This window comes from Streptomyces avidinii, from assembly GCF_014650695.1.
GTDB lineage: Bacteria > Actinomycetota > Actinomycetes > Streptomycetales > Streptomycetaceae > Streptomyces > Streptomyces avidinii.
In genome coordinates, this window is the sequence record NZ_BMVL01000002.1 from 294,692 (window position 1) to 701,350 (window position 406,659).

Consider the following 406,659-nt stretch of genomic DNA (forward strand, 5'->3'; position numbering starts at 1 on the left):
AAGGTCCATTTGCGCCATCCATCAGGCGCAGCAGCGGACGGCAGTGGAGCAAGTAAACCCCATGCGCAAAAAACGGTCAGCGAGAACATGAGAAGAAAGATTCTTTTCACCACGCCCACTCCCCGTAGGGGCGAGGAATCGTTTCGATCATCTCACGGAGCAACCCACGATGCGCGACCGGTGAAGGTTCCACCATTCAACATGAAACGGGGCGGACGGATCCGATTTCGAGACCAGCGCAGCCTGCCTTACCAGCGCAACGGAATGGTGCACTCAGCGCGTTTGTCGGTCAAGCGGGAGAAGCCTGGCTACCGAGGCGGGATCGTTGACGGCTTCGCCCATGGATCATTCCTCGCACCGTCCGACGTCGAGAGCCTTTGAGGCCCCCAGGATCCGCCGGGCAGACCCTAGACGGTGTCCGGGCGCGGTGGGGTGACCGCCAGGACCGGTGGGACCGGGGAGGACCAGCGGTGGCCGCAGGGGGCGAAGACCAGGACCACCGGGCGGCCCGGGCGCTGGCGCCACGAGATGCGTTCCGGTGCGTCCGCGCACACCGGACAGCAGGGCAACGGGCTCGGCTCCGGCAGGCACTCGGGGGCGGCCGTGAGCGGCGTGGCGTGCTGATCGCGCATGGAGGCTCCCTCGTCGTGCGGTTGGGCTGATCGCACTGTGCCATGGCCGGGCCCCTGCGCGCACGGGCGAATCGTCCAGTGTTTTGGCTGGTCAGAGGTGTGGACAGCAGGAGGAATCCGGTCCTCTTACGGGCACTTGGTGATCAACCGCTCGCACCACCGGCCTCCACCAGGCCCGATTCGTACGCCGCGATCACCGCCTGTGCGCGGTCGCGGACGCCCAGCTTGCCGAAGATGCCGGTGATGTGGTTCTTGACCGTGGAGACGCTGATGTCCAGTTCCGTGGCGATCTCGGCGTTGCCCCGTCCGGTGGCCATGAGCCGCCAGATCTCCAGCTCGCGCGGGGTGAGTTCGACGGGGGTCCGAGCCGTCCACGACCGCGGCCGCTCGGGGGTCCGTACGTAGGCGGAGAGGAGCCGGCTGAGCAGTCGCGGCGCCACGGCGGCCTCGCCGGTGTGGACGATGCGGACCGCGGCGATCAGCTCCTCCGGCGATATGTCCTTCGGCAGGAAGCCGTACGCGCCGGCGCGCAGGGCGGCTACCACGTACTCGTCCATGTCGAAGGTGCTGAGGGCCAGCACCCGGGTCTCGGGCAGGGTGCGCGCGAGCTCCTCGGTGGCCTTGACCCCGTCGAGGACCGGCATGCGGATGTCCATGACCACCACGTCGGGGCGGAGCTGTTGGGCGAGCGCCACGGCCCGGGCACCGTCCTCGGCCTCACCCACGACCTCGAACTCCGGGTCGGGGCCCAGGATCAGGGCCAGGCCGCGCCGAACCAGCGGCTGGTCGTCGGCGATGAGCACACGGATCATCCGTGCCGTTCCTCTCTCTCGCCCGCTCCCGCGCCCTGGAAGGGTGCCGGGACCGGGACCGGGATACGGGCCGCCACCCGGAATCCGCCGCCGGTGAGGGCGGCGGCCTCCAGGGTTCCGCCCTGCAGGGCGACCCGCTCGTGCATACCGATCAGACCGTACCCGGAGCGCGCGGCAGGGCGCGGGGGCGGTGTCGGCGCTCCCGCTCCGTCGTCGCGCACCTCCACTCCCACCTCGTCCCGCTCGTACGTGAGCCGTACGTGGGCCCGCGCCCGGCCCGCGTGCTTGCGGGTGTTGGTCAGCGCCTCCTGGACGATGCGGAAGACGGTGAGGCCCACGCTCGGCGGCAGCGGGCGGACCGGGCCGTCCACGGTGAACTCGGTCTCGGTCCCGGCCAGTCGGGCCTCGGTGATGATCCGGGCGAGGTCGTCGGCCCCGGGCTGCGGCGCCGGCGGGGCGTGTTCCGGTTCCTCCCCCGCCCGCAGCACGTCGAGGAGTTGGCGCATCTCGCGCAGCGCCATCCGCCCGGAGTCCTCCAGGGTGACCAGGGCCTCCCTGGCTGCCTCGGGGGCGTACGCCAGATTGGCCCGGGCCCCGCCGGCCATCAGCTGCATGGTGGTGATGTGGTGGGCGACGATGTCGTGCAGTTCGCGCGCGATGCGGCGGCGCTCCTCGGCCACCGCCCGGTCCGCGAGCAGCAGCCGCTGGGCCGCTGCCTCCCGCTGCCGGTGGTTGACCACCCAGGCCGCGGTGACGGTGATCAGAGCGGCGGTGGCGTTTCCGGCCAGCCCCCACCAACCGAAGGGCAGCGGCCAGCCGCTCTGGCCCGCGGCGGCGAGCGGCGCCGCCGCAGCCGCCGTCGCCACGACGGCGGCGGGTCGGTGCGTCCTGGCCACCGTGTAGAGGGCGATCGTCAGGCTGAGGGTGAAGTGCGGGGACAGCGGAGCCGCCAGGTTGACCAGGGCGCCGAGGGCCAGTACCGCGGCGAGTACGAGCAACGGGCGGACCCGCCGGGCCAGCAGGGTCATCGCCGAGACCATCAGCAGGGCGGCCGCGGTGACGCTGAGGGTGCCGCCCTCCGTGAGGGTTCCCAGGGAGAAGCCGACGAGGTCGGCGGCGCCGGCCGCCACCGCGACGAGCGCGTCGTTGCGCGTCCACGGCCCCCGGTCCCCCTCGGTGTCCGCGCTCGTGCCCGCATGCGTACTCATGACCCCGCCCACACCCATACCCGCCCCCGTGCCGCCGGTCCTGCTCCCCGGTGGTCGTGACCCATTCTGGCATCGGCCGTCCCCCTTGGCGCCCGACCGCGGTCGCGGTTCGGACCAGGACCGGAGTCCTGGTCGGCGGGGGCGGCCGGACCCTGGTCCCGGCGGCGGATCCTCCTGCGACCTGACGTTTCGTCCGCTCCCGCCTGATGGTCTGGAGTCGGGCCGGGAACTCCCGGCCCGCATCGCACAGACCGGAGGAAACCAGTGATCCGCGCCCTGACCGGATTCTCGACGAGGAGTCCGTGGAAGGTGATCGCCCTGTGGGCGGTCCTGGGACTGGCGGCGGCCGTCCTGGGCCAGGCGTTCGTCTTCCGCGCCATCCAGACCGGCAGCGGCGGGTTCCTGCCCGCGCACTACGACTCGGCGGCAGCCCTGCGCATCGCCGAGGAGCGGTTCGGGGTCGAGCCGGACGCCAATCTGCTCACCGTGCTGGTGGCCCGGGGGGACGACGCGCCGCTCACGGCCGCAGACGAGCAGCGCATCGACGCGCAGGCCGCGCGGTTGTCGCGGCAGCGGGTCGTCATGCCCCGCACCGAGGACACGATGCCCCTCGCGCAGGACCATTCACAGGTCCCCCGGGTGAGTCCGACCATGACGGCGCCCGACCGCTCCTTCCGGCTGCTGTCCGTCGAACTGACCGGGAACCCGGCCGATCCCGGTGTGCAGGAGACCTACCGGGCCTTCCGGGACTCGGCGCGCGACGGGCTCGCCGCGGAGGGCCTGCGTACCGGCTTCACCGGCGGGATCGCCGACCGGGTGGATTCCATGGACGCCGAGAAGACCCGCTCGATCGTCGTCGGCATCGCCATGCTCCTGGTCATCGTCCTGCTGCACGTCTTCGTCTTCCGCAGCGCCATGGCGGCCCTCCTGCCCCTGCTCGCGGTCACCGTCATCGGTGGCGCGGCGGCGGGCGTGGTGGTCGGCGCCGCGCTGCTGACCGGGACCGGACTGGCCGAGTCCACACCGAGCCTTATCAGTGTGGTGCTGATGGGTATCGGCATCGACTACTTCCTGTTCCTCCTCTTCCGCTTCCGGGAGCAGCTGCGCACACACCCCGAGCAGTCCGGGCGTGAGGCGGCCGCCCGGGTCGCCGGGCGGGTGGGTACGGCCATCACTTCGGCGGCCCTGACCATCGTCGCGGCGTTCGCCACGCTCGGGGTGGCCTCCTTCGGCCAGTTCCGGGTCCTCGGGCCGGCCATCGCGCTGTCCGTGCTGGTGATGCTGCTGGGCAGCCTGACCCTGATGCCCGCCCTGCTGGCGGTGACCGGCCGCACGATGTTCTGGCCCTCCCGGAGCCTGAAGCGCGAGCCCCGGGCGGGCTCGGCCGCACGGATGGGCGACCGGGTCGCCCGCCGGCCGTTCGTGCTGGTCCTGGCCTCGGTGGCGCTGCTCGGCACGCTGACCGCCGGGGTCGTCGGGATCCGCATGGACTACGGCCAGAGCGGTGGCGGCGGGGAGCACACCGCTGCCGTGGCCACCGCGGCAGAGATCTCCCGCGCCCTGCCGGCCGGGGTGTCGGATCCGACGAGTGTCTACGTCACCGCTTCCGACGGCACCGCCCTGAGCGCCGAGCGCCTCGGCGGGCTGGCCGAGGCGCTCCGCGGGGTGGACGGTGTGGGCCGGGTCGCGGACACGGTGCTGACCGAGGACCGGCGGGCCGCGCGGATCGACCTGCTGCTGACCGCCGACCCGCAGCGACAGGAAGCGCGCGACCTGGTGACCGGCCCGGTCCGGTCCGCGGTCGCGGCACACGCCCCAGCCGGTACGGAGGGTCACGTGGGCGGCACGGCGGCGGTCTTCGCCGATATCGCGACCGCGGTGGACAAGGACCTGCGGGTGGTCTTCCCGGTGGCGGCGGCGCTCATCGCGCTCATCCTGCTCGCCCTGCTGCGCAGTCTGCTGGCGCCGGTGGTCCTGCTGGCCTCGGTCGGGCTCGGCTTCGCCGCCACCCTCGGCGCTTCGACCCTGGTGTTCCAGCACGCCCTGGACCGGCCCGGGGTGGACTTCACCCTGCCGCTCGTGCTGTTCCTGTTCGTGGTCGCACTGGGCACCGACTACAACATCCTGATGAGCGACCGGATCCGGGAGGAGATGGCCCGGCCGGGGCCGGCCCGCGCCGCGGTCGGGCGTGCCGTCCGGCACACGGCGCCCGCCATCGCCACGGCGGGCCTGGTACTGGCCGCCTCCTTCGGGAGCCTGGCGGTGACCCCCGCCCCGTCCACCCAGCAGATCGGTTTCGCGACGGCGCTCGGCATCGTGCTCTCCGCCTTCGTCCTGTCGATCGTGCTGGTGCCCGCGCTGGCCACCCTCCTGGGCCGCTCCCTGTGGTGGCCGGTGCCTCCGCGCCGGTCCGGCACGGACGACGACGACACCCGCGGCGCCCAGGACGCCGATCGCCTGCGGTCCCCGGACCGGGTGCCGGTCGGCTGAGAGCCGCCCCGGACAGGGCGAAGGCGCCGCCGCGCGCGGGACCGTACGACGTACGGGGCCCTGCGTGCGGCGGCGCCTTCGCCGTCCGGCCGCCTCGGGTGTCAGGCGAGCCGGTCGACCTCGGGGTGGTCCTGGAGCCAGGCACGGACCGCCTGCTGCTCCTTGCCCTTCCCGGTCTCCTGGATCTTCGCCTCCAGGCCGGTCAGCTGCTCCTCGGTGAGCTTGAAGGACTTCAGCCATTCGGCGACCTTCGGCTCGTCCTCCGCGAAGCCCTTGCGGGCCAGGGTGTGGATGCCGTCGCCCTTGCCCCAGGCTCCCTGCGGGTCCTCGAGCTTGGTCAGCTCGTAGGAGGAGTAGGCCCAGTGCGGGGACCACAGCACGACCGCGACGGGCTCCTTCTTCTCGTAGGCCCGCTTCAGCTCGGCGAGCATGCCGGGCGTGGAGCCGTCGACGACCTTGTACTCGCCGTCGAGGCCGTACTCCCGCAGGACCTTGTCCTTGAGGATCGACATCGCGCCTGCGCTCGGCTCGATGCCGATGATCCGGCCCTTGAACCGGTCCGCCTTGCCCTTGAGGTCGGCGAGCGAGCGCACGTCCTTCATGTAGGAAGGCACGGACAGCTCCAGCGAGGTGGGGCCGTACCAGGAGCCGAGGTCCTCCAGCTTGTTCCCGTACTTCTCCCAGTACTGGGCATGGGTGACGGGCAGCCAGGCGTCGGTCTGGAAGTCGAGCTGGCCCCCGGCCAGGCCGGTGTACAGCGCCCCGGCCTCCAGCTGGCGGGCGTCGACCTTGTAGCCGCGGCGCTCCAGGAGCTCCTTCCACAGGAAGGTGGAGGCGATGCCCTCGTCCCACGGGATGTACCCGACGGACAGGGTGCGACCCTTGCCGATGTTCGCGGCCCCGGCCGGGCCCTCCTCGGCGGTGGAGCCGCCGAAGGTGTTCAGGCCGCCCGCGACGAGGGCCAGGACGAGGGCGCCGCTGATCGCGTACGCGGGCTGTGGGCGGTGGTTCCACAGCTTGGCGGCGCCGGTCGCGGCGGCCCGCGCCTTGGCGAGCGTACGGCGGCCGATCGGGGAGACGTGGCGGCCGAGCGCGCCGGTCATCCGGTCCAGGTACATCGCGAGGATGACGATGGAGACGCCCGCCTCGAAACCGAGGCCGATGTCGACGTTGCCGATGGCCTTGTAGACGGCACCGCCGAGTCCGCCGCCGCCGACCATGCCGGCGATGACGACCATGGACAGGCCCAGCATGATGACCTGGTTGACGCCCGCCATGACGGTGGGCAGGGCCAGCGGGAGCTGGACGCGTACGAGGGTGTCGCGCGGGCTGGTGCCGAAGGCCTCCGCGGCCTCGACCAGTTCCCCGTCGACCTGGCGGATGCCGAGCTCGGTCATCCGTACGCCCGGCGGCAGCGAGAAGATGATGGTCGCGATGATGCCGGGCACCACGCCGACCCCGAAGAAGATGATGCCGGGGATCAGGTAGACCATGGCCGGCATGGTCTGCATGAAGTCCAGGACCGGCCGCAGGAGTGCGCTGACCCGGTCGGATCTGGAGGCCAGGATGCCGAGCGGGATCGCGAACGCCAGCGTGACGAGCGTGGCGACCAGGACCAGGGACAGGGTGGACATGGCGTCCTCCCACAGGCCGAGGGAGTCGACCAGCGCGAAGCCCGCGAAGGCGAGCAGGCCCGCCAGCAGACCGCGCAGCCACCAGGCGGCGACGGCGAGGATGCCCGCGAAGAACAGCGGGGCGGGGGCGGAGAGCACGGCGTCGATGCCGTCGTAGAGGCCGGTGACGAGGGCGCTGATGGCCTCGAACAGCCAGGAGAGGTGGCTCTGGAGGAAGTCGACTCCGCTGTCGACCCAGGCGCCGAGATGAAGGCGGGGCATCAGGCGGCCACCTCCGCGCAGTACATCGGGGGCCGTTGCTCGTCGCCGATGAAGGCGATGAGGCGGTCCTGGGGTACGGAGCCGATGACGGAGCCGTCCGCGCCGGTGACGGCGACCGCGTGCGGGACGCGGGCGCTGACGGCACAGAGCTCGGCGAGCGGGGTTCCGGCGGTGACGGTGGGGCAGTCGCAGGCATCGGCGGCCGGCTCCGGATCGTCCATGACGGCGTCGGCCGTCAGGACCCGGGAGCGGTCCACGTCCTGGATGAACGAGGCGACGTAGTCGTCCGCGGGGCGGGTGAGGATGTCCTCGGCGGTGCCCTGCTGGACGATGCGGCCGTCGCGCATGACGGCGATGCCGTCGCCGAGGCGCATGGCCTCGTTGAGGTCGTGGGTGATGAAGACGATGGTCTTCTTCAGGCTCTTCTGGAGCTCCAGCAGCTGGTCCTGCATATCGCGGCGGATCAGCGGGTCCAGCGCGCTGAAGGACTCGTCCATCAGCAGGAGGTCGGCGTCGGTGGCCAGGGCCCGGGCAAGACCGACCCGCTGCTGCATGCCGCCGGAGAGCTCGTCGGGCCAGGACTTCTCCCAGCCTTCGAGCCCGCACAGGGCCAGGGCCTCGGCGGCGCGGCGCTCGCGCTCGGCGCGCGGCACGCCCTGTACCTCCAGTCCGTAGCCGGCGTTCTCCAGCACGTTGCGGTGCGGGAAGAGGGCGAAGTGCTGGAAGACCATGGAGATCTTGGTGGACCGGACGTGGCGCAGCTCGCTCGCGCTCAGCCCGGTGAGGTCCTGGCCGCCGAAGAGGATGCGTCCCGAGGTGGGTTCGAGGAGGCCGTTGAGCATGCGCAGCAGAGTGGACTTGCCGGATCCCGAGAGGCCCATGACCACGAAGATCTGGCCGGGCTGTACGTCGAAGGAGGCGTCGATCACGGCGGCGGTGGTCCCGTCGGCGCGCAACTCGTCGCGGTCGGCGCCGTTGCGGAGCGCGCGGACGGCGGCTTCGCTGTCGGCGGGGCGCCTCCCGAACACCTTGTAGACGTGCTCGGCCTGGAGCGTGGACACATACACCTCACGGGTCGTACCAAGTACGGCGCGCGCCGGCGGACCGGCGGGGCCGTGGAGCGGGACGGGATCTGCCCGCGTGCGCCCCGTCCTCCGGCACGAGCGGCCGGAGGACGTGGTTCCGCTCCAGCAGCGCCGATTCCCGGCATTCACCCGAGCAAACGCGGGGGTGATCCTCCTCACGTACCGAGTGCGGGAGCCCCGTACGCGGATCCGCACCCGGGGCCGGGAGGCGGCCGGCGATCCCGTGCCGGTACTCCGGTTACCGGGAGGCGAGTTGGCGCCGGAACCCGGCAGCCGGGCCGGCCGCCGGGTCCGAAACGCGGCCCGACCGGGTGTGTCCGAGGCCACAGTTGGGTCCCGCGGTCTATGTGATGCGGAAACCGGTGGTCGCGTGGTCACGGCGGTCCCGGTGGAAGGTGAGGCGGTCCCAGGTGGGGAACGCCAGGTCGGTGACGGCGAGCAGGCGACCCGAGCCGTCATGCAGGGTGCGGCGCACGGTCAGGCCGCAGGTGGGTGCGGTGGCCTGCGGGTGGGTGACCCGGGTCATGGTGAGGGTCTCGGCGACCCGGCCGCCCGCGGCGGCCCGGTCGAGCCAGCGGTGCAGGGGGGTCAGGTCCTGCTCCTGGGTGCTCGCCGTCCGGTTCCGGAGGGCTGCCAGCTCCGGGCTGCGCGCGACGACCCCGGGGACGAAGTAGGTGACGGCGTCCCGGAGGGTCTCGCCGGCCGGGCCGCGTTCGCGGTGGTGATGGACCAGGGTTCGGTCTCCACCGGCCATGCCGAGGAGGGCGGCGAGCGAGGGAGGGACGGTGACGAAGGCGACCCGACTCCGGGTCGCCGCGGGCGCGGCGGAGGACATCGCCGCCGGGAGCGCGGGGACGGAGGGGGCTGCGGGGACGGCGGGGCGGGTGCCGCGGCGGCCGGTGACGACGAGGCCGTCCTCGCGCAGGTACTGGAGCGCCGCCCTGATGGTCTGCCGGTTGACCTGGTAGCGGGCGGCGAGACTGCGTTCGGACGGCAGCCTGCCGCCGGGGGTGTGTGCGGCGCGGTCGAGATCGCGGCGCAGTGCTGCGGCGATCCGCTGATACTTGGGCATGGCGGCCTGGCCGCCGCCCCGTGAAGGGGAGGGCATGGCTTCTCCTCTGACGGGTGGTCAAGGACTGCGCGGTCTGCCCGACCAACGTAGCATTGGTCTATACCTTTCCGTGAGGGCAGATCGGTTACGCGCTCCGGCTTGGCCGATTCCGCACCCGCACCCGCCGGCCCCCTCGAGGAGGCCGGCGGGACGCGGAGCGGCCGCGTCGCCGGTGGTCGACGCGGCCACCGGCAGCTCGGACTCCTCGACGAACTGGCCGAAGTCGCACACGAGAGCCCGCCCGCACCGCGGATCGCCCCTCGAAGTGCCTTGACAGGGGAAGTGATTAGCCGCCATATTAATTTCATGACGAGGGACGACATCGACGGCGAGGCGCCCACGCCGGACCAGGCCAGACGGCAGGTCGAGCACTACGGCCTGGAGGTGGACCCGCAGGCCGTACTGGTCGCGGTGCGGCTGATCTCGGCGGGCGCCAGGGTCGGCCGGGCGGCCGAGGCCCACTTCGCCAGGTTCGGCCTGTCGACGGGGCGCTACCGCCTGCTCGCCGATCTGGAGGACCACGGCGGGGAGAAGTCCCCCTCGCACCTCGCACTCGACCTCGGCGTCTCCAGGGCCACGGTCACCGGCCTGCTGGACGGCCTCGAACGCGAGGGCCTGATCGCCCGCCGCCCGTCCACGGAGGACGGCCGGGGCACCGTGGCCGTACTGACCGCCCGCGGGGCACAGCGCCTGCGCGACATGGCGCCCGACCATTTCGGGCGGCTCGAGGCGATGGTGGGCGGGCTCTCCGTCGAGGAGCGCGCCGTATTCCTGGACCTGCTCGCCCGCGTCGTGCGCGGCAGTGCGGCCCTGACCGCGGACTGACCCGACCCCTCAGCCGTTTCGGCCCCGCTCCTTGAGCAGGGCCCCTTTTTTCGAGCACATAGTTAGCTCCCTAATCATTTTCGTCCTCGCACGAACGAGAAAGAGGCCATCATGCCCGCGACGAAGGACAGACCCGGACAGGATCGAGCGGCGTACCGGCCCTCCCGGCCCTCCCGCCCGTTCACCCTGTGGCGTGAGGTGCTGACCGCCTACGCCGCCCCCGCACTGACGGCCGGCACCGCCGGGCTCGTCACCGGGCAACAGGACCTGGCCGCGGCCGCCTGCACCTCCATCGCCGGTACCTCTGCCGTGGTGGCGTTCCTGGTCGGCACCTGGCTGCGGCACGGCGGGTGCCCCCGGCGGTGGACCATCACAGCGCCACGCGGCGTTCTGACCGCCGCACTCGTCATCACCGCCGTGGGCACGGCGGCCCTGCTGGGATGGTTCACCGCCCAGTGGATACCCGCCCACACCCCGGTCCCCGCCACCCCGTGGCTGGAGCGCCTGCGCATGGACCTGCCCGTCTCCGCAGCTCTCGCCACCACGATCGTCACCCTGCGCTGGCGCAGCGCCACCGCGGCATCCCCTGCATAGGCAGCCTGCCCGGCGGCATCCGTCACCGGGGAAGTCACCAAGGAATGAGCACACGATGATCGTTGTCATGGGAGCGACCGGAGCGACCGGAAACGCCCTGCTCCACAGCCTCGTCACGTCCGGCACACCCGTCCGCGCGCTGACCCGCACCCCGCACCGGCCGATCCCCGGCACCACCGGCGCCCACCGGCCGCCGGTCGAGGTTCAGTACGCCGACGCCACCGACCCCCACTCCCTGCACGCCGCCTTCAAGGGCGCCGACCAGCTCTTCCTCGCCATGGCCAACAGCCCCGCACAGGTCGAACTCGAAACCCGCGTCATCGACATCGCCGCCCACGCCGGTATCGGACACATCGTCAAGATCTCCGCACCGGCCGCCGAACCCGACTCCCCGGTCGCCGTCTCCCGCGGACACCACGCCATCGAGGAACACCTGCGCGCCAGCGGCCTCACCCACACCGTCCTGCGCCCCTATGCGTTCACGCAGAATCTCCTGCGCCTGGCTCCCACCGTCGCCCAGGGCGTCATCCTCGGCACGACGGGCGACGCACCCTGCAACTACATCGACTGCCGCGACATCGGCGATGTCGCCGCCGCCGCGCTCACCAGGCCCGACATCGCCGGCGGCACCTACACGCTGACCGGTCCCGAAGCCGTCTCCTCCCCCGACCTCGCCTCACGGCTCACCGCCCTGACCGGCCATCGGATCCGCCACGTCGACCTCACCCCGGACGAACTGCGCGCCCACCTCGTCCGCAACGCGCACATGCCCACCTGGCTCGCCGACCACGTGACGGAGATCCAGCAACTCGCCGTCACCCGAACCGAGAGCCCCACCACCACCGTCATCGACGTCCTCGGCCGGCCGCCCCGCACCTTGGACGCCTTCCTCCACGAGCACCGCGCCCACTTCCGCCGACAGGATCCGACAGAGACGGCCTAGCCGCGCAGCGGGTTCGGCAGCGGCAGGTAGCGGGCGTCCGCCCCGTCCGCCCGCGTCCAGCGCAGCAGCAGGTTGGTCTTGCCCGGTACGGTCGCGGCGGCGAGCAGCTCGGCGATCTCGGGGAGCCCGCGGGTGCTCTCGTAGTGCTCGAACTCCTCCCGGGCGGCCTGCCACAGGAGCTGCGGGATGTCCGGATACCGGCCGGCCAGCGCTCCCGCGATCTCCATCAGGTTGTTGACGACCAGGCAGTAGACCAGGCGCTGCCAGGCATCGGCCCGGGGCAGGTCCGGCAGCAGCTTGACGCCCTCGGCGTCCCGGAAGAGGGCCTGCACCGGCAGTCCGTCCGCGTCGACGGCGACCACCGTGTTCTGGAGGTGGGCCTCCAGGACGATGCCGTGCCGGGCGAACAGTTCCAGCACCGGCGGCACCACCTGCCGCAGATAGGCCCGCCACCACCGGACCGGGTCCGTGTTCCCGGTGGGCGGGCTGCCGGGGTATCCCTCGGCGAGCGCGGCGGCCAGCAGTGGTGTGGACCCGGGCACCGTCCGGCCGTGCAGGCCGTCGCGGACCAGGACGGCGAGCTCCTCGAAGGCGAAGGCCGCGGTGCGGTAGCCGCGGTCGGCGAGCCAGGCCGCCGCCGAACCGGTCCGGCGCAGGGCGGCGAATCCGGCCTCGACGGCCGCGTCGGTGCGGCGCAGCTTCAGCAGGTCGTGGCGCCACAGCCGGCGCACGTCGTTGGTGATCCGGACGTCGAGGCTGAACTTCACGAAGAGGTCGGCCGCCGGGTCGGGCGCGTACAGGGTCCGGATCGAGGCGGTCGGCCAGACCGGCCGTCGGCTCTCGCCCAGGCGCAGCAGCCTCCCGTCGGCGAAGGCCTCGCGCACCGCGGGCCGGTCGCCGACCAGGTCGAGCTGCCAGGGGTGGGCGGGCAGCAGCCGGTATCCGGCGGGAGCGCGCGGCCCTTCGAGCGCGTCGGCGAGTGAGTCGATCGCGTCCGAGGTGGCCGAACCGCCCTCCTCGGCGGACTGGTCCTCGCGCAGCCCCAGGAGGACCAGCGGGAACCGGGCGTACGCCTCGGGCGCGTACGGCAGCCAGCTCCCGGCCGGGGCCCCGCCCCGGGCCTTGGGGGCGGGGTGGTGCGGGTGACCCATGACCAGGGACTGCTCGGAGAGGAGGTACGGGTCCGCCGGGGGTTCGGCGGCGGCCCGGGCGGCCAGCAGAGCGGCGATCGCGTCCCGGCTGTCGGTGATCTCGACGGGGAGTTCGTGGTTGGGAAGGCCTGTGAACCGGGCCAGTTCGTCGGAGACGAGCTTGACCAGTTCGGCGTGGCCGAGCGGGTGCCAGCCGTCCGCCGCACGCAGTTCGGGGCGTGCGGGCCGGCGCCCGCCGCGCACCCGGAGCAGCCGCCCGCTGCCGCGCAGCCGGTGGACGCGCACATCTGTCCCCTCGCCCGCGTCGTGTCCCCCGGAGGGTTCGGCCGCCTCCCTGAGCAGGCAGTTCAGGAGCGGGGTGGCGGCGTACGCGTCGGCGGCGGTGTTGAGGTCCACTGGTTCCATTCGGTCCATCCGGTGCGCCGGAGGTTCGCAGAACGCAACCGCCAGCCGTGATCTTCGGTATCCGCAATCATTACTTGATCATCCCGCAAAGCGATATTCCGATGCCGGAGCCTCACCATGCATCTTTCCCCGTCCCCGGCCGAAGAGGCCGTCGCCGCCGAACTGGCCGGTGTTCGGCCGTCGCTCGGACCCTCGTACGCGGCCGCGCTCGACGGCGCCCGGGCGGCCGTGCTGACCCGGCTCTGGCGGGCCCTGGCCTTCGAACCGCTCCCCTGGGTCGTGGGCCGCGAGCGGTCACCGGACGGGCTCGTGCTCCTGCTGGCCGGGGGCGCCCGGCTGGAGGGCCCGCTGCCCGATCCGTACGCGACCGGGCCCTTCGTGAGCGAGTTGCTGCTCGACGGCCGGCCGCACCGGCGGGCCGCGCGGCTGGTGACGGCCCTCGGGGTGCCGCACGGGGAGCAGTTCGCCGCCGAGCTCGACGCGTGTACGGCCTCCCTCGCGCTCTCCCGGGCAGGTCAGCCGCCCGCCACCGGAGATCCGGCCCCGCGGACCACCTGGGAGTGGGAGCAGCGGGTGGTCGACGGGCACCCGTACCACCCGAACTGCCGTTCCCGGCCCGGTTTCTCGGTGGCCGAGCAGCTGGCGTACGCGCCCGAGCACCGGCCGGTGGTGGAGCTCGGGCTGGTCGCCGTACGGGCCGCGGAGTGCCTGGTCACCGGCGACTGGCCGGCAGAGCTGCGGGACGCGGGACGGATCCTGCTCCCCGTACATCCGTGGCAGGCGGCGCACGTCCTGAAGCACGAGCAGGTCCGCCCCGGCTTCGCGGCGCACCCGCTGATGGCCCTGCGCACCCTGGCTCCCGCCGACGGCGGGGCGCACGTGAAGACGGCGCTGAGCGCCCGGCTGACCTCGTCCGTGCGGGACATCTCCGTCTACTCCATCGAGACCGCGGCGGCGGTCTCCGCCTTCGCCCAGGGCCTGACCGAGCGGCTCGACGGCCGGCTGCACATCACGCGCACGCTGGGTGCCACGACCGCGCACAGCCCGGACCTGGCGGCCGTACTGCGCGAGCCCCCGGAGGTGTACGCGGACGCCGCCGCCGGTGAGCGGGTCCTCCCGGTGGCCTCCCTCGCCTCCTTCGCCCCGGCGCGCTCGTCGGCCTGGCGGGCCGAGTTCGCCCGGCTCGCGCTCTCGGTGTGCATGCGGGTACTGGACCTCGGGGTGGCTCTGGAGGCCCACGGCCAGAACCTCCTCGTCGTCCTCTCCCCCACCGGCGCCCCGCTGCGGCTGGTCTACCGCGACCTCGCCGACATCCGGATCAGCCCGGCCCGGCTGGCCCGGCACGGCCTGCCGGTGCCGCCCCTGTCGGGCAGGCTGGTCACCGACGACGTGACGGTGCTGCGGCGCAAGCTGTTCGGGTCCCTGCTGACGGGAGCCCTCGGCGCGACGACGGGCTCGGCCGGGGCCTTCGCCGAGGCCCTCGCCGAGGCGGCCGCCCTGCCGGCCGGCGCGGACACCGAGGCGCTGCTGACCGGGCCGCTGCCCACCAAGGCGCTCACCCTGATGCGGCTGAGCCCCGGGGTGCCGGGAGACCAGTGGGCGCACCTGCCCAATCCACTGGCCGGAGGGTGAGCGGGAGCACGTGCTCGGTTTCCCCTCCGAGGGGCTGCGGAGGCTACTGTTCAGGGGCATGACAGAGACCTCGTACCTGAGCTCCGTACGGGCGTCCTACGACGCCGTCGCCGTCGACTACGCGCGGCTGGTCAGTGCCGAACTGGCCGGAAAGCCGCTGGACCGGGCCATGCTGGCCGCCTTCGCCGAGTACGTGCGGGGCGGTGCCGGCGGCGGGCGGGCAGTGGCCGACCTGGGCTGCGGCCCGGGCCGGGTGACGGCGCATCTGGACGGGCTGGGCGTACGGGCCTTCGGTGTCGACCTGTCCCCGGCGATGGTGGCGGTGGCCCGGCGGACGTATCCGGGACTGCGGTTCGAGGTGGGCTCGATGGCCGCCCTGGACGTGGCCGACGGGGTCCTCGGCGGGGTGCTGGCCTGGTACTCCACCGTGCACACGCCGCCCTCGGAACTGCCTTCGCTGTTCGCCGAGTTCGCCCGGGTCCTGGCACCGGGCGGCCACCTCCTGATCGCCTTCAAGGCGGGTGATGAACAGATCCGGCTGGACCACGCGTACGGGCGTCCGGTCGACCTCGACGTGTACCGGACGCCGCCCGCGCTGATCGCCGACCTGCTGGCCGGGGCCGGACTCACCGAAGTGGCCCGGATGGTCCGGGAGGCAGCCGCCGGCGAAAGGTCGCCCCAGGGCTTCCTGCTGGCCCGCAAGGGGAAGGATCCGGCGCGGCGCGCCGACACCCCGTAGGGGCGCCGTACGGCGGGCACTCACCGGTCGCGGGACGGTTCTCCGGTCCGTCAATACGACAGGCCGATCACGCCGAACCGTTTCGGCTGTGCGCCGTTCAGGGGGCACCCCGGTGCGTGTGGGACCCGCCTGCACGGCTATCGCCCCGGGCGGTGGCAGGAAGGAGGTATGAGCCTCCATCGCCGCCAGGTCCTGGGCAGCGCGGCCGCGGCCGTCCTCGCCCCCCTCGGGGCGGCGGCCCGGACCCCGGACTACGGTGCGCTGGCGCGCGGGATCGACGGGCGCGTGGTGCTCCCCGGGGACCCGGACCACGCCGAGGCACGCCGGCTGTTCCAGCCCCGGTACGACTCCGTCACCCCGGCCGCGGTGGCCTATCCCGCGCACGCCGGGGACGTGGCCGTGTGCCTGGACTTCGCCCGGCGCTCCGCCGCGCCCGTGGTCCCGCGCGGCGGCGGGCACAGCTACGCCGGCTGGTCCACGCGCAGCGCCGGCCTGATCGTCGACACCGGAGCCATCGCGGCGGTGTCGGTGGACGGGGACGGCGTACGGATCGGCGCGGGGGCCCGGCTCGGGGACGTGCACACGGCCCTCGCCGGGCGGGGGCGGTCCGTCCCGACAGGTCTGTGCCCCTCCGTCGGCATCGCCGGCCTCACCCTCGGCGGCGGCCTGGGCCTGGCCTCGCGGGCCTACGGCACCACGGCCGACCGGCTCACCGGTGCCCGGGTGGTCACCCCCGACGGGCTCGTCCGCGAGGTCTCCGCCGACCGGGATCCGGACCTCTTCTGGGCCCTGCGCGGCGGTGGGGGCGGCAACTTCGGTGTGGTCACCGAGTTCCGCTTCCGGACGCACCCGGTCGGCGCGTGCGCCTTCGCGGAACTCCACTGGACCGGCGCGGAGTCCGCGGCCGTGCTGCGCGGCTGGCAGCGCTGGCTGGCCGCACTGCCCGACCCGTTCTGGAGCCAGGTGGAGTTCACCGTCGAGACGGCGGCCGGGGCCGGGGGTGCGGGGCCGCCGGCGGTGCGGGTGGTGTGCCTCGACGGACGCCTCGAGCTGGAGCGGCAGTTGACCCGGCTGTCGGACCTGGTCGGCGGGGCGCCGCGGGACAGCTGGATCGTCATGCGCAGCCACGAGGACACGGTGCGCGCCATGTCCGGCTGCCTGGAGCTGGGCCCCGCGCAGTGCCGACTGCCGGGCACCCTGCCCGGCCAGGACCCGCAGGGGCGGCTCGGCCGGGACTCGTACGCCGCCCGGTCCGACTTCTGGGCGGGCGGCGGACTGCCGGACGCGGCGATCGGCGCGGTCCTCGACGGTGTCCGGCGGTACGGGACGAGCGTCCCCGCGGGCGGGCGGGGCGTGGTGCAGCTCGACGGGGTCTGCGGCGGCGCGGTGAACCGGGTACCGGCCGGCGGCACCGCCTTCGTGCACCGCGACAGCGCCTTCCTCGCCCAGTACCTCGCCTACTGGCCCGAGTCCGCACCGGCCGCCGAGGTGGCCCGGCACCAGGACTGGCTCGACGGGCTCTGGCAGGCCCTGCGCCCCTGGGCGAGCGGGCGCGCGTACCAGAACTACATCGACCCGAAGCTCACCGATTGGCGCGAGGCGTACTACGGCGCGAACCTCGCCCGCCTGCAGGAGGTCCGGCGTGCCTACGACCCGGACCGGCTCTTCCGTTTCCCCCAGGCCGTTTAGGGAGTGTCCGGCATGCGACGTACGTTGACGATGGCCGCGGTGGCGGCCGCCCTGCTGGTGGCGGTACCGGGCGGGCCGCTGCCCGTGGCCGAGGCCGAGGCCGGGAGTGCCGTCGCCCCGGTCGCCGCGGGCCGCTGGTCGGCGCGCGAGGCCCGGGCCTTCTGGACCGCCGAACGGATGGCCTCCGCCATTCCGTTGCCGCCCGTGCCGCACATTCCGCGGGAATCGGGCGAACTGCCCGAACCGCCCGGGCCGGTGGAGCCGGCGACTCCGGTGCCGCCGGTGGATCCGGTGCCGCCGGAACCGGATCCGGGTGCCACGCCGACCCCGGTCGGGACACAGCCGCCGGTGCCGTCCCCGGACCCGGCCGCCACCCCCACGCCCACCGCCACGCCCACCCCGGCCCCCACGCCCGTACCCTCCCCGACCCGTACGCCGGCGGCACCGTCTCCGCTGCCGGCCCCGGCGCCGGCGCCGCCCGTCGTCCCGCGGCTGCCGGCCCTCACCCCCGGCGTCGGGCAGGACTTCGACGGTGTACCGGTCGCCGGCCGGATGTTCCTCGTCAAGGGCGGCGGGGCCTACTTCTGCACCGCGAGCGTGGTCTCCTCCCCCGGCCGCAACCTCGTGATCAGCGCCGCGCACTGCCTGACCGGCTCCGACACCCAGCAGGTGGCCTTCGTACCGAAGTACACCAAGGCCAAACCGCAGCCGTACGGCATGTTCCCGGTGCTGCGGGACGCCGGCGGTCACTCCAGGATCTGGATCGACCCGCGCTACCGCTCCCAGGGCGTCGACCGCGCGGCCGCCCTCGACGTGGCCTTCGCCCAGGTGGGACCGAACGCCCGCGGCGTCCCGGTGGAGACCGTGGTCGGCGGGAACAGGCTGGTGACCGGCGCCGGATACGCACACGCCCGGGTCACGCTGATCGGCTACCCGTCCTCCGCCGCCCGGCCGCGCCTGTGCGCCAACCGGACCACGAAGTTCACGAGCACCGACACCCGGATCCCGGGTTCGTTCCTGCGGATCAACTGCACCGGCTACCCCGGCGGGACCAGCGGCGGCCCGTTCCTGAACCGCTACGACGCGCGCACCGGGACCGGTGACGTGGTGGGGGTGATCGGCGGCTGGAAGACGGGCGGGGACAAGAGCGACACCTCGTACAGCTCCTACTTCGGCGCGGACATCAGGAAGTTGTACGAGAAGGCGGTTGCCGGGGCGAAGGCGTCGCGGTGAGCACCCGTACCCGGCGGGTCCGGCGCGGGTTGCCGACCGTACGCGGGGTCGCCGCAAGCCCGTCGCCGGTCGGCCCGTCGGCGGGCGCGAGGCCCAGGCGGCGGCGCAGGTCGGCGAGGGCCGCGTGGACGGGCGCGAGGACGACCTCGGCGCCCGCGTCGATGGACGCGAGGGCGTGCGCGGTGGTCTCGATCGCCTCGGCGGCGTCCTCCGCGGCGGCCCGGCTCCACCCGCCGGGCGCGCCGGTGCCCCACGGGGCGATGGTGTCGTAGAGGTGGCAGGCGGCATCGGCCACGGCGTCGGCCCGTTCCCCGACGCCCGGCGCCGCGATGGTCGGCAGTTCCATGCCGGGTCAACGAGCCGATGCCGCCAGGGGTACGAGCGGATGCCCCCGCGCAGTTGGACCATCTCAGCACCCTCGTGGCAACCGTATCCCCATCTCAGCAGCGCGGACTGCCCGCCAGTAGAGTCGGCCCGAGAGAAGGCACCGATCTGGGGGACTCATGACGGCTGCGGATGCACCGCCGATCATCTTCGTGCACGGGACGCGGCTGAGCGCGGGTCAATGGAGCCCACAACTCGCCGCGCTCCAGGAGGACTTTCGGGTAGCCGCCGTTGACCTACCGGGCCACGGCGCGCGGTCTGCTGAACCCTGGAGTCTGAACGCGGCGACGGAGATCATCGCTTCTGCGGTGGAATCGCTCGACCGCGGACCGGCTCTGGTCGTCGGGCACTCCCTCGGCGGATACGCCTCGCTGGAGTTCGCGCGACGCTGCCCGGAGCAGCTGCGGGGGCTGGTTCTTGCGGGGGCCAGTGCCTCCACGCGTGGTCCGTGGGCCATTCCGTATCGGTGGGCGGCCGGGCTCGTCCCTCGCATACCGGCGGCCCGGTTGACCCGCTGGAACGACAGGTTGCTGCGTCGGCTCTACTCCCCCGAGGTGGTGGACGCCACCATCCGCGCCGGCTATGCCTTCCACACTCTGCCGGATGCCTGGGGTGAAGTACTGGGCCGATTCGACGCGGATGCGATGCGCCATGTGGCAGCTCCCGTACTCATCCTGAACGGCGAGAAGGACACCGTCTTCCGCTCCGGCGAGAGGGACTTCCTGCGCGCACATCCGCGCGCACGCATCGAATTGATCCCGCGGGCGAGACACCTCGCGAACTTCGACGATCCAGAGGCCTTCGCCGATGCCGTCCGCCGCTTCGCGCTGGAAGTGGCGTGAATCTGCATCTACCAGTGGGGCCCGACGCCCTCTGGCCTCGCCCCCATACGTCAGTGATTACGGGAACTGCACCGGGACCTGCGTGAGCCGGGGTAGAGCGATCAGGCAGCCGGAGGTACCCGTCAACCACACCAACTGCGGATAGCGGACGATCAACGGGATCAACCCGGCCCTCTGCGGCCAGGAACACCCCACCCACACAGCCCTGCCCCGCACACCACCACGGGCCGAGTCGAACCGGCTCAAGGCGCAAAGTCGGCCAACCCCGCCACAAGGAGGGCGCGGCGCGGGAGGCCGTCGCCGCCCGCGACCGCCCCCGGCGACAACCCCGTCCACGAGGGCGGGGGGGAATCCCCGGTCAGCGGCGGCCGGTGGACAGGATCACGAGGAACTGGCCGCCGCCCGCCTGGATGTCGGCGGTCACCGGCAGCCCCGGTACCAGTCGGGAGAAGCGGTCCACGAGCCAATCCGCCGCCTCTTGAGCGTCCTTCCTGGTCGGACAACGGCCCACCATCTCGCGACCGCCCTTGCGCTCCAGCCTCTCGGTCACGGCGATCAGCGGCGCGGGTTCGACTACGTAAAGGCGCTCCGGCCAGGCAATGACCACCTTGACCGCGCCCTTGCGGGAGTTGCACCCGCGGTGCGCGAGCCGCTCGGCGACCTTGGCCTTCCGGTCGGCGGTCCGGCTGTCGACACTGGGCCCCCGCGGGTCGTTCACAGACTCGTCGGGGTCGACCGGTTCGTCACACACCCAGCACAGCCAGCCATCGCGCTCGGCCACATCATCAAGGAGACTCATCCGAGCAAACTACCTGCCCGGCCACCACCCCGCGCACCGGGGCCAGGCCGACTCCCACCGCGGCCGCAGGACGGGGGGTGCTCTGGCGCGCGTCGGGAAAGCACGAGAAACCGTGATGCCAGGTCTCGGTCCGCCGTGAATGCAGCCGGCACTTTCCGTGACGACGCGCGATCGCCGAAGGAGCCACCCAGTCGGGCACAGCCGGAAGGTCAGTGGCCGGGCGGCGATTGCGCTCACGGGCGTGGGTAGCCGTGACCCGGCGGCGGGTACTCCCGGCTCGGGGGGCCGGCGACGCCGTGGACACAGCTGCCCGGTAGGGACGGCCGGAGCGACTGAGCGCTCTCCCCGGCCCGTCCGGCCAGGGAGAGCGCTCAGCGGCGGGCCCGCAGCGGGCGCTGTCCAGTCGGGCTCGATTTGGCCCGCCGGCTCAGGCGAGGGCGGCGACCATCAGGGCGAAGGCGGCGATGATGACGGCGACGCGGACGTAGTGGAAGCGGTCCCAGCGGTTCATCTGCTCCTTCCAGTCCTCGGGCCGGTTCTCGGGGGTCCACGTCTTGCTCCGGTTGTTGATCGGGACGAGCAGCAGGAGCGACATGATCACGCTGAGGATCAGCAGCGCGCCGGCGGTGACGACGAGGCCGGTGCCGTGGTGGTGCCATCCGGCGATGACCCAGACCGCGACGAGGACGAGCGAGGTGATGTACCAGACCGGCATGACGGCGCCGAGCATCCGGCCCCCGTGGGCCCGGCCGAGTTGGCCACTGTCGCCGGGGAGGGCGTTGAGGATCGGGTTGATGACGAAGGCGACGGAGAACTCCACCCCCACCATCACGCCGACGACCACGGTGGTGAACACCTCGAGTGCGTTGAGCATGATGAATCCCCCAGGAAGCTAGCGCTGCTAGATGATGAGGCAACGCTAGTACTACTGCCGCTCGATTGTCTAGCGGTGCTAGGATCGAATCATGTCGGTACAGGAACGCAAGGAGCGCGAACGAGCCGGTCGCGAGCGCCTCATCGTGGCGACCGCCCGCGAACTCGCCGAGCAGCAGGGCTGGGACGCGGTCACCACCCGCCGGCTCGCCGAGCGCATCGAGTACAGCCAGCCCGTCCTCTACAGCCACTTCCGCGGCAAGCGCGAGATCATCGGAGCCGTCGCCCTCGAAGGCGCCACCGAAATGGCCACGACATTGCGGGCCGCAACCTCCGCCGCAGACGGCCCCCGCACCAGGGTCACCGCCCTCGCCCGCGCCTACCTCGGTTTCGCCGAGCGCAACCCGGCGGTCTACGACGCCATGTTCCAGCTCGACGGCGGCCTGGCGTTCGCGGACGAGGACACCCCCGAGCCCCTGAAGGACGCCTTCGGTGCCCTGCTGGAGACTCTCGGCGAGGTCGCCGGCGACGGCGTCCACCCCGGACTGTTCACCGAGTTGTTCTGGGCAGCCCTACACGGACTGGCGACCCTCACCAGGGCGGGACGGCTGCCGTCGGGGGACGCCGAGCGCAGGGTGGAGCTGCTGGTGGACCGGCTCGCCATGCTCTGACCACCCGCCCGCCACTATCCAAACGCTCAACGCCGCCGAGTCAGGCACCAACTCGCCAGGCCAAGCGCTCGGCCACCGCCAGTGGACCACCCATCACGCCCGGAGGCCGCGTAGCACGCTCAAGGGCCGAACAGCCATGACGGCACCCGCCGGCGGTCTGGGCAGAGGGGCTGTGGTGACGGAGCCGTTGCTGCCGGCGCCTCCGTCCCCCGGCTGCTGCCCCGGTCGGCCCTGAGTCGGAAGACCTGACTACTGGACCATCCGGGCAGTGCGCCCGCCTTCGCTCACCTGTTTTGGTTTGGAGTACCTATATCACCGGAATTCTCCGCTTCGGGCGGATCTCGCTCCCGAACCGAACCGAAGGGAATCGATGCCGCGAAGCACATCACTCAGAAGGTGATGGTGCTTTCCGCCACAGCCAGATCGGAATCCAGTTCAACGCCGACGGCGACCCCGGCCAGTGCAGCGGACGAACAGGGGAACAGTGGCACTTCCACCAGCACCCCGGAGGAGCATGAAGGCATCTGTGAGTGCGCGGCCGGGGTGGAACGCCCGGTCGTCAGGTGAGCCACCAGATGGCGATTGCGAGTACGGCGAGCAGTAGAAGGGCGGCCAGGAGGGTTGCCCTCCTCCTGCGGCGAGCCGGAGGGCCGGGCGCAGGTGCGGGACTGGCGGGTGCCCAGGGTGGCGGCCCATCTGCCCTGCGGGCGGACGGCATGGTGACGGGGCCGACGACGGGTGGCTCACGGGGAAGCCAGCGTTGCTCACCGTTGGGACTGGATGCGGCTTGTTGAAGGCCGATGCCTCCCTCCTTTCGCCATCTGGTTCCCGATGCGTCGGTGAAGTCGATGACGAGTTGCAGCAGGAATCCTGTGGGGTCCTCGCCGCGTGTCGTGGTGACGGGCAGCGGGATGGAACGTTGGTCACCAGGGCCGAGGCCTCTTGGCGCGCCGGTGATGTGTTGACCGGCGTAGGTGATGCGCAGGTCGAGGACGGGCTGGTTGCTGGGGTTTGCGATCTTCAGGTGTGGGGTTGCCGAGCCTTCGTGAATGCCGGAGGGCACGACCGTGATGTTCGTTTCGATCATCGATGCCTGTGCGAGGTCGTTCCTGCGGTCGACTGCTCGGGCCCGGGTCTCAAGGCGCTCTTCCTGGGCCTGCAATCGGGCTTCGCGCTGGTCGAGGACTGCGGCGCGCTGGACCTGGTGACGATGGGCCAGGTAGCTGATGAGGAGAGAGGCGACGGTGACGACGGCTCCCACGATGGCTACGACGGTCGCGATCATCCCAATACTCTGGCCATCGACAGGGGCTCTGTCAGCCGGTGCCATGCATTCCGCATCGAGGTGGATACTCCACGCGCTTCTGAACGGGCGCAGCTTGCGCGTTGTGCGCCGCGGCGGCTCGGAGTATGCATCGGCCGGACGGCCTCCGGGCCGACAGGCGCCGGTGGCCGGATCGGCGGCCTTTCGTCGCCGGCACGTGGCCGGATACGACTGGGCACCCATGCCCCGCCCCACTCCCGCCGATCGCCATGGAGGCGCACCCCGATGACCCCAGTCGGCATGACCAGCTTCGACGACGTCTACGCTCTCCCCGACCCCCGCGGGTACTTCACCGCCCTGGGGCCGTACGAGTACCAGACCCCAGGGCACGCCCAGCCGGTCTTCCGCGCGCTTGCCGCCGAACTCGGGCCGGGACGGCGTACGGTCCTCGACGTGTGCTGCTCCTACGGGATCAACTCCGCCCTCCTCAACCACGACGTCACCCTCGACGAACTCTTCGCGCACTACACCTCGGCCCGTGCGGCCGAACTCACCACCGCCGAACTCGCCGACCGCGACCGCGACTTCTACGCGGTTCGCCGCCGCCCCGACGCCACGCGGGCCATCGGCATCGACGTCTCACGCCCCGCCCTGGACTACGCCCTGGCCGTCGGGCTGCTCGACGAGGGGCACTGCGTGGACCTGGAGCACACCGAGCCGGAGGAGCGGCTGCGCGGCTCGCTGGCCGGAACGGGCCTGATCACCGTCACCGGCGGCACCAGCTTCCTCACCGAGCGCACCTTCGCCCGGCTCTTCACCGCTATCGGCCACCCGGTGCCGGTGGCTGCCTTCGTCCTGCGCACCCATGACTACGGGGCGATCTCCGGCTGCCTGGAGTCGTACGGCCTCACCGTCGAACGGGCCGCCACCACCCAGCCGCAGCGGCGCTTCACCGACCCCCGGGAGCAGGAGCGCGCGGTGGCCACCGTCACCGCGTTCGGAGAAGACCCGGCAGGGAAGGAGTCTGCGGGGTACTTCCATACCCGGCTGCACCTGGCCCGCTGAACACGCCCCCGGGAACCGTGGGGCGGGCCCGCCCCCACCGTGACCCCGCAGCACCGCCGGACAGCCCCCGCCGGGACGGCCCTGCAACGGTGCCGCCGCCTCCGGCCTTGGCGGACGGGTCTGCGGACTCCGGGGCCGGTTCGGGGGTCAGGGGCGACGGTGGCGCGCTCGGGGTGGCGAGCGTGTAGCGGACCGGGGCGAGGCCGGGTCCGGGCGCTGTGTCGGCGCCCGACGGCTGCCGTCAGCTGAGCATGGCGGCGGCCGCGGGCCCGAGGTGGACGAGGGCAACGATCAGAGCGGGAGATGCGCGGGTTGACGCTGACGGCAACGATCGCGCGGTCTGGGCGATGTGGCTCGTTACCGGTCATTTTTGGTGAGCCGGGCGGGTGCGGGCTCGACCATGACGACGCGCGAGCGGCGCACGGCGGGGTCGGGCGACATCGGTCTGCTCATCCGGGAGGCGAGCGAGGTGAGCGTCGCGCGTGGTCGCTCCCAGGTCGCCGGTCCCCGGGCGAGGTCCCCGTCGGCAACCACGGATGGTCCGCCGGGACGAGGAGCCGGAGGGCCTGGCGGAGGGGCTCCGGCGTCCCGGGTTGCGGCTCTCACTCGAGGTGCCATCGTGGAAGTAAAGGCATTGCTCGACCGATTGCAGAGGGTTGAGCCATGGAAGACGAGCAAGCACACGTCGTATACAGCGATGACCAGTTCGACCTGGACATCCGCGTCAAGATGACGACGCGGGAAGTCGACAAGTTCGTCATCGAGGACAGCCACAGCTGTGCCAGTACTTGTGGCGATGAATGCACGAACAGTTGTGCCAGTACCTGTGCAGGTAGTTGCCCGGTGCTCGATGCCCGCGACGAAACCGAAACCTGTGAGACCTGCGGCTCCTGCACCTCGGAGTGCGACCGCAGTCTCTACGAGGATCACTACGTCCTGGAAGTCAGTCAGGTCCGGGCCGACGGGGTCACCCGCAAAGTCGCCGGTGAGCATGTCATCCGCCGCGTCGTCGAGCACGCCCCGAAGGAAGGCTGATGGCCTCTCCCACCTGGCAGCCTGCCATCGGAGATCCGCAGACTGTCGCGTCGGTGCGCGCCGTCTCCGTGGATGTGCTCTCGCGGCTGCGTGACCCCGACGACGTCGAGGGAGCGGCCCGGACGGCGCCGCTCCAGGGACGGCCGCGGTGGACGCCGCACAGCACGGCCCAAGGCACGTGCGGCCTCGCCCTCGCCTTCGGACATCTCGACCGGTGCCTGCCTGGCAAGGGTTGGGATCTCGTGGCCCACCATCACCTCAGCCGGGCCGTGGACGGCACCGCGTCGAACCCCGTGGGCACCCTCGGACTCTTCGCCGGCCTCACCGGAGTGGCTTTCACCACCTCGTACCTGGCGCACGGCGGCCAGCGATACCGCACCCTGCTCGGCGACATCGACGACAGCCTGTACAGCCGGATTCCCCGACGCCTGCCCGCCGTCACAGGGGAAGGCTTCGCCGTCGGCACGTTCGATCTCGTGTCGGGGTGGACCGGCGTGGCGGCGTATCTCCACTCCCGGCCGACCGGCCCAGCCCGGGACCGCGCTCTTCGCACCGTGCTCGCCTGGCTCGTGGACCTGTCCCGTGCCGTCGACGGGGTCCCCGCCTGGCACACCCCGCATGCCCTCATCACGGACGAGAGCATGCGCGACAGGTACCGAACCGCGGTCGCCAACTGCGGTCTCGCACACGGCATCACCGGCCCCCTCGCCATGCTCGCGCTCGCGCACGCCGACGGCCCGATCGACGCGGGGCACACCGAGGCGATACGCCGCACGGCGTCCTGGCTTGCCTCACACCAGGTCGACGACGCCCGAGGAGGGGCGTACCCGGCGGTCGTCCCGCTCGGTGAGGACTCCCCCACTCTGTCGGCGGCCCGCGACGCCTGGTGCTACGGCAGCCCCGGGGTCGCGCGCGCCCTCTGGCTCGCCGGCACCGCCCTCGGCGACCCCGGCCTGACCCGTACGGCCGTCGCGGCCATGCGGGCCGTACTACGGCGCCCCGTCGCCCGGCGGCGCATCGACTCGCCCGGGTTCTGCCACGGCATCGCCGGGCTTCTGCAAGTCACCCTGCGATTCGCCGTCGACACCGGAGACGAGGAAATCAGCTACGGCGCGCGCCGCCTGGTCGACCAGCTGCTCGGCGAATACCAGCCGCAGACGCCCTTCGGCTATCGCAGTGTCGAGCCTGACGGCACTCGCGGGGACCGGTCCGGCCTCCTCGAAGGCGCCGCAGGGGTCGCCCTCACCCTCCTTTCCGCCGTCACCCTCGAACCACCCGCCTGGGACCGGTTCTTCCTTCTGTCATGAGCGCCGACGCCTCCCGTGGTACCGGCACGCGGGGACCAGCCGCCTCCGGGGCATCGGGGCTCTACCGCTGTCTCGACCACTTCGTGATCCGCACCCCGATCCTCCCCGTCACCGACTACCCCGCGGCTCAGGACCTCAGGCTCACGCCCGCGACCGCTCGCCTCCGGGACAACGAGCCAGCGCGGCGTGCCGTCGTCGTGTCCTCGCTGCCCCTCGCCACCTCACTGCTGGGGCCCGCACGCACCGAACGCGACCGGCGGCGCCTCGAGTCGAGCATCCTGCGCTACCTCATTCGCCTCACCACCCGGCCCACTCCCTTCGGGCTCAACGCCGGCGTCGCCCTCGGGCGGTGGGGCCCGGTCACCGACGTCCGCCTGGCTGACCAGCCTCCCGACGTCCACGCCCGTGTCGACATGCACGCCCTCATGCACTTCGTCACCGCCCTCGAATCGCGAACCGAGATCCGGGAGGCGACCACGGTCATCGCCAATCCGGCCGTGCTGCACCGCGCCGGCCGGGTCACTTTGAGTGGTGTCGAAGCCGTCCTCGGGGCGAACGGCGGCGAGAACGTCACCCTCCGCGCCACCGGCGCCGTCACTCGCGCCCTCACCCTCGCCCGCACACCCATTGCCTACGCCGACCTCGCTACCGACCTCCTGGAAGCCGTCCCCGCAGCCACTCCCGACAAGGTCCACGACCTGCTGTACCGGTTGTGGCACCACGCGTTCCTACTGACAGACCTCCGCCCACCGTTGACCCACCTCGACCCCGCGGGACATGTCCTCGACCACCTCAGCCGGATTCCCGCAGCCGTCACCGCCGCTGCGGACCTTGGCGAACTGCTGACCGCGATCCGGAACTGGGAGAGGCAGCCGGCAGGCCCCGGCGCCGCCGTTTTCCCGGCGCTCGCCGACCACGCCCGCCGCGTCACGGGCTTCGAAACGGCCACACCGCTCCAGGTCGACACGGTTCTCCCCCTGGCGGCCTGCAATGTGTCCCACAGAGTGGCCGAAGAGGCGGTCCGAGCGGCCGAACTGCTGCTGCGGCTCACCCCGTTCCCATTCGGCCTGCCGCAGATCAGCGCGTACAGAGGCGCATTCGAGGTCCGCTACGGCATCGACCGCGACGTGCCCGTCCTCGAACTCCTCGATCCCGTCACAGGCCTCGGCTCCCCGTCCCTCCTCCCTCCGGTCGTTCCCGCCAAAGCCGCCCGGGCCGACACGTTGCTCCGCCTCGCCACCGATGCCCTCCACGGCCACCTCACCAGCATCGACCTCGACCAGCACACCATCGACCGACTCGCCCTCTGGGAAACGGCCCCTGAGCGGCTCCCCGCGTCGCTCGACCTCTACGCCATGGTCTCTGCCCAGTCACCCGCCGCCATCGACGCAGGCGACTTCCACCTGGTCGTGGGCCCCAACGTCGGTGCCGGAGCAGCCGGACGCAACCTGGGCCGCTTCGCCGGCATGCTCACCGGCGCCGTTCCCGCCCTCGGCGACATCGCCGACGCCGAACAAGCCGTTCAAGCCGGCCGCATTCTGGCCGAACTGGTGTACCTCCCCGAGAAGACCCGCTCGGCGAACGTCGTCGTCCGGCCCGCGATCCGCGACCACGAGGTCGGCATCCGCACCAGCGCGGAGGACGGACCTGCCCGCTACATCCCTCTCGACCAGCTCGCCGTCCGCGTCACGAACGGCAGGTTCGCACTGATCTGGGACGACGGCACGGGGGAACTGCGAGAGGTCACCGTCTGTTCAGGGCACATGCTCAACAACAGCCGGGCCCCCACCGTCTGCCGTTTCCTCGCCGAGGTGAGCCGTGACGGCACCGCGCAGATCGCCGGCTTCGACTGGGGCCCGGCCCGCGACTTCCCCTATCTGCCCCGCGTCACCTCCGGCCCGGTGATCCTGCGCCTGGCCCAGTGGCGCATCGATCACGCCACGGCGCACGAGATGGCCGGGCAGCCGGACCGGTTCCCGGCCGGGTTCGACGCCTGGAGCCGCCAGTGGCGGGTGCCCCGCCACACGTACCTCACGAGCAGTGACGCCGCCGCGGACCACCGGCTCCTCATCGACGCCACCGCACCTTCCCACACCAACGAGATACGGCGAGCCCTGAACCGTTTGCGGCCCGGCGGCAGCGTGGTCCTCCAGGAAGCCGTTCCCGGCCTCGCCGACACCTGGGTCAGTGGGCCGAACGGCCGCCACACCGTCGAACTCGTGGTGTCCATGACCCGCAACGCCCCTGACCCGCGCTCCGTTCCGCCCGGCAAAGCCGCCGCCCGGGTAGCCAGGGCAGATCGGCTGCACCCCCCGGGTAGCGACTGGACCTTCGTCAAGCTCTACGGCGACCGGCAGGAAGAGGAGTCCCTGCTCGTCGGCGGCATCCGCGAGCTCATCCGCTCGCTGGACCGCCAGTGCGACCGCTGCGTCTTCCTGCGCTACGCGGACCCCGAACCCCACCTGCGGCTACGCCTGCGCGGCAACCCCTCCGTGCTCGTTCCCGCACTCAGCGACTGGGCCGGTACCCTCCTCGCCGACAACCACGTCTCGCGTTTCACCTTCGACGTCTACGATCGTGAGATCGAACGCTACGGCGGGCTCGTCGGGATGGATATCACCGAACAGCTGTACTCCGCCGACAGCTCCGCCGTTCTCGACCTGCTCTTCCTCGACCACGCCGGGCAGTCTCAGCTCGACAGGACGGGCCTGGCCCTGGTCACCATTGACGACCTGCTGGCCGGGCTCGGCCTGAGCGAAGCCGACAGGATCCGCTTCTACCACCGGGAGACTCCCCAGCGACGGCTTGCGGGCGCGGAGTACCGCACCCGCAAGGCGGAATTCTGTGACCTGCTGCGCAGACCACCTGCTCGTCCCATTGAAGATGTCCTCACCCAGCGTCGTCCTCACCTGGCAGACGTCGCCGACCGGCTCGCCGATCTGCAACGCCGCCAACAACTCGGCAAGTCGCTGCCCGAGCTGTGCCGCAGCTACGTACACCTGCACTGCAACCGCCTCCTCGGCACGGACCGTGCAGCCGAGAACACGGCGTTGGATCTGCTCTACCGCACCCGCCACAGCCTGGCATCAGGAGCCTGAACGCCGACTTGGGGTGGCCCCGGTGGTGAGGGGCACGCCGGCCACCGCTTCGCCCGCCTCGACAGCACCACCAGCGTCGACCACCAGGTCCCCCGCCCCGGCGCGGTCACCTCCGCCTACCGGACCAGCCCCACCCCCTTCACCCTCCCTCCCCCGGGACCCTCTACCGGCGGTGGCCGGCAGTCGGAGACCTCGCGGAGGAGTACCGGGAGTGATACCGCCACTTCGACCAACGACTCGATGCCCGCGTCGCAGTGGGCCTGCCCGCCCCGGCACACATCTACGAACACGCCGTCCGCGGCCTGCACGCCACATTCACCACACACCGCCCGCCCGACCGTGCCCTCCTCGACCGTCTACTCCCCCACGGCCTCATCTCCCGGACCGGGTGGAGTCCCGAGGCCGACATCCGCTGAAGAGAGCCGTGCGTGCAGCCCGCTGACGCTCCGTACGACGGCTTCGCCGACACCTTTGCCCGCGAGGCCGCCAGAAGCCCCTGCAACGCGCACTACGACAGCCCCACCGTCCTCGGTCTCCTCGGCAACGCGAACGGCCTGCGCATGCCGGACTGCGGCTGCGGACCCTGCCTGTACCTGTCCGAGCTCGCTGCGCGCGGCGCCGAGCCTCTCACCTGGGCCGCCGACGCCAGATTCGACATCGTCCTGCTCGCCCTGGTCCTCCACTACGCCCACGACCGCGTCCATGCCCTGACCGAGATCGCATTCATCCTTCGGCCCGGCGCCAGGATCATCACACCTGGGCACGTTCATCCATACCTGCCTGAGCACTCTGAGAAGTACGCGGCTCATGCCGAACTCCGCGTGGCAGTACACCTCCCTAGTGTTGTAGCCGAGCGGCACCCAGACGTGGGCGGCGAGCGCGTCCCGGACTCGGGCGCTGAGCACGGATCATCGCCAATAGGCATCTATGCAATTCATTGGATCGACAGTTGGATTCTTCTTCAGTCCGAAGTAGCCGGTAGCCCATGCAGTCACCCGCTCGCCCGATGTGCCATGATGATTTGGATCGGTAAACTCTTCGTCTCCAAACCTGGCCCTGCTGTCGACTGCTGCGTCGAAATCCTGGGCGGTCAGGCGCCCTTCGTTGTATTTAGCTCCAGCCCATACCCCGGAAAAACAGTCTGCCATCAGCTCCACATCCTTCCCTGGATTGGCTGGCTGCCGAGCCTTTTGGCTGACTAGAACGTCTTGGACCCAGTGACCCATCTCATGTGTCACGACCGTGGCGACTGTGAAATCTCCAGCCTTCTCGGAAGGTTGATTATTGAGGCTACCCTGCCTCATCTTGAGCATGGTATCCACGGGAAGTACGAGAACGCCCTCATAGGCGACTCCGTCCCGCTCTACATCCGCCTTGCAGTAAAATGCACTCGGAGCGTTGGCGGGAGTTCCAGATTCACTGCATTCACTTACGTACAGTTCTCCGTTTTGAACTATCTTGAACAAGGCGTGCTTTACCTCGAGCCCTTGCCCTGCAAGCCAGTTGGTCCAGTATTCGTCGGCGTCCTGGACGGTCTGCTCGATATAGGCCGTCGTCGACTCCTCATCGACGGGTGGCCCGGTCTGAGCGCTTGCGGTGCTGGCCACTCCTACAGCTCCGAAAAGAGCCGATATCGCCAGGGAAAGCAGTGCCCTATGCATGAATCCATTCTTGCGCAGCTTGACAAAGATCGCTTTCCGACCGCACGTCAGTCGAAGGTCCCTGCTCGTAGCCGAGGCGTGGAACATCGGCCGTGTAGTCAGGGTGCTCGCTGGGACGCCACGGCGGCGGTAACGGACCCGACGGCAGCAGCGCGCCACATGATCGCGCAACACCGACCGCCTTCGGGCCCACTATCCGCGCGGCATGGTGGAGGAGATGAAGGCCCCACTGCCCTCGGGCGACGAGGAGCGGCGAGCCGGGTCGGCTGACGGTCGCTCACGACCTGGCACGTCGCCGACTCCCGCTCGCGCCAACTCCCTTAGAGCAGCCTTCGGCGAGAACGCCCAACCTTCGCTGAGGCAGGTCAACGCTCGTGGTCGCAGGCCTGAGGCCGCACCTCCTGACGGACCAGTCCACAGAGCACTCTTCCCGCGGTGCCATCGGCTTCTTACCGCGGGCGACGACGGTTCCACGGAAGACTGCTTCCAGGGCATCCGCGGCTCCGTGCATGGTCGCGTCACGTCCCGTGATCGGACCCCAGGAACCAGCGTGGTCCGTCCACACCGATGAACCGCACAGGGCGCAGAGCAGTGACCTCTCGTTGGGCAGGGTGCCGGGCATCTGCGCGAAGACTTCCCGGCCGAAGGGGCCGATGAACTCGTCGGCGGTGCCGCCGCTCTGGGTGATATCGGTGATGATCTCCTTGCGGAGCGGATCCCAGATGCCCTCTGTTCTGGGTGCGGCGAAGCCCGTACCTGCAGACACCGGTCATCGAGGAGGAAGCTCGCAGCGACGATGGCCGCCAGCGCGGCTCCGGCGCTATCGCGGGCCCCAGGCCTCCATCCCGTTCCGGGCGTTGTGCGCGACATCCCGCGGGTTCCTGCGCATATGCGGTACCGCGTTGGCTTGCGGCCAGGGACTTGTCCTGATGGCGGACTGGCACTCTGGCGGTGACGTTCCTTCAGGAATGCCGAGCACTTCTACACTTCACCGAACATCCCTCGACCTATCCGAACGGAGGGGGCTCAGAGTCGGCGCTGGCCAGCGCACGAACGAGTCCCGCCCGCCTGGCTGACGGCTACGTCGGCGGGGGGCCGGGATGATGCGCCAGCCATTGCTGCAGTTCACGGTGCCGGAACTGGTAGGCGGCGCCCGAGAGGCGCAGCAGCCCGGCGGCGCATGCCCAATCCAGGAAGACCCCGAGCCTCCATGGCAGATTTCTCCTGGAGCACAGCACGAAAACCAGGTATCGGCGTGCGGATGGGGCACCAAACCCGACGCCGACCATGAGCCCGAGCGCCAGCCCGTATCCGAGCGCGGCCATGAGTCCGTCCCAGGGCCCCCAATCGAGCCCGGTCCGGATTCCGAGCGCGAGCCCGGCCGCGAGCCCTGCCGTGAGTCCCGCCGCGAGTCCTCGCAAAAGATCACTATGGATGACGTCACGAGGCCGGGCACTCGTTGACGGCTCAGGCCCGATGGCACGGGTGAGCCCGACCAAGAGCCCGACCATGAGCCCGAGATAGATCCCAATAATGAGCCCGTACAGGGACCCGTACATGAGCCCGAATGTGATCCAGTACACGACTCCGACCGTCAGTCCGGCCACGAGTCCTCGCAAAAGATCGCTATGGATGACGTCACGAGGCCGGGCACGCAGTGACGGCTCGGATCCGATGGCCCGGGTGAGCCCGGCGCCGAGCCCGACCGCGAGTCCCAACGTGAGCGCGCCCTTGAGCCCGGCCTTGAGCCCAGTCGCCAGGTCGAACGCGAACCCGGCCGCGAGCCCGTACAAGAACTGGGCCGCGAGCCCTTGCGCGAACCCGAACCCGAACCCGGCCGCGAGCCCGGCCGCAAGATCGCGGCATCCGGCTTTGGTGCGCAGGCGCCCCCAGCGCACGCGCCCGGGTGGATCCACCCAAGCCCGTGCCGCATGGCAGCCAGCCACGACGGGGGCCACAACGCACATCGTGACCAGTCCAATAACACTGCTGGTCAATGCCAGGGGTAGCGGAAGCAGAACCGTGAGCGCCGTCAGCATGGCGTCGATGGCGCGCACCCTTCGGGGTCCAGCAAGTGGCCACAACTGGTGCAGGACCAGGTCGGTGCGGGAAATGGCGCCCACCCCTGCCGGTGCTCCCGGGATGGCCGTTGGTTTGTCCAGGTGGGCGGCAAGGCGGACCAACCAGCGGTGGACATCATCCGGGGCGTAGGGCCGACGTGGGCGGGGGTGAAGGGCGGTGGCCGCGGGAACGAAGCGGGCCAGCAGATGTTCGTCGAGGTCGGAGGGGCTGGTGTGGCGGAGGAGGTCGCAGGGGTCGCCGTGCTGGGCATAGACGGTGGCGGCCAGGCTCAGCCGCCACGGCGTGGACAAGGTCGTGGCCAGCGTCCCGCGGGAATCACCGTCCAACGCTTCCAGCACCGGCTGCCACCGTGCGGGGTCGGGGGCACGGTGGATCAGGTAGGCACGGGCGGACGCAGGGGTGAGGTGGTCAATGTCGATGCGGGCCGCATCGAAGAGCCGGGTATGGCTACGTACGGCTTCGTAGTGACGGGTGCGACACGTCAAGATCACCGGCCCAGCAGCCCGGCCGCTCTGGTATCCGTTGAGCGCGTTCAGAGCGGCCTGGGCGCGCGGGGCTTCGGGAGAGGGGGTGCCGTCAGGAGCGGTGGCATCCATCTCGTCCAGTCCGTCCAACACTGGCAGCACGCGGCGCTGGCGGATGAGTTCCTCGGCCTCTTTGGCCGGCCAGTCGTAGACGTCCACCAGATGGCGTGCGAGCCACTCGGGCAGGGGGATGCTCGTGTCCCACTCGGCCAGCGACAGGCGCACCGGGACTGGGTCCCCCTCCTCCCGCCCCTCGATGAGGGCCAGCATCAACTCCAGTGCCAGCACGGTCTTGCCCGCCCCCGGCGCGCCGGTGACCACCAGCCGGCGCGGACAGGTGCGACGGAAGTATGAGGCCACATCCGGGAGGGCCGGCGTTCCCTCGAACAAACGCCCGGCGTCGGCCGGGGCCACTGCGGCCCGCCCCGGCTCCGGGTGGAGGCTGAAGGTCAGATTGATCATCTGGGTGTCGTCCCCGATCAGTTGCCGCCATTGCCGCTGCCCGTCCTCCTTCACCTGCTCGGCCAAGGTCGACGCCCAAACGCGGGCCAGCTGCGCCAGGTCACCCGGAGGGGGCCGCCGCAGGCCCGACACCGCGACCAGGGCGCCCACCACCCCGAGGGGTAGCCCGATCAAACCCGCGATACCGCCCGCGTCCAGGCCGCCCTGGGCCAGCTGCACCCCCACATACAGCAGACTTGCCGCCACTAGCAGCCCGCCCACCCCGACAAACCATGTCCGCCACCGCCGGTACCCGCGGCCGCCGATCTCCGCCATGTTGTGATCATGACCGCCCCCAGTGATGCCGGGGGTTCGCCATGCCGGAAGGCCAAAGGGCGTAAACACCCTCGGCGTACCGTAGGGGCGGATACGTCCTGACAGATCACCTGAACCCACGGGTACAGACCCGGAAGGCACAGCGAAGGCCTTGGGTTCCCTCCGGCGCCGTCGCCAGGTCCAGCCGCCCGTCCTCGAGGACGAGTTCACCGAGTTTTCCGCACTGCGCGCACCGGACGTACGTCACCGCGCCGGGCGCCGCATACCGAACGGCAGTTGCTCCACCATCTCCATGCCATGCCCAACGCAGCCAGGTCACGCCACACACCGTCGAACGGGCCGGCGTCCTGTGCCGCGACGTTCACGGCACGCCAGTTCGGCGCGGGCGCGGCCGAGGCGTCGCTGCGGATTGGCTGTGCGGGCGCTGCTCAACCTCGTCCAAGCTCGCGGCCATCCATCCCCCTCGCGTCCAGCTGACTACTCTCCTACTCCAATTTCGGCCAGAATGGCCGGATAGTCGCAATGCGTTTTGCCTGGATGGAAGCCACCCGAGTCGGAGCGGAGCTCAAGACTGCTCGACTTCCGTCATGAGGAGGCGCAGGGTCGGGGCGTGCTTCCCGGCGAAGGGGACGGCGTAGTCGGAGGTCTGCTCGTAGGGGCCAGCCCGGTCGAACATGCGCCGGTCGTCGGCGAGAAGGGTGCGTGCGGTGGTGTGGTCGCCGCGGAGGGCGTGGGCCTTGCCGAAGACGGCGTTCAGCAGACCCAGGGACGGCCGGCCGCCGATGGCCGTGGCCTGGTCGGCGAACACGTCCGCGACCGGGAGGGCGGCGGGACTCTGACCCCGCCACGGTGACCGGGGCGTGAACTTGGCGAGACGACCTAGCCGCGGCGCAGCCGGGAATCGAGGACCGCGCCGAGGAGTTCGGCGTCGGGTGCGGTCAGCAGGCGTTTGGGCAGGATCATCACCCAGTTCCTCAGGCCGGTTCTGCCCACGACGGCGTAGAGGTTCGGGGTCTCGTGATACCGCGACATCTCATCCCAGCCCAGGCGTTTGATGTCCGCGCCGTCGAGGAGAGCCGCGATACCCGTGCCGTCGACGACGCAGTCCGCGCCCTCGTGGGCCCGCTGGGCCCGCAGGGCATGCGTAACGATCCTCCGGGGCGCGAGCAGGGCGAACACAATCGCGTAGACGGCGGCCGCGGCCATGAGGCCGATGTTGACCGAGCCGCCCTCGGCGTCGACGCGCACACCCAGGAGCGCGATGAAGAGCGCGCCGGCGGCAGCGAGCCAACGCAGTCGCCGAAACGTTCCCGCAGCCTTCAGCCCCTCACGGAGCTCGCTCTTCTCCACACTGCCCGTGAACCGCAGGACGGCCTCGCCCGTGAGCCGGGCCTGCTGCGGCTGTCGTATGTTGATGTCTTCCACAGGCGCGGAGCATAGCGCTCCGCCGGTGATCGACGCGATCGCGTGCAAGTACCGCACCGGAACGCCGTGGATGGAGCTGCCCGAACACTTCGGATCGTGGAAGGGCGCCCACAACCAACTGTGGAAGTGGGCCGCCAACGGCACCCGGGAGAAGCTCGTTCACTCATGCGGGTGATTCGTGGGCGGCGATTTGTCCGGCCAATTCCATGCAGCGCAGGCGGGCCGGGGAGAAGTCGTAGGGCATCTTTCCGGTGGCTTCGAATGCGCTCATGGACTCTTGCCCCCCACCGGAGCTTTGGCATGCCTCGCCCTCGCCCTCATCTGCGGTAGCGGGGTGCAAAGCGTCCCAGGAGCCGCAGAGTGCATCGTCGCTTTGCCCCAGGCCGGAGTCCTCGATGACGGCCAGGAGCACCTCTTCGAAGGCGTGCCGTTCGGCAGCCACCTGGGCCACGCGGGGGTCATCGACAGCGATCGTGTCATCGAGTGCCTCCTCGGCGGCATCAACACGGTCGGATTCTTCCCGCAGGTCCGAGTGGGTGGCCAGGGCGATGAAACGGGTGGCCTGGAGGGCTGCACCGAGCGGGCCGAAGATCCGCTCGGTGACCAGCAGGCTGTCCAGGTCCGCCCGGCGCAGGGAGCCCTCGGGCAGGCTCGTGAGGCGGCTGGTGACGAGGTCGGAGAGCAGGCCCATCCGGCTGCCTTCGGTGCGCATGCGCTGCACGGCAGTCCGCTGCCGCCGCAGTTCTCCCTCCTGGGCGACGAGGGTTTCCTCCAGCCGTTCCAGGATGCCCGCGATGCCGTGGTCGCTGTCGGCACCGGCAGAAGCCGTGTCGGCGAAGGCGTCACGGATGTCGTCCAGGGCGATCCCGGCATCGGCCGTCTTGCGGATCCACAGGAGCCGGATCATGTCTTCGTAGCCGTAGCGGCGGCGGTCGTCACCGCCCCGCTCGGGCTCGGGGAGCAGGCCGATCTCGTGGTAGTGACGGATCGCCCGTGGTGTGGTGCCCACGAAGGCCGCCGCGTCACCGATTCTGACCTGGCGCGGCGGGATGAAGGACGAATACATGAGCAGGGCCTTCCTCTGGGGGCGGGACGTGGGTCCACCGGACCACATGCCGCTACGGAAGGTGCAACTCCAGCCGCTCCGCCCGGCATCCGTGCCAGGAGACGCATGTCCCTCTGCGCGGCCCGAGCCATCGCCAGGTCCAGCCGGCCGCCGCCCAGGACGAGTTCACCGAGTATCCCGCACTGCGCGCACCGACGGCGGCCTGCTGGACGGTGCCGCCCTGCTCCGCGTCGCGGAGACGGTCCTCCCGCCGTCCCGGGGTGGCCCCCGCCCGGCTCACGCACCGGCCCGACCCGGACGCGGGCCCGACCCGGACGCGGGCCCGACCCGGCCGGGGCCCGCGGGCGGACCCGCGCCGTCGCTCTCAGCGGCCCGGGACCGCGGGGATCAGAGCATGTTCTTGTAGATGTTCCACCCGGTGCCGAACTTCACCCGGGGGGCGAAGGTCGCGGTGCCGGTCTTGCCCGTCGAGGTGTACCTGTACACGACGCCTCCCGGAAGGCGGGCCATCAGGTCGCCCTTGCTGTCGCCGTTGATGTCGCCCGGGACGAACAGCGTGTCGTACTGGTTGAAGCCGCTGCCGACCTGCTCCCGGGCGGCGAACGGCGCGCCGGCCGTACCGGTGCCCTTGTAGAGGAAGAGGCCACCGGCGGTGTCCCGGGCGAGCAGGTCGGGCCGCCCGTCCCCGGAGTAATCGCCCGCGCCGACGAGGGTGTTGTAGCCGTTCCAGCCGGTGCCGACCTTGATGCGCGTGCCGAACTTCGTGTAGGGCAGGCCGTCACCGGGGTGCAGCCACAGGACGCCGGCGGAGTCACGGCTGACCAGGTCGCCCTTCCCGTCGCCGGTGAGGTCGCCGGGGCCGGCCATCATGGTGTAGTTCCACGACGTACTGACCTTCACGCCGCGGACGTAGAGGTCGGTGCCGATGTTCTGCACGTAGCTGGCGTGGTTGTGGCTGTTGAGGCCGGTGGCGTACGTGTTGCGGGAGCCGGGTGCCTCCTTGCCGGCCTCGTACGGCGGCGAGTAGTAGGCGCTGTTGGCCAGGGCCTGGTACTTGACCAGGACGTTGTCGGCCTGGGTCATCACGTTCTGGCCCTTGCCGAAGAGCGATGTGGTGCCCGCGCCGACGATGAATTTGTTGAGTTCGTAGCCGCTACCGAAGTAGGCGGGTGCGGCGAACTTGCCGCCGCCGATCGACTTGAACCAGTACTCCACGCCGTCGTGGTTGCGGGCGAGCAGGTCGCTGCGGCCGTCGCCGTCGCCGTCGTCCGAGCCGGTGATCACGTTGTACGTGTTCCAGCCGGTGCCGACCTTGACGCCGGGCTTGAGCGGGGCGGTGGCGCTGCCGGCTCCCTTGTGGAACCACAGCTCGCCGCTCAGGGTACGGGTGAGGACGTCGCCGATGCCGTCGCCGTCGACGTCGTTGGCGCCCACGACCTGGTCGTAGATCCCCCAGCCGGAGGCGACCTTGACCCGCGAGTTGAAGGGCTTGCTGACCGTCCCGGTACCGGTGTACAGCCACAGGTCACCGGCGGGGTCCCGGGCCAGCAGATCGGGGCGGCGGTCGCCGGTCAGATCGCCGGTGGCGATGAGGCGGTTGTAGATCTGCCAGCCGCGGCCCGACCACAGGGGCGCCGAGGTGCTCTTCACACCCGCCTCGTAGAGCGTGAGCACGCCGTCGAAGGTGAGCGACAGGAGTTCGGGCTGGGTGGTGCCGCCGACGTCGCCCGCCGGAAGCAGGTCCTTGAACGAGGCTTCGGGATCCGGATCGGTCTTGAGGACCGTGTAGTCGCTCCAGGCCTTGATCGACGACAGGTAGACGGCCGTGACCTGGTCGTACTCCATGACGATCATGTCGCTGACGCCGTCGCCGTCGACGTCGTGCCGCGGCTTGGCGGCAGCGGCCACCTGGGCCGGGACCCGGGCCGGCATGACGACGGTCGGGCGCCCGTGGCCGCGGGCCACGGCGGACGGTCCCGGCGCCGGCACGGCCGGGCTCGGCACGGCCAAGCTCGGCGCGGCGGCACTCGGCGAGCCCATGCTCGGCGCGGCGATGCTCGGCGCGGCGGCCAGGGCGCCGACGGCCAGGGCGAGAACGCCCCCGGCGGCCAGGGCGCGCAGCCGTCTGCGCTGCGGTGACGTGCGGTGCAATGTAGTCAAGATCCCCCCTGAGGATCGAGCCGTGGGGCTCTGCCCTGGCACACGTCATGTGTGTGTCCCCGGGATCACGCATCCGTGCATGAACGGCCCCCCGCTTCCGTCCGTGCGCGCTAAGCCCCCGTCGCCGACATTCACGTCGGATCTATCACTCCGGTTCCCGTTCCCGGCACATCAGTTGGGCTTCCCGCACCGGGCGTGTGAGGACGACGTGCGGCGCGTCCCCTTCTCAGGGGCCGGTGGTCAGGTGCACGTGGACGGTCTTGCCGCCCTCGGGGAACGGCCGGACCTCCACCCCGTCAGCCAGCCGGTTCATCAGCAGCCAGCCGTACCCCTACCCACCATCGGTGCCGCCGTCGGCCGGCCGGCGCCGGCGCGGCGGTCCGGCCGGCGTCCCCTGGCGTCGACGCCGCGCATGACCAGGCCTTCTTCACCGCCCGCTCCACCGGCGCCCGAGCCGCCCCGACCAACCCGGCCAGGCCGCCACCACCGCTTCGGCGAACGGATCGACCGCGGGCGGCCCGGCAGGTTCGGGGGTGGACACGGACCGGGCTGCTTCGCAAGGGGTCAGCGGGCCTTGCCCCTGCCCGGCTTGGGCGGACCGGAGGCATACGCAGTACCCGGTAACGTCCGCCGGCCCGGCCGGGCCCCCTTCGCCGCCGCTTCGCGAGGACGCCGGCGCGGCCAGGCCGGGCCGCTTGGGTGGCCCGAGGCGGCACGGGTCCCGGAGCGCGGCACGCCATCGGCCAGCGGGCCGCGAACAGCTCTTTCGGCACCGCGGTGCAGGAGCGTCCGCCCGCGTGGGAGGACAGAAGGGGCCCGACCGGCCGGGGGGAGGGCTGGTCGGGTCCGCGCCCAGCGGATGGCCTCGCCGCGGCTGACCGGCCGCCCCCACCCGGCCGGGAGCACCTCGGTCAGGTTTCGGGGCAGGTCCTCCGTCGCCCACGCAGCGGCGCGTCGGACGTCGGCCCGGTGCGTCTGGTCCACGAGCGGGTCACGGGTAGATGGCGGCGGCCGGGACGACCTCGACTCGACCTTCTGGTGTCCGCGCAGACGGAACCTCAGTCCTGAGGCCGCACGCCGGACCCGTCGCTGTGGCCCAGGCGGGAGAGGACCTTGGCATACACCATGGTTGCCGCAGCGGTAACGGTCGCCAGGGACGCCAGCGCGAGGATGCCCACCAGTGCGGGCCACTGCCGCCACTGGTCGCTGCGGCAGACTCTGTCCTGAGGCGACGGGTCGCCGAGCGGGCCCTGGCACACAGCGCGGGTCCCCTTGTATGAGGAAATCTCGGGGCCGTAGTCGGCGACCATCAGGAAGATGAAGCATCCCCAGATCAGCAGGGCAAGGAGCATCCAAAAGATCGACCATCCCTCAATGCGGCGCGCGTCCCGGGTCGTCCTCTCAGCCTGCTCTGGTGCGGTGCCTTCAAGAACCGACACCTCCAGAGGCGTCTCGTCGGTTGCCATTCTTCCCCCTTCCTACTCTCAATCAATGATCAGCAGTCCATCACAACCTGATCGCGCACCCTGGACTGATGTCCCCGGCCAGGGTGTGGGGGCGCTCGCCGGTGGTGGCCACGAGCGTTCGTATCGTGGCGGACTCGATGTGGGCGCCGGCTTCGGTGCGAACGGGCCTGCCCGGTTCGCCATGAGGAGCAGCATGGTCACGGCAAGGAGTGAGGTAACGATGATCAGGGTGAGCCCGATGGGATTGCGCGGGTTGTAGTAGTACCTCTGGGTGCCCCACTTGCTTCGCTTGAACACCGGCTCACGGTCGTAGTTCACCTGGCATCCCCTCGTTTCGCGTCTCCTCCGCTCGCACCCTTGGGGCCTGCTCCCTGGCCGGGTCCGGCCGGGCAGGCCCCAAAGGATGCGAGAGCAGCTAGCCGACGATTTCGATCTTGCCGTTGGATGAGTTCGACTCGGGCACGGCGGACGCCTTGGCAGCGGTCAGGCCGCCCAGGAGTTGTGCGAGGTCGACGCCGGTGGTGGAGGAGAGGAGTTCCATGCCCTGGGCGACGTTGTCGGTGACGGTACGGGAGAGTTTGCTCGCGCCGTCGGTGGAGATGACGGTCATCTTGTCGATGGCGGACAGCGGTTCGGCTGCCTTGGCCACGACCTGGGGCAGTGCCTCGACCATCATCTGGATCATGGCGGCGTCACCGTAGCTCTCGAACGCGTCCGCCTTCTTCTGCATGGCCTCGGCCTCGGCGGCGCCCTTGGCCAAGATGGCCGCGGCTTCCGCGTCGCCCTCCAGGCGTACCGCTTCGGCGATGGCCGCGCGCCGGGCGCGTTCGGCCTCGCCTCGCTTGGCGCCCTCGATTGCTTCCGCCTCGGCGAGGGCGGAGCGGCGCTGCTTCTCGCCCTCGCCGGTCAGTCGGGCCCGCTCGGCCTCGGCCTGGGCGGCGGCGATGGCCGCCAGGCGCTCCGCTTCGGCCTGCTTGACGCGGGCGACCCGCAGTGCTTCGGCTTCCTGTTCGGCCTGGTAGCGGCGGGCGTCGGCGGGCTTGCGGACCTGGGTGTCGAGCTGGCGGTCGGTCAGCGCCGCCTGGCGTTCGGCGACCTTCTCCTGCTCGGCGAGGATCTGCTGCTGCCGGTCGGCATCGGCGAGGGGGCCTGCCGCGTTGGCCTGGGCGGTCGCCGCGTCGGTCTCGGCCTTGATCTCGGCCTGGCGCAGGTACAGGGTGCGCTGGGCGACGGCGATCTCCTCCTCGGCCTTCAGGCGGGCCTGTTCGGCGGCCTGGCGGGAGTTGGCCTCGGCGATGTCGGCCTCCTGCTTGGCGCGGGCGGCCTCGGGGCGGCCGAGGTCTTCGAGGTAGGAGCCCTCGGTGGTGATGTCCTGGATCTGGAAGGCGTCCAGGACCAGGCCCTGCCCGGACAGGCTCGCCTCGGCCTCCTCCGCGACCTGCCCGGCGAACGCGGCGCGGTCTCGGATGATGTCCTCGACCGACATGCGGCCGACGATGGCCCGCAGGGCTCCGGAGAGCACTTCCTGGGTGAAGCCGACAATGCCGTCCTGCTGCTGCAGGAACCGCTGGGCGGCGGCACGGATCGCGTCCTCGTTGCCACCGACCTTCACGATGGCGACGCCTTCGAGGTTGGCCTTGATGCCGCGCAGGGTGACCGCTCCCCGCACGGCGATCGGGATGTGGCGGCTGGACAGGTCGAGGGTGTAGCGCTGCTGGACGAACGGGACGACGAACACGCCGCCGCCGACCACGACCTTCTGACCGGTGTTGTCGGTCGATATCCGACCGGTCTCCGGATCGGTGGAGCTTTTGCCGCGGCGTCCGGTGATGATGAAGGCCTCGCTGGGACCCGCGACCTTGTAGCGGGTGACCACCACGAGGGCGAGCAGAACGAGGAGTACGACCACTCCGAGGACCGCTGTGACGACTGGACTCATGAGGGATCCCCTCCTGCCCCCGAGGCGGCAGATCGATGACGGTTGAGCTTGGTGGTGCTGGAAGAACGCGTCTGGTCAGCGCTCTACGGCGCGAACCGTTACCGAGGTGGGGGACGGTGCGGTCGTCACCCAGACCTCGGCGCCCCGGGCAAGCGGCGCATCTGCCCGCGCGGCGTACTTCACCGCCTGGCCGGCCAGCCGTAGCAGGACCTCGCCGTATCCGTCGGCGGGAATGGCGGTGACGACCGTTCCCGTGGATCCGAGGAGGTCGTTCTGGTGCGGGGCGAATGCGCTGCAATCTCCCAGCAGGGCCCGGCTCAGCCTCCATGCCAGCCAGCCCGTTCCCGCCCCGGCCACCGCTCCGGCGGCGGCTGCCGCTCCCGGCCCGAGTCCCGTGGACCCGAGCACGATCGCCCCCGTGAAACCGAGCATCGAAACGAAGCCCGCGACCACCGGAAGCGACAGCCAGCCGTCGAACAGGCCGTCCAGAACGCCGTCGAAAGCGCCTTCGACGAACCCGTCGAACACCAGCGAGGCAGCCAACAACGCGAGTCCCCCGATGCCGAGACTCAGAAACAAGCCCATGAGCACCCCCGCTGCTGTATCGCTGTCCTGGCTGGACAACGGCATCGTGGCAGCTGGAAGGAACCGCGCACATTGCCAGACCTCGGCAATCTTTACGGTGCTTTAACGCACCGCACGGGCTGAGACGCGGTCTCACGCCTCGGTGTCGGGCCAGTCGAGCAAGCGGGCCCCGATCACCGCGGTCTGAAGGGTGTAGCGGTTCACGGGGTCGGCCGGGTCGGCGCCGGTCAGGCTGTGGATCCGCTCCAGCCGGTAGGTCAGCGCCCGCACGCTCAGCGAAAGCCGGCGCGCGGCCTCGGTCGCCACGCAGCCGCTGTCGAAGTACGCGGTGAGGGTGTCGATGAAGGACCGGGCGCCACCGCGCCCCTTGCGGAGCGGGCCCAGCACGCTTTCCACCAGGTCGGCCATCGCCTGCCGGTCCCGCGTCAGGACCGGGTAGACCAGCAGGTCCGCGGCGTGCAGCACCGGACCGCCCAGGCCCATCCGCTCGGCCAGATCGAGGGCGTTGAGCGCTTCCTCGTACGAGTGCACCACGCCGCCGGCGCCGGGGTGCGAGCGGCCTATGGCCACCTTGCCGCCATCGGTGGCGGCGTACGCCTGCTTCGCGAAGAACGCCAGGACGTCCGGCTGATCGCCGGGGGCCACACAGATCAGCCGGCCGTCCTTTGTGGTGAGCAGGATCTGCCGGCCCGCGAAACGAGTCAGCATCGCCGACTCGATCCCGCGGGCGACCGGGTAGCCATCGCCGTACGGCTCCGGCCCGCTCGCCACGGCCACGGCGTGCGCCTGCGACAGACGCAGCCCGAAGCGTTCTGCGCGCTCCGCCAGCCGGCCCAGATCGCTGCGCCCGTAGAGCAAGTCGTCGATGAACTCTCGGCGCTTCGCCTCCTCCTGACGGACCGCCTGCAGCTGGGCGCGCTCGTATCCCTCGATGAAGGCGTCCACCGCCTGGTCCAGCACGGCCAACAGCGATCCCGCCGCTGCCGGGGGCAGTGGGGCGAGTGCCTCCTGAGCCACGCTGAAGTGCTGCCGCACCGGCTCACGGACCGGCACTCCCAGCTCCGCCGCCCGCTCCCCCCGGACTCGGCGGGCCTCCAGTTCGGCGCGGGTCAGTCGACGCCCCGTGAGACAGGCAGAGTGCAGGAGATCGGAGAGCCCCGCCACATGCTCGTTCGACACTGCCTGGTCAGTCAACGTCTTCCCCCTGGTCACGACGCCTCTTCGACGCAGAACAAGGGTGCCATGGAGAGCGCGGTCCACTGCCGGTCGGCCCGACCTTGCGCAGGCCCCGGCCCGGGCCGGTGCGACCGTGCTGCAGCATCGCCGATCGCCCTCTCCGGGAACCTGTGCACCCACCCCTACCGGGCGGCCACACCCGAGGCGCTGCCGATTCCCTCTTCACGATCCGCAACTGAAGGACCAGACGCCACTCGATGGCAGGAAGTATCCGTGCGGGTCAATCCAGCGGATGCGCTACCGGCAGCCACTCGATGTCGCCGCTTCGCAGACTTCCCCTGAATGTCAGCACCTCACGGCCTACGCCCAGGGCCGTGAGCAGGATGTCGATCGCTGCTTCGTCGCCCTCCGTGTCCTGGATGACGGACACGATGGTGTCCGTCAGTGCGCTGCCCTCCATGCCCGGCGGCCCAGCCCGTCTACGCCGACACCGCGAACTGGCGCGGTCACGCCTACCTCACGGTCGACTACCGCGCAGACGCGAGCTCATCCTGGCTCAAGTGGAGGATCGAGAATCTGCCCGGCTCACCGAGGCACCCCTTTGCACCTTCCTGGCCTGCGACGGGAAGTGACCGGCGCTGCCCACCGCCCGAGGCCGGAGGGAGTGGTGCCCACAGACCCGAACTCCCCGACACCGAGGTCGTCCGCACGGTCAACGTCAACGGCACCGTGTGGGACGCAGGCCCCGGCGGGAGCGGGAATGCCCGGCCCCCGTCAAGGCCGGGCATTGGTCGTCTCTGCCCGTCGGAGCAGAGGGACGGTGCCGCGTACGCCGGGGGCAAGCTCATAGAGGGCTACGTTGTCCTCGACGGTGGGTGTCGGCGCCGCGCACGGCGTGTGCCGTTACGCCGAACGGCGCCGCCGGGCCAAGGCGTACAGGGCTCCGCCGAGCGTCAGGGCCGCGGCGGCGAGTCCGCCCGCGGCCAGCGCGGCGGATCCGGTGTTGGCCAGGTTGCCGCCGGTACCGCCGTTCGGGGCCGGGGTGTTGCCGGTGCTCGGGGCGGTGCTCGCGGAGGCCGAGGCCGAGGGCGCGGTCGAGCCGGACGGGCTCGGGGAGGCAGAGACGGACGTCGACGGGCCGGGCTGCGGCCCGCTGGCCGGCGTCACGGTGATGGTGAGCCCGGCCGTGTTGTTGCCGAGGTCACGGTCGATGTCGGCGATCTTGAGATGGCCGGGCCCGCGGTCGGCCTTGTACCGGTACTCGCCGTGGTACGTGCCCGGCTTGACCCACGACTCGATCTTGAAGATCCCCTTGACCGAGCCGCCGGTCCCGCCGAACACCCGGCGCCCCTCCGGGCCCGGGCGGCCGCCGGCGAAGCTGATGCCGGGCGGCAGCACGAACTCGGTTTCCACCACGTTGTCGTCGGCGGCCGTGGTGGCGACCGATCCGGTGCCCTTGATCTGCCAGCCCGGGTTGAGCAGCACCTGGCCGCCGGCCGGGCCGCTGCCGGTCGCCCCGTCCACGGTGAAGTCGGGCTGGTTCGCAGGGTTTTCGACCAGCACCTCGCGGCCCCAGGAACGCCATTCCTTGAACGGCTCGGACGGTGTGGCCTTGATGGCGGCGGCGGTTCCCTTGACCCCGCCCTGCTGCGGCTTGTAGATCGGCTGGCCGCCCGGGGTCCAGGAGACGTAGAAGAGGTCCCGCCACAGCTTCGGGGTCGCGGTGATGTTCAGCCCCGTGTCGAGCCGGTAGTACTTACCCGGCTCGAAGGTGCCGGTGAAACTGCAGAACAGGTATGCGTCACGGTACTCCCGCACGGGGTCGACCTTGAAGTGTTCGCAGTTCGACGGCCGTTCCTGAGGATTCAGGTCCAGGCCCGGCGGCAGTTGGACGCCCAGCTCCGCCCCCTGGACGGGCTTGTCGCCGGTGACTTTGAAGCCCAGACGGAGGCTCTGCTTCTGGCCGCTCTCGACCGTGGTGTCGAGGAGCTCCTCGGAGGTGACGAGACCGCCGAACGGGTCCGGGTCGCCCTCAGGCCGGTTCGGGCCCTGCTTATCGACCCCGGTAGCCGGCGTCACCGGGCTCGGCGCCGGCGCTGCCTGGGCAGTGGTCGCGGCACCCAACACCACCGTACCGACGGCCAGAGCCGCTCCGATCCGCCTCGTTGCATTGCTGTGCGTGCGGTTCGACCGCATCAAGATGGTCCCCCTCGTGTCACATGGGTCAGTCGTTCGAATACGCCCGACTCCTGTACGACCGACAGGGGGCCTGATCGGTTGCCCGGAATGATCAAGAAATCGGCGGGCGGGATCACAACGACCGTCCTGCCGTACGGGTGTCGCGCCCGGCCGTCGTCGGTCGCGCCGACCGGGGCCGTGCAGCCGAACCGGGCCCGCGTCTCCACCGTGATCCCGCCGACGCCGCGTCCGAGCAGAACTTCGGCGCCGCGCGGGCCTACTCCGCCCTGCCCGGTCGCGCAGGAGTGTGAGCGCCACGCGGACCAGGCGTCCCGGGACGAGGGGTGGATCAAGAACCTCTGCTCCTACCCACGGAACACCCTCTCCCGGCGCCGGCCCGGCGACGGCATCGGTGGGCCCTGCCGGACAACCGGTCCTCCGTCGGGACTGGCGCCGTCCGGCCGAGGCGCCGTCAGGCCCCCGCCCACTGCCGCGTATCGGCCAACTGTCCGAATATCGCGTGGTACGTGAGTTGCACAAAGAGTGGCCCTCAGGAGGGATTCGCCCCGCCCGCCGGTGCAACACGGTGGACGGGCACGCAATCTCCGAATGAAGGTGACACCGTACGTATGAAACGCCGCGCACCGCTGTTAGCCACCGCCGGACTCATCGCAACCACCCTTTCCCAGCTGGCCGTTCCCCAGGCATCCGCTGCCCAGACTGCCCCCGGGTACATGAGTCAGAAGCCCGCCTGGCACCGCTGCAGTGCAGACAGACCGGCGACCTACGAGTGCGCGACCCTCAAGGTCCCGCTCGACTACGAGCGCCCCCAGGGCCCCACGATCGACCTCGCGATATCCAGGGTGAAGAGCGGGAACCCGGCCAAGCGGCACGGCGTCATGCTCCTCAACCCGGGCGGACCCGGCACCGCCGGACTCTACCGGCCGATGCGGTTGAGCACGGAGATGCCCAAGGACGTACGGGACCGCTACGACCTCATCGGCTTCGACCCGCGCGGCGTCGGGGCCAGCAGCCCGATCACCTGCGGGCTGGACCAGACCGAGAAGGGCACCGGCGGGGCGTACCGGCCCGATCGCTTCGCCTCGGACGTGGCGTGGGCGCGCAGCGTCGCGGACAAGTGCCGTGAGAAGGCTGGTGACGTGCTCCCGTACATCACCACGCGCAACACGGCCCGCGACATGGACGTGATCCGCGCCGTGCTGGGCGAGCGCAAGATCTCGTACCTGGGCTACTCGTACGGGACCCACCTCGGCGCGGTGTACTCCCAGATGTTCCCGCAGCGGACGGACCGCTTCGTGCTGGACAGTGGCGTGGACCCGCACCGCATCTGGCGCGGCATGTACCAGGTGTGGGCGACCAGCGCCGGGCCGGCCTTCGAGCGGTGGACGCTCTGGGCGGCGGAGCACTCGGCCGAATACGGCCTAGGCGCGACCCCCGAGGCGGTGTCCGACACGTTCTGGGCACTGGTGGCGCGCGCCGACCGGGAACCGATCGACTACTTCGGGCAGAAGCTCACGGGTGACGACATCCGGGACCCCGGAGTGTTCTACTCCCCGGCTGAGGCCTCGGCCATCACGAGGTCCCTCAAAGCCGCGGCCGAACGGACGCCCCTGCCGGGGGACGCCGGGGTGCCGGACGTGAAGAGGCTCCTCGCCGGCGGCCGGGGGGCCACCGGGCCGGATCCCGACACGGCTGCCGCCCCCGCGCCGGGCGACGGGCCCGCCCCAGAGGCCGTCCCCGTTGACAACGGCACCGCCGTCTACTGGTCCGTGGTGTGCGGGGACACGGAGAACTGGCCGCGCGACCCTGAGCAGTACGCGCGGGACGCGGTCCAGGACAAGGTGAAGTACCCGCTGTACGGGGACTTCGCGTCGAACATCAAGCCTTGCGCCTTCTGGCAGCCACCGTTGGAGGCTGCGACGCCGATGACGCACCGGGCGAAGGTGCTGACCGTCCAGAACGAGTGGGATCCGATGACCCCCCTCAGCAGCGGTCAGGGCCTGCACCGCGCCCTGAAGGGCTCGCCATTGTGTTGGCGAAGGGCGGGCAGGGCCACGGGGTGTACCTCATCGACGGCACCTCCTGCGCCGACGAGACCGTCAACACGTACCTCACCACGGGTCGGCTTCCCGCAAGGGACCTGACCTGTCAGAGCCCGTCACGCGACCGAGAGCCGAAGGCGTCGCTGCCGGCCGAGCGCGCGAACCGGTCGTTTCTGCAGCGTGGCAGTTCCCCCTGATGGTCCGCCGGAAGCCGTCAGTTCGACGTGCCTCCGGAGACGTGCACGCGCGCGGAGCTTGTTCCGTGCAGTCTCGGGGGGGGATGGGCGGCTTGGAGGAAGCGGACGGCTTCGCCGCAGGAGACCGGAGCCTTTCCGTCCAGTTCCTGGTTGGCCCCGTGGAGCAGCCAGCCGGCGGACGTCAGGACGGTCACCACCGCTCCGGCCGAGAGCCAGAACGTGGTCCTGTTGCGTTGCGTGGACAAGAGGAACACCCAAAAGATGATCACTGAACATGTTCAAAGACGCGTCTCGGTCGCAGCCGGTTCCGCATCGCGCCCGGTTGATGGGTGGGGAGTTATGCAGGATCTTCGGAAGATCTGCCGGGACTTGAGCCGTGCCATGCCGCGTTCGACCGGTGCCCTGGCTGGGCCAGGGCTCGGTTTACGGTGCGCCGGGTGAGGGTGAGCTCGCCGCCCGGTGGCCGTTTGAGTCCGGTGGTGACCCGGGAGCCGGCACCCGTGTAGGCACGGTCGGCGAACAGGGGCCCACCCGGCGCGGTTCGCATCCCGTCGGGGGCGGGGGACGAGCAGCGAGGCCCCCACCTGTCTTGGTAGGGGGCCTCGTCCAGTAGCGGCGCGGGCGGAGTTGCTGCCCTTCGCGGGCTCAACCGCTCTTGTTCATCGCGACCGTGAAGCTGACCTTTTTGCCGTTGTGGTAGTCGGTGCTGTCCCACACCGAGATGTGAGACCTGTCCTGCATCCGCAGTTGCAGCACCTCATTGGCGTTGGTCCAGTTGTATCCGACGAACTGGAAGTTCGGCTCGGGACTGTCTCCCATTCTCCTGTTTCCCCAGCTGCAGATACGCGACGAGTCGTGCTTGCAGACGGACCAGGCCCTGGCGTACAGGTGGCAGTCCTCTCCCTGCCATACGTCGATACGCTTCAACCTCGCGTCGGACGAGCGCCACTTTCCGTTGAACCGGTTGGCGGAGCACGAGGCGGCTGCTTCTTTCGTCGAGGTGACGGTGAGCACCACCGAGAGGGAGAGCGTCAGGGCGGCCGTCAAGAGTACGGCCATGATCTGGCGTAGTGGAATGCGGGCAGAAGAGACCTGTGTCATTGTGAACCTCCGATAGCGGGTTGCAGCGCGGGGCATCCCGTCGTCACACGACGCGTCATCCCGCCTACTCCGGCTGAACGCCACCCATTCGGGCCCGGATCATTTAGCCCTTTACCCCCTGCTTATTCCAGAGCAGCACTCCGCAATCCTGATCGCAAGTCGGCAGGATTTTTTCATTTCGCGCAAGATTCAATGATGAATGCGATTCAAAGTGGATCGGTCAATGAGCTTCTTCAGGCTTGACGCTCCAGGGTGAGGATGGCTTTGGCGATTGACGTCATGCGGTTCGGACTGCATCGGGAACTGCGGAAGATCCGCCAGGATTTCAAGCGGGCGACGCCGCGTTCGACCGGTGCCCGTGCCGCGACCAGGGCCCGGTTGACGGTCTTCTCGTTGGGCGTGAGTTCCTGCAGGGGCCTGCGTTTGATGCCCGTGGTCAGCCAGGGGCCGCCGCCCTGGTAGGCGAGATCGGCCGGGATGGGAACGCCCTGGCGCTCGCAGATGCGGATGATCCGGTGGGTGCCGGCGACGGTCAGATCGTGGGCGCGGCCCGGCAGCGCGGGTGAGAGCCACAGCAGCCGACCGTCCGGATCCGTGACTACCTGTACGTTCACTCCGTGCCGGCGGTGCTTGTGGGAGTAGTCCGCGCGTGAGTCGCCGACCCGGTGGCACTCGGCGAGGGTCCCGTCCATCAGGACGAAGTCGGGGTCGGCCTCGCGCAGGGCCTTCAGTAGACCTGGCGCACGTTGGGCGAGCAGGTCGGTGACTGCGCTGGTGTGGGCGTGGCGTGGGCGGTGGACTCGCTGATCCCGAACCCGGCAGCGATCTTCGCCAAGGGTGTGCTCACGTAGGTACACCAGTGCCACCATCGCACGCTGGTACGGGCGAACCTTTCTGCCGTCACGGTCGGTGGTCTTCACCGAGATGGCGAGCTGCTGAGGGCGCGGAGTGGTCAGCGCTTCACTTGACCTGTTGCGCTCAGACGCTCGGCGGCAGTCGCTGTGTGATCCGGTCGAACAAGTCCGTGAGTGGCTTACCGATGTCCTGGCCGAACTCGGTCAGTCCGTAGGTGACTTGGGGCGGTGTCGTCGGCTCGACCTTGCGCCAGACCAGGCCGTCCTGGACCAGTGCGCGCAGTGTCTGAGCGAGCATCTTCTCGCTGATGCCCTGGATGCTGTCGCGCAGCTCGTAGAACCGAAGGTCGTTGCTCCGCAAGGAGATCAGCACCCAGACACCCCACCTGCTGGTCACGTGGTCGACCACGTCGCGCGCAGGGCAGTCGGCGTGAAACACCTCATACCGATTGCCTGCCGCGGCCTGCGTCACCTGCGCACCTTCCCTCATGTCAGGAGCTTACCTCTGGGTATGTTCTTACTGAAAGTAAGCCCGCCTCCTAGCGTCAATCGCCTCACTGCACAACGGACTAGGAGCTGAACATGATCACGGTGACCGGGGCTACCGGGAACGTGGGCCGGCCTTTGACGCAGGCTCTGGCTGCGGCGGGCGAGCAGGTGACGGCGGTGTCGCGGCACGCCGCGGCGGTGCCGAACGGGGTCCGGCACCGGCTCTTGGGAACCTCGGCGATTCGGCCAACCTCCTTTTGTGGCAGTCCCGTTGCGGGAGACGGGTCGGTGTAGCCTCCACGGTCCCCCGCACGCTCTATCCCGGGACTTCAGGGCCGACCGAAAAACGTGTGTTCGAAAAGCTGGGGCTGTCGTTGAGCTCACGACAGTGTCCGAACGGTGATCCAGGGGGGACCCGATGACCGGATCCGATGTGCCCAGCAACCCGACCAGTGCTCCGTCTCCGCCGCCGCCCGCGGAGATCACCTACAGCGGGCAGTACTCGGTCAATCCGCTCGCCGAGGTCTCCTTCCGGAAGATGTGCGCCACCCTCCCGGCTGTCCTGGCCCGGATCGGCCGCCTGTCGTGGCGGACCGACCGGCGGGCCGTGCGGCTCCTGATCGGGTGCCAGGTCGTCACCGGCGTATCCGCAGCGGTGCTGCTGGCCGCGACCGCACGTGTGATGGGGCCCGTACTCGGCGCCGGGAGTGCGTCCGACCGTCTGCAAGGAGCACTGCCCGCGTTGCTCGTGGTCGCGCTCGCCGCCGCAATGAACCGCGCCGCGGGGGCCGTGGCCACGTACGCCGAGAGGCGGATCACTCCTCTGCTGACCTCGGAGACGGACAGCAGCCTGGTCGAGGCGGTCTGCCGGGTCGAGGCCGCCGCCTACGCCGGCGACGGCTTCTCCGACCGGCAGGAGGCTGCCGAGATGGGGGTGGTCCGCACCCACGTGATGGTCACCGACGCTCAGCGCTTCATGTCCTCGCTGATCCGCCTGGTCACCGCCGGCAGCGTCCTGTCACTGCTGAACGTGATGATGCTGCCCCTGCTGCTCCTCGCCGTACTGCCGGCCGGTATCGGCGCCGTCCTGACCGCCCGCGTCGACTACGAGATCCACTACGCCAATGTCTCCGACAGGAATGTGCGCGGCATGATGCGCTGGTGGGCCACGACCTCCCAGTACGGTGACGAAGTCCGCGCCAACTCGATGACCGACTACCTCGTCCACTGGTACCGGGCTCTGTCCGAACGGTGTGACCGGCGGAACCTGGCCGCCGCGCCGCGGACCTTGCGGATTTCTCTGCTCTCCGCGCTGGCCGGCGGAGTCTTCCTCCTCGCGACCTGGGGAGCGCTCGCCTGGCTCGCCGTGACGGGCCGGATCGAACCCGCCATCGCCGCCACGGCCGTTATCGCCGTCCAGACCGCGCTCGCCGCTCTTTCCCAGGTCGTCATCAACGGCGCCGCGGTGTTCCACACCAGCCTGTACCTGAGCGATATGCAGGCGTTCCTCGACGAGGCCGCCGCTCGTGCTCCCCGGCGCGGTCCGCGCGAGATCGCCGGTCCGGTCGAGCAGATCCGGCTCGACGAGGTCGTCTACCAGTATCCCGGCAAGGACAAACCCGCGGTGGACGGTGTCTCCCTCACCCTGGAGCGCGGCCGGATCCTCGCGATCGTCGGAGCGAACGGATCGGGGAAGTCGACTCTGACGCGGCTGATCACCGGGATCTACCTCTGCGACAAGGGCAAGGTCACCTGGAACGGAAGCGACCTCGCCGACACCGACCCGGCGACCGTCTGGCGCCTCACCGGCCTGGTGCCGCAGGACTTCGCGAAGTGGCCGCTGCGGGTGCGCGAGAACATCACCCTCGGTCAGCCCCGCACCCACGACGACGGACCTGTGTGGGAGGCCATCGACGCGGTCGGCCTGCGCGAAGCCGTCGAAGACCTCCCCAACGGTCTGGACAGCCTCCAAGCCCGCGACATCTGGGGAGGCGTCGAGTTCTCCGGCGGACAGTGGCAGCGCGAAGCGTGCGCTCGGGCCCTGTACCGCAAGCCCGAGCTGCTGATCCTGGACGAGCCGACCTCTCAGATGGACCCACGAGGTGAGCACCAGGTCTTCGAACGGATCAAGGCCATCGCTGCCGACCGGATCACCATCATGGTCACCCACCGCCTGGAGAACACGAAGATCGCGGACCACATCATCGTGCTGGACGACGGCCGCATTTCCGAGCAGGGCCGCTACGACGATCTCGTCCACGGCGGCGGAACCTTCGCCGAACTCCTCGAATTGTCCCAGGACCGCTGACCCGATTCACCTCGCCCGACCTCGCGTCGGCCGGCGCCGGCGAACCGCCAGGAGGACTCGTGTTCCCCCATCCCACCGCATCCGACTGCCGTGCGTCCTACCCCGTGGAGACCTTGCGCCCAGGCAGGAGGTCCGCCTGATGAGGCAGACGAAGACACTTCCCGCAGCGGTCCGGCGCTGGGCGGAGCAACGGATCGGGCCCGTCGTGTCCGTACGCGATGCCTCGCACGACTGGGACCGCTCCCGGGTGTGGGAGCTGGAGGGCGCAGACGGGATGCGCCGGTACGTGAAGGTCTCGCCCAGCGAGAAGTTCTTCACCCGTGAGACCCGGGCATACCGCCACGTCGTCCCCGCCCTCGGCCACAGCCGGGCACCCCGCCTCATCGACAGCCGCGCCCAGGACCTGGTCCTGCTGCTCACCGCGGTGCCCGGCGTCCCGGCGAAGGAGCTCGACCTGGCCACCAGTGACTGGCGGGCTGTGCACCGGCAGGCCGGAGCGCTGTGTGCCCGGCTCCACGAGGCCGGGGAGCTCGACCGCGCCGATCGGGTGGAGGCCGAAGCGTCCCTGGAGGCTGCTGCCGACGGAGCGGAGAAGTACCTGTCCCGCGCCGGTGACCGGCTCACCGGAGGTGAGCAGCAGGTGATCCGTGACCACGCCGCCCGGCTTCCACGTGTCGGCCCGGTGCCTGTCGGTTTCATCCACGGCGACAATCAGCCGAGGAACTGGCTGTGGTCCGCGTCCGGGCTCGTCCTTGTCGACTTCGAGCGGACCCGGCCTGCCGCCCGCATTCAGGACCTCGTCATCCTCGCGGTCACCCAGTGGGTCGACCATCCGGACCGCGCGCAGGCGTTCCTTCAGTCGTACGGGCGTCTCCTCACTGACGCAGAGCGGCATGCGCTGCGCTGCCTGGCCGCCCTGGACGCGGTCAACTGTCTGGCCTGGGGCCCCGACAACAACGACCAGGTGGTCACCGCCCGGGGCCGGCGGACTCTGGACCGGATCATGAGGGAGAGCCGGCCGTGAGCAACGTCCACCGGAGCATCTCGCACGTCATGGTCCTCCTCCAGCGTCCCGGCGACGGCTGGATCCTCACCGTCCGGCACCGGGCGGGGTCCTGGCACTCCCCCGGGCTGCTCACGGTGGTCGGCGGGAGGCTTGAGGACGGTGAGTTCCTCAACGAAGGCGCCTCACGAGAACTCGCCGAGGAAGTCGGCATCCACGTCGCCCCTGACCGCCTGCGGTTCTGCCAGCTGCCCCACTTCCACGCCGCGGACGGTGAGCGGGTGATCGGCGCCGTCTTCTCCGTGCCGGGGTGGGACGGCACCCCGTACAACCGCGAGCCGGACACCCATGTCGAGCTGGTGTGGGTGGACCCGGCGGCTCCGCCGCCCGACTGCCACCCCTTCACTCACGCGGTCCTCACGCACTTCGCCGCCGGCCTGCTCTACGGCAACGTCACCGCCCCGGAACTCCTGGGCGGTGAGGGCCGGTGACAACCTCCACCCGGACGTCGAAAGCCCCGAGGTGGGCGCCATCGGACCTGCGCCTACTGGTCGGAAGCGAAGGCGCGAGCCTGTCCGGGTCGGCAGTCAGCGCCGTCGCCATCCCCACCCTGGCCGTGCTGGAGCTCCACGCGTCCACCACCCAGATCGCCGCGCTCGCCTTCCTCGGACAGCTGCCGAACGCCGTCGTTGCGCTCCCGGCCGGCGCGCTCTCGGACCGGTACCCGAAGCGCCCCCAGATGATCTGCGCCGATGTGGCAGCCGCGGTAGCCCTCGTGACCATCCCGGCCGCCGCGATGGGCGGCATGCTCACCATCGGCCAGCTGTACGCGGTCGCCGTCGTCCTCGGCATTGCCAAGATCGTGCACGGTGCGGCATCCATCAGCTACCTGCCCGTCCTCGTCGAGCCCCACCGGCTCCAGCGAGCGAACTCCCGCCTCGGCGCTGCCTCGTCGGTGGCCGACAGCGCGGGAAGCAACCTGGGCGCCGCCCTGATCGGCACGGTCGGCGCGGCGCGCTCGGTCATCGTGGATGTCCTGTCCTACCTCGTCTCCGCGTTCCTCGTGTGGCGCATCCGCACACCCGAGACGACCGCCCCGCGGCCGCAAGGCCGCAGCCTCGCGCGGGACATCAGTGAGGGTCTGCACTATGTGGCCGGGCAGCCGACGATCCGCACGGTGATCGCCGCACTGTCCACGCTCGGCTTCGGGTTGGCAATCATGAACACGTACTGGGCGTACTACCTTCTCGCCGTCCTGAAGGTGACCCCGACGGCGTTCGGCGTGATCATGGGCATCGGAGGCGTCGGCAGCCTGGCCGGGGCACTCCTCGCCCCGAACATCGCCTCCCGTATCGGCATCGGACCGGCGATCATCGTCGGGTTCGCGGTCAGCCCTCTGGCGCAGGTGCCCCTCCTGCTCGCCGGGCCCGGCCTGCGTTGGCAGGTCACCCTCGCCCTGGTCCTGGCCGTGCAGCTGTTCTGGGCCACGGCATCGGGAACGAGCCAGAGGTCCCTCAGACAGATCATCTGTGACCCACGCTTCCAGGGGCGGATGCAGGCCGCCAGCACCACTGTGACCGCGGGGGCCCGTCCGCTCGCCGCCGCAGCCGCCGGCGCCCTGGTCCTCCACCTCGGCGTACGCACCACCCTCACGGTCGGCGCGCTCCTCCAACTTGTCCCGGTCGCTCTCCTGCTCCTGTCCCCTGTCCGCACGATGCGGCACATGCCCGCCCCGCCCCCACGCACAGCACTGCCCTCCGCCCGCGAAGGATCTTCATGACGATGACCGCGACCGCCGCGTACTGGGATCCCCTCTGGGCCCGAGGCCGCCGGTACCGGCAGCTCGACGAACCCGAGACACGGCTGCTCGACGAGCACCTCGGACCCGGCCGGGGCCGGCCGGCCCTCGACATCGGTTGTGGCGACGGCGCCCTCGCCCGTCACCTCCACCACCGGATGGGATACCGCGCCATCGGGATCGAATGGTCCCCCGACGCCCTCGCACTCGCCGCCGCCCAGGACTCCGCGGACAGGCCCGGCCCGCTGTGGAGATGCGCCGACATCAGAAACGGCGACCTGACCGACCTGCCGGAGCCCGCGTACGCGGTCATCACCTGCCGTCTGGTCTACCGGTGGCTCGACGACAAGGCGGCGTTCGTCAACCGCGTCCTCCGCATCCTGGTACCCGGCGGGATCTTCTGGGTGGTCACCGAGATCGCCGACCGCCGGAAGAACACCGACCCTCTCCAAAACCTCGGGATCGGCCCGGCCGAAGCCGAGATCCTCACCGCGGGCCGGTCCGCCGTCCGGACCCACGACCTTGACGTGCTCCGCTGCTACGCCCTGCGCCCCTGACCACCCCCGCCCTCTTGGAGGACACGTTGATGGACATCGAGAAGCAGACCGCCGGAATCTGGACCGCCTACGGGGCGCACCAGCTGACCGTGTGCCCGGACCTGCCGGAGATCGAGCGGTGGGACTGGGGCATCGCGGACACCGCACCCGGTCTGGAGAGCCTCGGGGACGTGAAGGGGCTTCGCGTCCTCGACCTCGGCAGCGGGCTGGGCCGACATGCCGCGCGCCTGGCCGCCCTGGGCGCCGAGGTCACCGCCGTGGACGCCTCCTCCACCCAACACGAGCGCGCTGTCACCCGATACCCGAGCACACCCGGGCTCCGCTTCGTCTGCGCCGATGCCGTCGCCCACCTGCAGGATGCGGCTCCCTACGACCTGGTCTACTCCGTGAACGGCGTGCCCTACCTGGACCCCCACAGGCTCCTCCCCGCGCTGGCCAACGCCATCAGGCCCGGTGGTCGACTCGTGTTCTCCGCGCTGCACACCAACTCGGCCGGCGCCGGCCCGTCGACGGCCGTCGCCCCACGCCCGGAGAACTTGCGGCTTCCGGCCACCACCCTGGATCACCCCGTCCACATGTGGGTCCTGACCCCCCAGCTGTGGGAGGACCTGTTGACCGGGCACGGCCTCGCCGTGGACAGGGTCACGGCTATCGACGCCCCGCAGCCGGACAACTCCGCCTCCTACCGGCTGTACGAGGTCCGCCGTCCGCAGCGGGTGCCGAGCCGCCCGCGCACCAGCACACCGCCGCCACCGCACGCCGCCGTCGGGGTCGGGGTCGGCGTGATCATCCAGAGCCCGGATGGTGTCCTACTGGGCCAACACCGGCGCGGCACCTGGGAACTGCCCGGCGGATCCGTCGAACCCGGCGAGTCCTTCGCCGAGGCCGCAGTACGGGAACTCCACGAAGAGGCCGACCTCGTGGCCGCAGCCCACGACACCATCGTGCTGGGAACCCTCCTCGACCGGGTGGGCGACGTCGTCCGGGTCACGGTGCCCGTCCTGGTCACCCGCTGGTCAGGCCTGCCGCAACAGAGCGAGGAAGCCATCGGGTCCTGGCGCGTCTGGCCCCTGGACGCGTTGCCCCAACCGCTGTTCGTACCCAGCGCGCAGTGCCTGACGGCATGGGATCCGACACTCCTCATCGACCACCCGCCCGCCGGCTTCCAGGCTTACACGGACGCCGGCCACGCATAGGGAGGCGATCCCACCTGCCCGCGCGTCTCCCACCACGACCTCCAGGAAGGCACCACCTACTGTGACGCCAACCCATTCCTCATCCCTGCCGTCTCTTCTGGGAGTCTTCGGACACCCGGACGACGAATCCCTCCTGGCCGGCGGCGTTCTCGCGCAGCACGCGGCAGCAGGCGCGGCGACCGCCGTGGTCACCGCCCCCTGGGCCCCCGACAGCCACCGGGCCGACGAGCTCGCCGACGCCCTGGCCATCCTGGGGGCGGGGAAGCCGCGGATGCTCGGCCTCGCCGACGCTCGAGTCCCCGACTCCGCGCCCGGCCGGCCGCGGCTGTGCGACGCCCCGCTGGACGAGGTGGTGGAGGGGATCGTCGAACACATCCGTGCTGTGAGGCCGCAAGTCATCATCACTCACGACGCCTACGGGCAGCTGACCGGTCACCCTGATCACGTCCGCACGCACCAGGCCACCGTCATCGCCTTCCATGCCGCAGGCCTCGAACACCGCTACCCGCAGGCGGGCGCACCCTGGCGGCCCGCAGCTCTGTACGCGGCCACGCACCCGCACTCCGCGGTGGACACGCTCGGCGCGCTCCTCACAGCGGTGGGGAAGAAGGTGCTGAGCGTGCCGGACGAGCACGTCACCGCGACGGTCGACGTAACCGTCTGGTCGGAGCAGAAAATGGCCGCGATCTCGGCCCGCCGCAGCGAAGCGGCACGGGAACGGTCCCTCCCGGGAATCCTGGCCCGCCTGTCAGCCCCGGCACGGGAGTCCATCAACGCGACGGAGTTCTACACCCGTCTCGATGCCGCGCCTGGGCCCGTTGGGCAGCGACAGCTCACCGTGTGACACCACCGGGACACCTCTGATCAAAAGGCCGGTGCACCGGAGGTGCTCCCCGCCGACGCGGGGGGCCCTCGTCGGTGCGGGTGGCGATCCGGGCGGCTTCGCGCTGCCCGGCCTCCCTGGCGGCCGCAGTTCGCAGGGCTTAGAGCACCTAACAGAAAGCCTGGTCACAGCCATATCCCCTTCCTGGCCGGCTCGTTGAACGAGTCATGGGGAAGGGGAACGGCCCTCCGTGGATGGTGCCGGATGACCTGTGGGGGCGGACACCGGCCACCACACCCTCCTTCGGTGATGACGGAGCCTTCGGGCCAAGGCCTCGGGGCGCGAATAGCTCAGCAGCGGGCTGCTACGACGGCCGCCAGGGCCTCGGTCCGGCACCCCGCGAGCCCCGGCCGACATCCCCGGGTGACGGTCAGCTCAGGCCACTCGTCCCGTGTGTGTTTCGACGAAGCGACGCAGCTCCTCGCGCGGATCGGGACCCAGTCCGTCGCTCCAGATCTGGTTGGTCTGCACCCCCGCGGGTATTCCGGCGAGCAGCATGTCGCGCATGGCCGAGGTGGCCGCCCGCTTGGCCGCCGTGACACGGTGGCGGCTCTCCTCGCTTCCGTCGTCCGCGGCCAGCACCTCTGTCAGCTGCCGCTGCCAGGCGCCTACCTTGTTCCAGGCGTACATCTCCCCGTGTCCGGAGCCCATGTGCTGAAGACCGACGAGTATCCATCCCTGACTGTCCGTCAAGGGCGTGTTCACCGAAACCCATGCGACGGCCAACTTGGCTGCCTTCCAGGCAAGTTCAGCATCCGCGTCGGCATTGAGGGGGCGGGCTGCGTCGGCGTTCCCGTCTCTGACTTCACTCATGAGCCGACCATAACATCAATATCGTCATTACGACGATAAGGGGGTCCGTTCAGGCCCCCCGACCACCCCCACGGCCGCCTGCCTGGGCGCAGCGCCCGGGACCCGAGCCGGTCCGGGTCAGACGGTTGGTGAGCTGATGCAGTCGTAGCGTTGGTAGCCGTGTCCGTCGCCGTGCCAGTCCAGGAACAGCACCGAATCGCCGAGCGCGGCCACGCCGGCCCCGGGGGGCCGATCGTCGCGGTCCGGTAGGGGCGCCGGTGCGCGCTCCGTTGGTCGAGCTGCCCTCCAGCCGCGCCTCAAGACCGGGGAAGTCACGCTCGGCCACCACGGGGCCGGCGCCCTCGCGGGACTGTTTGACCTGTACCCGCAGCTTGGCCCCGTCGAAGATCGTCTGGTTCTCCACGGGAAGAAGCCGAGCCCGTCCCACCGCACTTCGGCGCACGCGTGCACGGTGCACCCGGACCGAGCCGCGCACGTCTTCACCGTGACCCGCCAGTCGTCCGACCACGGCCCGCCATGGCTGCTGTCGTCAATGTCCCTCGTGCTGCTGGCGCACTTGCAGGCCGGGGCAGCCGTGGCGGAGGGAGCGGCCGGCGCCGCCACCGCCACCGTGGCCACCGCCGCGCGCTTGATGGCGCTCATGCCCGGTCAACGAAGGCGGCCCCCCACCAAGCACGGCACGGGCCGATCCTGGAAGACGCCAGCCCCGGGCGCCCCGCCCCAAGGGACCGGGGCACCCCAGGCAGGGGCGCGCACCCGCCCGCCCAACGAGCCCTCGCAGAACCTGGAACCTGTTCCGCGAGTGTGGACCGCCACAGGATGAGGGCGTCGCCTGCCCGCTGGACTACCTCGGCGCCGGTGCCTGGCCGGACACCTCGATGCCTGCCTGGCGGAAGTCGTCCAGAGTGGAGGCAACGGTGTCGGGGGCGACGCCGACCGAGTAGTCCAGGCGTACTCGGGTTCCGAAGCCGGCCGCGACAGCGTCCAGAGCGGTAGCACGCACGCAGTGGTCGGTCGCGATGCCCACCACGTCGACATCCCGCACCCCGCGTGCGCGCAGCCAGTCCGCGAGGGAAGTGCCTTCGCTGTCCGCGCCTTCGAAGCCGCTCTTGGACGCGCTGTGGGCGCCCTTGAAGAAGACGGCGTGGACCTTGCCGCCGGCGACGGCGGGGGCGAAGTTCGGGTGGAATTCGCCGCCTTCGTCTCCGGCGACGCAGTGGACGGGGAAGCTGTCCTTGAAGTCCGGGTTTGAGGAGAAGTGACTTCCCGGGTCGATGTGGTGGTCGCGGGTGGCCACGACGTACCGGTAGTCAGCGTCCGCGCGCTGCTCCACCAGCTCGGCGATCGCGGCGGCGATCTGCGCGCCTCCCGCAACAGGAACGCTGCCTCCTTCGCAGAAATCCTTCTGCACATCCACGACGATCAAGCCTCGGCTCATCACGAACACCCCTCAGGACGACGGAACGACCCCCGTCTTCTACCGGCACCCTCACCTTCGCCGGAGGCATGGCGGACTGCGCTCACCCACACAGCCGCAGACATTCACCGCAGGAACGATTCGCACTGCCGAAGGCCGTGAAGGGCCAAGTGCGCGTGCGCCGTCGTCGAGGGGATGCCCGACGGCACCGAGCGCCGCACCGGGATCCGGCTCGAACCAGAAAGCCCGCCGAGGCATGCCCGACCCGGCGTCGACTCGACCAACAGATGATCTTGAAAGTGCGTGTCCTGCGTGTCCTGCGTGTGGTGCGCAGGCCGGATGGGCACGATGGGAGACGGTCGCGCACCGCGGCCCGCGTGGCGTATCGATAGGGACACCGATGGCAACAGGCATTGTGAAGTGGTTCAACTCGGAGAAGGGGTTCGGGTTCATCCAGCAGGACGACGGCGGCCCGGACGTGTTCGTCCACTTCTCCGCCATCCAGACGACCGGCTTCAAGGAACTCGCCGAGGGCGCGAAGGTCGAGTACGACGTCACCCAGGGCCCCAAGGGGCCGCAGGCCGAGCAAGTGGTGCCGATCGGCTGACGGGCTCCGTACTCGCCCACCCATGACGGGAGCCTGCTGCCGGAGGGCCGGCAGGGGCTCCCAGGTGTTCGCACATCGCGCGGGTCACCGAGCAAGAGCCACTACACCCCTCCCTGGGAGTTCCCTCCGGTCAGGCCCCGGGCCCGGTAATCGCCTCGCGGGCGCCGTGCCACTGGACTTCCTCCGAGGGCGGCATCGACGATCCCGCTCAGGGCGATCAGGACATAGCTCGCCCGGCCCGCCCGGCCCGTTCGGCACCGCGGTGCCGGAGGGGTCCGCTGCCCGCATGGAAGGACAGAAAGGGCCCCGACCGGCCGGGGGGGCTGGTCGGGGCCGCGCCCGGCCCGGCGGGAATGCCGGGCGGGGCGGTCGAGGTGTGGGGCGGGAAGGGCGGTCGCCTCGCGGCGGAGGGCTCTGTTCCCACCCGCTGGAAAGCCTGCCCTGCGGCTCAGGTCAGCAGGCGACGGGAACGTACAGGCCGACGGCGACAGCCGAACGCCGGCACCCCGCGCGGACGGCAGCCGGCTCGGCCCGTACGTCCGTCCCCGGCCCCTCACCGGCGGCCTCGAGGGCCCTGGCGGCCGCCGTGTGCAGCTCGGCCCGCGCGGTCGCACCGTCGCCGGGGAAGCGCCGCGAGTTCAGCTGCGACCGCGACCGCGCCGACCAGCCGCGCCACCCCGGCCGGCCCGGACACCGACCGGTGGACATGGACGCCCAGCATCCCGGGCACCCACCCTTCGAGGGCACCCCGGATGTACTCGCACAACCCGTCGACACCCGCATGCGGGCCCTCCGGCGCGGTACCGGCGCTCATCCCCATGGTCACTGCCGCCACCGACAACACCCTCCGACAGGGGACCTCGGGCCCAGGAGCCGCAGCCGGCAGCGAGGTCCAGCAGACGGTCCCGCTCCAACGACGCGCCGCCGTCCAGGCGGAAGCGCCAGCTGGCGGGGAGCGTCATTCGAATCGTGCGGTATTCCTGTCTGGTCCCGGTGGTTGAGGGGTTCGGGCCGGCCTGTCCGTTGGAGCGGTTGTGGCCGGGCGGGAGCGCGAGTGCCCCGGTGTCGATAGGTGTCAGGATCGGGTGCCGGCCTCGCTCCGCTTCATGTAGCCGTCAGGAGGACACCCCGCGTCCGGGTCCTCCGTAGGGCACATGCTGGGGTCCTCTGTATCTCCGAAGTCCCCGTAGAGGTAGACCCACACCGTGCACGTCGGATCCTCGGTGAAGGACAGCCGAAGGTCATGGCCACGTGTGGCGGTCTCGTCGGGGGCGATGAGGCCGTCGGCTTGGGGGCTGCCGTAGAAGGCCCAGCGGCCATTGGACAGCTTCTCGGGGTGGGCGCAGTCAGCCATCGCCTTGACCTCGTCGAATCCCGTTCCGGTGAAGGTGTGTTCCTTCGAGAAGGTCAGGGACGTCCCTGCTGGGCTGGTCCACGTCCCTACCAGCTGCTCCTGCGGAATCTCCGCCGCGTGGATGGCTGCGCCGTATCCGCAAGACGCTGTGAGGACTACCCCGGTTACCGCAAGAACCATCGCCCGCCATCCACGCATGTCCGTAGACCTCTCCCCAGAGATTGGATGTCCGGCCTGCGGCCGCACCTCAATATATTTGAACATGCTCAAAAATGGCGGCTTCCCTCGGGGTCGCCGCAAGCGGCACCTCCCAGGCCGGCCCTATGACGCGGCTTCGACCGGTGGTCAGGATGGCGGGGCGGTCAGACGGGCTTCGAGGTAGGCGGCCCAGTCGGTGGAGGCGCGTCGTCGCCAGTGGGCGGCGGTGACGGGGTGGAGGCCGAGCATCGGCCCGAGGACCGCTGGGGGCAGGTCCTGGGCCAGGGCGACGAGGGCGGTGGCGCGGGCGGGCCGATTGGGGAGCCGCCGTGGTCAACGCCAACGGCAGCGTCAACCGGTCCAAGGGCATTTAGGCCGTCACCAAGCCCGCGACGGGCCACTCGTGCGTCGAGCTGGAGGACAAGGACCTCGACATCCGCAAGCTCGTCCCCACCGCCACCCTGCAATACATCAGCTTCGAATACGACGTCCGGATCTCCATGTGGCCCCACCCCTCGTGCGGGACCCGAACCGACACCTTCCTCGTCATCACCGGCAAGCCCGGCGTCTACGAAGACGCCTCCTTCTCCATCGTCGTCCCCTGACCCCCTTCTGCGGGCCGCGGGCCGGCACGGCAGGACTGCGCAGTGCCGACCCGCGGCCCGTCGCCCGTGCCACAACTGAGGTCGGGGCTGACAACTGTTTCCGAACCCGTGGGCCAAGTGGCGGTACGGGGGTGTCCAGGCGGGCCTCACAAGCCGTTCGCCACTAGCTTGGGTACATGCGAGCAAGCGTGGGAGACCGACTGCTGGTCCATGGCAGGACAGTTGGACAGCACGATCGGTCAGCAGAGATCGTCGAAGTGCTTGGCCCGGAGGGCACGCCTCCCTATCGGGTCCGTTTCGAGGACGGGCACGAGACCCTCATGTCGCCGGGCCCCGACACTGTCGTAAGGCACATGGAGGAGGAGTAGGCACCCAGATTCCTGGGCCGGCCGGAAAGGCTCCGGGGTGTCCTGGTGGTCACGGGGATGCCCCTGGCCCGAACTGCTGGCCGAGTGAGTCCAACAGCGCCCGAAGTCCCACCAGTCGCCGGAGTCCCGTTCGCGTAGCGGGAACTGTGACGCTTACCCGCACGTCGAGCATTTCGCTGCACACTGCCGACAGGATCCTGACCTGCGTCTTTGGGTTCAGAAACACCTTCTGAACTCCAGCCGCCAGCCCCGACCGTCACGTCCAGGCGCAGCCGCTGAAAGCGCAGCGGGTGGCGGTAGACGCCGCCGCGGTCGGTGGCGCGGTCGGCGCTGACCTCGGCGACCAGGGCGGGGTGGACGAGGGTGGTGTCGAGGACGTCGCGGCTCCCCCACGTCGCGGAGAACTCCGCCCCCGTGCACGGGTGCCCGGGCGCGGCCGCGGTGAAGTGCTCGGCGACCCGCCGGGCCGCGTCCGGGCGCAACGGTACGGTGCGGCCGACCGCGCGCAGCCCTTCGACGCCGGACACGCCCGTCCAGGACTCCAGCCATTCCCGCGCCTTGGCCAGGTCTGTCGCCATCGGGCACAACGTCCACGGGGCCGTCAGTGCGTACTCGGAGAACAGCCTCTCCAGCAGTCCGCGCCGCTCGCCGTACGGGTGCGTCAGGAGCGCTTGGCCGTCCTGCTGCAAGAGGTCGAAGGCGAAGTGGGCCGGGCGGCTGCGCCGCGGGCTCGGGTGGCGGCCCGGCGCCACAGCGCCTCGAACGACAAGCGAGTGACGGTCGTACGGTCCCGTAGTACCGCATGGCGTTCTCGCTCAGTCCCACCACCTCCGGCGCCGGCGCCGACGGGAGCGGGTGCCGGGGTGGCCGGCTGCGGGCAGTTCGTTCCGGGTCATTGCGGTGTGCTGAAGACGCCGGCGCCGGCCGCCGCGGCCGCGGCCCGGGCGGCGCGGTGCGGCAGCGTCGGGTCGGAGACGGCTCGGAGCAGCAGCAGCTCGTGGTAGAGCGGGGCGGTCGCCGCGACGAGCAGCGCCCGGCTGTCGGCGGGGCCGGGCAGTTCGCCCCGGTCGGCTGCTCGGGTGGCGACCACCGCGCACCGTGCGTAGCGGTCCTCCCAGAAGCGCGACAGCGCCGTCGCCGCCTGCGTGGAGCGGAATGCGGCGGCGATCAGGGCCGTGGTCAGGTTCGGCCCGCCGCCCGTGAGTGCCTCGTACACCTCCTGGTTGAGGGCGGTCAGGTCGTCTTCCAGCGAGCCGGTGTCCGGTGGGCTCCACGTGTCGTCGGACGCGGTGTCGAGCACGTCGGCCAGCAGGTGCCCGACGTCGCGCCAGCGCCGGTAGACGGTGGTGCGGTGGACGCCGGCGCGTTCGGCGACCGCGTCGACCGTCAGCCCGTCGTACCCGGCCTCCAGGAGCAGCGCGCCCACCGACTGCAGTACTTGAGTGCGGACGCGGGCGCTCCGGCCGCCCGTTCGGCGTCGCCTCATGGCCGGTTCCTGCTGGCCGGAATCTTCGCTTGCCTGCGCGGGGAAATCCATGCCAGCATTTTAACGCAACATTCGTCGCCTTAAAGGAGAAGTCCCGTGGCCATCCACCGCGTTGCCGCCCGCCACACCGCCGCCGTGACGACCCCCGCCCCCGAACCACTGGAGCCGCCCTGTGACCGCACAGCTCACCGCGTCTGACCTCACCAAGTCCTACGAAGGCCGCCTGGTCCTCGACTCCGTCGACTGCTCCGTCCCTGTCGGTGAATGTCTCGGCATCGTCGGCGAGAACGGCTCGGGCAAGTCCACCCTGCTCCGGCTGCTGGCCGGGGCCGAGTGCCCGGACCGCGGCGAGGTCGTCCTGCACGCCGAAGGCGGCGTCGGCTACCTCGCGCAAGAAGAAAGCCTCCCCCCGCATCTGACCGTCCAGCAGGTGGTCGACCGCGCCCTCGCCGAGCTGCGCGCCCTCGAGCGGGACCTGCGTCGGCTGGAGGCCCGCATGGCCGGCGGCGACGCCACCGCCGAAACCCTCACCGTGTACGCCGACACCCTCACCGCCTTCGAACTACGCGGCGGGTACGACGCGGACGCCCGCGTCGAGCGTTCCCTGCACAGCCTCGGCCTGCCGGGCCTGCCCCGCGAGCGCGCCGTCGGCGGCTTGTCCGGCGGTGAGGCCGTACGCCTGCGCCTGGCCGTACTGCTCGCCGCGGCCCCGGAGGTGCTGCTCCTCGACGAGCCCACCAACCACCTCGACGGCGCCGCTCTGACCTGGCTGGAGGACCAACTGCGGGGCCGGCGCGGCATCACGGTCGTCGTCTCCCACGACCGGGTCTTCCTGGAACGCGTCGCCACCTCCCTCCTGGAGGTCGACGGCGACCTGCACAGGACCGTGCGGTACGGCAACGGCTATGCCGGCTACCTCGCCGAGCGCGCCGCCGAGCGCCGGCGCCGCGCCGAGGCCCACACCGCCTGGCGCGCCGAGACGGCCCGGCTGCGCGAGACCGCCACCGTCACCGCCCGCCGGGTAGCACCCGGCCGGGCCATGAAGGACGGCAACAAGATGGCGTACGACCGCGCCGCCGGCCGGGTCCAGCAGTCCCTCGCGAGCCGGGTCCGCAACGCCGAAGAACGCCTCGCCCGGCTGCTGGCCCGGCCGGTGCCCGCACCCGCTGACCCGCTGCGTTTCACCGCCGTACCGCGCACCGCCACAGCCACCGCTGCCGCCGGACCGGCCGGGTCCGGCGACGTGCGACGCGTGCTGCTGGCCGCGGCGGGCGTCGCGGTCGAGGACCGGCTCGCGCCGGTGGACGTGACCGTGCCGGCCGGCGGCCGGCTGCTGGTCACGGGCCCGAACGGGGCGGGCAAGAGCACCCTGCTGCACGTTCTGTCCGGCGCCCTGGCCCCCGACCTCGGGCAGGTCGTCCGGCACGGCCGGACCGGGCTGCTGGCCCAGCACACCGGCGCCGACACGTGTCGCCGGACGCTGCTCGCGGCCTACGCCGAGGGCCGCCCCGGGACTCCTGAGGAGCATGCAGAACGGCTCCTGTCCCTGGGCCTGTTCACCCACGACCGGCTTTCCGCTCCGGTCGGCTCCCTGTCCGTAGGGCAACGGCAGCGGCTGGCCCTGGCCCGCCTGGTCACCGAACCGACTGACGTCCTGCTGCTGGACGAGCCCACCAACCACCTCTCCCCCACGCTGGCGGAGGAGCTGGAGGAGGCGCTGGCCCGGTTCACTGGCGCGGTCGTCGTCGTCAGCCACGACCGGCGGCTGTGTGCCCGCTGGCCGGGCGACCGGCTCGCCCTGCGCGCCCCGGCGTCCGCCGCAGCCCGTGCATGCCCGTGACGACCGGCCGGCCGCTCCACCCTCTTCCCACCTCCCCACCTCTCCCCCTCTCCCCGCCGAAAGGGCGCCTCGCCTTGAACACCTTCGTAAGCCCGCTCGGAACCCTCGGCCTACCCACCGCCGGCTCCGGCCCGTACGCGCTCGCCGTCGGGCCGGACGGCCACCTGTGGTGCACCCTCGTCCACGCCGGGCGCATCACCCGCCTCACCCCGTCGACCGGCCGCGTCGAGGAGTTCGCACTGGACTCCCCCGACTGCGGCCCCACCCTGATCACCGCCGGACCGGACGGCGCCCTGTGGTTCACCCGGTACCGCGACCACCGGATCGGCCGGATCACGGTGGACGGCGAGACCCGCTCGTACGCGCTGCCCGGCGGCGCGGGCGGGCCCTACGGGATAGCGGCCGGGCCCGACGGCGCCGTGTGGTTCACCCTGACGAACACCGATCGCATCGGCCGGATCGGCACGGACGGCAAGGTCCGCGAGTTTCCGCTGCCGTGCAAGGGCGGATTCCCGTCCTTCCTCACGGCGGGGCCCGACGGCGCCCTGTGGTTCACCCTCAACCAGGCGAACGCGATCGGCCGGATCACGGCCTCCGGCGAGGTCCGGCTCTACCCCCTGCCCACGCCCGGCGCCGCCCCTGTCGGGCTCGCGGCCGGCCCGGACGGGAGCCTGTGGTTCGCCGAGATCGGCGCCGGGCGGATCGGGCGGCTCACGACCGGCAGGGCAGGCATGGAGATCACCGGGTTCGCGCTGCCCGAGGCCGACTGCCGCCCCCACGCCGTCGCGGTCGCCCCGGACGGGGCCTGCTGGTTCACCGAGTGGGCCACCGGCCGGATCGGCTCCGTCACCCCGGACGGGACGGTCACCGAACACCCGCTCTCGGCCTTCGACAGTGAACCCCACGGGCTGGCATTCGGCCCGGACGGCACCCTGTACGTCGCAGAGGAGCGCAGTGGCATCTCCAGCTGGGAGGTACACCCCGCCTGAGCTTGTTCCTTCACCTTGGGCTGGACACCTGCCGTTCGGCCCGATCGCGGGCCAGTGGCAAAGTGAGCCGGATGATCGGACACCTGTACACCGTTGTCATCGACTGCCCCGACCCGGATGAGCTCGCCGGTTTCTACGAGAAGCTGCTGTCGCTCTCACGGCAGGCGGACACCGGCGACTACGTCGTGCTTCAGAACGCGGCGGGCACATCGGTGGTCCTCTTCCAGCGGGTAGACGACTTTCGCGCGCCTCGCTGGACGGATTCCGCGCGTCCTCAGCAGATGCACATCGACGTGATGGTCACGGACCTCGATACGGCTGAGGCCCAGGTGCTCGCCCTCGGTGCGACGCTGCTGGATGGTTCGGACAAGCCGATCGGCTACCGCGTCTACGAGGACCCCGTCGGCCATCCGTTCTGCCTGATCACTCCCGAGGGAGCCTGACCTCGCCATTTGGGGCCGGCGTCGAAAATGACTCGCACTTAGTCGCTGACCCGGGCACTCTCCGGACACTGTGGCGGCCTTCGTCTGTTGCCCGAGCACCGGCGTGAGCACGGGGCGATGCATGAAGGCCTCAAAGGGGCGGATCGACGCCGACCGGCTACGGTCCTTGCTGGCCGGCCTGCCGCTGCCCCGGCATCCGCTGGGGCCGAACGATCCGCAGGAGATAGCCGGTTACCGGTTGCTCGCCAAGATCGGCGAGGGGGGCATGGGCTCCGTCTACTTCTCCCGGACCCGCGGGAACCAGCCGGTCGCGCTGAAGGTCATCCGACGCGAGTTCGCCCAGGAGCAGGACTTCCGGGCGCGGTTCGAGCACGAGGTACAGGCGGCCCGCCGTGTGCAGGGCTACCACATCGTGCCGGTCCTCGACCACGACACCAGCGGGGAACAGCCCTGGCTGGCCACCGCGTTCGTTCCCGGCCTGCCGCTCGACGAGGCCCTCGCCGCCCACGGGCCGTTGCCGCTGCCGGCCATCCGCAGCGGCGGGTTCATCGGGACCCCGCAGTACATGTCGCCCGAGCACGCGCTCGGCAAGACGGTCACCCCGGCCACCGACATCTTCGCACTGGGTCTGATCGCCGCCGTCGTGGCCACCGGCCGGCACCCGTACGGCGAGGGCGCGGGCATCTCGATCGCCGCTTCGATAGCCAACACCCCGCAGCAGGCACCGGACCTCAGCGGTTACCCGGACGCGCTGCGGCCGCTGCTGGAGCGCTGCCTGGCCGCCGATGCGGGCCAGCGGCCACTGCCCGCGGAAGTCTCCGAGTGGTGCCGCAAGTCGGCGGGCCGGGAGCTGCGCGATTTCGCGGACTGGCTGCCCGCACCGGTAGCTGCGGAGATCGCGCGGCGCGAGCAGCTGGCGCAGACACCGGCCCAGCCCGCGCAGCCCGCCCAGCCCGCGTACACGCCGACCCACACCCCCGAGCCGGCCCGGCCGGCGTACGCACCCACACAGGCCTCAGTACCAGCCCACCCGGCGTACGCGCCGACGCAGCAAGCGACAGGCGGCCACCCGCACTCTCCCATCTACGACGCCCCCACGAGCGCCGCCTACGCCGCGCCGCCCGCAGCCGGCGGCCTTGCGGCCCCCGCGGCCGCGGCCTCGGGCCGCAGCCGTGTGCCGCTGATCGTCGGCGCGGGGGTCCTGGCGGTGGCATTGATCGCGGGCGGTAGCTGGTACCTGACGCGCGAGGACGGCACCGGCAGCAAGGCAACCGCGAGCGACGGCAAGCAGAGGACGGCAGACCAACCGAAGGACGCCGCCGCACCTGCGGCGCAGCCCAGCGGTTCCGCAGCCGCGCCCCAGGCCTCGGCCTCCGGACCGGCCTACACCGAGGTCTACAAGGACAAGCCGGTCAAGCTCCTGGCGGGCCGTGAATTCGGCAAGGTCAACGCCGTCGACCTGGACTTCCCCAAGGTCGCTCCGTTCGGGGACATCGGCTGGAAGGACCGAGAGCTGGAGATGGGCTTCGAGGACGTGAAAAGCAGCACCGCGTTCGGGAAGAGCAAGGGCACCACCCCCAAGCTGTGCGCCGCCGGGGCCGCCACCAACCCGATCCCCGAGCGACTGCCGAGCTCGGACCTCTCCGGCGCAGACAGCGCCATCGTCCAGGGCGATCTGCTGTGCACGGTCACGTCCAAGGGCAACCTGGCCATGGTCAAGATCGTCGCCATCGAGCCGTCGTCCAGCAAGCAGTACACGGTCCCCACGTACCTCACCGAAGTGACGCTCTGGAAGCGCCAGCCCTAGAACTCCAGCAGCGGATCGCGTCCTGAGCTGGTTCTTCTCAGGTGGTGACTACGACGGGCAGCAGCCCGATTGGGTCGGTGTGAACTCCGGGCTGCCAGTCGTTGAAGTCACCCACCACGCTGACCGGACCCGGCGGAACGTCCGCGGGGAGGACAAAGGTGACCTCGGTGCGGTCCTTCTTCCTGAGCACCGCCAGTCCCGGGCGCCCATGGAGGAGCCACCGAACGGGCGGTACGCAGGACGAGCGCCAGGAGGCCCGGGAGGGCAGAGCCCGAGCACCTGCGCCGCCGGGAGTCGCCAGGGGCAAGAGCCCTGAAGAGCTCAGCCGGCGCCGCGAGGACGAGATGCCCCTGTCCGCATGGGCCGTTCGCCGGGAGGACCGAGGCGTTCGAGGAGGTAGCGGGCGAGGTCGGCGGGTGTGGGGTGGGTCCAGATGACAGAGGTGGGGCCCTCCGGTCCACTCTGGACCCCGAGGACACTGACCTCGCCACCTGAGCGGGCTCGGCGGCGACGAATGTCCGTCGCGGCCGGGCCCGCCCAGCGTCCGCGGGTGTGCGAACCCTGACTCGGCGAGGGTGTTGATGCGCTCCTGGACCGAGCGTGGCGCAGCGGAGGCACCGCTGACCAGAGCGGCGGGACGGGCGGTGAGGTGGGCGCGGATCCGACCGCGGGCCGACGGGGTCAGCCCCGCCACGATCCGCGCCGCCTCTTCCGCCGGGAGGTCGGGCAGGAATCGGGTGAGCTGCCCGTTGGCTTCCTCCCACGAGGCCGGGACACCTTCATGCGGGACCGGGACCTGTCGGGCTGGGACCCGGTGACCCTGCTGCGGGGACTCGCCCACGGGCTGCGCCTCGCGCCGGGGTACGTCGACCTGTACGCGCACTCCTTGTGGGCACTGTTCGCCGCTTTCCCGTGGCTGCCCCAGGCGGCCGGGCCGGTGGCCGCACCGCTGCGCGAGCGGACCGCGCAGCTTTGGGACGGGGCGCCGCTTTCGTCAAGATCTCGGCGCGGACTCGGCCGCGTCCACTACGTTTTCGATCACCACCGCTGGTACCGGGAGGACCGGACCGCTATGGCCGAGGACGTCACCAGGGGCACCGCGAGCTTCATCTCCGAGATGGGCGTCTTGAAGAGGGTCGCCAGGACCGGCTGGTGGTTCACCGGCAACAAGGCGCCCGTCGGGCACCATGCGGGCGACCTGTTCCGCCTTCTCGGCCGGCCCCTTCAGCCGCTGCGGAGCGAGAAGGAAGGTGCGGTTCTCCTTGTCCTCTCCGAGTCCGGAGATTGCCCAAGCACACCAAAGCGTGCAATTCAGCTCGCAGATGCTGGGCAGGCGCATGGTCCGTGTCGCCGCCCGCAGGACGGCCTCGACCTCAGCCTCCGCCTCGGCGGGCCGTCCCTCGTCGATATCGGAGGCGCCGCTGCCCCCTCGTCTCATACCATCGGCCCGCACCGACCCGTCAAGCATCACCAAGGACTTTGTGAATCACTCCGATCTCCTCGCCAAGGCCCCTTCGCTCGCGGCCGGCATGGCCGCCGCCGATCACAGCCCAGACATCCAGCTGTCCCAGACTCGTCACCGCGCCGCGCTCGTGGCGAGCTGGCACATCGCACCAGGCTCAACCGTCCTCGAACTGGGCTGCGGCCAGGGCGACATGACCGCCGTCCTTGCAGAGGCGGTTGGGCCCCAAGGGCGCGTGGTGGCCGTTGACGTGGCCGCACCCTCCTACGGGGCGCCGGTCACGCTCGGAGAATCGGCAGCCCGGCTAGCGGCGGGCCCTCTCGGGCCACGCATCGACTTCCGCTTCGGCACCGACGTCCTCGACCCATCAGTCGACTTCCCCGAAAGCACCTTCGACCACGTGGTGCTCGCACATTGCTCCTGGTACTTCACATCACTCGGACAACTGCGAGACACGCTGGCCCGGGTACGGCCGTGGGCGCGGCGACTATGTTTCACCGAGTGGGACTTGACGCCTGCCTCCGACACCCAGTTGGCGCACCTGCTCGCCGTGCTGATCCAGGGGCAGACCGAGGCCGCAGGATCGCATGGCGAGGGCAACGTCCGCACACCTTTCTCCCGCGAGGGCCTGCTGCGGATCCTGCCTGAGGCCGGCTGGACGGCCGACGGCAGCAATCCGGTCAATACCGAAGAACTTCAGGACGGCGACTGGGAAATCGCTGCTTGCCTCGACCTGGTGGGAAGGGATGAGCGTCTGGCCGCGCTGCCCGAGCCGGTGCGACAGCTCGTCCTGAGCCAGGCCGACGTTCTCCGGGCCATTGCCCAGCCGCACGGCAACCGCGCGCTCGCCGCGTATTCAGTCACCGCGCGCTGACATACGACCCCGGCGGAGGGCCCGGACAGAATTCAGTGAGACCGACGAATGTTCGCCCACCTCCGCTTCCAGGCCTGGGATGTGGAAGGTGTCGGGCGAGCCCTCGGCCGGACCGAGGTACCGTGATCGACGTCCAGCGGAGCATGTACGGCCTCCGCGTCGCCATCGGCAACATGGAGGAAGAGCAGGAGTAGGGGGCGGTCAGCCGTCGGCTGGCGCCGGTTTCCTCGGCCGGCTGGGGGTGGCCCCCTTCCGAGCGAGACGCCTGGGCATGAGAGTGACGGCCGCTCATATGATCAAGGTCTCGGAGCCCTGGATGAGCCGTTCGCAGTCCCTCGCGTGGCGGCGGGCGCGCATGCCACAGACCGACCGGCACCCCGTCATGACGTCGGGCGAGTGCTTGCCACTGGCGAGGCATACGCCCGGCCGGCTCACCACGAGAAGGGCACCAAGCCCCGCCGCACAGAGTGAGTACCGGTTCCGGGTCGACCGACGTCACTGTCAAACACGCTCCGCATGCTGCCGCCCATGAGCATGAACGGGGAGTACCTGCGCGTCACGCCTGCCGAACTGGACCGGGCCCTGAAGGATCCCGAGTGGGCGTGGGATCTCGCCGAAGAGACTCAGGACGCGCAAGCGGAGGGTGATCCTGCACGTGCACCGGCCGAGGCGCGGCACTTCACCACGCACCGGACATGGCACCTGCTCAGCTTCCTCCTGCAGCGCTCGGCCTTCCCCGTCGACGTCGTCCACGGCGAGGAACCCCTCGCCAGCGATGACTGGGGGTACGGACCGCCGCAGTACCTGACCCCAGAGCGAGCACAGCTGGCAGCTGACACCCTGCACCGGACGACGTATGACCAGCTCATCCAGGGTGTCGATCCTTCCGAACTCGCCCAGGCCGAGGTCTACGCGCAGATCTTTGCCCCTGGGCGTTCGGGAGCTGCGTCACGGAGCGTTGAAGCGGGCCCCGTGCGTCGGACGCCGTTGCGGCGAGGGACGTGCCGGGGCCCGTTTCCGGTAATCGTTGATCAGGTGTTGCAGCCGGTTCCGGTGGTGGGGTTGGTGCAGCTGTTGTGGCCGGGTCCGCCGTCGTTGGTGTTGGTACCGGGACCGCCGTTGAGAGCGTCGTTGCCGGGGCCGCCGTCGTTGGCGTCGTTGCCGGCGCCGCCGGACAGGGAGTCGTTGCCGTTGGCGCCGATGAGGGTGTCGTTGCCGTTGCCGCCGGTGAGGAAGTCGTTACCGTTGCCGCCCTCGACGCGGTCGTTGCCGTCACCGCCGGTGAGGGTGTCGTTGCCGTCGGCGCCGCAGATCAGGTCGTTGCCGCCGCGTCCGTCGACCACGTCGTTCCCGGCGAGGGCGAAGATCACGTCGTCGCCGGGGGTGCCGGTCAGGACGTCGTTGCGGTTGGTGCCGGTGATGGTGGCCGTGGCGGTCGCGCAGGTCGCCGGGGCCGGTTCGTAGGTGATGGTGACTTGGGCCGGCCCGGTGGCTGGTCCGGGGGTACCACCGAGCGGGACGAGGTTCGACCCGCCACCGCCACCACCAGGACCTGCCGTGCTATCGCTGTTGATTTGGCCGCAGCCGCCGCCTCCGCCGCCTCCGAACCAGCCGCCTCCGCCGCCGCCTCCGCCGAAGCCGGTGCCGCCGGTGCCGCCGGTGCCGGCCGTACCGGCGGTGCCGGCGGTGGTTGGGTTCTGCGAGCATGCGGCTCCGCCGGTGCCGCCGGTGGTCTGGGTACCTCCGCCACCGCCGCCGCCGCCCTGCGGTCTGTCGCCGCCGTCGCCTCCGGTGTTGCCGGCGTCCCCGCCGGTGGCCTCGGGGACCTGGAAGTCGCCGATGGCGGAACCGTAGCCGCCGCCTCCTCCGCCGCCGGCGACGATGAGGCGGGGGTCAATGCCGGGGCTGCCGGTCAGGGTGCAGCCGGAGGCGGCCGAGCTGCAGGTGCGGACGTCGCTGGAACCGCCGCCGACGCCGCCCGGGAAGTTTCCGGTGACCGGTCCGCCGCCGGTGTTGACGTTCACGAACAGGGTGGTGCCCGGGGTGGCGGTCAGGGTGCCGGTGACGGTTGCGGCGCTCCCGCCTGTGCCACCGTTAGGCGCGTTCTGGCCTGCGGCGCCGGTGGCGGTGACGGTCAGCTGGGTGACGCCGGAAGGGACGGTGAACGCCTGGTTGGCGCCTGCGTTGAAGGTGACGGTCACGGGCGCAGCCGCGGCGGGCGTGGCGGTGGGCACCACCAGCAGCGCTGCCGGCAGAACCGCCGTGGCGAGCAGAAGAGCGGCACGCCGGACGGGGCGCCGCGGCCGCCCACCCCCGGCACCGCGTTGGAATACCTCATGTTGCAGGATCAGTGTCACGATCGGTGCTCCTGTGCAAGGGCCGCGGCACCCAGGACGCGCCACGGACGTCGGCTGATACTCCGGCCCCTGCGCGGGACCGCCCGACGATCAAGCCACACCCCTCCGGTCCGGCCCCCGGAACACACCGTCACACTGCGCCGCGATCCACCGACCAGCCGCAGCCCGTACCCGAACCGGCACGCACCCCGCCTCGTATGACGCGTCGGGCACTCTGCCGAACTGCCCGCGTTGTGGTGCGCACCGTTGCCTGTCCTGCGCGCTCAGGAGCAGGACCAGGGCCTTGGAGCGAGTGGTCCCGAGCGCGGTGGCCACCGCTTCGGCCGGCGCACCGTCGTCGCACATCGCGCCCGCGACCTCCCGGCCCACCCGGGCGGCGATCCGCTCCGGCACACCTGCGGCGCGCAGCGCGGCCCACGGCGTGTCCGCGGGCGTGGCGGTAAGCTGCCCGGCCGTCTCGGCCAGGAGCGCGGCCGGCGGTTCGGACAGCGGGACGGCAGCGTCGCGGACGACGGACAGGTGCGCGGTCCAGTCCGCGAGCGGTCCCGAAAGGTCGACGTCCGCTGCGTACGGCGGCTGCGTGAGGCGGCCTGTGTTTCGCAGGCACGGTTAGCGGCCGCGTTGAAGACGCCGCAGACGGTGAAGAACCGGGAGAACGACCGCTTCGAACTGAAGAGCCCCGACCGGCCGGGGGGGGCTGACCGGAAGCATGCGGGGCGGAGCCGCAAGGGCAGTCACTTCACCACCGCTGCCGGGCCAGGTCTGAACTGTGGTCGCCACTCGAAGCCGTCGCCCCGTACCGTCAGACACTCGCACAGCTCGTCGCGGAAGCGTGATGCTTCCGCGAACGCCTCCCCTCGAGTAGCTTCCGGCAGCAGCCTCACCTTCACGGCCTTCGTTGTGGTCAGTGCACCTTGGTCGGAGCACATGATCAGGCAAAGGCCCTCCCGGCGTCGGACGGATTCCCGGGTGAGGGACCACCTTCGACGCCCATTCGAATCGCTGGATGGGGCCGGACCGGCGGGCTGCACTCGTGGCCCTCAACTGATGCCTGAACGCCGGAACGAGTGATCACCCGATTACCCAACACCGTCTACGTGCGTGTTCGGCCGATCACGGGGTCGGCCTCGCAGTTCCCCGAGCCCCTGATGGTGAGACCGTGTAGACCTTCCCGTAGGCCCGGAGGGTTTCGGCCGGGTCGCCGGGGCTGCCTCGCAGGACGGCGTCCAGGAAGGCGAGGGTGGCTTCGGCGACGACGCGCGGGCTCTCGGTGCGGCCCAGGGTGCCGACGATCGAGGGCACCGGCGGCAGGTAGAGCGGGCCGTCCATGAAGGTGAGGTGCCCGGCGCCGGGGACGGTGAGCCGGTAACTCGTCGCGGCGCTGTTCTCGAGGGCTTCGGTGAGGCGGGGCAGGTAGCGCGGGTCGGTGTCGGCGGTGATCTCCTGGGTGAGCGCGAGCGCCGGCTGCTCGAGGGCGGGCGCGGTGGGGCCGTGGGGGTAGCCGTCCAGGTCGACGACGGCGTCGAACCGGCGATCCTGCCGGGCCGCCTGCAGGGCGGCGGCACCGCCCAGGGAGTGGCCGGCCACCGCGGCGCGGCCGGTGTCCAGGCGTCCGGTCAGCGGGTCGGCGTTCTCGCCCCGGTCCAGCCGTTCCAGCTGGGTGAGGACGAAGCCGAGGTCGGCGGCCCGGACGGCGGTCCAGCCCGCCGCCAGTTCCTCGTCCCGGTCCCGGTCCCCGCTGGAGGCGGTCGTGGCGCGGATCGTGCGGCCGTCTGCGAGGACGACGACGGCGGAGTCGTACGGGTGGTCGAGGGCGGCGACCAGGTAGCCCTGGCTGGCCAGCTCCTCCGCCCAGGCGGTGTTCTGGGTCCGCACCCCGCCCGACCCCGGGGAGAACAGGACGATCGGAAACCGTTGTTCCCCACCGGCCACCACGGCGTCGACGACCGCACGGCTGCGAGCCCGCGGGACGCCGTCGACCAGGAAGCCGGGCAGGCCGACACCGCCGGCGAGGGCCTCGGCGACGGTGCGTGCCTCCTGCTCCGTGCGTCCCAGGTACTGGGCCCGCTGGGTGCCGGCGGGGCTCTTCTGCGCGGGGTACCAGAGCTGGGCCACGACCGTGCGCCGGTCGTCCGGATCGGCGGTGAAGCTTTCGGGGCGGAGCGGGTCGGTCCACTGCGCCACCCGGGTGCCGACCGCGAAGCCGCCCGACGGCACGGGGAACTCGGGCACGGGGAAGGCCCAGGCCGCCACCGGGCCCATGGCGATCAGACCGGCGCAGGCCAACGATCCCGGCAGGGCCAGCCACCAGCGGGCCCGCCACGTCGGTCGGCCGGTACGGCGTCGCAGCAGGGGCGGGAGGGCGAACGCCGACGCCAGGGCGGCGCCGGCCAGGACCGGCAGCTGCTGCCAGCGGATCCCCACCACGCCCAGCACGGTCGCGGACGCCACGAGCACCGCCCCCGCCCCGATCGTGACGGGCCGGCGGGCGGCCGGGGGGAGCCAGCGCGCCGCCACCAGCGCGAGGGCACCCAGCAGGACGAGGACTTCCGGAAGGGACATCGACAGCCCCGTGATGGTTTCGGTCACCCGGCCATGCTCGGCGCCGGGTCCGCGCCGCCGCATCGGTCCCGGGTCGCCGCCGGTTGCCACTCCGGTCGCAACCCGGGCGGGCCGCGGTGCGACCGGAGTGGCAACCGGTCACGCCCGTCCGGCGGCCGCTCTGCGACCGCGGGAGGTGGTGGGCCTCCTCCTGCGGTCGTACCCCGGCAGGGTGCGGTCAGACGGTGGGCTCATGCGTGCCGCCGCCCCCGCGGCCTAGGCTCCGGCTGTACGCGGTGGTGGCCCAGGCCCGGCCGCCACGACGACCGATCGGCGGAGAGGTGTGACGGTGCGCCACCAGGACCGGGTACCGCCCCTGGTGTGGGACTCGGTACTGCCGGCGCTGCTCCTGCTCAACGTCGTGACCACGTACCCGGCCCGGGAGCTGCCGGTGGCGGTGGCGCTCACCGCCGCCCTGGCGCTCCCCCTGCTGTGGCGGCGCCGGGCTCCGCTCGCGGTGTTCGGCGCCGTGGTGGCCGCGGCCTTCGTCCAGTGGCTGATGGACGTCCAACTGCCCGCGGACATCGCCCTGCTGGTGGCCCTCTACACGGCGGCCACGCACACAGGCCGGCGCGGCACGCTCCTCGCCGGTGCCGTCGTGGAGGGTGGAGCCGTGCTGGCCTGCCTGCGCTGGGTACCGGACGGCGCGTTCCTGACCCCCTTCGTCGCGCTCTCCGCGACGGTCGTCGCCGCCGCCGTCCTCGGGGTGAACGTGCGGACCAGCCGGGCCTACCTCGCCGCCGTGCAGGAACGGGCCGAACGGCTGGCGCTGCACCAGGAACAGCAGGCACGGCTGGCCGTCGCCGAGGAGCGGGCCCGGATCACCCGCGAGATGCACGACATCGTCACCCACAACCTGTCCGTCATGGTCGCGCTCACCGACGCCGCCGTCTACGCCCAGCACAGGTCCCCGGACCGGGCCACCGCCGCGATGCTGCAGATCTCCGAGACGGGCCGGCAGGCGCTGACCGACATGCGGCGCTCGCTGGGCGTCCTGCGGACCGGCGAGCGGGACGCCGAGCGCCACCCGCCGCCCGGCATCGCCCAGCTGGAGGCCCTTGCCGACCAGATGGGCGCGGCCGGGCTACCCACCCGCCTGGAGGTCCGCGGCGGCCACACCCACGTCCCCGCCACCGCACAACTCACCGTCTACCGTCTGGTGCAGGAAGCCTTGACCAACACCCTCAAGCACACACCCGCCGGCACCCGCGCGACGGTCCTGGTCGAGTGCTCGGCCCAGGCCGTCGGCGTGGACGTCACCGACAGCGGCTCCCGCCCGGCGCGGCCCGCCGCCGCACCGCCCGGCCACGGCATCCCCGGCATGCGCGAGCGCGCGGCCGCCTACGGGGGAACACTGCAGGCCGGACCGCTTCCGGGCGGCGGCTGGGGCGTCCGTACCCGACTCCTCCTCAACGGCGGCGGGGCGGCCTCCGCATGACGATCCGCATCCTGATCGCCGACGACGAGGCGCTGCTCCGGATGGCCTTCGGCACGGTCCTGGAGGCCCAGCCCGACATGACACCGGTCGGCGAGGCCGCGGACGGTGCCCAGGCCGTCCGCCTCGCCCGGGAGCTGCGGCCCGATGTCGTCCTCATGGACGTCCGGATGCCCGGGACGGACGGGATCGAGGCGACCCGACAGGTCGTCGAGGTCTCCCCGCAGAGCAGAGTGCTGGTCCTGACCACCTTCGACCTGGACGCGTACGCCTTCGCCGGTCTCGCCGCCGGAGCCTCGGGCTTCCTGCTGAAGAACACCCGGCCCGAGGAGCTGCTCACCGCGATCCGCAACGTCGCGGCGGGCGACGCGGTGCTCTCCCCACGGATCACCCGGCGCCTGCTGGAGGACTTCCGTCCGCACATGGCCGACGGCGGCGCCGCCGTCCGCGACGAGCGGCTGGACCGGCTGAGCGCCCGTGAGCGCGAGGTGCTCGTCGAGGTCGGCTGCGGCCTGTCCAACGCCGAGATCGCGGCCGCGCTGTACCTCGCGGAGGCGACCGTGAAGTCCCATCTGGGGCGGATCCTGCACAAGCTCGAACTCCGCGACCGGATCCAGGCCGTGGTCTTCGCCCACGACAACCGCCTGGTCCGCCCGGCCTGAGAAAGTGTTGGGTCATCGCGTGATCACTCGTTCTTGAGGTCGTCGGCGAGGCGGCGGGCTGCTTCGGTCTCGATGGGGCCGCGCGGTTCGATCTCCTCGCCGGCGAGGCGGGCGGCGACGATCGTGCGGCAGCAGTAGGGCCCCGGGGTTTTACTCCCGGCCTTGCACCTCCGCAGGGGTGGGCCTGGAGTAGTTGTTGACAGTGGTCACCGAGGCGATCGGCTGGGGGCTACTCCTGGCCGGTGCAGGGGTCGCAGCAGGAGGGGGCAGGTTCGACGCAGATGCTGACGGTGTCGGTGTTGTTGGTGGTGTCGGGGTCCCTTTCGTTGCCGGTGGCGGTTGCGGTGTTGCCGGTCAGGCCGGTTTTGGTGGCTTTGGCGCGCAGGACGAGGGTGGCGGTGGCGCCGGCGGCCAGGTCTCCCACGGCCCACTGCCCGGTGGCCGGGTCGTAGCTTCCCGAGCCGTCGGCGGACAGGAAGGTGAGACCGTCGGGGAGCTGGTCGGTGACGGTGACGCCGGTGGCGTCGTTGGGGCCGCCGTTGTGGACGGTGATGCGGTAGGTCACCGTCTGGCCGACGGTGACGGTGGTGGCGTCGGCTGCCTTCGCCACGGTCAGGTCGGCGGCCGGTTTGACCTGCGTGACCTGTTCGTTGGAGGTGGACGTCAGGGGCTCCGGCGTGTCGCCGAGCCGGTTCTCGTAGGAGGCGGTGGCGGTGTTGCTGATCTGCTTGCCACCGCTGGCCCGGTCGATGACGGCCCGGTACTCCACCGTGGTACCTGCCGGCAGGCTCTCGGTGTTGGGCAGGCTGCCCCCTTCCACGGCGGAAGCCCCGTTGCCGAGATGGAAGACGACCTTGTTCGCCTGGGCGTCGTAGTACGCCTGGTCGTCTCCTTGCGCATCGCTCTTCGCTCCGGCGTTCGGGCCGTCGACGATGCGCAGGGAGCCGGGCAGGTACGTCGTGCCCTGCGGGATGACGTCGGTCAGGACGAGGTTCTCGGCCCCGCCGCCGCCTTCGTTCTTGGCGGTGATGCGGTACGTGATGGCGTCGCCCACCTCCAGCGGTCCTGCAGGGATGGCGGTCTTGGCGAGCACCACGTAGGGGGCGGTGCCGAAGAAGATGCCGTCCAGGAAGTTGCCGACGCTGCGGTTGCCGCCGGCGGCGGTGATGGAGCGGAAGGCGAAGCGCGTCAGCGTCTGGCCTGCCGGGACGGTGTAGGTGCCGGTGTAATAGCCCCAGGCGGTGTTGCCGTCGGTGAAGCGCCTCTGCTCCGCAGTGGAGCCCGGCGCGCCGATGTCCAGTGCCATGGTGTCGTCTCCCTGGCGGCCGCGGTGGTACAGCCGCCAGTACAGCTTCGTACCGGGCGTGGTCGGCAGGTCCTGGTAGAGCGTGGAGACCTCATTGGCGTTGAGTTCGGCGAACTGGGCGCCGTCGGCCGCCGGTACGCCGTTGAAGCCCGAATGCCACAGCTCGATCTTGCGGTCGGAGGCGGTGGTGAGCCAGCCCGGGACCCGCTTGGCCGCCTGCGTCTGTGAGGCGTCCGGCAGGATTTCCACATCGGTCACGGCGGGCTGTTCGAAGCTGCCGTTGGCCAGGGCGACGCGGAGCGGAGCAGCGGGAGGTGTGGTCATGGTTCTTCCCCTCGAGACGCTTCTGGAATGCGCCGCCGGTCGGCCGCATACTGCGCGCCGTGGCGGAGCCGAGACACCTCGTAGCGCACCGCATTCAAGTGAACACGTAAAGTGACGAATGGAGGGGTTCGGTCAATCCCGCAAGGCACGTTTACGGAAGCCGCTCCCCCAACCACTCCCCCACGCCCGTCATGGATGAAGCCAAGGCAAAGCCGCAGCCACCACACACGCCTCCCGACCCCCTCCCGGCCGCCCCGTCATGGCCGAAAGTCCGCGCTGGACCCTTGCCTGCCATCCCTCCTCGGAGTGAATCAACCATGGGCGAAGTTGACGTTCCTGGCGCAGCGCCACAGCCGAGCAGGAACGGCGCCAGTAACCGGGGGTTGATGTGACGACGGCTCTCATGACGCGAAACTGATCACGGGAGTGCGCCATGTCCATGATTCAGACCGGCAAGGTCGACCTCCGCTCGGACAACGCGATCGAGACCGTGGGAGGCAACACCTCCACCTTCACCCAGGTCACCTTCCCGACCCCGTTCCCGACGGGGTCCGACGTCATCGTCCTGACCCAGACTCAGACCTTCAACGGCCCGGAGACCCCGGGCATCCGGATCCACGCCGTGACCGAGAGTGGATTCCTGATCCGCTTCAACGAGGTCAACGTGAACGCCAACACCAGGAGCGACGGCAGGCACACGACGGAAACCGCGGGCTGGCTGGCCACCACCGTGTGACGCACCTCAGGTAGGGGCCGTCACTGCCAGCGGCCCTGACCGGCTGTCCCGGCGGTGTTCAACCACCGGGACAGCGCGTCGCATGGCCAACAGGCAATGGGACCACCCCCGCGGTACGGACCCGCACCCGCAGGGTTGGCCTCGCCGGTCACCCCGGCTGAGCAGGGGTGCTCATCCTCGCATGGCGCCGTGAGGCACTGTCAGGGGCCGGTCGGGCGGAGCCGTATCGGGAAGCCGGGGCAGGCCCGCAAACGGCACCCGCCCGCGACGTACCTGCGTCCGCTCCGGCGCGAAGCCCCCGATACGGCCCTGTTCTCGTTCGACTTCAAACTGAAGCCGAGGCTGAAGAACATCGGCTCCGCGAAGCTGTACCGGCCGGCCGCCGGGCAGGACGACAACTGGCCGAACCTGGGCCCGGGGTGCTCTCCACCGAGACGATCGACTGGGACCTGATCTCCCAGCAGTACGACCAGATCATGAAGTACGCCACCGCCTGCGTCTGGGGACCGCCGAGGCCGAGCAGGTCCTGCGACGGCGACCTGGCCGATGCGGACAAGAAGTCCCAGGAGGATTCCATGCTCGCGCTGCACCTGCTCCAGTCCGCGCTGGTGCACGTCAACACGCTGCTGATGCAAGAGGTCCTGGCCGATCCGAAGTGGGCGGACAAGCTCACCGACGCGGACCGGCCGGCGCTCTCCCCACGGTTCTGGACCCACGTGAATCCGTACGGACGGTTCGAGCTGGACATGAACAGCTGCCTCGACCTGGACCTGTCCCTTCGGGCGACGGTGCCCGGCCGCACACCCCGCACGATGAGGCAGCCGCCACCCCAGCGTGACACCCGGACTACCGAACCTTGGCCGGAGTCGTGGTGAATCCGCTGCCACCCGGGACGCTGCGGCGTCCCCGGCAACATGCTGACTGGCGCTACAGGCTTCACGGTGCTGCTTGGGGCGATCTTCGCCCACCCGGGGTCGCGGGGACTCCAGCAATGGCCTATTGGATCAGGTCGGTATGCGTGTAGCACGTCGGACAGACGTACAGCTGCAGATGATTTGCATCGGAGACCTGAATCCCGGGCGGATTCGACACGTTGTCGTCGTCGAGAACGGCGATGGCTTGGTCCTCGTACGGGACCCAACCCCTTCTGTAGTCTCGACATTCGTCCGAGGCGATGGTCAGCAGCGGGTTCATCGCGGCGCCACAGTTGATGCAGAACCGGGCGATGGGATCAGTGAGGCCCCACGGTGGCCATCCACCGACCTTCCAGCCGGGGGCGACGGACAGCTCGTCGGAGTAGAACTCCTCCGGAGCGGCCTCGTAGGAATCATCTATCGCGACGCCGGCCGCCTGCCATGCGCTCCAGTCGCTCAGCTGCTGTTGCAGCTCCTTGTCCAGCTCCAGAAAGTTGGGGTACTCGGTGACTTGCTCCGGTGCGAGCACGCACGGCTCCGGCGTGTAGCCGTACTGCGCCTCGGACGGTTTGGGTGGCGAGGGGAGGACGTGGGTGACGTCAGCGGCGGTTCGCCAGAACAGTTCGGTCGGAGGCTTGTGCTCCGGCGGGTGCTCCGAGGGGCACCACAGCACCTGGAGCAGGTCGGTCCGTCCGGGCGGCCGTAGTTGGGGCACGTCGCGCACGTACAGCTGGGCCACTGGCAGGAGGGGGGAGACCGGACCCTCGTGCCACTTGTCGCAGTACAGCCACGGCTGATTGGCAGGCCACAGCAGTGGTCCGCCGATCGAACTTTGGTGCGGTGACGGAGAACCGGGGCGGGGATGCAGCCGCGTCGCCGGGCGTGCCAGCGGAGCCAGTTGAGGGAAGACCGCAGCCACGTCGAACGGCCGCGGCGGGGTGGTACGGATGACGTTCACAGCGGCGATACTGCCAGCAGCCTCTGACAATCGGCGTACGACGAGACAGCCGCAGCCCGGCCCTTACCGCGACGGCCGCCACCCGCATCAGCATCGGTACACCGCTCTGTCGCTCACCAGATCCAGCGCGACCTGCTCCGGGATGAGGCATTGAGTCCTTGTCAAAACGACCGTCCACCAGTCCCAATCCACCAGCACACCGCCCTCTCCCACGTCCCCTGCCGATGGGCCGGCTGGATCCCGCCTGCGACCCTGCCCCGCCCCAGCACGCACCCACACCCAGAAGGGCCCAACAACCAGCGAAGTCGGGTATCGGGCGCCGCAACACAGCACTGGCGGAGGCGTGCCGCGGTGGCCGTCTCCGGCGAACGGGCGCGGCAGCGTCTTGGGCGGTCGGTGTCACACAGGCCCGGCTCGCGGCCGCGTTGAAGACGCCGCAGACGGTGAAGCACCGGGAGGACGGCCGCTCCGAGCCAAAGAGCCCCAACCCGGCCGGGGGGTGCGCTGGCCGTGGCCTGCCCGAGCCAGTGGGGGCGGCCGGGAGCATGCGGGGCGGAGCCTCAAGAGCAGCCACTTCACAGCGGATCACCCGACTCCAGCCGGACGACCCTCGCAGGAGAACGGCGCGGCCGGCTCCCCCGTTCGTGCCGACGTACCGTGCGCCTTCGAAGAGCCGACCTACTGCTGGAATCCATAGGGGTGGGTCACTTGCTCGTCGAAGGCGCAACCCGCTATCTTGAACGTGTTCAGATTGAACGCGTTCAAGAGAAAGGAGTGGTCATGGTTGGCGTCGAGGTCATCGCCTGCTCGCTGCTGTTCATCTTCGTGATCATTCCTGCGAGCGTTGGCCTCACCATCGCCAATTTCCGGGCGTGCGGCGAGCTCCGGGCACTTCGTCGGACGGCCCCCGAGAGAGCAGCAGCACGTGCGGACCCGTCCGCTCCCGCTCCCCCGCCACCCCCGCCGCTGCCGGGCCAGGTCTGAACTGTGGTCGCTACCCGAAGGCGTCGCCCCGTACCGTCAGACAACGGATTCCCGGGTGAGGGACCAGGTTCGACGGCCATTCGAATCGCTGGATGGGTCGGACCGGCGAGCCGCGATCGTGGCCCTCAAATGATGCCTGGACGCCGGTTGGGCCGCACCCCCGCGCAGGCCAGGGAGGCTGCCGCTTCTTCGGTGCTGATGGCCCCGGTACCCGCCCCATCGCCGGGACTCCATGCGGTGGCTCTGACATCCCAGCCGGACCTTGAAGAACGAGCTGAGGACCCTGCCGCCGGTCAGAACCGGCGCATCCGCGCAAGCTCAGGCGGGGGACTCGTCGCCCCGAGGGATGAGGAGCACTTTCACCCCTCCCACCTCGACCGACCAGCGCTCTCCCTGCTCAACGGCCGCCCGCCCCTCACCGAGCATCCGCGTGCGGATGTTGCGCGTCGACTCACGTAGCGCGGTCGCCGGCCTGCCGGTCATGGCCGGGTCTCGGTCCAGAATCCGCTGCACCGACCTGTCGAGAGCGGCCACGGCTCCCTCAATGTCGCCCATCTCTCCACCCGCCGAGGCAACGGACGTCACTGCCCAGGCCATCCACAGAGCCATGCCTGAAGAGTAGGGCAGGCGAGCCGCGGCTGGAGGCGAAAGCGTGTCGGGCCCGCATGCCAGACAGCAGGAAGCCCCCCATCCGCCGAGACCGGGGCCCTACCCCGCACCACCGTTCAGCGCCCGCGATGAAGTACCGAACAGCCGAGCCTGTACCGCGCACTCCCACCACACCCCGCGACCACGCCAGCTCGTCACCCGGGCCAAGGACCACCTCAGGCTCACCATCAAGACCGTGAGCCGACCCAAGGACGCCACCGGGTTTGTCGTCCTGCCCCGCCGCTGGGTCGTCGAACGCACCCTGGCGTGGCTCATGCACGCCCGCCGCCACGCCAGGGACTACGAACGACTCGTCCAGCACAGTGAAGCTCTCATCACCTGGGCCGTTATCACCCTCATGACCCGACGCATCGCCCAGAGGAAGGGCCTCTCCCGACCGCCTCTTACCCCGCTTCAGCTCGGACAGGCCGCCTGAAGACTCTCCTGAGCCACTCGGGTGAACCACGCGGCCAAGCGTTCCTGACTTCAACTCACGAGATCGCGCCAGAATGAGACGGTCGCCTTGGGGTCCCATGCCTCGTCCTGACGATCCAAGCCGGGGCCACCGAACTCCTGGTGGACATAGTCAACCAAATCGGTGCCGTAGTAGATGATGTCGGTCTGATACATCGACAAGACGGGGTGGCCATACGTGCCACGTCCCGCAGGCAAGTACCGGTGCGAACAGACAGGCACCATCGTCGGCACCGCAGCCAGACACGTACGGGCCACCATGAGGACGTCGGCCAGCACTCCAGGCTTGGCCCCCCAGTCTTCCGACCAGAAGCTGTTGTGTTCGACATCAAAGAGCACGCCGTCGGCTGGCCAGGCAAGCCGTTCGCGGAGCTCGTCAGGGTCACCGTTGCGCCAATCAGGCCAGGGCTGTCGCCGACCCGGACTGGACGGCCGACCAGTCGGCAAGCCGGCCGCCAAGAACGCACGGTGATCGTCACTGAACTCGAAGCCGAATTCCGCTTCGACCCGTGCGAACTCGGCGTCCGACAGACCTGGCAAAACTTCGACACGCCCAAGTTGAGACAAGCGGCGGGCGGCTTCCGCCCCCAACTGGGCACCTTCATTCGTAATCACGCCCCGATGGTAACGACGGCTCGACGCGGCCCTCCACGGAGTTCTGCACTGTCAGGAGGAGGACCAGGCCCCCTGGAGCGGGTGATCCCGAGCACGGTGGCCACCGCTTCGGCCGACGTACCACGGACAGGTGCGCGGTCCAGTCCGCGAGCAGTCCGGTGAGGTCGACGTCCGCCTCGTACAGGGGGTCGACGTCAGGCGCGCCCGGGTCTCCCGCATGAAGGTCTCTTATGCCCCGGCGGCATTGCGCTGATCGTCAAGGAAGTCCGCGCCGGCTGCACAGCGTGCTCAGCATCGGGTTCATAGGCTCTCCAGTGTTCGATCGACTTCGACCGCATGCAGGGGGATCCACCATGAAGAAGAGGCTCGGCCAGATCGTTATGACGGCGACCGCCGTGGCAGCCTTCGGGCTCATCACCGCCGGCCCGGCGAGCGCCGCGTCGTCCTCGTGCTCGTCCTCGGGCGGCACGATGTGTACCAGTGCCAGCATTGCGTCCAACAGCGGCCACCAGGTCTGCTTCGGCGGGAAGCACAACGCCCTGGCTTCCTGGGGACGCGCCGAGCTCTGGGACGGCGACACCGGGGTGATGGTCGGTTCCATCGCGACCAACGGCTACCGCTGGCAGCAGGCCTGCACCGGCGGGCTGTACGGCCAGCACTACTACCTGAAGGGCACGGGCGGGTTCTTCTACGGGGAAGTCTGGAACTGACCCGTCCGCCGAACGGCCCTTCCCCGCCGGTCCATGGACGGCGGGGAAGGGCCGCCGGGCCGGTCCCCGTGTCCGCGCCGGCGCCCGTCACTCTTTGCCGGGCCGCGCCGTTCCTCCGTAGCCGGCCCCGTTGCGCCTCTCGCAGTACGCGTCGGCGCTCAGCGACCGGAACTCGGTGGGGCTCACTCCGTACGACGCACGGAAGGACCGGCTGAAAACCGCCGGTCCGCTGAAACCCCAGCGGGCCGCGATGGCTTGTACCCGGTCCGCGCCGGGACCCGAGCGGACCAGCTCTGCCCGACACTGCTCCAGGCGGCGCCGGCGGATCCGGGCGTGGACGCCCTCCGCCTGGCCGTGAAACAGCTGGTGGAGGCTGCGCAGTGAGATGCTGTGGCGAGCGGCGACAGCTGCAGGCGTCAGCTCCGGGTCGCCGAGGTTGTGCTCGATGAAGGCGTGTATCTGCTGCCGCAGGACCTGAGCGCGGCCCTCGGCGGGCAGACGGTCCCCGCAGTCCAGATGTTGGGCCAGGCAGGCTGCCGCCAGGCTGACGGCAGCAGCGCTCAGACGCCCCAATTCTTCAGGCCCGCAGTCGCCGCCGTGTTCCTCGAGCGCAGTCATGAAGGACGCCAGGACCGCCGAGATCCCTCGGTCACCGGGTATCCGGCGAGCGAGCATTGTGTCCAGGCGCTGGGCACGCAGGGGTAACACCGTCCGCGGAAGCATCAGGATCGTTGCCCGGACCGGCCCTCCTCCGGCGGGCATCTCGTTGTCGGAAGGGCGGGAGGTGTCCCAGAGCATGAAGTCCCCGGCCCCCACTGTGCACGCGTGGCGGTGCTGGGACAACGACGTGGTGCCCCTGCGCACCAGCGCCAGCTGATACTGCTCCGGGTCCCCGCGCCGGATCATCGCGGGCGTGCGCCGGGAACGCAGGGGCGACAGCTCGAATCGCGCCACACGCAGCTCACCCATGTCCAGCACGGCCGCCTCTCCCCGGAAGTCGGCCGGCCGTTCACTGCTCAGCGCGGCGGGCATCACCTCGCGCGAGATCACGTCGGCGTACCAGTCGAATCGCTCCCGCGCCGGTACCGCGCCTGATGACACCGCTGACCACATCCGCTTGCGACCGACCCCAAGGGTGCATCGAAAGGATCATCGTCGGATCAGGGTTCGGTCTCCCGCGTGGCGTGCCCGGCGGGAGGTCCCCACACACGCCGCACCGCTACCGAGACCACGGACTCCATGGGGTCCAAGGGCGCGGATGCCTTCCCTCTTCTCGCTACGACATCGCCAAGGCAGCGGAGGCCGCCGGCATGGAGGCGGCGGTGGGGTCCTTGAGCTTCAGCGGCGAGGCACAGGCGGCTCGGAGGGCAGCCGGCCACGCCAGGGTCACCTTCAGCCCGCCCGATCCCGTCCTGAACCGGTCGATCACCCGCACCTCGCCGGGCACCGCCGGCGGGGCCGCCCCCGGCACGGTCAGCCGGCGCAACGACGCTCCGAACTCCCCGGCCGTCGGCTCGGCCAGTGCGTCGGCGTCTTCGTCCGTGGTCCAGCCCGACAGCCGGTCCTGATCCTCGTCGTCGTCCGCCAGGATCAGCAGCGGGCCGTCAAGGCGGAGCCTGGTCGTGCCGTCGGCGCCGTCCAGGAGCAACATGGCCGGCGGCATCTGCGAAGGGACGTTGCCGCCTACAACTTCGCGGACGGCCTTCCGCGTCTCGGCGGGCTCCCGGCCTGCCGCCGGCTTTGGCCTGCACCGGTACGGCGGGGTGTCAGCCGGGTGGGCGGCCATTACGTGCGGGCCCGGGGGCGGGCGGACAGACTGAGCGCATGCCCGTGAAGGCGCGGCGGCCGCCGTCGGCGCCTCCCAAATGGTCGTTCCTGGACAAGGCGGCGTACGTCGCGGCGCCCGGGGCCGTCGTACTCGGGCTGCTCTACTACTTCGGTAACCAGTACAACGAGGCTTACTACCGTGCGTTCGGCGTTCCGCTCAGCGAACTACCCATCTCCGTTGAGGCCGTCCTCGCGCGCAGCCCGCAGGCCCTCTTCTTCCCGGTCTGGATGCTGCTCGTCTGCGGGCTCGTCGTCCTGCTTGTGCTCGGCTGGCTCGGGCACGCCCTGGCCCGCCCGGAGAACGAGGGGCGGCGCCGCACGGCGTACCGCGTGCTGCTGGCGGTGGGACTGCTCCTGGGGGTGGTCGGGGGCTACCCCGTGTTCTTCCGGGAAGACCTGCTCGCCTTCCTCCCCGCGGGCTGGCCACGCGGGCTGCTGCCCAGCCTCATGGTGGCCCTCGGAGCCAGCCTGGCCTTCTTCGGCATCCAGGTGCGCCTCGGGCAACACGATGCCGGGCGGCGGAACCGTCGGGTCCGCGACGCCGACCGGCTGTGGCTCGTGGCCGGGGCGTTGCTCCTGGGGATGCTGACGTTGAGCCTGTTCTACGGCGTGTCCCGGTACGCGGCGATGGCGGGCGAGACGCAAGCGGTGGCGGACGCGAACGGCGGTATGAAGCGGAACCCGGCCGTGGAGGTCCTTTCGCGCCTTCCGCTGGTGCACCACGCCAAGGACATCGAGTTCAGGGACCTGGGCGCCCGAGCCGGGCCCTACCGGTACCGGTACAGAGGCTTTCGCCTCCTGCTGAAGACCCCGACCCGCTTCTACCTCGTCCCCTACTACGGGGGGTACAAGAACACCGTGACGGTCGTGCTCCCGGACGACGATGGCACGGTCCGGGTGCAGATGAAGGGCTCTGTCAGGTGAGCCCGGGCTCGGGTGTGGGAGTCTCGGTCTCGTCAGGGGTCTCCGGGGTCTCGGTCTCGTCGGGGGTTTCCGGGGTCTCGTCGGGCTGCGGCGTCGGGGGTTCGGAGGTCGTCTCCGATGCGGCCCCGACGGCCTCACCGGTCAGGGTCACCGAGAACACGGGCCCTTCGGCGGTCGGAGCGGTGACCGTCCCCGTCCACCTGCCGGGTTCCTGGGCGGTGTGGCTGACCTGGACGCTGCACGTCTCCTGGGGCTGAAGGGTGACTCCGGTGCAGCCGTCCGCGACGATCGAGAGCTCCCCGCTGTCGGTCGTGGCCTTCAGCGGCTGGACGGTCAGGGGCACCTGCTTGTCGTTGGCGAGCTCCATGGTGCCTCCGGCGGGCTCGTCCAGTTGTGCCCTCGGCACGGAGAGCGTCGCGCCACCGCCGGAGCCTCCGTCGGTGCCGGGGAAGACCTTGCCCAGTTCCTCGTCCGCCGTCGCGGTCGGGGACGTATTGGTCTCCGTGTCGCTGGTTGTGGTGTCGCGGGGCGGGACGGGCTCGGGGTCGGACCCCCCGCACGCCGTTGCCGTCATGATCAGGGCTGTCAGCAGCGTCGTCGCGACGAAGCCGCGTCTGATGTCCGGCATCACGGTGTCCGTCCCTCCGGTCCGGCTCGGGTCGGCGCCCAACGTCGCACAGTGGCTCGCCGTAAGCACGGAACCGGCGCGGTGACACTGCGTTATCACCCCGGGCGGCGGTACCGCTCAAGCACGGACTCCGCCTCGTACAGCGACATCGTCTTCGGACTGACCACCCTCGCCGGGTCGGGTACGCGCAGGACACCGCCGACGCCGGCTTCGAGACCAACCTCGGCGCAGCGCGGGCCTACTACGAGCTCCACGGGACCCTCGCGGCCCCACGGGGCGCCACCACCCTCGACATCGCGATCGGGCAATGGCTCACCGACATCCGCCGCCCCGGCGGGCTGGGCAAAGACCCCGAACGCGCGGAGCGGCGGGCCGCCGCGCTCGCTGCGATCGACCCGGACTGGAACCCGGGCGAGCGTGGGTGGACCGTGGACCGTGGACCGGCAGCGGCAGCGGCAGCGGCAGCGGCAGCGGCAGCGGCAGCGGCAGCGGCAGCGGCAGCGGCAGCGGCAGCGGCAGCACGCCTACCTCACCCAGCTCCTCGCCTCCGGCGCCCGCCTGACCGCGATCGTGCCGGGGGGACGCGGCACGGCGAGGACGTCGGCCGGCGGCTCGCCACCCGGCGGCGGGACTGGGACCGGCTGAACGAGGAGCAGCAGCACCGGCTCCGCGCACTCGGCGTCAAGCCGCAGAAAGCCCCACGTGCGGGCAAGGCCCCGGCCAAGGCCGCCCCGGCCTTCCGGGCCGCGCGCGCGGGCGGTACGGCCTTCCAGAAAGGGGCTCGCCCGCGAGGATTCCGCGCTCCCATGTTGAGATCGTGCGCTACGAGCAACAGGACATCGAAGTACGGCTGGGAGTGTGGCGCAGCAACATGCGCAGCCGGCCTCCCGCAGGTCGCCCACACAGCAACCGGTCCCCCGTACGGGCGGCTCGACGGGCACCCGCCTCCGGACGGCCGGAGGATCAGTGCGGGGACACGCGACGGGAGCCGATCAAGGATGCCGAACACCGCCGATCGCTCGAAGAGGGCGCACATCGTCCTGTCAGGGGTACTGCTCCTCGCCGGGGTCGTCTCGACCGGGTGCAGCGGCGAGGCCCGCGACGCCGGGCAGGGGCCTGGAGCAGGGCCCCGCCCCCAGGCGGCGCGCTCCGGCAGGGTCACCGTCGTCTACGAGGCCCAAACGGTCAAACCGGAGGACCGGGAGGCCGTGGCACTGATCCGGAACTCCCGCGTGCTGGAGCGTACGGCCGACTGGGTGAACAGATCACTCACCCTCCCGCACGACATGGTCGTGAAGGTCACCGCCGCCGTGCCGCCCGGCGTCACCGACGCCGTCACCCAGCCCGACGGCAGGACGATCTTCGTCCCGCCACCGTTCCTGACCGAGATCGAGAAGGCCCTCGCCGATGTCGTGAAGACCGTCGAACGGCCCGCCCCGATCCCCGCGTCCGAGTACAACACCGACGACCTGACCGTGCTGTCGACCGAATTCATCTTCGGCCACGAGATGGGCCATGCCCTGCAGCGCCAGCTCCTCCTGGCCAACCTCGGCCTCGAAGAGGACGCGGCGGACGGCTTCGCGTCCTTCTACACCGTCAACGAGGTCGGTCCGGGCCCGTCGCTGGCCGCCGCGGTCCTCTTCGACGAGATCGCACGCAAGGAAGGCACGCCGACGCTGGAGGGCATGTCGAGCGACCACCCCGTTACCCAGCAGCGGGCCTTCAACTTCCTGTGCTACCTGGAGGGCAGCGCCCCGAAGAAGTACCAGCAGTCCCTGGTCGACAGCGGCTATCTCCCGAAGACCCGCGCCCCCCTCTGCCCGCAGGCGTGGGCCATGCTGGACTACGGCTGGTGGACCCAGCTCCAACCCCACTTCAGCGGGGCGTTCAGGGGCCGGGGTGCCGAGGAGCAGAAGAAGGCGCACGAACGGCTGATCGCGGAGACACAGGCTCTGGCGAAGCGCATCGACGAGATCCGCAGCGGTCAATGAGGCACATGACGCGTACCCCGTCGATCTCGTCCGCGTAGTCGCGCAGCAGGGCTCCGGGGACTGTCGCGGGATCGGCGCCGAGGCGGCGGGCGGCGGGCGCCGAGGCGGCGGGCGGCGAGGCGGCGGGCGGCGAGGCGGCGGGCGCCGGCGCGGCCGCCCTCCGGGAGTCCCGTCCCAGCCAGGGCCCCGCGCCGGCCCACCCGCCGGTCAGGGGGCGTCGATGAGTACCCGGCCGTCGGTCGGCACCGTTGCCGCGAGCCCGTTCGCGTACGCGTTCTGCACGCGGGAGCGCTCCGTCGCGTTGGGCACGGCGTTGGTGCAGGCCGTTCCGGCGCTGGACCCGGACATCAGCTGGGAGCACGGCCCCGGCTTGGTGTCCGGGAGGCCCAGGCTGTGGCCCAGCTCGTGCGCGGCGATGCGCGTCTTGTCGTACCCCTGGCTCACGGCCTGCGCGCCGAGTTCGACTCGGACCTGTCGTCCCGGACGGACAGGGCCGAGGGTGGCCTGCGGCCAGCCGGTGGTGGCGACGATGACGATCTCGGCCCGGGCCCCGGGCGCGGCCTCCACCAGCCGTACGTTACCGACGTTCGCATTCCAGGAAGCGACGCCGGCCGCGATGGCCGCTTCCCAGCCACCGGCCCGACTGTCGTCGTAACGGAGTGTCACTACCGCTGCGGTGGCGTCGGGTACGGGCGCGGGTGCCGCGGTCGCGGCGGTTGCCGCCGCGAGGACCAGTGCGGCGGCGGAGGTGCCGACTTTCAGCCAGGTGCCCAGAGACATGTCGTCTTCCTTCATGCGTGGGGGCCCGGCCCCTCGGCGGAGCCGGGGCACTGGAGACGCCGCCACCGCCCGCCTGTGGCCCGCGAGTTCGGACAGCCGCCCCTCCGGAGCCCTAAGAAGGTAGCCCCGCACCCCACCAACCCGTCATGCACCTGCCAGCCAATTCCCGCGGGCACTCCAGCCGATGCCCGGTCAGCGGGCGGCACCGTCCAGGTGCTCGCGCGGCCGGCACGGAGGAAACTTTGATTACGCCCCGGCGCCGCCCGCGTGCCAGGTGGCCGGCCGGATCTCCAGGGACCGCGGGTACGCGCTGATGCCCGGCTCGCCGTCGGTGCCTGAGCCAGGATGCCGCGGTCGCGTGCCTCCTGGAGACGTGTGGTGAGGCCGCTGTTGCCTGCCGAACTGACGGCCCCTTGTACCGCCATGTGGGGCCTGCTCGGCCAGCGGGGCGCCCACGCCGCCGTCTCCCAGATCTTCGACACCGAGGAGCCGGGGAGCCCGACGGTCAACTTCCTGTCGTCCTATGCGGGGACCGACGCCGTGACGGTCTTCGGCCGGCTGCGCACGGCACTCGCGGGCTGTCCATCGGTGGAGGAGGACGGACGCACGGTGACGATCCGGTACGAGGACCTCGACACGGGGGGCTTCCCGGAGGACACCCTGCGCATCCGGATGACCATGACCGATGCGGGCTCCACCGGCCCCGCCGAGGTCATCGACCGCATCGTGACCCGGGTCGGCGTGTGCGTCACCGACCTCTCGGCGGCGGGAACGGAACCGTACCCGCGCGTCTCCGAGACGCCCGTCCTGCGCCAGATCGACCGTCTCCGGGCCGCTCAAGGGCTCTGAAACCGCGTACGGCCCCGCCCCGACGGCTGGCCGGGGCCCAGGTACCGCCCGGCCGGACCATCGTGCGCCCCGCAGTGCTCCGGCCGCCCACCGCGACCGGGCCCCGTCCGCCTCCACCAGGCCCCGCACCGCCCGCTTGCTCGCGCGGTACACGGCGCCGTTCGCCCGGGCCTGCTGTGCCGCCGAGAACGAGGCACGATTCCTGGACTGCTCGCGGACGCCGTCGTGGACGGTCGACGTACGCGTCAGCTGACCCGAAGACCGACCGCCAGCGTCAGTTCAAGGACCCGGTGCGGCAATGCGAGATCCGGAAACAGCTCCCGCAGCTGCGACATCCGGTACCGGACCGTCTGGGGATGGACGAACAACGCCGACGCCACCTCGTCCCGCCTGCCCTGGTGCAGCAGCCACGCGCGCAACGTCTCCTCCAGCCGCCGTGCCGTCGCGACAGGCAAGGTCCGCAACGGTGCGAGCGCTCGGGCACGCAGGTCTGCGAACGCCTCCACGTCGGCGCTCAGCACCAGCTCGGGCAGGTGGTCCTCGGTGTCGCGAATATCGGAGGAGAGGGAGCGCGCGCGTACGGCTCGTGCGTACGAGGCGGACGCGCGAGTCCATGACCGGGCCGGGCCGACCACGGCGGTGCGGTCGGTCAGCTGCCGCAAGAGATGTGATCGGTCGGCATCGGGGACGAGCAGCACGCCGGTGGCGTCCGGCAGATCGTCGAGGACGAGGGTGCTCGGGTCGAGCGTGCGGTAGGCAGGCCGGGCCTGGGCGGCGGGCAGAAGGACCGCGGTCAGCGAGACCGGAGGCTGCCACCCGGCCCGTTGAACAGAGGCCAGCAGCACCTCCGGGCTCGCGCCGGCGAGGAGGTCGCGGGCCAGGTGTTCCAGGTGGCGCTCGTGGGCCCTGCCCCGGGCGGCCAGTTCGTCGGCGTGGCCCGCGGCGCTCGCGGCAGAGAGCTCGTCGATGTAGGCGAAGGTCAGCTCGGCGAACTTGGCGACCTCGGCGGCGGGCAGACCCACGGGTACGGCACCCGCTGCCAGGCATCGCCAGGCCACGCGGGCGCCGACGCGGTAGGCACTGAGCAGGGCGTCCATCGAACGGCCGTCGCGCACCTCGCCGCGGCCAAGCTCGTAGGCTGCGTCACCGCCGTCGACGCCTGTGGCGTTCCCGCTCGCGAGGTCCAGGTAGTGCCCCAGGGCGGTACGGACGGCTCGGCGGATGGTGGCGCCCATACGGCCCGAAAGGGCGTTGGCGTAGGGAGGGACCTCGTCGATGATCGCCTGGACGACCTCGTCGGCGGTGGTCTTCAGCGCGGCCCGAAGTGCGGTGACCGTCGTCTCGTCCAGGGCCAGTTCGCCGGCCCTCCGGATTGCATGGCTCACGATTTTGTTCCCTGCGAACAATTCAGCCGATCAGATTTACGTCCTGTGGTCAGGACTTTACCCCTTGAGGCGCAGCAAGCTGGAGTCATGACGAGTACAGCCCTCCGCAGCAGGGCGTGGAAACTGCTGGAGATGGTCACGACGCCGCTGCTGCCGTCGGACTACCTCGACCTGGTCAGCCCGCTGCGTGCGGGCGCTGACCTGCGTGGGCGCATCGAGGCCGTGCACCCCGAGACGGCTGACGCCGCGACTGTCGTGATCAGGCCGGGACGGGGCTGGCGCGGCCACACAGCCGGTCAGTACGTGCGGATCGGGGTCGACGTCGACGGGGTGCGCCTGTGGCGTGCCTACTCCATCACCTCGCCGACAAACCGCCAGGACGGCCGCGTCACGATCACCGTGAAGGCGATCCCTGACGGCAAGGTCAGCAACCACCTGGTCCGCAGGGCGAAACCGGGCACGCTGGTCCAGCTCGACCAGCCGACCGGTGACTTCGTGCTGCCGCAGGCCAAGCCCGCCAAGGTGCTCTACCTGACGGCCGGCAGCGGGATCACGCCCGTGATGGGCATGCTGCGCGACATCGAGTTCGACGACGTCGTCATGGTCCACTGCGCGCCACAGCCGCAAGACGTGATCTTCCGCAACGAACTGCACGACCTGGTCGCGGACAGGAAGCTGCGGCTCACCGAGGTGCACACCGACACGGACGGCATGCTCGACATCGCCCGTCTCGACGAACTCGTGCCCGACTGGGCCGAGCGCGAGACCTGGGCCTGCGGGCCCGCGGGCCTGCTGGACGCCGCCGAAGAGCACTGGACCGAGCACGGCGTACAAGAGCGCCTGCATACCGAACGCTTCCGCCCCGGCATCGTCGTCGCCGGCGAGGGCGGCGAGGTCACGTTCAGCGCCACCGGCAAGACCGTCGACGCGGACGGCGCCACGCCGTTGCTGGACATCGGCGAGGAGGCCGGCGTGCTCATGCCCTCCGGGTGCCGCATGGGCATCTGCTTCGGCTGCATCACGCCGCTCAAGGCGGGCGCCGTCCGCGACCTGCGCACCGGCCAGATCACCGAGGCCGAGCCGGGCGTCCTCATCCAGACCTGCGTGTCCGCCGCGGCGGGCCCCTGCGACATCGAACGGTAGGAGCACCTTGACCGCCATCGACCCCACCGCCCACCTGACCGCGGAGCAGATCGAGGAGCTCGGCCGCGAGCTGGACGCGATCCGCGACGAGGTGATCGCCGGCCGCGGCGAGGAGGACGCCGCCTACATCCGTAAGGTCATCTCGGCGCAGCGCAAGCTCGAGCTGGTCAGCCGGGGCGTGCTGCTGTTCTCCTTCTTCCCGCCCGCGTGGCTGATCGGCACCGCCGGTCTGTCCGTGGCGAAGATCATGGACAACATGGAGATCGGCCACAACATCCTGCACGGCCAGTGGGACTGGATGCGGGACCCGAAGATCCACTCCACCACCTGGGACTGGGATCACGTCTCGCCGGCCGACCAGTGGAAGCACTCGCACAACGAGCTGCACCACACGTACACCAACGTCATCGGCAAGGACAACGACCTCGGCTACGGCATCATGCGCGTCGACGAGGACCAGAAGTGGCACCCGTTCCACCTCGGCCAGCCGCTGTGGAACTTCATCAACGCCTGCTTCTTCGAGTACGGCATCGCAGCGTACGACCTGGAGCTCGGCAAGAACCTGCACAAGCGCCGCCGCAAGAACCCGGAGTTCCGCGCACGGGCCAGGGCCGTGGGCCGCAAGATCCGCAAGCAGGTGCTCAAGGACTACGTGATCCACCCGCTGCTGTCGGGCCCGTCGTTCCTCACCACGCTCGCCGCCACGTTCACCGCCAACCTGGTCCGCAACATCTGGACCCACTCGGTGATCATGTGCGGGCACTTCCCCGAGGGCGTACAGGTCTTCGAGCGCCGGTCGATCAAGGACGAAACGCGCGGCCAGTGGTACCTGCGCCAGATGATGGGCTCGGCGAACATCAGCGGCAGCAGGGCCATGCACTTCATGACCGGCAACCTGTCGCACCAGATCGAGCACCACCTGTTCCCGGACCTGCCGAGCAACCGGTACGCCGAGGTCGCGGTGAAGGTGCGCGCGCTGTTCGAGAAGTACGAGCTGGAATACGTCACCGGGCCGCTCCCCAAGCAGGTGTTCTCCGCGTGGCGCAAGGTCTTCCGGCTCTCACTGCCGAACAAGAAGCCCAAGGTCAAAACGCCGGACCGCGAGCAGGAGCTCGTCGCGGCCTGATTCCCGGTATTGGTTCAGGTCTTTCGGCCATACCGGCCGTACCGGCGGCACCGCCGGTACGGTCAGCCGGGGTGGAACAGGTCTGCACCTGCCGACCGGTGCCTTCCTTTTGACGCGGTTCCTTCGCCGCCGGGAACCTCCCGGCCTTCTGGCGCCACCCATTCCCCGCGGGTGCGGGGTCGACCCTGTCACCCCCGTTGCTGCGCTGTGCCGTGTCGCGCCGCATCACCTGGACAAGGCGCTGCCATATTCCGCTCGCCGGTCCGTAAACAGCCGGACGGCAGCACCCGTGCCGCACGGCTGCCGTCACGGCCGCCCCGGGGCCACCGCTCTGGTCCTCCCGACGGGCAGGCCATCGAGCGGGTACGGCTCTACGAGCGCCAGCAGCTCGACACCGGACTGTGGATGTATCGCATAGGCGTCCTCCTCCCGGCAACCGACCGTAGATCAGTACCTGCTTCCGGTCGTCGAAGAGCGGGTCGGGAGTCGGCGTCGAAGCCTGCTGCGGTGGGGAGGCGGAGCCGTACCGCTTCCCGTTGTCGGTGGGAAGCGGTACGGCGCGTGTGTTCCGTTCGCTCAGGCGCTGTGCCGGGCGAGGAAGGTGGTGATGAGCTTCTGCCATTCCTCGGGGCGTTCCACCATGGGCAGGTGGCCGGTGTGGATCTCCACCAACTGGGCGCCGGGGATGGTGTCGGCGAGTTGGTGGTGCAGGCGGGTGGAGGTGAACCGGTCCTGGGTGGTGGAGATGACCAGGGTGGGCGCCTTGATGTGCGGCAGGTCGTCGCGGACGTCGGCGCGGGGGGCCAGCTCGGCGTGCTCGGGGGTGCCCTCGGCGACGCTCGCGGCGGTGAACTCGATCGCCTGCTGGAGCTGCTCGGCCGGCATTGCCTCCAGTGCGTCGGCGCCCAGGGCCATCATCGTCAGGTACTCGGCCAGCACTTCACGGTCGCCCGACTCGGCCAGCTTGCGCCAGATCGGCAGGGCGAGAGCGAGGTGGTTGTCCCGGTGGGGGAAGGTTGCGGTCAGCACGAGGGCGGTGACGCGCTCGGGGTGGCGGGCTGCCGCGCGGATGGCGACGGGGCCGCCGAGGGAGTATCCGGACAGTGCGAAGGTGTCCAGGCCTTCGGTGACGGCGGCGGTGACGAGCTGGTCGGCCAGGTCGTCCAGCGACAGCGGCGTGGCCGAGCGGGGGGTGTCCCCGCTGCCGGGGTAGTCGACGCCGACGACGGTGTGGCGGGTGGCCAGACCCTCCAGGATCGGTCCGAAGGTGCCGGCCACGCTGCTGCCGGCGCCGTGGGCGAGCGCGAGACCGGGGCCGGAGCCGAGAACGGTGCGGGCGAAGGTGGCTTCGGGCAGGGTGCGTGCGGACATGGGTATTCCAATCTGTGGGTGTGGGGCCAGGTCGTGCGGTGCTCGGGCCGCCGGCGGATCGTCTCCGGTGCCGGGGGCACGGCCCGGCCGTCGGGGTCGGGCGTGTGGGCGGCGGTCCGGGCAGGAGCGGGTCGTGGACCGAGTCCGGCATCGGGCGGTCTGCGCCGCCGGTCGGCGTGCGTAGTGGTGCTGATGCGGCCTGCGGCGGTGCGTCACTCGGCGAGGCGAAGGGATCGGTGCGGGGATGAAGGACTGCGGCCCCGGGGCCGCCTCGCCCGCCTAAGCAGCACGAGGCGGCGGCACGGGAAGTGGGGGGTGGGAAGTGGGAGGTCAGGGCAGCAGGACGGCCTTGCCCCGGTTGCGGTGGGCTTCCAGGTCGGTGTGCGCGGTGGCGGCCTCCCCGAGCGGATAGGTCCGCCAGATGGGCAGGGTGAGCATGCCGTCGGCGGCCAGTTCGACCAGCTGCGGCAGAGCGTCCTCGGCCTGGTCGGCGCTGCCGGCGCTGAAGCGGACGCCGTGCTGTGCGGCGGACATGTCGGCGATGGTGATGACGTGTGCGCTGTCGCCGGTCAGGGCAACGGAGTCGGCGAGGACACCGGCGCCGGAGGCGTCGAGGACGAAGTCGACTCCCTGGGGCGCCGCGGCCCTCACCCGCTGCACCCAGCCGTCGCCGTAGCGGACGGCGGTGGCTCCGAGGGCGGTGACCCGCTCGATGTCGTGTTCGCCGACCGTTGTGATGACGGTGATACCGCGGGTGACGGCCAGCTGCGCCGCGATGACGCCCACGCTGCCGCCGGCGCCGTGGACGAGCAGGGTCTGCCCCTTGCGCACGCCCAGCTGGGCGAGGACGCGGAACGCGGTCCGGCCGACGGTCACCAGCGATGCCGCGACCTCCCAGGACAGCGCTGCGGGCTTGGCGACCGGCCGCTCCAGCAGTGCGTGCTCTCTGTAGCTGCCGCCCGCGGTGGCGCCGAGGACCTCGTCGCCCACGGCCGCGTCGGCTCCCTCGCCGACCGCTTCGACGACGCCGGCCGCGTCCAGTCCGGGGATCACGGGGAAGCGCGCCGGGACGGCGCCGGCCATCAGGCCGGAGCGGATCTTCATGTCGAGCGGATTCACAGAGGCGGCCCGTACTCGGATCCGGACCTGGCCCGGGCCGGGCTCCGGTGCGGTGACCTCCGACAGCCGCAGCACCTCGGGGGTGCCGTACTCGGAGAAGGTGATCGCTTTGGACATCAGGAACTCCCAGGTGAGGGCCCCGTCGGCGGGGCCGCCGCTCAAGCGGTGAGGGTGGGGTAGTCGGTGTAGCCGCGGTGGTCGCCGCCGTAGAAGGTGGCCTGGTCCGGGGCGTTGAACGGACCCCGGGCGGCGAGGCGCCGGGGCAGGTCGGGGTTGGCGAGGAACAGTGCCCCGTAGGCCACCATGTCCGCGCTCCCGTCCTCGATCAGCTCGAGCGCGTCGAGGCCGGTGACGTCGGGGTGGGTGAACGGGTTGAGGACGAACGTGCCGGGCCATTCCTTGCGCAGTTGCGAGGTCAGTCCGGAGTCGGGGCCCTCCATCAGGTGCAGATAGGCAAGATCCAGACCTGCGAGCCGGTCCAGCAGGGCCCCGTAGACCTCGCCAGGGTTGTCCTCGACGATGTCGTTGTAGCGGTTTCCGGGCGAGATCCGCAGACCGACCCGCCGACCGCCGATCGCCTCGGTCACGGCCGTGACGACGTCGACGGCGAAGCGGATCCGGCCTTCGGCTGAGCCGCCCCAGGCGTCGGTGCGGTGGTTGGTGTTGTCCGCGAGGAACTGGTGGATCAGGTAGCCGTTGGCGCCGTGGATCTCCACACCGTCGAATCCGGCCTCGACGGCGTGGTGCGCCGCGGTCGCGAAGTCGGCGATGGTCTGCCGGATCTCCGCCTCGCTCAGCTCCTTCGGCGTGACGAATTCCTGCGGACCCTGGTGGGTGTAGACCCGTCCCTGGGCGGCGACCGCCGAGGGCCCCACCGGTGTCAGTCCGTCGGGCAGCAGGCTGGGGTGACCGATCCGCCCGGTGTGCATCAGCTGCGCGAAGATCACCCCTCCCTCGCGGTGCACGGCGTCGGTCACCGTCCGCCAGGCCCGCACCTGGCCCGGCGTGTGCAGGCCGGGGGTGTCGGGGTAGCCCTGGCCGATGGGTGAGGGCTGGACGCCTTCGGTGACGATCAGCCCGGCGCCGGCTCGCTGCGCGTAGTAGGTCGCCATCAGCTCGGTCGGCTCCGCGCCCGGGCCGTGGGCACGGCTACGTGTCATCGGCGCCATCACGACTCGGTTCGCGAGGCGTGTGCCGCCCAGGACGATCGGATCGAAAGCAGTGGTCATGGTCGCTCCCTCGGGATGGGTGGCGCTCTGCGGGCCGGGCGTTTCGTGGCCCCCGCGAGCTGTTTACTGTCCAGACAAGTAAATTACCTGCCTGAACAGTAAACCTGCTTCTCGCTGCCTGGCAAGTGAGGCGTGCAGCACCCTAGACCTGTCCATACGCGTCACCTGACGAGCGGAACCACTGCTGATGGACCTGGATGTAGGTAGAGTTCTCCTGTCCAAACAGGAGAGTGGGGAGAAGATGGCCGAGTCCACATCCGAGGCCGAGCGGGATCCAGGAGCGAGGGAACGGGAAGCCACCGTGCCGGTCCCCGGTGCGGCCGCAGGCGGACCGATCAGCCATGCGATCTTCCGGCTGGCCCGACTGCACCGCATGTTCGCCGGACAGCTCCTGCGCCGCATCGGCCTGCACCCGGGCCAGGAACTGGTCATGATGCACCTCTGGGAACTCGGTCCCCAGCGCCAGATCGACCTGGTACGCCTGCTGGACTCCGACGCCGCCACGATGACCCGTACGGTCCGCCGCCTCGAACAGGCAGGCTTCGTCCGCCGCCGCCCCTCGCCCACCGACAAGCGCGCCTCGCTCATCGAACCGACAGCGGCCAGCTACGCCCTGCGCCGGGAGGTGGAGCGGATCTGGATCCAACTCGAGGACATCTCGGCCACCGGCTTCTCGGACGACGAGCGCGCCGATGCCCTCGCCGTCCTCGAACGCCTGGAACAGAACCTCGTACGCGCCGACGCCCGGCCCCCGGAGCCGGACACGGGGCACTAGCGACCGCGGGGTGCGGCGCCGCCGAAGGTCCTGGGCGCCGGTGTCTGCGCACGCATCGGCCGGCGGGCTCCACCTGCGCTCGCGTGGTGCTGCTCGACACCCCTGACCCAGACGGCATTCCGCGAGGGTTGCTGCTGCACGCCGCGTTCGACGGCAGCGAGTGGACCGCCCTCCAGGCAGGGGTTCAGGGGCGGTGCGCCCGGGAAGGCGCGGATCCGGACCGCCCGTCGCTCGTCCGCGGAGTCCGGCAGCGGGCTGTTGCCGCCGGGGAACGGTCACCGCGGCCGAGACGACCACGGATGAAAGGCAGTTGCGTCGGGTACCACTTGCCCGTAGGGGTCGGTCGGCTCCGGCTCGTCGGCGTCTCCTGTGCAGCGGGAGCTCAAGTGCAGGAGGCCGTCCATGCGCAGGAAACGCCGGGTGTTCTTCCGGATCGGAACTTACCCTCCGCGTCCCGTACCGGGTACAGCCGGTCGACCTCGACGGAACCCGTTGGCCGGGCGCTTGTCGCCGTGTTCGGCTGTCGGGGACGTTCCCATCGCGTAGGGGCCCTCCACTGCACTGAAGGGAAGTCAATGAGCTTGATCAGCGAAGCCCTCCCCCTCGTCGGTGTCGTCGTGGGTGCCGCAACGTCGTATCTGGTCAGCAGTGCGAACGAGCGCCCCCGATGGCGTCGGCAGCAGTCGGTCCGCTGGGACGAGCGGCGGCTGAACGCCTATGCCGAGTACGGCCACGCGGTCAAGGAATTGGCGCATCGCTACCTGCGCATCGCCGTCTTCCGCGGGATCGCGACGGGGTCCGCCCCGTTGGAACCCACCGATGAGTTACTTGGCGAGCTGGGGGAGGCCGAGGGCCATCGCTCGGCTCTGAGCGAGGGGCTCTGGCTGTTGGGCGACGCGGCGACCAACACCGCCACGGTCCGGGTGAACCACTGTCTGTGGCATCTCGAGTGGCTGGCCCGTGGTCTGATCCCGGCGGACGCCGGAGCATGGGACACGGCGTTCGCGGAATATCGGACCGCCCGCCAGGAGTACCTCGAACTCGCGCGAGCGAGTCTCGACCTCCCCTCTGGGGAAACACGGTCGGATGTCGCCTGGCCGCCGTCCTGGCGGACTCCGCCGGACCCCGCCAGAAGGCATCCGGGACCATGACGCGCGCCCGGTTCATGCGCCGGTGGGACTGTCGCCGGACCCGACTTCGCAGGCGCGTCGAGTTGATGGCCAGAATCGCCCTCCGAATCCATCAGCACCGGCTTGCCCTGCCGCCGCCCGATCTCCCGAAGGAAGCCGCAGAACACGTCGAGTCGCTCCTGGCCCTGCAACTCCCGCAGGTCGACGTCGAAGTCAACTTCGTCGTCGGCACGGAAACGAAAGATCGCCAGCACGTCGACGGTCGACCAAACCCGCAGGTCCGGGCAGTCGGCATCCACCGGGCGGGACAGCACGTCCTCCGCCCGGGTCACCGGAAGCACCGCCTCGCCGCCTTCGGAGTACCGGCACTTCCAGTCCCTCTCCGCGACAAGATCGAGGACCGCCTGCCAGTCCTTCGCCGAGGCATTTGGGACAGGTACGTCTGGCAGCAACCCCATCGAGTCCGGGTCGAAGAAGCACTTCACGTCATCCCACAGCAGATCAGCCACCCCGCCGTGCTGCCCGGCTCCCCGACCCAACGCCCCCGTTTCCCTTGACTAAAGACATGGGGGTACTCCCCCGGACTCGGGTGGATACGCCTGCTCGACCCGCTTCAGACGACCGCGGATGTCCTCTCTTCAGTCCACCGGTGGTGATGTCGGCCCTTACTCGACCCTTGTGACGGGAGCAGGGTCCTCCATCAGGCGCACCATGCACGCCAGCGCGGCTGCGGGGTCCGTGGTCCTCAACACCACACGGTCCAGTCCCCATGGATGCGTCATCACGACAAAGTCACCGGTCGACGCAGCGATCGCCGGGAACGGCTCCGCGGAGTAGTCACGGAAGTTCCCCGTCGCCGACACATGCAGCTCGTTCATACTCGTCCACGGAAACAGCCTGCGCAGCACCGGCTCCTCCGCCGCCAGCTTCAGTACGTCCCACAGGGCAGGACGGAACCGGTGCCCAGGCTGATGCGGCGGTCGCCAGGCGCTCAGAATCCCCTGCCATTCCCTATCGCTCTCACCATCGCCACCCGAGTTCGTCATGCCCCGACGATTGAGCCGAGCCCCACCCACTGTCAAGGCCAGGCCTCTACAGGCACCGAGGGCACCCGCGGGTGTTCGCGGTTCTCGCCGACATTCGACCCGCGATCAAGAACGAACCGTTGCCAGCACTCATGCTCTTCGTTCTCATCTACGCAGCCGGGCAAGGCTCGGACGGCGGCCGTTTGACGGTTCGGGCGGACGGTTCTGTGGACCTGGAACGGGTCACCCGGCCCGGATCGGGCTGCGGGCAGTCCATCGACGCGGCGGGTCGTTCGTACACCGGGCCGCCAGGCCACTCCCCCGCCATGCCGGCGTTGTTGGCGACGGCTTCGTCGATCGCCTGGAGCAACCGCAGCGACCGCTCCCGGTCCGAGCCCGCGGGCAGCGGGCAGCGGGCCGGGACCGGCGGGTGGAGCGGGCCCGGGAGGCGCAGGGCACCCAGGCGCCACCCGGAGGAGAGTGTCCCGGACACCTCCAGCTCGTCCCTGACAGCCGTGCCTTGTTCGAATCCGGTGTGCGAGCTGCCCCCACCCCACACCCCCCACCGCACCCATAGCCTCTACATGTGTAGAGTGCGGGCGACGTCCTCTACCGATGTAGAGGGCAGCCTCGTTCGACTTCAAGGAGCCACGGTGAGCGCGACCGTCACACCCGTCCTCGAGCGCAAGCCCCAGCCCAAGCCACTGCGACCCTTCAGAGTCGGGGCCGGCGGCTTCCTCCTGCTGGGCACGGGCCACCTCGCCCTTGCGGCCGCGACGGCGCTGGGCGACCCCACCCCCCAGCAGCAAGCCTCTTCGGCAGCCATGCGGGAGTCGAGCATGACCCTGCTCGGTCTGGAACGCAGCACCCTCGACATCGTCCAGGGCATGAGCCTCGTCATGGCCCTGTTCGTCATCGCGTGCGGGCTCCTCGCCCTCACCGCCGTCCGGCACGCGCCGGCACTGGTCGAACGGCGCACCGCCTTCGGATGGATCCCCCTCGTCGCCTCACTGGTGGGCCTGGCGATATCCGTCCTGCTCCTGCCCATGCCGCCGATCGTCGTCCTCACCGTCACCAGCTGCGCCTTCGCCCTGTCCTTGCGCCGGGCGACACCCTGATCCGGTCTCGGCGGGGCCACCCCACCGCACGGCACAGCGAGGACATCGGACGCTGGTTCGCCACCCAACGATCCGACTGGAACCGGCTCAACGAGACGTGCGTTCGGGCAGGTGGGTCAGGTTCGCTGCACCAGGTGGTAGACCGAGAAGAGGAGGTGGTCCTCGCCGTAGTGGAAACGGCCGGCGAGGGCCTGGTAGCGGGTGTACTGCTCCTCGGTGAGCGGCAGCCGGAGGACTTCCACTGTGCGCAGGAGCAGACGGAACCCGAGGTCGGGGTCGACCTGGGTGGTGACCTGTTCCAGGGCTTCCATGACCGTGGTGCCTTCAAGGGGGTGGAAGTCGGGGCTGACCGCCGTGCTCGCGGCGAGGGGGGACATGCCGCGTATCTCGCGCAGGACCTCGTCGCCGGCACCGGTGACCGGCGGCGGGGCCGCCGGGACGTAGGCGGGTGCGACCTCGGTCAGGTGCTCCTCGCACACTTCGGCGACCTGCTCCAGCCACTCCCGGCCGCCGAGGCCGAACCGGTCGATGCTGTAGCCACGGTCCGTTGCTGCCAGCCACAACACGGTGATCGCGTCATCGGACAGGCCGGGGTCGAGCACCCGGCGGGTGTCCTCCAGGAGTACCGCCGCCTCCGAGCCCGGAGGGCGCTCGTAGCCGTCGGCCTTCACGGCAGCCGCGACCGCCTCGCGGGGCGTGCGGTAGTGCCAGCCCGCCGTGAACTGCCTGGCGAGTCGGGAGAGCCCGAAGTCCCCGTTGATGCCCTGCCGCGAGGCGGCGCCGACCGGCGGCCAAGTGATCGCGAGGCCGTCGTGAACGGCGCCCGGGGGGAAGCCGAACTGCCGGCCGAGGGCCAGCAGGCGGTGGTACTGCCCGTACGGGACGGGCACGGAGTGCGCCTTGAGCGCGCGGAGCAACAGGCGCATGCCGAGATCGGCGTCGGCACCGGTCACCACTTGCTCCAGGCAGTCGACGAGCTTCGGCAGCGGAGAAGCCTCTTCCAGGGCCGGAGCCGTGACGCGGAGTTCCGCCACGACCGCCTGGCACAGCCGGGAGTCCCGTACCGGCCGCGCCGGCGGCGGCGTGTAGGACCCCTTGTTCTGCCGGAGCCGTGCCGTGGACACCTCCGAGATCCGCTCCAGCCAGGCACGGCAGGTCATGCCGTGGCCGGTCGGGTCGAAGGCGTTCCCGGTAGAGGCCAGCCACACCGTGTGAAGGACCCGTTCCGGGAGCTCGGACGCCAGCAGGCGGCGGGCGTCCTCCCCCAGCTCGACGGCCTCCTCGCCCTCTGACCGGTCGGCCAGCTCCTCCGCGAACCCGAGCGCGGCGGCCGGGCCGGTGGCGGAGCCGGGACGGCTGAGGCGTTCGGTCAGGGCGGTCAGACCGAAGTCCTCGCCGTAGCCGAGTTCGTAGTACGCAGGACGTTCCCGGGTCATGGAGCCACCTCTGTGGAGAATGCGGTCATGATCGCGTATCCGCCACGAGAACACCATTCACGCCCTGCAACGGTTGAGGATGAAGAACAAGCTCAGGACTGTTCGACCTCTGTCATGAGCAGGCGCAGGGTCAGGGAGTGCTTCTCCGGCGGGAGCGCGTCCAGCGCCGTGCGGGCGTGGGCGGTGCCGGCGGTGCCGGCGGTGATGTCGCCGGAGCGGGCCGGCATCAGCCCCCGGTGCATCTCCAGGTGGGTTGCGAACCGGGGCAGCGGGACGGGTAGCTCGGCGCGGGTTGCGTCCTGGGCCGCGACGGCTGTGGCCTCGTCCCCGAGCCGGCGGCAAGCAGGGACGTGAACCCGTTGACGCGCCGGAAGGGGACGGCGTAGTGGAAGGTCTGCTCAGCCGGGCGGGTGAACCCTGCGCCGAGGAAGTCGGAGGCCACCACGGGGGCTATGGCGGCACCGGCCGCGTCGGTGAGGAACTCACGTCGGTCCACTTGACCCTCCAGAACGGCCAGCGGCACGTCCAGCACCACGGACAGGCACCGCAGGTAGTAGGCGCCCGGCGTCACCGCACCGCGCTCCCACCGGGAGACGTACTCGCGGGTCAGGACCGTCCCGTACCGGGCGTTGATCCGGTCGGACAACCTGTCCTGCGACCATCCTCGCGCGGTGCGCAGGTCTCTGATCAAGTCCCCCAGGTCCATCACCCCATCCTTCCTTCCTCTACCGATGCCCCTGGTGAGGGGGGATCAGATCACCGACGGTATGCGTGCAGGGGGCACGTCGAAGGGCGCCGGTGTGGGCGGTCGAGGAGCGGTGAGCAGGATGACAACTGAGCATCGTCGCCGCAGTACCGCGGCGGTGGCCAGGATTCAGCCGAGCCAGACGATGCCCAGGACGGACAAGCGCCGGGTGAGCCGGTTGGCCACGTAGACGACGGAGAGCTGGCCCACGGACGCCGCCCGGACGTCCTCGCCCTCCGGATCGCCGGCGTTCCACTGGGGCCAGCCCCACGGGGAGCGCACCGCAATGTCCAGGACGTCGCGGGCCGTCTCCCGAGCCGGCTCGGGGAGCTCGGCGAGGGTCTTCGCGGCCGGCGGGGACAGGCGCACCGCCCACGGCTGTTCGGTCACGGGCGGCCGCCGAGGACGTCGTCCAGGTCCACGACGTCGGAGTCGTCCTGTCCGGAGTCCATGAAGTCGTCGGCGTCCGGGGCTGCGGCCACGCGCAGTTGCCAGGTGCGCACCACCTCGTGCAGAGGGGTGAGGCTGAACGCGGGGCAGGCGTCCTCCAGGGCCTTGGCCCAGTCCCGCTCGAACGCAGGCACCCACTGCTCGGCCGGGCGGCCGGCCCGGAGCCGGGCAAGGAGTTCGGCCGCACCGCCAGGGGCGGGCGCGTACGGGGCAGCGGAGGCGGGTGTGGGGTCGGGCTGGGCGCTCATCGGCCGTCCTACGGCAGGTGCTACGGCAGGTGCTACCGGCCACCGTAGAACGGCGTGTCCTCGGATATCACGTCTTCTCCAGGAGGCCTCGCTGGGGGGCCGCAGTCGCCATGGCCCCGGCGGCCCGGCTCCCGGCCGAACGGGCGGGGCGGCGGGAGCACCGCACGAGTGTCCTGATCTCACGTCAGATGTCTGGATGATCACAGGCCTTGGAAGGCGCACCTGCGCGCCGAGGGCCGGGCCGTGCGAACCCGACCGCGCGTGTACCCCTACGCTGGTTCCCGCGGATCTTCAACAGTGCAACGAAACGGAGCGTGACGGGTGACGGGGGCGAACGGCGCGGAGCTGGTCGGCAAGGCTCTGGGCGGGCGGTATCTCGTGACCGCGATGATCGGGCGCGGTGGCATGGGTGTGGTCGCCCGGGCGGTGGACCAGTTGCTGAACCGCGAGGTCGCCGTCAAGGTCCTGCGGGCCTACACCGACGCCTCGCCGGCCGAACTGGCCGATCTGCGGGTCAGGATGCAGCGGGAGGCGCAGGCCGCCGCCCGTATCCGGCACAGCGGTGTGGTCACCGTGCACGATGTGGTCGAGGAGCAGGGGCTGCCGGTCATCGTCATGGAGCTGGTCGACGGGCCCTCCCTCGACGACGTGCTGGCGGAGCGCGGCCCACTGGACCCGCGTGAAGCGGCCGCGATCGGCGCCAAGCTGATGGACGCGCTCGACGCGGCACACCGGGCCGGGGTCCTGCACCGGGACGTCAAGCCCGGCAACGTACTGCTTGAGCGCAGCGGCCGGGTCGTACTCACCGACTTCGGCATCGCCAGCATGGAGACCACCGGCGACGAGGCCCTGGCCAAGCTGACCCAGAGCGGTCAGATCGTCGGCTCCCTCGACTATCTGCCTCCGGAACGCGCGCAGGGCCGGGAACCGGGTGCCGCGTCGGACATCTGGGCGCTCGGCATGACGCTGTACGCGGCCGTGGAGGGCTCTTCGCCCTTCCGCCGTACGTCGGTGTGGTCCACGCTGGCGGCGATCGTCGGCGAAGCGCTGCCGGAGCCCCGGAGCGCCGGACCGCTCACCCCGGTGCTGCAGGCGCTGATGGCCAAGGACCCGCTGCAGCGGCCCGACGCCGGGCGGGCGCGCGAAATGCTGGAGGCGGTTGCCGGGGTCAGGACGGCGGACCTCGCGCCGGCACCGGCCCCCCAGCCCGTCCCTCCGCCGGCCTTCGGTCCCCCCGCCGCGCCGTTCTCCCCGCCCGCCCCCCAGCCCTTCGCCTCCTCCTACACGCCGACCGACGCCTACGACGCCCCTCCGCAGCCGGGCGCCGCGCCGGGCACGGTCCCCGGCATACCCGACGGTCACGGCAGCCGATCCGAGACCAGTGCCACGACCGTCCGCACGCGGGGCCGCCGCACCCGTGCCGTCGTCGCGGTGGCGGCCGCCACTGCCCTCACCTGCGGCGGAGTCGCCTACGCCCTGATGGACACGCGGGGCGACGCGGGCGGCGGCAGGTCGAACACGGCACTTGCGACGGCGAGCAGCGCCGCCGACGGTGACATGTCCGACGGCCCGGCCAGCCCGGGAGGCCTGACGTCCGCCACCCCCTCGAAGAAGGGCGAGGGCCGGCAGACAGGTCCCACGCCGACGCCCGGCAACGGCGGCTCGGCCACGAAACCGTCCGGCTCGCCGAAGGCAACGACCAGCTCCCCGGTGAAGGAGCCCGTCCCAGTGTCGACGGCGTGCACCGGTTGGGCCCACTCGAACCGCAGCGACGGCTACGGGTACGCGGCCCAGGAAACCCACCTCTACACCGGCCCGTACGCGGAGTGCTCCTATGTGACCGTGGTCAAGTCCGGCGTGAAGGTCTACTACCACTGCTACGTCACCAATGCCCACGGCAACAAGTGGATCTACGCCCGTATCGAGGGCACGAACACCGAAGGCTGGTTGGTCGGCGACAAATCCACCCTGAAGAGCGGCACACTCGCCCGCTGCTGAGACCGATCCGCACCCCACCGGAGGGTGAGTTGCGGGTCGCGGGCCGAGGCGGTGTCCGGGCTTTCCGGCCTGGTCACGTACGGGGCGTGTCTCGTCCGGGGGTGCTCGGGGCTGCTGTCCGGCCGTTCGGTGAGCAGAGCTCGGACCCCGGGTTCCGTGCCCGTCCCCTGCCTGCACCTGTCCTCGCGGGTCTCCGCACGGACGACGTCCGCTGCGTACCGGGGCCGGTCGCCGGCAGCGTCCCGGTCCACGGGGTACTCCGCGGCGCCGTGCCATCCGCACGCGCACACCGCCCGGAATGCCTCCGCGCGCGGACGGCGGGACCTGCCGTCGTAGGCCGACCAGTGCGTGGTCGACGGCACGTCCGAACCACTCCCGACATCGAGGTACACCGGGCCCGGCGCGGTGCCGCCGGCGAGTACACCCGGCCGCGCCCTTGCTGCACCCCGTGTCCGGCCCCCCGCAGCAATCGTTGCCTGTGCATGAACAAGATCTTCAAGCCGGTTCTGAGCGCCGCGGCCGTCGCCGGCGTCGCCGTCCTCGGCGTCGCGGCCCCCGCGTCGGCCAACACCATCGGGGACAACGTCGGAGCCCTCCTGATCGCCAGCCAGAATCAGGGCGCCAACGCCGGGAACGACGGGTCCACCAGCAGCCACGGCAGCAGCAACGGCAACACCCTCGCCAACAACATCGCCGACCAGTCCAACGTCGCCCTCATCAACACCGCGAAGGTCGCCGAAGACGCACTCGTGACCGCCTGACCCCGTACGGGGTCAGGGTGCTGCCGACCGGGGCGGTGACCGGCAATGTGTGACGGCTGCCGGGGTCCTGCCCGCGGTCGACAGCGCCACGGGGCCGGAAGCAGCCCGCGCGAAGGCGGCTGCCCGCAGTCGCCATTGCAGCCCGCATCCGGTGGGGTCTGCAGTTGACACGCTCGGACGAGGCGGCGTCGGCGCCCTGTGCCCGGGCGTCGAACAGGCGCTGCGCGTACGCGGGTGAGAGGTTGACGGTGAGGCGGCGCATGCGGCCCTCGTCGGTCGTGCGGACAGGTTGCGGTGTAGCCGAACCGGGCTCGCCCTGAGCGGTACGCAACCACGTCCATGGCACGGTGAAGAGGACCTTGTCGTCGTCTGATGAGGGGTCCGCCCGCTTGAGCCCGGCCCTGACGCTCGCTCCGAGCTGAAGGTTCCGGCCGTTGGTCGAGGCGACCTTGGCCAGCACCGCGGGGTCGGCCGGATACACCTTGCCCTTGAGGGGATCATTCCGCTCCGCGTCGGTGTCGATGACGGCAGCGTCCGAACACCTCGCCCACGCGGTGCATCAGTACCGCGGCCTCGGCCAGATCCACGGTCTGCCGGTCCGCGGCACCCCCCTTCCCCCGTGCCTTGTCGCACGGCAGGCAGTGCAGGGCGTCAAGCACCCACTTCGCCGGGGGTTTGTCCGCGCACGCCGCCACGCACAGCGCGTTTCGTGTTCTCCATGGCGATGGACACTTGGTCCTATCAAAAGAACACGGACATCACGCCCACACCGCACCTGGACAGCCCGTAACCCACACGGCGTAGCGCTCGGCTGGTTTGGGCCTGTGCCTTGACCTGGATCTCCAACCCCGTACCGCTGCGCATCCGGGGGTGCCCCGGCATGCGGTCCTGCTTCCTTCCGGATCAGCTTGGTGCTGTGAACAGCGAACCTCTGATAGTGGTGGAGCCGCCGGACAGTCGTGGATTGCGGGAGGTCCGCGTGCGGGGTGAAGCCGTGGGACGGGCCTGGTCTCTGGGCGACCTGCGCAATCTGTTGGGTCGTGCCGGAGTCCCGAAGGACTTGGACCTGGATGCCGGTGAGCTTGTGCATTGGCGGGGTGGCGGATCCGAGGTCTGGCCGGACCGACCCTGGAGACGGCGGGCAGCTTCTGTCCTGATGGCTGCGGGGCTTCTCATCACTGCAGGCGTGCTCGGCAAGATAGGGGAAACGGACGTCTCTGATGCCCTGACTTTCGGGGGACGCGCAGCAGGCGCCACATTTCTGTTCGCCGGCGCCGTGGAGGCGATCGCGGCAATTTCCACCTTCGATTATCTGGGTAAACGGCGCTGGGTCTACTCCGGAGCAGCGGTTCTCATAGGCGTAGTGATCGCACTGGCCTTGAATGCCCTACTGCTCGTCATGCAGATTGATGCCAGAGAATACACTCACTACGCCTGGGTCTGGCCCACCGCCCTGGTCTGGTCTTTCTGGGCACTGTGGAAGATAAACCCTCAGCAGGTATGGAATACGTCACCCCATCCTAAAAAAGTCGCGACCGGCGCCGCAGTAGCTGGGCTCATATCCCTCGGAAACTTGCTCTACTCGCGGGTGTACGTACCGTACTCCAGCCCTCTCACCCTGGACCTGGTAGTCAAGTTCGAGGAACCGAAGTTGAACGCCAAGGGCACCGTCTTGTACGTTCCTATGACCGTGACCGTCAAGAACAACGGAAAGGTTCCGCTTTACATCCTGGGCACTCTCTACAGAGTCTACGGACGTTCGGCAGCCTTCACCGAAAAGACCAGGGATATTGCAGACTGGAAAACCGACATCCAGGCCGGCGAGAGTGTGGAGCGGAACACCAGGGTCATGGGACGTGAGTTGATAAGCTCCGGTGAGGCCATGGAAGACTCCGGTGGTTCTTCCTTGGAGTCAGGTGACACCGTGGTCGAGGAAAAGATCCTGACCATCCCTGCAGACTCGGAATTTGATTTGATCGAAGGCGTCGCCGAAGCCGTGGTCATAAGGACGGATCGGGCAACACTCAGCCCGGACTTCATATCGTCGGGCACTACGTCATGGAATGAAAGTCTTTCCCATGTGGAAGATGCCCCCAAGTGGGTGGCTGATCCAGGAGATGAGTACCTCAAATACCAGGCTCGACTCTATTACAGCAACGAGATTCTCAATGCCACCCGCCGCCCTCGATACGCCACCATTTGGTGGGTTACCCACACATCGCCGGATACACAAAAGAGTTACCTACAGGCAACAATTTCACTGAAAAATGAAGAAGGGCGTAGGCCCAGCGCACTTGATTGGCAGGAAACTTCCACTGGTTACGGCCTGTATTTCTTTACCAGCGGCACGGCACGGGAGCCCTTCGCGGCACTCATAAAGGCTCCCACGGAACCGCCCTGACAGATGACTGACCTCCAGGCCGACCGGTCCCGGGCGTAACGGGGCCCGCGGCAGGGGCCACTCCGCCTGACCAGGTGCGGCCGTCCGCATCACCCGACGACCGCACCGTGCAGCAAACACAGCAGCGCCCGGACGCGAGCGGGTCCGGGGCGCTGTTGTTCGTTGTCGGTGCCGAGTTGGGGGTTCACGCCGATGGCGACGATTGTGCGGTCCAGGCGGTGCGTCTCGTTCGCCGTGAGCTTGGTGAGTTGGGTGAGGGCAGGGCTCGACCATGATGACGCGAGAGCGGCGGGCGGAGGGGTCAGACGACACGGAGCTGCTCGTCGGCGAGGCGGGCGAGGTGCGCGTCGCAGGCGGTCTCCCACAGCATGCCGGTCTCCGGGGCGGGGTAGCCGTGGGCGGCGATGTCCTCCAGCACCGAGGTACTCCCTGGCCAGGCAGCGCGGCCACCTCGTACAGCACGATCCGCTCGAATTCCGACACGTCACGCGGCAGGCGACTCCCGTCGTCGGAAGCCTCGTCGATCGCCATCAGCAGCCGCATCTACCGCTCCTGGTTCGCCTTCCTTCTCTCCGCCGCGGCGCAGTCGGCGGCAAATCGAGCGCTTGCGATCGCCATGCGACGGTCTGGGTCACGGCGCTGGCCCGGAGGGACAGGGCTGCGCCCCGGCCCGATGCCGCTGGAGAGCCCGGACCCGCGCACCCGCCCGTCCGGCCCCGAGGGTCCGCTGAGCGGATGACGTATGTGGTCGCTGGCCGATCAGGGCCTGGGGGCTTGTGGGTGTCTGGCCCCCTGGCAGACGGCCGCCCCTCCTTGATCTGTGCAACTCGACTGTTCCGACCAGCTGTGATTGGGGCACCAGGCCTTCTGTGTTCCTTGATCATCCCCCGTGCTCCCAGGTGCGGGCGGGACAGGGGACCGCCGAGGAATGAGGGGGAAGCGGGGGATCGTGGAGAAAGCGGGACAGGTCGCGGCCTGGCTGGCGACCGCGCTCGTGGGGCTGTTGGTGGGGGTGATGGCGGCCATGGAGGTGAGCGGGGCGCTGGAGCGGGAGCGGGAGTACCGGGCTTCCCCGGTCTGCACCTCCGTGCCGGTGATGGCGTCAACATGCGTGCGGGAGCAAGCGTTCATGGTGCGCGAGAGCGCCACCAACGTGGGCGCCGATGGGAAGGACCCGGCGGCGACGTTGCTGCTCCCGAAACGGCAAACCGTGGAACGTGGCGTTCCGTAACACCGGTCAGGTGTTGTCGCGGATGCGGCCGGGTGACCCGGTTGTCGGCGTGGTCTGGCACGGGGGCGTCGTCGAGGTGCGGGATGCCGACGGGCTGCGGCAGCAGACGACGCTCCGCCCGGTGGGGTGGCCGGCGGACCGGCTGGGGGGCGCTCTCGCCCTCATCTCGTTCGGACTGATCGCCCTCGTCGGCTCGCTGTGGGCAATCGTCAAGCGCCCCGACCGGCGGCACCACCGCGCGGCAGCCATGGTGCGCTGGCACGGCGCCGCCCTGGGTGTCACCGCCATTCTGACGCTGTGGGCGCAGGCGAACAACAACTGGCCCATGTTGTGGACGTTCGCGTAATTCCCCAGGTGCCCGTCTGGCTGGGGGCTTGTGACTCGTCTCGTCAGAAGTCGACGCGATGCTCGGCAGCCGATGGGTCATCGACGGAGCCGTAGCGCAAGACGACGCGCGCCGGCCGGAACGGCAGGTCGTTCAGGATGGGTGCCATGACAGCGAAGAGTGCATCAGCGTCCGGTCCGTAGGCGTAGAGGACTACCTCGCCTCCTCCGTACTCGTTTCCGTCGAACTCGCCGACGTCGGCTTCCTCGATCGCCTCGGTCAGCAGGGACTGGGCCTGGCGGACGACCTCCCGTTGGCTTGGTTCGCCGAGGCCGTCATCCGCCAGTCGATAGTGAGCGATGACGGCATGCTCAACGTCGGCTTCTGCTTCGTCTGTGTCGGCCATGCGGGAAACGATCTCATCCCGGACCGACATCCTCGCCAGCTCGGCCTGAGCGTGCTCATGGCGCCGAACCTGATCGTCTTCATCGTCCGCGCACCGCGGTCCGCCACCCTGGTCGACAGCACCGGCATACGCATCCGCGGAATCACCCACACACGACGGGTGGCCTGGCAGGACGTCCAGGACATCAGGGACGGACCCCTGCGGGGAGCCGACGGCGGCCTCATACCCCGTGTGATCGCATACGCCTACCTGACAGGCGGACGGCGCAAGCTGGTCAAGCATCCGGACGACAAGGACTACGAGGTCGACGCGAGATCGCCGTCCTGAATGCCGCCCGAGCCGAACTCCGCGGCACGGACACCGCGCCGGACGTGCCGGCCGCCTGACCGTCCGGTCCTACCCTGCGATGCGTCAGATGAGGGTAGGACTGCTCGACCAGGTCCGGCACAGCCGTTATGGCCTGCAGGGACAGGGCCGGAGCCGGCTGCGCGGGCCGGCGTCGGCCGAGCCGTGTAACGGCTGCGTCGTCCTGTACTTCTCCTGACCCACCACTCCACCTGGTGATGCGGGGCAATCACGAGGTGGCGGTGATTACCCCTCACGCAGCCCCCACCGCCTGTCTCGGCGCCCTCGCCTACACCGTCAGCAAGGTGGACCTGGCGAGGGAGGGCGAGCTGGGCATGCCGGGCTTCCCCGCGCCGACCGAGGCCTACGCCTCCGTTGCCGACGTCGAGACCGCCCAACTGGCCAACGCGGCTCTCGGCCTGCTGATGGCCGTCGTTGCGCTGCTTGTCGGCCGCCTGCCGCGGACCCCTCTGATCCGCTGGCCGGCGCTCGTCGTCTCCTGGGCGGGCATCGCGATGGTGGGAGCGGGCGTTCCCGGCTTCGGCGCCCGCGCCGCGGGCCTGGCACCGAGCCTGGGTCCCCCCTCCCCACATGCCCACCGCGCTCGCAGCATTGCTCGTCGGAGCCGTGTGGGTGACGGCCTGGACCATCGCCGCGGTCTCCGCCCCCCGCAGCAGCCGCAGGCGGTACGCCGCCGGCGCCGATCTGTGAGGTTCGGAGTCACGAGTCGGCGCAACGGGTCGGCAGCGAACCATCACCGGCTCAACGACGAGCAGCAACGCCGACCGGGAGAACTGGGATCGGCACCGGAAGAGACCGCGCGGGCCCCGCAAGGCTGCCCTGAGAGCCGGTGTCGGCGTACGACTCGACGTCAGGGGGTACGCCGACATGCGTCAGCTCCTTCGCCGCAGACCGGCGAGCCGCGGCCCGAGCGGCTCGATGTCGCGGGCAATGCGCTCGGCCAGCCAGAGCCATGGGGTCGTTCGCGGTCCACTGGTGGTCGGTGCCGAGCTCACCGGCGTCGAGGGTTGTCGGTGCGGCCCTGCCGTGGAAGGGGCCGCACCGCACGCGGGCGGTGAGCACCGTAAGACCGGGCAGACGGGCCAGGAGCTCAGTGGCCAGACCAGGGCAGTCCCGGCCGTGCCGTCGTAGGCACGACGCTCAGGTTGCGTCGCGCTTCCCGGCCGATGGCGAGGGTGGTTGCTCGTCGCGGCTCTCCGGGGTGAAGGCGTCGCGGCGGGCGAGGGTCACCGACAGAGGCAGGCCCAGCCGCTCGGCCGCGTGGCGCCGGACACGCACCTGCGCTCGGGTCCGGGGCCGGAACGAGGGGAGCCGCGAGCAGCCGCAGCCCGGGCGGTGATCGTAGGTCAGTCCCTCTGCGAGCACGGCCGCGACGACGGACCATGCCTTCGTGTCACGTCGTCGGGGCGCGGCGAAGTCATAGCCGGCGAAGGCGAGCTGCTCACGACAGCTGGTACAGATGCGCTTCCGGATCGGCCACGTGCTGCCCTTGAAGGCGAGCCGGCACGCGACGCACACGTAGTGCCGGAAGGCGCCGTTGAACGCGTGGTAGCACATGGCTCGACAGAGTACGCGTCGTCCGCAGGCGGTCCCAAGCGGATTCGTGGTGGCCGATCCGGCTGGTCGGCCGCCCTGCCGGCCGCTGTAGCGCACGAGGGGTGTGGGTGAGCGAATAGCGGGACGCGCTCGTGGTGGCCAACGCTTCGGCGGACATACCGTCGTCGCACAGCGCCGACGGCCTCCCGGCCCATCCGGGTGGCGACCTGCTCCAGCACACCCATGGCGCGCAGCGCGGCCAGCGGCCGGTCCGCGGCCGCCGCGGTCAGCTGCCATGCCGTCTCGACCAGGAGCACGGCCAGCGGCGCGGCCGCATCGTGGCCAAGGACAGGTGTCGGCGTACTCGCCGATGTGCCCAGTGCGGTACGCGCGAACAGGCTCAGCCTGTCATGTCGTACTCGTCGACATCCAGGACCGCACCAGTTACGGCAAGGAAGTCCAACACGTCCCGATCCAAATGCCAGCCGAGGAGATGGGGACCCTCCGCGGCGTCCGCCGGATCCGCCCCGGCTTGCCTTCGGCATCCCTGAAGTAGCGCACGATCTGCAGCCTTGCCGCGCTTCCCGGCTCGGGCTCCTGATTCAGCTGTCTCGCGAGCTTGGCGATGCGATCTGTGTGCGGCCGGAGCCGGTCCAGGACATGGGCGACCTGATCGTCGACTCGCAGGCCCGGCTCCCGGCATACAACCTTCCAGCTATGGCAGACCGGTATCGCCGGCTCGGTTCGGCGGCTTCCGCGCACTGTCGTCTCATCGGGCTCGATGCCCAACAACGCCGTCATCTCCTGCGCGGAGGTGCGCTCGCTGGACAGTGCGAAGTAGACGTACTGGTCAAGAGGCATCCCGGGAGAGTACCTGTGCACATTCAGCTGTACACGCCTGAGACGTTCGGGTGTTCGCCGACAACCACCCCTGGACCGTGCTCGTCCGACCTGACCGACGCCACATCGCCCGGCCGGTGGCGGTGGCTTCGTCCTGGCGGCCGCCGTCCCGAGCAGGGCTGCGCATCGTGCCCGGGCCGCCTGGCACCGCACGCTCTCTTCCCCAACCGGTGACACCGTCCTAACGTCGTGTCATGGACATCGTGCGGATCGACCGTTCGAACCCTGACGTCGTCGACGTGGTGCTTCGCGAGGAAGTCGGGCCGCTCGTGTCCGCCGCCGAGCGTTGGCCCGGGGAGGTCATCGGGTCGCTCGCCGCCGGCGCCCTCTACGGCACCCCGGTCTATGTGGTCATGGCGGTGATCCTCAGTCAGGGGCCCGGCCGGATCTGGGCTGCGGTCGGGATCGCCGCCGCGGTGGGACTCGTCGTCAACACGTTCGTGATCTTGTACGGGGCCTTCCGGAACGTGACCCGGTTGCGGTTGTCGCCCGCGGCCGCCCCGGAGACCATGACCCTCGTTCGGGGCTCCCGCACGGACCGGCCCACGCCGCTCACCGACGTACAGCAGGTCTGGATCGACCACTCCATCGTCGAGTCGTACAGGAGTGACCGGAAGCCGGTGTCCGCCAAGATCACCCTGTATGTGCTCCTGAAGAACGGCCGCCTGATCCGGCCCATGCCACTCCTCCCGTGGACAACCGACACCACGCCCCTCCACCAGCAGCTGCAACAGATACTCGCCCCCGCCGCCGTCCAGGTGGACCTGGTCGTCCAACGCCGCGTGCAGTCCCCTCCGTGGATGGCCGTAGGCCACGGCGGCTCGACCGGCAGCGGAGGCTGACAAGATCCTGCAGCTCCGCTGCCACATCAGGGTGCGCGTGCGTCGGTCGGCATTCACCGGGGCCGACTCAACGACGAACAGCGGGCCCGGCTCGGCGAGCTCGGCGTCAAAAAGGCCCCACGGGCGCGCAAGGCCCCCGCGAAGACGGCCATGGCAACCCGGGAGTCGTCCTCGGCATCGACTGGGCCCGGCCGCTACCCGTTCCCCTTCCACCCCCGGCCGGGCGGCCTGATCGAATGAGGCGGAGAAGAGGACGGCACCGTCTACTACTTCCTCCCGGAGGAACCGGAACCAGCCGACTGGCGAGTGGTGGTGGAAACGGATGAGGGCGAGTGGCACGAAGTCCCCGGCACCTTCACCGAGTTCCTGCTCGGCATCGCCGAAGGGCCCCACCGTCCCGCCTTCCTGGGCCGCTACCGTCCCGGCCCCTGCATCCGCTACCACCAGAACCCCGCCTTGTGAGCCATGCCGAACACCCAGAAGCACGACCCGAGCCGGCCAGGCACGGCCGCGACTCCCCCGACAGGCCCTCGTCAACAGCTTCGTCGATCGTCTCCAGCGGTCGCACCGATTGCACCCCTGCACTGGGTGGAGCCTGCCGTTGACGCGCTGGACGAGGTGGCGTCCCACCCGGACACAGTGCTCACGTCCATGTGCGGCGCCGCCGGTGCGCCCCGGCGGGGTTCAGAACGAGGCGTCGAAGTAGTCGATGCTGGTGCACTCGACCCGGAGCTGATCGGGTCGGGTTCCACCGTCCTTGTCCGGTCGGTCGCCGGGCAGGTGCGCTCCCCCTGTTCCGGCCGGATCACGCGTGGCTGAGGATGACCACCAGCGCGGTGGCCTCGGCGAAGATCTGGACCGCGAGTGCGGCCTGGCGCGCCTTCACGGTCGGCGCGGCCAGTGCGGCGAGGAGCGCCACCGCGCCGAGGCCGGCGCTCCACTCGAACAGCCAGCCGGGCAGTCCCGGGGTGCACTGCTCGCCGTAGGTCACGCACCGGGAGGCCCGCTCCGAGGCCAGCGTCAGGATGCCGGTCGCCACGGCCGCCGGCAGGAACAGGAAGGCGGCCACGGCGGCCCGCAGCCGGGTACGGTCCGTCGGCGAGGGGGACTGCACCGGGCGGGCGGAGAGGGAAGGGGATGCGTTCATGCCCTCATCCAATGCGGGTGACTTGCGCCGCACAGCCGCCGGGCTACTCATCTCCGGGTGACCGCGTACTCAGACGTGGTCGATCCGCTGTCCTGCGGCGCCCTCGCAGACGCCGAAGGCGGGGTCGCCATGGCCGCGTCGTGGTCAAGGTTTCGCTGTCGTCGGTACGCCGTCCGTTCGGGCAGCAGCACAGCCGCACCTCCGACAACGGAGCAGTCTGCTACCAGCAACAACGCCCCGAAGTCCGCTGTCCCTCGCCCCCACCACCCCGAAGCCAAGAGATCGCAACCAGCCGTTTTGCGGGAGACGAGGGCCTGTGACGGCCCTGGGGCGGGCAGTGCAGCGACCGACGGCTCGCAGCGGGAAGTGGCGAAGACCTTGCGGTCCTTGCGGCGGGCGTTCCTCCGGTTGAGACCCGGAGCGCGTGGACCGGCGGCTCCGCTTGCGGATCGCCACCACCGCTGCCCGAAACGCTTCGGCCCGGCCGACAGCGCGGTCGTGCACCACTCCGCAGGACTCCCGAGATCACTGGTACCGGTCTCGCCGCGGGCCGTACGCCAAGGGCGGGAGAATGCTGCCGCTACGTCTCCCGATGCCGGACTCGCCCGCCTTGATGACTGAATACCGCCCTATTGGACAGCGTGGCCGGTTCTGAAGCCGCGGTGTTGTCGGGGAGTTGGCACCGGGACATGATCACTTCTCGTACAACCTGACTACCCACCCGGGAGCCGAGACGTGATAGCAAACCCTTTCCACGGGATGAGACCGGACGGCCTGCCAGCTGCCTTCCGGTACCTGCAACCCGGGGCCACAATGCAGGATTCCGGTTCCTGAGCAACGGACGTTGCTGAAACTCACCTGCAAAGCCACTCAGAGGAAATCGGGGGCATTTCGTCTCGGCCCCCGCGCAGGCCGTTCTCAGCTTCTCCCGCACTACGACATCTGCGTAGGCACGGCCGTTCACGCCGAGCGGGTCCGCGTGGCAGCACGGCTTCATGCATGCCGCCCCGCACGCCGGGCGCCGCCACTGCGCCGACGCAGACCACGCGGTCGGACACGCGTCGTCATCACCTGCCCCGATGCAGCCGACCCGGCCCGAACGGGGTGGTGGTCGGAGCCGGCTCTGACCACGACAGTCCCTGGTCGGCCGAGCAAGACACGGCCATCCGCCCGTCAACTGCCCACGGCACACGACCGAGGCTGTCTCGCGCGTCCACTGGCTCTCCTCGTGCCGGTGTTCTACCGCTATTCGGCGCGACGACGCAGAGGTGCGCGGCCATGACGTGATCAGCAGCTCGCCACGTTCTCGTCCGCCGTGCAGCTCTCTCGCATGCCCTGCATTCACGAAATTCCACTGTCGAAGGAGTTCTTGATCTTCATGTACAAACACTCGGGGTTTCTCGCCCTCACCACGGTGGGCGTAGTCATGTGCACCGCTGGTCTCACGCCATCGGTCAGCCAGGCAGCCGGCAGTCCCGACGGCGAGAAGGGGTCCTACGCCGAAGAGCACGGTCTGACAGTGGATGACATCGGGCACATCAACGCACTGAACGAGAAGGCTCTGAATCTGGGTCAGCCCGGCAAGCCGTCGGGAGGGTTACTGCCGAGTGCCACCGAGTCCCTCAGGGCCTCCGCATCGGCCGGCGACAGGGTGACCCCTCCCGCCGAGCCGCTCGACAGCATGCCTGACGCCTACCGGGCCCGCGGAGACAGGGCCAGTACCGGCATCAGCAACTACATACGCAAGTGGCAGCAGGCCTACAGCCACCGCGACGGCAAACCTCAGCAGATGACCGAAGAGCAGCGGGAGCAGCTGTCCTACGGGTGCGTCGGCGTCACCTGGGTCAATTCGGGCCCCTACCCGACGAACAAGCTGGCCTTCGCGTCCTTTGACGAGGACGAGTACAAGAAGGCTCTGGAGACCACCGGCCCACGGCCGGGCGAGACGCGGGCCGAGTTCGAGGGGCGCATCGCCAAACAGAGCTTCGACGAGACGAAGGGGTTCAACCGGGCTCGTGATGTGGCGTCCGTCATGAACAAGGCGCTGGAGAACGCCCACGACGAGGGGGCCTATCTCAGCAACCTCAAGGCAGAACTCGCGAAGAACAACGACGCTCTGTGGAAAGAGGACAGTCGTTCGAACTTCTACTCGGCCCTGAGGAACACACCGGCCTTCAAGGACAGGAACGGGGGCAACCACGACCCGTCCAAGATGAAGGCGGTCATCTACTCGAAGCACTTCTGGAGCGGACAGGACCCCAGGAACCCCTCCGAGAAGAGGAAGTACGGCGACCCGGACGCCTTCCGCCCCAACCAGAGCACAGGCCTGGTCGACATGTCGAAGGACAGGAACACCTCGCGCAGCCCCGTCAAGCCCGGCGACAGCTACGTCAACTTCGACTACGGCTGGTTCGGGGACCAGAAGGAAGCAAATCCCGACAACACCATATGGACCCACGCCAACCACTACCACTCGCCCGGCGGCGCCATGGGGCCCATGCAGGTATACGAGAGCAAGTTCCGCAGCTGGTCCAGCGGCTACACGGACTTCGACCGCGGAACCTACATCGTTACCTTCATACCCAAGGACTGGAACACCGCACCCGCCAAGGTGAAGCAGGGCTGGCCGTAACACCCCGCCCCTCACCGCGAACACTCCCTCCGCGCAACTGCCCCGCCCCACCACATGCCACATGCCACATGCGGAGCGGGCAACCCTTCGATCACCCACACTCCCGCTTTCGCGGCCCGATGACCGCCCGCGCACCGGCGGGGTGCTGAGAGCAGCGCCGTCGGCCGACGGTGGCCGGCGGCGCTGTGGCCTTCCGCGAACGTGGGATCGATCTGGCAGCGGTTGCGCACGCGTTGCGTGCAACGCTGCTGCGGCATCCTTGGTTGGCGGGTGAACTGGCGGGGCGGCCCGCGCTCGGCCCCAACTCGTTGCGGCGGTCCGAGTCCGCGCTGCGCGCCGCCGTCGCGCTCACGACCGACATCACCCTGGCCTCGCAGGCGCTCGGCGCCGTGCACGCGTACGTGCTGGGTTCGGTCGCCGCCCAGCAGGCCCTTCGACGCGCGGAGCAACGTACCGGGGGCTCAGCGAGGAGGAGTGGCAGCGCAGCGTCGGCCCCTACATCAGCGAGGTCCTCGCCGCGGGCGAACACCCGATGCTCGCCCGCCGCGTCCTCGAAGCCGAGGAACCCGACCCCGACGTCGAGTTCGTGTTCGGCCTGGACTGTGTGCTCGACGGGCTCGCGGCCCGACTGGGTCGCTGAGCGGGTCGGTACGCGGCCGAGGGCGACGACCTTGCCGTCGAGGCTGCAGGCCGTGGGGACCGGGTTGATCGACGCTGTGCGGGCATCCTTGATGAACACGAGGAGGAGCCAGTGCAGTTGCGCAACGTATTGCCCGGCGATGTCGATGCCTATGTTCGGATGCGATGCGATCCCGACATGATGGCTGACCTCGGCGGCCCCCAGCCGCGTGAGGAGATGGCGGCCAAGGTTCGCAGGGATGCCGAGCAGGCGGCCGCGGACCTTGCTTGGTTCAAGATGATCGTCCCTGATCCTGCCACCCCCGAGGTGGTGGCGGGGACGGTCACCCTCTGGTCCCACCACACCGATGACGGACCGATCTCCGAGATCGGCTGGATGGTACTTCCGCGGTTCCAAGGGCAAGGCCTGGGCAAGCGCGCCGTCCGCATGCTCCTGGCCCGGGCCCGGGACGAGAGCCGCTGGGGAGTCGTGCACGCCTTCCCGGCGACGAGCAACGCCGCTTCGAACGGCATCTGCCGCTCGGTCGGCTTCCGTTTCGTCTCCGAGACCGACGTGGCCTTCGCCGGACGGGTCTTCAGGACCAACCACTGGTCCGTGGACCCCGGAACGGACCTGGCCTGACGGGATCGGTGCGACCGGCGTGGTCGGCCGGCCACGGGGGGAGGACGATCAGCAGCGCGAAGGCGGTGAGGACGGTGAGGGCGGTGAGTGTGCGCAGGTTGTTGAAGAGATCCCGGCGTCGCAGGATCTCCGCGTGATCGGCCGGGGCCGAGGCGAGCGCCCATTCCTTGATCTCGCCGTTGAACGGCACGTTGCCGAGCCGGGTGATCAGGAAGGACGCGAGGGTCGGCAGCCCCGCCCTACCCACTCGCACTCCACGCGTGAAGGGCAGGGCGCCTGCACCCGGACGTGCCCCTCCGGACGTGCTGCCGAGGAAGGCGGGGCAGTGACACTGGACGTCCCAGTCCAGGTCGCAGAGGGGACGCCGTATGCGGGTGCAGCAGACCGGTGACGAGCAGCGGAAAGGACCGCAGCGCTCGGGAGCCGCGCAGGCCGCGCGGCAGTCCCGGTCCGGCGGCGCAACGACCGCGGAGTCGATGCTGCAACTCCAGCGCCTCGCCGGGAACACGGTGGTCTCCCGCCTCATCGAGGCACAGCGGCGCGCGCACGCCGCGGAGCTGCCGTCGGGCCCCGCTCCCGTAGTCCAGCGTATGGAGCAGGACGAGCTGCACCAGCATCCTCCGGGCCCGGCGCTGCGGGTGCGGGGTCCCCGCAACTCCCGCGCGAAGGACCGTACACCGAACGCGTTGACGGCGGACGAGTGGCAGAGTCTGCCGCAGGCCGTCCGGGACGCCGTCAACAAGCAGCGCATAGCCGTCGACGCGGACCCGCAGACGCTCCAGGAGACCGACCAGCTGCTCCACTACAACCTGGGCAACATGCGCAGGCTCGCGCCGGACGTCCCTCCGACGGCCGGACGCAATGATGTACTGGAGGGCATCGGGCGCGCCGACCCGCGCACCCGCGGCCACTGGGACCGCCAGGACGCACGCGACGCACAACTCGGCCGTGACGCCCGAGTCACGCGCGACGCGTACACGGAGACTCCCGAGGACCGGCAGCAGCGCCACCAGTCGGTGGAGGACACCCTGGCCGGCGCCGGCTCCCAGGACGCGATGGGCGACCTGCGCGCGCTGCTGGAGCAGTTCGAAGGCGTGGCGATCGGTGGCACCCACTCCGGGGCACGCATCTGGCAGTTCCTGTGCACGCACATGGATGAGATCCGGGCCGCCGGCGTGAGCACCCTCTACCTGGAGAGCATCCGCGACGACGGATACCAGTCATTCGTCGACGCGTACCTCGCCGACGGGACGATGAGCCCCGAACTGCAGACGTTCGTCGCCCGCTACGACAGCAACATGAACCTGGGCGCGACCGGACTGGGAGCGGTGCTGGAGGCGGCCCGGACACACCACATCCGGGTCAAGGGCCTCGACGGCCGCCCGGCCCGCCGCCCCCCGATGTCGGCGACCGCCCTCTACCAACGCGTCGCCGCCATGAACACCTACGCCGCTCAAGCCGTCACCGACGACCGGCGCCACCCGTCGGCGGCGGGCGGCTACCTCATGGAACTGGGCAGCGCCCACACCGGCATGTACGCGGGCCCGCCGCAGAACGCGTCGGTGCACGGGGCGGAGTTCCGGGCGGACGAGGGCTTTCCCGGCGTGGACGACCTGCTGGGCATACCGGCGGTCGGCTATCAGGACGACGACCGCTTCCGCCGCCTGCCCAACTCCTGACGGCAGGCCGCCGGGCCGATGCGGCGCTGCGGCCGCAAGGTCCGGGAACCGGTGCTGAAGCAGAGAGCCGTGGCGGGTCTGCAACACCGCCTGCCCGCCCGGGGAGGCCGGCTCTTTACGTGCCCCGTGGCGTCGCGGTTACCTGGAACGCACAGGTACGAACAGCGGGGGCGGGTATGGCGGGCTGGCATGGGGGATGGGCACGCGGGCTCTGGCGGACCGCAGTGGCACTGGCCGCGCCGCCGCTGACCGCGGCCGTGGCGTACGGGGTGGCCTGGAAGTCGGCGTACGGGTCGCTGGACAACTGGGGGTTCTTCCTCGGCGGGCTGCTGCTCCCGCTGGTCCTGCTCGGCTGGCACGCCGCCCTCGCCGCGCGGCGCGGGGCCTCGCTCATCGCGCTGTCCGCGCTCCCTGCCGGCCTCGGCGCCATCCTGGCACTGGTGTCCGTGGGGCACAGCGCGCTGGAGGATCGGGGCGTCGAGATCAGCTGCATCGTACTGAGGGTCACCGAGCACACCGAGACGGATTCCTCCATGGATGCCGAGGGCCACTGGACCTCCACGACCCGGACCTCGTACGACCACCGCCTGGATTGCCCCGCCGGCGGCCCGGAGCACCTGGACACCCCCTCGCGGCTCGCGAAGGAGGGAGAGTCCCTGGCCGTGGTGCACGACCCGCAGGACAAGGTCTCCCCGCGGGCTGCCGGGGACGTCCACGGCTGGGGTCTGCGCACCGCTGCCGCGGTGGCGGTCGGGGCGGCGATGCTCCTGGGGCTGGCCGGCGGGGTCCGGGAGGCGTACGAGAAGCGGCGCCGGCGGCCGCGGCGGCCGACAGGGCGGTGAAAGGCCCGCCCGAGGGCGGCGGCGCCCCTTCCGTGTTCCGGCCGGACCCCGGCGCCCGGCGAACGCCCGCCACGCCGAGGTCCTCGCAGCACAACGACGCGAGCGCACCGGCCTCCGTAGCGAGAAAGGGCTCCGCCGCGGAGGCCGGCCCACTCCCGCCACCTGAACCGAGCAACCCGATGGACCTTCGCCGTCACAGCGTCAGAGCGAGGGCAGGACGGCATCCGCTGTCGGGGAGCGGCGCTCGAGCAGCCAGTGGAGGTAGATCCGCAGGCTCTGTTCCAACCCGCCCGCGATATAGGCCTCGTAGTCACGGACGGCGGCGGCGGTGCCCTGGTCGTAGGACGCGTCGATGCGCTCCCCATCGCTCCGCCCGGCGGCCAGGTGCTCCAGTACGCGGCCCCGGTTCCGCCACCCCTCCCGGACGGTCTCCGCCGTCCAGTGCTCGTCACCGTCGCATCCGTAGCCGCCCCAGGGGTCGTCGCCGACCGCTTCGATCACGAGCAGGGTCTCGGCGGCGGTCCGGGGCTGGCGATAGACGAACTCGCTGAGCGCATGAGCCCCGGCGGCCTCGCCGGAAGCGGCCGTCACCAAGGACACCTCCTAGTGCGAGGGCCTGTCGGACATCGGCATCGACGAGGAGCTCGACAGGGCCCGGCACCGGTTCGACAAGCAGTGCGCCCTGCCTCGACGGGATCGAGAGGTGGTCGGCCGCGGGCGGAAGTCGTAGCGGGCGCGCAGCGCAGGGGTTCCGGCCGCGTCCGGCCCGCCACGCCCCGAGGCCCGCGCCGAAGCAGAGGGGGCCGCAGGGGCTGGGGCCGCACTGCCTCGCTCAGCCCGCCCGCCCGAAGGCGAGGTTGGCGTTCGGCCCCGGGGCCGCCCCGAGCAGAGCCATGGGGCGGGCCCCCGGAGACCCCGCCGCTGGGGCTACTCCAGCAGCCGCCGGACGATCAGCTCCATTACTTCCGCGCGGCTGCGCTTGCCGTTGTCGGCGGCGTTGAAGTGGTTGCCGATGCGCACCGAGACGGCCAGCAGGCAGCGGACCTCGACCTCGTCCTCGTCGGGGCAGAAGGCGGAGAACAGGGAACGTAGGTAGTCCATACGGCGGTTGTCGACGTGGCGCAGACGCTCGGCGACGGCCGCGTCGCGGCGGGCCCAGTCGCGGATCGCGATGTCGGCGGTGGTGCCCCGCACCGGACCGTCGGTGCCGGCGGCGACGATGTCAAACAGTCGCGTCAGCCTGGCCCTGGCCTCTCCCCCGCCGCTTTCCACCTGTTCGATGACACTTTCCGCGACCTCGTACTCCCAGGTGTCGAGCATCTCGGTGAGCAGCGCGTCCCGGTTGCGGAAGTAGCCGTAGAAGCCGCCCTTGCTGACACCGAGTGCCTGTGCCAGCGCCTCGATCCGCACGGCTTCGGGACCGCCGGCGACGAGGGCCCGCAGGCCTTCTTCGATCCACTTTCCGCGGGGTGTGCGGGTCGCGCCCATCTTGTGTGCCTCCTCACCTACCGCCAAGTATACGGGGGCGTACAGATGTGCCTACACTCGATCTGTACGCCACCGTATAGACAGGGGTCCGGCCATGCGACTTCCCCGAACCGACCACACCGACCGCCCGTGGCGGATCCACGAGGTCGCCGACGACTTCACCGTCGAGGACGTGTGGGCGCTGCCCACGCCCGGCGGACCCGGCGACCTCGCGCTGCTGGTGGGCCAGATCGCCGAGGGCATCAGGGGTGGGGTGAACGGAGACGGTTTCGTCTCCCGAATGCTCTTCGCCGTCCGTTGGAAGCTCGGGGCCCTGCTCGGCTGGGACAAACCCGATTCCGACACCGGTGTCCGGCGGCCGAGCCTGCGCGACCGCTTGCCGGCGGACCTTCGCGACGGCCCCCGGGGCCCCGACCTCGGCTCGTCCCCGTTCACCTCGCTCTATCAGCGGGAGGACGAATGGGCCGCCGAGATGGCCAACAGGACGGTGCAGGCCGTGATGCACATCGGTTGGGTACCGGACGGGGCCGGCGGCTACCGCGGCCAGATGGCCGTCCTGGTGAAGCCGAACGGACTGTTCGGCTCCTTCTACATGGCCGCCATCAAGCCCTTCCGGTACCTCGGGGTGTACCCGGCACTGATCCGCTCGATCGGCCGCGAGTGGGAGGCGAGCGCCGCCCGGCGAAACGCGAGCTGACCGGAGGGCCGACTCCCTGGCCGGCCCGGGCCGTCGACCTCATGGAGAAGGGCCTCACCCCTCCCACCGCATCCAGGGCGGCGACGCGTCACGGACGACGGAGAACCTCGCACGCCTTGAGGGTGTGGACGCCGGCTGCCGGTCGTGAAGTCACCCACCACGCCGACCGGACCCGGCAGGCGGCCGCGGTGACGAAAGCAGCGACGTCTCCCGGCAACTCCGCCCGGTCGACCGCCGCCCGGTCGACCGCCATCTCCTCGCCGCGGGCCCGGGGCGCCGGGGTGTCCCGGGAGGACCGTGTGGGTTTCCCCGTGAGGGGTCAGCCGATGCGGACGGTGATCTCGGGCAGGGGTATGTCGGAAAGGTTCAGCCGGAGCCCGGTCAGGGTCAGGTAGGTCTGCGAGTCGGTCAAGGCGGAGGTGGTGGACGGCGCCTGGGTCTTCCCGCGCCCGCTCACCAGCAGGTACCAGCCCCCGCGCTTGTAGCTGCGGGAGGCGTCGGGGCGGTCGCCGTTCGGATTCAACGTCCAGCCCTGGCGCTCCAGGTCGGCGCAGATCGCATTCATCTCCGACTGCGCCCGGCGGTCTTCTCGCGAACAGCCGTCCAGCCCGTCCCGTTCGAGTCGGCGCCGGCCGCGCCGATCGGGCGGCCCTGCGCCTTCTGGCCGCTGCTGCCGTGCTTCGTTCTGAACGCCGCGTCCGTTGCTCTCGCGGCCGCCGCCTTCCAGCGCCTCATCGTCCCCCAGGGCACGCTCATGGTCGCGACCCTGTTCATCATCGGGGGCGGCTCCGCGGCCGGCGGGGTCGGCGGCACCCTCCTGCCCGATTACTGGCAGCACCTCGGCGCCGTCTTCCCGCCCCAGCACGCCATCACCTGGTGCGCAACGGCCCTGTTCACCGTCTGCGCAACGCCGAGTGCCTGGCCGCACAAGCCCACGGCCTTCGACTTCCACGCCGCCGAGGGCCGCTCCTGGCGCCTCAGCGTCGACGGCGACGGCGCATGCACCACCCGCATCCCCGCGCCCACCGCCGCGACCGGCGAAGACTCGGACGCAGCCGGCGCCTCCGTCCACGGCACGGCCAGTGAGCTGGTCCTCTACCTGTACGACCGGATCCAGGCCGACTTCTTGCACGTTGACGGAGACGCAGGGCTGCTCGACCTGCTCCGCGCCTGGGAGCCGGAGGAGAAGTAGGACGTAGCGGGGGCTGTTGGCCGCGCCTCGAGCCGCTTTCAGCGTCGCCGTCCGGGCCGCCAGGCTCTGCCAACTCCCTCGTGATCGGTCTGCGCCGGCTCGGGCACGGTCCCGGGCGGGGCTGGTCTGCTTCTTCAGCAGCATCCGGGCTCGCCACCCCCGTCACCTGGACATACGCTGTCCGTAGGGCAGGCGACCACGACCATGGGCCGCCCTCATAAAAGCACCGCGTTGCCGATGGCTCAGTCACCATCGTGCTTGCCGGCCGTGTCGCCTCCTGCAGGACGGTTGACGGTCGTGAACCGCGTCGGCACTCTCCGCTGTTTCCGTGCGACCAGGGAGTCGCAATGAGAAGACTTTCTCGTACACGCCGTCGGGCCGTGGCCATTGCGGCAACACTGATGGCCGGAGGAATGGTGTCGGGGGCAGCCTCAACGGCGTCCGCCCCCGTCTCGGCCGGCCTTCCCGCCCAGGTCAGCCCCGCTGACCAGACGGCCATGGTGAACGACACCAATGCGATACGCCAGACGGAAGGCGCACCGCCCCTCGCCTGGGACGCGGCTCTCGCCTCCGGCTCGCAGTCATGGGCCGACAATCCCGCTTCCCTCGCCGGTGGAAGCCTCCAGCACGACGAGAGCTTCAACAACGGCGCCGAGAACATGTCGGGGGCCGGGCCATCCCAGGCTGTGTCGCAATGGGCCGGAGAGAAGGCCGCCTACGACGCGGCTGGCCCGAACTGGAACACGGATGACCCCGGTTACAGGAACTGGGGCCACTACTGGAACATGGTCCAGACGAACTACACGAAGATGGGGTGCGGTGCTGCAGCCGGCGTGACCGTCTGCCGCTACGCGTGACCGGACCCACACGGGCGGCCACACCGAGCGTGCGGCCGTCTGAAGGACGATCAGTGGGAGCTCATCGAGCCGATACTGAGCCCGGGATACTGACAGTGTAGCGGTGGGAGTTGGCCGGGGCGGGTGATAGGTGGCGGCGGGCCTGTGACCTCAAGCCGCTACCCATCCCCACTGTCGAACCGCAGCACGGGATGACGATCTGGCACGAGAAGACCGCGGGCACCCCTTGGGCACGGCCGAGGAGGCGGAGGGAAGACAGATGCGGCCCCATCAGTTTTCGGCTGGTGGGGCCGCGTCTCAGGTCGGTGGTTCGACGGCGACGGCTCGGCGGGCTGCCATCAAGGCGCCGATGACCTGGCCGCCCGCCATGCGCGATGACGAACGAGACGGACGATGCGGCGCCCGACGTTCGCGGCTACTTGTTGTTGAGGCTGGTGTGGTTCCACCAACCCTGGCGCCCGGCCGTGAAGGTGACCTCGCGGGTACCGATCAGGCCTTCGTAGGGCTTGCCCTTCACCAGAGGGCTCGTCTTGACGACGCCCTTCGGGTCCTTGATGGCCGGGACGGTGACGGCGGCGGCGTGGTCGAGGTCGCTCTGCTCGAAGCCAGCCGGGTTTGAGGTGGTGATGACCTCGTCCCAGTTCGGCGAGGCGGCGAGCTGGTGGGCGAGGTGGACCTCGGAACCCTCACCGAAGGCGAGGTAGGTGAGGTGCTCGGGGTAGGCGGTGGCGTCGAGAGGCTTGTAGTGGACGACGTCCTGCTTGCGGCAGGTGGCGTGGTCTCATCGAGGATCTTGGTGAAGGTGCGAGCGCCGGTGCTGTCCACGGTCACCCGCTCGAGTTCCACCTTCAGCGCGGTACGGGTGCCGTCGACGATCTCCTTCAGGGGCCAGTGGCCCTCGGAGAACAGGGAGTAGTACACCTGCCGGTCCTCGTGGTTTCCGAGGTCGTTGAGGTACTTCTTCCGCAGGCTGCCGTCCAGGCCGAACTTGGTGATCATCTGGAAGGCGTGGACTGCGACGTGGTAGAGCGGGAGATGGTAGGCGAAGATCGTATCGGTGCCGATGAGCAGGAACCTGTGGCCGTGGCGGGGTGCATCGGCGTCGGACGAGGAGGTGACATCAGTGGTGGTCATGCGGGAACTCCTGTGGGTGGGATCGGGTCGGGTCGGGTGTTCGGCCGGCCGTCGGCGCGATCAGCCGGGCCGGCGGTGTGGCGGCGGCGCCAGAAGGCGTGCCGTGGCCATCGGTACTCGAGGCCGTAGAAGGTGCGCCTGTTGCGCAGGTGGGCGGCGGTGATCGTGTCCAGTTCGGTGGCGTAGTGGGTGAGGGCGGTGCGGTCGCCGCCGAGGTGGTCGTGGACCGCCTGGCCGGCCCGCATGCCCGTGTACAGGGCCGTGAGGATGCCCTGCGACGACAGCGGATCGAAGGCGGCGGCGGCGTCGCCGGCTGCGACCCACCCATCGCCGTGGACGACATCCAGGCGGACGGTATGGGCGGGCGCGCGCCGCACCGCGACGGCCGGCCATGGGTGTGCGGACACCCGAGCGCTGGTCTGGCGGGTGCGGGCCACGTCAGTGCGCAGCCCGGTGCCGCCCGTCCGGGGGCCTGGCAGGTCCGCGTCGGTGTACCGGGCGAGCAGCCGGTGGCCGGCGGGTAGCAGCGCCGTGTACCACCAGCCGTCCGGCGCGGCCTCCACGAGGGTCGAGGCGTCCGGGGCCGGTGTGGTCGACGGGGGCAGGGTCAGGCAGAGCGCGACCAGCCGGTCGTGGACCACCCGGCGGGCGCCGGCCGCAGTGGCCAGGCTCGCTCGGCGGCCCGTGGCGTCGACCAGCCAGCGGCAGCGCACGGTGCGGCGCTCGCGGGGGCCGCGCAGCTCCACGGTCCAGGTGCCGTCGCCGGAGCGGCCGGCAGGGCGGGCCGTGGTGCGTTCGGCCACATCAGTGCCGAGGAGGCGGGCACGTTCGCGCAGCTCCCGGTCGAAGCGGCCTCGGTCCAGGTGCCAGCCGTGGCCGTGCGGGTCGAGGATGCTGTCCTGCGCGGCGAGGTCGTCCGAGCCCCAGGCGGACAGGTTCGCGTAACAGGGCAGGTGATGCCGCCCGTCGAGCACGTCCTGCGCGTCGAGGTCGTGGAGAAGGACCCGGGCGGCGGCCGGCAGCGCCTCGCCGACGGGCGGCGGTCCGGTGGCGGCGTCGGCGAGCAGGACGGTGCGGCCGGCACGGCCCAGTGCCAGGGCGGCGGCGGCGCCGGCCGGACCGCCCCCGGCGACCACCACGTCGTACGCGGGCGCGGCGGACGCCCGGTGGCCGGTGCGGTCCGCCGTCACGAAGAACCCTCGTGGCGGCCGGTGCCGTTGGCGGCCTCCTCCCCGAAGGGGTCGAGCTTGTCGATGTAACCGACGGTGATGTTCTCGGGGGCGAGGCCGACGTCCTCGGCGAGGCGGGACAGCTCCGCGTCGCGGGTGGTGTCGTCGGCGGTCTGCGGTACGTGCAAGGTGACCAGGTTCCGGTCGTCCGGCACTCCTTCGAGGGAGAAGCCGGGTTCGGACTCGACCTGGAAGCGTGGCGGGTAGTGGTTGTCGCCGACGGTGTAGCGGCGGGTCTCCACGACTCCGAAGCGGTGCCACTCCGCGGTGGCCTGCTTCAACTGTTCCTCGTAGGTGCCCTTCAGGCCTCGCAGCCAGGAGGCCCGGTTGGCGAACGCCGCGGTGCGCTCGTCCTCCGAGGGTGTCAGGCCGCCCTCCTTGTTGACGATCCGGAAGTCACGCTCGGTCAGCACGTGGTTGGGCACCCGGGCGGGCCAGAAGGTCGGCAGGTGGGGGTCGTACCGGGGGCCCAGACCGGCGGTGGACTCGTAGCCCGAGCGACAGCTGGCGGTATCTGTCTGCCAGGGGATGGCCATCCACCGGGTCAGGCCGCCCGGACCCTGCGCGTGCAGAGGACCGTCGGCGGCCAGCGCGGTCTCGGGAGTGAGCTCCTCGCCATAGTCCGGCTCCGCCTCTCCCTCGGCACGGTGCAGGATGCGGAACGGTTCGGCGAACATCGTCGCGTGCCGGATCGGCCAGGTCACCTCGCAGCCGGGGTGGAAGGCATCGGCGAGGCAGAAGTCGAGGGCGGCGCGGTCCAGGAGCCCGGGCTGCTCGGCGAGGGGCGCATCCTCCAAGCGGCGCGGAGCGTCGGGCCCGGAGGTTTCGACGAAGTCGCCCTTGGACCACCTGAGCAGCATGTCCATCTGGAGGGCCGACAGGGTCATGTACTGCCGCGGTGACTTGGGGCGGCTGGTCATGCCGTCGCCGTAGAACCACGGCCAGGTCATCGGCGCCACTCCGTCCCGCTCGTAGTCGCGCATGGCGGTGTACACCTGGCGGCGCAGCTCGCGGTAGACGGTGCCGGGCTGAGAGAGGCGGCGCTGCAGTTCGGTGGTGGTGAAGTCCTGCGGGCCGTTGCAGCCGAAGTGGGTGGCGAAGCCCTTGTTGACCCACTGCAGGTTGCTGAAGCGCTCGAGGAGGGGCGCGATGTGGTGTTTGAAGGACACCTGGGCGGGCCGGGGCAGTTGGCCCTTGCTGACGAAGACGTCGAGGAGCAGGTCGTAGAGGGTGCGCACGGTCTTGATGTCCGGTGCGTAGTTGGGCGGGCCCACCACGACCCAGGCGGGCCGGACCTCGATGGGGCGGCCGTCCACGCTGAGGGTGGCGGTGACCGGGCCGTCGGAGATGTCGTCGTACCAGCCGTCGTTGTTACCGTACGAGTGCAGTGGCTCGTTGTTCTTCGCGGCGGACCGGCCGGAGCCGCCGAGCACCACGAGCCGGCCCTCGTGGTCGGTGTGCATCCGGCCCAGCGGGACGGGGATGCCCTGGAACGTGCCGCCGGTGAACTCCACTGTCTGGCCGGTGCCGGCGCGCAGGGTCTTGCGGCCGGGGTCGATGACGAGGCTGCGGCGGTCGATGCCCTTGTTGCGCCTCGGCGTGCTGTGGCCCCGCGTGTCGGGGATGTCGAGGGCGAGCCTGAACTCGTACCAGGCGGCTTTCTGGTTCGCGACGTGGACACCCCACTCGATCGAGGCGTTGTTGTTCGTCAGCTCGCGTACGACGTTGCCGGCGCTGTCGTAGCCGTAGAGGCGGAAGCGGGCCGCCTGGCGTTTGAAGGCGCCGGTGTCGTCCTTGAGGGAGCCGGCCGGCATCGGATCGGGGTCGAGTGTCTCGGGGCCGTAGTACCAGCCGTCGTCGCGGGTGCTGTTGCCCACCCGGGCCACTCCGATCGCAGGGTGGATCTTCGCGTAGGCGATGTCGTCACTCATGGTGGTTGCGGGTTCCTTCCGGGAGGGTGCAGGTCGCAGGGGCGTCGTGCCACACCGGCGGGCGGCCCGGTGATGGGTGAGGACCGATCGATCCGACGGTGCCCCGAAGCATCGAAACTTCGCCAAGTGGTGAGCGAAGAAGCTCTCGGCGGCCTTGACGTCCGCATCCGCCCAGCCGAGCGGCACGGCCTCGACTTCCTTCAAAGGCGTCGCCGGAGGGGGGCAGCTGGGCGAGGTCTTGGTCGGGTTTGCGCGTGCCGATCGTGCGAATCACGAGCGCACCCAGCCGGACCCCAACACTCGACATCCCACATGCCCCTTCCGCGGCGTGTTCGTTGACCACGTGGATAGCGGGCAACGGCACCCATTGGCACTGACCGGCCTCCGGTTCACGACCGTGTGGGTGACGCCGTTCACCGGGGAAACGATCACCCGACCCGCCATCTGGCCAAGCGCACAACCGGGGCGCACGACAACGGCCGAACGCCCCGTCTTGGCATCGCGCAAGGGCTCGGCAACGGGGGCCGACCCGTGTCAGCTGCGCCGTCAGCTTGCTGAGCGCAAGCGCAATGACGCGTCCTCGGGCGGCACGGCGGTGTGCCGGGGCTGACCTCCGCCATCGGCACGGACGGACCAGCATCGCGTCGCGTCGCCCATGGGCCCGCGGCCAAGGACATGGCGCGGTCGGTGCGAGGGTGCTGACACAGTTCTCGTGCTCGCCGCGGGCCTCGCGCCGGGCCGGCACCGCCGGGGCACCCGCGGCGCCGTAGAGCGGTTGGCAGCGGGCGAGGTGCCGGTGGCACGCAGCCGGTACAGCGGTGACGCGCAGGATTAAAGCCCTGGCCGCGCCGTACGGTCACCCGCCGTCGTGGACGCGCAGTGTCATCTGGTCGCGGTGGAGGACTTTCGGGCACGTCGAGGACGTGCCCGGCGCCACGGACGAGGCGGACAAGATCGAGCTGATGCTCGAGGAACCACAGGATCGCCGCCACTCGCCTCCCCTTCCGTGGGGCGCGGACACCGATTCTCCGCACCCGAACGGGTCGCGGCGTCGACTCGGAACGGCTGACGCCGGGGATCTCACCCGCCCGGCGCAAGGGCGGACGGCCCCCGTGGGCACCGCCCGCCGACGCGGCGGCCCCGTCGGACGTCCGACGATCCACCGGGCCGGGGCATCCCGGATGACGAAGCACCGAGCGAGTGTCCGGACGTGTTCGGGCGGCAGACCTGGGTAGCCGGGTCTGGGGGGCGACGGAACCGAGCAGCACGGCACGGAACGGAACGAGCACATGACGTCCTTCGGCTATTTCTTGTCCTGTGAGGAGTTCACCCCGGCGCAACTGCTGCACCAGGCGCGTCTGGCAGCGGACTCGGGATTCACCCGCTTGGCCATCTCCGACCACTACCACCCGTGGACGGACGCCCAGGGCAACAGCCCCTTCGTGTGGTCGATGATCGGCGCCCTCTCCCAGACCGTGGACCTGCCCGTCACCACACTCGTCACCTGCCCCACCGTGCGGCTGCACCCGGCAGTGACCGCCCAGGCGGCAGCCACCTCCAGCGTGCTGCTTGGATGCCGGTTCGCGCTGGGTGTGGGCACCGGTGAAGCCCTCAACGAGCATGTCCTCGGCGACCGGTGGCCCGCGTTCGACGAGCGGGCGGACATGCTGGAGGAGGCCGTGGAGGTGATGCGGAAGCTGTTCACCGGCGACCGGACCAGCCACCGGGGCAAGCACTATACGGTCGACAACGCCCGCCTCTACACCGCTCCCCGGGGTCCCCTACCCATCCTGGTCTCGGGCTTCGGCCCCAAAGCGGCCGAGCTCGCCGGCCGCATCGGGGACGGCTTCGTCACCATGGCCCCGGACGAGGACGCCGTCAGCTCATTCCGCGAGGCCGGCGGCGACGGCAAACGTGTCGTCGGAGGGCTGAAGGTCTGCTGGGGCCAGAACCGGGAAAATGCAGTCGACACCGTTCACCGCCTGTGGCCGACCGAGCACCTGCCCGGCGAGTTGAACCAGATCCTTCCCACGCCTGCCCACTTCGAGCAGGCGACCGAGCTCGTCACCCGACAGCAGGTGTCCGATTCCGTACCGTGCGGCCCTGACGTGGAAGAGCACGTCGATGCCGTGCGCACCTACGTGACGGCCGGGTTCGACGAGGTGTACGTCGGACAGGTCGGGCAGGGCCAGGAAGACTTCTTCGCCGCCTACCGCGACAAGGTTCTTCCCGCCTTGAACCGCTGACGCCCTGCGCCGGGAACGGAGCGCGGGACCTCCTGGGGTGGGGCCGCCTCGTTCGAGCCTCGCAAGCGGGCCGGGGCGTACCCCGGCCGGTGCGGGCAGGCGCGGCCCACAGCGACCGAACTCATCGAGAGGCAGACATGAGCGACGGCAAAGACCTCCGCCGAGGTGACGAGGTCTCGTGGAGAAGTCATGGCCGGACCGTCCCCGGGAAGGTGAAGAAGAAGATCACGAAGCGGACCCGTGCCGCAGGTCGCACGGTCGACGCCAGGAGGGAAGAACCCCAGTACGAGGTGGAGAGCCACACGTCAGGGCGATCCGCCGTCCACAGGCCCGAGGCGCTCCGTTGGAAGGGCGGCTCCTGAGACCCGCATGCCGCCGTCCGGCGCTCACGAAACGCCTGCGCGCGCACGCGGTGCGTGGCCACGCGGTGTCCGGCGCGCGGCACGTTCGCTCTCCAGGAGCGCCTGCTCGACGCCGCGCTGCGCGCTCACGTCCTGGAAGAAGCCGTGCACCCCGATGGGGGTGCCGTCGAGGGCCCGGTTCGCCTCGGCGACGATCCGCACGTGGCGCACCCCGTGCGAGCCGACGATCCGGAATGCCTGGTCGATCGCCTGCCCGTCCCCAGCAGCCGTTCGACGGCGGAGGCCAGTGCGGGAAGGTTCTTCGGTGACCAGGTGTCGGGCAGCTCCTCCAGGGCCATCGGCCCGTCGGCCGGGTCGCGGTCGAAGACGGCGTAGACCTGGTCGGGCCAGGTGACGGTGTCCGTGACCAGGTTCCAGCTCGCCCATCCGAGGTTGCCGAGCCTCTGCATGTCGCTGAGGCGGCGTGTCTCGCGTTCGCTGGTGTCGTGCCGGAGCCAGGACACGATCAGGTGGTCGTCGAGCCGGGAGGCGCGGACCGAGTGGCCGGACTTCCGCGCGACCCCGGCGACCACCTCCTGGTAGGTGAAGGGCTCGCCCTCGTATGTGGTTCCCGTGGTGAGCGTCTCCAGGTACCCGTCCCACACGGCCGTGCCCGCGATGGTCGGGTACGTCTCCAGGAGCAGGCGGCCCACGAGTTCCTGCCCCGCCGCCCGGCCACGTCCACCGATTCGGGCGTGGCCGCGTCGATGCGGTAGTCCTCGACCTCACCGTTCTCCGAGCGCAGCGGGGTGAGCAGGACCGCGGGTCCGGCCATGGCGTCCAGGACGTGTTGTACGGGGGTCACGCCGGCGACCGCCTCGACCTCACCGGAGACGGTGGAGCGGGGCACGGCTGGCCACCCCAAGGGGCCGGCACACAGCTGGACCGCCCGGCGCAGCAGGGCGCGGGTGGCGGCGGGGAAGGGTCCGGCTCGCTGCCGCAGGAACCCGACGGCCGCCTTCGGGAGTCCGTCGTGGGGTACGGGGAGCCAGGCCCTGGTCAGCCACTGGCCCGCCGGGTCCCCGCCGATCAGCAGGTAGCGGCGGCCCTCCAGGTCCGGGTCCTCCAGCCACACGGCCCGGCGCGCGGCGATCGCCTCGTGGCGGCGACGCCGCTGAGCGGGGGATGTGACGCCATTGCTGGGCCAGGACAGCTCGACCCTCCGGCCGAGCGGAGGGGCACCGGGGCGGTGGAGGAGTTGCCTGGGGCGGTGGGGACGCCTGGGGCAGCCGGAGCCGCCTGGCGGGAGCGCACCCGGCCCAGGGTGATCCAGCACTCCTCGATCAGGGTGTGGCGCCGTTCGTCGGCGCGTGCGAGCAGCGTCTCGTGCGCCGTGTCGGCAGAGACTCCCGCCGGCCCGGCCCCTACGCGCGGGCCGCCGGGGTCGGTCCCGGGTCGGTCCCCACTGCGTACGGGCCGAACCCAACGGTTCGGGTACAGCCCCACGCGGCGGACCAGTCGGTCAGATGCCCATCTCGTGGCCGTAGTACTGGCCGACCTCCTCGCGGTATGCGACGTTGCCGCGGTGCTTGTCCTTGTCGTACTCGGGGGAGTTCTTGATCTGCTCCTTGGTCAGGTTGACGTGGACCTTTTCCTCCTTCATGTCGACGCGGACGACGGTGCCTGCGGGCAGGAGGACTTCCTTGCCGAAGATCCACGGGCCGGTGTCGACGACGAGGTAGGAGGAGCCGACCTCCGCTGTGGCCTCGTCGACCTTGCCGATGTGCCCGTCGCTGGCCTCGACCTTGAAGCCGACCAGGTTGGTCCCAGGGTTGTAATGCGACTCCGGGTTGTAGCTCCACAGGTTCTCGGTCACGGGAATCTCCTCTTCTGGACTGGGTGGTCGCCCGGCCGCCGGTGTGGGGGCCGCCGCCCCCATCCCTGCCCCGCTGCGGCTACGGCCGGAGCCTGCGGCTACGCCAACCGCCACAGCTGCCACCCGGACGAGAGACCTTCCACGCACACCGGCCGGTTCGGAACGGCTCCCGACGGAGAGCCCTACCGTCGGGTACGAGACCAGTTGCATCGCCCTCGGCGGCCCATACCGGCGACAGCCGAGCTGTGGAAAGCCGGAGGAAGTCCGGCGAGTCCGAGGCCGCGCATGTCGCGCCGCCCTGCGCGTGCTTCGCGGCCTCGAGCACGGTCTCCTGAGCGCCGATGCACGTTGCGTCCGCCGTCTTGATGTCGCGGGCCTTCGTCATCTGCCGTACTCGTTCATCCTCGTTTGCAGGGTGGGGCCAGCCTGCGCACGCCGACCGGCCACGGGAGCTATGGCTGTCCCCTGCCCCCGCTCGGTAACGGCATTCGCCCCCCAACCACCCCGGCCCAACCTCAGACCCTCTACTCGGCCTACTCGGCCTACTCGGCCGCGGACCGGCCCGGGTACCGATGTCCCGTGTCACCACCGGCGTCACATCACAGTCTGGAGGCCGACGGACTTCTGCGCCTCCTCTGCCTGCACCGACTCCGACTCCTCGGGGACCGGGCGCCGCGCTCTCAGACCGTGCGGACTTCGCCGCCGGGGTAGCTGCCCCCGTCTGGGCCGTCTCTTTCGGATCTTGTCGGCCGAGCCCGCGGCGTCGGGTGCCGTGTCCGGCAAGGCGGAGGGGCGCCCTTGTAGTGGACGTACTCGGGCGCCCCGACAACGCGGTCGGGTGCGGTGCCGGGCGTCGCGGGCCCGGCAAGATCCGGAAGAGAGGGCCTAACGCTGCCGCGGTGCATCTGCGGTCCGACGGGCAGCATCCTGTTGGGCCAGGGCCGCTCCCATGGCGCGGGCTGCGTCAGCGGAGTCCTGCAGGGAGCGGCGCAGCAGGTGGGTGGGGCGGTTGCGGTCATGGCCGGCGGGCGGGTACAGCCTGTCGACGAGGTCCATGAGGTTGCGCGGCTGCGGCTGCCAGTTGTAGGCGAAGAACGCGATTCCGCGCGCGCCCAGGCGACGGGCGAAGGCTGTCAAGCCGTGCAGGCCGGTGACGTCCATGAAGGTCAGGTGCCGCATGTCGCAAGCCACCGCGGCGACGCCTTCGAGGCGTGCCTGCACCTCGTCGAGAGCGGCTCTGGTCTCCAGGTCGAGCTCGCCAGTGGGGGTGAGATGCATGGTCGGTCCGTAGCGCCTCGTCATCAGCCGGAAGTCCATGTCGTCTCACCTCGCCACGCCCCGCGCACTTCATGCACGCCCACCCGTATCCGGGCACCGGATGGCCCGAATCGATACTCTCTCTGCCCTACGGCCGGGCGCAAGCCCGCCTCTCCGGGGCGCGGCGGGGGCTTCAGCGGGCAGGTTCCCACGCTCCGGGGCCCGCGCCACGCCACTCCACAAAGTCGGGGTCGGTAAGGTCCACATCCTCCGCGTTCTCCAGACCGGCGGCGGCGAGGAAGACACGGATGTCGGCCGGGCGGTGCGCGACACCGATGGCGACCCCGTCGTAGCGCACCCGGCGCCATCCCTGCTCGTCGGGCGGGTAGACGATCAGCTTGGCGGACATGTGCCCAGCCTCTTCCCCGCCCTGCCGCTCGGCACCTCTCCGCAGCCGAAAGGGTGACGCTCCGGTACGGTTGCGCGCACCCCGGCCGTCGGCTCCGCACGGGACAATATCGATGACGCGCGGATGCAGCCGTGTGAGGAGGCCCGGTGCGGACAGGATGGGACAGGTGACATTCTCCGACGCCGTGTACCTGGCCATGGGAATCGGCGCGCTCGGCGCGGCCGTGCTTCCCCGGCTCGTCTTCCGCCGTCCGTTGTCCATGCCGATGGTGTTCCTGGCTGCGGGAATGCTGATCGCCGTGGTTCCGGTGGGGGTGCCGGTGGTGGAACCGGGCAGGCACCGGTTGTGGGTGGAGCACGCGGCGGAACTGTGCGTCATCGTGTCCCTGATGGGGGCAGGGCTCGCGCTCAACCGGCCCGTAGGCCTGCGATCATGGATGAGTCCCTGGCGGTTGCTGGGCATCAGCATGCCACTGACCATCGCGGCGATGGCCGCAGTCACAGCGCTGCTCCTGCAATGGCCGCTCGCGCCGGCCCTGCTACTGGCGGCCGTGCTGTCGCCGACGGATCCGGTGCTGGCGGCGGAGGTGCGGGTGGGGGAACCCACCGACGCGGAGGACGACGAGGACGAGGTCCGGTTCTCCCTCACAGCAGAGGCCGGGCTGAACGACGGTCTGGCCTTCCCCTTCGTGCTTGCGGCGCTCGCTCTGGCCGCGGCGCCCGGCGGCGGGACGGCGGCAGGCTGGATCGGGCAGTGGTTCCTCGTCGAGGTCCTGGCCCGCACCGCCGTCGGAGTCGCGGTCGGCCTCGTCGCAGGGCGGCTGCTGGGCCTGTTGTTCTTCAGGGCCCGGCCGTCGGCACTTCGGCTCTCCGAGCACATGGAGGGATTCGTCGCCCTGGGCGCCACCTTCCTCGCCTACGGGGCCGCCGAGTTGCTGCACGGCTACGGTTTCCTCGCCGTCTTCGTCACCGCCTGCACCATCCGGGCCGCCGAACGCAGCCACGGCTACCACCAGGTCCTGCACGAGTTCACCGAACAGATCGAACGTCTCCTGACCGCCTTCCTGCTCTTCCTGCTCGGTGGCTTCCTCGTCGCCTATGGACTGCCTTCCCTCACCTGGCGGGGGGCCCTGGTAGGGCTCCTGCTGGTTCTCGTCGTGCGGCCTGCCGCCGGATGGGTGAGCCTGCTCGGCGTCGGTAGCGGCCGGCGCGAACGCCTGGTCACGGCTGTGTTCGGGATCCGCGGCATCGGCTCGGTGTTCTACCTCGCCTACGCCCTCGGCCACGGCGAGCACTTCGGTGCACACGCCGAGCAGCTGTGGGCCGTTGTCGCCTTCACCGTGCTGCTGTCCGTCCTCCTGCACGGCGCCACCGCCACCCCCGTCATCCGCCGCCTCGACCGGCTCCGCCGCTCCTCCCCCACGCCTCCCTGACCGGGCAGCCGGCGCTCGGATGTTGCCGTTTTTCGAGGGCGGCACAACAGGAGTCAACCTGACCCGGCCCTGAAGGACCGGGCCAGAGTCCGCGGGCTGGGGCGGCCCGCGCGGCCGGAGCACCGCGAAGTGAGGTGAGGAGTATGACCACCGGCGGGTTTCATGCCGCGAACGCAGTGGTCACCGGCTCCGATTCCGGTATCGGCCGGGCCGTGGCCGTACGGTCGTTTGCCGAGTCCGCCATCGACGTGGGCATCACCTGGCACACCGACGCGCGGGGCGCGCGGGACACTGCCGAGGAGGTCCGCAGTTGCGGACGCCGGAGGGTGGTTACGTGCGGCAGGTACGGGACGTCGACCAGGTCGGTCCCCTGCTGTGCGGCCAGCGCGCGGCTCGCAGGGTGATCCGTCAAGGCCGGGGCGGTCGGATCGTCAACATCACGTCCGTTCACGAGCACCAGCCGAAGGTGGGCGCAGCTCCGTACTGCGCGGCCAAGGCCGGCCTTGGGCTGCTGACCCAGGTGATGGCTCTGGAACTGGCTGAATACGGCATCACCGTTAACGCCGTCGCGCCGGACGAGATCGCCACCCCCATGACCGGACAGGAAGATGAGGACGTCCGGTCGGTGCTCGGATCGCATCTGGATCACGAACAGTGGCGCAGGCCCTGAAGGAGCCCCCGTCCGGGGAAACCGGGTTGTCCCCGACAGAGAGCCCGGGCAGCACGGAGTGACGTGCGAGGGCGATCAGAGGTGGCTTCGACTGCCATGTGGCTGCGCCCACCGGCGGTGCAGGGCAGCGCGTGCCTCCGAGGGGAGGAGACGGGTCACCGAATGCTGTGCCCGGGTGCGCAGAGATCCCGCGACCTTGCGAGTTCTACGGTCCATGAGTGCTCGGTAGCCCTGGCGCGCCACCAGCGCGGGATCGTCCTTCTTCGCACGTCCCAGACGGGTGTCGAGCAGACCCGCACGCACAAAGAACCGGGTGTCGGTGGCACCGGGCATCAGCGCGGTGACGGACACTCCGGAGCCCTTCACCTCGCTGTGGAGGGCTTCGGCGAAGGATTTCAGGAAGGCCTTGGAGGCGTTGTAGACCGCGTGGTACGGGCCCGGGATCTCGGCGGCCACCGACGCCACGACGAGTATCCGCCCGTCTCCACGACGGACCATGTCACTGAGCAATTGGTGGGTCAGGTGCACGGTCGAGAAGACATTGACGTCGATGACGCGGGCCAGATCCGCGAGGTCGGTTTCCAAAAAGGCGCCCCCACGACCGATACCGGCGTTCAGGACCGCCGCGCCTACCGGCCTGCCGAGGGCGCGTAGATCTGCCAGGAAGCTTTCCACACCTTCGGAGGTCGCCAGATCGACGCGGGTCGCGTGCACGTGCGTGCCGTACGGCCGCAGGCGCGCCACCGCGTCGTCGAGGAGTCCGTCATCGGCTGTGAGCGCCAGGTCGTACCCGTGCCGGGCGAACTCCCGGGCCAGCTCGAAACCGATGCCGCTGGAGGCGCCGGTGATCACGGCAAGGGGATGCGGGGTGTGCATGGCAATCTGCGCCTCTCGTCCGGTGCCTGGGGGCAACGCGTTCCGGGGAGGACCTGTTCACGAAGCCCCTGCCCGGAACCGGGCTCCTCAAGCCCCGCGGTCACGGGTCCGCGCCGATGGGCGGCTGCTGTCCCTACAGGAGCGGGTAGGCGGACGATTCCAGCCGCGGTTCGGTCCTGTCGGCGCCGCACACCCGCGCAGCGTTGGAAGCGGTCCTGCGCGAAGGCTCTGGAAGGCCGGGCGCTTCCTGTTTCGGGCGTGGTTGACGGCGTCGAGGTATACGGCCGACAAGCCTTGGTCCGTATCGGTGGAGAAGCGCTGCTTCTGTCGCAGTTCACCGCAGGCTGGCAGGTGGTCGCCGCCGGCTGCACGCCCCAGGGCGACAAGCCCCACCGATGCCTCGCGAAGGGCGGCTGACGTGCGTGGCCTTTCGTCACCTGCCTGCTCGTGATCGTGGGCGGCCCGGGCTACTTCATCGCGTTCGGAGCGATGCACCGATGAGCCGACAGCAACGGTTCTGGCGGGACAACAACACGCGGCTGGACTGCGCGCGAAGCAGCAACAGAAGACCTGCCCGAACCGTGACCACAAGGCCACTGCCTGCTGGGGTCCGCAACGAGTACTCGGCCTCGGCGCGCCATGCCCGGGCCTCAGGCACAAGCGGACGCCCGACACAGCGGCGGCCGCCGAGCGGCGATCTCCGCTCGACGGCCGCCGTCCGCCGTCCGCCGTCCGCCGCAGCCACTCCCGGGCGGGGGGGCGGGCGGGCAGCGGTCAGACCTGTCCTCGCCATTGGCCGGTGGCCGCGCCGCGGTCTTCGATGAAGTGCTTGAAGCGCCTCAGGTCGCCCTTGACCTGCCGGTCGACGAACCCGAGTTTGTCGCCGATGTTCTCCGCCATCCCGTCCGGGTCGAAGTCCATCATCAGCGTGACCTCGGTGTGGGCCGGGTCGATGGGCCGGAACGTCACCAGCCCCGACTGCTCGGTCTCATCGCCCACGGTGACCCAGGCGACCTTCATATCGGGAATCTGCTCGGTGATCTCCGCGTCGAACTCCCGCTCCACCCCGGCGATCTTCGTCACCCAGTGCGTGAGCGTGTCCGTACGCTGCTCGATCCGCTGCACCCCGTCCATGAACTCCGGGAACGATTCGAACTGCGTCCACTGGTTGTAAGCCGTCGTCACCGGCACATCAACCTCGATCGATTCCTTCACTTGCGACATCGGAGAAGTCCTTTCGACTGCTGTTCGACTGCTGTTCCGCGGCCGTGGCCCGCGGTGGTCGGTTCATCCCTCCCCCGCACCCACGCGCCTGCCCGTTCTCCGCCGCGGCAACCACTCGCCGGGAACGAGGCGAGCGGCGTGTCCGCAGCAGCCGGCCCACCCCGAGTGGCGGCATCCCGAATGGGCATGGCACGGCAAGCTCCGTGCCCGGGGCGCGGTCCCGTCGCGGCCAGCTCGTTCCGGACCCTGTCAGGTCAGAGCGGGCGCGCGAAGGTCACTGCCGCCGTACTCAACGCTCTGGTGCTGGGGATCTCGCGACACTGGTCCCAGCGGACGCGCTCCACCCGTCTTGGCCTGTCTCCATCCTCTGGCATGCAAGCACCCGGGCGACGGCCCGGGCGGTGTTCAAAGCCGCCGCACGGGTCCAGGGCGGGGTCAGTGACCGAGGGGCGCGCTTGAGTTCGGCCTTGGGCTACAACCGGGCCCTGCGCGACCTGATCGCCGCCGGCAGGGCCGAGCCGTCCTTCCTCGTCTCCCACGAACTCCCCCTCGACGAGGCGCCGTCGGCGTACGAGCACTTCGACAACCGCGACGACGGCTGGACCAAGGTCGTCCTCCACCCCGACGGCCGCAAACGTACAAGCTGACCGCACCACGTGCGGTGCAGCCCGGACGCGCCGGACTCACCCCGTACGTCAGGGGCCGATCACGTGGTTTCCAGCGTCCCGGTCGCGTGCCTCCCTCAGCGGCTCCCTCCGGCGGGCCATGCTCCACGCAAGGGGAACCTGATGCGCGGAGGGTGCGGTGCTGCTGAAGAGGACACGGGTCCGCGCCGCGCGGGGGGCGAACCGGGCGGCGCGCCGTTCGTTCCGCGGACTGGATGAGCGCCTGCCCCTCGCCGACGCGGCACGGACCACCGTGCGCAAGGCCTTCCCGGACCACTGGTCGTTCCTCCTCGGGGAGATCGCCCTCTACAGCCTGCTCGTCCTGCTCCTCACCGGCACCTGGCTCACCTTCTTCTTCCAGCCGTCGATGCAGGACACCGTCTACGCAGGTCCGTACGCCCCGCTGCGCGGGCAGCAGGTCTCAGAGGCGTTCGCGTCCACCCTGCGCCTCAGCTTCGAGGTGCGCGGCGGCCTGCTGATCCGCCAGATGCACCACTGGGCGGCACTGCTGTTCGTGTTCGCGATCGGGGCGCACCTACTGCGCGTGTTCCTCACGGGCGCGTTCCGCCGGCCGAGGGAGGCGAACTGGGTCGTCGGGGTGACCATGCTGTTGCTGGCCCTGGTGGAGGGCTTCGCCGGTTACTCCCTGCCGGACGACCTGCTGTCGGGTACGGGGCTGCGGACCGCCCAGGGGATCATGCTGTCCGTGCCGGTGGCCGGGACGTATCTGTCGTTCTTCGCCTTCGGCGGCGAGTACCCGGGCCAGGACATCGTCGCGCGCCTGTATCCCGTCCACATCCTTCTGGTGCCCGGTCTGCTCGTCGGGCTGGTCTCCCTGCACCTCCTGCTGGTCGTGCACCTGAAACACACCCAGTGGGCGGGTCCCGGCCGCACCGGCCGCAACGTCGTGGGCAAGCCGCTCTTCCCGCACTACACGGCGAAGTCCGCCGGACTGTTCTTCCTGACCTCCGCCGTCCTCGCCGCCCTCGGCGCGCTCGCCCAGATCAACCCGGTCTGGGCGTACGGCCCGTACCGGACGGACGTGGTGTCCACGGGTGCGCAGCCGGACTGGTACGTCGGCTTCCTGGAGGGGGCGCTGCGCCTGATGCCCGGGGTCGAGACCCGGCTGTGGGGGCACACGCTCATGTGGAATCCGCTGGTGCCCGGCGTCCTGCTTCCCGGTCTGCTGTTCGCCGGCCTGTACGGGTACCCGTTCTTCGAGCGGTGGATCACCGGCAGCCACGGCGAACGCCATGTGTGCGACCGGCCCCGGAATCGCCCCGCCCGAACTGCCCTGGGTGTCGCCGTCCTCACCTCGTACGTCGTGCTGCTCCTGGCCGGGGCTCAGGACATCATCGCCTTCATCACCGAGATTTCGGTTCAGGCCCTCACCTGGACCCTGCGCTGCGCGGTCGTGCTCCTGCCACCTCTCGCGTTCTGGCTCACCCGGCGCCTGTGCCTCGCTCTCCAGGCCCGCGATGCCGAGCAGCTGGTGCGCGGGGCGGAGAGCGGCGAGGTGCGCGAGAGCGTGGAAGGCGGCTTCTCGGCCGGGCGCGTACCGCTGCCCGCCGAGCAGCGGTACGTCAATGCCGTGTACGAGGTGAACACCCCGCTGCCCCGGCAGTCGGCCGGATCTGCCTCGGCGCGGGGGACATGGCCGGCCCGTCTGCGCGATGCCCTCAGCCGTTGGTACTACGCCGGCCGGTTGCGGTCCCCGCTCAGCACGGAGGACCACCTGCGGGCACAGGACATGATCGCCGGACCGGACGAGCCCGTCCGCGAGCGGGCGGACCGGACCTGAGAGGGCCGGGGTCAGCTGTCCGCACGGCGCGGGCGGAAGACGAACCCGAACACCCCGGGCGCAAGGACGCCGAAGCCGATCAGGGCCAGCCACAGCCCCTGCACCACTCCGAGCCCGATCAGGGCGGCCCCCGCCGCCGAGACCACGGGGGCGTAACTGCGTGCGGGGAAGAAGAAGCGGCGGTCCCCGCCTCCGGCGACCTGCGCCGTCCCGTCGTCCTCGGGCCGCCGCCCGTCGCGGGAGAACTGCCGCCACATGAAGGCGGCGACGAGGGCGGACATCAGGAGCGAGACCATGAGCGCGGAGATGCCCGCCGGATCGTCCGACAGCGCCGCGTAGATGCCTCCGGTCAACGCGAAGAACACCGCGACCCCGGTGAACAGCCAGGCTTCCGCCCTCATCGCGGCCTCACCTCCGGATGGTGCAGATCGAACGCGGGCGAGTCCGTGCGGATACGGGGCAGCGCGTGGAAGTTGTGCCGCGGTGGCGGACAGCCGGTCGCCCATTCCAGGGAACGTCCCCAACCCCACGGGTCGTCCGACGTGACACGGACGCCGATGCGGGCCGTGCGCCAGACGTTGTAGAGGAAGGGCAGCGTCGAGAGCCCCAGCAGGAACGCCCCGATCGTGGACAGCGTGTTCAGGAGGGTGAATCCGTCGGCCGCCAGGTAGTCGGCGTAGCGCCGGGGCATTCCCTGCTCCCCCAGCCAGTGCTGGACGAGGAAGGTGAGCTGGAAGCCGACGAACAGCGTCCAGAAATGGATCTTCCCCAGGCGTTCGTCGAGCATCCGGCCGGTGAACTTGGGCCACCAGAAGTAGAAGCCGGCGAACGTGGCGAAGACGATGGTGCCGAACAGCACGTAGTGGAGGTGTGCCACGACGAAATAGCTGTCGGTGAGGTGGAAGTCCATCGGCGGGGAGGCGACGACCACCCCGGTCAGCCCGCCCAGCAGGAACGTGACGAGGAAGCCCATGCACCACAGCATCGGCGTCTCGAACGACAGCGAGCCGTTCCACATCGTCCCGATCCAGTTGAAGAACTTCACCCCGGTCGGCACGGCGATCAGGAACGAGAGCAGCGAGAAGAACGGCAGCAGCACCGCGCCGGTGGCGAACATGTGGTGCGCCCATACCGTCGCCGAGAGCCCCGTGATCGCCATCGTCGCACCGACCAGAGCGACGTACCCGAAGATGGGCTTCCGGCTGAACACCGGCACGATTTCGCTGACCACCCCGAAGAAGGGCAGCGCGACGATATAGACCTCCGGATGGCCGAAGAACCAGAACAGGTGCTGCCACAGCAACGCCCCGCCGTTCGCGGCGTCGAAGACGTGCGCGCCGAGCTTCCGGTCGGCCTCCAGGGCCAGGAGCGCGGCCGTGAGCACGGGGAAGGCGAGCAGCGCCAGGATAGAGGTGAACAGCACGTTCCAGGTGAAGATCGGCATCCGGAAGAGGGTCATCCCCGGTGCGCGCAGGCACACGATGGTGGTGATGAAGTTGACCGACCCCAGGATGGTGCTCAGGCCGGACACCGCCAGGCCCATGATCCAGAGGTCCGCGCCGACGCCCGGGGAGAAGACCGCTCCGTTGAGGGGCGCATACGCGAACCAGCCGAAGGCAGCGGAGCCGTTCGCCGTCAGGAATCCGCTGACCACCATGAGCCCGCCGAACAAGTACACCCAGTAGGTGAAGGCGTTCAAGCGCGGGAACGCGACATCGGGGGCACCGATCTGCAGGGGCATCACGGCGTTGGCGAAGCCAGTGAAGGTCGGGGTCGCAAACAGCAGCATCATGATCGTGCCGTGCACCGTGAACAGCTGGTTGTACTGCTCGGCCGAGACGATCTGCATCCCGGGACGTGCCAGTTCGGCTCTCATCAGCAGCGCCAGCACACCGGCGAACAGGAAGAACCCGAACGCGGTGACGAGGTACATGTAACCGATCACCTTGTGGTCGGTGGTCGACAACACCTCCTGCACACGCGCTCCTACGGCCGCCCTACGGTGCCCCTCCTCGGGCGCGGCCGTCCGAGCAACGGACTCCGAAGGCGCCGCACCCTCCTCGACCGACACCATGGGCCTCCCCGCAAGACGCACTCCGGGCCACCCCATCGCAGCCTCTCGCCAACCCTGGCAGCCCACGACCCCGCCCGGCGGTAGGCCCACGGCGCGCCGTCCGCGCCGATGTCCGCGGGCCGGGCAATCGAGTGAGCGTGCCCGCGTGGACAGAACCAAGTGCGGCAGGTCCGCTTTCGCGCGGAGTGGAGCCGCACGCGTAAAGGCAGTGCTCCCGGGCCCCGACCGATCCGTGGAGCACAGCGTTCGAGCAAGAATAAAGTGGAAGTATGCGTGCGCCTGGGCACAGTCATTCCACGGGCTGGGTCCGTCATTGTTCCCGTAGCGGTCGGCGGATGGGTAGAGGCTGTCGAGGAGGCGCCGAAGCGATGCGCGCCTGCACAGGCGGTGCACGTCGATGGTCGCGCTGCCCCACTGCCCTCCGCAAACCCGCCCCCACCGGGCCGGGGCTGGGGGGGGCGGCGCGGCTGGCGGGGCGGCGGGGCGGCGGCGGTGCGCCGCCGGCGCCGGCCTTCACGGCGCCGGGTCCCGGTCGCTGAGGGTCAGGTGTGCAGGCGGCTGTTGAGGCCGTCCTGGTCCCCGGCCGTCTCGTCGTTGAACCAGTAGTCGCCGGCCGCCAGGTACCGGAACGAGTGGACGCTCTCCATGGGCAGCGCGACCGTGACCGCGCGCTTGCCGTCCTTGCGCGCCTTGAGGGTGTGGACTCCCGGCTGCCAATCGTTGAAGTCACCCACCACGCTGACCGGACCCGGCGGAATGTCCGCGGGGAGGATGAAGGTGACCTCGGTGCGGTCCTTCTTCAGCGTGCGTTCCAGCATGGGGCAGCTCCTGACAGCGTCAGCGGATGGGTACACCGCCCATCGTCGGGGGCAGACCCGCCGACCAACCGCCGACCCGGCCGCCCACCGTCCCGGCATCACCCACCCACCACATCCGGTGACACAAATGGTGCGCGATGTGACCTTACGTGTCAGTGTGGCTGCAGAAATCCGCACCAACGTCTACGTCGTCGCATCCCACGCACGCAGGACCCGCCCGGGGCGAAGTCGCCCGGCCGGGTCCTGTCATGTGCCGCGCCGCTCGGATCCGCCAGGCGGGAGCAGGGTCACGGACCGGTGCGCCGGTCAGCCCGCATGGCCGCCGACGGCTGCAAGCGATTCATGCGGGGCACGACTCGGGCCGTCATTCCAGCACCGCTGTCTCGGCACTCCATTGCGGCGGGTGCCGCAGCTGTAGCCCTGCCGGGCGGCCTTTGCTGAGGGCGAGGGCGCTGCCGCTGCTGCGAGGGCGGGATCAGGCGGCTTGGCGCTGCCTCAGTTCGGCCTGCCCGAAAAGGAGGGCGTAGCCGTCCGGGAGGCGGTGGAGGATGCGGGCGAGGAGGTCGGGTCCGGCGAGGCGGGCGGCGACGGCGAGTACGGCGCCGGTGTCCCACCGCGCGGTGGCCGGCGTGCCGCCGGTGCGGGCGGCCAGGTCCTTGACGAAGCCCCAGCCGGTGAGCTGTTCGGTGGCGGGAATCCGGGAGGTCAGGATAAGGGCTGCCTCCACGGGCAGGCACTGTGCGAGGTCGACGCGTTCGTCGCCGGTGACCTGCCGGCCGAGGGCGGCCAGGACGTTGTGAACGGCTTCTTCGGCGCGTTGGCGGGTGGGGTAGGCGCCCTCGTAGCGGACGCGTTCCAGCATCTGGTCGAACGTCATGGCCGTCCGGGACGGATTCGGTCGAGGCTGGTCGTACATGGTGCTGCGGTTGCCTTTCTCTTCGAAGATCAAGGGACGGCCGGCGGCGGTCAGGTTTGCTGGGGGTACCCGAAGAGGACGTCGTAGCCGGGTGGGAGCTGGAGCAGAACCTCGCGTACGAGGACGTCACCTGCGGTGGCGGCCACGGTGCTGAGGACCGCGCCGATGTCCCACAGGGCCGTTTTCTCGTTGGCGCCTTCGATCCAGGCCGTGCTGGCTCGGACGAATCGTTCCGGGGAGAGCGGTTCCGCGGCCTGCAGGGGGTTCAGAAGAATCAGCGCGTATGTCTCGGGGAGCCGGGCTGCGAGTTCGGCTCGCACGGTGCCGACCAGGTGTGCGCCCAGCAGGGCCAGAACGACGCGGGCCGCCCGGTCGGCTTCTTCCCGAGTCTCGTACTGGCCCCGTTCCTGGACGTGGGCCAGGAACGACTCCCGGCGCATCGACATCACGTCACCTCCGGGGAAGGGGAAGCGGACGAGGCGTGCGGAGGACAGGGGTGCCGGAGGGGGGATCGGGTTCCCCGTCCTCCGCCGCTGGTGCGGGGCTGGTCAGCCGGAGATCTCCTTGCGGCCGGACTCGCCGCCGATGGCGATCTTCCGCGGCTTGGCGCGTTCGGCGATCGGGATCCGCAGGGTCAGGACACCCGCGTCGTAGTCGGCCTCGATGCGCTCGGTGTCGAGGGTGTCGGCCAGCATGACCTGGCGGGAGAAGACACCGAGGGGCCGCTCGGAGAGTTCCATCTGTACGCCGTCGGACTTCCCCGTGGGCCGGCGCTCAGCCTTCACCGTCAGCATGTTCCGCTCGACGTCGATGTCGATCGCCTCGGTGCTCACGCCGGGGAGGTCAAAGGCGATCACATACACGTCACCCTGGCGGTAGGCGTCCATCGGCATGACCGACGGCTTCGACCACGTGCCCGACGTGCCGGACAGCTGCTGGACGATCCGGTCCATCTCGCGGAACGGGTCAGTGCGCATCAACATCGCGAAACACCTCCAGTTGGTTCAGGCAGGAACTGCCAATGCGCTTCAACGTGCTTCCGTTGTAACATGTCATCGAAACGATGACAAGCAAGGAGTCATCTGGAGGATGACAACCGACGGAGAGTGTCATGAAGGAAGCCGCCCCCACGCCCACCCAGGTCCCCTTCCTTGCCGCCGCTGCGGCACTGGAGACCATTGCCCAGGCCGTCAGGGACGCACAGCACCCGCCCGCATCACCCACGGCCACGGCGGCGCACACGACGGAAGCAGGGCCGGACCCGGCTCTGGCCGCGCTGCTGATGCTGCGCGAGGTCCGCGAGCAGCTCGCCGGCTGGGAGAGCGGGCTGATCGAAACCGCCCGCGGCCGGGGCGCGAGCTGGGCCGACCTCGCCGGGCCCCTCGGGGTCGCCAGCCGCCAGGCCGCCGAACGCCGCTACCTGCGACTGCGCCCCGGCGCCGCCGGAAGCACCGGCGAGCAGCGTGTCCAGGCCACCCGCGACACCCGCGCCGCCGACCGCACCGTGAATGGCTGGGCCCGTGACAACGCGGCCGACCTGCGACGACTCGCCGGCCAGGTCACCGCCCTCACCGGTCTCCCCGCCAGCGCCGATTCCGCCGTCGACGACCTGAACCTGGCCCTTGCCGACAACGACGTCTCCCGCCTCGTGCGCCCGCTGGCCGACAGCCGTCCTCACCTGCGGCCGCAGGACGCCGAGCTCGCCGAACGCATCGATGCCCTGACCCGACACGCCGACCGGCTCCGCCAGGACACCCACGACCAGCGCAGCATGTGATCCGCACCCCCGAATCCTCGACCGGATGGCGGGCGTCGGGACCACGCCCGTCGACCCAAGGAGTGATCCACCATGGCCGAACACCCCTCCCGTGAGGCCGGCGACAGCGACGTCGCCGTTGACGTCCTTTGCCACACGGTCGCGGTCCGGCCCACCGGCGAGATCGACATCGAGACGGCAGTCTCCCTCCGGCTCGCCCTCACCGAGGCCCTCATTCACGCCTCGTCGGACAAGCCCGTCGTGGTCGACTGCAGCCACCTCACGTTCTGCGACTCCGCTGCCCTCAACGCGCTCCTCAGCGCGCGACGGGCAGCGCAGGAGACCGACACCGTCATCCGCCTGGCCGCCCCCAACCACCAGTTCCAGCGCCTCCTGGAGATAACCGGCGCCCTGCCCCTCTTCCCCGTGGACCCGGACCCGCCGACCGACGGCCGCCTTCCGACGGGACACCCCGACGGCCTGACTCGGTAGGCAGGCCTGCGGTCGGCGCAGGCCGATCGCAGACCAGCTGACCGAGGAACTCACCACGCGCACCTGGGTCGAGGAGCGCCACGTCACCTCCTTCAAAGCCGGGCGACCGCTGCGGGTCCACTTCGACATCGCGTCCCACCGCGTCGTGCGAGGGCCTGGGGACTCGAGATGTTCGCCCGGCTCGGGGACGTCGTCGCGGAGGTCCTGACCGAACGCACCGAGCACGCGGCGATGTTCCACGATCCCGACCGGCGCGAGCTACGCCGCATTGGCCAAGTCCGAGGGCCACATCGACGGATGTCCTCGACCAAGGCCATCCACTGGGGCCGACAACTGCCGTCGGCCACTGCACTTTGGCTGCGGCGGGCAAATACTCACGAGACACTTTCACGATCCGGCTTAAATGCCGCTGATGCCCTGCAAGCAGTCACCCAGCCCCACCGCCGGGGATACCGCGCCCCTGCTGCGGCGTTTCACGGCCGCCCGCCTCGCAGATCGTCCCGGCTCACTCTGGTAGGCATGGCGCCTGGAGATCGAGGAAGGCGTATTGTTCAGGAAGATGCCGTTACCCATTCATTTGTTATGTATGCACCGAACGTGACGAGGGAACGGGGATACTGTCATGAACTTCTCGGTTCGACGGAGTTCCGGCGACACCATGTGGCGCCACCCCCGCCCTGGCTGGCTGGATCCCCGGCACCCTTTCGGCTCCATGCGGCACCAAATGGGCCACTTCCTGGAACAGGCCGCCCTCGCCCAGGCCAGTCAGGGGTGGACACCCTTGACCGAAGAGGAAGAGACCGAAGACGCGTATGTGATCAAGGCCGAGATGCCGGGCATTCCCCGCGAGAACATCACCGTGGAGATGGACGGCAACGATCTGTTCATCACCGGCGAGCTCGACAAGAGGTCCGACAGGGCGCTCACCCAGCGCAAAGGCAGGTTCTGTTACCGGGCCAGCCTGTCCGGGGGTATCGACAGCGACAAGACCGAGGCCACTCTCGACAGGGGCGTCCTGACGGTCCGCATCTCCAAGTCGGGCGAATCCCAGCCGCGCCGGATCCCCATCACCGGCGGTTACGACCAGCGCGCCTGAGACGCTACGGCCGGCGAGGAGTTCTGCGGCACTGCGTCGCCTGAGTGCTCCCGCGGCTGCTGTCCCGGTCACATACCGAAAGGCCGCCCAACGGCCGGGACCGGGATCCGGCTCGCGCCGCCGCCGATTTCCTCGCCGCCTCCGAGCGCCCCCTGAAGGACCTCGCGGACAGGGGTGCCGCGGCGCAAGCAGCGCCGGCGTCACTCCATGATCGTGACCGGAGCCCTGAAGCTGTCCTCGGTAAGCAGGTCCAAGTCGAATACTCCGTCATTGGCCTGCTGCCAGACGCGTACGTAGTTGGTTTTCGCCGCCCAGGTGCCAAGGTCGGCAGTATCAGCGCTGTACTGCTGCCAGGTCGTTCCGTGCTCGTCCAAGTGATCCGGCCAGGCGTCGGGCCTGTACGCCCACACGGTGACGTGGGTGACGCGGCCGAGGGCTTGCCGGAACGGGTTGTTGGAGGCAGAGGACTCGACAGGGGCTTGCAGGGAGCCGAGGCGCCGCAACCCAAGGTAGGCGAGAGAGTACACGACGGCACCCTCACCCCTGTCCCATCCATCAGGGCGCACTGTAATGGCGTTCCCCTGGTAGTAGGCCGCGTCGTACAGCCTCGCTCCGATCTTCAGGCCGGGGTCGTTCGGCATGTCTCGTACTCCCGCGCCTCCGGGCTTGCGGTCCCGTGTCTCTCCGTCGCCGATCCCTGGGGCGGAATCGTCGAAATGCCGAGGTACGGCCGCATGAAAGGTCGCCGCTCCTCCTCGTCGGCATGCATGGCGAGCGACCAGACCAGCTTCCCACGTTTTGGTCACACTGCCGTGATCCGGCGACTGTCGGCTCTCGTATGTCGTATAACCGTGCGGGGCAAGTTGCTGTCCCGTCCGGCTCGTCGGACCGGTGGTGCCCCACGGGACGAGAACCCCGGGGGGCGGGGCTGTTTCCTTGCCGGATGCATGGTGGTCGGAAAGCACAGCAATCCCTCGCGAGCGATAGGGTGTAACTCGCGAGGAGGAGGCTGTCATGGGTGAAGCAGCTTCGACGACTACCCCCCGTGAACGGTACCGGCAGCAGGTTCGTTCAGAGATCAAAGAACGGGCCTGGGAGCAGATTACCGCTGCCGGAACGTCCGCGCTCTCCCTCAACGGGATCGCCAGGCTTATGGGTCTGAGCGGCACCGGGCTCTACCGATATTTCACGAGCCGCGACGAATTGCTCACGGAATTGGTTCATGACGCCTACCAGAGCCTGGTGGGGACACTCAGGAATGCGGCTGCCCAGGGTAAAGGGGATCTTGCAGGCCTCGGACAGGCCCTGCGCATATGGGCGCTCGATGACCCGCAGCGGTATTTCCTCGTCTACGGACCTCCGGTGCCGGGCTACCGCGCCCCCGCTGACGTTGCCGCATTGGCGGCGGAAATCATGGACATACTCACCGATGCCTGCGCCGATGTACCCGACGCGCCCGCCAGTACGACCGATACCTCACTGGAGAATGGCCCTGTGCAGTCGGTAGCCGAGACGGCGTCGGCGCAGCGCCTGGCCATCTCCTTTCGGACCCGGCTGCACGGGGTGCTCTCCCTGGAACTCAGCGGTCACTTCGCCGGAATGGACTGCGACCCGGCCCTGCTGTACCAGGCCGAGCTGGACCTGCTCGCGTCCCACTGAGCGCGCGAGGTCGCCCGGAGCCCGCCCGTTCAGCTCGGTTGGTCGGTCGGTTGGTTGGGGGCATCAAGGCATCAGCCGCGGGGCGGAAGGAGGGGGCCGAGGGGGCCGAGGTCGATGTTGAGGTCCTCCAGGGCGTAGCCGTGTTCCTCGCAGAGGTCGGCGAGGCTGTCATGGAGGGCGAGGAGGGTGGCACCGAGTTCTTCCTCCTGTTCGTCGGTGAGATCGCCGGCATCGACGCGGCGCAGGGCTTGGCGTTCGATGAGCTGGCGCAGGAGCTCGATGATGGTGAGGACGAGCTTCAGAAGGTCTTCCCCGACGGCGTCCGGGTCGGTTGTCAGGCGGTGGGCAGGGCGGGCGGGTTTGTCATGAGGGGCGGGGGGCGCCTGGATGAGCCGGAAGGCCTGGGAGAGGCTGTCGCCCAGGTCTTGGACTCGGCCGGGCCGGGGGTGTGGGGGCGGGAGGTGTTCACGGCTCATCGCGTCCGCCCTCCTGCTCCCGGGCGGGGCCGATCTCGGAGCTGACGGAGACGATGAGGGCACGCAGGGAGATGCGGACGAGGTCGATGTCGGCGATGGACAGGACGATGTCGCCGGTGAGGACGACTCCGCCGCTCAGGAGCCGGTCGAGGAGGTCGACGAGGGCGACCTGGCGGCCGGGCAAGGGCTCGCCGTGTTGGCTGACAGTCATGGTGGCGGCTCGGGGGCGTCGGTCGGGCCGGCCGCCGGCATGGCGAAGGAGTAGGGAGCCCAGGGGCCGGTGACCTCGATGCGCAGGTCGGGGTAGTGCTGGGCGGCGTCGGCGATGGCGGCCTGGAACGGCCTCGCCTGGTCGTCGGGGATGAGATAGGCGTCGTTGACGACGTTCTCCTCGGGGCCGGTGAGTTCGCCGCGCTGGGGTGCGTGGCGCACACGCTGGGTGGCATGGCGCGAGGCGATCGTCTCGAGGGTCTCGGCAGCCTGTTCTGCCTGCTGGTAGACGGCGTCGCGGGAGTGGCGCTGGGCCCTGCGTGCCTGCAGATAGGCCTTGCCCGGGCTGGCGGCCGGGGCGGGGGCCGCTGCAGGGGGCTGCGTGGCCTCGGGCGTGAGGTAAATCTTCACCCCGTACTCGGTGTGGGCGCGCAGCTGGTCGAGTCGCTGACTGAAGACGTCCTGTTGGGCGGCGAGCGCTTGCCGGGCCCGGTGGTCGTCCTGGTAGACGGTGGCCATGCGCAGGGGCAGGACGGGGGCCCGGGCGGCGACGGCCTGGACGACATCGTGATGGGTGCGTGCGACGTGCTCGAGCCAGTCCAGGTCCTCGAAGTGGTTCTTGAGGGCGGTCTCGTTGAAGTCCTGTTCGGGCACGTCGCTGGCCACGAAGGCGAGCGACGCGAGCGAGGTACTGGGGGCGGGCTCGGTCTCGGCGGTGAGAGGAAGAAGCCTCAGCGGCGTCTGGCCGATGCCGTGCAGGCCGGCGAGGGCCTCGCCCAGCGGGCCGGTCCGGTGGGTGACTGCGTAGACGTAGGTAAGGCTGCCGGGGGTGTTCACGGAGGGCTCTTCCGTCGTCGGCCGGCCGGTCGGCCACCCTGTTCCTCACCCGGGACCTCTTCTTCGTCGTACGCGCCGGGTTCGAGTCGGCCGCGAAGGGCGTCGAGTTCGGCGCGCAGTCGGCGGTTCTCCTGTTCCAGGGGGCTGCCCGTGTGCCGGGACGACAGGGAGGGGTCGTGCTCCCACCAGTCGATGCCCATTTCCTTGGCCTTGTCCACAGAGGCGATCAGGATGCGGAGTTTGATGGTCAACAGCTCGATGTCGAGGAGGTTGATGCGGATGTCGCCGGCGATGACGATCCCCTTGTCCAGGACACGCTCGAGGATGTCGGCGAGGCTGGAGGTGGAGGACTGCCCGTATGGCATCGGCGCGCGGGAGGCGAAGCTTCCGGGTCGGCCGGGCAGGGGTTCGGTCACGGTGGCCCCTCATTCTTCGACTCAGGGAAGCTGCTGCCGGAACGCTGCGATCTCTTCCAGCCGGGCGATCAGCTCGTCCTCCTGGCGGTCGAAGGTCTCCTGATCGATCTCTCCGCGCAGCAGCTGCTGCTCCAGCTCCGCCAGCCCGCGCCAGATCGGAGCGGGGTCGTAGTACTCCTCTTCCGCCTGGTCGACCACGCGCTGGGCGACCCAGGTGACAGCGCGTACCGGTGCGACGGGGAGCGTCAGCAGGTAGGTCAGGAGTCCCATAGCGTTCCCCTTCCGTGGGTGGGATTGGTTACTGGACGAAGCTGTAGGGGGGCAGCGGTCCGGAAAAGCGCAGGTCGACGTCGTTGCCGATCTCCCGTGCCAGGTCTACTTCCGCGGTACGCAGGGCCTCCTTGTGCTCGTCGTGCACGAGGAGGGAGAGGTTCAGGAAGTCGGTCCTCGATGGCGGGTGGGCCAGGTATTCGCGGGAAAAGGGGACGAGCGCCTCGGTCAGGCCGGCCGCCAGGGCCTCCTGGCGTACCTGCACCTCGCGGGCCACCATTTCGCCCAGGACGAGCGGCAGGCTCGGGTCCCGGTCTCCGCCGCGGATCCGTTCGTTGAGGTCGCTCGCCTCGGGCAGATCCTGAAGGATCTGCTGCAGCAGTGGTGCCTCATCAGCCTGCGAGGCCCTGACGTGGTACTCGGCGCACCCGTCCAGACGCCCCAGCGCACCGAGGTAGTTCTCCGCGTTGGACTCGAGGGCCTGGCGGACCGCATCGTCGTCGGTGGCAATGTAGCCGAACTGCAACGGCAGGATCACCCCGTCGGCCATCAGCAGCTCCTGCACCTGTTGGTGGACGTTCAGGTCGCGGCGTTTGGGCCGGATCTCCTCGGCGATGTCGCTGACCACCGCGCACAGGGGGCCGGCCGTGACCGTGCGCAGCGGGGAGGGATCGGAGCCTACGCCGCTCACGCCATCCAGGCGGTGGGGGTGGTCCTTCGCGGCGATCGAGTACACGTAGAGCGGCATCGGTTACTCCTTCTCCCGCCGTACGGGGCGCCGGGCGGCAGGGCGACGTCTCCTGGGTACCTCTTCCTCCGCCTCTTCCTCTTCTTCCGGCTCCCTGGACTTGGAGGACTTACCGGTCAGGGAATCGGTGACGGCATCGACGGCTCCGCTGATGGCTCCCTTGGTCTTCCCGCGGGCCCCTCCTTCCATCATGTTCCCCATGACGTCGGGAAGCTGGGCGGGGGCCTTGCGGCCTGCTTCGAGGTCGAGGCGGTTGCAGGCCTCGGCAAAGCGGAGGTAGGTGTCGACGCTGGCCACGACGATCCGCGCGTCGATCTTGATGAGTTCGATGCCCACGAGGGAGACGCGGACGAAGACGTCGATGACCAGCCCGCGGTCGAGGATGAGTTCCAGGACGTCGTAGAGGCTGCTCGTGCCGCCTCCTTGCCCTCGGGCGACGGGGCCACCGCCCTGCGGCACCATGGTCATGGCGCCTCCTTCCGCCGGTCGGCCTGTGCTCAGGTCGGCCGGTCGATCATGCCGCGGGTGTAGCGGCGGGTGCGTTCGTAGGAGATCAACTCGCCGTCCTCGTCCAGCGCGACCCGATAGCTGGCCATCACGCTGGTGGTGTCCGGGATGCGTTCCAGCTCCACCACTTCTACGTGCGCCTCCCAGCCGTCCTCGGTCGGCTTGAGCGAGGAGACCGAGTCCGGAAGCCGGCCCAGCAGTTCAGCGAGCTGCTGCGCCGCGGCACGCATCGCCGCCGCTGCGCCCGTCTTTCCGGAACGGCGCCGGGGCGCTGTGCGCCTGGGCCTTTCCCTGTCCTGCCCTTCGCCGTCGCCGGCGGCGTGCGAAGAGGCCCGCCGGGGGCGTGCAGGTTCCGCTGCGGCCATATGGCCCTCCCTTGGGGAGACGGCCTCACAGAAACTAGAATGTCACCAAATCAAGATATAAGCCCCATATCGGGGCAGAAGCCTTTTCAGGGACGGCCTCCGGCCGGACCCCCTTCTCGTCGGCGGGCAGCGCGTACGTGAGGCGATGCACTGCCCCGGGCGACACCACCCAGACCGAAAGCGCCCTGGCAGGGGATGATCATGGAGGACACCACCAAGATCGCGCTCGCAGCCGCTATGGCTGGCGGATACATACTCGGCCGCACGAAGAAGGGCCGCCTGGCCTTCACCGTGGCGACCTATCTCGCCGGTCGTCGCTTCGGGCTCGAACCCGGACAGCTGCTCAAGGAAGGCGCCTCCAGGCTCAAGGAGATGCCACAGTTCGAAGAACTTGCCGAGCAGCTGCGCGGAGAAGCCCTCGACGCCGGCAAGCAAGCGCTGGCTGTCGCGGCCAATCGGAAGCTTGCCGACCTCGCCGGCGTACTGCACGAGCGCACCCTCGAGCTCACCCGCAGCGGTCGGGACGAGGAGGAGCAGGGCGAGGACGAGGACGAGGACGAGGAAGCCGAGGAAGACGCGGGAGAGGACGAGGACGCCTACAGCGAGCCCGAGGGCGAGGTCGAAGAAGACGAAGAGGAGGAAGAGGGCGACGAGGAGGAAGAGGGCGAGCAGGGACCGGAGGCGGAGGGCGAAGAGGAAGAGGAACCCGAAGAGGAAGAGGAACCCGGGGAACAGGAAGAACCCGAGGAGGAAGAGTCGGAGGAAGAGGAGGAGGAGTCTCCCCCGTCGCCGCGCCGGACTCGTACCTCGGCTCGCGCACACAGCGGCAAGACCGCGGCCCCCGCCCGGAGGACCGCGCGGCGCCCCACCCCGGCGAAGAAGTCAGCACCTGCGAAGAAGTCAGCACCCGCAAAGAAGGCCGCCCCCGCAAAGAGGACGCCCGCGAAGAAGGCAGCGCCCTCCAGGGAGGCCGCACCCGCGAAGAAGGCCGCGGCGAAGAAGTCCTCCCCCGCCAGGAAGACGACAGCGAAGAAGACCACTGGCGCCCGGCCGGCAAAGAAGGCAGCGCCCGCCAAGAAGAGCGCCCCGCGCAGGGCGGCTACCAAGAAGACCAGCGCCCCGCCGCGCAAGAGGAGCGCAGCTCAAAGCCCGGCACACAAGAGCGCTGCCACCAAAGCCACCGCCAAGAAGACCACAGGCCGCAGCCAGGCACGCAAGACGGCCGCCAAGAAGACGGCGGCGCGCAAGCCGTCCACGCGGAGGTAGGCCATGGCAACCTCAGACCGCACAGGCTCGTCGGAGTCCCCCTCCGGGATGGACAAGCTGCTGAAGGAACTCACGGGATACCTCGCCGCCCAGGCCGACCAACTGGCCGACAAAGCGACCGACAAACTCTCCGACGTCACCGACCAGCTCTACGACGTCGCCGACAACAACGGCAGCCTCTCGGACGTCGCCGGCATCGGCGGCCGCCTCCTCCAGGGCGATTCCCCCCTGAAAGCATTCGCCGGCCAGAAGCTCGGCAACCTCAAGGACAAGGTCACTGAAGCCTTCGGTGGCGGCAAAGGCAAAGGCCGCAAGAGCAGTGGCGGCAAAATCGTCAACATCGTCGAGGCCCTCGACGTCGGCCTGCCGTTGCGCACGGTCTACGACCACTGGACGCAGTACGAGGACTTCAGCGGATTCACCAAAGGCGTCCGCGACGTCTCCCGCGACGACGACACCACCAGCGACTGGAAGGTCAAGGTCGGTCCCTCAACACGAAGCTTCAAGGCAACCGTGCAGGAACAGGTACCCGACGACCGCATCGTGTGGACCTCACAGGGAGCCAAGGGAACGACCCGCGGCTGCGTCACCTTCCACGAACTCGCCCCGTCGCTGACCCGCATCGTCATCGTCGTCGAGTACTACCCCTCCGGGCTGTTCGAAAAGACCGGCAATCTGTGGCGCGCCCAGGGCCGCCGACTGCGCCTGGACCTGAAGAACTTCCTGCGCCACGCCATGCTCACCACCGACGAACCGGAAGGCTGGCGCGGCGAGATCCGGGACGGGGAGGTCGTCAAGACACACGAAGAAGCCCTCGAAGAAGAACAGGCCGAAGAGCCGGAGGAAGGCGAGTACGAGGACGACGGCTCCGAGGACGACGAGGAGGAGTACGCGGACGGCCCGGAGCAGGGCGAAGACGGAGACGCGGACGAGGACGCTCAGTACAGCGACGAGGAACTCGAAGAGGAAGAAGAGGAACCTGAGGAGGAACCTGAGGAAGAACCGGACGAGGAGGAAGAGGAGGACGACGAGCCAGCTCCGCCTCGCCGACGCCGGCACCGGCAGCCCGCGTGAAGCCGTCCCCTTGAAGCAGCAGCGATTGACATGTGTGAGGGCCGGCGGGAGATCTCCCGCCGGCCCTCACCCCCATATCACCTCGCGTACCGGCTCACCTCGGCGTGTCAGTGCTTCAGTGTGTCTTTCGCCTTCTGGGCGGCCTGCTTCGCGTCACCCAGCATCTGCTCCCTCTGCCCCTTGGCCTCCAGGCTCTCGTTCCCCACTGCCTTGCCCGTGGTTTCCTTCACCTTGCCCTTGGTCGTCTTGGCGACGTTCTTGGCCTTCTTACCTGCGCCCATTTTTCTCACCTCCCGGCCACTCGCGCTTGGCGGTACAAGCCTGCTCAGCTCCTACCCGCCGCGCGAACAGATAGGCATTTCGTGGAATCCAGGACAAAAGGGGACGATGCAGCGGCTGCACGGCCCCCGGCCCACTTAGCCAGTGCCCGCCGATTTCTCTGATGTCCGGCGAGAGACCAACGCTCTCCGCTGTCAGGTCGCGCTCCCGACCGCAGCCAGGGTCCTATTCGGCACGGTGGGGTTTGTGCGGGGTCAACCGCAGGTGCGCCCTTGCAGGCAGAGGCCGGTCCATGGACCGGCGGGCGCGTTCCAGCGGCCCGTCGCGCAGCGCCTGCAGGACGGGGCCGGGCTCGGCATCGGGCGTGAGGGTGATCGCGAGATGGGCTTCGGGATGCCTCGACGAGCCGTCCATCCGTGCGCGGGCCTGGTGAACACCGGACAGGTGCCGGGCGTCGGCGGCCAGAGCGTCGCCGAGGGCACCCTCGCGCAGTTCCACTCCGTCCACGGCGTGCGCTCCGCCCACGGACAGGGCGCCGGGGTGAGTGCGGCGCAGCTGCGCCAGCAGCCACCACACGGCGAGCAGGGTGACGACGGCCAGGACGGCGATGACCGCGGGCCACCACCATCCTTCGTCGGCCCAGCGGGTGCGGTCGACGTCGGCGAGCAGGACATCGCGGGGAGTGGTCAGGGGCCAGCCGTCGGGTGGTGGCAGTGACCAGCGTCGGTACAGGTCGAAGCCGCCCGCCAGGATCATGAGGCCTGTGCCGAGCAGGACGATGCCTGCCAGGGCCAGCAGAATTCGATTGACTGCGGATCTTCTTTTCATCGGGTCCCCTTCTGCCTTCTCCTCGGCGGCGGACATCACAGGCGTGACTACTTGTGACGTGGGCGTACCCGGACGTCGAGCGACGGAGGGCGTGCGAGGGCGAGCCGGTCGAGGGCCTCCTGCAGAGCGACCAGTAGATCGGCCTTGACGTCGACGGGGGCGCGGAATCGCACATCCGCGCGCGCCTTGATGCGGTGCCGGAAGAACCGGACCTTGGCAGCGCTGACCCCGGGGACGCGCATCGCCGCATCCCGCAGCTTCAGTTCCGCGGCCTCGCGGTCCAGTACGGCGCGCATCTCCGCGTCAGGAGTCTCCAGGGGCAGCTGGTGGCGAAGGCCCGGGCTCAGGGCCAGGATGATCAGCCAGAGGCCGATAACGGCGATGACGGCGGCCCCGATCTGCAGCGCCGGGTCATTCAGCGGGCGGGCGGCCAGTTCGTCGGCCAGGCGTATGCGCCAGCCTGCGGCGGCCTGGCCGGCGCGGACCCTGATGACGTCGAACAGGAGGGTTCCCGTTGCGACCGCGATGATCAGGGCTGTGAGCGCGGCGGGTATGCGGCGCGCGGACCATGGGCGCCGAGCAGCCGAGCGTGGTCCGGTCGGAGGCCGCTCGTCCAGCAGCCCCACCGTGCGGGAGGTGGCCTCGTCCGTCGCGGTGGGCTCCTTCTGGGCCAGGGGATCTTGCTCGCGTTCCATGCCGGCTCTCCTTCCCGGTGGGAATGCGGTCCGGTTCACTGCACGCGGCGGCGCTCCAGGCCGTCGGCGGGAATCAGGTGCTCGATGGCAAGGGTGACTTCCGTGACGCGCATGCCGGTCAAATGAGCCACCCGCTCACTGACGTAGTCCTGCAGGCGGCGGGAGACCCCGGCGAGGTCCGCCGGGTACGGCAGGTCCAGAGTCAGCCCCAACCGGGCCGTGCCGCTGCCGATGGTGGCCGAGGCGCGCGGACCGGCCAGTTTCGCGTGAGCGCCCGCGGTGTCCGTGTGCGTGGCCAGTGCCTCTTTTGCGGCGCGGGCCGCGATGCGGGCGACCACCTTGTCCGGGATCACCGTGGCCCCGCGTTCGGCGGCCGGTAGCACCGGCGGGGTGGAAGCTGCTGCACCCCAGAGCGGCGCAGCCTCAGGTTGCGGGGTCACTGCCGGTTCCGGGAACGCGTGAAGTCGGACAGCTCCAGGTCACCCTGCAACATACGGCCGATGATCAGGCCCACCAGGCCCAGGAACGCCACGAGCAGGAACGCCCAGAAGCCGCCGAAGAATGCGGCGAAGCCCAGGGCCATGCCGGCAAGCAGGCCCACGGTTGCTGCGCTCATTTCACTCACCTGAATTTCGCGTCGGTAGTTTCGCGGCCCGCTGAATCCGGGGGCTGCGAGGAGTCACTGCACGCGTCCCTCGCCTTCCTGGTCGTCCTCCTCGTCGGGCAGGTGGACATCGTCGACGGCGATGTTCACCTCGACGACCTCAAGGCCGGTCATGCGTTCGACCGCCGTGATGACGCTGGTACGGACGTCGGCGGCAATGTCCACGATGGCGAAGCCGTACTCCACGACGACGTCGAGATCGAGGGCGGCCTGCCGTTCGCCCACCTCGACCTTCACGCCGCGGCTCACGCTGGGACGGCCGCCGGGGACCTTGTCGGTCACCGCCCCGAGCGTGCGGGCCATGCCGGAGCCGAGGCTGTGGATGCCCGGCACCTCACGGGTGGCCATTCCTGCGATCTTCTCGACCACGCTGTCGGCGATGGTCGTCCTGCCCCGCGACTCGGGTGCGGTTCCGGCGCCGGTGGGGCCCGTGAGGGTCTTGCCCGCAGGACGTGACTCGTCTCCGCCTGAGGTGGAGTTGATGGTGTCCGACATGAGGACCTCCCCAGGGTGGATGTCCGGGCGCCGGTGCGGCGCCCTCATGCTTAGGACACCTCGCGCGGACATTCCTCACGCGGCTCGTGCGGGGCAGCCCGCCTACCATCGAGGAGTACGTACGCAGGCCGCAACGAGCGTCTTCGGAAGGAAGCGAGCGGCGGATGCGCAACCGGACCGACCCCTCCCCCCAACCTGGCGCCGACCTCCCCCTGCGACCAGCAGCGCTGCCGATCGTCGGCGTCACCACGGAGCAGGACGCTGTCCGCGCACTGGACGACAGTGTGCTGGCGATAAGAGCCTCGGAAGGGGACGAAGACGCCTTCGCCGTCCTGGTCCGCCGGCACAGCAGCCGCCTGCTCGCCCTCGCCCAGCACCTGCTCGGCAACCGGGCGGACGCAGAGGATGCGGTCCAGGACGCCTTCATCAGCGCTTGGCGGCGGCTGCCGGAATTCCGGCACAGCGCCTCGTTCAGCACCTGGATGTATCGCATCGTGACGAACCGCTGCCTCAACGCTCTGCGCCGCCGGCCCCGTCCCTTGCCCCTGGACACCGTCCCCGAACCCGCTGCCGCAGATGCGAACAGCTCACCATCCAAGGTGGCCGAGACGGACGCAGCGGCGGTCGCTTTGACACAAGCGCTCCTGGCACTGGGCCCCGAGCTCCGAGTGTGCTGGGTGCTGCGCGAACTGCACGGCCTGCACTATGAAGAGATCGCCCACGTGGTGGGCAGCAGTGAGCAAACGGTGCGCGGCAGACTCTTTCGCGCACGACGCGCTCTGATGGAGGCGATGCGCCCATGGCGCTAGACGACCCGCACCCGCCCTCCGGCGACGAGCCCGCAGGCTTGAGCGCCGTACGGGGCGAAGCGTCGATGTATTCCGACGCGGAACTGCTGGCGGGTGGGGAACTCCTGCCCTGCGGACGTCCCCTCGGCCACGCCTGGCAACAGGCCCGCGGCGCGGCCGGCGCCTCAGACGAGCACAGCAGCCGCTGCCCCCACTGCCGCGAGGCCGTCGAAGGGCTGACGGCCCTGGACCGGGCCACCCGTGCTCTGCGCGCCGAGGAACGACCCGACGGCCACAGCCTCGCCACCCGGGTCATCAACGCGGTCCGCAGCGAGGTACGGCTCGGCACCATGCTGCTGCTCGACGACCCCGATCACGACCTGCGCATCGCCGAGAGCGCAGCCGCGAAAGTGCTGCGCCGGGCCGCCGACACCGTCCCTGGCATCCGCGCCGCCAGCTGCCGCGTGGCCGCGGCGAAGGGCGCCCACGCCGTCCACGTCGTCGTCATCACGGTGGCAGCGACGCTCGACCAGCCGCTGCGAGGGCGAGCCGAGGCCGTACGCCAAGCCGTCCTCCACTCAGCTGAGCACCTCCTCGGCCTCGCCGTCACCAGCGTCGACGTTGAAGTCAACGCCGTGCTGGGACGCTCCCGCGTACCGGGTGACGACCGGTCCGAACTGAGCGAACGATGACCGGCTCGGACCGCGAGAACATCCACCGAGCGGCGGCCCGGGCCGCCCTCGCGGTTCCCGGCGTAGTCGCTCTCCAGCCCGTGCTCGCCGACCGGCTGGCACTCGCAGCCTCCCGCGTATACGAAGCCGTGGCCGCGGGTACCATCGGGCGCCAGGAGGCGGCCGGCGTCCACGGCGAAATCACCTCGGCCGGCGCTTGGCACCTGGAGGTGCGCTGCATCTTGGCCGGGGACCACCGCGTTGTCGACCTTGCCCGACGGGTCCGCGAAGACGTCCGGACGGCCGTCGCCGCCTACCTGGACCAGCACGGCAGGGCAGCGCCCGTCAACGTCATGGTCACCGTCACCCGCATCGTGTAGCCCGCCGGGCATGCATCCGCGGGGATTTCGCGTAGGGCGCTGCGACTTGACGGCCTAGCCGCATTGGCCATGCGCTCGCCGACCCCCTGGTTGGCCTGGTCCGCGCGCACCATGGAGATACCTCAAGGATTTCGGCGGTTCGCGGCGTTCTCGTTGTTCGAAACCGGGTAGATGGCACACATGGCTCTCCCATTGATTCGGGAATCGTTCCTGTCGACGAGAGAACTCCGGCCCGTACCTGCGGGAGGCAAGCATGAAATTCACCCTGGGGCGGCACGGACACAAGTGGCGACGGCGTTGGGTCCTCGCTCGCTGGATGCGAAGGCCTCTCCTGGGAATCCTCTTTCGACTGACAGGATGGGGTTTGCGAGTGGTTGTGTGGGCCGCTCGGCGGGCGCTGCGACGCAGGATGAGGCACGTCCTTCATGGGTTACAGACACCCGCGACACGCTCGGGCGTTCGACACACGTGGGTGCAGGGCTATTGCCCGCGCCGCGGAGACTACGCAGCGCAGACCTCAGTCGGTTCCGGCCACAGTCGGCCGTGCGGTGGACGCAGGAAACGACTTCACCCGCTCGCGCAGGGAAGCCGTTTCGGATATCAAAGGGACCGGCGTCCGGTTGCCGTTTCCTGCTAATGCCTAGCACTCCTGAAGAGGCGGAAGACGCCGAGGAGGATGAGGGAGCCGACGATGGCGGCGACCCACGTCGAGATCTCGAAGAAGCCGTCGATGGAGTCAACCCCGAAAATTACCTTACCGAGCCACCCACCGAGCAGGCCGCCCGCGACGCCTATCAATATGGTGATGATGATTCCGCCCGGGTCCTTCCCAGGCATCAGCATTTTGGCGATGATGCCTGCGAACAGCCCGATAAGAATCCAAGCAAGTATGCCCATGATTCCTTCCTGTCTCGTCACACAAAATATCCGTGCACTCCCATTCCCGTGCCGTTGAGTCGAATCACTCGCCCAACGAACAAGGACCCCATGCCGTCAACTCAACGCATCCTTGCCCCTCTCCTTGACGCGCCGGGCATTGCCCCGGGCTTCCAGAGCGACACCTTTGGCGGCCAGCGTCTCCTTGCCTATGGCATGGGCTGCTTTCTTCACAGCCCTTCCCGTAACTCGTTCTACCTCAGCCTTAATTTTCTCACCAGTGCCCATGTCATCCCCATCAACGTCTTACGCTATGCATATGTCCGCACCAACGGCTCCCAAACGATTCACGCGAACCCGGTGCCGAAGTTTCGTACCCCTTGAGCTGGTGGGGTTTCCGCCGTTCGCCCGAGCCGGGGTCCGCCGCACTGCCGGCGGCCTCTTCCTGGCGAGTGCATTCCGGACCGGCGGCGGAAGGCGGCTCCGTGTGGAGGGGGCCCCTTTCGACGATCTCGCCGACGCCGACGTGCACGTGGGGTTCTCCACCCACGATCGTGCACACGACGGCGTTGCCGAAGATCCGCTCCGCCGTCTCGCGGGTGTCGACCCGTCGCGGAGCAGCATGGTCCCGACCGGGTGCCGAGCATCGCCAACCCGAACGCTCACCGCCGCCAAGCCAGCACCAACTTGCAGGGTCAAGCGCTCAGCCCCCGCCGTCTGCTGGATGCCGGGCTGGTGTGGGGTCAGGCAGGTGGTCCTGCTGAGTGTCTTGAGGCAGTGAGATGTGGGTGGGGGTGCAGGCCGGGGCCGAGGGGCGGCCCGGCCAAGGGGGTGGGGGTGAGGTCGGTGGGTTCCTCCCCGGCCTCTAGGAGGGTGTCGGCGGCGCCGACAATGAGGGGGTCCGGGTAGCCGACCGCCTCCTCGTCCTTGCCGTCGTAGTCGATGCGGGACAGCAGGCTGCGCATGGCTTCGAGTCGGCCGCGGCGTTTGTCGTTGGTTTTGACCACCGTCCACGGTGCGTGCTCGGTGTCGGTCGCGCGAAACATCTTGACCTTCGCAGTGGTGTAGGCGTCCCACAGGTCCAGGGAGGCCAGGTCGGTGGGTGACAACTTCCATTGCCGCACAGGGTCGACCTGCCGGATCGCGAAGCGGGTGCGCTGTTCGGCGCGGGAGACCGAGAACCAGAACTTGACCAGCAGGATTCCGTCCTCCACGAGCATGGCCTCGAAGGAGGGGCACTGCTGCAGGAACAGCTCGCACTGCTCCGGGTTGCAGAACCCCATGACCGTCTCTACGCCGGCGCGGTTGTACCAGGAGCGGTCGAAGAAGACGATCTCACCGGCGGCGGGCAGGTGGGCGACGTACCGCTGGAAGTACCACTGTCCCGACTCCCGCTCGGTCGGTTTGGCCAGAGCGACGATCTGTGCCCCGCGGGGGTTGAGCCTTTCGGTGAAACGCTGGATGGTGCCGCCCTTGCCTGCGGCGTCCCGGCCCTCGCAGATCACCACCAGCCGAGCTCCGGTTTCCTTGACCCAGTGCTGCAGTTTCAGGAGCTCGATCTGCAGGATCCGCTTGGTCCGCTCGTACTCCGCCCGACGGATCTTGCGGTCGTACGGGTAATTCTCCCGCCACGTCCGGATCGGGGCACCCGACGAGTCCAGAAGCACAGGCTGTTCCGGCCGCCGATCGTCTACGCTCAACCCCGTCAACAGATCCTCGGCCTCTGTTCGTGGGGACTCTTGGTCGTTCACACCCCGCACCTACCCGCGCGAGACGCCGGTATGGCCGCAACCAGTAGGCACCCCGAAGCCCGGCACGTCCTCGACCGTACGTCCACCCGCCGCTCGGAGCGCGGCGGGTGGCGGTAGACGCCGCCGTGGTCCATGGCCCGGTCGGACCTGACCTCGGCGACCAGGGCGGGGTGGACGAGGTTGGTGTCCAGGAGGCCGCGGCTCCCCCACGCTGCACACGCCCTCCCACGGATGCCCGTGCGCGGCTGGTGGTGAGGTACTTCGGCGACCTGCCGAGTCTCGTCCGCGAGAACGGTGCGGTGCGACCGACCGCGCGCAGCTGGCTGCCCTGATCTTGGCGGCCAGGGTCGAGGAACGATCAAGTACGAGCTGGGCCTGTGTCTCGACCCTTCGTTCCCGCACCGCTCCTTCGGCGCACCAGTGCCGGACTCGTTCGCCGAGCCCGTGCCATCGGGAGCACAGGCGCACGCGGCCGGCCTCGCCCGGTGCGACGCGCAGGCCGCGAGGCTGTGCTCGGCGGGATTCCCGCGGTCGAGCTGCCGATCGTACGGCCGGCTGAGGCGGGCATGGCCATGCCCGGCAAGCTCGCGGTTCCGCTGCGGGAACCCTCGAACCCCTCGTTCCGCCCGGGTCAGCCCAGGACGGAGGCGCGAAAGAAAGATCCGCCAGTCTCACGGTCATCGGCCAGACGGCAGGCCGAAAAATGCACCGCGTTTTCGAGTTGCCCGGCATCGCGCCGGAGTCCGCGCCGCCGAGCGCGGGCTGGAGGCCATCGACCGGGCCCTCAAGGACGCGCAGCAACCGGACGCGCGATCACAAAAGCCGACACGGCATGCGCGGGACTCGGGCCCTACCCGCTCTGGCCGTGTCGCTGGTGCTCGCGGAGTCGCGGGGTGGGAGACCGGCCTGTCAGAAACCGCCCGAGGCCCGGGACCGCACCCCTCCCGGGTGTGACCGCCACCGACCGCGATCACGTTCACGTGCCCCGTACTTCTGGCTCTGCCAGCCACCCGGCGCGCCGGGTAGGCCCCCGCTGCCGCCGATGGTTGCGGGCAGCGTGGGTGCGGGACCAAGATGGAAAGATCCCCTGGCTGTTTGGGCGAGACGAGGCACCATGCGAAGCGATCTCGATATCCACATCAGACGCTACGGTGCGACGGTGGTCGTCACCCCCGTCGGAGAGCTGGACGCAGCCTCCGGCTGGGCCCTGGCCGCTGTGCACACGGCTCTCGACCATGACGTCGCCGCGGTGGCGTGCGACATGCGCCGTCTGTCGTTCCTCGACGTGGTCGGCCTCCACCACCTGCTCGGTCTCGCCCGCTACACCGGCTCCCAGGGCGTCGCCCTCTTCGCCTACAACTGGCAGCGCCAGCCCCAGCAACTCCTGGACTTCACCGACGAACTCCTCCTGGACAGCGCCCAGGACAGCCGTGCAGCGCCCACCCGGCTCCTGCGCCGCACCCTGCGCGAAGCGACGGAAGCCGCACGCGCCACAGGCGCGGCCCGCGCAGGCACAGCCGGCCGGAGGCGACAGCACGCACGAGGTCGTCCTCGGTAAGGGCGGCGGAGACAACGTACTTCCGCATCGCCCTTGCACTCGTCCAGGGCGATAACCGGGTCATCGGCTTGATGCCGGCGGTCTCGAGGAGCTCGCCTGCACCGTTCCAGCCACCGATGGCCTTGCCGTGCCGATACGCCTCGGTGACCAGCAGAAGCACCCGCGGGTCGACGGCTTGTGGCTGCCGGGCGGTGCCGACCTTGGCATCGCGGGCCCCGTAGGCGTCCGCCCCTGCCGCGGGCACGCCCGCGAGCAGGACGGCGTCGAATTCGGTGGAGCGGGCGGTGGCGTAGGTCCGCTGGATGGTAATCGGGTCGCCGTCGGGGGCGAGGGTGCGGCCGGTCGGAGCGATGACGAGGGCACCATGTCGGCGTCGAGGATGGCTTGCCGGGCGGCCCGCACGCCGTGCAGATCGGCCGCCGCGTCGGCGACGACGCCGATGAGCCGGCCGTCGGTCGGCCAGGTTCCGCCCATCTTGGAGAGGGAAGGGCTGGGGTCGGGCGTGGCGAGCGGCTCGATGGCCACGGGGGCCGGCAGCCCGAGGCCGGTGGCCCCGCCCGCCCCTGCGGATGGAAGGTCATCATCACCGTCACCAAGCGCTTCCCTATTCACCAGGAGGCCGTGGGCAAGCGGCTGACCGTCAGGCGACAGCCCTGGACGCCGAGCGCCTCCGGCTGAGAAGTGCGACGCCGTCACCCGCTCCGCGCCGGTCACTTACCGCGGAGTACGCGCACGCTCTTCACCTGCGTGTCGACCGCGTCCGGCACGACCATGCCGGCCTCCACTCCGGTCCGCAGGTAGCGCAGGACATGTGCGGTGAGGCGCTCGCCGGGCAGGGCTGCCGGAATGCCGGGCGGGTACGGGGTCAGCATCTCGGCCGCGATCCGGCCGTTCGCCTCCTGCCAGGGCACCTGCTCGGTGGGGCCGAAGAAGGCATCGCGGGGCAACGCTGCCTGCTCCAGACGCAGCCTGGGAGGTGATGGAACCTCCACGGGCTGTCCGGTGCGGAGCTGCGTGGTGTGGGCGGCCAGGTCGGTCAGGGCGGTCAGAAGCACCTCGACGGTGTCGCTGTCGTCGGCGTGGGTGAGTTGGGCGCTGATGCGGCGGTGGTCGGCGATGTGGAGGTTGATGTGGTGGCTCTTGCGCAGCCAGTCGGCGGCACGGTAGCCGGTGACGCCCGAAGCGCTGATGTCGATGATGATCTGGAGGGGGTCCATGTCCGCCGCCCGGCCCGGCCCGCAGAAGTCGTCGCGGCCGTGCACGTGCATGCCGTCGATACGGGAGATGCGGTCGCGGGTCTTGTGAGCGAGGGCGAGGGCGTGGTCGTAGAGCGCCTCGCCCTGCTCGACCATCTGGCGGCGCCAGCCGTCCAGCGCTGCATAGACGAGGGATGACGGGCTGGTGGTCCCCAGCAGGTCCTCACGGCTCTTGAGCACCTCCGGTTTGACCAGGTCACCCTGGAGGTGGAAGACGGAGCTCTGTTCGAGGCCGGAGCCCATCTTGTGCACGGAGGTGACGCACACGTCGGCGCCGGCGTCCATGGCCCAGGTCGGCAGGTCCGGGTGGAAGGGCAGGTGGGCGCCCCACGCCTCGTCGACGATCAGGGGTCGGTGCCGGCGGTGACAGACCTCGGCGATGGCGGCCAGGTCCGAGCAGGTGCCGTAGGGGGTAGGAGTGGTCACGAGTGCGCCGCGGGCGTCGGGGTGCTCGGCGAACGCCGCCTCGAAGGCCTCGGCGGACGGCGGATGGGCGAGATGACGCTCGGCATCCCACTGCGGATCCACCCAGACGGGCCGGATGCCCGAGAGGATCAGACCCGACACGACAGATTTGTGCGCGTCACGGCCGACCAGCAGCTTCTCGTGCGGTCCGGCAACGGACAGCATGGCCGACTTCACCGACAGGGAACTGCCGCAGGTGGAGAAGAACGCGTGGTCCGCCCCGACGGCGTCCGCCATCAGCGCCTGTGCTTCCTCCAGGACGCCGTGGGACGACGTACGGTCGTCCAGGCCGCTAGTGGCGAGGACATCGGAGTGAAACACCGCCTCGCCGAGCACGGCCAGGACACGGGGATCGGTGCCCCGCCCCTGTTTGTGACCCGGGGGCGTGAACGGAATCTGACCGCTTTCGTAGTAGGCGACCAACGCATCGAGTACCGGTGCTTTCGACTGGTCCATGCCTCGCGCCTGCCCCGAGACCGCCGGCGAAAACGGACATCGTCACGCAGCCGGACCGAGATGCCGCTCCAGCCAGTCCGCGGCAGCCCGCCGGTAGAGACGCCGGTTGTCCGCCCGCAGGAATTCGTGGCCCTCGTTCCGTAGCGTCAGCTGCCGTGCCCGCACACCGCGGTCGAGCGCCGCGCGGACGAACTGCTCCGACTCCGTCGGCGGCACGTTGGTGTCGTGCTCCCCGTGGACGGCCAGCACAGGGGCGCGCAACTGGTCGATGCGGCTCATCGGGGACAGGGAGCGCAGCAGTTCCCGGTCGTGTTGGGGGTGTCCGTACTTGGCGGCTGCGGACTGCGCGATCCACGGCTCCGTACCGGCGAAGAAGGTGGCGAAGTCCGACATCCCGCAGACCGCGACCCCGGCCCGGAAGAGGTCCGGATGCCACACGAGGGAAGCCATGGTGAGGTATCCGCCGTACGAGCGGCCCATCACCCCGAGCCTCAGGGGGTCGGCGTACCCGAGCGATACCACGTGTGCGGCGCAGTCGGCGACGTCGTCGATGGCCGTGAACCGGCCGGCGCCGAGGTCGGCGTCCACGAAGGACCGGCCCCAGCCGGACGAGCCGCGGACGTCGGGGGCGAACACGTCCAGCCCCCTGCCGAGGAGTTCGTGGTAGAGCGGATTGAACACGGGCCGTTCCTGTTCCTCCGGTCCACCGTGGAGGTGGATCACGCACGGGGCCGGCCGGCCCGGGTCCTGCTCAGGCGCCCGGTAGTACCAGCCCCCGAGAACGAGCCCGTCCCGGGCCTCGCAGCGCAGGGGCACCGGGCGTACGGGCGGTCGCCCCGGCGGGACCGCGTCCTCGTCCCGCGCCGACCAGCCGGTGCGCACGGGGACGAGGGCCTCGTCCAGTTCCCAGATGCCGGGCCTGCGCCGGGATCCCGAGAGGGCGGCGAACAGCCCGCCGCGCTCCACGGGCGCGATCCGGGTCACCACCTCGTGGGGCAGGACGGGATGGTGGCGCGGTCCGATGTCGCCGTCCGTACGGTCGAGGGTGAGCCCCACGGTTTCCAGCTCGGTCGCGCCGTGCGCGTTCCAGGCGAGCACGGCCCACCGGCCGTGGTCGGGCACGCTCAGCAGATCGAGGGCGGACTGCTCCCGCTCGGCGGCGACGGACAGTCCCCGGGACCTGCCCTCCTCGTTCAGCCGTACTCTCAGCAGGGCCGCGAACTCCCGCTCCGCGTCGCTGCGCAGCCAGAGCGTCCGCGCGTCGGCGGAGAACCGGCCGGTCCAGGGGTCCCCGTCAGCGACGTGCAGGGCGAAGGTGGTGCGCCCCGCGGCGGTGTCGAGTACGAGGGCCTCCCGACGGCCGCGCGGGCCGCGGCGGACGAGCGCGAAGCGGCCGTCCGCGCTCATGTCGCACACGCGCAAGGAGGCAGCTCCCTCCTCGCTGTACAGCAGAACCGGTGCGGTTGCTGCGTCCGGGTCGACCAGATAGGCCGCCAGCCCGCCGCTCCGGGCCGGGCCGAGGGCGGGACCGTCGCGTTCGGGCGACGCCGCGCCCGGTGTCCTTCCGCCGGCCGCCGACGCACCCTCCGCTTCCGGCGGCAGGTGTCCCGGCCCGGCGTGCTCCGAGCGCAGCGGGGAGGGCTGGGCGACCGTGACGGCGAGGGCGGTGCCGTCACGCGTCCAGCATCCGAGGTGGGCCGAACTCCCCGGCTCCGCGCCCGCAAGCACCTGGCGTTCGGTTCCGTCCGGGCGCACCACCAGAACCCGGGTGTGCTCGCCGCCCCCCGGCGCCGAGGTGTAGGCGATCCAGCGCCCGTCCGGCGACCAGGACACCTCGGTCACCGGGTCGGGATCGCCGTCCAGCACGTGCACCTCCGTCCCCCGGGCCGGCCCGCTCCACAGCTGGGGGACCCCGGCCCGGTCGCAGATGAACGCCACGTGCTCGCCCGTCGGGTCGGCCGAGGGGTACCAGCATCCGTGGGCGGCCAGGAGGGTCGGCGGGTCGACGCCACGATGGCCGGGCAGTCGAACCGGCGCCGGGGCCGGGGCCGGACCGGGCAGAGGGTCTTCTGCCGGGAGTCCTCCGGCACCTGGGGGACCGGCTGCCCCGCGGGGCGATTGGTGCGCGCGCCTCAGGGGTTTCGTGTGGTCCAGGGGCATGGGCCGCCTCTCCCGGGCTTCCGCTTCAGGCCTACCGCTCACTTGATCCCGTGCGTCTGCAGCCAGATTTCCAACGACGCCACCTGCCAGAGGGTGTTGGCCCCGCGTTTGGTGCGATGGCGGTTGGGTGCCTCAAGCAGCTCGTGGACCAGACGCTGATCGAAGATGCCCCGTCGGCGGGCCTCCGGGGCCGTGAGGGCGTGGCGTACACGGGCGAGCACGGGTTCGGCCATGTGCCGGACCGCGGGGACCGGGAAGTAACCCTTCGGCCGGTCGACGACTTCAAGGGGAAGGATCTTGCGTCCGATGTCCTTGAGCACGGCCTTGCCGCCCTGTGCGAGCTTGAGCTGCGGAGGGCAGGCCGCGGCCAGCTCGACGAGCTCGTGGTCCAGGAAAGGCACCCTGGCCTCCAGGCCCCAGGCCATCGTCATGTTGTCGACCCGTTTGACGGGGTCGTCGGGCATGAGCGCGTGGACGTCCATGCGGAGGGTCGCGTCAAGTGCGGTCGTGGCCCCCGGTGCGGCCATGTGCGCCCGGACGAACTCCAGCGAGGCGTCGTGGTCCGCGGTGAGGCGGGGGTGCAGCATGGTGGTGAGTTCGGCGTGCGTCCGGTCGAAGTACGCGTCCGCGTACGCCCGCTCGGCATTCGGCCGGGCGGCCGAGGCGATCCGCGGGTACCAGTGGTAACCGGCGAACACCTCGTCCGCACCCTGGCCGCAAAGCACGACCTTGACCTCCTTGGAGACCTGTTCCGACAGCATGTGGAACGCCACGGCGTCGTGGCTCACCATCGGCTCGCTCATGGCCCCGATCGCGGCTTCCAGCGCGGACGGCAGCCGGTCGGACGGGATCATGAGCTGGTGGTGGTCGGTCGAGAACCGTCGCGCGATCAGGTCCGAATACCGGAACTCGTCTCCGTCCTCCCCGTTCTCCGACTCGAAGCCCATCGCGAAGGTCGGGATGTCCTCCTGCCCCGCCTCGGCGAGCAGCGCCACGATCAGGCTGGAGTCCAGCCCGCCCGACAGGAGCACGCCCACGGGGACGTCCGCGACGGTGCGCCGCCGCACCGCCGTGCGCAGCGCGTCGTGCACCGCCTCCTGCCAGAGCACCGGGTCCTCGCCGAACTCGGAGTGCCGGGTGTACGACGGCTGCCAGTAGCAGTGGTCACGGTGCGTACCGTCCCGCTCGACGACGCGGACGGTGGCCGGCGGGAGCTTCCGTACGCCCTTCAGGACCGTGCGGGGCGCCGGGACCGTGCCGTGCCAGCTCAGGTACTGGTGCAGCGCCACCGGGTCCAGGGACGTGTCGACCCCTTCGCCCGCCAGCAGTGCGGGCAGGGAGGAAGCGAAGCGCAGCCGGTCGCTGTCCTGCGTGATGTACAGGGGCTTGATCCCCAACCGGTCGCGGCCCAGTACGACCCGGCCGGTGTGGTGCTCGACGACGGCGAAGGCGAACATGCCGATGAGGGACTCGACGCACTCCCAGCCCCACTCGGCGTACGCCTTGACGACCACCTCGGTGTCGGAGCGGGAGAAGAAGCGATGACCGAGCCCTTCCAGGCGGTCACGCAGTTCGCGGTAGTTGTAGACGCAACCGTTGAAGACCGCGGTGAGTCCCAGCTGCGCATCCGTCATGGGCTGGGAACCCCATTCGGAAAGATCGATGATTTTCAGGCGCCGATGCCCGAGCGCCACCGCGTCCTGCGACCAGGCCCCTCTGCCGTCCGGTCCCCGCGGCTCCAAGGTGTCGGTCATGCGTTCGACAGCGGCGAGATCCGGTCCCCGACCATCGAAACGCACCTCCCCGCTCAACCCGCACACGGGGAGCCCCCCACGCGCAGGGCACCCTGGGGGCGCCACCCCCGCAGGGCCGCGCTCATCGTGGAGCACCTGGTCACGTACGCCATTACTACACTCCCGTGCCACTTCGGCCGACAATGGGAAGGCCGGCCCGAACGGGCGATCGACATATGAGGCGCCTGCCCATCCCGGCGCCCCCTAATCAGCCGCTCTTCCTCGTCGCCCCCGGATCGGCCTGGGTGAGCACGTGACGACCTCCGACTTCGCCGTGGGCGTCACCCGAGAACTGGCAGGTGGAGTTCCTGCAGTTCTTCGAGTCCTTCTCGGCGTGGTCGCCCGGCTGCTGTTCCCCGTCCGACTCGGACCGATCTCGTGGAGTTCCTGGGACTCAGGTGAGCCCCGCTGGACCAGCCGCACGAGCAGAAGATGTAGAGGCTCCGGCCCGTACCGCCCCCGGCATCGGCCGTGCGGTCCTGGGACCGTCGACCGTGAGCCGGTCATTGAACTCCACGTACCCGGCGACGGCCTGCCCGACCAGGACTCGCCGGTCTCAGCAACGCCCGACAGCAAACTGGTGGAAGCACAGGATGCGTACCTCACGAAGGCCCAACGGCAAATGATCGACGCCGTCCTGGCCACTGCCGTCTGGGCGGCACGCCCACCACCCCGCCGCCGACCCGGCGGCGCCGTACCGGCCCGACCGGGGCCGGTACGGAACCGAACGGAACCGAACGGAACGGAACGGGCGAACTATCCCGCCGCACCGCTCAAGGTCCGCCCGCCCCGTGCCACCGCCTCCGCGTCATCGAACCATGCGGTACGCAGCCGCTCTCGCGCCGCGGCCAGCGCTGCGTCTACGTCACACGTCCCGGTCGACACGCACAGCGTGTAGACCACGTCCTCCATCTGTTGCCGCACCGGTCCGTGGGGACCTGCGGCCCGGAGCTCCGACTCCATCTCGTACTCCTCCACGAGACGTGCCAGCACAGCGGGGTGAGTCAACATCACGATCTCGCTCCTTCACACATGTCGGAGTCACAGGCGGCCTGCCACCCCCGACGCGTCGCCTGCCCCGGCAACGGGCTTCCCATGCGCCGCAGGCGTCGTCGCGAAACCCCGCTTCCGCACGGTCACCGATGGGTCAGTGCTGACCGGCGGTTCGCCGCGCTGTCGCTCGGCCTGTGCCAGGAGCGGTCGGCGTAAGTCCGGCCGGGGCTGCGGCCCGCCCGGTCGCCTGCGGGAGGGGACCGAGCCATTCGCAGAACAGGACCGACGCGTCGTCCCGGTCGTATGGCGGCCGATGAGGCAGTCGGTGAAGCGGGCCAGGCCCCATTCCTCGTTGCCTGCCCGGCGGGCTTCGGTGATGCCGTCCGTGTGAAACACCAACCGGTCACCGGGTTCCAGTTGGTCTCGGCACAGCGGCCGGCGGCTCTTCACGGGCGAGCGACGCCGTCACCCACCTTGTTCACTCCACACGCCGGGCATCGAAGGTGATGTCGTCCACCGCGCAGATGTCTGCGGCCATGTTGCAACGCATCATCCGCAGGGCCGCCTCGGCCAGGTCGGCGTCGATGTGGGCGACCGCGTCAGCCGCTACGACGACGTCGAAGTGCCGGATGTGGGCATCCAGAGCCGAATACATCACGCACTGTTCGGTCACCTGCCCGCACAGGACCAGGCGCTCGGTCCCCAGTTGGCCCAACAGGTAGGCCAGAGGGGTTTCGTAGAAGATCGAGTGCCGCGCCTTGACGACGAAGAGCGAGTTCTCGTCGGGCGCGACCGGCTCCACCAGGGCGCTGTGGTGGCCGTCGAGGGCAGCCCGAAGGATCTCGCCGTGGTGCGAGCGCCACTCCCCGAAATTGTCGTTCACATAGATGACGGGCGAGTCGCTGGCCCGGGCGTGCTTCAACAGTGCCGTGACCCCGTGCAGCGCCTGACGGACGGACGGGACCAGGGCCTCGGCGTCCTCGTGTGCGTAGGTGTTGATCATGTCGATCACGATGAGCGCTGTGCGAGGCATGGAAGCCGCCGCCTTTCGTCCCGTCCATCCAGCCTGTGACCGTCCGTCGGCGGCGGACCGCCGTGGGCGCGGGCTCGCGAGGTTCGATTGGTCTGCTGATTCCAGTCTCTGTCATCCGGGGCGGTGCAGCCGATGAGACATGCTCACGAGGTGCCCCACCACCGTCATGATCGCGGGCCAGCGGCTCTGGGGCCGCGGCGCGCTGCGCACGTTTGAGAGCGCGAGACGCGTGCAGAAGCTATGTGACCCTGGCCTCATCTCAAGAAGCAGGAGACGCATCATGGGCATCGTTGCGTGGATTCTCATCGGTCTGTTTGCCGGCCTCATCGCCAAGGCGATCATGCCTGGCAAGGACCCGGGCGGCATCATCGTCACCATGCTCATCGGCATCGTGGGAGGCCTTCTCGGCGGCTGGCTCGGCAAGGTCATCTTCGGCGTCGACTCCATCGACGGCTTCTTCGACCTCTCCACTTGGATCGCCGCCATCATCGGCTCCATCATCCTCCTGGCCCTCTACCGCCTGGCCATCGGAAGCCGGCACTCTCACCGACATGCCTGAGTGCGGCCGCGGTGTGTCGGCGTAGGACGCCCCTCGCCTCCGGAACGCCGTCCACGCCCAATGCGCAGGGCCGACCGACGCCGTCAGATGGCGGGCAGATGCGGATGCGCACACCATGACCGTGACGTCACACCCCCGATCCGCCCGAGAAGGGCCCGACGGAGATCCCATGCCCCAGGAAGAGCCCCAGCTCCCCGACCCGGTGACACTCCACCCGCGCCCTCCCTTTCCGGACCAGGAGCAGGACCATCCCGGCTCCACGGAGCGGATGCAGCCACCACCCGACCACGGCGAGGACTCGTACCAGGGGCACGACGTACTGCTCGACCGGGCGGCGGTCGTCACCGGCGGCGATTCCGGCATCGGCAGGGCCGTCTGCCTGGCGTTCGCCCGCGAAGGTGCGGACATCGTCTTCACCCACCTCCCCGAAGAGGCGGACGAGGCTGCCGAGACGGCGCGCCTGATCCGCGCGGCGGGCCGCAAGGCCGTACCGGTCGCATGTGACATCCGTGACGAGGAGCAGTGCGCGGCCCTGATCGACCGGGCCGTGCACGAACTCGGGCGCATCGATCTCCTCGTCAACAACGCCGCCTACCAGATGTCTCAGCCCGACGGCATCGAAGCCATCACCACGGAGCAGTTCGACCGGGTGATGAAGACCAACCTGTACGGGATGTTCTGGCTGACCCGTAAGGCCCTGGAACACATGCCCCGTGGCGGCTCGATCCTCAACACCACCTCCGTGCAGGGCTACCAGCCGAGCCCGCATCTCCTCGACTACGCGATGACGAAGTCGGCGATCATCTCCTTCACCCACGGACTGGCCCAGATGCTCGCCGAGCGCGGCATCCGCGTCAACGGTGTCGCACCCGGGCCCGTGTGGACGCCGCTGATCCCCGCCACGATGCCCGACGCGACGAAGTTCGGCGAGCAGTCACCCCTGGGCCGGCCCGCCCAGCCCGCCGAGATGGCTCCCGCCTACGTGTTCCTGGCCTCGCCCCAGGCGAGCTACATCACCGGAGAGGTCGTCAACGCCACCGGCGGCACGCCTCTCCGCTGACCCGGACCGGACCGGACCCTGCAAGGCCACCGGGCTGGAAAATCCGACTCGCCTGGGCCGATCGTCGTTCGCGGCCCGTGACCACGCTGGGGCGGACGGCCTACCGGGGCGTCGAGGCGATTGACGGCAATCAGCCCCTCGGCCGCCAGCAGTGCACCATGCGCGTTCCGTTGCTCCATCAGGATGCAGAGGGTGTACGCCGCGTCCTCGAGTTCGCCACGTACGCCCGCCTCGTCGGGTGCCTACGGCCCGGCGGCCGACGGTTCCGCACATCGGCCGCAGGCACCCCGTCGGGGCCGGCTCTCGGCGGACCGAGCCGCGTCAGCGACGATCCGCCGGGACGTGGCCGCAGTCCGGGGGGATCTCCAGGATGCCCCCGGCTCGCGGTGGGAGTCAGATTTCGGCGAGGCGACGGCGGGCCACCGCGAGGGACCGACCGCGTGGGGCGTTGCTCCACGGGTCGCGCTTCAGGAGATCTTCGACCATGGTGAGAGTCCATCGGCGCGCGCCGAGAGCCGGATCGTCGAGTTCGCCCCACTCCATGGGGGCGGCAACGGGGGCGCCGGCCCGCGCGCGGACCGCGTAGGGCGCTACCGCCGTCTGGGCGTACCCGTTGCGCTGGACATCCAGGTAGAGCCGGCCCTTACGGGCCTCCTTGCGCGGCGCTGTGGTGAGCTGATCGGGGTGACGGGAGGAGAGCTTCTCGGCGAGATCGCGGGCGAATCCGCGCACCTCCTCGAAAGGGGCCTTGCGGTCCAGGGGGACGATGATGTGGATACCGCGCGAGCCGGTGGTCATCGGCAGCGAGGGCAGTGACAGTTCTTCGAGCAGCTCGTGGAGCCAATGCGCGGCCTGCCGCACCGGTGCGAATCCCTCATCGGCCGGATCGAGATCGAAGACGACTCGGTCCGGGTGGTCGGGCCGGTCCGCCTTGGAGAGCCAGCGGTGCGGAGTGATGCACCCTTGATTGGCCAGATAGATCAAGCTCGCCCTGTCGTCGCACAGGACGTGGGTGACGGTGCCCGCCTCTTTCGGCAGTTCGGCACGGTCGATCCAGTCCGGGAAATGGTCCGGCACTTCCTTCTGCATGAACCCCGGCCCCTCGATCCCGTCCGGGTGGCGCTCCAGCATCAGCGGGCGGCCCCTCAGATGGGGCACCATCCGTGCCGCCACGGCACGGTAGTAGTCCACCAGGTCCCCCTTGGATATTCCGTCCGCGGGAAACAGCAGCTTCTCCGGCCGTGAGATCTCGACGGTGCGCCGCCCGGCCTGGATCTTCGTCTTGCTCACTCCGCCTCCCTCGCATGGTGTCTTCTCGTCCTGACGACTCGGCCTCTCACGCGTGTATGCGGTGCGGATACCCGGTTTCGGCCCTGGCACGTCCGGAATGCTCTGGAACACCGCCTCCCCGAGGACAATTCGCCGCACACGGATTCGACCTGATCATCGCGGCCGAGGACGACACCCTCGCCTCAGCCGCGGCGACGCTGGTCACCCAGGGCACACGCGTGGAGGCCATCCGGACCGATCTGACCACCCGGGAGGGCGTGGAGAGCCTGCACCGTGCCATAACGGCCACCCGGCGGCCGGTAGCGGCGGCCGCGCTGAACGCCGGCGTCGGGCAGGGCGGCGCCTTCCTGGAGACCGATCTGGCGGACGAGCTGGAGATCATCGACCTGAACATCACATCCACGGTCCACCTGGCCAAACGACTGCTGCCAGGGATGGTGGAGGTCCTTCCAGGCCGTGTACAACGCGAGCAAATCGTTCCTCCAGTCGTTCGCACAAGCACTGCAGAACGAGCTGAAGGACACCGGGGTGACCGTCACCTCGTTGATGCCCGGTCCGACCGAGACCGAGTTCTTCGAGCGGGCCGACATGCTGGACACGAAGGTCGGCCAGGCGGACAAGGACGATCCGGCCCAGGTGGCCGCGCAGGGCTTCGAGGCGATGATGGCCGGGAAGGACAAGGTCGTCGCCGGCTCCTGGAAGACCAAGGCGCAAGGTCTGGCCAATCGAGTCCTGCCCGACAGCGTCAAGGCGCAGGCTCACCGCGGCATGGCGGAACCCGGTTCGGGGGCCGGAGGGTGATCGGGACGCCGTTCTGGTCTGCTCACAGGCTGCCCCGGGTGAGGAGGCGGCGTACGGCCTCTTCCACGGCGCCGTGCGTCGCACGGTCCCCGCCCCGCGCTCGGCGCTCGCGTCGAGCGCGTCGAGCGCGGGACGAATCGTGACGCCGTCCTCGAAGAGTTCGATCACTGGCGGGTCGACGTGAGGCGCACGGCACACGGCACACAGCCGGGGCGAGGTACCGGCTCACCTCGCGGCCGGCGCGTGCCTCCGCGCTCCGGCAGCCGGCGGGGAAGGTTCCGACTCATCCGTGATGCGGTGGCCCTCGGACTCGACGAAGCGGAATCCGCCGGCGCGCCGACGGGCACAGCCGGGTCGATCTGGGCGACTCGTACGGAGTCTCACGACCGGCCCCGCGCCCCGGACGGCTCAGCTGACATACCGCATGTCTACCGGCCGGGTCGGTCCGCACTCCCCCGCTCCGAACGCCACGCGGTATCGCGGCGTTCGTCGGCGTGGCCGCCGGCGCCCAGCAGGCCGGTGGCTTCGAAGGGCTGCGTACGCTCGAGGCGCGGCAGTTCAGTGCGGGCGACGTGAGTGACGACGGCCGGGAGACAGGCCCGTACCGGTTGCACGGCACGAAGCCAGGCGGGCACGTAGACGGACGTCGCCCGTCGTTCCGCGGCGGTAGCCAGTCGGTCGGCGACCTGGGCCGCCGGGTACACCTTACGCGCGGGCGCCGGCATGTGGGCGCGCAGTTCGCGCAGGACGGCATAGCGGTCAGCGTCCCGGACCATGTCCGTGTCGGTCCAGTTGATGTAGGCGATGCCGACTGCCACACCTCGGTGGGCGAGCTCCGCGCGCAGGGCGTGCGCGAAGGACTCGACGCCCGCCTTGGAGGCACAGTACGCGCTCATGAGGGGGGACGTCCCCATGGACGCCAGGGATGCGACTTGCATGTAGTAGCCGTGCGTGTCGAGGAGGTCGGGCAGGAAGCAGCGTGCTGTCGCCGCACTGCCGATGAGATTGACCTCGATGACACGCCGCCAGACCTGCGGATCCGAGTCGGCGAAGGGGCCCCCTTCGGCGACGCCTGCATTGCCCACCACTACGGAGGCCGGTCCCAGGCGGGTGCGGACCTGTCGGGCCGTGTCGGCCATGGCCGCATCGTCGGTCACGTCGACCTCCCAGCAGGCCGATTCGTTGCGCAAGCAACTGGCCACCTCCTGGAGGCGTGCTCCTTCCAGGCCCAGGAGGGCCACTCGCGCACCCCGATCGTCCAACGCCCGAGCCAGGGCCGCTCCCAGCCCGCGCGCCGCTCCGGTCACCACGACCGTGCGGCCCCGCAGGGGCCGGCTGTCCCTCCGCATGCCCACGTGGCGCCACCGCCCATCCGTAACCGTGTCGTCCGGTCCTCCTGTTTCCAGGATGCGCCTGCTGAGCAGTCACCCGCAGACCGAGGGCTTCACGGCCGGGCGCAAACGCGCGTAATCGGCCGCCCGCTGGACAGAAGCGGGCACGGGGATGCGAGGAGGCGACATGGGCGACGTGCGCGATCCATCCGATGAGCTGTACGCGCGACTACGGCGGGAATGCGGCCGCCGGGCGGACGAGCTGTGGGCCGTCAGCCGCGCCCTGCACGCGGACCCCGAGCTCGCCTACGAGGAGCACCGCGCGGCCCGGCTGCTCACTGACGAACTCCGGCGGGCGGGGTTCGCCGTCGAGCCGGGGACCGCCGGACTCGACACGGCTTTCGTGGCTCGTGCGGGAGGCGGGCGGGGTCGGTGCGTGGCACTGCTGTTGGAGTATGACGCGCTGCCTGACCTGGGACACGCATGTGGACACAATCTGATCGCCGCGGCCGGGCTCGGTGCCGCACTGGCGTTGCGCAGTGTCCTGGAGGACGAGTTCGAGGGCACGGTGCTCGCCGTGGGGACGCCGGCGGAGGAGCGGGGCGGCGGCAAGGTCGCTCTCGCCGAGGCGGGGGTGTTCGACGGTGTGGATGCTGCGTTGATGTTCCATCCCGGCGTGCACGACTGGTCATGGGCGCCGCTGACCGCGCAGACGCAGGTGCGCGTGGGCTTTCACGGCCGGGCAGCGCATCCGACGGGCGATCCCACCCGCGGGATCGATGCCCTGGCCGCCCTCATCCAGCTGTTCAACACGGCCGCCGTGATGAGCAGGCGGTTGCCGTCCGGCTCACACGTGCAGGGGATCGTCACCGAGGGCGGCAGCGCGACCAACATCGTGCCGGCCTTCGCCGAAGGCCTGTTCGGTCTGCGTGCGGCCACGAGCGCCGCCCTCGATGCGCTGGTGGCCGAAATCGGCGCCTGGGCGGAAGGGGTGGCTGCCGCGACCGGCACCACGGTGGAGGTGACCCGCCTGGGCAGGGGCTACGCCCACTTCCGGGACAACGACGTCCTCTCGGACCGGTTCGGCCTGCACATCGCACGCTCCGGCATCCGACTCACCCAGCCCGTCGGCGGGGTGTTCCCGGGCTCGTCCGACATCGGCGACGTCAGCAGCCGCGTCCCCGCCATCCATCCGTTCGTCGCCATCCTGGGCGGCGAGGCCTCGGACCACACCCCCGCCTTCGCGCGCGCCGCCGCCTCGGAACGGGGCCGCGAGGTGATGCTGGCGGCCGCCGAAGCCCTGGCGTGCACGGCAGCCGACGTCCTCACCGACGCCGGAATCGCCGCCCGGGCCTGGGCCCGCCAGCGGGAGAAGGCGGCGGCGGGCCTCTGACGCCCGGGCCGCGGCCCACAATCACGTCCCGACCGGCCGTACGAGAGCACTGCGGTCCCGGGCCGGGGACCCTTCCGCTCCCCCGCACAAGAGCCCGCCGCTCACGACACCCCCTCCGTCTCCCGATAGAAGGCCGGGGCCTTGCGCACCAGCGCGGACTGATGGCTTCGACGGAAGTCCGGCGCGTCCAGCCACGGCGCGACCAGGCCACGCAGCACCTACACGGCCTCGCCCCGCTGCTTGCCCAGCCTTCGTACGTCCAGCACAGCCGCCGAGGCGTCGAACGAGGGAAACGGAAGGAACGTCTGCACGAGGTCCTCCGCCGATACGGCAGTGCAACCAGTACGCGTGTGCCGCGACGCACTGCCCTGCGGGCACAGTGCGAGCCTGGCAGAGGCCCCGGAGCAACGCGCCCGCACACATCCCGTAGGACGATCGGATCCGGTCTTCCCATGTGCCGCAACGAACGGCACGGCCCGACCTCGCGACGAGAGCTCCTGGTCCGAATTGCGTGAGATGCGGCGCGGTCGGGGTACGCGCACCATGGCCGTGACACCACACTGTCGATGAAGGGTTCCGTCATGCCCCGAGGGTCCAACCCCAAGCGCGAGCGTCAGTACGAACACATCAAGGAGTCCGGTGAGAAGCGCGGTATGTCGGAGGGCCGGGCGAAGGAGATGGCCTCCCGGACGGTGAACAAGGAACGCGCCCAATCAGGGGAGAGCAAGACAGCGAGCCGCAGTTCCACCCAGGGCAAGTCCGCCTCGCAGCGCGGCGGCGAGAAGTCCCGTGGCGGTGGCAGCTCCTCAGAACGCACCAAGGACGACCTCTACCAGGAGGCGAAGAAGCGCGGGATCGAGGGCCGTTCCACGATGACCAAGCAGCAGCTCAAGAACGCACTCGATCACTGACCGCGGTACGCCGTGTCGGGCCGGGGCCGGCCCGACCCCCTTCCGCTCGCTCAGGTCCTACCGCGCGGTGTGCCGTATCCCTACCTCTCCGGAAACAGGAGGAGTCCCTGTGGCCGTCCGTCATCAGCTCATCCGGCGCCCCCCTCGAAGCGTGTGGGCCGTCCTCGCCGACCCGACCCTGTACGGGGAGTGGGTGGTGGGTCCGTCCGAGTCCACACCGCTCGATCAGCTCTGGCCGGAGGTCGGATCCCGGCTCCGCTACACCGTGCGGGTGGGCCCCTGGTCGACCGAAGGGGTGACAACGGTACGCCACAGGGAACTCGGCAAGGAGCTGGAGCTGGAAGCGTCGTTCAAGGCCCTCGGCACAGCAAGGATCTTCCTCCAGCTCCGGCCGTGGGGCGAAGAAACCCTCGTCATCTGCGACGAGCACCCCCTGCGCGGCCTGGGCGGCTCCCTGCACAACTCCGTGATCGAAACAGCCCTCCAGTTCAGGCACCGGGGCATGCTGGCCCGGCTGGCCCGGATCGTGGAGCAGCAGCGGGACGAGGTGCTTCGTGCCTGACGCGGTGGTGATCGGCGCCGGGCCCAACGGACTGGTGGCCGCGAACCTGCTGCTCGACGCCGGGTGGAGTGTGGAGGTCCTGGAGGCGCAGGAGGAGCCCGGAGGAGCCGTACGCAGTGACCGCGGGGTGCACCCGGACTACGTCTCGGATGTCTTCAGCGCCTTCTATCCGCTGGCCGCGGCCTCGCCGGTCCTCGCGCGTCTCGATCTCGCCGCCGAAGGGCTGCGCTGGAGCCATGCCCCCTCCGTCCTGGCCCACCCGCTGACGGACGGCAGGTGCGCGGTGCTGGAGCGACGGGTACAGGGCACCTGCGCCAGCCTGGCCGGCTTCGAGGCTGCCGACGCCCACGCCTGGGAGGACATGTACCGGACGTGGATCCGGGTGGGGCCGGACCTCGTACAGGCCCTGTTCACGCCGTTCCCCCCGGTCCGCTCCGGGCTCCGGCTGGCAGCGAGACTTCGCACCTCCGGGGGCCTGCGGCTGGCCCGGAAGCTGGCCCTGCCGGTGCGCCGCCTGGGCGAGGAGGAGTTCGCCGGGGAGGGGGGCCGGCTCCTGCTGGCGGGCAACGCCCTGCACGCCGACCTGGCTCCGGAGGCTGCGGGGAGCGGTGGTTTCGGTTGGCTGATGTCGATGCTCGGCCAGAGCCACGGCTTCCCCGTACCCGTCGGCGGCGCCGGCGCCCTGACCGCGGCGCTCGTGAGTCGGCTGCGGCGCCGGGGAGGTGTCCTGCGCTGCGGGGAGCGTGTCGCGTCCGTCGTCCTGCGCGGTGGCACGGCGGTCGGTGTCAGGACCGCGGGCGGGGAGACCGTCGGCGCGCGGCGGGCCGTGCTCGCTGACACGTCGGCACTGGCCCTGTACCGGGACCTCGTGGGCGAGGAGCACCTGCCGTCCCGCCTCCTGCGGGACCTGGAACGCTTCCAGTGGGACTTCGCGACGTTCAAGGTCGACTGGGCGCTGACCGGCCCGGTGCCGTGGACGGCGCCGCAGGCCACCGGCGCGGGGACGGTCCACCTGGCCGACGGCGTCGACGGCCTGACCCGGTTCGCCGCACAGATCGCCATGGGACAGGTCCCCGACGAGCCGTTCGCCCTCTTCGGCCAGATGACCACGGCGGACCCCAGCCGCTCACCCGCCGGCACCGAGTCGGCGTGGGCCTACACCCACCTCCCGCAACACATCACCTCCGACGCCGGTCCCGACCGCATCACCGGGCGCTGGGACGCCCGCGAACAGGAAGCCATGGCCGACCGCATGGAAGCACAGGTGGAACGGTTCGCACCCGGCTTCCGCGCGCTCATCGGCGCCCGCCGAATCCTGGCTCCCACCACCCTCCAGGCCATGGACGAGAACCTCCACAACGGCGCCATCAACAACGGCACCACAGCCCTCCACCAGCAGGCGATCTTCCGTCCCACTCCCGGCACGGGCCGCCCGGAGACCCCCGTGAAGGGCCTCTACCTCGCCTCCGCGGCCGCCCACCCCGGCGGCGGCGTCCACGGAGCACCCGGTGCGAACGCCGCACGGGCCGCCCTGCGCGCACACGGCCTCCACGCGCTCCTCCACCGCGCCCAACGCGTTTGACGCACATGGCCACGTGTCGATGCCCAGGGTGGCGGCATGCTCGGCGAGGTGCTGGCGGTATCCGCCGTCGACCCACCCTTTGCGGATGGACGGGTGGTCGGCGGCGTCCTGGTCGACGAGGCGGGTGCGCCACGGAGTCCTGCACACTGGCCGCCGTGACCAGCACGGCGAGGAGGAGGCCGAGGGTGTCGGTGACGATGCTGCGTTTGCGGCCCGCGATCTTCTTGCCCGCGTCGACGCCCTGGCCGGCGGCAGGAACGCTGGTGGAGGTCTTGACGCTCCGAGCGTCGATCACGCACGCAGACGGCTCGGCATTCCGCCCTCCCTTCTCCCGCAAAGGCTGCCTGAGCAGGCTGTTGAGCTGGGCGAACACGCCCTCGCCAGCCCATCTGGCGAAGTAGCCGTAGACGCTCTGGTGCGGTGGGAAGTCATGCGGGAATACGCCCACTGGCATCCGGTACGGTCCACGTAGAGGATCGCGTTCATGATCTCGCGCAGGTCATGCCGCGGTCCGGTCCGCTCCAGGGCTCTGGCCGTTCGCCGGCGGCCATCGGAAGTCGGCGCAGCTGTACCGGTCCGGGATAGAAGGCTGCGGTGTCGGGGCCGGCCATGTCTTCGCCGATGAGGTAGCGGTAGAGCCATTCGGCGAAGCTCATGTCGTACTGCGCCCAACCGCCTTCGCCGTCTTCGACCAAGAGCCGAAGGTGCGTTTCGTCCACAGCTACGAGGAACAGTGTCTCGCCTCGGTCGGTGCTGGCGATCGGCCACAGTCCGTTTGGGGTCCCGAAGCTCAACTCCGTGAGTCCGAACAGCAGGCGGGGGTCCGCGTCCGGGTCCACGTCATGCCAGGACACCTCGGTGCGCGACTGCCTCCAGTACGTGCTGGCCATGGCAGCGGGGGCCACGCTCGCCGCATCCCTGGCGGCCTCGGCCGGGATCCACGGGTGGACGTTCGGCATCCTCACCCTGGTCGCCCTCTGTGTCGGCAAAGCCCGGCGCTTCGGGCAGCAGGGCACCCAAGTCGCCGTCGTCGGCTTCTTCGCGTTCTCCTCCGGCCAAGGGCAGATCGACTACATCGGTCACCTGGCCGCGGCCGTGGGCATCGGCGCGCTCTGCGGCCTCGCCACCCATCTCGTTCTCGCTCCCGCCCGCCACACCCACCATCGGAAACAAGCCGTCACCGATCTCTACACCGCCATGGCCCAGCGCCTCACCGACCTCGCCGACACCCTCGAAGCAAGCGATCCCGCCCGGGACCACCTGCGCCAGTGGCGACGCGACTGGCACGGACTGTCCGCCGAATGTGAGCGCATGCGGCACGCCATCGATACCGAGATCGAAAACGGCCGCATGAACCCCCGCCGGGCCTTCGGCGACTCCGACAAGGCCCTTCCCCGCGCCCGGGAAGCGATCACCGTCGCCGAACGCGGCATGGACCACCTGCGCTCCATGACCCGAACCCTTGACTACGCCCTCGGCAGTGGGGAACTCGGGAATCTCCCCGCCCCTTTCCGGCCCCGTTTCAGCGCTGTCCTGCGCGCCGTGGCCACCGCGATGGAAAAGATCGGCCAGGAGTCCCCCACCGACCCGGACCTCCTCGACACGCAGATCGACGAAGCAGCCGCAGAACTCGAGCGGGTGCAGCGGCAAAAGGGACCACCCCGGATGCCTCTCCGGCCGTACACGCTTTACAGGGCACGCTGCTCACGGATGCCGGCCGCCTCCTGGCCGATCTCCGGTCGGGCTGGCAGAGCGTCGCCAGTACGTGAGGTTCCTCGATTCAGCATGGCCGGCGTGGTGTGTCAGCAGGGTCGGGGTAGACGGGACAGGAGAGACGTCAGGCGTCGGCAGCCGGGCGTCGCCCAACGGTCGAGTCGCCGACAAGGCCGACCGCGCCAACACCCCCGAAGATGGCACCACCCGTCATGGACAGTCCGGCGAAGCGCGTGGCGTCGGCAAGGACGACCGAACCATGAAAGCGGCAGTGTACGAAGGACCGCGGACGGGGAAGACGCGACCCTGACCATGAACGGACTCATCGACTCGGTCCGGTTCACCGGTGGCATCGGCGATGTCGGCGTGTTCCTGCCCGAGGGCCCGGGCGGCGCCGAGGCCCAGGGCGAGCTCGAAGCCCAGGGGAAGGTACCGCTGGACTTCGGCATGCTCTGGTTCAAGGGCCGGCGGATCGGCACCGGCCAGGCGCCGGTCAAGCGCTACAACCGGGCCCTGCGCGACCTGATCGCCGGCGGCAGGGCCGAGCCGAGCTTCCTCGTCCCCCACGAACTCACCCTCGACGAGGCCTCATCGGCGTACGAGCACTTCGACAACCGTGACGACGGCTGGACCAAGGTCGTCCTCCACCCCTACGGCAGCCGGAGTAGCGCGGGCGGCTCCTCCCACCACACGCTGCAGGAACTACGCCGGGAAGCGAAGGCGCAGGGCATCGAAGGCCGCTCCCACATGAACAAGCAGCAGCTGGAACGGGCGCTCGAGTCTTGAGCCCATGGACGTCGCAGCGGCCGAGGGCGACCCCCGGCTGAATGAGCCAAAGCGGATGGATGGAGCCGCTTACGACATCAAAGCGGGGGGTGCGGGTAGCCGGACATCATGGACCTCAACACTCACACTCCGCTCCGTGCTGTCGCGCTCGTCTGCACCCTCTCGTCCTCGCCCGCTCCGTCCAGCTCCCAATTGCTGGCCGAGCAGACGATGACCGCCCTCGCAGAGCACGGTGTAACGGGCAAGACGATTCGGATCGCCGACCACGACGTGAAGCCCGGTGTGAAGACCGACATGGGCGACGGCGACGCCTGGCCGGAGATCCGGGACACCATCCTGGGATGCGACATCCTGATCCTTTCGACGCCCATCTGGCTCGGCCACCCGTCCAGCATCGCCCAGCGGGTCCTGGAGCGCCTGGACGCGGAGCTCGGCGAGAGCGACGACGAGGGCCGCATGCTCACCTATGGCAAGGTCGCCGCGGTGTGCGTCGTGGGCAACGAGGACGGCGCCCACAAGGTCAGCGCCGACCTGTTCCAGGGCCTCAACGACGTCGGCTTCTCCCTCGCACCGAACGCCGTCACCTACTGGGTCGGCGAAGCCATGCAGGGCACCGACTACCAGGACCTCGACAAGACCCCCGAGAAGACCGCCGCCGCCACGGCCACCTTGGCGGCCAACTCCGCCCACCTCGCCCGACGCCTCAAGACAGCCCCCTACCCGGCGAGTTGACCCGCACCCCGCCCTTGCATGCCCCGGCTGAACGACCGCCCCTCGCCGCCCACCCGCAAGCCCTCGGGGGGCGGCGAGGGGCAGTCGGCGGGAGAAGGGGGCGAAGGAGTGATTCTCGTTGTCCTCCTGATCGGTGCATTTTGGTACGCGAATAGGCGGAGGCGCCAGAGGCGCCTCCGGCCGCACAGAACCCTGTCGCACAGCGCCGCGAGATCCTGGCAGACCCCGGGCGTGCATGCCCGCCACCAGAAGAAGGCCGGCACCGCCGCTGGTGTTCAGCCAGGCCAGGTGCCGGTCAAACGGCGTACGGCTACGGCGCCCGATCGGTCGACCGAGGCCTTGACCACAGCGAAGATCGCTCCCTGGATCGCCGCAGCAAGCAGGACCTGCTTCCACGTGCGGCCTTCGTCCGTGGCCTCCGGGGTGTCACCCTCCCCTTCGATGACCTTCCAGGCCTGCTTGAACGCGGCGCCCGCGACCATGCCGCTCGCCGCTCCCAGGGCGAGCCTGACGGGCTTGTAGGCAAGCTTGGAGGCCTTCATCGGCGACGTCCACGGCTGCGACGGGCCAGTACCAGCGCGATGATCACAGCGCCGGCGACCAGGAGCGGAGTGCGGTTGCCACGTGCGACCGCGGCGGCCCGGCCGGCCTTCTCCAGGAGCGGCCCCGGGGCCTTGTCCGCCGCGTACCGGCCGGCGCGGGTCGCGCCGTCCCACACCTGCGCGGCGGCCTGGGCGGTCTTGTCCAGGACCGGGTCGGGGGTCCTGTCCCGTACCAGCTGGGCAGCTCGTCCCGCCTTTTCGCGGAACTGGTCGGCGATCAGTGAGGCCTTCTCGGCTGTCTGCTGTTTCATGACGGCGGTCTTCTCCTTGGTTTCGTCCTTGATGTCGGCCTTGGCGGCCTTGGCGGCCTTGGCGGCCTTGGCGGCCTTGGCGGCCTTGGCGGCCTTGGCGGCCTTGGCGGCCAGAGCCTCGACGTTCCGGCCGATTTCGTCGCGCGTGCGTTCGACGCTCTCGCTCGGCTCTGCGGGGGTGGGCGCCTCGGAGGCGGGAGCGCCGGGGGCGGATCGGGGTCGGTCGTTCATCGGAGTGCGATCTGCCGCTTCCCGGCGAGCGCAGTCACCGCGCCTGCTGCCGCTAGCGTGCCGGTGATGGCGAAAGCTGCCACCCCCACCGGCAGGACCAGGGCGAGGGCGGCAATGCACGTCGCCAGCAAGGCCTGGGCGGTGAAGAGACCGAGGACGCCCACCGCAGGAAAGAGACTGCCGCCCGTTCCGTAGCACTTGCCCTTCCGCGTCATCTCCGCGCGGGTCAGCACCATCTCCTTACGGACCAACTCGGCGGTCTGCCGAAAAGCATGCGAGACCAGTGCACCCGCCGAGTCGGCCACCACCTGGCGCTGCCGCACGATCGTCGTACTCATGGCCGAAAGTCCCGGGCAGGCTGGTGCCGAACTGTGCTGCGAGCCGCCATCGCGGATCCCTCCTCGTTGCGAGGTGCATGCTGTGGTCGAGGCGCGCCTACCCCGACTTCGCCACAACACCCGCTCCACGAGCAGCAGCCCTACGCGGGAGTCCGCGGGAGCAGGTGAGAAAACCAGCCGGATCCGGACGGTGATGGAGACCGCGGCTCCCCCATTTGGCGGGCCTGTCGTTCGGGTGCAGTCGAGGCCAGGACGGGACGACGGCAGGACAGCGGGTAGGCGTCGTGTATGAACTCACGCACCCTCGACAGCTCACCCACGGCCGGGCCGACCGCGGCTCTTGACACTGCCTCGGCATGCTGGCTGAAGACCCTGGACCGGCTCGAACGGACAACGGTGGCCGATCCGGCCATCAGGGCGCTGCAGCGGGGAATCCGCTCACTCCCCCTGGGCGCCATGCGCGATCTGCTGCGCGGCAGACCGCTGGGCCACCCCGTGCACCCCGTGCTCGTGCAGGTACCCATCGGATGCTGGCTGTCGGCCTCGGTACTGGACTGCGTGCCCGGGACGCAGCACGCGTCGACCACCCTGACCGCCGTCGGACTGGCCGGTGTCGCACCAGCCGCGGTCGCCGGCTGGGCGGACTGGGCGGATCTGCCGCCCGAGCAGGCCCGGGTGGGCCTGGTCCACGCGGCCTCCAACATCGCTGCAGTGGCCTGCTACACCGCGTCACTGGCTGCGCGGCTCCGCGGCCGCTCGGCGCGGGGCCGACTGTGGGCTCTGAGCGGGATGGCTGCCGTAGCCGTCAGCGGCGCGCTGGGCGGCCACGTGGCCTACCGACAGGCAGTCGGAGCGCACGCCTCTGCATGAGGGAGCTTCTGTGGTACCGCTCCGTCCCGCCTGATGAGCCCCCGGGTATCAGCCGAGTTACGGGGACTCATCGGCGCCCGCCGAGGCGGGCCTTCTTTCAGGAGGGGGGCGTTGCGGTGTGGTCAGGATGGTGGTGAGTGCGGCGAATCGTTTTGAGGCGGGCCTCCAGGAGGTGACCCCGCCCACCGGCCACCTCGTCGACGACGTCCCGTTCCACTGTGGCGAAGGGCTGGTAGTAGGTGGAGTTGTAGGCCTCGACGATCTGGAACGTCCAGTGGCCCGGGATGACATTGCGGCCCACGATTTCGCGCTCCACCCGATCGGCCTGCTCCTCGTGCCCCGCCTCGCGCAAGAGCCGGGCAGCGTCGCCGAGCTCGAAGTCGGCGGTCCCGGTCAGCTGGTGGAACCCGTAGAGGTGACCGCGGGCCCGCTCCGTGGTTTCCAACGCTTTCGAAAGCGCACCCAGAGCGCGCACCGTCTTCTCGTCGACGCCGTCCGGAACCTGGTGTGCCCGATCCATCTCGTGATTGCTGTCCATGGAGGATGTTCTGCCCGTAGGACGCTTCAGCACTGGGGGGATGGGGCCAAGCGGCGTAGAAGATCTCCCCAGATGCATCGGCCCTGACACGGCTCCGTCGCACTGTCGCACCGTCGCAGAATGCAAGCAGGATCCCCTGCCCGGCCATCAGAGTAAGAAACAGATAAGAATCGAATGCATGCCCTGGGTGCGGTCGGGCACACGGTGCTTCGGAGGTTGATAACCATGGTTCCCCTGCTTCTCGTTCTTCTGCTGATCCTTCTCCTCTTCGGCGCGGGTTTCGCGGTGAAGATTCTTTGGTGGGTGGCTATCGCAGTCCTGATCCTGTGGCTGATCGGTTTCGTCGCCCGGCCCAAGGGCGGTAGTGGCCGCTGGTATCGCTGGTAGCCGTAGGACGCAGCGCGGTTCTGACACTGCATGGCGGTGGCCGGTCACCCCTTCCTTTGGGTGACCGGCCACCGCCATGTCAGTTTCAGCTCCCTTCGCGAACCCGATCGGATGGACGCACATATCGCGGGCATCCGGAGGGCAGCCGTGACGGTCGCCGGGACGGTCGCCGTGACGCAGCAGGGAACCGCTCACCTCCAATGATCGACGGCCGCCCCGGTCCCGTATTTCGATCCGGGTGCGTGAGGCCGTAACCGCGGGGAAGGCGAAGTCCAGGCGGAATGCAGCACAACCGCCGAACACGACGTACGGAACAGGGAGGATCGGTGGAGAGTTCGCTGTTCCGCCGTCTCCCGTTGACCGGAGGAGTTGTTTTCGCGTGACTGAGCATGTGTGGAGCTACCAGACGACCGCGGGCCACCTGGCCGGTACCGATCTGACCGGCTACAAGGTCGAGGCGACCGACGGCAGCATCGGCAGGGTCGACAAGCACTCCGACGAGGTCGGTGACGCCTACCTGGTCGTGGACACCGGCGTATGGATCTTCGGCAAGGAGGTCCTCCTGCCGGCCAGCACGGTCGTCAGGATCGACACGGAGGAACAGAAGGTCTTCGTCGACCGCACCAAGGAAGAGATCAAGAACGCCCCCGAGTTCCACCGGGACAAGCACCTCGACGACGCCGGGTACCGCAGGGAACTGGGCACCTACTACGGCACCGGCGCCCCCTTCGGCGGCCGACCCGCCTGATCGCCTTGCCGCACGACGACGCCGGTCCCGGCGCCCAGGAGGGTGCCGGGACCGGCGTCGTGCGGGTCATCCGTCCTCGAATTCCAGGACCTCCGCCAGTGCGACTTCCTGTTCCTCCACGTCATGGGCGCTCTCGGCGATCACCGCATACCGCCAGGAACGGCCGTCAGGGGGCGCGTCCGCGTAGAGGACCACGCCCTCGCCACGGTCCTGGTCGAAGGCGAGGCCGGATGCGCGCAGCCGGGAGAGGGCCCCTTCGAAGTCCATGGGACCGCGCGTCCAGCCCTTCGACACCGACCATGCCGGGTGCGGCTCGGCCGCCCCCGCCGTCAAGCGGGTGACCATGGCGTGCGGTGTGGTGGTGGCCGTACGACGGATGTTGCTCTCACTCGCGTACACGATGCCGTCCGCGTCTACCAGTCCGTCGAGCCCGAAGGGCCCGCCGTAGCCGTGGACGGCGAGGTGACGGCCCAGGGCCGTCCCCCACTCCTCCATTTCGCCGGCCACGTGCGCGCAGGACGGCGGCAGTGGAGAGGCGTATCCCGTGAAGGATCCCTGAACCGTGCGCATCGCACCGCTGAAGAGCGCGTGTGCCCCGGAGGCGGCCACCTCCATCTGGATACTGACCGACTCGGCCACGTCGAGGCACTCCTCCACCACCCACAGGCCCTCCGGCCCGCCGACCGTATCGAGCAGCAGGCTCGCCTCGCCCCTCAGGTCGTCGCGGGACACGAAGCGCATTCCGTGCCCTCCAGCCGAACGGTCGGGCTTCACCACGACACGCTCGTGGTCCCGCAGGAGTTCGCGGGCCACGCCTTCGGTCTCCGGGCGACGGCACATCCGCCCCGCGGGCAACCGCAGGCCCAGTTGCCCGGCCGTCTCGCGGAAGCCGGTCTTCGTGTTGAGCAGCATGGTCATCTGCAGCGCCACCTCGGCGGCCTCGACCGTCGGGTACGGGTGCACCGCGATGCCGATGTGCCGGGCGAACGCGATCGCCGACGCGTCGAGCGCCGTCGGCAGCAGCGCCGCACCCCGGTCCCCCGCGAGAGCCCGGACGTGCTCGACGAGGCCCGCCTCGCGCACCGCCCGCGCCAGCGGGACGGCGCCGGCGGGTGGTACCTCGACGACGGCCACCGATTCCGGGGGCACCCCCGTCAGGTCGTACACGTACCGCAAGAACTCCCGGCTCAGCGGCACGGGAGTGACGAACACGTCCCCCGGCCGGAGCAGCCACGCCTTCCGCGGCGCCTGCTGGGCCCACGTCGTCAGGATCTGACCCTCGTCGAGATCCACCGCCAAGTCGGAGAGGAAGTTCGCGAACACGACGATCGGGCCCGTCTCAGTCACCGCTCTGCTCCTCTGGTCGCCGCACGGCCGTCCACAGTCAGCGTGGGGTCACCCGCTCAGCCCCTGCCGGGTGCGGCGCCCCAAGAGAAGTCGCCACCTGAACGGGGAGGCAGGTCAGGGAAACAGTGCCCACGCCTCGGGGCCGGCCCCACGCCACTCCACGAAGTCGGGGTCGGTGAGGTCGACGTCCTCGGCGTTGTCCATCCCGGCAGCGGCGAGGAAGGCTCGGACATCGGCTGGGCGGTGTGCCACTCCGATGGCGACGCCGTCATAGCGGACACGGCGCCAGCCCAGCTCGTCGGGCGGGTGGATGATCAGCTTGGCAGCCATGGGCCCAGCCTCTGCCGCACCCAGCGCATCGGCACCCCTTCGCGTCCGAACGGGTGAGCTTCGCGGGGCAGCTGCCGCCACGGGCACCGCCTGTGGTCGGTCCCAGCATACCGACCGCCCTCGGGCTGGAGCGTGCCCGCGGGGCACACACATCCGGTCACGCCTCTGCCTGCTTGAGGGCAGGCAGCGCCTACGCTGAATCGATCAGCCGGAGACGAGCACGGAGTCGTCGAGGGTACCCGTGCCAGGCAGGTGGTGGCGGGCGGCAATGAGGGCCGCGTGCACATCCGTCGTACCGGTGGACACGCAGAGCGCTCGCTCGACGTCCTCGATCTCCCCGCGCACGGGCGACTCGCCTTCCGCGGCGTCGAGTACGGAGAGCGCCCAGTAGCGGTCGACGAGGCCGGGGAGTACGGCCGGGTGAGCCATCAACATCGGTGATTGCCTTTCGCCATCGGATCCGGATCGTGGCCGTCGCCTACCCTCCCGATCACCGTTGAACCATGGCCTCGGCTGCCCGGGCGACGCGTTCCAGGGATACGCCGGAGGCGCGGTTCACGACATCGGCCAGGTCGGAATCCGCATCGGTCGGCAGCCGCGACGGCCCCTCTGCCTGGCTCAGCGGCTCGGGGTTCGCGCTGGTCATGCCGCCTCCTCGGGCCCGATGGGGCGGGGTGGAAACGGTGTACCAGGAGAACCGCTTCTTCGAGACCCGTGCGCACTGCCACGCCAGGAAGTTTCGTCCGAACCGGCCCACCGGGCCTTGACGGCACGGGCGGCCTCACCGCCTGTTCCGCCTCGGTTGCTGTGGCAGCGCCTGGTCAGTGTGCCGCGGTCGCCCGCCGCGTCCTGAGTGGGCGACGCCGGCGCGTCCCAATACCGTGACCATCGGCCGACTGCGGTTCCCGGGCGCGTCGACGTGCTTGGTCCCGTTCTTCGAGCAGCAGCCTCGCGTGTGATGACAGCGCTCCGATGATCGCGGCATTGACACAGTCCGTAGCCGTACCCGCGGCTTACGCGGTGAGGGGCGTGGGCCTCGCAAGCGGTGGGCCCGCGCCTCCTCAAGGTCAGGGCCGTCGTACCGGTCCTGTTCCTGGGGCGAGACGGGTTCGACTTCGCACAGGCGGAACGCTGCTGCCAGGACCCCCGCAAGGTCGTCGACCGTAGGCAGGTGCGGCGGGACGCGGGGTTCCGCCGCCACATGGACGAGTGCGCCGGTGAGCGCCCGTACGCACACCTAGCTGTCGCCCGTGATGTGGACGCTCATGACGCAGATGTCGTCGCGGCGCTCCCCGCGCTCGCGGGCCAATGCCTGCGCCAAGAGGTGGGGCTGACAGGAGCGGCTCAGCCGCACGGCGTGCTCCGCCAGCCGGGTGAGACCGGTGTCGACGTCCTCTCCGGGCTTCTCTACGAGCCCGTCGGTGTAGAACAGCAGTTGGTCATCCGGCTGGAGCGTGATGGCGGCCTCTTCGTACACCAGCCCGGCCGTGGCTCCGAGCAGCGTGCCAGGAGGCTGCTCCAGGAACGTTGCTGCTCCACGACGGATGAGCAGGGGCGGCAGGTGCCCGGCGCGCGCCCAGGTCAGTTGCCGTCGGTCAAGTTGATAGCGCGCCATGACCATCGTGGCGGTGGCCGTGTCGTCGCGGGAGCCTCTGCGGGTGTGCAGGAGGAGGGTGTTGAGTTTGTGCAGCACGTTGGGGAGGGAGGAGCCGGTTATGGCCATGCCTTTGGCCGTGAAGCGTAGCTGCGCCATCGTGGCGACGGCTTCCAGCCCGTGGCCCGCGACGTCGCCTACGACGAGCAGGGCGTCATGGTCGGGCAGTTCGATCGCGCTGTACCAGTCGCCGCCCACGTTGACGCCGCTGTCGGCCGGCAAGTACGCCACTACTACAGCGAGTCCGGGAAGGCGCAGTGACTGCTCGGGGCTCGGCAACAGGGTTTCCTGGAGGCGTACCGCGAGGTTCCGCTCGGCTTGGAGCTTGTTCTTGTGCGTGAGTACGGCCTGCTCACTGTCACGCAGCGCACGCTCTGCCTCGCGCAGGTTGGTCATGTCCTGGAAGAATCCGTGGACTTCGACGGGTGTGCCGTCGACGTCCAGCCGTGCTTCGGCGACAATGCGCAGGTGCCGCACCCCGATGGCGGTGGTGATGCGGAATCCCTGATCCACTGCCTTTCCCTCTACCAGGAGGCGCTCGACGGTGCCGCCCAGGAGCGTGATGTCCTCCGGAACCAGATGACGGGGCAGTTCGTCGAGCCCCATGGGCCCGAGCTCCGGATCCCGCTGGAAGATCTCGTAAACCTGCTCGGACCACGTGATCGTGTCCTTGACCAGGTCCCAGTCCGCCCATCCGAGGTTCCCGAGGCGTTGCATGTCGTCGAGGCGGCGGGTCTCCCGGTCGCTGGTGTCGTGTCGCATCCAGGAGACGAGGAGGCGGCCCTCCAGCCGGGCCGCACGCACCGAGTACAGGGACTCGTGGGGTATTCCGCCGGCGGTCTCGCGGTAGGTGAAGGGTTCCCCGTCGTACACCGCCCCGGTGGCCAGTGTCTCCAGGTAGCCCTCCCACAGGGGCGTTCCCGCGACGGTTGGATACGTTTCCAGCACCGTCCTGCCCACGAGTTCCTTGCCCTGCCGCCCCGCGACGTCCACCGAGCCGGGAGCCGCGGCCTCGACACGGAAGTCCTCCACGTCGCCGCCCGCCGAACGGACGGCTGAGAGGAGCACCGCGGGGCCGGAAAGGGCATCCAGCATCGTCTGCACGGAAGCGATGTCCTCGGGCGCGGTGCTCTCCGCACGGCCCTCGGCCAGGTCATCCAATGCTGCGGCGACGGGCGGTACGGCCCGCAGCAGGGTGTCGCGCATGACGGCATCGAACTCTCCGTGGACGGTGCGGAAGAGGCCGATGGCCACGGGCGCAGAACCGTTCCCGGTCCGCAGTACCGGCAGCCAGGCCCGCGAGGGCCATCTTTCCGGTTCGCCGCCGATGAGGAGGTGACGCTGCGCGTCCCGTGCGGGGTGCTCCAGCCAGAGCGCCGTGCCGGCGTCGAGGGCTTCGAGGGGCGCGAGCCCAGGAAGCGGCGGGGTATGACTCCACTGCGTGACGATCCGGTCGTCGACGCCTGCTGAGCCCAACAGGTCGAGGCCGTCCTCCGGCGCCCTCGCATAGATCATCACCGCGTCGGTGCCCATGGGGCCTGCGAAGACGGCCCGTAGGACTTGAGCCGCCTCGTCCGCGGTCCGTACCGCCTTGAGCCCCGCGGCCAGGTTGCGCAGGAGCGTCCTGTCGCGGGAGACGTAGCGAGCGGCGCGGAAAGGTAGCGGCTCCTGTTGCGCCGTCGCCTCGGGACCGGTATCGGCCGTCCTGGGCCGCTCGTCTGATCCGGTGCGGCCCAGCGTTGACCAGCATTCCTCCCTCAGGGATCGCCCGCGCACTCGGGCCCGGAGGAGCAAGCGATCGTACGCCTGCGCCGCCGAGACGTGCTCTTGGGCCATCACGACACCTTTGGCCCGCTCCAGCAGGGCTGTCTCGGACGCCCGGGCCGCGATCTCTCCGGCCTCGGACCGCCGCTCGTCCACGGTCCCGGTCAGGGCCGGTACCTCCGACGCGGCATCGCCCGCCCGGTCGGCGTCCTTCGTCATGAATCGAGCATGGCACGTATGAGCTGGGTGAGCACCGAAATCGCGACAGCAGTTCGACCACGGGCCGGCCCCTCGGAGGTATGCGGGACGATGCCCAGAGGAGGGCGAGGGCCGGTGGCGGGGATTGAGGCGGCGGCGGGTATGACGGGCCCTGCGGAACCGTGACCCGGCCCCTTCCGACCGCACACCGCATCCCTCTGTTTCCGGCTCAGTGGGTCCCGAGCGCGGTCCGGGGATGAGGGACGCCCCGCCCCCGGGGGCGCTGCCGAAGCGACGGCCGGCGATCAGTTCTTCCGCCGCCCCCTGCGCGCCGTCCGGGCTGCACCAGCCCGCCCCGTCTCGGAAATGATGCATCCGCATGGGACCCATGGCCGGTTCACACCTGGAACACGAACGCTGGCGCAAGCCCTGACCTGAAACCAGCCCGATGCTGCCCCCCGCATACGCCGGAAGTGCCCGCGTCAACGGTTGGCCCCGCGGGAGACCCCGCAGGGCGGGTCGAGCACCGGCTCGGGAGCCAGTCCTTCCGGCCTCTGTCTCGGCGATGGAGCAAGGGGCCGCTGGCGTACACGCGGCTGCCCTGGCGGCCCTCGGGATATCTACCACCGCGCACTCCACCTGATCTACGGCCGGCTCCCGACGGTAGCCGTAGGGTCGGCGGCCCTTCGACTCCCCATCCCACTGGGAAACTGCCGACGGGCCGCAGGGGTGGGGGCGGCGGCGAGCGGAGACGGTGGGATCGCCGGTAGGGGCGGGGATACCGGGAAGAGCAGCGAACATCGGTGAATGCCGTCGCCGGGCAAGGGCAGGCGCACTCGTGGATTCGATCGGCCGACTCGAGTGAAGGGGCCGGTCCACATGCTGCAAACGAGGACGAAGGAGTACGGCGGATGACGAAGGCACGCGACATCATGACGGCGGACGCGACATGCATCGGCGCCCAGGAGACGGTGCTGGACGCCGCGAAGAAGATGGCCGAGCTGAAGGTCGGCTCCCTGCCGATCTGCGGCACGGACGAGAAGCTCAAGGGGATGCTCACCGACCGCGACATCGTCGTGAACGTCCTCGCGGCCGGCAAGGACCCCGAACGGGTGACCGCGGGCGAACTCGCCCAAGGCGAAGCCGTCACCATCGGCGCCGACGACAGCGCGGAGGAAATCCTGCGCACCATGGGCGACCACCAGGTCCGCCGCCTCCCCGTCATCGACGGACACACCCTGGTCGGCATCGTCGCACTGGCAGACGTCGCCCGCGCCCTGCCCGACACGAAGGTCGGCGACCTGCTCGGAACCATTTCGCAGCACTGACCGGCTGCCCCGCGCCCGCCCGGGATGCCTGTGCGGCGTGGGGCCTACAGCAGGCCGACACTGGAGGCATGGATCCGAACGAAGCTCTGCGTCGGATCGCCTTCCTCCTCGAATGGCGCGGGGCGTCCCCGTACCGCGTGCGGGCCTTCCACACCGCGGCCGACGCCGCCCGCGAGCTGCCACCGGGCCCGGTGGACGCCGCCCAGGCCGAACGACTGCGCGGGGTGGGCCCGGTCACCGCGGAGGTGATCGCCCAGGCATCGGGCGGATCGGTACCTGGCTACCTCGCTCGCCTCATGGCCGAAGCCGACCCGGACGCCAGGGCCGGCTGGGACCTCGCGACTGCGAGCACGGGAGACTGCCACCTGCACTCCGACTGGTCGGACGGCGGCAGCCCGCTCGAGGACATGGCCGACGCGGCCCGCGCAATGGGCCACCAGTGGGCCGTTCTCACCGACCACTCGCCGCGGCTGACGATCGCCCACGGACTGAGCACCGAGCGGCTCGAAAGCCAACTGGAGGCCGTGGCCGCCGTGAATGCGAGGATGGGATCCGGCTTTCGGCTGCTGACCGGCATCGAGTGCGACATCCTCGACGACGGCTCGCTCGACCAGGACGAAGACTTGCTCGGCCGGCTCGACCTCGTCGTGGCATCGGTGCACTCGAAGCTCCGCTCGGAGCCCGAGCCGATGACCGCCCGCCTGCTGGCTGCGGTGCGCAACCCGCATGTCGACGTGCTGGGGCACTGCACGGGACGGATCATCACCGGTCGGGGGCGCCCCCAGTCCCGCTTCGACGCCGAGGCCGTGTTCGCGGCGTGCGCCGAGGCCGGGACCGCGGTGGAGATCAACTGCCGGCCCGAACGGCGCGACCCGCCGGACGACCTGCTCGTGCAGGCCGCCGCCGAAGGATGCCGCTTCGCCGTGGACACCGACGCCCACGCCCCCGAACAGCTGCACTGGCAGAGCACGGGTTACGCACGGGCGGCACGGATCGGCCTGGGCCCGGACCGGCTGATCACGACCTGGTCGCTCGGTCGGCTGCTGACGACGATGAGCGGCAGACAGTGAACCACTCACCGTCCGCCCCGCTCGACGGCCCGGCGCAAGGCTGCCGCCTCCGCCAGACGGGTGAGACGCCCCGGGCGGCCGGCGCCCGCACCTCCGGCGGGGAAGCGATCGGATCGTGCCCGACAGGCCCGGCCCGAACACCTATGGAGGCGACATGGGACACGGCGGGAATGTCATCGACGAGCTGATGGCCGACCACCGGGAGGTGGAGGATATGTTCAGCCACATCCAGCCCATGACCGGCATGGGGCAGGAACTGCGCGATCTAAGCGCCAAGGCACGTCCTGACCCCTGGGCGGCGGGCCCTCGGCCCGTCCGGGCTCGCCGCCCTCGGACGGACGGTGACGTGCGTCATGCCGCACGCCTACGGCTTCGGGCTACGCTGGTCGCCCACGAGCGGAGCGGCGCAGCTTCGCGCCGCAGCTCGCGGACCCGCCACGGGCCCGGGCGAGCACGTTCCCCGAGGAAGCCGCCGTGTCCCCCGATCTCGCACCCGTCATATCCGCCGGCACCCGCTGGCTGCTGACCGCCTTCCCACCCGCCCCGGGCGCGTTCAGCCAGGCCCTGGCCGAGGCACAGGCCCGGCAGGCCGTCAGCCTCGCCGCGGCGCTGCGCCACCCGACGCCCCTCGACGCCCAGCTGCTGCATCTCCTCGGCCCTGGCGGGAGCGCCGGGCTGGACTGGCTGACCGGCGCCGACCACGGCGGCGATGCCGACGCCGACTGGCGGACGTGGGTGGACGAAACCGTCGTCAGCTGGGCCGCCTGCCTCCTCGCGGCGCCCGCCCTCGCCGTCGACGCCCACCACTTGGTCGATCGTGGCCAGGTGGGTGAGGTCACCCGACTCACCCACCCCGGCGACCACGAACACGACGCCGCGCCGCTGCTGCGCCACCCCGACCTGCTCGAACCGGTCGCCGCCCTGCACCGGGCGCCGCTCCTGGACCTGCTGGCCAACGAGAACGCCGCCCTGGGGTAGACAGACGTCGGTGTCACGGGGCGCCCGGGGGCTATGTCGCCCGAACCGCGCCGAGATGGCGCTCCAGCCCGTCGGCGGCGGACCGCCGGTAGAGCCCGAGAGCATCCGCCCGCAGGAATTCGTGGCCCTCGTCACGCAGGGTCAGCTGCTCGGCCGCCATTCCAAGCTCTCGGCGGAACGTTGGTGTCGCGTTCCCCGTGGACGGCCGGGACGGGAGCGCGCAGCTGGTCGCTGCGGCTCATAGGGGACAGGGCTCGCAGCAGGTCGCGATCGCGTTCGGGGGTCCGTACCTGGCCGCGGCGGACCCGGGGCGAAGACGTCCAGCGCGGGCGAGGAGCGTGGCGGATGCGGGCTTGTGTGCTCGGGCGTGACGATCTGCCTCGCCGGCCGGGCGATGGCCGACCGCGTCAGCGCGGCCGTGCTTCTGCTTGCGGGCCGCCGTCTCGTCCTTCTGCGTTCGGCGCTGCGCGTCGGCGCTGGGGGTCAGCGCGTCGCCGACTTCGCCGTGCCGGCCGGTCGGCACCACGGCTTCCTCAGCTTGTTTCCGGGCTTCAGGGTCACCGCTTTCACCTGGGGCCTGCGACGGGGTGGTCCGGGGGGCTTGTGCTCGCTCACCGTGTTCTCCTGTTCTGCTGTCTCAAGCTGCGGTCCGGCCGTCCATCCGGCGGCCAGGAGATCGTGTATCGGCTCCGTGGGTACGCGCCGCCCTTGATCAGGCTTGCCTGGTGGGCCGTATCGGCGGCCATGGCCCGGTCGTGCCGGCCGTGGTTTCCCAGCTCTCATAGAGTTTCCTGGCAGTGGTACCCTCCATGGCTTCGCCGACCCGCTCAGGTGACTCTCGGCTACCCCGAAGGGCCGCCCCTATCACCGAGCCGTCCCTGCTCGGACCCTGGGCAGGAGGCACCGCCGGGGCAACGGTGCGCGGGCGGGCTCACCCCAGCGCCTCCGTGACCGCCCGCAGATCGGCGAGCAGACCCTGATAGGCCGCCTCCCGGTCAGGCGCGCGCAGCACGGCCGATGGATGCAACGTGGCCAGAAACTGCGGCCGGCCTGCCCGGGAGGGGCCCGCGTCGGCACTCTCCCGGTCAGGCAGGGACCGCAGCACTCCCCTCTGTTCGCTCACCCTGAACGCATTGCCCAGGAGCGCCTTGCCGGCCGTTCCGCCGAGCACCACGACCACCTCGGGCTCGACGAGCCGCAGCTCCTCCTCCAGCCACGGCCGACAGGCCGTCATCTCCCGGAGGCTCGGGGCCTTGTGAATGCGGCGCTTACCGCGTTCCGAGGTCGTGAACTTGAAGTGCTTGACGGCATTGGTGAAGTAGACGGGCTCGTCGCCGAGCCCCGCCTCGTCCAAGGCCTTGCGCAACAGCCGGCCGGCCGGGCCGACGAAGGGCTCGCCCTGGCGATCCTCCTGATCGCCCGGCTGTTCCCCGACAAGGACCAGCCGGGCGTGCGCGGGGCCGGCTCCGAACACCGTCTGTGTGGCGTCCTTGAACAGCGGACAGCCGCGACACGAGGCCGCTGCCCGCCTGAGGCTTGCCAGGCCGCCCCGGCGTGGGAGGTAGGGGCGGGCATCGTATGCCGCTCCCGCGTCCGCAGTCGTATCCGCCGACGTGTCGCGGTCAGCGCCGCGGTCGGTACGTACCCTCATGGCTGCCACCTTTCGGAGTCGACTCCGGCGCCCTTCCCCCTCGAGGAAGCGGCTTTCGCCCGCCCCTCGGCGTCGACGATTTCTGCTGTGCGACTGCCGCTGCCATGCGGTCGCGCCAGTGGGCGTGCAGGGCGGTTCTGGCACCGACCGGGAGCCCGCGGATGGAGTGCTCCTTGAGCCGAGCGTGTACGGAGCCGGCCACTCGTCCTGGACCGGCCGGCCATGAGGGCGCGGTACCCCTGACGGGTTACGAGCGCGGGGTCGTCCTTCTTCGAACGGCCGGGACGGGCGCCCAGCAAGCCGGCCCGGAGAAGACCGTGTGTCCGTCGCACCGGAGGCAGGGCGGTGACCGTGACACCGGTGCCCTGCACCTCATGGTGCAGGGCGGCCTGGGCGAAGGAGTACAGGAAGGCCTTGGAAGCGTCGTAGACGGCGTGGCACGGCCCTGACGTCTCGGCGGCGACCGACGAGGTGAAGATCAGCAGCCGGTCATCCCCGCGCTCGGCCATGTCCGCCAGCAGGCGCCTGGCCAGGTGCACCGTGGAGGAGGCGTTGACGTCGATCACCCGAGCCAGGTCTCCCGGATCCGTCTCGCGGAAAGCGCCGGCGTGGCCGATGCCCGCGTTGAGGAGGGCGGTACTCACGCGACGCTCGCCCGCCCGCAGCGTGCACCGCGGTTCCGTGTACGCGCAGGGAGCCGCCGCCTCGTGGACGAGGTCGTCCTCGGCCGCGATCACGAGATCGTATCCGTGGTGCGCGCATTCGCGTGCCAGCTCCAGACTGCCGCTGGAAACGCCGGTGACCAGGACCAAAGGGCGTCGCGTAGCCATGATCCTGCGGCTACCCGCCGGCAGGCCGCGCATGCCACCCCTCTCGCTTCTGGATCCGGGTGAGGTCCTGCCAGGACGCGGGAGCACGACGGTGTGCGGGAACCGCGGGGGCGTGATTGGGTCGGGCCGTGCCGGGCAGGCGACTGAAGCGGGGCCGAATCGGACCGGTGAGGAGCAGCGCCATGAAGGTCGCCGACTACTTGTTGCAGCGCCTGCGGGAATGGGATGTCGAACACGTCTTCGCCTACCCGGGGGACGGTATCAACGGCCTCCTCGCCGCGTGGGGCCGGGCCGAGGACCGACCACGTTTCGTCCAGGCCAGGCACGAGGAGATGGCCGCCTTCCAGGCCGTCGGATATGCCAAGTTCTCCGGCCGTACCGGTATCTGCGCGGCCACGTCCGGCCCAGGTGCGATCCACCTGCTGAACGGCCTCTACGACGCGAAGCTCGATCATGTGCCCGTCGTGGCGATCGCCGGGCAGACGGACCGCAGCGCCATGGGCGGCGCGTACCAGCAGGAGGTCGACCTGCTTTCCCTCTTCAAAGACGTCGCCTCCGACTTCTGCGAGATGGTCACCGTTCCGGAACAGCTGCCCAACGTTCTGGACCGGGCCCTGCGCATCGCCGCCGCCCGCCGGGCCCCCACGGCGCTGATCATCCCCGCTGACGTGCAGGAACTGGATTACGAAGCGCCCGCGCACGTCTTCAAGCACGTGCCGTCCAGTCTGGGCATCGCCCGCTACGCCCCGGTACCGGCCGACGACGACGTCGAGCGGGCGGCGGAGATCCTGAACTCCGGCGAGAAGCCGGCGATGCTCATCGGGCAGGGCGCCCGGCACGCCCGCGCCGAGGTCGAACTGGTCGCCGAGCTCCTCGGCGCGGGGGTCGCGAAGGCCCTGCTCGGCAAGGACGCGCTGCCCGACACGCTGCCGTACGTGACCGGCTCCATCGGGCTGCTCGGTACCCGCCCTTCGTACGAGATGATGCGCGACTGCGACACCCTGCTCGTGGTCGGCTCCAGCTTCCCCTACACACAGTTCCTGCCGGAATTCGACCAGGCCCGCGCGGTGCAGATCGACATCGACCCCACCCTCGTGGGCCTGCGATACCCGTTCGAGCTCAACCTCGTCGGAGACGCGGCCGAGACGCTGCGCCGCCTCGCACCACTGCTGGAGGGCCGTACGGACGGCGCCTGGCGCGACGCGATCGAGCAGGGCACGGCACGCTGGTGGAAGGTCATGGAGCGGCGCGCCGAGGTGCCGGCCCATCCGGTCAATCCCGAGTACGTGGTCCACGCGCTGGACGAGCTGCTGCCGCACGACGCGGTCATCACCGCGGACTCCGGGTCCGCCGCGAACTGGTACGCGCGGCACCTGCGGATGCGGGATGGCATGCGCGGCTCCCTGTCCGGCACCCTCGCGACGATGGGCCCCGGCGTCCCCTACGCGATCGGCGCGAAGTTCGCTCACCCCGACCGCCCGGCCATCGCGCTCGTCGGCGACGGCGCCATGCAGATGAACGGCCTGGCCGAACTCCTCACCGCGGCCAAGTACTACGGCGAATGGTCCGATCCCCGGCTGGTCGTCGCCGTGCTGAACAATGGGGACCTCAACCAGGTGACCTGGGAGATGCGCGCCCTCCAGGGAGCCCCGCAGTTCGAACCCTCACAGAGCATCCCGGACGTGCGATATGCCGATGTCGCGACGCTGTTCGGGCTCGGCGGCGAGCGGGTGGAGAACCCCGACGACGTCTCGGCGGCCTGGCGCCGGGCGCTGGCCGCGGACCGGCCGTACGTCATCGACTTCCGGACGGATCCGGCCGTACCTCCGATTCCACCCCACGCCACTTGGGACCAGATCAAGGCCGCCGCCGAGTCGGTGCTCCGCGGGGACAGCGATCGCGCCGCCGTTGTGCGCCAGGCGTTCAAGGCGAAGGTTCAGGAGTTTCTCCCCGGCGGCGGGGGAAAGGACTGAACGGTGGACACAGCCTTTGACATCGACCTGCCGGTCTGGGCCCAAGGGTCCCGCGCGGCGGCCCCGCTGCCTCTCCGGGGCCCGCGGGCCGCTCACGAGGCGCACCGAGCTCAGCGCACGGGCGAGCCACGTGCCGTGCTCAAGGTGTGAAGGGTGACGCCGCGCCTCTGGACGAGGGCGCCGCACCCGAGGTGCGGGCCCTCGCAAACGTGGCTCGAGGACCCGGCCCAGGACGCCCGCCGCTACCTGCTGATCGGAGACCCGCCGGAGCGGTGGCTTTCACTCCCCGAAGGCGCCATCGGCCGTCTCCGTTCGAAGCAGGGTCTCTTCGCCGTCGACCCCCGGGCCCTGCTTCGGCGGGCGGCCGGTTGTGCCCGGGCCCGCTGGAGTGGCCGGAGCGGGCCCACGGCGGCGAGGCCGCGGGCGGTGCCTGCGCCGTGTGGTCCGCCAGCGGCTCCTGGATGCGATGACCGGACCCGCGGTCCTGCTCACGCCCCTGCGCTCGGCGTCCGGCGAGGTGGAGGGCTACCGCATCGACGCGGCGGCACCCGAGTCGGGGTACGCCGCCGAGCGGCGTATCGGACACGATGCTGTGGTGGTTGGACGACGCCGCCGTATGCACGGCCGTCCGGGGCTCCGTCAACGTTACCTGGAGATCCGAGGGGCCCACCGCGACATCCACAGCCGCGCGGTGTCCGGAGCCGCCGCCCAATGCCCTCACGGAATTCTGCCGCGGGAACGCGTCTGGTCCCGACCCTCGGCACAGACAAGCAGCCTGCTGGGGGGAGCCGCACGAACCTGTAGGCGGGGCCATCCCGGCGGTCGCGTCGGCGGCCTCCTTCTGCGCCTGGTCCCGGACCAGACCGCCGACGAGGTCGCCGCGCAGCTGCGCCGCTGGGTCGACGCGCACGCCAGTAACAGGTTCGAGTACGAGCCGAAGGTGTCCTCGACCGTATCCGACCCCGACACCACTCCGACCGGTCTTCCGGCCCGGCAGCGCTACGGCATTCCATGAGCCTGGGCGTTCGGCGGGCCGCACCGGCAGATGGCAACGGCGGTGCCGCACCGGCGGCGCAGTTTCCCGGGCGTCCCGCGGCGTCGGTACGAGTAGGTGAACCTCGTGCGGGGCGGTTCGGTCAGCGCACCGCGTGTCCGTACCGGAGCAGCAGGAGAGCGATGTCGTCGGTGCGCGGACCCGCCTGCTGGGCGTGGCGTGTGAGGTCGTCCGCGAGCGCGGCCAACGGCTGGCCGTGGCTTCGCGACAGCTGTGCGGCGGCCGCGTTGATCGCGTCGCCGAGGTCGGTCCCGGGGGTTTCGACGAGGCCGTCCGAGTAGAGAGCCAGGAGGGTACCGGGGTCGAAGCGGATCTCCGTGAGGGGGTAAGTGGCTCCACGGTCGATGCCGAGGAGCAGGCCCGGGTCGAGGTGGAGCACTTCGGTGGTGCCGTCGGCGCGGCCGAGCAGGGGCGGAGGGTGCCCCGCCGTCGCCAGACACGCCTGGTGGCGCGCGAGGTCGATCTGGACGTACAGGCAGCTGGTGAAGAGTCCCGGGTCGAGGTCGGTGAGGAGACGGTTGGTCCGGGCGAGGACTTCGCCGGGCGGGGCACCCGCGCTGGCGTGGACGGCGGTACGGACTTGACCCATGAGGGCGGCAGCGGTGACGTTGTGGCCCTGGACGTCGCCGATGGCGGCGGCAACGGTGGTCTCGTCGATGCGGATCACGTCGTAGAAGTCTCCCCCGATGTCCAGGCCGCGGGACGCGGGGAGGTACCGAGCGGCTACGTCGAGGCCGGGAATGCGGGGCAGGCTGTGCGGCAGGAGGCCGGTCTGCAGGCTGCGGGAAAGCTGGTGGGTGGAGTCGTAGAGACGGGCCCGGTCCAGGGCCTGGGCGATCAGACCGGCGATCGATGTCAGCACGGCGCGCTCGCCGGGGGCGAAGATGCGCGGTCGGCCGTAGGCCAGGACGAGCGATCCCACGGGGCGGCCGGAAGCGATCAGGGGCAGGAAGGCCCATGCGCCCATGCCGTCCTGGATAACGGCGGACGGATACGCGGCCAGGAGCGTGGCGGCGTCGGGGAAGAACACGGGGCTGCCCTCCCGCAGCACGTAGGTGGTGGGCGTGTCGGAGTCCGTGGGTGCTCCGTCGAACCGGGCCATCAACTCGGCCGTGTAGCCGCGGTAGCCGACGATGTGCAACCGCTGCTCCTCCACGACGAGGAGGGCCATGGCCTGCGCTCCGAGAGCGGGAACGAGCTGGTCGGCGGCTCGTTCGACCACGTCCCGGGCATGCACAGCCTCGGTCAGAGTGGCAGCCAGGTGCATCAGGTGGTAGAGGGCGGTGGCTCGGCTCGGTCCCGCTGCCGGCCCCGGCGCGTCGGCGGCCGAATCGGTGTGCCGGGTGGCGGCGCCGGCGCCGTGGTCCTCGGTGATGCGGACGCTGATGCCCGAGTCGTCGGGGTACAGCTCGAAGCGCAGCAGGTGGCCGGGAGGCCGCAGGGCGGTGAAGGAGCGCGGCAGGCGGCTGATCGCCGCCGCCCGGTAGTGGTCCTCGACCAGGGGGGTGTCCATCCACGGCAATGCCTCCCAGGGCAGGACGCCGAGGAGGTCGTGTACGGAAGAGCCGAGCAGATCGGCCGCCTCGGCGGTGACGAAGGTGATCCTTCCACTCAGGTCGAGTGCACAGCTTCCGCCGGGAAGCCGGCGGGCGAAGGCCAGCACCGAGGCGGCCTCGACGGGTCCCGGGGTCGGTGGTGGCGGAGGGCGCAGGACCACGGGGCGGGCAGGCGGGTGGATCGGTCGGCCCTCTTCCGCGGCCCGGCGCAGGACGTTCCCCAGGCGTAGGCACCCCGTCTCGATCACATGCCGTTCACGCGGTGCCAGGTGGGGCGGGTGCGACCCGGGCCACAGCAGAACGACGCCGCCCAGCGCCCGCGTGCCCTCATGAGGGATCGGGGCGGCGGCGAGGCTGAAGTCGTAGGGCACAACGAGGCCCAGCCTGGGATAACGCCGTGCGGTCTCCTCAGGGCCGCCCAGCCACACGAGCCGGTCTTCGCGTACCGCGTCGGCGACGGGGATGGGGTCCTCCCACCCGACCCGGGACCACGTGGCCGTCAACTCCCGCGACACTCCGCACGCCGTCGCGAGATACAGGACATGCCCGTGGGAGCCGGGAAGGTAGAGCAGGCCGACGGAGGCGCCCGCGGCTCGGGCGGTCCCGTCCAGAGCCCTCTCCATCTGCTGCCGGCCCGCTGGATCGGCTTCGGCGGGAGAAACGTTCCGCACGTGCCCATCGTCTCCCACATGGGGCGGCTCCTCGCGCCGGGGCGGACCGGATCGCACGCTCCCCAGCGGTCACAGGCCGACCTCGGCGCGCGGCCGTCGCGGGTCGCGGCCGACGCCTGTCGCGTTCCGGCAGCGCGATCACCGGCCCGGCGTGTGGGGGGGGCGCGTCAGGACACTCTCCCGGCAGGTCCGGCGCGGGGCCACGCGGCACCGACCGTGGACGAAACGGGTTGACGTCCCGCCGGAAGGGCCACCCGGGCGCCCGGCGAGTGCCTGTTGCGCCCGGGCCGCCGGCCCTGTCCTCCTTGGCCGCGCCGCGGACGGGAGGCCTCTTCGGCCACGTGGGAGCACGGGTACACCGTGGCGATCGGAGACCTGACCGGCTTGCCCATTTTCGCCGCTCAGTCCGCGGGCGCACCGGCCAGAAGAAGCTTCCGCAGGGCGGGCATGCCGCCTTCCGCCAGCGCACGCCGCTGCTGGGCCGACGGCGTTCCGTCCTGGAGGAGGCGGTGCACGAGGGAGCTCACTTCCCGACCGTCACCGCTTTCCTCCAGCGCGGGACCGATGTGGCGGAGGAGCATGCACAGGACGTCTCCACTGCTGCGGCGGCGCCCCTGCGGGTCGACCAGGGAACCGTCCAGACCGTGGCGGGCCGCGTGCCAGTTCGCGGCTTGCAGCAGCTCCGACGGGCACGGGACGGAAGGGGCTCCGACACTCTCCTCCGCGAGGGCGACCTCGACGAGGGCGCGCACGATACCCGCGAGCATGACGGCGTCGTCCGCCCGCAACTGCACGTCCAGGCAGCGGATCTCCACGGTGGGGTAGTGGTCCGAGAGGCGGGCTTGCCAGTACAGCTGTCCGCGGTCGGCGATGACCCCTGACGAGACCAGGGCCTCCACCCGCTCCTCGTAGTCGCAGTAGCCGTGGAAGTAAGGCGGGGGGCCGCTCACCGGCCAGCGGCCGAAGACGATCGTCCGCCAACTCGCGAACCCGGTGTCCCTCCCGTCCCACAGCGGCGAGTTCACCGACATCGCGAGCAGTGTGGGAAGCCAGACGCGGATGCGGTTCAGCACCGCCACGCCGACCTCCGGATCGGGCACGGCCACGTGGACGTGCATCCCGCAGATCAGCTGCTCGTCCACCAGCTGCCGCGCCTCCCCTTCCATTTTGCGGTAGCGGGGCTTCGGTGTGACAGGGACAGGAGCGGAGTCCCTGACCGGTGCGGCAGCCGACGCGAGGAGTCGGCAGCCCCGCTCCTCCGCAGCGGAGGCGACCGCGTGCCGCAGCCGTAGGAGATGACCCCCCACTTCCTCCAGCCGCGTGCAGACCGGGGTGGCGACCTCGATCTGGGCCTGGAGGAGTTCGTCCTGGACCTCACCGTCCTCGGCCAGAGGTCCGACGCCCGCGATCCTGCGTACGTCGGCGACCCACGGCCGGGGAAGCGCGGTCTCCGGATCCACCAGTAGATACTCTTCTTCGACGCCCAAAGTGATCACGTTCGGCGACTACCCCCCATACGCATGATCACCCAGAATCGGAAACATAACGCCGGGGGTCGCGCCTCGTTGCCGCGAGATGCCAAGAGGCATGCACCGGGGCGCAGATTCAGGACACCGTCCGGGCCCCTGCCGGGTGCAGCTCCGGCGCCTTTCAGGGGCCGGAGCTGCACCTGGGGCAGAGTTTCTTGATCATGGTATTGGTCCAGCGCAACTGCCGCGGGGTCCACGGGTGACGGGCCGAGGCGAGCGCGAGGAGCCGCTCGTCACGGGTGGCCCGGGCCGTTTGGGCCAGCATCTCCCCGTACAAGGAGTTGCGGGCTGCGGCAAGGTGAAGGTCCCGGAGGTCGGCCAGCAGGAGCAATCCCGAGTCCCCGGCGGCCGACGGGAACACGTCGCCCTGCGTGGAGAGATCCGGCGCGAGAACGACCGCGTTCTCCGAGGCGTCGGACATCAGCCGGTCGAACCCGGGCCGTGCCCGCGCAACAGCTCCTGGGAGCGGGAGACGACCCGGCCCGTCGCAGTCGCGTATCGACGAGCCGCCCGCCGTCGCGGACCGAAGGGCGCCTCAGCCGGTCGGACGAGGCGTTGGCCTTCGAGGCTTGAGCAGCTCCGGAAGCTTCTCGGTGTGATGCGGGCAGAGGCGGGTACGCGCACGATGGCATGAGGCCACACCCATCGATGAAAGGTTTCGTCATGCCCCGAGGATCCAGCCCGAAGCGCGAGCGTCAGTACGAGCACATCAAGGAGTCGGGTGAGCAGCGCGGTATGTCCGAGGACCGCGCGAAGGAGATGGCCTCCCGCACCGTGAACAAGGAACGTGCCCGGTCGGGAGAGAGCAAGACGGCAAGTCGCAGTTCCACGCAGGGCAAGTCCGCCTCGCAGCGCGGTGGTGAGAAGTCCCGCGGCGGTGGAGGCTCGTCCGAGCGCACCAAGGACGAGCTCTACCAGGAAGCGAAGGAGCGGGGGATCGAGGGCCGCTCGACCATGAACAAGCAGCAACTCAAAAGCGCTCTGGGGAACTGAAACCATCCCTCACGACACGGCGGCCCGGACAGGGCCGCCGTTCGTCCGGCACCGGTGCCGGCCTCCCTGCCCACCGCGCCGCCGTGCTCTCACGTCACCTTCGCGGCTTCAGCGGCGCCCTTCACCACACCGCGACCGAAGTACTGCTCCCGCGTCCGACACCTGGGATGCTGACCCGACGTGGAACGGAGAAGTCAGTGGAACGGTGTGCCGGAGTTGGGCTGTGCAAGCACCCCTACCGGTTCGATCCGCACCGCTTCACCGGCCCGGACGACGCGGACAACCCGCTCGCCGGCCTGATCCCCCAGGGCGGCGGCGACGCCCCTTCGGTCACCGCTGCCCCGGAGAGGACATCGCCGTGACGGTGCTTCCGACGCTCGCGACCGAACTCGCACAGCTCGACTGAGACGTCCCCGACCAGGTCCTCACCATCCCCCTGAGCCGCGTGCCCACCGGTCCCCGCAGCAGCTTCGTACTGAGCCTGCCGTGAAAGGCCGTCGGCGACGTACCGGTGCGCCGCGCCACCCTTGCCTGATCCCGTGGCCGTCGCGTACCGCCGCTCACACCGCCTCCCGACCGCCTCTCACGCATGGCCCGCGCGCAAAAGGTCCAGGACCGCCCGCTCAACGACACCGTGGGTGGCCGGCCGGCCGAAGAGGCCGCCCTCGCCCAGCCCGCCGAGGGAGGCGGCGATGGTCTCCCCCTCCTCGTAGAGCTCGATGACACGAGGATCGATGTAGGAAGCCCGGCAGACGGCAGGCGTGTTGCCCAGGTAGTCGCTGACCTCGCGCACCGCGCGCGCCACGACCCGGCCGCGCCGGGCGCGGGAGGCGTCGGACGTGGTCTCGGAGACCGCCAGGGCGACAGCGGCCAGCACGGTGGCGTACCAGGTCCTGAAGTCCTTCGCCGTCACGTTCTGCCGCGACCGTTCCCGCAGGTAGTCGTTCAGGTCCTCGGCACGGGCCTCGTGCCACGCGCCGTGCTCCCAGTACGCGAACAGCCGAGGCCCGGACTCTTTGCGCCGGAGGAGCGCCCGGACCACCGCGTGGGCCTCCGCGTCCACCAGCGCGCGGGTGACCGTCCGGCCCGACTTGGCGGGGAAGTGCAGACGGATCTCGCCTCCACGGCACACGGCGTGCTCCCTCAGGAGCGTGGTGAGCCCGTAGCTACCGTTGTCCCGGGCGTAGCGTTCGCCGCCGATCCGCAGGAAACCCAGGTCGAGCAGCCGCGTGACGCAGGCCAGAACCCGCAGGCGCGACAGGCCGCGCCCGGCGAGGTCACGCGCCACCTGTTTCCGCAGCTGCGGCAGCGCGCGCGCCACGCTCTGGACGTGCTCGTGTTTGGCGGCGTCCCGCTGCTCGCGAAAGCGCGGGTGGTAAAGGTACTGGCGCCGGCCTGCCGCATCGGTCCCCACGGCTTGAATGTGCCCGTTCGACCACGGGCAGATCCAGACGTCCTGCCAGGCCGGGGGGATCACGAGGGCACGGACCCGTTCCCGGTCCGCCTCCGGCAAACGCTGCCCGTGGGTGTCCAGGTACCGGAAGCCGCGTCCGTGCCGTACCCGGCGCCATCCCGCGGTGTGGGGGTCGCTGGTCCGCAGCCGCACGGCAGCCGTCAGCCCGCGTCGGGGTGAGCCTGGGTACGCAGGGTCCACGCCCGTCCCGAGCAGTCGTAGGGAAGAGGCGGGAACCGGTGCCCGCGGACATCGGTGCTCTTGCTCCACAGGTGTTCCTGGCCGCAGTCGCAGGCGTAGATACCACTCTGCGGCACGATCTCGCCGGGTCTCCACTGATCTGTGTCGTTCATACCTTTCGCCTACCCGTGCCGGTGCGGCGACACGCAGGGCAACGGAGGCCAAGTCGCTGATGCGACTGAACGTCAGGACCTGCCGGCCGCCCACAGGACGAGGCGAACCGCATGCCCGTCCAAGGGTGTGCCGGCGGCCACCCTGGTGCACCGTCGTGATCCGCCCTCGAGTGTGAACGCCGAATATCAGGCGAACCGGCCGTAGGCGATGCGAAGGCCGGTCACACCTGTTCGCTGCAGGACGATTGAAAGGGTGAGAAAGGGACAGGTGCAGTGTCCCGGTACGCGAAAGGCGAACGGAGCGTCACCATGCACCACCAGGAATCGAAGGACGGCCGGTCACCGCTGGAGCGCGTGACCGGCGAGAACAATGTGTCCTCGGAGGAGGAGCGGCAGCGTGGCGCGGCTCCGTCCGAAGACAAAGGACAGCTCCAGGACATCACGCGGAAGGTCAAGGAAGCGGCGCGGGAAGTCATGGGCACGGGGAAGCGCGAACCGACGGAGGGCACCCAGGAAGCCCTGGACATGTTGCGTGAGCGTCGTGAGGGGTCTGGTGGCCGCCAGTCCTCCGGCGAAGCGGGCAGCCACTGAGCGCACCCGCCGAGCCCAGCACGGCCGCCAGTTGTCGGTCCTACCGCTCCGACGGCGGCAGGACCGACTGGCCGCCGCTCGGTTCGCATGCGGCGCCGACGACGCCGATGGGTAGCAGGCCGACGGTTCCCCTCCGGTCAACCCGGCATGCCTAGATCAGCCGTCCGTGCACTGGAGCGCGTCGTTGACGGCCGCATACGGAGAGGGCTGCGCCATGAGAACACACAAGGTGTAGAGGCATGGTCCACGGCGCGGCGCGCCTCGCAATCGGAGGGGGCCGCGCGCAGCCGCAGGCGGGCTCGAAGAACCGGCCCAGGGCCCGCTCGGCATCCGTGCGGTTCGGCATCAGATACGGCCGTGAGACTCGGGGCGCGCTGCTCCTGCGGGCGGCTTGCGCGGCATGGTTCAAGGCCTGCTCCACATCGACCGGCAGAGGTGCGCCACGGGAGTCGGCGACCCTTGCCCGCGCCACTTCGCTCACCGACAGACCGGTTTCCGTGGCCGCGGCGGGCAGGACCCGCTCAGCCAGGAGGACAGGGCAGGGAAGCATCGCGGGTCCCCGCCGGGCCGCCTGTGGATACCGCGAGGTAGTTCAGTGCTACCAGGACCGCCTCCGGGACGGAGCGACGTCCCATCAGCACGCACAGCGTGTATGCGGCGTCGTCCATCGCGCGCAGCGCGTCAGGATCGTCGGGAGCGGCTGAGAGCCGGGACTGGCATGCGCGCAGATGCGTCAGGACCTCTTCGGTGCGGACCCGGGACGGGACGAGGGCTGTGGGGAGCTTCGCTGCCGGGACGGGGGCGCGAGCCGCCTCCACGGCTCGACGTACGGCACGCTCGAGGTGGACGGGGACCGGTGTGCCGCGGGTGCCCGCGGCCATGGCGGCCGCCAGCTCGTACGGGCTGGTGCGGGCCAGGCCGGCCGCCGCTGACAGGATCCGGTGTGCGTCGCGTGCCGTGCATGGCGTCATCGCCATCAGCATCCCGGCAGCCCGGGTGACAGTCGGCTCTCCGAGCAGGAATCCGCCCGGCCCGGCGGGCCGGGTTGGCGGGGCGGGAGGGTCCGCAGGACCGGAAGTGGCTGCAGGCATGCAAGGTTCCCTTCATTCCACAGGGCGACCACTTGGGTACGTACGGTATTCCCGCATGGCAGCCGCTCGTACCCATGGCACACAGGTCCGCTACGCTACGCATCGGATGTGACTTCGCACGCCGGATGAATTTACGCTGGAGACGGCGGTCTGGCGCGCTGAGCGGCCCCCGGGCCGTCACCGTGAGCACCTGCTCCACCTCCCCCTCCGTGCAGGTGCTCACCCAGACCCTTCAGCCGGTGGCGGCGGCCGGCCCGGGACTGAACAGCGGTACCTCCTCCGCGGTCACGTCCAGGCGCAGCCGTTTGAAGCGCACCGGGTGCCGGAAGACGCCGCCTCGGTCGATGGCCGTGTCGGCGCTGATCTCCGCGACCAGCTCGGGACGTACGAGCGTCACGTCCAGGATGTCCCGACTGCCCCACGCCGATGCGAAACGCAGGCCCTCCCAGGGGTGTCCGGCCTCGGCGGCTATCACGTTGCCACCGACGAGGCGCGCCAGCTCGGTACGGAGCGGGGCCGTGCGACCGATCGTGCAGAGGTCGCCGTAGGCGTCGCGGCGGCCCAGGAAGAGGAGCTGAGGCCGGGTGACGGTGCCGGTGATCGCACCGATGATCGCCTCGATGGTGTTCCGGCGACGGAGTTTGTACCAGTCTCGCCGGCCGGGCCGGTACGGCTGGCTCATGGCTTTGACCACGACGCCTTCGACGCCGGAGAGCTCGGGCCAGGACTCCAGCCACTGCTGGGCCTTGAGCAGGTCGGTCGTCATCGGGCACAGCGTCCAGGGGGGCGCAAGCCGGTGGAGGGCGAACAGGGCTTCCAGCCGGAGGCGGCGTTGGCGGTAGGGGTAGCCGATCACCTCACTGCCGTCCTGTTGCAGAACGTCGAAGGCGATGAAGAACGCGGGCAGCGACGCGGCGAGAGCGCGCGTGCTGCGGCGGCCGCGGGCAGCGGTGCGCCGCTGCAGTCCCTCGAAGGACAGCCGGCCCGCCTTCGAGTCCCAGACGACGAGCTCCCCGTCCAGGACCAGACCGTCGGGCAGCTTGTCCGACGCGGCGAGGAGGTCCGGGAACCGGTCCTGGATCAGTGACCCGCGCCGGGTCTGCAGCAGAAAGCCGCCGTTGGGGCCCGTGGGGGTGAACAGCAGAGCCCGGTAGCCATCGAACTTCTGCTCGAACGCCAGCTCGCCGAGCACACCGGGCCCCGGCACCGACTCCACGGCCTGCGCCAGCATCGGCTCCACCGGCGGTCGCAACGTCACCCCGAGTGCCTGCCCTTCGCGCCAACGTGCTGGAGGATGTCGCCTTCAGGGCCTGGAGCGGCCTGCTCTCCCTCCGCGTCCGACAAGCAATGGAAGAGGGCCGAGCGACTCGTCGAGGCCGTGTGCACGGGGTGGAGCCCCGGGAAGTACCGGGACACCTTCCCGGAACAGGCCGCAGCCTGATCGAGGCCGCACACGATGCCGTACCCCATCAGCCGCGCTCCCTCCACGAGCACCGACCTGCGCGCGGGCGCTGTGCCGGGCCTGCCAGTCGGAAGGCCCAAAGGCCGGTCGCGCCCGAACCCGACCCTGCTTGCCCCAATAGGCGCCTGCCCGAAGCAGCCGACGCTACTCCCACGGGACCGTGAGCGGGCGGCAAGACCGTGACCGAAGCCGCTTTCGACGGGGCCTACCTGCGGCCCTACACCAGCAACCCCGAGCGCACCGAGGCCCTGGCACACTTCCTCCCAGGATCGATGACTCTCTGGCAGGAACGCGGCGATCGGGTCGTCCGCCGAGGCTGACGGATGCCGAGCTGTTGACGCTCGCCGTCATGCAGGCCGTCCTCGGCTTCGCCTCCGAGACCCGATGGCTGCGGTTCGCCCGCGCCCACCTTTCCGCCGAGTTCCCCTACCTGCCCGAACAAGCCAGCTACAACAAGCGCCTGCGGGCCGCGGCCTCGCTGATCAGCCGGTTCATCCGCACCCTCGTGAAACGCTCCGACCTCGCGGGCTGGGCCGGCTACGGCTACTGCCCCTCCAGGCCAGCTCGACCTCGAACGCCACGGAGCCAGAACCCCAGCCGGGGTCCTGGCCCGCGTCGGACAATGCATCCTGGCCCTGACCGCCGCCATCTGGCACAACCGGATCAACGCCACACCCCCAGGTCACTCATCGCCTACGACCACTGACCAGGACTTCGGACTTACTCATCTAGCCGGCTTGCGGCGTACCGTGGACCACGGCGTTCGCGCGGGCCGCTTCCGTGCCGGCCGCCCGCTGGGACGCAGCCGCGTCGCGCAGGCAGCGGCGCAGCATTGCGGTGGGCTCGGAGCCGGCCTCCGAGTACGGGTAGAGGCTGTCGACGATGTCCAGGAGCCGCCGCGGTTGTGCCTGCCATCCGAAGGCGAAGAACGCAAGGCCGCGGTCGTGGAGCCGCAGAGCGAGGTCGTGGAGTGCGTGCAAACCGGTGACGTCGAGGAACCGGAGGCGTGTCATGTCACACACCACCACCACGACATTCTCGTCGAGGACGCTCAAGACTTCCTCGAGGACAGGGCGGGAGTCGAGGTCCAGTTCACCGTCCGGGGCCAGGTGCACGGTGGGCCCGAAACGTCGCGTCACGATCCGAAAATCGCGCTCCATGAGTATCACCTCGCCGGGACCGGCCGTTCTGATGCACTCCTGCCCTGTGTGGACGGGAAATGGTCCTACCCCGATCCTGCCTCAGCCTCGAAAGCGGCGGCAAGCCCGTCCGCAGGCCTCGCGCCTCACCCACTTGCCCCGGGTACGAGCGAGGCCGAAACTTCGTTCGAGAGACCATGTCGTCGAGGCGCCCCGCGTACGGTGCTCCAGAGATGGCGAGGTGAGACGCCATGAAACCGGCCCTCCGCATCGCGATCAGCGGTATGGAACCACCGCCTGCCTGACACCCCTCGGAGACCTCGGCAGCTGTCCCGCCTTCGACCAGGTCGATCACGCGGTCGGCCCGGACACGAGTTCGTGGCCTGCACGATGGCGCACGTCCCGTTCATGGACCTGTCCGTGACCGAAGGTGCTACCAAGTCACACCGCCAGTCGCTGAAGCCGTTTGACAACGGCATCAGGAAGCGAGGGCGACGAGCCTTCGGTACTCCAGCTGGTCGCGCCGTCTGGCCGTGAGGTGGACGTGGACGTCCGGAAGGTATTCCTTCAGGAGGGTGTAGCCGGCTGTGTAGGTCTCTTCCTGGGCTTCGGTGTCTGCCGGCATCCAGAGGATCAACAGCATTTCGTGCCGGCGGGCGCCCTCCGGGGTGGCAAAGGACAGCTCGTGGACGACCAGGCGCGCCTGGCCCGCGGGCAGCGCCGAAACCAGCTCGTCATGGGTCAGATTGCTCTCCAGCTCCGGCACCAGCACACCGCCTGCGCCGAAGCGGAGGATCACCGTATTGATCTCCCGAGTCTGCCTCAGGTGGTGAAGGGCCTCACGGCAGTCTTCCGCCAGAGCGATCGGGCCGCTCATGAGAACCTCACTTCGCTCATGGCCGGGAAGGTGTCACCCAGAGGGTCGGCCTCGCGTCCCGGTGGGGGTGGCGGCTCTGGGCCCGCCTCGGGCAGCAGACCGAGCATGTCCAGCATCAGCGCCAGATCTGTGGGGTCGACGGCGTGGGCAGCGACAGCGCGGCGGGCCGCCGCACAGTCCACTGTCCCGGAACAGGCCAGGAGAGCCGGCGCGTCACAGCCGAAGGGATCCTTCACCCGCCGATCCCACCATGCCCGCTCGCCGGGTGCCGCCTGATTGCTCCAGGTGCGCAGCCCCGGCTCGCGAACTCGACCTGGCCCGCAGGATTGTCGGGGCCCGAACGGGTAGGAGCAGTAGACACCGACAGTTCGGCCGCCGCGGCAGCCCCGTGCGGCCGAAGAGAGCAGGCAGATCATGGCGAAGCAGCAGAGACCAAACCAAAGCGAAGCAAGCAGGCACACCGGTCCACAGCATGGTTGGTCGCCGGACGTGGACGCGACGCGACAGCAGGAGAATCCGAGTGCCGAGCGGTCTTTCCACGCGGAAGAGCACGCTCCCGCTCGCGGTCCCGGCCGTGAGGTGTCCCAGGAAGAGAACAAGGGCTCCGGCGTCGATGTAGGAAAGAGCGAAGGCCGCAGAGGAGAGCAGCAGACCAAGGGGGCCAAGAGCCCCAAGGGCATGCATGACATGGGGCCGCAGGGGGCCTCGCGCCGTCCCAGTGGCACACGGGACGCGTCGGCGGTGACCGGGATCGATCCGCAGGACCCTCCCGGCAAGCGGAACGCCGGCTGACTGGCCCGGCAGATGGGCGCTCTCATCTCAACGGCAGTGGCTTAGCACCGCCTCGACCACTTGGCCGACAGAGATGCGCAGGAGCCGGGCATCGGGCAGCGACGCGTGTGCGTCGCCGGGCCGCAAGGGGTCCTCTCCCTCGCGCGGGCACCACAGCACCCGGTGTTTCGCGTGAGCGGGCGGGCCCCACAGGCGGGGGGCGACGGGGCCGAAGAGGACGACGGACCGGGTGCCCAGGGCCGTCGCGAGGTGCGCCAGACCCGTGTCGCCGACCAGGACACAGCGCGCACCGGCCACGAGTGCGGACAGTTGGTCGAAGGGGACGTCACTGGAGCCGCCGACCACCGCCTCCGGTGACAGTCCCGCGTCGCTCGCCACGCGCCGGGCCAGCGCCCCCTCGCCCGCGCCCGCCGTGACGACCACGGCCTGGCCCGCTCGGCGGAGGGCGCGTACGACCGCTGCGAACCGTTCGGGGGGCCACCGGCGGGAACCGGCGTCGGCGCCGGGGTGGACGACGACGGCGCCCGGGGCGGGTGAGACGCACGCAGGAGCGGCGATCGAAAGGTCCGTGGGGTCGGCCTCGATGCCGTACCAGCGCAGCAGGCGGCACCAGCGTTCGCGCTCGTGCTCGTCGTCGCGCCACTCGGGTCCGAGGACGTCCGGGGTCCGTACGTGCCGGTAGGCGAGGAGCCGGCGCGGCCGCAGCCGCTGGAGGAGCAGATGGCTGGGGGGCCCGTTCCCCTGCAGGTCCACGGCCAGCTCCGGCGGCGGCCCCTCCCAGCTCAATTCGGTGGGGACGCCGCGGCCTCGCGCGGTCGTGGGCAGGACCCGGTCCACGAGTCCGGTGGCAACGGCGACGGTGGCCAGCCGGTCGGGTGCGGCCAGGACGATGTCGCCATCCGGCATGCTCCTGCGCAGCGCCCGCAGGCAGGGCACCACCGTCAGCAGATCGCCGAGGCCCAAGGCCCGCAGAACCAGTACCTGGGGGCGGCTGTCGGCCGACACCCGCCTTCTCGGAGCGGGACCTGCCGGCTTGTGCACACTCATGAGGTCCTTCCGAGGCTCAGCAGGGGGACGGGCCGCCGATCCGACCGCTGTCGCCGGCCGGGATCCGTACCTGAGCGGTGCCCTCCAGGGTCGCTGCCGAGCCGCTCCGCCCAGGAAAGCGCGGGTCGCGCGGCTGCTGCACTCCACTGTCGCGAGGACGGTCCTCCGAGGCACGCCGGGCTGGGCCGCACGGGGGGTGACGGCTCCGGACGGCCGCTGTGAGCAAACACACCGGCTGCCCCGTAGGCCTTGGCAGGCCAGGGGCCGGGGCCTCGCAGGGGGCCGTCGGGTGTCCCAGGTCACCGAGGTGGGTGGGAGGTTCTGCCACCATGGTCCGCGGGCCAGTTCCTCCCCCTTCTGCTGCCGGGTGTCGCCGTGCGCGTGGGGCGGTGCGGAGCGCCCGTTCCTTCCGCCTCCTGCGCTTCGCGCTCCACCCTGGGTCCTGCTTGTGTCTGCCTCTGTGTCCGCGTCCTCTTCCGCTCCCGTGCCCGACCGCTCCGTCGACCGCTCCCCGTGGCGGTCCCTCCGCTACCGCAGCATGCGCTGGTGGGCCGTCGCGAACTTCGTGTCCAACGCGGGCACCTGGATGCAGCTGACGGTGCAGAACCTTCTGGTCCTGCAGATCACGGGATCGGCCGCCGCCACCGGCCTGTCCGTGTCCATCCAGATGGCGCCCGGCCTGCTCCTCGGCCTGGCGGGCGGCGCGGCCGTCGACCGCTTCCCCCGCAAGCTGACCGCCGCCGTCGCGCAGGCCCTGCTCGGTGCGGTGGCGCTGGTGACGGCCCTGCTGGTCGCGCTGGACGGCCTCGACCTCCCGGTGCTGCTCGCGCTGGCCGCGGTGACCGGACTGATCGCCACCGTCGACGGCCCTGCGTGCGCGCTGCTCGGCAACGATCTCGTCCACGCCCCGGACGTGCCGTCGGCCATCGGGGTGGGTTCGCTCGTCCACAGCGCCGGACGGCTCGCGGGCGCCGCGCTCGCCGGCGTGGCCGTCGGCTTCCTGGGCACGGCGGCGGCCTATGCGGCCAACGGCTTGTCGTTCCTGTTCGTGGCCTGCGTGATCCCGTTCCTCAAGGCGGCCGGCCCCCGAGAGGCAACGCGGGCGGTGGTACCCGCACCCGCGGTGGTACCCGTACCCGCTGGGCGGCCGGCGCTCGGAGCGGTCGCGGCGCGGGACATGAGCGCCCGGGAGGGGCTCGCCTTCTTCATGGGGCGCCCGCGACTGGTCGCCCTCGCCGCCCTGAACGGGATCAGTGCGCTGTTCGGCCGCAACTACTCGCTCACCCTGGTGGTCCTGGTCACCGGGCCCCTCGCCGGAGACGCGGGTTCCTTCAGCAAGGTCTCCACCGTGCTGGCCGTCGGCGGGATCGTCGGGGCGGTCCTGGGCGCCCGGCTGCGCAGGCCGAGCGTCCGCATGGTGGCTGTCCTGACCCTGGCCGGGGCCCTCCTGCAGATCCTGGCTGGGCTTACCCCCTCCCTCCTGGTGCTCCTGGTCCTCGTCCTGCCCATGGCGATCGCGGAATCCGTCGGGGACACCGCCCAGTCCACGGTGCTCCAGACCGATCCGCCCGCCCACATGAGGGGCCGTATGCTCGGCGCCTGGTCCAGCATCCGCACCGTGTGGGGCCTGGCGGCGCCGCCGATGCTGGGACTGTTCATGGAGCTGGCCGGCGTACGGGTCACGCTGATCGTTGGTGGACTGGCCATCGCCACGTTCGTCGTCGCTGGTTACCTGCTGCGGGGGCGCAAGCCCCGCAGCCGAGCGCTCACCCGGGGGCACGAGGCTGCGGTGCCCGCCCAGGCCCGGCTGAGCACCGCCGCCTGATCTGAGCACTGCGCGTCCGACACGCGGCCCGGTCCGTGACGCAGCGCGTGCCGGCCCGCCCCGCTCAGGGGGCTGACCGCGCACCCGAGGCGGCCCGTGCAGCGCGATCCGCGATGCCGGTCGTGGAGCGGCCGTCGAGATAGGGCAGGACGACGGCCTGTCCGCCCCAGCCTCGCAACGCCCGCGCCTCCGGAAGATCGTCCGCCGAATAGTCGCCGCCCTTGACCCAGACGTCCGGCCGCAGGAGGCCCAACAACGCCTGGGGCGTGTCCTCCTCGAAGGCTACGACGGCGTCGACGCTGCCGAGCGCCGCCAGCACCCGTACGCGGTCCTCCAACGGGTTCAGGGGGCGCCCCGGCCCCTTGAGCCGCCGCAGCGAGGCATCCGAGTTGACGCAGACGATCAGACAGTCGCCGATCCGCCGCGCGCTGTCCAGCAGGCCGACGTGCCCGGCGTGGAGCAGGTCGAAACAGCCGCCCGTGGCGACCACCGTTCCGCCCCGAGCCCGTACGCTCGCAGCTGTCGCGAAGGCGTCGCCGCCCGCGGGCCGGGCCGATGCGCTCCGGGGGGACGTTTTCCACAGGTCGCGGTCGCAGGCGCCACCCGCCGATACGAAGGCCGCGGCAGCGGCCACCGCCAGCTGTACCGCCTCTTCCGGCAGGCCCCCGTCCGCGAGTGCGGAGGCCGCCACGGCGGCGAAGCAGTCGCCCGCTCCGCACGGATCTCCGACGGCTCGGTAGGGGGCCGGTACGAGCATCGGTGCCTCGGACAGGGGCCGGGTCAGCAGAACCCCCCGCTCGCCGAGGGTCACGGCCACCGCAGCGGCCCCCCAGCGCTCCGCCAGTTCCGCGCCTCGCCGGGCGTGCGCCGCCAGGGAGTCTCCCCCGTCGGGGCACAACGCGGTCGCCTCCGCCGCGTTCGGTGTCACCAGGCGGGCTCCGGGCACCGGGGGGCCGCCCCGCGGGTGGGGGTCCCACACCAGCGGAACGCGGCCAGCGCTGTCGGTGAGCAGGGGCCGCAGCGCCTGGGCCGTGCCCCTGCCGTAGTCGGCGACCAGGACGGCCTGCGCGTCGGCCAAGGCCCGGCCCACCTCGGCATCGGGGAGGCCGACCTGGCCGCCGCCCCGGTCGATCCGGACCAGAGGACGGCCATCGGCCAGTACCCGTGTCTTGACCGGCAGAGAGCCTTCGAGGGGCAGCTCCACCAGCCGGACACGGCCGTCCAGCACCTCCCGCACACGGTTGCTGGCACGGTCCTCGCCCAGTGCCGTGATCAGGACGACTTCCCGGCCCGAACGCGCGGCCAGCACAGCGGCCAGTCCTGCGCCTCCGGGTCGGGAGAGGTCGTCCGTGACGTCGACGACGGGTGCCGGGGCGTCCGGAGCAAGACGGGAGGCGACCCCCCGGATGTCCCGGTCCAGCAGCACGTCGCCGACCACGACGAGCGGTGCTCGGCCGGTCATCTGGTCCTCCTGACTGCGGCGACGGCGCGTCGGGGCGCCGTCCTGACGGTGGCGGTGCCGGAGGAGGCAAGGGCCGCGTCGAAGGACTCGCACAGGAGGTGCACGGCCACCAAGTGGGCCTCCTGCACGGTCGCCGTCGAGGCGGTGTCGATACACAGCGCCTGGTCGGCGGCCTCCGCCAGCGGGTTGGGGGCGGGTCCGGTCAGGGCCCAGACCTCCACGCCCGCCTCGCGGGCCGTCATCGCGGCCGACAGCAGGTTGCCGCTGCGTCCTGACGTCGACAGCAGGACCAGGACGTCACCGTCCCGGCCGTGAGCCGCGACCTGCCGGGCGAAGACCTGCTCGAATCCGTAGTCGTTGCCGATCGCGGTGACGCTGGACGTCTCGGCGTGCAGGGCGATGGCCGAGTAGGGCGGCCGCTCCTCGCGGTAGCGGCCGACCAGCTCAGCGGTCAGGTGCTGTGCCTGGGCAGCGCTGCCGCCGTTGCCGGCCGCGAGGAGGCGGCCTCCGGCGGGGAGCACCGCGGCGAGCCGGTGACCCCAGTGGGCGAGCTGGTCCAGACCGTGGACGCGCAGACGTCTCAGCGCGTCCTCCAGTGCCTGGCAGTGCTGTTGGGCTCCTGTGGTTGCGGAAGATCGGCTCATGGCGTCGGAGCGGCCGCTCGGGAGCGGTCCGCACCCCACCTCCTTCAGGCAATCGGTACTGCGCGGAGACCGGTCCGGTCATGACCGACCAGAGGCGTTCGTCGGACAGAGGCAGGACGGACGGTCGAGCGGCAGACGGGGCTCACGTCGTCGTCCCGGCGACCACGAGCCGCCCGGCGAGCACCGAGCGGTAGGACCGTTCCGTCGCGGCGGCGACCTGGGACCAGCCGTAACGGCTCAGGACGCGCCGCCGTCCGGCTTCCCCGTACGCCCGGCGGGCTGTGTCGTCGGCCAGCAGCTCGGCGGTGGCCATCGCGAGCGCGGGTACGTCTCCGGGCGGTACGAGTCGTCCGGTCTCCCGGTCGGCGACGGTGTCCTGCTGGCCGCCGACGGCGCTTGCCACGACGGGCCGGCCGCAGGCCATGGCCTCCAGCGGTACGATGCCGAACGGCTCGTAGTCCGCCGGGCACAGCACGACGTCGGCACTGCGCAACAGGGCCGGCACGGCGTCGCAGGGCACCGCGCCGACGAAGCGCACGCGGTCCAGGACACCCGCCCCCCGGGCGAGGGCGCGCAACCGCCGCACTTCGGGGTCGCGGTCGAGACCGCCGGGTGGGGGGCCGCCCGCGACCAGGAGCTCCGCCTCCGGGAGGTGGGCGAGAGCGGCGATGGACAGGGCCGCCCCCTTGCGGGGGACCAGCCGGCCCAGCTGGAGGAGCCGGTGGCGGTGGGCGGTTCCGCGCTCCGCGACCGGTCCGTCCGGCCGGAACCGCTCGGTGTCCACGCCGCACGGAACGACATCGGCCTTGTCCACGGGCAGGCCCATGCGGGCGAGCTCGGTGACCTCGTCGCTGCAGGTCGCCACGACCCGGTCGCAGCCCAGTCCGACCTCCCGCTCGCATCCGATGCGTGAGGGCGGGCTGGTGTCGGCAGCGCCCTGATGGCGCCGCTTGACGGTTCCCAGCGCGTGGTAGGTGTGCAGCATCGGCAGGCCGAGCTCCCTCACCACCGCCAGCGAGGCGAGTCCGGACATCCAGAAGTGCGAGTGAACCAGGTCGGGCGGACCGGTCTCCTGCCAGAGGTGCATCAAGTAGTACGCGAACTCGCGCATGTGCGGCAGCAGTTCGTCCTTGGGCAGCGGTTCGGCCGGACCTGCCGGAACGTGATGGACCGTCACGCCCGGTCGCAACCGGCTGCTTGTCGGCAGGTCCCGGGAGTCCCGCCGCGTGTACACCGTGACGCGGTGACCTCGGTCGGCCAATGCTCCGGCCAGGCAGGCGACATGCACGTTCTGGCCGCCGGCGTCCACTCCCCCGAGTGTCGCGAGGGGGCTGGCGTGCTCGGAGACCAGGGCCAACGACAGGGGCCGGAGCCGGTTGGGGGACCGTATCGATCGGGCAGCGGGGGATGTCATGACCGTACCTCCGTCATCAGGCGCTCCCAGTCGGCCAGGAAGCGTTTGAGGCCGTACCGTTCGAGCGCGGCCTGCCGGGCGCGCGCGCCGTCCTCAGCGGCCGCCTGGGGTTCGTTGAGGTAGTGGACGGCCGCTCGGGCCAGCACGTCCGGCCGGGTGGACAGGACCCCGGTGCCGGGCAGGACGGCCTCCACGGCCTCCGTGGCGGCCAGCGCCACGACGGGCATGCCCAGGTGCATGGCTTCCAGCAGCGACAGTCCCAGCGAGGTCCAGCGCACGGGATGCAGGTAGAGGCGGCGCTCCGCCATCGCCGTGTGCAGCTCGCCCTGGGGGAGTTCGTAGGCGCGGCACCGTTGCACGGACAGCCCCAGGTGCTCGGCGATGCCGTGGGTGCGCATACCGAAGACGTCCAGCGGCGCCGCCCGGGCCAGCTCGGGCAGGAGGTCCGTTCCGGTGTGTCGCCACCGCCTGATCGGGTCGTTCGTCACCACCGCCGCGCGAGGGAGCAGACCGGTGTAGAGGTGCCCGGGGTCCACGATGCCGTGCTCGATGACCACGGTGCGGGTGGCGCCGTTGTCCCAGAACTGCCGGTTGAAGTGGGTGACGTGGACGAGTGTCAGGTCCTGGCGGTCGGCGCAGGGGTGGCGCGTGTTCGGTACGTCGCCGTCCGGTGCGTTGTGCTCCAAATACACGGCGGGAACGTCGCGTCCGAGGCGGCGGCCCAGCCAGCGCTCGGCCAGCGCGATCTCGTGGGGCCGCTGGAGCACGACGAGGTCCACGGGAGAATCGGCCAGTTCGGCCGGCGTGACCTCCCGCACCGAATCGGGCCAGCTGAAGGTGCGGGCGCGGCCCAGCCCGTCGGGTCCCCGGTCCGGGGTGACCGGTACGAGGTAGGTGTGCGGTCCCTGGACGAACGCGGTCGTCCAGGAACCGTGCACGTGCCACAGCAGGATGTTCATGCGGTCACTCCTCCATCGGTCTCGCTCGGCTCGGGCGGTCGCGGTCCGCGGTCGCCCGGCGGGCCGCCCGTGAGGAGTCCGGCGACTGCCGCCAGCACCTCGTCGTCATCCACCGAGTCCAGACAGGGGTGCCCCGCCACGGGGCAGACCCTCGCCCTGCTGCCCGCGCACGAGGCCCGCTGATCGCCGAGCAGCACGTGCGGCACCCGGTACGGTCGCCAGCGGCCGGCCGGCACCACGGGTGCGAACAGGCACACCACGGGCGTGCCCACGGCGGCGGCCAGATGGGTCGGCCCCGTGTTGCCCGCCACCACGACCCGCGCGGCGGCCAGGACACCGGCCAGCTCGTGCAGGTCGCCCGTGACGCCCCCCAGGTCGAGTCCGTGGCGGCCGGCCACCTCTGCGGTCAGCTCCTTCTCCGCAGGGCTGCCGGTGACCACCACCCGGTGCCCCGCCTCGTGCAGCGCGGCGGCGGCCCGCGTTGCTCTGGCCGGGCTCCAGGCGCGGGCCGCCACCGCGGCTCCCGGATGCAGCACCACGTAGGGCTCGGGACCCGTCAACCGCGTCGTGTCGGGCGGGGCGAGCACACGCAGGGCGCCGCCGTCACCGTCGGGCAGCGCGAAACCGAAGTCGCGTACCAGGTCGAGCGCCGCGTCCGCCTCGTGCCGGTCCGGCAACCGGTGGTGACGCAGCGCGAGAAGGGATCCGGGGTACTCCTCGCAATCGGCCGCTACCCGCTCCACCCCCGCGAGCGCGAGCAGCAGGGCCGCCGGCAACGGGGACTGGTGGTGGGACACCAGGATCACGCCACGGTCGAAGCGGCCGGCCGCCAGGGCGTCGACCAGCAGACCGCACTCCTCGCGCGAGGTGCGGCCGGGCTCCAGCCCCACCCAGGGGGCCTCGTACACCAGCACCTGGTCCACGCCGGGCAACAGCCGCGCCGCGGCGATGCCCTGCGGCCCGCAGAGCAGCGTGGTGTGGGAGGAGCCGGCCGCCACCGCGCGCACGGCAGGACCGGCCAGCAGCACGTCTCCGGCGCTGTCGAGGCGTACGACGAGACTGCGCGGGGCGTTCATCCGCCACCGCCGACAGCGGGCGGGCGCTCCGACACCGGTCCACGGGACGGCACGACGTCCGTGCCCCGGCAGGCTCCGGAGCCTGCCGGGGAGGAGAGGAGCCGGACGGCGGTGAGCAGATCGCGCGCCGTCTCGTCGGCGGCCGCGACCTCTTCGGGACGGGTCACGGGCGTCGGCACCAGCACCCCGCGCGCACCCGCGGCGGAGGCGGCCCGCACGTCGGAGCCGATGTCTCCGACGACCACCGTGCGTTCGGGGGCCACGCCCAGCCGCTCACACGCGGCGAGGATCAGGCCCGGTGCGGGTTTGCGGCAGCCACAGCCGTCCGCCCGGCCGTGGGGGCATACGGCCCACACGTCGAACGGACCGAACAGTTCGTCCACGCGTCGGCATACCGCCACCACCTGCTTCTGCGTCAGGAGCCCGCGAGCGACTCCCGACTGGTTGCTCACGACACCGACCGGAACCCCGAGCTCGCGCAGCGCGGTCACGGCGGCCCGCGCCGTGGGCAAGGGAGAGACCCGGGCGGGGTCGCCGTTGTACGCGACATCGACGACGAGCGTGCCGTCACGGTCGAAGAGGACCGCTTCCGGCAGCCGGCCGGTCGTCCCGGACCGACGCGGGTTGCGGGCCGCACGGGGAGGCTCCCACAGCCAGGGGACGGCCCCGGCTCCTGGTCCACCGACGGACATGCCTCCGACGGGCGGGCCTGCGACGGGCCGGTTCCTCACGACCCCACCTGCTCGCGGAGAGCCTCCCGCGGAGCCGCCGAGCAACTTCCGGGCGGCGCCGCCGGATCCGCCCGGTGGACACGGCGGTGTACGACCGTCCCCCGCAGCCAGTGCCAGACGGCCACAGCGGGGATGACCGCGCTCGTGACCGCCATGGTGACGACCTCGGACCGGGTGCGGGGACCGGGTGCGATCCGGGCCGCGGCGAACTCGACGGTGCCCGCCACCCAGCCGACCGCGCACCACGCGGCGGCGCCGCTTCTGCCTGCCACCGCACAGCCCACGGCCGCGGCGGCGGCCGCGGTCACGGCGACGTGGCGCGGCAGGCGCCCGCGAGGGGCGGCTGCCCGGCCCCACCAGTCGTGCCCGTGCAGTCGGCCCATCAGTACGTCGTCGGCGTTGCCGGCCTGGAGCCGGACGGAAATCCAGCGATCCGCGGGGCGGACCGGATGAGTGGTACGGCGGCTTCCAGGGGTCAGGACCCAGCCGCCGTCGATCAGGCGCAAGGCCAGCTCGGCATCTTCGCGGAAGGCGCGCCGGAAGCGCTCGTCGAAGCCGCCCGCGGCGTCCAGTGCCTCCCGGCGAAACGCCATGTCGGCGGTGATCCAGCGGGCGGTGGCGAGGCCCGCGGTGTTGCGCTCCCAGTCCGTGGGGCGGCGGCCGTGCGCGAGGGGGACGTCGATGCGGGCCGTGACGGCCGCGGTGTCGTGGGAAGCGGAACCCAGATCACGCGCCAGGTCCTCTCCCCACCCTTGTCCCGGCACCACGTCGTCGTCCAGGAAGACGATCCAGGGCACCGGACCCGCCGCCCGCAGCCCCGTGTTGCGGGCGGCCGCGGGGCCCCGGGCCGGGCCGGCCACGACGGTGGTGATCGGGCGGAGCGCCGCGGGGACGTCCAGAGCAGGAGGATCTCCGTCGGGGCCGGGACGGTCGTGTACGAGAACGATGCGCTCCGGGCCGCGCCCGGAGGCCGTCGCGGCCGCCACGGCGTCCAGGCAGGCCCTGAGGCTGGGCCGGCCGAGGGTGGGCACGACGATCGCGTACGGAGGCGGAGTCACGGACGCCTGGAGCATGGTGGTCAGCCTTCCTCGGCGGTACGGAAGATGCCGTCCCGGCGCACGGCGTAGGGCCCGATGGCCAGCAGGTCCACCGGCGACGAGCCGAAGCACTCCAGGGCGTCCCGTGGGTCGTCGACCATCGGCCGGCCGGCGGTGTTCAGGCTGGTGTTGACGACGACCGGCAGTCCGGTGCGCCGTTCGAACTCGGTGAGCATGCGCGCCACCAGGGGCTCACGCTGCGGATCCACGGTCTGGATGCGGGCCGTGCCGTCGACGTGGACCACGGCCGGGATGCGGTCGCGCCAGCCGGCAGCCACGTCGTGCACGAAGAGCATGTACGGGCTGGGCAGCGGTCCGTCGAAGATCTCGGACGCCCGTTCGGCGATCACCATCGGGGCGACGGGGCGGAACTGTTCACGGCCCTTGACGTCGTTGAGACGCTCCAGGTTCCCCGCGTGCCCGGGATGGGCCAGCAGCGAACGGTGCCCCAGGGCGCGCGGTCCGAACTCCGAACGCCCTTGGAACCAGGCCACGATGGCGTTGTCGGCGAGCGCCTGCGCGACGGTGGCCGCGATGTCCGGGGGCCGCTCGAAGGGGACTCCCGCCGTCTTGAGCCAGGCACCGAGTTCAGCGTCCGACCAGTCGCGGCCCAGATCCGCTCGGGCCATGGGCTCCGGGGTGTCCCCCGCCCCGGCGGCGAGGAGCAGCGCGGATCCGAGCGCCGTTCCCGCGTCTCCGGCGGCGGGCTGGACCCACACGCGGGAGAACGGACCCTCGCGCGCGATGCGGGAGTTGGCCACGCAGTTCAGCGCGACGCCCCCGGCGAGGGTGAGCACGTCGTCGTGGGTGCGGCCGTGGAGCCAGCGGACCAGGTCGAGCAGCGTTTCTTCCAACACGGCCTGCGCACTGGCGGCGAGATCGGCGTGGGTCCCGGTCCACGGCTCGTCCGCGCCCCGGGGTGCGCAGAACTCGTTCCAGGGGACGCCGGTGGCGTGGAAGCCGCCGTCACCCGTGGGGTACACGTAGCGGCGCAGCTCGTCCAGCATCCGCGGGCTTCCGTGGGAGGCGAGTGCCATCACCTTGAACTCGTCGGAGGACCTCAGGAATCCGAGGTGTGCGGTGAGTTCCTCGTAGACGAGTCCGAGCGAGTGCGGCAGGTCCTGCGCGTACAGCGGCTCCAGTCTGTCGCCCGTCCGGCGGGCCGCCAGGTGCGAAGCGCGTTCACCGCGTCCGTCGAGGACCAAAACGGAACTGCGGTCCGCGCCTTCGGCCGCGAATGCGCCCGACGCGGCATGCGCCATGTGGTGCGGAACGAAGCGCACGAGGCCGGGGTCGAGACCGGGCAGGGCGGCCGCCAGGAACCCCGGGGCCTCGCGCGCGTACGTCTGGCGGAGGTGGTCCCACGGGTCGTCCAGTCCCATGACGTCGGCCGGCCGCGCCAGAGCGGGGTCGTAGGAGTACGCCACGGCGTCGAGGTCCTGCGGACGCAGACCGGCACGCTTCAGGCACCAGGCCGCGGCCTGTTCGGGCAGTTCCCACGCGGAGAAGGGCACCGGCCGCTTGCCGTGCTTGCGGCGGGAGAACCGCTCCTCCTCGGCGGCGGCTACCGTGCGGCCGTCGATGACGAGAGCGGCGGAAGGGTCGTGGAAGAGCGCGTTGATTCCGAGGATGCGCATCGCGGAAGGGACCTTTCGGCTGGGGGCGCCGGGCGGGCCGCTCAGGGGGCCGCAGCCCGCGGCGAACGTACGGGGAGCCCGAAGGGGTCAGTCGTGGCAGTGCGCCCGGAACCAGGCGATGGTGCGGCGCAGCCCCTCCTCGGCCGCCACACGCGGCTCCCACTGGAGCTTGCCCCGCGCCAGCGTGATGTCGGGGCAGCGCACGGTCGGGTCGTCGGTGGGCCGCTCGATGAAGGTGATCTCCGAGGAGGAACCGGCCAGTTCGACGATCCACCGGGCGAGCTCCAGCATGGTGAGCTCGTCGGGGTTGCCGAGGTTCACGGGCCCCCGCATCCCGTGGTCGGCCGCCGCGAGGATACCGGCGACGGTGTCCTCGACGTAGCACAGCGAACGGGTCTGCAGGCCGTCGCCGGTGACGGTCAACGGGGTACCAGCGAGCGCCTGGCGGATGAACGTGGGAACGGCGCGACCGTCATAGCCCCGCATGCGGGGACCATAGGTGTTGAACAGCCGCACGATGCAGGCGTCCGTACCGAGGGCCGAGGCGTGAGCGGTGGTCAGCGCCTCGCCGAAGCGTTTGGCCTCGTCATAGACGCTGCGAGGGCCGACGGGATTGACGTGTCCCCAGTACCGCTCGTTCTGGGGGTGTTCCTGCGGATCGCCATAGACCTCCGAGGTGGAGGCGAGGACGAAGCGGGCCCCACTGCGGTGTGCCAGTTCCAGGGCATTGCGCGTGCCGAGGCTGCCGGCCTCCAACGTGTGGAGGGGCAGGCGGAGGTAGTCGGCGGGGGAAGCGGGCGAGGCCAGGTGCAGAACGATGTCCGGGTCCCTTCGTACGCTGAAGGGCCGCGAGACGTTCGTCTCCTGCAGAGTGAATCCGGGACGGTCGACCAGTTCCGAGATGTTCTCGGGCCGCCCTGTGCTGAAGTCGTCGACACAGGTGACGGCGGTCCCTGCGGCCAGCAGGGCGGAGCACAGGTGTGAGCCGACGAAGCCCCCGCCGCCGGTGACGACGGCGTGCTCCCAGCGCGGCGCATGCGATGAGCCCATGGCGATCTCCTCGGGCGACAGGGACGGCGAAGGACGCAGGAACCGGGAAGAGCCGATATCCGGGCCCGCCAGGTCGGGTGGATCCCTGCGAGTACGGCCCCCAGCCTGCCGCAGCCCCGGCAGAGCGGCATTGGGGAAGCGGCAGTCGGGTGATGTCATGGCATGGCCGCGGCCGTCGTCGCTGACACGTTCCTGTCGCGAAGCCCGCAGCGAAGCCGGTAGCGAAGCCGGTCGCACGTGCCGAGACGCGGCAGCACACCGGCCGGGCACCGGTGCTCCGGGACCCGTCCTGCCGGTGGCCGTGCTCAGGCGAGGACGACGCAGGCGGCGGCCGGGACGTCCAGCCTGCCGGCCAGGCGGAGCCGCCCGCTCTCGGGATCGGTTTCGAACCAGGTGACGTCACCTGACCACTCGTTGGACACGTACAGATGGCGCGCCGACGGGCCGGCCGCCAGATGCCGGGGCCATTGACCGCCGCAGTTCGCGACATCCGTGATCCGTGGCTTCTCAGGGCCGTCGGACAGTGAGAGGGTGGTGATGAGGTTGCTGCCCCGGATCGCCGCCCAGACGAAGCGGCCGTCCCCCGGGACGAGCGCGACCGACGGGTACTCCCTCGCGTCCGCCGCGTCGTCGCCCGAGCCCAGCGCGACCTCACCGGTGGGGTACAGGTGCCCGGAGGCGGCGTCCCACCGGCAGACGGTCAACTGCGGTTCCAGCTCGTGGAGCACGTACGCCACGTCCCCGCGAGGGTGGAAAACCACCTCCCGGGGACCGCTCCCGGCACGCAGCGACGTCTCGGCGCGAACGCGGAGGGGCCCGCCGGCCGGATCGGGCAGGCACACGCGTACCGAGTCGGTGCCGAGGTCCACGCTGAGCACCCAGCGGCCGCTCGGATCCGGCGTCACGTGGTGGGCGTGCGGGCCGGCCTGCCGTTCGGGGTCGGGCCCGCTGCCGCGGTGGCCGAGGACGACGGCGGGGCCCTCCAGCCGGCCGTCGCGCGCGATACGGAGACCGCTCACGGTGCCCGACGTGTAGTTGGCGATCAGCAGCCGGTTCCCGACGACGCTCACGTACGCCGGCCCGAGGCCGTCGACGGGGACGGGCCGTCCGAGCGGGGCCAGACCGTCGGCGGTGATCCGGTAGGCGGCCGCCAGCCCGTGATCGGTCCCCCCGGCGGCGTAGAGCACCTGTCGGTCGACGGACAGGGCCAGGCACGAGGCGTCCCCGGGACCGTCGACGACGCTCAGTACGGTCAGCGCCCCCGTGACGGGGTCCACGGCAGCCGTGGTGATGCCCTGGCCTCCGCCGGAGGCGAACGAACCGATGTGAGCGCGCTGTCCGACGCTTTGGTAAGTGCTTCCCGCGCCGCCCACCGGGTGGTCCTTCCGCCGTCGGTCCGCTGCTACGGGGCGAAGCTAGCAGCCGGCTGCCACGAACCCGTTCGACCGGGCCGGTGGGGGCGGCGGGTTCAGCCGTCCGGCCGTGGTACCTGGCCACGGCCACCACTGGTTCGACGAGACCACGCCGACGGCCGCGACGGCGTCCACAGCCGTGGCGCACGTGGGGCGGTCGCGGGGTCGGCGGGCACCCGCTCGGTGCCCGCCGTGTTCCCTGGCCTTCCTCGGCCCATCGTCGGGGAGGGCGACGGATGGGTCGGCACTCAGGGCCGGCGCCACCGGTCGTGGTCCATGTGCGACCCGGCCATGGGTCCCATCCGCACCATGCCGCCGTCCACCACCCAGGATGCGCCGGTGACGTAGGAAGCCGAGGGTCCGGCCAGGAAGGCGATGACGGCGGCGACCTCGTGGGCGTCACCCGGTCGGCCCGCGGGAATCCCCGGCCGGGACTCGGTGCGCACGTCCTCGTCCTCCTGGCCGGTCATGGGGGTGGCGATCTCCCCCGGGGCCACGGCATTCACGGTGATTCCGTATGCGGCGAGTTCGAGTGCCATCACTTGCGTGAGGAGGCCCAATCCGCCCTTGGCGGCGCAGTAGGGGCCGGCGCCGACGCGCGGCTGGTGCTCGTGGACGGAGGTGACGTTGACGATCCGTCCGCCGGTGCCCTGTCGGATCATGTGCCGGGCCGCTCGTTGACCGCACAACAGCGGCCCCACGAGGTCGACGTCGAGGACCCGGCGAACGGTGGCCAGGTCCAGGTCCAGGAAGGGGGTGGCGGTTCCGGTGCCCGCGTTGTTCACGAGCACGTCGATGCGCCCGAGTCCCTCGGCGAACTGGTCGATGACGTCGGCGGCGTCGGGAAGGTCGGTGAGGTCGAGCCGGGCGAGCACGGCGCGCCGACCGCGAGCCCTCACCTCGTGGGCCGTGCGCTCGGCGCCCTCCTCGTCCTCGTGCCAGGTGATGCCGACGTCCAGTCCGGCCGTGGCCAGATGCACGGCGACGGCGCGGCCGATTCCGGAGTCGGAACCGGTGACCACCGCCGTCGTGGGGGAAAAGTCCAGAGGACTGATCATGGTCGAGCCTCCCGTCAGGGCCAGGAGGGTTCGCGACGGGGCACCACGACCAATTCCCCGACCACGCTGCCGGCGGGCACGGACAGCGCGTAGATGACCGTGTCGGCAACGATCTCCGGACTCTGGAGCAGAGCGGTGTCGGCCTCCGGGAACCGGTCCATGATGAATGCGGTTTCCATTCCGCCGGCGATGATCCCGGTGACACCGATCCCGGTGCAGTCCCGCTGCGCCTCCTTGAACAGGGTGTGGGTGAACGCCCGCAGACCGGACTTGCTCGCCGCGTAGGGCCCTGCTTCGGTCCAGGTCCGATGGGCGGCGGTGGAGAGGATGTTGACGATGTGGCCCCCGCCCGCGGCCACCATGCGCCGGTATGTCTGCAGGCACAGGTACATCGGGCCGAGCAGGTTGGTGGTCACCACGTGCTTGACCTCCTCCGCGGTCAGGTGCTCGACGGACTTGGACACGTCGACGGCCGCGTTGTTGACGAGTACGTCCACCCGACCGCCGTCCGCCTCGACATCTCCGAGGACGGCCGCGACCGCGTCGGGGTCACACACGTCCATTTCGACGAAGCGGGCCCGGCCTCCCGCCACGACGAGGTCCGCGCAGAGCTCCTGAGCGAGGTCCTTGCGTACGTCGGCGACCAGGACGGCGGCGCCGGCCGCGGCGAGCCGCCGCGCGATGGCGGCGCCCAGACCCCGGGCCCCGCCGGTGACCAGAGCCTGCTTGCCCGTCAAGTCGATCTGTGCCCCGCTGTTCATCTGTGCCTCGCCTTCCCTCGGTTCCGGCGGGCCGGTGCCACCCCCGGGAGGGGAGGGGCCGGCGCCGTCGCGTCGTGTGGGTTCACTCTGGGCGGGGAGGGGGCACTGGGCGCGCGGGGTTAGGCCACCAGGCGGCTCCCACGGTTCTCTTGGATGCCGGCTCCCCGTCCGGCACGGACGGGGCAGTCAGGGCAGGCCGAGGCTCAGCGCCGGACGACTGCCGATTTGCCCGTAACTCATGGCGGGACCGGCGAGTGCGAAGACGTGGACGGAAACGGTCGGGCCGGCCTCGGGCACCGCTTGCAAGCGGTGGAAGAACGTCTCGTCGAAGCAGAAGCCCCGCCCCGCGCCCACCTCCTCCAGGTGCGGCGTGCTGCCGAGTCGGGCCCGCTCGTGGTGCAGCGCGCCCCTCGCCACGCACACGGCCCCTCGAACCTGTTCGTGGTCGAGGAAAGCGGAGCCGGGAGGCAGCACGTTCCGGGCAAGGACCCAGACCCCCACGTCGCCCGTTCGGAAGACCTGGATCCAACTGCTCTCGCCGTGCCCTCGTAGCAGCAGCGGCCGCCAGCGCCCGTAATCGTGTGCGACGTCGAAGGCGATCTCCAGGAACTCCTCCGGGGCTCTCGATCGTCCATCGCCCAGCGTGTCCGACCCGCTCTCCATGTCCACTCACCGCCTCGGAAGCGGACAGACGTCAGGCGCCGCCACTTCGAACATGTCCGCCGATCCGGAGAGCTCCAGTAGACGCACCATCTGGTGGCTGAGTGCCGTCAGGCGCAGTACCCGCCCCGATTCCCGGGCCCGCCGCCGTACTTCCAGAAGCACGCCCAGACCGGAGGAGTCACAGAAGGACGAACGCAGGAGGTCGACGACCAGCACACCTCCGGGTGGCGCCGCGTCCATGGCCGCCATCAGCTCCGACCGGAGGGTCTCGACGTGATCGAGGTCCATTTCCCCGCAGACATGAACGACGTGGGTCTCATCGGGGTTCGCCTCCAGAAGGTCCGAGCCGAAGTCCGCCGCCGTCGTCGTCCCGTTGGTGCCGGTCATGGCGCGCCTCCTCGTACAAGGGGCGTATGCCCGGCCCGAGGTACCACATGCCTGACCCCTCTCGAGCCCGTGGCAACGGCAGCCGGAGGGGTTCCGCCCCGTCGACGGCCCTGTGGCATCACCTACCGTGAGAGCCCGCTCATGTCGTCGCGCACCGAGGCAGTGGACGAGACAGCGGGGGCGTCGAGGGCTCGCTCCGCCCGGAGGACGGCAGCCGCCGGCCGCACAGGGGCGGCACTTCAGTTCTGCCCGGACCGATCTGCCCGTCGAAGGCCGGTGAAACCGCCGCTCAGACCTCGCGTGGGGCGGCGGCTGCGGGGACTCGGTTCGGGCGCGGGGCCGGCGCGGGCCGGAAGGCTCGGGGCTCATGGGCCGTGGCCGCCGCGGTTTCCCCGGAACCCGCCGGCCGTGGCAGCGTCGGCGTCGGCGTCGAGGAGATCGACCATCTGATCGAGGACCCTTCTGAGGTCCTGCCACGGCGTTGCGCGACTCTCCGGGTTGTCGAACGTCTCGCCGCGGCGAGTCCTCGGTTCTCTCGGCTCTCGTGGTTCCATCGGTGCCACCGTTCCTTGCTGACCCTGCCGGCCCTCCTTGTGACGGCCACTCGCACAGGCAGGCCGGGGCATGTGCACGCTCACTGGGCGTCTTCCCGGATACCGACCGTCCATGCCGCGGTGAGCCATGCTGGGCAGCAGCGGGCCTCCCCGTCCGCGGCAGGAATGGGCGGAGTGCCGACCGAGGCACGGCGGAGGAACCGCTGGCTCGTGCCGGCCCGCCCGTGCATGCCCGCTCATACCTGGCCCCGTGCGGAGGTGTGCCCCTCGGCGCGGGTGCTCGATCGCAGGTAGTGGTATGGCCGGCCCGGCCCCGGGCAGGCGCACCGTATGACCGTCTTCGTCGGCACGTCGGGATGGCAGTACCGGGACTGGTCGGGCGTCTTCTACCCGCCGGACCGGCCGCAGCGGCTCTGGCTGGAGGAGTACACGCAGCACTTTCCCACAGTGGAGGTCAACAACGCCTTCTACCGGCTGCCCACGCCCGAGACGTTCGCGCAGTGGAGGGCCCGCACTCCGCCCGGATTCGTCATGGCCGTCAAGGCGAGCCGCTTCCTGACGCATGTCAAACGGCTGCGCGAGCCTGCGGAACCGGTACGACGGCTCATGACACACGCCGCTTCCCTGGGTGACCGACTGGGCCCGATCCTCCTCCAGCTACCACCGACGCTGCGGGCCGATGCGGCCGCCCTGGACACCTGCCTGGCCTCCTTCCCCGCCGGCGCACGCATCGCCGTCGAGCCGCGCCACGTGTCGTGGTGGACCGATGAGGTACGCACGGTGCTGGCGGACCGCGGCGCGGCCCTGTGCTGGGCCGACCGCGGTTCCCGGCCCCTCACCCCGCTGTGGCGGACAGCGGACTGGGCCTACGTTCGCTTCCACGAGGGCCGAGCCAGGCCCTGGCCCCGCTACGGGCCCAAGGCTCTGCGTAGTTGGGCAGACCGCATCGCGGACGCGTGGCCCCGGGACGCGGATGTCTACGCCTACTTCAACAACGACCCCGGTGGTGCCGCCGTCACTGATGCGCGGGTCTTCAACCGTCTGGTGGCGCGCCGGGTGCACGAGTGACCGTCGGGGCCGGGGGCGGCCCCGGGCAGATGGGGACGGCCGTCGGCTCCCGTGCGAAGTCAGCGCCGTGGTGGCAGAGAGTGGAGCGTGACGCCGTACAGCCGCCCGTCGGCAACGGTGAGCGTCATGAACGAACAAAAGGGCTGGCGCCTCCGGTCGGTGGGCGAGCCCGGATTGAGCAGGCGCAGTCGCCCCGACGTGGTGTCCCATGGAATGTGGCTGTGGCCGAAGACCAGGACGTCCAGCTCCGGGAACCGTGCGGCGCAGCGCCGCTCTCGGCCATCCGCCGCACCCGTCTCGTGCACGACCCCGAAGCGCACTCCTTCCAGCTCGGCGTAGGCGACCTCCGGAAGTCTGCGGCGCAGTCCGGGACCGTCGTTGTTGCCGTACACCCCGATCAGGCGGCGGGACCTGGATTCCAGTAGGTCGAGCGTGGCCTCATCGATCCAGTCCCCGGCGTGGATGACGGTGTCGGCGTCGTCGACGGCGGCCATGAGGTCCTCCGGCAGCGACGAGGCGCGGGTGGGGAGGTGGGTGTCCGATGTCAGCAGGAGCCGCATGCGTTCCACCGTAAGGACCCCCGCCGGCGCCCGCACCGGCGGACACGGCCCGCTCGCCGGCCGCAGCCGAACCGCTCCGGGTGCCCAGGGCTCCGGCGCGCGGCCGCCCGCCACCTCGTCACCGTCGAACGGCCCCGGTTCGTGCCCGCCATGGCGACGCGGCGTCACACGTCTGCCGCGCTGGTCGCCTCCCCCGCATCCCCCGCATCCCGCGTGGCGCTCTCCCCGGCGATGGGCCCCTGCCCGGACTCCCATCGCCGGGACATCCCGCGGCTCCCGGCCTCGAGGCGAGGTGACGGGAGCCGCCTCAGTCGGCGGAGAGGGCCTGGAGAAGGTCGCCGACCTGCGGGTCGGGCAGGGCGCGCGCAACATCCGCCTGCGCGACGATACCGACGAGCAGGTGCCCGTCGATGACAGGCAGACGGCGTACCTGGTGCTGGCTCATCGTGCGCATGATCTCGGCAGCGTCGTCATCGGCACCGATGGTGACCGCCTCACCCTGCGCCGGCTCCCCGGCCTTGACCTCGGCCGGGTTTTGCCCGCGACCAGTATTCGCCGGCGGCCAGGTAGCGGAAGGAGTGCACGCTCTTGCCGGGCAGGGCTACGGTGACCGCGCGGGTACCGTCTTCGCGGGGCACTGGTCCGCGATGCTCGGGGAAGTGGCCCCTACGAGTATCCTCGCCGCCTCGCGTGATCATGATCATCGGCTGAGGCGCCGCGCAGGCTGCCTGGGGCTCCCCGTTGGTGCGGCAGCTGCTGCCGCCGGTCGCGGAGGCGGCCGAAATGCGAAGCTGTGGTGCGTGGCGACCACCGCCGTGGCTGTGGGGGGCGGCCGGCGGGGGCGTCGGGCCGCGGCCGCCGGCCTCGCCGGCATGGTGGTGGCGGATGTGCTGTAACGGGGTTGCGAAGAAGCTCCTCGTGCGACGCCGGCCTCCCTAGGAGTGGATCCCCCACCACGACGTCGAGGACCGGCCCGACAGCTCGCCGTTCCCGTCCGGGCACACCGCCGCCGCCTTCATCACCGCCGTCGCCCACACCTGGCCGTGGGCAGCGGCCGTATGCGCGCCGTACCAGGGCTCCTGGTGGGAATCGAACGGATCCACAGCGGCGCAGACTACCCTCCGACGCCACCGCAGGCACCGTCTGCGGCCTGACCGCCACCGCCCTCGTCCGCGCGGCACCACGCCTTCCGAAACGGATAGCCGCAGCACGTGTCAATTTCCGGAAAAATTGACGGATCAGATACTTTGCTCGACTGGTGCACACAATCTATCAATATCGCGAAATTGCTGGAGACCGAACGCAAACCGGAAGTCATTACGGGAACTAAATGCCGTAAAGCCCGTTGGGTGTCGTAGGCGGAGCGCCGCCGTGGATCATGCAGGATCCGGTGGGCCTCGATGACTTCGGCGAGTTCCGGCCCGGCCTACGGCCCGCTGGGGCGGGCGTCAGGATGCAGAGCACGGATCAGTGTGCGGTAGGCGCTGGTGATCTGCTCCGGCGACGCCTCCACCCGGAGCCTGAGCACCGCGTAATGGTCGCGCGACGGGCACCGGCCGCTCATCTCTCGCACCTCCGGCCAAATCTGAAGCAACCTCTCTCGCCGTCACAAAACCTGCGGGCGATGTTGTCAAGCCAATCCTCAGGGGTACATCGATTAAGGACGGAGTCATCCGGAGGGAGGTGAGGGATAATGATCACCGAGATGGCATTGGAGCGGGTGGAATTCACGTGCGGCCGATGCTGGCATGACTGGAGCATCGACTACGACGTGCAGCAGTACAGCGATGAGGACGGCGCCTGGGAGTACTTCTCACGGGACGGAATTCCCGTACCCTCCCCGTACACTCCCGCCGGCGCATCACCGTGTCCGGTGTGCGGCCAGCACTGGGTTGGCCGCCTCCGTGCGCGCAGGGTCATCCCCGCAGCACCGGGCCCGGCCGGCACTCCGCGCGAGAAGGTCACCGACGCGCCTCGTCACCGGCCCGAACGGCGCGGCGCCCCTTTGCTCCGCTCCATCGCGCACACCCAGCCCGAGCAGTTCGAAGCGGGCGCGGAGCGTCGCCGGCAAGCCTCTGCGGCCGCTGCTGACTGAGCCTCGCCCGCGTCCGCGGCGACAGCTCTCGGAGGACGTGCCCGGTGCATCGGCCGCTGGGCCGGGTGCAGAACATTTCCGGCGCGTCGGCGACCGCCCGGAAGCCCGGGTCGAGTTCACCGTGCTCGCGTGCCCGGTCAATGGCGTCGAGGACCGAAAGCAGCCTTCCCAGGACGTTGGCGACGGCGATCTCCCGTACCGCGAGGCGGTCGCGCCGCACCCGCTTGCGGTAGTGGTCGTACTCCGACTTCAGACGCTGCAGGTCGGCGGTCCGCTCGGCGAGCTGCGTCTCCCATGCCTCGGGCGAGCTGGCCGCGCCTGGAGAGCCGGGGTTCCCGACTCTCCAGCGTGGCTGCGCCTCCTGTGCGGAGGACTGCCGTCGGGCGGCCCTCAGCTTCGAGTATGGCGGGATCGATGCGCCGCTTGTCACGGATGACGACGGGCGGCTACCTTCGCGGCCCGTCGAATGACTGTGGCCGGCTCATCCCGTGTCTCCCTTCGCCTTCTCCTCGTCGACGATCTCGGCGTCGACGACTTCTTCGTCCTTACTGACGGCTCGCCGTCGGATGCCGCTCCAACGTCGCCCGCAGAGCTCTGTGCGTCGGCGTAGAGGGCGGTGCCGATCTTCTGGCAGGCCGTGCTCCGGCCTGAAGGGTGGCCCCGACGGCGACGACCTCGTCCGGGTTGACGCCCTTGTGCGGATCATTGCCGGTCAGCTCCTTGACCAGCTCCGTCACGGCCGGCATGTGACCGTCGGGCCCGTTCCGATCGCGGCCGCTGGAGGCGGCATGTCCGCAACCTCGCTTTCGCCCTGCCTCGGCGTCCAAAGTCTCGCCGAGGAACAGCCGGCGGCTGAGGCGGAACCCGGCCGCCCGGCGTGGCTCGTGGAACGCAGCGTCGCGTGGGATGTTCAGAGCTTGACATTCGGGGTATTTCGACCGTCCGGTAATTTTTCGAACTTCTGGAACAGCACACACCAAGCGGTGATCGCCATGTCCGATTGCAAGGTTCCCGACTACCGCACCGGCCGCCGCGGCCGCCACTGGACCCACGCCCTGCGCGCCGCCCAGAGGACGGGCGCCGTCATCGTCACGGACGACACCGGCCAGCTCGTCACCTACGCCCCCGACCGCACCGGCCCCGGACGCTTCCGTCCATGGACCACACCCACCGGAGTCCGTTACGACAGTCGTGACGTCCACCCCGAGTGGTGACAAGGTCGCCAAGCGGTCCGGTGGCCGGTCAGGTGGGGCGGCGTCAACGGGCCTGTTCACCCTACGGTGCTCGATCACCCGAGGTCGATGATCGCAACCACGGCCACGGCGAATCGGCGCAGCCAGCACGCCATAGACGGTGCGGGGCGGTTCGGCCTGGAGCGGCCCGGGAAGCGAGGAACGACGAGAGGGCGCTGCTGACGAGAATGCGGGAACCCGCCCGAACCGCCCTGCCGCCGCCCCCGTATGGCTGCCGCCGTGCGTGTCGGTCAGCGGCACGCGCACCGCCCTGCCCGCCGAGGATCCCATGCCAATACCTCTCACCTCACACCTTCTGGCCGCTGCTCATCAGGCCACTGCCCACCCCCACAGGCCACGAAGCGGGACCGCCGCTCTGGTGACGCGGCGCCAGGGTGCTCAAACGGTGCTGGCGCCGTGAGCGTCGCGGACCACGGCCATTGCGACCCATCGGATGAGCAGTCCTGCGGTGGTGAGTGCGGCGGCGGCGACGGCGTACCTCCACCGGGGGTGCTGAGCCACGGAATGCGCCTCTCTGTTCAGCCACGTGCCGGCACGGCCCCGGGCTGTGAAAGGGGATCATCCCCCAGGGACAGCCGGCGCCGGTCCTTCGCGGCACGGCCGTCAACTGGAGATGGCTTCCAGGAGATCGCCCACCTGGGGATCGGGCAGGGCGCGGGCCACGTCGGCCTGGGCGACGATGCCGACCAGGTCGTGGCCGTCGATCACCGGCAGCCGCCGTACATGGTGTTCGGACATGGTGCGGAGGATCTCGGAGGCGTCGTCGTCGGCGCCGATCGTCACGGCCTCGCCCTGGGCGAGATCGCCCGCCTTACAGGTCGCCGGGTCCTTGCCCACGGCGAGGACCTTGGTGACGATGTCCCGGTCGGTGAGCATGCCCTTGAGCTTGTGGTCGGTGCCGCAGATCGGCAGCGCACCGACATCGAGGCGTGCCAGCTTCCGCGCCGCCTCCAGCACGGTGGATTCGGCATCGATACATTCCGGTTCCGGGGTCATGATGTCGCGTGCGGTAGTCATCGCAGCCCTCCCGTCTCGGAGGTCGAAAGACTCTTACCCGGCCCCTGCCCCTTCTTGCCTCCCCTACGCACGCATCGACAGGCTCGTGTTTGAGGAGGATCGACGCCTGCGCTCATCGACCGCGTCCGTCGTGAACCTGGGCGCCTGGACCAACACTCACGAAGGCCTCAGCCCACATGCACGGGGGCGCCGCGAGGCCGAAGGGAGATATCCGGCGGGTGCCCCGGCAGGGCGGGAACTGCCGGGGCCGACGGACGGACGAACCGGGCAGGCAGGGGTCAGTCGGCTGGAGACCAGAAATCAGCCACCGTCCCGCTGCCCGGCGTCAGCGCTTCCCAGCCTCCGAGCACCTCCATCACCACCACTCCCGAGGTCGGGAAACCCGCCCTCACCCGCTCCGACAAGTCCGAAGGGCCGCTCCCGGCCAGGCCCACGGCCAGCTCGTGGATGCCTGGGTTGTGCCCCACCAGCGCCAAGGAGCGCAGGCCCGATCCCCGCTCCGCCAGCACGGTGGCCAACATGCTCGGCGCCGCGTTGTAGAGCCGTTCGTCGTACACGACGGGCGGTGGATTCTTCAGCGCGGCGGCTGCAAGCTGCCAGGTCTGCCGCGTCCTGCGGGCCGGGGAGCACAGCACCAGATCGGGCTCGAAGGTGGAGGCCGCAAGCCAGCGGCCCGTCCGGGGTGCGTCGGCGTGTCCGCGCTCGCTCAGAGGACGGTCGAAGTCGTCGATGGGTTGGTCCTTCGGCACGGCCTTCGCGTGCCGTACCAGCAGTAGCCGGCACTCGGTCTTCTCGTCGGGGGCCGAGGACGTGGGCGGGGATCCAGCATCCGGTGACATGGCCGTCTCCTTCCCGAGTATGCACGGTCCGGGTTGTTCGCCCGGCCTCATCCGCCCGCTGCCCGCCGGCGGGCGATAGGGTCCTCACAGAACCCCGACGCGGTGGCGTCGGTTTCGACGGCGCTCCCAGTCCGACCCGGCGCCCGAGTGGGTGGTGGCCGCCTGTCTCGCTCATGAGCCCTGAGGTGGTCTGGCGAGTCGCTCGAAGAACGTACGGTCGTCCAGGCCGCTGGTGGTGGCATCGGAGTCACGATCCCGATCACGATCCCGGGCGCCTTCGGTCGTCAGGGACGGAAGAGGACCTTCACCATGTTGTCCCGCTTCGCCTGAAAGTCCGCATACGCCCGCGGGGCGTCATCCAGCGACAGGTGATGGGTGGCGAAGCCTTCCACGCCGAGAGGGTCGCCGTCGGTCAGCAACGGCATCAAGTCGTCCACCCACCGGCGGACGTTGGCCTGCCCCATGCGCAGTTGGATCTGCTTGTCGAACATCGTGAGCAGGGGGAGCGGATCCGCGGCACCGCCGTAGACGCCGGACAGGGAAATGGTGCCGCCGCGCCGTACGAGCTCGATGGCCAGCTGCAGGGCGCCCAGACGGTCCACGCCCGCCTTCTTCATCAGCGCGGAGGCCATGGCGTCCGGGAGCAGCCCGGTCGCGGTCTGCGCGGCCTTGGCGGCGGCACTGCCGTGGGCCTCCATACCGACGGCGTCGATCACGGCGTCCGGGCCTCGGCCGCCGGTGGCGCTACGGACCGCGTCGACGAGCTCGTCTCCGTACTCGGACAGGTCGAAGACCTGGACGCCGTGGCCGGCCGCGCGGGCGAGGCGTGCGGGGACCAGGTCGATACCGATCACCTGGCCGGCCCCGCGGTGAGCGGCGATGCGAGTGCACATGTCACCGATGGGTCCTAGGCCCAGGACGGCCACGCTGCCGCCGGGCGGGATCTCGGCGTAGGCGACGGCCTGCCAGGCGGTCGGCAGCACGTCCGACAGGAACACGAAGCGGTCGTCGGGCGGCCCCTCGGGGGCGGGGATCGGGAGGGTGTCGGCGAAGGGGACGCGCAGATACTCGGCCTGCCCGCCGGGCACCTGCCCGTAGAGCTTGGTGTATCCGAACAGGCTCGCGCCGCTGCCGTGTTCATGGACCTGGGTCGTCTCGCACTGCGAGTGGAGCCCCCGCTCACACATGAAACAGGTCCCGCAGGACACATTGAACGGTACGACGACCCGGTCGCCGACCTTCAGTTCTCGTACCTCGGGCCCGACCTCGGCGACCACGCCCATCGGCTCGTGCCCCAGGATGTCCCCCGCGTCCAGGAACGGCCCCAGCACCTCGTAAAGGTGCAGGTCCGAACCGCACAGCCCGGTTGTCGTCACCTTGATCACAGCATCCGTGGGATCGACGATCTGCGGATCCGGAACAGTCTCCACCGTCACGTTGCGGCGGCCCTGCCAAGTCACGGCCTTCATCACGCCTCCTCATATCTGGGTCCGCAATCCGGACCTTTCCGTCTACCCCGTCCGGGTTCTCGCACGCACCGGGAGCGGCCTCCGGATCACATCCGAGGCCCGCTGATCTGCAAGAACGCCTAAGTGCGATCCAGATGGACGTGGATGGTCTTGCCGCCTTGCCCTGCGAGGTGTCGCACGTCGACCTCTTTGCCGAGTCGGTTGACGAGGTGCCAGCCCCATCCGCCTTCCCCCTGCTGACCGGGGTCCCGTAGCCGGGGTTCGGCACTGCTGGTGTCGCTGACGTCGACGTCCAGACCGCCGTCGGGTGTCCTGTGCATGTCCAGCACGCAGCCACCGGACGTGTGACGGACGGCGTTGGTGACCAGCTCGCTGATCACCAGCAGGGCCGTATCGCGTGCGACGGCCGTGAACGCGCGGTCGCCCGCCTCGGACGGTTCCAGGAGGCCGCGGGCTGCGCTCCTGGCAGCCCCCGCGGCACCCGGACCGTTCAGCTCCAGGTGCAGGATCGGGAGGAGGGGCATGGATCGGCTCCGAAAGCCACGACGAGTCCAGGGGCGTACGGGGTGTAACGCCCTCCGTTGTGCCCCTGCCCCCTGCGGCCCGGCCCAGTCACCCCCGCAATCGAATACGCGCCGGTCGCTTTCGCAGCGGGGAAGGACGACGATGGAGCAGGGGCCGGCGGAGAATCGAGGCGTGCAATGACTCGTGACGCTGCGGAAACGGCGCAACAGTGAGCGCGGAAAAGACCGTCCCGGCGGTGCCGCAATGCCTGGGGGCGGTTCTGGCGTGGGTGCTCGAGCGCTCCCACGGTGCCTCCGCACTGGAGCTGCCCGGTGTGATCGGTGAGGCCGCCCGCCGACTCGGGATCTCGCGGACCCGTCTTTACCTGGCCGACCTGCAACAGCGGCGCTTGCTCCCGCTGCCCCGGCCCGACCTCACGGCGGAGGAACGCAAAGGTCTCGGCGTCGAGGGCTCCCTCGCCGGTCTGGCCTACCGCACCCAGGAAGTGCAGTCGACGCGCGGCGGGGACACGACCTGGTTCCCCATGGTCGACGGCATCGAGCGGATCGGGGTCATGCAGACCCTCACCTCCGGCCCCGACTCCGGGCTGCTGGAGGCCAGCCGTGCGCTGGCGAGCCTGGCCACCCTCTTGGTGGTATCAAAATCCACCCACCACGACCCGCTCGTCCAGGGGCAGCGAGTACGGCCCATGACCCTCCAGGCCGAACTGCTGTGGGCGTTCCTGCCGCCCCGGACCATCGGCACCGCCCTGGCCACTTCCTCCGCCGTGCTGGAGCCCGCCTACGACATCGGGGGCGACGCCTTCGACCACTGCTTCATCGACGGGGTCCTTCACCTGACGCTGGTCGACGCTATGGGTCACGACCTCGCTTCCGGGGGCGCCAGCGGCGCCGCTCTGGCCGCGTGCCGCTCCACCCGCCGCTCGAGCGGCGACCTCCCCGACATCGTCTCCGCCATCGACCGCACGCTGGCCCAGTGGATCCCGGACCGGCTCATGACCGCCGTCATCGCCGAACTCGACACCGCTCAAGGAGACTTCACCTGGATCAATTGCGGCCACCCGCCGCCGCTCCTCATCCGCGACGGCCACGTGCTGCAGAACGCCCTCGAACGCCCGCCCCATCTCCCCCTCGGCTTCGGCTTCCACACCCCGGTTCCACCGGCACAGGAACACGTGCGGCTCCAGCCCGGAGACCGCGTTCTGATGTACAGCGACGGCATCACCGAAGCGCGCTCCCCCGAGGGCGACCTCTTCGGCGAGGAACGCCTCGCCGACACCGTCATCCGCTCCACCGCCTCGGGCGACAACGCCCCCGAAGCACTGCGCCGCCTCGTCCAGAACCTTCTCAGCCACCACCAGCACCACCTGCGCGACGACGCGACGATCCTGCTCATCGAATGGCATCCCTTCCCCCGGACGCACTGACCGGGCCGGGGGTGCTCCGGCCGGAAGCGCGTCGCCCGGTCGGGCCGTCCGTGTTAGATGCGCATGAGGCAGGGCAGGCGCAAGGAGCGATCCTCTCCGAGGAAGGCGCGCAAACCGACCGCGACGGCGTCGGGGCCCAGGCGGCCGCTCGTACGGCATGGGCGGGCCCGGCCCGGGGCGAAGGGCCCCCTCCGCAGCCGTCGGAAGGGAGTTTCGTCATGTCCGGGCGGAGGCTCTCCCACGAGGAGAAGATGGAACTCGCCGGCATCGAGAGCGCTCTGTGCGACGAGCCGTCATTCCGCGTGCTCTCTTCCGAGTACGGCCTCGTCCCCGCTCACGGGAAACGACGGCGGGCCGGGTCCTGGAGCCTTCCTGCCGCATTGTGGTGCGCCGTGTTCCTCTCCTTGGCGCTGCTCGTGCTGGCCACTGCCACGTCGGCGCCGCCCCTGATCGCGGCGTTCGCCGTCAGTTACGCCATGACGTCGGGTCTCCTGGTGGCCCTGGTACGCCAGTGGTGCGCCAGGCATCCCGACGGCCCGGAGAACTGACGCCGCCCCGCGGCTGTCACTCCGTTGCCCGGCCCAGGGTGAACAGGGCTCCCTGCGGATCCCGCAGCGCGACCTGCGAGCGTCGGTCGGCATCGGCCGGACCAGGCACCTGTGTCGCCCCCTGTGCGACGGCGCGCTCCCGTGCGACGTCCAGGTCGGGGACCTTGAAGTGGACCAGCCACCGGGGACGGTCGTAAGACTGCTCGGCACCCGCCTCGACAGGCCCGCTGTTCAGCCTGGCGACCGCTGCACCGGCACTGCGCAGCACCACCCGCTCATCCTCGTAGGAGGCCGCGCAGTACCCGGGAACGTCCTCGCCCCGCCTGTTACACAGCAGGACTCCATGAACACCGATGCGAAGGAGCGGACGGATGGAACAACCGGTACAGCAGCCACGGACGTCCGCGGCGCCTGACAGGTGAACGCGCCGTTCCCATGGCCTCGATCGCCCGATCCGGCTTCGTCGCGGGCTCCCGGTTGACGGTACGGCCTCGCGTCCGTGCCCCTCGTCCACCGTGCCCGGGTCGGGGCGGCCTGCCTGACCGGACTCGGGTACGTGTACGGCGCGCCGTCGGACGCCGCTGTCGGATGAACCGTGCTCAGGTCCGGCGCTCGGGTCCAGCCGGGATTCAGTGGCCGAGAGCGCGCTTGAGTTCGGCCTTGTCCACCTTCGACTTCTACGGCTCAGCCCGCCGCGCCGTCGACGCGCGCAGGCGGACCTGCTCCTCCAGGCGTGCGAGGAGGGCCTCGTGCACCGTCGACCGGCCCATGAGCACGCACAGGTGTAGGCAGCGTCCATGGCGCGGAGCGCCGCGGGGTCCCCGGGCGCGACTCCGAGGCGGGCCCGGCGGCCCCGCAACCGGGTCAGAACCTCCTCGACCCGGGTCCTGGCCGGCAGGATCCCGACGAGCGGTCCCGCCGGCCGCCCGGACGTACGAGCCGCCTCCATCGGTTACCGGCCGGAGACACGTGGGATCCCTTCCAGGGCGGGGCGGGGCGGGAGTCGTCCGCGGCGTGACGACGCGCTTACGGAAGGATTCCCGCGGGGCGCGCAGTGGTACCTGCGGCACGCCCGTGCCCGTGGCGCGTGCGGGCTCCGGAATTTCCGTGGGGCGGCCACGGTTCGCCCGGCCCGAGCCATGGGATGGTGGGAGGGATGGACCAGCCTGGTTCCGTCGTATCGAGGCTTCGGCGCCCCAGCCTGCCGTACGGGCGCCCCCTCGCGGCCTTCACGCGCCGGACATGTGCACGGCGCCAGCCGTGCACCCGGACGAGGCCCTTGCGGGTCTGCTGTTCAAGGCTGCCGCCCCGTGGGCCGTCTCTTCCGGATCTTGCCGGGCCCGCGACGCCCGGCACCGCACCCGGCCGCGTTGTCGGGGCGCCCGAGTACGCCCACTACAAGGGCGCCTCTCCGCCTTGCCGGACACGGCACCGGACGCCGCGGGCTCGGCCGACAAGATCCGAAAGAGACGGCCCAGGTGGGGAAGCCCCGTGACCTCCTGTCTTACCCGAATCCAATTCCTGGGCGCCTACGCCGTACTGACCCCGTGTCCCGGGCCCCGCACCGGCCGGGTCGCGGAATGCCGGAGCCGAATCACTCCGGCTCTTGCTCTGCTCCGGCCCGGCGTCACGTGTCTCGTCCTGGATGTCGGGTACCTCTCGGCCGCCGATGCCACCGATGTCCTGCCGGTCGTGCGGGCCTGGGCCACTCGGCGCTCGGTTTCCCTGGTACGGATCGGGCGCGATGATGCCCCGGGGCATCCGCCCGTCCGCCTCGTCCACATCCCGCGCACCGCGGAGGAACGCTTGCTCCGGCCCCCGCTCGCGGCGCGGGTGATCGTGCAACGGGCTACGGGAATCCGCCTCGCGCACTGGGCGGACCCCCGTGCCGCAGCAGCTGACCGCCCCGGCAGCGGTGTAGGCGACAGTCACCCGGTCAATGGTGCAGGTGCTGGGCCCGATGAAGGAAGATGGGGTAACGGGCTGCCACTGGAGGTGAAGCGCCGTGGATCCTGTCCACCCCGACGACCTGCCTTCCGGGGGCGGCGGTCCGCTCCCACAGGACGGGGAGGAGGGCAGGCTGCACAGCGTGTTCAGCGGTGCGGTCGACGGCGTTGCCAGCCACGACGTGCCCGCTGCCCTGTGCCGGGCCTGCGTGGACCTGATGGACGTCACCGGAGCCTCGGTGTCGCTGTCCGGCGAGGACCCCGACATCCGCACCCTGTGGTGGTCGAGCGACGAAGTGGCCGGCCGCCTCGCCGAAGCCCAGTACACCCTGGGCGACGGACCCTGCGTCACCGCGCTCACCCACCTCGCCCCTGTCCTGGCCGCCGACCTCACCCGCGGGCCGGATGCCGCCCGCTGGCCCGTCTTCTCCCAGCAGGCCGTCGAACTGGGCGTGCGGGCGGTGTTCTCGCTGCCGCTGAACCACAGCGCCGTCGCGATCGGCACCCTCGACCTCTACCGCGACCGCACCGGCCCCCTCACCGAGAGCGACCGCTCCTTCGCGTTCCCCGCCGCCGACGCGATCACGACGGCCCTTCTCGCCCTCCAGGCGCAGGATTCCGGAGACGGCCTCGGAGCGTCCTGGCTGGACGAGGCGGAGACGGACCACGAAGAGGTCCACCAGGCCACCGGAATGATCATGGTGCACCTGGGAGTCGACCCCCACCACGCACTGGCCCGCCTGAGGGCCTACGCCTTCTCCCACGGACAGACCGTGACGGAGGCGGCTTTCGACGTCATCGCCGGAAGAATCAGGTTCCGTGACTAGCCCCGCCCCCACCCGCGGGCCTGAGGAGGGAAGCAGTGAAACCGGCATGAACACCCGCGAGCGACAGCTCACCGAAGCGTTCGTAGCGCTCAGTGACACCCTCGCCGACGAAGTGGACGCACTCGTCCTCCTCGGCCGGCTCACCCGGCACAGCGTCGCCCTGACCCGCATCGACGCCGCGGGCGTCATGCTCGTCAATTCCCGCGGACACCTGCGCCCCGCCATTGCCACCGAGCACACGCTGGAACTCACCGAGATGTGGCAGGCCCAGATCCGGCAGGGTCCCTGCATCGACGCCTTCAACCAGGGCATCCCCGTGCACGCCGACGACCTCGAAGCCGACCGGGACCGGTGGCCCGATTTCGTTCCCCTCGCCCTTACCGCCGGCTATCGGAGCGCCCACGCGGTGCCCCTGATCGCCCAGTGCCAGACCATCGGCGCCCTCAACCTCCTGGTCGGGCGGCCCACCCCCCTCGACGAGGCCGAGACACACCTGCTGCGCGCCCTCGCCGATGTCGCCACCACCGCGCTGATGACGTGGAAGAAGGACGGCCTCCGATCCGAGGACATCGTCACCTCCACCCAGGCAGTTCTGTCCGGGAAGGCCGTCTTCGACACCGCCACCGGGATGCTCGCCGCGACCGCCGACATCACCCCGGCCCAGGCGGCCCGGCACCTCAGCGCCTTCGCCGACCGTCACCACCAGCGCCCCACCGAGATCGCCGCCGACATCGTCCAACGCCGCATCACGCCCCAGGCCGTGCTGGGCGAGCTGTCGTGATGCCCACCGACGCGAGGGGGCGGTCGGTCCATAACGAGTCACCCTCACGCCCCAGTCGGCGAAGTCCTCAGATGTACAGGGACACGCCGACGCACAGGGGGGCCCGTCCGTGTCACCTGTGACCGTTCACGCCGGCCGCGATGAGGGAGACACCGATGCCCCGCAGCCAAACGTCCTTGACCAGGGCGATTCCCTGCTGTGTGGGACGCAGGCTGCCTTCTTCCCGTATCGGAAGCCGGGCGGCGGCCCAGTCGTATAGGCGTGGCCCTTTGGCGCCGTCGCCGCAGGAGAGCCGCTGCCATGCTTCCTGCGGGGCCTGGCCGATAAGATCGGTCGATGCGCGGAGCCGTCGGCGGCGCGATCGGCCGGGGCGAAGCCCGTCACGTCGGTTCGGAAGTAGACATCATGCGGAGGATCTGCTCCCGTCCCCCACGATCGGCGCGTACTGCGTCCCCGAATAGCCTCTGCTCCGGGACCGGGTAGCGCGGTGGCCGTTTGCGAGGCGAGACCCAGTACACCCTGACGTCATCGTCGAAGCGGTCGGTGCGCGCCGGATGTCGTTCAGGGTGATCGGCGACAGCTGGGCTTTCCAGGCCCTTGCTGGGTGCCATGACGTCCGCGGCCACATGCCAGGGGTCGTGCTCCAGCAGCCCTGCGTACAAAACGGCCGGGTGGTGGGCCTTGAGCCACGCGGACTGCAGTGCGGGCACGGCGGCGGCCGCGGCGTGCACACGGAGAAGCCGTAGGAGCCGAACCCCTTGATGATCTCCCACACCTCTTGCAGGACCGTTGGGGAGCCGCGCCCATGAACCACCTTCTGCGCTGAGGCCGTCGACACAATCGTCTTCAACGCCCGCCCTGCTCGCCCCGACCGTGCTGGGGGCCTGGGGGCCGCGCTCGGCCTGATCCCGCCGGCGGCCACCGTCCAGCCCGGCCGAGTCGGTGAACCTGATGGCTTCCAGCCCATCCCGGATTCCGAGCCGCGCTGCTGTGACCCGTAAGCCGGGCGCGCTGCGGTCCTCCGCAGCGTCAGCCAGACAGACAGACAGACAGACAGAGTGATGAAATGACGAACTGTCAGAACGTTTACACATAGTCCAGGGTTGCGTTCAATTTTCGAGTCTGGAACTGTCACTCGAGTAACTCACCCCCCTCACAGCGGACTTCGGAGCGCTACCCCTCCGGGCTTCACTGCCCGGCGCCTTGCCCCGGCGCGGCGATACGGACGAAATGCCTCCTTTGCGTGCTCTCTGCTCGTGGCTACGGCCCACGGAGGGCACCAGCCGCTTCGCCAGGACAAACTGGGAGACCAGGCAACAGTGAAACGCACGAGCACCCTCGCCCCTGACCGCAGCACTGCTCGCTTCATCCGCCCCCCTCGGCCTCGCCACCATGGGAGCCGGTACAGCACACGCCGCGGCCCGCACGTACTTCGTCAGCCCCAGCGGCAAGGACAGCAACTCGGGCACGTCCACCCGAGCTCCCTTCCGGACCCTTCAGAAGGCCGCGGACAGCGTCGAGCCGGGCGACACCGTCTCGATCATGAACGGCACGTACTCCGAGCCTTCGGCGGGGTCGAACGTGGTGACCATCAAGCGCTCCGGCCTCTCCGGAGCCCCCATTACGTTCACCGCTCACCCCGGCCACCATCCGGTGATCCACCCGATGCAGGCGTGGAACGGCATCAGCATCCACGGCGCCTCCTACATCTCCATCAAGAACCTCGAGGTCAAGGGCAACAACGCAGCCCTCACCCTGGCCGGAGCAGAACGGGAATCCAAGAAGGGCGACCCCACCTACAACACCAACTGCATCTCCGTGGAACAGGACCGGTCCACGGGCGCGCTGTCGCACCACGTCGAGGTGACCGGCAACGAGGTGCACGGCTGCGCCGACGGCGGCATATCGGCCATCGACTCCGACCACGTGACCATCTCCGGCAACCACGTGTTCGGGACCTCCTGGTACGCGGTGGACGCAACCAGCGGCATCTCCGTCCTGACCCCGCGCGACGTGGGTGGCGGCGACGCCGGGACGTACAAGATCCGCGTCACCGGCAATCGCGTCCACGACAACGAGACCAAGATCAAATGGGAGAAGTGCGGCTGCTACTCCGACGGCAACGGCATCATCATCGACACCCTCAAGGGCGACGCCGATCACCCCGCCTACAGCGGACGCGTCCTGGTCGCCAACAACCTCTCGTACGACAACGGCGGCTCCGGCATCCACTCGTACAAGAGCCAGCACGTCGACATCGTCCACAACACGGCCTACGCGAACGGGCGCAGCACCCGCATGGAGAGCTACGCGAACATCTTCGCGCATGACAGTACCGACGTGCGGCTGCTCAACAACATTGCGTACGGCCGGCCGGGGCAAGCGACGAACAGCAAGTCCCGCAATGTGGACGTCACCTACGACTACAACGTCTACTTCGGCGGTAAGGCCCCCGAGGTCCAGGGCCCGAACGATGTCATCGCCGATCCGAAGCTCACCAAGGCGGGCACCGGCGCGGACGCGGACTTCCGGCTGAGCGAGGGATCCCCCGCCGCCGGCTCGGGTACGCCGTTCGCCGCCGTCACCACCGACTTCACCGGAGCCCGCCGGGCCGGCGGCGCGCCCGACCGGGGCGCCTACGGCTTGGGCGCCAAGAGCAGCGGCGTCCCGGGAAATGCCTCCGCCGCCTCCTCTCCCGGCCGGCAAGGGGACGCCCCCGCCGGGAGCGGCCGGTCCGCCGGAAGTGACCCCACCGCATCACCGGGCGTGCAAACCGGCGACGGCAGCAATGGCGGCTCCGGGCTGAAGCCGCACAGCGGAAGCGGTCCGCTCGCAGAGACAGGCGGCTCCGACCCTGTACTCCCGCTGGGTATCGCGGCGGTGGTTCTCGCCCTCGGCGGCGGTCTCCTCTTCGTGGCGCGGCGCAAGCGCTCCTGATCCCTGCGGATCACTTGGGGCGCCATGACGTGGTGCCGGCCCCGCCCCCTCTCCAAGGGTCGGCACCACCGCGCGCCCGCCGGGCACGCACTCACGAGCCCGGTTCGCCGAACGGGCCTCGGCCCCTGGCAGACTGGCCACTATGGCGGCGGCAAGGCACCGGATCGAAGCGGCGACACTCACAGGTGGGTCGGTACCCGACCCCCCGCGCGTTGCCTGGCGCAAACAGATGAGGCAGCGTGTATTGGATGCCGCTCGCGACCTCACGTGCGAAGCCGGCTGGGACCAGGTCAGCCTCTTGGCCGTCGCTGCCCGCGCCGAAGTGTCGCGGCCGTCGGTGTACAAGGAGTTCGGCAACCGCGCCGGCCTGGGCCGTGCGCTGGTAGTCCGTGAAACCCAGCAGTTTCTGGCGGGTGTGGCCGATGCCCTCTATCCCGGGGTGCCCGATTCCCATGACTGCCTCCGGGCAGCCATCCTCTACGTACTTGAGGAGGCCGAGAGCCAGCCCCTCATACGGGCCGTCGTCACAGCCGCCCGAAAGGGCTCCGACAGCCTCCTGCCCTACCTCACCGCCCGAGCGGACCCGATCTTCTATGCCGGTCAAACCCTCGTCCAGGGCTGGCTGGCCACGCGATACCCGGAACAGCACACAGCTTCTCTGCAAATAGCAGCGGACGTCATCGTCCGCATGACCATCAGCCATCTCATCCTGCCGGCCGACGAACAACATCTCACCGCGGAAAGACTGGCGACTGCAGCCCTGAAACTACTGCAGTAAGGAGCACTCGCGGGAAGGTGACACCCGCAGCCTCCGCACGGCGACCGGCACCCGGTTGCGCCGCCGCTCACACCCCACCGCCCCCAAGATGGGCGAGCACTTCGCCCGAACAGCCTCTGCTCCGTACGAGCGAGACGGGCCGGCTCTCCACCGGGCTTTCCCGCACCGCCGGCCTGCACCTCGTTCGGCAGTCCGCACCGGCTCTCCGGCGTGTGCCTTCCGCTTCCCGGGACGGGCGGGGTCACACTGTTTTCTGCATCCGTCCATACGCCCGGGTCGGAATACGGAACGTCGCGCCGGAAGGCCCGCCTTGAGCTGGAACGCTGATGTCACCATCGTCGGAGCAGGAGCAGCGGGGCTGTCCCTGGCGGCTCACCTGGCCGGTCCTCCCTCCGGGTCAGGGTTTCGGCCGAGCGTCTTGATGGTGGAGGCACCGCCGGGGCCCCTGCGTTCGCCGGACCGGACCTGGTGCTTCTGGGAGGCGGGCGGGGGGCCGTACGACCACCTGCTCGAAGGGAGTTGGGACCGGCTGCGCGTGTACGGGCCTGACGGGACGGTTGTCGACCGGTCATTGGGGGCTCTGAGGTACAAGATGCTCAGGTCGGGCCGCTTCGAGGAGGCCATGTCCGAGCGGCTGCGCACATCCGGGATTGCGGTGCGGCAGCTCACGGTCGAGCGGGTCACGGACACCGGTGACGAAGCTGTGGTGTGGGGCCGTGATGTGGCAGGGGTTGTATCGGGCCTTCGGTCGGGTCTGGTCTTCGACTCGCGGCTGCCCCCTCGGCTGCCGGCCGCCAGGACCACGCTGCTGCAGCATTTTCGAGGCTGGTTCGTCCGGACTTCGAAGCCGGTCTTCGATCCGAGTGCGGCCGTCCTGATGGATTTCCGTCTTCCCCAGCCTGCCCGCGGCTTGGCTTTCGGGTACGTCCTTCCCACCAGCTGCCACGAGGCTCTGGTGGAGTACACGGAGTTCTCCCCCGCCACCTTGGACGAAGTCGCTTACCAGCGCGCCCTGAGTCGCTACTGCGGCAGCATCCTGGAGTTGGGCGAGTACGTGGTGGGCGAGCAGGAACAGGGCGTGATTCCCATGAGCGACGGGCGCCTGCCCCGTCGCCATGCGCGCCGGGTCTTCCCCATCGGTGTCGCGGGCGGGGCGACCCGCCCGTCAACCGGGTACACATTTGCCGCGATCCAGCGGCACAGTCTGTACGTGGCCCGCGCCGTCCGGGAAGGACGCTCTCCGGCCCGCGTGCCGGCCCCGCACGCACTGCGGGCGCGGACGATGGACGCCGTGCTGCTGCGGGCCCTGGACACCGGCCGGGTTGACGGCGCCCGATTCTTCACACAGCTCTTCTCGTCCGTGCCGGCGGAACGGGTGCTGCGGTTCCTCGACGGAGCCACTTCTTTGTGGGAGGACGTCGGCGTGGGCATGCGTACGCCTGTGGTTCCCATGCTGCGCTCGCTGCTGGATCTTCCCCTGGTTCCTCGGTCCGCGTCTGCCTCTTGGCCGGTGCATCGCTGAAAGGCTCCCATGTCCCTGCTGCGCGACGATTCCCTGTCCGAGGCGTTCGACCACGCCGCGGCCCGCTATGACTGGATGGTTTCGGCGAGCCCCGGCTATCACGGGCACCTGCGCCGCTCTGCCCGGCGGCTGGGTCTGCCGGACGCCGGGCGCGGTGCCCGTGTCCTGGATCTGGGGTGCGGCACCGGTGCATCGACCGCTGCACTGTTGTCGGCGGCGCCGCTGGCCCACATTACGGGTGTGGACGCTTCTGCGGGCATGCTCGCAAGGGCGGCGGAGAAGCCGTGGCCTCCCGGTGTCCGCTTGATCGAGGCCTCGGCGGACCGGCTCGGTGCTGCGGGCGTCGAGGGACCCTTCGACGCTGTCTTCGCCGCCTACCTGTTTCGCAACGTGACCGACACCGACCGAACACTGAAGTCGGTGCGCGCCGTGATGGCACCCGGTGCCCGGATCGCCGTGCACGAGTACGCACTCAGCGGTAGGCGCATGGACCGGATGTTGTGGACGGCGGTGTGCCGGTCGGTGATCATCCCGCTGGGCAGGGCGGCTGGGGACGCGCGGTTGTATGAGCACTTGTGGCACAGCGTGCTGGGGTTCGACACGGCGGCTGAGTTCGCGGGAAGGATGCGGGAGGCAGGGTTTTCCCGGGTGCGGGTGCTACCGCTGCCGGGGTGGCAGAGGGGGATCACGCACACATTCGTCGGGGTCGCGGCGTGAGGGGGCAACCGTATCCGGGGCGGGACCGGCGGGCCCACCGGGTCGAGGTCCAGGGTGGGCGGGCGCGCCTGGAGCGGGGTGAGCGGCGGGTGGCCGTGGTGGGCGGGGGGATCGCCGGGCTGTCGGCGGCCACCGTTCTGGCCGAACGCGGGGTGCAGGTCACCTTGTACGAGCGGGACGCGCAGCTCGGGGGGAGGCTGGCCGGGTGGCAGACGCGGCTGGCCGACGGTTCACAGGCCACGATGAGTCGCGGCTTCCACGCGTTCTTCCGCCAGTACTACAACCTGCGGGCGCTGCTGTGCCGGACCGATCCGGGCCTGCACAGCCTGACCGGACTCGCGGACTACCCGCTGCGCCACCGGAACGGAGGGCAGGACAGCTTCGCGCGCGTGCCGCGTACGCCGCCGCTGAACGCTCTCGGGTTCATCGCACAGAGTCCGTCCTTCACGTGGCGCGACCTGGGACGGATGAATGCGCGGGCAGCCCTGCCGCTCCTGGACGTTGCGGTGCCGCAGGTGTACGAAGCGCTGGACGGGACGAGCGCCACCGATTTCCTGGCGGCCATCCGTTTCCCCGACGCCGCGCATCATCTGGCATTCGAGGTGTTCTCGCGGAGCTTTTTCGCCGACCCGGCGGAGCTGTCGGCGGCCGAGCTGGTGTTGATGATCCACATCTATTTCCTGGGGTCCAGTGAGGGGCTGCTGTTCGACGTGCCGCGTGAGCCGTTCCCTCACTCGTTGTGGGAGCCACTGGCCCGTCATCTGGACGGGCTCGGTGTGGAGATCCGCACAGGCACGGCGGTAGGCCAGGTCCGACCGGCCGGCCGGGAGGGGATGACGGTCGTCGCGCAGGCGGGCGGCGAGGGGTACGACGCGGTGGTGCTGGCTCTGGACACCGGTGGGCTGCAGTCGGTAACCGCTGCCTCGCCCGATCTGGTGAGCGCTGCGTGGCGGACGCGGATCGGCGCTCTTCGGACGGCCCCGCCGTTTCTGGTGTCGCGGCTGTGGCTGTCGCAGCCGGTGGCCGGGGAGCGGCCCGGGTTCCTGGGCACCAGCGGCTACGACGGCCTGGACAACGTGAGCGTCCTGGACCGGTGGGAGGGCGAAGCGCACCGTTGGGCGCTGGCGAGCGGCGGCTCGGTGGTGGAACTGCACGCCTACGCCGTGGATCCCGCCCTGCCACGCCGGATGGTTGAGGAGGGACTGGTGAACCGGTTGAGAGAGGTCTATCCGGAAACCGTTGACGCAAAGATCATCGACGCCCGCCACGAGTGGCGCGCGGACTGCCCCTTGTTCACCGTGGGCGGCTACCAGGACCGGCCTACGGTGCGTACCGCTGATTGCCGGGTGGTGGTGGCCGGGGATCTGGTGCGTACGGGGTTGCCGGTCGCGCTGATGGAGCGCGCTGCGACCAGTGGTTTCCTCGCCGCGAACGCCCTGCTTGAAGGGTGGGGCGCTCGCGGCGAGGCGTTGTGGACGGTCCCCCGCAAGGGCCGTCTGGCTGCCGGCCGGGCACTGGCGGGCCTGGGGCGCCGGTGATCCGGGGCGCGGATGCCCACGGCCTCGTAAGCCTTGCGGGGTCAACCGGGGTAGCGGCCAGTGCTGCGCAGTTGCCAGCGGCGTTCGGCGTAGGCGAGGTCGTCCTTCCACAGACGTCCGGCGGCGTGCCGGATCAGAGGGCGTAGGAGTGGCGCGGCGGTGCGGGCGGCGGTGAAGCCGGTCCGGTGGGATGTGGCGATGACGGCTTCGGTGACGCGGGTGCGGGGGCTGCCGTCGCGCGCGGGCCCCAATGGTGTGGCGTGGGTTTCGACAACGGATCCGACCCCCTCGCCGTCGGTGATGCGCATGACCACGGTGCGGGGGTCCGGGGCGGTGAACTCCGCCGTCACGGGTACGACGAGACGGCCACCCAGTTTGAAGGAGACCTTCACGGTCATGACGTCGGTGGTGGCCCCGTCGTCGAGGACGGTGAGGTCGGCGAAGGAGTAGGGGTGAAACCAGGCGCCGTGCCAGGGATCGAGTCGGTTGGCGATGATGTCCTGGGGCTCGCACAACCCCGTGCCGGTGTAGACGGCGGCCAGCGAAGATCCGGAGGGCGGCCGGGGCGGGATGGAGGGTGCCTCCAGCGGGTCCTCGCCGCCGTGGTCGTCGAGCCGGACCCAGGCCAGAATGCCGTCGTCATGGGCCGGGAAGGGCTGCCAGCCGGCGAACGGGGCACCGTTGAGGGCCAGTCCGTGCCAGGGACAGACAAGGGTTCCGCAGCGGACCGGAGCGTCGGCAAGCGCGGCACCCAGGTGCGGACAGGCCCCGGGCCCGGCGATCAGGGTCCCGGCGCCGTCCCGCCACGCCACGATTTCGGTGCCTTCAATGGTCGCGCCGTAGCCGGCATCACGGGGTACGGACGTGCTGGCGCCCAGGACGTACCAGTTGCCTGCCGGGCGCGTCTGCGCCCGTTTGAGGGCGGCCGCGATGATCCGGGGAGAGGCGGCGCGCCACGTCGGCTGCTGCCGATGCCAGGGCAGGGGGCCCCGGCGCAGGCTGATCGGCAGACGGTGAAAGGGACGGGCGCTCATCGAGGCTCCTCCAACGCTTGGCCGGCGAGGTCGGGCCGGTCCGCAGGGGCGGCGGTCAGACGGGCTTTGCTGATCGCGGCGAGCCCCGCGGCGGCAACGGCCCCTCGGCGGAGCAGGGGGACGGAGGATCGGTGATGGACGCTGGCGTAGCCGTCACGCGCGACGGCGTCGAGGATCTCCCCGTACAGCACGCAGGCGGTACGCACGCATGGCCGGGAGACGGGGTCGAGCATCTCGATGCCGGGCGCCGCCTTGGCGTAGAAGCCCCTGGTGAGCTCGGTAGCGGCCTGGAGGGCGCGGGTGATGCGGGGGTCGCGCCGGTCGGTGCGCCTGCTCCATTGCAGCAGGTCGCGGTCCACGCCATGGGCGGCGAGGAGGTCGGCGGGCAGGTAGACGCGGTCGCGGTCGAGGTCTTCACCGACGTCGCGGACGAAGTTGGTCAGTTGGAACGCCTCGCCGAGAGCGGCTGCGTGCGGGGCGGCTTCTTCGCGGGAGGTCACGTGGCCGAGGACCGGAAGCATCTGGAGGCCGATGACGGCGGCGGAGCCGTGCATGTAGCTCCGCAGGGCCTCAAGGGTGGGGTAGTCGGTGACGGTGAGGTCGGCGCGCATCGAGGCGAGGAAGTCATCGAAGTAGTGGCGGGGGATGTGGTAGCGGTGCGCTGTGTGGGCGACCGCGTTGACGACTGGATGACGGCCAGGGTCACCGTCCATGGCCGTACGTACGTCTTGCGAAAGCCTCTGGAGCTGCTGCGCCCGGTGTTCGGTTGAGGTGGGGGCACTCAGGTCGTCGACGATGTCGTCCGCGAGGCGTGCGAAGCCGTAGAGGGCATGGACGGCGGGGCGGCGGGAGGGTGGCAGGAGCCGGGTGGCTAGGAAGTATGTCTTCCCGTGGCGGGCGTTGAGGTGGCGGCACTGGGTGAAGGCTGCGCGTTGGGTGGGGTCGGTGATGCGGGCGGCATCGAGTTCGCGTCGTGTCATGCGCTGTGTCCTTGAGGCGCCGTGGACGGGGCGGATGGGTTTTTGGGGCGAGGCCGGGCGAGGCCGGTGATGCGGGCTGCGGCGAGGCGGCCGGAGATCAGGACGGTGGGCACGCCGACGCCGGGGGTGGTGCCGCAGCCGGCGAGGACGGCGTTGCTGGTGCCGTTGGGGAGGTTGCGGGGCCGGAAGGGGCCAGTCTGCGGAAACGTGTGGGCGACGGAGAAGGGTGTTCCGGCGGCGTGGCCCTGAGCTGTCCAGTCGGCGGGGGTAACGAGGGCCTCGGTTCTGATGGCGTCCTCGAAACCGGTCAGGCCGCGCTGCTCCAGCTCGCGCAGCAGGCTGTCGCGATAGCGGGACCCCAGGTCCTTCCAGGAGGTGACCGAGGGGCCGATGGTGGTGTTGGGGCAGGGTGCGAGCACGTAGTGGATGTGTCGCCCGGACGGAGCCAGGCTCGGGTCGGTCGCAGTGGGTCGGGTAATGAGAAGGGAGGGATCGCTCATCAGGTGGCCGGTGCGGGTGAGTTCCTGGAAGGTTTGCCTCCAGGCGGCGCCGAAGGAGATCGTGTGGTGGGCCAGTTCGGGCCAGGTCCGGTCCGTCCCGGCGTGCAGGACCACCGCCGACGGCGAATGGCGCAGGGCGAGGGGGCGGCGCGGGCGGGCGCCGAGCAGCCGGTAGGCGGCGGGAAGGTCTGGGGTGAGGACCACGGCGTCGCAGGGGATGCGCTGCTGGTCGGTGATGACGGCGGTGATCCGCTCGCCGGTGCGTTCCAGGGCAGTGACGGTCTGACCGTACTGGAGGCTTGCGCCGGCCTCCGCGGCAGCCGCAGACATAGCGGTGGGTACGGCGTGCATGCCGCCCTGGGGGAAGTACACGCCGGCGATGGTGTCCATGTAGGCGATGACGGCGTAAGCGGCCAGGGCGCGGGCGGGTGGGATACCGGCGTAGAGGGCTTGGAAGGAGAAGACGCGCTGGAGTCGCTCGTCGGTGAGGAAACGGCTGATCTTCGGCTGAAGGCGGCCGAAGCCGCCCAGGGCAGCGAGCCGGGCCAGGTCGGGGTTCAGCAGGGACAGTGGCGAGTCGAAGTTGCTGTCGATGAATCGGTCCATCTGCGCCTGGTAGATGTCGTGCAGCCACCGGCGCAGACGGCGGTATCCTGCGACCTCGCGCCCTCCGGCGAAGCGTTCGATCTCGGCTTCCATCGCCTCGGCCCCGGTATGGACGTGCAGGCTGGTGCCGTCCGCGAAGCTGGCGCGGTAGGCGGGGTGCAACGGGTGCAGGGTCAGCCGGTCGGAGATGGACTGGCCTGCGGCGGCGAAGGCTTCTTCGAGCAGGTGCGGCATGGTGAGCACGGTCGGACCGCTGTCGAAACGGTAGCCATCGGCTTCGATGAGCCCGGCTCGGCCGCCCGGGAGCAGGTCACGTTCGACGATGGTCACGCGTCGATGGGAGCCGAGGAGATGGAGCGCTGCGGACAGCCCCGCGAGTCCGGCGCCGACGACGACGACGTGGTCGGTACGCCCGGTGATCGTCTTCATCAAAGGCTCCCGCGGTCAACTGTGCCGGTGGCCTGCTGCTCGGGCGGTACGGCAATCTGACGCAGCAGCCCGGTCAGGTGCACAGCGGCGGGCCCGCTCAGATGTGCTGCACGCAGGTGGTGTTCGGCGGCACGGCCCAGGCGCGCAATGCGTCGTTCGACTCGCTCCGGAGCGCCGGTGGAGACCAACGCCTCACGGACAGCGGCCAGCGCCTTGCCGGAGAGTTCGGCGTCCCCCCGGCAGGAGTCCAGAAGGTCAGTGACGGACGTGTCCTTGGTTGCCCGGGCGCGTGTGTGGGCCAGCGCGATCAGGTAGGTGGGCTTTCCGGAGCGGATGTCGTCCCCGGAGGGCTTGCCGGTCGCCATGGGATCGCCGAACACGCCGAGAAGGTCATCCCGTAGTTGGAAGGCGATTCCAGCGCACCGGCCCGCCGCACCCAGGGCACGGGAGGTGCTCTCGTCGGCTCCGGCCAGGACCGCGCCGAGGGCCAGGGGCCGTTCCACCGTGTAGCGGGCGGTCTTGAGGCAAACGGTGCGGATGGCCCGGGTCGCGGAGCGGGATGAGGTGGCCTGACCGTGCAGATCGAGGTACTGGCCTGCGACCATCTCGGTTCTCATGGCACGCCAGAGATGCCGGACACTGGCGCGTTTCGCGGGTTCGAGGTCAGTGGTGGCGACCAGGTCGTCCGCCCAGGACAGAGCGAGGTCGCCCGCCAGAATGGAGGCGGAGTGAGCGAAGGACTCAGTGACAGCCTCGCGAGCGGGGGCCGGGTATTGCAGAGCGAGCTGTGTGTGGAAGGAGGGCCGGCCCCGGCGCACCGAGGAGTGGTCCATGACGTCGTCGTGGATCAGGGCGCAGCTCTGAATGAGTTCGAGAGCTGCGGCAATGCGCAGGGCCGCAGGTGTTTCGTAGTCCGATCCGCCACATGCTCGCAGGGCCCACCAAAGGAAGCGCGGGCGGATCCGTGAGCCGCCGCTGAGGGTGTAGGCAGCCAGCCGTTCGGCAATGTCCGTGGCGAAGACGGGGTCCAGGGTACGGCCGAACGCGATGAGCTCGTCGCAGCGGCTCTTCAACTCTCGGTGTACAGCTGCGACGACGTCTTCGTCGACTGTGGCGGCCAGGGCGCCGGCGAGCCTTGCGGGCGATGTATCGGAGAGGGTTGGATGTCGCGCAGACGACACTTCTTCCATTCGGTCCTCCGTGTCGTGAAGTGGCGTATGCCGCCTGTTTCGCGTCGACAGGGCGGACGGATGCACTCGCCGGTGTTCCCGTGGCTCCGCGCCCCATATGTCCCCCTCCAGGCGTGGGGCTCAGACAGACCACCCGGCCCATCCACCCAATGGGCGCATCTGCGGAACGGGGTACGGCTTCGGCGCCGTCGCGGAACAAGGCGTGGTGCTCTCAGGGTCCGGAGACCAGCGACGTTTTGGGGCTCGGGTGAGCCGCGCTGGAGGAGCCAGATGGTGCCGAAGATGCCAAGGAAGAACTACACGAACTCCGGCTGCCAGTTCTCGGTCACGTCAAGGGGCGAAGTCCCTGAACATCAGGTACTCGCCGAGCGTCAGTGGCTGGAGCCCATCGGGGGGCGAGGACCTCGTTGAATCCGGGCACCCGGTCCCACGTTCGGGCGACGCGATGAGATGGCGTCCCGCCACATGGCGGCCGGCGACAACGAAGAGCGCGAAGATAACAAGACGGATGGGACTCTCGAGAAGGCTGCTGCCGGCGTACGGCTCGTGGAGGCTCTGGTTGCTCGCGTGCCCGGATTCCGCCGCCCCGCGCCGGCCCGGCGCAAAGGGGATCACCACGCGGTCCCCCGGCTTCGGAGAAGTGACGTCCGGTCCCACCTCCTCCACGATGCCCATGGGCTCGTGGCCCAGGATGTCGCCTGCGTCGAGAAAGGCATCGAGAACCTCGTAGAGGTTCAGGTCCGAGCCGCGGAGGCCAGAGGCCAGTGGTCGTGATCTTGACGGACCCGTCGGCGCGGTCGCGGATCGTGAAGTCGGGCACGGTGTCGACGCGTACGTCCCGCTTGCCGTGCCATGTGAGTGCCCGCAAGCACTTCCTCCGGCGAACCGGGCATGGGGGGCACGACCATGCCGGCCTCCACCCCGATCCGCAGGTAGCGCAGGATGTGGGGCTTGTGCCGCAGCCACAGCGGTTCGCCCTCAGGTCACACGTGCATCACACGTGCATGGCTGCTCCGCTACCCCGTTCCACACCGGACAGCAGCACAGCCCTGTCGGGTCCGCATGATCTGTTCGGGGATCGATCACTGGTCGGGGATCATTGTGCGGGCGGCAGGCGCAGGGCGAGGACGGCGATGTCGTCGCTGCTGTCCTGGGCCAGGCCGGCCAGGAGTTCGTCGAGGAAGGTGGGGACGTCCTCACGGGCGAGGGCGGCAGCATGCTGGCGGAGCCGTTCCAGACCGGTGTCGAGGTGTTCGCGAGGGCGCTCGACGAGGCCGTCGGTGTACAGCAGGACGGTGGTGCCCTCGGCAAGGAGCTCTGAGGCGCTGGGACGGGCGGTGTGCGGGTCGACGCCCAGGAGGATGCTGTGGCCGCCGGTCAGGTAACGAGTGTCGCCGTCGTGGGTGATCAGCAGAGGGGGCGGGTGGCCGGCGTTGGCGTAATCCAGTGTCCACATTCCTTCGCTGGCCGCCACCAGGCGGGAGTACACGCCGGTGGCGGTCTGGCCGCCGTAGAGGGTGTCGGTGGCGATGTCCAGGCGGCGCAGGATGTCGCCTGGCGGGTCTTTGCGGTCGCAGGCCAAGGCGCGGAGCATGTTGCGGAGCTGGCCCATGGTCACGGCGGCCGGGAGGTCATGTCCGGTGACATCGCCGATGATCAGGGCCGTGGAGCCGTCGGGAAGGCGGAAGCAGTCGAACCAATCCCCGCCGACTTCGGCGGCGGAGCGGGCCGGGATGTACCGGGCGGCCACGCTCAGCGGGGTCAGGTCCGAAAGGCGGGGCAGGAGGGAGCGCTGCAGGTGTTCGGCTGTGTCCTGGACCGAGGCGTAGAGGCGGGCGTTATCGACGGCGAGGGCCGTGCGCTGTGCCAGATCGTCGATCAGCGCGAGGTCGTCCGCGGTCAGGGCGAGCTGGTCGCCGCTGCGGGCCAGGGTCAGGGCGCCCAGGACGTGACGTCGGGCCCGTAGCGGGGCGATCACTGCGGACTTGACGCCGAGGGTGCTGAAGAGGCGGACCTGTGCGGCCTGCAGCGCGGACGCATCTCGGGCGGCGAGAACTGCTGCGGGATCGGCCAGGAGCGGGCCGGCGCCGCGCAGCACTCTGGCAAGGGGGTCGGTGCAGGTCTGCGTCATGGACGGAAGCGGGCCCTGCAGGTGGCCGGTCGGCCGGCTGGGGTCGAAGTGCTCCACCACGGCTCTGTACGGTCTTCCGTGCTCGTCGAGCAGATCGGCGGCGCACCAGTCGGCCAGCTGCGGCACCAGCACCCGGCACAGCCGCCGCAACGCTTCCTGGCCGTCGAGCGTGCTCGAGAGTGCGTCGGTGGCCTCGGCGAGCAGCGCCAGTCTCTGCAACGCAGTCTGGAGCACCGCGTCCACATCGTTGTCGGCCCCGCTGGCGCCGCGCTCCGGACCCCTGCTCATACCGCTCTTTCTACCCGGCCTCTGCCCCGCGAGCGTGGCGCCGCCCGCATACCTGAGTGACCCCGACCCCGAACGCGGGCCCACAGCCCCTTCCAGGTCCGCAATCACGGCATGCCACGATCTCTGGCCTGGGAAAGGCTGCACCGCCGGGCCCTACCGGCGATCTTACGGCGTCACGGGTGGTCGGGACGCTGCTCAGGCGGGGTGGGACCGCCCGTCTGAGAACGGCTTTCCCGGTCCTCCCCCGTCTTCGTCGCGTTCTTCGGCTGGGCTGCCTTGAGGTGCCTGCTCTCCTGCGGGGTCGCGGCGCCCTTACCACTGCGCCGTGCCTCCGGCTGCTGTGCATCACCCACGATCTCGGTCCTCTCAAAGTGCCGAAGGGGTCACCTGCGGTTGAGCGGCCCCCATACGCCTTGCTGCTGCTCGATCTCCCTTTCCGCTTCGTCGATCACTTTCTGATTCACCCACCCCAGGGGCTCCACGTCCCGTACGACGGGTTCGTTGTCGGGCCCGCGCCCGGCCTCGGTGCCGAGGAGCAGCCAGGGTCTGACCCAGGTGTCCTTCACTCGCGGCAGATGCGAGTAGTCGTACAGCCGTCGCGCGGCCCACGTCCGCAGCGGCCGCGGTCCCCACCAGTCCTCCACGTCCATAGGATTCGCCGACAGACCAGGCAGCTCGACACCGGTGAGCTCGTCCCTGCTCGACGCCTCGGGGAGGAGATCGAACTGCGGGCCTCTCGACCAGCGCACATAAAGCCCGCGGCGGCTGGAGAGCAACCCTGTCAGCTCATCCAACGACCCGATGACCGCCATCCGTGACCAGTGCGATGAGCCGCTCATGAGATCGCCTTCCGCGTGGTCGGGTCACGGCCCCTACGATCCGGGTGGCCATCGGCCCCGCACGGCTCGCTCGGAAGTGGAGCTGTACTCATGGGGCACGTACCCGCCGTTGTCGAACGCACTCGCGGGGAGCGGCATGTGGCGGCATCTGCGTAGTTCGGCTGGCAGGGCATGGCGGGGCGGCGGCCGGCTGCGCCATAGGCCGTGGATGGGGTGGGCATCGGCGACCAGGGCTACCGCGGTGATCCGTTTCCCGGCGAGCTCCGGGTAGACCTTGAGGCTTACGGTCGAGGCGATGACAATGTTCAGGCCGTGCTGGCCGCTCCGGAAGGGGTCCGGGGGCAGGATGGCAGGCGGGGTGGGGTTGCTGTCCCAGACGCTCACTTCGACGCGGCCGTCGGCCACTTCAAGGGTCAGCCGAATCGGACCGGATGCGTACTTGCGGGCATTGGTGACCAGCTCGCTGACGATCAACTCCACCACCTCGACCACACGAGCAGAAACCACCAGACCGTGGAGAACTTGTATCTCGTCAAAAAATGAGTGAGCCAGGCGGCGGGCGTCTGCGAGCCTCTCCCACTCATTGAGCAGGAAGGAAGCGCCGATCGGACCGGGGCCGGGCCGTTCGGGCTGCTCGTCCGTACCCAGACCGCCCATAACGCTGCCTACGTGCCCGGCAAGGGCCTCGGTCGGACCGCGATGGGGCAGTCGTGCCAGTGTCGCCCCATCGCAGCCGGGCACCGGGACCTGGCTGACCAGCTCGCGAGGCCGTTCCCTGGCCATCATCAGCAACGCCGACCGCGCGATGGTCATGCTCCTCGATGGCGAGACCGATGCCGGCGAGCACGCACTCAGCCCCGGCGCCGGCAGCTCAAGCAGCGGCTTCGTCCTGGCGAACGGACAACACGACGAGTATCCCGAGGAGGCCACCGTCCCACTCACAGAAGCGATGGGGATCGTAAGCCACATCCTCACAACAGGTGCCCCACCCTCAGACGCTCCTTGGGCGATCGACCGTTGACGAGGCCACCACCCGGGGAATTACGTGGAGTTAGCCTGGAGGTATGAGGAGTGACCGTCCGCAACCGGCTCACCGAGCTCGGCGAACGGCTCGACGCGGAGAAGAAGAACGCTCCGCGCGATCCGGTGGCCGCGCCCAGCCCGTCCAGCAAGTAGAGACCGGATCGCGCTCGCCTCTCACGCATTCGCCGTCCTCAGCCGGGAAAACGCATAGTGCGAAGGTGCCATGAGGATGAGGATGGAGCGCCGAGATGGACGGTGCAGCGACAGAACTGCGACGGGCCCTCGAGTCGAGCTGTCTCGCGCAGGCCGAGATCCTGCGGATGGACGGCTCCACACGTACCTCGACGGGCCAGTTCCTCACCACGGTGCGAGAGGGCAGGCGACTGGTGCAAATGTTCGAGGCGCCGGCTGACGCGATCAGCGAGGGAATCATGGTCGGGGGCCGGAGGTACCTGGCCGCGGAGGCGAACAGGCACCTTTTGCACGGCAAGCAGGCGGACTCCGGGGTGATCGCCGTCCGACGGCCCCCGTTCGTCGTCGTAGGCCTCTACGAATCGGGCCAGCCGTCGGCCGACGCCATCCTCGCCGTGGATCGGCTCGCCGCACTGCTCGCTTCCGGTTCCCCGTAACCGCGCCCCCGACAGCGCAGAAACCAGGCGAAGCGGGAGGAAAACAAACTGCCTACTGCCCGCGAGCCGACTGCATCGCGCCGGCGAGACCATCCTGGAAACAGCAGAAACATGAAGGAGCCGGAGGTCGGCGCACTGCTCATCCGACAACAGGAGCAAGAGCATGCCGACCCGGAGATCGTGGCGAAGGTGCCGGCGAAGGGCAAGGCCCCCGCCCAGTGAAAGGACGGCGATCGTGCAGGACGAGGCGGTGACCATCGGTACCGACGACGAGCAAGAGGCCGTTCACCAAGCCCGCGCCCGCACTGCCGGGCGCAGACAACGATGGCGAACCGGTCCGGCGCCCGCACCTCCGCGTGCACGCAGGAAAGGCGACCCGTCGACCTGATCCCTTCGACGGCCCCGCGTTACCCCAGGCTTGCGAGCCACGGACCGTACTACTGGCCCCCAGAAGCACTCTCGGCCGCCTGGAGAGCCTGACCGGCGATCGTGACGGCCTCCTGGTCGTGGCCCGCCGCTTTCGCCGTTCGGGCCTGTTCGAGGGAGACGCGCAGCAGTTCGACGGTGTGCTCCGGCAGAGCGTTCGCCGCCACGGCGTCTTCCAGTTTGCGAATGATGTCGGTGGCCAGGTCGTGGGCCATGGGGCCATCTCCTCCTCTATTACCTGCGTAGTCCTGTATGCGTTGCCGGTCGGGTGGTAGACGCGAGGTGGGCGATGTTGGCGGCAGGGGTCCTGGTGGTGGGCGTCTTCTCGGGGGTCGTGTCGAGGTCCTGGTAGTCGGTGCCCTGCATGGCTTCTCCGACCGTCCTCATTGCCGTCGAAACAGACCGCGGCGACCTCGTCGCTCCCGCCTAGTTACGCGTCCAGTCGTTCCCGCAATGCGCTGGGCGGTGCTGGAGGGTGGCCGATGGACAGGGTCAGGATGTCGCAGCCGAGGATCGGGGCCTGGATCTCGGGCCAGGCGTCCCGCCCGCCCATGTCCGTCTTCACCCCGGGCCTCACGTCGTGGTCGGCGATCCGGATGGTCTTGCCGCTGACGCCGTGCTCGGAGAGCGCGGCCATGGTCTGCTCGGCGAGCAGCTGGGAGCCGGACGCGGCGGGCGAGGCGGAGCGGGGACGGACGAGCGCGACAGCGCGGGGGCGTGTCGGTGATGGTCATGTGATCCGGCTACCCGGAGCGCCGACCGGTATCCCACCTCGGGTAACACCACCGGCCGATGGAGTGAGCGCAGGGCACGGCTGACCGGGCCGGAAGGCGATTCGGTCTCGATCCTGGGGGTTCACGAAGTCCCCGGCTCGTAGCGGGGAATCGCTCGCCGGACCATGTCGCCCAGGATGAATCATGAATCGGGCTCCAATGCCCATCTGATTCTGCATGGCGGGCGAGGCCAACCGATCTTGTGGAGGCGATGGGGGCACGCCCGGACCCGCCGCTGCACACTGATCTGCTTGCTGGACGCGGTAGGCGTCAGTTCCGCGTCCCCGCGCCCGGCTCAGTTCGTGACCGCCGTGGCGATGCGGCGGTACCTGTCTGCCGCGCTGGTCGCCTCCCCCGCATCCCGCGTGGCGGCCTGTCGGCGATGGGGCCCTGCCACGACGCTCATCGCCGCGGCATCCCGCCGGACCCGACCGAAAGGGCCTGGAGAAGTCCGGCGATGGAGCCGGCGTACCGCATCAGCGGTGACGCCCACGGCTACGCCACCGCCGGCCACGTGGTGCACCTGTCGCTGTTCGACGCGATGGGACACGACATCGCCGCCGGGCTGACCGTCAACCTGGCGATGGGCGGTCGCCGCAACGCCCTCCGAGGGTGCGCGGGGCTGCTGGAGACCGGCGAGAGGATCGAAACGGTGACCGCTACGTCACCGGCACAGCCGCACGGGGGTGGTTGTGGGGTGAATGTCGTTACCGGTCGGGGGCAGGGGGCACTGATAGGCCCGGGTCCTGTCCGCGTCGGCGGGATGGCCCACACCCGTGCAAACGAAGACGAGGGAGTACGACGGATGACGAAGGCTCGCGACATCATGACGGCGGACGCAACGTGTATCGGCGCGAACGAGACGGTGCTCGAGGCCGCGAAGAAGATGGCCCGGCTGAAGGTCGGCTCGTTGCCGATCTGCGGTACGGACGAGAAGCTCAAGGGCGTGCTCACCGACCGGGACATCGTGGTGAAGGTCCTCGCGGCGGACAGGGACCCCGGCCAGGTGAAGGCGGGCGACCTCGCCCAGGGCGAGGCCGTCACCATCGGCGCCGACGACGACGCCGCGGAAATCCTGCGCACGATGGGCGCACACCAGGTCCGCCGACTCCCCGTCATCGACGGGCACACGCTCGTCGGTATCGTCGCCTTGGCGGATGTCGCCCGTGCCCTGCCGGACACGAAGGTCGGCGACCTGCTCGAAGCGATCTCCCAGGACTGACCGGCGACCCGGCCGAGCCTCTGGAAGCATGTCTGAGCCCCAAGGCGCTCGGCCTCGTGATCGACCTGGAAGGTCTCGATGCCGAGATGAGCCGGCCGCCGTTCGGACCATGTTTCCGGCCCTGGAACAGGTCAGCCGGTACGAGGTCGAGCACGGTCGGCCGATGCTCTCGGCGCTGGTCGTGTCCGAGGGTTCACCGGCGCCGAGCCCTGGCTTTGCCGACCTCGCGCGGCACCTCGGGCTCGAGGCGGCAGATGACGCTGCTCGAACGGAGATCCGCTTCTGGTACACGCAGACCCCGTCCTCGTCCTGGATGCGGCAACAGATCGGATCATGAGTGAGCTCCGGACCATCAAGGAGGTGCTGAGGATGCCAATAGCGTTCGCCGACGTGCCACCGGCCTGCTCGCCCGGTGGCTCAGCTCGGTGACGGGCGCGCATGGAGGTTGCGCAGGGTCGCGATGACGGCATCGTCACTGACCTGGTCGAAGTCGTCGTACCACTGGCCCACCGCGTGGAAGTCCGTCGGTTCGTGGAGGCAGATGATCTCGTCCGCTTCTTCACGCATGAGGTCGGCGGTGCCGGCGGAGCCGACGGGCACCGCGAGGATCAGCCGGCCGGGATCCTGTCGGCGCAGGTGGTGCAGGGCCGCACGTGCAGTGACGCCTGTGGCGAGTCCGTCGTCGACGAGGATCACGGTCCGCCCGGTGACGCTCGGGGCGGGCCGGCCGTCGCGGTAGATGGCCTCACGGCGGTGCAGCTCGAGGCGTTCACGGGCTACGTCGGCGCCGAGTCGGTCCTCGCTCAGGCCGAGCATCTCAAGTACCTGCTCGTCGAACAGGGGCGGGTCGTCGCCCGCGATCGCGCCGATGCCGACCTCCGGACGTCCGGGCAGCCCGATCTTGCGAGCGACCAGGACGTCCACCGGCGCCTTGAGGGCAAGAGCGACCGGTGCTGCAACCGGTACGCCGCCGCGGGGCAGCGCCAGGACAAGGGTGTCGTTCAGATCGCCGGCGGCTGCCCATTCCAGCAGTCGAGCGGCGAGTTCCTGGCCGGCGTGCCGGCGGTCGTGGAAACGCATGGTCTGATGCCTGCCCTTCTTCCCGGGGAGCCGGTGCGTGCGCGGGGCGTGATCGGCGGGATTCACATGCCGGTGGGCCAGGTCTCCTCCTCTGCCGTGTCGGGTGCTGCCGCGTGCAGCGGAGTGAGGGCGCCTGTGGTGCCGATGAAAGGAAGGCGTCGTACCGGTCGCCGAGGACGGTGCTGACGTAGTTGCCCCACCTCTCGCTCTCCGGCCGGTAGCCGGTGGTCGGAGGCGGTCACCGTGCCGTGGTGGGAGCCGAAGCGCACCAGGACGACGCCCTGGGCGGCGTGGCGTTCCCGTACCAACTGCCCGACGTTGACCATGCCGGCAGCGGCCATGTCCGTGGCCCGGGCGTCGCCGATGTGGGTGTTGTGTTCCCACACCACCGCCTTCGCGCCGGGACCGCGGTGCTCCACGAGCCGGTCCAGGGTGTCGGCCGCCGCCTGCTCACTGTGGTGCCGCAGCCGTGTCAGGAGGGCCAGCACCTCCGGTTCGCATCCCGAGGGGATCAGCCGGGTGGCAGAGCGTAGGGCTGCGGGTCCTCGGCGTACGGCTCGAAGCACCGGTACGCCTCCGGGGCGTGCTCGACTTCGGCCGGGGCGTGTGAGCCGAGATAGTCGAAGACCGCGTGCAGGGACTCCCAGAGCGAGTACACGTCCAGGCCGAAGAACCCCACCCGCCGTTCGGGTGGCAGCTCGGTGTTGTGCTCGCAGCCAGCGGGTGAAGTCGAGTACGTCGGTGTTGGCCCACATCCAGGTCGGCCAGCGGCTGAATCCCCGCAGAACGTCGGCCGGGTCCTCGGGCGCGCCCGCTGCGGCGGTGACCGAGCAGTGGACGGCCTGACAGTCCGGCCAGTCACCCTCGACCGCGACGAGGGAGAAACCCCTCTCGCCGATCAGCCGCCGGGTCAGGGCGGCCCGCCACCGGTAGAACTCGGCCGTGCCGTGGGAGGCTTCACCGAGCAGAACGTACCTGGCGTCGCCGATCCGTTCCATCAGCGGATCGAGGGACCCGGGGCCCGTCAGCGGCAGGGCGCTCTCTCGGATACCAGCCCTTTGGTCGTCCCGTCCCTGCAAGGTGATGGCCATCAGCGCTCGTTCCCTTCCCGGCGAAGGGCCGATGGTGCGCTGCCCGCAGGCCGATGCGCGGCACAGGGCATGGACCAGGGGCGGCGCACCAATGAGTACCGCATAACCGTACGTCTACCTGGGATACGTCACTCCAAACCAGCGGCGCTCTCAGCCGTAGCGACAAGGGGCTGGAGCGTACGTCCACGCCGGGGAGGTGGACGCGAGCGCCCCACCGAGCTCCTTTGATCACGCGCTGGGGAGGTCGCGCGGCGGGTTCACCACCAACCTGCACCTGTGCCGTCGAGCATGGTCCCCGCCCACCTCGACCGTGGTGACGGCGGGACACCGCGGGGACTCGCCGCAGTTCGAACCCGCGCCGGAGAAGGTTCGCGTGCGCCTCATCGGGGCCAGGCCAACGGGAAGGTCAAGGACGTCTAGGCCGTCTCTTTCGGATCTTGTCGGCCGAGCCCGCGGCGTCCGATGCCGTGTCCGGCAAGGCGGAGGGGCGCCCTTGTAGTGGACGTACTCGGGCGCCCCGACGACGCGGCCGGGTGCGGTGCCGGGCGTCGCGGGCCCGGCAAGATCCGAAGAGACGGCCTAGAGGCCCCAGCCTGCTCTGGCTGGTGGCACCCACTCGCGCAAGGCGCCGCTCCGTCCCTGCGTCGGCCGGGCGCAGGGTCAGAGAACGATCGCGTAGACGAGGAAGAAGAGCGCCACGAGGACCGCGACAGTGAGGATGATCATGAGCGGCCCCTTGGACCAGCCGCGCTTGAGCGGGCGGTACGGTCCGGCGCCGGAGGCGGTGCTCGCCTCGGCGGGAGGGGTCTCGCCGGGCGGCACCGAGCCTCCTTGCTCCAGGCCAGGAGTGGTGCGGGGGTCAGGATCCGGATTGTTGATACTCATACCCGGCGGATCCCCACAATCAGCACAAGCCATGCAGCCTTACGCCGCGCTCGCGCTGCTCGGGGAGGCCCGGGTCCTCGTCGAGGACAGGGGGCCGGAGACGATCGGGTCCAGGGAGAACCGTACAGCTCGGCCCCTTGGCCCGGCGGCGCCCGGGGGTCGGGCGGATCTTCCGGTCCCGGCAGAGGCGGACCATCGGGTTGAACGGGCGTGCTCGCGGTCCGGATCGTCAGCATGGATGAGCTGCTCCGCTTCCTTGGCGGGCTGGGTAGAGTACCTGCGGTCATCGAACGGAGAACACGTTGGAGACGGTCGAGTTCCCTCTCAGCGCTCGGGTGCGCCGGGCCCGGCAATGGCTCATGGTCGCGAACGCGGCGGCGGTCGTGCTCGCGGGTGCCGCCGTGGCATCCGTGGTGGCCGAGGCTTCCGGCCGGATGCCGGTGCCGCGGGCGGTTCAGGCGGGCCTGGTGCTGGCGACGCTGTTCGTGCTGCCCGTCGCCTGGGTCGGGGTGCGCGCCATTTGGGCGCTGCGCGGGCGTGCCGAGCTGTTCGCCGCCGCGCAAGGGCATCGCCGGCGGCGTCCCACCGACCGGCAGCTGGTCGACCACCTGCGCGACGAGCACCCGCTCACCCCTGTGTGGTGGACGCTGGCCGTCCTCGGCGGGCTCGGCACGCTCTGCCTCGGATTCGCGCTTCCGTTCGCCCTGGCGGAGGGGGCCGTACTAGCCGGTGCGCTCCTCGGCTCCGGCCTGGCCGCTTCCCTGACCGTCCTGGTCCTCGCCGTACCCGGGATCCGCCGCGCCGACCGCCAGGGCGCGCTTGACCGGAAGCGGCGCAGCGAACTGTGGACGCTGCCCAACGCCGTCGAACGCCGCCTCACCGTCCCCCTCCTCGGCACCGGCGACGGATCACACGCCGGCACCTGAACGCGTGGTCAGGGAACCTCTCCGCATACCCATGGAGTGACGTCGAAGCCGGCCGGCACGCTGCCCCAGCCTTCCCGGTCCGTCACCGTGGGCGGGGTGCTGGTGAGATCGGCTCAGTGCAGGTCTGCGCGCGCTCGCTGGTACGGGACGTCGATGCCGAGGACGAGCGGGAACGAGCGGCGCCTCCACAGGCACCCGCCCCGGCCCCGGCCCGCCACTCGGTTCCAAGCCGACGGCCGGCCAGCCGCTACGTGGTTTGGACATGCCTCTCGCGACCGGCGACTCCTACACACCACAAGGTCCGTACCGAACGCCGACGAGCCGAGTGAACGGCCCTGCTCGGACGACGTCCGGGGCCCATGGGCCGGGCCTGCGGCTGACGGTGCCGCTCAGGCAGCCGGCTGGGGCCGGCACAGTTCGGCCTGGCCGAAAAGCAGGGCGTAACCGCCCGGGAGATGGCGGAGGATGCGGGCGAGGAGGTCGGGTCCGGCAAGGCGGGTGACGACGGCGAGGACGGCTCCGGTGTCCCGGCGGGCGGTGGAGGGGGTGACACCGGATCGCGCGGCGATGTCTTTGACGAAGCCCCAGCCGGTGAGTTGTTCGGTGTCGGGGATCTGGGCAGTCAGGGTGAGGGCGGCCTCGACGGGCAGGGCATGGGCGAGGTCGACGCGTTCGTCTCCGGTGATCTGCCTGCCGAGGGCGGCGAGGACGGTGCGGACGGCGTCGGCGGCTCGGCGCGTTCGCAGGTGGAATAGGTGCCTTCGTAGCGGACGCATTCCAGCATCTGGTCGAACGTCATGGCGGGCTGGGCCGGGTTCGGTCGAGGCTGGTCGTACATGGTGCTGCGGCCTTCTTTCTCTCAAGGCCTGCCCATGAGGGCGGACGGCGTCACATGGGGCGGGGCTGGCCGAAGAGGAGGTCGTAGCCGGGCGGGAGCTGGAGCAGAACCTCACGTGTGAGGGCGTCTCCCGCCGCTGCGGCCACGGTGGAGAGGACCGCGCCGACGTCCCACAGGGCGGTCTTCTCGGTGGCACCTTCGATCCAGGCCGCGGTCGCGCGGACGAATCGTTCCGGGGAGAGTGGCTCGGCGGCCTGCAGGGGATTGAGGAGGATCAGGGCGTACGTCTCGGGCAGGCGGGCGGCGAGCGCGGCTCGCACGGTGCCCACCAGGTGTGCGCCCAGCAGCGCCAGAACGACGCGGGCCACCCGTTCGACCTCTTCCCGTGTCCCGTACTCGCCGCGTTCCTGTACGTGGTCAAGGAACGCCTCCTGGCGCATCGGCATTACGTCACCTCCAGGTCGGGGTGCGGAGGACGGGTGCCGGAGGGGAGGAATCCCGTCCTCCGCGGCCGGGGGCAGCGGGTTCAGCCGGTGATCTGCTTGCGGTCGGACTCGCCGCCGATGGCGATCTTCCGCGGCTTGGCGCGCTCGGCGATCGGGATCCGCAGGGTCAGGACACCCGCGTCGTAGTCGGCCTCGATGCGCTCGGTGTCCAGGGTGTCGGCCAGCATGACCTGGCGGGAGAAGACACCGAGGGGCCGCTCGGAGAGCTCCATCTGCACGGTCTCGCCCTGGGCGGCCGGACGGCGCTCCGCCTTGACGGTCAGCATGTTCCGTTCGACGTCGATGTCGATCGCCTCGGTGCTCACTCCGGGCAGGTCGAAGGCGATCACGTATTCGTCGCCCTCGCGGTAGGCGTCCATCGGCATTACGGACGGCTTCGACCAGGTCCCGGTCGTACCCGACAGCTGCTGGAAGATCCGGTCCATCTCGCGGAACGGGTCGGTGCGCATCAACATCGCGAAACACCTCCAGTGGGTTCAGGCAGGAACTGCCAATGCGCTTCAACGTGCTTCCGTTGTAACATGTCATCGAAACGATGACAAGCAATGCGTCACCCTAGTGATGACGCAAAAATGGCGTCCCGAGCATGACGATGGGAGGTGGTGGCCGTGGCCGCATCCGAGCAGCCGCCTTCGCCTGCGGACACCGAGCAGCCGCCCTCCTTCGACGCCGCAGCCGCAGCTCTGCGCTCCGTACGCGGCCTTCTGGACGAGGCCGCGCAGTCCCCGCGCGGACAGCACGCCGCGCGCCGCGCCCACCTGGGCGCCCAGGATTCTGAACTGGCTGACCGCATCGACGCCATGACCGGGCACACCGACCGACTCCGCCACGACCCACGACCAACGCAACGCTTGACCCGCCCCACCTTTGCCCCGGGTGCCGGCCCCACGCCCCTCCGTCGATCCACCCACGTCGGCCGTCCCGGCCCGAGTTCCGGCCTCGCGGTTACAGGCTTTCCGGTGGGAGAAACAGGCCCCTACCGGGGCCGTGCCCGTACGGCAGTCTTCCGGGCTTCTGGACACGCACCATCACGGTGATCGCCCGTGTCCGATTGCAAGATTCCCGACTGCCGCAGCAGCCGCCACTGGACCCCTGGGCGCCACCCAGAGGACCGGAGCCGTCATCGTCACCCACGACACCCGACGACACCCGCGAGCCCGTCACCTACGCACCCGACCGCACCGGTCCCGGGCCGCTTTCGTCCATGGATCGCACGACGGTGCGTCACCGGTCCGGCGCCGGTTGCCGGTCAGGTGGGGCGGTGCCAGCGGGTCTGTTCACGCATACGGTGCTCGATCACTCTCAGGTCGATGATCGCAAGCACGGCCAGCGCGAAGCAGATCGCTGCCAGCACGACGTACACGCTGCGGGACGGATCGGCCTGGGGGGTCGCCCGGGAAGCGAGGAACGACAAGAGGGCGCTGCCGAAGACGAATACGGGGGCCGCCCAGAGCGAAAGAAGGCGGCGCAGGCGCAGGTCACTGCGGGCCCACTGGGCTTCCGAACCGTCGTGCCGCCACCGTGTGGCGGTCTGCCGTGCGTGTCGGTCGGCGGCACGCAAGCGGGCGTGTCTGCGCGCCGAGGATCCCATGGCCTCTCACCTCACACATCCCGTCGGCTGCTCATCAAGCCCCTGCCCATCCCGTGACCGCTCACTCCCCCGCCGCGCTCATCGCGTACCGGACACGGGCCTGCAGCCGACGGTCGCCTCGAAAGGCCCGGGCCGCGCCCTACTGGCCAATCGGTCAGCGATGTCGGGCGGGGCATCGGCGGGGATGCGAACGAGAGCACTTCTCACTGATCACGTCCGAGCGCAGCCGTTTGAAGCGGACCGGGTACCGAAAGACGCCACTGGACCGACGGCGGTGTCGGCGCTGATCTCCGCGACCGGTTCGGGTTCGACAGGCTTGTCGGCTACGCCAGGCGAGAACCGCATGCCCGTCCGGGGATGTTCGCGGGCGGCGTCGGCGAGTTTGCCGCCGACCAGGCGGGCGGCCTCGACACACAGGGGCAGCGGGGCACGCCTGCCGAGGAGACGCCGGGGTCGGATCATTGTTCCGATGGCCGCTTCCGCCGTGTCCCCGCGGCGGAGCTGTATCAGCCCTGTGCGCCCTGGCCCGGCCAGGTGCGTCGTCATCGCGCACAGCTCCCGGTCCGGCCTGGCGCCATCCGTGCCCCCCTGTAGTGCAGGGCGACGGCCCAGGCAGAGTGCGCAGAGGGTTGGGCCTGCCTCGGTCCTCGGAGGAGGGGTCGTCCATCGCGCCTGTTTCGCCCAGACGAGCGAACCGTCTGAATTGTCGTGCCGGTGGCAGCTGCCCGCGCCGATCAGTCTGCTGCCAGCGGCGCATCCGTTGCGGCCAGCGTGTGCACACACGTGACGTCGGCCGGGGCGGCGGGGATGCACATGCGTCGCAGGAGGTCTCGTGTGGTGCGCAGGTTCAGGGTGCTGCGCCAGGAGATGCCTGGGTGACGCGACCGCAGATGCGCCAGGGCACGGTTGCCGAGGCCGCTGGAGAGGAAGTACTCGTCGATGTCGACGCCGGTGATCACCCCGGTGCCGCAGGCCGTACAGATCTGGTAGTGGACCTGGCCGACGACCTTACGAACGTGGACCAGGAGCAGGCACTCCTGCCCTGGGCTGGGATCGCCGGGGATGTGGGTGGAGAGGAATTCGATGTCGCGGTAGGCCCGGATCCTGCGGCGCAGCCGCCTGCCGAGTCCTTCGCGACGGCGCCCCTGCCTCGCGGCGTACGGTGGCGCGCCGGGTTGGGGGGCGGAACGGAAGAGGGCGCTCGTGGAACGTGCATGGTCTCCGGACATGGACCTCGTATGCCCCAGAGGCGGCCCCTGATGCTTCCAGGCCCTGAAACACACGGTATCTGGCTCGCAGGCGTCGATTCCCGAGGTCAGAGGCTGTGCGCGGGCATCGGCGCAGCAGTAGGCGTGGTGCCGCGCGGACGACGGCGGCGGAGGTCAGGCCGAAGATTGTGCCTGCTGCGACGTCGGGGTGTAGCGCGCGCCGCTCGGATCGGTTCGGTTCCCACCCCTGAGTGCGGGAACGGCGCATGCAGCCACGGCCGGCGGCCAGGTGGGAGCAACGGCGGTGGTGAAGGCGACGGCGGGTGTGTTCCGGAAGGGGGATGAGCTGTCGGCCGGTCCTCGACGTCGTGGTGGGTGACCCCTCGGGGCCGTCTTCGCGTGGCTGTGAATGTGGGCGTCCAGCGCGGAGTAGCGCGCGCCGCGGCTCTATAGGCAGCGCTGGCTTCACCGGATCCGCGTGCAGGCCCGCGAGCGCCGCGTCCACGATGTCGCCGTGGAAACAGCAGGCTGGGCCCGAAGTCAACCTTCGGTGTACTGGAGGGCTTCATGCACCGCCGCGTTGGGCGATGGCTGGCCCATCAACACGCACAGCGTGTATATGGCGTCATCGACGGCCCGGCGCGCGTCGGGGTCGTCCGGTGCCGCGCGCAAACGGATTCGGGCGTCGAAGAACTTGCCCAGAGCACGCTCGGCGTCGGTTCGAGTCGGCATGAGGAAAGGCCCTGACCTGCGTGATTGGGCGGCGCGCCGCTGGGCGGCCCGCACCGCGTCGTCGAGAGCCTTCTGGACCTCTGCGGGTACGGGTACACCCCGCGATCCGGCGACCATCGCCTCCGCCATCGCTGCCACGGGCAGGTCGGCGTGCGCGGCTGCGGCCCGCAAGGCCTCCTGCGCCAAGTGGGCGGAAGTCGGCACCGTCGCCATCAGCATGCCCACCGCCCACGACTGGGCCGGCTCGGGCGGTGTCCCCGCATGCGTGGTGCGCCCCTTCTGCAAGCGGCCAGGGGTGAGAACGTCGGCGCTCATGAAGATCACGTCCCTTCGAAGACGCCGCCTTGGGGCATGGGTCCTGTAAATCAACCTGCCCCACCGAAAACAGAACGATGCATACGAAATCCCTCTGCCCGCATGTACCACCAGCAGCGCGTTCAATCCCGGGCCGAGCAGGCCACCGACTGGAGGCTTCGGTGAGCACCTGCGCGGAGGGGAAGGGTGGGGCAGGTGCTCACGGGGGGGGCGGCCGAAGGCCGCTCAGTGCGACGGCCGCCCTCTACAGCTTAAATTCACCCGGTCCGAGGTGTCACGTGCCATGGTCGTCATCCATGAGCCGTGGCAGGGGCGACCGCCGTGCACACCCCGTAAGGGTGAGCGGCACCTCCCCCACGGTCACGTCCAGGCGCAGCACATCACCTCTGCTGGTGGCAGCGGACTCCGCAGTAGCGACCCGGCGCCACCACCGCCCTCGAAGCCGGAGACATACCGGCGTGGCTGCGGCCGCGCCCCGTCGCGGCCCTCCACCAGGTCGGCCCCACCACCGCGGCCGAACTGCGCGCCTACGGCCTGCATACCATTGGCGTCATCGCCGACGCCCCGCGCCTACCGTGATCCGTCTTTTCGGCGCCGCCACCGGCTCCCACCAGAAACGAGCCCACTCCCGAGCCTTACCTCAAGGTCCACGACCGCCGGCGATGGGCACGGATTGAACCGGGCGGAGGTTCGTGACTGGCAGGCCGTGCTCGGCCCGCAGGCGCTCGGCCACGAGCGAGCGGTGGCATGCTTCCGGATCGCGCTCGACGCAGAAGAGAGCGGTTACCGGGCCGCTCGGAAGCTCCGCCACGAGCGCGTCGAGGTCGAAGGGGTCGAGGATCTCCCGGGTGTAGCGTTCGGCGTACTCGGGCGCCAGCGCGGTGCGGTTGCGCTTGCCCACGCCCTGGCGGTCGTCCTCGCGGTACTGGAGATGACGCAGTTCTGTCGTCGGCGCCAACTCCTTCACGTGCCGGTAGCCGATGTCCACCGCGGAGAGCGCGTGCTGGAGCCGCACAGAGTTCGCCCAGGAGTAGTCGGGGCCCCGAACGCCGCGGCGCTGGCGAAGGTCGAGCAGCAGCCCCACACCCCCACTGGCGAGCATCTCGAGGAAGGCTCCGGCCGTGAAGCCGTAGACGCCGATCGTCGCGATGCGTCTCATCGCAGTACCCTCCGTCGTCCGTGCGCCGCCGTCCATACTCGACGGTCCACTTTTCACCCGTCTACCGGTACTGTGCCCGGCTCGGCGGTGCTTCCGGCCGCCGCGATGGAGGAAGATGAAGGGAGCGGGCTGTGGCAGGAGGTGGAGCACCGTGGATTCGGTCCCTCCCGAGAACGAGCAACCGCCCTCCGCGGCGGAATCGCTGCCCGGAGCCTGGTGTCACGGGCGACTGTACGAACTGTTCCACGGGGCTGCGCCTGCGGATGAAGAAGCGCCGGCTGCGGTCGCGCGCGCCTGCGTCGATCTCATGGATGTCAGCGGGGCGTCGGTCTCCCTCTACGGCGGCCCGGAAATCCGGTAGAGACCGATCATGAGGAGGTTCACCAGGCCACTGGAATGATCATGGTGCATCTCGGAGTCGATCCCCCCGATGCGCTGGCCCGCCTGAGGGCCCACGCCTTCTCCCACGGCAAGACCGTGACCGAAGCCGCTTTCGACGTGATCGCCGGGAGAATCAGGTTCCATGACTAAGCCCGCCATCACCGGTGTGGCTGGAGCAGGGAAACGGTGACACCCGCATGACCACCCGAGAGCAGCAGCTCACCGAGGCGTTCGTCGCGCTCAGCGACACCCTCGGGATGAACGTGGACCCTCTCGTCCTCCTCGGACGCCTCGTCCACCACAGTGTCGCCCTGACCTCACTCGACGCGGCCGGAGTCATGCTCGCCAACTCCCGCGGAGGCCTGCGCTCGGCGATCACCACGGAGCACGCCGCGGAACTCACCGAGATCTGGCAGGCCGAGACCAGGCAGGGCCCCTGCATCGACGCCTTCACCACCTGTTCCCCGGTCCACGCCCCCGACCTCGCGTCGCAGAAGGACCGCTGGCCCGACTTCGTTCCCCTCGCGCGAGCGGCCGGATACGAGAGCGCCCATGCCCTCCCCCTGCACCACAGTGGGCAGACCATCGGCGCACTCAACCTCCTGGCCCACCGGCCCACCGCCCTCACGGACGCCGATAACCTCCTCCTGCGTGCCCTGGCCGACGTCGCCACCACGGCCGTCCTGTCCTGGGACCGCCAACCGCTGCGTCCCGAGGACATCACGACCCGCACCCAGGTCGCCCTGGCCGGCAAAGCCGTCTTCGACACCGCCAGCGGCATGCTCGCCGCCACCGCCGACATCACACCCGCCCAAGGTGCCGTCCGACTCCACGCCTACGCCGACCATCACCACCTGCGCCCCACCGACGTGGCCGACCAGCTCGTACGCCGCACCCTCGACCCCCATGTCGTCCTCACCGAACGCACCTGACCGCCCAACTCACCCGGGCAGTCGGCGCACTATCAGGCCGTGTACTGGTGGACCTCTTTGGCCGCCGCCCACGGGGAAGATTTCGCGGCAACACGCACAGCGCGCAGACGGCACCGTCCACGGCCCGTCGCGCTCAGGAATCCTGCGGCGCCGCGCAGAAACGGACCCGGGCGTCGCAGAACCGGCCCAGCGCCCTCTCGGCGGCCGCGGCGACGGTCGGCGTCAGCACACCGGCCCCCAACAGCCGGACGCCGACAATCGGACGGTCAAGGCGCTGCCGCGGCCGTCAGAACCAACTGGGCCGACCGAGCGGGGTCGAAAAGCATGCCCACCGCCCACGCGAGGCAGAAGATTTCCGAGGCGGCGCAACAGGCGGCCCGTGTCCGACCAGCAAGCCTCGCGGGACGGCCCCTCTATGCCGTGCCGCCCGCGAGCCTCGTCCCGCGGAACAGTTCCGCCTGGAAGGATGAGAGCCATTCAAGGATGCTTCACCGTGCCGTTCCGTAGGAGAACGCATTGCTCAGCGTGGAAACCGAGCACCGTGGTCGGACCATCCTGGTCAGCGCGGCGGGAGACCTCGACGAAAGCGCGGCACCCGCGCTCCAGGGAGCCCTGGACGACAACGTCTCCGGAGCACAAGCCCTCATGATCGACCTGCACGGCGTGGCAGCCATGAACAGGGCCGGGCTGCTCCACCTCCTCGAGCTGCACCGGCGAGGCGAATGCCTGGGCCTGCGGGTCCTCGTCATCGGCTGGCAGCCCCAGCCCCGGCAACTCCTCGCCGAGACCGCCGGCATCACCGGACCCGATTCCGCCACCGAAAGGCGACACGCGCTGGCTGGCTTCCGCCACCTCATCACCCAGCGCGCGCAATGCGCCCAGAACATCGCCGCCACCACAACCGCCGAGACCCTGCCTCGCCGGTAGCGCGACCTCGGGCTCCCACGGACCACAGCGGGCGCCCGGGGCTGCTTCCGCACCGGCCGCACGCTGCGATGCAGCGGCGTCACGCAGTGTGCGGCGCAGCAGGGCGGTCGGCTGAGGCCGGCCTGCTGCGCCGCATACAGAGCGGCGTCGATGACGTCCAGGAGCCGTCGGCGCTGTGCCTGCCAGCCGAAGGCGAAGAACGCGACGCCGAGCGCGTGCAGCCGCAGAGCGAGGTCCTGGAGGGCGTGCAGGCCCGTAACATCGAGGACTCGCAGACCGCGCAAGGTCGTAGACCATCACGCCGACGCTCTCGTCGCGCACGTGAGGGCTTCTTCGAGGACACCGACCTACTTGCCCTTCGGTGCGGGTACGGCGGAAACGGCGCCGGCCGGTCGCGCGCTCCTACTTCCCTCCTTTGCGATCCGTGGAGGCCGTTCAGCGGTCGTCGTCGGAAGCGGGGCGGGTGCCGAAGTTTCCGTATCCCTTCAGCTGGTGGGGCTTCAGGCGTTCCCCCGAGCCGGGGTCCGGCACAGGATTCGCCTCTCTGCCCGCCGCCCCTTCCTGCCGGGGGGACTCCGGGACGGCGGGGCGGGACGGCCGTTCCGTGTGGAGAGGTCCGCTGTCGCGGGACTGGATACGCCGCCCGCGGGCGAACGCGATCAGCAGAAACACCACGACGGCCACTCCGACGACCAGCAAAAAAATCCAAATCATCGCGTTGTTCATGAAAGGCGTATACCCAGCAGACCCTCGTCATGCCGGTCGGCCGCCCGAGGCGCCGAGGTCGACGACAGCGGCACCGCCCGTGGCCGGTGAACCTACGGCGCTCCCCGCGTCGCCCACCTCCTGGCAGACCTGCCCGTGGAGGTCCTGCGCTGGCTCCGCTCGGACCGGGTATTGCGTAAGCCCGTTGCGGTGCCGTGGATCTGCCCGAAAGTGGATGGCCGCCCAAGCCCGGCGGTGAGTTCGCCTTCGGTGACCCGGGGTAGCGGCCGGTGGGATCGCCCGGGAAACCATTCCCCTGCCGGGGCGGCTGCCCGGGCCGCCTCCAGCCGTTGTCAGACCGGCTGCCCTTCGACGGATCGTGCGTGAAGGCAACGAGCCTCGGACCGTGGTGGTCCGAAGCTCGTAGGAAGCCGCCCAGGCGCGGTTGGCGGGGTGATCGCCGGCGCGTTGGATGAGTCGCTCGGTTGCGGGCAGTGGCAAGAGGCGGCCCGACGGCCGTCGGCCCAACGACGAGCGGGGTAGCACCCATGACGGAGGTACGCGATGGCTAGTACGGCGTTGACAGCCGGCTCCCTGCCCGACGGGCTGATGGCCCTACCGGGCGTCTACCGGCCACAGGACGACACCCGCCTCGTGGCGGAAGCACTTGCCCAGGAACCCCTGACACCCGGGGCGGCCGTTCTGGAAATCGGAACGGGGACGGGCGCTCTGGCCCTGCAGGCGGCGCGCCGGGGAGCGAGGGTGACCGCAGTGGACGTCTCCTGGCGCGCGGTGGCGACCGCCCGGCTCAATGCCCTCCGGCAGCGGCTGCCCCTGCGGGTGGTCTACGGCGACTTCGCCTCGGCGGCCACCAGCAGCCGGTTCGACCTGGTCGTTTCCAATCCGCCTTACGTCCCGGCCGCAGTGCTTCCGATGCGGGGGCCGGAGCGCGCCTGGGATGCCGGCCCCGACGGGCGCGCGGTCATCGACCGGATCTGCACGAGTGCCCCCGCCCTTCTGCGCCCGGGCGGCGTCCTGCTCCTGGTGCATTCCGGGTTGTGCGGAGCCCAGGAGACCGTCGAGCGGCTGACCGCAAGGGGGCTGGTCGCCGACGTCACCACTCGCACCTTCGTGCCCTGGGGGCCCGTTCTGCGATCTCGCCGAGCCTGGCTGGAGCAGCAGGGCCTCACCCCCGCAGCCGAGGAACTCGAAGAGCTGGTGGTCATCCGTGCCCAGTACCTCTGACAGCGCCGAGCACCCGGCGCCGGGCAAGGAACGGGCACGAAGGGTGTCGGTGTCGGTGGATCCGCTGGGCCCGTTTCTGGTGGAAGGTCCGGTCGCGATCGTCCTTGATGACGGGTCCTGCGTCCGCTCGGACCGGTTCAGGACCGCGATCTGCACCTGCCGTCGCAGTCGAACCTACCCGTGGCGCGACACCAGCCACCGCCCCCGTGAACGCGCCGCCCGACCGGCCGAGGACACGTGTCCCTCATGACCTTCACCACCAGCACCACGGCGACCGCGAGCGGACCTCGCCTGGTCGACGGGCGCGGAGAGCTCTCCGACGCCGTGGCCGAGGCCCTGCGGGCCGGTACCGCGCCGATTTGCCCGCCCCGGGCGGTGCTGGACGTGGATCCATGGGGGGGAGGACCTCCACCTCGCCCGCTACCTCCTCTACGAGCGCAGTCGAGGGCAACGTCACCAGGATCAAGCTACTGAAGAGACAGATGTACGGCCGCACCAACTTCGATCTCCTACGACGCCGCATCCTGCTTTCACCATGATCAAGAGACTGCTACCCCCAAATCAGCGACAGAGCCAGGAAAGTGAGCCAGAACCCGTCGTCGTGCACAACAGCTCGGTGCCGACGGCCAGAATGCCTCCCGAACGGCTGTAGAAACGCTGCTCCTCCACACGTGCAGAGCCACGTACTCCTCCCGGGAAGCAAACGGCGGTGGTCATCATGCCGGTGACCGGCGCCGTTCGTGGTGTTCGCGGTGATGGGCAACGGCGGGACTGGCGAGCAGACGTCCACACCCAGCCGACGCTGACCGGCAACTGACCGGCCGACATCGAGGCGGGGATCCGCTGACAGCGCGCTGCGCTGCTGACGGACCCCGCCACCGATAGGGATGGGTCCGCCCGGCGGCATCCCCCCAACGGGTGGGCACCGGCCCGCGCACGCCGTATCGGCGCGGGCTGAAGCGACCCTCCGGAGCCTGGCTCGGTGCCCCACCCACTTGTGTGACACCGAGCAGGAGCAGCCCCGCGCAGCGGGCCTCGTCGTTATCCCGGCGTCGGCAGTACGCAGCAGATCGCTGACGAGAACGCCGCCGTGGACCTCATGCCGACCCACCTCACCCACGACCCGCAGGCCATCGCCTCCGCCACCTCCGACAGCGCCGCCTGCCCCACCACCACGGAGAGGGGGTCCTCCTCCGCGGCGTCGTCGGCCGGGAGCAGGTGCGGGTCCTCCAGCCGGAACCGGCGCGTCCCGCCTCTCCTCCGGCGACAACCAGAGCGGCGGACGGCGCTTCCCGGGTCAGGAGCCAGGCGACGACCGCGGCCCGGTCGACTCCGGGCTCGTCTCCGTACCGCCCACCTGCGCCGGGAAGTCGTCATGCCGGAGGCGCCAGTTCGCCAACGCGGCCCGCCACCCCGGCGATCCGACCGGTGACCGAGTGGTCGCGCGGGGCCCCGCCGCGGTGGAACCCAAACTTGGTATGGACCTGACAAATAGGGTCGGCTAGCGTAGCGCCCGACACTCGGTGAGAGCGCTCTCAAGCCTTCAATCCCCACACCAGGAGGTCTCGTGAAACACACCACCCCCTTACGCGCCGCCATCGCCGCCCTGCTCCTGACCGCCGGCCTGGGCGCAGCCCATGCCGGCGTGGCGAGCGCCGTCCCGCTTCCGGAGCCCGCCGCAGCATCGTCCTCCGCAGCGCCGTCCGCCTCGTCCGGACTGCTCGACGCGATGCGCCGGGACCTCGGGATCACCGCTTCCCAGGCCGAGGAACGGCTGAGCGCAGAAAAGGCCGCCACGGCCGTGGAGAAGACCGCACGGCAGGCCGCGGGTGGTGCGTACGGCGGGTCGTGGTACGAGCCTTCCACCGGCCGGCTCGTCGTCGCGGTGACCGACCGCGCGAAGGAGTCCGCCGCGCGGGCACTGGGCGCCGACACCCGCCTCGTCCGGCACAGCGCAGCCGCGCTGGACCGCGCCGCAGCACGCCTGGACACGCTGCGCGCCCCCACCGGGGTGGCCGGCTGGCACGTCGACCCGCGGATCAACAGCGTCGTCGTCACGGTCGTACGTACCGAGCGGGAAGCCCCCGCCGTACGGGCGTTCGTCGACCGGGCCAGGGCCGGCGGCCCCGTCACCGTCGCCGAGACGGCGCAGGCGCCCCGTACGTACGCCGCGGGCACCGTCGGCGGCGACCCGTACTACACCGGCAACGTCCGCTGTTCGATCGGCTTCTCGGTGTACGGCGGCTTCGTGACGGCTGGGCACTGCGGGCAGGCTGGGGCCGCCGTGCGCGGCTGGGACGGGTCCGCGATGGGCACCTTCCAGGGATCCTCGTTCCCCGGCAACGACTACGCGTACGTCGGCATCCACGGCGGCTGGTGGACCGTACCGGTGGTGCTCGGCTGGGGCACCATCCCGGACCAGCTGGTACGCGGCTCCGCCGAGGCACCCGTGGGCGCCTCGATCTGCCGGTCGGGGTCCACGACGCACTGGCACTGCGGCACCGTCCTCGCCAAGAACGAGACCGTCAACTACAGCCAGGGCCCCGTCCACCAGATGACGAAGACCAGCGTCTGCGCCGAGGGAGGCGACTCCGGCGGCTCGTTCCTCAGCGGGGACCAGGCCCAGGGCGTCACCTCCGGCGGCTGGGGCAACTGCTCGTCCGGCGGCCAGACCTGGTTCCAGCCGATCAACGAAATCCTCGGCCGCTACGGCCTGACGCTGCACACCGCCTGACCCTGCACGCCTGAGGTCGGCGCGGCGACAGGTCCTTCCGCGCACGAGAACCCGGAAGGACCTGTCGCCCGGCTTCCCGTACGGGGCCGGCGGCGCTGCCCGTCGACGTGTCCGGGGTGTCGCGGACCAACGCCGGTGCACCGATCGACGGGCTGCGCGGCGCGGGACATCAACGCATGAACGAGGAACTGTCGGCCGGGGCCGAGTTCGTGGCCGGGAGCACGCGGTCCGGATGCCGATGCACACCTCTCTGCATCAAGCCAGCCTTAAGAGATCGTTAAGCCGAAGGCCACGATAGAAAACCGCAGCTCAGAGGCGTGCGAAGTGTGACCTCTGACGTTGCCATGACGGTTACCGCTCCGTAATACTCGCTGTCTCGGGTGACATTGCGTCACGTGTGGGAGCGCTCTCATACCCCTCCTGTCACTCTTCACGACTCGCCCGGCCTGCCCCCCTCCTCCCCCACCCAGACAAGGAACCATGCCCATGGCTGCTGCTCATCGCGCACGTCGCCGCTCTCTCGGCGGAGTGGTGCTCCTCGTGACCACCGCCCTGGTCGCGGCGGTGCTCATATCCTTCACCCGTTCGGTCGCCCCGCACGCCGGTGCCGCAGTTGTCGCGCAGACCTGGTCCGACGAGTTCGACGGTGCGGCCGGCCGCGCTCCTGACGCCGCCAAGTGGACACTTGAGAGCGGCGGTTCGGGCTTCGGCAACCACGAGCTGCAGTACTACACCAACAGCACCTCGAACGCCGCGCTCGACGGCCAGGGCAACCTCGTCATCACCGCGCGCAAGAACACCGACGCCGGCCTCGGCTGCTGGTACGGGCAGTGCCAATACACCTCGGCCCGGCTGAACACCGCAAAAACCTTCACCCAGGCGTACGGCCGCTTCGAGGCCCGCATCAAAATCCCGCGCGGCCAGGGCATCTGGCCCGCCTTCTGGATGCTCGGCAACGACCTCGGCAGCGTGGGCTGGCCCAACAGCGGTGAGATCGACATCATGGAGAACATCGGCCGCGAACCCAACACCGTGCACGGTACGGTGCACGGCCCCGGCTACTCCGGAACGGGCGGCCTCGGCGCCGCGTACAGCCTGCCCGGCGGCCGCGCCTTCGCCGACGACTTCCACGTGTTCGCCGTCGACTGGAGCCCGAACTCCCTCGTCTGGTCGGTGGACGGCACCGCGTACAAGACCCTCACGCCGGCCGACACCGGCGGCAACAAGTGGGTCTTCGACCACCCGTTCTTCGTCATCCTCAACCTGGCGGTCGGTGGGGACTGGCCCGGCAGCCCGGACGCCTCCACGTCCTTCCCGCAGACGATGACCGTCGACTATGTCCGCGCCTACTCCGCCGGCGCCCCCGCGGCACGCCCGATCCGTGGCATAGGCGGCATGTGCGTCGACGTCGCCGGCGGCTCCGATGCCGACCGCACCCCCATCCAGCTGCACGACTGCACCGGCAGCGCGGCCCAGCAGTGGACCATCGGGGCCGACGGCACCGTCCGCGCCCTCGGCAAGTGCCTGGACGTCGCGGGCGGCTCCACCGCCGACGGCGCCGTCGTCCAGCTCTACACCTGCAACGGCACCAACGCCCAGAAGTGGACGTACAGCGCCGCTCGTGACCTCACCAACACAGGTGCGGGCAAGTGCCTGGATGCCAAGGGCAACTCCTCCGCCGACGGAACCCGGTTGCAGACCTGGACCTGCACCGGCGCCGCCAACCAGAAGTGGACGGTCGGCTGACCCACCAGCCCCGCCGCCCCCGCTTCTTACCCCCTCCCTGCGTCCGACCGCTCCGCTCCCCCGCCCGACCTCACGAAGAACGGACCTCCACCGTGACGGCTCGCCACCAACGAACCATGCCCCGTAGAAAGCTCCTCGCCGTAACAGCGGGCCTGGCCCTGGCCGTGCCCGCCGCGGCAGCCTGGCTCGAGATGAGCGCCAACGCGTCCACCACCGCCACGCTCCCCCTGGACCTGGTGAACACCACCGGCAACAACACGGTGTACGCCTATGTGCTCGGCCGTGACCCCGCTGCCGGCGGCACCTGGGCCTTCATCCAGGCCAACGGCTCCAGCCTGTACCACCCGCCGGCTCCGGCCAACGATCAGACCCCGCTCGGGGTCGACTGTGCCATCCCGCTCAACGAGTCCGGCGGCGGAGCGCGGAGGGTGACGCTGCCGCGCCTGGACAGCGGCCGTATCTACTTCTCCGTCGGCACGAAGCTCACCTTTTTGGTGAACCGCGGCGGCGGTCTGGCCCTGCCATCGGTGAGCAACCCTACCGATCCCAACGCGAACGTCGCTCACGACTTCTGCGAATTCACCTTCAACAGCGACCAGTTGTACGCCAACATTACGTTCGTCGACATGGTCTCGCTGCCGATCGCCTTCCAACTGGAGACCGGGCAGGGAACCCAGACGGTGCGCGGGCTGCCCGCCGACGGACTGTCCCGGGTCGCCGCCGCGCTGCGGGCCCAGTCCGCCGCCGACGGCAGCGACTGGAGCCGGCTGATCGTCACCGCGGGCGGCCGCGACTTGCGCGTACTCAGCCCCAACCTGGCAATCCGCGGCAACAGCGCCTTGTTCCGCAGTTACTTCGACGACTACGTAGACGAGGTGTGGAACAAGTACCGCTCCACCGACCTGCGCATCGACACCCAGTTCACCTGGGGAACCGTCACCGGCCGGGTGAACGGCGACGCCCTCACCTTCCCCGGAGTCGGCAGCTTCGCCAAACCGTCCACCCTTTCGATCTTCTCCTGCAGCGACGCGCCCTTCACCACGGGCAACGACCTGATGGGCAATCTCAGCGCACGGCTCGCCGCCGCCTTCAACCGCACCACCCTGCTGGACAACCCCCACCAGCCGACCTCCGAGAAGCCCGCCGCCTTCTACACCCGGCCGCGCACCAACCACTACGCCCGCATCCTGCACAACACCACCCCCGACCATCTCGGGTACGCCTTCCCGTACGACGACGTTCACCCGGCCGGAGTCGACTTTGAGGGCAAGGTGCAGTCCGGCACCCCCGGCCGCTGGACCATCACGGTCGGCGGTGTGGCCGGCGGCGGCGCACCAGCCCCCACGCCCACCGCCACCGCCTCGGGCGGCGGGGTCAGCGCCTTCACCACCATCCAGGCCGAGGCATTCAACGCCCAGTCCGGAGCACAGGTCGAGGCCTGCTCCGACGGCGGCGGCGGATCCGACGTCGGCCATCTGTCCAACGGCGACTGGCTCAAGTTCTCGGCCGTGGCCTTCGGCTCCACCGGCGCCACCCGCTTCGACGCCCGAGTCGCTTCCGGGGCCGCCGGTGGAGTCAGCGGCCTGGTCCAGGTCCGCCTCGACAGCCCCACAGCCACCCCGGTCGGCGGCTTCGCCGTCGCCAACACCGGCGGCTGGCAGGCCTGGCGCACCGTCCCCGCCGACATCCGCCGCACCACCGGAACCCACGACGTCTATCTGACCTTCGACAGCGGCCAGTCCTCCGACTTCGTCAACGTCAACTGGTTCTCCTTCGCATAAGGCCAGTTGTGAAAGTGGCGTCGTCAGTCGCCGTTGAAGACGAGATACCGGTGAGCCTTGCGCTCGACTTGAGCAGTCAGAGCAAGGATCTTGTCCACCGCCTCGGCTTCTTCGGCGGCTGAGCTGTCCGCCGAGGCCCGGAGCTCACACTTCCTCCACGACCCCGCCTTCCTCGCGCACTTGCGCGACGACTTCCGCAGCCCCGCCCGGCGCCAGCAGCCGGGAAGATGGCCAACGCCTCGGGGGACGGAAACCGGGAGGAGACGGCCGCAGTCGTGCGGGCTCTCCTCACGTACAGGGCGGGCGGCCGGTGACCGGGCCGCCGGTGGGGTTCGCGTGGCGGCGGACCCCACCGCTACTGCTGATCGGCGGCGCGGAGAGACGCGCCGCGTCCCACGTGGCGGGCGCCGCCATTCGACAGAAGGTCCGGCACGCCGGTCGGATCCCATGTCCGGCCCTCGGCGGATGCGCGGCGGAAGACCGCCTGGGGGGTCAGCGGCCCCAGCGCAGCGCCGGCGTCTGCACCGGCGCGTCCCACAGCCGCAGCATTTCCTCGTCGGCCCGGCACAGGGTCACCGAGCACCCCGCCATGTCCAGCGAGGTGACGTAGTTCCCCACAAGGGCCCGAGCCACCTGTACGCCCCGTGCCGCCAGCACCCGGGCCACCTCCGCGTGGAAGCCGTACAGCTCCAGCAGCGGCGTTGCGCCCATCCCGTTCACCAAGGCCAGTACCGGCCCGTCGGCGACCGGGGTCGCGTTCGCCGTGTCGTCCAGCACGGAGCCCACTGCGACCTCCGCGATCTCCCCCGCCGACATCATCGGGCGGCGCTCCCGGCCCGGCTCGCCGTGGATTCCGATGCCCAGCTCCAGCTCTCCGTCCGGCAGGTCGAAGGTGGGGGTGCCCTTGGCGGGGGTGGTGCAGGCGCTCAGCGCCACGCCGAAGCTGCCCGAGGCCTCGTTGACCCGCCGGGCGATGGCGGCGACCTGCTCCAGGGGAGCGCCCTCCTCCGCCGCCGCCCCGGCGATCTTCTCGACGAAGAGCGTGGCCCCCGTCCCCCGGCGCCCGGCGGTGTAGAGGCTGTCGGTCACGGCGACGTCGTCGTTGACCAGCACCCGCTCGACCCGGATGCCGTCCTCCTCGGCGAGTTCGGCGGCCATGTCGAAGTTCAGCACGTCCCCGGTGTAATTCTTGACGACGAACAGCACGCCCTGGCCGGAGTCCACGGCCTTTGCCGCCCGCACCATCTGGTCGGGCACGGGAGAAGTGAACACTTCGCCCGGACAGGCGGCGGACAGCATTCCGTATCCGACGAAGCCCGCGTGCAAGGGCTCGTGTCCGGAGCCGCCGCCGGAGACGAGAGCGACCCGTCCGCCCTGCCGCGCGTCCCGCCGTACGACGACCCGGGCCTCGGCGTCCACGTCCAGGTCCGGGTGGGCTGCGGCCAGCCCCCGGAGGGCGTCTGCGACCACGGTCTGCGGCCTGTTGATCAACATCTTCATCGTGTGCCTCCCGGTCGGAGCCGGTGATCCATACGAACAGTGTGCTGCCATGCCGCGTACATCCGCGAGAACTGGGGCGTCCGCCTCGGAGAAGGATCGAGGAATCCGAAGCGGCCACCGGCTTCCGCGGGGCCGTGCCCCTCGCCCCTCGCCTTTCCGGTACGGGCAACCCGTCTTACCCTGAATCGGGGGGCTCGGGGCAGTCGAATGCCAGTCCTCGGACCGGCGGGAAGCGGGCACCCATGAAGGAGCGCCTCAAAGCACATGGGCTGGTCGGCGAACTCTCGGCCGAATTCGCAGGCACCATGATCCTCATTCTCTTCGGCTGTGGTGTCGTGGCCCAGGTGGTCGCCGGCGGAGCCCTGACGGATCCCGCGGGCGGCCTCGGAAACCACGACAGCATCGCCTGGGCCTGGGGTCTCGGCGTGACCCTGGGCGTCTACGTCGCGGCGAGGCTGAGCGGTGCTCACCTCAATCCCGCGGTGACCCTCGCCCTTGCGGCCTTCAAGGGCTTCCCGTGGAAGATGGTCGCCCCCTACGCGCTGGCCCAGCTGGCCGGAGCCTTCGTGGCGGCCCTGATCGTCCGCTGGAACTACACCGAGGCGCTGGCCAAGGCCGACCCCGGTCACACCATCAAGACGCAGGGCGTCTTCTCCACGCTCCCGGCCAACGGGAACACCAACCTGCCGGTGACCGAGTGGGGCGCACTGCGCGACCAGATCATCGGCACCGCGATCCTCCTCCTGCTGATCTTCGCGGTCACGGACCTGCTGGGCACGCCCCCGGGCGCCAACCTGGCCCCGTTCATCGTCGGCCTGATCGTCGTGGCGATCGGCATGGCCTGGGGCACCAACGCCGGGTACGCGATCAACCCGGCCCGTGACCTCGGGCCGCGTCTGGCCAGCTTCCTCACCGGGTACGGAGGGGCCTGGAGAGATCAGTACGGGCACCTGTACTTCTGGGTGCCGATCATCGGCCCGTTCATCGGCGGTGTGTTGGGTGCGGGTATCTACAAGCTCCTCATCGGCCGGTTCCTGCCGACCGCCGAACCGGAGCCTCCCGGACGCGTACCGGCACCGGACGAGAGCTGATCGGGTCCGCGGCGTCCGGCGACCCGGCACGGCCCGTCCCGGACGACAGCCCCCACACACGGAATGTCCAAGAGGAGGCGCACCCCATGGCTGACTTCGTCGGCGCAGTGGACCAGGGGACCACGAGCACCCGTTTCATGATCTTCGACCACGCCGGCAACGAGGTGGCGCGGCACCAGCTGGAGCACTCCCAGATCCTCCCGCGCTCGGGGTGGGTCGAACACGACCCGGTGGAGATCTGGGAACGCACCAACTCGGTGATCCAGAACGCCCTCCGGCACGGAAACCTCGACGCCTCCGACCTGGCGGCAGTCGGCATCACCAACCAGCGCGAGACGACCGTCGTCTGGGACCCCCGCACCGGCCGCCCGTACTACAACGCCATCGTCTGGCAGGACACCCGTACCGACTCCATCGCCGCCGCACTGGAGCGCGGCGGCCAGGGCGACGTCATCCGCCGTAAGGCGGGACTGCCACCGGCCACCTACTTCTCCGGCGGCAAGATCCAGTGGATCCTGGAGAACGTCGACGGCGTGCGGGAGGCCGCCGAGCAGGGCCACGCCCTCTTCGGCAACACCGACTGCTGGGTGCTGTGGAACCTGACCGGTGGACCCGACGGCGGCGTCCACGCCACCGACGTCACCAACGCCAGCCGCACCATGCTCATGAACCTGGAAACCCTCGACTGGGACGACGAACTGCTCGGCTTCTTCGGCGTACCCCGGGCCATGCTGCCCACCATCAACCCGTCCTCCCACCCGGAGGCGTACGGGCAGACCCGCACCTCCCGGCCGCTGCGCGAGGCCATTCCCATCACCGGTGTGCTCGGCGACCAGCAGGCGGCCACCGTCGGGCAGGTCTGCTACGCGCCCGGCGAGGCGAAGAACACGTACGGAACCGGCAACTTCCTGGTGCTCAACACCGGGACGGAACTGGTCCGCTCGCAGCACGGCCTCCTGACCACCGTGGCATACCAGTTCGGCGACAACCCCGCGATCTACGCCCTCGAAGGATCCATCGCAGTCACCGGCTCCGCCGTGCAATGGCTGCGTGACCAGCTGAAGATCATCGGTGACGCCGCCGAGAGCGAACGTCTGGCTCGCACCGTCGAGGACAGCGGCGGCATCTACTTCGTCCCCGCCTTTTCCGGCCTGTTCGCCCCGTACTGGCGTTCCGACGCCCGCGGCGCGATCGTCGGGCTGGCCCGATACCACGACAACGGTCACCTGGCGCGGGCCACTCTGGAGGCCATCTGCTACCAGACCCGCGACGTGGTGGAAGCCATGGAGCAGGACTCCGGCGTCCACCTCGACGTGCTCAAGGTCGACGGCGGAGTCACGGCCAACGACCTGTGCATGCAGACCCAGGCCGACGTCCTCGGCGTACCGGTCAGCCGTCCCGTCGTCGCCGAGACGACCGCGCTCGGCGCCGCCTACGCGGCCGGGCTCGCCACCGGCTTCTGGCGCGACACGGACGAACTGCGCACCCACTGGCAGGAGTCCAAGCGCTGGGCGCCCGAGTGGTCGGAGGAACGGCGCGCGGAAGGGTACGAGGGCTGGAAGCGGGCGGTGGAGCGCACGCTCGACTGGGCCAAGATCGAATAAGGGCGAACAGGTTGTTCGGCCGCGCTCGCCCGCAGCACTGAGGAGGAGACCGTGGTCCATCCGGTGGCCCTCTCACCGAAGGCCCGCACACAGGCCCTCGCAGGTATGGGACAGGGCGAACTCGACGTCCTGGTCGTCGGCGGCGGCGTCGTCGGCAGCGGGGCCGCCCTGGACGCCGCCACCCGGGGCCTGAGCGTCGGACTCGTCGAAGCCCGCGACTGGGCCTCGGGCACGTCCAGCCGCTCCAGCAAACTCATCCACGGCGGCCTGCGCTACCTGGAGATGCTCGACTTTCGCCTCGTCGCCGAAGCGCTCAAGGAGCGGGGCCTCCTGCTCCGGTACCTCGCCCCCCACCTGGTGCGTCCGGTGCCTTTCCTCTACCCCCTGCAACACCGCGTCACGGAGCGCCCGTACGTCGGCAGCGGCGTCCTGCTGTACGACGCCATGGCCAGGGCCTCCGGCACCTCCGGCGGCCTGCCCGTCCACCGCCACCTGAGCAGGCATCGGGCCCTGCGCGAGGCGCCCGCGCTGCGCTCCGACGCCCTGGTGGGCGCCATCCAGTACTGGGACGCCCAGGTCGATGACGCCCGCCACACCCTGTTCCTCGCCCGTACGGCCGCCTCGTACGGGGCGCTGACCGCCAACCGCACCCGCGTCAGCCGCTTCCTGCGGCAGGGCGAGCGGGTGGTCGGCGCCGTGGTCACGGACCTGGAGAGCGGCGAGGAGACGGAGGTGCGGGCCAAGCAGGTCATCAACGCGACCGGGGTGTGGACGGATGACACCCAGGCCATGGCCGGCACCCGCGGCCAGTTCCACGTGCGCGCTTCCAAGGGCGTCCACGTGCTCGTACCCCGTGACCGGATCAACTCCCGCACCGGACTGATCCTGCGCACCGAGAAGAGCGTGCTGTTCGTGATCCCCTGGGGCCGGCACTGGATCATCGGGACCACCGACACCGACTGGACGCTCGACAAAGCCCACCCGGCCCTCAGCTCCAAGGACGTCACCTACCTGCTGGAACACGTCAACAGCGTGCTGGCCACCCCCCTGGTCCCCGAGGACGTCGAGGGCGTCTACGCCGGCCTGCGCCCCCTGCTGTCCGGCGAGGCGGCGGAGACCAGCAGGCTGTCCCGGGAGCACCTCGTCGCCCATCCGGTACCCGGACTCGTCGTGGTGGCGGGCGGCAAGTACACCACCTACCGGGTGATGGCCAAGGACGCGGTCGACGAGGCTGCCCGCGCCCTGGACGAGAAGGTCCCCGGCTGCATCACGCACCGTGTTCCGCTGCTGGGCGCCGACGGCTACCCGGCACTGTGGAACTCCCGGCACCGGCTCGCCGGGCACTCCGGGCTCCATGTCGCCCGTATCGAGCACCTCCTGAACCGCTACGGCTCCCTCGCGCCCGAACTGCTCGCCCTCGTGGCCACCGACCCCGCGCTCGGCGAGGCGCTGCCGAGCTCCGACGACTACCTGAGGGTCGAGGCCGTGTACGCGGTGACCCACGAGGGAGCTCGCCATGTGGAAGATGTGCTCGCCCGGCGCACCCGGATCTCCATCGAGTCCTGGGACCGCGGGGTGGACGCGGCGCCGACCGTTGCCCAGCTGATGGCACCCCACCTGGGATGGGACCGGGCGCACCAGGACCGCGAGGTCGACCATTACGTCAAGCGCGTGGCGGCCGAGCGCGAAGCCCAGCAGCAGCCGGATGACCGGACCGCCGACGCGGTCCGGCTCGGCGTGCCCGACATCATCCCGGTGAACTGAACGGCCGCGCGTGGGGGGCCTCACGGCGGACGCCGGATAGCGGCGACACGTCCGTGCCCCAATCATGCCCCCAAGGACGGTCAGCAGGGCCAGAAGCGGAAGCTTCCCATTGCGGCTTTCGCAGGTCAGGAACCATGTGATGGTCTTCCGCGCAGTCGGCGAGCCCATCCCGGCCGACGGCACCCGGCCAGCTGCGCCAGTACGCCGACGAGAGCGAGGACGTCCGCGTCATGTACTTCGTCACCGCCCTGCGCGCCTTCGTCGTGGACGCCTACATCGAAGCCTGACCACGACCACTGCGGTCACACCGCGGAGGCTGTGGTGCGTGCAGCTACCTGTCATGCGCGGTCAGGAGCAGGACCTGGGCCTTGGAGCGGTGGCTCCAGCGCAGTGGCCACGGCTTCGGCCGGCATACGGTCGTCGCGCAGGGCGCCCGCCGTCTCCCGGCCGAGCGTCAAGGCGGCTGGGATTCGTCGGTGCTACGTCGGGCAGCCGCCGAGCGATCCCTGCTCGCCATGCTCGTCCGGCACACTGCTGCTGCCCTGTCGGTCGCCTTCATACACCACCGCCAACGCGAGGACGCGTTGAAGCCGCACCGGCTGAGGGCGGAACGAACAGCCCTCCAGCGGCAGCTGATCTCCGTCGTGGCCGAGCTGGGGTTCCACCGGGCCGTTCACGCGCTCATGGCCGACGTCGCTGCCTCGGGCGGCGGCGAGGAAGCCATCACCGCGCACTACACGAGTTCACCGGGCTCCCCGCGCCGGTCGAGGACCGCTTCGCTCGGCTGAGGTCCTGGACCGGCCCCAGCCGCCCCGACCCCTATCCGGAACCGGACCCCGTGCGCCAGGACGAAATGCTGCACACCGTTGCCCGGGAGGTCGGACCGGTGCGTATCAAGGACCGGCTGATCACCCTGGTCCGCCCGCACGGCGAGATCCTGGGCGTTCTCGCCCTCGTCGATGCCCGGGGCCAGGCCGACGAACACACCGTACTCGCGCTGGAACGCGCCGCCACGTCACTCGCCCTGGAGCGGGCACACCTGCGCAATCTGGCCGAAGTGGAGCTGAGGCTGCACCGCGAGCTGGTCGACGACCTCCTGGCAGGGACGGGGCGAGGCGAGCGCCTACACCCGGTCCGAGGCAGTCGGAGGGGCCGGGAGCCCGCCCGTGGTGTCGGCACGGGTTGCCCGAACCGTGGCCCCGAAGGCTCCAGGCACGACAAGGAAATGCCCCCTATCGCGACGGGGGTTCCGCGTCGAGACGGGCACGGCGGTTGCGGCCGCCCGCCCGCGCCGGCGGCTCAGGCAAGTACCGTCAGCAGCGCCCGCGCTCACTCATCATTCGACGACAACCTGCACGAATGGCTGTGTGTCCCGTCAAGGCCGGAGTGGCAGCGGCCGCCTCTGCTCGAGGCCGGACGGCCGGAAGCAGAACGGACCGAGCCCATGGACGAGGCACCGCAGGAAATCGGCCGGCACCCGCCGCCCCCCTGTCCCCCCTCGCGCTCTGTCCTGTTCGAGGGCATCGAGGAGATCGCCGAGGCCCGCCGCATGGCCCGCTCATTCCTCGCGGACGTGAAGAGCGTCCACGACCTGCCGGTCTCCGAGCGCGCCCAGAGCGTGGACGAACTGGTCGTGAGCGAGCTCGTCACCAACACGCGCAAGTACGCGCCGGGCCCCAGCCTGCTGACCCTGGACATCCGTGACGGCTGCGTCGAGGTGACCGGCTGGGACAGCAATCCCACCCCGCCCTGCGTGTTGCCCCCCCGATCCCCGACGGATCGGCCGGCACGGCATGGAGATCATCGTCGACGTCGCCCAGACGTTCCAGATCGAGGCCGCCCGGCTTGTCCTTGAACGCTGACCAGGAACGCCGGGAAGTACTCCGCAGCAACGAGCGGAGCTGGTTGCAGACCTGCTGCCGGTTCCAGACCGCGTCTTGCTGTGCTCGGGCCAGGACAGCCGCCGCCTGGGCCAGGTCGGTGTCGGCGGTCAGCGGCCGGTGCATCGGCATGTCCGTGCGGATGATGTTGGCGAGCATGAGGGCGTCGCCGGGGTCGGATTTCTTGCGGCTCACGCCGTGGCGGTCGCGATAGCGGGAGGCCGCCATCGGGTTGAACGCGAAGATCTGCCGGGCGCCGGTGCGGAGTGTGGCGACCAGCAGGCCGCGGCTGGTCTCGATCGCCACCGGAATCGGCATCTCGGCGCTGTCGCCGTGATCAGCCAGCAGGTCCAGCAAGACCTGATAGCCCTCCAGGTCGTCGCCGATGCGGCACTTGGCCAGCAGCTCGCGAGAGGGCCGTCGATGATCGCGACGTAAGAACGCGTCACCGTGCGGCAGCTCGTCCATCGCCTGACCTGCGAGAACAGACCATGTCCGATTTACGAGGGTCCCACCTCCGGTCACACCCACGGCCCCCGCTGAAAGCACCCCTCCAGGCAACGGTCCGGCCCCCTCCCGATGCAACCTCGGCCCGGCCTCTACGCGCGCCTCAGCGCGTCGCACACCGGCCCTTCGCCGTACCGGGCCAGGATGGGGTCCCGTAGGTCCGGAGCCTTCGGGTGACGGGAGCAGAACATTGATCAACGTGGACATTCAGCATTGCGGCAGCTCGATTCTGATCAGCGCCACCGGGGAGCTCGACGAGGGTGCGGGAGAGGTGCTCCAGCGCGCCTTGAACCACGTGACCAGAGACGAACGCGATCTCCTGGTGGACCTGCACGCTGTAGCGGCCATGGACGTCGACGGCCTGCTCCACCTCCTGATCCTGCACCGCCGCGCCGAGCGTATGCGCCTACGGGTGCTGGTCACCGGCTGGCAGCCCCAGCCCCAACAGTGCATGGCCACCGTGGCCGGCATCCCCGGACCCCGGGCGGGCACCGGAGAGCGCTACGCCCTGGCCGGCTTCCGCCGACTCCTCGAGGAGAAGGCGCAGCGCGCACGGGACCGCGCCGACTTCGCCGATGGCTGGCTGCCCCGCGTCTAAGGGCTCGCAGAGAATCAACATGCTGACTTGATTCTGCTGTTCGTGAGGAACTCGGTGACGCCGGCAGGTGTGCGGAACGTGGCCGTCAAGGTCGAACGGTGCAGCCGTGGTCGGCGAGGAGGGGCTGGATTTGGTGAACGGCCCTGGTAATGGTGCCGCCGTTGACGCCGCAGAGCTGGGCGATCAGGTCTCGTGTTCCGAGTTTACGCAGGTAGAGAATGGTGGCCAGGACTCGGTCGGCGGTGGTCATCGTGTCCATGGCGCCGGCTCCGCGAGCCCTGATGCGGTCTCCTCCTCGCTGCTGTGACCGCCCGTGTTCACGGAGCTCATCGAGTGTCTGAGACGGCTGGTCGACGAGGTCACCCAGTGCAGGTTCGGTCATGCCGGTCAGTTCCGGGGTGCGCAGGCCGCCGGCGCCCCCATCAGCAGACGGCGCTGCGCTCGTCCGCCTGCCCATGAGGCAGGTCCTCAGGGGTTGCGGCGGGTGAGGGAGGCGTTCAGGACAGTGGCGAAGACGCACCAGGCGGCGTAGGGCAGCAGTGTGCGGGCGGCGACCGGGTCGGTCCCTGAGGTACGGCGGATGAGTTCGGCGTTGCTGAGGTCGAGGACCAGCGTGCCGGCCAGCGCGGCCTGCGGACTGCGGCAGCGGAAGAACAGCCATGTCCATCCGGCATTGAGCGCCAGGTTTACACCGAACGAAATGGCAGTGGCGGCCTGCTCCCGCCCCCGAGTGCGGCCCAGCGCGTGGCCGGCCGCGAAGGCGATCGAGGCATACAGCGGCGTCCACACCAGCCCCAACGCCCACGACGGCGGCTGCCAGGCGGGCTTGTGCAGACCGCGGTACCAGTCGCTGTCCGCATCGACGGCCGCTGCTGCGTACCGCTTCCAGCCGGACGGCGCGACGAGTCGAGAGTCCTCACTGATCAGTCTCACGAGGAGATGCTTCCCCCTCGCCCGTCGGCCCTCACCGAACCACCCGCCAACACGCCGGACGCCGCCACGCGCCGGCGGGCATCATGTCCGCGTAGACGAGACCCACACCCCGCCACACCGTCGGCCACCTCCTGGACCGCTCCCTCGCCCGCTCCGGCGAGGCCGCCAGGCGCAGCATGATGTCCTCGCGCCGCTGCCTGGCCGTCCTGGCCGTCGCGGCCCCGGCGGCCGTGACCTCGCTGGCCAGGACGACCGCGGCCGACGACACGGAGAAGGAAGAAGCCTCGCCAATCATCGTCCCGACGTTCAGCGTCGACCCGGTCGGACCTCGGGCTTCCCGCTGTCGGAGTCGCGTGCGGCAGCACCAGGCCGAGGACCGCGGGCACCGCCACGATCGGCACCGGCTCCCGGGAGTGCACCCTGCAGAAGAAGGCACGAGGTACGACCGGTCCCAGTGCGAACTTCCTCTTCGAGTTCAAAAACGGTCCCCAGACCGGCACCAAGGCATTGGTGCCCGCGCCCCCTCCAGGAGCCGAACCCGAGGCCATCGACGGAATCGTCCCGGCGAACCCTGGGCTACAAGGGACTCACCGGATCACTCCACTTCGAACCCGTCACCGGACAGGCCACCCAGAACACAGTGACCTTCTAGTGAGACAGGGCGCTGAACCAGCCAGGCCACGGCTCCCTGCTCGCTTCGGGCAGGGAGCCGCTCAAAGGATTCGAAGGGCACGAGGGTCAGCCGGTCAGAGCCGGAAAGGGTGGTGCTGCCGACCGGGGGCGGTGACCGGCGACGTGTGACGGCTGCCGGACCTGCCCGCGGTCGACAGCGCCACGGGGCTGGAAGCATCCTGTCCGAAGGCGGCTCCCCACGCTCGCTATTGCACCCCTCTCCCGGGTGGCGCCCGGCGTTGACGCGCTGATGCGGATGTGAGCCGCACCCGGACAGGCGCTCGTGTCCGGGTGCGGCGCTGCCGGGCGTGCCCGGTGGTGGGGTTCGGAAGGAGACGTCGTCTCGGTCCCCGGCGCCCCGAGCTCAGGAGTCGAAAAGGCGCTGGGGTACGCAGGAGGTGGACGGTGAGGCGGCGCGCCCGGCCGTCGTCGGTGGTGCCGACGGGTGCGGTGTAGCCGAACCGGGCGCGGGGTTCGACCGTGATGCCAGTGGTGGCGGCCGCCTGCTTGCGGCGGCGGCCACGGACCACGGGCTGCCAGCGGGCCCGTACGGCCGTGTCGATGCGGTCCGCGACCCGCTGGGGCGGTGTCTTCCGGTCACCCCTGCGGTAGCGCCCACCGACCGCTGACAAGCTGCTTGAGCAGGAATTTCATCTGCCCCCTTCAGGGTCTTGGGCGGGTCCTTGGTGAAGGTGTCCTGGTCGGCACGGACGATGGCGTCCTCTCTCACACAGCGGTGCAGCTCCTCGACGTCGGGCAGCGGGCGGCCTGTCGGGCATGGCCTCCAGCGCGTCGCCGGAGGCCATAGCGCCGTTCTATTCGCCGTCGTCGAGGACGGCGTCGCCGCCCTTGATGTGGCGGGCCGGGTTGACCCTTCCATCAGGTCGACCACGCCATCTCCTGCACCCCTCCCAGTTTGGCCAGGCCGGGCGTGGGGCCGAGGCGGAAGGTGCCCATCAGCGGCTCTTGTGGTGCTCCATCGCTGTCAGGAAGTCGGCGTCGGTGAGATCGGCGGTGACGCCGAGGGCAGCGAGGGTGTCGACGTACGCGGTCTTGAGGCGGTCGTGCCATGGGTCGAGGTAGGCGCCGGTCTCCCGGCGCAGGTAGGCCTCGATGGGGTGGACGTCGTGGCCGAGTTCTGGGCGTAGGCGAGGGTGTGGGTCTGGTACCAGGCCGGATCGGTCGGCCCGCAACCCCTACTACTCCGCCGCCACGCCCATGCCACCGCACACAAGCGCGCTGACGACCGGGCAACCGGAGACGAGACCGCTTACCCAGGGCAGCTCCGTGCGCAACCACGGCCCGCCCAAAGCCTCCGTCCGGCTGGCGCCGAGACCTCGGCGCATACGGCCGAGAAGGAACGACGAACCCCAAAGCCTCAGCGACGGGGCCGACTGTGCGCGGCGGGAGGCCAGTCCGAAGGAGTCAAACATCGGTAGGGCATCGTCGATCCCCCCGGCGTCGGAGCACCCTGGCCCGCAGGGCCGCGGCTAGGCCGGCTACGACATGTTCGTGCGCGCCATGTGGCGTCCGAGCAGGCCGTCGATCAATGCGCGGGTGCCGCCTGGCGGCCGCGCCCCCGGCCCCGGCCGCCCCTGACCGTCTTCACCCTCTACCGGCCGTAGTACCGGCCGAACCGCTCCAGGTAGCTGGACTCGCCGGCCTTTTTGGCCTCGTCGTACTCCGGGGCGTCCTTGATCTGCTCCTTCGTCCGGTTGACGTACACCGTCTCCCCGATCATGTCGATGCGCTCGATGGTCCCGGCAGGCAGCAGCACATGCTTGCCGAAGATCCACACCCCCGTGTCCACGACCAGGTAGGAGGCGCCGACGTCCTCGGAATGCTTGTCGATCTTGCCGATGCTGCCGTCGGTGGCCTCGACCTTGAAGCCGACGATGTCAGTGCCCTGCAGGTATCCCGCGTTGGGGTGGTACCCCCAGATATCGAACCCGCTCACAGCGACGCCTTTCGGTTGTCAATGACTACGGACAACCTGACCGGATTGCACCGAACACAAAACCCGAGCTCGGGAAAGCCACTCCGCTGCCTGCCGCTCGCGGGCTCCCGAACGCGACAACGGCTCTACCGCCGGGCGCGGTAGCAGGACATCGACGGGACTGGTCCATCTCCCCCGTCTCGGAACCCTGGCAAGGCTGACGCGCTCACGCTCGGCCTCCCTGTCATCGGTCCACAGGCCAGGAGAGCCCTCACCTTCATCACCTCGACGTCAGACGACCACAACGTCGGCTGCACGGGTTCCGCCAGATGCAGAGGGAGTACGGCGGCTGCTCTGCCCGGGCGGGGCGCGCTACGCCGTGGCGTCCTCGCAGTCGTGCCCCAGCAGGCCAGCAGGCTGAGGGCGCCGAGCCGCTCGAGGGCGTCCTGGCCGTCATCTCGTCGGTGCCGTGGGCGAAGGTGAAGCAGCCACGAAGGGCCGGACGAACTGGGCGGAGCAAATCCGCGGCGGCGGCCAGGTCCTGCCGGCGATCCGCCATGAAACCCGCGCGTTCGTGGCCCCGACCGCAGATGTGCAGGTCATCGACCTCGTCGACGGTCGCGTCGTGGCGGGAGGAGGAGTCGGCCCATGGGGAGGTCTTGCGCGAGGACGAGGGCTACGTCCTGCCGCCGGTCCTGGCCCGCGCGAAGCGGGCTCCGGTGGCGAAGGCCCGAGCACCCGGCGGCCGGGGCACGGGCAGAGGGCGAGGTGAAGACGGTCATAGCGCGACCGTCTGCAGCCACAGGGGCAGCAGCAGGAGGGACACGAGGGAGCTCTTGATCACGATCGACGCGGAGAGGTCGACTCCCACGTCGTAGCGCTGGGCGAAGATGAAGAGATTCTGCGGGGTCGGCATCGCAGCGATCAGTACGAGGTACGCCAGCCACTCGCCCCGCACCCCGACGAGCAGTCCGCACACCGCCCAGGTGAGCAGCGGGAACACCAGGCACTTGAATCCTATGAGGGCGAATTCCTCGCGCGTGGTGCCCCGGAGGTCCAGGCCGAGGCCGCCCAGGTGGAGGCCGAGGGCGAACAGGGCCACCGGGGAGGCGCTGTCCCCGACGAACGCGGCGCCGTCCAGGACGACGGCCGGGACCCGTACCGAGAGCAGGTTGAGCACGATCCCCGCGTTGCAGGCGAGGACCAGCGGGGTGGCGAGCGAAGCGCCGACGGCCCGGGCGAGTCGGCGGCCCGGGCCGCCGGCCGCGGGACCGGGCCGGCCCAGCTCCATGAGGGCGATGACGACCAGGGACAGCACGCAGACCTGGAACAGCAGGATCGGGAAGATCGGCGCGGCCGTCCCGAACACGGTGATGAAGACGGGGACGGCGAAGTAGGCGGTGTTCACCTGGACACCGGCCATCACACGCAGCGCCACGTCGCGCGGCTCGCGCAGACCGCGGGCGACCGCCACCACGGCCACCGCCAGAACGGCGAGGGCCGCCGCTCCGGCGTAGCCGCCGATCGCCCGCCGGTTGAACAGGGCTCCCAGGTCGCTCGCGTAGATGTTGCCGAACAGGTAGCAGGGGACGGCGAAGAGGAAGGCGTAGTCGGAGAAGACCTTCGATGCCTCGGCCGGGACGATCTTCCGGCGGGCGAGCAGCACCCCGCCGCCGAAGGCCAGCAGCACCGGTACCAGTTTCTCCAACGCGGCCGCGGTCCCCATGCCCGTTTCCCCCATGATCGACAGGCAAGCAGCGTAGCTCTCCCCCTCTCCCGGCCCGGCGGCGCATAGGCTGGTGCGATCATGAGCGACAGAGCCCGCACCCGGCTGAGCGGCCGGACCCGCGACCGCATCCGTACCTCCTCGGCGGCCGGGTCCCGCGTGCCCGGCGCGCTGGCACAACTCGCCGTGCTGCTGCGCACGCCCGCCGGGGCGGCGCAGCCCCTGTTCGCGCAGTCGCCCAAGCGGTGGCAGCGGGCGCTGCCGTTCGTCGTCGTCGGCGTCTTCGTCGTCACCCTGATGCCGGTGACGATCACGGTGCTGGCCAACGACTACGGGGTGGGCGGCGGCTGGGCGGGCGCGCTGGGTGTGGCGCAGACCGTGCCGCTGCTCCTCGCGGTGACCCGGCCGTGGCCCGCCTGGGGCGCCGTCCTGACCGCCGACACCGTCGCCGCGGTGCTGCTGATCGGTTCCGACAAGGTGGCCGGGCAGTCCTGGCCGTGGCCGCCGATGACCATCGTCGGCTACCTGGTGCTGATGGCCTGCCTGGGACTGCGCGAGTCCGTCCGGCCGCTGGTCGGCGTGTGGCTGGTGACCGGCGCCGTCGGTACCGTGCTGGGCTTCTCCTCGCCCGCGGGCGTGACGAACACCACCGCCCTGCTCTTCGTGCTCAGCGGGGTCCTGCTGGTGCTGACGGGCGCGCTGCGCGGGCTCGGCGACGCGCAGCAGCGGGTCGCCGAGCAGGAGAGCATCAGTGAGGCCGAGCGGGCCCGGCGGACCCTGCTGGAGGAACGGGCCCGGATCGCGCGCGAGTTGCACGACGTGGTGGCCCACCACATGTCGGTGATCACCGTGCAGGCCGATTCGGCGCCCTACCGGGTGCCGGGGATGTCGGAGCCGGTACGGGAGGAGTTCGCAGCCATCGCGGCCAGCGCGCGGGAGTCGCTGGGCGAGATGCGGCGGCTGTTGACCGTGCTGCGGGGCGACGGGGCAGGCGGGGCGAACGGCGTCGACGGCGAGCGGGCCCCGCAGCCGGGGATCGACCGGCTCCAGCAGCTGGTGGAGGCGACCGTACGGGCCGGGCAGCCGGTGGAGCTGTCACTGGCGGCCGGCGCGGCCGGGGCGGCGCCCCCGGCGGTGGACCTGTCGGCGTACCGGATCGTGCAGGAGGCCCTGGCCAATGTGGTGCGGCACGCGCCGGGCGCGCCCACCCGGGTCTCGGTGACGGTGGACGACGACGAGGTCCTCGTGCTCGTGGTCAACGGCCCGGCCCGGGATGCCGTGGTGGAGCTGGAGAGTTCGGGTACGGGCCACGGTCTGGTGGGCATGCGGGAGCGCGTACGGTTGACCGGCGGGACGCTCGACACCGGTCCGCTGCCCGACGGCGGCTTTCGGGTCGCCGCCCGGCTGCCGTTGAACGACCTGACCGAGGAACCCAGTTGACCATCCGCGTGATCATCGTCGACGACCAGGCCATGGTGCGGGCCGGCTTCGCCGCGCTGCTGTCGGCGCAGGCCGACATCGACGTGGTGGGCGAGGCCCCCGACGGGCGGCAGGGGGTGCAGGTGTCCCGCTCCACGCACCCCGACGTGGTGCTGATGGACGTGCGGATGCCGGAGATGGACGGACTGACGGCCGCCCGCGAGATCCTCGACCCCCCGCCCGGGGTGGTGCACCGGCCGAAGGTGCTGATGCTGACCACCTTCGACATCGACGACTACGTGTACGAGGCGCTGCGCGCGGGGGCTTCCGGTTTCCTCCTCAAGGACGCCCCGCCGGCCGATCTGATCGCGGCGGTCCGGATCGTCGCCTCGGGCGAGGCCCTGTTGGCGCCCTCGGTGACGCGGCGGCTGATCGCGGACTTCGTGCAGCAGCGGCCGGCGCCGCGCAAGGATCCCGCGCTGCGGCTGAAGGGGCTCACGCCGCGCGAGACCGAGGTGCTGGAGCTCATCGCGCGGGGGCTGTCGAACCAGGAGATCGCGGGGCACCTGGTGCTGGCGGAGCAGACGGTGAAGACGCACATCGGTCGGGTGCTGGCCAAGCTCGACCTGCGGGACCGGGCTCAGGCCGTGATCTTCGCGTACGAGGCGGGGCTGGTGCGGCCGGGCGACTCCGCCTGACGCGCCGGGCACCGTCGGCCCCTGCGCCAACCGAGGTGCGGCGAGCGCCCGCGGCCGCATCCCTGCCGGCAGGACACGCGCGACGGGCTCGGCGTACGTGCCCGCCTTCCGGGGTAATAGCGCGCTCTGTTGCATTTCCTTGCCGGGAAAAGAGCGGACCACCGCCTAATTTGTGAGCGGATCAGCGAGGGCCCGACCGGCCGGGACCGCCGCCCCTCGCCCGGCTCAGCACAGCGACGAAGCAGCGGTCGTCGACCATCGGAGCTCACGGATGAATGCCATCGACAGGACCAGCGACATGCCCCGGCGTCAGTTCGTGGCACTCTCGGGGGCCCTGGGCGCGGGGGCGCTGCTGACCGGGGCGGGCGGCAGCGCGTCCGCGGCGACCGGTCCGGACCCCGTCCCCGGAAAGCCGTCGTGCTGCCCCTGTCCCACGGATCCGATTCCGCCCGGGGGACCGAACCCGTGCCCTCCCGCCCAGATGCAGTCCCTGTGCGGCCTGCCCTCGGACACCGACCCGTTGTGGCAGGAGGTGCAGTACTGCACTCAGGGGATCGTCCCGCCGGGCGGGCAGCCGCCGGACTGTCTCAAGACGACCCCCAACTACGTGGTGCTGCACGGCAGGCCGCCGTCCCCGCAGCACTTCCTGCTCCTGCCGAGTTGCCGGATCACGGGCATCGAGTGCCCCTTCCTCGTGTCGCCCAATGTCGCGAACTACTGGCACGAGGCGTGGGAGACCGGCCGGAGCGGGGGTGACGTCCCCGTGGCATCCCCCAACATCGGTCTGGGAATCAACTCGCAGAGCGCCCGGCGCTACCAGCAGCTGCACATCCACATGGCCGGCGTCAGGCCGAGCACGCAGCTGCGGCTGCAAGCCCTGGAAGCCGCCGGACGCGTCGCTCCTCAGCCGTCGCGATGGGCGGACCCGCAGTACCAGGCGCTCATCACCGGAGCGGACGGATCGGGCGACCGCACGTACCGGGTCCTCAGACTGGACGCGCTCACGCAGAACCTCTTCGTCCTGCTGAACCAGAACGTGGTGAGACCGCTGGGGCTCGCCATGGCGGGCCAGACCCTCATCGTCGTCCCGAAGATGACGGCGATGGGATTCGCCCGGTCCTTCTACGTCCTCAACAGCGACAGTTCGCTCCCCAGCGGGACGAACACCTGCGACCATCTGCTCGTCTACTGACGGGCTTCTCCTCCACCCCCTACCGGGGTATGACATCCGACTTGGCTCCCCGGTCCGACGTCCCGGCCGATACCCCCTACCTACCTTCCTCCTCGTCACGAGGAGAGGAGAAGGGGCATGCGCCGCTTCGGAAGGACGCTGGTCACCGCCGCGCTCGCGGTGGCCGTCGTCGGAGGGAGTGCCGGCTGGGCCTCCGGCAACAGTCAGGCGGCGGTCACCGGGCCGCCACCGGGCACCGCCGCCTGGCGGGCCGACACGGTGGCCGGCCGGTCGCTTCCCGATCCCGCGACCGCGACGCCGCACGAGGTGGCCGCGTTCTTCGCCGGGCTGGACGACACCGCGCGCCGGGAACTCGTACGGTCCCACCCGCTGGTGGTGGGCAATCTGGAGGGGGCTCCGCTCCCCCTGCGGTACGAGGCCAACCGGATCGCCGTAACCGGCACGGGTGAGGCGCGGTACGCCTCCCTCGCCGCGCCGGACCGGCAGATCCTGGCCTTCGACCCGCGTGGCCGGGGCCAGGTGGCCGAGGTGTTCGGGGACCTGGAGCACGAGCAGCACGTCTCGGTGATCGTGCCGGGTTCCGACAACGACGCGGCCACCCACGACGCCCGGCGCAAGCCCGCCACCGGACCGGCCGGGATGGCCAGGGCGCTGCGCGGAGCCACCGGCGGGTCCACCGCCGTCGTCGCCTGGGTCGGCTACACCACCCCGGTCGGCGTCGGCCTGGACGCGGCCGACGGACGCCTCGCCCGGGTCGGCGCGTCCCGGCTCGCCCGCTTCACCGCGGGTCTCGACGCCGTGGGCGCACCCGACCCGGTGCTGTTCTGCCACAGCTACGGCTCGGTGGTGTGCGGGCTCGCCGCCCGGCACACCGACGCCACCGACATCGTGGCCCTCGGCTCCCCCGGGATGCGCGCCGACACCGCGGCGGCCCTGCACACCGGCGCCCGCGTCTGGGCGGCCCGTGGCCCCTCCGACTGGATAGCCGACGTCCCGAACGTCGAGTTCGCCGGGATCGGCCACGGCGCCGACCCGACCTCCGCGGCCTTCGGTGCCCGCCAAATACCCGCCGCCGACGTCCAGGGCCACACCGGCTACTTCACGCCCGGCACCCAGTCCCTGGCCGCCTTCGCCGCGATCGCGAAGGGGACGGCCCGATGAACGGCCCGATGAGCGCTTCCGCCACGGCCCTGGCCCCGCTCCGCAAGGCCACCGCCCGCATCGACCGGCAGACCCCCGCCCACCGCGACCGGGCGATCGACGGTCTGCGCGCCCTGGCGCTGCTGGCCGTGCCCACCGGCCACTGGCTGCTCGGCGGCTTCACCCTCGACGCCGAGGGCGGTCTGCACAACGCCAGTCCGCTGGCGGCCCTCGGCGGACTGGCACCGGCCAGCTGGGTGCTCCAGATGCTCGGCATCTTCTTCCTCGTCGGCGGCCACGCCTCGGCGCTCTCCTTCGGGCGCCGCACCGGGTCGACGCGTGCCTGGCTGAAGGGCCGCGTCGTGCGGCTGGGACGGCCGGTGCTGGGGGTGACCGCGGTCTGGGCGCTGGCCGCGCCCGTGCTGTACGCGGCCGGGGTGCCGGAGGCGACGCTGCGGACCGGGGCGACGCTGGTGATCCAACCGCTGTGGTTCGTCGGGGTGTACGTGGTGGTCACCGCGCTGACCCCGTACTGCGTGCGGGCGGCGCGGCGCCTCGGTGGCTGGTCCGCCGCGCCGCTGCTCGCCGCGGTCGCCGTCGTGGACTTCCTGCGTTACGGGCCGCTCGCCGACTCCGTACCCTCCTGGGTCTCCCTGGTGAACATCCTGCCGGGCTGGCTGTTCGCCTACCAGCTCGGCGTCTCCTGGGGCGAGCGGCGGATCGGGCGGCGCGGGGCCTGGCTGCTGCTGGCCGGGGGGACGCTGCTGTTCGCGGCGCTGCTGGCGGTCTTCCACTATCCGGCGTCGATGGTGGGCGTGCCGGGTGCGGCACGGACCAACTCGCACCCGCCGTCGCTCCTCGTACTGGCCCTGGCCTCGGCGCAGTCGGGTGCGGCGATCCTGCTGCGCGACCGGCTGGCGAAGCTGCTGGCCCGGCCCGCCCTGTGGGCTCCGGTGGTCATGATCAACCTGTCCGCCATGACGATCCTGTGCTGGCACCAGACGGCCATGCTGGCCGCGGCCGTACCCGGCTCGTTCGTGGGTGAACTGGCCGGGCTGACGACGGCGCCGGACGGCGCGGACTGGATCGCGGCGCGGCTGGCCTGGATGCCGGTGTTCGCGGCGCTGTTCGTGGGGATCGCCCGGTACGCCCGACGGTTCGAGGGCCCGCCGCGCGAGGGACGCCGGGCGAGAGCGCTGCGCCGGGCCGTGGCCGGACTGCTGGCTGCGGGGTTCGCGGTGTTCGCGTTGGGCCTGGCCTGAGGGGGCGGTGACCGAATACGGCGAGAGCGCCGCTCCCTCGGGGGAGCGGCGCTCTCGTCACGTACGGGTGCTCCGCGTCAGGCGATCGAAGCGGCGACGATCGCGGCCACGGCGAGGTTGCAGGCGGCCGAGACCCAGACCGCCGGGTGGGGCTGCGGGTCCACGACGATGGCGCCGAGCTTGCCCGGGGTCACCAGGTCGAGGACGAGGAAGGCCACCGCCATCAGGATCAGGCCGAGCACGCCGAACGCCGCCGTGGACAGCAGGCCCTTGCCGAAGTCCGAGTACGTCGTCCAGATCGAGGTGAAGACGATGCCGCCGATGCCGAGGAGCGCGGAGCTGAGGAAGAGGGCCGCATTGCGGTTGCGCTCCTCCCAGATCTGCTTGGGAAGCTTCCCGGGCGTCAGCACGTCCACGAGGACGATGCCGAGGATCAGCAGGACCAGGCCGAGGGCGCCGTAGGCGCTCGTGCGGCCAAGTCCGTTGATGATGTCGCTCATTGAGAAGCCTGTCTCCGCGTGGGTGGGAAAGTATGTGCCGTGGGAAGGCCGAATCTATCGCACGGCCTCGACGCGGACCATGGGGAGGTCAGCAGATGGTAAAGGTCAGGGCAGCGCGACCGGCCGAGGCGCAGGACCTGACCGGGCTGGTGATGCGGTCGAAGGCCCACTGGGGGTACGACGCCGACTTCCTGGCCGGGTGCGCGGAGGAACTGCGGATCCGCGCCCACGACGTCCCGGCCCGCCGCATCGTCGTGGCCGAAACCGAGCGGGGAGAGGTGCTCGGGGTCGCCTCCCTGGAAGGGCCTCCCCCGCTGGCGGTCCTCGGGCTGCTCTTCGTGGAGCCGTCGGCGATCGGGCGGGGCGTGGGCCGCGTGCTGTACCGGGACGTGCTGCGACGGGCCGCGGAACTGGGGGTGCGCCGGCTGGTGATCGACTCCGATCCGCACGCGACCGGGTTCTACCGGGCGATGGGAGCGGTCGCGACCGCGCCGGTCGGACCGGGCGCCGGCACCGGCCCCGGCGGCGGGTCGGCCCTGGTCCGGTTCGAGGTGGCGCCCGCCCCGCTCGCCGACTGGGCGCGGGCCTGGACCGGCGGCGGGCGGGCCGTGCACCTGGGCAACGTCGGCGAGTTCAACGCGCAGTTCGCCGACGCCACCCTGGACCGTGAGCAGCGGCCCGCGCATCACTACGCCTGTCTGGCCGCGTTCTACAGCCCGTACCCGGCCGCGCTGGTGCTGCCGCGAGCGGTACCGCGGGGCTGGACCGAGCTGGTCTGCGTCCAGCTGGGCTGGACCGGCGTCAAGGTGTACGACGGCCTGCTGGACGGGGATCCCGGCCTGTCCGATGCCGTACGGGCCCGGCCGGCGCTGGCCGCGCTGCTGACCGGGGCCGGGCTTCCCCTCGTACCGTGGGGGCGCACCCGGCCGTTCGGGCGGCTGACGGACCGGCCGTGGCGGGTCGGGGAGCTGCGCTACGAGTCGAAGTCCGCGGCGCACGGGCTCTTCGGGCGGATCCTGGCGGACGGCGGGCATCCGGAAGTCGTGCTCCCCCGGCAGTGGCGGGCCGACGGGCGGTGGACGGCGGCGCGCATGCTGGCGGCGCGGACCCGGGCGGGTGAGAGCACGGTCGTGAAGTCGGAGCACGGTGTCGGGGGTTCGGGCACCACGGTGCTCACCCCGGCGCGGGTCCGCGCGGCGGGCGGGGCGCGGGCCGTGCTGCGACGGTTGCCGCGCGGGCCGCTGCTGCTGGAGGAGTACGTCGGCAGCCCGTCCGACGGCGGCGTGGAGACAGCCGGAAGCCGGGGCCCGCGGGACCTCACGTACGACGGCTTCGTCGACGAGGCGGGGAACGTGCACGAGGTGGGCGGGGCGGTGATGGATGTGACGGACGGCTGCTACCGGGGCGCCACGGTGGGGCCCGGGGTGGTGCCCGAGTGGGCGGGCAAGCCCCTTCTCGCCTTCGGTGCGGCGGTGGGCCGGGAGCTGGCGGATTCCGGCTACCGGGGCTGGTTCGACGTGGACTTCGTAGCCGACGGGCAGGGACGGCTCGCTCCGACCGAGACGAACCTGCGGCTGACCGGGCCGTCGATCGCCTTCATGGTGGCGGCCCGGCTCGACGTGCTGCGGGGCGCGGGTCACCTCGTACGGATCGCCGACCGGGTGGAGCTGGGGGCGCGGCTGCCCGAGGCTCAGCTGGACGAGTTGTGCGCGGCCCTGGTGCGGGGTTGCGCGGAGCTCGGGGCGGTGTTCGTCCCGGCGATCCCGACCGGGGCCTTCGAACCGGCCCCCTGGATGGGCGTGCTGGTGGCCGCGCGCAGCAGGGAGGTGCTGGACGCGGCCGAGGTGCTGGTGCGGGCCGAGGCACTGGCCGTCGGGGCGATGTTCGGCCCGCCGTAGCCGGCCTGCGCGACCGGCCGGCCCGCGCGACCGACGGGCCCGCGCGACCGACGGGCGCGCGTGACCGACGGGCGCGCGTGACCGTGCGGCGCTCCGGTCGGCGGTCGGATCAGCCCGCAGTCGGGTCAGTCGTCGAGGGGGTCGTGGAAGTCGAAGGGATCGGCGGGCCTGGCGACGACGTAGGCCGCTGCGATGGCGCCCGCGATCATCAGCGGGACGTTGAAGGTGTAGACGAGCGCGGCCTGCTGCGGCCAGTCCTGCTTGGCTGCCAGCCGGTAGAGATTGTCCTGCGGCCACCAGGCCAACAGCAGGTAGGACACGGCCAGATGGGCGGCCACGGTCAGGGAGGGGCTGCGGCGCTGGCGCCGCATCCGGGCGCGTCCGCCGAACAGGAAGACCACGCCGATGCCGAAGGCGAGGCACTCGAACAGGTAGAGGACGGAGAACAGGAACGCCCAGGGCTGCGGCACTCCCGTGAGGTCGGTGGATCCGGGCCACAGGAGGTTGGTGATGATCAGCGCGACGAAGCCCAGGGCTCCCCCGCAGCCCGCCGTACAGGAAGCCGGCATCTCCCCCTGACTCGGGGCGGACCCGTACTTGCCGGACTTGCTGCCGGCGCGCCGCACCGCCACCGCGGGCAGGATGGGCAGGGGCAGGGCGTCCCGGTCCTCGCGGCCCGCCGGGGTACGGGGCAGGGCGCGCAGGCGGATCACGTTCCGCGGGCACTCCTCCCTGAGCACCTTGCCCGCCAGGTGGTCGCGCAGTTCCTCGATGTCCGGCAGCAGCACCCCGCCGGGCCACCTCGGCCCGCCCGGCGGCGGGGCCACGTACGCGACGAGCCGCCGCGGGCCGCGGGGGCCGTCGACCGCCTTGACGATGGCGGCGCCGATGCCCGCGTGGCCGCGGATGGCGGACTCGATCGGGTACGGGTCGACCTGGCGGCCGTCGGGCAGCGCGATGCGGTCCCGGATCCGGCCGCCGAACTCCAGCAGCCCGTCCTCGCGCAGCACACCGAGGTCGCCGGTGGGTACGGCATCGCCGCCGTCCGGCGGGGTGAGGCGGATCTCGCCGCCGCGCACCTCGACGCGGCAGCCGGGGAAGGGGGTGCCGAGCAGGGAGACCTCTTCCGGGTCATCCAACGGGTGCGGCAGCTGGGACAGTTCGAACCAGGTGCCGACACCGGCGCAGTCGGCGGGGCCGTAGACGTTGAGCACGCGCGCGCCGGGGCGCAGTCCCATCTGCAGGTTCGCCTGCTCGTCGAGGTAGAGCCGGTCGCCCGAGACCGCGAGCAGCCGCAGCGAACGACAGGCGGGGTCCGAACCGCGGTGGCCGGGCGGGCCGGCGGCCGCCGGTTGCGCGTCCTCGATCAGCAGCCGGGTCGCGCCGGCCGGGTCGGTGTGCAGAACGGTGACGCGGTCGGTCTCGACCGCCGCGCGGATGTCCTCGGGCTTCCAGGGGGACCGCGGGGACAGCACGAGGGCGCCGCCCGAGCACAGGGCGCGGGTCCAGCCCGCGGCGAAGGCCGTCACGTCCGGTCCGGCCGTGATCAGGTGCCGGTCCTGCGGGGTCGGCCGGGCCACTTCCGCCCAGCTCTCGTGGGCGGCGAGGAGCAGGCCGTGGCCGACGGGGACCGTGCGGGGCTCGGTCGACCCGGTGAAGAGCAGGGCCGCGGTGCGGCCGGGCGGGACATACCCGGGAAGCCGGTCGGACGGCCGGTCGGAGGGCCGGTCGGACGGCTGGTCGGACGGCCGGTCGGAGGCGGGGCCGAACGGCGCTTCGGCGGCGCGGGGCCCGGCGATCGCGGCCTCCTCGTCGAGGCGGATCACACGCAGGCCGCTGCCGTTGTCGAGGGCGGCCCGGTGGGCGGTGTCGGTGAGCAGAACGACCGGTTCGGCGGCGGTGAGTTGCCGCCGCCCGGCGCGCGGGTTCGCGACGTCGATGACCGCGTAGGCTCCGCCGGCCTTGAGGACGGCGAGGAGGGCGACGACCAGTTCGCTCTGCCGGGCGGTGCCGACGGCGACGAGCCCGCCGGGCGGCAGGTCGCTACCGAGCAGACGATGCGCCAACCGGTCGGCGCGCGCGTCCAGTTCCCCATAGGTCAGGCTGTCCGGGCCGGCGATGAGAGCGCGGGCACCGGGGGTGTCGCGGGCCCACTGCTCGAATCGGTGCAGGACGGTGTCGGTGGTGGGCTTGCCGAAGCGTACGGACTCGGATCCCTGCGTCATAAACCGATGATGCCACCGGTCACCGACAACGGGCGGAGGTCACGAACATCCGCCCTTCCGAGGAGAGTTGCCACCTGCACGGGCGGTCCCGAACAAAAGAACTTGACCTCGACTTTGGTTGAGGTCCTAGCGTTTCGGCCATGGACATGGAAGTCACCGCCTGGATGTCGCTCCACAGCGCGATCAACGCCGAACAGGACCGCCGCCCGTTCTCCCGGGCCGGCCTGCGCCGCGTCGCCGCCTTCGCCCGCCCGCACCGTCGCGGGCTCACCCTCTTCCTTCTGCTGAGCGTGGTGACCGCGCTGCTCGCGGTGGCCACACCGGTGCTCGCCAGCCGGGTCGTCACCGCCATCGTCGACGGCCGCGACAGCGCCGCCGTCACCCGGCTGGCGCTGCTCATCGCACTGATCGCGGTCGCGGAGGCCGGGCTCGGACTGCTGACCCGCAAGCTCTCCGCCACCCTCGGCGAGGGGCTGATCCTGGATCTGCGGACCGCGGTCTTCGACCACGTGCAGCGGATGCCGGTCGCCTTCTTCACCCGGACCCGGACCGGGGCCCTGGTCAGCCGGCTCAACAACGATGTGATCGGCGCCCAGCGGGCCTTCAGCAACACCCTGTCGGGCGTGGTCGCCAACACCGTCACCCTGGTGCTGACCCTCGTCGTGATGCTCAGCATCTCCTGGCAGATCACCCTGCTGGCGCTGGTGCTGCTGCCGGTGTTCGTGCTGCCGGCCCGCCGGATGGGAGTGCGGATGGCCGCGATGCAACGCGAGGCCGCCGCGCTGAACTCGGCGATGAGCACCCAGATGACCGAGCGGTTCTCGGCTCCCGGCGCGACGCTGGTCAAGCTCTTCGGGCGGCCCGCCGACGAGTCCGCCGAATTCGCGGCCCGGGCGGCGCGGGTGCGGGACATCGGTATTCGTACGGCGATGGCCCAGTCGGTCTTCATCACGGCCCTCACCCTGGTCTCCGCGCTGGCCCTCGCGCTCGTCTACGGGCTCGGCGGGTTCTACGCCCTTCGCGGTTCCCTGGACGCGGGCGCCGTGGTCGCCCTCGCCCTGCTCCTGACCCGGCTGTACGCCCCGCTGACCGCGCTCGCCGGGGCCCGCGTCGAGGTGATGAGTGCGCTGGTGAGCTTCGAGCGGGTCTTCGAGATCCTCGACCTGAAGCCGCTCATCGCGCAGAAGCCGGACGCCCGCCGGGTCCCGCAGGGGCCGGTGGCCGTGGAGTTCGACCGCGTCTCCTTCGGCTACCCGGCCGCCGACAAGGTCTCGCTCGCCTCCCTGGAGGAGGTCGCGACCCTCGATGCCCGGGGCGGTACGCAGGTCCTGCACGAGGTGTCCTTCCGGGCCGAGCCGGGCCAGATGATCGCCCTGGTCGGCTCCTCCGGCGCCGGCAAGTCGACCATCGCACAGCTGCTGCCGCGGCTGTACGACGCCGACGCGGGAGCGGTCCGCCTCGGCGGGATCGACGTACGGGACCTCACGGCCGACTCGATCCGCGAGACGCTCGGCATGGTCACCCAGGACGGGCACCTCTTCCACGAGTCGGTACGGGCCAACCTGCTGCTGGCCCGCCCGGATGCCGCCGAGGAGGAGATCTGGGAGGCCCTGCGGCGCTCGCGGCTGGACGGGCTCGTCGCCTCGCTGCCGGACGGGCTGGACACGGTGGTCGGGGAGCGCGGTTACCGGCTGTCGGGCGGGGAGCGGCAGCGGCTGACCATCGCCCGACTGCTGCTGGCCCGGCAGCGGGTGGTGATCCTCGACGAAGCCACCGCGCACCTGGACTCGACTTCGGAGGCCGCGGTGCAGGAGGCGCTCGGCGAGGCCCTGGCGGGCCGGACCGCGGTGGTGATCGCGCACCGGCTGTCGACCGTACAGGCGGCGGACCTGATCCTCGTGGTCGAGGACGGCCGGATCGTGGAACGGGGCACGCACACCGAGCTGCTGGCGGCGGGCGGGCGGTACGAGGAGCTGTACCGCACGCAGTTCGCGGTGTCGGACGGCGAGGCACCGGTGTCGGGAGCATGATGCTGTGATGGACATCAAACTGGAACTCGTCGCCGTCCCCGTCACCGACATCGACCGCGCCAAGGCGTTCTACGAGAAGCTCGGCTTCAACGCCGACCACGACGTCACCGTCAGCGAGGACATCCGCTTCGTCCAGCTGACCCCGCCGGGCTCGGCGTGCTCGATCGCCATCGGCAAGGGGCTGACCCGGATGACCCCGGGGTCGCTGGACAACATGCAGGTCGTCGTCACCGACATCGAGGAGGCGTACGAGGACCTGCGCGGCCGCGGGGTGGAGGTGACGGAGATCCAGGACCTGCCGTGGGGCTCCTTCGTCTACTTCTCCGACCCCGACGGCAACGGCTGGGCGGTCCAGCAGACCACCCCGCGCAAGACGCCGGACGCTCCCTGATCCCTGACAGGCTCTCCGGCCCGAGCCGAGCCGGGGCGGTCCGGCGGATTCCGCCGGACCGCCCCGGCGGTCGTCTTGGACTTTCCACCGAGGGCGTGGCGCGTCCATGGTCCGGAACGCGCATTGCGTGGTGGCGTGTTGAGGGCTTGGCTTGCCGAGGTCAACACGGCGAGACCGGTCCCGAGGAAGCGAATGACACCCATGCTCGACGGCTGTACGCCCTGGCCCGAGGCGTTCGTCGACCGCTACTGGGCGGCCGGCCACTGGCGCGGCAACACGCTGGACAACCTGCTCCGCGGCTGGGCCCAGCGCCACGGGCCGCGGGCCGCGCTCGTGCACGGCGGCACCCGCATCACGTACGCGAACCTGAACCGGCGGGTGGACCGGATGGCCGCGGGGTTCCGGCTGCGCGGCCTGCGGCCCGGGCAGCGGGTCGTCGTCCAGCTGCCGAACGTGCCCGAGTTCGTCATCACCGTCTTCGCGCTGATGCGCAGTGGCGCGGTCCCCGTGCTCTGCCCGGTGACGCACCGGGCGGAGCAGGTGTCCCACCTCGTGCGGGTCAGCCAGGCCGTCGGCCACGTCGGGCCCGCTGCCCACCGGGGTTTCGACCTCACGGCGATGGCGGCGGACATCGCGGCCCGGGGGCCGTTCCTGCGGCGCGTGTTCACGCTGGAGGCGCCGGGTGAAGCGTCCCCGTACGGTGGGTTCACGATCGACGCGGCGGGCTGTCACTACTACCCCTTGGCGTCCGTCGACTCCCCGCCCGAGCGGCCGCTCGCGCAGAGCGCCGATCACGTGGCGTTCTTCCTGCTCGGCGGCAATGCGGGCGCGGAGCCCGCCCTCGTACCGCGCACCCACAACGACTACGCCTACCAGGTGCGGGCCGCCGCAGAGCTGGTGTCGCTCACCGAGAACGACGTGTACCTGGCCGCGCTGCCCGCCGAGTCCAACTTCGCCCTCGGCTGCCCCGGCATCGTCGGTACCCTCTCGGTCGGCGGCACCGTGGTCCTCGTCGAGGACACGGAACCGGCCGTATGCCTGCCCGTCGTCGAACGGGAGCGGGTCACCGTCACGTCGCTGCCGCCCGCCGCCGCACAGCTCTGGCTCGACGCCGCAGCCACGGGTCGGGCCGCCGCCGACCTGAGCAGTCTGCGTCTCGTACAGATCGGCGGCGCCCCGCTGCCACGGGCGACCGCCGCACGCGTGGGCCCCGGGCTGGGATGCCGGCTGCAGCAGGTGGCCGGCCGGGCCGAGGGGCTGCTCACCCTCACCCGGCCCGCCGACCCCGATACGGTCGCGCTCACCACTCAGGGCCGCCCGCTCTCGCCCGAGGACGAGATCCGGGTGGTCGACGCGGATGGCAGGGACGTGCCCGACGGGGAGCCCGGCGAACTCCTCGCCCGCGGTCCAGGCACCCCGCGCGGCTACTACCGGGCGCCCGAGCGCAATGCGCGCTCCTTCACCACCGACGGGTACTTCCGCACGGGCGACCTCGCACGGCGCACCCCGGACGGCAACGTGGTGGTGACCGGCCGCCTCCGGGACGTCCCGTTCGGCGTGTGAGGGCGGGGGGCCGGTGAAAGGATGCGTCGATGCCGACACCGATGCCGATGGACCGCGAACCCATGGATCTCGGCGCGTACGTCGAACGGACGCGCAGCGGGCCGTGCTTCGTCTGCGCCTTCCTCGCCGGACACCCCGACTACGCGCACGAGACCGTCTTCGCGGACGAGCACCACGTGGCCTTCCTCGACCGCTGGCCGACGCTCCCCGGAAAGGTGCTGGTGGCCCCCAGGGCGCACATCGAGCATGCCGTCCGCGATCTGGACGCGGCGGCCTACACCCGGCTGATGCTCGTCGTCCGGGAGGTCGCCCTCGCGGTCGAGGACGTCCTGGACTGCGAGCGGACCTACCTGTACTCGCTCGGGAGCCGGCAGGGGAACGCCCACCTGCACTGGCACATCGCGGCGCTGCCGCCCGGGGTTCCGTACGAGCAGCAGCAGTTCCACGCCCTGATGACCGAGAACGGCGTCCTGTCGCCGTCGCCCGAGGAGCAGGCCGGCATGGCGGGGCTCCTGCGCGCGGCCGTAACCGCGCGCGGAGTCCTCGAACCGCCTCGGTGAGCTCAGGCTTCCGCGGCCGCGTGGTGGTGGTCGAGCTCCCACGCGTGGTGCTTGAACTCGTGGCGGAAGTCCGCGTGGTCCTCCCACTGGCGGGCGATTCCGCGCAGCACGTCCCAGTTGTGCTCCACCGACTGGTCGATGACGCGGCGCATGGCCGGCTCGGCGGATTCCCGCTTCTCGATGAGGCCCTTGATGGCCGAGGCCTCGAGGACGGAGTTGCGCAGTGCGCGCAGTGCGCGGGAGGCGTCGTCCATGGCGAAGCCGTGTTCGCTGCCCGTCGCCTCGTCGAACAGCGGGGTGAGCCGCGCCTCGATGAATGCGGTGATCCGCTCGAAGTGCTGCACGTCCATCGGGGGCTCCCTCTCCTGCCGGACCCATCACGTGGACCCGGCGTCTCCACTCGCTTCTGCTGTGCAGGGGCCCATTATCCAGCAGCCCCGTGATCTGTTTTGATGATCCACCGTGGGCAATCGACAAGGGGGGATCCATGCAGGGGAACGCGTGGCTGACGGAGCGTTTCGAAGAGCACCGCTCTCATCTGCGAGCGGTGTCCTACCGCATGCTCGGTTCCCTCGCCGAGGCCGATGACGCGGTTCAGGAGACCTGGCTGCGCCTGAGCCGGTCCGACGTCAGCGAGGTGGAGAACCTCGGCGGATGGCTGACGACCGTCGTGTCGCGCGTGTGCCTGAACATGCTCCGCTCGCGCGACTCCCGGCGCGAGGACTCGATGGCCGCGTACCCCGCCGCCCCCGTCGGCAGCCGCGAGGACACGGTCGACCCCGAGCAGGAGGCCGTGCTGGCCGACTCGGTCGGGCTCGCGCTGCTCGTGGTGCTCGACCGGCTCGCGCCCGCCGAACGGCTCGCGTTCGTACTCCACGATCTGTTCGCCGTGCCCTTCGACGAGATCGCCCCGCTGGTCGACAAGACCCCGGCGGCGACCCGTCAGCTCGCGAGCCGCGCCCGCCGCAGGGTCAAGGGGGCGCCGCTGGTGCCCGAGGCCGACCTGACCCGACGGCGCCACGTGGTGGAGGCCTTCCTCGCCGCGACCCGCGGCGGCAACTTCGACGCGCTCGTCGCCCTGCTCCACCCCGATGTGGTGCTCCGTGCCGACAAGGCCGTCGTCCCCACTCCCGCCCCGATCCTGTTGCGCGGCGCCGTCACCGTCGCCACGAGTGCGATGGCCGCCGTGCAGCGGGCGCGGGCCACGACGCCGGCCCTGGTCGACGGGACGGTCGGCCTGGCCATGGCACGGCTGGGACGGCTGTTCCTGGTCCTCGGTTTCACGATCGAGGACGGCCTGATCACGGAAATCGACCTCGTGGCGGAACCGGAGCGTCTCGGCTCGCTCGAACTCGCCGTGCTCGACGCCTGACATCCGGCTCCGGTGCCGACTCCGGTACCCGGCATCCGGCATCCGGCATCCGACGGACCGAAGCGGCCGTAGCGATTCCGTGCCGCGGCCGCCCCTTCTGGCCGCGGCACGGGGCTCGGATACTGGCGCCGTGACCGACTGCGTCAAGCACCTGCCCACAGCGGCGATACCGGAGGGCCCGGTCGCGGTGTGGGGTGTCGAGAGCACAGGGCGCTGGCTCCGGGCCGGCGTCCCGGCGGTGTTCTCGCCCGTCGCCGGCAGCCGGCTCCTCGTCGGCCCGGTCGTCGCCTCGATCCTGTTGACGGTCCGGCAGGGCGAGGAGGGGCGGACCTTCGCGACCACCGTCCTGCTGGCCGCACTGCCGTTCTGGTTCCGCTATCTGCCGGTGCCCGCCCTGCTCGCCGCGCTCGCCCTCGCGGCCGAGGCCGCCCGCACCCTCTCCGGCGCCCCCGGCACGGCGGGCACGGCCGGTCACGGCCTGGTCATCGCCCACGCCGCGTGGGCGTCCACCGGGGTGCTGCTCCGCCTGCACGCCCGCCGCCGCCAGCGCGAACCGGCCCTCGCCGCAGCCGGATCCGCCCGTTTCCCGCTGCCCGCCACGCTTCCGGCCGGGCACCTGCGCCGCGGACTGCCGGGCATCCTGCTCGGCTCCGTGTGCTGCCTCGCGGCCGCCCCGGCCCTCATCCGCCCCTACGGTCCCTTCGACGGGCGGTTGCTCGACGCGGCCCTGCTGGCCGCCGGTACCACGCTGCTCGGCCGCGGCCTGGCGTCGGGCCGGGCGGCGCGCCGCCTGCGGGCACGGCCGCAGCCCGCGCTCCTGGTCGGCGTACGGGCCGCCGCGTCAGGGCACAACTGGGTGTACCCGGACGCCGTCTCCACCGCCGGTCCGCCCCTGATCTCCCACTTCCCACGGGTCCGGCACACCGTCACGGGGCAGCGGGTGCTGCTCGGCGGCTCCGAACGGACCCTGCGCACGACCCACCACGACGTCGACCCGGGCCGGGAGCCCTTCCAGGCCGTCCTGTACGGACCCGTGTACGAGGGGGCCGAGGTCGTCCTGGAGAGCGCCGCATACGAGCAGGGCGTCCGCCTCGTCCCGCGGGTCACGGCCGCCCCGCTGCTCCCCCGCCGGCGCCACGGGCTCAGCGAGTGGAAGCCGGCGGGCGGCTCGTACCGGGAGGCCGTACGGGAGCAGGCGCGCCGGGACGAGGAGCGCAGGCGCGAACGGGCGCGGGAACGGAGGAGTCGCGCGGCTCCGGCTCCTCCTCCGGGGGCGGCTGCGGAGGGGGATGCGGCGGCGGGTGCGGCGGCTGCGGGTGCGGCTGACCGGCCGACCGGTGCCCCCGGACCGGCGGTAGGGACCCTCAGGGAGCGAGCACGTCCAGTTCCTCCAGCGCGCCCACCGCGATCCGGCGGGTCAGTGCCTCGGCGCGCTCCGCGTCGCCCTCACGTACCGCCTCGGCCACCTGGACGTGCAGGGTGACGGCTGCGGGGTCGGGATCGTGGAACATCACCGCGTGTTCGGTGCGGCCCGTCAGGACCTCGGCGACGACGTCGCCGAGGCGGGCGAACATCTCGTTCCCGGAGGCGTTCAGCACGACGCGGTGGAAGGCGATGTCGTGCTGCAGATAGCCCTCCAGCTGGTGGCCGCGCGAGGTGCGGACCATGCCGAGGGCCGCCTCGGTCAGTTCGGCGCACTGCTGCGGCGTGGCCAGCCTCGCGGCGAGTCCCGCCGCGACCGGTTCGATCGCGGAGCGCAGCACGGTGAGGGAACGCAGCTGCCGGGGGCGGTCGGTGCCGGCCAGCCGCCAGCGGATCACCCGCGGGTCGTAGACGTTCCACTCGTCCGTGGGCCGCACCGTGACGCCGACCCGGCGGCGGGACTCGACGAGGTGCATCGACTCCAGGACGCGGACGACCTCCCGTACGACGGTGCGGGAGGCGTCGAAACGTTCGGCGATCTCGTCCGTGCGCAGGACGCTGCCGGGGAGGTACTCCCCCGCCGTGATCGCGAGTCCGAGGGTGTCCAGCACGTGGGTGTGGAGCCCCTGCCCCTGTCCAGGACTGCCTTCGGTGGTCATGGCGTAAGCGTACGGTGACGCCTCCACCCACAAAAGATGTGACGTTTCCGACCCGATACTTGAATACGTAGTACTTAATGCGCTTCAGTGATGCCACACGAAACGATGTCGACGAGGACAGCGAGGTAGGCGTGAGCACCCAGCGCGTCATTGTGGTGATGGGCGTGGCCGGTACCGGCAAGACGACCGTGGGTCGGCTGCTCGCCGCGGCCCTCGGCGTTCCGTACGCGGAGGGCGATGCCTTCCACCCGGCGGCCAACGTCGCCAAGATGTCGGCCGGCACCCCGCTGGACGATTCCGACCGCGGGCCGTGGCTGGACGCCATCGGCGAGTGGATCCGCAACAGCGGCGAGCTGCGCGGGGGCGTCATCGCCGCCTCGGCCCTCAAGCGCGCCTATCGTGACCGGCTGCGCGCCGCGGCCCCGGGGGTCGTCTTCGTCCACCTCACCGGCGAGCGCGGGCTGATCGAGAAGCGCATGGCGGACCGCAGGGGCCATTTCATGCCCACCACCCTGCTGGATTCGCAGTTCGCCACGCTGGAGCCGCTCCAGGAGGACGAACCCGGCGTCGTCGTCGACGTGTCCGGAAGCTTCGAGGACGTCACCGAGCGGGCCCTGGCCGCGCTGCGCGGACTCCGCATACACGAGAACTGAGGGAACGTCACCGTGACCGGTCTCAGCGTCGAGACTTTGGCAGCGGCCGCCACCGGACCGATCACCTCGGCCGGCAACACCCGGCTCGGGATAGCCGTCCTGGCGGGCATAGCCGTCATCGTCCTGCTCATCACCCGCCTCAAGCTGCACGCCTTCCTGGCCCTGACGGTCGGGTCACTGGCCCTCGGGGTCTTCGCGGGCGCGCCGCTCGCCAAGACGATCGCCAGTTTCACCGCGGGACTCGGCGCCACGGTCGCGGGCGTCGGTGTACTGATCGCGCTCGGCGCGATCCTCGGCAAGCTGCTGGCCGACTCGGGCGGGGCGGACGAGATCGTGGACACGATCCTCGCCCGGGCCAAGGGCCGGGCCATGCCGTGGGCGATGGTGGTCATCGCCTCGGTGATCGGGCTGCCGCTCTTCTTCGAGGTCGGCATCGTGCTGCTGATCCCGGTGGTCCTGCTGGTGGCCAAGCGGGGGAACTACTCCCTGATGCGGATCGGCATCCCGGCGCTGGCCGGACTGTCGGTGATGCACGGGCTGGTCCCGCCGCACCCCGGACCGCTCGTCGCCATCGACGCGCTCGACGCCGACCTGGGGGTCACCCTCGGGCTCGGTGTGCTCGTGGCGCTCCCGACCGTGGTCATCGCCGGGCCGCTCTTCTCCCGGTACGCGGCGCGGTGGGTGGACATCCCGGCGCCGGAGCACATGATCGCGCCGCGCCCCTCGGCGGAGCCGGCGCACCGACCCCGGTTCGGGGCCACGGTGTTCACCGTGCTGCTGCCGGTGGCCCTGATGCTCCTCAAGGCCCTGGTCGACATCGTGGTCGACGACCCCACCGATCCGGTGCAGCGCGTGACCGATGTCGCGGGCTCCCCGATGATCGCGCTCCTCACCGCGGTGCTGGTGGGCATGGTCACCCTGGGCCGGGCGGCCGGCTTCACCCGGGCGCGCATCTCGACCACGGTGGAGAAGTCCCTGGCCCCGATCGCGGGCATCCTGCTGATCGTGGGCGCGGGCGGCGGTTTCAAGCAGACGCTGATCGACGTGGGTGTGGGTCGGATGATCCTGGACGTGTCGAAGGACTGGGCCGTTCCGACCCTGTTGCTGGCCTGGCTGATCGCCGTGGCGATCCGCCTGGCCACCGGCTCGGCGACGGTGGCCACCATCTCGGCGGCCGGGCTCGTCGCCCCGCTCGCGGCGGACATGTCCACCACCGGGACCGCGCTGCTGGTCCTGGCCATCGGCTCCGGCTCCCTGTTCTTCAGCCACGTCAGCGACGCCGGCTTCTGGCTGGTCAAGGAGTACTTCGGGATGACCGTCGGTCAGACCCTGAAGACCTGGTCGGTGATGGAGACCATCATCTCGGTGGTCGGCCTGGGCTTCGTCCTGCTGCTGTCACTCGTCCTGTAGCCGGCCTGGCCCCCGGCCCTTCCCCCGGCCCTTCGCCCGGCCCTGCAACTGGGCGGCGGCCAGGGCGAAGCCGCCCGCGGCGGTCGCGCAGCGGGTCGCGAGCCTGGCGACCTCGGCGCGCAGGGCCTCGGCCTCCGGGCCGTGCCACTCCGGCGCCGCGGACACCCCGTGCAGCCGGAACGCATGGGTGCGCAGCGCCGCGGCGCGGCCGCTCAGACCGCCGTCCGGCGGTCGGGGCGCCGGACGCGTGGGGACCTGGGTGACGCGGCGGCGGGCCGTGCGGCCGGCGGGCGCGGGCCCCGTCGGGGGCCGTTCGGGCAGGCCCGGGCCGCGGTCGCAGAAGGCCCAGAAGGCGGCGCCGAGCCCGAGGACGGGTTCGGCGGTCTCGGCCCGGCCGGTGGCGACCTGCCAGCCGGCGTGATCGTTGAAGGGGTTGGCGTCGGTCAGTGCGTTCCAGGCGAGGATGTCGGCGAAGGACGGGGCCAGCAGGGAGAAGGCGTGCTCGGCGCCCCGCTCGCGCATGATGGCGCGGAACAGCCGCACGGCCTCCGCCTGGCGGCCCGCTCCGACGGCGCCGAGGACGGCGGCCGCGCCGGGATCGTCGAGGAGCTCGGGGCGGCCCGCACTCGCGGCCCTGATCCGGGCCTTCAGTCCGCAGACGGCGATGCTGATGGCGAGGCTCTCCCGGCCCGCGAGGATCCCGGCGAGCCGGCCGACCCGGGCGACGCCCCGGCCGCGCGGTGCCCAGCCGAGGCCCGCCGGGTCGGTGAGTGTCCGCACCAGGGTGCGCCAGCCGAGCCTGGTCCGGCCGCCCCGGGCGAGGGCGGCCGCGGGCAACCGGGCACCGAAGGCCAGGCCGGAGGCGTAGCGGGCGGCCTCGCCGACCGCGTCGGCGGCCTCGGCGAGTGAGCGGCACGGGGCGTCGAGCAGGTCGATGTCCGCGGCGGTGGACGCGGAGGTCACGGCGTCGGGCATGTCATCCTCGTGGGGGTCGGCAGAGGTTCGGGGCGGTCGGGTCCGGCAGCACCGGACGGGCAACGGCAAGGGGTCCGGTCCGACGTCCTTCGTCAGCGGCGGGTGAGGGTGAGCCGGATCCCGTGCGGGTCGAGCGTCGCGGGCAGCGGTCCCACCGGGTCCAGCACCGGACGGGTGCCCGCGATACGGCGGCTCCGCAGCACTTCGGCGCAGAGCGTGGCCGTCATCATCAGACCGAGCTGGTCGCCCGGGCAGCGGCCGCCGCCGTGGCTGAAGGGCGCCATCCGCAGGTCCTGGTCCGCGCCCGGGTTCTTCCACCGGCCGGGCACGAACACGTGCGCGGCCGGAACCCGTTCGGGGTCGCGCTGGTGGAACGCGGCGGGCAGCAGCACCGAAGTGCCGGCCGGGTAGCGCACTCCCCGCCATTCGGTCTCGGCGCGGGTGACGCGGATCAGGTCGGGCACCACCGGGTACAGCCGCAGGGACTCCCGGACGCAGGCCCGCAGCCGGGGCAGCAGGCCCCGGTCCGCACCGGCGGCGACCGCCGCGACCGCCTCGGCCGCGGCCAGGTCCTGCTCCGCGGGGTGCGCCCCGAGCAGGAGCAGGGTGCGCAGCAGGGTCTCCGGGACGGCGTCCATGGCCAGCAGCCAGTGCTGGGCCCGGCCGACGGGGTCGAGGCTGCCGGTGGGGTCGGCGTGGTGGGCGGCCCGGCCGGCCAGGGTGTCCGCGTCGGCGTGGGCGGCGTACTCCTCGATGCGGGCACGGGCCCTGTCCTGGACGGAGCGGACGGACCGGGATGCGCGGACCCGGCCGCCGCGCGGGCTGCCGCCTTCGGCGCGCAGCTGGGTGAGCCATCCGGTGAGCTCCTCGTCACCGGTGGCCGCGTCGCCGAGCACGATCCGCCGGGCGGCCCGGTGCACGGCGTACCGGGCGCGGGCGAGGTCGAGGGCCGGGGCGTCGGCCAGGTGCCGGGCCTCCTCGGCGAGGGCCGCCAGGAAGGGCCCGCTGGAGGGGTGCACGGGCAGGCCCGCGGCCAGCACCTCGGCGCTGGCCTGCCGCTGCTCCGCACGGAGTTCGCCGCGCGAGCAGCCGGAGTCGGCGCTCTCCTCGGGGATCGCGCCCCGGCACTTGCCCGGCGGGGCGGCGGCGAGGACGCTGACGGGTTCGGCGTAGAACCGGCGCAGGTCCTGCGGGTCGAGGAGCACGAGCACGGTCCGCCCGGATCTGGTCCGTACGAGGGCGGGCGCGTCCCCGCGGCGGGCGCGCAGGGCACGCAGCGCGGCGGCGGAGGCACGCACCTCGCCGGGGCGTGGCCGGGCGAGACCGCGCAGGAGGTCGCCGAGGCCGGCGAGGGTGGCGCGGCCGGTGCTTCCGGGGGCGGAGGCGGCGTACCGGAACGACGGCCTCACGAAGGTCCGCCGGTCGGGGCCCGACGCGCCGGGCTCCGGCAGGGCGGGTCCGCGGTCCGCGAACGGTGCCGCACCGCGGGGTGACCGACCGACCCGCTCGGGACGCCGCCGGGCGGCGAGGGCCCTCACCCGGGCTCGGAGCCCGTCGAGGGCGGCCCCTTGGACCGTACGCATCCGTGTACCTCCGCGGCGGGAGCGACAACGCTCGGCGACAACGGCATCACCGTACGTCCCACCTGCGCACTCCGCGCCCCGAGGACCGCGTCGGGGGGCGAGCCCGACCAGCAGCGCCACGATGTCCGGCCCGTCGGTGAGGCAGGAGGTGAAGGCCTCGTGGTGCAGGGCCCGTGGCGAGCGGCCGCGGCGGACACGGGCGAGGGCCTCGGCGGGTGCCGGTCCCGGTCGACGGGGCACTGGGTGACCGAGAGGCCGGACCTGTTGTAGCCCGAGTGGCAGCGGACCAGTGAGGTGAGGCCCGAGTCGAGGGCCGGTCCCGCGGTGCGGGCGAGGCCGTGGGACGGTGTGGAGCCGGCCGGGGGTGAGCGCGGCGTCCGGCATGTCCGCCACGACGTTCTCGGCGCGTGGTCCCGGACCGTGGCCGGTCCGGGTGAAGGGGCTGATGACGAGGTCGAACTCGTCCCCGACAGCTGCGGGCCGGAGCTCGCCGGCAGGGTCGGTCCAGTAGTGGCCGCTCCTCCACGGGCCCGGTGCGATCTCGTCCCACGGGGAAGACGGTCCGGGTACGTCCCGGTCGCGCCGTCGGGTCCTCTTCACACGGCCGCGAGCTCCTGGGGACGGCCTTCAGAATCTCACACAACAGACTCTCATTCAGGGGCAGTCGGCGCGAAGGCCGCTTCACGGAAGGCGGTGCGCGGCGTACCTCGCCCGGGCGTCGGCAGGAGGACCGCCCAGCGGCGGTGGCGGGGGGAGATCCAGAGGGCCGCGCCACCGTCCTGCGGAGCGTGGTGGGTCCAGACCCCGTGCGGGGCGGGGTCCCAGAGCAGGCCGCGGGCGGGGGTGAGTTCACCGGTGCGGATCCGGAGCGACTCGGTGGTCCAGGCGCGGCTGATGCCCGCAGCGTCCGCAGCGTCCGCAGGGTCCGATGGGTCCACCGGATCCAGGAGGCGGCACAGGAAACGGACGAGGTCGGCGAGGGGCGCGCGGAGGGTGCCGTCGGCGAAGCGGGTGCCGGTCATGCCCAGGGGGTGCCAGACCCGGGTGGCCGCGAGGTCGGCGAGCGGGCTGCCGGAGAGCTGCTCGGCGAGGCGGGTGAGGTGGGTGAGGGCGGCGGTCCCGCCCGGGTGCGTGAGGAGGTGGTGGGCGGTGGTCCCGGCGGGGACGCCCTCGGCGGCCGTGTCCCCGTAGGCGGCGAGCGGCGTGTGCAGCCGCAGGGCGCCCTCGTCGACGAGGCTGCCGATGACCGGCCAGAGCGCGAGGACGCCGCTGAGGGCGTCCACGTCGAAGGCGGTGTCGGCGGGGTGCCCGCCGTCCGAACCCGCCTGTGGTCCCTCGGGTCCGCCGACGGCCCACACCGCCCCGGGGTCGGCGGACTCCACGAGGGCCCGGACGGCGGTGGCCTGGTCGCACAGGGGGGTCATGGTCGCCCACGTTATCGAGCCGGGCGACGGCCTCGCGGCAGGCCGCCGCGGAGTCCGCGCTCCCGCCACCCGAATGCCCCGTGCCCCCGCGCCCCCGCGCCCCCCGTGCCCCCGCGCCCCCGTGCCCCCCAGCAGGAAGGGGCGGGGTGCCCGCCGGCACCCCGCCCCCCGCCTGCTGCCGGACTAGCTCTTGTCCGGGCGGTCCGTCACCCGCAGGGTGTTCAGCAGGGGCTTGCCGAATCCGCTGTGCGTGACGAAGCGGACGTTGAGCACCCCGTCCGTGACCGTGACCGTGTACGTACGGGTCAGGGCCGTGTAGGTGCCCGCCTCCAGGGAGATGTCCAGGGAGGGCAGGACCTGTGTGCCTTCGGCCAGGACGTCGAAGACGCGCTTGTTCGGCTTGGTGGAGGAGAGCTCCGCGAAGCCCAGCTCCACCGTGTAGGTACCGTTCGGCACGTTGTCGAAGCGGTATTCGTACATGCCTTCACGGGCGTTGCGGAACATCCGCTGGTCGTCCGTACCGGCGATGGTGCGGCCGGTGGACTGGACGGTGCCGTTGCCCTGGTAGCCGTAGGAGCCGGCCGTGTACTTGCGGTCCGCGGACCAGGCGTCGCCCAGGCCGTCCGTGGTGGCGTAGCCGGATCCGGCGTCCACCCCGACCTGGTAGCGCGGAACGACGACCTTCACCGGGACGGAGAGGACGGGGGTCCGGCCGCTCGCCGAGGTGATCTTCAGGTCGGCGGTGAGGACCGCCCCCGGGGTCAGTCCGGTGGTGTCCACCGAAAGGGTGACCGGGACCTTCGCGCCGGTCGCGAGGTTGCCGGTCGCCGGTGTGGCGGTCAGCCAGGTCGCGTCCTCGGAGACCGTGAACGCCGTGCCGAGGCCCGGGTTGGTCAGGTCGAGCGTCCGCGTCCGCTGCTGGTTCGCCGGGAGGACGACCTCCACGGACGGCTTGGACGCCGTCACCTTTCCGGTGCGCAGGGACTGGGTCACGGCCGTCACGTCGGCGGCCTTGACGTTGACCGTCGCCGTGGCGGACTCGTACTGGGGCGCCGCCAGCGAGACGGGGAGCGAGCCCGACGGGCTCTGGACGACGTATCCGCCGTCCGCCGCGGTGGTCGCGGAGACCGCCGAGTCACCCGTGCCGACGGTCACCGTGGCGCCCGGGACGCCGTTGCCGTCGTTCGCGTCGAGCACCCGGCCCGCGACCACACCGCTCTTGGTGGTGCGGAAGGCGATGGACAGGCCGTCCGTGATGACGGCGGTGTTGAAGGAGTACTTGAACGCGTCGGTACCGGTCGCGTTCTCCACACCGACGGTGGCCGTGGAGCCACCCTTGATCCCGGTGCCGCCGGTCCCCTTGTAGGAGTAGGAGACGGTGCCGTCCTCGCCGATCGCGGCCGAGAAGGAGAACTTGTCGGCCTGGGCCGACCAGTGGGACACCTGGCGCCACTCGATCACGTAGCTGCGGTGCGGAGCGGTGCCGGTGACGGCGGTGAAGACGCCGGAGCCGCTGCCCGGGGCGCCGACGACCAGGTCGTCCCAGAACGGGTACAGGGCCGCGTTGGGCGTGGCCGTGCTCGGGAGGTCCCCGTTGATGTCGCCGGTGTTGTTCCCGCCGAAGCTGACGGTGCCGTTCGTGCCGATCCAGGCCTGGCCGTACGTCTTGCCGTACAGGGGCAGCGGGAAGGGCAGGTCGACGCGCTCGGTGGTGTTGTCACCGGTGAGCGCGAGCTGGCGGGTGCCCTCGGCGTACGGGCGGTCGCCCGCGGCGGCGCAGGCGTAGCCGTAGCCGTCGGTGCGTTCGGGCAGGTTCACCGCGACGGTGGCATCGCCGGCGACGGTGACCTTCGCCGTGCCGCCGGTGACGCAGCGGGAGGCGTGGGTGGCGTTCACGTCGTACGTGCCGTGCGGCAGGGTGACCTCGAAGCGGCCCTGGGCGTCGGCGGTCGCGGTCACCGGAGTGTCCGCGACGGTGACGGAGGCGCCCGCGGCGGGTCCGGCTGCCGAGGACACCGTGCCGGTGAGCTTGCCGGAGGCGGCCTGGGTGAGGGTGAAGTCGCCCGTGGCGGTGCCGTTCTCGGTCACCGTGGCCGTCGCGGTCTGCTGCCCGTAGCCGAACTTGGCGGCGGTCAGGGTGTAGTCGCCGACCGAGAGGGAGGCGAAGCGGTAGCTGCCGTCGGCCGCGGTGGTGGTCGTACGGTCGATGGGGCCGTCGGCGGTGATCTTGACTCCCGCGACGGGCTGGTCACCGGAGCGTACGGTGCCGCCGAGCGCGCCGATGGCGCCGCGCGGGGCGGCGTTCACGGCGGCGAGGATGTCGAGGCGGCCCTCACCGAAGACGTTGTTGTCCGCGGCGTTGCCACCGCACTGGCTGCTGTCGGTGTCCAGGGCGGTGCCGTCCAGGAGCGACTCGGTCTGCGCGACGTCACCCTCCAGGGCGGGTGCGGCGGACCAGAGCAGGGCCACGGCGGCCGCGGTGTGCGGCGAGGCCATCGAGGTGCCGGAGAAGGCCTCGTACCCACCGCCCGGGACGGAGGAGCGCACGTTCACGCCGGGGGCGGCGATATTCGGCTTGACGATGCCGCCGGGGCCGGAGCCGCGCGAGGAGAACGACGCGATGGCGTTGTTGATGTCGAAGGCGCCGGAGCTGTAGGAGCTGGCGTAGTCGCCGGGCGAGCCGCTGGTGTTGCAGCTCGGGCCGGAGTTCCCGTTGGAGAAGGCCGGGAAGATGCCGGCGGCCCGCCAGGTGTCGACGATCTGCTGGTACCAGGTGTCGCCGCCGCTCCCGCCCCAGGAGTTGTTGACGATGTGCGGGGCGAGGTCGGGACGCGGGTTCTGGCCGCTCGGGTCGGTCGGGGCGACGATCCACTGGCCCGAGGCGAGGAGGGAGGCCTCGGAGCAGGAGTTCGACTCGCAGCCCTTGGCCGCGATCCACTTGGCACCGGGGGCCACGCCGATCTTGTTGGCGCCGCCGTCGTCGCCGACCATGGTGCCCATGGTGTGGGTGCCGTGGTCGTTGTTGTCGCAGGGGGCCGCGGTGGTGCACACGCCCGCCGGGTCGAACCAGTTGTAGGCGTGGTCGTAGGAACCGTCCGCCTTCTTGCCGCGGTACTGGTTGTTCACGGCCGGGTGCGTGTAGTCCACGCCGCTGTCGATGTTGGCGACGACGATGCCCTCACCGCGCACTCCGACCTGGTCCCAGACCTGCGGGGCCTTGATCCTGTCGATGTTCCACTCGATGGCGTCGGCGACGGCCTTCTCCCGCTTGCCCTCGGCGGGCTTGGGGAGGTCGACCTTGTCGTCGGCGTCGATCCGGGCGACCTCGGGGCGCTGGGCGAGGGTCCCGGCGAGCTTCTGGCTGCCGACGACGCGCACGGCGTTCACGATCCAGTACGAGGTGTACTCGGCGCCGGCGCCCTGCAGGGCCTTGACGACCTCGGCCTGACTGCGCGCGGCATGGTCCTTCTTGATCCGCAGAACCGTTTCGGCCTTGGCGGCGCGGGTCTGCTGCTTCCCCGCGGCGGTGAGGTCGGCGGCACTGTCGAGGTAGACCCAGAAGGCGGCCTTGGCGGACTCGTCGAGCTGGGCGCGGAGCTTGGGTTCGATCTTGAGCTCGGCGGCGCTCGGGCCGGGGACCGGATCCGGTGCGGCCACGGCGACCCCGGCGCCGATCGGCAGGAGCAGGACCGAGGTGACGGCGGCGAGCGCCGTGCGTAAGGACCGGGAAGGCCGTGATGGTCCCGCGGATCCTGAGGGTCGTGAGGACCGGTTGTCGCGTTGGGCCACGTGTTGTCTCCTCGTACGCCGTGTGCGGGTTGTGCGGGAAGGGTGTGCGTGACGTGCGCGGGTCATGGTGAACGAGGCGTCATGTTCATTACAAGGGGGGCTTTTCGGCCGTCCTCCGGCGCGCCCCGGTGGCCCGTACCGGCCGGGCGGGCCAGCCTGAAGACATGACTGCGCCCGCCGAGCCGTCCGGAGCCGCTGTCCCGATCGCGTCCGCGCGTGGTCGGTGGATCCTGCTGACCACCGTGCTCGGGTCGACCATGGCCATGCTGGACGGGACCGTGGTGAACGTGGCGCTGCCGCGCATCGGGGAGGATCTCGACGCCGATCTGGCGGTGCTCCAGTGGACGGTGAACGCCTATCTGCTGACCCTGGCCGGGCTGATCCTGGTCGGCGGGTCACTGAGCGACCGCTTCGGGCGGCGCCGGATCTTCGTGCTGGGCGTGGTGTGGTTCGCGGTCGGCTCGCTGCTGTGCGGCATCGCGCCGAACGCCGGGGTGCTGATCGCCGCACGGGCTCTGCAGGGCATCGGTGGGGCGCTGCTGGCGCCCGGCTCCCTGGCCCTGATCCAGGCGTCCATCCGCGCCGAGGACCGGGGCCGGGCGATCGGCCTGTGGTCGGGGCTCGGCGGCGTGGGCGCGGCCGTGGGACCGTTCCTCGGCGGCTGGCTGGTGGACGGGCCCGGCTGGCGGTGGGTGTTCCTGCTGAACGTTCCGCTGGCTGCGGTGTGCGTGCCGGTCGCGTTGCGGCACGTACCGGAATCGCGGGACCCGCAGGCGCACGGGCGGTTCGACGTGGCCGGGGCGGCACTCGGTGCGAGCTCCTTGGGGCTGATCACCTACGCGCTGATCGAAGCCCGGTCCGGAGCGGCGGCGGTGATCGTCGCGGCGGTGCTCGGGGTCCTGCTGGGCATCGCCTTCGTCCTCGTGGAGCGACGGCGGGCCGATCCGATGGTGCCGCCCGACATCTTCGCCTCCCGGCAGTTCACGGCGGTCAACCTGGTGACCCTGTGCGTGTACGCGGCGATCGGCGGGTTCTTCTTCCTCGTCGTGCTCCAGCTCCAAGTGGTGTCCGGCTACTCGGCGCTGGCCGCCGGGGCCGCGATGCTGCCGACGACCCTTCTCATGCTCCTCCTGTCGGCGCGCTCGGGTGAGCTCGGGGAGCGGATCGGGCCGCGCGTCCCGCTCACGGTGGGGCCGCTGCTGTGTGCGGGCGGGACGCTGCTGATGCTGCGGGTGGGGCCCGCGGCCTCGTACGTACAGGACGTACTGCCTGCGATGGTCGTCATGGGCATGGGCCTCGTGGCCCTGGTGGCCCCGCTGACGTCGACTGTGCTCGCCTCGGTGGATCCCGGCCGGGCGGGCCTGGCCAGTGGGATCAACAACGCGGCGGCGCGCGTCGCCGGGCTGCTCGCGGTGGCGGCGCTGCCGCTGCTGTCCGGAATGGGGCCGGAGTCGTACCGCTCGGCGACCCAGTTCGACGCCGCTTTCGGGCGGGCCATGCTCTGGTGCACCGGAGCGTTCGTGGCCGGGGCCGCCCTGGCCTGGGCGACCGTACGCTCCCCCGCGCCCGAGGCCTGCCACCCCCAGTGTCATACGTACTGTGCGGTGTCGGCCCCGCCGCTCGAACCCCGTGAGAAGTCCGGCTGATCCCGTGTGCTGGAGCGCGACGGCCGATCTGCTGGCGGGTGCGGCGATCTCCGCCGCCGGCATCGTGTGCGTGGCGCGGGTGCGGCGGGCCCGTGACCTGCCGGTCGCCGCGCTGCCGCTGCTGCTGGGCGCGCACCAGCTGGTGGAGGCCGCCGTGTGGCCCACGGGCGGCGACTGCTCCCCGGCCGCCACCGCCTGGGGCCGTGATCGCCCTGCCCCTGCTGGCGCTCTGGGTGCCGGCCGGGTTCCTGCTGGCGGCCGCGCCCGAGGCCCGGCGCCGCCTGTGGGGGCCGCTGGCCGCCGGGCCGGCCACCGCCGCAGTGCTCACGTACTGCCTCGCGACCCGGCCGGTGACCGCCGAGATCCGGGGCCACACCATCGGGTACGGCGTGAATGTTCCGTGGATGCCGCTGGTCCTGACGGGCTACCTGTTCGCCACGCTGGGCTCCCTGCTGCTCGGTGGTGACCGGCGGCTGCGGACCTTCGGCCTGGTGCCGGCGGCGGGGGCGCTGGCCTGCTCAGCGCTGTGGCGGCTGGAATTCGCCTCCACCTGGTGCGCCTTCGCGGCGGTCGCGTCGCTGCTGGTCCTGGGCTGGGTCGGACGCCCACCGACCGCTTCCCCTGTCACGTGATCGACCGAAAGTTACCTAGACGTATGTAGTGACTTCACACGCGGGCAGCAGTAGAACTCGTTCCCATTCCACCACGAGTGAGGAACGTCACATGAGCGAAAGATCCCTGCCCAAAAGCGGCTCCAACGGGCTTTCCCGTCGCGGTTTCCTCGGTAGAACAGGTTCCATTATTGGGGCGGTGGCGCTGGCGGGTCACATCACCCCGGCGCATGCGGCGGCCCCACCCGGCCCGATCGCCGACGGAGCCCGCGTACCGGCCCTGGTCATCGGCACCGGCTACGGCGGATCCGTCGCGGCGCTGCGGCTGGCGCAGGCGGGCGTGGACGTGCAGATGATCGAGATGGGCATGTCCTGGGACACCCCGGGCTCCGACGGCAAGATCTTCCCGAAGGTGACCACCCCGGACTACCGCTCCTTCTGGCTGCGCACCCGGACCAAGGCGCCGCTCAGCAACTTCCTCGGCTTCCCCATCGACAAGGACGTCCCGAAGTACACCGGGATCCTGGACGCCGAGGACTTCGCCGGCATCACGGTCTACCAGGGCCGCGGTGTCGGCGGCGGCTCGCTGGTCAACGGCGGCATGGCGGTCACGCCCAAGCGCGCGAACTTCGCCGCAGTCCTCCCCTCGGTGAATGCCGACGAGATGTACGACACCTACTACCCGAGGGCCAATGCCGGCCTCGGGGTCGGCATGATCGACCCGGCCTGGTTCGACACCGCCGACTGCTACCAGTTCTCCCGCGTCGGCCGCAAGCACGCCCAGCGCTCCGGCTTCGCCTGGACCTTCGTGCCCGACGTGTACGACTGGGACTACATGAAGCAGGAGGCCGCCGGCACCGCCACCAAGTCGGCCCTGGCGGGCGAGATCCTCTACGGCAACAACCACGGCAAGAAGTCGCTGGTGCAGACCTACCTCGCCCAGGCGAAGGCCACCGGCCGGGTCGCCATCTCGGCGCTGCACAAGGTCACTTCGGTCTCCCCCGCCGCGGGAGGCGGCTACACGGTCACCATCGACCAGATCAACACCACCGGCGACACCGTGGCCACCAAGACCGTCACCGCCGACCGGGTCTTCTTCGCGGCCGGCAGCGTCGGCACCAGCAAGCTCCTGGTCAAGCTGAAGGCCACCGGGGCGCTGCCGAACCTCAACGGCGAGGTGGGCAAGGGCTGGGGCGAGAACGGCAACGTCATGTGCGGCCGCGCCAACCACATGTGGGACCCGACCGGCAAGCTCCAGTCCACCATCCCCTGCTCCGGCATCGACAACTGGGACGCGGGCGGCGCCTTCGCCGAGGTCGCGCCGCTCCCCACGGGGATCGAGACGTACGCCTCGTTCTACCTGTCGATCACCAAGAACCCGAACCGCGCCGAGTTCACCTGGAACGCGGCGACGGGCAAGGCCGAGCTGAGCTGGCAGACCGCCTGGAAGCAGCCGTCCATCTCCATGGCCAAGACGATCTTCGACAAGATCAACTCGAAGGAGGGCACGATCTACCGGACCGACCTGTTCGGTGCCAACAAGATCTGGAACGACACCCTCACCTACCACCCGCTCGGTGGTGCGGTCCTGAACAAGGCAACCGACAACTACGGGCGCCTGCACGGCTACACCGGCCTGTACGTGATCGACGGCGCGCTCATCCCCGGCAACGCGAGCGTGAATCCCTTCGTCACCATCACGGCACTCGCCGAACGCAACATAGAGAAGATCATCGCCACCGACCTTCCGTAGGGCCGCGTCCTCCCCCCAGCGGCCGGGGCCGTTCGGATCACCCGAACGGCCCCCTTTTTCTGCACACCCCGCGCGCTCCGCGCTCCGCGCCCCCTCCTGGCTCCCGGCTCCCGGCTCCCGGCTCCCGGCTCCCGGCTCCCGGCTCCCGACTCCCGGCTCAGTGCCCGGGCAGCACGCAGACGCTGTCCAGGCCCAGCACGTGGTTGAGGCGGCCGAAGGCCAGCCAGGAGCCGATGCTCATCGTCAGCTCCACGATCTCGAGCTGGCTGTACTGCGCGGTCATCCTGTCCCAGAACTCCTCGTCGAGCCCGTGGTGGTCGAGGGTGTACCGCTCGGCGTACTCCGCCGCCAGCCGGGTCCGCTCGTCGAAGGCGTCGGTCGTACGCCACTCGGCGACCGCGTCGGAGAACTCCTCCTCGACCTTCTCCCCGTCCCGCTCGGTGCGCCAGTCGAGGCAGAAGACGCACCCGTTGATCTGTGCGACGCGCAGCCGGGCCGCCTCGAACTCGCGCAGGCCCAGGGTGGTGTGGGCGTACACCGACAGGGAGAAGTTGGCGGCGGCCATGCCGATGCCGGGGACCATGTCGCCCCACACGTACTCGATCGGGTGCTGGCCTTCAGGGATGTCGATCCTCATGACTGTTTCCTTCCGAGTCTGCCGATGGCGGGGCGCAGCGGGATGTCGAGGGCGTCGTAGAGTCCGGGTTCCGCCTCGACGAGCCAGTCGATGGCGCCGACGAGGCGGCCGACGGCGGTGGCGTTGCCACCCGCCGAGCGGTTCTCGCCCTCGTCGGTGGCCTCGATGGTGACCTCGATGCGCGGGCGGCCCTCGATGACCACCCGGTGGGCTCCGTCGCCGCCGTCGGGCGGCACGGGCCAGTCCGGTGCGCACGAGGGGTGGATGCGGGTGACGTGCTCGATGACGATGCGCGGCTCGCCCTCGACGATGCCCTGCACCTCGAAACGGATCGCGCCCTGGGTGCCGGCCTCGAACTCGCCCATGGTCCGGGTGGTCACCGTGGTGTCGAGCGGCCGTCGGTCCGACGTCTCGCGGATCTCGTCGAGTTCGACCCCGAGCGCGCGGGCCATCATCCGTATCTGCCCGCCCCACACCATGGTCGGGATCGAGGGCATGAGCATCATCGGCTCGTAGTCCATGGGCTGGCCCATGCCCACGAGGTATCGGACGGAGTCGGGCTGGTCGTAGGTGGAGTAGTCGAAGATCTCCTGGCAGCGGATGACGTCGATGGTGGTGCCGAGTCCGCTGAGCAGGAGCGGGAGGACGTCGTTGCCCCACCCCGGGTCGACACCGGAGGCGAAGAGCGATCCGCCGCCCTCCGCGACGGCGGCGAGCACCGGGTCACGGAACTCGGGCGGAGCGCTCCGGTGGTCGTAGAGCGGGTACAGGGCGGGGCTGACGACGACCGCGCCGGACCGGACGGCGCGGGTGATGTCGGCCAGGGCCTCGTCGGGCCGGACGTCCCCGGACGCGGCGTACACCACGGCCTGGGGGCGGGCGGCCAGTACGGCTTCGATGTCGTCGGTGGCCTCGACCCCCAACAGGCGGTCGAGTTCGCCGAGTTCGCCCGCGTCGCGGCCGACCTTGGCTGGATTGTGGACGATGACTGCGCAGAGTTGGAGCGCGGGATGGGCCTCGACGGCACGGATCGCCAGACGGCCCACGTTGCCGGTACCCCAGACAACCGTGGAAATCATGCGCGGAGGGTAGCCACAGGTCCCTCACGTTGCCAGAGTCGCGCGGCCCGAACTCGTCGGCCCGGGCGGGTTACTGGTTCTGGCCACCCAGGACGAAGAGGAGGTAGACGAAGAAGGCGAAGAGGTGGCCGACGAACAGGTAGGCGACCAGCCGGATGATCAGACCGCGCGGGAACTTGGATTCGAAGCGGGCCCGAATGGTCGCGGGCGCGGATACGGTCGCGGGCGCGGGTACGGTCGTGGGCGCGGGCTTCTCGGCTTGGGACATGGGTACGGCTCCTCCGCTATCGGTGATGCGTGGTCGTGGGCGTGGGCGTGGGCGTGGTGGGCGCCGCCGTGGTGGCGCCGCCGAGGCACAGCCCGGCGAGGCTGCTCTGCAGCAGCGTGTGGACGAAGAGCAGGTCGGCCCCGCCCGAGGAGGCCGCACCGATCCGGTGCGGTGTGAGCGAGTCGAAGTGGGCGCTGTCCCCCGGCTCCAGCAGGTGCTCGGCCTCGCCCAGGTGCAGCCGCAGCCGCCCGTCCAGGACGTACAGCCATTCCTCGCCGGGGTGTACGCGGACCAGCTCGTCCTGGCTGCGGCCGTGCGGCACGTGCACGCGCAGCGCCTGCATACCGCGGCCGGAGCCGCCCGCCTGCCAGTACGTCCAGCCGTCGGCCTCGCGGGCGCCGGGACCGCCGGCCCGTACGATGGGATCCGCGGCGGCGGGGGTCTCGCCGAGCAGCTCGGAGACGGTCGTGCCGTAGGTGCGGGCGAGTCCGAGCAGGAGCGGCAGCGAGGGCTGGCGCCGGCCGGTCTCCAACCGGGACAGGTGGGCGGGCGAGAGCCGGGCCCGTGCGGCGGCGGCCTCCAGAGTGAGTCCGGCGCGGCGGCGCAGGTCCCGCAGCTGCGGGGCCACGGCGGTCAGCTCGTCCGCCGGTTCGTCGGTACCGGCCGTGCCGTCGGGGCCGGTGTCGGATCCGGGTGTCATACCCCCGATTGAGCCAGATTCTTGCCTTCCTGGCAAACCTCCTTGCCTCTGAGGCAAATCACAGGCGAAGCAGCTCGGCCCTCACCTGTTCGAGGGCACGTTGCCCGGCGAATGCGTCACCACGGTTGCATGGGGTCCCGCTCCGTACAGGCTGGGAGGCACCGCACCGGAACACCCACGGCGAGGGACGATGATCGTATCGATGATGTCCATGCCGGAGGGCACCCTGACGCGGGGCCACGTGTCGGAGGCACGCGAGCGTCTCGCCACGTCCCGCTTCCTCTTCGTGGACGTGGAACTGCCCGAGGAGAGCGCACCCGGCGAACAGCCGATCGCCCATCTGCTCGGCCTGGAGGCCGAGGACGTGGCGTGGCTGGGGCGGGAGGAGGAATCCGTCCGGGCGGAGATCTTCGGGGACGGCGGCGCCTTCGTCGTGCCCGCGGTCGACACGGACCGGGTCATCCGTGTCCACGCGCTGGTGACCGAGCGGTACCTCCTCACCGTGCACCGGGGGCCGGCCCCCCTGATCGGGAACGTCACCGCCCGCTTCCCGCTCGAAAGCCCGTCGGACTCCGTGGCCATGCTGTTCCTGCTGCTGGACGAGGCGATGGAGACATACCGCCGGGCCGCCGTCCAGGCCCTGCTGGAGGTGGAGGACCTGGAGGACGAAATGTTCCGCCGCCGCCAGCCCGAGCAGCTCTACCGTCTGGCACGGCTGCGGCGCACCGCGGCCCTGCTGCACCACACCCTCCTCCCCTACCACCGGGTGGCGGAGGAGACCGTCACGCGCCGGGTGATGAACCGCGGCTTCCAGGAGGAGCGTCAGCGGCTCGTCCGCGAGTACCGGCGCACCGCGAATGTGGTGCTCGCGGACATCGAGTCCCTTCAGGAGTCCGCCCGCCGGGCCTTCGGCAGCTACTCCTCCCTGGTGTCGGGCGACCAGAACGGCGTGATCAACCGCCTGGCGGTGGTATCGACGATCTTCCTGCCGCTGACCTTCCTGACCGGGTTCTTCGGCATGAACTTCGCCTACCTGACGGACGAGCTGGAGAGCAGGGCCGTCTTCTGGCTGCTCGCCGTGGGCCTGCAGGTGGTCTTCCTGCTCATCGCCCTCTACGTGCTCCACCGCACCCGCCTGTGGCGCAGACTGCGCGAGGACGACGGCGACCTCGACGACGAGTAGCGCGGCCGTTCCTCGGACTCAGGCCGTCTCTTTCGGATCTTGCCCGGCCCACGCCGCCAGGACCGTGTCCACCGTGTCCGACTCGGCCGCGGACTTGTCCGGGCGGTGGCGCAGGACGCGCGCGAAGCGGAGGGCCACTCCGGCCGGGTAGCGGGAGGAGCGCTGGAGGCCGTCGTAGGCGATCTCGACGACCAGTTCCGGGCGGACCCGGACGGTGAAGCCGTCGTCCTCGACCGCCAGCTCGCGCAGGCGCTGCGTCTGCCAGCGCAGCATCTCGTCGGTGAGCCCCTTGAAGGTCTTGCCGAGCATGGCGTACGCCCCGTCGGCGGTACGCGCACCCAGGTGCAGGTTCGACAGCAGGCCGGTGCGCCGCCCGTGGCCCCATTCGGCGGCGAGGACCACCAGGTCCAGGGTGTGCACCGGCTTCACCTTGAGCCAGTGCTTGCCGCGCCGGCCGGCCGCGTAGGACGAGTCCAGCGCCTTGACGACGACCCCCTCGTGGCCGCGGCGCAACGTCTCGGCCCAGAACTCCTCGGCCTCGGCCCCCTGCTCGCCCGGGGCCTCGACGGCGAGGCGGCGGACCCGGGCGCCCTCGGGAACGAGCGTGGTGAGGGCCGCGTACCGCTCGCGCACCGGCAGGTCGAGGAGGACGTCCTCGCCCACGGCCAGGACGTCGAAGAAGTAGGGGGCGACCGGGAGGGTGCGGCGGGCGGCCTCGACGTCGACCCGGGAGCCGACGCGGCTCGCGATCTCCTGGAAGGGGACGGGGCGGCCGTCCGCCGCCCGTCCGATCACCTCCCCGTCGAGGATGAACCGCTCCCCCGGCAGTGACCGGGCCAGTTCCGCCACCTCCGGCAGCCGCCCGGTGATCTCGTCCAGGGAGCGCGTGTAGATCCGTACGTCGTCGCCCTCGCGGTGGACCTGGACGCGAATCCCGTCCAGCTTCTCCTCCACCGCGCACGGCCCGAGCGCGGCCAGCGCCTCGGCGACCGACTTCGCCGTGCCCGCCAGCATCGGCTGTACGGGCTGCCCCACGCGCAGCGTGACCGTCCGCAGGGCCTGCTCGCCCTCGGCCAGTACGGCGACCGCCACCCGGGCCAGCGAGCCGTCCAGCATCACCGCCCGGCGCAGTGCGGCGGCCGGTACCCCGGCGGCCGCGGCCACGCCCTCCAGCGCCACCGCGTCGAGCGCACCCTGGCGCACCTCGCAGGACAGCAGGCTGCGCAGGAACGCCTGCTCGGCCCCGGTGGCCCGGCCCAGCAGGTCGGCGACGATCCGGCCGCGCCGCGCCACGGACCCCGCGCCCGCGACCTCGACCAGTTCGCCGACGGCGGTGTCGACGTCCCGGACGGTCAAGCCGGGGTCGGCCGCCGGTTCGATCTCCCGGCCGAGCGTGCGCCAGCCGATGCCCGGGCGGCCCTGCGGGAGGCGCCCGGAGAGATAGGAGATGACCAGGCCGGCCTCCTCGGGGGGCGCGGCGGCGAAGAGCTCGGCGAGCAGGGCGGTCTTGCGGGACCGGGCGGCGGTCTCGGCGACCTCCCGGGACACGCGTGCGACGTCGGCCAGCAGCATGCGGCCATCCTGCCGCGCCCGGACGTACCGCGCAGGTCGGGCGCGCAGGTCGGGTGCACAGGTCGGGTGCACAGGTCGGGCGCGCATACCGCAGGTGCGGTACACCGGGGGCGCCTCATGGTCCTTGAGAAGGTCCGGGGTTACGCCTGTGGGTGCTCGGACCCCGGGTACCCGCCCTTTAGGGTGCCAATATGAAGCTCCGAATGCCCCGGCGCCGCCGAGACCGTCTCCTCGCGGGCGCCGCCGCGCTCGCCGTCGTGGCGGGCGCCGGTACGTTGACGGCCGCGTCCGCGTCCGGCGACGCGCCCCCGGTGCACCGCGAGGACCAGGTCCTGTCCATGCCCGGTGCCGGGATCGACACCTCCTATTTCACTGCGGGCGGCGGTGCGGAAAAGCGTCCCGCCGTGCTCCTCGGGCACGGTTTCGGCGGCAGCAAGGACGATGTCCGCGAGCAGGCCGAGCGCCTCGCGCGGGACGGGTACGCCGTGCTGACCTGGTCGGCGCGCGGCTTCGGCCGTTCCGAGGGCCGGATCGGCCTGAACGACCCCGAGCACGAGGTCAAGGACGTCTCCCGGCTCATCGACTGGCTCGCGGCCCGGCCCGAGGTGAAGCTCGACGCGGCCGGTGATCCGCGCGTCGGCGTCTCCGGGGCCTCGTACGGTGGCGCGATCTCGCTGCTCGCCGCCGGTCACGACCGGCGGGTGGACGCGATCGCTCCGGAGATCACCTACTGGAACCTCGCGGACGCCCTCTTCCCGAACGGCGTGTTCAAGAAGCTGTGGTCCGGCATCTTCTTCACCAGCGGCTCGACCGACGGGATGCAGCAGGCCGTACCGGGGCAGCGGTCCGGTCCGGCGGCCGCGCCCGGCTGCGGGCGCTTCCAGCCCGAGCTCTGCGCGATGTACGAACGCGTAGCGGTGTCGGGCCGGCCCGATCCCGAGGCCCGCGCCCTGCTGGAGCAGCGCAGTCCGTCGGCCGTCGGTGACCGGATCAAGGTGCCGACCCTGATCGTGCAGGGCCAGGAGGACTCCCTCTTCCCGCTGGACCAGGCCGATGCCATGGCCAAGGCCATCGCGGCGAACGGCGCACCCGTCTCCGTGGACTGGGCGGCCGGCGGTCACGACGGCGGCATGCGCGAGGCCGACCGGGTCGAGGCCCGGGTGGCCTCCTGGTTCGACCGCCACCTCAAGGGGGACGAGGGCGCCGACACGGGCCCGGCGTTCCGGGTCACGCGCTCCGGGGGCATCGACTCCACCGACGGCGAGGTCACGCTGCGCGGCGCGAGCGGCGAGCGCTACCCCGGTCTGGTGTCCGGCCCGCGCGATTTCGCCCTGACCGGACCGGAGCAGACCTTCGCCAATCCGGCGGGCGGCGCGCCTCCCGCCCTGTCCGCGCTGCCGGGCATCGGCGGGCAGCTCGCCGCCTTCGGGGCCGGGCTCTCGCTGGACTTCCCCGGGCAGAACGCCCGGTTCGAGACGGCGCCGCTCACCGAGGACCTGCGCATCACCGGCACCCCGACCCTCACCCTGAAGGTGAGGTCGACGGCTGCCGACGGTTCGGCCGTCCTGTTCGGCAAGGTGTACGACGTGGGGCCGGACGGCCGACAGCAGGTGCTGCCGAGCCAGCTGGTCGCCCCCGTGCTGGTGGAGAACGCCCAGCAGGGCACGACCGTACGGCTGACGCTGCCCGCGATCGACCACAGCGCCCCGGCCGGGCACCGACTGCGGCTGGTGGTCGCCGCGACCGACCTCGGCTACGCGACCCCGGCGGCACCGGCCTCCTACACCGTCGCGGTGGAGGGCCCGCTGGCCGTACCCGTCGCCGCGGAGGTACGGACCGCCGCGGCCGGGTTCCCCGCCTGGACCTGGTGGCTGCCGCTGGGCGCGCTGGCACTGGCCGCGGCGCTGCTGGGCATCCGGCGCCCCGGCCGCGGGCCCAAGGGGCCGCGGTCCGGCGGGGCGCAGCCGGACGCCGCGCTGGCCGACGTACCGCTGGAGATCAGCGGTCTGACGAAGCGGTACGCGAAGTCGCAGGACCGGTACGCGGTGCGGGACCTGTCCTTCCGCGTGGAGAAGGGCCAGGTGCTGGGGCTGCTCGGGCCCAACGGGGCCGGGAAGACCACCACCCTGCGGATGCTGATGGGGCTGATCTCGCCGGATGCCGGGGAGATCCGGGTGTTCGGACACCCGGTACGGGCCGGCGCGCCCGTGCTGTCGCGGGTCGGGGCCTTCGTGGAGGGTGCCGGATTCCTGCCGCACCTGACCGGCCGCGCCAATCTGGAGCTGTACTGGCAGGCCACCGGCCGGCCGGCCGAGGACTCGCACATGGCCGAGGCCCTGGAGATCGCCGGGCTCGGCGATGCGCTGGAGCGCGCGGTACGCACGTACTCGCAGGGCATGCGGCAGCGGCTGGCCATCGCTCAGGCCATGCTCGGCATGCCGGACCTGCTGATCCTCGACGAACCGACGAACGGCCTGGACCCGCCGCAGATCCGGGAGATGCGGGACGTCATGATCCGCTACGCCGCGGGCGGGCGGACGGTCATCGTCTCCAGCCACCTGCTGTCGGAGGTGGAGCAGTCCTGCACGCACCTGGTGGTCATGGACCGCGGGCAGCGGGTGGCGGCGGGCGAGGTCGCCGAGATCACCGGTGGCGGGGACACGCTGCTGGTGACGCTGGCGGGGCCGGTGGACGAGGTGAGCGTCGAGAAGGTCGCGGCGCTGGAGGGAGTGGGTTCCGTGGTGGTCGCCGACGACGGGCTGCTCGTACGGCTCGAAGGCGCGACGGCCACGGGGCTGATCGCCGAACTCGTACGGCTGGAGGTGCCGGTGACCGGAGTGGGACCGCACCGGCGACTTGAGGACGCGTTCCTCACCCTGATCGGAGGTGCGGCATGAGCACGGCGACGACGGTGCAGGAGGTGGCCCCGGGCTACCGGGCGAGCCGCACGCTGCCGCTGCGCGTGGAGGCGCTGCGGCAGTGGCGCCGGCGGCGGACGCTGGTGATGGGCGGGGTGCTGGCCGCACTGCCCTTCATCATGATCATCGCGTTCGCGGTGGGTGGCGGGCCGGACGGCGGACGCGGCGGGAACAACCGGATCACCCTGATCGACACGGCGACGGCCTCCGGCGCGAACTTCGCCGCGACCTGTCTGTTCGTCTCTGCCGGCTTCCTGCTGGTGGTGCCGGTGGCGCTGTTCTGCGGGGACACCGTGGCCTCCGAGGCGAGCTGGTCCTCGCTGCGCTATCTGCTGGCCTCGCCGGTGCCACGGGCGCGGCTGCTGTGGAGCAAGCTGGTGGTGGCGCTGGGCTTCAGCCTGGCGGCGATGGTGCTGCTGCCGGTGGTGGCGCTGGCGGCGGGCACGGCCGCGTACGGCTGGGGGCCGCTGAAGCTCCCGGCGGGCGGGGCGCTGGCGGCCGGGGACACGGTGCCGAGGCTCGCGCTGGCGGTGGCCTTCATCTTCGTGTCGCAGCTGGTGACGGCGGGCCTGGCGTTCTGGCTGTCGACGCGGACGGACGCGCCGCTGGGCGCGGTGGGCGGGGCGGTCGGGCTGACGATCGTCGGCAACGTCCTGGACGCGGTGACCGCCCTCGGGTCGTGGCGGGAGTTCCTCCCGGCGCACTGGCAGTTCGCGTGGGCGGACGCCCTGCAGCCACAGCTGGAGTGGGGCGGGATGGTCAAGGGGGCGGTGGTGTCGGTGTCGTACGCGCTGGTGCTGTTCGCCCTCGCCTTCCGCGGGTTCTCCCGCAAGGACATCGTGTCCTGAGTCCACCGGGACACAGGACACAGGGACGGCCCACGGACCCGGCGCGCAGCCGGAGTCGTGGGCCGTTCCCGTGGTCCGTCCGTGGCAACGCGGCCGCACCCGAGTGTGGCAAGGGGCCGATCGCCCTCGGCACGCTGAACAATCGCGGTCATCACGTGAGCGGGGACCTGGACCACCCCGACCGGGATCCCGAGCGGCGCGAGCTCGTCGCCGAGGCGCAGAACCGTTCGGGGTGGTGCTCCCCTGCATCGACTCGACGGTCGCGAGCCCGGGCGCCGACCCCGTTTCCGACACCATGAACCACCCGCAGATCCGGGTCGCCGCCGACGAGTTGCGCGCCAACGCAGGCCTGGCGCCCCTCGTGAAGAAGGGCGCCCTGGCCGTCGTCGGCGCCTGGTACTCGCTGGACACCGGCAAGGCGGACGTCCTGACGGGTGCTCCCGTCCGAAGACGGCCCAGCAGGTGTCACTCGGGCTTCTGCGCCCCCGGGATCGCGTCGATCGCAGCCAGCAGTTCCGCATCCAGCGGGCGGTCGGCGACGGCCGCGTTGGCCCGTACCTGCTCCGGGGAGGTGGCTCCCGCGATGACGGAGGCGCAGCCGGGCTGGGCGGAGAGCCAGCCGATGGCGAGTTCGAGGACGGTCCGGTCGTGCTTCTCGCCGAGCGCGGCCAGCGCTTCGACGACGTCGAGGCGCGCCTCGGTGACGTACGAGTCGCGGCCTTCGAGGCGGGAGCCGGCCGGTACGGCCGCACCCCGGCGGATCTTGCCGGTCAGCAGGCCGTTGGCGAGCGGGAAGTACGGGAGCACGCCGACGCCGTAGTGGAGGGCAGCCGGAACCAGCTCGCGCTCGACCGACCGCTCCAGCAGCGACCACTCGTTCTGGGCGGACACGAAGGGGACCGAGCCGGTCTCGCGGGCGACGTGGGCGGCTTCGGCGAGCTGCCAGCCGGAGAGGTTGGAGTGGCCGATGTAGCGGACCTTGCCCTCGGCGACGAGCTCGGTGAGCGCGGCCAGGGTCTCGGCGATCGGGGTGGCCGGGTCGGGGCTGTGCAGCTGGAAGAGGTCGATGTGATCGGTGTCGAGGCGGCGGAGGGACTCCTCGACGGCCCGCCGGATGTACGCGCGGCCACCGAGCGAGCCGGCGGCCGGCCCGTACTTCATGTCCACGCCGTCGTAGCCGAACTTGGTGGCGAGGACGACCTGGTCGCGACGGCCCTTGAGGGCCTGCCCGAGGTGGACCTCGGAGCCGCCGGCGCCACCGTAGATGTCGGCGGTGTCCAGGAGGGTGATGCCCGCGTCCAGGGCGGCGTCGACGACAGCGCGGGTGGCCTGGGCATCCAGTCGGCCACCGAAGTTGTTGCAGCCGAGGCCGACGGCGGAGACCTGCAGTCCTGAACTGCCCAGGGGGAGATAGCGCATGCGTTTCGTTCCTCCGACTCGACGGGTACATGATCAACGAACGGCCAGTCTAGGCGGCTCGCTCGGGCCGAGGAACGAAAATCCGGGCAGCCCGGTGTGAACGCCGTATGACACCTGCTGGGCGTCGCCTCCGAGCCCGGGCTCCCGGGCCTGCCCCCCGGTCCCGGGCAGATCCGCCCTTGCTGCCCCGCCGGTTCTCGTCGTTGTCGTCGGCCCCTCAAGGGCGCCTCGCATCCCCGCCCGCAAAGAGCAATCTTGTCTGGATCCGGTCGAGTTGCGACTGACAAATGCTTGCCATGGCGAGGACTTGCCGCTCCCCGGCCTTCACGTCGGCGCTGCCCGGTCGATAGACCCATGGCATGTTCTCCTCCTCTCAGTCCTCCGCCTTCTTCCGGCGCGGGCAGCGGCGCCGGCGGCTGATCGCGGCCGCCGCCGCGGTGCCTCTGCTGGCGTCGGGGCTCGCGGTCCTGCCAGCGCCCGCGCAAGCCTCCCCGGGCAAGCCCACCGTTCCCGCCGGGCCTTCGGCGACCCACCAGGTCACGCTGGTCACCGGCGACGTCGTCACGGTCACCACGATGGCCGACGGCAAGCAGACCGCCGAGGTCGACCGGCCGGACAGCGCCGTCGGCGGCGTGAAGATCCAGCAGATCAAGGGCGACCTGTTCGTCGTCCCGGACGAGGCCGTGCCGCTGCTGGGCGCGGACAGGCTGGACCGGCGGCTGTTCAACGTCACCGACCTGATCGAGATGGGCTACGACGACGCGAAGTCGGCCGCGGTCCCGCTGATCGCGACGTACGCCCGGACGAGGTCCGGTGCGGTCGTCGAGCCGACGGCCCCCCGGGGCAGCCGGCTGACCCGCAGTCTCAAGAACATCGGCGGTGCCGCGCTCAGCACCGAGAAGGGGCAGGCCCGTACCTTCTGGAGTTCGCTCGCTCCGCAGGGCGGCACGGCGTTGGGCGCCGGTGTGGCGAAGCTGTGGCTCGACGGTCGGGTGAAGGCCAGTCTGAAGGAGAGCGTGCCGTTGATCGGCGCGCCCGAGGCCTGGGCGGCCGGCTACACCGGCAAGGGGGTCAAGGTCGCGGTGCTCGACACCGGGATCGACGTCGACCACCCCGACTTCGCCGGCCTGATCGACGGCACGGCCAGCTTCGTACCGGGTGAGGCCGTCACCGACGTCAACGGCCACGGCACGCACGTGGCCGGCACGATCGTCGGCTCGGGCGCCGCCTCCGGAGGCGACAACAAGGGCGTCGCTCCCGGCGCGGACCTGTACGTCGGCAAGGTGCTCGGCGGCGCGGAGGGCTACGGCCAGGACTCCTGGATCATGGCCGGCATGCAGTGGGCCGCCGAGTCCGGTGCGGACGTCGTCAACATGAGTCTCGGCGACTCGTACCCGACGGACGGCAGCGATCCGATGTCGCAGACGGTCGACGCGCTGTCCGCTCAGTACGGCACGCTGTTCGTCATAGCCGCCGGCAATTCGGGACCGGAGAGCATCTCCGCACCGGGGGCCGCCGCCTCGGCGCTGACCGTGGCCGCCACGGACAAGCAGGACCGGCTCGCGAGTTTCTCCAGCACCGGCCCGCTGACCCACTCCGGCGGCATGAAGCCGGACATCGCGGCGCCCGGCGTGGACATCACCTCGGCCCGCTCGTCCCGGATGACCGATGGCGGCGAGGGTTCCTACCGCACCATCAGCGGCACTTCGATGGCCACCCCGCACGTGGCCGGCGCGGCAGCGATCCTGGCCCAGCAGCACCCGGACTGGACCGGCGCACAGCTCAAGGAACACCTGATGAGCACGGCGAAGGGCCTGGACGGCGGGTACTCGCCCTACGAGGTCGGTACGGGCCGACTCGATGTGGCCGCTGCCGTGCGGGCCACGGTCCGCGGCACCGGATCGCTCTTCTTCGGCAACTACACCTGGCCGCACGAGCCGAGCGACGTCGCCGTCACCAAGGACCTGACCTTCACCAACACCGGCTCCACCGACGTCACGCTGAACCTGTCGCTGTCCGGCGGCGGCCCGTTCACCCTGGGAGCGACCAAGGTGACCGTCCCGGCGAGCGGCACCGCCGCCGTCGCGGTGACCGGTGACCCGGGGGCCGCCCCGGCAGGCCGGCACGTCGGCTACGTGAGCGCCACGGACGCGGCGACCGGGCAGCCGGTGACCCGCACCTCCGTGGCGCTCCTCGAAGAGGACGAGCGCTACGACCTGAACATCAAGCTGGTCGGACGGGACGGCAGGCCGGCCGCCGGCTGGGTCGGAGTGAACCTCGCCGGTGACGTCTGGCCGTGGTCGCTCTACGTCGACGGATCGACCACCATGCGCATGGCACCGGGCACGTACACCGTCGCGGGGTACCTCGACGTGGCCGGCGAGAAGGCGGACCGTTCGGGACTGGCCGTGCTGGTCGCCCCGGAGACAGTGCTCAAGGGCGGCTCCGCCGACGTGGTGCTCGACGCGAGCAGGGCGCGCCTGCTGCAGACCGAGGCACCGGAACGCACCGAGGACCGCCAGCGCAAGGTCGACTTCAACGTCCACTACAAAGGACTCGACCCGTACCTGGACTACCGCAGCGCGTACGTGCTGCCGCCGATGTACGACGACGTCTACGTCTCACCGACGGAGCCGATGAAGCAGGGCGAGTTCATGCTGACCACCCGTTGGCGCAAGGGTGAGCCGCAGCTCGGCCTGAGCACGCCGGACGGCCGGCTCCGGCTGGACGCGCTGGTGCAGGCGGGCAGCGCCCTGGGTACCGCCACGGACAGGCTGGACCTCGTCCACGCGGGCAACGGCGCGGCGGCCGCGTACGGGAAGGTCAAGGCCAAGGGCAAGGTGGTCGTCGTCGACCGCAGCGACGAGGTCGCGCCGCAGGAGCGGGCCGAGGCCGCGGTCGCGGCCGGGGCGAAGGCGCTGATCGTGGTCAACGACGGCGTCGGGTCTCTGTCGGAGTACGTCGGCGAGTCGGTCATCCCGGTCGCCTCCGTGCACCGTGACGCGGGCAAGGCCCTCGTCTCGATGGCCAGGAGCGGCAAGGACAAGCTGACCGTCAAGCAGACCCGGTACACGCCGTTCGTCTACGACCTGACGCGGGACTACCCCGGCCGGGTGCCGGACCGGGCTCTGGTCTACCGGCCGTCCAAGGGCGACCTCGCCCGGATCGACGCCCGCTACTACTCCGCTGCGGGCGGCCGGGCGGCGGAGGGTTACCGGTCCGACTTCACCCTCAGCCCGTCGTTCAACCTTCCCGAGATCGAGTGGCACCCGGGCACCCGCACCGAGTGGGTGACTCCGGGCCAGGTCTGGAGGGAGTTCCACACGCAGGGCGTCGACGGGACCCTGCCCTGGTCGATGGTGTCGGGCGACAACACGTATGCCAAGGGCAGCACCACCCGGCTGGACTGGTTCGCCCCGGCGACCCGGCCCGGGCAGAGCGAGTCCTTCGGCGTGTACAACTCCCGCTGGCAGAACTACATGACCTGGAACGTCCAGGCGTGGGCCTCCGCCAGCGACAGAATGCGGCTGGGCGGGTACCTGCCGTGGGGTGAGACGCCCTCCCGCCTGCAGATGTTCCAAGGTGACAGGCTGATCCACGACAACCGGGTCAGCGGCGACATGCAGTGGCAGGAGGTGCCGGCGGGCAAGCTGCCCTACCGCGCCGTCCTCGACGCGGAGCGGCCCGGCGACGTGTTCCGGCTGTCGACGCGCACCCACACCGAGTGGACCTTCATGTCCGACACCGTCGACTCGGACTCCTTCGAGCCGTTCTCGGTGCTCAACCTGGACTACGAGCTGGAGTCGGACCTGCACGGCGACCTCAAGGCCGGTGGGAAGCAGCAGATCGCGCTGAAGCCGGTGTCCATGGACCTCGGCACCGTGCCGGGCACCGTCGCCGCGGTGGCGCTGGAGGTCTCGTACGACGACGGCGCCACCTGGCAGAAGGTGAGCCTGGCCAAGGGCGCCGGCGGCTCCTGGACGGGCTCGTTCACGGCGGACAGGAAGCCCGGCGGCTTCGTCTCGCTGCGCGCGAGTGCCGCGACGGACAGCGGCTACAGCGTCAAGAACGAGATCATCCGGGCGTACGGCCTGCGATGAACCGTAGTGTCGGGCCCCGGGGCGGCGACTCCTCGGGGCCCTTCCCGTCAGAACCGCTCCCATCAGGCACTATTCACGGTCTGCCGCCATGGCGCATACTCTCCCCGCTGCGGCAAGCGGAAGAGAGTCGGTCGCCGATGCTGGATGTTCTGGGCCTCGAACCCGATGACGAGCGCGTCTACCGGGCGCTGCTCGGGCAGCCGGACACCACCTCGTCCCTGCTGGCGGAGCAGCTCGTCCTGCCGCCGGCGCGCGCCGCCAGGGCGTTGTCCCGTCTGGTCGGATGGGGCCTCGTGACCAGGTCGGCGGACGAACAGTTCACCGCCGCACCGCCGGCCGTGGCCCTGGGCGCCCTCATCAGCGAGCGCCGGGACGGGTTGCGCATGGCCGAGCATGCGCTGGTGACGTTCGCCGAGGAGCACCGGGCGGCGATGACGGGGAACAGCATCAGCGATCTGATCGAGGTCGTGACGGGTGTCGACGCCATCCGCCACCGCTTCCTCCAGGTGCAGCAGGCGGCCCGCTCGCAGGTCCGAAGCTTCATCACCGCGCCCTTCGTCGCTCTGCCGCCCGGCGAGAACACGGCCGAACCCGTGGCCATCGGCCGTGGGGTGCACTTCCGGGCGGTACTGGACCGGGCCGTACTGGGAGAGCCGGGCATCATCGACGATGCGGTCGATTCACTGCGCAAGGGCGTGCAGTTGCGTGTCGCCGACCAGCTGCCGATGAAACTCGTGCTGGCCGATGCCGACCTCGGCCTCGTCCCGCTGGCAGTCACACGGGACGGAGAGCCCGGCGCCGTGCTGCTGCACCGCAGCGGCCTGCTGGACGCGTTGGACGCGCTGTTCGAGACGGTATGGCGCACCGCCCACCCCCTCGAACTCTCGGGCACCGGCGCAGAAGCCGAACAGGCCGTCGAGCTCGGTGCGACGGGCCCGACCGACCTGGACCGGAGGATCCTCGGGCTCCTCCTGGCCGGCCTGACCGACCAGACGGCGGCGGCGCAACTCGGTCTGTCACCGCGGACGCTGCACCGACGCCTGCGCCACCTCACGGACTTGGCCGGAGTCCGCACCCGGATGCAGCTCGGCGGTCACGCCGTCCGGCACGGCTGGGTGGAGCCGAGCTGACGGGCCCCGTTCCGTTCTCTCACGCGGTGTTTTCTTAGCATCAGAGGTCAACAATTCTCCTGGTCGCCACCCGGACGACTAGAAAGGAGCGCATCGAACCGAACCTGTCAGCGGTCGGAATGATGGCGAAGGTGGTGATGTGCATGCGTGAGTGCAGCAGGATCCATTCGAATGCGGTCAGATTACTTACGAGCCGTCCGAGTTCTGGGCATCTCCCCTGAAGGGCCGGCCGCCATGCTGATACCGATAATGTTTTCTCCGGCGCTGGCCTCGGCCGACGAATATCGATCCCTGACATCGACCATCCGGTCGAAGGTGCAGGATGCCCAGGGCTTCTTCGGCGGAGCCGCGCGCAAGGAGGGCGAAATGCCCTACCTTCCCCTCCACATCCAACTGCGGGGTCTGTTCGTCGAGCTCTACATCGAGCTCCGCCCACGCAATACGAGCATGCGCCTCGCCGGGTTCCGGAACATCTTCGAGAACGGCCAGGCCCCGCCGGAAGCCTACGTACGGCACGTGCGGGACGCGGCCGCGCCACCGGGCCTCCCCCGAACGGAAGCCCTGCCGTTCGGGGGAGGCCGCGCCGACCTGGAGACGGCCGCCGCCGTCCGGCGCGCGGGGGTCCTGCTCGGGCGCCGGCCCTTGAGCAACGCGGTCGTCCGACTGCACCAGAATCGCGATCCGCGGAGCACCGCTCACGGAATGCTCGTGCTCTCGGAAATGCTCTGCGAGGCCGCCCGATATCCCGCACTGGCCGATGCGATGTCACGTATCTGGATGACCGGAGGACGGCTGTAGTCCGCAGCAGCCGCCTGAAGTCCAACGGTCCGAGGGCAGCGTCGCCGCCTTCACCTGACGACGGCGTCCCGAACCGGTCGCAGCATGAATGCGACCGGTTCGGGCCGTTGGCGGCGCATATGATTCAGGCGCACATTCGCCGGCGCCGGCCGAACGGCTGTTGGGCAGTCCGGACTGATTCCGGGATCGCACCGCAGTCCGCTACGCCGGTTCGACGGGCAGCCACAGTTCGCAGGTCGCGGTGCTGAAATCGGCCGCGCGCTCGAGGACCGCGACGATCGAAGGACCGGGCCGCAGACGCCAGGGGTTGGAGGGGAACCACTCGGTCGCGGTCGCGGCCCAGGTCGTCTGCAGTGCCTGTGGATGCGGTCCGGCGGTGCGGAAGACGGCCCACCTGCCGGCCGGCACCTCGATGGCGTCGAGATCGTCCGGGGCCGCCGTGTCCCGGGACACGGCGACGCCGTGCAGGTAGGTCAGTTCGCTGCCTTCCGTTCCGTCGGGGTCGAGGTCGTCGCAGACTTGCAGCAGGCCCCCCGGGTCGGCGTCGCCGAGGGACTTCAGCCGGAGATGCTCCTGCGGCGGCAGTGCGGCGATGTGCTGCTGGATGTGCGGATTGACGCCCTGATGGATGAGCGGAACCCGGGTGGCGTGTCCGACCAGCCGGAACGCGGGTCGGTCGACGAGGCGGGTGTCCATGGGGATGCTCCCTTCGACGGTCAGGCGGATCCTGAGCCGTGGTTGTGTGCGCAAAGGGCCTCCGTCGCGTCGCACGTCACGGGGTCCGACGCCGTGGACCGCACGGAACGCGCGTCCGAACGCCTCGGTCGAGCCGTATCCGTACCGGACGGCGATGCTCAGCAGATCGTCCTCGCCGCGAACGACGTCGGCGGCGGCGACGGTCATGCGGCGCCGGCGCACGTACTCCGACAGCGGCATGCCGGCCAACGACGAGAACATCCGGCGCAGGTGGTATTCGGTCGTGCCGAGCTCCCCGGCCAATCCGTTGACGTCGAGCTCCTCGGCGAGGTGCTCCTCGACGAGATCGACAAGCTGGTTGAGTGCCGAGATCACGGGGCCTCCTTTCGGTGTCAACCCTGCCCGGCCGGACCCCGGCCGGACCCGACCGCTGCGGACCGATCCGATCATGCGGCTGGACCACTCGGTCCGGGTGGACCCGGGGCACTCGGCCGCGCCCGCTCGGCGGGCCGGAAGACCGACGTGGTCGGCACGTCCCCGCGCGGGGTGCGCAGCGGCCCGGCCTCCCCGCCCCGCGAAGGGCGGAGCCGACCGGGCCGGGTCGGACTCCTCGGGTCACAGGCCGTTGACGCGGGCGATCCTCTCCACGACCAGCGGCGCGAAGTTCGTCGTGATGGCTCGGCCCGTCCTGCGGCCCAGCCGGGAGTGCTGGATTCGAACCTGTGCCAGCAGTCGGCGGCTGCGCAGCGCCATCTCCAGCTCGAACCGGGTACGGGGGTCACGCAGCCCCGCCCCGAAGAGCTTCTCCAGCTGCCGCATGCGGTACCGCACGGTCTGGGGATGCACGCTCAAGGCCTTCGCGGCCTCGGGGGCGCCACCCCCTTCGAGCCAGGCGAGGAGGGTCACCTCCAGGCGCTCGCTCTGACGTGGGGTCAAGCCGGCCAAGGGCCGCAGCGAGTGGGCGGCCAACGCGCGGGCCAGCGGTTGGTCCTGGAGGAGCAGCAGCGACGAGAGGTGGTCGTCGACGAAGACGGGCCGGGTCTCCACACTCGGGCGGGCCGGGGTCAGGGCGAGCAGGCGCAGGGCCCACCGCAGGGAGGACGCGGTGTCCGTGAGGGGAACTTCGTGGCCCACGGCTGCGAGGCGGCCGCGCAGCGGGAGTTCCAGCGTGGCGCGGGTGTCCGGGTCCGAACCCGGGACCAAGAGACAGGGCTGGCCCGCGAACACGCCGACGAGAGGGTTGTCGAGCAAGGCCGCCAACTGCTGCGTCTCGCCGGGCGTGGCCAGTACGACGGCTCGTACGGCTGGTGGCAGCGGCCAGCCGGCCGCTTCGGCCAGCTCGGCGAGGGACCGCCCGGAGGCAGACCTGGCGTCGGTGAGCGCCTTGAACAGGTCCTGACGTGCCCGGTCGGACGGTTCGGCCGACCCGTACCAGTCCCGGTGGCCTTCCTCCTGCTCCTCCTCGGTTCTGTCCTCGCCGGCTCCCTCTGTACGGGGGTCGCCGCCGCTCGGGTTCCGGCTACCGGGTTGCCGGTAGCCGAGGGCGGTGCACAGTGCTTTCTCCACCGAGAGCCTGAGCGCTTCGTCATCGATGGTGCCGTAGGCGTCGACATGTGCGGTGAGTGCCGGAGTCCCGCGCAGGAGCTCCTTCACTATCTCGTCGGCCAGCACGGGGAGCTCCCTGCGCAGGACGCGTGTCCACTCGCCGCGGGGGCGGGACCAGATGCGGTTCAGGAGTTCGCACATCGTTTTCCTCGTTCATGCGGGTGAGGCCTGTCCGATGGGAAGGCAGGAAGCCGACCGCAGGACATCTGAATCGTCGATCCTCTTGCTGGATAGGCGGGTTGATGCCTCGGTTCTGCCTCGTGGGAGCTTCGGTCCCTGCGGTCGTCCCTCAGCGGTGCCTCGTTGCTGTCGTCGGAATGCGGGGTGACAGGCGGCAGCGCCGCGGCCTGTCATGAACCCGTCGGAAGAAGATCTTCCGGATTGTTGGATGTGTGGAGACACGCTGCGGGAAATTATCACTTTTCGACAATTCCTGTGGAGATGCTGTGTGCCTCCAGCATGCTGCTCCTCTCGTCCCGCTACACGGCTGTCACGACGGGCCCCGCGCGGCCCTGGCGACACGGGCGGGTCAGGGGATCGTTCGGCCGTCGCGCAGTTCCAGGTGCTCGCCCGGGAAGCGCCGGCGGAAGCCGCTGTCGTGCGAGACCGCGACCACCGCTCCCGGGTACGCCGCGAGCGCCGCCTCCAGGTCCTCGACCAGGTCGAGCGCGATGTGGTTCGTCGGCTCGTCGAGTACGAGAAGGTCCGCGGGCCGGGTCACCAGGGTCGCGATCTGCAGCCGCCGCTGCTGTCCCGCCGACAGCGCCGCGACCGGAACGTCCAGGTCCTCCTCGCGGAACAGCCCCAGCGCCAACAGCTGTTCGGCGTACTCCTCCGGCAGCCCGGGCCGCCCGGCGGCGAAAGCCGCGAGCAGCGGGAGCCGCGTGGAGCGCGCCGGCAGTTCCTGCGCCAGGTACCCGATGCGGGCGGGCCGGCGTACCGCTCCTCTGTCCGGTTCGAGGTCGCCCGCCATGACGCGTAGCAGCGTCGTCTTGCCGGCTCCGTTCTCCCCCGTGACCAGCAGCCGCTGTCCCGGCGTGATGGCCAACCGGCCGTCCAGGCGCAGCCGTTCACCGACCGCCACCCCGTCGAATTGGGCGAGCGGCGCATCGGCGCGCTGCCCGGCGCCGCCCGCCGGCGGGGCCGCCGTGAACCGCAGGGGCTCGGGAGGCGCCGCGACGGGGTTGCCCCGCAGCCGGGCCAGCCGCTCCCGGGCCGCCCTCACCTGCCCTCCGAGCTTCGCCTCGTGGGCGCGGCGATGCTTGCCGAAGCCCTGCCGGGGTTCCTTGCCGGTGGTGGCCATCCGTTGCGCTGCCGCCTGGAGCAGTTCCTCGGTGCGGGCGAGCTCCTGGAGCCAGTCCGCGTACTCCTGTTCCGCACGGCGGCGGGCGGCGGCCTTTGCGGCGCGGTAGCCCGGCCAGCCGTCGCCGTAGCGGTGCACGGTGCGCGCACCGCGGTCGACCTCCAGGATCGTGGTGGCGATGCGCTCCAGGAAGCCGCGGTCGTGGGTCACCGCGACGACGGTGCCCCGATGTGCGCGCAGGTACTCCTCCAGCCAGCGCACCGCCGCGGCGTCGAGGTGGTTCGTCGGCTCGTCGAGGAGGAGCAGCTCGGGGGCGGCGGCCAGCACGCAGGCGAGCGCGAGCCTCGACTGCTCGCCTCCGGAGAGCGAGCCGAGGAGGCGGTCGCGGGTGATCCCGGCGAGGCCGAGGCCGTGCAGGGCGGCGTCGACGCGGGCATCCGCCTCGTATCCGCCGCGCTCCTCGTAGGCGATCAGCAGCTCGCCGTAGGCGTCGAGTTCGTCCTGCGGCGCCCCGGCGAGACCCTGCTCCGCCGCACGCAGCCGGTGTTCCATGTCGCGCAGTTCGGCGAGGGCGAGATCGACCGCGTCCTGGACGGTGCGGTCCGGGTCGAGGTCGAGGGTCTGGGCGAGGTGGCCGGTACCGCCGGGGAAGGTGACGGTGACCTGCCCGGCGTCCGGCACCTCGGCCCCGGCGAGCAGCCGCAGCAGCGTGGACTTGCCGGAGCCGTTCTCGCCGATGACTGCGGCCTTCTCACCCGGCCGAACGGTGAAGGAGACCTGGTCGAGGACGGTCCGGACCGCCGGATCCCGCGAAGCGCCCTCCCCGCGCCTCGGGCTCGCCGTCCGGCTCCGGGCGCGGTTGCAGCCAGCCGCGAATGGCGGCCTGGACGCCGGCCTGGAAGCGGGTGTCGGCGCCGAGTTCCTCCAGCATGCGGGTGATCCGCCGGCGGGCGGTGTGCACGTGCACTCCGAGCCGGCGCGCGATGGTCTCGTCCTTCAGGCCGGAGGCGAGCAGCCCGAGCAGTTCCCGCTCGTCCGAGGTGAGGGGGCTGCCGGGACTGCCGACGGGGGTGGCGCGCGCCCACAGCGACTCGAACAACGGCAGCGCGGCCCGGTGCAGCAGGGATTCGCCGAACACCAGGGCCGCTCCACCGGATCCGTCGTCGTTCCCGGGCGGCGGTGGCAGTAGGCAGGTCCGCCGGTCCACGAGGACCAGGTCAGTGGGCAGGCGCCGGCCGATCCTGGCCTGGAGGCCGAGTCGGGTGAGGGCGATCAGCTCCCTCGCCCGGTCCGGGAAGTCGGTGCCGCGCCGGTCGGTGACGGTCCGTACGGCGACGCCGCGCGCCAGCAGGCGGCGGAGGCGGTCCCGGACGACCTCCCCGGCCTCTCCCGCCCCTCCCACCTCTCCGGCACCCTCGCCGCCGGGCGCCGCCTCCGGTGCCTGCGGTGCCTGCGCCGTGCGGTCGAGTATCAGCACCTCCGTCTCGGCGGCGTCGAGCATGGCCTCCAGGCGGGCCCCGACCTCTTCGAGGCCCGTGAGGATCTCGATGCCGGCCGGGGGTTCGGGGGGCCTCGGGGGCTGCGGCGGAAGCCGGTGGGCCAGCCGGTCGGCGTAGGAGCGCAGGGACTTCAGGTCCGCCGACTCCTGGTGCAGCAGGGCCTGCCGGCGCTGGATGAGTACGCGCAGCAGGTCGGCCGGGTCGGCGGCCGTGTGGATCACCGGCCTGCTGTCGTCCTGCGTGCGGGCGGGAGTCCGGTCGTGCGGGTCGGTTTCGATCATGCCGGGGATTTTGACCGCCTTCACAGAGCCCCCACAAGTGTGCATGGCCACTTCTGAGGGGGGCTCGGCTCTGGTCCGGAGCCGCCCGCGGCGCTTGCATGGCGGCGACTCACAGCAACGCATCAGGCACTCATGGTTGAGGAGACCCCTTGTCAGAGTTCAGCGCAGGTTCGTCGGCGCCCACCCCTGCCGCACGACGGATATGGCGGAAAGAACTCCGCTCCGCCGGAGGAATAGCGGTTCTGCTGGCCGCCGCAATGACCTTGCAAGCGTCGCCGGCATGGGCCGCGGACCCCGGCCCCTCGAACGCCGTCCCCGGCCAGGACACCGCGACCCCGGTGCTCGTCGAGGGCATACGGGAGCCCGTGGACGCCAAGGCCGCCCCGGCCGACGCGGCACGCCAGCACCTCGCCGCGAACAAGAGCCGCTACCGGATCCCCCGGGCGGGCAGCGACCTCGTCCCCCTGGCGGCGACGGCCACCGGCTCCAAGGACGAGACGGTGCGCCTGCAGCAGAAGCACCGCGGTGTCGACGTCCTGGGCGGCCAGTACGTCGTGCGCATGCAGAAGCAGGACGGCAAGCGGGTGGTCACCGGCACCTCGGGGCACTACTTCACCGCCCTGAGCACCGACGTCACGCCCCAGGTCGCCGAGGACGTGGCGGTCCGCCGCGCCGTGGCCGCCACGGCCCGCCGGCTGGGAGCGGCACTCGGCAAGAGCCAGGCGCCCCGGTCCGAGTCCGGTGATCCGGCGGCCACCGGCATGACCGGTGAGGCCAGGGGCCTGGTCGTGCTGCCCAAGGGGGCCGGCGTCCTCGCCTACCGCGTCACCGTGCGCGGCACCGCCCCCGGCACCGGGGCCCCGGTCGTGGACGAGGTGTACGTGGATGCCCGCTCGGGCTACCCGGCGCTCCAGTACAGCGCACTGAAGACGATGGCGGCCCCGGAGGCCCGGGCGGCCGGCGAGGCCGCCGAGGGCCCGACGGCGGACGGCCCGCCGGCCGCGCCGGCGAACCTGGTTCCGGAGACCGGGTCCGGGGCTCGGCTCAGCGGCGCCGCGACCTCACTGGACATCGCCTACGACCCGGCGGCCGGCAGCTACCTCCTCGCGGACGCGGGCCGCATGCGCGCCACCACCAAGAGCCTGCTGGCCACGTGGGACGCCCGTGGCAAGTCCGTGTCGGAGACCTCGGGCAGGTGGCCCGCCGGCCTCACGATGTTCACCTCCCCGAACACCGCCTTCGGCGCCGCCGCCACGGACTCGGGAGCCGTGGACGCCCACTGGAACGCGGGCCAGGTCTACGACTTCTACAAGAAGAACCTCGGGCGCGACAGCCTCGACGGGAGTGGCGGGGCCGTCAACTCCCTGGTCGGCGTGACGTACTACGGCCAGCCCTACGCCAACGCGTTCTGGGACGGCACCAAGATGGTCTACGGCATCGGGGACTCCGAGTTCAAGCCGATGTCGGCCGACACGGACGTCGTCGGCCACGAGATGACCCACGGGGTGATCGAGCACACGGCGAACCTGGTCTACGCGGGCCAGTCCGGCGCCCTGAACGAGGCCCTGGCCGACTACTTCGGCAACGCGATCGACGTCACCGCGAGCGGGACGCCGATGAGCGCCCCGACCGCCGGCCTGATCGGCGAGGACCTGTGCCGCACGAAGGCGGCCGCCGACTGCGCCCTGCGCGACCTCAACGACGGGGCCACCACCTCGAAGAGCTTCCTGGGCGTTTCGTTTGCCACCGACAACGGCGGGGTGCACCTCAACTCGACTATCTTCTCAGGCGCGTTGTGGGACATGCGCGAGGACCTGGGCGGTGAACTGGCCGACAGGATCGTGTACAAGGCCGTCACCGAGTACATGACGCCGATCGACGGGTTCACCGAGGCCCGGGGCGCGGTCCTCGCCGCGGCCAAGGCGCTGGGCGCGACCTCCGGCCAGCAGAACGCGGTCAAGCGGTCGTTCAACGCCCACGGCATCGTCCCGGGCTGGGAGCTGGCCCTCGGCGTCGACACCGACACCCTCTTCGGCAAGCTGAACACCATCGACTCCGGGGTGGGTGCGGGCGGAGGCTGGTGGACGGCCTCCAAGTCCAACGACGACGGTTCCGAGCCCTACTCGGTCTACGCCGGCCGGCTGGACGGCAAGGGCGCCCCGAAGGTGATCAGCCCCAACGACGGCCGCTACCACACCGCCCCGGCCACCGACGGCAAGACCGTGGTGTGGACGGCGTACGGCCCGACCTCGGTCGACGTCCTCTCCCGTCCCGTCGCGGGCGGCCCGGTCAAGACCCTCTACAGCTCGATGACCGGCGTCGCGGGCCTGCGGGTGGAGAAGAACACCGTCGTGTTCGAGGAGTACGACATCCTCGGCGGCCGGCACGTCGGCTACATGCGGCCCACCGACAAGGCCCCGGTCTTCACCGACGGACGGAAGTGGAACACCCTGACCGCCCTCCCCTCCATCAGCGACAACAAGATCGCCTACGCGAAGCTGTACCCGCAGGGCGGCTCCTACCGGCTGGGCGTGGAGGTCGTCGACCTCGCCACCGGCAAGGCGGTGCTGACCGAGCAGCTCGACGAGCCGGTGAGCCTCGGCCAGACCGGCATCAACGGCAAGAACGTGTTCTGGCTGGCCGACACCGACGAGAGCGACGGCGGTCTGACGTCGGTGATCAGCTCCGGCCTGGACGGCCGCGGCGCCTTCATCGTCAGCAGCGAGCACAAGCCGGGCGCCTTCATCGCCTCCGACCTGACGGTCTCGCAGGACGCGCTGACCCTCGTCGCCCAGACGCCCGACACGCGGTACCGCAACGAGTCGCTCTCCAAGCTGTGGCAGCTGACCACGGACGGCTCCCGCCGCGAGCGGGTCTCCTGCAACCGCGGTGAGCAGAACTACCCGGCGGCCGGCGCGGGCCGCCAGGTAGCCTGGCTGGACGCGACCACCGGCTCCACCGACCTGGTGGTCCGGGAGCGCCCGGCCGGCACCTGCTGATCCCTACCGACGAACGACGGGGCCGACGGTCGTACCGCCGGCCCCGTCCGCGTCCCCGCCCCACGACGGGCTGCGCACCCTCCGGCCGAGGCATCGATAGGGAGGGAGTCGGGATGACGCTCGTCATCGAACTGCGGCGCGGAGTCCTGGCCTCCCGGACCGGACGGAAGCCAGGGCCGCGTCCGGCAGCGGGGACGCTGGAGCGGACAGTCGTCGATGACGAGTTCTGGACGGCTCTCGAAAGGCTGGGCCGACACCGGCTGACCACCCTGGCCGACGTCGATCCTTACGGGAACACCGTGCTGCGCGGTCAGGCAGTGGAGCGGATGGTGCGGGAACTGGAGAGTTCGGATCTCGCTCGGTTGAAGGGCGTCGGGCACGAGGCGATGACGGCCCTGTTGGCCTGGGGCCTGCGCTGCCGTTCGGACAGCAGCCTGCGCATTGCCTTCTCGGGCGACTAGGGCCTGCTCGGCGGAACATGCCGGGCGGCCCACCGGCGCTGAATCGCTGTAGCGACCCGCCGACAACGAGCTGGGTGGAACAGGTTGGGCCCGTCGAAAAATACTTCGACATCGGTCGCGTGATCGGGGACGCTTCGCGCGATGACCAGAATCGACGACACACCGTCCGCGTGGGACGAGCGCACCCAGCTCACCACGTTTCTCGACTACACACGTGACACCGCCCGGGCCAAGTGCGATGGCGTCTCCGCGGAGAACGCCCGCAAGGCGCTCCTGCCGGGCTCACCGCTGATGACCATGAGCGGATTGATCAACCACCTCCGCTGGGTCGAGTACCACTGGTTCCAGGTGGTCTTCCTCGGCGAGGAAGACCGGGGCCCCTGGACCGATGAGGACCCCGACCGCGAGATGCGCATCGCCGTCGACTTCCCGCTCACGCAGTTGCTCGACGAATACGCCGAACAGAGCGCCCGCTACCGCGAACTGGTCGCCGGGCACAGCCTGGACGCCCAGGCCAAGGGAGCCGTCCGCGACGGTCTCCATGTCGACCTGCGCTGGATCCTCCTTCACCTCACCGAGGAGACGGCCCGCCACAACGGCCACCTGGACATCCTGCGCGAGATGCTCGACGGCCGGACCGGCAACTAGACCCGGCGGAGCCAGAGTCAAATCAAGGCGACGGTGACGGTGACGGTGCCGTGGAGGAGTACGCCTTGTCGCCGCCGAGGACGATGCCCTCTGTTCCCCGCATGACTGCAGCCGTCCCTGCAGGGACGGCACGGCTGCTTCGTCACAGGACATGACGACCACGAGCCTGCCGAGTTCGATGCCCTCGGGCCGCTGTATGCAGGACCATCGCTGTCCTGCCCACAGCAGGGTGTCGAAGAGCAGCCGCTGTTCGCAGGGGTCGCCCGCAAGTGCCTCATCCGCGGCTTCCACGATCAGTACGCAGTGGTCCACCGACAGCCACGGCAGGTCGCCCAGACAGTCGGAGAGGGCATTCCAGTTCCGTCCGAGGCAGTCCGGCCGTTTCAGTCGGTCGTAGAACCGTTGGACGACGCTGTCCAGGCGAGCCGGGTGGCGCCCGGGGACGGGGCGGCCGGGGTGATGCGGGGTGGGGCGAAGTCCGCTCGGCGGAAGGCCTCCGTCACCGCGCGCGTCACCGCTTGCTCGGACTCCGCTTCGATCAGGGCCAGGGCGGAGCCGCCGAAGCCGCCGCCCGTCATCCGGGAGCCGTACGCGCCCGCCGCGTCCGCCGTGGCCACCGCGAGGTCGAGCTCCGGGCAGGACACCTCGTAGTCGTCGCGCAGCGAGACGTGTCCTTCGGTGAGCAGCGGGCCCGCTTCGCGCAGCCGGCCGGCGCGCAGCAACTCCTCGATGCGCAGCACCCGTTCGTTCTCCGTCACGACGTGCCGGACCCGCTTGCGCTGCACCGGGTCGTCGAGGCGGGCCAGCGCCCGCTCCAGTCCCTCGTACGGGATGTCGCGCAGGGCGGGCAGGCCGAGGGTCTCGGCCGCCCGGTGGCAGGAGGCCCGGCGCTGGGCGTAGGCCCCGTCGGCCAGTGCGTGCTTGACCCGGGTGTCGATGACGAGGAGGCGCAGGCCGGCCGACGAGCAGTCGAAGGGGATGTCGCGCTGTTCGAGGGTGCGGGTGTCGAGGTGGAGGGCGTGGCCCTCGGTGGAGCACGCCGAGGCCATCTGGTCCATGATCCCGCAGGGGACGCCGACGTACGCGTTCTCCGCGCGCCGGGCGAGTACGGCCAGTTCCGGCCGGGTGAGCGGGATCCTGTACAGGTCGGTCACGGCCAGCGCGGTGGCGACCTCCAGGGCGGCGGAGGAGGACAGGCCGGCACCGGTCGGCACGTCGGACCGTACGTGCAGGTCGGCTCCGCCGACCGGAAGTCCCGCATCCAGCAGGGCCCACACGACCCCGGCCGGGTACGCCGCCCAGCCCGCGGCGCCCCGCGGAGGGCTCGCCGGGTCGAGACCCGCAAGGTCGAGGGTGACGGCACCCGAGGGGGTGTCGGCGGAGTGGACCCGCAGGATCCCGTCGGTACGCCGGGCGGCGGCCACCTCGGTACGCTGCGGCAGGGCGAAGGGCAGCGCGAAGCCGTCGTTGTAGTCGGTGTGTTCGCCGATCAGGTTGACCCGGCCGGGGGCCGCCCAGACGCCCTCGGGCGGGTACCCGTACAGCTGCCGGAACTCATCCTGTGCCGTGTCGCTCACGCGCTCGCCACCTCCCGCAGCCGGGCGGCCGCGTCCTCGGGCCGCACGTCGTTCATGTAGGCCTCCATGCCTGACTCTGTCCCGGCCAGGTACTTGAGCTTGTCCGCGGTCCGGCGGACCGTGAAGAGCTCCAGGTGGAGCGCGAAGTCCTCGCGGCCCTCGCCCGTGGGGGCCTGGTGCCAGGCGGAGATGTACGGGGTCGGCTCGGGCCGGTCGAAGAGCCGGTCGAAGCGGCGCAGCAGCTCCAGGTAGACCCGCGGGAACTCGGCGCGGGCGGCGTCGCCGAGGGCGGGGAGGTCGGGGACCCGGTGGCGCGGGTAGAGGTGGACCTCGTACGGCCAGCGCGCCGCGTAGGGCACGAAGGCGGTCCACTGCTCCGTTTCGAGGACGACCCGGGTGCCTTCGGCGCGTTCGGCGGCCAGCACCTCATCGAAGAGGTTGCCGCCGGTCCGCGCGCGGTGGTCGGCGACGGTGGCGAGCATGCGGGTGGTACGCGGGGTGACGAAGGGGAGGGCGTAGATCTGTCCGTGCGGATGGGCGAGGGTGACGCCGATCTCGGCTCCCCGGTTCTCGAAGCAGTAGACCTGCCGGATCCCCCCGCGGGCGGAGAGTTCGGCGGTGCGGTCGCTCCAGGCCGCGAGGACGAGCGCGGCGCGCTCCTCGTCGAGCTCGGCGAAGGAGGTCAGGTGGTCCGGGGTGAAGCAGATGACCTCGCAGCGGCCGGTGTCGCCGACGAGGGACGGGAACCGGTTCTCGAAGACGGCCACCTCGTAGTGGGGGGCCGGGATCTCGCTCGCGCGCCCCTCGGTGGAGGGGCACAACGGGCATGCGTCGGCGGGCGGGTGGTAGGTGCGGCCCTGCCGGTGGGAGGCGATGACGACGTGGTCGCCGAGCAGCCGGTCGCGCCGCACCTCGGAGCGGGTGGCGGCGGCCGACGCGGCGAGCGGGCGGGTGTCGGGGAAGGCGCGGGGGGCGCCGTCGCCGGTGTCGTAGTAGAGGATCTCGCGGCCGTCGGCGAGGCGGGTGCTCGTGCGCTTCACGTGGGGAATTCTCTCACTCCAGGGTGACGACCGTGGTGCGGCCCAGGTCGGGCCGGTCGCGCGGGGGAAGTTCGGTGCCGGGGCGCTCCAGTTCGAGCACGACGATCTCGTTCGTGGTGGTCCCGGTGTCGCCGGTCGAGGCGTGCCAGAGGGGTCCGGGCGCGCAGAGCGTCCGCTGCGGCCGCGCGGGGTGTCGTAGTGGCCGAGGAGGAAGCCGTTCACCCAGACCAGGCCGGTCCCCCAGCCCGACATGTCGACGAAGGCGTCGGCCGGACCGTGTGTCGTGAGCTCGTGGGTGAAGCGGTGGAAGGCGGGCCGGCCCGCCTGCGCGGGGTGCGGTGCGAAGTCGAGTCCGGTCGGGTCGGTGAGCGGCAGCGGCCGGATCTCCCACTCGAACAGCTGCTGGTATCCGTGGCGGACGCCGCGCCAGATGCCCTTGCGGTCGCCGAGGAGCGGCCCGTAGTTGACCCCCCCCCTGCGCCCGCACGAGGACGACGAGCACCACGCCCGCCTCGCCGACCGGCAGGTCGATCCCTTCGTCGGGAGCATTGCGGTCGAGGACGCCGAGGGGCACCCCGTCGGCGAAAAGGATGTACGGATGTACGGATGTACGGACGCGCCGACCGCTGCGTCGACATGGGGCGCGTCCCGGGTGACCCGGGGCGGTCCGGGTCACCCGGCAGGTGGTCCGGGTCATCCAGCGATGGTCCGGGTCATCCGGCGGTGGTCCGGGGCTGTCCGCGGGGACGGGCCCGTCGTCGTGCCCGCAGCAGGAGTTCCTCATCCGCCCCGGCCACCCCGGGTGCTGCGGGGCCGGTCCGCCACCAGCCCGTGCAGGTACGCGCGGCCCCGCGCGAGCAGTCCGGGCAGGTCGGCGGCCGTGGGGTGCCAGCGTTTTTCGTACTCCCAGCAGAGCCAACCGTCCCGCGGCACGGCGGCAACCACCTCGGCCAGGGGCAGTACCCCGGCGCCGAGCAAGACGGGGGTGAGGTCCCGCGCCGACCGCACGTCCTTGACCTGTACGTAGCCCAGGTGCGCGGCCAGGGACCGGATCGAGGCGGCCGGCGGCTCACCGCCCAGCCAGGTGTGCAGTACGTCCCACAGGGCACCGGCGCCCGGATGCGCGACCCCGCCGAGCACCCGGGCGACCGCGGCGCCGGTGCGGTGCGAGTCATGGGTCTCCAGCAGGATCCGCACCCCGTGGCGCTCGGCGAACGGCGCCGCGGCCAGCAGCCGGCGGACGGCCCGGGCGTCGTCGCCCTGCCCGGGCGGGTCATCGCCGCCGGGGAAGACGCGTACGTAGGGGGCCTCCAGATCGGCGGCGAGCCGCACCAGGGCACGCAGTTCGGCGAGGACCGGCTCGTCCGGGCCCGGTGCGGCCACCCGGGCATAGCCCGCGACGGCGAGCACGGCGACCCCCGAGGCGGCGAGGGTCCGCAGCGCGGCGGCGCGATCGGCCGCCGCGCCGGCCGTGTGCAGGGGCTCCTCGGGGTGGGCGCGCAGTTCGAGGCCGTCGAAGCCGTGGGTCGCCGCCAGGGCGGCGACGCGGTCGAGCGGGGCGCCGGGCAGGCCGAGTGTGGAGAAGGCGTACTTCACGGAAGCTCCTCGCGAGCGGCGGATCAGCCCTCGTAGTCGTACTTCATCCCGATGCCCAGGGTGCCCCGGGTCGGGAGGATGCCGGCGCCGACGATGTCGAGGACCGGCGGCAGCAGGAGGTCCGCGAGCCGGGCCACCTCCTGCGGGGTCAGCGCCGACCACGGGCCCGAGGCGAGTTCGTCGGTGAGCTTCTCGACCTCGGTGCGCAGCGCCAGACCGGCCGCGGTGGCGGCGCCGTCGCCGCTGCTGTCGCCGCCGCCGGCCTCGGCCAGCAGGCCCCGGGCGGCGAGCCTTCCGCGGGCCGCCTGCCATTCACCCGCGGACCACTGGCGGCTCTCGAACCACTCCGCCGGGGCGGCTCCGACACCCGACTGCAGGACCAGGGACTCGACCGGGTCGAGGTGGTGGGCCTGGAGGGCGGCGAGGTGGCCGTCCCCGCGGTGCTCGCGCAGGATCGTCGCGGCGTGCCAGAGCACGGTGTGTGCTGCCGAGGGCCAGGGCAGGGCGGCGTTGGCGGCGGCCAGCGGGCGTCCGGCGGTGGTGACGGCCTCGGCGGCGCGCCGGGCGAGCCGGGCGGCCTCGGCCAGCTCCGGGGAGGCGGTGCGCTCGCCGAGCAGGGCGTGCAGGGCGCGGTCGGCACCCACGGCCCGGGCCGCGAGCACCCGGGCGGGCCGGGCGGTGTGCCAGGCCCGCGCGAGGTAGTGCTCCACCATGCGCGGGCTGAAACTGTAGAAGAGGGCGTTCACGAGCGTGGCGTCGGCCGGTCCGAGCGGTGCGGCCCGGTAGGCGAAGTACATCGGCCACCGGTCGTCGGTGGCGTATCCGAGCGCGCCGGCCTCCTCGTACGCCTCGGGCGCGAAGTGGACGACGGCATGAACCGGTTCGAGCAACTGCCACAACTTCCGTACCGTGCCCGGTTCGTGCGCACTGCTGTACGTCATCCCGCGTTCCCCCGAAGTCGGTCGCTGCCCGGCCCAACAGGGGGCAGCCTAGGTCGTCCTTCCCGGATCCGGCCGTGGATTTCGCACGGTCAGTCGCGGACGCGGCCGGCGAGCCAGGGCGTGAGGGAGGGGCCGATGATGCGTTCCTTGTACGTCTCGTCGCCGGGCAGGGGGACGACGAGCGAGTAACCGGGCGGGAAGAACCGCCCCTTGACGAAGGCCAGTCGGCCGTAGACGGACGTCAGGAACGGCGGAACGGCGTCGCGGGGGACGTCGAGGAACTCCACGCCGTCCACGGTGATGTGCGCGTCGTCCTCGGGGAAGAGGTGCACGGTGACCGCCGGGCTGCCGCCCAGTTCGACGAATGCCTCGTGGGGCAGCGAGCCGTCGGGGTCGGTGACGGCGAACAGGGCCGCGGACGTCCTGCGCGACGTCCGGTCGGCGCCGATGTCGTCGGTGACCGTCATGGTCAGCCGGTACTCGGCCGCGATGGCCCGGATCGCGGTGACGGCGGACTCGGTGGTCGGCAGGGGTGGGTGCGTCATGATCCGGATCATGCCGCACCCGGGATCGGTCGGCGTGAGCAGGCCGGTGGAAGCCCGGGCCCAAGCGTCACATAACGTGCCCTCCATGGATCAGAAGTACATGGCCGGGGCTGCCGCGGACGGCGAAGGCGCAGGCAGGCGGCGGTTCCTCGCGCTCGCGACGGGGGCGGCCACGGCTGCGGGTCTGGGGGCCGTGAGCGGGTGCGCGAACGGCAACGGCGACCGTCACGGCGGCGGATCCGATGCGGGGGCCGGGTCGAAGTCGGAGTCCGCCTCGCCGGGCGGGAAGCCGTCGGCGGGAGGGGCGCACGGCTTCGACGTCAAGGCCGAGAACGCCCGCCCGGGCCACTCCGACTGGCCCGTGACCAAGGCCGGCCCGGCGCGGGCGATCGAGGGGTTCGCGGACCGGGTCAGCGTGCTGCCCGGCGAATCCTTCGGGCTGCACGTGTCGACGACCGCGCCCCGGTTCACCGTCTCCGCCTACCGGATGGGCTGGTACGGCGGCGCCCGCGCGCGGCTGGTGTGGCGCTCCGAGGCCCTCCCCGGGACCCGCCAGCCGGAGCACGCGGTGGATGCCGGGACCCGGATGGTCCGCACGCGGTGGACCCGTACCGCCACGGTCGGCACGAAGGACTGGCCGGAGGGCTGCTACCTGCTGCGACTCGACGCGCAGGGAGGCGAGGGCCAGCGCTTCGTACCGCTCACCGTCCGCTCGGCGACGACGGCCGGACGTACGGTCGCGGTGAACGCGGTGGCCACCTGGCAGGCGTACAACCGCTGGGGCGGCTACGGCAGCTACGACGGCCCCAATGGCGGGTTCGCCTCCCGCTCCCTCGCCGTGAGCTTCGACCGTCCGTACGACTACGACGACGGCGCGGGCCTGTTCCTGGTGTACGAGGCTCCGCTGGTGGCACTGGCCGAGCGGCTCGGCATACCCCTCGCGTACACGACCACCACCGACGTCGCGCGGGAGAAGCAGCTCCTGGAAGGAGCGAGCGCGGTGCTCTCGCTCGGGCACGACGAGTACTGGTCGCCGGAGCAGCGGGAGCGTTTCACGGCCGCGCGCGATGCCGGTACCAATATCGCGATCCTGGGCGCGAACTGCTGCTTCCGCCGGATCCGGCTGGAGCCCTCCGATCTGGGGCCGGACCGCACCCTGGTCTGCTACAAGTCCTCCTACGAGCAGGATCCGGGGTTCAAGCGGGGCCACCCGGCGACGGTGGACTTCCGCTCGGCGCCCGGCGCCGACCCGGAGAGCTCGCTGCTCGGAGTGATCTACGACGGCTATCCGGTGGACGCCCCGTACGTGGTCACCAACCCGGGGCACTGGCTCTTCGAGGGCACCGGCGCCAAGGCGGGCGACCGCTTCGAGCACTTGGTCGGCGTCGAGTACGACAAGGTCGACACCGGTTTCCCGACGCCCCGGCCGATCGAGATCCTGGCCCACTCCCCCGTGGTGTGCGAGGGCCGGCCCAGCCACCAGGACACGGCCTACTACACGGTGCCGAGCGGGGCGGGGGTCTTCGCGACCGGGACGATGCGGTGGGTGGAGGCACTGGACGCGACCGGCGACGGGCGGAGCGGGCGCAACCACGGTCTGGATGCGCGGTCGGGGGCGCTGACCACGCGGGTGACCGAGAACCTCCTGCGGGTGTTCGCCGCGGGTCCGGCCGGCCGAACCCATCCGGCGCAGGACAACGTCAGGTCCGTGTACGGGAGTTCATGAGGCGCAGCGGCTGCCGTGCGGGCGAAGGAGGTGGACTTCGCCCGAACGGGGCGTTTAGGATCGTGATCACGGCATCGCGTGTCGGTCACCGTCCGGGTGAGACATGGAGGCGCCGCGACGTGCCTTTCGGAGGCATTCACTCATGTCCGTCCGGCTGAACCACACGATCATCCACTCCCGTGACAACCGGGAATCCGCCACCTTCCTTGCCCACATCCTCGGTCTCGAGGTCGGGACCGAGTGGGGCCCGTTCGTCCCCGTCGACACCGCGAACGGCGTCACCCTGGACTTCGCGACGATCCCGGTCGAGTCCATCACCGTGCAGCACTACGCGTTCCTCCTCTCCGAGGAGGAGTTCGACGTGGCGTTCGAGAAGATCCGGTCGGCCGGGGTCCCCTACTTCGCCGACCCGCACGGCAAGCACCCCGGCGAGATCAACCACAACGACGGGGGCCGCGGGGTCTACTTCACGGACCCCAGCGGGCACGGGATGGAGATCATCACCCGTCCGTACGGCTACCAGGACCCCGGCGCCGAGTAGGGCGCCGGGATCCGCGCCGCGGCCTCCGCCGTCGGCTCGTCACCGAGCAGCGCGACGAGGACGGGTACGGGCAGCGGTGGATGATCCCCCGGAGCCGGGCCCGGCGCAGCCGTGGCTCCGCCCCCCGGCCCCGGCCCCGGTCCCGCTCCCACCACGGCGGTCATCCGGCCGTCGTACGGCTGTTCCCGTCCAAGGGAAGGTAGACGATGTTCGGCGCGCCGGTGTCCGGGTGGACCTCGATGCGGGTCCGTACGCCGTACACCTCGGCCAGCAGCTCCTCGGTGAGCACCTCGTGCGGCGGGCCCGAGGCGGCCACCCGGCCGCCCGACAGGACGTAGAGCCGATCGCAGTACGCGGCGGCGAGGTTGAGGTCGTGCAGGACGAGCAGGCCGGTGGCGGGCAGGGCGCGGACCAGGGCCAGGATCTCCAGCTGGTAGCGGATGTCGAGGTGGTTGGTCGGCTCGTCGAGGGCCAGCAGGCCGGGGTCCTGGACGAGGGCGCGGGCCACCAGGGCGCGCTGGCGTTCGCCGCCGGAGAGCTCCTCGAAGCGGCGGGCGGCGAACGGGCCTGCGCCGACGGTCTCCAGGGCCTCGGCGACGCGCCGGGCGTCGCCCGGTCCGTCCTGTTCCCAGAACCGTTTGTGCGGGCTGCGCCCCATGGCGACGACCTCGCGGACGGTCAGCCCGAGGGTGCCGCTCGCGTCCTGCGGTACGACCGCCACGCGCCGGGCCCGGTCCTTGACGGTGAGCGCGCCCGCGTCCGCGCCGTCCAGCAGAACGCGGCCCGCGGTGGGGCGCAGGGCGCCATAGACGCAGCGCAGCAGGGTGGTCTTGCCGCTGCCGTTGGGGCCGACCACACCCACCGTCTCGCCGGGGCGGGCGGTGAGGTCGATTCCGTGCAGCAGCGGGTGTCCGTCGATCTGGTAACGCACGCCCTCGACGGCGAGTTCCACCGGCGGCGCCACTTCGCGCTTCCCGGTCATCCGGTGATCCCCTCGGTCCGGGTGGAGCGGCGCAGCATCCACAGGAAGAACGGCCCGCCGACGAGCGCGGTGACCACGCCGACGGGCACCTCCGCGGGCGCGGCCGCGGTACGGGCGACCAGGTCGGCCAGCACCAGGAACACCGCCCCGCCCAGCGCGGCCACCGGCAGCAGCGCCCGGTGCCCGGCGCCCACGACCATGCGGGCGGCGTGCGGAACCATCAGCCCGACGAAGCCGATCGCCCCGCTGTAGGCGACGAGCACGCCGATGACGAGCGAGGTGAGGACGAAGGCGGCGGCGCGGAAGCGCGCGGCGTCGAGGCCGAGGGTGCGTGCTCCCTCCTCTCCGGCCAGCAGCAGGTCGAGCGGCCTGGCGAGGGCGATGAGCAGTCCGGTGCCGAGGAGCAGCGCGGTGGCGGGCAGGGCCAGTTCGTCCCAGCGGGCCCCGCCGAGACCGCCGAGGGTCCAGAAGAGGACGGAGCGGATCTGGTCGGGGTGCGCGGAGAGCACGAGGACGAGGCTGGTGAGGGCGGACAGGATGTACTGGACGGCGACGCCGGCGAGCGTGAGCCGTCCGGTGGTCATGGTTCCGCCGCGGCGGGCCATCGCGTAGACGGCGACGAGCGCGGCCATGGAGCCGGCGAAGGCGGCGAGGGGCAGGCCCATGCCGAACGCGAAGGCCCCCGTACCGAAGACGATCACGAGGACGGCTCCGGCCGAGGCCCCGGAGGAGGCACCGAGCAGGAAGGGGTCGGCGAGCTCGTTGCGCACGAGGGCCTGCAGCACGGTGCCCGCGACCGCGAGCCCGGCGCCGACGACGGCCCCGAGGAGGACGCGCGGCAGCCGGACGTCCCAGATGATGGCGGCGAAGGCGCCGGTGCGCCGCTCCCCCGACAGCCCGCCGACGACGATGTCGAAGACCCGGTCGGGGGCGATCCGTACCGCCCCCAGCGCGAGGCCGGCGACCGTGGAGGCGGCGAGCGCGGCGGCCAGGACGAGGAGGACGGCGACGGTGCGCAGCCTCACGGGGCGGTCGGGTGGAGCTGTCCGCCGAGGGACTCGACGGCGTCTGCGACGCGCACGCCGAGGACGGCCGAGGAGAGCGGCAGCACCACGAACCGCCGGTTCTTGACGGCCGGAACCTCGGCGAGGGCCGGGTCGTTCAGCAGGCGCTGCTTCTTGGCCTCGACGGTGGTGCCGCCGTAGTCGTAGATGAGGACGACCTCGGGCCGGCGCTCGATGACCTGCTCCCACGACACGTCGCCGAAGGTGTCCTTGAGGTCGGCGAAGACGTTCGTGCCGCCGGAGAGCGAGACGATCTCGTTGCCGATGCCGTTGCCGCCGGAGGTCGCGGCGGAGGCCTCGCCGGAGTCGTAGACGAAGACGGCCGGCCGGGGGCGGTCCTTGACCCGGGAGGTCACGGCGTCGATGCACCGCTGCTCCTCCTCGACGAGCTTCGCACCGCGCTCGGGCACGCCGAAGGTCCGCGCGACCTCGGTGATCTCGGTCTTCAGCTGGTCGAGGCCGACTCTGCCCTCGGTGCAGTACTCCACGTTGAGGCGGGAGTTGATGCCGGATGCGGCGAGTCCCTCGCGGTCGCGGCCCTGTCCCTTGTCGAAGGCGCTGGCGTACCCGCCGTAGACGAAGTCGGGGTCGGCGCCGAGCAGGACCTCCTTGGAGGGGTACTCCTTGGCCAGCACCTTGACCTTGTCGTAGGCGGGCCGGTAGACGGGGAGCACCGCGTCGTCGAGGTAGGCGGACCCGGCGATCCGGTCGCCCAGCCCGAGGGCGAGCAGTAGCTCGGTGGCGTGCTGGTTCATGGTGACCGCACGCTGCGGCGGGGCCTGGTAGGTGCTGCTCACACCGCAGTTGGTGAGGGTGTACGGAAACCCGGGCGCGGCCGCGGGGTCCCCCGCGGCCTTGTCCTCCGCCACCCCGGGAGAGCCGGCGCAGGCGGCCAGGGGTATCAGGAGTGCGACGGGTATGAGCGCGCGCAGGGCGGCGGCGCGGGAACGCGACAGCATGACGGGGCCTCTCCGGGGGATCCGCGTCCCCTGGTCGACGTGAAACTGCGAGGGAGGCGGTGCGTCAGTGTCTGACTCCCGGCCTCCCGCGGGGGAAGGACCGGTCACAGTGGCGGGACCGCACCGGAATCTCACCGGTTTCCTGTCCTGCACCGCCTGGGTAACGCGCCCAGTCTGCCAGAAACCGCCAGGCCACAGGGTCTCCGTGGTCCGGCGGTGGACGCAGCGAAGCCCGGACGGGAGGAGTCTCCCGTCCGGGCTTCATGGGAACTGCTGATCACACGGTGCAGGGGCGGCAGGACTCGAACCTGCGACCATCGGTTTTGGAGACCGGTGCTCTGGCCAACTGAGCTACGCCCCTTCGGTGGATCAACCATGGCACGGCGAGACGCGGAGCTCCACTGATTAACCGTCACCGCCGATGTCGCGCGGCGGCCCGGTCAGCCGTACATCGCGACGCGGTAGAAAGTCGCGAGCGCGTCGTCGATGGGGTGGGGCTGCGGCCTGCCGGAGGGGTCGAGCCTGTTCCACCTCTGCAGGTTCACCGCGACCGCCATCTGCCGCTTTCCGTCGGCACGGGTCACCGCGACGTCCGCCCCCTCGGGGCGGACCGCCGCGCCACGTTCGAAGAGATCCTGGCCGCCCAACTCGCCCACATCGAGACCGCCCTCCTCCCCGCCGACGAGGCATGAGGCGAGGTGAGGTGAGGTGAGGTCAGGTGTGACGGCGGATCTGATCCGGCTGGTCGACGGCGACAGCAGTGTCGGGTTGCGGGTGCTGGGGCGGCATCGGCCCGGGGGGAGTGTGTACAACGACCATCTCGACGCCGAGATCGTCGTCACCAGCGGTATCGCCAACGGGCGGCTGAGGCTGCGGCTTTCGCCCGAGGACCTGGACGACTGGGCCGAGGCGCTCGGTGAACTCGCCGTCGGCCGCGGCATCCGATGGCCGCGCCGTGGCAACGGGATCCGCGTCGAGGTCGACCGCCGGGTCTCCACACCCGTGCCCGTCGTCACGGTCACCGACGAGGAGGTGTCCGCCTCATCGGTCCGCCTCCGGCTGGACGTGGTCGACGGCTGGGTCGAGCAGCTGCGCCGGCAGTACCACCGGGTCCGGGAGGCATGGCCGAACGAGGTCGTGGTCGGGCCGCGCCCCAGGAGCTACTGGCAGTGAAGGGTGGCGGGAGCCCGGCGTGCGGAGGATCGTGGGCAGGGGGACCCCTGGAGCGGGAGGTTCCGTCATGCGCCGAAGTCGACGGCTCCTCGCGGCGCTCGCCCTCCTCGTCCCCGCCCTGCTGGGCTTCGCCCCCGGCGATTCGGGCGAGACGATCTCCCTCGCCGGGAACCTGCCCGGCGAGCGGCTCGACGTCACGTTGACGCAGGTGGTCGACCCCGCGAGCCCCGCGAGCGCGGCCCCCGCGACCCCCACCGGCCCCACCGGCCCCACCGGCCCCGACCGGCTCGTCGCGACGCGCTTGCGCCTGGAGAACACCGGGACCGCCGTCTACCAGGACTCCCCCGCCCCGGCCACGCATCTCCTGGACACCGCCGGGCAGCGGTTCACCGGGCTCGACCTGCCCACCGCGGCCGGACCGGCCTTCCCCGCCGCCGTCACCCTCGACCCCGGCGCCACGGCGGAGGGCTTCGTCACCTTCCGGATCCCCGCCGACGCCGAACCCGCCGCGGTCCAGTTCGCCCTCAACGGCGGACTGGCCGACGACGTCGGCCAGTGGAGCCTGCCGGCCCGGTAGCCGGCGGCCAGTTTCGGCCACCCCCTTGACCGCTCTGGTCCAGACCAATAGTTTCCGGCATGCACAGCGCACGCGCACACGCCCCGCTCCCCGCATCCGCAAAGGAAGCCCATGCGCCGCAGCATGCTCGGCAGGCTGGCCGTCGCCGCCTGCTCCCTCTCCCTGCTGACCGCCTTCGCGCCCGCCGCCGCCGCGCAGGCCGACGGTGGGCACGACCGTCCGTACAAGAAGGTCGGCTACTTCACCCAATGGGGCGTCTACGGACGGGACTTCCAGGTCCAGGACCTGGAGGCGAACGGCTCCGCCGGAAAGCTGACCCACATCAACTACGCCTTCGGCAACGTCAGTCCGCAGGGCAAGTGCTTCACGGGGAACGTGCCCGGTGAAGCCGACGCCTGGGCCGACTACGTACGCCCGCTCGACGCCGCGAACTCCGTCGACGGGGTGGCCGACACCGGCGAGCAGCCGCTCGCCGGCAACTTCAACCAGCTGCGCGAGCTCAAGGCCAAGCACCCCGGGCTCAAGGTGCTGATCTCGCTGGGCGGCTGGAGCTGGTCCACCCACTTCTCGGACGCCGCGCTCACCCCGGCCTCCCGCAAGGCCTTCGTCGAGTCCTGCATCGACCTCTACATCAAGGGCAACCTTCCCCAGGACGGCGCCCGCGGCGGAGCCGGCGCGGCCGCCGGCGTCTTCGACGGGATCGACCTTGACTGGGAGTGGCCCGGTTCCGCCGGTGACACCGACACGAAGTACCGGCCCGAGGACAAGCAGAACTTCACTGCGCTCGTCAAGGAGTTCCGCACCCAGCTCGACGCGTACGCACGGAGCCAGAAGAGGAAGACCACCTACGAGCTGACGGCCTTCGTCCCGACCGCCCCCGCCAAGATCGACGCGGGCTTCGACGTCCGCCGGATCATGCGCGACCTGGACTTCGTGACCCTCCAGGGCTACGACTTCCACGTCTCCGGCGAACCGAAGACCGCCCAGCAGTCGGCGCTCCACGCCCGGGGCGACTTCAGCGTCGACGGCACGGTCGACGCCTGGCTCCGGCGCGGCGCGCCCGCGGGCAAGCTGGTGATGGGGATGCCGTTCTACGGCCAGGGCTGGACCGGCGTCAGCGGTGGCGGGGACGGCATGGGCCAGCCGGCCGCGGGCCCGGCGCCGGCCACCTGGTCCGCCGGGTACGAGGACTACAAGGCGCTGAAGAAGCTGGCCGACTCCGGCACGTACACGATCCACCGGGACCAGCGCGGCGGCCACGCCTGGCTCTTCGACGGCACCACCCTGTGGACGTACGACGACCCGCAGGTGCTGCGCGCCAAGACCGGGTACATCCGCGCACACGGCCTCGGCGGTGCGATGTTCTGGTCGCTCGACGCCGACACCTCCGACGGCGAGCTGATGACGGCCGTCGACCGGGGCCTGCGCGGCCGCTGACCCGGGCCACCCGAGACCGGCGCCGCCGGGCCGCGGAACACCATCCGGCCCGGCGGCGCCCCTCCACCTACGCTGCCCCGCATGGAGAACCCGACGGTGCGGGCGGTCAACCGCCTCACGACGCATTGGGCCGCACAGGCCTGCGCACAGGAACGGGGCGTGAAGGCTGCGACGGGGCTGTGGACCGAGGCGGAACTGCCACTGGATCCCCTCTGGTCGGCGAAGCTCCCGGCGGGCGCCCGGGGCACGCTGACCGGGACACCGGACGCCGACGGGAAGATGCTGGACGCGTGGGCGGCGCCGCCGCGGCGCGGCCCGGCGCCGGCCGGCCGCCCCTCATGGAGCACCGGGTCCGCCGGGCGAAGGTCCGTTTCGACCGTCCGTTCGGCTTCCTGGCCGTCCACCGGGCCTCGCGGCTGGTCCTCGCCGCGGGCTGGGTCACGGAGCCGGAGACCGCGGTCGGGGCGCCCCGGTCGGCTGTCGGGCCGCGGCCAGCGCGGCCGTCTCGCTGAAGGCCGGGACGCGGCCGGTGCCGCCGCGGCCGGACACCGAGAGGGAGGCGGCGGCCATGCCGTACGCCACGGCGTCCGCGAGGGTGTCGCCGAGGGTGAGCCGGGCGGTGGTGGTGCCGGTGAAGCAGTCGCCCGCACCGGTCGCGTCCACCGGTTCGGGGTTGACGGGCACCGGGAGGTACACCGCCCCCGTGCCGTCGTCCAGCAGCAGCCGGTCGGCGCCCGAGGTGACCACGACCGTACGGGCGCCCAGCGCGCGGCAGCGGGCGGCGGCGGCGCACGGGTCGGCGGTGTCCACGAGGGCCCGCGCGTCGGCCGGGCAGGAGGTCTTGAGGAGCCCGGTCAGCGGCGCGATCCGGGCCAGCAGCTCCCGGGCCTCGGCCCGGCCGGTCAGCCGGGCGCGGAAGTTGGGGTCGTACGTCACGTGCCCGCCCGCCCCGTGCACGAGGTGGGCCGCGGCCAGTACGGCGTCGCGGCTGCTCGGCGACAGGGCGCCGGTGATGCCGCTGGTGATGAGGGCCCCGCAGCCGGTCAGCAGCTCCCGCCAGGATGCGATGTGCCCGGGTCCCAGGGTGGATCCGGCGCTGCGCGTGCGCCAGTAGACGAACTCCCGGTCGCCGTCGGTGTCGGCGCAGAGCAGATAGGCGCCGTTGGGGTGCGGGGCGCGGCGGACGTGGGAGACGTCCACGCCGAGCTCGGCCGCCCGGCGCAGCAGCGGTACGCCGAGCTCGTCGTCGCCGACCACGGCGAGCAGCGCGGTCCGGGCTCCGGCCGCGGCCGCGGCGGCCGCCGCGTTGAGGGCGTCCCCCGAATAGGAGATTCGGGCCGGGGTGCCGTCGGTGACCTCGCGCAGGGCGGTGGCTGCGTGGATCTCGACCAGTACCTCGCCGAGGACGAGGACGTCGTAGTGCGTGGCGGGTCGTCCGGGCACGGTCAGCGCTCCGCGGCGGCGCCGTGGGGCGCGCGGCCCGCGAAGGCCACCGGGCCGAACACGGCGGCCAGTTCGCCGGGGTCGGACGGCAGGCCGCCGCCGATGCCGACGGCCGTGGCACCTGCTGCGAGCCACTCGGGCACCTCGGTGGGCCGGATGCCGCCGGTCGGGATGATCACCGCCTCGGGCAGGACGGCCCTGAGGGAGCGGAGAAAGCCGGGGCCGCCCACATGGGCCGGGAAGACCTTGGCGGCTCCGCCGGCCCGGACGGCGGAGGCGATCTCGCCGGGAGTGAACCCGCCCTCGATGAAGACGGCTTCGCGGCGTACGGCGACGGCGCGGACCTCGGGGGCCGGGTACGGGGAGACCAGGAAGGCAGCGCCCGCATCCAGGGCGGTCTCGGCCTGCGCCGTGGTGGTGACCGTGCCGACACCCATCAGGGCGGGGCGGCCGCGGACGTCGCTCAGCGGGGCGGTGCGGCTGACGGCGGCGGCCCAGCCGGGGGTGGAGGTGGTGAGTTCGACCGCGCGACAGCCGACGGCGAGGAGGGCGGTGGTGTGGCGGACGGCCTCGTCGGCGTCCGTGTCGCGCAGCACGGGCAGCACGCGCTGGGCGGCGAGCACCGCGTACAGGTGATCAGGCATGAACCCTCCCCGATCGTTCCACGTACTGGAACGGAGTACCGTATGACGGAACCATGTGGTCTAGACCCTACCTGCGCCAGGAGCACCCGTGTCAATGGATGAAGCGGCGATGGACGGAAGTTCGGCACGGACCGGAGGAACCGACCGGACCGACAGAACCGACGGGACCGGCGGAACCGGCGGAACCGGCGGAACCGGCGGAACCGGGCCGACGGCGCGGAAAGGGCGGACCTCCGCAGCCGGTTCCGCCCTGGAGAAGTCCCTGCGCGTCCTGGAAGCGGTGGCCGCGCCCGGCGGGCCGCACCGGCTGGCCGATCTGACGGCGGCTGCCGCGGTGCCCAAGTCGAGCACGTTCCGCATCCTGGCCTCGCTGATCGACCAGGGCTTCGTACGCCAGGAGGCCGACAGCCGCTACGGCGTGGGGCCGCGCCTGCGCGGGCTCGCCGCCCTCGTCGGCGCCGGCGAGCCGGCGACCATCGGGCGCATCCTCGGCGAACTGCGGCGGGCCACCGGCCAGACGGTCCATCTCGCCCTGCACAGCGGGCAGACCATCACCTACATCCGCAAGCTGGAGGGCGGCGAGGACCAGCCCTTCCGTACGGCGTCCCGCGTCGGCATGCGCATGCCGCTGCACACGACCGCAATCGGCAAGAGCATCCTGGCCCACCTGACCGCCGACGAGGTACGGGAGCTGATCGCCGCCACCGGGCTGCCGCGCCGGACCCCGCACACGCTCACCACCGCGGGTGCCCTGCACGCCCAACTGGCGGAGGTCCGCGCCCGGGGCTTCGCCGTGGACGACGAGGAGAACGAGCCCACCATCCGCTGCATCGGCGCGCCCGTCCTCGGGCCGACGGGACGGCCGGTCGGCGGGGTCAGCGTCACCACCGTCGCGTTCCTGGTCTCCCGCGAGGAGATCGCGGCGTACGCACCGGCCCTGTGTGCTGCCGCCGAGGCCCTTGCCCCGCTGCTGTGACCCCCCGAATGGAGGTCCGAAAACAGACTTCGGGAAAATTCTTCGGGATAACTGTTATCGACACCCCGATCGCAGGTCTCCCAGGTATCGGGCATCATCGACCGCCGGTACGGACAGGGAACATCACATGACTACTCAGCACACCGCAGCACTCGTGGCAGCGGCCCGCGCGGGTGACCCCCACGCGCAGGACGAGCTCGTCGGCGCCCATCTCCCGCTCGTCTACAACATCGTCGGACGAGCCCTGGGCGGGTCGTGCGACGTGGACGACGTGGTGCAGGACACGATGCTGCGGGCGCTCGACGGGCTGGGCGGCCTGCGGGTGGACGAGAGCTTCCGGTCCTGGCTGGTGGCGATCGCGATGAACCGGGTGCGGGCGCACTGGCAGGCCCGGCAGAGTGGTTTCGGCGAGAGCACGCTGGAGTCGGCGAGCGATATCGCCGACCCGGGTGCCGACTTCGTCGACCTGACCGTCGCCCGCCTCAACCTCTCCGGCCAGCGGCGCGAGACGGCCCGGGCCACCCGCTGGCTGGAGCCCGAGGACCGGGCCCTGCTGTCCCTGTGGTGGCTGGAGTGCGCCGGAGAGCTGACCCGGGCGGAGGTGGCCGGCGCCCTGGAACTGTCCCCGCAGCACACGGCGGTCCGGGTGCAGCGGATGAAGGCCCAGCTGGAGTCGGCGCGCGTGGTGGAGCGTGCGCTGGACACCCATCCCGCGTGCCAGGAGCTGCGGACCGTGATGGCGGGCTGGGACGGGCAGCCCTCGGCGCTGTGGCGCAAGCGAATAGCACGGCACGCCCGTGAATGCGTACGGTGCTCCGGCCTGTGGAGCGGACTGGTTCCGGCGGAGGGGCTGCTGGCCGGTCTGGCCCTGGTACCCGTTTCGGCGGCCCTCCTGGCAGGGGTCAAGTCGGCCGGGGCGGCCGGCTTCGCGCCCGCGAGCGTTGCCTTCGCCGACGGCTTCGACCCGGGCTTCGCCGACGCGGCGACCCAGCTCACCCCGGTCACCGATGCGGCGACCCAGGTCACCCCCGTCGGCGGCCCGGGCGGCGGCGGCCGCGGCGTGCTGCGCAAGCGCCGGCAGAGCCGGCGCCGGGTGGTCGGCGGTGCGGTCCTCGCCGCCTGCGTCGCGGGCGGCGGGCTCGTGTACCTCGGGGGGCTGCCCGGTTCGGGCGACACGAAGGAGGGCGCCGCGCCCGCCACCCCGCTGGCCGCGCTCTCGGCGACCGAGTCCGCCGGGCTGCCCTCGGAGTCGGCCTCGCCCTCCGCGTCCCCTTCGCCCTCCCCGTCGGCCTCCGCCTCGCCGAGCCCGTCGGCGAGTCCGAGCCCGACGCAGTCCAAGAGCAAGTCCCCGAGCCCGAAGGCTTCGCCGGTCAAGCCGGCGCCGGCCCCGCCGTCGGGCGTGGCCGGCCAGGTCGTGGCCCTGGTCAACAGCGAGCGGGCGGCGGCGGGCTGCGGCCCCCTCAAGGAGGACCCGCAGCTGCGCGCAGCCGCGCAGGGGCACTCCGACGACATGGCGGCCCGGGACTTCTTCGCGCACACCAGCCCCGACGGCAAGGACCCGGGCGACCGGACCACCGCGGCCGGGTACCGCTGGTCGACGTACGGGGAGAACATCGCGCGGGGCCAGCAGACGGCCCAGTCGGTCATGGACTCCTGGATGAAGAGCCCCGGCCACCGCGCGAACATCCTCAACTGCTCCTTCAAGGACATCGGCGTGGGTATCCATCAGGGCTCGGGCGGCCCCTGGTGGACGCAGAACTTCGGCGCCCGGTAGCGGGCACGGGCCGGGCCGGTGCGCAGGTGGGTCACGGGCGCCGGCCCCGGACCGCCCAGGCACGGGCGGAGAGGGCGACCGAGCCGTCCGGGCCTGCGGGGAGGAGCCCCTCGAGCCGCGTGCGCAGCCGGTCCCGGGCGGCCGGGGCGAGGGTGGCGACGTAGCCGGGAGCCGGTCCCTGGCCGGAGAGGAAGGGCTCCCAGAGGTCCGCGAAACCGGCGAAGACGGTGGGCACCTCGATCGGGGTGACCGTCACGTCGACGAGCCCCGCCCCGGTCCAGAGGTCTCGCAGGGGACCGGGGCGGCAGTGCGCGAACCGCCGGCCCTCGTCCAGTGCGCGGGCCGCCGGATCGAGTGCGGCCGCGGCGTCCCAGAAGCGGCGCAGGAAGGTCATGCCCTCGGGGTAGTCCCACACGTACGAGGCGACCAGCCCGCCCGGGCGAACCACCCGGGCGGCTTCGGCCGTGGCCCGCGCCGGTTCGAGGAAGTTGAGGGCCAGCCCGCTGACGACTGCGTCGAACGCCGCGTCGGGGGCCGGCAGCGCCAGGGCGTCGGCCACGGCGAAGCGGGCCGGCGCCGGGGCGCCGGCCCGGGCCGTGCGCAGGAAGCCGGGAGACCGGTCCAGTCCCAGCACGACGCGGGGTCGGCAGCGGACGGCGACCACCTCGGTCAGCGCTCCCGTGCCGCAGCAGACGTCCAGCCACCGCTGACCGCTCAGGCCGCCGAGCCGCGCCACGAACACCTCGGCGACCTGTCGGCTCCAGCGGCCCATGTACCGCTCGTAGGCGTCCCCCTCCGCCCACACGTCGGACGGGTCCTCTGCCATGCCGCCGCCCCTCTCCACGGGCTTCCCGGTGACCGGAGCCGGGCCGTCTTGCGGATCTTGTCGCCCGGCAAGATCCGAAAGAGCGGCCTAGTGGTGGAAGCCGGAGCGCGGCTCGGTGGCCGGGACGGGCGGGGGCGTGGCCTCCAGGTGTTCCACGGCCGCGCGCAGGTCGGTGGCGAGCAGCGCCATCTGGTCGCGGGTCACGCCGTGCCGGACGAGGACGCGTTGGATGACCGTGTCGTCGCGGTCGGCGGGCAGCGGGTACGAGGGCACCTGCCAGCCGCGCATGCGCAGCCGGTCGGAGAGGTCGTAGAGGCTGAAGCCGACGGCGTCCGGGTCGGTGAGCTTGTAGGAGACGGCGGGCAGGGCGCCCCGGCCGTCGTAGAGGAGGGTGAAGGGCCCCATGTCGGCGATCTGCCGGGCGAGGTATTGGGCGGTGTCGGCGCAGGCTTCCTGGACGCGCCGGTAGCCGGCCCGGCCCAGCCGCAGGAACAGGTAGTACTGCGCGATGATCTCGCCGCCGGGGCGGGAGAAGTTGAGCGCGAAGGTCGGCATGTCGCCGCCCAGGTAGTCCACGTTGAAGACGAGGTCGGCCGGGAGGAGGTCGGCGGTGCGCCAGATGACCCAGCCGACTCCGAGGGGCGCGAGCCCGTACTTGTGGCCGGAGGTGTTGATGGAGGCGACGCGCGGCAGCCGGAAGTCCCACACCACATCGGGGTGGAGGAAGGGTGCGACGAAACCGCCGCTCGCGCCGTCCACGTGGATGGGGACGTCCCAGCCGTGCTCGGCCTGGATCCGGTCGAGCTCGGCGGCGAACTCGGCGACGGGCTCGTAGTCGCAGGTGTAGGTGACGCCGAGGATGGCGACGACGCCGATGGTGTTCTCGTCGACGTACCGGGCGAGCTGATGGGCCTGCAGGCCGGTGGCGCCGGTCTCCAGCGGAACCTGGCGCAGTTCGACGTCGAAGTAGCGGGCGAACTTCTCCCAGCAGACCTGGACCGGGCCGCACACCAGGTTGGGGCGGTCGGTGGGCAGGCCCTCGGCGCGGCGGCGCTCGCGCCACCGCCATTTGAGCGCGAGGCCGCCGAGCATGGCGGCCTCGCTGGAGCCGGTGGTGGAGCAGCCGGCCCCGGTGGCGCCGGCGGGGGCGTTCCACAGGTCGGCCAGGATGTTGACGCAGCGGGACTCGATCTCGGCGGTCTGCGGGTACTCGTCCTTGTCGATCATGTTCTTGTCGAGGCAGACGTTCATCAGGCGGTGCACGCCCTCGTCCGACCAGGTGGTGCAGAAGGTGGCCAGGTTCTGGGCCGCGTTGCCGTCCAGGAGCAGCTCGTTGCGGAGCAGCTCGTAGACGACCTCGGTCGGTGAGTGGTCCTCAGGAATTTTGTACTTGGGGAGGATCTGGCCGCTCAGCGTGGACGCGAAGACGTCCGTGTCGGCGTCCTGGGCACGTACGTCCTTCGTCTCATGAAGAGCCATATCGGGACTATAAGTGACAAACCTCCTCGATCAGGGATGAGATTGACGGCCACGCGAGGTGCGGTCGCGCCGCCGGGGCGAGAAGGTCCGTAACAGGCTGCAAAGGGTTGCTGACGCTCTGCTTCCAGCCGACTCTGCGATGTGACCCTGCCCATACGCCCCCAGGACCGCCGAAGAAATTACTGTCCAGTAGACTCGGCGCCGCAGATCTTCCCGTTCGGACCCCCGGAGCCGCTCCGGACGGGAAGATCATCCAACTTGTTCTACCGGCAACGTATCCATCCATGTCCGGATACAGGCCAAGCCTCTCCCCCACCCTGATACCTCTTCGTGCCATGAAGAAGATCACTCGCCGTCAGGCCTTGGGGACAACCGCCGGTGTCCTCACCGCCCTTGGTCTGACCGCCGCTGCCGCGGGCGCCACAAGCGCCGCCGCGACTCCCACCGAGCCCACCACCCCGGGCTCGGTCGACGAGGTCTACCAGGGCCGCCGTATCCAGATCACCCCGGGCGGGGGCGGCCACCACGGCGGCCACCACTCCCCGGGCCAGCCCACCGTCCGAATAGACGGCAGGGAACTGCACATCATGCGCAACGCCGATGGCACGTGGATCAGCGTGATCAACCACTACGAGACCTTCGCCGACCCGAAGCTCCTCGCCCGCGCCGCGGTCCGCGATCTCCAGGGCGCCGCCCTCGTTCCCTTCGGAGGTGCGGCATGACCGTACGCAAGAACCAGGCCACGCTGACCCCCGCGGAGAAGCGCGCCTTCACCTCGGCCCTGCAGGAACTCAAGCGCAACGGCAGTTATGACCGTTTCGTCACCACCCACAACGGCTTCATCATGAGCGACACCGACTCGGGCGACCGGGTCGGCCACCGCTCCCCCTCCTTCCTGCCGTGGCACCGGCGCTTCCTCCTGGAGTTCGAGGAGGCGCTGCAGAAAGTGGACGCGAGCCTCGCGCTGCCCTACTGGGACTGGACCGCGGACCGCACCTCCCGCTCCTCCCTCTGGGCCCCCGACTTCCTCGGCGGCACCGGGCGCGCCCGGGACGGCCAGGTCATGGACGGTCCGTTCGCATACGCGACGGGCAAGTGGAACATAAACGTACGGGTGGACGGGCGCGCCTACCTGCGCCGCGATCTCGGCACCTCCGTCGCCCAGCTGCCGACCAGGGCCGAGGTGGACGCCGTCCTCGCCATGCCGGTCTACGACATGGCGCCCTGGAACAGCTCCTCCAACGGCTTCCGCAACCACCTGGAGGGCTGGCGCGGCGCCAACCTGCACAACCGGGTGCACGTGTGGGTCGGCGGGCAGATGTCCACCGGGGCCTCCCCCAACGACCCGGTGTTCTGGATGCACCACGCCTTCATCGACAAGCTGTGGGCCGAGTGGCAGGCGAAGCACCCCCAGTCCACGTACCTGCCGGGCGCGGGCACGCAGAACGTCGTCGACCTGAACGACACCATGCGGCCGTGGAACAACGTGACCCCGGCGGACATGCTCGATCACCGGAAGTTCTACACCTTCGACACCGAACCGGTCGCCGCCGCCAGCCAGCGGTAGTGCAGTTCGGGGCGGCCGACCTGGCCGTACCGGGGGGTCCGGTCCGCGCGGCCGGTGTCCACCAGGTGCTCCAGGTACCGGCGCGCGGTGATCCGGGAGATCCCCGCCGCCTCGGCCGCCCCCGCCGACGTCAGTCCCTCGGGCGCCGCCCGCAGCAGGGCGGCGACCCGGTCCAGGGTCGGCGCGCTCAGCCCCTTGGGGAGCTCGGCCGGGCGGGGTGCGCGCAGGGCGGCCATCGCCCGGTCCACGTCGTCCTGCCCGGCCGCCTCTCCCGCCGCCTGGCGGAACTCGGCGTAGCGCAGGAGCCGTTCGCGCAGGGTGGGGAAGGCGAACGGCTTCAGCACGTACTGGACCACGCCGAGCGAGACGCTCTCGCGGACCACGGCCAGATCCCGCGCGGACGTCACCACGATCACGTCGACGGGATGACCGGCCGCCCGCAGCCCGCGCGCGAAGCGCAGGCCGTGCCCGTCGGGCAGACCGAGGTCGAGCAGGAGCAGGTCGACGCGGGTCCGCTCCAGGAAGCGGGTGGCCTCGGCGAGCGAGTGAACCGCGCCGACGGCCGTGAAGCCGGGCACTCGGCCGACGTACAGCGCGTGCGCGTCGGCCGCCACCGGATCGTCCTCGACGACCAGCACGCGCACCTCGCCGGCGCTCACCGCGAACCCGCCGCGTCCGCCGGATCGGCCAGGTCCGCCGGTGCCGGCACGTCGGCCGGGTCCGCCCCGGGCGCGGCTGCGATCGGCAGGCGGACCGTGAACTCCGCTCCACCGCCCGGGCCCTGCGCGGCGACCACGGTGCCTCCGCAGCGCTCGGCCACCTGCCGGACCAGTGCGAGGCCGAGGCCGCGTCCCTCCCCCTTGCCGGACCAGCCCCGGCAGAAGACGTCCACCCCCTCGGGCAGCCCGGGTCCGTTGTCCGCGACCCGCAGCAGCAGCTCCTCCGGCTCCGGCCGCAGCGTCACCGCGATCCGCGCACCCGGTACGGCGGTGAGCGCGTCGACCGCGTTGTCGATGAGGTTGCCCAGCACGGTGACCAGGTCCCGGGCCGGTGGCAGCAGCCCGCCCTCCTCGGCGAGGCTGCGGCTGTCGGCGGTGACCACCAGCTCGACTCCCCGCTCGTGCGCCTGGGCGGCCTTGCCGAGCAGCAGCGCCACCAGTACCGGTTCGCCCACCGCCGTGACCACCTCGTCGGTGAGGGCCTGGGCGAGTTCCAGCTCGGCGGTGGCGAAGTCGACCGCCTCGTCCGCACGGCCGAGTTCGATGAGCGAGACCACGGTGTGCAGCCGGTTCGCGGCCTCGTGGGCCTGGGAGCGCAGCGCCTGGGTGAATCCCCGCTCGTGGTCCAGCTCGCCGGTCAGTGCCTGGAGTTCGGTGTGGTCGCGCAGGGTGACGACGGTGCCCCGGCGGCCGCCGCCCGCGACCGGCGAGCTGTTGACCACCAGCACCCGGTCCGCGGTCAGGTGGACCTCGTCCACGCGGGGCCGGTCGGCGAGCAGGGCCCCGGTGAGCGGGGCCGGCAGACCGAGGTCCGCGACCCCGCTACCGGTAACGTCGCCCGGCAGGGCCAGCAGTTCGCGTCCGGCATCGTTGATCAGCGTGATCCGGCGCTGCCCGTCGAGCATGAGCAGGCCCTCGCGCACTCCGTGCAGGGCCGCCTGGTGGTAGTCGTACATCCGGCTGAGCTCGGCCGCGTTCATGCCGTGAGTGTGGCGGCGCAGCCTCGCGTTGACCACGTACGTGCCCACCCCGCCGAGGGCGAGGGCGCCGCCCGCGACCCAGGCGAGGGCGGAGAGCTGGGTGGCGAGCCGGTCGCTGATGGCGCGGACGGTGATCCCCGCACTGACCAGGCCGACGATCCGGCCGTCGTCCCGGAGCGGGGTGACCACGCGGATGGAGGGGCCGAGGGTGCCGGTGTACGTCTCGCTGAAGGTCTCGCCGCGCAGCGCCGGTGCGGTGTTGCCCATGAAGGGCTCGCCGATCCGGCGCGGGTCGGGGTGGGTCCAGCGCCGCCCCTCGGGGGACATGATCGTCACGAAGTTCACCCCGGAGTCCACGCGGACCCGCTCCGCGTAGGGCTGGAGCTCGGCGGACGGGTCGCTCCCGCGCGCAGCCGCACGGACGGCCTCGCGGACGGACGGGGAGTCGGCGACCGCGAGGGCCACGGCCCCGGCCTGGCGGCGGGCGGCCTCCTCGGCCTGGCCCCGGGCGGTCGCGTACGCGAAGACGGCGCAGCCCGCGACGACCACGGCGACCAGCAGCACCTGCATGGCGAAGAGCTGGCCGGCGAGGCTGCGCGGGGGTCGAGGGAAGCGGAACATGGCGCTCAGTGTGCACCGGGTCGTGAACTCAATGAACGCAAGGGTGACCGGGGTCACAGCCCTGGGCGATGGTCTCCCCGAACGTAATCACCACCAGGAGGCATCGTGGCCGCCAGACGCGACAGAACGCACTATCTCTACATCGCGGTGATCGGCGCGGTGCTGCTCGGCATCGCCGTCGGCTTCGCCGCCCCCGGCGTGGCCGTGGAGCTCAAACCGCTGGGCACCGGCTTCGTCAGCCTCATCAAGATGATGATCTCGCCCGTGATCTTCTGCACGATCGTGCTGGGCATCGGTTCCGTGCGCAAGGCCGCCAAGGTGGGCGCCGTGGGCGGGCTCGCCCTCGGCTACTTCATGGTCATGTCCACGGTGGCCCTGGCCATCGGCCTGCTGGTCGGCAACCTCCTGGAACCGGGTAGCGGGCTGCACCTGACCGAGGCGGCACGCAGCGCGGGCGAGGCGCAGGCCAAGGCGGGCGGAGCGGAGAGCACGCCGGAGTTCCTGCTCGGGATCATCCCGACCACGATGGTGTCGGCCTTCACCGGGGGCGAGGTGCTGCAGACGCTGCTGGTGGCACTGCTCTGCGGGTTCGCGCTCCAGGCCATGGGTGCGGCGGGCGAGCCGGTGCTGCGGGGCATCGGGCACATCCAGAAGCTGGTGTTCCGGGTACTCGCGATGATCATGTGGGCGGCGCCGGTGGGCGCTTTCGGGGCGATCGCGGCGGTGGTCGGGGCCACCGGCATCGACGCGCTGAAGTCCCTCGCCGTCATCATGATCGGCTTCTACACGACCTGCCTGCTGTTCGTGTTCGTGGTCCTCGGCACGCTGCTGAGGGTGTGCACCGGCGTCAGCGTCTTCGCCCTGCTGCGCTATCTGGGCCGGGAGTTCCTGCTGATCCTCTCGACCTCCTCCTCGGAGTCGGCGCTGCCGCGGCTGATCGCGAAGATGGAGCACCTCGGTGTCTCGCGGCCGGTCACCGGGATCACCGTGCCGACGGGCTACTCCTTCAACCTGGACGGGACCGCGATCTACCTGACGATGTCCTCGCTGTTCGTCGCCGAGGCAATGGGCAAGCCGCTCGCCCTGGGCGAGCAGATCTCGCTCCTGCTGTTCATGATCATCGCCTCCAAGGGTGCGGCCGGGGTGACCGGCGCGGGCCTGGCCACCCTGGCCGGCGGACTGCAGTCGCACCGGCCGGAACTGGTGGACGGCGTCGGCCTGATCGTGGGCATCGACCGGTTCATGAGCGAGGCCCGGGCGCTGACGAACTTTGCGGGCAACGCGGTCGCAACGGTGCTGATCGGGACCTGGACGAAGGAGTTCGACCACGCACGGGCCTCCGAAGTCCTCGCGGGACGACTGCCGTTCGACGAGAGCACGCTCGTCGACGACGGGCACGGGGCCCAGCACGGCGAACCCGTGCAGTCCACCGGGGCGGCCGGAGCCCACGGGCCCGACGGAACCGACTCGTCCGATGCGTCCGACGGAACCCCGAATTCCGTGCCGCTGCCCTCGATCAACCCCAAGGACGGGGTACCGGTCTAGCCGGTACGCCTCCGCGGGCCGACCGGGCAGGGCTCGCCCCCACGGTGCCCAGCCCGGTCGGCCCGCCGCATTCTCCGCACTTGCACCCATAGTCGGTATTCGGCCACCGATAACCGAACCCCCCGGCTGTAAAAGGTACTTCCGTAACAGGCTGTGTGCATGACATCTTGCGTCCACCACTTGTTTCGTTCGACCCGGCCTGACCACCGGGTCTTCGGAGGACGCATTGATACCCCACATATCCAGCCGACCTCGACGTACCCTCGTGCTGGCCGCCACGCTCGGCGCAGCACTCGTCCTCGGGGCTCCCGCCGCACTCGCCGGCACCGCCCCGGTCTCGCCCAACGGCTCCTCGGCCCCCGCCCCGGCGGCGGCCCCCAAGGCTGCGGCCCCGGCTTCCCAGAGTGCGACCTGGGTTGCCGGTACCCGTGCCTACCTCGTCATCACCGCTCCCGGTGACACCACGGCGGTGCGGAGCGCCGTCACCGCCAACGGCGGCACGGTGTTCAACCACTACGACGCGATCGGCGTGGTCATCGCCCACTCCGCGTCCGGCACCTTCGCCACCACCATGCGCGGTGTGAGCGGGGTCCAGCAGGTCGGCGCGACCCGCACCTCGGACGTGCCGGCGGACGCCTACAACCCGGCGCTGCCCGCCAACCCGGCGCAGTCCACGACGCCTTCGGGCGAGCCGGTCCGCGCCGACATGACCCAGATCAAGGCCGACCAGGCCTGGGCCGTGACCACCGGTTCCGCCTCCGTCAAGGTCGGCATCCTGGACACCGGTGTGGACGACCAGCACCAGGACCTGGCGCCGAACTTCAACGCGGCGGACTCCGCGTCCTGCGCCTACGGCAAGCCGGACACCCGTACCGGCGCCTGGCGGGACGTCGGCACCCACGGCACGCACGTGGCCGGTACGGTCGCCGCCGCCAAGAACGGCAAGGGCGTCATCGGCGTCGCGCCGGGCGTGAAGATCTCCTCGGTGCGCATCGCCGAGCCGACCTCCTCGCTCTTCTTCGCCGAGAACACCGTCTGCGGGTTCATGTGGGCCGGCGACCACGGCTTCAAGGTCACCAACAACAGCTACTACACGGACCCGTGGCAGTTCAACTGCCCGGACAACGCCGACCAGGCCGCGATCATCGAGGGCGTCAAGCGCGCCCAGGAGTACGCGGAGGGCAAGGGCTCGCTGCAGGTCGCTGCAGCCGGCAACTCCAACATCGACCTGGCCAACAAGACGACCGACACCGAGAGCCCGAACGACTCGACGCCGGTCACCCGCACCATCACCAACGCCTGCCTGGACATCCCGACCGAGCTCCCGGGCGTGGTCACGGTCTCGGCGATGGGCACCACCGCGAAGGCCTCGTACTCCAACTACGGCCTGAACGTCGTCGACGTGACGGCGCCCGGCGGTGACACCACCGGCATCTACAGCACCCTGCCGGGCGGCAAGTACGGCAGCATGAGCGGTACGTCGATGGCGTCCCCGCACGTCGCCGGTGTGGCGGCCCTGCTGGCCAGCACCAACCCGGGCATCACCCCGGCGCAGCTGCGCGACAAGCTGGCCACCCAGGCCAATGACGTCGCCTGCCCGTCGGACAGCCGCTGCAAGGGCACCACGGCGAAGAACGGCTTCTTCGGCGAGGGCCAGGTCGACGCGCTGAAGGCGGTCGGCAGCACCCCGCCGCCCGGCAAGTACTTCGAGAACGCCGGCGACTTCGCCATCGGCGACAACTCCACCGTGGAGAGCCCGATCACCGTCGGCGGTGTCACCGGCAACGCCCCGGCCACCCTCAAGGTGGGCGTGAACATCGTTCACACCTACATCGGTGACCTCAAGGTCGACCTGATCGCCCCGGACGGCACCGTCTACACCGTGCACAACCGTGCCGGCGGCAGCGCCGACAACATCAACCAGGTCTACACCGTGAACGCCTCCTCCGAGGTCGCGAACGGCACCTGGAAGCTGCGGGTCAACGACAACGCCGGCGGCGACACCGGCAGGATCGACTCCTGGAACCTGACCTTCTAGAGGTCCCTCCGGAAGTACGCCTAGCGCTGGAGGACGTCGGCGAGCCAGTCGAAGACGACGTCGCAGTGCTGCTGCGGGGCCATCGGGGAGCAGTGCAACTGCGCCCCGGTGGCCTCCGTCATCTTCACGTACTCGCGCCGCGTGCGCAGCAGGTCGTACATCTGCTGCGGCTGGCCCGGGTAGAACAGCTCGAAGTCGTAGTCCAGGACGAGCGTCGGGGCCTTGATCCTCCCCACCACCTCGGTGATGTCGAGCCCCATGGCCACCTGCGCCGGGGTCCAGATGTCCGTGGGCACGATGCCCGCACGGGCCTGGCGCAGTGCCTGCCCGTCGAAGATCTCGAAGCGCTTCTTGACCGTGAAGGCGAGCTGCGGGGTCAGTTCCGGGACGACCTCCTCGTTCCAGACCCGGTTGGTCTCCTCCTTGTCGGGGGTGACGACGGCGCGCAGCTCCGCGTCGAAGCCCAGCCAGGGGCTGACGCAACCCGGCTGGCAGGCGACGGCGGCGAGCCGGTGCTCGAAGGCGGCGGCGCGGGCGACGAGGTTGCCGCCCATGCTCAGGCCCGTGATCGCGATCCGCCCGCTGTCCACGTCCTTGCGGGTCTCCAGCCAGTCGACGATCGGGCCGACCACCTTCTCCCAGCGGGTGGTGAAGGGGATCTCCTCCACGAACAGCAGCTGCCCCTGGCCGGGTCCGTCGTAGACGAGGGCGTTCCAGCCCCGGTCGAGGGCGGCGGACACGCCGTAGGTCCACATGTCCAGGTTCTGGCCGTCGCTGCCGTTGGTGAGGATCACGGTGGGGCGCGGCTCGGCCGGACCGTCCGGGCGGAAGAACCACACCGGCAGATGCGTCCTGCCGTACGGGACCTTGGCGCGGACGGCGGCCGGTGAGCACAGCCGGGTGAAGGTGTCCCAGGCCTTGCGCCCGGCCAGGTAGACCGCTTCCTCGTCGCCGGGGTGGTCGGTGCCGAGCACGTAGAACAGCGCCTGCGCGTAGTACTGGGAGGCCCGCAGGGAGCGGAAGCGCCGGGTCTGCGAGGGGGCCTCGTGACCGTGGCGGCCGGCGGCCGGGGGCGCGGCGAGCCGGTCCCCCCAGGCGCGGAAGGTGTCGCTGAACGTCTGCTCGGACAGACCGGCCGCGTTGATGGCGTTGACCGCGGTCAGTACCTCGCCCACCTCGGAGGCGCGCATCCCGGCGGCGCCGAGTGCGAGCAGGCCCGCGAAGTTGAAGCCGGGATCGTCGAAGAGTTCCATCGCTCCGGGCGTGGGATCGACGGCCTTCGCGGACGGCTCGGGCGCGGCGGCCGCGGTGCGGGCCGCCGCGCCGCCGACAGCGAGGACCCCGGCGCCCGCGGCGAGCCCGGTGAGGGCCGCGCGGCGGGTGAGTGCGGAGGGCTGGTGCGGTGTACGAGCGGTCATGCAGCGGACCGTACGCCGGGCCGGTGGCGGGTCGCGGCACGGCGCGCGCTCCCTTGCTCCGAACGGCCGCGTGCGGCCGCGAACGGCCGCGTGCGGCCGCGACGCGTGCGGTCAGGCCCGCCGCCGGTCCGGCCGCGCGGCGCGCAGCACGCAGTCCCCGCAGAGCCCACCGCCGGGCACCCGGTAGTAGAGGCAGCAACTGCGCCGTACGAAGGCCACCCCGAGCCCGTCCTCGTGGATGAAGGTGCCGGTGCCCGCGAGCGCCCCGTCCTCGGCCAGCAGGGCGCCGGCCGGCTCCACTGCCACGCCGCCCGGGACCCGGTCGATCAGCACCCGCAGCGCCCCGACCAGACCGGAGGCCGCATTCCCGCGCAGGACCTGCGCCGACACCCCGAAGCGCTCGCGCAGGGCCGCGTCCAGCACGGCCAGGTTCGCCAGGACGTTCTCCCCGAGCTCCTCGGCCGGCAGGCCGGGGCCGGGCTCGGGCAGCCACAGCTCGAGCGACCCGGCATCCGGCAGCCGCCACCACACCCGTTCGGCGGACAGGTCCGGTACTCGGCCCGCCAATGCCGCGGACCCGAGCGCGAGCGACCACAGCCGGGAGGCGATCCCGAACTGCGCGGTCGAGGCGGCGACCCGGCCGGGTCCGCTGCCGATCCGCCGGCCCACCTCGGCCACGTACGGCCCGAGTTGCTCCCCGTAGAGCGCCGTCAGCGGCCGGAAGCCGGGGCCGGGCGGCTCCGTCCCGTACGGGACGGTGAAGAAGGGCCCCACGGAGGCCAGTCGCCGCAGTACGTCGTCCATACCGGGAATGATCTCAGCGGTGCGGTGCGGGGCCCGGGTCGGGCCGGGGGTCCTGCGCGCGCCGCTCAGAGCCCCGCGAGGAAGTCCAGCAGTGCCTTGTTGAAGGCCTCCGGCCGCTCCAGCCCGGGCAGGTGGCCGGCCCCCTCGATCACGGTGAGCACCGAGTGCGGCAGCAGCGCGTGCAGGGCCTCGGCCTCCGCGACCGGGGTGTAGACGTCGTCGGCGCCCACCAGCACCAGGCAGGGCTCGGCGGCCCCGGCGAGCACGGGACGGTAGTCGGGACGCTCGGCGCGGCCGCGCAGCGCCGCGGCCGCGCCCTCGGGATCGGTCGCGCACATCATGGCGCTCACCCGCGCGGCGGTCTCGGGCATGGCCGTCACGTTGTGGGCGGCCAGCATCTTGTCGATCACCTCTTCGGCGTAGGGCCGCATGCCCTCGGCGATCAGCCGTTCGGCGGTCTCCCGGCGGAACTTCGCGCCGTCCGGGGTTTCCGGAACGGGAGAGGTGTCGGAGAGGACCAGGGCCCGTACCAGACCCGGGTGGCGCAGTCGTACCTCCATCGCGATCTGACCGCCCATGGACACACCACCGACGACCAGATGTTCGATCCCCAGGCCGGCGAGCAGGGCGGCGAGATCGTCCGCGAGATCCGCCAGGATAGCCCTGCCCGGGAGCACCGGGCTTTCCCCGTATCCCCGCAGGTCAGGCGTGATCACACGGTATCCGGCGGCCGTCAGCGCGGCCGTCTGGGGGGCCCACATCGTGCGGTTGAAGGGATGTCCGTGGATCAGGATTACGGGCGCTCCCTCGCGGGGACCGAAGTCATCGAAAATCAGTGGCACGCCATTGCCAAATTGGGGGTTCATGAGAGGACTTTAAGGGGCTACATTGAGCCACTCGCGTTCACCTGACAGCCGGTTGCCTTTCACTCGTGTTTTGCACGGGGGGCGACGTCATGGACGCAGACTGTGCAACCACCCCACCGCCCAGAAGGACCGAAGGCTCCGTGCCCGTACCCGTACACCTCGCGGGCCGCACCGTGCGGCTCGAGCCCCTCGCCCCCCACCACACCGAGGCTCTGGCCGTGGCCGGGGCCGAGGATCGTACGACTTACGCCTTCACTCCCGTGCCCCACGGGGTGCAGGCGTCCCACGAGTACATCGACCGTGCCCTGGCCGATCAGGCTGCGGGTCGATCGCTCCCGTTCGCGGTGGTCAGAGCCACCGACGGGCGGGTCGTCGGTTCGACCCGGTTCCTGGAACTGGACTACTGGCAGGGGCCTCTGGTCTGGCCCGCCGTGCCCGGCGTCCCGTTCGGCGATCCGGCGACGGCGATCCCCGATGCCGCCGAGATCGGCAATACCTGGCTGTCCCCGGGCGCCCAGGGCACCGGCATCAATACCGAGGCGAAGCTGCTCATGCTCCGCCATGCCTTCGAGACCTGGGGGGTGCGGCGCATCTCGCTGCGTGCTGATGCGCGCAACGGCCGGTCACGGGCCGCGATGGAACGTCTGGGCTTCACCTGCGAGGGGGTCCGTCGGGCCCATTCGCGCGGGCTCGACGGCGCCGTCCGCAGTACTGCCTTCTACTCGATCCTCGACGAGGAATGGCCGACCGTACGGTCGATCATCGAGCTGAGGCTGTCGGCGGGCGCGCAGCGCAAGCGGCGCCGCAAGACCCTCGTCCCCGCGTAACCCGGCCGGCCGGACGGAAGAGCGGAAAAACGGTCCTGCCCCTCGGCCCCCGCCGCGGCCCCCTCACCCGAGGAAGGCCGGGGCGAGGGCCGAGTCCATGAGGCGGGCGGGGGCGCCGCTCCCGTCGGCCGGCAGGGCGTACAGGTCGGCTCCGAAGTCCCCGGGCAGGGCGTAGGCGACGGTCCTGTCGTCGATCCACACCACCTGGTCGTCGACGCTCCGCTCCTCGCCGAGCGGGGTCTCGGCGCCGGAGGCCAGGTCCAGCACGTGCAGCCGCCAGGGCGCCTCCGCCGGCAGGCCCGGCACCCGCTTCTTGAAGGCCAGCCGGGTCCCGTCGGGCGACAGCGACGGGCACTCGACGTTCTCGCGCAGCGTGGTCACGGTGCGCGCGGCCAGGTCGCCGCGGACCAGGTGGGTGCGGCCGCCGGTGGCGAGCGTCGCGTAGAAGGCCCGCTCGTCGGCGGTGAAGGTGACCCCCCAGAAGTTGACGTCGGCGGCGCGGTACGGCTTCCCGTCCTTGAGGATCGTGAAGTCCTCCAGCGAGGCCTCCAGCCGGCCCGTGCGCAGGTCGAGCACCGAGGTCCGCGTGGAGAAGTCCGCACCCGCGTACGAGTCCCCGCCGACGAAGACGGTCCACGCGGCGAGGTGCCCGCCGGGCGAGACCCTGGCCCGGGTGGGAACCCCGCCCAGCGAGTGTGCGGACACCTCCTTCAGGCGGGCGTCGAGGACGACCGCCCGATAGCCCTCCTGGACCCCGCTGCGGTCCGCCCGGAGGCAGATCCCGGTGCCCCCGGCCGCGTGGAAGCGCAGGCAGCTCACCCCGGACGCGGTGCGGGTCCCTTCCGGCGCGCCGGCCGCGACGGTGGCGAGCTCGTCCCGGTGCGGGCCCCAGGCCATGTTGCGGAACACGATCCGCCGGCCGCCGTCGCCCGGTGCCAGCGAGAACTCGCCCCGGGTGATCTGCGGGCCGCCGGCCCGGGCCCGGTCCTTCTCGTCGGCCCGGGAGGAGGCCCGCAGGACGGCGAGTACGCAGACCGCGGCGAGCAGGGCCACGGCGGTGGCCAGGATCAGGATCCGGCGCTGGAGCGTCATGGGAGGACTCCGGGGCGGGGTGGGGTTCCGGGGGCGGCGCGGGGGCACCATACCCAGCGGCATGTGCAAGGGCCAGGCATGGACGGCGGCGGGATCGTGAACTCCACCGGCCGTACGGGCGTCGGGCAATGGCCTCCCCCAGAGGACCCCAAGAGTAGGAAAAGTGCGGAACCCTGACATGCTTTCGTTCATCCTTCGAACGGAAGGACTCAGCAGTCAGACCACCCCGCCCCTCTGGGGCAGCACCAGCCGGAGAGCCACCGCACATGTCGTACGCACCCGACGGGCAGCAGTACCAGCCGTACCGGCCGGAAGGACAGATACCCCGGCCGCCCCACGGCGACCAGTACGGCCAGCCGTACGGACAGCAGCCGCCCCAGCAGCCGTACGGGCAGCAGGGCGGGCACGGGCAGCAGGCGCAGTACGCGCCGCAGGACCAGTACGAACAGACGGCGCGGTACGGACCGCAGGACCTCTACCCCGAAGAGCCGCCGCGCCGCCGGAAGGGGCGCCGCTGGCTGATAGCGGGCGCCGCCGTCCTCGCGCTCGCCGGCACGGCCGCGCTCGTGCTGAACCACTACGAGATACCCCCCTTCACCGACAAGGGCTCCGCGGTCTCGTTCGGGCAGGCGCCCGCGGGAGGCGGCAAGAAGAACGACGCTCCCCCGCCGGCGAACTCCAAGATGCTCATGCCGACCGGGCCGGCCGCCGAGTTCAAGAACTCGATGACGCTCCCCGACGGCACACACGTGGCCGTCACCACGCTCGACGGCAAGAAGTCCGGCTTCAAGGGCAAGGTCTGGGTCTGGGCCCCCAAGGAGTACAACGACCCGAAGTTCGCCAAGAGCGGCTTCCCGGTCATGATCGCCCTGCCGGGCGGCGCCGGTTACCCCAGCAACTACTGGATGGGCACCGACCTCGGTCTCCAGACCAGCATCGGCAAGTGGTACACCGAGGGCAAGAGCAAGCCCTTCATCCTGGCCATGCCGGTGCTCAACCCGGCGCCGGACGACAAGGGCATCTACTGGGACGGCTCCGACATCCCGGGCCAGCCCAAGATGGGCACCTGGCTGACCGAGGACGTGCCGGACCTGGTCAAGGCGAACTTCCGCACCGTCAAGTCCCGTGACGGCTGGGCCTTCATGGGCTCCTCCACCGGCGGGTTCGCGGGCCTGAAGGCCGTACTGAAGCACCCGGACAAGTTCAAGGCCGTGATCGCCTCCGGCCCGGACATCGTCCCGGACTCCTCCCTGTGGAAGGGCCACGACAAGGAGAAGGCCGAGAACAACCCGGAGCTGCTGGCGAAGCAGCTCATCGACGCCAAGGGTCCGGACGTGTACCTGGCCTTCCAGGTCGGTGACAGCGAGAACAACAAGAAGACCCTGCCGGACGTGCAGAAGTTCATCGCCACCTACGGCAACAAGGGCCCGATCCATGCCGAGTTGAGGGTCATCAAGGGCGGCCAGCACAACGCCAAGACCTACGTCCCGAACATGGGCGAGGGGCCGATCCAGTACATCAGCAAGGTCATGGAAGGACCCGTCGAGTAGTCACCGACGCCTGCTCCGCATCGAGCGAAGGCCCGCCGAACACCTTCGGCGGGCCTTCGCCGTTCCAGGCCGCCCAGCCCGGATCGCCCTCCACCGCGAACCGCACCCAGGCCGCGTGCATCTCGTCGGCCAGCTCCTGCGGGGGCTCGGACCCGGCCAGCCAGGCGGCCTCCGGTGCCGCAAGGGTGTCGAACACGAAGCCCAGCTCCAGGGCGTGGCAGGCGCCGAGCCCCGGCAGGCCGGAGGGCCAGCCGAACTCGTACAGGAAGCTCGGCGCCGCCCGCCGCGCCCCGGCGAGCCTGCGCAGCGGGTCGCGCAGGAGCCGGTCGGTGAGCAGCTGCCCGGCCAGCTCGGCGGGGCTCGCGGCGGGCAGGGCGGTGCGCAGCGCCCGTACGGCCGCCCGGTCCTTGCCGGTGCGGGCCCGGGCCAGCGATACGGAGAGCTGGCCGAGCCGGTCCAGCAGGCGCATCCCGCCCGTGGGGGCGAGCCACAGCCGGTACTCGTCGCTCGTCCAGCCGAGGAGCAGCGGCACCTCGGCGGAGACCGCGGAGTCGCAGAGGGCGTCGAGGGGGTCGGTGGGGATCGTGTCCGGGTCGGCGACCAGGCCGAAGGCGGGTCCGCCGAGGAGCGGGCCGGATCTGCGCAGAACGGCCGCCTGGGCGGCCAGCAGGTCGGGCAGGTCGGTGGCTGAGAAGGCTGCGGCGGTGGCGTCCACCTTGAGCAGCGAGGCCATCCGCCGGACCATGGCGCGGACCCTGACGCGCGGCAGGACCTCGGGGGCTCCGCTCTGCAACACGGCCCGGGCGAACAGCCCGGCCGCGCGCGGGGCGGCCAGGAGGGAGCCGATGCTGATGGCGCCGGCGGATTCCCCGAAGACGGTGACGTGTTCGGGGTCGCCGCCGAAAGCCCCGATGTTGTCGCGGACCCAGGTGAGGGCGGCGATCTGGTCCAGCAGGCCGCGGTTGACGGGGGCGTCGGGGAAGAGTCCGTAGCCGAGGACGCCGAGGCGGAAGTTGAAGGAGACGAGGACGACCCCGTCGCGGGCGAAGGCGGAGCCGTCGTACACGGGAACCGCCGAGGAGCCCCGGGTGTGCGCCCCGCCGTGGATCCACACCATGACGGGGCGCCGGGCGCCGGGGGCCGGGTCGGGTGTCCACACGTTCAGGTTCAGGCAGTCGTCCCCCGGGATCACCGGGTCGGGGAGCAGGGCGGCGAACGTGTCCGGGTACGGCACCTTGGGCGCGGTCGGCCCGTAGGCCGCGGCGTCGCGCACGCCGTCCCAGGCGGCCGGGGGCGCGGGCGCCGCGAACCGCAGGGCGCCGACGGGCGGGGCGGCGTACGGGATGCCCAGGAAGACGGCCGTCCCGCCGGGGCCGGTCCGGCCCTCCACGACACCGCCGGCGGTCCTCACCCGCGGGCGGCGGCCGTCGGTGGCGGCCTCTGCGCTCATCTCGTCCTCCTGCGGTGCCTGCGATGCCGGGATATGCCGGTGACGCTGACGCTGACGGCGACGGTCGCACCGTCGCACAGCCGTCCAACGGGTGACAAGGCGTGACCGGCTCCGGGCCCGTCCCGGTTGGACGGGCATGCGATTCCTGCGTATCCACCATGCCCTGCCCGTCCTGCTGA

372 protein-coding genes, 1 tRNA gene, 38 pseudogenes and 1 riboswitch (1 of these 412 running past the window's edge) are annotated in these 406,659 nt (G+C 70.9%); of the genes and pseudogenes, 179 read left to right on the top strand and 232 right to left on the bottom strand.

The window, feature by feature from the left end; genetic code table 11:
• Window positions 1–381 carry the 3' portion of a hypothetical protein gene (locus tag IE257_RS05490; RefSeq protein WP_189965248.1) on the top strand. It extends 75 nt beyond the left edge of the window, so only the last 381 of its 456 coding nucleotides appear in the window; the start codon falls outside the window, past its left edge; it ends in the stop codon at window positions 379–381.
• Between the two features lie 26 nt (window positions 382–407).
• Here the strand turns inward: IE257_RS05490 and IE257_RS05495 are convergent, their stop codons facing one another.
• The 3 genes from IE257_RS05495 to IE257_RS05505 form a co-directional block, all read right to left on the bottom strand.
• The gene (locus IE257_RS05495; RefSeq protein WP_189965250.1) at window positions 408–632 is read right to left on the bottom strand and encodes a hypothetical protein; all 225 of its coding nucleotides are present in this window, start codon (window positions 630–632) and stop codon (window positions 408–410) included.
• A gap of 143 nt (window positions 633–775) precedes the next feature.
• Window positions 776–1,444: a response regulator gene (locus tag IE257_RS05500; protein WP_189965252.1), complete on the bottom strand. Its 669-nt coding sequence runs from the start codon at window positions 1,442–1,444 to the stop codon at window positions 776–778.
• Window positions 1,441–2,652: a sensor histidine kinase gene (locus IE257_RS05505; protein ID WP_189965254.1), complete on the bottom strand. Its 1,212-nt coding sequence runs from the start codon at window positions 2,650–2,652 to the stop codon at window positions 1,441–1,443. The genes IE257_RS05500 and IE257_RS05505 overlap by 4 nt, the downstream gene beginning before the upstream one ends.
• Before the next feature lie 309 nt (window positions 2,653–2,961).
• Between IE257_RS05505 and IE257_RS05510 the strand changes: the two genes are divergently transcribed.
• Window positions 2,962–5,142: an MMPL family transporter gene (locus IE257_RS05510; RefSeq protein ID WP_229920142.1), complete on the top strand. Its 2,181-nt coding sequence runs from the start codon at window positions 2,962–2,964 to the stop codon at window positions 5,140–5,142.
• Window positions 5,143–5,243: 101 nt separating this feature from the next.
• On the opposite strand, the gene IE257_RS05515 is transcribed toward IE257_RS05510, so the two are convergent.
• From IE257_RS05515 to IE257_RS05525, 3 genes are all read right to left on the bottom strand, one after another.
• On the bottom strand, window positions 5,244–7,037 hold the full coding sequence (locus IE257_RS05515) for an ABC transporter permease/substrate binding protein (protein WP_189965258.1): 1,794 nt from the start codon (window positions 7,035–7,037) through the stop codon (window positions 5,244–5,246).
• Window positions 7,037–8,098 (bottom strand): quaternary amine ABC transporter ATP-binding protein, encoded by a 1,062-nt coding sequence (locus tag IE257_RS05520; RefSeq protein ID WP_189965260.1) that lies wholly within the window; start codon window positions 8,096–8,098, stop codon window positions 7,037–7,039. Before IE257_RS05520 ends, IE257_RS05515 begins: the two co-directional genes overlap by 1 nt.
• A gap of 367 nt (window positions 8,099–8,465) precedes the next feature.
• A complete protein-coding gene (locus tag IE257_RS05525; protein WP_189965262.1) occupies window positions 8,466–9,230 on the bottom strand; it encodes a GntR family transcriptional regulator in 765 nt (254 codons plus the stop codon).
• A gap of 309 nt (window positions 9,231–9,539) precedes the next feature.
• Between IE257_RS05525 and IE257_RS05530 the strand changes: the two genes are divergently transcribed.
• The 3 genes from IE257_RS05530 (at window position 9,540) to IE257_RS05540 (ending at window position 11,595) form a co-directional block, all read left to right on the top strand.
• Window positions 9,540–10,058, top strand: a complete 519-nt coding sequence (locus IE257_RS05530; RefSeq protein WP_189965264.1) for a MarR family winged helix-turn-helix transcriptional regulator — start codon at window positions 9,540–9,542, stop codon at window positions 10,056–10,058.
• 111 nt (window positions 10,059–10,169) lie between these two features.
• Window positions 10,170–10,652 carry a hypothetical protein gene (locus IE257_RS05535; RefSeq protein ID WP_189965266.1) on the top strand — a complete coding sequence of 161 codons (483 nt, stop codon included), beginning with the start codon at window positions 10,170–10,172 and terminating at the stop codon, window positions 10,650–10,652.
• Window positions 10,653–10,707: 55 nt separating this feature from the next.
• Window positions 10,708–11,595, top strand: coding sequence for an NmrA family NAD(P)-binding protein (locus IE257_RS05540; protein WP_189965268.1), 888 nt, complete (start codon window positions 10,708–10,710; stop codon window positions 11,593–11,595).
• Here IE257_RS05540 and IE257_RS05545 read toward each other — a convergent pair.
• Complete coding sequence (locus IE257_RS05545) at window positions 11,592–13,160, bottom strand: IucA/IucC family protein (RefSeq protein ID WP_189965270.1); 1,569 nt, start codon at window positions 13,158–13,160, stop codon at window positions 11,592–11,594. The genes IE257_RS05540 and IE257_RS05545 overlap by 4 nt on opposite strands.
• Window positions 13,161–13,268: 108 nt before the next feature.
• On the opposite strand from IE257_RS05545, the gene IE257_RS05550 reads away from it, so the two are divergent.
• From IE257_RS05550 to IE257_RS05565, 4 genes are all read left to right on the top strand, one after another.
• Window positions 13,269–14,783, top strand: a complete 1,515-nt coding sequence (locus IE257_RS05550) for an IucA/IucC family protein (protein WP_189965272.1) — start codon at window positions 13,269–13,271, stop codon at window positions 14,781–14,783.
• A gap of 58 nt (window positions 14,784–14,841) precedes the next feature.
• Window positions 14,842–15,522 carry a class I SAM-dependent methyltransferase gene (locus IE257_RS05555; RefSeq protein WP_189965274.1) on the top strand — a complete coding sequence of 227 codons (681 nt, stop codon included), beginning with the start codon at window positions 14,842–14,844 and terminating at the stop codon, window positions 15,520–15,522.
• A 168-nt stretch (window positions 15,523–15,690) separates the two neighbouring features.
• A complete protein-coding gene (locus IE257_RS05560; protein WP_189965276.1) occupies window positions 15,691–17,211 on the top strand; it encodes an FAD-binding oxidoreductase in 1,521 nt (506 codons plus the stop codon).
• A gap of 12 nt (window positions 17,212–17,223) precedes the next feature.
• Complete coding sequence (locus tag IE257_RS05565) at window positions 17,224–18,444, top strand: S1 family peptidase (RefSeq protein WP_189965278.1); 1,221 nt, start codon at window positions 17,224–17,226, stop codon at window positions 18,442–18,444.
• On the opposite strand, the gene IE257_RS05570 is transcribed toward IE257_RS05565, so the two are convergent.
• The gene (locus IE257_RS05570; protein ID WP_189965280.1) at window positions 18,395–18,790 is read right to left on the bottom strand and encodes a hypothetical protein; all 396 of its coding nucleotides are present in this window, start codon (window positions 18,788–18,790) and stop codon (window positions 18,395–18,397) included. The genes IE257_RS05565 and IE257_RS05570 overlap by 50 nt on opposite strands.
• Before the next feature lie 157 nt (window positions 18,791–18,947).
• Here IE257_RS05570 and IE257_RS05575 point away from each other — a divergent pair, with 157 nt between their 5' ends.
• A complete protein-coding gene (locus tag IE257_RS05575) occupies window positions 18,948–19,670 on the top strand; it encodes an alpha/beta fold hydrolase (RefSeq protein ID WP_189965281.1) in 723 nt (240 codons plus the stop codon).
• A gap of 358 nt (window positions 19,671–20,028) precedes the next feature.
• On the opposite strand, the gene IE257_RS05580 is transcribed toward IE257_RS05575, so the two are convergent.
• Both IE257_RS05580 and IE257_RS05585 read right to left on the bottom strand, forming a co-directional pair.
• Window positions 20,029–20,469: a hypothetical protein gene (locus IE257_RS05580; RefSeq protein WP_189965284.1), complete on the bottom strand. Its 441-nt coding sequence runs from the start codon at window positions 20,467–20,469 to the stop codon at window positions 20,029–20,031.
• 427 nt (window positions 20,470–20,896) lie between these two features.
• Window positions 20,897–21,343 (bottom strand): anthrone oxygenase family protein, encoded by a 447-nt coding sequence (locus IE257_RS05585; protein WP_189965285.1) that lies wholly within the window; start codon window positions 21,341–21,343, stop codon window positions 20,897–20,899.
• Window positions 21,344–21,434: 91 nt separating this feature from the next.
• Between IE257_RS05585 and IE257_RS05590 the strand changes: the two genes are divergently transcribed.
• The gene (locus IE257_RS05590; RefSeq protein ID WP_189965287.1) at window positions 21,435–22,013 is read left to right on the top strand and encodes a TetR/AcrR family transcriptional regulator; all 579 of its coding nucleotides are present in this window, start codon (window positions 21,435–21,437) and stop codon (window positions 22,011–22,013) included.
• A gap of 559 nt (window positions 22,014–22,572) precedes the next feature.
• Here the strand turns inward: IE257_RS05590 and IE257_RS05595 are convergent.
• The gene (locus IE257_RS05595) at window positions 22,573–23,298 is read right to left on the bottom strand and encodes a hypothetical protein (RefSeq protein ID WP_189965289.1); all 726 of its coding nucleotides are present in this window, start codon (window positions 23,296–23,298) and stop codon (window positions 22,573–22,575) included.
• A gap of 264 nt (window positions 23,299–23,562) precedes the next feature.
• On the opposite strand from IE257_RS05595, the gene IE257_RS05600 reads away from it, so the two are divergent.
• Window positions 23,563–24,342, top strand: coding sequence for a hypothetical protein (locus IE257_RS05600; RefSeq protein ID WP_229920143.1), 780 nt, complete (start codon window positions 23,563–23,565; stop codon window positions 24,340–24,342).
• 357 nt (window positions 24,343–24,699) lie between these two features.
• Here the strand turns inward: IE257_RS05600 and IE257_RS05605 are convergent, their stop codons facing one another.
• Window positions 24,700–24,876 (bottom strand): hypothetical protein, encoded by a 177-nt coding sequence (locus IE257_RS05605; RefSeq protein WP_189965292.1) that lies wholly within the window; start codon window positions 24,874–24,876, stop codon window positions 24,700–24,702.
• Between the two features lie 129 nt (window positions 24,877–25,005).
• Here IE257_RS05605 and IE257_RS05610 point away from each other — a divergent pair, with 129 nt between their 5' ends.
• From IE257_RS05610 to IE257_RS37900, 4 genes and pseudogenes are all read left to right on the top strand, one after another.
• Window positions 25,006–25,377, top strand: coding sequence for a hypothetical protein (locus tag IE257_RS05610; RefSeq protein ID WP_189965294.1), 372 nt, complete (start codon window positions 25,006–25,008; stop codon window positions 25,375–25,377).
• Window positions 25,377–26,684 carry a lanthionine synthetase C family protein gene (locus IE257_RS05615; protein ID WP_189965296.1) on the top strand — a complete coding sequence of 436 codons (1,308 nt, stop codon included), beginning with the start codon at window positions 25,377–25,379 and terminating at the stop codon, window positions 26,682–26,684. The genes IE257_RS05610 and IE257_RS05615 overlap by 1 nt, the downstream gene beginning before the upstream one ends.
• Window positions 26,681–29,782 carry a lantibiotic dehydratase gene (locus IE257_RS05620; protein ID WP_189965299.1) on the top strand — a complete coding sequence of 1,034 codons (3,102 nt, stop codon included), beginning with the start codon at window positions 26,681–26,683 and terminating at the stop codon, window positions 29,780–29,782. Before IE257_RS05615 ends, IE257_RS05620 begins: the two co-directional genes overlap by 4 nt.
• 560 nt (window positions 29,783–30,342) lie before the next feature.
• A pseudogene (locus IE257_RS37900) lies at window positions 30,343–30,480 on the top strand (SAM-dependent methyltransferase); the annotation flags it as partial.
• 210 nt (window positions 30,481–30,690) lie between these two features.
• Here the strand turns inward: IE257_RS37900 and IE257_RS05630 are convergent.
• The 5 genes from IE257_RS05630 to IE257_RS05650 all read right to left on the bottom strand — a co-directional run bounded on the left by IE257_RS05630 (window position 30,691) and on the right by IE257_RS05650 (window position 36,251).
• On the bottom strand, window positions 30,691–31,443 hold the full coding sequence (locus tag IE257_RS05630; RefSeq protein ID WP_229920198.1) for a neutral zinc metallopeptidase: 753 nt from the start codon (window positions 31,441–31,443) through the stop codon (window positions 30,691–30,693).
• A gap of 277 nt (window positions 31,444–31,720) precedes the next feature.
• Window positions 31,721–32,209 carry a DUF3710 domain-containing protein gene (locus IE257_RS39315; RefSeq protein ID WP_189965302.1) on the bottom strand — a complete coding sequence of 163 codons (489 nt, stop codon included), beginning with the start codon at window positions 32,207–32,209 and terminating at the stop codon, window positions 31,721–31,723.
• 313 nt (window positions 32,210–32,522) lie between these two features.
• Complete coding sequence (locus IE257_RS05640) at window positions 32,523–34,826, bottom strand: NACHT domain-containing protein (protein WP_189965304.1); 2,304 nt, start codon at window positions 34,824–34,826, stop codon at window positions 32,523–32,525.
• Window positions 34,827–35,391: 565 nt separating this feature from the next.
• On the bottom strand, window positions 35,392–35,634 hold the full coding sequence (locus tag IE257_RS05645) for a hypothetical protein (protein ID WP_229920144.1): 243 nt from the start codon (window positions 35,632–35,634) through the stop codon (window positions 35,392–35,394).
• A gap of 71 nt (window positions 35,635–35,705) precedes the next feature.
• Window positions 35,706–36,251: a hypothetical protein gene (locus IE257_RS05650; protein WP_189965306.1), complete on the bottom strand. Its 546-nt coding sequence runs from the start codon at window positions 36,249–36,251 to the stop codon at window positions 35,706–35,708.
• 25 nt (window positions 36,252–36,276) lie between these two features.
• On the opposite strand from IE257_RS05650, the gene IE257_RS05655 reads away from it, so the two are divergent.
• Window positions 36,277–36,426 (top strand): transposase, encoded by a 150-nt coding sequence (locus IE257_RS05655; protein ID WP_189965307.1) that lies wholly within the window; start codon window positions 36,277–36,279, stop codon window positions 36,424–36,426.
• On the opposite strand, the gene IE257_RS05660 is transcribed toward IE257_RS05655, so the two are convergent.
• The 8 genes from IE257_RS05660 to IE257_RS05695 all read right to left on the bottom strand — a co-directional run bounded on the left by IE257_RS05660 (window position 36,415) and on the right by IE257_RS05695 (window position 46,839).
• A complete protein-coding gene (locus IE257_RS05660; RefSeq protein ID WP_189965309.1) occupies window positions 36,415–37,317 on the bottom strand; it encodes a MerR family transcriptional regulator in 903 nt (300 codons plus the stop codon). The two genes, IE257_RS05655 and IE257_RS05660, sit on opposite strands and share 12 nt — an antisense overlap.
• Window positions 37,318–37,704: 387 nt before the next feature.
• A complete protein-coding gene (locus IE257_RS05665) occupies window positions 37,705–39,477 on the bottom strand; it encodes an FG-GAP repeat domain-containing protein (protein WP_189965311.1) in 1,773 nt (590 codons plus the stop codon).
• 1,058 nt (window positions 39,478–40,535) lie between these two features.
• Window positions 40,536–40,943, bottom strand: a complete 408-nt coding sequence (locus tag IE257_RS05670) for a hypothetical protein (RefSeq protein WP_189965313.1) — start codon at window positions 40,941–40,943, stop codon at window positions 40,536–40,538.
• A 415-nt stretch (window positions 40,944–41,358) separates the two neighbouring features.
• The gene (locus tag IE257_RS05675; protein WP_189965315.1) at window positions 41,359–42,882 is read right to left on the bottom strand and encodes a flotillin family protein; all 1,524 of its coding nucleotides are present in this window, start codon (window positions 42,880–42,882) and stop codon (window positions 41,359–41,361) included.
• A gap of 75 nt (window positions 42,883–42,957) precedes the next feature.
• A complete protein-coding gene (locus tag IE257_RS05680; RefSeq protein WP_189966180.1) occupies window positions 42,958–43,467 on the bottom strand; it encodes an NfeD C-terminal domain-containing protein in 510 nt (169 codons plus the stop codon).
• Between the two features lie 132 nt (window positions 43,468–43,599).
• Window positions 43,600–44,661 carry a PucR family transcriptional regulator gene (locus tag IE257_RS05685; protein ID WP_245384613.1) on the bottom strand — a complete coding sequence of 354 codons (1,062 nt, stop codon included), beginning with the start codon at window positions 44,659–44,661 and terminating at the stop codon, window positions 43,600–43,602.
• A gap of 262 nt (window positions 44,662–44,923) precedes the next feature.
• A complete protein-coding gene (locus IE257_RS05690) occupies window positions 44,924–45,073 on the bottom strand; it encodes a hypothetical protein (protein WP_189965317.1) in 150 nt (49 codons plus the stop codon).
• Window positions 45,074–45,546: 473 nt separating this feature from the next.
• Window positions 45,547–46,839: a hypothetical protein gene (locus tag IE257_RS05695; protein WP_189965319.1), complete on the bottom strand. Its 1,293-nt coding sequence runs from the start codon at window positions 46,837–46,839 to the stop codon at window positions 45,547–45,549.
• A gap of 716 nt (window positions 46,840–47,555) precedes the next feature.
• Between IE257_RS05695 and IE257_RS05700 the strand changes: the two genes are divergently transcribed.
• Together IE257_RS05700 and IE257_RS38835 are read left to right on the top strand one after the other, a co-directional pair.
• Complete coding sequence (locus IE257_RS05700) at window positions 47,556–48,986, top strand: alpha/beta fold hydrolase (RefSeq protein WP_268251377.1); 1,431 nt, start codon at window positions 47,556–47,558, stop codon at window positions 48,984–48,986.
• A complete protein-coding gene (locus tag IE257_RS38835) occupies window positions 48,902–49,081 on the top strand; it encodes an alpha/beta hydrolase (RefSeq protein ID WP_268251378.1) in 180 nt (59 codons plus the stop codon). Before IE257_RS05700 ends, IE257_RS38835 begins: the two co-directional genes overlap by 85 nt.
• Before the next feature lie 17 nt (window positions 49,082–49,098).
• On the opposite strand, the gene IE257_RS05705 is transcribed toward IE257_RS38835, so the two are convergent.
• From IE257_RS05705 to IE257_RS05725, 5 genes and pseudogenes are all read right to left on the bottom strand, one after another.
• Window positions 49,099–49,326 carry a hypothetical protein gene (locus tag IE257_RS05705; RefSeq protein ID WP_189965321.1) on the bottom strand — a complete coding sequence of 76 codons (228 nt, stop codon included), beginning with the start codon at window positions 49,324–49,326 and terminating at the stop codon, window positions 49,099–49,101.
• 33 nt (window positions 49,327–49,359) lie between these two features.
• Window positions 49,360–49,613: pseudogene (locus tag IE257_RS05710) on the bottom strand (transposase family protein); the annotation flags it as partial.
• 113 nt (window positions 49,614–49,726) lie between these two features.
• A complete protein-coding gene (locus tag IE257_RS05715) occupies window positions 49,727–50,182 on the bottom strand; it encodes a hypothetical protein (protein WP_189966266.1) in 456 nt (151 codons plus the stop codon).
• Window positions 50,183–50,415: 233 nt separating this feature from the next.
• Window positions 50,416–51,084, bottom strand: a pseudogene (locus IE257_RS05720) (transposase); the annotation flags it as partial.
• Window positions 51,085–51,160: 76 nt separating this feature from the next.
• The gene (locus IE257_RS05725) at window positions 51,161–51,526 is read right to left on the bottom strand and encodes a winged helix-turn-helix transcriptional regulator (RefSeq protein WP_189965323.1); all 366 of its coding nucleotides are present in this window, start codon (window positions 51,524–51,526) and stop codon (window positions 51,161–51,163) included.
• A 92-nt stretch (window positions 51,527–51,618) separates the two neighbouring features.
• Here IE257_RS05725 and IE257_RS05730 point away from each other — a divergent pair.
• The 8 genes and pseudogenes from IE257_RS05730 to IE257_RS05765 all read left to right on the top strand — a co-directional run.
• Window positions 51,619–51,744 (top strand): annotated as a pseudogene (locus IE257_RS05730) (NAD-dependent epimerase/dehydratase family protein); the annotation flags it as partial.
• A 199-nt stretch (window positions 51,745–51,943) separates the two neighbouring features.
• Window positions 51,944–53,833, top strand: a complete 1,890-nt coding sequence (locus tag IE257_RS05735) for an ATP-binding cassette domain-containing protein (RefSeq protein ID WP_189965325.1) — start codon at window positions 51,944–51,946, stop codon at window positions 53,831–53,833.
• Window positions 53,834–53,972: 139 nt separating this feature from the next.
• On the top strand, window positions 53,973–54,857 hold the full coding sequence (locus IE257_RS05740; RefSeq protein ID WP_189965327.1) for a phosphotransferase enzyme family protein: 885 nt from the start codon (window positions 53,973–53,975) through the stop codon (window positions 54,855–54,857).
• Window positions 54,854–55,327: an NUDIX domain-containing protein gene (locus IE257_RS05745; protein WP_229920145.1), complete on the top strand. Its 474-nt coding sequence runs from the start codon at window positions 54,854–54,856 to the stop codon at window positions 55,325–55,327. Before IE257_RS05740 ends, IE257_RS05745 begins: the two co-directional genes overlap by 4 nt.
• Window positions 55,324–56,616 carry an MFS transporter gene (locus IE257_RS05750; protein ID WP_189965329.1) on the top strand — a complete coding sequence of 431 codons (1,293 nt, stop codon included), beginning with the start codon at window positions 55,324–55,326 and terminating at the stop codon, window positions 56,614–56,616. Before IE257_RS05745 ends, IE257_RS05750 begins: the two co-directional genes overlap by 4 nt.
• On the top strand, window positions 56,613–57,191 hold the full coding sequence (locus IE257_RS05755; RefSeq protein WP_189965331.1) for a class I SAM-dependent methyltransferase: 579 nt from the start codon (window positions 56,613–56,615) through the stop codon (window positions 57,189–57,191). Before IE257_RS05750 ends, IE257_RS05755 begins: the two co-directional genes overlap by 4 nt.
• 29 nt (window positions 57,192–57,220) lie before the next feature.
• Window positions 57,221–58,387: a bifunctional class I SAM-dependent methyltransferase/NUDIX hydrolase gene (locus IE257_RS05760; protein WP_189965333.1), complete on the top strand. Its 1,167-nt coding sequence runs from the start codon at window positions 57,221–57,223 to the stop codon at window positions 58,385–58,387.
• 61 nt (window positions 58,388–58,448) lie between these two features.
• Window positions 58,449–59,231, top strand: coding sequence for a PIG-L deacetylase family protein (locus IE257_RS05765; protein ID WP_189965335.1), 783 nt, complete (start codon window positions 58,449–58,451; stop codon window positions 59,229–59,231).
• Window positions 59,232–59,645: 414 nt separating this feature from the next.
• On the opposite strand, the gene IE257_RS05770 is transcribed toward IE257_RS05765, so the two are convergent.
• Window positions 59,646–60,083 carry a hypothetical protein gene (locus IE257_RS05770; protein ID WP_189965337.1) on the bottom strand — a complete coding sequence of 146 codons (438 nt, stop codon included), beginning with the start codon at window positions 60,081–60,083 and terminating at the stop codon, window positions 59,646–59,648.
• An 844-nt stretch (window positions 60,084–60,927) separates the two neighbouring features.
• Window positions 60,928–61,521, bottom strand: a complete 594-nt coding sequence (locus IE257_RS05775; protein ID WP_189965339.1) for an isochorismatase family protein — start codon at window positions 61,519–61,521, stop codon at window positions 60,928–60,930.
• A 379-nt stretch (window positions 61,522–61,900) separates the two neighbouring features.
• Here IE257_RS05775 and IE257_RS05780 point away from each other — a divergent pair, with 379 nt between their 5' ends.
• Window positions 61,901–62,107 (top strand): cold-shock protein, encoded by a 207-nt coding sequence (locus tag IE257_RS05780; RefSeq protein WP_081524690.1) that lies wholly within the window; start codon window positions 61,901–61,903, stop codon window positions 62,105–62,107.
• Between the two features lie 453 nt (window positions 62,108–62,560).
• On the opposite strand, the gene IE257_RS05785 is transcribed toward IE257_RS05780, so the two are convergent.
• Window positions 62,561–62,815 carry a hypothetical protein gene (locus IE257_RS05785; protein ID WP_189965341.1) on the bottom strand — a complete coding sequence of 85 codons (255 nt, stop codon included), beginning with the start codon at window positions 62,813–62,815 and terminating at the stop codon, window positions 62,561–62,563.
• 367 nt (window positions 62,816–63,182) lie between these two features.
• On the bottom strand, window positions 63,183–63,725 hold the full coding sequence (locus tag IE257_RS05790; protein ID WP_189965343.1) for a hypothetical protein: 543 nt from the start codon (window positions 63,723–63,725) through the stop codon (window positions 63,183–63,185).
• Window positions 63,726–64,440: 715 nt separating this feature from the next.
• Here IE257_RS05790 and IE257_RS05795 point away from each other — a divergent pair.
• The gene (locus tag IE257_RS05795; protein ID WP_189965345.1) at window positions 64,441–64,632 is read left to right on the top strand and encodes a DUF1918 domain-containing protein; all 192 of its coding nucleotides are present in this window, start codon (window positions 64,441–64,443) and stop codon (window positions 64,630–64,632) included.
• 892 nt (window positions 64,633–65,524) lie between these two features.
• Here the strand turns inward: IE257_RS05795 and IE257_RS05800 are convergent.
• A complete protein-coding gene (locus IE257_RS05800) occupies window positions 65,525–66,169 on the bottom strand; it encodes a TetR/AcrR family transcriptional regulator (protein ID WP_189965347.1) in 645 nt (214 codons plus the stop codon).
• 121 nt (window positions 66,170–66,290) lie between these two features.
• Here IE257_RS05800 and IE257_RS05805 point away from each other — a divergent pair, with 121 nt between their 5' ends.
• The 4 genes from IE257_RS05805 (at window position 66,291) to IE257_RS05820 (ending at window position 71,197) form a co-directional block, all read left to right on the top strand.
• A complete protein-coding gene (locus IE257_RS05805) occupies window positions 66,291–67,958 on the top strand; it encodes an ABC-F family ATP-binding cassette domain-containing protein (RefSeq protein WP_189965349.1) in 1,668 nt (555 codons plus the stop codon).
• Between the two features lie 74 nt (window positions 67,959–68,032).
• Window positions 68,033–68,947 (top strand): Vgb family protein, encoded by a 915-nt coding sequence (locus IE257_RS05810; RefSeq protein WP_189965351.1) that lies wholly within the window; start codon window positions 68,033–68,035, stop codon window positions 68,945–68,947.
• A gap of 71 nt (window positions 68,948–69,018) precedes the next feature.
• Window positions 69,019–69,390 (top strand): VOC family protein, encoded by a 372-nt coding sequence (locus IE257_RS05815; protein WP_189965353.1) that lies wholly within the window; start codon window positions 69,019–69,021, stop codon window positions 69,388–69,390.
• Window positions 69,391–69,511: 121 nt separating this feature from the next.
• Window positions 69,512–71,197 (top strand): serine/threonine-protein kinase, encoded by a 1,686-nt coding sequence (locus IE257_RS05820; protein WP_229920147.1) that lies wholly within the window; start codon window positions 69,512–69,514, stop codon window positions 71,195–71,197.
• Between the two features lie 37 nt (window positions 71,198–71,234).
• Here IE257_RS05820 and IE257_RS39575 read toward each other — a convergent pair whose 3' ends face one another.
• The gene (locus tag IE257_RS39575) at window positions 71,235–71,387 is read right to left on the bottom strand and encodes an early set domain-containing protein (protein ID WP_189966268.1); all 153 of its coding nucleotides are present in this window, start codon (window positions 71,385–71,387) and stop codon (window positions 71,235–71,237) included.
• Window positions 71,388–72,235: 848 nt separating this feature from the next.
• Window positions 72,236–72,358, bottom strand: coding sequence for a hypothetical protein (locus IE257_RS38840; protein ID WP_268251381.1), 123 nt, complete (start codon window positions 72,356–72,358; stop codon window positions 72,236–72,238).
• 320 nt (window positions 72,359–72,678) lie between these two features.
• Here IE257_RS38840 and IE257_RS05830 point away from each other — a divergent pair, with 320 nt between their 5' ends.
• Window positions 72,679–73,533 carry a class I SAM-dependent methyltransferase gene (locus tag IE257_RS05830; RefSeq protein ID WP_189965355.1) on the top strand — a complete coding sequence of 285 codons (855 nt, stop codon included), beginning with the start codon at window positions 72,679–72,681 and terminating at the stop codon, window positions 73,531–73,533.
• A 534-nt stretch (window positions 73,534–74,067) separates the two neighbouring features.
• Window positions 74,068–74,394: pseudogene (locus IE257_RS05835) on the top strand (DUF1877 family protein); the annotation flags it as partial.
• Between the two features lie 170 nt (window positions 74,395–74,564).
• On the opposite strand, the gene IE257_RS05840 reads toward IE257_RS05835, so the two are convergent.
• Window positions 74,565–75,890 (bottom strand): calcium-binding protein, encoded by a 1,326-nt coding sequence (locus tag IE257_RS05840; RefSeq protein WP_189965357.1) that lies wholly within the window; start codon window positions 75,888–75,890, stop codon window positions 74,565–74,567.
• A gap of 1,113 nt (window positions 75,891–77,003) precedes the next feature.
• A complete protein-coding gene (locus IE257_RS05845; protein WP_189965359.1) occupies window positions 77,004–78,515 on the bottom strand; it encodes an alpha/beta hydrolase family protein in 1,512 nt (503 codons plus the stop codon).
• Between the two features lie 265 nt (window positions 78,516–78,780).
• On the opposite strand from IE257_RS05845, the gene IE257_RS05850 reads away from it, so the two are divergent.
• A complete protein-coding gene (locus IE257_RS05850) occupies window positions 78,781–79,929 on the top strand; it encodes a sensor histidine kinase (RefSeq protein ID WP_229920148.1) in 1,149 nt (382 codons plus the stop codon).
• Entirely contained in the window at window positions 79,926–80,588 is a 663-nt protein-coding gene (locus tag IE257_RS05855) for a response regulator (RefSeq protein ID WP_189965362.1), read from the top strand. The genes IE257_RS05850 and IE257_RS05855 overlap by 4 nt, the downstream gene beginning before the upstream one ends.
• 229 nt (window positions 80,589–80,817) lie before the next feature.
• Here the strand turns inward: IE257_RS05855 and IE257_RS05865 are convergent, their stop codons facing one another.
• The gene (locus IE257_RS05865; protein WP_189965364.1) at window positions 80,818–82,218 is read right to left on the bottom strand and encodes an isopeptide-forming domain-containing fimbrial protein; all 1,401 of its coding nucleotides are present in this window, start codon (window positions 82,216–82,218) and stop codon (window positions 80,818–80,820) included.
• Window positions 82,219–82,651: 433 nt separating this feature from the next.
• On the opposite strand from IE257_RS05865, the gene IE257_RS05870 reads away from it, so the two are divergent.
• Window positions 82,652–82,954: a gp53-like domain-containing protein gene (locus IE257_RS05870; protein WP_189965365.1), complete on the top strand. Its 303-nt coding sequence runs from the start codon at window positions 82,652–82,654 to the stop codon at window positions 82,952–82,954.
• 419 nt (window positions 82,955–83,373) lie between these two features.
• The gene (locus IE257_RS05875) at window positions 83,374–83,829 is read left to right on the top strand and encodes a Tn3 family transposase (protein WP_189965368.1); all 456 of its coding nucleotides are present in this window, start codon (window positions 83,374–83,376) and stop codon (window positions 83,827–83,829) included.
• Between the two features lie 121 nt (window positions 83,830–83,950).
• Here IE257_RS05875 and IE257_RS05880 read toward each other — a convergent pair whose 3' ends face one another.
• Complete coding sequence (locus IE257_RS05880; protein WP_189965370.1) at window positions 83,951–84,826, bottom strand: hypothetical protein; 876 nt, start codon at window positions 84,824–84,826, stop codon at window positions 83,951–83,953.
• Window positions 84,827–85,534: 708 nt separating this feature from the next.
• On the opposite strand from IE257_RS05880, the gene IE257_RS05885 reads away from it, so the two are divergent.
• A complete protein-coding gene (locus IE257_RS05885) occupies window positions 85,535–85,810 on the top strand; it encodes a hypothetical protein (protein WP_189965372.1) in 276 nt (91 codons plus the stop codon).
• Window positions 85,811–86,128: 318 nt separating this feature from the next.
• Here the strand turns inward: IE257_RS05885 and IE257_RS05890 are convergent, their stop codons facing one another.
• On the bottom strand, window positions 86,129–86,419 hold the full coding sequence (locus IE257_RS05890; protein ID WP_189965373.1) for a hypothetical protein: 291 nt from the start codon (window positions 86,417–86,419) through the stop codon (window positions 86,129–86,131).
• Between the two features lie 187 nt (window positions 86,420–86,606).
• On the opposite strand from IE257_RS05890, the pseudogene IE257_RS05895 reads away from it, so the two are divergent.
• Window positions 86,607–86,894, top strand: a pseudogene (locus IE257_RS05895) (transposase); the annotation flags it as partial.
• A gap of 50 nt (window positions 86,895–86,944) precedes the next feature.
• Here the strand turns inward: IE257_RS05895 and IE257_RS05900 are convergent.
• A complete protein-coding gene (locus IE257_RS05900; RefSeq protein WP_189965375.1) occupies window positions 86,945–87,547 on the bottom strand; it encodes a hypothetical protein in 603 nt (200 codons plus the stop codon).
• 353 nt (window positions 87,548–87,900) lie between these two features.
• On the opposite strand from IE257_RS05900, the gene IE257_RS05905 reads away from it, so the two are divergent.
• Window positions 87,901–88,257 carry a hypothetical protein gene (locus IE257_RS05905; RefSeq protein ID WP_189965377.1) on the top strand — a complete coding sequence of 119 codons (357 nt, stop codon included), beginning with the start codon at window positions 87,901–87,903 and terminating at the stop codon, window positions 88,255–88,257.
• An 87-nt stretch (window positions 88,258–88,344) separates the two neighbouring features.
• Here IE257_RS05905 and IE257_RS05910 read toward each other — a convergent pair whose 3' ends face one another.
• Together IE257_RS05910 and IE257_RS05915 are read right to left on the bottom strand one after the other, a co-directional pair.
• Complete coding sequence (locus tag IE257_RS05910; RefSeq protein WP_229920149.1) at window positions 88,345–89,358, bottom strand: AraC-like ligand-binding domain-containing protein; 1,014 nt, start codon at window positions 89,356–89,358, stop codon at window positions 88,345–88,347.
• A gap of 175 nt (window positions 89,359–89,533) precedes the next feature.
• The gene (locus IE257_RS05915) at window positions 89,534–89,908 is read right to left on the bottom strand and encodes a hypothetical protein (protein WP_189965381.1); all 375 of its coding nucleotides are present in this window, start codon (window positions 89,906–89,908) and stop codon (window positions 89,534–89,536) included.
• A 173-nt stretch (window positions 89,909–90,081) separates the two neighbouring features.
• Here IE257_RS05915 and IE257_RS05920 point away from each other — a divergent pair, with 173 nt between their 5' ends.
• The gene (locus IE257_RS05920) at window positions 90,082–91,008 is read left to right on the top strand and encodes a hypothetical protein (RefSeq protein ID WP_189965383.1); all 927 of its coding nucleotides are present in this window, start codon (window positions 90,082–90,084) and stop codon (window positions 91,006–91,008) included.
• On the opposite strand, the gene IE257_RS05925 is transcribed toward IE257_RS05920, so the two are convergent.
• Window positions 91,001–91,636 (bottom strand): hypothetical protein, encoded by a 636-nt coding sequence (locus IE257_RS05925; RefSeq protein ID WP_189965385.1) that lies wholly within the window; start codon window positions 91,634–91,636, stop codon window positions 91,001–91,003. The two genes, IE257_RS05920 and IE257_RS05925, sit on opposite strands and share 8 nt — an antisense overlap.
• A 215-nt stretch (window positions 91,637–91,851) precedes the next feature.
• Here IE257_RS05925 and IE257_RS38845 point away from each other — a divergent pair.
• From IE257_RS38845 to IE257_RS05940, 3 genes and pseudogenes are all read left to right on the top strand, one after another.
• A pseudogene (locus tag IE257_RS38845) lies at window positions 91,852–92,031 on the top strand (helicase associated domain-containing protein); the annotation flags it as partial.
• Between the two features lie 22 nt (window positions 92,032–92,053).
• Window positions 92,054–92,281, top strand: coding sequence for a hypothetical protein (locus tag IE257_RS05935; RefSeq protein ID WP_189965388.1), 228 nt, complete (start codon window positions 92,054–92,056; stop codon window positions 92,279–92,281).
• Window positions 92,278–93,627, top strand: coding sequence for a DUF4344 domain-containing metallopeptidase (locus IE257_RS05940; RefSeq protein ID WP_505383557.1), 1,350 nt, complete (start codon window positions 92,278–92,280; stop codon window positions 93,625–93,627). The genes IE257_RS05935 and IE257_RS05940 overlap by 4 nt, the downstream gene beginning before the upstream one ends.
• Before the next feature lie 207 nt (window positions 93,628–93,834).
• Here IE257_RS05940 and IE257_RS05945 read toward each other — a convergent pair whose 3' ends face one another.
• Window positions 93,835–94,407 carry a snapalysin family zinc-dependent metalloprotease gene (locus IE257_RS05945; protein ID WP_189965392.1) on the bottom strand — a complete coding sequence of 191 codons (573 nt, stop codon included), beginning with the start codon at window positions 94,405–94,407 and terminating at the stop codon, window positions 93,835–93,837.
• 378 nt (window positions 94,408–94,785) lie between these two features.
• Between IE257_RS05945 and IE257_RS05950 the strand changes: the two genes are divergently transcribed.
• Window positions 94,786–95,256 carry a hypothetical protein gene (locus IE257_RS05950; protein ID WP_189965394.1) on the top strand — a complete coding sequence of 157 codons (471 nt, stop codon included), beginning with the start codon at window positions 94,786–94,788 and terminating at the stop codon, window positions 95,254–95,256.
• 245 nt (window positions 95,257–95,501) lie between these two features.
• Here IE257_RS05950 and IE257_RS05955 read toward each other — a convergent pair whose 3' ends face one another.
• The gene (locus IE257_RS05955) at window positions 95,502–96,641 is read right to left on the bottom strand and encodes a PucR family transcriptional regulator (RefSeq protein ID WP_189965396.1); all 1,140 of its coding nucleotides are present in this window, start codon (window positions 96,639–96,641) and stop codon (window positions 95,502–95,504) included.
• An 87-nt stretch (window positions 96,642–96,728) separates the two neighbouring features.
• Between IE257_RS05955 and IE257_RS05960 the strand changes: the two genes are divergently transcribed.
• Together IE257_RS05960 and IE257_RS05965 are read left to right on the top strand one after the other, a co-directional pair.
• A complete protein-coding gene (locus IE257_RS05960) occupies window positions 96,729–97,784 on the top strand; it encodes a ferredoxin reductase (protein ID WP_229920150.1) in 1,056 nt (351 codons plus the stop codon).
• 7 nt (window positions 97,785–97,791) lie between these two features.
• Window positions 97,792–98,910 carry a fatty acid desaturase family protein gene (locus tag IE257_RS05965; protein WP_189965399.1) on the top strand — a complete coding sequence of 373 codons (1,119 nt, stop codon included), beginning with the start codon at window positions 97,792–97,794 and terminating at the stop codon, window positions 98,908–98,910.
• A 576-nt stretch (window positions 98,911–99,486) separates the two neighbouring features.
• On the opposite strand, the gene IE257_RS05970 is transcribed toward IE257_RS05965, so the two are convergent.
• From IE257_RS05970 to IE257_RS05980, 3 genes are all read right to left on the bottom strand, one after another.
• Window positions 99,487–100,281, bottom strand: coding sequence for an alpha/beta fold hydrolase (locus IE257_RS05970; RefSeq protein WP_189965401.1), 795 nt, complete (start codon window positions 100,279–100,281; stop codon window positions 99,487–99,489).
• Between the two features lie 330 nt (window positions 100,282–100,611).
• The gene (locus tag IE257_RS05975; RefSeq protein ID WP_189966189.1) at window positions 100,612–101,517 is read right to left on the bottom strand and encodes an NADP-dependent oxidoreductase; all 906 of its coding nucleotides are present in this window, start codon (window positions 101,515–101,517) and stop codon (window positions 100,612–100,614) included.
• 41 nt (window positions 101,518–101,558) lie between these two features.
• On the bottom strand, window positions 101,559–102,629 hold the full coding sequence (locus tag IE257_RS05980) for an alkene reductase (protein WP_189965403.1): 1,071 nt from the start codon (window positions 102,627–102,629) through the stop codon (window positions 101,559–101,561).
• 241 nt (window positions 102,630–102,870) lie between these two features.
• Here IE257_RS05980 and IE257_RS05985 point away from each other — a divergent pair, with 241 nt between their 5' ends.
• Entirely contained in the window at window positions 102,871–103,404 is a 534-nt protein-coding gene (locus IE257_RS05985; protein WP_189965405.1) for a MarR family winged helix-turn-helix transcriptional regulator, read from the top strand.
• Window positions 103,405–103,979: 575 nt separating this feature from the next.
• The gene (locus IE257_RS05990) at window positions 103,980–104,555 is read left to right on the top strand and encodes a hypothetical protein (protein ID WP_189965407.1); all 576 of its coding nucleotides are present in this window, start codon (window positions 103,980–103,982) and stop codon (window positions 104,553–104,555) included.
• Between the two features lie 65 nt (window positions 104,556–104,620).
• Here IE257_RS05990 and IE257_RS37915 read toward each other — a convergent pair.
• Together IE257_RS37915 and IE257_RS05995 are read right to left on the bottom strand one after the other, a co-directional pair.
• A pseudogene (locus IE257_RS37915) lies at window positions 104,621–105,043 on the bottom strand (hypothetical protein); the annotation flags it as partial.
• A 156-nt stretch (window positions 105,044–105,199) separates the two neighbouring features.
• On the bottom strand, window positions 105,200–105,580 hold the full coding sequence (locus IE257_RS05995) for a DUF6193 family natural product biosynthesis protein (RefSeq protein WP_189965409.1): 381 nt from the start codon (window positions 105,578–105,580) through the stop codon (window positions 105,200–105,202).
• A 632-nt stretch (window positions 105,581–106,212) separates the two neighbouring features.
• On the opposite strand from IE257_RS05995, the gene IE257_RS06000 reads away from it, so the two are divergent.
• Window positions 106,213–106,677, top strand: coding sequence for an LIC_13387 family protein (locus tag IE257_RS06000; RefSeq protein ID WP_189965411.1), 465 nt, complete (start codon window positions 106,213–106,215; stop codon window positions 106,675–106,677).
• Between the two features lie 116 nt (window positions 106,678–106,793).
• Here IE257_RS06000 and IE257_RS06005 read toward each other — a convergent pair whose 3' ends face one another.
• The 5 genes from IE257_RS06005 to IE257_RS06020 form a co-directional block, all read right to left on the bottom strand.
• A complete protein-coding gene (locus tag IE257_RS06005) occupies window positions 106,794–108,113 on the bottom strand; it encodes a hypothetical protein (protein ID WP_189965413.1) in 1,320 nt (439 codons plus the stop codon).
• A gap of 92 nt (window positions 108,114–108,205) precedes the next feature.
• Window positions 108,206–108,340, bottom strand: coding sequence for a hypothetical protein (locus IE257_RS38850; protein WP_268251384.1), 135 nt, complete (start codon window positions 108,338–108,340; stop codon window positions 108,206–108,208).
• The gene (locus IE257_RS06010) at window positions 108,340–108,819 is read right to left on the bottom strand and encodes a helix-turn-helix domain-containing protein (RefSeq protein ID WP_229920151.1); all 480 of its coding nucleotides are present in this window, start codon (window positions 108,817–108,819) and stop codon (window positions 108,340–108,342) included. Before IE257_RS06010 ends, IE257_RS38850 begins: the two co-directional genes overlap by 1 nt.
• A gap of 168 nt (window positions 108,820–108,987) precedes the next feature.
• The gene (locus IE257_RS06015; protein ID WP_189965415.1) at window positions 108,988–109,248 is read right to left on the bottom strand and encodes a hypothetical protein; all 261 of its coding nucleotides are present in this window, start codon (window positions 109,246–109,248) and stop codon (window positions 108,988–108,990) included.
• Window positions 109,245–109,556: a DUF6247 family protein gene (locus IE257_RS06020; protein WP_189965417.1), complete on the bottom strand. Its 312-nt coding sequence runs from the start codon at window positions 109,554–109,556 to the stop codon at window positions 109,245–109,247. The genes IE257_RS06015 and IE257_RS06020 overlap by 4 nt, the downstream gene beginning before the upstream one ends.
• A 387-nt stretch (window positions 109,557–109,943) precedes the next feature.
• On the opposite strand from IE257_RS06020, the gene IE257_RS06025 reads away from it, so the two are divergent.
• The 5 genes from IE257_RS06025 to IE257_RS06050 all read left to right on the top strand — a co-directional run bounded on the left by IE257_RS06025 (window position 109,944) and on the right by IE257_RS06050 (window position 116,293).
• Window positions 109,944–111,554, top strand: coding sequence for a serine/threonine-protein kinase (locus tag IE257_RS06025; RefSeq protein WP_189966191.1), 1,611 nt, complete (start codon window positions 109,944–109,946; stop codon window positions 111,552–111,554).
• Window positions 111,555–112,036: 482 nt separating this feature from the next.
• Window positions 112,037–112,315 (top strand): hypothetical protein, encoded by a 279-nt coding sequence (locus IE257_RS06030; RefSeq protein ID WP_189965419.1) that lies wholly within the window; start codon window positions 112,037–112,039, stop codon window positions 112,313–112,315.
• 1,156 nt (window positions 112,316–113,471) lie between these two features.
• Window positions 113,472–114,716, top strand: a complete 1,245-nt coding sequence (locus tag IE257_RS06040; protein ID WP_189965421.1) for a hypothetical protein — start codon at window positions 113,472–113,474, stop codon at window positions 114,714–114,716.
• Window positions 114,717–115,665: 949 nt separating this feature from the next.
• A complete protein-coding gene (locus IE257_RS06045) occupies window positions 115,666–115,947 on the top strand; it encodes a hypothetical protein (protein WP_189965423.1) in 282 nt (93 codons plus the stop codon).
• Complete coding sequence (locus IE257_RS06050) at window positions 115,934–116,293, top strand: hypothetical protein (RefSeq protein WP_189965425.1); 360 nt, start codon at window positions 115,934–115,936, stop codon at window positions 116,291–116,293. The genes IE257_RS06045 and IE257_RS06050 overlap by 14 nt, the downstream gene beginning before the upstream one ends.
• A gap of 43 nt (window positions 116,294–116,336) precedes the next feature.
• Here the strand turns inward: IE257_RS06050 and IE257_RS06055 are convergent, their stop codons facing one another.
• Window positions 116,337–116,678 (bottom strand): hypothetical protein, encoded by a 342-nt coding sequence (locus tag IE257_RS06055; protein ID WP_229920152.1) that lies wholly within the window; start codon window positions 116,676–116,678, stop codon window positions 116,337–116,339.
• A gap of 57 nt (window positions 116,679–116,735) precedes the next feature.
• Between IE257_RS06055 and IE257_RS06060 the strand changes: the two genes are divergently transcribed.
• Complete coding sequence (locus IE257_RS06060) at window positions 116,736–117,005, top strand: PH domain-containing protein (protein ID WP_189965429.1); 270 nt, start codon at window positions 116,736–116,738, stop codon at window positions 117,003–117,005.
• A gap of 1,179 nt (window positions 117,006–118,184) precedes the next feature.
• Here IE257_RS06060 and IE257_RS06070 read toward each other — a convergent pair.
• Both IE257_RS06070 and IE257_RS06075 read right to left on the bottom strand, forming a co-directional pair.
• A complete protein-coding gene (locus tag IE257_RS06070; protein ID WP_189965431.1) occupies window positions 118,185–118,601 on the bottom strand; it encodes a hypothetical protein in 417 nt (138 codons plus the stop codon).
• A gap of 423 nt (window positions 118,602–119,024) precedes the next feature.
• Window positions 119,025–119,441, bottom strand: a complete 417-nt coding sequence (locus IE257_RS06075) for a DUF4279 domain-containing protein (RefSeq protein WP_229920153.1) — start codon at window positions 119,439–119,441, stop codon at window positions 119,025–119,027.
• A 233-nt stretch (window positions 119,442–119,674) separates the two neighbouring features.
• Here IE257_RS06075 and IE257_RS06080 point away from each other — a divergent pair, with 233 nt between their 5' ends.
• Both IE257_RS06080 and IE257_RS06085 read left to right on the top strand, forming a co-directional pair.
• Window positions 119,675–120,322: a hypothetical protein gene (locus tag IE257_RS06080; RefSeq protein WP_189965433.1), complete on the top strand. Its 648-nt coding sequence runs from the start codon at window positions 119,675–119,677 to the stop codon at window positions 120,320–120,322.
• A gap of 309 nt (window positions 120,323–120,631) precedes the next feature.
• A complete protein-coding gene (locus IE257_RS06085) occupies window positions 120,632–120,784 on the top strand; it encodes a hypothetical protein (RefSeq protein ID WP_189965435.1) in 153 nt (50 codons plus the stop codon).
• 343 nt (window positions 120,785–121,127) lie between these two features.
• Here the strand turns inward: IE257_RS06085 and IE257_RS06090 are convergent, their stop codons facing one another.
• Window positions 121,128–121,469, bottom strand: a complete 342-nt coding sequence (locus tag IE257_RS06090; protein WP_189965437.1) for a hypothetical protein — start codon at window positions 121,467–121,469, stop codon at window positions 121,128–121,130.
• A gap of 1,378 nt (window positions 121,470–122,847) precedes the next feature.
• Between IE257_RS06090 and IE257_RS06095 the strand changes: the two genes are divergently transcribed.
• From IE257_RS06095 to IE257_RS06105, 4 genes and pseudogenes are all read left to right on the top strand, one after another.
• Entirely contained in the window at window positions 122,848–124,101 is a 1,254-nt protein-coding gene (locus IE257_RS06095; protein WP_189966193.1) for a protein-glutamine gamma-glutamyltransferase, read from the top strand.
• Window positions 124,102–124,286: 185 nt separating this feature from the next.
• Window positions 124,287–124,514, top strand: a pseudogene (locus IE257_RS39325) (TetR/AcrR family transcriptional regulator C-terminal domain-containing protein); the annotation flags it as partial.
• A gap of 53 nt (window positions 124,515–124,567) precedes the next feature.
• Window positions 124,568–124,741: pseudogene (locus tag IE257_RS38855) on the top strand (TetR/AcrR family transcriptional regulator C-terminal domain-containing protein); the annotation flags it as partial.
• A gap of 111 nt (window positions 124,742–124,852) precedes the next feature.
• Window positions 124,853–125,362 (top strand): GNAT family N-acetyltransferase, encoded by a 510-nt coding sequence (locus tag IE257_RS06105; protein WP_189965441.1) that lies wholly within the window; start codon window positions 124,853–124,855, stop codon window positions 125,360–125,362.
• Here IE257_RS06105 and IE257_RS37925 read toward each other — a convergent pair.
• Window positions 125,316–125,609, bottom strand: coding sequence for a hypothetical protein (locus IE257_RS37925; RefSeq protein ID WP_229920154.1), 294 nt, complete (start codon window positions 125,607–125,609; stop codon window positions 125,316–125,318). The genes IE257_RS06105 and IE257_RS37925 overlap by 47 nt on opposite strands.
• A gap of 121 nt (window positions 125,610–125,730) precedes the next feature.
• On the opposite strand from IE257_RS37925, the gene IE257_RS06115 reads away from it, so the two are divergent.
• From IE257_RS06115 to IE257_RS39580, 3 genes and pseudogenes are all read left to right on the top strand, one after another.
• Window positions 125,731–127,041, top strand: coding sequence for a TraB/GumN family protein (locus IE257_RS06115; RefSeq protein WP_189965443.1), 1,311 nt, complete (start codon window positions 125,731–125,733; stop codon window positions 127,039–127,041).
• 176 nt (window positions 127,042–127,217) lie between these two features.
• On the top strand, window positions 127,218–127,883 hold the full coding sequence (locus IE257_RS06120) for a hypothetical protein (protein WP_189965445.1): 666 nt from the start codon (window positions 127,218–127,220) through the stop codon (window positions 127,881–127,883).
• Between the two features lie 52 nt (window positions 127,884–127,935).
• Window positions 127,936–128,049 (top strand): annotated as a pseudogene (locus tag IE257_RS39580) (integrase); the annotation flags it as partial.
• Window positions 128,050–128,084: 35 nt separating this feature from the next.
• Here IE257_RS39580 and IE257_RS06125 read toward each other — a convergent pair.
• Both IE257_RS06125 and IE257_RS06130 read right to left on the bottom strand, forming a co-directional pair.
• The gene (locus IE257_RS06125) at window positions 128,085–128,474 is read right to left on the bottom strand and encodes a hypothetical protein (RefSeq protein WP_229920155.1); all 390 of its coding nucleotides are present in this window, start codon (window positions 128,472–128,474) and stop codon (window positions 128,085–128,087) included.
• A gap of 336 nt (window positions 128,475–128,810) precedes the next feature.
• Window positions 128,811–129,371, bottom strand: coding sequence for a TetR/AcrR family transcriptional regulator (locus tag IE257_RS06130; RefSeq protein WP_189965447.1), 561 nt, complete (start codon window positions 129,369–129,371; stop codon window positions 128,811–128,813).
• Window positions 129,372–129,465: 94 nt separating this feature from the next.
• Here IE257_RS06130 and IE257_RS06135 point away from each other — a divergent pair, with 94 nt between their 5' ends.
• Complete coding sequence (locus IE257_RS06135) at window positions 129,466–130,068, top strand: DUF2867 domain-containing protein (RefSeq protein WP_189965449.1); 603 nt, start codon at window positions 129,466–129,468, stop codon at window positions 130,066–130,068.
• A 319-nt stretch (window positions 130,069–130,387) separates the two neighbouring features.
• Here IE257_RS06135 and IE257_RS06140 read toward each other — a convergent pair whose 3' ends face one another.
• Window positions 130,388–130,633 carry a hypothetical protein gene (locus IE257_RS06140; protein WP_189965451.1) on the bottom strand — a complete coding sequence of 82 codons (246 nt, stop codon included), beginning with the start codon at window positions 130,631–130,633 and terminating at the stop codon, window positions 130,388–130,390.
• Window positions 130,634–130,822: 189 nt separating this feature from the next.
• On the opposite strand from IE257_RS06140, the gene IE257_RS06145 reads away from it, so the two are divergent.
• Window positions 130,823–131,260 carry a hypothetical protein gene (locus tag IE257_RS06145; protein WP_229920156.1) on the top strand — a complete coding sequence of 146 codons (438 nt, stop codon included), beginning with the start codon at window positions 130,823–130,825 and terminating at the stop codon, window positions 131,258–131,260.
• 497 nt (window positions 131,261–131,757) lie between these two features.
• Window positions 131,758–132,117, top strand: a complete 360-nt coding sequence (locus tag IE257_RS06150; protein WP_189965453.1) for a CAP domain-containing protein — start codon at window positions 131,758–131,760, stop codon at window positions 132,115–132,117.
• 513 nt (window positions 132,118–132,630) lie between these two features.
• On the opposite strand, the gene IE257_RS06155 is transcribed toward IE257_RS06150, so the two are convergent.
• From IE257_RS06155 to IE257_RS06165, 3 genes are read right to left on the bottom strand one after another with little or no spacing between them, the layout of a single operon-like run.
• Window positions 132,631–133,251 (bottom strand): hypothetical protein, encoded by a 621-nt coding sequence (locus IE257_RS06155; RefSeq protein WP_189965455.1) that lies wholly within the window; start codon window positions 133,249–133,251, stop codon window positions 132,631–132,633.
• Complete coding sequence (locus tag IE257_RS06160) at window positions 133,248–134,441, bottom strand: tryptophan 7-halogenase (protein ID WP_189965457.1); 1,194 nt, start codon at window positions 134,439–134,441, stop codon at window positions 133,248–133,250. Before IE257_RS06160 ends, IE257_RS06155 begins: the two co-directional genes overlap by 4 nt.
• Window positions 134,438–136,411 carry a LodA/GoxA family CTQ-dependent oxidase gene (locus IE257_RS06165; protein WP_189965459.1) on the bottom strand — a complete coding sequence of 658 codons (1,974 nt, stop codon included), beginning with the start codon at window positions 136,409–136,411 and terminating at the stop codon, window positions 134,438–134,440. The genes IE257_RS06160 and IE257_RS06165 overlap by 4 nt, the downstream gene beginning before the upstream one ends.
• Before the next feature lie 1,289 nt (window positions 136,412–137,700).
• Between IE257_RS06165 and IE257_RS06170 the strand changes: the two genes are divergently transcribed.
• Entirely contained in the window at window positions 137,701–138,657 is a 957-nt protein-coding gene (locus tag IE257_RS06170) for a TIGR03557 family F420-dependent LLM class oxidoreductase (protein WP_189965461.1), read from the top strand.
• A gap of 137 nt (window positions 138,658–138,794) precedes the next feature.
• A complete protein-coding gene (locus IE257_RS06175; RefSeq protein ID WP_189965463.1) occupies window positions 138,795–139,019 on the top strand; it encodes a hypervirulence associated TUDOR domain-containing protein in 225 nt (74 codons plus the stop codon).
• A gap of 125 nt (window positions 139,020–139,144) precedes the next feature.
• Here the strand turns inward: IE257_RS06175 and IE257_RS06180 are convergent, their stop codons facing one another.
• From IE257_RS06180 to IE257_RS06195, 4 genes are all read right to left on the bottom strand, one after another.
• Window positions 139,145–139,711: a hypothetical protein gene (locus IE257_RS06180; protein WP_189965466.1), complete on the bottom strand. Its 567-nt coding sequence runs from the start codon at window positions 139,709–139,711 to the stop codon at window positions 139,145–139,147.
• 809 nt (window positions 139,712–140,520) lie between these two features.
• On the bottom strand, window positions 140,521–140,874 hold the full coding sequence (locus IE257_RS06185) for a PRC-barrel domain-containing protein (RefSeq protein ID WP_189965468.1): 354 nt from the start codon (window positions 140,872–140,874) through the stop codon (window positions 140,521–140,523).
• 885 nt (window positions 140,875–141,759) lie between these two features.
• Complete coding sequence (locus IE257_RS06190) at window positions 141,760–142,191, bottom strand: STAS domain-containing protein (RefSeq protein ID WP_189965470.1); 432 nt, start codon at window positions 142,189–142,191, stop codon at window positions 141,760–141,762.
• A gap of 133 nt (window positions 142,192–142,324) precedes the next feature.
• On the bottom strand, window positions 142,325–142,540 hold the full coding sequence (locus IE257_RS06195; RefSeq protein WP_189965472.1) for a hypothetical protein: 216 nt from the start codon (window positions 142,538–142,540) through the stop codon (window positions 142,325–142,327).
• 157 nt (window positions 142,541–142,697) lie between these two features.
• Between IE257_RS06195 and IE257_RS06200 the strand changes: the two genes are divergently transcribed.
• Window positions 142,698–143,972 carry a cation:proton antiporter gene (locus IE257_RS06200; RefSeq protein ID WP_189965474.1) on the top strand — a complete coding sequence of 425 codons (1,275 nt, stop codon included), beginning with the start codon at window positions 142,698–142,700 and terminating at the stop codon, window positions 143,970–143,972.
• Window positions 143,973–144,115: 143 nt separating this feature from the next.
• Window positions 144,116–144,594: pseudogene (locus tag IE257_RS06205) on the top strand (SDR family NAD(P)-dependent oxidoreductase); the annotation flags it as partial.
• A gap of 123 nt (window positions 144,595–144,717) precedes the next feature.
• Here IE257_RS06205 and IE257_RS06210 read toward each other — a convergent pair.
• Together IE257_RS06210 and IE257_RS06215 are read right to left on the bottom strand one after the other, a co-directional pair.
• Window positions 144,718–145,494, bottom strand: a complete 777-nt coding sequence (locus IE257_RS06210) for an SDR family NAD(P)-dependent oxidoreductase (protein ID WP_229920157.1) — start codon at window positions 145,492–145,494, stop codon at window positions 144,718–144,720.
• 798 nt (window positions 145,495–146,292) lie between these two features.
• Window positions 146,293–146,742, bottom strand: a complete 450-nt coding sequence (locus IE257_RS06215; protein ID WP_189965477.1) for an SRPBCC family protein — start codon at window positions 146,740–146,742, stop codon at window positions 146,293–146,295.
• Window positions 146,743–147,215: 473 nt separating this feature from the next.
• Between IE257_RS06215 and IE257_RS06220 the strand changes: the two are divergent.
• Both IE257_RS06220 and qcrB read left to right on the top strand, forming a co-directional pair.
• A pseudogene (locus IE257_RS06220) lies at window positions 147,216–147,389 on the top strand (aldehyde dehydrogenase); the annotation flags it as partial.
• Window positions 147,390–147,546: 157 nt separating this feature from the next.
• Window positions 147,547–149,208 carry a cytochrome bc1 complex cytochrome b subunit gene (qcrB, locus tag IE257_RS06225; RefSeq protein WP_189965479.1) on the top strand — a complete coding sequence of 554 codons (1,662 nt, stop codon included), beginning with the start codon at window positions 147,547–147,549 and terminating at the stop codon, window positions 149,206–149,208.
• A gap of 11 nt (window positions 149,209–149,219) precedes the next feature.
• Here qcrB and ctaF read toward each other — a convergent pair whose 3' ends face one another.
• The 6 genes from ctaF to IE257_RS06255 form a co-directional block, all read right to left on the bottom strand.
• On the bottom strand, window positions 149,220–149,609 hold the full coding sequence (ctaF, locus tag IE257_RS06230) for an aa3-type cytochrome oxidase subunit IV (protein WP_189965481.1): 390 nt from the start codon (window positions 149,607–149,609) through the stop codon (window positions 149,220–149,222).
• A complete protein-coding gene (gene ctaD / locus IE257_RS06235; protein ID WP_245384617.1) occupies window positions 149,606–151,282 on the bottom strand; it encodes an aa3-type cytochrome oxidase subunit I in 1,677 nt (558 codons plus the stop codon). The genes ctaF and ctaD overlap by 4 nt, the downstream gene beginning before the upstream one ends.
• Before the next feature lie 542 nt (window positions 151,283–151,824).
• Window positions 151,825–152,100 carry an isoamylase early set domain-containing protein gene (locus IE257_RS06240; RefSeq protein WP_189965485.1) on the bottom strand — a complete coding sequence of 92 codons (276 nt, stop codon included), beginning with the start codon at window positions 152,098–152,100 and terminating at the stop codon, window positions 151,825–151,827.
• Between the two features lie 475 nt (window positions 152,101–152,575).
• Window positions 152,576–153,016, bottom strand: coding sequence for a DUF2267 domain-containing protein (locus tag IE257_RS06245; protein WP_189965487.1), 441 nt, complete (start codon window positions 153,014–153,016; stop codon window positions 152,576–152,578).
• 50 nt (window positions 153,017–153,066) lie between these two features.
• On the bottom strand, window positions 153,067–153,462 hold the full coding sequence (locus IE257_RS06250; RefSeq protein ID WP_189965489.1) for a DUF2267 domain-containing protein: 396 nt from the start codon (window positions 153,460–153,462) through the stop codon (window positions 153,067–153,069).
• A 102-nt stretch (window positions 153,463–153,564) separates the two neighbouring features.
• The gene (locus IE257_RS06255) at window positions 153,565–153,999 is read right to left on the bottom strand and encodes an Hsp20/alpha crystallin family protein (protein ID WP_189965491.1); all 435 of its coding nucleotides are present in this window, start codon (window positions 153,997–153,999) and stop codon (window positions 153,565–153,567) included.
• Between the two features lie 128 nt (window positions 154,000–154,127).
• Between IE257_RS06255 and IE257_RS06260 the strand changes: the two genes are divergently transcribed.
• The 4 genes and pseudogenes from IE257_RS06260 to IE257_RS06270 all read left to right on the top strand — a co-directional run bounded on the left by IE257_RS06260 (window position 154,128) and on the right by IE257_RS06270 (window position 156,360).
• Entirely contained in the window at window positions 154,128–154,793 is a 666-nt protein-coding gene (locus IE257_RS06260; RefSeq protein ID WP_189965493.1) for an HSP18 transcriptional regulator, read from the top strand.
• Window positions 154,794–154,865: 72 nt separating this feature from the next.
• Window positions 154,866–155,264, top strand: coding sequence for an STAS domain-containing protein (locus IE257_RS06265; protein ID WP_189965495.1), 399 nt, complete (start codon window positions 154,866–154,868; stop codon window positions 155,262–155,264).
• Window positions 155,265–155,388: 124 nt separating this feature from the next.
• Window positions 155,389–155,513, top strand: a pseudogene (locus IE257_RS37930) (GntR family transcriptional regulator); the annotation flags it as partial.
• 373 nt (window positions 155,514–155,886) lie between these two features.
• Window positions 155,887–156,360: an Hsp20/alpha crystallin family protein gene (locus tag IE257_RS06270; protein ID WP_189965496.1), complete on the top strand. Its 474-nt coding sequence runs from the start codon at window positions 155,887–155,889 to the stop codon at window positions 156,358–156,360.
• A 200-nt stretch (window positions 156,361–156,560) separates the two neighbouring features.
• On the opposite strand, the gene IE257_RS06275 is transcribed toward IE257_RS06270, so the two are convergent.
• On the bottom strand, window positions 156,561–157,001 hold the full coding sequence (locus IE257_RS06275) for a hypothetical protein (RefSeq protein ID WP_189965498.1): 441 nt from the start codon (window positions 156,999–157,001) through the stop codon (window positions 156,561–156,563).
• Window positions 157,002–157,374: 373 nt separating this feature from the next.
• On the opposite strand from IE257_RS06275, the gene IE257_RS06280 reads away from it, so the two are divergent.
• The gene (locus tag IE257_RS06280; RefSeq protein WP_189965500.1) at window positions 157,375–158,019 is read left to right on the top strand and encodes a TetR/AcrR family transcriptional regulator; all 645 of its coding nucleotides are present in this window, start codon (window positions 157,375–157,377) and stop codon (window positions 158,017–158,019) included.
• A 71-nt stretch (window positions 158,020–158,090) separates the two neighbouring features.
• Here IE257_RS06280 and IE257_RS06285 read toward each other — a convergent pair whose 3' ends face one another.
• The 8 genes from IE257_RS06285 to IE257_RS06320 form a co-directional block, all read right to left on the bottom strand.
• Window positions 158,091–158,495, bottom strand: a complete 405-nt coding sequence (locus IE257_RS06285; protein ID WP_189965502.1) for a gas vesicle protein K — start codon at window positions 158,493–158,495, stop codon at window positions 158,091–158,093.
• The gene (locus tag IE257_RS06290; RefSeq protein ID WP_189965504.1) at window positions 158,485–158,706 is read right to left on the bottom strand and encodes a gas vesicle protein; all 222 of its coding nucleotides are present in this window, start codon (window positions 158,704–158,706) and stop codon (window positions 158,485–158,487) included. Before IE257_RS06290 ends, IE257_RS06285 begins: the two co-directional genes overlap by 11 nt.
• Window positions 158,703–159,542 (bottom strand): GvpL/GvpF family gas vesicle protein, encoded by an 840-nt coding sequence (locus IE257_RS06295; RefSeq protein ID WP_189965506.1) that lies wholly within the window; start codon window positions 159,540–159,542, stop codon window positions 158,703–158,705. The genes IE257_RS06290 and IE257_RS06295 overlap by 4 nt, the downstream gene beginning before the upstream one ends.
• On the bottom strand, window positions 159,539–159,907 hold the full coding sequence (locus IE257_RS06300; protein WP_189966199.1) for a gas vesicle protein: 369 nt from the start codon (window positions 159,905–159,907) through the stop codon (window positions 159,539–159,541). The genes IE257_RS06295 and IE257_RS06300 overlap by 4 nt, the downstream gene beginning before the upstream one ends.
• A 72-nt stretch (window positions 159,908–159,979) precedes the next feature.
• Window positions 159,980–160,228, bottom strand: a complete 249-nt coding sequence (locus IE257_RS06305) for a gas vesicle protein GvpG (protein ID WP_189965508.1) — start codon at window positions 160,226–160,228, stop codon at window positions 159,980–159,982.
• A gap of 28 nt (window positions 160,229–160,256) precedes the next feature.
• Entirely contained in the window at window positions 160,257–160,976 is a 720-nt protein-coding gene (locus IE257_RS06310; RefSeq protein ID WP_189965510.1) for a GvpL/GvpF family gas vesicle protein, read from the bottom strand.
• A gap of 3 nt (window positions 160,977–160,979) precedes the next feature.
• Window positions 160,980–161,444 carry a gas vesicle structural protein GvpA gene (locus IE257_RS06315; RefSeq protein ID WP_189965512.1) on the bottom strand — a complete coding sequence of 155 codons (465 nt, stop codon included), beginning with the start codon at window positions 161,442–161,444 and terminating at the stop codon, window positions 160,980–160,982.
• Between the two features lie 29 nt (window positions 161,445–161,473).
• Window positions 161,474–161,848 carry a gas vesicle protein GvpO gene (locus IE257_RS06320; RefSeq protein WP_189965514.1) on the bottom strand — a complete coding sequence of 125 codons (375 nt, stop codon included), beginning with the start codon at window positions 161,846–161,848 and terminating at the stop codon, window positions 161,474–161,476.
• A 201-nt stretch (window positions 161,849–162,049) separates the two neighbouring features.
• Between IE257_RS06320 and IE257_RS06325 the strand changes: the two genes are divergently transcribed.
• Window positions 162,050–163,114, top strand: coding sequence for a histone protein (locus IE257_RS06325; protein ID WP_189965516.1), 1,065 nt, complete (start codon window positions 162,050–162,052; stop codon window positions 163,112–163,114).
• 3 nt (window positions 163,115–163,117) lie between these two features.
• Window positions 163,118–164,188: an SRPBCC family protein gene (locus tag IE257_RS06330; protein ID WP_189965518.1), complete on the top strand. Its 1,071-nt coding sequence runs from the start codon at window positions 163,118–163,120 to the stop codon at window positions 164,186–164,188.
• Window positions 164,189–164,295: 107 nt separating this feature from the next.
• Here the strand turns inward: IE257_RS06330 and IE257_RS06335 are convergent, their stop codons facing one another.
• The 6 genes from IE257_RS06335 to IE257_RS06360 form a co-directional block, all read right to left on the bottom strand.
• Entirely contained in the window at window positions 164,296–164,469 is a 174-nt protein-coding gene (locus IE257_RS06335) for a CsbD family protein (RefSeq protein ID WP_189965520.1), read from the bottom strand.
• Window positions 164,470–164,692: 223 nt separating this feature from the next.
• Window positions 164,693–165,295 (bottom strand): Asp23/Gls24 family envelope stress response protein, encoded by a 603-nt coding sequence (locus IE257_RS06340; RefSeq protein WP_189965522.1) that lies wholly within the window; start codon window positions 165,293–165,295, stop codon window positions 164,693–164,695.
• Between the two features lie 47 nt (window positions 165,296–165,342).
• On the bottom strand, window positions 165,343–165,990 hold the full coding sequence (locus IE257_RS06345; RefSeq protein ID WP_229920158.1) for a DUF6286 domain-containing protein: 648 nt from the start codon (window positions 165,988–165,990) through the stop codon (window positions 165,343–165,345).
• Window positions 165,991–166,025: 35 nt separating this feature from the next.
• A complete protein-coding gene (locus tag IE257_RS06350) occupies window positions 166,026–166,430 on the bottom strand; it encodes an Asp23/Gls24 family envelope stress response protein (protein WP_229920159.1) in 405 nt (134 codons plus the stop codon).
• Window positions 166,427–166,606, bottom strand: coding sequence for a DUF2273 domain-containing protein (locus tag IE257_RS06355; RefSeq protein ID WP_030239695.1), 180 nt, complete (start codon window positions 166,604–166,606; stop codon window positions 166,427–166,429). The genes IE257_RS06350 and IE257_RS06355 overlap by 4 nt, the downstream gene beginning before the upstream one ends.
• A gap of 63 nt (window positions 166,607–166,669) precedes the next feature.
• Window positions 166,670–167,149: an Asp23/Gls24 family envelope stress response protein gene (locus IE257_RS06360; protein ID WP_189965524.1), complete on the bottom strand. Its 480-nt coding sequence runs from the start codon at window positions 167,147–167,149 to the stop codon at window positions 166,670–166,672.
• A gap of 164 nt (window positions 167,150–167,313) precedes the next feature.
• Between IE257_RS06360 and IE257_RS06365 the strand changes: the two genes are divergently transcribed.
• The 3 genes from IE257_RS06365 to IE257_RS06375 are packed head-to-tail and all read left to right on the top strand — an operon-like array spanning window position 167,314 to window position 168,988.
• Complete coding sequence (locus IE257_RS06365) at window positions 167,314–167,958, top strand: RNA polymerase sigma factor (protein ID WP_189965526.1); 645 nt, start codon at window positions 167,314–167,316, stop codon at window positions 167,956–167,958.
• The gene (locus IE257_RS06370; RefSeq protein ID WP_189965528.1) at window positions 167,949–168,629 is read left to right on the top strand and encodes an Asp23/Gls24 family envelope stress response protein; all 681 of its coding nucleotides are present in this window, start codon (window positions 167,949–167,951) and stop codon (window positions 168,627–168,629) included. Before IE257_RS06365 ends, IE257_RS06370 begins: the two co-directional genes overlap by 10 nt.
• Window positions 168,626–168,988 carry a hypothetical protein gene (locus tag IE257_RS06375; RefSeq protein WP_189965529.1) on the top strand — a complete coding sequence of 121 codons (363 nt, stop codon included), beginning with the start codon at window positions 168,626–168,628 and terminating at the stop codon, window positions 168,986–168,988. Before IE257_RS06370 ends, IE257_RS06375 begins: the two co-directional genes overlap by 4 nt.
• Window positions 168,989–169,621: 633 nt before the next feature.
• Here IE257_RS06375 and IE257_RS06380 read toward each other — a convergent pair.
• The 3 genes from IE257_RS06380 to ppk2 form a co-directional block, all read right to left on the bottom strand.
• Window positions 169,622–169,885: a GlsB/YeaQ/YmgE family stress response membrane protein gene (locus IE257_RS06380; protein WP_189965531.1), complete on the bottom strand. Its 264-nt coding sequence runs from the start codon at window positions 169,883–169,885 to the stop codon at window positions 169,622–169,624.
• A gap of 96 nt (window positions 169,886–169,981) precedes the next feature.
• A complete protein-coding gene (locus IE257_RS37935; RefSeq protein ID WP_209468329.1) occupies window positions 169,982–170,152 on the bottom strand; it encodes a hypothetical protein in 171 nt (56 codons plus the stop codon).
• 455 nt (window positions 170,153–170,607) lie between these two features.
• Window positions 170,608–171,615, bottom strand: a complete 1,008-nt coding sequence (ppk2, locus tag IE257_RS06390) for a polyphosphate kinase 2 (RefSeq protein WP_189965536.1) — start codon at window positions 171,613–171,615, stop codon at window positions 170,608–170,610.
• 1,114 nt (window positions 171,616–172,729) lie between these two features.
• On the opposite strand from ppk2, the gene IE257_RS37940 reads away from it, so the two are divergent.
• The gene (locus tag IE257_RS37940; protein WP_372452945.1) at window positions 172,730–173,173 is read left to right on the top strand and encodes an STAS domain-containing protein; all 444 of its coding nucleotides are present in this window, start codon (window positions 172,730–172,732) and stop codon (window positions 173,171–173,173) included.
• A 70-nt stretch (window positions 173,174–173,243) separates the two neighbouring features.
• On the opposite strand, the pseudogene IE257_RS37945 reads toward IE257_RS37940, so the two are convergent.
• From IE257_RS37945 to IE257_RS06425, 7 genes and pseudogenes are all read right to left on the bottom strand, one after another.
• A pseudogene (locus IE257_RS37945) lies at window positions 173,244–173,746 on the bottom strand (catalase HPII); the annotation flags it as partial.
• Window positions 173,747–173,883: 137 nt separating this feature from the next.
• Window positions 173,884–175,350, bottom strand: a complete 1,467-nt coding sequence (locus IE257_RS06400; RefSeq protein WP_189965538.1) for an aminotransferase class I/II-fold pyridoxal phosphate-dependent enzyme — start codon at window positions 175,348–175,350, stop codon at window positions 173,884–173,886.
• A 42-nt stretch (window positions 175,351–175,392) separates the two neighbouring features.
• On the bottom strand, window positions 175,393–177,510 hold the full coding sequence (locus IE257_RS06405) for a S9 family peptidase (protein WP_189965539.1): 2,118 nt from the start codon (window positions 177,508–177,510) through the stop codon (window positions 175,393–175,395).
• 38 nt (window positions 177,511–177,548) lie between these two features.
• Window positions 177,549–179,330 (bottom strand): N-acetylglutaminylglutamine amidotransferase, encoded by a 1,782-nt coding sequence (locus tag IE257_RS06410; protein ID WP_189965541.1) that lies wholly within the window; start codon window positions 179,328–179,330, stop codon window positions 177,549–177,551.
• A gap of 729 nt (window positions 179,331–180,059) precedes the next feature.
• Window positions 180,060–180,314, bottom strand: a complete 255-nt coding sequence (locus IE257_RS06415) for a DUF5133 domain-containing protein (RefSeq protein WP_245384618.1) — start codon at window positions 180,312–180,314, stop codon at window positions 180,060–180,062.
• 30 nt (window positions 180,315–180,344) lie between these two features.
• Window positions 180,345–180,746 carry a SpoIIE family protein phosphatase gene (locus tag IE257_RS06420; protein WP_372452946.1) on the bottom strand — a complete coding sequence of 134 codons (402 nt, stop codon included), beginning with the start codon at window positions 180,744–180,746 and terminating at the stop codon, window positions 180,345–180,347.
• A gap of 28 nt (window positions 180,747–180,774) precedes the next feature.
• Window positions 180,775–181,329 (bottom strand): cysteine hydrolase family protein, encoded by a 555-nt coding sequence (locus IE257_RS06425; protein WP_189965545.1) that lies wholly within the window; start codon window positions 181,327–181,329, stop codon window positions 180,775–180,777.
• 280 nt (window positions 181,330–181,609) lie between these two features.
• On the opposite strand from IE257_RS06425, the gene IE257_RS06430 reads away from it, so the two are divergent.
• Complete coding sequence (locus tag IE257_RS06430) at window positions 181,610–181,888, top strand: GlsB/YeaQ/YmgE family stress response membrane protein (RefSeq protein WP_189965547.1); 279 nt, start codon at window positions 181,610–181,612, stop codon at window positions 181,886–181,888.
• A gap of 169 nt (window positions 181,889–182,057) precedes the next feature.
• A complete protein-coding gene (locus tag IE257_RS06435; RefSeq protein WP_189965548.1) occupies window positions 182,058–182,948 on the top strand; it encodes an SDR family oxidoreductase in 891 nt (296 codons plus the stop codon).
• On the opposite strand, the pseudogene IE257_RS39330 reads toward IE257_RS06435, so the two are convergent.
• Window positions 182,897–183,172: pseudogene (locus IE257_RS39330) on the bottom strand (DUF5133 domain-containing protein); the annotation flags it as partial. The gene IE257_RS06435 and the pseudogene IE257_RS39330 sit on opposite strands and share 52 nt — an antisense overlap.
• Window positions 183,173–183,341: 169 nt before the next feature.
• Complete coding sequence (gene ligD, locus IE257_RS06445) at window positions 183,342–184,238, bottom strand: non-homologous end-joining DNA ligase (RefSeq protein WP_189965550.1); 897 nt, start codon at window positions 184,236–184,238, stop codon at window positions 183,342–183,344.
• Between the two features lie 56 nt (window positions 184,239–184,294).
• On the opposite strand from ligD, the pseudogene IE257_RS06450 reads away from it, so the two are divergent.
• A pseudogene (locus IE257_RS06450) lies at window positions 184,295–185,039 on the top strand (SDR family NAD(P)-dependent oxidoreductase).
• Between the two features lie 428 nt (window positions 185,040–185,467).
• Here the strand turns inward: IE257_RS06450 and IE257_RS06455 are convergent.
• Entirely contained in the window at window positions 185,468–186,388 is a 921-nt protein-coding gene (locus IE257_RS06455; protein WP_189966205.1) for an SDR family oxidoreductase, read from the bottom strand.
• A 169-nt stretch (window positions 186,389–186,557) separates the two neighbouring features.
• Here IE257_RS06455 and IE257_RS06460 point away from each other — a divergent pair, with 169 nt between their 5' ends.
• From IE257_RS06460 to IE257_RS06480, 4 genes are all read left to right on the top strand, one after another.
• On the top strand, window positions 186,558–187,763 hold the full coding sequence (locus IE257_RS06460; protein ID WP_189965552.1) for an amidohydrolase: 1,206 nt from the start codon (window positions 186,558–186,560) through the stop codon (window positions 187,761–187,763).
• 581 nt (window positions 187,764–188,344) lie between these two features.
• The gene (locus tag IE257_RS06470; RefSeq protein ID WP_189965554.1) at window positions 188,345–188,674 is read left to right on the top strand and encodes a plasmid stabilization protein; all 330 of its coding nucleotides are present in this window, start codon (window positions 188,345–188,347) and stop codon (window positions 188,672–188,674) included.
• A 109-nt stretch (window positions 188,675–188,783) separates the two neighbouring features.
• Complete coding sequence (locus IE257_RS06475; protein WP_189965555.1) at window positions 188,784–189,236, top strand: SRPBCC family protein; 453 nt, start codon at window positions 188,784–188,786, stop codon at window positions 189,234–189,236.
• Complete coding sequence (locus IE257_RS06480) at window positions 189,229–190,818, top strand: phytoene desaturase family protein (protein WP_189965557.1); 1,590 nt, start codon at window positions 189,229–189,231, stop codon at window positions 190,816–190,818. The genes IE257_RS06475 and IE257_RS06480 overlap by 8 nt, the downstream gene beginning before the upstream one ends.
• Window positions 190,819–190,833: 15 nt before the next feature.
• Here IE257_RS06480 and IE257_RS06485 read toward each other — a convergent pair.
• The 3 genes and pseudogenes from IE257_RS06485 to IE257_RS06495 all read right to left on the bottom strand — a co-directional run.
• Window positions 190,834–191,355, bottom strand: a pseudogene (locus IE257_RS06485) (IS5 family transposase); the annotation flags it as partial.
• Window positions 191,301–191,708: a hypothetical protein gene (locus tag IE257_RS06490; protein ID WP_229920160.1), complete on the bottom strand. Its 408-nt coding sequence runs from the start codon at window positions 191,706–191,708 to the stop codon at window positions 191,301–191,303. The pseudogene IE257_RS06485 and the gene IE257_RS06490, both read right to left, overlap by 55 nt.
• The gene (locus IE257_RS06495; RefSeq protein ID WP_189966272.1) at window positions 191,659–192,468 is read right to left on the bottom strand and encodes a hypothetical protein; all 810 of its coding nucleotides are present in this window, start codon (window positions 192,466–192,468) and stop codon (window positions 191,659–191,661) included. Before IE257_RS06495 ends, IE257_RS06490 begins: the two co-directional genes overlap by 50 nt.
• A gap of 357 nt (window positions 192,469–192,825) precedes the next feature.
• Here IE257_RS06495 and IE257_RS06500 point away from each other — a divergent pair.
• Together IE257_RS06500 and IE257_RS06505 are read left to right on the top strand one after the other, a co-directional pair.
• Window positions 192,826–193,317 (top strand): annotated as a pseudogene (locus IE257_RS06500) (aldehyde dehydrogenase); the annotation flags it as partial.
• A gap of 108 nt (window positions 193,318–193,425) precedes the next feature.
• Window positions 193,426–194,049, top strand: a complete 624-nt coding sequence (locus IE257_RS06505; protein WP_189965559.1) for a flavodoxin family protein — start codon at window positions 193,426–193,428, stop codon at window positions 194,047–194,049.
• A gap of 275 nt (window positions 194,050–194,324) precedes the next feature.
• Here IE257_RS06505 and IE257_RS06510 read toward each other — a convergent pair whose 3' ends face one another.
• The 3 genes from IE257_RS06510 to IE257_RS06520 are packed head-to-tail and all read right to left on the bottom strand — an operon-like array spanning window position 194,325 to window position 195,471.
• Window positions 194,325–194,591, bottom strand: coding sequence for a DUF4235 domain-containing protein (locus IE257_RS06510; protein WP_189965561.1), 267 nt, complete (start codon window positions 194,589–194,591; stop codon window positions 194,325–194,327).
• Window positions 194,588–195,133: a hypothetical protein gene (locus IE257_RS06515; protein ID WP_189965563.1), complete on the bottom strand. Its 546-nt coding sequence runs from the start codon at window positions 195,131–195,133 to the stop codon at window positions 194,588–194,590. Before IE257_RS06515 ends, IE257_RS06510 begins: the two co-directional genes overlap by 4 nt.
• Complete coding sequence (locus IE257_RS06520) at window positions 195,130–195,471, bottom strand: phage holin family protein (RefSeq protein WP_189965566.1); 342 nt, start codon at window positions 195,469–195,471, stop codon at window positions 195,130–195,132. Before IE257_RS06520 ends, IE257_RS06515 begins: the two co-directional genes overlap by 4 nt.
• Before the next feature lie 288 nt (window positions 195,472–195,759).
• On the opposite strand from IE257_RS06520, the gene IE257_RS06525 reads away from it, so the two are divergent.
• Complete coding sequence (locus IE257_RS06525) at window positions 195,760–196,341, top strand: DUF2231 domain-containing protein (RefSeq protein WP_189965568.1); 582 nt, start codon at window positions 195,760–195,762, stop codon at window positions 196,339–196,341.
• 97 nt (window positions 196,342–196,438) lie between these two features.
• Here the strand turns inward: IE257_RS06525 and IE257_RS06530 are convergent, their stop codons facing one another.
• Complete coding sequence (locus tag IE257_RS06530; RefSeq protein ID WP_189965570.1) at window positions 196,439–196,879, bottom strand: hypothetical protein; 441 nt, start codon at window positions 196,877–196,879, stop codon at window positions 196,439–196,441.
• 225 nt (window positions 196,880–197,104) lie between these two features.
• Here IE257_RS06530 and IE257_RS06535 point away from each other — a divergent pair, with 225 nt between their 5' ends.
• Window positions 197,105–197,266 (top strand): hydrophobic protein, encoded by a 162-nt coding sequence (locus IE257_RS06535; RefSeq protein WP_189965572.1) that lies wholly within the window; start codon window positions 197,105–197,107, stop codon window positions 197,264–197,266.
• Window positions 197,267–197,645: 379 nt separating this feature from the next.
• Window positions 197,646–198,014: a PRC-barrel domain-containing protein gene (locus tag IE257_RS06540; RefSeq protein WP_189965574.1), complete on the top strand. Its 369-nt coding sequence runs from the start codon at window positions 197,646–197,648 to the stop codon at window positions 198,012–198,014.
• Window positions 198,015–198,080: 66 nt separating this feature from the next.
• Here IE257_RS06540 and IE257_RS06545 read toward each other — a convergent pair whose 3' ends face one another.
• The 5 genes from IE257_RS06545 to IE257_RS06565 form a co-directional block, all read right to left on the bottom strand.
• Window positions 198,081–199,361, bottom strand: coding sequence for a preATP grasp domain-containing protein (locus tag IE257_RS06545; RefSeq protein WP_189965576.1), 1,281 nt, complete (start codon window positions 199,359–199,361; stop codon window positions 198,081–198,083).
• Between the two features lie 114 nt (window positions 199,362–199,475).
• Window positions 199,476–199,691 carry a hypothetical protein gene (locus tag IE257_RS06550; protein ID WP_189965578.1) on the bottom strand — a complete coding sequence of 72 codons (216 nt, stop codon included), beginning with the start codon at window positions 199,689–199,691 and terminating at the stop codon, window positions 199,476–199,478.
• 204 nt (window positions 199,692–199,895) lie between these two features.
• Window positions 199,896–200,126 carry a DUF5133 domain-containing protein gene (locus tag IE257_RS06555; protein WP_189965580.1) on the bottom strand — a complete coding sequence of 77 codons (231 nt, stop codon included), beginning with the start codon at window positions 200,124–200,126 and terminating at the stop codon, window positions 199,896–199,898.
• Between the two features lie 55 nt (window positions 200,127–200,181).
• Window positions 200,182–200,337, bottom strand: a complete 156-nt coding sequence (locus tag IE257_RS06560) for a hypothetical protein (RefSeq protein WP_189965582.1) — start codon at window positions 200,335–200,337, stop codon at window positions 200,182–200,184.
• A 591-nt stretch (window positions 200,338–200,928) separates the two neighbouring features.
• Window positions 200,929–203,328, bottom strand: coding sequence for a SpoIIE family protein phosphatase (locus tag IE257_RS06565; RefSeq protein WP_189965583.1), 2,400 nt, complete (start codon window positions 203,326–203,328; stop codon window positions 200,929–200,931).
• 890 nt (window positions 203,329–204,218) lie between these two features.
• Between IE257_RS06565 and IE257_RS06570 the strand changes: the two genes are divergently transcribed.
• The 3 genes from IE257_RS06570 to IE257_RS06580 all read left to right on the top strand — a co-directional run bounded on the left by IE257_RS06570 (window position 204,219) and on the right by IE257_RS06580 (window position 206,683).
• On the top strand, window positions 204,219–204,635 hold the full coding sequence (locus tag IE257_RS06570) for a CBS domain-containing protein (protein ID WP_189965585.1): 417 nt from the start codon (window positions 204,219–204,221) through the stop codon (window positions 204,633–204,635).
• Between the two features lie 68 nt (window positions 204,636–204,703).
• Entirely contained in the window at window positions 204,704–205,705 is a 1,002-nt protein-coding gene (locus IE257_RS06575) for a PHP domain-containing protein (RefSeq protein WP_189965587.1), read from the top strand.
• Between the two features lie 474 nt (window positions 205,706–206,179).
• Complete coding sequence (locus IE257_RS06580; RefSeq protein ID WP_189965589.1) at window positions 206,180–206,683, top strand: hypothetical protein; 504 nt, start codon at window positions 206,180–206,182, stop codon at window positions 206,681–206,683.
• Window positions 206,684–206,714: 31 nt separating this feature from the next.
• Here IE257_RS06580 and IE257_RS37955 read toward each other — a convergent pair.
• From IE257_RS37955 to IE257_RS06590, 3 genes and pseudogenes are all read right to left on the bottom strand, one after another.
• Window positions 206,715–206,987 (bottom strand): annotated as a pseudogene (locus IE257_RS37955) (alpha/beta hydrolase family protein); the annotation flags it as partial.
• A 627-nt stretch (window positions 206,988–207,614) separates the two neighbouring features.
• Window positions 207,615–208,334, bottom strand: coding sequence for a UdgX family uracil-DNA binding protein (locus IE257_RS06585; RefSeq protein ID WP_189965591.1), 720 nt, complete (start codon window positions 208,332–208,334; stop codon window positions 207,615–207,617).
• A complete protein-coding gene (locus IE257_RS06590; RefSeq protein ID WP_189965593.1) occupies window positions 208,331–209,146 on the bottom strand; it encodes an SDR family NAD(P)-dependent oxidoreductase in 816 nt (271 codons plus the stop codon). Before IE257_RS06590 ends, IE257_RS06585 begins: the two co-directional genes overlap by 4 nt.
• Before the next feature lie 200 nt (window positions 209,147–209,346).
• On the opposite strand from IE257_RS06590, the gene IE257_RS06595 reads away from it, so the two are divergent.
• Window positions 209,347–211,137, top strand: coding sequence for a thiamine pyrophosphate-requiring protein (locus tag IE257_RS06595; RefSeq protein WP_189965595.1), 1,791 nt, complete (start codon window positions 209,347–209,349; stop codon window positions 211,135–211,137).
• 466 nt (window positions 211,138–211,603) lie between these two features.
• A complete protein-coding gene (locus tag IE257_RS06600) occupies window positions 211,604–212,152 on the top strand; it encodes a hypothetical protein (RefSeq protein ID WP_189965597.1) in 549 nt (182 codons plus the stop codon).
• A 121-nt stretch (window positions 212,153–212,273) separates the two neighbouring features.
• Here the strand turns inward: IE257_RS06600 and IE257_RS06605 are convergent, their stop codons facing one another.
• The 3 genes from IE257_RS06605 to IE257_RS06615 all read right to left on the bottom strand — a co-directional run bounded on the left by IE257_RS06605 (window position 212,274) and on the right by IE257_RS06615 (window position 216,368).
• Window positions 212,274–214,370 carry a SpoIIE family protein phosphatase gene (locus tag IE257_RS06605; protein ID WP_189966207.1) on the bottom strand — a complete coding sequence of 699 codons (2,097 nt, stop codon included), beginning with the start codon at window positions 214,368–214,370 and terminating at the stop codon, window positions 212,274–212,276.
• Window positions 214,371–214,819: 449 nt separating this feature from the next.
• Window positions 214,820–215,914 (bottom strand): carboxylate-amine ligase, encoded by a 1,095-nt coding sequence (locus tag IE257_RS06610; RefSeq protein ID WP_189965599.1) that lies wholly within the window; start codon window positions 215,912–215,914, stop codon window positions 214,820–214,822.
• Window positions 215,915–216,068: 154 nt separating this feature from the next.
• Window positions 216,069–216,368, bottom strand: coding sequence for a hypothetical protein (locus IE257_RS06615; RefSeq protein WP_372452947.1), 300 nt, complete (start codon window positions 216,366–216,368; stop codon window positions 216,069–216,071).
• Between the two features lie 242 nt (window positions 216,369–216,610).
• On the opposite strand from IE257_RS06615, the gene IE257_RS06620 reads away from it, so the two are divergent.
• Both IE257_RS06620 and IE257_RS06625 read left to right on the top strand, forming a co-directional pair.
• The gene (locus IE257_RS06620) at window positions 216,611–216,940 is read left to right on the top strand and encodes a Rho termination factor N-terminal domain-containing protein (protein WP_189965601.1); all 330 of its coding nucleotides are present in this window, start codon (window positions 216,611–216,613) and stop codon (window positions 216,938–216,940) included.
• A 197-nt stretch (window positions 216,941–217,137) separates the two neighbouring features.
• A complete protein-coding gene (locus IE257_RS06625; protein WP_189965603.1) occupies window positions 217,138–217,302 on the top strand; it encodes a hypothetical protein in 165 nt (54 codons plus the stop codon).
• Window positions 217,303–217,523: 221 nt separating this feature from the next.
• Here IE257_RS06625 and IE257_RS06630 read toward each other — a convergent pair whose 3' ends face one another.
• Together IE257_RS06630 and IE257_RS06635 are read right to left on the bottom strand one after the other, a co-directional pair.
• Window positions 217,524–218,546 (bottom strand): DNA topoisomerase IB, encoded by a 1,023-nt coding sequence (locus IE257_RS06630; RefSeq protein ID WP_189965605.1) that lies wholly within the window; start codon window positions 218,544–218,546, stop codon window positions 217,524–217,526.
• Between the two features lie 8 nt (window positions 218,547–218,554).
• Window positions 218,555–218,746 (bottom strand): hypothetical protein, encoded by a 192-nt coding sequence (locus tag IE257_RS06635; RefSeq protein WP_189965607.1) that lies wholly within the window; start codon window positions 218,744–218,746, stop codon window positions 218,555–218,557.
• A gap of 309 nt (window positions 218,747–219,055) precedes the next feature.
• On the opposite strand from IE257_RS06635, the gene IE257_RS06640 reads away from it, so the two are divergent.
• Complete coding sequence (locus IE257_RS06640; RefSeq protein ID WP_189965609.1) at window positions 219,056–219,337, top strand: hypothetical protein; 282 nt, start codon at window positions 219,056–219,058, stop codon at window positions 219,335–219,337.
• Window positions 219,338–219,858: 521 nt separating this feature from the next.
• Here IE257_RS06640 and IE257_RS06645 read toward each other — a convergent pair.
• Both IE257_RS06645 and IE257_RS06650 read right to left on the bottom strand, forming a co-directional pair.
• On the bottom strand, window positions 219,859–220,308 hold the full coding sequence (locus tag IE257_RS06645) for a DUF5133 domain-containing protein (protein ID WP_229920161.1): 450 nt from the start codon (window positions 220,306–220,308) through the stop codon (window positions 219,859–219,861).
• A gap of 352 nt (window positions 220,309–220,660) precedes the next feature.
• Window positions 220,661–221,686, bottom strand: a complete 1,026-nt coding sequence (locus IE257_RS06650) for an ATP-dependent DNA ligase (protein ID WP_229920162.1) — start codon at window positions 221,684–221,686, stop codon at window positions 220,661–220,663.
• 472 nt (window positions 221,687–222,158) lie between these two features.
• Here IE257_RS06650 and IE257_RS06655 point away from each other — a divergent pair.
• A pseudogene (locus IE257_RS06655) lies at window positions 222,159–222,446 on the top strand (IS982 family transposase); the annotation flags it as partial.
• A gap of 172 nt (window positions 222,447–222,618) precedes the next feature.
• Here IE257_RS06655 and IE257_RS06660 read toward each other — a convergent pair.
• Together IE257_RS06660 and IE257_RS06665 are read right to left on the bottom strand one after the other, a co-directional pair.
• The gene (locus IE257_RS06660; protein WP_189965611.1) at window positions 222,619–223,050 is read right to left on the bottom strand and encodes an STAS domain-containing protein; all 432 of its coding nucleotides are present in this window, start codon (window positions 223,048–223,050) and stop codon (window positions 222,619–222,621) included.
• A 457-nt stretch (window positions 223,051–223,507) separates the two neighbouring features.
• Window positions 223,508–223,906 (bottom strand): cofilin family protein, encoded by a 399-nt coding sequence (locus IE257_RS06665; protein WP_189965613.1) that lies wholly within the window; start codon window positions 223,904–223,906, stop codon window positions 223,508–223,510.
• A gap of 414 nt (window positions 223,907–224,320) precedes the next feature.
• Here IE257_RS06665 and IE257_RS06670 point away from each other — a divergent pair, with 414 nt between their 5' ends.
• Window positions 224,321–224,698, top strand: a complete 378-nt coding sequence (locus tag IE257_RS06670) for a hypothetical protein (RefSeq protein ID WP_189965616.1) — start codon at window positions 224,321–224,323, stop codon at window positions 224,696–224,698.
• A gap of 27 nt (window positions 224,699–224,725) precedes the next feature.
• Here IE257_RS06670 and IE257_RS06675 read toward each other — a convergent pair whose 3' ends face one another.
• A complete protein-coding gene (locus IE257_RS06675) occupies window positions 224,726–225,745 on the bottom strand; it encodes a glycosyltransferase family 9 protein (RefSeq protein WP_189965618.1) in 1,020 nt (339 codons plus the stop codon).
• Between the two features lie 538 nt (window positions 225,746–226,283).
• Between IE257_RS06675 and IE257_RS06680 the strand changes: the two genes are divergently transcribed.
• Window positions 226,284–227,570 (top strand): MFS transporter, encoded by a 1,287-nt coding sequence (locus IE257_RS06680; RefSeq protein ID WP_229920201.1) that lies wholly within the window; start codon window positions 226,284–226,286, stop codon window positions 227,568–227,570.
• A gap of 64 nt (window positions 227,571–227,634) precedes the next feature.
• Here the strand turns inward: IE257_RS06680 and rfaE2 are convergent, their stop codons facing one another.
• The 15 genes from rfaE2 to IE257_RS06755 form a co-directional block, all read right to left on the bottom strand.
• Window positions 227,635–229,032, bottom strand: a complete 1,398-nt coding sequence (gene rfaE2, locus IE257_RS06685; RefSeq protein WP_189965622.1) for a D-glycero-beta-D-manno-heptose 1-phosphate adenylyltransferase — start codon at window positions 229,030–229,032, stop codon at window positions 227,635–227,637.
• On the bottom strand, window positions 229,029–229,676 hold the full coding sequence (locus tag IE257_RS06690; protein WP_189965624.1) for a D-sedoheptulose-7-phosphate isomerase: 648 nt from the start codon (window positions 229,674–229,676) through the stop codon (window positions 229,029–229,031). Before IE257_RS06690 ends, rfaE2 begins: the two co-directional genes overlap by 4 nt.
• A gap of 142 nt (window positions 229,677–229,818) precedes the next feature.
• The gene (locus IE257_RS06695; protein ID WP_189965625.1) at window positions 229,819–231,090 is read right to left on the bottom strand and encodes a glycosyltransferase; all 1,272 of its coding nucleotides are present in this window, start codon (window positions 231,088–231,090) and stop codon (window positions 229,819–229,821) included.
• Entirely contained in the window at window positions 231,087–232,049 is a 963-nt protein-coding gene (locus IE257_RS06700; protein WP_189965628.1) for a glycosyltransferase, read from the bottom strand. Before IE257_RS06700 ends, IE257_RS06695 begins: the two co-directional genes overlap by 4 nt.
• Complete coding sequence (locus IE257_RS06705; protein ID WP_189965630.1) at window positions 232,046–233,125, bottom strand: glycosyltransferase family 9 protein; 1,080 nt, start codon at window positions 233,123–233,125, stop codon at window positions 232,046–232,048. Before IE257_RS06705 ends, IE257_RS06700 begins: the two co-directional genes overlap by 4 nt.
• A complete protein-coding gene (locus IE257_RS06710) occupies window positions 233,122–233,856 on the bottom strand; it encodes a D-glycero-alpha-D-manno-heptose-1,7-bisphosphate 7-phosphatase (RefSeq protein WP_229920163.1) in 735 nt (244 codons plus the stop codon). Before IE257_RS06710 ends, IE257_RS06705 begins: the two co-directional genes overlap by 4 nt.
• Window positions 233,853–234,929: a glycosyltransferase family 2 protein gene (locus IE257_RS06715; protein WP_189965632.1), complete on the bottom strand. Its 1,077-nt coding sequence runs from the start codon at window positions 234,927–234,929 to the stop codon at window positions 233,853–233,855. The genes IE257_RS06710 and IE257_RS06715 overlap by 4 nt, the downstream gene beginning before the upstream one ends.
• Window positions 234,930–234,934: 5 nt before the next feature.
• The gene (locus IE257_RS06720; protein WP_189965634.1) at window positions 234,935–236,590 is read right to left on the bottom strand and encodes a carbamoyltransferase family protein; all 1,656 of its coding nucleotides are present in this window, start codon (window positions 236,588–236,590) and stop codon (window positions 234,935–234,937) included.
• An 87-nt stretch (window positions 236,591–236,677) separates the two neighbouring features.
• Window positions 236,678–237,640, bottom strand: a complete 963-nt coding sequence (locus tag IE257_RS06725) for an NAD-dependent epimerase/dehydratase family protein (RefSeq protein WP_189965636.1) — start codon at window positions 237,638–237,640, stop codon at window positions 236,678–236,680.
• 305 nt (window positions 237,641–237,945) lie between these two features.
• Window positions 237,946–238,917, bottom strand: coding sequence for a lactonase family protein (locus IE257_RS06730; RefSeq protein ID WP_229920164.1), 972 nt, complete (start codon window positions 238,915–238,917; stop codon window positions 237,946–237,948).
• Between the two features lie 383 nt (window positions 238,918–239,300).
• A complete protein-coding gene (locus tag IE257_RS06735; protein ID WP_189965640.1) occupies window positions 239,301–240,110 on the bottom strand; it encodes an SDR family oxidoreductase in 810 nt (269 codons plus the stop codon).
• Window positions 240,111–240,124: 14 nt separating this feature from the next.
• A complete protein-coding gene (locus IE257_RS06740; RefSeq protein WP_189965642.1) occupies window positions 240,125–240,871 on the bottom strand; it encodes an SDR family oxidoreductase in 747 nt (248 codons plus the stop codon).
• Window positions 240,872–241,057: 186 nt separating this feature from the next.
• Entirely contained in the window at window positions 241,058–241,534 is a 477-nt protein-coding gene (locus tag IE257_RS06745) for a cupin domain-containing protein (RefSeq protein ID WP_189965644.1), read from the bottom strand.
• 6 nt (window positions 241,535–241,540) lie between these two features.
• On the bottom strand, window positions 241,541–241,921 hold the full coding sequence (locus tag IE257_RS06750) for an STAS domain-containing protein (RefSeq protein ID WP_189965646.1): 381 nt from the start codon (window positions 241,919–241,921) through the stop codon (window positions 241,541–241,543).
• A gap of 365 nt (window positions 241,922–242,286) precedes the next feature.
• Entirely contained in the window at window positions 242,287–242,475 is a 189-nt protein-coding gene (locus IE257_RS06755) for a hypothetical protein (RefSeq protein WP_189965648.1), read from the bottom strand.
• Window positions 242,476–242,805: 330 nt separating this feature from the next.
• On the opposite strand from IE257_RS06755, the gene IE257_RS06760 reads away from it, so the two are divergent.
• Complete coding sequence (locus tag IE257_RS06760) at window positions 242,806–243,543, top strand: DUF72 domain-containing protein (RefSeq protein WP_189965650.1); 738 nt, start codon at window positions 242,806–242,808, stop codon at window positions 243,541–243,543.
• A gap of 59 nt (window positions 243,544–243,602) precedes the next feature.
• On the opposite strand, the gene IE257_RS06765 is transcribed toward IE257_RS06760, so the two are convergent.
• From IE257_RS06765 to IE257_RS39335, 4 genes and pseudogenes are all read right to left on the bottom strand, one after another.
• A complete protein-coding gene (locus tag IE257_RS06765; protein ID WP_189965652.1) occupies window positions 243,603–244,103 on the bottom strand; it encodes a metallophosphoesterase family protein in 501 nt (166 codons plus the stop codon).
• A gap of 307 nt (window positions 244,104–244,410) precedes the next feature.
• Window positions 244,411–244,650, bottom strand: a pseudogene (locus IE257_RS06770) (CBS domain-containing protein); the annotation flags it as partial.
• Window positions 244,651–245,038: 388 nt separating this feature from the next.
• Window positions 245,039–245,206, bottom strand: coding sequence for a hypothetical protein (locus tag IE257_RS06775; RefSeq protein WP_189965654.1), 168 nt, complete (start codon window positions 245,204–245,206; stop codon window positions 245,039–245,041).
• A 323-nt stretch (window positions 245,207–245,529) separates the two neighbouring features.
• Window positions 245,530–245,667, bottom strand: coding sequence for a J domain-containing protein (locus IE257_RS39335; RefSeq protein ID WP_372452965.1), 138 nt, complete (start codon window positions 245,665–245,667; stop codon window positions 245,530–245,532).
• 129 nt (window positions 245,668–245,796) lie between these two features.
• Between IE257_RS39335 and IE257_RS37960 the strand changes: the two genes are divergently transcribed.
• The gene (locus IE257_RS37960) at window positions 245,797–246,198 is read left to right on the top strand and encodes a hypothetical protein (protein WP_229920165.1); all 402 of its coding nucleotides are present in this window, start codon (window positions 245,797–245,799) and stop codon (window positions 246,196–246,198) included.
• A gap of 169 nt (window positions 246,199–246,367) precedes the next feature.
• Here the strand turns inward: IE257_RS37960 and IE257_RS39340 are convergent.
• Window positions 246,368–246,628 (bottom strand): annotated as a pseudogene (locus IE257_RS39340) (nucleotide exchange factor GrpE); the annotation flags it as partial.
• Window positions 246,629–246,839: 211 nt separating this feature from the next.
• Window positions 246,840–246,959, bottom strand: a pseudogene (locus tag IE257_RS06790) (Hsp70 family protein); the annotation flags it as partial.
• 231 nt (window positions 246,960–247,190) lie between these two features.
• Between IE257_RS06790 and IE257_RS06795 the strand changes: the two are divergent.
• Window positions 247,191–247,412 carry a hypothetical protein gene (locus tag IE257_RS06795; RefSeq protein ID WP_189965661.1) on the top strand — a complete coding sequence of 74 codons (222 nt, stop codon included), beginning with the start codon at window positions 247,191–247,193 and terminating at the stop codon, window positions 247,410–247,412.
• Between the two features lie 642 nt (window positions 247,413–248,054).
• Here the strand turns inward: IE257_RS06795 and IE257_RS06800 are convergent.
• From IE257_RS06800 to IE257_RS06815, 4 genes are all read right to left on the bottom strand, one after another.
• Window positions 248,055–248,468 (bottom strand): CBS domain-containing protein, encoded by a 414-nt coding sequence (locus IE257_RS06800; RefSeq protein WP_189965663.1) that lies wholly within the window; start codon window positions 248,466–248,468, stop codon window positions 248,055–248,057.
• A gap of 278 nt (window positions 248,469–248,746) precedes the next feature.
• Window positions 248,747–249,307 carry a SixA phosphatase family protein gene (locus IE257_RS06805; RefSeq protein ID WP_189965665.1) on the bottom strand — a complete coding sequence of 187 codons (561 nt, stop codon included), beginning with the start codon at window positions 249,305–249,307 and terminating at the stop codon, window positions 248,747–248,749.
• 284 nt (window positions 249,308–249,591) lie between these two features.
• Window positions 249,592–250,776 (bottom strand): alcohol dehydrogenase catalytic domain-containing protein, encoded by a 1,185-nt coding sequence (locus IE257_RS06810; protein ID WP_189965667.1) that lies wholly within the window; start codon window positions 250,774–250,776, stop codon window positions 249,592–249,594.
• 119 nt (window positions 250,777–250,895) lie between these two features.
• A complete protein-coding gene (locus IE257_RS06815) occupies window positions 250,896–251,300 on the bottom strand; it encodes an ATP-binding protein (protein ID WP_189965669.1) in 405 nt (134 codons plus the stop codon).
• Between the two features lie 209 nt (window positions 251,301–251,509).
• Here IE257_RS06815 and IE257_RS06820 point away from each other — a divergent pair, with 209 nt between their 5' ends.
• On the top strand, window positions 251,510–252,727 hold the full coding sequence (locus IE257_RS06820; protein ID WP_229920166.1) for a PP2C family protein-serine/threonine phosphatase: 1,218 nt from the start codon (window positions 251,510–251,512) through the stop codon (window positions 252,725–252,727).
• Between the two features lie 218 nt (window positions 252,728–252,945).
• Complete coding sequence (locus IE257_RS06825) at window positions 252,946–253,275, top strand: hypothetical protein (protein WP_189965671.1); 330 nt, start codon at window positions 252,946–252,948, stop codon at window positions 253,273–253,275.
• Window positions 253,276–253,291: 16 nt separating this feature from the next.
• Here IE257_RS06825 and IE257_RS37970 read toward each other — a convergent pair whose 3' ends face one another.
• On the bottom strand, window positions 253,292–253,546 hold the full coding sequence (locus IE257_RS37970; protein ID WP_229920167.1) for a VOC family protein: 255 nt from the start codon (window positions 253,544–253,546) through the stop codon (window positions 253,292–253,294).
• Window positions 253,547–255,280: 1,734 nt separating this feature from the next.
• Here IE257_RS37970 and IE257_RS06835 point away from each other — a divergent pair.
• The 7 genes from IE257_RS06835 to IE257_RS06865 all read left to right on the top strand — a co-directional run bounded on the left by IE257_RS06835 (window position 255,281) and on the right by IE257_RS06865 (window position 264,321).
• On the top strand, window positions 255,281–256,048 hold the full coding sequence (locus tag IE257_RS06835; RefSeq protein ID WP_229920168.1) for a GAF and ANTAR domain-containing protein: 768 nt from the start codon (window positions 255,281–255,283) through the stop codon (window positions 256,046–256,048).
• 46 nt (window positions 256,049–256,094) lie between these two features.
• A complete protein-coding gene (locus IE257_RS06840; protein WP_189965675.1) occupies window positions 256,095–256,829 on the top strand; it encodes a GAF and ANTAR domain-containing protein in 735 nt (244 codons plus the stop codon).
• A gap of 1,392 nt (window positions 256,830–258,221) precedes the next feature.
• Complete coding sequence (locus IE257_RS06845) at window positions 258,222–259,766, top strand: right-handed parallel beta-helix repeat-containing protein (protein WP_189965677.1); 1,545 nt, start codon at window positions 258,222–258,224, stop codon at window positions 259,764–259,766.
• Window positions 259,767–259,908: 142 nt separating this feature from the next.
• Window positions 259,909–260,544, top strand: a complete 636-nt coding sequence (locus IE257_RS06850; RefSeq protein ID WP_189965679.1) for a TetR/AcrR family transcriptional regulator — start codon at window positions 259,909–259,911, stop codon at window positions 260,542–260,544.
• A gap of 88 nt (window positions 260,545–260,632) precedes the next feature.
• Window positions 260,633–262,066 (top strand): lycopene cyclase family protein, encoded by a 1,434-nt coding sequence (locus tag IE257_RS06855; RefSeq protein ID WP_189965681.1) that lies wholly within the window; start codon window positions 260,633–260,635, stop codon window positions 262,064–262,066.
• A gap of 9 nt (window positions 262,067–262,075) precedes the next feature.
• Entirely contained in the window at window positions 262,076–262,783 is a 708-nt protein-coding gene (locus tag IE257_RS06860; protein WP_189965683.1) for a class I SAM-dependent methyltransferase, read from the top strand.
• Window positions 262,780–264,321, top strand: a complete 1,542-nt coding sequence (locus IE257_RS06865; RefSeq protein WP_372452949.1) for an FAD-dependent oxidoreductase — start codon at window positions 262,780–262,782, stop codon at window positions 264,319–264,321. Before IE257_RS06860 ends, IE257_RS06865 begins: the two co-directional genes overlap by 4 nt.
• 41 nt (window positions 264,322–264,362) lie before the next feature.
• Here IE257_RS06865 and IE257_RS06870 read toward each other — a convergent pair whose 3' ends face one another.
• The 8 genes and pseudogenes from IE257_RS06870 to IE257_RS06905 form a co-directional block, all read right to left on the bottom strand.
• Complete coding sequence (locus tag IE257_RS06870; protein WP_189965687.1) at window positions 264,363–265,355, bottom strand: Rieske (2Fe-2S) protein; 993 nt, start codon at window positions 265,353–265,355, stop codon at window positions 264,363–264,365.
• Window positions 265,352–266,335 carry a phytoene/squalene synthase family protein gene (locus IE257_RS06875; RefSeq protein WP_189965689.1) on the bottom strand — a complete coding sequence of 328 codons (984 nt, stop codon included), beginning with the start codon at window positions 266,333–266,335 and terminating at the stop codon, window positions 265,352–265,354. The genes IE257_RS06870 and IE257_RS06875 overlap by 4 nt, the downstream gene beginning before the upstream one ends.
• Window positions 266,332–267,870 (bottom strand): phytoene desaturase family protein, encoded by a 1,539-nt coding sequence (gene crtI / locus IE257_RS06880; RefSeq protein ID WP_189965692.1) that lies wholly within the window; start codon window positions 267,868–267,870, stop codon window positions 266,332–266,334. Before crtI ends, IE257_RS06875 begins: the two co-directional genes overlap by 4 nt.
• Complete coding sequence (locus tag IE257_RS06885; RefSeq protein WP_189965694.1) at window positions 267,870–269,060, bottom strand: polyprenyl synthetase family protein; 1,191 nt, start codon at window positions 269,058–269,060, stop codon at window positions 267,870–267,872. The genes crtI and IE257_RS06885 overlap by 1 nt, the downstream gene beginning before the upstream one ends.
• A gap of 603 nt (window positions 269,061–269,663) precedes the next feature.
• Window positions 269,664–269,928 (bottom strand): annotated as a pseudogene (locus IE257_RS37975) (alcohol dehydrogenase catalytic domain-containing protein); the annotation flags it as partial.
• A gap of 228 nt (window positions 269,929–270,156) precedes the next feature.
• Window positions 270,157–271,479 (bottom strand): PP2C family protein-serine/threonine phosphatase, encoded by a 1,323-nt coding sequence (locus IE257_RS06895; RefSeq protein ID WP_189965696.1) that lies wholly within the window; start codon window positions 271,477–271,479, stop codon window positions 270,157–270,159.
• Window positions 271,480–271,862: 383 nt separating this feature from the next.
• The gene (locus IE257_RS06900; protein WP_189965698.1) at window positions 271,863–272,318 is read right to left on the bottom strand and encodes a DUF6098 family protein; all 456 of its coding nucleotides are present in this window, start codon (window positions 272,316–272,318) and stop codon (window positions 271,863–271,865) included.
• A 33-nt stretch (window positions 272,319–272,351) separates the two neighbouring features.
• Window positions 272,352–273,131: an ATP-binding protein gene (locus IE257_RS06905; RefSeq protein WP_229920170.1), complete on the bottom strand. Its 780-nt coding sequence runs from the start codon at window positions 273,129–273,131 to the stop codon at window positions 272,352–272,354.
• A gap of 458 nt (window positions 273,132–273,589) precedes the next feature.
• Here IE257_RS06905 and IE257_RS06915 point away from each other — a divergent pair, with 458 nt between their 5' ends.
• Entirely contained in the window at window positions 273,590–273,970 is a 381-nt protein-coding gene (locus IE257_RS06915; RefSeq protein WP_189965702.1) for a profilin, read from the top strand.
• A gap of 437 nt (window positions 273,971–274,407) precedes the next feature.
• Here IE257_RS06915 and IE257_RS06920 read toward each other — a convergent pair whose 3' ends face one another.
• Together IE257_RS06920 and IE257_RS39345 are read right to left on the bottom strand one after the other, a co-directional pair.
• Window positions 274,408–274,611: a hypothetical protein gene (locus IE257_RS06920; RefSeq protein WP_189965704.1), complete on the bottom strand. Its 204-nt coding sequence runs from the start codon at window positions 274,609–274,611 to the stop codon at window positions 274,408–274,410.
• Window positions 274,612–274,630: 19 nt separating this feature from the next.
• A pseudogene (locus tag IE257_RS39345) lies at window positions 274,631–275,051 on the bottom strand (hypothetical protein).
• A 923-nt stretch (window positions 275,052–275,974) separates the two neighbouring features.
• Here IE257_RS39345 and IE257_RS06930 point away from each other — a divergent pair.
• Window positions 275,975–276,391, top strand: a complete 417-nt coding sequence (locus tag IE257_RS06930; protein WP_189966221.1) for a CBS domain-containing protein — start codon at window positions 275,975–275,977, stop codon at window positions 276,389–276,391.
• A 417-nt stretch (window positions 276,392–276,808) separates the two neighbouring features.
• Here the strand turns inward: IE257_RS06930 and IE257_RS06935 are convergent, their stop codons facing one another.
• From IE257_RS06935 to IE257_RS06945, 4 genes and pseudogenes are all read right to left on the bottom strand, one after another.
• On the bottom strand, window positions 276,809–277,471 hold the full coding sequence (locus tag IE257_RS06935; protein ID WP_189965706.1) for a phosphoribosyltransferase: 663 nt from the start codon (window positions 277,469–277,471) through the stop codon (window positions 276,809–276,811).
• A gap of 62 nt (window positions 277,472–277,533) precedes the next feature.
• Window positions 277,534–277,959 carry an erythromycin esterase family protein gene (locus IE257_RS37980; RefSeq protein WP_209468330.1) on the bottom strand — a complete coding sequence of 142 codons (426 nt, stop codon included), beginning with the start codon at window positions 277,957–277,959 and terminating at the stop codon, window positions 277,534–277,536.
• A 23-nt stretch (window positions 277,960–277,982) separates the two neighbouring features.
• Window positions 277,983–278,562 (bottom strand): annotated as a pseudogene (locus tag IE257_RS39350) (erythromycin esterase family protein).
• A 660-nt stretch (window positions 278,563–279,222) separates the two neighbouring features.
• Window positions 279,223–279,447, bottom strand: a complete 225-nt coding sequence (locus IE257_RS06945) for a DUF6480 family protein (protein ID WP_189965708.1) — start codon at window positions 279,445–279,447, stop codon at window positions 279,223–279,225.
• A gap of 302 nt (window positions 279,448–279,749) precedes the next feature.
• Here IE257_RS06945 and IE257_RS06950 point away from each other — a divergent pair, with 302 nt between their 5' ends.
• Entirely contained in the window at window positions 279,750–280,373 is a 624-nt protein-coding gene (locus IE257_RS06950; protein ID WP_189965710.1) for a hypothetical protein, read from the top strand.
• A gap of 389 nt (window positions 280,374–280,762) precedes the next feature.
• On the opposite strand, the pseudogene IE257_RS06955 reads toward IE257_RS06950, so the two are convergent.
• The 7 genes and pseudogenes from IE257_RS06955 to IE257_RS06985 all read right to left on the bottom strand — a co-directional run bounded on the left by IE257_RS06955 (window position 280,763) and on the right by IE257_RS06985 (window position 286,722).
• Window positions 280,763–281,211, bottom strand: a pseudogene (locus IE257_RS06955) (DUF2267 domain-containing protein).
• A 50-nt stretch (window positions 281,212–281,261) separates the two neighbouring features.
• Window positions 281,262–281,657, bottom strand: a complete 396-nt coding sequence (locus IE257_RS06960) for a DUF2267 domain-containing protein (protein WP_189965712.1) — start codon at window positions 281,655–281,657, stop codon at window positions 281,262–281,264.
• Window positions 281,658–281,737: 80 nt separating this feature from the next.
• The gene (locus IE257_RS06965; protein WP_189965714.1) at window positions 281,738–282,172 is read right to left on the bottom strand and encodes an Hsp20/alpha crystallin family protein; all 435 of its coding nucleotides are present in this window, start codon (window positions 282,170–282,172) and stop codon (window positions 281,738–281,740) included.
• 794 nt (window positions 282,173–282,966) lie between these two features.
• Window positions 282,967–283,308: a hypothetical protein gene (locus IE257_RS06970; protein WP_189965716.1), complete on the bottom strand. Its 342-nt coding sequence runs from the start codon at window positions 283,306–283,308 to the stop codon at window positions 282,967–282,969.
• A gap of 734 nt (window positions 283,309–284,042) precedes the next feature.
• Window positions 284,043–284,537, bottom strand: coding sequence for a hypothetical protein (locus IE257_RS37990; protein WP_229920171.1), 495 nt, complete (start codon window positions 284,535–284,537; stop codon window positions 284,043–284,045).
• 519 nt (window positions 284,538–285,056) lie between these two features.
• Complete coding sequence (locus IE257_RS06980) at window positions 285,057–285,563, bottom strand: DUF5133 domain-containing protein (RefSeq protein ID WP_189965718.1); 507 nt, start codon at window positions 285,561–285,563, stop codon at window positions 285,057–285,059.
• A gap of 640 nt (window positions 285,564–286,203) precedes the next feature.
• A complete protein-coding gene (locus IE257_RS06985) occupies window positions 286,204–286,722 on the bottom strand; it encodes a DUF488 domain-containing protein (protein ID WP_189965720.1) in 519 nt (172 codons plus the stop codon).
• A gap of 294 nt (window positions 286,723–287,016) precedes the next feature.
• Here IE257_RS06985 and IE257_RS06990 point away from each other — a divergent pair, with 294 nt between their 5' ends.
• From IE257_RS06990 to IE257_RS07000, 3 genes are all read left to right on the top strand, one after another.
• The gene (locus tag IE257_RS06990) at window positions 287,017–287,253 is read left to right on the top strand and encodes an ANTAR domain-containing protein (protein WP_308277838.1); all 237 of its coding nucleotides are present in this window, start codon (window positions 287,017–287,019) and stop codon (window positions 287,251–287,253) included.
• Window positions 287,254–287,300: 47 nt separating this feature from the next.
• Window positions 287,301–288,035, top strand: a complete 735-nt coding sequence (locus IE257_RS06995) for a GAF and ANTAR domain-containing protein (protein WP_189965724.1) — start codon at window positions 287,301–287,303, stop codon at window positions 288,033–288,035.
• Window positions 288,036–288,560: 525 nt separating this feature from the next.
• Window positions 288,561–288,962 carry an STAS domain-containing protein gene (locus tag IE257_RS07000; protein ID WP_229920203.1) on the top strand — a complete coding sequence of 134 codons (402 nt, stop codon included), beginning with the start codon at window positions 288,561–288,563 and terminating at the stop codon, window positions 288,960–288,962.
• A 435-nt stretch (window positions 288,963–289,397) separates the two neighbouring features.
• On the opposite strand, the gene IE257_RS07005 is transcribed toward IE257_RS07000, so the two are convergent.
• On the bottom strand, window positions 289,398–289,688 hold the full coding sequence (locus tag IE257_RS07005; RefSeq protein WP_189965728.1) for a DUF6479 family protein: 291 nt from the start codon (window positions 289,686–289,688) through the stop codon (window positions 289,398–289,400).
• 93 nt (window positions 289,689–289,781) lie between these two features.
• Here IE257_RS07005 and IE257_RS37995 point away from each other — a divergent pair.
• The 6 genes and pseudogenes from IE257_RS37995 to IE257_RS07035 form a co-directional block, all read left to right on the top strand.
• Window positions 289,782–289,945, top strand: a pseudogene (locus IE257_RS37995) (NF041680 family putative transposase); the annotation flags it as partial.
• Window positions 289,946–290,231: 286 nt separating this feature from the next.
• On the top strand, window positions 290,232–290,912 hold the full coding sequence (locus IE257_RS07010) for a HemK2/MTQ2 family protein methyltransferase (RefSeq protein ID WP_189965730.1): 681 nt from the start codon (window positions 290,232–290,234) through the stop codon (window positions 290,910–290,912).
• 79 nt (window positions 290,913–290,991) lie between these two features.
• A complete protein-coding gene (locus IE257_RS39100; RefSeq protein WP_308277839.1) occupies window positions 290,992–291,162 on the top strand; it encodes a CDGSH iron-sulfur domain-containing protein in 171 nt (56 codons plus the stop codon).
• Between the two features lie 1,317 nt (window positions 291,163–292,479).
• Complete coding sequence (locus IE257_RS07025; RefSeq protein WP_189965734.1) at window positions 292,480–293,646, top strand: S1 family peptidase; 1,167 nt, start codon at window positions 292,480–292,482, stop codon at window positions 293,644–293,646.
• A gap of 486 nt (window positions 293,647–294,132) precedes the next feature.
• Window positions 294,133–295,392 (top strand): glycoside hydrolase family 16 protein, encoded by a 1,260-nt coding sequence (locus tag IE257_RS07030; RefSeq protein WP_189965736.1) that lies wholly within the window; start codon window positions 294,133–294,135, stop codon window positions 295,390–295,392.
• A gap of 116 nt (window positions 295,393–295,508) precedes the next feature.
• A complete protein-coding gene (locus IE257_RS07035; protein WP_189965737.1) occupies window positions 295,509–297,173 on the top strand; it encodes a beta-1,3-glucanase family protein in 1,665 nt (554 codons plus the stop codon).
• A 492-nt stretch (window positions 297,174–297,665) separates the two neighbouring features.
• Here IE257_RS07035 and dhaK read toward each other — a convergent pair whose 3' ends face one another.
• A complete protein-coding gene (gene dhaK / locus IE257_RS07040) occupies window positions 297,666–298,673 on the bottom strand; it encodes a dihydroxyacetone kinase subunit DhaK (RefSeq protein WP_189965739.1) in 1,008 nt (335 codons plus the stop codon).
• A 242-nt stretch (window positions 298,674–298,915) separates the two neighbouring features.
• Here dhaK and IE257_RS07045 point away from each other — a divergent pair, with 242 nt between their 5' ends.
• The 4 genes from IE257_RS07045 to IE257_RS38000 all read left to right on the top strand — a co-directional run bounded on the left by IE257_RS07045 (window position 298,916) and on the right by IE257_RS38000 (window position 303,920).
• Entirely contained in the window at window positions 298,916–299,764 is an 849-nt protein-coding gene (locus tag IE257_RS07045; protein ID WP_189965741.1) for an MIP/aquaporin family protein, read from the top strand.
• Window positions 299,765–299,850: 86 nt separating this feature from the next.
• The gene (gene glpK / locus IE257_RS07050; RefSeq protein ID WP_189965743.1) at window positions 299,851–301,368 is read left to right on the top strand and encodes a glycerol kinase GlpK; all 1,518 of its coding nucleotides are present in this window, start codon (window positions 299,851–299,853) and stop codon (window positions 301,366–301,368) included.
• A 105-nt stretch (window positions 301,369–301,473) separates the two neighbouring features.
• The gene (locus IE257_RS07055; RefSeq protein ID WP_189966225.1) at window positions 301,474–303,132 is read left to right on the top strand and encodes a glycerol-3-phosphate dehydrogenase/oxidase; all 1,659 of its coding nucleotides are present in this window, start codon (window positions 301,474–301,476) and stop codon (window positions 303,130–303,132) included.
• A gap of 476 nt (window positions 303,133–303,608) precedes the next feature.
• The gene (locus IE257_RS38000) at window positions 303,609–303,920 is read left to right on the top strand and encodes a hypothetical protein (protein WP_229920172.1); all 312 of its coding nucleotides are present in this window, start codon (window positions 303,609–303,611) and stop codon (window positions 303,918–303,920) included.
• A gap of 1,044 nt (window positions 303,921–304,964) precedes the next feature.
• Here the strand turns inward: IE257_RS38000 and IE257_RS07065 are convergent.
• Window positions 304,965–305,417 (bottom strand): annotated as a pseudogene (locus tag IE257_RS07065) (IS110 family transposase); the annotation flags it as partial.
• A gap of 301 nt (window positions 305,418–305,718) precedes the next feature.
• On the opposite strand from IE257_RS07065, the gene IE257_RS07070 reads away from it, so the two are divergent.
• On the top strand, window positions 305,719–306,117 hold the full coding sequence (locus IE257_RS07070; protein ID WP_229920173.1) for an STAS domain-containing protein: 399 nt from the start codon (window positions 305,719–305,721) through the stop codon (window positions 306,115–306,117).
• Between the two features lie 14 nt (window positions 306,118–306,131).
• On the opposite strand, the pseudogene IE257_RS07075 reads toward IE257_RS07070, so the two are convergent.
• The 7 genes and pseudogenes from IE257_RS07075 to IE257_RS07100 form a co-directional block, all read right to left on the bottom strand.
• Window positions 306,132–306,532, bottom strand: a pseudogene (locus tag IE257_RS07075) (transposase family protein); the annotation flags it as partial.
• A 53-nt stretch (window positions 306,533–306,585) separates the two neighbouring features.
• Window positions 306,586–307,050 carry a TspO/MBR family protein gene (locus IE257_RS07080; RefSeq protein ID WP_189965747.1) on the bottom strand — a complete coding sequence of 155 codons (465 nt, stop codon included), beginning with the start codon at window positions 307,048–307,050 and terminating at the stop codon, window positions 306,586–306,588.
• A 31-nt stretch (window positions 307,051–307,081) separates the two neighbouring features.
• Window positions 307,082–307,345: a hypothetical protein gene (locus IE257_RS07085; protein WP_189965749.1), complete on the bottom strand. Its 264-nt coding sequence runs from the start codon at window positions 307,343–307,345 to the stop codon at window positions 307,082–307,084.
• Window positions 307,346–307,928: 583 nt separating this feature from the next.
• Window positions 307,929–308,354: a telomere-protecting terminal protein Tpg gene (gene tpg, locus IE257_RS39585; protein WP_443728819.1), complete on the bottom strand. Its 426-nt coding sequence runs from the start codon at window positions 308,352–308,354 to the stop codon at window positions 307,929–307,931.
• A gap of 183 nt (window positions 308,355–308,537) precedes the next feature.
• Window positions 308,538–308,917, bottom strand: a pseudogene (locus IE257_RS07090) (hypothetical protein); the annotation flags it as partial.
• 417 nt (window positions 308,918–309,334) lie between these two features.
• Window positions 309,335–309,679 carry a PRC-barrel domain-containing protein gene (locus IE257_RS07095; protein ID WP_189965751.1) on the bottom strand — a complete coding sequence of 115 codons (345 nt, stop codon included), beginning with the start codon at window positions 309,677–309,679 and terminating at the stop codon, window positions 309,335–309,337.
• Between the two features lie 757 nt (window positions 309,680–310,436).
• On the bottom strand, window positions 310,437–311,384 hold the full coding sequence (locus IE257_RS07100; protein ID WP_189965760.1) for an AEC family transporter: 948 nt from the start codon (window positions 311,382–311,384) through the stop codon (window positions 310,437–310,439).
• Window positions 311,385–311,465: 81 nt separating this feature from the next.
• Here IE257_RS07100 and IE257_RS07105 point away from each other — a divergent pair, with 81 nt between their 5' ends.
• From IE257_RS07105 to IE257_RS07125, 5 genes are all read left to right on the top strand, one after another.
• Window positions 311,466–312,824, top strand: coding sequence for a sensor histidine kinase (locus tag IE257_RS07105; RefSeq protein ID WP_189965761.1), 1,359 nt, complete (start codon window positions 311,466–311,468; stop codon window positions 312,822–312,824).
• Window positions 312,821–313,501, top strand: coding sequence for a response regulator (locus IE257_RS07110; protein ID WP_189965763.1), 681 nt, complete (start codon window positions 312,821–312,823; stop codon window positions 313,499–313,501). The genes IE257_RS07105 and IE257_RS07110 overlap by 4 nt, the downstream gene beginning before the upstream one ends.
• 271 nt (window positions 313,502–313,772) lie before the next feature.
• Entirely contained in the window at window positions 313,773–314,693 is a 921-nt protein-coding gene (locus IE257_RS07115; protein ID WP_229920174.1) for a CDP-diacylglycerol diphosphatase, read from the top strand.
• Window positions 314,694–314,810: 117 nt separating this feature from the next.
• Window positions 314,811–315,854, top strand: a complete 1,044-nt coding sequence (locus IE257_RS07120) for an alpha/beta hydrolase (protein ID WP_189965765.1) — start codon at window positions 314,811–314,813, stop codon at window positions 315,852–315,854.
• A gap of 8 nt (window positions 315,855–315,862) precedes the next feature.
• Complete coding sequence (locus IE257_RS07125; RefSeq protein WP_189965767.1) at window positions 315,863–317,095, top strand: acyltransferase family protein; 1,233 nt, start codon at window positions 315,863–315,865, stop codon at window positions 317,093–317,095.
• 77 nt (window positions 317,096–317,172) lie between these two features.
• Here the strand turns inward: IE257_RS07125 and IE257_RS07130 are convergent, their stop codons facing one another.
• The gene (locus tag IE257_RS07130; protein ID WP_030384867.1) at window positions 317,173–317,595 is read right to left on the bottom strand and encodes a DUF350 domain-containing protein; all 423 of its coding nucleotides are present in this window, start codon (window positions 317,593–317,595) and stop codon (window positions 317,173–317,175) included.
• Between the two features lie 95 nt (window positions 317,596–317,690).
• Between IE257_RS07130 and IE257_RS07135 the strand changes: the two genes are divergently transcribed.
• Window positions 317,691–319,493: a GNAT family N-acetyltransferase gene (locus IE257_RS07135; protein WP_189965769.1), complete on the top strand. Its 1,803-nt coding sequence runs from the start codon at window positions 317,691–317,693 to the stop codon at window positions 319,491–319,493.
• Window positions 319,494–319,618: 125 nt separating this feature from the next.
• Here IE257_RS07135 and IE257_RS07140 read toward each other — a convergent pair whose 3' ends face one another.
• The gene (locus IE257_RS07140) at window positions 319,619–321,718 is read right to left on the bottom strand and encodes an AMP-binding protein (RefSeq protein ID WP_189965771.1); all 2,100 of its coding nucleotides are present in this window, start codon (window positions 321,716–321,718) and stop codon (window positions 319,619–319,621) included.
• 140 nt (window positions 321,719–321,858) lie between these two features.
• Here IE257_RS07140 and IE257_RS07145 point away from each other — a divergent pair, with 140 nt between their 5' ends.
• The 4 genes from IE257_RS07145 to IE257_RS07160 all read left to right on the top strand — a co-directional run bounded on the left by IE257_RS07145 (window position 321,859) and on the right by IE257_RS07160 (window position 326,262).
• Entirely contained in the window at window positions 321,859–323,748 is a 1,890-nt protein-coding gene (locus tag IE257_RS07145; protein ID WP_189965773.1) for an ABC transporter ATP-binding protein, read from the top strand.
• A 7-nt stretch (window positions 323,749–323,755) separates the two neighbouring features.
• Window positions 323,756–324,139, top strand: a complete 384-nt coding sequence (locus IE257_RS07150) for a VOC family protein (RefSeq protein WP_189965775.1) — start codon at window positions 323,756–323,758, stop codon at window positions 324,137–324,139.
• 192 nt (window positions 324,140–324,331) lie between these two features.
• Window positions 324,332–325,702, top strand: coding sequence for a (2,3-dihydroxybenzoyl)adenylate synthase (locus IE257_RS07155; RefSeq protein WP_229920175.1), 1,371 nt, complete (start codon window positions 324,332–324,334; stop codon window positions 325,700–325,702).
• A gap of 29 nt (window positions 325,703–325,731) precedes the next feature.
• Complete coding sequence (locus IE257_RS07160; protein WP_229920176.1) at window positions 325,732–326,262, top strand: HIT family protein; 531 nt, start codon at window positions 325,732–325,734, stop codon at window positions 326,260–326,262.
• A gap of 2 nt (window positions 326,263–326,264) precedes the next feature.
• On the opposite strand, the gene IE257_RS07165 is transcribed toward IE257_RS07160, so the two are convergent.
• The gene (locus IE257_RS07165; protein ID WP_189965777.1) at window positions 326,265–326,612 is read right to left on the bottom strand and encodes a hypothetical protein; all 348 of its coding nucleotides are present in this window, start codon (window positions 326,610–326,612) and stop codon (window positions 326,265–326,267) included.
• 137 nt (window positions 326,613–326,749) lie between these two features.
• On the opposite strand from IE257_RS07165, the gene IE257_RS07170 reads away from it, so the two are divergent.
• The gene (locus IE257_RS07170; RefSeq protein ID WP_189965779.1) at window positions 326,750–327,634 is read left to right on the top strand and encodes a sigma-70 family RNA polymerase sigma factor; all 885 of its coding nucleotides are present in this window, start codon (window positions 326,750–326,752) and stop codon (window positions 327,632–327,634) included.
• Between the two features lie 130 nt (window positions 327,635–327,764).
• Window positions 327,765–329,117 carry a hypothetical protein gene (locus tag IE257_RS07175; RefSeq protein WP_189965781.1) on the top strand — a complete coding sequence of 451 codons (1,353 nt, stop codon included), beginning with the start codon at window positions 327,765–327,767 and terminating at the stop codon, window positions 329,115–329,117.
• On the opposite strand, the gene IE257_RS07180 is transcribed toward IE257_RS07175, so the two are convergent.
• Window positions 328,999–329,715: a FadR/GntR family transcriptional regulator gene (locus IE257_RS07180; protein WP_189965784.1), complete on the bottom strand. Its 717-nt coding sequence runs from the start codon at window positions 329,713–329,715 to the stop codon at window positions 328,999–329,001. The genes IE257_RS07175 and IE257_RS07180 overlap by 119 nt on opposite strands.
• Window positions 329,716–329,846: 131 nt before the next feature.
• Here IE257_RS07180 and IE257_RS07185 point away from each other — a divergent pair, with 131 nt between their 5' ends.
• Both IE257_RS07185 and IE257_RS07190 read left to right on the top strand, forming a co-directional pair.
• Complete coding sequence (locus IE257_RS07185; protein WP_189965786.1) at window positions 329,847–330,368, top strand: gluconokinase; 522 nt, start codon at window positions 329,847–329,849, stop codon at window positions 330,366–330,368.
• A gap of 12 nt (window positions 330,369–330,380) precedes the next feature.
• Window positions 330,381–331,778, top strand: a complete 1,398-nt coding sequence (locus IE257_RS07190; RefSeq protein ID WP_189965789.1) for a GntT/GntP/DsdX family permease — start codon at window positions 330,381–330,383, stop codon at window positions 331,776–331,778.
• Here the strand turns inward: IE257_RS07190 and IE257_RS07195 are convergent.
• The 4 genes from IE257_RS07195 to IE257_RS07210 form a co-directional block, all read right to left on the bottom strand.
• Entirely contained in the window at window positions 331,764–332,753 is a 990-nt protein-coding gene (locus IE257_RS07195) for a hypothetical protein (RefSeq protein ID WP_189965790.1), read from the bottom strand. The genes IE257_RS07190 and IE257_RS07195 overlap by 15 nt on opposite strands.
• Window positions 332,754–332,845: 92 nt before the next feature.
• A complete protein-coding gene (locus IE257_RS07200; protein ID WP_189965800.1) occupies window positions 332,846–334,336 on the bottom strand; it encodes a cytochrome P450 in 1,491 nt (496 codons plus the stop codon).
• A gap of 650 nt (window positions 334,337–334,986) precedes the next feature.
• On the bottom strand, window positions 334,987–335,760 hold the full coding sequence (locus IE257_RS07205) for a serine hydrolase domain-containing protein (protein WP_189965802.1): 774 nt from the start codon (window positions 335,758–335,760) through the stop codon (window positions 334,987–334,989).
• A gap of 183 nt (window positions 335,761–335,943) precedes the next feature.
• A complete protein-coding gene (locus IE257_RS07210) occupies window positions 335,944–339,549 on the bottom strand; it encodes a S8 family serine peptidase (RefSeq protein ID WP_229920177.1) in 3,606 nt (1,201 codons plus the stop codon).
• A gap of 164 nt (window positions 339,550–339,713) precedes the next feature.
• Here IE257_RS07210 and IE257_RS07215 point away from each other — a divergent pair, with 164 nt between their 5' ends.
• The 3 genes and pseudogenes from IE257_RS07215 (at window position 339,714) to IE257_RS07225 (ending at window position 343,559) form a co-directional block, all read left to right on the top strand.
• A complete protein-coding gene (locus IE257_RS07215) occupies window positions 339,714–341,195 on the top strand; it encodes an MFS transporter (protein WP_189965806.1) in 1,482 nt (493 codons plus the stop codon).
• A gap of 4 nt (window positions 341,196–341,199) precedes the next feature.
• Window positions 341,200–341,827, top strand: a pseudogene (locus tag IE257_RS07220) (DUF6629 family protein).
• A gap of 91 nt (window positions 341,828–341,918) precedes the next feature.
• Window positions 341,919–343,559: a GMC oxidoreductase gene (locus IE257_RS07225; protein ID WP_189965808.1), complete on the top strand. Its 1,641-nt coding sequence runs from the start codon at window positions 341,919–341,921 to the stop codon at window positions 343,557–343,559.
• 157 nt (window positions 343,560–343,716) lie between these two features.
• Here IE257_RS07225 and IE257_RS07230 read toward each other — a convergent pair whose 3' ends face one another.
• The 4 genes from IE257_RS07230 to IE257_RS07245 form a co-directional block, all read right to left on the bottom strand.
• Window positions 343,717–344,196 carry a carboxymuconolactone decarboxylase family protein gene (locus tag IE257_RS07230; RefSeq protein ID WP_189965810.1) on the bottom strand — a complete coding sequence of 160 codons (480 nt, stop codon included), beginning with the start codon at window positions 344,194–344,196 and terminating at the stop codon, window positions 343,717–343,719.
• Window positions 344,193–345,275 carry an NAD(P)H-dependent amine dehydrogenase family protein gene (locus IE257_RS07235; protein WP_189965812.1) on the bottom strand — a complete coding sequence of 361 codons (1,083 nt, stop codon included), beginning with the start codon at window positions 345,273–345,275 and terminating at the stop codon, window positions 344,193–344,195. The genes IE257_RS07230 and IE257_RS07235 overlap by 4 nt, the downstream gene beginning before the upstream one ends.
• A 70-nt stretch (window positions 345,276–345,345) precedes the next feature.
• On the bottom strand, window positions 345,346–345,543 hold the full coding sequence (locus IE257_RS07240; RefSeq protein WP_229920178.1) for a DUF6126 family protein: 198 nt from the start codon (window positions 345,541–345,543) through the stop codon (window positions 345,346–345,348).
• Between the two features lie 16 nt (window positions 345,544–345,559).
• Window positions 345,560–346,243, bottom strand: coding sequence for a helix-turn-helix domain-containing protein (locus IE257_RS07245; protein WP_189965814.1), 684 nt, complete (start codon window positions 346,241–346,243; stop codon window positions 345,560–345,562).
• A gap of 202 nt (window positions 346,244–346,445) precedes the next feature.
• Here IE257_RS07245 and IE257_RS07250 point away from each other — a divergent pair, with 202 nt between their 5' ends.
• Complete coding sequence (locus IE257_RS07250) at window positions 346,446–347,426, top strand: magnesium transporter CorA family protein (protein ID WP_229920179.1); 981 nt, start codon at window positions 346,446–346,448, stop codon at window positions 347,424–347,426.
• Between the two features lie 18 nt (window positions 347,427–347,444).
• Here IE257_RS07250 and IE257_RS07255 read toward each other — a convergent pair whose 3' ends face one another.
• Window positions 347,445–348,998: an ATP-dependent DNA ligase gene (locus tag IE257_RS07255; RefSeq protein WP_189965816.1), complete on the bottom strand. Its 1,554-nt coding sequence runs from the start codon at window positions 348,996–348,998 to the stop codon at window positions 347,445–347,447.
• 191 nt (window positions 348,999–349,189) lie between these two features.
• On the opposite strand from IE257_RS07255, the gene IE257_RS07260 reads away from it, so the two are divergent.
• Entirely contained in the window at window positions 349,190–351,895 is a 2,706-nt protein-coding gene (locus IE257_RS07260; protein WP_189965817.1) for an alpha/beta fold hydrolase, read from the top strand.
• Entirely contained in the window at window positions 351,892–352,764 is an 873-nt protein-coding gene (locus IE257_RS07265; RefSeq protein WP_030384840.1) for an ABC transporter permease, read from the top strand. The genes IE257_RS07260 and IE257_RS07265 overlap by 4 nt, the downstream gene beginning before the upstream one ends.
• Window positions 352,765–353,229: 465 nt before the next feature.
• Here the strand turns inward: IE257_RS07265 and IE257_RS07270 are convergent, their stop codons facing one another.
• The gene (locus tag IE257_RS07270) at window positions 353,230–354,183 is read right to left on the bottom strand and encodes an aldo/keto reductase (RefSeq protein WP_189965819.1); all 954 of its coding nucleotides are present in this window, start codon (window positions 354,181–354,183) and stop codon (window positions 353,230–353,232) included.
• A 359-nt stretch (window positions 354,184–354,542) separates the two neighbouring features.
• Here IE257_RS07270 and IE257_RS07275 point away from each other — a divergent pair, with 359 nt between their 5' ends.
• The 3 genes from IE257_RS07275 (at window position 354,543) to IE257_RS07285 (ending at window position 360,211) form a co-directional block, all read left to right on the top strand.
• The gene (locus IE257_RS07275) at window positions 354,543–358,283 is read left to right on the top strand and encodes a S8 family peptidase (RefSeq protein ID WP_189965821.1); all 3,741 of its coding nucleotides are present in this window, start codon (window positions 354,543–354,545) and stop codon (window positions 358,281–358,283) included.
• Between the two features lie 137 nt (window positions 358,284–358,420).
• Window positions 358,421–359,413, top strand: a complete 993-nt coding sequence (locus IE257_RS07280; protein ID WP_189965823.1) for a helix-turn-helix domain-containing protein — start codon at window positions 358,421–358,423, stop codon at window positions 359,411–359,413.
• 249 nt (window positions 359,414–359,662) lie between these two features.
• On the top strand, window positions 359,663–360,211 hold the full coding sequence (locus IE257_RS07285) for a ribosome-inactivating family protein (protein ID WP_229920204.1): 549 nt from the start codon (window positions 359,663–359,665) through the stop codon (window positions 360,209–360,211).
• A 201-nt stretch (window positions 360,212–360,412) separates the two neighbouring features.
• Here the strand turns inward: IE257_RS07285 and IE257_RS07290 are convergent, their stop codons facing one another.
• The 4 genes and pseudogenes from IE257_RS07290 to IE257_RS07305 all read right to left on the bottom strand — a co-directional run bounded on the left by IE257_RS07290 (window position 360,413) and on the right by IE257_RS07305 (window position 365,595).
• Window positions 360,413–361,282 carry an AraC family transcriptional regulator gene (locus IE257_RS07290; RefSeq protein ID WP_189965827.1) on the bottom strand — a complete coding sequence of 290 codons (870 nt, stop codon included), beginning with the start codon at window positions 361,280–361,282 and terminating at the stop codon, window positions 360,413–360,415.
• A 240-nt stretch (window positions 361,283–361,522) separates the two neighbouring features.
• Complete coding sequence (locus IE257_RS07295) at window positions 361,523–362,653, bottom strand: PucR family transcriptional regulator (RefSeq protein ID WP_189965829.1); 1,131 nt, start codon at window positions 362,651–362,653, stop codon at window positions 361,523–361,525.
• 388 nt (window positions 362,654–363,041) lie between these two features.
• Window positions 363,042–364,604 (bottom strand): annotated as a pseudogene (gene abc-f, locus IE257_RS07300) (ribosomal protection-like ABC-F family protein); the annotation flags it as partial.
• Entirely contained in the window at window positions 364,567–365,595 is a 1,029-nt protein-coding gene (locus IE257_RS07305; protein ID WP_189965831.1) for a helix-turn-helix transcriptional regulator, read from the bottom strand. The pseudogene abc-f and the gene IE257_RS07305, both read right to left, overlap by 38 nt.
• 257 nt (window positions 365,596–365,852) lie before the next feature.
• On the opposite strand from IE257_RS07305, the gene IE257_RS07310 reads away from it, so the two are divergent.
• The 3 genes from IE257_RS07310 to IE257_RS07320 all read left to right on the top strand — a co-directional run bounded on the left by IE257_RS07310 (window position 365,853) and on the right by IE257_RS07320 (window position 369,703).
• Entirely contained in the window at window positions 365,853–368,594 is a 2,742-nt protein-coding gene (locus tag IE257_RS07310; protein ID WP_189965835.1) for a M4 family metallopeptidase, read from the top strand.
• 113 nt (window positions 368,595–368,707) lie between these two features.
• Window positions 368,708–369,055 carry a hypothetical protein gene (locus IE257_RS07315; protein ID WP_189965838.1) on the top strand — a complete coding sequence of 116 codons (348 nt, stop codon included), beginning with the start codon at window positions 368,708–368,710 and terminating at the stop codon, window positions 369,053–369,055.
• Window positions 369,056–369,196: 141 nt separating this feature from the next.
• Window positions 369,197–369,703 (top strand): DinB family protein, encoded by a 507-nt coding sequence (locus IE257_RS07320; protein ID WP_189965843.1) that lies wholly within the window; start codon window positions 369,197–369,199, stop codon window positions 369,701–369,703.
• Between the two features lie 261 nt (window positions 369,704–369,964).
• On the opposite strand, the pseudogene IE257_RS39355 reads toward IE257_RS07320, so the two are convergent.
• From IE257_RS39355 to IE257_RS07350, 7 genes and pseudogenes are all read right to left on the bottom strand, one after another.
• A pseudogene (locus tag IE257_RS39355) lies at window positions 369,965–370,123 on the bottom strand (barstar family protein); the annotation flags it as partial.
• Window positions 370,087–371,280 (bottom strand): galactokinase, encoded by a 1,194-nt coding sequence (galK, locus tag IE257_RS07330; RefSeq protein WP_189965845.1) that lies wholly within the window; start codon window positions 371,278–371,280, stop codon window positions 370,087–370,089. The pseudogene IE257_RS39355 and the gene galK, both read right to left, overlap by 37 nt.
• Window positions 371,277–372,320: a galactose-1-phosphate uridylyltransferase gene (gene galT, locus IE257_RS07335; RefSeq protein ID WP_189965848.1), complete on the bottom strand. Its 1,044-nt coding sequence runs from the start codon at window positions 372,318–372,320 to the stop codon at window positions 371,277–371,279. The genes galK and galT overlap by 4 nt, the downstream gene beginning before the upstream one ends.
• Before the next feature lie 207 nt (window positions 372,321–372,527).
• A pseudogene (locus IE257_RS39360) lies at window positions 372,528–372,869 on the bottom strand (hypothetical protein); the annotation flags it as partial.
• Window positions 372,870–373,100: 231 nt separating this feature from the next.
• Window positions 373,101–373,916, bottom strand: a complete 816-nt coding sequence (locus IE257_RS07340; RefSeq protein WP_189965850.1) for a sugar phosphate isomerase/epimerase family protein — start codon at window positions 373,914–373,916, stop codon at window positions 373,101–373,103.
• A gap of 23 nt (window positions 373,917–373,939) precedes the next feature.
• Complete coding sequence (locus IE257_RS07345) at window positions 373,940–374,857, bottom strand: SCO6745 family protein (RefSeq protein ID WP_189965852.1); 918 nt, start codon at window positions 374,855–374,857, stop codon at window positions 373,940–373,942.
• A gap of 89 nt (window positions 374,858–374,946) precedes the next feature.
• Complete coding sequence (locus tag IE257_RS07350) at window positions 374,947–375,402, bottom strand: hypothetical protein (RefSeq protein WP_189965854.1); 456 nt, start codon at window positions 375,400–375,402, stop codon at window positions 374,947–374,949.
• Between the two features lie 85 nt (window positions 375,403–375,487).
• On the opposite strand from IE257_RS07350, the gene IE257_RS07355 reads away from it, so the two are divergent.
• Window positions 375,488–377,128, top strand: coding sequence for a N,N-dimethylformamidase beta subunit family domain-containing protein (locus IE257_RS07355; protein ID WP_229920180.1), 1,641 nt, complete (start codon window positions 375,488–375,490; stop codon window positions 377,126–377,128).
• A gap of 142 nt (window positions 377,129–377,270) precedes the next feature.
• Window positions 377,271–377,669, top strand: coding sequence for a VOC family protein (locus IE257_RS07360; RefSeq protein ID WP_189965856.1), 399 nt, complete (start codon window positions 377,271–377,273; stop codon window positions 377,667–377,669).
• Window positions 377,670–377,829: 160 nt separating this feature from the next.
• On the opposite strand, the gene IE257_RS07365 is transcribed toward IE257_RS07360, so the two are convergent.
• The 5 genes and pseudogenes from IE257_RS07365 to IE257_RS07385 all read right to left on the bottom strand — a co-directional run.
• The gene (locus tag IE257_RS07365) at window positions 377,830–378,651 is read right to left on the bottom strand and encodes an ABC transporter ATP-binding protein (protein WP_189965857.1); all 822 of its coding nucleotides are present in this window, start codon (window positions 378,649–378,651) and stop codon (window positions 377,830–377,832) included.
• Window positions 378,648–379,676: a FecCD family ABC transporter permease gene (locus IE257_RS07370; protein WP_189965859.1), complete on the bottom strand. Its 1,029-nt coding sequence runs from the start codon at window positions 379,674–379,676 to the stop codon at window positions 378,648–378,650. The genes IE257_RS07365 and IE257_RS07370 overlap by 4 nt, the downstream gene beginning before the upstream one ends.
• Window positions 379,673–380,671: an ABC transporter substrate-binding protein gene (locus tag IE257_RS07375; RefSeq protein WP_372452966.1), complete on the bottom strand. Its 999-nt coding sequence runs from the start codon at window positions 380,669–380,671 to the stop codon at window positions 379,673–379,675. Before IE257_RS07375 ends, IE257_RS07370 begins: the two co-directional genes overlap by 4 nt.
• A 48-nt stretch (window positions 380,672–380,719) precedes the next feature.
• Window positions 380,720–380,858: riboswitch (cobalamin riboswitch) on the bottom strand.
• A 103-nt stretch (window positions 380,859–380,961) separates the two neighbouring features.
• Window positions 380,962–381,035 (bottom strand) — tRNA-Trp (locus IE257_RS07380).
• 79 nt (window positions 381,036–381,114) lie between these two features.
• Window positions 381,115–381,264 (bottom strand): annotated as a pseudogene (locus IE257_RS07385) (hydrolase); the annotation flags it as partial.
• Here IE257_RS07385 and IE257_RS38005 point away from each other — a divergent pair.
• From IE257_RS38005 to IE257_RS07400, 4 genes and pseudogenes are all read left to right on the top strand, one after another.
• Window positions 381,259–381,366 (top strand): annotated as a pseudogene (locus IE257_RS38005) (TetR/AcrR family transcriptional regulator); the annotation flags it as partial. The pseudogenes IE257_RS07385 and IE257_RS38005 sit on opposite strands and share 6 nt — an antisense overlap.
• A 28-nt stretch (window positions 381,367–381,394) precedes the next feature.
• Complete coding sequence (locus IE257_RS07390) at window positions 381,395–381,847, top strand: DUF5959 family protein (protein ID WP_189965866.1); 453 nt, start codon at window positions 381,395–381,397, stop codon at window positions 381,845–381,847.
• Between the two features lie 67 nt (window positions 381,848–381,914).
• Window positions 381,915–382,424 carry a hypothetical protein gene (locus IE257_RS07395; protein ID WP_189965867.1) on the top strand — a complete coding sequence of 170 codons (510 nt, stop codon included), beginning with the start codon at window positions 381,915–381,917 and terminating at the stop codon, window positions 382,422–382,424.
• Window positions 382,425–382,535: 111 nt separating this feature from the next.
• The gene (locus tag IE257_RS07400) at window positions 382,536–383,861 is read left to right on the top strand and encodes a glycoside hydrolase family 18 protein (RefSeq protein WP_189965868.1); all 1,326 of its coding nucleotides are present in this window, start codon (window positions 382,536–382,538) and stop codon (window positions 383,859–383,861) included.
• Between the two features lie 438 nt (window positions 383,862–384,299).
• On the opposite strand, the gene IE257_RS07405 is transcribed toward IE257_RS07400, so the two are convergent.
• Both IE257_RS07405 and IE257_RS07410 read right to left on the bottom strand, forming a co-directional pair.
• On the bottom strand, window positions 384,300–385,304 hold the full coding sequence (locus IE257_RS07405; protein ID WP_189965869.1) for a sugar kinase: 1,005 nt from the start codon (window positions 385,302–385,304) through the stop codon (window positions 384,300–384,302).
• A gap of 2 nt (window positions 385,305–385,306) precedes the next feature.
• The gene (locus IE257_RS07410; RefSeq protein ID WP_189965870.1) at window positions 385,307–385,948 is read right to left on the bottom strand and encodes a bifunctional 4-hydroxy-2-oxoglutarate aldolase/2-dehydro-3-deoxy-phosphogluconate aldolase; all 642 of its coding nucleotides are present in this window, start codon (window positions 385,946–385,948) and stop codon (window positions 385,307–385,309) included.
• A 94-nt stretch (window positions 385,949–386,042) separates the two neighbouring features.
• On the opposite strand from IE257_RS07410, the gene IE257_RS07415 reads away from it, so the two are divergent.
• Together IE257_RS07415 and IE257_RS07420 are read left to right on the top strand one after the other, a co-directional pair.
• Window positions 386,043–386,924, top strand: coding sequence for an IclR family transcriptional regulator (locus IE257_RS07415; RefSeq protein WP_229920205.1), 882 nt, complete (start codon window positions 386,043–386,045; stop codon window positions 386,922–386,924).
• A 127-nt stretch (window positions 386,925–387,051) separates the two neighbouring features.
• Window positions 387,052–388,698 carry a sigma-70 family RNA polymerase sigma factor gene (locus IE257_RS07420; RefSeq protein WP_189965872.1) on the top strand — a complete coding sequence of 549 codons (1,647 nt, stop codon included), beginning with the start codon at window positions 387,052–387,054 and terminating at the stop codon, window positions 388,696–388,698.
• Between the two features lie 31 nt (window positions 388,699–388,729).
• Here the strand turns inward: IE257_RS07420 and IE257_RS07425 are convergent, their stop codons facing one another.
• Window positions 388,730–389,524 (bottom strand): class I SAM-dependent methyltransferase, encoded by a 795-nt coding sequence (locus tag IE257_RS07425; protein WP_189965873.1) that lies wholly within the window; start codon window positions 389,522–389,524, stop codon window positions 388,730–388,732.
• A gap of 87 nt (window positions 389,525–389,611) precedes the next feature.
• Window positions 389,612–391,003, bottom strand: coding sequence for a glutamate decarboxylase (gene gad / locus IE257_RS07430; RefSeq protein ID WP_189965874.1), 1,392 nt, complete (start codon window positions 391,001–391,003; stop codon window positions 389,612–389,614).
• A gap of 335 nt (window positions 391,004–391,338) precedes the next feature.
• Between gad and melC1 the strand changes: the two genes are divergently transcribed.
• Both melC1 and melC2 read left to right on the top strand, forming a co-directional pair.
• The gene (gene melC1, locus IE257_RS07435) at window positions 391,339–391,725 is read left to right on the top strand and encodes an apotyrosinase chaperone MelC1 (protein ID WP_189965875.1); all 387 of its coding nucleotides are present in this window, start codon (window positions 391,339–391,341) and stop codon (window positions 391,723–391,725) included.
• Window positions 391,722–392,570 carry a tyrosinase MelC2 gene (gene melC2, locus IE257_RS07440; RefSeq protein WP_189965876.1) on the top strand — a complete coding sequence of 283 codons (849 nt, stop codon included), beginning with the start codon at window positions 391,722–391,724 and terminating at the stop codon, window positions 392,568–392,570. Before melC1 ends, melC2 begins: the two co-directional genes overlap by 4 nt.
• Here the strand turns inward: melC2 and IE257_RS07445 are convergent.
• The gene (locus IE257_RS07445; protein ID WP_053703330.1) at window positions 392,525–393,229 is read right to left on the bottom strand and encodes a response regulator; all 705 of its coding nucleotides are present in this window, start codon (window positions 393,227–393,229) and stop codon (window positions 392,525–392,527) included. The two genes, melC2 and IE257_RS07445, sit on opposite strands and share 46 nt — an antisense overlap.
• Window positions 393,226–394,890, bottom strand: coding sequence for a sensor histidine kinase (locus IE257_RS07450; protein ID WP_189965877.1), 1,665 nt, complete (start codon window positions 394,888–394,890; stop codon window positions 393,226–393,228). The genes IE257_RS07445 and IE257_RS07450 overlap by 4 nt, the downstream gene beginning before the upstream one ends.
• Window positions 394,891–394,995: 105 nt before the next feature.
• Between IE257_RS07450 and IE257_RS07455 the strand changes: the two genes are divergently transcribed.
• On the top strand, window positions 394,996–396,435 hold the full coding sequence (locus IE257_RS07455) for a cation:dicarboxylate symporter family transporter (protein WP_189965878.1): 1,440 nt from the start codon (window positions 394,996–394,998) through the stop codon (window positions 396,433–396,435).
• A gap of 265 nt (window positions 396,436–396,700) precedes the next feature.
• Window positions 396,701–398,473 (top strand): S8 family peptidase, encoded by a 1,773-nt coding sequence (locus IE257_RS07460; protein ID WP_189965879.1) that lies wholly within the window; start codon window positions 396,701–396,703, stop codon window positions 398,471–398,473.
• A gap of 20 nt (window positions 398,474–398,493) precedes the next feature.
• Here IE257_RS07460 and IE257_RS07465 read toward each other — a convergent pair whose 3' ends face one another.
• The 3 genes from IE257_RS07465 to IE257_RS07475 form a co-directional block, all read right to left on the bottom strand.
• Entirely contained in the window at window positions 398,494–399,891 is a 1,398-nt protein-coding gene (locus IE257_RS07465; protein WP_189965880.1) for an alpha/beta hydrolase family protein, read from the bottom strand.
• A 111-nt stretch (window positions 399,892–400,002) separates the two neighbouring features.
• Window positions 400,003–400,695 carry a (2Fe-2S)-binding protein gene (locus IE257_RS07470; protein WP_189965881.1) on the bottom strand — a complete coding sequence of 231 codons (693 nt, stop codon included), beginning with the start codon at window positions 400,693–400,695 and terminating at the stop codon, window positions 400,003–400,005.
• Between the two features lie 65 nt (window positions 400,696–400,760).
• Window positions 400,761–401,561: an alpha/beta fold hydrolase gene (locus IE257_RS07475; protein ID WP_189965882.1), complete on the bottom strand. Its 801-nt coding sequence runs from the start codon at window positions 401,559–401,561 to the stop codon at window positions 400,761–400,763.
• A gap of 140 nt (window positions 401,562–401,701) precedes the next feature.
• Between IE257_RS07475 and IE257_RS07480 the strand changes: the two genes are divergently transcribed.
• A complete protein-coding gene (locus IE257_RS07480) occupies window positions 401,702–402,388 on the top strand; it encodes a GNAT family N-acetyltransferase (protein ID WP_189965884.1) in 687 nt (228 codons plus the stop codon).
• 63 nt (window positions 402,389–402,451) lie between these two features.
• On the opposite strand, the gene IE257_RS07485 is transcribed toward IE257_RS07480, so the two are convergent.
• Complete coding sequence (locus IE257_RS07485; RefSeq protein WP_189965886.1) at window positions 402,452–403,480, bottom strand: TolB family protein; 1,029 nt, start codon at window positions 403,478–403,480, stop codon at window positions 402,452–402,454.
• Window positions 403,481–403,746: 266 nt separating this feature from the next.
• Here IE257_RS07485 and IE257_RS07490 point away from each other — a divergent pair, with 266 nt between their 5' ends.
• Complete coding sequence (locus IE257_RS07490) at window positions 403,747–405,030, top strand: alpha/beta hydrolase (protein WP_189965888.1); 1,284 nt, start codon at window positions 403,747–403,749, stop codon at window positions 405,028–405,030.
• Here the strand turns inward: IE257_RS07490 and IE257_RS07495 are convergent.
• A complete protein-coding gene (locus IE257_RS07495) occupies window positions 405,008–406,480 on the bottom strand; it encodes a carboxylesterase/lipase family protein (RefSeq protein WP_189965890.1) in 1,473 nt (490 codons plus the stop codon). The genes IE257_RS07490 and IE257_RS07495 overlap by 23 nt on opposite strands.
• Window positions 406,481–406,659: the final 179 nt, after the last annotated feature.

What these genes read in the sequence shown, in the direction of transcription:
- IE257_RS05495 (WP_189965250.1), bottom strand. Translation starts at nt 632, where the DNA reads ATGCGCGATCAGCACGCCACGCCGCTCACGGCCGCCCCCGAGTGCCTG.
- IE257_RS05500 (WP_189965252.1), bottom strand. Translation starts at nt 1,444, where the DNA reads ATGATCCGTGTGCTCATCGCCGACGACCAGCCGCTGGTTCGGCGCGGC.
- IE257_RS05505 (WP_189965254.1), bottom strand. Translation starts at nt 2,652, where the DNA reads ATGAGTACGCATGCGGGCACGAGCGCGGACACCGAGGGGGACCGGGGG.
- IE257_RS05515 (WP_189965258.1), bottom strand. Translation starts at nt 7,037, where the DNA reads ATGCCCCGCCTTCATCTCGGCGCCTGGGTCGACAGCGGAGTCGACTTC.
- IE257_RS05525 (WP_189965262.1), bottom strand. Translation starts at nt 9,230, where the DNA reads ATGCCCTCCCCTTCACGGGGCGGCGGCCAGGCCGCCATGCCCAAGTAT.
- IE257_RS05530 (WP_189965264.1), top strand. Translation starts at nt 9,540, where the DNA reads ATGACGAGGGACGACATCGACGGCGAGGCGCCCACGCCGGACCAGGCC.
- IE257_RS05535 (WP_189965266.1), top strand. Translation starts at nt 10,170, where the DNA reads ATGCCCGCGACGAAGGACAGACCCGGACAGGATCGAGCGGCGTACCGG.
- IE257_RS05540 (WP_189965268.1), top strand. Translation starts at nt 10,708, where the DNA reads ATGATCGTTGTCATGGGAGCGACCGGAGCGACCGGAAACGCCCTGCTC.
- IE257_RS05545 (WP_189965270.1), bottom strand. Translation starts at nt 13,160, where the DNA reads ATGGACCGAATGGAACCAGTGGACCTCAACACCGCCGCCGACGCGTAC.
- IE257_RS05550 (WP_189965272.1), top strand. Translation starts at nt 13,269, where the DNA reads ATGCATCTTTCCCCGTCCCCGGCCGAAGAGGCCGTCGCCGCCGAACTG.
- IE257_RS05555 (WP_189965274.1), top strand. Translation starts at nt 14,842, where the DNA reads ATGACAGAGACCTCGTACCTGAGCTCCGTACGGGCGTCCTACGACGCC.
- IE257_RS05560 (WP_189965276.1), top strand. Translation starts at nt 15,691, where the DNA reads ATGAGCCTCCATCGCCGCCAGGTCCTGGGCAGCGCGGCCGCGGCCGTC.
- IE257_RS05565 (WP_189965278.1), top strand. Translation starts at nt 17,224, where the DNA reads ATGCGACGTACGTTGACGATGGCCGCGGTGGCGGCCGCCCTGCTGGTG.
- IE257_RS05570 (WP_189965280.1), bottom strand. Translation starts at nt 18,790, where the DNA reads ATGGAACTGCCGACCATCGCGGCGCCGGGCGTCGGGGAACGGGCCGAC.
- IE257_RS05575 (WP_189965281.1), top strand. Translation starts at nt 18,948, where the DNA reads ATGACGGCTGCGGATGCACCGCCGATCATCTTCGTGCACGGGACGCGG.
- IE257_RS05580 (WP_189965284.1), bottom strand. Translation starts at nt 20,469, where the DNA reads ATGAGTCTCCTTGATGATGTGGCCGAGCGCGATGGCTGGCTGTGCTGG.
- IE257_RS05585 (WP_189965285.1), bottom strand. Translation starts at nt 21,343, where the DNA reads ATGCTCAACGCACTCGAGGTGTTCACCACCGTGGTCGTCGGCGTGATG.
- IE257_RS05590 (WP_189965287.1), top strand. Translation starts at nt 21,435, where the DNA reads ATGTCGGTACAGGAACGCAAGGAGCGCGAACGAGCCGGTCGCGAGCGC.
- IE257_RS05595 (WP_189965289.1), bottom strand. Translation starts at nt 23,298, where the DNA reads ATGATCGCGACCGTCGTAGCCATCGTGGGAGCCGTCGTCACCGTCGCC.
- IE257_RS05600 (WP_229920143.1), top strand. Translation starts at nt 23,563, where the DNA reads ATGACCCCAGTCGGCATGACCAGCTTCGACGACGTCTACGCTCTCCCC.
- IE257_RS05610 (WP_189965294.1), top strand. Translation starts at nt 25,006, where the DNA reads ATGGAAGACGAGCAAGCACACGTCGTATACAGCGATGACCAGTTCGAC.
- IE257_RS05615 (WP_189965296.1), top strand. Translation starts at nt 25,377, where the DNA reads ATGGCCTCTCCCACCTGGCAGCCTGCCATCGGAGATCCGCAGACTGTC.
- IE257_RS05620 (WP_189965299.1), top strand. Translation starts at nt 26,681, where the DNA reads ATGAGCGCCGACGCCTCCCGTGGTACCGGCACGCGGGGACCAGCCGCC.
- IE257_RS05630 (WP_229920198.1), bottom strand. Translation starts at nt 31,443, where the DNA reads ATGCATAGGGCACTGCTTTCCCTGGCGATATCGGCTCTTTTCGGAGCT.
- IE257_RS05640 (WP_189965304.1), bottom strand. Translation starts at nt 34,826, where the DNA reads ATGGCGGAGATCGGCGGCCGCGGGTACCGGCGGTGGCGGACATGGTTT.
- IE257_RS05660 (WP_189965309.1), bottom strand. Translation starts at nt 37,317, where the DNA reads ATGTATTCGTCCTTCATCCCGCCGCGCCAGGTCAGAATCGGTGACGCG.
- IE257_RS05670 (WP_189965313.1), bottom strand. Translation starts at nt 40,943, where the DNA reads ATGGCAACCGACGAGACGCCTCTGGAGGTGTCGGTTCTTGAAGGCACC.
- IE257_RS05675 (WP_189965315.1), bottom strand. Translation starts at nt 42,882, where the DNA reads ATGAGTCCAGTCGTCACAGCGGTCCTCGGAGTGGTCGTACTCCTCGTT.
- IE257_RS05680 (WP_189966180.1), bottom strand. Translation starts at nt 43,467, where the DNA reads ATGGGCTTGTTTCTGAGTCTCGGCATCGGGGGACTCGCGTTGTTGGCT.
- IE257_RS05695 (WP_189965319.1), bottom strand. Translation starts at nt 46,839, where the DNA reads ATGCGGTCGAACCGCACGCACAGCAATGCAACGAGGCGGATCGGAGCG.
- IE257_RS05700 (WP_268251377.1), top strand. Translation starts at nt 47,556, where the DNA reads ATGAGTCAGAAGCCCGCCTGGCACCGCTGCAGTGCAGACAGACCGGCG.
- IE257_RS05715 (WP_189966266.1), bottom strand. Translation starts at nt 50,182, where the DNA reads ATGACACAGGTCTCTTCTGCCCGCATTCCACTACGCCAGATCATGGCC.
- IE257_RS05725 (WP_189965323.1), bottom strand. Translation starts at nt 51,526, where the DNA reads ATGAGGGAAGGTGCGCAGGTGACGCAGGCCGCGGCAGGCAATCGGTAT.
- IE257_RS05735 (WP_189965325.1), top strand. Translation starts at nt 51,944, where the DNA reads ATGACCGGATCCGATGTGCCCAGCAACCCGACCAGTGCTCCGTCTCCG.
- IE257_RS05740 (WP_189965327.1), top strand. Translation starts at nt 53,973, where the DNA reads ATGAGGCAGACGAAGACACTTCCCGCAGCGGTCCGGCGCTGGGCGGAG.
- IE257_RS05755 (WP_189965331.1), top strand. Translation starts at nt 56,613, where the DNA reads ATGACGATGACCGCGACCGCCGCGTACTGGGATCCCCTCTGGGCCCGA.
- IE257_RS05760 (WP_189965333.1), top strand. Translation starts at nt 57,221, where the DNA reads ATGGACATCGAGAAGCAGACCGCCGGAATCTGGACCGCCTACGGGGCG.
- IE257_RS05770 (WP_189965337.1), bottom strand. Translation starts at nt 60,083, where the DNA reads ATGAGTGAAGTCAGAGACGGGAACGCCGACGCAGCCCGCCCCCTCAAT.
- IE257_RS05775 (WP_189965339.1), bottom strand. Translation starts at nt 61,521, where the DNA reads ATGAGCCGAGGCTTGATCGTCGTGGATGTGCAGAAGGATTTCTGCGAA.
- IE257_RS05780 (WP_081524690.1), top strand. Translation starts at nt 61,901, where the DNA reads ATGGCAACAGGCATTGTGAAGTGGTTCAACTCGGAGAAGGGGTTCGGG.
- IE257_RS05785 (WP_189965341.1), bottom strand. Translation starts at nt 62,815, where the DNA reads ATGTCCACCGGTCGGTGTCCGGGCCGGCCGGGGTGGCGCGGCTGGTCG.
- IE257_RS05790 (WP_189965343.1), bottom strand. Translation starts at nt 63,725, where the DNA reads ATGTTCAAATATATTGAGGTGCGGCCGCAGGCCGGACATCCAATCTCT.
- IE257_RS05795 (WP_189965345.1), top strand. Translation starts at nt 64,441, where the DNA reads ATGCGAGCAAGCGTGGGAGACCGACTGCTGGTCCATGGCAGGACAGTT.
- IE257_RS05800 (WP_189965347.1), bottom strand. Translation starts at nt 66,169, where the DNA reads ATGGATTTCCCCGCGCAGGCAAGCGAAGATTCCGGCCAGCAGGAACCG.
- IE257_RS05815 (WP_189965353.1), top strand. Translation starts at nt 69,019, where the DNA reads ATGATCGGACACCTGTACACCGTTGTCATCGACTGCCCCGACCCGGAT.
- IE257_RS05820 (WP_229920147.1), top strand. Translation starts at nt 69,512, where the DNA reads ATGAAGGCCTCAAAGGGGCGGATCGACGCCGACCGGCTACGGTCCTTG.
- IE257_RS05845 (WP_189965359.1), bottom strand. Translation starts at nt 78,515, where the DNA reads ATGCGGCGGCGCGGACCCGGCGCCGAGCATGGCCGGGTGACCGAAACC.
- IE257_RS05855 (WP_189965362.1), top strand. Translation starts at nt 79,926, where the DNA reads ATGACGATCCGCATCCTGATCGCCGACGACGAGGCGCTGCTCCGGATG.
- IE257_RS05865 (WP_189965364.1), bottom strand. Translation starts at nt 82,218, where the DNA reads ATGACCACACCTCCCGCTGCTCCGCTCCGCGTCGCCCTGGCCAACGGC.
- IE257_RS05870 (WP_189965365.1), top strand. Translation starts at nt 82,652, where the DNA reads ATGTCCATGATTCAGACCGGCAAGGTCGACCTCCGCTCGGACAACGCG.
- IE257_RS05890 (WP_189965373.1), bottom strand. Translation starts at nt 86,419, where the DNA reads ATGGCTCTGTGGATGGCCTGGGCAGTGACGTCCGTTGCCTCGGCGGGT.
- IE257_RS05905 (WP_189965377.1), top strand. Translation starts at nt 87,901, where the DNA reads ATGAAGAAGAGGCTCGGCCAGATCGTTATGACGGCGACCGCCGTGGCA.
- IE257_RS05915 (WP_189965381.1), bottom strand. Translation starts at nt 89,908, where the DNA reads ATGTTGCTCCTGGACGGCGCCGACGGCACGACCAGGCTCCGCCTTGAC.
- IE257_RS05920 (WP_189965383.1), top strand. Translation starts at nt 90,082, where the DNA reads ATGCCCGTGAAGGCGCGGCGGCCGCCGTCGGCGCCTCCCAAATGGTCG.
- IE257_RS05925 (WP_189965385.1), bottom strand. Translation starts at nt 91,636, where the DNA reads ATGCCGGACATCAGACGCGGCTTCGTCGCGACGACGCTGCTGACAGCC.
- IE257_RS05945 (WP_189965392.1), bottom strand. Translation starts at nt 94,407, where the DNA reads ATGTCTCTGGGCACCTGGCTGAAAGTCGGCACCTCCGCCGCCGCACTG.
- IE257_RS05960 (WP_229920150.1), top strand. Translation starts at nt 96,729, where the DNA reads ATGACGAGTACAGCCCTCCGCAGCAGGGCGTGGAAACTGCTGGAGATG.
- IE257_RS05970 (WP_189965401.1), bottom strand. Translation starts at nt 100,281, where the DNA reads ATGTCCGCACGCACCCTGCCCGAAGCCACCTTCGCCCGCACCGTTCTC.
- IE257_RS05975 (WP_189966189.1), bottom strand. Translation starts at nt 101,517, where the DNA reads ATGTCCAAAGCGATCACCTTCTCCGAGTACGGCACCCCCGAGGTGCTG.
- IE257_RS05980 (WP_189965403.1), bottom strand. Translation starts at nt 102,629, where the DNA reads ATGACCACTGCTTTCGATCCGATCGTCCTGGGCGGCACACGCCTCGCG.
- IE257_RS05985 (WP_189965405.1), top strand. Translation starts at nt 102,871, where the DNA reads ATGGCCGAGTCCACATCCGAGGCCGAGCGGGATCCAGGAGCGAGGGAA.
- IE257_RS05990 (WP_189965407.1), top strand. Translation starts at nt 103,980, where the DNA reads ATGAGCTTGATCAGCGAAGCCCTCCCCCTCGTCGGTGTCGTCGTGGGT.
- IE257_RS05995 (WP_189965409.1), bottom strand. Translation starts at nt 105,580, where the DNA reads ATGACGAACTCGGGTGGCGATGGTGAGAGCGATAGGGAATGGCAGGGG.
- IE257_RS06005 (WP_189965413.1), bottom strand. Translation starts at nt 108,113, where the DNA reads ATGACCCGGGAACGTCCTGCGTACTACGAACTCGGCTACGGCGAGGAC.
- IE257_RS38850 (WP_268251384.1), bottom strand. Translation starts at nt 108,340, where the DNA reads ATGCCGGCCCGCTCCGGCGACATCACCGCCGGCACCGCCGGCACCGCC.
- IE257_RS06010 (WP_229920151.1), bottom strand. Translation starts at nt 108,819, where the DNA reads ATGGACCTGGGGGACTTGATCAGAGACCTGCGCACCGCGCGAGGATGG.
- IE257_RS06020 (WP_189965417.1), bottom strand. Translation starts at nt 109,556, where the DNA reads ATGAGCGCCCAGCCCGACCCCACACCCGCCTCCGCTGCCCCGTACGCG.
- IE257_RS06025 (WP_189966191.1), top strand. Translation starts at nt 109,944, where the DNA reads ATGATCGGGCGCGGTGGCATGGGTGTGGTCGCCCGGGCGGTGGACCAG.
- IE257_RS06030 (WP_189965419.1), top strand. Translation starts at nt 112,037, where the DNA reads ATGAACAAGATCTTCAAGCCGGTTCTGAGCGCCGCGGCCGTCGCCGGC.
- IE257_RS06040 (WP_189965421.1), top strand. Translation starts at nt 113,472, where the DNA reads ATGGCTGCGGGGCTTCTCATCACTGCAGGCGTGCTCGGCAAGATAGGG.
- IE257_RS06055 (WP_229920152.1), bottom strand. Translation starts at nt 116,678, where the DNA reads ATGGCCGACACAGACGAAGCAGAAGCCGACGTTGAGCATGCCGTCATC.
- IE257_RS06060 (WP_189965429.1), top strand. Translation starts at nt 116,736, where the DNA reads ATGGCGCCGAACCTGATCGTCTTCATCGTCCGCGCACCGCGGTCCGCC.
- IE257_RS06070 (WP_189965431.1), bottom strand. Translation starts at nt 118,601, where the DNA reads ATGTGCTACCACGCGTTCAACGGCGCCTTCCGGCACTACGTGTGCGTC.
- IE257_RS06075 (WP_229920153.1), bottom strand. Translation starts at nt 119,441, where the DNA reads ATGCCTCTTGACCAGTACGTCTACTTCGCACTGTCCAGCGAGCGCACC.
- IE257_RS06080 (WP_189965433.1), top strand. Translation starts at nt 119,675, where the DNA reads ATGGACATCGTGCGGATCGACCGTTCGAACCCTGACGTCGTCGACGTG.
- IE257_RS06090 (WP_189965437.1), bottom strand. Translation starts at nt 121,469, where the DNA reads ATGAACGCATCCCCTTCCCTCTCCGCCCGCCCGGTGCAGTCCCCCTCG.
- IE257_RS06095 (WP_189966193.1), top strand. Translation starts at nt 122,848, where the DNA reads ATGTACAAACACTCGGGGTTTCTCGCCCTCACCACGGTGGGCGTAGTC.
- IE257_RS06115 (WP_189965443.1), top strand. Translation starts at nt 125,731, where the DNA reads ATGCGGGTGCAGCAGACCGGTGACGAGCAGCGGAAAGGACCGCAGCGC.
- IE257_RS06120 (WP_189965445.1), top strand. Translation starts at nt 127,218, where the DNA reads ATGGCGGGCTGGCATGGGGGATGGGCACGCGGGCTCTGGCGGACCGCA.
- IE257_RS06130 (WP_189965447.1), bottom strand. Translation starts at nt 129,371, where the DNA reads ATGGGCGCGACCCGCACACCCCGCGGAAAGTGGATCGAAGAAGGCCTG.
- IE257_RS06135 (WP_189965449.1), top strand. Translation starts at nt 129,466, where the DNA reads ATGCGACTTCCCCGAACCGACCACACCGACCGCCCGTGGCGGATCCAC.
- IE257_RS06140 (WP_189965451.1), bottom strand. Translation starts at nt 130,633, where the DNA reads ATGAATGCGATCTGCGCCGACCTGGAGCGCCAGGGCTGGACGTTGAAT.
- IE257_RS06145 (WP_229920156.1), top strand. Translation starts at nt 130,823, where the DNA reads ATGGTCGCGACCCTGTTCATCATCGGGGGCGGCTCCGCGGCCGGCGGG.
- IE257_RS06150 (WP_189965453.1), top strand. Translation starts at nt 131,758, where the DNA reads ATGGTGAACGACACCAATGCGATACGCCAGACGGAAGGCGCACCGCCC.
- IE257_RS06155 (WP_189965455.1), bottom strand. Translation starts at nt 133,251, where the DNA reads ATGACCACCACTGATGTCACCTCCTCGTCCGACGCCGATGCACCCCGC.
- IE257_RS06165 (WP_189965459.1), bottom strand. Translation starts at nt 136,411, where the DNA reads ATGAGTGACGACATCGCCTACGCGAAGATCCACCCTGCGATCGGAGTG.
- IE257_RS06170 (WP_189965461.1), top strand. Translation starts at nt 137,701, where the DNA reads ATGACGTCCTTCGGCTATTTCTTGTCCTGTGAGGAGTTCACCCCGGCG.
- IE257_RS06175 (WP_189965463.1), top strand. Translation starts at nt 138,795, where the DNA reads ATGAGCGACGGCAAAGACCTCCGCCGAGGTGACGAGGTCTCGTGGAGA.
- IE257_RS06190 (WP_189965470.1), bottom strand. Translation starts at nt 142,191, where the DNA reads ATGGACTTCCGGCTGATGACGAGGCGCTACGGACCGACCATGCATCTC.
- IE257_RS06195 (WP_189965472.1), bottom strand. Translation starts at nt 142,540, where the DNA reads ATGTCCGCCAAGCTGATCGTCTACCCGCCCGACGAGCAGGGATGGCGC.
- IE257_RS06200 (WP_189965474.1), top strand. Translation starts at nt 142,698, where the DNA reads ATGGGACAGGTGACATTCTCCGACGCCGTGTACCTGGCCATGGGAATC.
- IE257_RS06215 (WP_189965477.1), bottom strand. Translation starts at nt 146,742, where the DNA reads ATGTCGCAAGTGAAGGAATCGATCGAGGTTGATGTGCCGGTGACGACG.
- ctaF (WP_189965481.1), bottom strand. Translation starts at nt 149,609, where the DNA reads ATGAGGGCGGAAGCCTGGCTGTTCACCGGGGTCGCGGTGTTCTTCGCG.
- ctaD (WP_245384617.1), bottom strand. Translation starts at nt 151,282, where the DNA reads ATGGTGTCGGTCGAGGAGGGTGCGGCGCCTTCGGAGTCCGTTGCTCGG.
- IE257_RS06240 (WP_189965485.1), bottom strand. Translation starts at nt 152,100, where the DNA reads ATGCTGGAACGCACGCTGAAGAAGGACCGCACCGAGGTCACCTTCATC.
- IE257_RS06245 (WP_189965487.1), bottom strand. Translation starts at nt 153,016, where the DNA reads ATGTACGACCAGCCTCGACCGAATCCGTCCCGGACGGCCATGACGTTC.
- IE257_RS06250 (WP_189965489.1), bottom strand. Translation starts at nt 153,462, where the DNA reads ATGTCGATGCGCCGGGAGTCGTTCCTGGCCCACGTCCAGGAACGGGGC.
- IE257_RS06255 (WP_189965491.1), bottom strand. Translation starts at nt 153,999, where the DNA reads ATGTTGATGCGCACTGACCCGTTCCGCGAGATGGACCGGATCGTCCAG.
- IE257_RS06260 (WP_189965493.1), top strand. Translation starts at nt 154,128, where the DNA reads ATGAAGGAAGCCGCCCCCACGCCCACCCAGGTCCCCTTCCTTGCCGCC.
- IE257_RS06265 (WP_189965495.1), top strand. Translation starts at nt 154,866, where the DNA reads ATGGCCGAACACCCCTCCCGTGAGGCCGGCGACAGCGACGTCGCCGTT.
- IE257_RS06270 (WP_189965496.1), top strand. Translation starts at nt 155,887, where the DNA reads ATGAACTTCTCGGTTCGACGGAGTTCCGGCGACACCATGTGGCGCCAC.
- IE257_RS06275 (WP_189965498.1), bottom strand. Translation starts at nt 157,001, where the DNA reads ATGCCGAACGACCCCGGCCTGAAGATCGGAGCGAGGCTGTACGACGCG.
- IE257_RS06280 (WP_189965500.1), top strand. Translation starts at nt 157,375, where the DNA reads ATGGGTGAAGCAGCTTCGACGACTACCCCCCGTGAACGGTACCGGCAG.
- IE257_RS06285 (WP_189965502.1), bottom strand. Translation starts at nt 158,495, where the DNA reads ATGAGCCGTGAACACCTCCCGCCCCCACACCCCCGGCCCGGCCGAGTC.
- IE257_RS06290 (WP_189965504.1), bottom strand. Translation starts at nt 158,706, where the DNA reads ATGACTGTCAGCCAACACGGCGAGCCCTTGCCCGGCCGCCAGGTCGCC.
- IE257_RS06300 (WP_189966199.1), bottom strand. Translation starts at nt 159,907, where the DNA reads ATGCCATACGGGCAGTCCTCCACCTCCAGCCTCGCCGACATCCTCGAG.
- IE257_RS06305 (WP_189965508.1), bottom strand. Translation starts at nt 160,228, where the DNA reads ATGGGACTCCTGACCTACCTGCTGACGCTCCCCGTCGCACCGGTACGC.
- IE257_RS06310 (WP_189965510.1), bottom strand. Translation starts at nt 160,976, where the DNA reads ATGCCGCTCTACGTGTACTCGATCGCCGCGAAGGACCACCCCCACCGC.
- IE257_RS06315 (WP_189965512.1), bottom strand. Translation starts at nt 161,444, where the DNA reads ATGACCATGGTGCCGCAGGGCGGTGGCCCCGTCGCCCGAGGGCAAGGA.
- IE257_RS06320 (WP_189965514.1), bottom strand. Translation starts at nt 161,848, where the DNA reads ATGGCCGCAGCGGAACCTGCACGCCCCCGGCGGGCCTCTTCGCACGCC.
- IE257_RS06325 (WP_189965516.1), top strand. Translation starts at nt 162,050, where the DNA reads ATGGAGGACACCACCAAGATCGCGCTCGCAGCCGCTATGGCTGGCGGA.
- IE257_RS06330 (WP_189965518.1), top strand. Translation starts at nt 163,118, where the DNA reads ATGGCAACCTCAGACCGCACAGGCTCGTCGGAGTCCCCCTCCGGGATG.
- IE257_RS06335 (WP_189965520.1), bottom strand. Translation starts at nt 164,469, where the DNA reads ATGGGCGCAGGTAAGAAGGCCAAGAACGTCGCCAAGACGACCAAGGGC.
- IE257_RS06340 (WP_189965522.1), bottom strand. Translation starts at nt 165,295, where the DNA reads ATGAAAAGAAGATCCGCAGTCAATCGAATTCTGCTGGCCCTGGCAGGC.
- IE257_RS06345 (WP_229920158.1), bottom strand. Translation starts at nt 165,990, where the DNA reads ATGGAACGCGAGCAAGATCCCCTGGCCCAGAAGGAGCCCACCGCGACG.
- IE257_RS06355 (WP_030239695.1), bottom strand. Translation starts at nt 166,606, where the DNA reads ATGAGCGCAGCAACCGTGGGCCTGCTTGCCGGCATGGCCCTGGGCTTC.
- IE257_RS06360 (WP_189965524.1), bottom strand. Translation starts at nt 167,149, where the DNA reads ATGTCGGACACCATCAACTCCACCTCAGGCGGAGACGAGTCACGTCCT.
- IE257_RS06365 (WP_189965526.1), top strand. Translation starts at nt 167,314, where the DNA reads ATGCGCAACCGGACCGACCCCTCCCCCCAACCTGGCGCCGACCTCCCC.
- IE257_RS06370 (WP_189965528.1), top strand. Translation starts at nt 167,949, where the DNA reads ATGGCGCTAGACGACCCGCACCCGCCCTCCGGCGACGAGCCCGCAGGC.
- IE257_RS06375 (WP_189965529.1), top strand. Translation starts at nt 168,626, where the DNA reads ATGACCGGCTCGGACCGCGAGAACATCCACCGAGCGGCGGCCCGGGCC.
- IE257_RS06380 (WP_189965531.1), bottom strand. Translation starts at nt 169,885, where the DNA reads ATGGGCATACTTGCTTGGATTCTTATCGGGCTGTTCGCAGGCATCATC.
- IE257_RS37935 (WP_209468329.1), bottom strand. Translation starts at nt 170,152, where the DNA reads ATGGGCACTGGTGAGAAAATTAAGGCTGAGGTAGAACGAGTTACGGGA.
- IE257_RS37940 (WP_372452945.1), top strand. Translation starts at nt 172,730, where the DNA reads ATGCGAAGCGATCTCGATATCCACATCAGACGCTACGGTGCGACGGTG.
- IE257_RS06400 (WP_189965538.1), bottom strand. Translation starts at nt 175,350, where the DNA reads ATGGACCAGTCGAAAGCACCGGTACTCGATGCGTTGGTCGCCTACTAC.
- IE257_RS06405 (WP_189965539.1), bottom strand. Translation starts at nt 177,510, where the DNA reads ATGCCCCTGGACCACACGAAACCCCTGAGGCGCGCGCACCAATCGCCC.
- IE257_RS06415 (WP_245384618.1), bottom strand. Translation starts at nt 180,314, where the DNA reads ATGTTGACTCACCCCGCTGTGCTGGCACGTCTCGTGGAGGAGTACGAG.
- IE257_RS06425 (WP_189965545.1), bottom strand. Translation starts at nt 181,329, where the DNA reads ATGCCTCGCACAGCGCTCATCGTGATCGACATGATCAACACCTACGCA.
- IE257_RS06430 (WP_189965547.1), top strand. Translation starts at nt 181,610, where the DNA reads ATGGGCATCGTTGCGTGGATTCTCATCGGTCTGTTTGCCGGCCTCATC.
- IE257_RS06435 (WP_189965548.1), top strand. Translation starts at nt 182,058, where the DNA reads ATGCCCCAGGAAGAGCCCCAGCTCCCCGACCCGGTGACACTCCACCCG.
- IE257_RS06455 (WP_189966205.1), bottom strand. Translation starts at nt 186,388, where the DNA reads ATGCGGAGGGACAGCCGGCCCCTGCGGGGCCGCACGGTCGTGGTGACC.
- IE257_RS06460 (WP_189965552.1), top strand. Translation starts at nt 186,558, where the DNA reads ATGGGCGACGTGCGCGATCCATCCGATGAGCTGTACGCGCGACTACGG.
- IE257_RS06470 (WP_189965554.1), top strand. Translation starts at nt 188,345, where the DNA reads ATGCCCCGAGGGTCCAACCCCAAGCGCGAGCGTCAGTACGAACACATC.
- IE257_RS06490 (WP_229920160.1), bottom strand. Translation starts at nt 191,708, where the DNA reads ATGGCCAGCACGTACTGGAGGCAGTCGCGCACCGAGGTGTCCTGGCAT.
- IE257_RS06505 (WP_189965559.1), top strand. Translation starts at nt 193,426, where the DNA reads ATGGACCTCAACACTCACACTCCGCTCCGTGCTGTCGCGCTCGTCTGC.
- IE257_RS06510 (WP_189965561.1), bottom strand. Translation starts at nt 194,591, where the DNA reads ATGAAGGCCTCCAAGCTTGCCTACAAGCCCGTCAGGCTCGCCCTGGGA.
- IE257_RS06515 (WP_189965563.1), bottom strand. Translation starts at nt 195,133, where the DNA reads ATGAACGACCGACCCCGATCCGCCCCCGGCGCTCCCGCCTCCGAGGCG.
- IE257_RS06520 (WP_189965566.1), bottom strand. Translation starts at nt 195,471, where the DNA reads ATGAGTACGACGATCGTGCGGCAGCGCCAGGTGGTGGCCGACTCGGCG.
- IE257_RS06525 (WP_189965568.1), top strand. Translation starts at nt 195,760, where the DNA reads ATGAACTCACGCACCCTCGACAGCTCACCCACGGCCGGGCCGACCGCG.
- IE257_RS06530 (WP_189965570.1), bottom strand. Translation starts at nt 196,879, where the DNA reads ATGGACAGCAATCACGAGATGGATCGGGCACACCAGGTTCCGGACGGC.
- IE257_RS06535 (WP_189965572.1), top strand. Translation starts at nt 197,105, where the DNA reads ATGGTTCCCCTGCTTCTCGTTCTTCTGCTGATCCTTCTCCTCTTCGGC.
- IE257_RS06550 (WP_189965578.1), bottom strand. Translation starts at nt 199,691, where the DNA reads ATGGCTGCCAAGCTGATCATCCACCCGCCCGACGAGCTGGGCTGGCGC.
- IE257_RS06555 (WP_189965580.1), bottom strand. Translation starts at nt 200,126, where the DNA reads ATGTTGATGGCTCACCCGGCCGTACTCCCCGGCCTCGTCGACCGCTAC.
- IE257_RS06560 (WP_189965582.1), bottom strand. Translation starts at nt 200,337, where the DNA reads ATGACCAGCGCGAACCCCGAGCCGCTGAGCCAGGCAGAGGGGCCGTCG.
- IE257_RS06565 (WP_189965583.1), bottom strand. Translation starts at nt 203,328, where the DNA reads ATGACGAAGGACGCCGACCGGGCGGGCGATGCCGCGTCGGAGGTACCG.
- IE257_RS06570 (WP_189965585.1), top strand. Translation starts at nt 204,219, where the DNA reads ATGACGAAGGCACGCGACATCATGACGGCGGACGCGACATGCATCGGC.
- IE257_RS06575 (WP_189965587.1), top strand. Translation starts at nt 204,704, where the DNA reads ATGGATCCGAACGAAGCTCTGCGTCGGATCGCCTTCCTCCTCGAATGG.
- IE257_RS06585 (WP_189965591.1), bottom strand. Translation starts at nt 208,334, where the DNA reads ATGAGGGTACGTACCGACCGCGGCGCTGACCGCGACACGTCGGCGGAT.
- IE257_RS06595 (WP_189965595.1), top strand. Translation starts at nt 209,347, where the DNA reads ATGAAGGTCGCCGACTACTTGTTGCAGCGCCTGCGGGAATGGGATGTC.
- IE257_RS06600 (WP_189965597.1), top strand. Translation starts at nt 211,604, where the DNA reads ATGACCGGACCCGCGGTCCTGCTCACGCCCCTGCGCTCGGCGTCCGGC.
- IE257_RS06605 (WP_189966207.1), bottom strand. Translation starts at nt 214,370, where the DNA reads ATGGAGAGGGCTCTGGACGGGACCGCCCGAGCCGCGGGCGCCTCCGTC.
- IE257_RS06615 (WP_372452947.1), bottom strand. Translation starts at nt 216,368, where the DNA reads ATGTCCGACGCCTCGGAGAACGCGGTCGTTCTCGCGCCGGATCTCTCC.
- IE257_RS06620 (WP_189965601.1), top strand. Translation starts at nt 216,611, where the DNA reads ATGCCCCGAGGATCCAGCCCGAAGCGCGAGCGTCAGTACGAGCACATC.
- IE257_RS06635 (WP_189965607.1), bottom strand. Translation starts at nt 218,746, where the DNA reads ATGAACGACACAGATCAGTGGAGACCCGGCGAGATCGTGCCGCAGAGT.
- IE257_RS06640 (WP_189965609.1), top strand. Translation starts at nt 219,056, where the DNA reads ATGCACCACCAGGAATCGAAGGACGGCCGGTCACCGCTGGAGCGCGTG.
- IE257_RS06645 (WP_229920161.1), bottom strand. Translation starts at nt 220,308, where the DNA reads ATGACGCCATGCACGGCACGCGACGCACACCGGATCCTGTCAGCGGCG.
- IE257_RS06660 (WP_189965611.1), bottom strand. Translation starts at nt 223,050, where the DNA reads ATGGAGCGCGATTTTCGGATCGTGACGCGACGTTTCGGGCCCACCGTG.
- IE257_RS06665 (WP_189965613.1), bottom strand. Translation starts at nt 223,906, where the DNA reads ATGAGCGGCCCGATCGCTCTGGCGGAAGACTGCCGTGAGGCCCTTCAC.
- IE257_RS06670 (WP_189965616.1), top strand. Translation starts at nt 224,321, where the DNA reads ATGGCGAAGCAGCAGAGACCAAACCAAAGCGAAGCAAGCAGGCACACC.
- IE257_RS06675 (WP_189965618.1), bottom strand. Translation starts at nt 225,745, where the DNA reads ATGAGTGTGCACAAGCCGGCAGGTCCCGCTCCGAGAAGGCGGGTGTCG.
- IE257_RS06680 (WP_229920201.1), top strand. Translation starts at nt 226,284, where the DNA reads ATGCGCTGGTGGGCCGTCGCGAACTTCGTGTCCAACGCGGGCACCTGG.
- rfaE2 (WP_189965622.1), bottom strand. Translation starts at nt 229,032, where the DNA reads ATGACCGGCCGAGCACCGCTCGTCGTGGTCGGCGACGTGCTGCTGGAC.
- IE257_RS06690 (WP_189965624.1), bottom strand. Translation starts at nt 229,676, where the DNA reads ATGAGCCGATCTTCCGCAACCACAGGAGCCCAACAGCACTGCCAGGCA.
- IE257_RS06695 (WP_189965625.1), bottom strand. Translation starts at nt 231,090, where the DNA reads ATGACATCCCCCGCTGCCCGATCGATACGGTCCCCCAACCGGCTCCGG.
- IE257_RS06700 (WP_189965628.1), bottom strand. Translation starts at nt 232,049, where the DNA reads ATGAACATCCTGCTGTGGCACGTGCACGGTTCCTGGACGACCGCGTTC.
- IE257_RS06705 (WP_189965630.1), bottom strand. Translation starts at nt 233,125, where the DNA reads ATGAACGCCCCGCGCAGTCTCGTCGTACGCCTCGACAGCGCCGGAGAC.
- IE257_RS06715 (WP_189965632.1), bottom strand. Translation starts at nt 234,929, where the DNA reads ATGCTCCAGGCGTCCGTGACTCCGCCTCCGTACGCGATCGTCGTGCCC.
- IE257_RS06720 (WP_189965634.1), bottom strand. Translation starts at nt 236,590, where the DNA reads ATGCGCATCCTCGGAATCAACGCGCTCTTCCACGACCCTTCCGCCGCT.
- IE257_RS06725 (WP_189965636.1), bottom strand. Translation starts at nt 237,640, where the DNA reads ATGGGCTCATCGCATGCGCCGCGCTGGGAGCACGCCGTCGTCACCGGC.
- IE257_RS06735 (WP_189965640.1), bottom strand. Translation starts at nt 240,110, where the DNA reads ATGATCAGTCCTCTGGACTTTTCCCCCACGACGGCGGTGGTCACCGGT.
- IE257_RS06740 (WP_189965642.1), bottom strand. Translation starts at nt 240,871, where the DNA reads ATGAACAGCGGGGCACAGATCGACTTGACGGGCAAGCAGGCTCTGGTC.
- IE257_RS06745 (WP_189965644.1), bottom strand. Translation starts at nt 241,534, where the DNA reads ATGGAGAGCGGGTCGGACACGCTGGGCGATGGACGATCGAGAGCCCCG.
- IE257_RS06750 (WP_189965646.1), bottom strand. Translation starts at nt 241,921, where the DNA reads ATGACCGGCACCAACGGGACGACGACGGCGGCGGACTTCGGCTCGGAC.
- IE257_RS06755 (WP_189965648.1), bottom strand. Translation starts at nt 242,475, where the DNA reads ATGGAACCACGAGAGCCGAGAGAACCGAGGACTCGCCGCGGCGAGACG.
- IE257_RS06760 (WP_189965650.1), top strand. Translation starts at nt 242,806, where the DNA reads ATGACCGTCTTCGTCGGCACGTCGGGATGGCAGTACCGGGACTGGTCG.
- IE257_RS06765 (WP_189965652.1), bottom strand. Translation starts at nt 244,103, where the DNA reads ATGCGGCTCCTGCTGACATCGGACACCCACCTCCCCACCCGCGCCTCG.
- IE257_RS39335 (WP_372452965.1), bottom strand. Translation starts at nt 245,667, where the DNA reads ATGAGCGGCCGGTGCCCGTCGCGCGACCATTACGCGGTGCTCAGGCTC.
- IE257_RS37960 (WP_229920165.1), top strand. Translation starts at nt 245,797, where the DNA reads ATGATCACCGAGATGGCATTGGAGCGGGTGGAATTCACGTGCGGCCGA.
- IE257_RS06795 (WP_189965661.1), top strand. Translation starts at nt 247,191, where the DNA reads ATGTCCGATTGCAAGGTTCCCGACTACCGCACCGGCCGCCGCGGCCGC.
- IE257_RS06800 (WP_189965663.1), bottom strand. Translation starts at nt 248,468, where the DNA reads ATGACTACCGCACGCGACATCATGACCCCGGAACCGGAATGTATCGAT.
- IE257_RS06805 (WP_189965665.1), bottom strand. Translation starts at nt 249,307, where the DNA reads ATGTCACCGGATGCTGGATCCCCGCCCACGTCCTCGGCCCCCGACGAG.
- IE257_RS06810 (WP_189965667.1), bottom strand. Translation starts at nt 250,776, where the DNA reads ATGAAGGCCGTGACTTGGCAGGGCCGCCGCAACGTGACGGTGGAGACT.
- IE257_RS06815 (WP_189965669.1), bottom strand. Translation starts at nt 251,300, where the DNA reads ATGCCCCTCCTCCCGATCCTGCACCTGGAGCTGAACGGTCCGGGTGCC.
- IE257_RS06825 (WP_189965671.1), top strand. Translation starts at nt 252,946, where the DNA reads ATGTCCGGGCGGAGGCTCTCCCACGAGGAGAAGATGGAACTCGCCGGC.
- IE257_RS06840 (WP_189965675.1), top strand. Translation starts at nt 256,095, where the DNA reads ATGAACACCCGCGAGCGACAGCTCACCGAAGCGTTCGTAGCGCTCAGT.
- IE257_RS06845 (WP_189965677.1), top strand. Translation starts at nt 258,222, where the DNA reads ATGGGAGCCGGTACAGCACACGCCGCGGCCCGCACGTACTTCGTCAGC.
- IE257_RS06850 (WP_189965679.1), top strand. Translation starts at nt 259,909, where the DNA reads ATGGCGGCGGCAAGGCACCGGATCGAAGCGGCGACACTCACAGGTGGG.
- IE257_RS06855 (WP_189965681.1), top strand. Translation starts at nt 260,633, where the DNA reads ATGGGCGAGCACTTCGCCCGAACAGCCTCTGCTCCGTACGAGCGAGAC.
- IE257_RS06860 (WP_189965683.1), top strand. Translation starts at nt 262,076, where the DNA reads ATGTCCCTGCTGCGCGACGATTCCCTGTCCGAGGCGTTCGACCACGCC.
- IE257_RS06870 (WP_189965687.1), bottom strand. Translation starts at nt 265,355, where the DNA reads ATGAGCGCCCGTCCCTTTCACCGTCTGCCGATCAGCCTGCGCCGGGGC.
- IE257_RS06875 (WP_189965689.1), bottom strand. Translation starts at nt 266,335, where the DNA reads ATGACACGACGCGAACTCGATGCCGCCCGCATCACCGACCCCACCCAA.
- crtI (WP_189965692.1), bottom strand. Translation starts at nt 267,870, where the DNA reads ATGAAGACGATCACCGGGCGTACCGACCACGTCGTCGTCGTCGGCGCC.
- IE257_RS06885 (WP_189965694.1), bottom strand. Translation starts at nt 269,060, where the DNA reads ATGGAAGAAGTGTCGTCTGCGCGACATCCAACCCTCTCCGATACATCG.
- IE257_RS06895 (WP_189965696.1), bottom strand. Translation starts at nt 271,479, where the DNA reads ATGAGCAGGGGTCCGGAGCGCGGCGCCAGCGGGGCCGACAACGATGTG.
- IE257_RS06900 (WP_189965698.1), bottom strand. Translation starts at nt 272,318, where the DNA reads ATGAGCGGCTCATCGCACTGGTCACGGATGGCGGTCATCGGGTCGTTG.
- IE257_RS06905 (WP_229920170.1), bottom strand. Translation starts at nt 273,131, where the DNA reads ATGACCATCGCGCGGTCGGCGTTGCTGATGATGGCCAGGGAACGGCCT.
- IE257_RS06915 (WP_189965702.1), top strand. Translation starts at nt 273,590, where the DNA reads ATGGACGGTGCAGCGACAGAACTGCGACGGGCCCTCGAGTCGAGCTGT.
- IE257_RS06920 (WP_189965704.1), bottom strand. Translation starts at nt 274,611, where the DNA reads ATGGCCCACGACCTGGCCACCGACATCATTCGCAAACTGGAAGACGCC.
- IE257_RS06930 (WP_189966221.1), top strand. Translation starts at nt 275,975, where the DNA reads ATGACGAAGGCTCGCGACATCATGACGGCGGACGCAACGTGTATCGGC.
- IE257_RS06935 (WP_189965706.1), bottom strand. Translation starts at nt 277,471, where the DNA reads ATGCGTTTCCACGACCGCCGGCACGCCGGCCAGGAACTCGCCGCTCGA.
- IE257_RS06945 (WP_189965708.1), bottom strand. Translation starts at nt 279,447, where the DNA reads ATGAGTATCAACAATCCGGATCCTGACCCCCGCACCACTCCTGGCCTG.
- IE257_RS06960 (WP_189965712.1), bottom strand. Translation starts at nt 281,657, where the DNA reads ATGCCGATGCGCCAGGAGGCGTTCCTTGACCACGTACAGGAACGCGGC.
- IE257_RS06965 (WP_189965714.1), bottom strand. Translation starts at nt 282,172, where the DNA reads ATGTTGATGCGCACCGACCCGTTCCGCGAGATGGACCGGATCTTCCAG.
- IE257_RS06970 (WP_189965716.1), bottom strand. Translation starts at nt 283,308, where the DNA reads ATGGGATCCTCGGCGCGCAGACACGCCCGCTTGCGTGCCGCCGACCGA.
- IE257_RS37990 (WP_229920171.1), bottom strand. Translation starts at nt 284,537, where the DNA reads ATGTCCGGAGACCATGCACGTTCCACGAGCGCCCTCTTCCGTTCCGCC.
- IE257_RS06980 (WP_189965718.1), bottom strand. Translation starts at nt 285,563, where the DNA reads ATGAGCGCCGACGTTCTCACCCCTGGCCGCTTGCAGAAGGGGCGCACC.
- IE257_RS06985 (WP_189965720.1), bottom strand. Translation starts at nt 286,722, where the DNA reads ATGAGACGCATCGCGACGATCGGCGTCTACGGCTTCACGGCCGGAGCC.
- IE257_RS06995 (WP_189965724.1), top strand. Translation starts at nt 287,301, where the DNA reads ATGACCACCCGAGAGCAGCAGCTCACCGAGGCGTTCGTCGCGCTCAGC.
- IE257_RS07005 (WP_189965728.1), bottom strand. Translation starts at nt 289,688, where the DNA reads ATGAACAACGCGATGATTTGGATTTTTTTGCTGGTCGTCGGAGTGGCC.
- IE257_RS07010 (WP_189965730.1), top strand. Translation starts at nt 290,232, where the DNA reads ATGGCTAGTACGGCGTTGACAGCCGGCTCCCTGCCCGACGGGCTGATG.
- IE257_RS07030 (WP_189965736.1), top strand. Translation starts at nt 294,133, where the DNA reads ATGGCTGCTGCTCATCGCGCACGTCGCCGCTCTCTCGGCGGAGTGGTG.
- IE257_RS07035 (WP_189965737.1), top strand. Translation starts at nt 295,509, where the DNA reads ATGCCCCGTAGAAAGCTCCTCGCCGTAACAGCGGGCCTGGCCCTGGCC.
- dhaK (WP_189965739.1), bottom strand. Translation starts at nt 298,673, where the DNA reads ATGAAGATGTTGATCAACAGGCCGCAGACCGTGGTCGCAGACGCCCTC.
- IE257_RS07045 (WP_189965741.1), top strand. Translation starts at nt 298,916, where the DNA reads ATGAAGGAGCGCCTCAAAGCACATGGGCTGGTCGGCGAACTCTCGGCC.
- glpK (WP_189965743.1), top strand. Translation starts at nt 299,851, where the DNA reads ATGGCTGACTTCGTCGGCGCAGTGGACCAGGGGACCACGAGCACCCGT.
- IE257_RS07055 (WP_189966225.1), top strand. Translation starts at nt 301,474, where the DNA reads ATGGGACAGGGCGAACTCGACGTCCTGGTCGTCGGCGGCGGCGTCGTC.
- IE257_RS07085 (WP_189965749.1), bottom strand. Translation starts at nt 307,345, where the DNA reads ATGATTGGCGAGGCTTCTTCCTTCTCCGTGTCGTCGGCCGCGGTCGTC.
- IE257_RS07100 (WP_189965760.1), bottom strand. Translation starts at nt 311,384, where the DNA reads ATGGGGACCGCGGCCGCGTTGGAGAAACTGGTACCGGTGCTGCTGGCC.
- IE257_RS07105 (WP_189965761.1), top strand. Translation starts at nt 311,466, where the DNA reads ATGAGCGACAGAGCCCGCACCCGGCTGAGCGGCCGGACCCGCGACCGC.
- IE257_RS07115 (WP_229920174.1), top strand. Translation starts at nt 313,773, where the DNA reads ATGAATGCCATCGACAGGACCAGCGACATGCCCCGGCGTCAGTTCGTG.
- IE257_RS07120 (WP_189965765.1), top strand. Translation starts at nt 314,811, where the DNA reads ATGCGCCGCTTCGGAAGGACGCTGGTCACCGCCGCGCTCGCGGTGGCC.
- IE257_RS07125 (WP_189965767.1), top strand. Translation starts at nt 315,863, where the DNA reads ATGAGCGCTTCCGCCACGGCCCTGGCCCCGCTCCGCAAGGCCACCGCC.
- IE257_RS07130 (WP_030384867.1), bottom strand. Translation starts at nt 317,595, where the DNA reads ATGAGCGACATCATCAACGGACTTGGCCGCACGAGCGCCTACGGCGCC.
- IE257_RS07135 (WP_189965769.1), top strand. Translation starts at nt 317,691, where the DNA reads ATGGTAAAGGTCAGGGCAGCGCGACCGGCCGAGGCGCAGGACCTGACC.
- IE257_RS07140 (WP_189965771.1), bottom strand. Translation starts at nt 321,718, where the DNA reads ATGACGCAGGGATCCGAGTCCGTACGCTTCGGCAAGCCCACCACCGAC.
- IE257_RS07145 (WP_189965773.1), top strand. Translation starts at nt 321,859, where the DNA reads ATGGACATGGAAGTCACCGCCTGGATGTCGCTCCACAGCGCGATCAAC.
- IE257_RS07150 (WP_189965775.1), top strand. Translation starts at nt 323,756, where the DNA reads ATGGACATCAAACTGGAACTCGTCGCCGTCCCCGTCACCGACATCGAC.
- IE257_RS07155 (WP_229920175.1), top strand. Translation starts at nt 324,332, where the DNA reads ATGACACCCATGCTCGACGGCTGTACGCCCTGGCCCGAGGCGTTCGTC.
- IE257_RS07160 (WP_229920176.1), top strand. Translation starts at nt 325,732, where the DNA reads ATGCCGACACCGATGCCGATGGACCGCGAACCCATGGATCTCGGCGCG.
- IE257_RS07165 (WP_189965777.1), bottom strand. Translation starts at nt 326,612, where the DNA reads ATGGACGTGCAGCACTTCGAGCGGATCACCGCATTCATCGAGGCGCGG.
- IE257_RS07170 (WP_189965779.1), top strand. Translation starts at nt 326,750, where the DNA reads ATGCAGGGGAACGCGTGGCTGACGGAGCGTTTCGAAGAGCACCGCTCT.
- IE257_RS07180 (WP_189965784.1), bottom strand. Translation starts at nt 329,715, where the DNA reads ATGACCACCGAAGGCAGTCCTGGACAGGGGCAGGGGCTCCACACCCAC.
- IE257_RS07195 (WP_189965790.1), bottom strand. Translation starts at nt 332,753, where the DNA reads ATGCCCGACGCCGTGACCTCCGCGTCCACCGCCGCGGACATCGACCTG.
- IE257_RS07200 (WP_189965800.1), bottom strand. Translation starts at nt 334,336, where the DNA reads ATGCGTACGGTCCAAGGGGCCGCCCTCGACGGGCTCCGAGCCCGGGTG.
- IE257_RS07205 (WP_189965802.1), bottom strand. Translation starts at nt 335,760, where the DNA reads ATGACCCCCCTGTGCGACCAGGCCACCGCCGTCCGGGCCCTCGTGGAG.
- IE257_RS07215 (WP_189965806.1), top strand. Translation starts at nt 339,714, where the DNA reads ATGACTGCGCCCGCCGAGCCGTCCGGAGCCGCTGTCCCGATCGCGTCC.
- IE257_RS07225 (WP_189965808.1), top strand. Translation starts at nt 341,919, where the DNA reads ATGAGCGAAAGATCCCTGCCCAAAAGCGGCTCCAACGGGCTTTCCCGT.
- IE257_RS07230 (WP_189965810.1), bottom strand. Translation starts at nt 344,196, where the DNA reads ATGAGGATCGACATCCCTGAAGGCCAGCACCCGATCGAGTACGTGTGG.
- IE257_RS07235 (WP_189965812.1), bottom strand. Translation starts at nt 345,275, where the DNA reads ATGATTTCCACGGTTGTCTGGGGTACCGGCAACGTGGGCCGTCTGGCG.
- IE257_RS07240 (WP_229920178.1), bottom strand. Translation starts at nt 345,543, where the DNA reads ATGTCCCAAGCCGAGAAGCCCGCGCCCACGACCGTACCCGCGCCCGCG.
- IE257_RS07245 (WP_189965814.1), bottom strand. Translation starts at nt 346,243, where the DNA reads ATGACACCCGGATCCGACACCGGCCCCGACGGCACGGCCGGTACCGAC.
- IE257_RS07250 (WP_229920179.1), top strand. Translation starts at nt 346,446, where the DNA reads ATGATGTCCATGCCGGAGGGCACCCTGACGCGGGGCCACGTGTCGGAG.
- IE257_RS07255 (WP_189965816.1), bottom strand. Translation starts at nt 348,998, where the DNA reads ATGCTGCTGGCCGACGTCGCACGCGTGTCCCGGGAGGTCGCCGAGACC.
- IE257_RS07260 (WP_189965817.1), top strand. Translation starts at nt 349,190, where the DNA reads ATGAAGCTCCGAATGCCCCGGCGCCGCCGAGACCGTCTCCTCGCGGGC.
- IE257_RS07265 (WP_030384840.1), top strand. Translation starts at nt 351,892, where the DNA reads ATGAGCACGGCGACGACGGTGCAGGAGGTGGCCCCGGGCTACCGGGCG.
- IE257_RS07270 (WP_189965819.1), bottom strand. Translation starts at nt 354,183, where the DNA reads ATGCGCTATCTCCCCCTGGGCAGTTCAGGACTGCAGGTCTCCGCCGTC.
- IE257_RS07275 (WP_189965821.1), top strand. Translation starts at nt 354,543, where the DNA reads ATGTTCTCCTCCTCTCAGTCCTCCGCCTTCTTCCGGCGCGGGCAGCGG.
- IE257_RS07280 (WP_189965823.1), top strand. Translation starts at nt 358,421, where the DNA reads ATGCTGGATGTTCTGGGCCTCGAACCCGATGACGAGCGCGTCTACCGG.
- IE257_RS07285 (WP_229920204.1), top strand. Translation starts at nt 359,663, where the DNA reads ATGTTTTCTCCGGCGCTGGCCTCGGCCGACGAATATCGATCCCTGACA.
- IE257_RS07295 (WP_189965829.1), bottom strand. Translation starts at nt 362,653, where the DNA reads ATGTGCGAACTCCTGAACCGCATCTGGTCCCGCCCCCGCGGCGAGTGG.
- IE257_RS07305 (WP_189965831.1), bottom strand. Translation starts at nt 365,595, where the DNA reads ATGATCGAAACCGACCCGCACGACCGGACTCCCGCCCGCACGCAGGAC.
- IE257_RS07310 (WP_189965835.1), top strand. Translation starts at nt 365,853, where the DNA reads ATGACCTTGCAAGCGTCGCCGGCATGGGCCGCGGACCCCGGCCCCTCG.
- IE257_RS07315 (WP_189965838.1), top strand. Translation starts at nt 368,708, where the DNA reads ATGACGCTCGTCATCGAACTGCGGCGCGGAGTCCTGGCCTCCCGGACC.
- IE257_RS07320 (WP_189965843.1), top strand. Translation starts at nt 369,197, where the DNA reads ATGACCAGAATCGACGACACACCGTCCGCGTGGGACGAGCGCACCCAG.
- IE257_RS07345 (WP_189965852.1), bottom strand. Translation starts at nt 374,857, where the DNA reads ATGACGTACAGCAGTGCGCACGAACCGGGCACGGTACGGAAGTTGTGG.
- IE257_RS07350 (WP_189965854.1), bottom strand. Translation starts at nt 375,402, where the DNA reads ATGACGCACCCACCCCTGCCGACCACCGAGTCCGCCGTCACCGCGATC.
- IE257_RS07355 (WP_229920180.1), top strand. Translation starts at nt 375,488, where the DNA reads ATGGATCAGAAGTACATGGCCGGGGCTGCCGCGGACGGCGAAGGCGCA.
- IE257_RS07360 (WP_189965856.1), top strand. Translation starts at nt 377,271, where the DNA reads ATGTCCGTCCGGCTGAACCACACGATCATCCACTCCCGTGACAACCGG.
- IE257_RS07365 (WP_189965857.1), bottom strand. Translation starts at nt 378,651, where the DNA reads ATGACCGGGAAGCGCGAAGTGGCGCCGCCGGTGGAACTCGCCGTCGAG.
- IE257_RS07395 (WP_189965867.1), top strand. Translation starts at nt 381,915, where the DNA reads ATGCGCCGAAGTCGACGGCTCCTCGCGGCGCTCGCCCTCCTCGTCCCC.
- IE257_RS07400 (WP_189965868.1), top strand. Translation starts at nt 382,536, where the DNA reads ATGCGCCGCAGCATGCTCGGCAGGCTGGCCGTCGCCGCCTGCTCCCTC.
- IE257_RS07410 (WP_189965870.1), bottom strand. Translation starts at nt 385,948, where the DNA reads ATGCCTGATCACCTGTACGCGGTGCTCGCCGCCCAGCGCGTGCTGCCC.
- IE257_RS07415 (WP_229920205.1), top strand. Translation starts at nt 386,043, where the DNA reads ATGGATGAAGCGGCGATGGACGGAAGTTCGGCACGGACCGGAGGAACC.
- IE257_RS07420 (WP_189965872.1), top strand. Translation starts at nt 387,052, where the DNA reads ATGACTACTCAGCACACCGCAGCACTCGTGGCAGCGGCCCGCGCGGGT.
- IE257_RS07425 (WP_189965873.1), bottom strand. Translation starts at nt 389,524, where the DNA reads ATGGCAGAGGACCCGTCCGACGTGTGGGCGGAGGGGGACGCCTACGAG.
- gad (WP_189965874.1), bottom strand. Translation starts at nt 391,003, where the DNA reads ATGGCTCTTCATGAGACGAAGGACGTACGTGCCCAGGACGCCGACACG.
- melC1 (WP_189965875.1), top strand. Translation starts at nt 391,339, where the DNA reads ATGAAGAAGATCACTCGCCGTCAGGCCTTGGGGACAACCGCCGGTGTC.
- melC2 (WP_189965876.1), top strand. Translation starts at nt 391,722, where the DNA reads ATGACCGTACGCAAGAACCAGGCCACGCTGACCCCCGCGGAGAAGCGC.
- IE257_RS07450 (WP_189965877.1), bottom strand. Translation starts at nt 394,890, where the DNA reads ATGTTCCGCTTCCCTCGACCCCCGCGCAGCCTCGCCGGCCAGCTCTTC.
- IE257_RS07465 (WP_189965880.1), bottom strand. Translation starts at nt 399,891, where the DNA reads ATGACCGCTCGTACACCGCACCAGCCCTCCGCACTCACCCGCCGCGCG.
- IE257_RS07470 (WP_189965881.1), bottom strand. Translation starts at nt 400,695, where the DNA reads ATGGACGACGTACTGCGGCGACTGGCCTCCGTGGGGCCCTTCTTCACC.
- IE257_RS07475 (WP_189965882.1), bottom strand. Translation starts at nt 401,561, where the DNA reads ATGAACCCCCAATTTGGCAATGGCGTGCCACTGATTTTCGATGACTTC.
- IE257_RS07485 (WP_189965886.1), bottom strand. Translation starts at nt 403,480, where the DNA reads ATGACGCTCCAGCGCCGGATCCTGATCCTGGCCACCGCCGTGGCCCTG.
- IE257_RS07490 (WP_189965888.1), top strand. Translation starts at nt 403,747, where the DNA reads ATGTCGTACGCACCCGACGGGCAGCAGTACCAGCCGTACCGGCCGGAA.
- IE257_RS07495 (WP_189965890.1), bottom strand. Translation starts at nt 406,480, where the DNA reads ATGAGCGCAGAGGCCGCCACCGACGGCCGCCGCCCGCGGGTGAGGACC.